This is a genomic window from Streptomyces uncialis (assembly GCF_001905345.1).
Lineage (GTDB): Bacteria > Actinomycetota > Actinomycetes > Streptomycetales > Streptomycetaceae > Streptomyces > Streptomyces uncialis.
The window spans coordinates 1,678,729-2,018,837 of sequence record NZ_LFBV01000001.1; the positions used below are offsets into that span (position 1 = coordinate 1,678,729).

The following is a 340,109-nucleotide window of genomic DNA, read 5'->3' on the forward strand; positions in this document are numbered from 1 at the left end:
GGGCGCAGCACGATCGGCTCGGTGGTCATCAGCCCGCCCGCCGTCCGTTCCTCGTAGGACATCAGCCGCCGCATGTCCGCCGCGTCGTCGGGCTCCATCAGGCTCAGCAGTCGCTCCTTGTCCTCCTCGGGCAGCTCGGACAGCAGGTCGGCCGCGTCGTCCGGGTCCATCGCCTCCAGGACGTCCGCCGCGCGTTCCTCCTGGAGCTTGCCGAGGATCTCGATCTGGTCGTCCTCGGGCAGTTCCTCCAGGACGTCGGCGAGCCGGTCGTCGTCCAGCGCGGCGGCCACCTCGGCACGCCGCTTCGCGGACAGATGGTGCAGGACGTTCGCCAGGTCGGCCGGGCGCAGCTGCTCGAAGGTCGCGAGCAGGTTCTCCGCGCCCTGGCCGTGCTCCTCCAGCGAGAAGCCGGTGACGGCGGTCCAGTCGACGGTCAGTGTCTCGCCCTTGCCGCGCCGGAAGGTGCCCGCGGCCCTCGGCTCGGGGAGCTTGCGGACGAAGACCTTGTCGATCTCCCAGTCGCGGCGGGTCGGCAGCAGCCGTACCGACAGGTCCAGGACGGTGACCTCCTCGTCGCTGTCCACCAGCCTCACCCGCCGGTCCAGCAGTTCCCCGAAGACCAGCCGCTCGGTGGGCCGCTGTTCGAAGCGCCGGACGTTCAGCACGCCGGTGGTGATCACCTGACCGGCCTGGATGCCCGTCACCCGGGTCATCGGCAGGAAGATCCGGCGCCGGGACGGCAGCTCCACCACCAGGCCGAGCAGCCGGGGCGGCCGGTGCGAGACCCGGAGCATCGCGACCAGGTCGCGGACCCGGCCGACATGGTCCCCGCCGGGGTCGAACACCGTGACACCGGACAGATGCGAGACGAAGATCCGGGGAGCTCCCGAGGCCATGGCCGTGTCTCCTTCCGCCGCGACGTCCACCACTGTCACCGCGTTCGCGGCGCTCATGCCCGAAGCGGTCCTTCTTGGTCTTTGTCCGGTAATTCGTGCTTCAGGCTAGCCCGTCCGGGTCGGTACCGTCCCGGCACGCGCTCCGGGGTGAGCGGGCCAGGACTGGTTCCGGTCGGTGGGCACGGCACCGGTACGCTGCGGTCCACCGCCGTAGACCGAGGCGGTGTCCCCGTACGAGAGGCAGCCCTGTTCCGTGTCTGCGGTTCCCCTGCGCCGGCCCTGGCGCGCGGCGATGGTGAGCATGGTGTGCGTCGGTGTGACCCTGGCGGGTGCGGGGCTCACGGGCTGCGGCGGTGACGAGAAGGACCCGCACGAGGGCACCAACGGCGTCGCCAAACTGACCGCCCCGCAGATCCAGCTGAAGTCCCGGGCCGCCGCGCGGTCCGCCCCGGGGGTCCGGCTCTCCGGCACCCTGGTGGTCAAGGGCCAGTCGTACCGGCTGGACATGCGGCTCTCCGACGAGGGCGGCACCGGGTCCGTCACCTCGAAGAACAGCACGTTCCGGCTGCTGCGGATCGGTGAGCAGCTCTATCTGGAGGCCGACTCGTCCTTCTGGACCCATGGCAAGGACGGAGTCGAGGCCGCGCCCTCCGATGTCGCCGCCGCCGAGAAGCTCACCGGCAAGTTCGTGAAGGTCCCCGAGGGCGACCCCTCGTACCAGCAGCTCAGCGGCTTCACCGACATGGATCTGCTGCTCGACGGGCTGCTGACCCTGCACGGCAAGGTCGACAAGGGCGAGTGGGGCACCGCGGGCGGGGTCAAGTCGATCCGGCTGACCGGTGACCAGGGCGCCGGCGGCACCCTCGACGTGGCGCTGGAGGGCGTTCCGTACCCGCTGCGCCTGGTGCGGGGCGGGGGCGCGGGCACGATCAAGCTCAGCGACTGGGGCCGGGACGTCCAGCTCCGCAAGCCCAAGGACACGGAGGTCGTGGACTACGGCCGGGCGCTGCCGTCCTCGTGACCACGCCCCCGGCCGGCCCACGCACAGGGCTCACGTACAAGGCTCACGTACAAGGCCACGTACAAGACCCACGCAGCGGGCCCGCGCTGACGGACCGGCGCTCACGGACATGCGCCTACCGCTCAGCGCTTCTTGCGGCGCCGCATCAGCAGCCGAGGCAGCGCGGCGGGCGCCGGGCGGCGGGTCGTCACCGGTGAGTCCAGCGGTACGGCCGCCAGCGACTCCGTCGGCATCTCGCCGTCCACCGCCACGGGTGTCAGCCGCACCACCCGGCACTCACCCGCCCAGCGCTCGGTCATCGCCTCGCCGTCGGGCGCGTTGAGCCGTTTGCCCTTCAGCTCGGCGACCGCGCTCTCCCAGCCCTCGGAACGCGGCGCCAGCTCCGTCACCCGCGCCGTCCACGCGACGAGCCGTCCGCCCTTGTCCTTGCTGCGGACCGTGACGGCCGCCGCGCCCCCGTCGGCGAGCCCCGGGAACGGCTGCTCACCGGGGCCGTCGCCCACGAGGTAAGCGGCGCCCTCGTGCCATACGTGCCACAGCGCGCGGTCGGGGCCGGAGCCCTGGACCCAGATGAGTCCGGACTTCTTGGTGGCCTCCTCCACGAGAGCGCGCCGGGCCGGGTCGAGAGGTGTCTCCGTCATGGGCCAAGAGTAGTCAGCGCGCCCCCGGGGCCCCGACCGCCCGGGTCACAGCCAGCCGTTGCGCTTGAGCGTGCGGTGGATCGTGAAGCAGATCGCGACCGTCACCCCGAGCACCATCGGGTACCCGTACTGCCAGCGCAGCTCCGGCATATGGTCGAAGTTCATGCCGTACACCCCGCACACCATGGTCGGCACGGCGATGATCGCGGCCCATGAGGTGATCTTCCGCATGTCCTCGTTCTGGGCGACCGACGCCTGCGCGAGATTGGCCTGGAGGATCGAGTTCAGCAGCTCGTCGAAGCCCACCACCTGCTCCTGGACCCGGGCGAGATGATCGGCGACATCCCGGAAGTACTTCTGGATGTCGGGGTCGACCAGCCGCATCGGCCGCTCGCTCAGCAGCTGCATCGGCCGCGCGAGCGGGGCCACCGCCCGCTTGAACTCCAGCACCTCACGCTTCAGCTGGTAGATCCGGCCCGCGTCCGAGCCGCGCGCCACCCCGCCCCGGCCGGGGGTGAAGACCTCGGTCTCCACCTCGTCGATGTCGTCCTGCATCGCGTCGGCGACCGCGAGATAGCCGTCCACGACATGGTCGGCGATCGCGTGCAGCACCGCCGACGGACCCTTGGCCAGCAGCTCCGGCTCACCCTGGAGCCGGCTGCGCAGCGCCCGCAGCGAGCCCTGGCCGCCGTGCCGGACGGTGATGAAGAAGTTCTCCCCGGTGAAGCACATCACCTCGCCGCTCTCCACGATCTCGCTGGTCGCGGTGAGCTCGTCGTGCTCCAGGTAGTGGATGGTCTTGAAGACGGTGAAGAGGGTGTCGTCGTACCGCTCCAGCTTGGGCCGCTGATGGGCGTGGACGGCGTCCTCGACGGCGAGCGGGTGCAGCCCGAACTCGGCCGCGATCCCGGAGAACTCGGCCTCGGTGGGCTCGTGCAGCCCGATCCAGGCGAAGCCGCCGTCCCGCCGCACCTGGAGCATGGCGCCGTGCGGGGTCAGGCACTCCGCCGAGTCCACCCGGCTGCCGTCCCGGTAGACGGCGCAGTCGACGATCGCCGACGGACTGCCGGGGTCACGCGTGGTGTCGTAGACGCTGTCGTCCTTGCGGACGGCGGGCCGGACTGCTGCGCGCAGATCACGGATCATCGACATGGGCGGACTCCTTCGCAACGCGTGCCGCGGGGGCGAGGGGTGGAACTGCCCGGAATGAGGACGTCCTGCTCGGCTGTCCCGGCCGGTTCGGCGGGGACGATGTTTGGCACGTCCACAAAGCGGGGAGCACCGCACCGTCACGGTGGCGGCTTTCGCTAATGGTTCGGGAACTGCGGGACTGCGGTATTGACGCGGTATTGACGCGGAACGGCGAAGCGCCGACGGACCAGCCGTACGGCACCGGGCGGCGCGACCGGCGGACGGTCACACGTGGGGCGACGACGACGGAGTCCGGCGGACCGTGCGGAACGGGCCTGGCGGAAACGGATCTGCGGGAATCGGATCTGCGGAGAACCGGTGAAGGACCGGGAAGGCGAGCTCTTCGGTCACCCGGCGACCGGCCAGGAACGGCGGGTCGACGACGGCGGGACCCCGGGGGAACGGGGTGCTTACGCGAAGCGGCGGACGGCCGTGCGGTGCGGGAGCAACGCCGGCGTCACGACGGATTCAGCGACCGGAAGAGCGGGTGGTACTGCACGGTCGACTTCGATCCATGACAGCCCCACCTCCTCCGGCCGGTCCCCCGTAGGGGATGTCCCAGATGTCGGGGCGCGAGCGGGACGCCGATGCGTCCGCTGTGATGTGCTGCCCCGAACAGCGGCCCAGACTAGCAGCCGGTTGACGTGTCAAGTGCCCGCCTCCCGTGTCCCGTACGGCTTCCCGGCGCGGCGGCACATGGTGCGACCCCGGCCGCCGATCCGCCCTGACGGGCCGTGACGTGCGGCTGGTCCCACCGGACGGCCGCCGCGCCGTACGCCGTGGGCGGCGTTCTATGCTCGCGGGCATGGCAGATGTTCTCGCGCTGGTCGAGGCCCGATTGCGGACGGCTCTGGGGGAGCCGGACGCCCGCGCGGCCGTCACCTTCCTCGGCACGGACCGGATCGAGGTCCTGCGCTTCACCGGCGACGAGCCCGGGGACGACGGACCTGCCGGCGGCCCGGCCGGGCGGGACCTCGTCCGCTACGCCACCCTCGGGATGTCCGCCCGTCCCATGACCGACCCCACGGCCGTGCTCGCCGACCCCGAACGCGGTCCGCGCGCCGAACTGGTCCTCAGCGTCCGCCGGGGCCGCGCCGACACCGACCAGGCCCTGCGCCCGCTGGCCGTCCTCGCCGCGAGCCCCCAGGTCGAGGGGCTGGTGGTGGCCCCCGGCGCCTCCCTGGACACCGGTGCGCCGCTGTGGCCGGGCGCCCCGTTCACCTCCGTCCTCGTCGCCGAACCCGGCGGCCTGGTGCCGGACCTCAAACTCGATCCGCCGCTGGAACCCGTACGGTTCCTGCCGCTGCTGCCGATGACGCCCAACGAGGCCGCGTGGAAGCGGGTGCACGGGGCCGCCGCCCTGCGGGAGCGGTGGCTGGCCCGGGGCACCGACCTGCGGGACCCGCTGCGCGCGGGCGTGGCGCTGGACTGACCGCACGGGATGCGTGCAGTCGGGTGATCATCGTTTGATCGTCCTTGACGCGAGGACGGCCACAGGGGACCTTTGACAGCTATGAGGGGCGAACCCAGTTGCCCGAAGTGCGGTGGCCGGGTCAGGGCTCCCGGACTCTTCGCCGATGTCTGGCAATGTGCCACGCACGGCGCGGTGCAGCCGCTCCAGCCCGTGATCCCGCCCAGCGTCGAGGGCCTCGGCGTGGTGGTGCGGCAGGCCCGGGTCCCCGTGTGGATGCCGTGGCCGCTGCCCGTCGGCTGGCTCTTCAGCGGCGTCGGCTACGCGGGCGACGACCGCAGCGGGGGCCGGGCGACCGTGGTGGCCTGCTCCGGCCCGGGGCCGCTTGGCGGACCCGGTGAGCTGCTGCTCGTCGCGGAGGAGCTCGGGGTCGGGCTCGGCGCCCGGTACGCGGGGGTCGACGGACCCGATCCCGCGCCGTTCATCGATGTCGGGAAACCACCCCAGGCCAAGGTCCTCGCGGCCGGCCGGCCGACCCCGCTGTGGCATGTCTCCGGCGCCCCCGGCGACCGCGCGGTCTTCGCGGGCGAGGCGATGGGCCTGTGGGTGTGGGCGGTCGTCTGGCCGGAACAGTCCGGCCTGCTGATGTACGACGAGCTGGTCCTGACCGACCTGCGCGACGCGGGCGCGGAGATGGACCTCCTGCCCTGCGGCGCGCTGTCCCCCCGGCTGCTGTCCAGCTAGCTACGCCGTAGCGGGGTGCTGCCTCTCGCCGCTGTCCTGAGCCTGCGGGTCGCCCTCGTCCTTCGCGCAGTTCCCCGCGCCCCTGAAGGGGCACTCCTTCAGGCTGTCCCCCGGCCGCGGGCCCTTCGCTTGCGGAACCCCTCTCCTCCCGCAGTCGCCCGGCGACGGGAGGGGGTGGGCGGGAATCTCTGCCCGCAGACTCCGATGCTCTTCAGTCGGACAAGAGGGACGTCCGACCGAGCGCGTTGGAGCGAGGACGGAGAATCCCGACCGGCCCCGACCCGAAGAACAAGCAGAACGCGCCCCAAAGGGGCGCGGGGAACTGCGCAAGGACGAGAACCGGCCCGCACCCGACGAACAAACCCGAAGGGGCAGCACCCAGGGGCGCGGGGAACTGCGCGAAACCACCGAGCGACGGCACAGGAACGAAGGGCGCCCACCCGGACAGACCTGGGAAGCGCAAGCGAAGGTGACCCGCGGGAATTGCGCAAAAACCACGAGCGACGGCACAGGAACAAGTACGCAAGGCACCGGACAGACCTGAGAAGCGCAAGCGAAGGCGACCGGGTGGGCAAGGACACCCTTCCCAGGCGGGACGGGGTGGCCCGGGGGCCGGTTACCCTAGGGCGTTCGTTCCATGTGTCCAGTGGTGTCCCCGTGCCGATGTCCCGGCCCCAGGGACCCCCGCGGTGAGGAGTCCGTCGTGCGCGTAGACCTGCACACCCACTCCACCGCGTCCGACGGCACGGACACCCCCGCCGAACTGATGGCCGCAGCCATCACCGCGGGCCTCGACGTCATCGCGCTCACCGACCACGACACCACCCGTGGCCACGCCGAGGCCGTCGCCGCGCTCACCGCCCTGGACACCGGGCTCACCCTCGTCCCCGGCGCGGAACTCTCGTGCTCCCTCGACGGCATCGGGCTGCACATGCTCGCGTACCTCTTCGACCCGGAAGAGCCCGAGCTGCTCGCCCAGCGCGAACTGGTCCGTGACGACCGTGTCCCGCGCGCCCGGAGCATGGTCACCAAGCTGCGGGACCTCGGGGTGCCGGTCACCTGGGAGCAGGTCGCCCGGATCGCCGGTGACGGCTCGGTGGGCCGCCCGCACATCGCGGAGGCGCTGATCGAACTGGGCGTCGTGGCCACCGTGTCCGAGGCGTTCACCCCGGAGTGGATCGGGGACGGCGCCCGCGCGTACGCGCCCAAGCACGAGCTGAACCCGTTCGACGCGGTCCGCCTGGTCAAGGCCGCCGGAGGGGTCACCGTCTTCGCGCACCCGGGTGCCGCGCGCCGCGGGCGGACCGTGCCCGAGTCCGTGATCGCCGAGCTGGCCGCCGCCGGGCTCGACGGTATCGAGGTCGACCACATGGACCACGAGCCCGCCACCCGCGCCCGGCTGCGCGGTCTCGCCGCGGAGCTCGGCCTGCTGACCACGGGCTCCAGCGATTACCACGGCACCCGTAAGACCGTCGCGCTCGGCGACTTCACCACCGACCCCGAGATCTACGGGGAGATCACCCGCCGCGCGACCGGCGCGTTCCCGGTGCCCGGTGCCGGGGGAGAGCGCACCGCTCACCGCCTGTGACCGTTCACCGGCTGTGACCAGTCACCACCTGCGACACCCCACCACCCGCGACACCTCCCCACCCGCGACAGCCCGCCGCCCGTGACCGTCGGTCGGCTGTCGTGACCGCCGGTCGGCTGAGACCGTCCACCGGCTGTGACCCCCGCCGGCCCACCCGGGCCGCCGACGCGGTCCGCCGGGGCCCGGCCCCGCACCCCGGGCCCGGCCCCACCCTTCCTCACACCCGCGCGCCCGACCGGGCGCGCGTATCGCCGTGAGCGCGCCGCCGAAGGGCGCCCGCTCCAGTTCACGCAAGGCGTCACCGTGTTCGACCTCGCTGTGTTCGGGTCCCTGTTCCTCACCCTCTTCGTGATCATGGACCCCCCGGGGATCACCCCGATCTTCCTCGCGCTCACCTCCGGACGCCCCGCCCGGGTCCAGCGGCGGATGGCCTTCCAGGCGGTCTGTGTGGCGTTCGGCGTCATCGCCCTCTTCGGGCTGTTCGGCAACGAGATCCTGAACTATCTGCATGTCTCCGTCCCCGCGCTGATGATCGCGGGCGGACTGCTGCTCCTGCTGATCGCGCTCGACCTGCTCACCGGCAAGACCGACGAGCCGAAGCAGACGAAGGACGTCAATGTCGCCCTCGTCCCGCTGGGCATGCCGCTGCTGGCCGGGCCCGGCGCGATCGTCTCGGTGATCCTCGCGGTGCAGAAGGCGGGCACCGTGGGCGCGCAGATATCCGTGTGGACCGCGATCGTCGCGATCCATGTGGTGCTGTGGGTGGTGATGCGGTACTCGCTGCTGATCATCCGTGTGATCAAGGACGGCGGAGTGGTCCTGGTGACCCGGCTCGCGGGCATGATGCTGTCCGCCATCGCGGTGCAGCAGATCATCAACGGGGTCACCCAGGTGATCCAGGCGGCCTGACCGTCCCGGCCGGCGGGCCCGTCCGGACGCGCGAGAGCCCCGTACGGCGTTTCCGTACGGGGCTCCTGTCCACCAACTGCCTCAGACGCGTCCGGGGCGGGACACCGTCATGAGGCCGAGGGTTCGGCCGGGCGGATGTACAGGCGCTGCCCGGTGGCGGCGGCCTGCTGAACGATCCGGTTGACGGAGGCGGCGTCCACGACGGTCGATTCGACGGCGCTGCCGTCGGTGTCGTTCAGGCGCATGATCTCGAAGCGCACTGGCTTCTCCCTTCGTCTGCGTGATCCTCCGGTCAGGAGAACTGGGGTCGTGCCGAGCGCGTCCCGCTTCCACGGGACGCGCCCAAGAGTGCGGCGTACGGCCAGGGGCCGGACGGTCACGCTCCGTACAACGGCTTGCTCAGGGCAAATATTCCCTACACTAAGGAAAACTTTCGCACGGCTAAGGAACGCCCGTCGGTCGCCCCGATTACCGCCAGGTAACGGCAGGGGTTGTGCCCGCTCCGTGACGACCCGGACAATGGGCGTGATGAGTGAGGAACCGCCGGGCCCGTCCCGGTACACCCCGGGCCGAACACCTGCCACCAGGTCCGCGGCACCGCCCGCGGTATCGGGCGAGGAGACCGCGGCGGCACTGCTGGCCCGGCTCGACCTCACCAACGAACTGCTGCTGCGGATGGTCGCCGAGGTCGCGAAGACCCCCGCGACCCACGCGATCTTCGTGGACGCCGGATACGTCTACGCCGCGGCGGGCCGGCTGGTCGCCGGGACCGAGGACCGGCGGGCGTTCGACCTCGACGCCGAAGGGCTGATCGAGGCCCTGATCGACAAGGCCCGCACCATCTTCGCGGACAGCCGTCTGCTGCGCGTCTACTGGTACGACGGGGCCCGGCGCCGTATCCACACCGGTGAGCAGCAGTCCATCGCGGAGCTCCCCGACGTCAAGGTGCGGCTCGGCAACCTCAACGCCAACAACCAGCAGAAGGGCGTCGACTCCCTCATCCGCAGCGATCTGGAGTCCCTGGCCCGCCATCGCGCGATCAGCGACGCGGCCCTGATCGGCGGGGACGAGGACCTCGTCTCGGCGGTCGAGGCGGCGCAGGGGTACGGGGCGCGGGTGCATCTGTGGGGTGTCGAGGCCCCCGAGGGGCGCAATCAGGCGGAGCCGCTGCTGTGGGAGGTCGACTCGCAGCGCGTCTTCGACCTGGAGTTCTTCAAGCCGTATGTCTCCCGGCGGACCGTCGCGTCGCTCGACGGCCGGGACACCCCCCGGCCCACCCGGGAGAACGTGCGTTTCGTGGGCGCGCAGATCGCCGCGAAGTGGCTCTCGTCGCGGGGACCCGAAGCGCTGGGCGAGCTGCTGCCGGGGCATCCGTATCTGCCGGGATCGGTGGACCAGGATCTGCTGGTCGAGGCGGAGGGGCTGCTCCAGTACTCGCTGCGGGGCCAGTCCGATCTGCGCCGCGCCCTGCGCGACGGCTTCTGGGACCATCTGCGGACGCTGTACTGAGCGCGGGCGCCCGCGGGGCATGAGTGCCCGCGGTGCATGAGTCCCTGCGGTGCATGAGCGCCTGCGGTACGTGGGTGCCTGCGGTACGTGGGTGCCTGCGGTACGTGGGTGCCCGCGGGGCATGAGTGCCCCGCGGTACGTGGGTGCTCGTCGCTCGTCGGCCCGTGGGGGTCAGGCCGGAACCGTGTCCCAGAAATCGGCGAGGGCGGTCGCCGTCTCATGGGGCCGGTCGGTGTTGGGGGAGTGCTCGGCGCCCCGGACGACCGTGCGGTGCGCGGCCAGACGTATCGCCATGTCGTCCAGCAGGGGTATCGGCCAGGTGTCGTCCCGCTCACCGGATATGACGTGCCGCGGCAGGTCGAGCGCGGCCAGCTCGGCCACCCGGTCCGGTTCGGTGCACAGCTGCCGCCCGGTGGCGACGAGCTGGGCGGGGCTGGTGCGCAGCCAGCGGTTGCGCAGGGCCTTGGCGCTCTCGTCCCCGGGGCCGCCGGCACGCGCTCCGGTGACGGCGTCCTCGGGTGCCTCCATCGACCGCATCGCCTCCCACACCTGGGTCAGGTCGAGGACGGCGAGGGCGTCCCGCAGCATCTTCACGCGTTCCCGCTGGTGCGCGGAGACCTCCGCGGGTCCCGAGGCCATCAGGGTGAGCGACGCGAACGCCTCCGGTGAATCCAGGACGGCCGCGCGGGCTATCTGTCCGCCGAGCGAGTGCCCCAGCAGATGGACGGGCGCGGTCAGGACGCCCGCGTCGGCCAGGGCGTCCCGCTGGGCGAGCACGTCCCGCACCAACTCGGCCCGCGCGTAAGCCGATTCGTCGTCCCGGGGGCCGTCCGACTCGTACTGGCCCCGGCCGTCGACGGCCACCGTGCGATAGCCGCGGGCGGCGAGCGGCGGCTGGAGGTCGAGGAAGTCCTCCTTGCTGCCCGTGAACCCGGGCAGCAGCAGCGCCGTACCCCGTACGGGCGCCGTGGACGCGGTCGCGTCGAGCGCGGCGAACCCGCCCCGGGGTGTGCTGATCACCCGGGTCCGGACTCCCGGCGGCGGTACGAAGGTCGATGGCCTGCTCATGCCGGTCAGGCTAACCGCCCCCGTCGGCGGGCGCGCCCCACGGGTGTGCGGGCCGTCATGCCGGTGGCCCGGCACCCCGTTCAAGGGATGCCGGGCCACCGGCGGACGAACAGCGCGCTACCTCAGCCCTCGGGGGCCTCGGCCACCTTGCGGGTGCGGCGCCGGGGCTTGGCCTCGGGGTCCGCGGGCTGCGACGCGGCGGGCTCGGCGGCAGCCGCCTTGACCGCCTTGGCGGCACGGGTGCGACGCGGCTTCGCGGGCGCCTCGGCGGCCTCCGCGGTCACCGGGGTGCCGTCCGTGCTCTCCACGGCCGCGACGGCCTTCTTACGGGTACGCCGCTTGGGTGCCGTCTCCGCGGCGGCCTCGGCGTCCGCCACGGTGCCGTCGGCCGGGGCCACGGGCTCCGCGACGGCCTTCTTGCGGGTCCGGCGCCGGGGGGTGACCTCGGCGGCCTCGTCCGCGACCGGGCTGACCGGCGCCTCGACCACGGGGGCCGGGACGGAGTCGGCGGCGACGACGGCCTTGCGGGTACGGCGGCGCGGCTTGGTCACGACCGGCTCGTCGCCGACGGCAACGGTCTCCGTCACGACGGCGACAGGGGCCACGGGGGCCACCGGGAGCTCGACGGCCTCGCCCGTCACCGCGGCCACAGCGGCCTTGCGGGTACGGCGGCGGGGCTTGGTCACGACCGGCTCGTCGTCGGCCGGGGTCACCGGGGCGACCGGTGCCTCGACCGCCACAGCGGCCTCGGCGGTGTCGTCCGCCACGGGCGCCTGCGCGGCCTTGCGGGTGCGGCGCCGGGGCTTGGCCTCGACGGGCTCAGCGGCCTCGACGGGCTCCGGGGCGGCGGACGTCTCCGTCGCCACCTCGGCCACCGGCTCGGCGTTCTTGCGGGTCCGGCGGCGACGCGGCTTGTCCTCGGCGACCGTCTCGGCCACCGCTTCCGCGGGTGCCTCGACCACGGCCACGGCCTGCTCGGCGGCGACCTCGGCGGTGCCCGGCTCCGTCACCGCGGCGCCCGCCGCTCCGGCACGCGTCCGGCGGCGGCGCCGGGGCGTACGGGGCTCGTCACCGACGGCCTCGGGGGCGGACGGCTGCTCCACCACGGTCTCCACCACGGAGGCCGCGCCGGCCTCCATCGGGGAACCCGCCCGGGTCCGGCGGCGGCGCCGGGGGGTACGGGGGGCGCGCTCGCGCTCCGGCTCGGGAGCCACGGCGACGGGAGCGCCACGGCCACCACGGCCACGCGGAGCGCCACGGCCACCGGTCTCGCCCAGGTCCTCGACCTCTTCGGCGGCGAGCCCGGCGCGGGTGCGCTCGGAACGCGGCAGCACACCCTTGGTCCCCGCCGGGATGCCGAGCTCCGCGAAGAGGTGCTCCGACGTGGAGTACGTCTCCGGCGGGTTCGGGAAGGGCAGGTCCAGCGCCTTGTTGATCAGCTGCCAGCGCGGGATGTCGTCCCAGTCGACCAGGGTGATCGCCGTACCCGACGCGCCCGCGCGGCCGGTACGGCCGATGCGGTGCAGATACGTCTTCTCGTCCTCGGGGGACTGGTAGTTGATCACGTGCGTGACGTTCTCGACGTCGATGCCGCGCGCGGCGACATCCGTGCACACCAGGACGTCGACCTTGCCGTTGCGGAAGGCGCGCAGCGCCTGCTCACGGGCGCCCTGGCCGAGGTCGCCGTGGACCGCGCCGGACGCGAAGCCGCGCCGCTGGAGCTGCTCCGCGATATCGGCGGCGGTCCGCTTCGTCCGGCAGAAGACCATGGCCAGGGCCCTGCTGTCGGCCTGGAGGATGCGAGAGAGCAGCTCCGGCTTGTCCATGGAGTGCGCGCGGTACACATGCTGCGAGGTGTTCGCGACGGTCGCGTTCTCGTCGTCCGGCGAGGTGGCGCTGATGTGCGTGGGCTGCGTCATGTAGCGGCGGGCGAGGCCGATGACGGCGCCCGGCATCGTCGCGGAGAAGAGCATCGTCTGCCGCTTCGGCGGCAGCATGTTGATGATCTTCTCGACGTCCGGCAGGAAGCCGAGGTCCAGCATCTCGTCGGCCTCGTCCAGGACGAGGCTCCTGATGTGGTTGAGGTCGAGCTTCTTCTGTCCGGCGAGGTCGAGCAGTCGTCCGGGCGTGCCGACGATGATGTCGACACCCTTGCGGAGCGCCTCGACCTGCGGCTCGTAGGCCCGGCCGCCGTAGATCGCGAGGACGCGGACGTTACGGACCTTGCCGGCGGTCAGCAGGTCGTTGGTGACCTGGGTGCACAGCTCGCGCGTCGGGACGACGACGAGGGCCTGGGGCGCGTCGGTCAGCTGGTCGGGACGGGCCCGGCCCGCCTCGACGTCGACGGGTACGGTGACCCGCTCCACCAGCGGCAGACCGAAACCGAGGGTCTTGCCCGTACCGGTCTTGGCCTGGCCGATCACATCGGTACCGGAGAGCGCTACGGGGAGCGTCATCTCCTGGATGGGGAAAGGGGTGACGATGCCGACGGCCTCAAGGGCCTCGGCGGTCTCGGGAAGGATTCCGAGATCTCGAAAAGTCATGGGCTGAGTAGTCAGGGTGCTGCCTCTTCTGTGAGACGCGACGCGGAGTGAGCGCTGGGGGTCTTGACCGTGCCGGTGAACCGCCGGCCGCCTGCGCGGGCCGGGTGGCGCGGGACCACAGCCGACGCTCGAACTCTCGTACCGCTGGTGAGGGCCCCTCCCCTGCCGGTACGCACAGTGCCGTACCGCATGGAGGGCTGTCGTCGGAGCCGATCGGGCCAACGACCGGGCATCCTCATTCCTGTGCCCGTCGGGGGCGTCGACATCTCGCTCGGACGGTCACCGATTCACCTTGACCATCACGCTGCGTCGACGCACTCAGCGGGCGCTTTACCACCATACCCCGGAATCGCGCAGGCGCGATGGCCGAATTCATCACGTCGTCCCCGCCGCATTGTCCGAGCAATGATCACGTAGTCGTGGTCACAGTGTTTGACCAGCGACTTCCCGGGCCGGTCGGGCGGGCTATTGTGCGCTTCATGACGACGCCTGACCACGCCGCTGAAACGCCCGCCGAATCGACCGGGGTCGCCGCCCAGGACTGGGACCGGGCATCCGCAGACCCGCAGTACCGGGCCGCCGTCGTCGATCTGCTCGGCGCGCTCGCGTACGGCGAACTGGCCGCGTTCGAGCGGCTCGCGGAGGACGCGAAGCTGGCGCCGACGCTCGCGGACAAGGCCGCGCTGGCGAAGATGGCGTCGGCGGAGTTCCATCACTTCGAGCGGCTCCGGGACCGGCTCGCCGCGATCGGGGCGGAGCCCACGGAGTCCATGCAGCCCTTCGTGGCCGCGCTGGACGGTTTCCACCGGCAGACGGCGCCGTCCGACTGGCTGGAGGGGCTCGTCAAGGCGTACGTCGGTGACTCCATCGCGAGCGACTTCTACCGTGAGGTCGCGGCGCGGCTGGACCGGGACACCCGCGCGCTGGTGCTCGCGGTCCTCGACGACACGGGGCACGCCGGGTTCGCCATCGAGAAGGTGCGGGCCGCGATCGACGCGGATCCCCGGGTCGGGGGGCGGCTCGCGTTGTGGGCGCGGCGGCTGATGGGGGAGGCGCTGTCGCAGTCGCAGCGGGTGGTGGCCGAGCGGGACGCGTTGTCGACCATGCTGGTCGGGGGGGTCGCGGACGGGTTCGACCTCGCGGAGGTCGGGCGGATGTTCTCGCGGATCACCGAGGCGCACACCAAGCGGATGGCTGCGCTGGGGCTCGCGGCGTAACACCCTCCGGGCGTGGTCCTCGGGTACTCGGGGGTGCCCCCTGCTTGTGGCGCCCCCCGGGGTTCCTTGTGCTGGGCGCACTTCGTTCCTGTGCCGTCGTTCGTGGGTTTCGCGCAGTTCCCCGCGCCCCTTTGGGGCGCACCCCGGCCGGTTCTTCGGGTCGGGGCCGGTCGGGATTCTCCGTCCTCGATCCGACACGCTCGGTACGACGTCCAACGGAGCTACTGAAGAGCATCGGAGTCTGCGAGCAGAGATTCCCGCCCACCCCCTCCCGCAGCAGCGCGACTGCACGAGGAGAGGGCTTCCGCACCCGACGGACAACATTGAGGGGCGCCCCTTCAGGGGCGCGGGGAACTGCGCAAAAGACGAGGGCGCACCCGCACCCGAAGCGCGACCGCAAGGGGGCAGCATCCAGGGGCGCGGGGAACTGCGCACCCACGGGGAACCGGTACAGGAACAAGTACGCCCAGGTGTGGAACCCCAGGGGCGCGGGGAACTGCGCAAAAGACGAGGGCGGACCCGTACCCGGGGAACAACCGATCGGGGCAGCATTCAGGGGCGCGGGGAACTGCGCACCCTCCGAGCGACGGCACAGGGGCAAGTGCGCCCGGTCGGACGGACCTCGGAAGCGCGAGCGAAGGCGACCTGCGGGGAACTGCGCACCCCACGAGCGACGGCACAGGGAGAAGTGCGTTCAGCTGGACGGACCTGGGAAGCGCGAGCGAAGGCGAACCGTCAGGGGCGGGTACCCAGGGGCGCGAGCGGAGCCGACCCGCGGCGGCGTTCGGGGCGCAGGAGGAGGGACAGGAGTGCGACCGAGACCGCGACCGCACCGACCAGCGTCGTGGCGACCCCGGGATCACCCAGCGCGGTCCGGGTGACGAACACCCCCAGCAGCGCCCCGCTCACCCCGGTCGTGAACACCAGCCGCGCCATCGGCAACCGATGGGCCTGGGTCCGCAGCGCCGCTCCCGCGAGTACGAGCCCGATGACCGCGGAGCCCACCACCATCAGCCACAACATCCGTGATCCCTCCCGCGTCGGACGGTCCGTCATATCGTCGTAGCCGGTCATTACCCCCGGCCGCGCGAACGCAACCCTCCACGCCACGGGCGGCGGACACCCCGGCCCCGTCGGGCCGAGCGGCGGGACGCCCGCGCGGGGGGCACACGCGAACGGGGCGGGCCCGTTGGTCGTACCACCGGGCCCGCCCCGTTCGTTCCGCGCCGCGTCCCAGGGACGGCCGCGCGGGTACTACAGCGCGCTGAAGCCCACCTTGCCGCGGCTCGGCTCGCCGATCTCCACGTACGCCAGCCGCTCGGCCGGCACAAGCACCTTGCGGCCGTGGTCGTCCACGAGGCTCAGCAACTGCGCCTTGCCGGACAGCGCCGCGGCCACCGCGCTCTCGACCTCCTCGGCCGTCTGACCGCTCTCCAGAACGATCTCGCGGGGCGCGTGCTGCACGCCGATCTTGACCTCCACGGCTTTGTCCCTCCGACGGTCATTGATGTGCGCGGCCCTCCGCGCCGTACCCCGCACACACTAGCCCGGTGCGGGGAGGTGACGGCTCCGGCGGAGCACGCCGGTAGCGAACAGGGGACGGGAACAAACAAGCGGGTCACCGGTGGCGTGGACCGGTGACCCGTGGCGGACGGTCAGGGGCGGCGGGCCGTGGCCGTCACTGCTCCGTGCCGTGCAGCGGGAAGCCCGCGATACCGCGCCAGGTGAGTGACGTGACCAGCTGGACGGCCGTGTCCCGGGGGATGGCGCTGCCGCTGGACAGCCAGTAGCGGGCGACCACCTGGGAGACACCGCCGAGGCCCACCGCGAGGAGCATCGACTCGTCCTTGGACAGTCCCGTGTCCTCCGCGATCACGTCGGAGATCGCCTCGGCGCACTGGAGACCGACCCGGTCCACCCGCTCGCGTACGGCGGGCTCATTGGTCAGGTCCGACTCGAAGACCAGCCGGAACGCGCCGCCCTCGTCCTCCACATAGGCGAAGTAGGCGTCCATGGTGGCCGCCACCCGCTGCTTGTTGTCCGACGTCGAGGCCAGGGCCCCGCGCACCGACTGGAGCAGCGATTCGCAGTGCTGGTCGAGAAGGGCCAGGTAGAGGTCCAGTTTGCCGGGGAAGTGCTGGTACAGGACCGGCTTGCTGACGCCCGCGCGCTCGGCGATGTCATCCATCGCGGCCGCGTGGTAACCCTGTGCGACGAAGACCTCCTGGGCGGCGCCCAGCAGTTGGTTCCGGCGGGCACGCCGCGGCAGGCGGGTGCCCCGCGGGCGGGCCGCGTCTGTCTGCTCGATGGCTGTCACGCCGCCTCCCAAGATCGTCCATGTGCGGGTGTGCGCCGCGTGGCCATCGTACTTTTCGGTAACCCGGGTGTGCGCGGCGCGGGCGCAGGATTTCACGTACCGACCGGGCGGGGAACGCTCCGGGCGCACGCGAACCGTACACAGCGCGTGGTCGCCGGGGCCGAACGTGCTCCCGCGCGCGGGAGCACGCTCAGGCACTAGCGGTAGTCGTCCTCGTCCAGGGCCACCACGCGGGCCTGCTCCGCACGGTCGCCCTCGGCCGCGCTGGCGGGATCGGAGCCCGGCAGGGCGTCGTCCTGCTCAGGGGCGAGCTCCGTGTGCTGTTCCGCCGTGTCCGCCTCGGGTGCCTCGGCATCGGCGGCGCCCCGGGGGTCCTGCTCGGATTCCTGGGTGTCCTCGAACGTCTCGGGGTCGGTGGGGTCGACGGCCATGAGTCCCTCTTCCCGGGCGGTGACGGGATGGTGTCCCTCTCGCGGCGTAGGAGAGCCGGTACCACCACGCTACGCCGATCTGTGACGCCGAACACACGAACCCGCGCGTGATCACCTCGTAACATTGCCGCATGTCTTCGACGGAGTCACCGCATCTGTCCGCAGCGGTCACGCCCAGGGTCGGTGTCGTCAAGGTCGCGGCAGGGGAGCGGTTGAGGTCCGTCGGACTTCCCGGTCTGTCGCTCACGGTGCGTTCCCGTCCGCCCGCCCGTCCGGGTCTGCCGCCCGCGCTGCTGGTCCACGGGCTCGGCGGTTCCTCCCAGAACTGGTCGGCGCTGATGCCCCTGCTCGACGACGTGATGGAGAGCGAGGCGCTCGACCTGCCGGGCTTCGGCGACTCACCGCCCCCGGACGACGGCGGCTACTCGGTCACCGCCCACGCGCGCGCGGTGATCCGCTACCTCGACTCGACCGGTCGTGGTCCGGCGCATCTCTTCGGCAACTCCCTGGGCGGCGCGGTCACCACGCGCGTGGCCGCCGTCCGGCCGGATCTCGTACGGTCCCTGACCCTGGTCTCGCCCGCGCTCCCGGAGCTCCGGGTGCAGCGCACGGCCGTGCCGACCGCGCTGCTGGCCGTACCGGGGGTCGCGGCCCTGTTCACCCGGCTGACCCGCGACTGGTCCCCGGAACAGCGTGTGCGCGGGGTGACGGCCCTCTGTTACGGCGACCCCGGACGGGTGACGCCGGACGGTTTCCGGGCCGCGGTGGAGGAGATGGAGCGCCGGATGGCGCTGCCGTACTTCTGGCAGGCGATGGCACGCTCCGCGCGCGGGATCGTCGACGCGTACACCCTCGGCGGGCAGCACGGTCTGTGGCGGCAGGCCGAGCGGGTGCTGGCCCCGACCCTGCTCGTCTACGGCGGACGCGACCAGCTGGTGTCGTACCGCATGGCGCAGCGTGCCTCGCGCGCGTTCCGCGACTCGCGGCTGCTGACCCTGCCCGACGCCGGGCATGTCGCGATGATGGAGTACCCCGATCTGGTGGCGGGTGCCTTCCGGGGCCTGTTGAGGGACCTGGACCCGCCCTCCGGGGGCGGGCATGACAGCGTGGGGGGCGACAGTGGACGGGACATCGGACAGGCCGTTGTGGGACCCTCCGATACGGACGAGTCCGCCGACGCGCAGACGGGGAGCTGAGACGCCGCGTGGGACGCCATAGCCGCAAGGGCCCGGCGAGGCAGGGCGACAAGGTCGCCGCACCGCCTCCGGAGGAACCCAGGGCCGACAGCACAGCCGCACGCGGTGTGCCCGACCGGAACGACGCCACTCCCGCCGCGGGTGTGCCGCGCGTCGCGCAGGGACCGCCCCCGCGCGGGGTGCCCCGGTACGCCGACGGCACCCCCGCCCAGGGGGTGCCCCGGGTACGCGGCGGCCACCCCGAACAGCGGGAGGCCGGGGGAGGCTGGGGCACGGTCCCCGCGTCCGGTCCGGCGCCCGCCGGGTACGGCGCCCCCGCACCCGGCCGCCGCCAAGTCCCCGGCCCACGACGGGAGTACGTCGACGCCTTCCCCGACGGGAACCCCGTCCCGGTCACCACGGGCCACGCGGCGGGCGCCCGGACCCCCGGCCCCAGGGAGCCCGCCCCCGGCCCGCAGGCGGCCGTCCAGGGCCGCTACACGTCCGGTCCGTACGCCGCCGCGGGCCCGACCGCGCCCGCGGCCTCGCCGTCCGGCCCGTACGCCCGTCGGGGCGGCCCGCGTCCGCCGGGCGGACCCGGTGGCGCTCCCGCCGCCGACCCCTACGCCTCCGTCACCGAATGGGACACCGATCCGGCCCCTCCCGCCACCGATGACGGGCCCGCCGATCCCGCCGACCCCCGGGTCGCCGTACCGCCGCCCCGCCACCCCGGCGACGGACCGCCCCCCGGTGACGGGCCCGCGGGCAAGGGCGGCAAGGGGCGCACCTTCACCGGGATCGCCGCGGCGGCGGTCACCACCGTGCTCGCCGTCGTCGTCGCCGGACAGGTCGCCGACCGTGACACGGGCGCGCAGTCGCGGACCAGCGCGACGGAGGGGACCGACCGGTCCGACGGCGATCCCCCGTCCCGCTCCGACAACCGCCCCACCCCCGAACGCCCGGCCGGGGAGCGGCCCGCCGCGGCTCCGCCGACCTACGCGCAGAAGATGGCCCGGACTTATCCGCTGGACCCGAAGCTCGCGGCCTCGGGGGAGTTCGAGGCGATCCCGGGCTTCGTGAAGGCGCCCGGCAAGGGACAAGTGGTCCGCTATCGGGTGGATGTCGAGAAGGGGCTCGGGCTGGACGGCGCGCTGTTCGCGGACGCCGTGCAGAAGACCCTCAACGACGACCGGAGCTGGGCGCACGGCGGCGCCCGTTCCTTCGAGCGGGTCTCCTCCGGACAGGCCGACTTCGTCATCACCCTGGCGAGCCCCGGCACGACCGACGAGTGGTGCGCGAAGTCCGGCCTCAACACCTCCATCGACATCGTCTCCTGCGACTCGGCGTCCACGGAACGTGTGATGGTCAACGCGTACCGCTGGGCGCAGGGTTCCGAGACCTACGGTGACCGCATCCACGCCTACCGGCAGATGCTCATCAACCATGAGGTGGGCCACCGGCTCGGCTTCGGCCATGTGAGCTGCCAGACGGACGGCGCGCTCGCCCCCGTGATGCAGCAGCAGACGAAGTTCCTCGAACACGACGGGATCACCTGCAAGGCCAACCCCTGGGCGTTCCCGAAGAGTTGAGTGTGCGCGCGCACGGTCAACTCGGCCGCGCCACACCTCACCCCTGGGTATGACACCGCGTAGGCGAAACGATCCATAGCGCGACGGAACGCCGTGCGTGGTCGAAAGTCACGTCTCTTCACCCCTTCCGGTGGTGCGACGGACAACCGTCCGCCGCGCCACGGGCATGTCCGCATACGTTCATCCCGCTGCGGGCCGCCGACGAGTGGTGGCTCCCGGACGGGAGAGCGGGGGTGTGACGCGTATGCGGATCGGGATGCCGGGTCCTGGCGGTCCGCCGGACGGGCGTGGAGGTGCCGCCGCACGGCCGGTCGCGCCGTCCGGCGTTCCCGGCTCGGGTTCCGCCTCCGGCTCAGGCTCCGGTTTCGCTTCCGGCCCGTCCGCTTCCGGGGCGGCCGTGCCTGGGCCTGCCGCTTGCGGAGACCTCGCTTCCGGTGCCGTCGTCGTCGGCTCCCGTGTCCGGCATCAGCGCCCCACACTTCAGGAGTACCGTTTCGCCTCCGCGCTGCGCCGTTCCCCCGCGCGGGCGGCGGAGCCGGTCGCCCGGGACCTCGACGGCATACCTCCGCTCGGCGAGGTGGAGGCCGGGTCCGGTGCGCGGGCCGCTGTCCCGACGGGCGTGAGTGCCGCGCCGGGTGACGTGGGCGCCTTGGACATCAGGTGTGGCATGCGCGTCATAGGTGTCGCGTGCGTCGTGGGTTCGGGGGCTGCGGGCTCGGCTTCCGTGGGCGGGGTGCGCGGTGGGGGCGGGGGCTTCGTATCGGCGCGGGTGCTCGCACGGGCGTGCGGGGTGGTGCTGTGCGACCCCGAGCGCCGTGCGCGCCCGGGTACGGTGGCCCGCGCGCGGGCGCTCGAACCGGTCCGCGGCCTGTCCCGCGTCGAGCGGAACGCCACGGCATTTCACGGCATTTACCTGGGGAGCGTGTCGCGGTCCCCGGCCCGGCGCCGTGTGTGGGACACGTACGGGCGGCCCTCGCCGTTCGGGACGCGTACGGTTCCCGCGCCGCCGGTCACCGCGTCGGCTGCCGCCGCGCCGACGGTTCCCATGACGGTGGTCCCCGTATCGCCGGTCATCGCGCTGCCGGTCACCGCGCCGCCGGTCACGGCTTCGGCGGGGGAGGGCGCGCGATGACGCCCGCCGGCGCCCGACGGGACCGCGCCCCGCTCAGCCTGCCGTCCTGCGGCCCCCCTCTACTCGTCCAAGTGACGCGCACCCTCACCCACGCCTCCGCCCCTGTTCGCACCACCGCCGCGCACACCGCGTGCGCGCCGGGCGCGGGGGCGTACGACGGCGTGGGAGACCCCGGAGGTACCCCAGGCGCGGCATGACCCGTACCGGTGGTCCCTGACCGGCGCGCCATCGGCGCCCCGCGGCCCCACCCCCCACAACCGTCTCCCGCGTGGCCGACACCGCGGGCGTCCTCTGTTCCGCAACACCCCTGAAGGAGAAAGCGAGATGACCACCCTCCGATCCGGAGACCGCGTTCCTGGAGGCGCCCGATGAGAGTGCTGTTGATCGGAGCCGGCGGGTACATCGGCCGTTTCGTCGCCGACCGGCTCATCGCCGATCCGGCCGTCCAGCTCACCGCCCTCGGCCGCGGCGACGACGCCGATGTCCGCTTCGACCTCGCCACCGGCAGTCCCGGCGCGCTCACCCGCTTCCTGGACGCCGTGCACCCCGGGGTCGTCGTCAACTGCGCGGGCGCCACCCGGGGCGGCGCCCGCGAGCTGACCCGGCACAACACCGTCGCCGTCGCCACCATCTGCGAGGCCCTGCGCCGCAGCAGCTGCGGCGCACGGCTGGTGCAGATCGGGTGCGGCGCCGAGTACGGTCCCAGCCAGCCCGGCTCCTCGACCGCCGAGGACGCCGTACCGCGCCCCGGTGGCCCGTACGGCGTCAGCAAGCTCGCCGCCACCGAACTCGTCCTCGGCTCCGGTCTCGACGCCGTCGTGCTGCGGGTGTTCTCGCCCGCAGGCCCCGGCACCCCCGCCGGGTCGCCGCTGGGACGGCTCGCCGAGGCCATGCGCCGCGCCATGCAGTCCGGCGACGGTGAGCTGAAGCTCGGCGGGCTCGGCGCCCAGCGGGACTTCGTGGACGTGCGCGATGTGGCGCGGGCCGTGCACGCGGCCTCCCTGTCCGCCGCGCAGGGCGTGGTCAACATCGGCTCCGGCCGGGCCGTGCGGCTGCGGGACGCCGCCGCCGTCCTCGCCCGGGTCGCCGGATACGGGGGGGCGCTCCATGAACTCGACGCGCCCCAGGCGCCCCCGGTGGCGTTGCGCGCCACCCTCGGGCACCCCCGTAGCGACCCCGATCACGCCGGGCCGTCCGCCTACCCCTACCCCGACGGCTGCGGAAGCTGGCAGCAGGCCGATGTCCGTACCGCGCGCGACCGGCTCGGCTGGCGGCCCCGGATCAATCTGGAGGAGTCCCTCGCCGATATCTGGATGGAGGCGGCATGCCGCATCTGACCAGTGCGCTCAAGGGCACGGCGCAGACCGGTACCGGGCCGCGGGTGGGGGTGCCCGGCTACGCGCACCCGCTGGTCGCCGCAACCGAGTGGGACGCGCTCACCCGCCGGACCGCGCCGCCGCTGCACTGGGTCGTCCTCGATGTCGCGCGCGGTCCCGGCGACCGGCCCGACCCGCACTGTCTGGAGGCCGCCGGACGGCTGACCAACGCGGGTGTCCGGGTGCTCGGGCGTCTCGACCTCGCCCGGGGCGCCCGGGACCTGCTGGAACTGCTCGCCGAGGCCCGCCGCTACCGCGACTGGTACCGGGTCGGCGGGTTCCTGCTCGACCGGTGCCCCACCGACCCCTCCTCCCTCCCGGCGGTCCGCCGCACGGTGAGCAGCCTGCGGGCGCTCGTCGACGACCCCCATGTCGTCCTCGGTCAGGGCACCCACCCCTGCCCGGGGTACGTGGAGGCCGCCGACCAGCTCGTCACCTTCGCCGGCGCCTGGCACGACTACCGTTGGTCGCAGGCCGCGGCATGGACCGCGGAGCACCCGCCTGAACGCTTCTGCCACTTCGTGCACGGGGTGCCGCGCGGTCATCTGGACGAGGCGCTGCGCATCGCCCGCTGGCAGGGCGCCGCGACGGTCTGGTTCACCGACCGCACCGATCTGGGCGGCCGCGTGGACCCCTGGGAGGGCATGCCCGGGTACTGGGACGATTTCGTCTCGCGAGTCGGGACGGGTGTCTCGGAATGAAGAAACGCGTGGCAGTGTTGCACGCAGAACAACCTTCCGAAATACCGACCAACGGAGTCCCCGTGTCGCTGCCACCCCTGGTAGAGCCAGCTTCTGAGCTCACCGTCGACGAGGTTCGCAGGTACTCCCGCCACCTGATCATCCCCGACGTCGGGATGGACGGGCAGAAGCGGCTGAAGAACGCCAAGGTGCTGGCGGTCGGCGCCGGCGGACTCGGATCGCCCGCGCTGATGTACCTGGCCGCGGCGGGCGTCGGAACACTCGGCATCGTGGAGTTCGACGAGGTCGACGAGTCGAACCTCCAGCGGCAGATCATCCACAGCCAGGCGGACATCGGCCGTTCCAAGGCGGAGTCGGCCCGGGACAGCGTCAAGGGCATCAACCCGTACGTGAACGTCGTCCTGCACCAGGAGCGGCTCGAAGCCGACAACGTGATGGACATCTTCAGCCAGTACGACCTGATCGTGGACGGCACGGACAACTTCGCCACCCGCTATCTCGTCAACGACGCGTGTGTGCTGCTCGACAAGCCGTACGTCTGGGGCTCCATCTACCGCTTCGACGGTCAGGCGTCCGTGTTCTGGAGCGAGCACGGCCCCTGCTACCGCTGCCTCTACCCGGAGCCCCCGCCGCCGGGCATGGTGCCGTCCTGCGCCGAGGGCGGCGTACTCGGTGTGCTGTGCGCGTCCGTGGGTTCCATCCAGGTCACCGAGGCGATCAAGCTCCTCACCGGTATCGGTGAGCCGCTGGTCGGCCGACTGATGATCTACGACGCCCTGGAGATGCAGTACCGCCAGGTCAAGGTCCGCAAGGACCCGAACTGCGCCGTCTGCGGCGAGAACCCCACCGTCACCGAACTCATCGACTACGAGGCCTTCTGCGGTGTCGTGTCCGAGGAGGCCCAGCAGGCGGCGGCCGGTTCGACGATCACTCCCAAGCAGCTCAAGGAGTGGATCGACGACGGCGAGAGCATCGAGATCATCGATGTCCGCGAGCCCAACGAGTACGAGATCGTCTCCATCCCGGGCGCCAAGCTGATCCCGAAGAACGAGTTCCTCATGGGCACCGCCCTGGAGAGCCTGCCGCAGGACCGCAAGATCGTCCTGCACTGCAAGACGGGTGTCCGCAGTGCGGAGGTCCTCGCCGTGCTGAAGTCCGCCGGTTTCTCGGACGCCGTGCATGTCGGCGGCGGTGTGATCGGCTGGGTGCACCAGATCGAGCCCCAGAAGCCCGTCTACTGAGCCTTCCCCCACCGGGTTCCCAGGTCCCCCGCGCCGAACGGCGCGGGGGACCTTCCGCGTCCGGCCCGGGAACGGTCCGCCCGGCACGGGACTCGATGTCCGGCACGGGGAAGGCGATGTCCGGCTCCGGAGCGGTCCGCCCGGGTCAGGAGCAGAACGTGCCTTCCTTGGGCGGTCTGCCGTCCAGCAGATAGGCGTCCACCGCGCTGTCCACGCAATCGCTTCCGTTGCCGTACGCCCCGTGGCCCTCGCCCTTCCAGGTCATCAGCACCCCGACACCCTCGCCCAGGCCGACGGCCATCCGGCCCGCGCCCTCGTACGGGGTGGCCGGGTCACCGGTGTTGCCGATGACCAGGATCGGCGCCGCTCCCGGCGCGCTCACCTCGGCGGTCTCCTGGAGCCCCGGGACCGGCCAGCGATGGCACCAGCCCGCGGTGTCCCAGCCGAGGAAGTCCCCGAACACGGGGGAGATCTCACGGAACTCCGGCAGCGCCGCGCGCGCCTGCTCCAGCGTTCCGCGGTCCTTGGAGTCCCGGCACGAGATCGCGCGCTGCGCGTGGCTCTGCGCGCTGTACCCGCCTGATCCGTCCCGCTCGTTGTAGGCGTCCGCGAGGGTGAGCAGCTCCGTGCCGTCACCGTCCTCGGCGGCCTTCAGCGCGTCCGTGAGCGAGGGCCACGACTGCTCGCTGTAGAGGGTGATCACGATGCCGGTGATCGCGAGTGTCTGCGTCAGCTCACGCTCGCCGGACGTGGACAGCGGCTCCGCGTCGATCCGCTTCAGCAGATCCACTATCCCCGCGGTGCCCTCGGCCGGGTCCGTGCCCTGGGCCCTGAAGTAGTTGTCGAGGGCGCGCTGGAAGCCCCGGGTCTGGTTCTTGGCCTGGGACATCCCGTCGGCCGTCGGGTCCACCACGGCGTCGAACACCAGGCGCCCCACCCGCTTCGGGAAGAGATGCGCGTACGCCCCGCCGAGCTGGGTGCCGTAGGAGATACCGAAGTAGTGCAGCTTCTTGTCGCCCAGGACCTGACGCATCAGATCCAGGTCACGGGCCGTGTCGTCGGTCGACACATGGGGGAGGACCTTCCCGGCGGCGCGCTCGCAGCCCGCCGCGAAGTCCGCCGCGTCCTTGAGGAACGCCCGCTCCTCGGCGCTGTCGTCCGGGGTGAGGTCGACCGCCTCGGCGGACTCGATCTCCTGGTCCGCCCGGCAGCGCACCCCCTCGCTGCGCTCGACCCCGCGCGGGTCGAAGCTGACCAGGTCGTACCGTCGCTGGAGTTCGTCGTAGCCGGGGGCGAACGCGGGGAGCATGGACACACCCGACCCGCCCGGACCGCCGAAGTTGAAGATCAGGGAACCGATCCGGTCCCCCTCGTCCTGCGCGGTGGCCCGGATGAGCGCGATGTCGACCGTCTCGCCGCCGGGATCGCCGTAGTCCAGCGGGGCCTTCATATCGGCGCACCGCCAGGAGTCGTCCGGAGCGGGCTCGGCATCCGTCTCCGGACAGGCACCCCAGCTGAGCCGCTGACCGGTCAGGGCGGCCGGCAGCTCGCCGCCCGCGGTGTCGGCCGGCGCGGGGGGCCGGGACGAGGCCCGCTCCTCGGACGGCGAACCGTCCGGTTTGCCGCCGGAGCCGTCGCCGCATCCCGCGAGCAACACGGCGGCGGCGAGCAGCGCCGCCGACCGTACGTACCGGGCCATGATCTTCCCCCTCCACGAGCTGTCCGGCCATAGTAGGCAGACCTCGCCGGGCCCCGTCGGACCCTGTGGACAACTCCGATCATGCCCTCGTCAGGGCGGTCCGCCGGGTCCCGGGCGGGGCCGGACGGCCGTCCGCGGACCGGTCGGCGTTCAGGGGCAGACCGTGCCCGACGACGGGACCTTCCCGTCCAGCAGATAGCCGTCCACCGCCTCGCGGACGCATGGATCGCCGCTGTCGTACGCGCCGTGCCCCTGGCCCTTGTACGTCAGCTCCACCCCGACGCCGGGGCCGAGCGCGTCGACCATCTTGCGGGTGCCCTCGTACGGGGTGGCCGGGTCACCGGTGTTGCCCACGACCAGGATCGGTGCCGCGCCGGGCGCGCTGACGTCGGGATGGTCGGCGGCGCCCGCGACCGCCCAGTCCGTGCAGCTCACCATCGACCAGGCCAGATAGTCCCCGAACAGCGGGGACGCGGCGCGGAACCGCGGCAGCCGTGACACGACGTCGTCCGGGGTGTAGCGCGGCTTGTCGTCGGCGCAGTTGATGGCGACGTTCGCGGCCTGGATATTGCTGTACCGGCCGTCCTGGTTCCGGCCGTTCATGGAGTCGGACAGCGTCATCAGGATCTTCCCGTCGCCGTCGTACGCCTGCTGGAGACCCTCCGTCAGGTACTCCCAGAAGTCCTTGGAGTACAGCGACTGCGCGATGCCGCCGGTGGCCGCGGTCTGGGTCAGATCACGCGGGAACACCCCCGGCAGCGGCTTCTTCTCCAGGTCCGCGAGCAGCTTCGCGATCCGGTCCTTCACGTCCTGCGCGGTGTCCCCGACGGGACAGTCCTCCACCTGGGAGGTGCAGTCCTTCGCGTAGTTGTCGAGCGCCAGTTGGAAGCCCCGCGCCTGGCCGAGCGCGCCCTGCTCCGGGTCCTGCGTCGGATCGACCACCGCGTCGAACACCGCGCGGCCGACGTTCTTCGGGAACAGATGCGCGTAGACGCCGCCCAGCTCGGTGCCGTAGGAGATGCCGAAGTAGTGGAGCTCGTCGTCGCCGAGCACCTGGCGCATCAGGTCCAGGTCCCGGGCGGCGTCCGTGGTGCGCACCCGGGGGAGCACGCGCGCGGAGTTGTCCTCGCAGGCCGCGTTGAAGGCCCGGGTGTTGTCGACGAGCTTGCGCTGCTCCGCCGTGTCGTCCGGGGTGGCGTCCTGCTGGAAGTACTCGTCGAGCTGTTCGTCGTCCTCGCACTTCACGCCCGCGCTGCGGCCCACCCCGCGCGGGTCGAAGCTGACCAGGTCGTAGCGGGTGCGCAGCTTCTCGTACTCGCCGGCGAAGGCGGGCAGGGTGGTGACGCCGGAGCCGCCGGGGCCACCGAAGTTGAAGATCAGCGAGCCGATGCGCTCACCGTCCGTGCCGCTGGTGCGGGCGCGGATCAGGGCGATGCCGATGGTGTCGCCGTCCGGGTCGCCCCAGTCGAGGGGTGCCTTCAGGGTGGCGCACTCCCACAGTTCGCCGTCCGGCAGCGGGGACGGCGCGGGTCCGCCGCCCTCCGACTGGGCCGGGGCGGGACAGTCCTTCCACGTCAGTCGCTGTGCCGTCAGATCGTCGGCCTTGGGGTCCTTGCGGTCCTTGGTGTCGTCGCCACCGCATCCGGCGGTCGACGCGGACAGCAGGACGGCGGTCGCGGCGAGCGCTGCGGCACGCACAGGCAGAGGCTTGGGCATGCTCCCATCCTGTGGTTCCCGCGCGTGTGGCGCGCGGGACGGGGGCCGTGCGGGTGACCCCGTGCCGGTGGGCGGGGTGCGCGCACCGGCACGGGCTCGGAAACGGCCTACAGGGCGCCCTTGCGGGTGAGGTGGTTGAAGAACAGCCAGCCCGGCAGGACCGGCAGCCAGAAGGTCAGCAGCCGGTACAGGAGGACCGCGGGGGCGGCGACCTCCTTGGGCAGGCCCACGGCGATCAGACCGAACGTCAAGGTCGCCTCGACCGCGCCCACGCCGCCCGGGGTCGGTGCCGCCGACCCCAGCGCGTTGCCCGCGAGGAACACCACCGCGACACTGGCGAGGCTCAGTGACGTGGTCTCGTCGCCGAACGCCCGGATCGAGGCGTCCAGACACATCACGAAGCACGCCGTCAGCAGCAGCATCCCGCCGATGCCGGTGACCAGCTTCTGCGGACGCTGGAGCACGTCCAGCATGCGCGGGACCACCCCGGCGAACAGTGACCGCACGCGCGTGACGACGAACTTCCGCAGGAACGGGATCGACGTCACCACGAGGACCAGCACGGCGACGGTCAGCAGCCCCGCGATGACCGTCCTGGACGGCGACAGGGACGGCGTCTTCTCCGTGCCCGTCAGATAGCCGAACGACAGCAGCAGCAGGATGTGCGCGCCGAGCCCGAAGAGCTGCGAGGCCCCCACACTCGCGACCGCGAGCCCCGGTCGCACCCCGGCCCGCTGGAGGAAGCGGGTGTTGAGGGCGACCCCGCCGACGGCCGCGGGCGCCACCAGCTTCACGAACGACCCGGCGACCTGCGCGCCGACCGTCCGCAGGAACGGCACCCGCTCCGGTACGAAGCCCAGCAGGCTCATCGCGGCGGCGAAGTAGCTCAGGGCGGAGAACAGCACCGCGGCGGCGACCCAGCCCCACTGCGGGTCCTCGATGAGCGTCGCGAACTCGAAGTGGGTGAGCTGCGACAGCAGGAAGTACGCGGCGATGGCACCCGCGATGAAGCTGATCAGGGTGCGCGGCCTGATGCGCTCCAGCCGCGCCGGTTCCACCGGGGCCTGCGGACGGATACGCAGCACCTGGTGGCGGATCTGGGTCAGCAGGTCCTCCTCGCGCGCCTCCTCCATCGCGTCGTCCAGCGCGCGCTTCTCGGCCTGCCGCTCCGCGCGGACGGCCTTCTTCGCGGCCTTCTCGTCGCGCTCGGCCCTCTCGTGCGCGGCGAGCTTGTCGAGCACCGTGCGCGGTCCGTCGGAGGCGCGCTCCGGCGCGTGGTCCGTGCCGTCCGGCGTGTGCTCCGGCCCGGTGGGCGTGTGGTCCGTGCCGGTGGGCTCGGACGCCGCTGTGGGCGGCGCGGCGGGCGCGGTGGCCTCCGGGGGCCGGGAATCGGCCGCCGCGGCCTCCAGACGCTCCTGCTTGGCCGCCCTGGACGCTTCGAGTACGGCCTCGCGCTCACGTTCGGCACGCTCGCGGGCGAGCCTGCGCAGCGTCCCGCGCGTGGTGCGCGTCAACGCGATCGGCTGGAGCAGCGGCAGACAGTCGGCGATCACGTCCGGCCCGAGGACCGCCACCGCGGACCGCACGGAACGCTCGGCGCCCACCCGCAGCCCCAGCGTCGTCAGCAGCTGCGCGATGTCCATCCGCAGCACCACGTCACCCGCGGCGATCTCACCACCGCGCAGATCGGACAGGATCACCGTGCCGGAACGATCCACCAGGATGGCGTCGCCCGCGAGTCTGCGGTGCGCGATCCGGCGTGACTGGAGGGCCTGCACCTGGCACCAGGTGTCGTGCAGCAGGGCGTCGGTGATGTCGTCGTCGGGCAGCGAGTCCAGGGAACGTCCGCCCGTGTGCTCGTACACGAGCATCACCGCGTCCGGGCCCAGCTCGGACGTGGCGATCAGCTTCGGCGCGTTGGCGCCCGCGGCGATCGCCGCGTACGCGAGCAGCGCCTCCTGCTCCAGCGCCTGGCGCAGCGACTGGAGGCTGCGGCGGGTGGTGATCCCGCGCAGCGTCATCCGCCGCCACACCCGGTAGAAGAACCCCTGCGCCTGTTGCTCCCGGTCGACAACGGTGATGTCCAGCGGTGGACCGTCCTCCAGGGTGACGAAGTACCGTCTGCCCCGGTCCACGCTGTCGGTGTCGCCACCGGCCTCCTCGCGCGCGGCGCCCACCGGGTGGAACCCGACCCTGCGCAGGCCCGCCAGCAGCGTCTGGCCGGTGGGACGCACATTGGGCGACCCGACGGCGTAGAGCGTGCCGTAGGCGACCGTCCAGCCGATCAGGATCGTCAGGATGATCGAGAACGGGGTCGTGTAACCGGTGACGAGCATCGCGAACGCGTCGAGCAGCAGCACCACCCACAGCACGACCCGCCACCGCGGCCTGCGGGACATCCCCACGGCCGTCATATAGGCGATCACCGGTGCCAGATAGCCGTGCACCGGGTCCGTGAGGGCGTGGATGTCGGCGGGCGAGGGCTGGGTCAGCGCCTCCTGGATGGACGTCGGCGCCGACTGGGCGACCCACAGATCCGTGGCGAGTGTCACACCGTGCGCGAGGACGGCCGCGAGGACGCCGTCGGCGATCCGCAGACCGTCACGTTTGATGAGCCGCTCGACGGCGAAGGCGACCGGCACCAGCAGCACCGCGATGCTCGACGCCAGACCCGCGAACTTGATCAGCAGGTCCGGCGCCTCGTCGGTGCCCTTGCTGATGTCCTGTTCGAGCCCGGACGTCGTGCCGTGCGCGAACGCGGCGATCGACAGCACGACCGCGATGGCCAGCGCCCCGACGAGCAGCCGCATCAGGTCCGACGGGCGGTGCACGCGCGCGGGGAGCAGCGGTTCGTCGCCCTCGACCTCGTCGGCATAGGTGTCGGCCGCGGCCTCCAGCAGGTCGTCGGGGTCGGCGGGGCCCTCCGGGGTGAGCCGCGCCGGATCGCCGGGGGAGCGCACCGGTGTGCCCCCGCCGTCCGCCGGGTCCTTCGGCGCCTCGCCCGGCTCGGGGACCGACGACGTGCCCGGCGCGGGTGTCCCTGCGTCGGTGGTCGGGGTCTCGTCGGAATCCTTGTGCGCCTTCAGGGGCCGTTCTCCGGTGTCAGGGCGCGCCGACCCGACAGGGGTGCCCGCGCCTTCGGGGTGCGCGCCCTGCCGTTCCGCCGCGTCTTCTTCTTCTCGTATCACCAGTCACCGCCCGCACGATCCTGGCATGCCTCTCCGACAGAGGGGGGCATCAGGGTGCAATACGGCGACCGAGGGCCCTTCTCACCCGCTTTCCGTCGGTGTGGTGCGCCTTCCGTTCCCGCTCCGGCGCACTGTCGGTGGTGTGGGGCAGGATAGGACGGATGAGCGAGGAGAGCCGTTCGGCGGACCAACCACCGCAGTACCCGCCGTACGCGGAGCGGGTCCTCGATGTCGCCGAGCTGATCCCGGCGGGCCGGGTGATGACGTACGGCGATGTCGCGGAGTGGCTGGAGGAGGGCGGACCCCGACAGGTCGGCCGGGTGCTGGCCCTGTACGGCGGCGCGGTGCCCTGGTGGCGCGTCGTGCGCTCCGACGGCACGCTGCTGCCCGGCCATGAACTTCAGGCCCTGGAGCGGTACCGCGCCGAGGGCACCCCGCTGCGCGTGGTGAGCCGCGCGGCCCAGGGGCATCTGCCGCGCCTGGACATGCGCCAGGCACGCTGGGACGGACACCCACGGGAATGACGCCGTCGGTCGCCCACCCGCCGGCTTCCGCCCCGGCTCCCCCGTACGGGCGACAGCCGGTCCGTACGGGGGAGCCGGGGCACGTTCCGCCGCGCGGGCGCGTTCGGTTCGTGGACACCGTGCGTGACGCAAGGGCTTTCCGGGGTGCCCACGCGGCCCCGCGCGCCCGCGCCTCGCCCGTCGGCCACGCGGCGGGGCCCCGCCCCCGGATTCCGGCGGCGGACCCGTCCGCGCACCGGGGGGCGTAGCGTCGTCATCCGTCAGCAGCGTCCCCCACCCACCAGGGCCACCGCCCCGCGCGCGTGGCGGCACGCCCATCAGCACGACCACCAGGACCGGCGAACCACGTGAGCTCCTCCTCCACCACCAGGCGCCTGCCGCACCCCCGTGCGCGGCAGGGGAGCCCGGGCGCGTACCGGCTGGTGCGTACCCCGCCGGTACCGGTGGACCCCCCTCGTCTGGACGCGGGGCAGCGCGCGGTGGTTGACCACGGGCGCGGACCGCTCCTCGTCCTCGCCGGTCCCGGCACCGGCAAGACGACGACCCTCGTGGAGACGGTCGCCGCGCGCGTGGCCCGTGGCGACGACCCCGCGCGCATGCTGGTGCTCACCTTCAGCCGCAAGGCCGCCGTCGAACTCCGGGACCGGATGGCCCTGCGGATCGGCGCCGCCCGCGCCCCCCGGGCCACGACGTTCCACTCGTTCTGCTACGCCCTCGTCCGTGCCCATCAGGACAGCGAGCTGTTCGCGGAGCCCCTGCGGCTGCTGTCAGGGCCCGAGCAGGACGTCACGGTGCGTGAGCTCCTCGCCGGACAGATCGACCTCGAACGCGCGGGGCTGCGCCATGTGCGCTGGCCCGACGAGCTGCGCGCCTGTCTGACCACCCGGGGCTTCGCCGACGAGGTGCGCGCGGTCCTCGCCCGGACCCGTGAGCTGGGCCTCGCGCCCGAGGCCCTGGGCGCCTTCGCGGCCCGCACCGGGCGGCCCGACTGGGGCGCCGCGGCGGCGTTCCTCGCCGACTACCTCGATGTGCTCGACCTCCACGGCGTCATCGACTACGCCGAACTGGTGCACCGCGCGGTCCTGCTCGCCCGCCGGCCCCCGATCGCGGCGGCGCTGGCCACGCAGTACGACGCCGTGTTCGTCGACGAGTACCAGGACACCGACCCCGCGCAGGTCCGGCTGCTGGACGCGCTCGCGGGCGGCGGACGCACCCTGCTCGCGTTCGGTGACCCCGACCAGTCGATCTACGCGTTCCGGGGCGCCGATGTGAACGGCATCCTCGGCTTCCCGGACGCCTTCCGGCAGCCGGACGGCACCCCCGCGCGCGTGGAGGTGCTGCGGACGTCCCGCCGCTCCGGGGCCGCCCTGCTCGACGCCACCCGGCTCCTCACCCAGCGCATGCCGCTCACCCGGCTCCCCGCCGACCGGGTCCGCGCCCACCGCGAGCTGACACCGGTACGCGGCGGCGGCCGGGTGGAGGTGTACACGTACCCGACGCCCGGTACGGAACTCGACAATGTCGCCGACATCCTGCGCCGCGCCCATCTGGAGGACGGGGTGCCCTGGCGGGACATGGCCGTCCTGGTCCGCGCGGGCTCCCGCAGCATCCCCGCCGTACGGCGCGCCCTGACCTCGGCCGGGGTACCGCTCGACATCGACGGTGACGATCTGGCGCTGCGGCACGAGCCCGCGGTGGCGCCGCTGTTGCTGGCCCTGCGCGCGGTCGCGGAGGCGACCGTCGGGGCGCCCACGGCCGACCCCTCGGCGTCCGGGGCGACCACCGAAGGGGCACCCGCCGAAGCGGTGCCTGCCGAACCGGTGCCCCCGGACGAGGCGGCTGCGGGCGATGCAGCCCCGGGCGACGCATCCGTGGACGAGGCGCCTGTGGGTGAGCCGCTTGCGGACGAGATGTCTGTGGACGAGTCGCCTGCCGACGACGTACCCGGGAGCGAGGCGACCGCGGGCGAGGTGCCGGTGCCTGCCGGTGGGATGCCCGTGCCGGGGAGCGGCCCCGTGGCGGGCGGCGGCTGGCTCGACACCGAGACCGCGCTCACCCTCCTCGCCTCACCGCTCGGCGGTATGGACGCCGCCGATCTGCGGCGGCTCGGGCGCGCCCTGCGCGACGAGGAGCGGGCCGGGGGCCGCCCGGTCCCGCCGCCCTCCGATGTGCTGCTGGCCCGTGCGCTCGCCGAGCCGGAGCGCCTCGCCGTCCACGACCCCGCCTACGCGCGCGGGGCGCAGCGGCTGGGCGCGCTGCTGCGCAAGGCCCGTGAACGTCTCGCGGGCGGCGGTACCGCCGAGGAGGCCCTGTGGGACCTCTGGGAGGGCACCTCGTGGCCGCAGCGCCTGGAGCGGGCCGCCCGCCGGGGCGGGGCCTCGGGGCGCAACGCCGACCGGGACCTCGACGCCGTCTGCGCGCTCTTCGCCGCCGCGTCCCGCGCGGAGGAGCGCACCGGTGGCCGGGGCGCCCTGAACTTCCTCGTGGAGACCGAGGCCGCCGACATCGCCGCCGACACCCTCACCCGGCGCGCGGTGCGCCCCGACGCGGTCCGGCTGATGACCGCGCACCGGGCCAAGGGCCTGGAATGGCGGCTCGTCGTCGTCGCCGGGGTGCAGGAGGGGCTGTGGCCCGACCTGCGGCGCCGCGGCTCGCTGCTGGAGGCCGACCGCATCGGCCGGGACGGTCTCGCCGAACCGCTCACCCCGGGCGCCCTGCTCGCCGAGGAACGCAGGCTGTTCTACGTGGCCGCCACGCGCGCGAGGGAACGCCTCGTCGTCACCGCGGTGAAGGCACCCGCCGACGACGGCGACCAGCCGTCCCGGTTCCTCACCGAACTCGGGGTCGAGCCCAGGGACGTGTCGGGCCGCCCGCGCCGTCCGCTGTCGGTGCCCGCGCTCGTCGCGGAGCTGCGCGCCACCACCGTCGACCCCCGGGTCTCGGCCGCGCTGCGGGAGGCCGCCGCCCGTCGGCTGGCCAGGCTGGCCGCCCTGGACGACGGTGAGGGCCGCCCCTTGGTGCCCGCCGCCCACCCGTACCGCTGGTGGGGCATGGACGAGCCGACCGACAGCGTGGTCCCGCTGCGGGACCGCGCCAAGCCGGTGGCCCTGTCGGGCAGCGCCCTCGACCAGCTCGCCAACACCTGTGCCCTCCAGTGGTTCCTCGGCCGTGAGGTGAAGGCCGACGAGCCCGCGACCGCCGCGCAGGGCTTCGGCAACGTCGTGCATGTGCTGGCCGACGAGGTGGCCTCCGGACGCACCCCCGCCGATCTCGCCGTCCTCATGGAACGCCTCGACTCGGTGTGGGACGCGCTCGCCTTCGACGCGCCCTGGAAGTCGGCCCAGGAGAAGGAGCACGCGCGCGTGGCGCTCGAACGCTTCCTCCAGTGGCATGTCACCGACCGCGCGGGCCGCACCCCCGTCGCCAGTGAGCACGACTTCGACGTCACCCTGGAGGCGGGGTCCTTCGAGGTACGCATCCGGGGCTCCATGGACCGCGTGGAACGCGACGGCGAGGGACGCGCGTACGTCGTCGACTTCAAGACCGGCAAGCACGCCCCTTCCGCGGCGGAGGTCGCCCAGCACCCCCAGCTCGCCGTCTACCAGCTCGCCGTCACCGAGGGAGCCGTGGACGACGCCTTCGGCGGTACGGCCCCGCCGACGGGCGGCGCGGAACTCGTCCAGCTGCGGCAGCCCGCCGCCCGCAAGGACGGCGGCGAGAGCGCGCCCAAGGTGCAGGCCCAGGAACCGCTGTCCGGGGAGTGGATCGGGGACCTGCTCGCCACGGCCGCGGGCAAGGTCCTGGACGAGCGCTTCTCGCCCCGCCCCGGGCAGCACTGCGGTCACTGCGCGTTCCGCGCCTCGTGCAGCGCCCGGCCGGAGGGGCGGCACGTGGTGGAGTGACGGCGCCCGGGGCCCGGTTCCCGGCGCCCCCGGCGCCCAACCCCCCGGTTGCGGTCCTGCCCCGGTCCACCGGCCGTGCGGGGGCGTCGGACGCGATCGGTACCGCGCCGCCGGTGGGCCATCGCGCGTGGAGCCGGGTCCCGGCCGTGTGCCGTACCCGATCGGTCGGGGCTGTCGGTGGGCGCCGTTAGCCTTTTGGGTGTGTCCGCCCGTATCAGCGACCCCGAGCAGCTCAAGCAGCTCCTCGGCATCCCCTTCACCCCGGAGCAGATGGCGTGCGTCGTCGCGCCGCCCGCGCCGCAGGTCATCGTGGCCGGAGCCGGGTCCGGCAAGACGACCGTGATGGCCGCCCGTGTGGTGTGGCTCGTGGGTACGGGGCAGGTCGCGCCGGAGCAGGTCCTCGGGCTGACGTTCACCAACAAGGCCGCGGGGGAACTCGCGGAGCGCGTCCGCAAGGCCCTGGTCAGGGCCGGTGTCACCGACCCCGACGGGCACGACCCGGACAATCCGCCGGGCGAGCCCGTGATCTCCACGTACCACGCCTTCGCCGGGCGGCTGCTGACCGACCACGGGCTGCGCATCGGCCTGGAGCCCACCGCGCGGCTGCTCGCCGACGCCACCCGCTTCCAGCTCGCCGCCCGGGTCCTGCGCGAGGCGCCGGGCCCCTACCCGTCGCTGACCCGCTCGTTCCCCGACCTCGTCAGCGATCTCCTCGCCCTCGACGCCGACCTCGCGGAGCACCTCGTACGGCCCGACGCGCTGCGCGCGCACGACGCCGAGCTGCTGCGCGCGCTGGAGGGCGCGAAGCTCTCCAACGCCGATCTGCGCAAGGTCCCCGAGGCCGCCGCCGCCCGGCGGGAGCTGACCGAGCTGGTCGGTCACTACCGCGCGGCCAAGCGCGCGAAGGACCTCCTCGACTTCGGTGACCAGATCGCGCTGTCCGCGACCCTCGCGCGGACCCGGCCGGAGGTCGGCACGATCCTGCGCGACGAGTTCCGGGTGGTGCTCCTCGACGAGTACCAGGACACCTCCGTCGCCCAGCGCATCCTGCTGTCCGGGCTCTTCGGCGAGGGCACCGGCCACCCCGTCACCGCCGTCGGGGACCCCTGCCAGGCGATCTACGGCTGGCGCGGGGCGTCCGTCGCCAACCTGGACGACTTCCCCGAACACTTCGCCCACGCCGACGGCAGCCCCGCCGCCCGCCAGTCGCTCAGCGAGAACCGCCGCAGCGGCGGACGCCTCCTCGACCTCGCCAACGGTCTGGCGGAGCCCCTGCGGGCCCGGCACGCGGGCGTGGAGGCCCTGCGGCCCGCCCCCGGCGCCGAACACGACGGCATGGTCCGCTGCGCCCTGCTGAACACCCACGCCGAGGAGATCGACTGGATCGCCGACTCCCTCGCCCACCTGGTGCGCACGGGCACCCCGCCCGGGGAGATCGCCGTCCTGTGCCGCACCGCCGCCGACTTCGCGCGCATCCAGGGCGCGCTGGTCGCCCGGGACGTGCCCGTCGAGGTCGTGGGCCTGTCCGGGCTGGTGCACCTGCCGGAGATCGCGGACCTGATCGCCGTCTGCGAGGTGCTCCAGGACCCCGGCGCCAACGCGTCCCTGGTGCGCCTGCTCATCGGCCCCCGCTGGCGGATCGGCGCCCGTGACCTCGCCCTGCTGGGGCGGCGGGCCCGGCTGCTCGTACGTCACGCGCGCGTGGCCGACGACGACGCGGCCGACCTGGGACGCCGTCTCGCCGAGGCGGTCGAAGGTGTCGACCCCTCCGAGGTGGTGTCCCTCGCCGACGCCCTGGACACCTTCCTGGAACACCCCACGGATACCGGTGACGACGGACTGCCGTTCTCGCCCGCCGCGCGGGTGCGCTTCGCGCGGCTCGCCGCCGAACTGCGTGATCTGCGCCGCTCCCTGGCCGACCCCCTGATGGACGTGCTGCACCGTGTCCTCACGGTCACCGGTCTGGAGGTCGAGCTGTCCGCTTCACCGCACGCCCTGGCCGCCCGCCGCCGGGAGACCCTCGCCAACTTCCTCGATGTCGCGGCCTCCTTCGCCTCGCACGACAGCGAGGCGGGCCTGCTCGCGTTCCTCGGGTTCCTGCGTACGGCCGTCCAGTACGAGAAGGGCCTGGACAACTCCCTGCCCGGCGGTGAGAACACCGTCAAGGTGCTCACCGCCCACAAGTCCAAGGGCCTGGAATGGGATGTCGTCGCCGTGCCCGGCCTGGTCAAGGGCACCTTCCCCAGCGCCCAGGGCCGTGAGAAGTGGACGGCGCAGGGCAAGGTCCTGCCGCACTCCCTGCGCGGGGACGCCGACACCCTGCCCGATGTCACCGAGTGGGACGCGCGTGGCCTCAAGGCGTTCCACGAGGACATGAAGGCCCACCAGCACACCGAGGAACTGCGCCTCGGGTACGTCACCTTCACCCGTCCCCGTTCCCTGCTGCTCGGCTCGGGGCACTGGTGGGGCCCCTCCCAGAAGCGCACCCGGGGCCCCTCGGACTTCCTGCGGGCCCTGTACGACCACTGTGCCGCCGGTCAGGGCGAGATCGAGGCATGGGCGGACGAGCCCGGCGAGGACGACGAGAACCCGGCCCTGGCCGCCGCCTCCGCGGACCAGGCGTGGCCGCTGCCCCTGGACCCGGTGTCGCTGGCCCGCCGCCGTGCCGCCGCGGACACGGTCCTCGCCCACCTCGCCCGCCTCACGGACACCCCGTCCGGCGCCCCCGGCGGCCCTCCCGCGCGCGGCCCCGCCCCCGGCACCCCCACCGGCCCCCGGGACCCGTCCGCGGCCACCTATCCCGACGACCCGGCAGCCCCCCCGCCCCCGGCGGAACCGGACGACCCGTACGAGCCGCAAGACCCCCACGAGACCTACGAGACCCACGAGCCGCACGACCCGTACGGTCCCGAGGAGGTCCCCCCGGACGACGCCCACGCGCCCCACCCGGAGGGCCTCCCCGAGGACACCGCCGACTGGGACTCCTGGTCCACGGAACGCCCCGCGACCGCCGGGAGTCCGACCGCCGGGCGGCCCCTGCCCGACGCCCCCCACGCGCGCGTGCCCGCCCAGCAGACCGCCCCCGCCGACCACGGCCACACCGCCCCCTGCAACCCTGGCCGCACGGACGCCCCGACCCCCGCCACGGACACCCCCGCCGGCCCCGCCACGGACGCCCCCGCCACCGACGACCGGACCGGCGCCCCCGGGCTCACCCCCGAGGAAGCCCGGTCGATCGCCTCCTGGGACCGTGATCTGGACGCCCTCACGGGTGAGCTGCTGCGGGCCCGGCAGGGCGTCACCGAGGTGGCCGTCCCGCCGTCCCTGACCGCCTCCCAGCTGATGCACCTCGCGGCGGACCCCGACGGCTTCGCCCAGGAGCTGGCCCGCCCGATGCCGCGCCCGCCGCAGCCCGCCGCCCGCCAGGGCACCCGCTTCCACGCGTGGGTCGAGGCCCGCTACGAGGAGCTGCGGCTGCCCCTGCTGGAGCCGGACGACCTCCCGGGCGGACAGGCGGAGATCGCCGACGAACGCGACCTGGAGGCGCTGAAGGCGTCCTTCGAGCGCACCCCGTACGCCCGGCGCACCCCCTACCGGGTCGAGGCCCCCTTCCAGCTGGACCTCGCGGGCCGGGTCGTACGGGGCCGCATCGACGCCGTGTACCGCGAGGGCGAGGGCGCGGACACCACGTACGAGATCGTCGACTGGAAGACGGGCCGGGGGCGCGACGCCGATCCGCTCCAGCTCGCGGTGTACCGGCTGGCCTGGGCCGAGCAGCGGGGGGTGCCCCTGGAGGCGGTCACGGCGGTGTTCCTCCATGTGCGCAGCGGGGAGACCGTACGGCCCGGGAGGCTGCCGGGGCGGGCGGAGCTGGAGCGGCTGCTGAGCGGCGACAGTGGCCCCCCGCCCGTGCTCACAGAACCACCGGACGAGTCCGCCCCGGTGGGCGGATAGGCTCGACATCATGAGCAAGCCCGTTGACAGTGCCGTCAGCGCCGTCCGTACGTACATCGACCGCCACCGCGACGCCTTCCTCGCCGATCTGGGCGACTGGCTGCGCATCCCTTCCGTCTCGGCGCAGCCCGAGCACGCCGGGGACGTGCGGCGCAGCGCCGACTGGCTCGCCGCCGCACTGAAGGACACCGGGTTCCCGGCCGTCGAGGTCTGGGAGACCCCCGGTGCCCCGGCCGTCTTCGCCCACTGGCCGTCCGACGACCCGCGGGCCCCCACGGTCCTGGTCTACGGCCACCACGACGTGCAGCCCGCCGACCGCGCGGACGGCTGGGCCACCGACCCCTTCGAGCCGGTGTTCCAGGACGGCCGCCTGTACGCGCGCGGGGCCGCCGACGACAAGGGGCAGGTGTTCTTCCACACCCTGGGGGTGCGCGCGCATCTGGCCGCCACCGGACGCACCGCGCCGGCCGTCCATCTGAAGCTGCTGGTCGAGGGCGAGGAGGAGTCGGGCTCGCCGCACTTCCGGGCGCTGGTCGAGGAGCGTGCGGAGCGGCTCGCCGCGGACGCCGTGATCGTCTCCGACACCGGTATGTGGGCCGCCGACACCCCCACCGTGTGCACGGGGATGCGGGGTCTGGCCGACTGCGAGATCGAGCTGTTCGGCCCCGACCAGGACATCCACTCCGGTTCCTTCGGCGGGGCGGTGCCCAATCCCGCGACCGAGGCCGCGCGGCTGGTCGCCGCCCTGCACGACGAGCACGCGCGCGTGACGGTGCCCGGCTTCTACGACGGCATCGTGGAGCTGACCGACCGTGAGCGGCGGCTCTTCGCCGAGCTGCCCTTCGACGAGGAGCGGTGGCTGCGTACCGCGAAGTCGCACGCCACCCTGGGGGAGGCCGGGCACACCACCCTGGAACGCCTCTGGGCGCGGCCCACCGCCGAGGTCAACGGCATCGGCGGCGGTTACCAGGGCCCCGGCGGCAAGACGATCATCCCCGCGCGGGCCATGCTGAAGCTGTCGTTCCGGCTGGTCGCCGGGCAGGACCCGGACCGCGTCGAGGACGCCGTCCGCGCGTGGGTGGCCGCGACCCTGCCCGCCGGCATCCGGCACGAGATCGTCTTCGGCGCCGCCACCCGCCCCTGTCTGACGCCGCTGGACCACCCGGCGCTGCGCTCCGTGGTGCGGGCGATGGGTCTGGCGTTCGAGCGGGAGATCCGCTACACACGTGAGGGCGGTTCGGGACCCGCGGCCGACCTCCAGGACGTGCTCGGGGCGCCCGTACTGTTCCTCGGCATCTCCATCCCCTCCGACGGCTGGCACGCGCCCGACGAGAAGGTGGAGCTGGACCTGCTGTTCAAGGGGGTCGAGACGGCCGCCCATCTGTGGGGCGACCTCGCGGAGAACTGGCGTGATGCGCGCTGACGCCCCCCGCGCGCGGGCGGCCGCACCCCACGGGGCCGTCCGGGGGCACACCGAAGGGTCCGCTCCCCACCGCCGGGTCCTGCCGCGCGCCGCCGGGTCCCGCCGTACGTCCCGCTGAACCGCCCGCCGACCCATCCGTTCCACCGGGGGAGATGGAAGCACCTGTGACCACCTGGACCGATCGCTGCGCCGATCATCCGCTGCCGCTGACCGCGCCCAGCGGTATCGACCGAGCCGCCCATCTGCGCCTTGACGAGGCGTCGCTGGCCGCCGCCTGGAGCCACCCGTCGACCAGGGTCTTCGTGGTCTGCGGCGGCCAGGTCCTCATCGACGAGACCCCGGACGGCCGTACCGAGCTGGTGACGACGCCGTCCTTCGAGGCGCCGCTGACCGAGGCCCACCGCTACTTCCTGGGCACGGACGAGGACGGGGTCAGCTACTTCGCGCTCCAGAAGGACAGCCTGCCGGGCCGGATGGACCAGTCCGCGCGGCCGGCGGGGCTGCGGGAGGCCGGCCATCTGCTGGGGCCCCGGGACGCGGGCCTGATGGTGCACGCCGTCGCGCTGGAGAACTGGCAGCGGATGCACCGTTTCTGCTCGCGCTGCGGCGAACGCACCGTCATCGCCGCCGCGGGCCATATCCGCCGCTGTCCGGCCTGCGGCGCCGAGCACTACCCGCGTACCGATCCGGCCGTGATCATGCTGGTCACGGACGACGAGGACCGGGCGCTGCTGGGCCGCCAGATGCACTGGCCGGAGGGCCGTTTCTCGACGCTCGCCGGGTTCGTCGAGCCGGGCGAGTCCATCGAGCAGTCGGTGCGCCGCGAGGTGCGCGAGGAGTCGGGGATCACGGTGGGCGAGGTCGAGTACGTCGCCAGCCAGCCGTGGCCGTTCCCGTCGAGCCTGATGCTGGGGTTCATCGCGCGCGCGACCTCGACGGGCATCGTCGTGGACGGGGACGAGATCTCGGAGGCCCGCTGGTTCTCGCGGGACGAGCTGAGCGCCGCGTTCGACTCCGGCGAGGTGCTGCCGCCGTACGGGATCTCGATCGCGGCCCGGCTGATCGAGCTGTGGTACGGCAAGCCGCTGCCGAAGCAGGGCCCCGGGAGCTGACGGGGCGGTCGGTGCGGCCGATGTGCTTCCGGGGCAGCCGGTGTGCCCCTGGGGCGGGCCACGGCGGGCCGTCCGGTGCCGTGGGTCACGGGTACCCGTCCGGGCCGGGGCTGCACGGTCCTCCGTCGGGATCGTCGGCCACGGCCACCCGACCGGACCGGTGGGCCACGGGATCCCGTCCAGATCGTCGGCCAGGGCTATCCACCTGGATCGTGTGGGTCACGGCCACCCGTTCGGGCAGGGTGTCCCGGCCGCTCCCCGGGCGTCCCGGCACGGACGTCCGGGGAGCGGCCGGGGCCGGTTCACAGCCAGCCGGGTACCACGAACAGCAGCCACGTCACTGGGGGTGCCACCGCGGCCATGCTCATCCCCCAGACCATCAGCCGCTTGAACACCTCGTCGCGGCGGCCCTCCGGGGCGTTGGCGGTGACCAGGGCGCCCGAGGTGGACACGGGCGAGGAGTCCACCACCGACGAGGAGATGGCCAGCGCGATCACCATGCCGACCGCGCCCACCTCCCCGGCCAGCAGGAACGGTACGGCGAGCGGGATGAGCGCGCCGAGGATGCCGGTGGTCGAGGCGAACGCGGACACCACCGAGCCGATGAAGCAGATCAGCAGCGCCCCGATGAGCGGCGCGCCGATCCCGGCGACGCTCTCCCCGAGCCAGTCGATGGTGCCGATGCGTTCCATCATGCTGACGAAGGTGACGATCCCGCAGACCAGCAGGACGGTGGACCACGCGCAGCGGTCCACCGCGCCCTTGGCGGAGGCGGGGGACAGCAGGGACAGCACGACGGTGACGGTGAGCGAGAGCAGTCCGACGTTCAGGTCGAAGAACAGGGCGCCGACGACCAGGCTGAGCAGCCCGAGCAGCGTGAGGACCTTGACCCGGTCGAGCCGGGCCTCGTCCGCGACGGGGTCCGGCAGGGGTGTGACGGGCGCCGGGCTCCGCAGGGTCGCGGTGCCGCCCTTGGGGCCCGTGCCCACCCCGGCGGGTACGGGGGTGCCGCCGGACGGGTGGGTGTCCGGTACGCCGTCCCCGTGCGGCGGCGGGCCGGTGGGCTCGGCGCCGTCCTGGGGGAGGTCGCCGGGGGCGCCCGCCCGGCGGCCGATGAGCGACCTGCCGCCGAACATGAAGAAGACGACCAGGCTGAGCAGCACATTGAAGAGGAAGGAACTGACGAAGAGCAGCGTCGGATTCCCCGGCAGGCCGTTCCGCTCGACGACTCCGTTGGTGATGCTGCCGAAGATGCTGATCGGGGAGAATCCCCCGGCACTGGCTCCGTTGATGATGAAGAGACCGAGCAGGACGGGATTGATCCGGTAACGGGCGGCGAATCCCATGCCGATCGGGGCGATGATGGCGACGGCCGCGGGGACGACCGCCCCGACGGCGGTGAGTACCGCGGTGACCAGGAACATCGCCCAGGGGATCAGGGCGATCCGGCCGCGTACGGCGCGGGTCGAGGCATGGACCAGCCAGTCGACGGTCCCGTTGTTCTTGGCGATGGCGAACAGGAACGTGACACCTACGAGCACCACGAACAGATCGCCGGGGAAGCCGCCGAAGATGTCGTCGGAGGTCTGTCCGACGAACAGGCTGCCGACCAGAAAGGCGGCGACGATCGCCAGCGCTCCCATGTGCACGGACGTGAATGTGGCAATGGTGAAGACCAGCGCTAGCGCGATGATGGATATGACGTGATCTGACACGAGGCTTCCTCGCCTTCGGTCGACGGTCGTGCTGCGGGCGTGGCGAAGCCGTCCTCCTGTGGGGGGTGGACGGCTTCGACAGAGGGTGGTGCCGCAGTCCGGCACGGCGAGGGGACCGAAGACCTCGCCGTGCGAAATTCCGTTATGTGGAATACGGGTTCCGCGATGAGGAGTATGGAATCCGTGCCGACGGAGGCGCGTCAAGAGGTGCGACCGGAACTTCTTCCGCCGCGCCCCGGTCGGACGTCAGTCGCCGCGCCGTCGTCCCAGGGATTCGCCGACCGCCTGTGCCGCCTCGTGGACCGCCGCCCCGAACGCCGCCCGTGACGCCTCGGTCAGCCGGCTCGTCGGGACGTTGATGCTGATGCTGGCGACCGGTGTCCCGTTCGCCCCGATCACCGCGCTGGCGACGGCGGACACATCGGTGCGCCACTCCCCGGAGTTGGTGGCGTAGCCCCGCGCGCGGATCTCGGCCAGCTCGGCGCGCAGCCGCTGCGGGTCGGTGATCGAGGCGTCGGTGAAGCGGGACAGCCCCTCGGTGATCAGCCGCTCCACGGTCTCGACGGGGCTCGCCGCGAGCACCGCCTTGCCGTTCGCGGAGGCGTGCACCGGCAGATTCTGCCCGAGGGGCAGGATGATCCGTACCGGTTTGGTGGTCTCCAGCCGCTCGATCAGCACGATCTTGCCGCCCTCGGGCACCGCCAGATGCACCGTCTCGTCGGTGCGGCGGCGCAGTTCCTCCATCACGGGTACGGCGATGTCGCGCAGCGGGAGTTCGCCGGTGGCGTGTCTGCCGACATGCAGGGCCTTGGTGGTGACCATCCACCGCGTCGTGGTCCCCGACGCCGGTCTGATCCAGCCCGCGGTGTGCAGCGTGACCAGGGCGCGCTGCACCGAACTCTTCGGCAGATCCATGGCCCGGGCCAGCTCCGCGACGCCGATCGGCTGCCGCTCGGCGACCTCCTCCAGGGCGCGCAGCGCATTCAGGACGTTCTGCATCCATTGACTCCCTCGAACGGTGACGCTTATGCTCCGCCGTGCCATCCTACGGTACAGCGTGCCGCCTTACGGCACAACTCCTCGGAGGGGTCCTCTCATGACTTCGCGCACCGGCCGCCACTTCCTCCAGATCCCCGGCCCCACCAACACCCCCGACCAGGTGCTGCGTGCCATGTCGGCGCCCACCATCGACCACCGGGGCCCCGAGTTCGCCGCCCTCACCGTCCGGCTCCTCGACATCGTCAAGCCCGTCTTCGGCACCTCCGGCCCCGTCGTGATCTACCCCGCCTCCGGAACCGGCGCCTGGGAAGCCGCCCTCGTCAACACCCTCAGCCCGGGCGACCGGGTGCTCTGCTTCGAGACCGGGCACTTCGCCACCCTCTGGCAGGAGATGGCCACCTCGCTCGGCCTCAAGGTCGACTTCGTGCCCGGCGACTGGCGCCACGGCGCCGACCCCGAGGAACTCGCCCGCCGCCTCACCGCCGACACCAAGAACGCGATCAAGGCCGTCTGTGTCGTCCACAACGAGACCTCCACCGGCGTGACCAGCCGGATCGCCGACCTCCGCGCGGCCCTCGACGCGGCCGGACACCCCGCGCTGCTCCTCGTCGACACGATCTCCTCGCTCGGCTCCATCGACTACCGGCACGACGAGTGGGGCGTCGACGTCACCGTCGCGGGCTCGCAGAAGGGCCTCATGCTCCCGCCGGGCCTCAGCTTCAACGCCGTCAGCGAGAAGGCGCTGGCCGCCGCGAAGACCGCGCGGCTGAAGAGGTCGTTCTGGAACTGGGAACCGATCATCGAGGCCAACCGCCGCGGCTTCTTCCCGTACACCCCGGCCACCAATCTGCTGTACGGGCTCTCCGAGGCGCTGGGCATGCTCGACGCCGAGGGACTGCCCCAGGTGTACGCCCGCCACGCCCGGCACGCCGCCGCCACCCGCGCGGCCGTGCACGGCTGGGGCCTGGAGGTGCTCTGCGCCGACGAGCGCGAGTACTCCGGCTCACTGACCGCGGTGCTGCTCCCGGACGGCCATGACGCCGACAAGGTCCGCAGGATCATCCTGGAGCGCTTCGACATGTCCCTCGGCGCCGGCCTCGGCCGGCTCGCCGGGAAGATCTTCCGTATCGGCCACCTCGGCCACTTCAACGACCTCACCCTCGCCGGGACGCTCGCCGGTGTCCAGATGGGCCTCGAACTCTCGGGGGTGCCCGTCGACCCCGCCGGTCTGGGCAAGGCCCTCGACGTGCTGCGCACACCGTGAGACCAGGGCGGGTGCGGTCCCCCCACGCGAAGGGCTCCCGGTACCTGTGCCCAGGCCCGGGACGCCCCGCCGCCCGCACCCGCCCTTCCTCCGGCGCGGCAACCGCCCTCCACGCGCGCGTGCCGGACACCAGCCGCTCACGCGCGTGTGCCCCGCCCCGGCCCCACGCGCGTGCCGCACGACCACCGAGACCACCACCACCACACACCCACGCACCCGCACCCCCGCATACGCACCCACGCACCCGCACCCGCGCGTACGCGTGCCCCGCAGCCCCATACCCCCCGGCCCCATATCCCCGGCCCCGTACCCCCGCACCCCGTACGTCCCGGCAGCCCGCCCCCCTGGGAGCAACCGCCCGACCACCCTTGGAGTCCCCGCACATGACACTGATCGGCGACGAAGCCCCGACGGCAGCAGCATCGGCCGACCGCGATCTGGAGCGGCGGCTCCGCCGCGACCTCGACGGTGAGGTGGCCTTCGACGACTACACCCGGCATCTGTTCTCCCGCGACGCCAGCATGTACTCCATCACCCCGCGCGGTGTCGTCTTCCCCAAGCACACCGCCGATGTGCAGGCCACCGTCCGGGTCGCCGCCGAGTACGGCATCCCGGTGCTGCCGCGCGGCGCCGGTACCAGCCTCGCCGGACAGACCGTCGGCCCCGGTCTGGTCCTCGACTTCTCCCGCCATATGAACCGCATCCTGGAACTGGACCCCGAACGCCGTGTCGCACGCGTGGAACCGGGTGTCGTCCAGGACCAGCTCAACAAGGCGGCGGCGGCGCACGGGCTGATGTTCGGCCCCGACACCTCCACCAGCAACCGCGCCACCATCGGCGGGATGATCGGCAACAACTCCGCGGGCAGCGGCTCACTGCGCTACGGGATGACGATCGACCATGTGCGCGCCCTCGACGTGGTCCTGTCCGACGGCAGCACCGCACGGCTGGAGCCGGTGGACGAGGCCGAACGCAAGCGCCGCGCGGACCTGCCCACCCTGGAAGGCCGCCTCTACCGCGATCTGCCGGTGATCATCCGCTCCAACGCCGCCGCCATCGCGGAGGGCTTCCCCGAGTTCTGGCGGCGGGCCTGCGGATACCGGCTCGACCGGCTCTCCCGCGACGACACCCCCTTCGACCTGGCGAAGTTCGTCGTCGGCTCCGAGGGCACCCTGTGCATCGCCACCGAGGCCGAGGTCGACCTCGTCCCCAAGCCGCCCCGTACGGTGATCGCCGTCGGCCACTTCACCTCGGTCGTCGCCGCCATCGAGGCCACCGAGACCGCGCTGTCCTGCCACCCGGCGGCCGTCGAGCTGATGGACCGCACGATCCTCGACCTGTCCCGGCAGAAGATCGAGTACGCGTCCCTGGGCGAGATCCTGGAGGGCGACCCGGACGCCCTGCTGTTCGTCAGCTTCACCGGCGACGACGAGACCGAACTGCTCGACCAGCTCCGCCAGCTCACCACCCTCTGGGAGCGCTACGGCCACGGCTACCACACCCTGCGCGCGGTCACCCCCCAGCAGCAGGGCGCCCTGATGAAGGTCCGCAAGTCCAGCCTCGGGCTGCTGATGGCGGCGGGCGAGGGTACCCGAAGGCCGCTCGCGTTCGTCGAGGACACCGCGGTCGACCCCGTCCACCTCGCCGAGTACACCCGACGCTTCAAGGGCATCCTCGACGACCACGGCCTCAGCGCCGGCTTCTACGGCCACTGCTCCGTCGGCTGTCTGCACATCCGGCCCTTCGTGGACCTCGCGGACCCGCAGCAGGTCATCACCATGCGGACCGTCGCCGAACTGATCAAGGACCTGGTCACCGAGTACGGCGGGGTGAACTCCAGCGAGCACGGCGACGGTCTCGCCCGCAGCGAGTTCAACCGGGAGATCTTCGGCGACGAGCTCTACGAGGCGATGCGCGCCGTCAAGGGCGTCTTCGACCCGCAGGACCGCATGAACCCGGGCAAGATCGTGGACGCGCCCGCCATGACGGAGAACCTGCGCGACCCGGCCCTGCCACCCGCCGTGGAACTGCGCACCCGGCTCGACTTCGACATCGTCGGCGGGATGCGCGGCGCCGCCGACCGCTGTATGAACATCGGCCTCTGCCGCAAGAGCGGCACGGGCGCGATGTGCCCGTCCTACATGGCCACCCGCAACGAACAGGACTCCACCCGGGGCCGCGCCAACGCCCTGGTCAAGGCACTCTCGGAACCCGACCCCAAGAAGGCGCTCGGCGACGAACGCCTCCATGAGGTGCTGGACCTGTGTCTGATGTGCAAGGCGTGCAAGAGCGAGTGCCCGCTCGGCGTCGACATGGCCACCCTCAAGGCCGAGGCGCTGTCCCACCACCACGACGAGCACGGCATCCCGCTGCGCTCACGGATCTTCGGGTCCATCCGCTTCCTCAACCGGCTCGGCTCCGCCACCGCCCCGCTGTCCAATCTGCCGGGACGGGTGGGACCGCTGCGCCGGTTCCTGGCCCGCTGGCCGGGCATCGCCAGGGAACGCCCCCTGCCCACCTTCACCCGGCGCAATCTGGTGCGCTGGTTCAAGGGCCGCGAACAGAGCCCCCGGCTGGTCGCCCCGCAGGGGACGGTCACCTATCTCGCGGACTCCTTCACCACCTACACCGAACCCGGGATCGGTGCCGCCGCGATCGAACTGCTCGAAGTCGCGGGCTGGGACGTGCGGCTGGAGAGCGGCGGCTGCTGCGGTCGCTCCAGTCTTTCCAAGGGCCTCCTGGACGACGCCAACGAGAAGGCGTTCAAGCTCGCCCATCTGCTCGCCGAGACCACCCCGCCCGGCTCCCCGATCGTCGGCTGCGAACCGTCCTGCCTGATGACGCTGCGGGACGAGCACAAGGCGATGCTCCCCGACGACACCGCGGTCAAGGACGTCTCCGGACGGGTCCGGCAGGTGGAGGAACTGCTGGTGGAGGCCATCGACGAAGGACGCCTCAAGCTCAGCGAAACCGCCTGGCCCGCCGGGAAGCGACTGCTGTACCACGGCCACTGCCACCAGAAGGCCGAGGTCGGCACCGCGGCGACCGTCGCACTGCTCAAGCGCATCCCCGGTGTGGAGGTCGAGGAGCTGGACGCGGGCTGCTGCGGGATGGCCGGGTCGTTCGGCTTCGAGGCCGAGCACTACGACGTGTCGATGACCGTGGGCGAGGACCGGCTCTTCCCCGCGGTCAGGGCCGAACCGGACGAGACCGTCATCGTCGCCACCGGTGTCTCCTGCCGTCAGCAGATCTTCCACGGCACGGAACGCGACGCGTGGCACCCGGTCCAGCTGATCCGGGAGGCGCTCATCGTCTGACCAGGGCGTTTCCCGCCCCCAAGACCTGTGCCCCGGGACCAAGGGACCCCGGGGCACGGACGGGAGCCCGAGGCGGCAGCCCTCGGGCGAGCGTCCGACGGCCGTCCGCCACGTGGGCCGCGTGACGGAAGGCCGGACAGGGCGGCGCCCCCGTGACCATCCGGTCACGGGGGCGCCGTACGTACGGGGAGCCGGGTCGTACGTCCTGGAGAGCGCCGCACCACTGGACGGGGGCGCCGCCCGTACGCGGACCCCGGTCAGCTCGCGAGGGCCTGCTTCACCTGGGCGAGACTCGGGTTCGTCATGACCACATCGGCGCCACCGCCGGTGGGCCGAACGATGAGCGTCGGCACCGTCTGATTGCCGCCGTTCGCCTCCTCCACGAACTTCGCCGACTGCGGGTCCTGCTCGATGTTGATCTCGTCGTAGCCGATGCCCTCACGCGTCAACTGGCTCTTCAGCCGCTGGCAGTAGCCGCACCACGTGGTGCTGTACATCGTCACAGTGCCCGGCATGTCTCTCGCGCTCCTTCGTGCCTACGGGACGAGCGGGAATACCTGCTCGCACTCCGTGAACGTACGTGACCGGGCGACCATTCCCGGCACCCGGGTCAGGACCCCGGGCGCAGGCCCGTCCGGGAGCGGGAGCGGTGCGTGGCGCGCGGCGGACCCGTGGACACCTGCGGCGGGACGGCGCGCGGCGGACCCGTGGAAACACCCGTGTCGGGACCGGCGCACGTCGGCCCGTGCCCGGCCGGGGGACCCTGTGCCCGGCCGTCGTCGCACGAGCTCGACCCCGCCGATCGGTGGGACAGCGATTCCGCCGGTCGGGGGAGAACATCCGGCGGGCGGTCACGGACGGCTCCCACCGGACAGCGGGTCCCGCGGATCCGCCCACCAGGCACCGCCGGAGACCCGGCGCGAGCCGCCGGACGGGTCGTCCGGGGGCTCGCGTGAGCGCGTCCGCCCGGTACTCCCCTTCTCTGGAGCGGCATTAATACGACCGCGTGCCCGACCCTGTGGACAACTCGCGCGGTCCGCTCCACGGACCTGGCAGCATGGCGGGGTGACATCAGCAACGCACTCCACACTCTTCCCACGGGAATCAGGCCCCGGCCAGTTCCCGGCGCCGCCGCAGGGCGCGGACTCCGTGCTGGAGGGGCTCGACCCCGAACAGCGCGCGGTCGCGACCTCCCTGCGCGGTCCGGTGTGCGTACTGGCCGGCGCGGGCACCGGCAAGACCAGGGCCATCACCCACCGCATCGCCTACGGGGTGCACGCCGGGGTCCTCCAGCCCGGCAGCGTCCTCGCCGTCACCTTCACCAACCGCGCGGCGGGCGAGATGCGCGGCCGGCTGCGCCAGCTCGGCGTCGCCGGTGTCCAGGCCCGCACCTTCCACTCCGCCGCCCTGCGCCAGCTCCAGTACTTCTGGCCCAAGGCCGTCGGCGGCGGCCTGCCCCGGATCATCGACCGCAAGGTCCAGCTCGTGGCCGAGGCCGCCGCCGCCTGCCGGGTCCGCCTGGACCGGGGCGAGCTGCGTGATGTCACCGCCGAGATCGAGTGGTCCAAGGTCACCCAGACCGTCCCCGCCGACTACGCGGCGGCGGCCCGCGCCGCCGGTCGCGAGACCCCCCGCGACGCCGCCGAGATCAGCCAGCTCTACGGCACCTACGAGGACCTCAAGCGGCACCGCTCCGTCATCGACTTCGAGGACGTCCTGCTGCTCGCCGTCGCGATCCTCCAGGACCGGCACGACATCGCGGAGCAGGTCCGCGGCCAGTACCAGCACTTCGTCGTGGACGAGTACCAGGACGTCAGCCCCCTCCAGCAGCGCCTGCTCGACCTGTGGCTCGGCGAGCGCGACAGCCTCTGTGTCGTCGGGGACGCCAGCCAGACCATCTACTCCTTCACCGGCGCCACCCCCGACCACCTCCTCGACTTCCGCACCCGCCACCCGGGGGCCACCGTCGTCAAGCTCGTCCGCGACTACCGCTCCACCCCCCAGGTGGTGCACCTCGCCAACGGCCTCCTCGCCCAGGCCAGCGGACGCGCCGCCGACCACCGCCTCGAACTGGTCTCCCAGCGCGAGGCCGGTCCCGAACCCCACTACAGCGAGTACACCGACGAGCCCGCCGAGGCCGAGGGTGCCGCCCGCCGTATCCGCGACCTCATCGCCTCCGGGGTCCCCGCCAGCGAGATCGCCGTCCTGTTCCGCACCAACAGCCAGTCCGAGACCTACGAGCAGGCCTTGGCGGACGCGGCGATCCCCTACCAGCTGCGTGGCGCTGAACGCTTCTTCGAGCGGCCCGAGGTCCGCGAGGCGGGCGCGGCCCTGCGCGGCGCCGCCCGCTTCGGGGGCAACGACTCCCTCCTCGACGACGCCGTCGACCTGCCGTCCCAGGTCCGCGCCGTACTGTCCACCAAGGGCTGGACCCCGCAGCCCCCCGCCGGTTCCGGCGTGGTCCGCGAACGCTGGGAATCCCTCGCCGCCCTCGTCCGCCTCGCGGAGGACTTCTCCCGCGCGCGGGACGCCGCCACCCTCGGGGACCTCGTGGCCGAGCTGGACGAACGCGCCGGAGCCCAGCACGCCCCCACCGTCGAAGGCGTCACCCTCGCCTCCCTGCACGCCGCCAAGGGCCTGGAGTGGGACGCCGTCTTCGTCGTCGGGGTCGCCGAGGGCATGATGCCCATCACCTACGCCCGCACCGACGAGCAGATCGAGGAGGAGCGCAGGCTGCTCTACGTCGGGGTCACCCGCGCCCGCCGCCACCTCCATGTCTCCTGGGCGCTGTCCCGCTCGCCCGGCGGCCGGGCGGGCCGCCGCCCCAGCCGCTTCCTCGACGGGCTGCGCCCCGGCTCCACCGGCTCCGCCACCCGGGTCGGCCCCCTCGGCCACGGGGGGGTCGAGCCCGGCAGCGGACGGGCCCCGGCCACCGCCGCCCCCGCCGCCCGGCGCCGGGTGCGTACCCCCGCCCGATGCCGGGTCTGCGGACGCACGCTGACCGACGCGGGCGAGATGAAGCTGATGCGCTGCGACGACTGCCCGTCCGACATGAACGAGGGCCTCTACACCCGCCTGCACGACTGGCGTGCCGCGCAGGCCAAGGAGAGCGGTCAGCCCGAGTTCTGCGTCTTCACCGACCGGACCCTGGTCGCCATCGCCGAGACGGCCCCCCGCGACGAGGGGAGCCTGGCCCGTATCCCGGGCGTCGGGATGCGCAAGGTACGGGGCTTCGGAGCCGATGTCCTGGCCATCTGCGCAGGTGAGGAGGGCGAACCAGGGGTGGGTGACCGCTGAGGCAAACTCGTCGGAAAAATAGTTTGCACATGCCCAGGCAATCACCATAGGTTCTTAAGCACGGCGACGGCAGCTTCTCCGAAGCGCCCGATCCGTGCTGTACTTAATATCCGTCGGACCAGGCTCGTCCAGGTCCCCCAAGACGCCGAGAGGAGGCGATTTCCAGTGATCAGCATCAAGAACAGCAAGTCCGTCAGCACCGTCACCCTGACCGATCACTCGGTCGTCGTCTCCGCATGCCCGTCCGGTTTCTCGAACCTGGGCACCGGTGTGTCCGGCGTCGCCGCTGTCCGCCCCGAGCCTTCCCTGGCCCTCACCGGCCTGGTGATCCGAGAGCGCGGCAGCCGACCGACCGAGGCACTGGAAGCAGAAGCGGCAGCCAAGGCACTGGCCTATGGCTTTGCGGCGACCGGTGCCGGACTCGGCAAGCGTCAGACCAAGCAGCACCACACGATGTGGGCCTTCCGTGGGCTCGAACCCTGGAGCGATCCAGCCTGATCTCGATCAGGTCGGCGCCTCAGGGCCGCGGAATCCCACCCGGGAACCGCGGCCCTTCTGTTTTTCCAAAAACAGAGCGAAGGGGTCTCGGGACAACAGAACAACCCGGTACCAGCCTCCCCAGCCACCGCTGGAGAGACAGCCACCGGCCGACCGGCCGGACCGAAACAACGAGGTAGACACCACCGTGCAACTCGACGCGCACGCTCCGTCAGCTCCGCCCTCGGACACGACCTCCCCGCCCGGCCCCACGAAGGACTCCACCGTGACCCCCCTCACCGCGCTCACCGCGCTCGACGACGCCATCGAGAACCTCGGCGTGCCCGTCCCCTGCCGTTCGTACGACCCGGAGGTCTTCTTCGCGGAGTCCCCGGCCGATGTCGAGTACGCCAAGTCCCTCTGCCGGACCTGCCCGCTGGTCGAGGCCTGTCTCGCCGGGGCCAAGGAGCGGCGTGAGCCGTGGGGCGTCTGGGGCGGCGAGCTGTTCGTCCAGGGTGTCGTCGTCGCCCGGAAGCGGCCCCGTGGCCGTCCGCGCAAGAACCCGGTCTCAGCATGAAAATCCTCGGAACGATCGATCGCCCCTTCACGCACGACCCCCGGAAACAGGCCCCGATGACCTCCACCGACGAACCCACCGGCTTCACCACCACAGACTTCACCACCACGGGCGTGCTCGACGAGTCACGCCGGAACAGGACCCGCGAGATGCAACTCATTCCAGAAGCCATGGCACGCGCGCATATGCGCGAGCGGCTGCGAGAGGCCGAGGCGGCCCGACCGGCCGAGCGGCTGATCACCGCCCGGCGGATGCAGCGGCGCGCCGAGCGCGCGTCGATGCGTGCCCGCCGCGCGCTGGCGCTCGCCGTGATGCAGTAATACGCCGCACGGCCAGGGCCACCACCTCCGCCGGCACTTCGGCGGCCACCGCACCGTGGCCGCCGCCCGGTGCCGACGACAGTTCGAAAGCTCCCGTGGGGGCCGGTCCCGAACGGACCGCCCCCCGCGCCGCGTTACGCTCCCGAGCCCCCGCACCCCGCGACGAGTCCGGGCCCGGCCGGCCTTCGTTCCCGGCCGTCCGCCCCGTGTTGCACACGTCAGGCCACCGGACGCGGCGATATCGTCACCTGGTGGAACGTCAGAACACCGGCAGTCCCCGCAGCACCGACAGCACCGACAACATCGGCCGCAACGACGGCACCGGCCGCGCACTGGCGGAACCCGGTACCCCGGCCCGCTGCGCCCGATGCGGTGCCGAGGCGGGTGCCGAGTCCAGTGCCGGTGCCGAGGGCGTTCCGCTCACCTGGACGTGCTCCGTCGAGAACCGGGTCCACCGCTACTTCTGCGACCGGTGCGCCCGGGAGAACCTCAGAGCGATCGAAGGACGCCTGGACTCTCCCTGGTGGTGAACCCCGGGACACCCGCCCGTCCGGACATCCGCTCGCCGGGACCCGCGTCTGTCGGGACCCGCGCTCGCCGGGTCAGGCCTCCGTGTCCGGCCGGGCCGCCTCCGTGCCGGACGACGGCTTCACGAGATCCGGCCCCGCCGCGTCCCCGACCTCTCCGTTCTCCTCGTACACGTACTCCTCCACGTCCTCCTCGTACTCCACGTACTCCTCCTCGGGGAGGAACCCCGGTACCCAGGACTCCAGTTCCTCGCGGAGGCGGACGGTCGCGCCGAGCTGGCAGAGCACGCCGATCGTGCTGAGCGTCACCCGGTGGATCAGCAGATACGAGGGCGGGAGGTTCAGCCGCTTGGCCAGTTGGTAGGCGGGGGAACGGGGGTCGCCGATGCGGGCCGCCTGGTCACGCATCCACCCCCGGGTGAACGTGAACTCCTCGGCCTGGGCCGGTTCGATGATCGGCAGCAGATAGTCGACCACGGCCTGCGGGTCGAGATCGATCTCCGCCTTGACGAACCCCTCCTCGCACAGCAGGCCGTACACCGCGTCCGCCTCGCCGTCGATGGTCATCCGCAGCGAGTCACCGATGACCTCGGGCAGTCCGCCCGGCAGCCGGTCGACCGTACCGAAGTCCAGGACACCCAGCCGCCATCCGTCACCGTCGGGCAGCAGCCGGAAGTTGCCCGGATGCGGATCGGCGTGCAGCAGACCCGTCCTGGCGGGACCCGAGAACAGGAAGCGCGCCAGCAACTGCCCGGCCCGGTCCCGCTGCTCCGGTGTACCGTCCGTGATCACCTCGGACAGGGGCACCCCGTCGATCCACTCCGTGACGAGCACCTGATCGCACTGATGCACCACCGCGGGCACCAGCACATCGGGATCGTCCAGGAACTCCTCCGCGTGCACCCGCTGCGCCTGGGCCTCCAGGTCGTAGTCCAGCTCCTCCGCGACCCGGTCCCGCAGCTCCGCGATGAGCGGCTTGACGTCCATCCCGGGGACCAGCGGGCCCAGCAGCCGGGCGAACCGGCCCAGTTGGGTCAGATCCGACAGCAGCGCCTCACCCGCGCCCGGGTACTGGACCTTGACCGCGACCTCCCGGCCGTCGTGCCACACGGCCCGGTGCACCTGCCCTATCGACGCGGCGGCCGAGGGCTTGTCCGCGAACTCCGCGAACAGCTCGCGCCAGTCCTCACCCAGCCGTTCCGCCAGCACCGCGTGCACCGTGCGGGTCGGCATCGGGGGCGCGGCGTCCTGGAGTTTGGTCAGAGCCGCCCGGTACGGCCCCGCGATCTCCTCCGGCAGCGCGGACTCGAAGACGGACAGCGCCTGCCCGAACTTCATGGCGCCGCCCTTCAGTTCACCGAGGACCTTGAACAGCTGGTCGGCGGTGCGCTGTTGCAGTTCACGGCCCACGAGCTCCGCGGACTTGCCGCCGATGCGCTTGCCCAGCCCCCAGGTCGCCCGTCCGGCGATGCCGAGCGGCAGAGCGGCCAGCTTGGCCGTCCGGGTGACCGCCTTCCGCGGAAGATCCGACATTCGCCCCTCCAGGTCCCAGCCACCCGTGCCACATGCGGCGGCTACGCAGTCATTGTGTCGTGCGCCGGCGAATCCTCCGAGGGGTGTGCCGTCCCGGTGTGCGCGGGCGCCGCTCCGCACGGGCAGTCGGGATGCGGACGCGACGCCCTGGAGCGCCACTCCAGATACGGCAACGACGCCTCCCAGCGGGTGCCCGCGCTCGCCGGTACCGCCCCGTCCAGCAGGGCCAGGGCGTGTGCGGTGGCCAGCCCGGCGACGGTGGCGGCCAGCGCCAGATCGCAGGGCGGGACCTGACGCGGGGTCCCCGAGCGCCACTGCGCGAGCAGCCGTGGCCACGCCGGATCGCGCACCGCCCGGCCCCGCTCGGCACAGCCCGCGCAGGCCGTCAGACCCGGCAGGACCAGCGGGCCGACCACCGCCGTGCCCTCGACCACCCCCGCGTAGAGATGGGGGACACCCGCCATGACCAGGTCGGCCCAGGCGGCCGGATCGGGCGCGTGTACGGCGAGACCGTCCCGCGGCGCGCCGATCACCAAAGCCAGCGGGGGCTCGGGGCCGAGTTCCTCCGCCGCCGGCTCCGCGGCCTCGGACGCGGCCCTCCGGCGGGGGCGGGGCGGACGGCCCGGGGCGGCGCGGCGGGCCACCCGGCGCGCCGAATCCGCCCGCCGCTCACCTACCGCCTCCGGCGGATGCCCGCCCGGGGCCACCTCCCAGGGCTCGACCCGGCCGCCGTCCAGCACATCGACCCGGCCCACCCCGGCGCCCGCGAGGAGCGCGGCGATCATCGCGCCGGTCCGGCCCGCGCCCCGCACCTGGACCCGGCAGGCGCGGCGGGCCGCGAGCCGCCGCAGCGCTCCGCCCGGCCGCCGCTCGATCACGCTGAGCGTGGCGTGGTCGGAGCGCAGCCGCTCCATCGCGGGGCCCCGGCGCCGTAACTCCTCGGAGCCCGGCCCGCCGCCCGTCGAGGTGTCGAGGAGGCCCGCGGCGGCCAGGCGCTCGATGAACGCGTCCGCCCTGCCTTCGGGCAGACCGATCCGGCGGGCCTCATGGCGCAGCAGCTCCCGGCCGCGGGTGCCGTCGAGCAGGGTCAGGAAGGCGGCCGTCGCGCTGCCGACCGGGCCGAGCACGACGGCGTGCGCCTCGGCCACGCCGAACTGCACGGTTTCCAGGTCGCGCCAGCCGCGCCGCAGCGCGGGCTTCAGCAGTGGGTGGGTCGGCATGGGCGGGCTCCTCGGAGGGGCGGGTGACCGGCTCGGGCCGCCGGGCCCGGCGGTGCGGACCCCCGTCCCCCACCGGCGGGCCCCGGCGCGGCCCGACTCCTTCGATGATCCGCGCCCGCGGCGCGCCGTGCGGAAAGTTGTCCACAGGCCCCGGCTTTCTTCATACCGGTGCGCCTCCGGGCGGGCGGATCGATGCGGGGACGCGGGGCGGGGTCGGGACTTCTCCCCGGCCCAGCGGGTACCGTCAAAGCGTGTCCGCCGACCCACGCGCCGCGAGCCCGCCGCGCAGCACGACGAGTCCGCCGCCCGGCGGCTCACGGGCGAGCGCGGTCGAGGTGCGCAGGAGCGCGCGGCGGCGCCGGACGGTCTCCGCGTACCGGGAGGGCGACCGGACGGTCGTGCTGATCCCCGCGCGGATGTCCGAGGCGGAGGAGCAGCGCTGGGTCGGGGTGATGCTCGACAAGCTCGCCGCCCAGGAGAGCAAGCGGCTGCTGGGCGACACGGAGCTGGCCGAGCGGGCGCGGCGTCTGTCGGCGCAGTACTTCGACGGGCGTGCGCTGCCGCTGACCGTGCGCTGGGTCACCAACCAGAACACCCGCTGGGGGTCGTGCACCCCCTCGGAGGGGAGCATCCGCCTCTCGCACCGGCTCCAGGGGATGCCCGAGTACGTCGTCGACTACGTCCTGCTGCACGAGCTCGCCCATCTGCTGGTGCCGGGGCACGGGCCGGACTTCTGGCGGCTGCTGGAGGCGTACCCGAGGACGGAGCGGGCCCGCGGCTATCTCGAAGGGGTCGTGGCCGCCGAACGGCTGCCGTTCCGCCCACCGGCCACGGACACCTGACGCTGCCGTTCCGCCCCCCTGCCTCGCCGCCCGCGGCGGGCAGCCGTAGGGGCCGGGAGGCCGTACGGACCGTGCCGTCGGCGTGGCCACAGGTCGCATGGGTCACACAGGTCGCACAGGAAGACTTGTGTACCGGGTCTGTACCGGCATCGTCGGATGTCGGTGCTTGCGGTTAGCCTGTCGCGACGTGCTCGTGTCGGGATGGGGGACGGTCGTTACGCATGGCGAGGGAATTTCAGCGGGGCCACAAGGCCAGGATCAGTGATCTCACCGCGGGGACGGATCTGTACATAGGTGTACAGATCGCCGGGCCCGGGTTGAGTTTCGACATCAGTTGCTTCGGGCTGGACGCGGACGACCAGTTGTCGGACGACCAGTACTTCATCTTCTTCAACCAGCCGAAGAGTCCGGAGGAGGCCATTCAGCTCCTCGGGGCCCAGGCCGGGGACACCGAGTCCTTCCGGGTCACGCTGGAGAAGATCCCGTCGGCCGTCCAGCGGCTGACGTTCACCGCCACCATCGACGGCGACGGGCAGATGTCCCAGGTCGCGCCCGGGTACCTCCGGATCGTCGCGGGTGGCGAGGAGGTCGCCCGGTACGCGTTCGACGGCTCGGAGTTCACGACCGAGCGCGCCGTGATGCTCGGCGATCTGTACCTCAAGGATGTCTGGCGGTTCGCCGCCGTCGGCCAGGGGTTCGACGGCGGGCTGGAGGCGCTGCTGAGGAACTTCGGCGGTGAGGTCGCCGCGGAGGAGGAGCCCGCGGCCCCGGAGCCCGTGCCCGGTTTCGCGCCCCCCGCGCAGACCGCGCCCGGCTTCGCACCGCCCGCCCAGGCCACCGCGCCGCCGGCCTTCGCCGCGCCCCCCGCGCCCGCGCAGGCACCCCCGTCCGCGCCCCCGCCGCCCGGCTACGGCCAGCCGTCCGGCGCACCGACGCCGCCGCCCGGCTACGGCCAGCCGTCCGGCGCACCGACGCCGCCGCCCGGCTACGGCCAGCCCACCCCGCCGCCCGGCTACGGCCAGGCCCCACCCACTCCACCGCCGGGATACGGTCGGCAGCCCGGTACACCCACCCCGCCGCAGGGCTACGCGCAGCCCGGCTACGGCCAGCAGGCACCGGTTCCCGGGGTGCCGGGTCAGCAGGGCGGTGCCGCGCCCTTCGGACAGCCGCAGGCACCCGCGCAGCCGCAGGTCCCCGCGCAGCCGCAGCACACCGGCCCGGCGCCGTTCCCCGGCCAGGGCACCCCGCAGGCTCCCGTCGTCGCCGGGCTCGCCGCCGGACTCCAGCGGTTCAACGAGCTGGCGACCGGTCAGCGATGGACCCTCCAGAGCGAGAAGCTCGCGCGCGTGGACCTCGGCACCGGGGGCGGCCCCGTGCTCGCGCGGCAGGGCAGCATGGTCCTCTACCAGGGCAAGGTCGACTTCAGCCACAAGAGCGCCGGGTTCGCCGGACGCGTCGTCGGCGGGGGGACCGGCCAGGAGATGCAGCTCATGCGCTGCACCGGCAAGGGGCAGGTCTTCCTCGCCGAGGAGGCCTCCCATCTGCACACCATCGAGCTCCAGGGCGACGGCGTCTGCGTCTCCGCGGAGAACGTCATGGCCTTCGACGAGTCCCTCCAGTACGAGGTGCGCCGTATCGAGGGACACGGCATCCCCGGCGGCGCGCTGTTCACCATGCAGTTCCAGGGCACCGGGACCCTCGTCGTCAAGACGCACGGCGTACCGGTCGTCATGCCGGTCACCCAGAGCACCTTCGCCGACTGCAACGCGCTCGTCGCCTGGTCGTCGGGGGCTCAGGTGATCGTCACCAGCCAGGTCCGGCTGCGGTCGAACCGCTCGGCGGGCTCCACCGGTGAGGGCGTGAACCTCCAGTTCCGGGGAGCCCCCGGCAACTTCATCGTCGTCCAGCCCTACGAGGTCTGAGGGAGCCCGTCATGATGAACCAGCCATTCCCGGGCCAGGTCCCGGCCGCCCCCGTGGGCGTCCGTATGGAGAACCACGGCAAGCACATGGTGAAGGTCGCTCTCCGGAGCGGACAGGACCTCTACGCGCGCGCGGGTTCCATGATCGCGTACGACGGATACGTCCAGTACGACGGCAGCCCGCCCGCGCTGCGCCAGCAGGCGCGTGAGTGGACGACCGGTGAGGGCGCCCCGCTGATGCGGTGCTTCGGTGACGGTCTGCTGTACCTCGCCGACTACGGCGCCGATGTCGTCGTCCTCGACCTCGGCGGCGAGGCGATCTCCGTGAACGGCTCCAACCTCCTCGCGTTCGACGCCCATCTCCAGTGGGGCGTCGAGAAGGTCAAGGGCCTCACCCGGCTCGCCGGTCAGGGCCTGTGGAACGTCCAGGTCGGCGGTCAGGGCTGGGTCGCCCTGACCTCCCGCGGCACCCCGATCGTCGTGGAGTGCGGCAAGGGCGAGGACGAGACGTATGTCGACCCGGACGCCCTGCTCGCCTGGTCCCCGAACCTCAAGGTCAAGGGGAAGCGCACCCTCAAGGCGGGCGCGCTCGTCGGCCGGGGCAGCGGCGAGGCGTTCCAGATGGCGTTCTCCGGGCAGGGCATCGTCGTCGTGCAGCCCAGCGAGGACAGTACCGACCGGCTCCGGGTCCGGGGCTGAGGGGGAGCGAACACACCATGCAGAGCCCGCTTTTCGCCCATGCCGACAACCAGGTCCAGGAGCGCTACTCCCTCCAGAACCCGCAGCTGCTGCGGGTGGCCCTCCAGGGCCGTGAGGACGTGCTCGCCCGCAAGGGCTCGATGGTCGCCTACCAGGGCATGATCGAGTTCGACGCCGAGTACCAGAGCTCCAACGAACGCCGTAACCGCCGCAGCACCGGCGAGGGACTCGACCTGATGCGCTGCCACGGTCAGGGCACGCTCTATCTGGCGAACCTCGCGCAGTACATCCATCTCGTCGACGTCGAGCAGGACGGGCTCACGGTCGACAGCGGCTATGTGCTCGCCCTCGACTCCTCGCTCAACGTGCAGGTCGTCGCCGTCGACAGCCAGTACGGCATCTCCGGCACCGGCAAGTACCAGCTCACCATCACCGGCCGCGGCAAGGTCGCGCTGATGACCTCCGGTGAGCCGCTGATGCTGCGGGTGGGCCAGGCCAGCACCTCGGTGAACGTCGACTCCGACGCGATCGTGGCGTGGTCCGCCGGGCTCCGGGTGCAGATGCAGGCCCAGACCCAGTCGTCGTCCGCGCTGCGCCGCCGGGGCAACACCGGGGAGGGCTGGGAGCTCGGCTTCCAGGGCGAGGGCTATGTCCTCGTCCAGCCCAGCGAACTGCTGCCCCCGCAGAACGCGCGGACCGGCGGGGGAGTGGCCGCCCAGTACGGCATGGGCGGACGCGGGGCGCACGGCCAGAACCGCGACAACGCCTGGAACTGACACGCCTGGAACTGACACGCCGGGAACCGACACGCCGGGAACCGACACGCCTGGGACCGGCGGCGCCGGGCGCTCCCGACGCCTGGAACCGACAGCGCCGGGAGCCGGTCCCGGCCTGGAGCCGACCACCGCGGCAACGGTCATCGTCCCGTCACACACACCGCTCGGGGCGGTCACGCACGACTGTGAGCATCCTGCCGTCCCCGGGAAACGCCGGGGCCGGAAGAGAGGCCCACACAGTGTCAGCGCTCGTCATGACGCCCGGTCGGGACACCCCTTTCCCCGGCATCCTGGACCCCGGTCACGGCCGGGCGGGCGGTGGTTCCCGGCCGGACATCCGGCTGGAGCCGATCGGCCCTGAGACGTACCGTGCCTTTCTCGCCTCCCGCACGGGCTCCGCGCTGGGCGCCGGTTTCCTCCAGTGCCCCTCCTGGGCGCACGTCAAGGACGCCTGGCGCCCACTGCTGCTCGGCTGGGGTCCGAACCCCTCCGCCGGACAGCTGCACGGGGTCGCGCTGGCGCTGCTGCGGCAGTTCCCCGGGACCCGCAAGTACTTCGCGTATCTGCCGGAAGGGCCCGTTGCCGACTGGTCCGACCCCGGTGTCGACGCCTGGCTGGACCCCCTCCTCGGCTCGCTCCGGCAGGCGGGCGCCTTCGCGGTGCGGATCGGCCCCTCCCCCGCGTACCGCCGCTGGAGCGCGGCCACGCTCAAGGCCCGCACCGGACCCGGCGCACGCGTCACCGATGTCCTCGACTGCGAGGTCGACCCGCTGGGCACGGCCGTCGCCGAACGGCTCCGGGCCCGGGGCTGGCACCGCTGCGGCGACCACAAGGCGGGCGGTGGCGGCGCCGTGGGCGGTGACGGCGACGCCCAGCCGCGCCATGTCTTCCGCGTCCCGCTCGCCGGACGCACCCCCGGCGAACTGTGGGCGGGCCTCAACCAGGAGTGGCGGCGCAACGTCCGCCGCGCCCAGAAGTCCGGGGTCGAGGTCGTCGTCGGCAGCGCCGCGGATCTCCCCGAGTTCTACCGGCTGCTCTGTCTGACCGAGCGCCGCGACGGCTTCCGTCTCGGCCGGGACCTCGGCTACTACGAGCGGCAGTACGCGGCCCTCAACGCCGAGGAATCCGGCCGGATGAGGCTGTACCTGGCCCGGCACCAGGGCGAGATCCTGGCCGCGCACACCATGGTCACCGTCGGCCGCAGGGTCTGGTACCAGACCGGCGCCTCCGCCGACCACCGGCGCGAGGTCCGCCCCTCGAACGCGCTCCAGTGGGCGATGCTCCTCGACGCCCACGCCCTCGGCGCGGAGGTGTACGACATGCGCGGCGTGCCCGCGACCCTCGACCCGGCGGACCGCTCGTACGGACTGCTGCGCTGGAAGCTCGGCACGGGCGGCGAGGCCGTCGAGACGCTGGGAGAGTGGGAACGGCCGCTGCCCGGCACCACCAACCACACCCTGTACCGCGCCTTCCAGACGTATCTGGCCCGCCGGTGACCGACCTGACCACCGTCGGCGACGGCCGTCCGGCGGGAGCCCCGCCCGGTGCCGCGCCCGCCAATGGACAGGGCCGCGCGGCACGCCGTGCTCCTGGCCCGGACGGCGGACGCCGCGCCGACCGGGGGAGCGGCCGCCGGGAGGATCGGCGGCCGCTCCCCGAACCCGGGCCCGCCACCGACGGCCCCACCAGCGGCCCCACCGAAGACCCCTACGTCACCCACGGCACCCACCACCACGAAGGCACCCACGGCACCACCCACGGCACCACCCACGGCACCCACGGCGACCCCGACCGCTCCGAAGGCTCCGGCGACCGCCCGGACGGCCGCCCGGACGGCCGTCCGGTCACCGGTCCCGTCCCCAGCCCCGTACCCCGTCCCGTCACCCGCGCGGGCGCCCGCCGGGACCGCCGGGCCACGCCCTCCGTCGCCCGCAGCGGGGCGATCATGGCCGCCGGGTCCGTGGTCTCCCGGGCCACCGGCTTCGTCCGTTCCGCCGTCGTCGCGGCGGCGCTCGGCGTCGGACTCGCCGCCGACGGGTACGCCGTCGCCAACGCCGTCCCCGTGATCGTCTACACGCTGCTGATCGGCGGCGCCCTCAACGCCGTCTTCGTCCCCGAACTCGTCCGCGCCGCCAAGGAGCACGCCGACGGCGGGGCCGCCTGGACGGACCGGCTGCTCACCGTCTGCGTCACCGCTCTCCTCGTACTCACCGCCGGTGCCGTGTGGGCGGCGCCGGTGATCGTCGAGGCGTACACCGGCTACACCGGGGAACAGGCCGGTCTCACCGTCGCCTTCGCCCGCCACTGCCTGCCGCAGATCCTGTTCCTCGGGGTGTTCACCCTGCTCGGGCAGGTCCTCAACGCGCGCGGCCGGTTCGGCGCCATGATGTGGACGCCCGTCCTCAACAACCTCGTCGTCATCGCCGTGTTCGGGCTCTACCTCGTCACCGGCGACGGCGGCACCCTCACCGGCGCGGAGACCGCGCTCCTCGGCTGGGGCACCACCGCGGGCATCGCCCTCCAGGCCCTGGCCCTGGTGCCCGCCCTGCGCGGCGCCCGGTTCCGCTGGCGGCCCCGCTTCGACTGGCGCGGCGGCGGGCTGATGAGGCCACTGCGCTCGGCGGGCTGGCTGGTGCTGCTCGTCCTCACCAACCAGGCCGCCTACTGGGTGGTCACCCGGCTCGCCACCGCAGCCGGGGAACGCGCCGCCGCGCTCGGCACCGACGGCGGCGTCGGCTTCAGCGCCTACAACAACGCCTATCTGCTCTGGGCCGTCCCGCACGGCATCGTCACGGTGTCCCTGGTCACGGCCCTGATGCCGAGGATGAGCCGGGCCGCCGCCGACGGCGACCCCGACGCCGTACGCCGCGATGTGTCCTCCGCGCTGCGCAATTCCGCCGCCGCGATCGTCCCCGCCGCGTGCGCCCTGTTCGCGCTCGCGCACCCGCTGATGACGGTCGTCTTCCAGTACGGCAGGACCGACGCCGACGACACCGCCGAGATGGCGGCCACCCTGATGGCGTTCGCCCCCGGGCTCGTCGCCTTCTCCGGACAGTACGTCCTGGCCCGCGCCTTCTACGCGCTGTCCGACACCCGCACCCCGTTCCTCCTCAACCTGGTGATCTCGGGTCTGCACGCGGGCCTTTCGGTCACCGCGTACACCCTGCTGCCCGCCCGGGACGCCGTGACCGGGATGGCGGGCGGCTACTCCGTCGCCCTGCTCATCGGCTGGGCGCTCACCGCGTACGTCCTGCGCCGCAGGCTCGGCCCGCGCCGCCGCAGCAGACGCGCGGGCCGGTCCACCGGTACGGGCGGCCGCCACCGTACCGGCGCCGGTACGCGCACCCGGCCCGCCGCCCTGTGGCGCTCACCCGCGCTGTGGGCGCACGCCCGGCTGCTGGCCGCCGCCGTGCCCGCCGCCGCCCTCGGGCAGCTCACCGCCGACCGGCTCGCCCCGCTCGGCCCCCTGACCGCCGGACTCGCGGGCGGCGCCGTGATCGCCCTGGTCTTCGCGATACTGGCCCGGCCCCTGCGTCTCACCGAACTCGACACCCTGCTCGGCAAGGTCACCGCACGCCTCTCCCGGCGCCGCCGACCACGCCGGTCACCACCCTTGGGATAATCCGCAAATGCCACGCGTGCTGCTCATAGAAGACGACCCCTCCGTCCGCGAAGGGGTCGAACTCGGGCTGCGCCGCCGCGGCCACGAGGTGCGTACGGCCGCCACCGGTGAGGCCGGGCTCGCCGCCCTCGCGGAGTTCCAGCCCGATCTGCTCCTGCTGGACCTGATGCTGCCCGGGGTCAACGGCGTCGAGGTGTGCCGCCGGGTCAGGGAGGACAGCCAGCTCCCGATCATCATGCTGACCGCCCGGGGCGACGACTTCGACGTCGTCATCGGACTGGAGGCGGGCGCCGACGACTACATCGTCAAACCCGCCCGTACCGAGGTCATCGAAGCCCGTATCCGCGCCGTGCTGCGGCGGATGGAGGCACCCGGCGGCCAGCGGCCCGCCGTCGAACAGCACGGCGGACTCACCCTCGACCGCGCCGGACTCACCGTCACCAAGGACGGTCTGCGCCTCGACCTCGCCCCCTCCGAACTGCGGCTGCTGCTGCATCTCAGCGCCGCTCCCGAGCAGGTCTTCAGCCGTCAGCAGCTCCTCGAACACGTCTGGGAGCACAGCTACCACGGGGACGCCCGGCTGGTCGACGCCTGTGTACGGCGGCTGCGCAACAAGATCGAGGACGTCCCCGGCACCCCCCGCTACATCCAGACCCTGCGCGGCTTCGGCTACCGCTTCGGCCCCCTGTGACCGCCCCCGCCCCGGACGGCCCCGCCCTGTACGCCGCCCCGGGCCCCGGCCCCGCCGCCGCCCGCCCCTCCGCCCCGGCCCCGTACTCCGGCGCGAACCCGTATCCGGGTGCGGCCCCGCATCCCGGCGCAGCTCCGTACCCCGGCACCGACCGGGACCCGGAACCGGGCCGCACCTCCCGCTTCCGCCGCCGACGCGAGCCCCGCGAGGGCGGTGAGGCCGGTGAGGCCGGTACGTCTGGTGCGTCTGGCGAGACCCGCGAGGCAGGTACGCGCGGTACACCTGGGGTGCCTGCCGAGTCCCGGACACCCCACGAGTCCCGTACGTCCCGGGGCGCCCGTAGAACGAGTGGGTCCCAGGAGACCACCGGGGCCCGACCCGAACGGCGCCGCCGGATCGTCCCCTTCGGGCTGCGCACCCGGCTGATCCTCGCGTTCCTGCTGGTCGCCGCGGTCAGCGCGGGCACCACCGCGACCCTCACCTACCGCGAGGCCCGCAACTCCGTCGTCAGCGCCGCCCAGGACACCGCCGTCGCCTCCTTCCGCGACGAGGTCGAACAGATGGGGAGCACCTCCCTGCCGGTGCTCCCCGACAGGCTGAAGGAGGATCTTCAGAGGATCGCCCGCAAGGGCAAACCCCGCCCCTGGTACGTCTACGCCGAGTACGGCACCCTGCGGATCTCCTCCGGAACCAACCCGGAGTCCTCGGTCATCACCCCGGAACTGCGGCGCGCCACCAACAGCCGGGAACGGCTCCACGGCAGCTTCGAGCGGGTCGTCAAGGACGGGGTCCCGTACCTCACCATCGGTATGCCCGTCGTCTTCCGCGCGGGCGGCGCCGGGGTGCTGCCCACCGGACTCGCCCTGTACGCCGTGATGCCGATGACCGAGGAACAGACCCAGACGGAGGCCCTGGTCAGCGCCGCCCGGGCCGGGGCGATGCCCGGCCTCGTCATCGCCCTGCTGCCGGCCCTGCTCGCCGCCAGCAGCGTGCTGCGTCCGGTCCGCGGACTGCGGCGCGCCGCCCGCAACATGGGCAGCGGTAAGCTCGACACCCGTATCCCGGTCCGTGGCCGGGACGAACTCGCCGATCTCGCGCGCACGTTCAACGAGTCCGCCGGGGAGCTGGAACGGTCGGTGACCGAACTCCGGCGCGCCGAGGAACGCGCCCGCCGGTTCGCCTCCGACGTCTCCCATGAGCTGCGGACCCCGCTCGCCGGGATGCTCGCCGTCACCGAGGTCCTGGACGAGGACGCCGAGCGGCTGCCGCCCGACACCGCGCGGGCGGTCCGGCTGATCAGCGCCGAGACCGGCAAGCTCGCCGTACTCATCGAGGACCTGATGGAGATCTCCCGCTTCGACGCCCGCGCCGCCGAACTCCACACCGACGAGATCGACGTCGCCGAGACCATCCGCCGCACCCTCCAGAACCGGCACTGGACGGGTGGGCACCCAGAGCAGGTCCGCACCGATCTGCCCGACGGCATCCGCGCCCGGCTGGACCCGCGCCGTTTCGACATCGTCGTCGCCAATCTCGTCGGCAACGCCCTGCGCCACGGCGCCGCCCCCGTCACCGTCCGGCTGCGCCGGGCGACCGCCGTGGACGGTACCCCGCTGGTGGTCACGGAGGTCACCGACAGCGGCCCGGGTATCCGTCCCGATGTGCTGCCGCACATCTTCGACCGCTTCTACAAGGCGGACGCGGCCCGCACCCGCTCGGTGGGCAGCGGTCTGGGACTGGCGATCACCCTGGAGAACGTCCATCTGCACGGCGGCACCATCCGCGCGGCCAACCGCCAGGACGTCCCCCACGTCCCCCACGACCCGTACGGTTTCCCGGAGCCGTACGCGGCCGGGAGCACGGGGGCCGTGTTCACCGTGGAGATACCCCTGGACGCGGAGACACCGCTGGACCCGATGGAGGACCTGGCATGACCGGCGGGGGGAGGACCGTCCGCTCCGCCCGGGCCGACGCGGCACCGAACCGGGCGGGCGTACTGGCCCTGGCGATGGCGCTCGGCGCGGTACCGCTGGCGGGGTGCGGCGTCCAGGCCACCGATGTCATCGAGGCCGGGAGGCCCCCGACCCTCTATGTGCCCTCGGGGTACGAGAACTGGATGCTGCTCTTCTTCCGCGCCCCGGACGGCCGGCTGCTGCCCGTGGCGCGGAGCAGGACGGGCGTCGCGGGCGACCAGTCCCCGCCCCCGTACTCGCCCAAGGCACTGGGCGCCCTCTTCATGGGACCCCAGCCCGAGGACCGCGACCTCGGGCTGAGCACCTCCCTGCCCAAGGTGACAGGCTGGGCCCAGAGCGGTCCGGCGCAGGAGCCGACCGAGGGCGACGGCGCGAACACGCGGTCGAAGGCCGACACCACCGAGGTGTTCCTGTCGGTGAGGCTGAGCGCCCTCGACGACACGGCCGTCCAGCAGGTGATCTGCACCGTCGCGTACGCGGACAGCATCGACGGCTCGCGGCGGGTGGCGCTGCGGGGCACGGACGCCGTGATGGAGCCCGCGGGCTGCGGGGTCGACGTCAACTGGGACGACGTCCCCAGGCCCGAGAGCTCGGCGCGGCCCAAGGAGGAACTGATGCCGCCACCGGAGACGGCGACGCCTTCGACCTCGCCACCGGCCCCCACGGACCGCGACTGGACGCAGGCCTCCCCGGGCCCGACACCCACGTTGCCGACCGGCCCCTGACCCCGGGCCGCCCCGGCGCGCCCACCGGCCCTTGCCCCGGCGGCCTGGAGGATCCCTTGCCCCGGCGACCCCGAAGAGCCCCTGCCCCGGGCCGGCCCGAGGAGGCCCCGCCCGGACACCCGCACCCCGGCCCAGCCCCACGCGCCCGCGCTCCGGCCTCCCCCGCTCAGGCACCCCCGCGGTGGGGGCCCAGGGTGACGCCGGCCCGTGTCACCGCAGACCCGGGCGACGCCCTCCGGTCAACAGAGGAGCGCAGGATGCCGTCCCGTCACAGCAGGGCCCGGGTGCCCTCCATCAGCCGGACGACCGACTCGTCGGCGACCTTCGCCACCTCGTCGTAGCCGAACCAGCGCAGATCGAGCGACTCGTCGCTGATCGACTCGACGGCTCCGGCGGGGGCGATCGCCGCGTACTGCACATCGAGGTGCCACGCACACGGCGTGGCATGCCGGTCCAGCCGCACCGGGCCGCCGCGCAGCAGCCGCAGCCCCTCGACCCCGGACTCCTCGGCGGCCTCGCGCAGCGCCGCGTCCGCGAGGGTGGCGTCGGACGGCTCGCAGTGGCCGCCCATCTGGAGCCACTTGTGGATCTTGCCGTGCAGGGTCAGCAGCACCCGGTCCCGCTCCGGGTCCACGACCAGCGCACTGGCCGTGACATGGCCGTCCTCGCAGGACTTCCATACCCCGTCGGGGTGTGCCGACAGATGCGCGAGATACAGCTCACGCAGCTCGTCCTGGTCGCCGTACCCGGAGAGGACGGCGACCGCGTCGTCGTGCAGGCTCACTTGCTGTCGTCACCGTCCTCGTCGGTGGACGTGCCGTCGGCGCTGTCGGGGGTGTCCGCACCGGAGCCGCCGGAGCCGCCGGAGCCGCCGGAATCGCTCCCGGGGCGCTTGGTCAGGTCCGGGCCCTTCCCGCTCGCGGCGTCGCCGAGGAGCTTGTCCAGCTCGGAGAAGTCCAGGTGCTCGCGGTGCACGAAGCCGTCCGGGTCGTCCAGGTCGGAGGCGGTCGGCAGCATGTCGGGGTGGGCCCACAGCCCGTCCCGGCCGTCCACCCCGCGCGCGTCGGTGAGCGACGCCCACAGCCGCGAGGCGTCCCGCAGTCGGCGCGGACGCAGCTCCAGACCGATCAGCGTGGCGAACGTCTGCTCCGCCGGACCGCCCGAGGCGCGGCGGCGGCGCAGGGTCTCCCGCAGCGCGTCCGCCGAGGACAGCCGGGGCTTGGCCGCCTCGTGGACCACGGCGTCGACCCAGCCCTCGACCAGCGCGAGAGCCGTCTCCAGCCGGGCCAGGGCGGTCTTCTGCTCGGGGGTGTCCTCGGGCTGGAACATGCCCTGCTGAAGGGCCTCCTGCAACTGCTCCGGATTCGACGGGTCGAGCTGGCCGACCGCGTCCTCCAGCTTCGCGGTGTCGACCTTGATCCCGCGCGCGTAGCCCTCGACCGCGCCGAACAGATGCGAGCGCAGCCACGGCACATGCGCGAAGAGCCGCTGGTGGGCGGCCTCCCGCAGGGCGAGATACAGCCGCACCTCCTCCTCGGGGACGCTGAGGTCCTTGCCGAAGGCCGCGACGTTCAACGGGAGCAGCGCTGCCTTGCCCGCCGGGCCGAGGGGGAGCCCGATGTCGGTGGAACCGACCACCTCACCCGCGAGGACACCCACGGCCTGCCCGATCTGGGTGCCGAACATGGCGCCGCCCATCGAGCGCATCATGCCGATCAGCGGGCCCGCCATGGCCTGCATCTCCTCGGGCAGCACCTGGCCCATGGCCGCGCCGACCCGCTCCGCCACCGGGTCCACCAGCTCCTGCCAGACCGGCAGCGTCGCCTCGACCCACTCGGCGCGGCTCCACGCCACGGCCGAGCCGGAACCGGACGGCAGCGAGGTCACCCCGTCCAGCCAGAGATCGGCCAGCCGGATCGTCTCCTCGACCCAGGCCCGGTCCGCGGGGCCCACGCTGGCGTCCTTCGTGCCGTCGGAGGTGCCCTGGGAGACCGCCTGGCGGGCGATCTGCTTGGCCATGTCCCAGTTCACCGGGCCGCCCTCGTACGAGAGCATCTGGCCGAGCTGCTGGAAGGCCGCGCCCAGGTCGTTCGGGTTCATCGACCCGAACATCGCGGCGAACGGATTGTCGCCCCCGCCGGGCCCTGGCGGCCCGCCGAAACCGGGCAGCCCGAAACCGAACGGCGTGGCAGGTCCCTGACCACCACCGCTCTGGTCCTTCTTCTTGCCCTCGTCGCCGTTCTCCGGCTCCTCCGGCGGAAGGCCGAATCCGAATGGGGTGTCACTCACGGGATTCCTCGGCTCGTCTGGCCGCCGGATCTGTCCCGACGGCGGCTTCCCTGCGTCACCACCCAGCGTAGACACCCCGGCCCGATCGGGCCTCGGTGCTCCGCCGACTCCTGGCCTGCGGCAGGATGGATGCCACCTGGTACGTACGCAGTCACAAGCCGTACGTACTGAAGACAACCGCTGGAGACGCCCGGTGAGTTCCCCAGATCCACAGGTTCGCGCAGCGCGAAACCGCACAACCGGCTCCCCGCACCGCGGACCCGTCGTCGCCGTGACCGGCGCGGCGTCCGGTGTGGGGGCGCTGCTGGTCGAGCGGCTCGCCGCGAGCGAGGACATCAGGCGGGTCGTCGCGATCGACGAGCGGCGCGGCGAGTGCGCGGACGCGCAGTGGCACGTCCTCGACGTCCGTGACCCCGCGATCGCGGAGAAGCTGCGGGGTGTCGACGTCGTCGTGCACCTCGCGCTCGACCTCGACCTGGAGAGCGACGCGGCGGCCCGTACCGCCTTCAACGTACGCGGCACCCAGACCGTGCTCACGGCCGCCGCGGCGGCCGGGGTGCGGCGGGTCGTGCTGTGCACCTCCGCGATGGTCTACGGGGCCCTCGCGGACAACGAGCTCCCGCTCGCCGAGGACGCGGAGCTGCGGGCCACCGCGGAGGCCACGGGGGTCGGTGACCTGCTGGAGATCGAACGGCTCGCCCGCCGGGCACCCCGCGCGCACCCCGGGCTCAACGTCACGGTGGTGCGGCCCGCGATCCTCGTCGGCGGCACGGACACCGCCCTGACCCGCTACTTCGAGTCGCCCCGGCTGCTGGTGGTCGCCGGGTCGCGGCCCGCGTGGCAGTTCTGCCACGTCGAGGACCTGTGCGGGGCGCTGGAGTACGCCGTCCTGGAGAAGGTCGAGGGCGAGCTGGCGGTCGGCTGCGAGGGGTGGCTGGAGCAGGAACAGGTCGAGGAGCTCAGCGGAATCCGGCGGATGGAGCTGCCGTCGGCGGTCGCGCTGGGCGCGGCGGCGCGGCTGCACCGGATCGGGCTCACGCCGTCCCCCGCGGGGGATCTCGCGTACACGATGTACCCCTGGGTGGTGAGCGGGAGCAGGCTGCACGACGCGGGGTGGCGGCCCCGGTGGAGCAACGAGGAGGTCCTCGCGGAGCTGCTCGACGAGGTCGCGGGGCGCCATACGCTGGCGGGGCGGCGGCTGGGACGCAAGGACGCGACGGCCGCGGGGGCGGCGGGGGCCACGGTCGCGCTCCTCGGTACGGCGGCCCTCGTCCGCCGAGCCCGAAAAGCCCGCCGCCGAATCTGACCCCCCCGGTCCGCCTCCCCTCGCGCCCGAGGTCTGTCCGGCGGGGCGCACGTGTCCCTGTGCGGGTCGTTCGTGGGTGCGCAGTTCCCCGCGCCCCTGAGGTGCTGCCCTGTTGCGGTCGCTCTTCGGGTGCGGGTCGGCCCTCGTCTTCGCGCAGTTCCCCGCGGGTCGCCTTCGCTTGCGCTCCCGAGGTCTGTCCGGGTGGGCGTGCGTGTCCCTGTGGGGGTCGGACGTGGGTGCGCAGTTCCCCGCGCCCCTGAGGTGCTGCCCTGTTGCGGTCGCTCTTCGGGTGCGGGTCGGCCCTCGTCTTCGCGCAGTTCCCCGCGGGTCGCCTTCGCTTGCGCTCCCGAGGTCTGTCCGGCGGGGCGTGCGTGTCCCTGTGCCGGGTCGTTCGTGGGTGCGCAGTTCCCCGCGCCCCTGAGGTGCTGCCCTGTTGCGGTCGCTCTTCGGGTGCGGGTCGGCCCTCGTCTTCGCGCAGTTCCCCGCGCCCCTGAAGGGGCGCCCACCTGGGGTTGCTTTTCACCCTCCTCCTCGTGCAGTCGCATGGCTGCGGGAGGGGGTGGGCGGGACTCTCTGCCCGCAGACTCCGATGCTCTTCAGCAGGGCAAGGGGGACGTCCGACCGAGCGTGTCGGATCGAGGACGGAGAATCCCGACCGGCCCTGACCCGAAGAACAACAGAACGCGCCCCAAAGGGGCGCGGGGAACTGCGCAAACCCACCGAGCGACGGCACAGGAACGAAGCGCGTCCAGCCGGACGAACCCGAAGGCGCCGGCCAAGGCGGGGCCTAGGGGAGAATGGGGCGTATGGGTGACCTGGATGGCGGCGCGCAGCGCCTCGTGGCGGTACGGGCGGACGAACTCTCACTGGACGAGGTGTTCCGCGCGGTGGGCGACCCCGCCTCCGGCGGCACCGCCCTCTTCGTCGGCACCGTACGCGACCACGACAACGGCGCGGGCGTGACGGCCCTCGGCTACACGGCCCACCCCACCGCGGAAGCCGAGCTCCGCCGCGTCACGGAGAAGATCATCGCGAACCACCCGGTACGCGCCCTCGCCGCCGTGCACCGCGTAGGCGACCTCCGCGTAGGCGACATCGCCGTGATCGTCGCGGTCTCCTGCCCCCACCGCGCGGAAGCGTTCGCGGCGTGCCGGGCCCTGATCGACGACCTCAAGCGCGAGGTCCCCATCTGGAAGCGGCAGAGCTTCACGGACGGCACGGAGGAGTGGGTCGGCGCCTGCTGAGCCCCGTCCGGCCCCCGGAACGGCTCCGCTTGCGTAACCGGCCCCCTGCCGTGAGCGTTGTCCGTACAGATGGTTAATCTGCTGATCAGTCAGTCGCGCTCGTACACCGGGTTTGGGAGGTCGGCATGGCAGCTCTCGCCTGGTTGCTGATTCCGCTCTTCGCCGCGCTCGGCGCGGGTCTGTGGGGCAGTTGGGCCACGAGGAACCGCAGGACCGGCGACGGCCCCGAGCTCGCGGGCTACGCGCGGTTCCGCGCGGCGATGGAGAAGTCCCGCTCCGACGTGCTCTGACCGGCGCGCGCGCCCCCGGCCCGTACGGACCACCCGGCGGTGCGAACACTGGTGTGTCCCGTACTGTCGTTCCATGCCACGCCGCACCGCGACGATGCTCGCTTCGACCTTGTTGCTGATCGCGCTGCTGTGCGCGGGAGTGTTCATCAAGACCCCGTACTCGGAGATGTCCCCGGGGCCGACGGTGAACACGCTGGGTGAGCACGACGGCGAGCCGGTGCTCCAGATCTCCGGCCGGAAGACGTATCCGACCACCGGGCATCTCAACATGACGACGGTCCGGGTCACCAGCGCGGACTTCCGGATGAACCTCGTCGAGGCCGTGTACGGCTGGCTGGCCCACGACAACATTGTGGTCCCGCACGAGACCCTCTACCCGGACGGCAAGACCGAGCAGCAGTCCAACCAGGAGAACGCCGAGGAGTTCAGCCAGTCCCAGGAGAGCGCCAAGGTCGCCGCCCTGGAGCAGCTGGACGTGCCGGTCAAGTCCTGGGTGATCGTCTCCACCGTGGTCAAGGGCAGCCCGGCGCAAGGGCGGCTGCACGCCGGGGACGTCATCAAGAGCGTCGACGGCGAGCCCGTCAAGCAGCCCTCCGATGTCGCGGACCTGGTCACCAAGCACAAGCCGGGCGAGAAGGTCGTCTTCACCGTCGTCCCGGCGAAGGACGCCGCCGAGGCCGAGAAGACCGGCAAGGAGGCCACCCGGACCGAGGACGTGACGGTCACGACCGCCGAGTCCGAGGACGGTGAGCGCGCGATCGTCGGCATCCAGGCCGGGACCGACCACACCTTCCCGTTCACGATCGACATCAAGCTCGCGGATGTCGGCGGACCGAGCGCCGGACTGATGTTCGCTCTCGGCATCGTGGACAAACTCACACCCGAGAACATCACCGGCGGCAAGTTCGTCGCCGGTACCGGCACGATCGACGACGAGGGCAAGGTCGGGCCCATCGGCGGGATCGAGATGAAGACCGTCGGCGCGCGGGAGAAGGGCGCCGAATACTTCCTGACCCCGAAGGACAACTGCGCGTCCGCCGCCGAGGACGTCCCCGACGGGCTGACCCTGGTCAGGGTCGACACCATGGACGACGCGATGAGCTCCATGAAGAGCATCCGGGAGGGCCGTACCGACCGGCTCCCCGTCTGCGCCAAGAAGTGACATCCGCCCCCGGTGGGCGGCCCGCGGGCCGCCCACCGGGGACACGGGACGCGCTTACTCCGCGAACGTCGCCGTCAGCGCGTCGGCCAGCCCCGGCACCAGGTCCGCGCCGGTCAGGACGTCCGTGGCGCTGTCCTTCTCCCGCAGCCGCAGCGCCGACTCACGGCGCCCGCCGCGCAGCACCGCGACGGTCATCCGGACCTCCTGGCGGTCCGGGTGCTCGGCGACCCACTTGGCGAGCCGGGCCCCGTCCAGGTCCTTCGGGACGGCCGCCTCGGCGGACGGCGGCAGCATCAGCCGCTCCACGGCCAGCGCGCAGCCCACGACCGCGTCCGGCCAGGCGATCGTGGCGAGGAACTCGTCCAGCGGGGTGCCCGCCGGGACCTCGTCCTGCTCGATCGGGGTGAGGGCGCCGGCGCCCGGTCCCTCGGTGTCGTCGGCCAGGCCCAGACGCCGGGCGAGGGTGGGCTCCTGGGAGCGCAGTTGATCGGTGTCGACCAGAGCGAAGAGCCGGGCGGGCTGGTCCCAGCCGAGCCCGGAGACGTACTCGTCGATCTCCAGCACGGCCCGCGTCAGCGGACCGGCGGCCATCGGGGTGCCTGAAGTGGCGGTGTTGGACATGGTCACAATCCTGCCTCGTTCACCCCCGGAAACGGGAACCGAGTAAAGCATCAGTAAGTTGCATAGGTGTGGCCTTGCGTTCGCGAGGCCCGAGGGCAGAACTACAGCGACTTCGAGGTGCGCACCTTGGCTTTCCAGATGCCGGACCGCGGCGGAGGCCCGACCGGGCCACGGATCAGAGTGGGCCGACCGTCCCGGCGGGTCCGCACCCTGCTCATGACACTGGGCATCCTGGCCGTCCTGGCCATGGTGTTCGTCATGTTCGCGGGGTTCTGGACGGACTGGCTCTGGTACCGGTCGGTCGACTACTCATCGGTGTTCACCACCACCCTGTGGACCAAGATCGGGCTGTTCCTGGTCTTCGGACTGCTCATGGCGGTCTCCGTAGGGGTGAACATCTGGCTGGCGCACCGGCTGCGCCCGCCGCTCAGCGCCATGTCGATGGAGCAGCAGAACCTCGACCGGTACCGCATGGGCGTGGCCCCCTACAAGAAGTGGATCCTTCTCGGGATCACCGCGATCGTCGGCCTGATCGCCGGGGCGTCCGCCTCGGGCCAGTGGCGCACCTGGCTGATGTGGGTGAACGGCGTCGCGTTCGGCCAGAAGGACCCCCAGTTCAACCTGGACGTGTCCTTCTACGCCTTCGACCTGCCGTGGTACCGCTTCCTGCTGGGCTTCGGCTTCGCCGCGACGGTGCTCGGCCTGATCGCCGCCGCGCTCACCCACTATCTGTACGGCGGCCTGCGGGTCACCAGCCCCGGCGCGCGGGCGACCGCGGCGGCCACCGGGCATCTGTCGGTGCTCCTCGGGCTCTTCGTCTCGCTGAAGGCCGTGGCCTACTGGCTCGACCGGTACGGCCTGGCGGTGAAGTCCAGCGACTTCAAGGCCACCGACAGCTGGACGGGCCTGCGCTACGTCGACGCGAACGCGTACCTGCCCGCGAAGACGATCCTGTTCTGCATCGCGGTCATCTGCGCGGTCCTGTTCTTCGCGACGCTCTGGCGCCGCACCTGGCAGCTCCCCGTCATCGGCTTCGGCCTGATGGTCCTGTCGGCGGTGCTGATCGGCGGGCTGTACCCGGCGATCGTGCAGAAGTTCCAGGTCCAGCCGAACGAGCAGGCCAAGGAAGCCCCGTACGTCGAGAAGAACCTCAAGGCCACCCGTGAGGCGTACGGGATCGGGGACACCGAGGTCACGGAGTACCCGGGCAAGAGCAGCACGGACGACAAGAAGCAGCTGCGCGACGACGCCGACAAGGCCGCCAGCATGCGCATGATCGACCCGAACGTCGTCTCGCCCACGTTCCAGCAGCTCCAGCAGATGAAGAACTACTACGCGTTCCCGCAGAACCTGGACGTCGACCGCTACAAGGGCACCGACGGCAAGGAGCAGGACACGGTCATCGGCCTGCGTGAGCTGGATCTGAACGGCATCCCCAAGAACAACTGGATCAACGACCACTTCCGCTACACCCACGGGTACGGCGCGGTCGCGGCCAAGGGGACCGACGCCGACAACCAGGGCCGTCCGGTCTTCACCGAGTCGGACCTGCCCTCCAAGGGCTCCCTCGGTGACTACGAGCAGCGGATCTACTACGGCGAGAAGACCTCGCAGTACTCGATCGTCGGCGGCCCGCAGAAGGAGATCGACTACTCCGACGACAGCGGCGAGAAGACCACCAGCTACAAGGGCAAGAGCGGGGTCAACCTCTCCAACCCGCTGAACCGCGCCGCGTACGCGGTCGCCTTCGGTGAGCCGCAGATCCTGTACTCGGGCGCGATCGGGGACGGCTCCCGCATCCTGTACAACCGGGTGCCCAAGGAGCGCGTCGAGGCGGTCGCCCCCTGGCTGACCATCGACGGCGACGCCTACCCGGCGGTCGTCGGCGACAAGATCCAGTGGATCGTCGACGCGTACACCACCACCAACGGCTACCCGTACGCCTCGCGCACCACGCTCGGGGACACGACCGCCGACTCCCTGACCGCGGCCAACAGCCAGCGGGCGGTGGTGGCCCAGCAGAACCAGGTCAACTACATCCGCAACTCGGTCAAGGCCACGGTCGACGCGTACACGGGTGAGGTCAAGCTCTACCAGTGGGACACCAAGGACCCGGTCCTCAAGACCTGGATGAAGGCGTTCCCGGACACCGTGCAGCCCAAGGGGGAGATCTCCCAGCCCCTGATGGACCACCTGCGCTACCCGCAGGACCTCTTCAAGGTCCAGCGCGAGCTGCTGACCCGCTACCACGTGAAGGACGCCGAGACGTTCCTCAGCGGCAGCGAGGTGTGGCAGGTGCCGGACGACCCGACGAACAAGTCGGGCAGCGCCGTCCCGCCGTACTACCTCAGCATGCGGATGCCGGACCAGTCGGACCAGGCGTTCTCCCTGACCACGACGTTCACCCCGAACGGCCGTGACAACCTCAGCGCCTTCATGGCGGTCAACGCCGAAGCCGGCACAGGCGACTACGGCAAGATCGACATCCTGAAGATGCCGTCGTCGGAGACCGTCGACGGCCCCAAGCAGGTGCAGAGCAAGTTCAACTCGGACACGGACATCGCCGAGAAGATCAGGCTGCTGCGTGGTGGTGACTCGGAAGTCGAGTACGGCAACCTCCTGACCGTCCCGCTGGACGGCGGTCTCCTCTACGCGGAGCCCGTCTACGTGCGCGGTGGCGGGCTGAGGTATCCGCTGCTGCGCCGGGTGCTGGTCACCTACGACGGCCGTACGGCCTTCGAGCCGACGCTGGAGAAGGCGCTCAACGTCATCTTCGGCACCGCGAAGGAGACCCCGGTCGAGCCGGAGGAGCCGGAGAAGCCCGACGAGGGCACGACCCCGCCGCCGAGCGACAACCCGACGGTCCAGGAGGCGCTCCAGGAGGCCCAGAAGGCCTTCGACGAGGGTCAGACGGCCATGAAGGACGGCGACTGGAAGGCGTACGGCGAGGCCCAGCAGAAGCTCCAGGACGCGCTGAAGCGCGCCGAGGACGCCGAGAAGCAGGGCACCGGCGGTCCGTCCGGCAAGCCCTCCGAGAAGCCCTCCGACAAGTCGGGTGACAAGCCCGCCGAGCCGGAGAAGTCGGGAGAGCCCTCAGGTGACGCCGAGCAGGCGGGCCTGAGAACGGGCAGCGGCTGAGCCCGTCCCGGGGGCGCCGCGCCGGCGCCCCCGGGACCCGCCCCTCCTGTGACGGCTGAGCCTCAGGGGAGGGACGGGACCCCCTCCGCACCGTGGTACTGTTACAACACAACGACGCGGGGTGGAGCAGCTCGGTAGCTCGCTGGGCTCATAACCCAGAGGTCGCAGGTTCAAATCCTGTCCCCGCTACTGAAGGCGAAGGCCCGGAAGCCAAGCTTCCGGGCCTTCGCCATGTGCGCGTGCGTGCCGATGCGACGAGCCGATGCGATCAACGGCTGAACGCCAAGGGCGCGTCATACGTGGAGAGTACGGGCAAGCGCGTTTGACTTGTCTCTGTGTGGGCATGTCGACAAAACGCTGTAGTGACCTTACTGACTGCGGTGTGCCAGGTGGGCCCAGGTTGCGGGTGGTGCGACGATGGACGTTATGGGGGACAAGGCAACTCTGTGGGAGACAGGGCGATTTGCGCAGCCCGTCGACCGGGACGAGACCGGTGCGGCGGCCGAGGAGGAACGCCACCGGATCGCCGCCGACGCCGGTGATGCCGAGGCGATGAGCGTGCTCGGCGCGCTGCTCCTGCGCCGCGGCGACCTCGACGCTGCCGAACCCCGGCTGCGCGCCGCCACCGCCGCCGGTGACCGCGCCGCCGCCAACAACCTGGGCGTCCTGCTCCACCAGCGCGGCTACGGGGACGAGGCCGCCGGATGGTGGCGGATCGCCGCCGTCGCCGGGTCCGCCGCCGCCGCCCACGCCCTGGGCCGCCACCACCGGGAGCGCGGCGACGAGCCCGCCGCCGAGTACTGGCTGCGCCAGTCCGCCGAGCAGGGCCACGCGCTCGGCGCCTATGCCCTCGCGGACCTGCTGGAGCACCGCGTCGACCCCGGCGCGGCCCAGTGGATGCGGGCCGCCGCCGAACGGGGCCACCGCGAGGCGGCCTACCGGCTCGCCCGCACCCTCGACAAGAACGCCCTCCTCGACGAGCTGGGCGACCCCCTCGGCGACGACGCCGACGCCCTCCCGGGCCCCGGCACCCGCAGGCCGGCCCCCGCCGCCCCGCCGGACACCCGCGGCTCCGCCCGCACGGGCGCACGCCGGACCGGCGGCCAGGGCGGCACCACGCCCCCGCCCGCCGACGACGCCGCCGACGAGGCCGAGCTGTGGTACCGGCAGGCCGCCGCGCGCGGCCACCGGCGGGCCGCGCTGCATCTCGGCGCGATCCTGGAGAAGCGCGGCGACCTCAAGGAGGCCGGCCGCTGGTACCTCACCTCCGCCAAGGACGGCGAGGCACGGGCCGCCTGCGCCCTCGGCTTCCTGCTGCGGGACGCCGACGACATCGAGAGCGCCGCCGTGTGGTGGCTGCGGGCCGCCCAGGACGGCGACGGCAACGCCGCCAACGCGCTGGGCGCCCTGCACGCCGAGCGCGGCGAGCCGCAGACCGCCGAACGCTGGTACCGGGCCGCGATGGACGCGGGCGACGTCAACGGCTCCTACAACCTCGGACTGCTCTGCGCCCAGCAGGACCGCACCCCGCAGGCCGAGCAGTGGTACCGCCGCGCCGCCTACGCCGGGCACCGCGAGGCCGCCAACGCGCTCGCCGTGCTGCTGCTCCAGGGCGGGGACGCGGCGGGCGCCGAACCCTGGTTCTCCAAGGCCGCCGAGGCGGGCAGTGTCGACGCCGCGTTCAACCTCGGCATCCTCTGCCAGGGCCGGGGCGACGACGAGGGCGCGCTGCGCTGGTACGGACGGGCCGCCGCCGCCGGGCACACGGAGGCCGCGCTCCAGGTCGGCATCGCCGAACTGCGCGACGGCGACGAGCGGACCGCCGAGCGGTATCTGCGGTGCGCGGCCGGCGGCGGCAGCGCGGAGGCCGCGTACCGGCTGGCCGCCGTGCTCGACGCGCGGCGCCCCCGGACCAACGCGCACGAGCTGGGGGAGCCCGCGACCGAGCGCACCGAGTGCGAGGAGTGGTACGAGCGGGCCGCGCAGCTGGGGCACCGGCGGGCCCAGGTGCGGGTCGGGATGTTCGCGTCCGCGCGCGGGGACGTCGTCGAGGCCGCCGGGTGGTACCGCAAGGCCGCGGAGGCGGGGAGCCGCAACGGAGCCTTCAACCTCGGGCTGCTGCTCGCCCGGGAGGGCAGTGAGCCGGAGGCGGCGCTGTGGTGGAGCCGTGCCGCCCGCGCGGGGCACGGGCGGGCCGCGTTGCGCCTCGCGCTGCTGCACGCGCGGCGGGGGGAGCTGTCGGAGGGGCAGCGGTGGGCCGATCTCGCGGTGTCGCTGGGGCCCGAGGAGGTCGCGGGGCGCGCGGCGCGGTTGCGGGACGCGCTGCGGGAGGAGTTGTCGGCCTGACCCGCCGTCCGACCCCTGCTTGACCCGGTGTCCGGCGCCCCTGGGTTTCCTGTGCGGGTCGCCTTCGCTCGCGCCGCTGGGTTTCCTGTGCTGGGCGCACTTGTCCCTGTGCGGGTCGCTCGTGGGGTGCGCAGTTCCCCGCGCCCCTGGATGCTGCCCCTTCGGGCTTGTTCGTCGGGTGCGGGTCTGCCCTCGTCTTTTGCACCGTTCCCCGCACCCCTGGACATCGGCCACTCAGCGGTGTTGTTCGGGGGCGGGGGTAACTCCCCTCCGTGGCGGGCCACTTACCGGGGGGCGGTGGGGAGCGGGGGATTTCGGGGGAAAAAACCTTGGTGCAGGACAACTCTGGGTTGTCCAGGGCGGGTTAGTCTGGCGGCTTGAAAACAGCCCGTTTGGGTGGCACAGGGACGGAGAATGTGGTGGCGGAGGAAATCGACACGAGCAGGCCCAGCATCGCGCGTGTCTACGACGCGGTTCTCGGGGGCAAGGACAATTACGAGGTCGACCGCGTGGTCGCCGACGAGGTGAAGCGCACCGTTCCGCACATCGGTGACGTCGGCTGGTTCAACCGCGCCCTGCTCGGCCGCGCGGTCCGCTATCTCGCCGCGGACGTCGGTATCAAGCAGTTCATCGACCTCGGGGCCGGCCTGCCGACCCTGGAGAACACGCACCACGTCGCCCAGCGGGTCAACCCCGAGGCCCGGGTCGTGTATGTCGACAACGACCCCATCGTGCTGGCCCACGGCCGGGCCCTGCTGGAGGAGAACGAGAACACGGGCGTCTCCAGCGCCGATCTGCGCGACCCGAAGGCCGTTCTCGCGGAGCCCGCGATCAAGCGCCTGATCAACTTCGACGAGCCGGTCGGCGTGCTGCTCATCGGCATCCTCCACCACCTGCACGACGACGAGGACCCCAAGGGCATCGTCGACGCGTACATGGACGCCGTCCCCGCGGGCAGCCACCTCGTGATCACCGCGTTCTGCGACACGGGGGCCGAGGCCCAGGCCGTCCAGGAGACCATGCTGGACCTGCTCGGCACCGGCCGCTTCCGCACCACGGAGGAGCTCACCGCGTACTTCGACGGGTACGAGCTGCTGGAGCCGGGTGTGGTGTCCCTGCCGCTCTGGCGCCCGGACGAGCCGGTGGAGCCCCCGCTGTCGGTCGCGCAGCGGCTGATGGCGGGCGGGCTGGCCCGCAAGAACTGACGGTCGCCGTCCCTGTCCCCGCCCCGGGGGAGCCGGTCCGCCACGGCGCCCTCGGGGCCGGGGACCCCGGCCGGTCGGGGATTTGCTCCCACCCCGATGGTCACGTAAGGTTGTGTTCAACGACGCGGGGTGGAGCAGCTCGGTAGCTCGCTGGGCTCATAACCCAGAGGTCGCAGGTTCAAATCCTGTCCCCGCTACTCGAAGACGAAGACCCGGAAGCCTGGCTTCCGGGTCTTCGTCGTATACGGAACGTCATCTTCGTGTACGGGGAAACGAAGGTACGCGGAAACGAGGGCAGAAACGAGGAGGGCCCGCGCCGGTCGGCGCGGGCCCTCCTCGTATGTTCCGGGTCAGGCGGTGACGCAGTTCGGACAGATGCCCTTGAAGGTCATCTCCACATCCGAGACGGTGAAGCCGAAGCGCTCCGAGTCGGGGAGGTCCGCCAGCGGATTGCCCAGGGGGTGCACATCGCGGATCGCGCCGCAGGACGCGCACACCAGATGGTGATGCGGGTGGTGCGCGTTCGGGTCGTAGCGCTTGGCGCGTTTGTCGGTGGCGACTTCCAGGACCTCGCCCAGGGTGACCAGCTCGCCGAGGGTGTTGTACACGGTGGCGCGGGAGATCTCGGGGAGCCTCACCACGGCCCGCGCGTGCACCTCGTCGGCCGTCAGATGGACGTGTTCGCCGTCGAGGACCTCGGCCACCACACGGCGCTGTGCGGTCATCCGCCAGCCGCGTTCGCGCAGTCGTCCCAACAGGTCACTCATGGGCACCAGCCTAACAGCAGGGGGACCTTGATCCCGAACGGGTGTGACTTTGGAAGTTTGCTTGACTTAGACATTGTCCATTGTAGGATCGGCTACGGCATTGGCCAAGGGACAGGACTTGCAGAAAATGACGCAGGAGGCGCACGTGACGTCACAGGGACCGCTCACCACGGAGGCCGGAGCTCCGGTCGCCGACAACCAGAACAGCGAGACCGCGGGCGTCGGCGGTCCCGTACTGCTCCAGGACCAGTCGCTGCTGGAGAAGCTCGCGCACTTCAACCGCGAGCGTATCCCGGAGCGCGTCGTCCACGCGCGTGGGGCGGGCGCCTACGGCACCTTCACGCTGACCCGCGACGTGTCGCAGTGGACGCGGGCCCGGTTCCTCTCCGAGGTCGGCAAGCAGACCGAGACGTTCCTGCGCTTCTCCACGGTGGCCGGGAACCTCGGCGCGGCCGACGCGGTGCGGGACCCGCGCGGCTTCGCGCTGAAGTTCTACACCGAGGACGGCAACTACGACCTCGTCGGGAACAACACCCCGGTGTTCTTCATCAAGGACGCCATCAAGTTCCCCGACTTCATCCACACCCAGAAGCGCGACCCGTACTCGGGCTCGCAGGAGGCGGACAACGTCTGGGACTTCTGGGGGCTCAGCCCCGAGTCGACCCACCAGGTGACGTGGCTCTTCGGCGACCGCGGCATCCCCGCCTCGTACCGCCACATGAACGGCTACGGCTCGCACACCTACCAGTGGACGAACGAGGCCGGCGAGGTCTTCTGGGTCAAGTACCACTTCAAGACCGACCAGGGCATCAAGACCCTCACCCAGGCCGAGGCCAACCTCCTCGCCGGTGAGGACCCGGACAGCCACCAGCGGGATCTGCGCGAGTCCATCGAGCGCGGCGAGTTCCCGTCCTGGACGGTCCAGGCGCAGATCATGCCCGCGGCCGACGCGACGGGCTACCGCTTCAACCCGTTCGACCTCACCAAGGTGTGGCCGCACGCGGACTACCCGCCGATCGACATCGGCAAGCTGGAGCTGAACCGCAACCCGGAGAACGTCTTCGCCGAGGTCGAGCAGTCCATCTTCAGCCCCGCCCACTTCGTGCCGGGTATCGGTCCCTCCCCGGACAAGATGCTCCAGGGCCGTCTCTTCGCGTACGGCGACGCCCACCGCTACCGCGTCGGCATCAACGCCGACCATCTGCCGGTGAACCGTCCGCACGCCACCGAGGCGCGTACCAACAGCCGGGACGGCTTCCTGTACGACGGCCGCCACAAGGGCGCGAAGAACTACGAGCCCAACAGCTTCGGCGGCCCGTTCCAGACGGACAAGCCGCTGTGGTCGGCCACCTCGGTCGCCGGGGTCACCGGCAACCACGAGGCGCCGAACCACGCCGAGGACAACGACTTCGTCCAGGCCGGTGACCTCTACCGGCTGATGTCCGAGGATGAGAAGTCGCGGTTGATCGAGAACCTCTCGGGGTTCATCGCCAAGGTGTCGAGCGACGGCATCGCCGAGCGTGCGATCAACAACTTCCGCCAGGCGGACGGCGACTTCGGCAAGCGTCTGGAGGCCGCGGTCCAGGCCCTGCGCGGCTGACGGCGACCCGCGGGCGGTGCGCCGGGTGACCGGCCGTCGCCCGCGCGGTGTGCCACGGCCCGGTCACGGCCCGGCGGCCGGGCGGAGATCATCCGCCCGGCCGCCGCCGTCATGCCCGGCGACCCCGTCGGTACGGGTACGGGTGTCCCGACGGATACGGGTACACGTGTCGCCCGGCGGGGGTCAGCCCGCGAGCGTGGCCGTCCGCCGTTCCACCGGCGCCCAGCAGCGCAGGATGTCGCGGACCGAGACGACACCGATCGGTTCGCTGTCGCCGAGCACGATCAGATGGCGGAAGCCGCCCTGCGTCATGGCCCGCGCTGCGTCCTTGAGGGTCCACGCCGGAGTGGCGAAGACCACGTCGGTCGTGGTGTGGGTGCCGGCCGTCTCCCGGTCGGGGTTCTGCCCGAGGCCGAGGGAGACGAGGATGTCGCGCTCGGTCAGGATGCCGAGTCCGCTGGTGTCGGGGTCGAGGACGACGGCCGCGCCGACACGGCGGGCCGACATCAGGGACGCGGCCTGGCGAAGCGTGTGGGCCGGGCCGATGGTGAGGACCACCGTGCTCATGGCGTCGCGGACGAGCATGATCGAAAGCCACCTCCTGCTTCGTGAGGACCCCCCTTGCGAATCGATTCACAAGTTCACAAGTGGGGGGATTCTCAGAGTGGCAGCCCTCCGGCGGGTCAACAAGGGGTCGAACGGGCGGGACAGAAGCCGATTTCCCCCACCCCGGGTGACGGCCCGGCACCAGGGGTGACGGAAGGTGACCGGATCACCGGACCGGACGGTCGGCTCCGGAACACCCCGGCCGGCCCCGCCCGGTCCCGCGTACCCGGCTCAGTACTTCTGGTTCAGATAGCCCAGCAGCTCGTCGTGGAGATGGCCGTTCGACGCGGCGGCGTTCCCGCTGTGCGGTCCCGGGCGGCCGTCGAGGCCGGTGAAGACCCCGCCGGCCTCCGTCACGATGACCGCGGTCGCCGCCATGTCCCACAGCGACAGCTCCGGCTCGGCGCAGATGTCCACCGAGCCCTCGGCCACCATCATGTACGGCCAGAAGTCCCCGTATCCCCGGGTGCGCCACACCGCGCGGGTCAGATCGAGGAAGCCGTCGAGGCGTCCGCGCTCCTCCCAGCCGGTCAGCGACGAGTACGCGAACGAGGCGTCGGCGATCCGGGACACCTGGGAGACCCGCATCCGCGAGGCCGAGGTCAGGCTGCGGCCGGTGAACGCGCCGTGCCCCTTCGCGGCCCACCAGCGGCGGCCCAGCGCCGGGGCCGACACCAGGCCCACCACCGGCTGGTAGCCGCCCTCGGCCGCCTCCGTCAGCGAGATCAGCGTGGCCCACACCGGGACCCCGCGCACATAGTTCTTGGTGCCGTCGATCGGGTCGATCACCCAGCGGCGCGGCCCGGTCCCCTCGACGCCGTACTCCTCGCCCAGCACCGCGTCCCGGGGCCGTGCCCGCTGCAACTGACCCCGGATCAGCTCCTCGGCGGCCTTGTCCGCCTCGCTCACCGGGGTCAGGTCCGGCTTGGTCTCCACCTTGAGGTCGAGGGCCTTGAACCGGTCCATGGTCGCGGCGTCCGCGGCGTCGGCGAGCACATGGGCCAGCCGCAGGTCATCGTGATAGTCGGGCATGGCCGAACAGTATCCACCGGGCCCGGAATCCGGCCACACCCCCCGGAACCGAGGCGGACCGGCCGCGGCCCCCGCCGGGCCGGATCAGCGGTCCGGAAAGGTCCGGACAATACCCTTGACAGCCCCCTGAGGTGCGTCAACTCTGACAACGAGGTCCGGTTTCGGTGACGGGGGCCGACATCGATGTCGGCCGCAGGGAGGCGCGTATGCCCGCAGCGCGGGAGTCGTTGCTCGACGCGGCCCGCACCGCCCTCGTCTGCCGCCCGTGGAGCGCGGTGCGGATGGTCGACGTGGCCGCCGCCGCCGGGGTGTCACGGCAGACGCTGTACAACGAGTTCGGCGGCAAGGACGGTCTCGGCCGGGCCCTGGTCCGCCGGGAGATCGACGCCGTCCTCACGGGCGCCGACCACGCGCTGGCCGGTTACCGCGAGGCCGGTGAACGGCTGCCCGCGCTCGCCGAGTGGCTGGTACGGGCCGCCCGCGGCAACTCCCTCGTCCGGGCCGCGCTCACCGGCCTCTGGACCCCCCGGCTCCCCGTCCCCGCCCCGGCCCGGGTCCCGGCGCAGTCCACGGCCGCCCAGCGCGGCGCCGACGGACCGCTGCCGTCCCCCGGCGAACTCCTCGGCCTGCTCCGCGACCGCACCGTCGTCGCGCTGTCCCCGCCCCGGGCCGACCCGGCGGACACCGCCGAACTGGCCCGGCTCACCGAACTCGCCCTGCGGCTCGCCCTGTCGTGGATGCAGGCGCCCGCGCCGGACGGGGGAGTGGGGACGCTGGTACGGGACACGCTCGGCGCGGTCAGTGCGAGGACCCCGACAGCTGGAGCCCGATCACCCCGATGACCACCAGCGAGATCGACACGATCTTCAGGGTGGAGACCAGATCGCCGAGGAACACCATCCCGTAGATCGCGGTTCCCGCCGCCCCGATACCCGTCCACACCGCGTACGCCGGACCCACGTCCAGTTTGCGCAGTGCGAGGGTCAGCAGACCGAAGCTGCCCAGCGCGAAGGCGGCGAACGCGACCGTGGGCCACAACCGGGTGAAACCGTGCGACAGCTTCAGACAGACCGCGAAGCCGGTTTCGAGCAGCCCCGCCACGATCACCAACAGCCACGCCATGCGATTGCCTCCCGGGGTACCCACGCTCGTGGCCGTTTCGTCCGGCTTGGGTAAGGCTCGGTGCGATTATGCCCTTACCTGAGCGGCCGTCACGCAAACACGCGACAGCGTCCCCGAGAGCCCCCCGTCCGCACGCCCCGCCGCGGCGGATCAGTCGCCGTCGTGGCGTTCCCGGACCGCCAGCAGCCGCCGCAGCGAGTACAGCCGCGCCGGGTCCGCGTGTCCCTCGGCGACCCAGGCGTCCAGCGCGCAGTCCGGCTCGTCATGGCTGCACGCGCGCGGACAGTTCACCGTGCCCGGCTCCAGATCGGGGAACGCGAGGATCACCCGGGACGGATCGACGTGGTTGAGCCCGAACGAGCGGATACCGGGCGTGTCGACGACCCAGCCCCCGGCGGCACCGGCCAGCGGCAGCGCCAGCGCGGATGTCGTGGTGTGCCGGCCCCGGCCCGTCACCGCGTTGACATGACCCGTGGTCCGCCGCCGGTCCCCGGGGACCAGCGCGTTGACCAGAGTCGTCTTGCCGACACCCGAATGGCCCACGAACGCCGTGATCTGCCCCGCCAGCAGCTCCCGCACCCGGTCCGCCGCGTCGCCGTTCGCCAGCTCGTCCCGCGAGGTCACGACATACGGGACACCCAGGGTGTCGTACGTCTCCAGCAGCTCGTCCGGCGATGCCAGGTCCGACTTGGTCAGCACCAGCAGCGGCGACAGCCCGCCGTCGTACGCGGCGACCAGACAGCGGTCGATCAGCCGGGGCCGGGGCTCCGGGTCCGCCAGCGCGGTCACGATCGCCAACTGGTCGGCGTTGGCGACGACCACCCGCTCGTACGGGTCGTCGTCGTCCGCGGTGCGCCGCAGCACGGAGGTGCGCGCCGCGATCCGCACGATCCGCGCGAGGGTGTCCTTCTTGCCCGACAGATCACCGACCAGCGACACCCGGTCCCCGACCACCGCGGCCTTGCGCCCCAGCTCCCGGGCCTTCATCGCGTGCACGACCTGGTCCCCGACCAGACACGTCAGCCGCCCCCGGTCCACCGTGAGGACCATGCCGTCCGACGCGTCCTCGTGCTTGGGCCGGATGGTGCTCCGGGGCCGGTTGCCCTTGCGGTTGGGCCGCAGCGGGATGTCGTCCTCGTCGGTGTGCTTGCTGTAACGGCGCATGTCGATCGTCCGTCAGTTCCCGAGCATCCCGGTCCACAGATCCGGGAAGTCCGGCAGGGTCTTCGCGGTCGTCGCGACGTTCTCGATCAGCACACCCTCCACCGCCAGGCCGATGATCGCGCCGGCCGTGGCCATCCGGTGGTCGTCGTAGGTGTGGAACGTCCCGCCGCGCAGCGGACGGGGGCGGATCGTGAGGCCGTCGGCGGTCTCCGTGACATCGCCGCCCAGCTCGTTGATCTCCTTGGTCAGCGCGGCCAGCCGGTCCGTCTCGTGCAGCCGCAGATGCGCCACCCCGCGCAGGGTCGACGGGGAGTCGGCCAGCGCCGCCACCGCCGCGATGCCCGGGGTCAGCTCACCGACCTCGCCGAGGTCCACATCGATCCCGTGGATCCTCCCCGAACCGGTGAACACCAGCCCCTGCTCCGTCAGCTCGCAGGAACCGCCCATCTCGGTGAAGATCTCCCGCAGCCGGTCACCGGGCTGCGTGGTGTGCTCCGGCCAGTCCGGGATCACGACCCGGCCGCCCGTGACCAGCGCGGCGGCGAGGAACGGCTGCGCGTTCGACAGGTCCGGCTCCACCGTGAGGTCCACCCCGCGCAGCGCGCCCGCGGTGACCCGCCAGACATTCGGCTCGCCGCCCGACTCGGGGGTGTCCACCTGGGCACCCGCCCGGCGCAGCATGTCCACCGTCATCCGGATGTGCGGCATCGACGGCAGCGTGCCGCCCACGTGCCGTACCTCCACGCCCTGGTTGAACCGCGGGCCCGACAGCAGCAGCGCGCTCACGAACTGCGACGACGACGACGCGTCGATCTCGACCCGGCCACCCTCCAGCGCCCCGCCGCCGTGCACGGTCAGCGGGAGCGCGCCGCGCTCCTCGTCGTCGATCCGGGCACCCAGCGCGCGCAGCCCGTCGATCACCCCGTGCAGCGGGCGCTCGTACGACCGGGGGTCGCCGTCGAAGCGGATCGGGCCGTCCGCGAGGGCCGCGACCGGCGGCAGGAACCGCATCACGGTGCCCGCGTTGCCCACGTCGACCGTCGCGGGACCGTGCAGACCCGAGGGGATGATCCGCCATGCCTCGCCCTCGCCGCCCTCCACGGGCGCGCCCGTGGAACTGGACGAGACGGTCTCCTCGATACCCACGCCCATCGCCCGCAGCGCGGACGCCATCAGCAGGGTGTCGCGCGAACGCAGCGGGCGGCGCAGCCAGCCCGGCTCGGCGGCGATGGAGGAGAGGACCAGCGCCCGATTGGTCACCGATTTGGAACCGGGCACCTGGACCGTCGCGGTGACGGCTCCGCTCGCGAGCGGGGCGGGCCAGAGGGCGGGAGGCGCGGGGTTCTCGGTCATGGTCTTCAGCTTAGTGGCTGGCCACGACGGCGTTTCCCGGCGGCGGCCCGGGAAACGCCCCGGAAACAGCCCTCTGGTAGCGCGCCGCCTCCGGGGTCGCCACGGGCCCCGCCGCACGTCCGCCCGCACCCCTTTCAAGGCCCTGGCACCGGTCAGAACAGGGTGGCCTCCTCCGGACCGTCCAGTTCCGTGAGCAGCTCGGGGCCGTTGTTGCGGACGTTGCTGACCGCCGTGCCCACGGGATACGCCCGCAGCAGCCCGGTCGGCGGCGGCTCCAGCAGCGCACGTACCTCGCCGGGGTCGGTACGCGCCGGGTCGAGCCACGCGTCCCAGCGGTCCGGCGTGAGCATCAGCGGCATCCGCGGATGGATCTCCGCGAGAGTGCCCGGCCCGTCCCCGTCCCCGGCCGCGCCCGCGAGCGGCGTGGTCTCCGCCTCCGTGGTGATGATCGTGCACGTCACCCACCACGCCAGCGGATGCTCGTCGGGCAGCGTACGGTCCCGCCAGAACTCGTACAGCCCGGCCATCGCGAACACCGAACCGTCGGCCGGGGTCACGAAGTACGGCTGCTTGCGCGGCCGCTTCTTACGCCCCTCGACCTCCAGCTCCCGCTCCGCCGCCGCGGTCACCCACTCGTAGTAGCCGTCGGCGGGCAGCAGACAGCGGCGCGCCGTGAAGGGACGGCGGAACGAGGGCTTCTCGTGCACCGTCTCGGCGCGCGCGTTGATCATCCGGGCCGCGCCCTCGGGGGTCTTCGCCCACGACGGGACGAGTCCCCACTTGAGGGTGCGCAACTGGCGAACCGGACGCGGGTCCTCGGCGTCCTTCACAGGACGGTCCAGTACGGCGAAGACCTCCTTGGTCGGCGCGACGTTCCAGTCCGGGGCCAGGGTCTCCGTCGGCTCCCACGCGGTGATCCCGAAGATCCCCGCGAGGTCCTCCGGCCGACGGCTCGACGCATAACGTCCACACATACATGTCACACTGCCAGACCCCCGCACCGTTGAGGGAGCCGCCCGGAAAATGAACACTCTCGCCATCGACGGCCTGACCGACCTGTGGGACCGCGTCTTCTCCACGCAGCCCGACCCGGACCTCTGGGTGGTGGTCGCCACCGCCGTCGCCGCGCTGCTCGTGGTCGTGCCGCATCCGCTGTGGCGGCTTTCCCGCAACGCGATCACCATCGCCCACGAGGGCGGGCACGGTCTCGTCGCCCTCGCCACCGGGCGCAGGCTGGACGGCATCCGGCTGCACTCCGACACCTCCGGACTCACCGTCAGCCGCGGCAAGCCCACCGGCATCGGCATGATCCTCACCGCCGCCGCCGGGTACACCGCGCCCCCGCTGCTCGGGCTCGGCGGGGCCGCGCTGCTCGGGGCGGGGTACATCACGCTGCTGCTGTGGCTGGCCACCGGGCTGCTGCTGGTGATGCTCGTCATGATCCGCAACGCGTACGGGGTGCTCACCGTGATCCTGTCCGGGGGGACGTTCCTGCTCGTCTCCTGGCTGGCGGGCCCCCAGGTGCAGGCCGCGTTCGCGTACGCCGTGGTGTGGTTCCTGGTGCTGGGCGGGGTACGGCCCGCGTTCGAGCTCCAGGCGAAGCGGCGGCGGGGCGGGGCGGGTGACTCCGACGCGGATCAGCTCTCGCGGCTCACCAATGTCCCGGCGGGCCTGTGGTTCTTCCTCTTCCACGCGGTGTCGCTGTGCTCCCTCATAGGAACCACGAGGTGGCTCCTCCGGGTATGACCTCCGGCGCTCCGAGGTCCGTCCGGCTGGGCGTACTTGTTTCCGGTGCCGTCGTTCGGAGGGTGCGCGGTTCCTCGCGCCCCTGGGGTTCCACACCTGGGCGTACTTGTCCCGGTGCAGGTACTTCGTGGGTGCGCAGTTCCCCGCGGGTCGCCTTCGCTCGGGCCCCTGGGTTTCGTGCGCGGGGCGTACTTTGTCCCTGCGCGGGTCGGACGTGGGTGCGCAGTTCCCCGCGGGTCGCCTTCGCTCGCGCTTCCCAGGTTCGTCCGGCTGGGCGCACTTGTTTCCGGTGCCGTCGTTCGGAGGGTGCGCGGTTCCTCGCGCCCCTGGGGTTCCACACCTGGGCGTACTTGTCCCCGTGCAGGTACTTCGTGGGTGCGCAGTTCCCCGCGCCCCTGAAGGGGCACCCCCTTCCTCCCGCAGTCGCTCGGCTGCGGGAGGGGGTGGGCGGGACTCTCTGCCCGCAGACTCCGATGCTCTTCAGTAGGACCAGTGGGACGTCGTACCGAGCGCGTTGGAGCGAGGACGGAGAATCCCGACCGGCACCGACCCGAAGAACAAGCCGGACGCGCCCCAAAGGGGCGCGGGGAACTGCGCAAAAACGACGAGCGACGGCACAGGAACAAGCGCGCCCACCCGGACAGACCTAGGAAGCGCAAGCGAAGGCGACCCGCGGGGAACTGCGGGAAACCACCGAACGACGGCACAAGGACAAGTACGCCCCGCACAAGAAACCCAAGGGGCAGGATGCCCCCGTGACCTCCAACGACAGCAACGACAGCAACGACAGCAACGACAGCAACGCAAGAACAGGCGCCCCCGGCCCCGGGGCCCCGGAGACCGTCCCCACCGGACCGGGGGACGCCCGGATCACGTGGTACCACGCCCCCCACCCCGCCCTCACCCTCGCGGTGAGCCACGGCGCGGGCGGCGGCATCGGCGCCCGCGACCTCCAGGCGCTGGCCGCCACCCTCCCTCCGAACGGCGTGACGGTAGCCCTCGTGGAGCAGCCCTGGCGTGTCGCCGGGAAGAAACTGGCCCCCGCCCCGAAGACCCTCGACGCGGGCTGGCGGGACCTGTGGCCCGCCCTCACCACCCCCGGCCTCCCGGTCATCGCGGGAGGCCGCAGCGCCGGCGCCCGGGTCGCGTGCCGCACCGCCCACGACCTCGGCGCCCACGCCGTCCTCGCGCTGGCCTTCCCGCTGCACCCGCCCGGCCGCCCGGACCGCTCACGGGCCGGGGAACTCCTCGGCGCCCGGGTCCCGACCCTGGTCGTCCAAGGCGGGAACGACCCCTTCGGGCACCCGGAGGAGTTCCCCGACGGCGCCCACGAACTCGTACCGGTGCCGTCCGCCGACCACTCCTTCGCCGTGCCCAAGCGCGCGCCGGTCACCCAGGACGAGACCTTGCTCACCCTCACGGACGCCGTCGTGGAGTGGACCGCGCGGCTCCGCTGACCGCCCGGCCGACCCGCCCACCGGCGGGGAATGCCGGGCCCCCGGGTGCTGTTGTGGCGAACAGAAGGCGTGCACACGGCTCGGTCCGGAAGGACCGCCGAAGCCGGTGCCCGCCCGGTCCGACCGATCGAGAGGGAGAACACCGCATGGGTTCGATCACCTGCCCGAGCCGCAGTGGCACCACGGGTCTGAACTGGTCCGTCCTGCCCTCGGCCATCGGTGCCCCCACCCGGGCGCCCGGCGGTCCGGACCTGTCGGCACCCGCCCTTCCCGCGACCCCGGCCCCGTACGGCCCGACCGCCCCGTCGACCCGTGGTCGACTATTCTCCGAAGCGGGTGGGACCGGTCCCGGTTCCACGACAGCGCCTGAGGAGGTGGGTCCGGTCACTGGGACCGACGCGGGGACCGAGCACGGCCAGGCGGAACGGCCCGAGGAGTCGACCGCCGAGCGCAACGCCCGTTTCGAGCGGGACGCCCTCGAATTTCTCGACCAGATGTACTCCGCGGCCCTGCGCATGACGCGCAACCCGGCCGACGCCGAGGATCTGGTGCAGGAGACGTACGCCAAGGCGTACGCGTCGTTCCACCAGTTCCGTGAGGGCACCAACCTCAAGGCGTGGCTGTACCGCATCCTGACGAACACCTTCATCAACTCGTACCGCAAGAAGCAGCGCGAGCCGCAGCGCAGCGCCGCCGAGGAGATCGAGGACTGGCAGCTCGCGCGTGCCGAGTCCCATATGTCCACCGGGCTGCGCTCCGCCGAGTCGCAGGCGCTGGACCATCTGCCGGACTCGGATGTGAAGGAAGCCCTCCAGGCGATCCCCGAGGAGTTCCGCATCGCGGTCTACCTCGCGGACGTCGAAGGCTTTGCGTACAAGGAGATCGCGGACATCATGGGTACACCCATCGGCACGGTGATGTCCCGGCTGCACCGGGGCCGCCGCCAACTCCGCGGCATGCTGGAGGACTACGCGCGTGATCGCGGTCTCGTCCCGGCCGGCGCCGGAGAGGCGAACGAAGCGAAAGGCTCGGGCTCATGAGCTGCGGAGAGCCGCACGAGACGGACTGCACCGAAGTACTCGACCATCTCTACGAGTACCTCGACCGTGAGATGCCCGAGGGCGACTGCACGAAGTTCGAGACGCACTTCGAGGAGTGCTCCCCGTGCCTGGAGAAGTACGGTCTCGAACAGGCCGTGAAGAAGCTGGTGAAACGGTGCTGCGGTCATGACGACGTACCCACCGATCTGCGGGCCAAGGTCATGGGCCGGATCGATCTGATCCGTTCCGGTGAGTCCGGGGACAGCGTGACCGACCCGCTGCCCGGCCCGTACACGAAGTCCGCGGAGAAGGACGTCACCGCCTCCGCCGAAGGCGCCTGAGCCGCGCCTTCCTCCCGCTGCCGCTCCACCCCCGCCGAGGGGGAGCGGCACGCCTGGGGTCAAGCCGCCGCGCCGTGGGGAATGGGTGCGACGGGAAAATCACCCGAATGTGCTAATCCCCGTGGGGGAGGCCGGGCGAATCCGCTGATGCCGCCCGAACGCCACCCGGCGACCCCTATTCTCCGGAGCCTGTGACGGGCGCGCCCGGCCCCTTTCGGGCGGCCGGGCCCGGGGGAGGAGCGGTGGATGCGGTCGGTACCCGCCTTGGCCCGTGCGTACATCCTCGGCGCCGCGCTGGCGGCGCTGTTCTGCGCGGCGCCCGCGCTGGCCGCCGCCGTTCCCGGGGCGGCCGGCTCCCCGGACGCCCCTTCGGTGCCGTGGCTCGCCGTCGCCCTGCTCGCCGCCCTGTACGCGGGGTGCGAGCAGCTGCCGCGCTGCCGTTTCATGGGCCGCCACGCCCCCCGGGGCATGGGCATGTTCTTCCCGGTCCTGCTCGCCGGAGCGTTTCTGCTGCCACCGGCCGCCGCCGCGCTCGTCGGTGTGCCCGGCGCGCTGCTGGCGCGGGTGGAGCGGCGGCCCGCCGGTCCCCGACGGATCTGGCACGCGGCCCAGCTCGCCCTCGCCTGCTGGGCGGCGGCCCTCGCCCATCAGGCGCTCGGCGGTCCCGGCGCGGTCGGCGGCCCCGCCGGACCCGACTTCCCGTACGCGCTGGCGCCCGCCGCCGCCGCGGTGGTGGTGTTCTGCGCCGTGCTCACGGTCCTCGACGGCGGAATCCTCGTCCTCGCCGAGCGGGTACCGGCCCGCCGGGCCTGGCGCGGCCGGTTCTGGCCGGTGCTGGCGCCCGTCAGTGTGCACGGTCTGGTCGGGCTGATGATGACGGTGCTGTGGCGCAGCCCGTACGGTCCCGGGGCCGCGCTGCTCGTGCTGCTGCCGATGTACATCTCCTGCTGGCTGTTCGCCCAGTACCACCGTGAGCGGGCCGCCCATCAGTCGACCATCCGGGCCCTGGTCCAGGCCGTCGACCTCAAGGACGGGTACACCCGGGGCCACAGCGAACGCGTCGGGCAGGCATCGGTGATGATCGCCCAGGAGCTGGGGATGGACGACAGCCGGGTGGAGACCCTGCGGTTCGCGGGCATCCTGCACGACGTCGGCAAGCTGGGGGTGCCCACCCGGCTGCTGCGCAAGGACGGTCCCCTCACCCCGCAGGAACGGCGGGTGATCGAGCTGCACCCGGAGTACGGGCACGAGATCACCCGGGGCATCGGCTTCCTCGGGGAGGCCCGCGCGGCGATCCTCCACCACCATGAACGCGTCGACGGCAGCGGCTACCCGTACGGGCTGGCCGGGGACCGTATCCCCGAGTGCGCCCGGGTGGTCGCCGTCGCGGACGCGTTCGACGCGATGACCTCGACCCGCTCGTACAGCAGGGCCCGTTCGGTGCCGAAGGCGGTGGCCGAGCTGGAACGCTGCGCGGGCGCGCACTTCGACCCCCGGATGGTCGGTGCGCTGGTCCGGGCCCTCGACCGGCACGGCTGGCATCCGTCGGTCACCGCCGACGGCCCCGATCTGCCCGCCCCCCGCGCCACCGGCTCCCCCGCCGGGAGCCCGTCGTGACCCCCGGCAGGCCCCCGGAGGTGCCGGGCAGGCCCGCCGGGAAGTCCCCGGGCCGGACGGTCCGCGGCACGGCCGCCCCGGGACCGGGCCCGACCGCCGGACCGGACCAGGGGGACCTCCCCGGCGTGCCACCACCGGCCCACGGGGGCCTCCCCGGCGGGCCACCCCAGGCCCCGCCCCCGCCCGGCCCGCCCTCCGGCAACGCCCGGGACCCCCGCCCCGCCCCGGCCGCCCGCGCGCGGGGGTCGCTGCTGGGCAGGCTCACCGTCGTGCTGGTGCTCGGCTCCGCGGGGTCGCTGACCGTCTGGGCGATCGGAGTGACCGTCTGGGCGGGTGTGCACGAGCGGGGCACCGCGCTCGCCTTCGGGCTGCTCATCGCGGTCGGTGAGCTCGCCCGGACCGGCGGTACCGCCGAGGGTGAACGGGACACCGCCCCGCTGGCCGCGGCCGGGGCCCTCGCGTACGCCCTGCTCGGGGAGAACGGGGGCGGCGCCACCCATCACGGCGTCGCCCAGGTGGTCACCGTGACCGTGGCCGCCGGACTCCTCGGCGGACTTCCGCACCTCGCGGCCGGCCGCGGCCCCGCGCCCGAACAGCTCGCCCGCCGCACCCTGAGCGTCGCGTTCGCCGCGGTCTGCTTCCAGCCCCTGTACAACACCGGCGCCCTCGCGGACCTGGTCCACCCCGGACCCGTCTACGCGCTGTGGATGACCGGGGTCCTGGCGGTGACCGCGCTGTGCGACGCGGTCCTCGCCGCGGCCCTGGCCCGGGCCCGTACCGGCTGGCCGTTCGCACCGCTGCTGCGCGACGAACTGCGCGCGATGATCGGGATCGGCTCGGCGGTCTGCGCGACCGGCGCGGTCATGGCGCTCACCGTCGCCGTCGCCGGACTGTGGGCCCTGCCGGTGTTCTCGCTGCCGCTGCTGCTCACCCAGCTCTCGCTGCGCCGGTACGCGGCGGTCCGCCTGACCTACCGGCAGACCATCGCGTCCCTGGCGCGGTCCACGGAGATCGCCGGGTACACCCCGCACGGTCACGCACGGGCGGTCGCCGCGCTCAGCCGGGCCGTCGGCCGGGAGCTGGGACTGTCGCGGTCCGCGCTGACCGTCCTGGAGCACGCGGCGCTGATGCACGACATCGGGCAGCTGTCCCTGGTCGACCCGGTACCGGCCGGGGCCACCGCGTCCCTCCCCGCCGAGGCGCAGCGGCGGATCGCCCGGCTCGGCGGTGCCGTGGTGCGCCAGACCGGGGTGGACCCCGAGGTGGCGCTCATCGTGGAACGGCAGGCGGACCCCCGGTGCGAGCAGCCGCTGGCCGCCCGGATCGTACGGACGGCGAACGCGTACGACGAGCTGGTCCGGGCGCAGGGCCCCGGTGGCCCGCTGGCCGCGCTGGAGCGGCTGCGGCTGGCGACCGGGCACGACCATCAGCCGGAAGTGGTGGAGGCGCTGGCCAGGGCGCTGGCCCAGCGGGGCAGCGGGGCGCTGCTGCCGTGGGACACGGCCCGGCCGCCCGGGGGCGCCGCGGGTGCCGGGGCCGTGACATGAGCCCGCCAGACCCGGGGCCCCGGGGGGCCATACGTCGCCCGTCGCTGGGTAACCCATGGGTAATGAGCGGCCGTCCGACCGTCCATGGTTGGATGCGAAGGAAAGACGCTACGAGAAGGGTGTCCGGGGGCGTGAACCCTGGCTGTGTCGGGGCGGGGCAGGAACCCGCGCCCCCCGGTGAGGACGGCAGGCGGGAATCGTGAGGATCTTCGGCAAGGGACGGCACCGGCCCTCCGCGTCCTGGCGGCAGGCCACCGACCGGGCGTTCACACTGATCGGCGACGGCCGCTACGAGGACGCGGGGGCGCTGCTGACCCGCGCCGCCGACCTGGAGCCCTGGCTGTCGGAGTCCTGGTTCAATCTCGCGCTGCTGCACAAGTTCCGGCACGACTGGGAGCAGGCCCGCGCCGCCGGGCTGCGGGCCGTGGCCCTGCTGGACCGGGAGACGGGCGCCCCCGACTGGTGGAACGTCGGGATCGCGGCGACCGCCCTCCAGGACTGGCCGCTGGCCCGTCGCGCCTGGCAGGCGTACGGGCTGAAGGTGCCCGGCCGGCCCGGGTCCGGCGGGGCCGCCGGCGAGCCGGTCGGGATGGAGCTGGGCAGCGCGGCGGTACGGCTGTCGCCGGAGGGCGAGGCCGAGGTGGTGTGGGGGCGGCGGCTGGACCCCGCCCGTATCGAGGTGCTGTCCATCCCGCTGCCGTCCTCGGGCCGCCGCTGGGGCGAGGTCGTCCTGCACGACGGTGTCCCGCACGGCGAGCGGACCACCGCCGCCGGACACGTGTACCCGGTCTTCGACGAGATCGAGCTGTGGGCGCCCTCCCCGGTGCCGACCTGGGTGGTGCTGCTGGAGGCGGACGACGAGGAGGACCGCGACGCCCTGGAGCGTCTCGCGGCCGACGCGGGCTTCGCCGCCGAGGACTGGTCGTCGTCGGTGCGGCTGCTGTGCCGGATGTGCTCGGAGAGCCGGATGCCCAGCGACGAGGGCGACGGCGAGCACCTCGACCCGCACGACCACAGCGAGCCGGGCCAGCCCGGTCCGCTCGGCCATGTCACCGACGGCCACCAGTGGGTGCCGGAGCGGGAGTGCGGGATCGCCGCGCCCGCGTCCCTGGTGCGCGGGCTGCTCGACGGATGGGTGTCGGACAGCCCCGACACCCGGGACTGGCGCGACCTCGAAGAGGTCTGCTGACGCCTCCCGGACGGGCCTGCGGCCGGTGTCCGGTCCGGGCCGGTACCCGTGTCCGGCCGTGCCCTGCCTCCTCCCGGTGTATCCGGCCGTATCCCGCTCGGCGGTGCTCCGGGGCGCCGTAGGCTGTGTGGCGGCAGTCGCCCGGCACCCGCGCATCGCGGACCGGGGGCTCCCCCCGGGAGGAACGGTCCGGGGCACGACACGGTTGAGGAAGGCGTACGTCGGACATGGCGCAGCAGGACACCGATCAGCAGCACAGTGGGGTGCTCCCCGTGGACGACGAGGGTTTCGTCATCGACACGGAGGACTGCGAGGCGCGTGAGGAGGCGTACCGCGCGCGCGGCACGTCCCGTCCGATCACCGTCGTGGGCAACCCGGTGCTGCACACGGAGTGCGAGGACATCACCACCTTCGACGACGAGCTGGCCGGGCTCGTGGACGACATGTTCGCCAGCCAGCGCACCGCCGAGGGCGTGGGCCTGGCCGCGAACCAGATCGGGGTGGGCCGGAAGGTCTTCGTGTACGACTGCGTGGACGACTCCGGCGACCGGCACGTGGGTGTGGTGTGCAACCCGGTGCTCCAGGATCTCCCGGCCGACCAGCGCAGCCTGGACGACTCCAACGAGGGCTGCCTGTCGGTACCCACCGCCTATGCGGAGCTGGCGCGTCCGGATTTCGCCGTCGTGACAGGTCAGGACGAGAAGGGCAACCCCATCAAAGTACGCGGCCGCGGTTACTTCGCGCGCTGTCTACAGCATGAGACGGATCATCTCTACGGTCGCCTCTATATCGACCGTCTGTCCAAGCGGGACCGCAAGGACGCTCTGCGCCAGATGGAAGAGGGCACTCCGCGCTACCCCGTGGTGGCCAACGACTGACCGTCCGAGGGATGTTCTCCCCCGGACGGGGGGTGATAAACCCCGGCACGTCGGACCGACCGCGACCCCCTGCGGGTGATCGGGACGGGCCGGGGAGGGGGCGGTGACCCCTGAGGTGGGTGGGTGCGCACGGTGTGCCCGTGACGGAGGGTGTTCCCTTCCGCCCCAGAGCTACGGCGCCCGGCCGGGATGATTTCCCGCCGGGCGCCCCTCTTGTGCGCCGGCGTGCGCCGGTCGCGCCTTCCGCCATGTGTGATCCGAAATCAGTCACGTAAGGGGATGTTCTCGGCAGCTCGGGGTAGTGAATGGAGCAAATCTGTTCCCTCATCGGGCACTTGTGGTGCTGAATGGAATGTGCGCGGGGATGCGCGACGGCGTGGTCCGGAGCGGGTATGTGCGCCGTACCGCGGCAACAGCAGGGCCGACTGAGAGGGGACACTCGTGCCTGCTTTCTCCTACAGCACCGCAGCGACACAGACAGCAGTTCCGCCGGCACTCGCACTTCCGGTGATCGAGAAGGAGTTTCCTCGGCAACTCCATCCCTATTGGCCGACACTCCAGGAGACGACACGTGCATGGCTCCTGAAAATGGGGCTGATGCCGGCCGACAAGGTCGAACGGTACGCCGACGGGCTGTGCTACACCGATCTGATGGCCGGGTACTACCTCGGCGCCCCGGTGGAAGTGCTCCAGGCAATTGCCGACTACAGCGCGTGGTTCTTCGTCTGGGACGACCGCCACGACCGTGACGTCGTGCACCGCAGGGACGCGGCGTGGGCACGGCTGCGGGACTGCCTCCACGCGGCGCTCGACGCCCCGTGGCGCCATCTGCAACACGAGGACGCCCTGGTAGCGGCCTTCGCGGACAGCATGATCCGGCTTTACTCGTTCCTGGGCGAGAGCTGGAACGCCCGCTTCGCCGCACACTTCCACGAAGTGATCGAGGCGTACGACAGCGAGTACCGCAACCGGACCACGGGCCGCATTCCGGCGGTCACCGAGTACCTGGAACTGCGCCGCCTCACCTTCGCCCACTGGATCTGGCTCGATCTCCTGGAGCCCGCCGCCCACCACGAAATACCCCGGTCGGTACTGGAGAATCCCGCCTACCGCAAGGCCGGGCTCGCCTGCCAGGATTTCGCCGCCTGGTACAACGACCTCTGCTCATTGCCCAAGGAACTCGCGGGCGATGAATACCACAACCTCGGGATCAGCCTCATCAAACATGAGGGAATGACCCTGGAGGACGCGGTCACGGAAGTACGCCGAAGGGTAAACGGATGCATATCCGAATTCCTGGCCGCCGAACAGGAAGTAGCCGTTCTCATCGGTGAACTCCGGGACGGCACATGGCGCGGCGAACCACTCGCGGACGCCGTGGCGCTCAACATCTCCAATATGCGGAACTGGTTCAGTTCCGTGTACTGGTTCCACCACGAGTCCGGTCGCTACCAGGTCGACAGCTGGGCCGACCGGTCCACGCCCCCCTACATCAGCGACCAGGGCGAACGGCCCGGATCGGCGGGAATCCGATGACCGGTGGACCGACCCCCCGAACAGCGGGGACCGACGGCCGGAACGCGCCTCCGCCGCCGTACGCCAAGGGCGGCGCCCCCCTGCTGGGACACGCCTGGAACCTGGTGCGCGACCCGCTCCGCTTCGTCGCCGGACTGCGCGACAGCGGGGACGTGGTGCGGCTGCGGCTCGGCCCCGGGACGGCGTACGCCGTGTGCGCCCCGGAACTCGTGGCCGCTCTCCTCAAGAGCCCGGACTACGAGGTCGGCGGACCGCTCTGGGACACCATGGAACTCCTCATCGGCAAGGGCGTCGCCACCAGCAACGGCCCGCTGCACCGGCGCCAGCGGCGCATGATCCAGCCCGCGTTCCGGCCCGAGCGGATCGCCGCCCACGCGCCCGTCATGGCGGAGGAGGCCGCCGCGATGGCCGACCGGTGGAGCCCCGGCGCCACCGTCGACATCGGCGACGAGGTGTTCCGCACGGCGGTCCGTATCGTCACCCGCTCGCTGCTCCACGTCGACTCGATCGACGAGCGGGTGGACCGGCTCGGCGGCTCGCTGCACACCGTCTTCGGGGGCCTGTACCGGCGGATGATCCTCTCCGCCGGACCGTTCTGGAAACTGCCCCTCCCGGCGCACCGTCGATTCGAGGTCGCATTGGCCGATCTGCATCGGTTGGTGGACGAGATCGTCAGGGAACGCCGTATGTCCGGAACGGACCGCGGGGACCTGCTCTCGGCATTGCTCCGGGCAAAGGACGACAATGGTGAAACGCTCAACGAACAAGAGGTACACGACCAGACGGTCTCCCTCCTCGTGGCGGGCGCGGAAAACGTTGCCTCGACGCTGACGTGGACGTTCCAGTTGCTCGCGGAGCACCCGGAGGAGGAAAAGCGGCTCCGCGCGGAGGTGCTGTCCGTGACAGGTGGCCGGCCGGTGACATTCGGTGACCTGCCGAAGCTCGGGCACACCCGGAATGTCATCACCGAGGCGATGCGGGTTCGGCCCGCCGTATGGATTCTGACCCGCCGGGCGGTGGCCGATTCCGTACTGGGCGGATATCGCATTCCGGCCGGGGCGGACATCGTCTACAGCCCGTACGCGATGCAGCGGGACCCCCGGGCGTTCGCCCGGCAACTGGAGTTCGACCCCGACCGCTGGCAGCCCGGAACGCAGGCGGACCGGGGCGGACCGGCGATGATGCCGTTCGGCACCGGCAACCGCAAATGCCCCGGGGACCACTTCAGCATCGTCGAGATGGCGATCGTGCTGGCCACCGTCGTGCCCCGGTGGAGCCTGTCCCGGCTGCGGGAGACCGACACCGCCCCGCGGATCGGGATCACGCTCAAGCCGCGCCGGCCCAGGCTCCGGGCCGTGCCGGTGGCATAGTCCGGACGCTCGTTCCTGTACGCGCCCCCCGTTCCGGGCGGTCCCGGGAGGCGGGGCGCGTGATCAGGGAGCCGTCTCCAGGGGGCGCGGGCCCCTGAACGTCCTGCGGTACGCGTTCGGGGTGGTGCCGAGGACCCGCAGGAAGTGGTGGCGCAGGGTCGCGCCGTTGCCGAAACCGGTGCGGCCCGCGACGGAGTCGACCGTCTCGTCCGTCCCCTCCAGGAGCTGCTGCGCCAGCAGCACCCGCTGGCGCAGCAGCCAGCGGTACGGGGTCGTCCCCGTCTCCTGCTGGAACCGCCGGGCGAACGTCCGGGGCGACATATGCGCCCGGTCCGCCAGCTCCTCGACCGTGACCGCGCGGTCGAGGTGGCGCTCCATCCACACCAGCACCTCACCGACCGTGTCGCACCGGGTCGTCGGCACCGGGCGCTCGACGTACTGCGCCTGGCCGCCGTCCCGGTGCGGGGGCACCACCATCCGGCGGGCGAGCGCGTTGGCGACCTCCGAACCGTGCTCCTGGCGGATGATGTGCAGACAGGAGTCGATACCGGCGGCCGACCCCGCCGAGGTGATCACCGGGTGCTCGTCCACGTACAGCATGTCGCGCTCCACCCGGGCCCGGGGGAAGCGGATCGCGAGCTCGTCCGCGTGCCGCCAGTGGCCCGCGCAGCGGCGGCCGTCGAGCAGCCCGGCCGCGCCCAGCACGAAGACACCCGAACAGACGGAGAGCACCCGGGTCCCCCGGGCGGTGGCGCGGCGCAGGGCGTCGAGCAGCGGCTCGGGGAACTCCCGGCTGCCGTAGTCCTCACCCGCGGGGATCGCGATCAGATCGGCCTCCTCCAGCCGCTCCAGACCGTGCTCCAGCCGCACCGAGAAGCCCGCGTGGGTGGACAGCTCGGGACCCTCCGCCGAGACCACCGCGAAATCGTAGACCGGCAGGCCCTGTTCGCTGCGGTCCAGCCCGAAGACCTCGCAGACGACGCCCAGTTCGAAGGGATGCACCCCGTCCAGCAGCACCACCGCGACGTTGTTCAGCATGCCGTCAGTGTGCTGCCGTGATGGCAGGAAGTCGAGGGTGCATGACACTTCTGCCACTGCCGCGCGGCGGGCGCGCGGGCCACAGTGGAGGACATGAACACACTCCTGGACTACTCGGTCGTCACCCTCGTCCTCGCCCTGCTGCTGGGCCCCGTCACCCCCGGCTACCTGCGGGAACGCCGTATCGACCGGGAACTGAGAGACGCCGGACGCGGCCGGCCCGGCCACCCCGAGGGGCGACCGGGCCGGTCCTTGGACCTCGCCGCGTGAAGCCGGCCGGCTTCGGCGGGCCTAGAACTCGTCGTCGAAGCCGACCTTGCCCTCCACCGCCACCTGGTACGCGGACGGACGGCGCTCGAAGAAGTTCGTCAGCTCCTGGACACCCTGGAGCTCCATGAACGCGAACGGGTTCTGCGAGCCGTACACCGGGGCGAAGCCCAGCCGCTCCAGCCGCTGGTCGGCCACGCACTCCAGGTACTGGCGCATCGACTCGGTGTTCATCCCCGGCAGCCCCTCGCCGCACAGGTCACGGGCGAACTGGAGCTCCGCCTCGACGGCCTCCCGGAGCATGTCGGTGACCTGCTCCTGGAGCTTGTCGTCGAACAGCTCCGGCTCCTCCTTGCGGACCGTGTCGACGACCTCGAAGGCGAAGCTCATATGCATCGTCTCGTCACGGAACACCCAGTTGGTGCCCGTCGCGAGACCGTGCAGCAGACCGCGCGAGCGCAGCCAGTACACATAGGCGAACGCCCCGTAGAAGAACAGGCCCTCGATACAGGCGGCGAAGCAGATCAGGTTCAGCACGAACCGACGCCGGTCGGCCTGCGTCTCCAGCTGGTCGAGCTTCTCGACCGAGTCCATCCACTTGAAGCAGAATTCGGCCTTCTCCCGGATGGAGGGGATGTTCTCCACCGCGGCGAACGCGGCGGTGCGGTCCTCCGGGTCGGGCAGATAGGTGTCCAGCAGCGTCAGATAGAACTGGACGTGCACGGCCTCCTCGAACAGCTGACGCGACAGGTACAGCCGGGCCTCGGGGGAGTTGATGTGCTTGTACAGCGTCAGGACCAGGTTGTTCGCGACGATCGAGTCGCCCGTCGCGAAGAACGCCACCAGCCGGCCGATCAGATGCTGCTCGGCGGGCGACAGCTTCGCGAGGTCCGCGACGTCCGAGTGGAGGTCGACCTCCTCGACGGTCCAGGTGTTCTTGATCGCGTCCCGGTAGCGCTCGTAGAAGTCGGGGTAGCGCATCGGGCGCAGGGTCAGCTCGAAGCCCGGGTCCAGCAGATTGCGCTCCCGCGGGGCCGCGGCGGCGGGTTCGGTGGGGGTGGTCGTCATTACTGGCATGCCTCGCAGGACTCGGGGTTCTCCAGGGAGCAGGCGATCGCGTCCGCGTCGGGCGCGGCCTGCTGCACGGGGATGGTGGTGGGGGCGGGCCGCTCGGCGGCGGCGGACGAACCGGCCGCGCGGGCGATCCGGGTCGCCGGACGCGACCGCAGGTAGTACGTGGTCTTCAGGCCCGACTTCCAGGCGTACGCGTACATCGAGCTGAGCTTGCCGATGGTCGGCGTCTCCAGGAACAGGTTCAGCGACTGCGACTGGTCGAGGAACGGGGTCCGCGCGGCGGCCATGTCGATCAGACCGCGCTGCGGGATCTCCCACGCCGTGCGGTACAGCGCCCGGACCTCCTCGGGAATCCAGCGGAAGTCCTGCACCGAACCGCTGGACTCACGCAGCGCCTCACGGGTGCGCGCGTCCCAGACGCCCAGCTCCTTGAGCTCGTTCACCAGGTACGAGTTGACCTGGAGGAACTCACCGCTCAGCGTCTCGCGCTTGAACAGGTTGGACACCTGCGGCTCGATGCACTCGTAGACCCCGGCGATCGACGCGATGGTCGCGGTCGGCGCGATGGCCAGCAGCAGCGAGTTGCGCAGCCCCGTGACGGCGATCCGGGCACGCAGCGCGTCCCAGCGCTCGGGCCAGTGCGGCTCGACCCCGTAGTGGTCGGGGTGCAGCACCCCGCGGGCGGTACGGGTCTTGTCCCAGGCCGGGAGCGGGCCGTTGCGCTCGGCGAGCGAGGCGGACGCCTCGTACGCGGCGAGCATGATCCGCTCGGCGATCCGGGTGGACAGGGCGCGCGCCTCGGGGGAGTCGAAGGGCAGCCGCAGCTTGAAGAAGACGTCCTGGAGACCCATCGCGCCCAGGCCCACCGGCCGCCAGCGGGAGTTGGAGCGGCCCGCCTGCTCGGTCGGGTAGAAGTTGATGTCCACGACCCGGTCGAGGAAGGTCACGGCCGTGCGGACCGTGGAGTCCAGCCGCTCCCAGTCGATGCCGTCGTCGCCCTCACCGGTGACGAACGCGCCGAGGTTGACCGAGCCGAGGTTGCACACGGCCGTCTCGCCGTCGTCGGTGACCTCCAGGATCTCGGTGCAGAGATTCGAGGAGTGGACGGTGTGACCGGGCTCGGCGGTCTGGTTGGCGGTGCGGTTCGCGGCGTCCTTGAAGGTCATCCAGCCGTTGCCGGTCTGGGCGAGGGTCCGCATCATCCGCCCGTACAGGTCCCGCGCGGGGATCGTCTTGCGGGCCAGCCCGGCGGCCTCGGCCCGGCGGTACGCGGCGTCGAACTCGTCGCCCCACAGGTCCACCAGCTCGGGCACGTCCGAGGGGGAGAACAGCGACCAGGTGCCGTCCTGGTCGACCCGGCGCATGAACTCGTCGGGGATCCAGTGCGCGAGGTTCAGGTTGTGGGTGCGCCGCGCGTCCTCGCCGGTGTTGTCCCGCAGCTCCAGGAACTCCTCGATGTCGGAGTGCCAGGTCTCCAGGTAGACCGCGGCGGCGCCCTTGCGCCGGCCGCCCTGGTTGACCGCCGCGACGGAGGCGTCGAGCGTCTTCAGGAACGGGACGATGCCGTTGGAGTGGCCGTTGGTGCCCCGGATCAGCGAGCCGCGCGAACGGATGCGGGAGTAGGACAGCCCGATGCCGCCGGCGTGCTTGGAGAGCCGGGCGACCTGGTGGTAGCGGTCGTAGATGGAGTCCAGCTCGTCCTGCGGGGAGTCGAGGAGGTAGCAGGACGACATCTGCGGGTGGCGGGTGCCCGAGTTGAACAGGGTGGGCGACGAGGGCAGGTAGTCGAGCCGGCTCATCAGCCGGTAGAGCGCCGCGACCTCGTCCAGCGCGCGTACGGAGTCGTCCTCGGCGAGACCGGAGGCGACCCGGAGCAGGAAGTGCTGCGGGGTCTCGACGACCTTGCGGGTGATCGGGTGGCGCAGCAGATAGCGGCTGTGCAGGGTGCGCAGCCCGAAGTAGCCGAAGCGGTCGTCGGCGGTGGTGTCGATGAGCGCGTCGAGACGGTCGGAGTACTTCGTCACGAACGCGGCGGTGCGGTCCGCGATCAGGCCCTCGCGGTGCCCGGTGGCGACGGACCCGGAGAAGGCGAGCACCCCCTGGGAGGCGGCCTCGGCGGCGATGCTGACGGTCAGCAGCCGGGCGGCGAGCCGGGAGTAGGCGGGGTCCTCGGAGATGAGTCCGGCGGCGGCCTCGGTGGCGAGTTCACGCAGCTCGCTCTCGTCGGCGCGGGCGGACCGGCCGCGCAGCGCCGCGGCGGCGACCCGGCCGGGGTCGGCGTCGGGGAGGTCGGCCGTCAGGTCGGTCAGCGTCCGCAGCAGCGCGGCCCCGGGGCCGTCGCTCGGTCGGGTCTGCTGGTCCTGGGCGGTCGTCGCAGGAGCCTGGCCGACAACTGATGCCGGATCGGCTGGCGCGATGGTCACGTGAAGCTCTCCCTCGCTCGGCACGGGACTGGCGAGGGGGCGGGCGGGCACGCGGGCGCGCCGCCCCGAAGGCGGTACGCCGCGTCCACCGGCCCAGTCCTCGAAGCCCGGACGTCTCATCTCCACCCGGACCGGTCGGAACGGGTGCGCCACTGTCAGGTCATCGGACTCACGGGTGCGCGAAAGCGCACCAAGTACACCGTTGCGGGACAGTTCCGGATTCGCACCGGATTCCCCTGAGGTGGCGGCGAGCATGAGCATACATCTTGTGTTGCCGTGCGAGAGGGAGGCCCACATGTTGTGTCTGTGTGGCGCGGGGCACGTTGCCGGGTGGCGCCGGGAGGGGCCTTGGCGGGGCGCGGAACGGCGCCGTGGGAGGCGTGAATTCGGGGCGTCCCGGGGGCGTGGAAGGCGTCTGGAGGGGCCGTCGGGGACGGCCGGGCATCCGGCGGCGGAGGTGTCGCGCGGCGCGGCGCGAAGGGCCGTGCGCGGCGTCGGCGGCGAAGCGGGGCGCGGACGCCCGGGGCGTGTCCGTCGTCACGCTCCGTGGTGGCTGAAGATGATCCATGGAGCGGAGCCCGGAAAAATGCCATTGGTCCAGACAACTCGCCTTGTCCGGCCCTGCGGAGGCGTTCTACGACTTTCGTCGGCGCCCCGTCCACGTGGCTGGGTGAGGTTCCTGGGGCAGGAGGGGGATCGGTGTCGCGTCCGTACCGGGACGGCTGGTTCCCCCCGCGAAGTGGGGTGGTTTCCCCCGGCGGGCCCGTTTCGGGGCCCGCCGGGGAAAGGAGGGGACGCTCAGTCCGTCGGCCGCTTCAGACGGGCCACGAACTTGTACCGGTCGCCCCGGTAGACCGAGCGCACCCACTCCACCGGCCGGCCGCCGCCGTCCAGGGAATGGCGCGAGAGCATCAGCATCGGCAGTCCCACGTCGGTGCCGAGCAGTCCGGCCTCGCGCGGGGTGGCCAGTGAGGTCTCGATGGTCTCCTCGGCCTCGGCCAGATGCACGTCGTACACCTCGCCCAGCGCGGTGTAGAGAGAGGTGTACTTGACCAGGGAACGCCGCAGCGCCGGGAAGCGCTTGGCGGACAGGTGCGTGGTCTCGATCGCCATCGGCTCGCCGCTCGCCAGCCGCAGCCGCTCGATTCTGAGGACCCGCCCCCCGGTCGCTATGTCGAGCAGCCCCGCAAGCGTGTCATCTGCGGTGATGTACCCGATGTCGAGAAGCTGCGAGGTCGGCTCCAGGCCCTGCGCGCGCATGTCCTCGGTGTACGAGGTGAGCTGGAGCGCCTGGGAGACCTTCGGCTTCGCGACGAAGGTCCCCTTGCCCTGGATGCGTTCGAGCCGCCCCTCGACCACCAGTTCCTGGAGTGCCTGGCGTACCGTGGTCCGCGAGGTGTCGAACTCTGCCGCCAGGGTCCGTTCCGGTGGCACCGGTGTTCCCGGTGTCAGCGTCTCGGTCATGTCGAGCAGATGCTTCTTCAGCCGGTAGTACTTCGGTACGCGTGCGGTGCGGCCTGTTGTGGCCGTCTCCGCCGTGGCGGAAGTACCCGCCCGGCTCACCTCGCTCGCCATCGTCCGCCTTCCCGGCTCTGGTGCTGTTGCCGCCACCGGCTCCTCCGTCTGTAGCGGCTCACACATCGTGGCACGGTGTGCCCGGCGTGAGCCGTGCCCCCTCAGGTGTCGGTCCGATAACGGACGTGACAGCCCTTCTTATACACCCTTGACACCCCTAAAGGTCTAGGCCAAGCTCCAGCTACTGGTCTACACCATTAAAGGCCAGGTCCCAGTTCCCACGAGCAGTTTCGCGCTGTAGTCATTCGCTGTGGGTGTGGGGGGTAGGCATCCTGAGGAGGGTGACGTGAAGCGGAAGCTCATTGCGGCCATTGGTGTCGCGGGCATGTTGTTCTCTGTCGCTGCGTGCGGCGACAGCGACAGCGGGGACAAGAAGGAGTCCAAGGGTACGGACACCAAGGGGAAGACCCTGGTCGTCTGGTCCATGGACGGCTCCACGCCGGACCCCTGGAAGAAGGCCGTGGCGGCCGACTTCGAGAAGAAGACCGGCTCGAAGATCAAGTGGGAGTCCCAGGTCTGGAACGGTATCCAGCAGAAGATCACCACCGCTCTCTCCGAGTCCAGCCCGCCGGACGTCATCGAGATCGGCAACACCCAGACCCCCGCCTACGCGGCGACCGAGGGTCTCGCGGAGCTCGGCGACCTCAAGACCGAGATCGGCGGCGAGTGGACCGAGGCGCTGAACAAGTCCTCGATCTACAACGACAAGCAGTACGCGGTGCCGTGGTACTTCGCCAACCGTGTCGTCCTCTACAACAAGAAGATCTGGGCCGAGGCCGGTCTGAAGGACACGCCCAAGACGCGTGACGACTTCTTCAAGGCGCTCGACACCATCAAGGAGAAGACCAAGGCCGAGCCGCTGTACATGGCCGGTCAGAACTGGTACTTCCTCGATGGCCTGATCATCGGCAAGGGCGCCGACCTGGTGAAGAAGGAAGGCGACAAGTACGTCTCCAACCTGTCCGACCCGAAGGTCGGCGAGGCGATGGAGCTGTACAAGAAGTACGCCTCCTACTCCTCGGCCCCCAAGGACAAGGACGAGGCCACCCCGCAGCAGGCCGACGTCTTCGCGAACGGCAAGACCGCCATGTTCATCGGCAACGCTTCCGAGGCCACCATCGCGGTCAAGGCCAACGCCAAGATCGAGAAGGACATCGGCTACTTCACCATCCCGGGTGAGTCGGCCGAGAAGCCCGAGAGCGTCTTCCTGGGCGGCTCCAACCTCGCCGTGCCGCTGCGCAGCAAGAACCAGGAGCTCGCCAAGGAGTTCCTGAAGATCGCGCTCGCCGATGAGCACCAGATCGAGTTCTCCAAGCTGATGGGCTTCACCCCGAACAAGGCGTCGCTCCTGCCCAAGGTCGCGGGCAGCAACGCCGGCCTCGACGCCGCCGCCCCGGCCGCCGCGTTCGGTGGCACCACCCCGCTGATCCCCGAGTGGGCCGCGGTCGAGAACGTCCCGAACCCGATCAAGGACTACATGACGGCGGTCCTGAACGGTAAGTCGCACGCCGACGCGGCCAAGGACGCGGACGCGGAGATCAACAAGCGCCTCGCACAGGGCAGCTGACCCGAGTACCCCCGCGCCCGGGGGGCGGCGGGCCGGACCTTCACACAGGCACCCCAGCCGGGGTGACCTGAGGAAAGACCGGTCCGCCGCCCCCGGGGCGCACCGGTGTGCGCCTCGGGGGCGCCCACCCGCGCATCGAAACGTACGGCCACGGAAGAGACGGCGACGATGTCAGTGCAGACCGAACAAGCGGATGCGGACGGGGTGTCCGTCCGGAAGGGCGAGGCGCCACCGCCTCGCGGCGCGGGGAGCGCCACCAAGAACGGCGGAGGCGGTCGCAGATCGCCACGGGCCCGTGGCTCGTTCGCCCCGTACGCACTGCTGCTGCCGGCGACGATCGTCACCATCGTGCTGCTCGGCTGGCCCCTGGTGAAGAACGGCATGCTGTCGTTCCAGAACCTGAACCCCAAGCAGCTGATCCTCCACCTCACCGAGTGGAACGGGGTCGAGAACTACAAGGAGACGCTGACCAACGAGGACTTCTGGCGGGTCGTACTCCGCTCGTTCCTCTTCACCACGGTCAACGTCGTCCTGATCATGGTGCTCGGCACCCTGATCGGTCTGCTGCTCGCGCGCCTCGGCCAGCGGATGCGGGTCACCCTGCTGATCGGCCTCGTGCTCGCCTGGGCCATGCCGATCATCGCGGCCACCACGGTCTTCCAGTGGCTGTTCGCCCAGCGGTTCGGCGTCGTCAACTACCTCTTCGTCCAGCTGGGCTTCGAGGGCATGGCCGACCACAACTGGCTCGGCACCCAGTTCTCCACCTTCGCGGTGGTGACCCTGGTGATCGTCTGGCAGTCGATCCCGTTCGTGGCCATCAACCTCTACGCGGCCAGCACCACCATCCCCCGCGAGCTGTACGAAGCCGCGGCGCTGGACGGTGCCGACTCCTGGAAGATCTTCCGGACGGTGACCTTCCCGTTCCTGAAGCCCTTCCTGTGGGCCACGCTCTTCCTCGAAGTCATCTGGGTCTTCAAGTCCTTCGCCCAGGTCTTCGCGATCAACCAGGGCAAGCCCGACCGGCTGACCGAGACCCTGCCGGTGTACGCGTACATCGAGGGCTTCGGCAACCAGCACTTCGGTATGGGCGCGGCGATCTCGATCCTGACGATCCTGATCCTGCTCCTGTTGACCGCCTATTACCTGCGCACAGTGATCAAGCAAGAGGAGGACGAGCTGTGAAGCGCTCCTTCCTGGGCAAGCTCTGGCCCAACGCGACGTCGATCTTCCTCTTCGTCGTCTTCGTCTTCCCCGTCTACTGGATGTTCGCCACGGCGTTCAAGCAGCCCAGTGACATCGTCGTCGACACGCCGGTCTGGTTCCCGACCAGCCCGACGTTCGAGCACTTCACGACCGCCTCGAACGCCGAGGGGTTCTGGACACTGGTCCGCAACTCCCTCACGGTCACCGTGCTCGCGGTCACGCTCTCCCTGCTCATCGCGCTCTTCGCCTCCTTCGCCCTGGCCCGGATGCGGTTCAAGGGGCGGCGCAGCTTCATCGTCGCGGTCATGATCGCGCAGATGGCGCCCTGGGAGGTCATGGTCATCGCGGTCTACATGATCGTGCGTGACGCGGAGATGCTGAACAGTCTCGTTCCGCTGACCGTCTTCTACATGGTCATGGTGCTGCCCTTCACGATCCTGACGCTGCGCGGCTACGTCGCCGCCGTGCCGAAGGAACTGGAGGAGTCCGCGATGGTGGACGGCTGCACCCGCCCGCAGGCGTTCGTGAAGGTCATCTTCCCGCTGCTGGCGCCGGGTCTGATGGCCACCTCGCTGTTCGGGTTCATCACCGCCTGGAACGAGTTCTCGATGGTCCTGATCCTGAACAAGGACCTCGAATCGCAGACGCTCCCGATCTGGCTCTCCAGCTTCCGGACCGTCTTCGGGGACGACTGGGGCGCCACCATGGCGGCATCCAGCATCTTCGCCATCCCGGTCCTCGTCCTCTTTGTCTTCCTCCAGCGCAGGGCCGTCAGCGGCCTCACCGAAGGCGCAGTGAAGGGATAGCCGACAGATGACCACGCTCGCCACCACCGACACCCTCACCAAGGACGCACTGACCGTCCTCCAGCCAGGGTTCACCGGCACCAGCGCACCCGACTGGCTGCTGCGCCGACTGGGCGAAGGACTCGCCTCCGTCGGCCTGTTCGGCCGCAACATCCAGACGCCGGGACAGCTCGCCGCGCTCACCGCGCAACTGCGCGCCGAGCGGGACGACGTCCTGGTCGCCATCGACGAGGAGGGCGGGGACGTCACCCGCCTCGAAGTGGTCGACGGCTCCTCCTTCCCGGGCAACCTCGCGCTCGGCTCGGTCGACGACACCGAGCTGACCCGCGCGGTCGCCCATGAGCTGGGCCGCCGGCTCGCCGAGTGCGGGGTCAACCTCAACTGGGCGCCGTCGGCCGACGTCAACTCCAACCCCGACAACCCGGTCATCGGGGTACGGGCCTTCGGGTCCGGCACCGACCTGGTCTCGCGGCACACCGCCGCGTACGTCGAGGGGCTCCAGGCCGCCGGGGTCGCCGCGTGCACCAAGCACTTCCCCGGTCACGGGGACACCGCGGTCGACTCGCACCACGCGCTGCCGCGCATCGACGTGGACCTCGCGACCCTGGACGTCCGGGACCTGGACCCCTTCCGGGCCGCCATCGCCGCCGGCACCAAGGCCGTGATGAGCGCCCACATCCTGGTCCCGGCGCTCGACGCCGACCTCCCCGCGACGCTGTCCCGCCGCATCCTGACGGGCCTGCTGCGTGAGGAACTCGGCTACGACGGACTGATCGTCACCGACGGCATGGAGATGGAGGCCATCTCCGGCACGTACGGCATCGAGCGCGGCAGCGTGCTCGCCATCGCCGCGGGCGCCGACGCGATCTGTGTCGGTGGCGGGCTCGCCGACGAGGACACCGTGCTGCGGCTGCGGGACGCGCTCGTCTCCGCGGTACGCACCGGCGACCTCGCCGAGGAGCGGCTCGCCGACGCGGCTGCCCGGGTACGGGCGCTGGCCGCCTGGACGCGGACCGCCGACACCGGCCCGGGCGTGCCGAGCGACGTCGGGCTCGTCGCCGCGCGGCGCGCGCTGCGGGTGACGCGCGGGGCCGCGTACTCCGGGCCCGTCACGGGGGCGCCGTTCGTGGCCTCCTTCCCGCCGGTCGCCAACATCGCCGTCGGGGACGAGACGCCCTGGGGCGTCGCCGCGGAGCTCCGCAAGGTGCTGCCCGGTACGGTCACCGGGGACTTCACGGGTGAGTCCGCGGGTGCGGACGCGCTCGCGGCCGCCGGGGACCGGCGGATCGTCGCGGTCGTCCGGGACGTCCACCGGCACGGGTGGATGCGGGCGGCGCTCGATCTGATCGTCGCGGCCCGGCCCGACACGGTTGTCGTGGAGATGGGTGTGCCGCGGGCCGACGCGGTCGGGGCGCTGTATGTCGCCACGAATGGCGCCGCACGGGTGTGCGGGGCTGCCGCGGTGGAGGCTCTTACCTCCACCCACTGAGCCCACAGAGCCAGACCCCCGTACCGAGTTGGGGCTCGGTACGGGGGTCTGTCCGTTTTCCTGGGGGCCGTGGGTTTCTTGTGCTGGGCGTACTTGTTCCCTGTGCCGTCGTTCGGTGGTTTCGCGCAGTTCCCCGCGCCCCTTTGGGGCGCGTTCTGTTTGTTCTTCGGGTCGGTGCCGGTCGGGATTCTCCGTCCTCGATCCGACACGCTCGGTACGACGTGACCTTGGCCGACTGAAGAGCATCGGAGTCTGCGAGCAGAGATTCCCGCCCACCCCCTCCCGTAGCCATGCGACTGCACGAGGAGGGTGCTTTGAACCCCGACCCCGGTCGCTGACAGCCCGCACCCGGACGACAGCCCCAGCCGGACGCCCCCAAAGGGGCGCGGGGAACTGCGCGAGCAACCAAGGACCACCCGCACCCGAACGGGAACCGCAAGAGGCGCGACCGAAGGGGCGCGAGGAACTGCGCACCCCCGTCCGACCCGAACGGGAACAGGTACGTCCAGGTGGGGAACCCCAGGGGCGCGGGGAACTGCGCACCCACCGAGCGACCTGTGCGGGGACAAGTGCGCTCAGCTGGGGAGACCTCGGGAGCGCAAGCGAAGGCGACCTGCGGGGAACTGCGCACCCCACGAGCGACGGCACGGGAACAAGTGCGCTGAGCCGGGGAGACCTCGGGCGCGCGCAAGCGGAAGGCGCCGGGCCCGTGGGGGCGCCGGCGCCTCGGGGGCGGGGACGGTCAGATGCCCTGCCAGGACGGCTTGGCGGCGAACGTGTGCCGGAAGTACTCCGCGAGCTTCAGCTTGGAAGCCGCGGCCTCGTCCACCACCACCGTGGCATGCGCGTGCAACTGCAACGCCGACGCCGGACACACCGCCGCCACCGGCCCCTCCACGGTCGCCGCGACGGCGTCCGCCTTGCCCTCGCCCGTGGCGAGCAGCACCAGATGACGCGCCTCCAGGATCGTCCCGATCCCCTGGGTGATCACATGGTGCGGCACCTGCGAGATGTCGTCGAAGAAGCGGGCGTTGTCCACCCGGGTCTGCTCCGTGAGCGTCTTGATCCGCGTCCGCGAGGCCAGCGACGAGCAGGGCTCGTTGAACCCGATGTGCCCGTCCGTGCCGATCCCCAGCAGCTGGAGGTCCACACCCCCGGCGGCGGTCAGCGCCGCCTCGTACGCGGCGCAGGCGGCCGGTACGTCCGTCGTGGTCCCGTCGGGCCCCAGGAACGCGTCGGCGCTGATCCCCAGCGGCTCCAGCACCTCCCGGCGCAGCACCGAGCGGTACGACTCGGGATGCTCCGCGGGCAGCCCCACGTACTCGTCGAGCTGGGCTATCCGTGCCCGCGTCACCCCGGCCTCGCCGGCCCGCACCTTGGCCTCCAGGGCCCGGTACACCGGCAGCGGGGTGGAACCGGTGGCCACGCCGAGCACCGCGCCGGGCTTGCGCCGCAGCAGTGCGGCCATGGCCTCGGCGATGAGCTCGCCGCCTGCTTCGGCGTCCGGGACGATCACAACTTCCACGCTGGGCCTGCCGATCTGGAGAACGTGCACGGGCTGGGACAACGACATGTGGTATAGACCAATCTAGCAGAATCCCCCCGCCGTGCGAGTGGGCCGGTGATGTGCTATCAGGGAACGGGCGGCCGACGGCGCCGCGTACAACGGCCCACGGCCGCCGGTGACATCGCCCGCCGCCCCGCTCCGGGCGGCGGGACCCGCGCCGGGGGAGTGGAATGGAAGGGGAGACCCCGCCGGAACCCCGCCCGAGGAGGCCCGCATGACCGCCAGGACCACCCCCGACCCCCAGCGCGAGCGGCCGGGACGGATCATGTCCCACGAGATGGCGGAGCAGCCCGCGGTGCTGCGCCGCCTCCTGGACACCGGCGGGCCCCGTATCCGGGAGGTCGCCGAACAGGTCGCGGCCCGCGCGCCCCGATTCGTCCTGCTCACCGCGCGCGGCACCTCCGACAACGCCGCGCTGTACGCCAAGTACCTGCTGGAGATCCGCCGGGGCCTGCCCTGCGGACTCACCTCCATGTCCACCACCACCGCGTACGGTGCCCGCCCCGATCTGCGGGACGTCCTCGTCGTCACCGTCAGCCAGTCCGGCGGCTCACCCGACCTGGTGGCGTCCACCCGGGCCGCCCGGGAGGCCGGCGCCGTCACCCTCGCGGTCACCAACAACCCCGACTCGGCGCTCGCCGCGGTCTCCGAGTTCCATATCGACATCATGGCCGGGCCGGAGAAGGCGCTGCCCGCCACCAAGACGTACACCGCGTCCCTGCTCGCCCTGTACCTCTTCGTGGAGGGCCTCGCGGGCGGGGACGGCGGCGCCGCGCTGCCGCTGCCGGAGCTGGCCGCCGACCTGCTGGCCCGCCAGTCGGAGATCCGGGCCCTGGCCGCCCGCTACCGCTTCGCCGAACGCATGGTGATCACCTCACGCGGCTACGGCTACCCGACCGCCAAGGAAGCCGCGCTCAAGCTGATGGAGACCAGCTACATCCCCGCGCTGTCCTACTCCGGCGCCGATCTGCTGCACGGACCCCTCGCGATGGTCGACAACATCTCCCCGGTGATCGCCGTCGTCACCGCGGGCAGGGGCGGCGAGGCCCTGCAACCCGTACTGGACCGGCTGCGCGGCCGGGGCGCCGACCTCGTCGTCGTCGGCCCCCGCGCCCAGGTCGACCAGGCGTCCGCGGGGTTCGTCCTGCCCACCGACGACGTCCCCGAGGAACTCCAGCCCGTACTGGAGATCATCCCCCTCCAGCTGCTGGCCTACGAGATCACCATCGCCCGCGGCCAGGACCCCGACGCCCCCCGCGCCCTCGCCAAGGTCACCGAGACCCACTGAACCGGGCGGAGCCCACCGAAACGGGCCGGGACCCCACCGAACGGGACGCGGCGCACCGCACCGGGACGCGGCGCATCCCACCGAACCGGACGCGGCGCACGCAACCGGGCCGGGAGGCGCCGCACCGGGCCGGGACGCAGATCACAGCGCCGGGGCGGACATCCCGGGCGGCGTCCGCGCGTCACCCGGATAGCGTCAGCCCATGATCCTCCAGCCCAGGCCGCCCCGGCCCCCGCACCCGCCCGCCCCGGCCCGCCGTCCGGCCGCCGCCCCGCGGGAGGCAGGACGATGACGCTCTGGGAGATGGCCGCCGTCCTCGCGGCCGGCGCGGGCGCCGGGGCCATCAACGCCGTCGTCGGCTCCGGCACCCTCATCACCTTCCCGGTGCTGCTCGCCGTGGGCCTCTCGCCGGTCACCGCGACGGTCTCCAACGCGCTCGGCCTGGTCCCCGGGGCGATCAGCGGAGCCATCGGCTACCGCCGTGAGCTGGTCGGACAGCGCCGCCGGATACTGCGGCTCGGGGCCGTCGCCGCGGTCGGGGCCGTCACCGGGGCGGCGCTGCTGCTGACCCTGCCCGAGTCCGCCTTCGAGACGATCGTGCCCGTCCTCGTCGGACTGGCCCTGGTACTCGTGGTGCTCCAGCCGTGGATCACCCGCGCCGTCAAGCGCCGCCGCGAGCGGACGGACGTCTCCCCCCGGCCCGACGGCGGTCTGCCGCTGCTGGCCGGGATGGGCCTCGCCAGTGTCTACGGCGGCTACTTCGCCGCCGCCCAGGGGATCATCTACCTCTCCCTGATGGGCACCCTGATCGACGACACCCTCCAGCGCCTCAACGCGGTCAAGAACGTGCTCGCCGCGATCGTGAACGGTGTCGCCGCGCTGTTCTTCCTCTTCGTCGCCGACTTCGACTGGACCGCGGTCCTGCTCATCGCCATCGGTTCCACGATCGGCGCCCAGGCGGGCGCGGCCCTCGGCCGGCGCTTCAGCCCGGTCGTGCTCCGCGGCGTGATCGTGACCGTCGGGACGTTCGCCTTCGTCCAACTGCTGCTCCGCTGACGGGACACGGGCCCGCCGCACCGAGCGTTTTCCGCCACCGGGAGCGCCCGGACGACAAACATGGGTCAACGCATGGACAGACGCGAATGGTCTAGTCCACAATGACAGACATGGAACTCCCGGGGGTCTCTCCTCCGGGGCCTCCGCTCCGTTCTCCCCGCACAGGAGGACGGTCAGGGGAACCGGCGCTCTCTGCCCTGACTGCACCGGATCCTCGTCAACGGCCGACCGGGACCGCACACCCGCCGGCCGGGATTGCTCCGGGCTGCGGTGCCGGGAGGGTTGAGGGTCCCTCCCAGGCACCGTGGCCCGCGGGTGTTTCCGGGGCCGGCCCCGTACCGCGCCCGCCGCCCGAGAACGTTGCGATCACGCCAGGTACGCTCGCAGACGTGCCCTCCATGAACGATCTCGTCCGCCAGCACACCGCCCTGTCCGCCACGGACCTGGAGTGGCTGCATCTGCTGGTCTCGGAGTGGCAGCTGCTCTCCGACCTCTCCTTCGCGGACCTCGTCCTGTGGGTGCCCACCCACGACGGCACCCGCTATGTCTCCGTGGCCCAGATGCGGCCCAACACGGGCCCCACCTCGTACCAGGACGACATGGTCGGCCATCTCGTCCCGCGCGGCCGACGGCCCCTGCTGGACGCCGCCCTGGACGAGGGTCGGATCGTGCGCGAGGGTGACCCGGAGTGGCGCGAGGAGGTCCCCGTACGGGTCGAGTCCATCCCGGTCCGCCGGGAGGGCCGGGTCCTCGGGGTCATCGCCCGCAACACCAATTTGCTCACCGTCCGTACGCCGTCCCGGCTCGAACTCACGTATCTCCAGAGCGCGTCGGACCTCGCACAGATGATCGCCGCCGGTTCGTTCCCCTTCCTCGGCCAGCAGGTCGACATGGACGCCTCGCCCCGGGTCGGCGACGGACTGATCCGCCTCGACGCGGACGGCGTCGTCCAGTACGCGTCCCCGAACGCCCTCTCCGCGTACCACCGCCTCGGTCTCGCCACCGACCTCGTCGGCCTCCATCTGGGCCGCACCACGGCCGAACTCGCGCCCTCCCGGGGGCCCGTGGACGAGGCGCTGCCCACGATGGCGAGCGGCTGGGCACCCCGGGAGTTCGAGATCGAGGGCAACGGCGGGGTGATCCAGCTCCGGGCGATCCCCCTGAAGCCCAAGGGACCCCGGATCGGTTCGCTGGTGCTGCTGCGGGACGTCACGGAACTGCGCCGCCGCGAACGTGAGCTGATCACCAAGGACGCGACCATCCGGGAGATCCACCACCGGGTGAAGAACAACCTCCAGACGGTCGCCGCGCTGCTGCGGCTCCAGGCCCGCCGGATCGAGTCCGAGCGGGGACGGGCCGCGCTGGAGGAGGCGGTCCGCCGGGTCGGGTCCATCGCGATCGTCCATGAGACGCTGTCCCAGAATCTGGACGAGCGGGTGGAGTTCGACGAGATCGCGGACCGGGTCCTCGCGATGGTCTCGGAGCTGTCGCCGGGCAAGGTCGCGGGGCGGCGGACGGGGCGGTTCGGCATCCTCGACGCGGAGGTCGCGACCCCGCTGTCCATGGTGCTCACGGAGGTCTTGCAGAACGCGCTGGAGCACGGGTTCGGGCCGCTCGACAGCGGGAGCGTCGAGGTGTCGGCGGTACGGGGCGGGACGGTCAAGCAGGCACGGCTGCTCGTCACGGTGCAGGACGACGGCGTCGGTCTGCCTGAGGGGTTCGACCCCCACCGGTCCGGAAACCTCGGGCTCCAGATCGTCCGCACCCTGGTCGAGGGGGAGTTGGGCGGCACGTTCGACATGCAGCCGGCCCCCACCCGAGGCACCCGGGTACTCCTGGACATCCCCCTGGACGCCACCCCCACCCCCCTCAGCCCCTAGTCCGGTCCGGTACATGGGTCGGCCAGCCGCCCCAAAGGGGCGCGGGGAACTGCGCACCCACGTCGGTACCCGAACGGGAACAAGTACGCCCAGAAGTGGAACCCCAGGGGCGCGGGGAACTGCGCGAGGACGGCCCGCACCCGAGAAGCGACCGCAATGGGGCAGCATCCAGGGGCGCGGGGAACCGCGCGAAACGAGGGCGACCCGCACCCGAAGAGCGACCGCAAGGGGGCTGCACCCAGGGGCACGGGGAAAACGCAATGAGCCCCGGACCGGGAGGTCCGGGGCTCTTCGCGCGACTTCAGCTTGAGCACTGCGGGGTTCTACGCGCTGCGGCTCGGGAGACGGGAGATGCGTACACGCTGCACGCGCCGCCTTGCTGAGGCTGGATAAGTGGCTGAGCGTCAGGCGCTGGCCTGCCGCGCCCGATTGCGAGCGGCCCGACGCTTCATTGCGCGGCGCTCGTCCTCGCTGAGGCCACCCCAGACACCCGAGTCCTGACCGGACTCGAGCGCCCACTGCAGGCACTGCTCCACTACGGGGCAGCGACGGCAGACGGCCTTGGCTTCCTCGATCTGCAGCAGCGCGGGACCGGTGTTGCCGATGGGGAAGAACAGCTCGGGGTCTTCCTCGCGGCAAACGGCGTTGTGACGCCAGTCCATGGCTGCTACCTCTCTTGGTGATACTTCGGATTGCTTGTGAATGTGAACGCTTTCACGAATCCCCCAACAAGTGAAGGGCCTACACCCGGAAGCCGGGGGCGGTCCATTGTTTTGAGGAGGGGTTCGGGCTCTCTGTGGGGGGCGGTGGTGCGGCCCGTCCCGAGCGCCACATAGAGACTCGCAAACCTGGGCTGCGGATACAACCCCTTCTGGAAAGTTTTTTTTGATTCCTCGGTGTCGACTAGGTCACAGCCGTACTTCCATGGGGTGGACCCTTGCCTAAACGTTCGAGTGCAAGGACTTTTGCCCCTTCCACTCACACAATCACACGCAGTGCACGGCCTACGCCTAGGAACGTCACGCTCGTTCGCAGTCCGAGGTGGTCTCCGTCCATCTGCAAGGGCAGTGGGACCTTCGAATGCAAGGTGAACTCGTTCAGGTCGTGCAGTGACACCGCGTGCTTGCCCTGGGGTCCCCGTTCGGGGGACGAAGTGAGCAATTGTGTGGCATACCGGGTCACCGCGGGGGTGGTGAGCCGGGTGAGCCCGAGCACATCCAGTCCCGTGTCGAACGACGCGCGGGGTGCCGCGTAGAGCGGGCGATTGCCCAGATAGCTCCACGGGGCCGTATTGCAGACTATGGACAGCAGAAGATCCTCGATCGGTTCCCGGCCCGGCTGTTCCAGGGTGATCGAACCGTGCCGGCGCTGTTCACCCAGAAATTGCCGGACCACCTGCCGCACGTAAAGCGCGTGGGTCGACCGCTTTCCCGACTCGCGCTGCTGTTCGACCCGTCCGACCACCCCGGCATCGAATCCGAGGCCCGCGCAGAAGGTGAACCAGCGGCCGGGAATCGCCTCGTCGGCCGTCCCGGGCGTGCCCTTCGCCATCCCGAGCCCGACGGTTCGCTCGGAGCCCCGTTCGATCGCGTCCAGCAGGGCGCCCGTCGCCTCCACGGCGTCGTTCGGCAGGCCCAGCGCGCGGGCGAACACATTCGTGGAACCGCCGGGGACCACCGCGAGCCGGGGACCGCGCTCCGGGTCCGGCCCGTGGTCCATCAGACCGTTGACGACCTCGTTGACCGTGCCGTCGCCGCCCAGCGCCACCACCAGGTCGATCTCGTCGCCCTCGGCGGCCTGCCGGGCGAGGTCCCGGGCGTGCCCGCGGTACTCGGTGGTGACCGCTTCGAGCTTCATCTCGCTCGCCAGGGCGTGGATCAGCACATCACGCGTACGCGCACTGGTGGTCGTGGCCGCCGGGTTGACTACGAGGAGTGCGCGCATGCCATGCAGGGTACCCAGCGCGCGGCACCGGACCCCACCTCGGGCCCGCCGCCGGACCCTCCGCCGCGCGCCGGACGGCCCGCCGGCCCGGCCTTCGCGCCGCGCGGGCTACCCTGCTGGGGTGAGTGCTGAAGCGAAGTCCCCGCGGGGCACGGACCCCGGCGGGACCCCCGAAGGACCCCGCCCGGGACGGCTGACCGCGGCCGCGGCCCTGACCGGATTGGAGGGTGCCGCGCTCGTCGCCGGCGGCCTGTACGTGAGCGTGCGCGGGCTGACCGGGGACGGCAGCGCCGGACAGGCGCTCACCGCGGGAGTGACGCTCGTCGCGCTCGCCGTGCTGCCGCTCGTCGCCGCGAAGGGCCTGCTGGCGCGGCGCGGCTGGAGCCGGGGCCCCGCGATCATGACCCAGATCATCTCGCTGCCCGTGGCGTGGACCCTGCTCCAGGCCGACAGCATGCTCATCCCCGGCGGGATCGCCCTCGGGGTCGCCGCCGTCACCACCCTGGTCCTGCTGGTCAACCCCGCCACGACCGTGGCCCTGGACATCCGCGGCCCCGGCCGCGCCGACCAGTAGCGACGGCAGCGGACGCACACACGCACGACCGACGCCCGGGACCCGAGGGTCCCGGGCGTCTCCCGTCCGTCACGGCCGGTCACCACCGGCCGGTACGGCTACTCCTCGACCAGCAGCTTCTCGCGCAGCTGCGCCAGGGTCCTGGCCAGCAGCCGGGAGACATGCATCTGGGAGATGCCGACCTCCTGCGCGATCTGCGACTGGGTCATGTTGCCGAAGAACCGCAGCAGCAGGATGCGCTTCTCGCGCGGCGGCAGATCCTCCAGCAGCGGCTTGAGGGACTCGCGGTACTCGACGCCCTCCAGCGCCTCGTCCTCCGAGCCGAGGGTGTCGGCCACGGCCGGTGACTCGTCGTCCGTGTCCGGCACGTCCAGGGACAGCGTGGAGTAGGCGTTCGCCGACTCCAGCCCCTCCAGGACCTCCTCCTCGGAGATCGCCAGCTTCTCGGCGAGCTCGTGCACCGTGGGGGAGCGGCCGTGCTGCTGGGACAGCTCGGCCGTCGCCGTGGTCAGCGAGAGCCGCAGCTCCTGGAGCCGCCGCGGAACGCGGACCGCCCAGCCCTTGTCGCGGAAGTGACGCTTGATCTCCCCGACGACCGTCGGCGTGGCGTAGGTGGAGAACTCCACCCCCCGCTCCGGGTCGAACCGGTCCACGGACTTGATCAGCCCGATCGTGGCGACCTGCGTCAGATCGTCCAGCGGCTCCCCCCGGTTGCGGAAGCGCCGTGCAAGGTGCTCCACGAGCGGGAGATGCAGCCGTACGAGCTTGTTGCGCAGCTCCGCGTACTCCGGGCTGCCGTCGGGCAGGGTGCGCAGCGTGACGAACATCGCCCGTGCCGCGCTCCGGTCCTGCTCGTGCCGGGAGCGCTGCACTTCCCGGGCACCCGGTGCGCCCGCTTCCCGCTCGGCGGCCCGTTCGTGCTCGCTCATTCTTCCCGCCCTCCCCCAGCTCCCGCTGGGAGGTGCCCCCGGTCCGCCGCCCCGGCCGGACCGCGACGCGCGCCCGTCCGTGTCCCCGGGGCCGTCCGGATGTGCCTGCTCCAACACGTCGGTCGTGTCCGGCGACCTCGCCGGCCCCGTCGGGTCGGCCGCTTCCCGGAGGGTGTCCTCCGGGTGCGACCTGGCCTGCTGCTCGGGGATACCGCCCGGCGCCGGACGGCCGCTTGGGCCGCCCGGATCACCGGCGGGGAGACCTGGTGTGCCGCTTCCCTCGTCCCGCACCGGCCCGTCCCCGTCCCTCACGCCGGCCCGGGTCCCGCGCCGCGCTGTTTGTAGAGGCTGATCGACACGGTTTTGTCGTCCGCGACGGACGAGTCCACCTTCCCCGCGAGAGCCGACAGCACGGTCCAGGCGAAGGTGTCGCGCTCGGGAGCGCGACCGTCCGTCGTCGGGGCCGAGACCGTCACTTCCAGGGAGTCGTCCACGAGCCGGAACACACAGCTCAGCACCGAACCGGGCACGGCCTGCTGGAGCAGGATCGCGCACGCCTCGTCGACGGCGATACGGAGGTCCTCGATCTCGTCGAGGGTGAAGTCCAAACGCGCCGCGAGACCGGCCGTCGCCGTCCGCAGCACCGACAGGTAGGCACCCGCAGCCGGCAACCGGACTTCCACGAAGTCCTGGGTCCCGGGCTCTCCTGCGATCTGGGACACCCTCACCTCCAAGGTGGTACAAGCTCTTCGGGGCTCCGGGGGATCGTCCCCCCGGACAACGCGCTAGATGTTTCAGCGGTGACGCTATCGCGCTGACGGCGTGAGTGTCCCAGGGACCCCGTCCCTTGCTGTCACTCATCGTAAGCACATGGGTACGCACAGTGGCTAGGGGTCTGCGGGTACCGATGGGAACACCATCCTGCCCCCCGCCGATCCCTCCGCGCGCCGCTGTGACGTACCCAGCGTCCCGGCACCCGAACCGTCCCCGTCACCGCCGCACGCTCGCGCGGCGCCCCGGCGGACCCCGAGGTCAGCCACCGGCGGATCGTTTCCGCACTTGAGCGGCACGGGCTCCGCTCAGCCGCGGACGCCGGCCGCGCCCGTCACACGATCACGCAGTCGACAAAGCACCATCGCCAGTCCTCACCGGGTTCATGCGTGCGCATGACCGGATGCCCCGTCTCCTCGTGATGGCCCGTGGCGTGTCGCAGCGGCGACGAGTCGCAGCAGCCCACGTGCCCGCACGACAGACACATCCGCAGCTGCACCGGATTGGTCCCCGCGGCCAGGCAACCGGGGCACGTCTCGCTCAACGGCTCCGGCGCGGGGTCGGGAAGCGCCGAGATATGCGTGCACTGCTTCATGATTGCCAGGTTACGTGCGTGCGCGGGACCCGGCAGGGCCCGGCGATCCGCAGCGCCGGGAAGGGATACCGCGATGGACGCGTTGTCGGTGATCGGACTGATCGCGGCGAGCGCGGCCGTGGCCGGGCTCGCCCGGCGCACCCCCGTACCCGCGCCGCTGCTGCTGGTCACCGCCGGGCTGATCGCCGCGTACATCCCCGGGGTCCCCGAGTTCGCCCTCGACCCGCACATCGTGCTGCCCCTGCTGCTGCCACCGCTGCTCCACAACGCGGCCCTGGAGAGCTCGTACCTGGACCTGCGGGCCAACATCCGCCCCGTCGCACTGCTGTCCGTCGGCTATGTGCTCTTCGCGACCGTCGCCGTGGGCTGGCTGGCGTATCTGCTGATCCCTCATCTGCCGCTGACGGCCGCGCTGGTGCTCGGCGCGGTGATCGCGCCGCCCGACGCGGTGGCCGCCACGGCGATCGCCCGCAAGGTGGGACTGCCCTCCCGGATCACCACGATCCTCCAGGGCGAATCCCTCGTGAACGACGCCACCGCCATCACCGCCTTCAAGGTCGCCCTCGCCGCCGCCGTCGGCGAGGGCATGAGCTGGGCCGGCGGCATCCAGGAGTTCCTTGTCGCGTCGGTCGGGGGAGTGGCCGTCGGGCTGATCCTGATGGTCCCGCTGCACTGGCTGCGCCTCCACCTCAAGGAGGCGATGCTCCAGAACACCCTCTCGCTGCTCATCCCCTTCGTCGCCTACGCCGCCGCCGAACAGGTCGGCGCCTCCGGGGTGCTCGCCGTGGTCGTCGTCGCCCTCTACCTCGGGCACCGGGCCTGGCAGGTCGACTTCGAGACCCGGCTCCAGGAGGCCGCCGTGTGGCGCATGGTCTCGTTCATCCTGGAGTCCACCGTCTTCGCGCTGATCGGACTGCAACTGCCGCTCGTCCTCGAAGGACTCGGGCCGGTCGGCTACGCCCAGGCGCTCTGGTACGCCTTCGCGTTGTTCGTGGTCGTGGTGGCGGTGCGGTTCGTCTGGTCCTACCCGGCCACCTATCTGCCGATCTGGCTCTCGCCCCGGATCAAGGCCCGCGAGGCGGACACGGACTGGCGGCGGCCCCTGGTGGTGAGCTGGGCGGGGATGCGGGGCGTGGTGTCGCTGGCCATCGCCTTCTCCATCCCGCTGACCACGCACGACGGGGACGCGTTCACCGCCCGCAACCTCGTCCTGTTCCTGACCTTCACCACCGTGATCGGCACCCTCGTGGTGCAGGGCCTCACCCTCCCCGGGCTCATCCGGCTGCTGAAGCTGCCGGGCCGGGACGCGCGGTCGCGGACCCTCGCGGAGGCGCAGGCCCAGAACGCCGCCTCCCGCGCCGCCGACGAACGCCTCGACGAACTCCTCCAGGACCGGCGCAACGACCTTCCCGGCCCCCTTGTGGACCGTCTGCGGCTCACCCTGGAGCGACGGCGCAACGCGGTCTGGGAACGGCTGGGGCAACCCAACCCGGAAACCGGCGAATCCGTCGACGACACCTATCGCCGGCTCACCCGCGAGATGATCGGCGCCGAGCGGGACGTCTTCGTGCGGCTGCGGGACGCGCGGGTCATCGACGACGAGCTGATGCGGACGCTGCTGCGCAGGCTCGACCTGGAGGAGGCCGCGGCCTACCGCGAGGAGGCGGACTGACCTCCCCGGCCCGGTCGGTCCCCCGCCGGTCGGCCGGTTCCCCGCGGGCCGCGCGGTTCCCGGCGACCGCGCGGTTCCCCTCCCGGCGCGGTCGGGTCCGGCCCTCCGGGTGCGGTCAGTACGGCTCGGGGGCGCCCGTGACGACTGCGGTCAGCCGTGTCCCGGCGGGGAACGCGCCCTCCTCGGCGAGCACCGTCAGCGCCCACAGTGTCTTGGCGACATAGAGACGTTCCACCGCGAGTCCGTGCCGCTGCTCGAAGTCCGCCGCGAACGCTTCCAGCGCGGCGGGTACGCGGGCATAGCCGCCGCAGTGGAAGCGGTCGGTCACCGACCAGCGGCCCCGGGGTCCGCCGAAGGCCGTGTCCTGGAGCCGGGCCGTCTCCCCGGTGAGGAAGCCGCCCTTCAGCACGGACACCCCGAGCGCCCGCTGATCGGGCCCCAGCCCGGCGGCGAGTCCCGCGAGCGTCCCGCCCGTGCCGCACGCCACGGCGACCACGTCCGCGTGGCCGCGCAGCTCCGTCCCCAGCGCGGCGCAGCCCTGTACGGCGAGCGCGTTGCTCCCGCCCTCCGGGACGAGGTACGCGTCCTCCTCGCCGAGATCCCGCAGCAGCGCCGCGCGTATCTCCGGCTCGTCCTTGCGGCGGTACGTCGATCTGTCGACGAAGTGCAGCCGCATGCCGTCCGCTTCGCAGCGGGCGAGGGAGGGGTTGCGGGGGCGGTCGGCGAGCTCGTCGCCCCGGACGACGCCGGTCGTGGCGACGCCGAGGAGTCGGCCGGCCGCGGCGGTGGCCCTGAGGTGGTTCGAGTACGCGCCGCCGAAGGTCACGAGGGGGTGGCCTGCGGCGGCTGTGAGGTTCGGGGCGAGCTTGCGCCATTTGTTGCCCACGAGGTGGGGGTGGATCAGGTCGTCCCGCTTCAGGGAGAGGGTGATTCCCCGGGCGTCGAAACGGGGGTCTTCGACGGGTTCCAGCGGGGTGGGTACCTGGGGCGGCGGCAAGTGGTGCACCCACCCATTGTGATCCCCGCCCGCCCTGACCCCGGTCCGGGTCCCCGCCCGGGTCACCTCGGGTGGGCGTACTTGTTCCTGTGCCGTCGTTCGGTGGTTTCGCGCAGTTCCCCGCGGGTCGCCTTCGCTTGCGCTTCCGAGGTCTGTCCGGCTGGGCGCACTTCGTTCCTGTGCCGTCGCTCGGTGGGGTGCGCAGTTCCCCGCGCCCCTTTGGGGCGCCATCTGCTTGTTCTTCGGGTCGGTGCCGGTCGGGATTCTCCGTCCTCGATCCGACACGCTCGGTAAGTCGTTCCGTGACTCGACTGAAGAGCATCGGAGTCTGCGAGCAGAGATTCCCGCCCAGCCCCTCCCGTAGCCGGGCGAGTCCGCGAGGAGGGTGGTTTGAACCCCGAACCCGGTTGATGCAGCCCGCAGGCTGACGGCAGCCTCAGTTGGGCGCCCCCAAAGGGGCGCGGGGAACTGCGCAAAAGACGAGGGCGGACCCGCACCCGAAGAACAACCCGAAGGAGGCAGCATCCAGGGGCGCGGGGAACTGCGCGAGCAACCACGGACCACCCGCACTCGAACGGGAACCGCAAGAGGCGCGACCTCAGGGGCGCGGGGAACTGCGCGAAAGTGAGGGCGACCCGCACCCGAAGAGCGACCGTAAGGAGGCAGCATCCAGGGGCGCGGGGAACTGCGCACCCACGGGGAACCGGCACGCGAACAGGTACGTCCAGGTGTGGAACCTCAGAAGCGCGAGCGAAGGCGACCCGCGGGGAACTGCGCACCCACGGAGTACCCGCACAGGAACAGGTACGTCCAGGTGTGGAACCCCAGAAGCGCGAGCGAAGGCGACCCGCGGGGAACTGCGCACCCCCGGACAACCTGTGCGGGAACAAGTGCGCCCAGCACAGGAAAACCTCGGGGCTCCCCGCACGGGGCTCAGTGCTGGCGCAGGACGCCGTCCCCGTGGACCGCGATGTGGCTCTCCAGCTCCTGGACGGCCCGCTGGGTGGCCTCGGGCGTACCGCTGCCCCGGCGCTCCGCGTAGTACGCCGCGCCGATCTTCTTCAGGAGGTCGGCCCCCGCGCGCTGGGCCTGGACCTCGTCAAGCTTCTGCTTGCCCTGGTTGAGCCCCTGCTGGACCTGCTCCTTGGCCCGATCGAGGAAACCCGCCATCGTGAACCACTTCCGTTCGTCAGGTGCCGCCTGGACCGGCGGCGTGCTCTTTGGTGCGCGCGTTCGATGAACGTGCGGGGGGATCTTGGAGTTCCCGGCCCCTTCCGTTCCGTCACACGGGACAGCTCCCTGTCACCCGTGCGGCGGACGTAGGGACATATCCCTCCGAACTCGGATGTTCCAGGACCGGCGTCCCCGTAAACCGTCGGAGCGCACCCGTGTAGAAACGGTTCGTCACAATTCGCTGCTCACCCGAACGGCGGCGTTCATTCCCGCTCGTTTGTGTGATGGCACCCCGACGGCCCGTACTGCAAGGCTCTTCACCGCAGGTCAGTGCAGGTATCGGGAGGGCAAATCCATGTCGGTAGGCGAAGAGGTCCGCGCAGAGCAGGCGCAGCCGCAGCAGAGTCTCGGCACAGCGGCGGCGCGGAATCTGGCCACCACCACCAAGTCGGCACCGCAGATGCAGGAGATCAGCTCGCGCTGGCTGCTGCGGATGCTGCCGTGGGTGAATGTGCAGGGCGGTACGTACCGGGTGAACCGGAGGCTGACCTATTCCGTCGGGGACGGGCGCGTGACGTTCGTCAAGACCGGGGACGACGTCCGCGTCATCCCCGCCGAGCTGAGGGAACTGCCGGTCCTGCGGGACTACGAGGATCTGGAGGTCCTGGGGGAACTGGCCGGACGCTGCGAGCAGCGGGAGTACGCGGCGGGGGAGGTGCTGACGTCGTTCGGCAACCCGTCCGGTGAGGTGTTCCTGCTCGCCCACGGCCGGGTCGAGAAGATCGGCACCGGTCCGTACGGGGACGACGCGGTCCTGGAGGTCCTGGCGGACGGTTCCCACTTCGGGGACGAGTCGCTGACCGATCCGGACGCGATCTGGGAGTACACGGCCCGCGCGGCGACCGCGACCACGGTCCTGGTGCTGCCCCGGGCGGCGGTCGAGCAGACCGGTGAGCGGAGCGAGTCGCTGCGGGCGCATCTCGAAGGGCTGCGCGCGATCCCCGAGCAGCGCGCCAACAAGTACGGCGAACGTGCGATCGACCTCTCGGCGGGGCATGTCGGGGAGGCGGCCCTGCCCGGCACGTTCGTCGACTACGAGGCGTCCCCACGGGAGTACGAGCTGAGCGTGGCGCAGACCGTGCTGCGTATCCACTCCCGGGTGGCCGATCTCTACAACCAGCCCATGAACCAGACCGAGCACCAGCTCCGGCTCACCGTGGAGGCGCTGAAGGAGCGCCAGGAGCACGAGATGATCAACAACAAGGAGTTCGGTCTCCTCAACAACTGCGAGTACGAGCAGCGCATCCAGCCGCACGACGGGGCGCCCGGCCCCGACGACCTGGACGAACTGCTGAGCCGCAGGCGCGGGTCGAAGCTGTTCCTGGCCCATCCGCGGGCGATCGCCGCGTTCGGGCGGGAGTGCAACCGGCGCGGGCTGGTCCCCGAGTCCGTCGAGGTCGCGGGCAACCGCATCCCGACCTGGCGCGGGGTGCCGATCTTCCCGTGCAACAAGATCCCGGTCAGCGACGCCCGGACGACATCCATCATCTGCATGCGTACGGGCGAGACCGAGCAGGGCGTCGTCGGGCTCCACCAGGCGGGCATCCCGGACGAGATCGAGCCCAGCCTGTCGGTGCGGTTCATGGGCATCAGCGAGCAGGCGATCATCTCGTACCTGGTGACGACGTACTACTCGGCCGCGGTGCTCGTCCCGGACGCCCTCGGCATCCTGGAGAACGTCGAGATCGGCCGCTGGCAGTGACGTCCACCGGTCCGGAACCCGGGGTCGGCGCGGACACCCTGTCCGCGCTCCCCGGCCAGTCCCTCGCCGGAGGGCGGGAATCCGTCGGCACCGTGACGTCGTCGCGCGAGGGACGACCGGGGTCCGGGCCGGTCCCGGCCCCGGCCGGGCCGGACGACGGGGGTGACACGGAGGCCATGGCGCTGCTCGAAGCGGCGCGGTCCGACGTCGATCCCGAGCTGCGCCGTGCCGTCGACACCCTGCCGGGGCAACTGCGCCGGATCGCCCGCTACCACTTCGGCTGGGAGCGCGCGGACGGCACCCCGGCCGCGGGCAACGCGGGCAAGGCCATCCGGCCCGCGCTCGTGCTGGCCGCGGTACGGGCCCTCGGCGGGCGGCCCAAGGACGCGGTACGGGCCGCGGCGGCGGTGGAGGTGATCCACAACTTCACGCTGCTGCACGACGATGTGATGGACCGTGACGCCACCCGCCGCCACCGGCCCACCGCGTGGAGCGTGTTCGGCGACGCGGACGCGATCCTCGCGGGGGACGCGCTCCAGGCCCTCGGGTACGTCATGCTCGCCGGTGATCCGCATCCCGGGGCGGCCCGGGCGGCGGCCCGCCTCGCCACCTGTGTGGTGGAGCTGTGCGCGGGACAGCAGTCCGACACGGCGATGGAACGGCAGGCGCCGGGCGAGGTCACCCTTGACGGCTGCCTCGCCATGGCCGAGGCCAAGACCGGGGCGCTGCTCGGCTGCGCCTGTGCGATCGGCGCGGTGTACGCGGGGGCGGGGGAGGAGGAGGTCGCGGCGCTGGACGCGTTCGGCCGGGAGGCCGGGCTGGCGTTCCAGCTGATCGACGACGTGATCGGGATCTGGGGTGATCCCCGGCGTACCGGGAAGCCGGCCGGGGCCGATCTCCTCGCCCGCAAGAAGTCCCTGCCGGTGGTGGCGGCGCTGGGTTCCGGGACGGCGGCGGGGGCTGAGCTGGCGCTGCTGTACGGGGTGCCCGCCGATCCCTCCGACGCGGCGGCGCTCGCGCGGACGGTGCGGGTGGTGGAGGCGGCGGGGGGACGGGACTGGGCGCAGCTCCAGGCCGGGGACCGGATGTCGCGGGCGGTGCAGTGTCTTGCGCGGGCGGTGGGGGAGCCCGCGGCTGCGGGGGAGCTGCTGGCGCTGGCGGAGTTCGTGACCCGCCGCACGGTGTGAACCGCGGGTCGCCTTCGCTTGCGCTTTCCAGGTCTGTCCGGCTGGGCGCGGTTGTCCCTGTGCCGTCGCTCGGTGGGGTGCGCAGTTCCCCGCGCCCCTTTGGGGCGCGTCCGGTCGGTTCTTCGGGTCGGTGCCGGTCGGGATTCTCCGTCCTCGATCCGACACGCTCGGTACGACGTCCGGTGACCCGACTGAAGAGCATCGGAGTCTGCGGGCAGAGATTCCCGCCCACCCCCTCCCGTAGTCGAGCGACTGCGCGAGGTGGGGGGTTGGACCCCAACCGGGCTGATGCCGGCCCGCACCCTGACGGCAGCCCCAGGGGACGCCCCCAAAGGCCCGCGGGGAACTGCGCGAGCAACCACGGACCACCCGCACCCGAACGGGAACCGTAAGAGGCGCGACCTCAGGGGCGCGGGGAACTGCGCGAAAACGAGGACCGACCCGCACCTGAAGAGTGACCGCAAATGGGGCAGCATCCAGGGGCGCGGGGAACTGCGCACCCCCGTCCGACCCGCACAGGAACAAGCGCGTCACGCCGGACAGACCTCGGAAGCGCAAGCGAAGGCGGCCCGCGGGGAACTGCGCGAAAACGAGGACCGGGCCGCACCCGAAGAGCGACCGCAAGGGGGCAGCATCCAGGGGCGCGGGGAACTGCGCACCCGACGAGCGACGGCACAGGAACAAGCGCGTCACGCCGGACAGACCTCGGAAGCGCAAGCGAAGGCGGCCCGCGGGGAACTGCGCACCCCCGTCCGGCCCGCACAGGAACAAGTACGTCCAGGTGGGGAACCCCAGGGGCGCGAGCGAAGGCGGCCCGCGGGGAACTGCGCACCCCCGTCCGGCCCGCACAGGAACAAGTACGTCCAGGTGGGGAACCCCGGAACCCCGGAAGCGCGAGCGAAGGCGGGTCGTTTAGGGTCAAGGGGTCCGGGGTGCGGGCTTGTTGAGGGGTGGAGGGCGGGATGGCTGTGGTGATCCGGGCTGCGGGGGCCGGCGACCGGGAAGCCGTGGTGCGGCTGCTGGACGCCGCGTTCCACGACGACCCCGTGAGCAACTGGGTCTTCCCCGAGGAGGAGTCGTTCCGCCGGGGCCACCCGCTGCTGATGGGCGCCTTCCTGGACCTCGTCCTGGAGGGTGGCCGGGTCGACCTCGCCGAGGACGGCTCCGCCGTGGCCCTGTGGCTGTCGGTGCCCGAGGGCGCGCACGACGAGGACGACGACGGCCCGGCCCTGCTGCGGCAGGCCATCGACCCGGACAACAAGCGCGTCGAGGCGGTGGGCCGCCTCACCAGCGGTATCCACCCCACGCACACGGCCCACGAGTACCTGTGGATGATCGCGGTCGACCCGGCCCGCCGGGGCGAGGGACTGGGCACGGCCCTGATCGCCGCGGCCTTGGAGCGCTGCGACCGGGACGGCACCGCCGCGTACCTGGAGGCCAGCAGCGCCCGCAGCCGGGACCTGTACACCCGGCTCGGGTACACCGTCCTCGACCCGGTGCTGGAGCTGCCGGACGGTCCGACGATGTGGCCCATGTGGCGGGAACCGCGCGGTTAGCGCCGTGCCGGGGACCCGGGCGCTGTTCGCGGTGGCGCAGCGGCCGACCGTGACCCGGGAACTCCTCGCGGACACGGCGCGCCGCCGGGGCATGGACGTCGAGGTGCCGGTGCCGGGCGGTGGACGGACCGGGCGCGCCGCGCACTACTACGGCGGCCCCGGCTTCGCCGCCGGTGTCGTGGACGGCCTGGGCGTGGCGCTCCTCGAACCGGACGCCGACTGGCTGCCCCGGTTGCCGCGTGAGTGGACCGGGCGCCGGATCGCGACGACCGACCTCGCGGCGGCCCGCCGGCTCACCCGGCCCGCGTTCCTCAAGCCGCCGACGGCGAAGACGTTCCCCGCGGCGGTGTACCCGGACGGGCGGGACCTCGCGCCGGAGCTGCCCCCGGACACCCCCGTGCAGATGAGTGAAGTGGTGCGCTGGGCGGCCGAGTACCGGCTGTTCGTGCTGGACGGCACGGTCCGCACCGGCTCCCGTTACGCCACCCACGGTCTGCTGGACGCGGCGCCGCTCGCGGCGGACCCCCGGGCGGACGCCGTCTCGGACTTCGCCGCCCGGCTGCTCGCCGGACACGCGGACACGCTGCCGAGCGCGGTGGTGCTGGATGTGGGGCTGCTGGCCGGGGACGAGCCGGGCTGGGCCGTCGTGGAGGCCAACATGGCGTGGTTCAGCACCTGTTACGCGGCGGACCCGGAACGCTGTCTGGACGTGGTCCTGCGGGCGGCCGGACCACGGGACCGGATACGCGACGGTGACCGGCGGTTCGTCGTCGCCGGACGGGGCGCCCCCTGACCGCGAGGCACTTGCGTGCCCCGGGGGTCTCACGGATGCTGCCAGGATGATCAGAGTGCTGGTGGCCGAGGATCTGCACGTGGTGCGCGCCGGGCTGGTGCTGCTGCTCGACGAGGCGTTCGACATCGAGGTCGTGGCCGATGTGAGCAGCGGTGACGCGGTGATCCCCGCCGCTCTGGCGCGGCGCCCGGACGTCGCCGTCCTGGACATCGGGATGCCGGGCACGGACGGGCTGACCACCGCGCTGCGGTTGCGTGAGCGGCTGCCGGACTGCCGGTCGCTGCTGCTCACCGCGATGGACCGGCCGGGCCATCTGCGGCGGGCGCTCGACGCGGGGCTGCCGGGGTTCCTGCTGAAGTCGGTGGCGCCCGAGCGGCTGCTGGAGGCGGTGCGGACGGTGGCCGGGGGCGGCCGGATGATCGACCCGGCGCTGCTGGACGAGGCGTGGGCGTTCGGGGAGTGTCCGCTCACCGAGCGGGAGACGGAGATCCTGCGGCTGGCGGGCGACGGCGCGGACGCCCGGGAGATCGCCGTCGGGCTGTCCCTGAGTATCGGCACGGTCCGCAACCGGCTGTCGGACGTGATCCGCAAACTGCACGCCCGCACCCTGGTGGACGCGGTACGGATCGCGGGGCGCAACGGCTGGACGTGAGGCGGGGAGCGCGGTCCGGTGGGCCGGGTCGGCGGGTCACCCGGTCCGTGCGTCGTGCATGGCCGGGCGGGGCTCCGGGTCGGGCGGGACGGGGACCCGGGCGACCACCCGGAACAGGCCGCCCGCCCGGGGGCCGGACACCGTCAGTGAGCCGCCGAGGGCCGTGACGCGGACGGCGAGGCTGGTGAGTCCGGTGCCGTCGTGCGCTCCGGGCGCGGGCCGTACGGGTACGCCGTCGTTCTCGACGGTGAGTTCGGCGGAGCCGTCCCCGTGGCGCAGTGTGATCGAGCAGACCCGGGCCTGGCTGTGCCGCAGCACATTGGACAGGCACTCGCGCAGCACCGCGCCGAAGCAGGTGCCGACGGCCGCCGGGACCCGGGGTCCGTCCTGGGTGACGCGTACCCGTACCTCGGCGGCCTCCAGCGCGGCGCGGGCCGACGCCAGTTCGCGTCCGAGGGAGAGGCTGACCCGGTCGCGGGCCACGCCGCGGACGTCGTGGTGCGCCTGGCGGGCCAGTTCCGCGAGGGCAACGAACTCCCGGCGGGCGGCGGCGGGGTCGTCGGTGGTCCGGGCCGCCGCCTCGCCGCGGACCGCGATGGCCGAAAGTGCCGCCCCCAGCAGATCGTGCAGATCCTGGGCCATCCGGGCGCGTTCCCGCTGGACGGCGGCCCGCGCGGTCTGGGTGCGGGCGGCGTGCGCCTGGACGGCGACCGACGCCAGCCGGACGATGCCGTAGACGACCAGGCCCACCACCAGGGTCCGCGCGGCCACGCCCACGGCGGTCCGGTTGTCGACGGGGAGCAGGAAGATGACCACGGGGCCGCTGACCGTCACCATGGCCGCCGCGATCAGTCCGGACGGGCGGGGCAGCGACGCGAGGCTCGCGCCGAGCAGCAGTCCGAGGACGCTCAGCCAGATCTCCCGGAAGAGGAGCACGGGCAGATAGGTGAGCGCGGCCTGGGCGACCAGCAGCAGCATCCGCCGCCAGTGCGGATGCCGTCGCGCGTACTGGCCGAGCAGGGTGATCAGCAGCAGTACGGCGGTCAGCACGCTGACGGCCGTGGTGCGGTGGTCCAGGTCGAGGCCGTCGAGTCCGGTCCACATGTGCAGGAACATGATGCCGGTGACCGCGGCGAGCGCCACGAGCGTCAGCCGGGAGACCAGCAGCGCCCTCGGGGAGACGTCCCGGGCCCTCGGTCCCAGCCGGCGCGCGGCGGCCCACGGCGGAGAGTCACGCACGTCAGACACCCCAGCCCCCCTGGTCCGTAACGCGGCGCATGTGAACGTGCACAGTACAAGTGAAGATCTCACGGGCGCGGCGTGAATATGTCAATTCCGGTCGTCGCGGGGCCTCGGTTGGATGTGCTCCACACCCTCACCGAGAGAGGCACCCCGACGTGACTGACACCCCAGGGCCCGCCGACGAGTGGCAGGGCTCCGTGCTCGCGCTCCAGCGGCGCAGACGGATACTGCCGCGTGTGGCGGTCGCCGTCGCGGCCGTACTGACGGTCGAGGCGGCCGTGATCGTCGCCGCCACCGGCCAGGCCGTCGCCGTACCGGCCGCGGAGCGCGAGGCCGCCGCGGAGGCTGAGCCGAAGCCGGTGAGGAAGGCCGGACCCCGGCAGGCGGAGGACATCCCGTCCGCGCGGGTCGCGGCCCGGCTCGCCGGACACCGGGTGGAGGCGCTCAGCGAACGGAGTGAGACCTCGACCACCTGGGCGAACAAGGACGGCAGTCTCACCACCGAACTGGCCGCGGGGCCGGTCCGCTTCGAGCGGGACGGGAAGTGGGTCGGCGTCGATGTGGAGCTGGCCGGGCAGCCGGACGGCAGTGTCGCGCCCGCCGCGCATCCGAATGGCTTGAAACTGTCCGGTGGCGAGGGCCGTCCGGCGTCGTCGCTGCGGGCCGCGCAGCGGTCCGGGGCGGTCGACCTGGTCACCCTCGGTCAGGGCGGCGAGCAGCTCACCCTGCGCTGGAAGGGCGGTCTGCCCGAGCCGCGGCTGAAGGGCACCCGCGCCGAGTACGTCGACGCCGTGCCCGGCGCGGACGTGGTGGTCGAGGCGACGCGTACCGGCTTCGAGCAGTACGTCGAGGTGAAGGAGCGGCCCGCGGCGGGCTACTCGTACACGCTGCCGCTGACGGCCAAGGGGCTGAAGGCCAAGCAGCTGGCGGACGGCAGTGTGCTGTTCACCGACCGCAGGAACAAGAAGCGGGCTGTCATGCCCGCGCCAGTCATGTGGGACGCGGCGGTGGACAAGGTCTCCGGCGAGCACACCCACCGCGCCCGGGTCGGGATGAAGGTCGTCCAGCGCGCGGACGGCGTGGACCTCGTCATCACCCCCGACGAGAAGTTCCTCGCCGACCCCGCGACGAAGTACCCCGTCACCGTCGACCCGTCGACCTCGTCGCTCTCCAGCGTCTTCGACACCTACGTCCAGCAGGGCGAGACCGTCGACTGGTCCGCCGACACCGAACTGGACCTCGGCAACCCCGGCACCAACAACCCCAATGGCACGCCCCGCACCGCCCGTTCCTTCCTCACCTGGAACACCTCGCCGGTCCGGGACGCGCTGATCACCGACGCCAAGCTCAGCCTGTGGAACTTCCACTCCGGCAACACCACCTGCGCCGCGCAGCCCTGGGAGGTCTGGGCCACCGGCGCGGCCTCCACCTCGTCCCGCTGGACCGCACAGCCCGCGTGGACCGCCAAGCGCGCCACCTCCACCCAGACCCGCGGCAACCCGTCGTGCGCGGCCCAGCCCGACGGCTGGATCGACGCGGACGTCACCACCCTCGTCCAGGAGTGGTCCTCCGCCAAGGCCACCCGCGGCCATATGGGACTGCGGGCCACCAGCGAGACGACCGTCCCGCAGTGGAAGCGCGTCAACTCCGCGAACGCCGCCGCGAACCCGCCGAAGCTGCGCGTCACCTACAACTACCGGCCGCGCACCGGCACCAAGCAGGAGGCCGGACCGCCGTTCTTCTCCTACGGCCCCACCTACCTGGTCAACACGACCACACCGACGCTGCGCGACACCTTCGTCGACGCCGACGGTGACAAGGTCAACGGCACCTTCCAGATCTTCGACAACGCCACCGACACCCAGGTCGGCAACGTCATCGTCTCCAAGTACACGCCGTCCGGCTCACCCGCGTCCGTGACCGTCCCCGCCGGGGTCCTCACCCACGGGAAGACGTACAAGTTCCGCACCAACCCGTACGACGGCGCGCACTACAACACCGGCTGGTCGGCGTGGAAGACGTTCACCGTCGACACCGCCGCGCCCTCCGCGCCCGGCGCGATCACCTCCACCGACTACCCGGCCGGGCAGTGGGTCAAGGGCGAGGGCCAGCCCGGCACCTTCCGGGTCACCCCGCCGGCCGCCGACCACAACTGGCTCGAATGGTCGCTCGACGGTGTGACCTGGACCAAGGCCGCCACCGGCGGCGCGTCCGCCGCGAAGGACCTCTCCGTCACCCCGCCGAAGAACGGCACCCACACCCTCCAGGTGCGGGCCGTCGACAAGGCCGACAACAAGTCCGAGGCCCGCGAGTACCTCTTCCACGCCGGACCCGGCGGCTTCGTCCAGCCCGCCGACGGCGAACGCACCGCACGCCGCCTCCCGCTCGTCGCCGAGGCGAAGGCGGGCACCTACGACTCCGCCGCCTTCTCCTGGCGCCGCTCCGAGGCCGACCCCTGGACGGCGATCCCCGCAGGTGACGTCACCGCCGCCGGGACCCCGCTCACCGGCTGGCCGGTACCGCTCGTCGCGGGCCGCAACGCCCCGCTCGTGTGGAACACCACCAGCACCGTCGACCCCGACGGAACCGTCCAGCTCAAGGCCGACTTCACCGGCCCCGGCGCCGCCACCAGCAGTACCGCGCCGCTGACCGTCGTCGTCGACCGCGACGCCGACGGAGCCGCCTCCACCGAGGTCGGCCCCGGCTCGGTGAACCTGCTCACCGGTGACCACACCCTCTCCGAGACCGACGCGTCGTTCTTCGGCGTCAGCGTGTCCCGTACCGCCTCCTCCCGGACCCCCGACGCGGGGACCCGCCAGGAGGGCCAGGCCGCGATCTTCGGCAAGGAGTGGGTGGCCGGTACGGCCGCCGAGGGCACCGAGTCCGAGTACAGCCATCTGCGCAAGGTCTCCGACACCGCCGTCAGCGTCGTGTCCGACGAGGGCGACGCGCTCCACTTCACCGCCGACGCCGCCCGCACCGGCTGGGTCTCCGAGCCCGGCGCCGAGGACCTGACCCTGCGCGGCTCCGTCACCGGCACCTTCACCCTCGCCGATGCCGAAGGCGTGGTGACCACCTTCACCAAGCCCGACCCGGCGGCCACCACCTGGCAGGTGTCCAGCACCCTCCAGGACGGCCTCGGCTCCTCCACCACCACCGTGGTCTCCGAGACCGTCACCGTCGCGGGCAAGAAGCTGGCCCGCCCCAAGCGGATCATCGCGCCCACCTCGGCCGTGACCCCCGCCGCCTGCGAGACCGACCCGGCCACCAAGGGCTGCCGGGTCCTGGAGTTCGTCTACGCCACGGCCACCACGGCCACCGGCACGGTCACCGACGCGGACTTCGGCGACTTCGGCGGCCAGCTCAAGCAGCTGAGGCTCTGGGCCACCGCGCCCGGCGCCGCGAACGCCACCGCCACCCCCGTCGCCGGATACCGCTACGACTCCGCGGGCAAGCTCCGCCAGACCTGGGACCCCCGCACCGGCCGCCAGGCCCAGACCCAGTACTCGTACCGGGACGGCCGGGTGACCTGGCTGGAGCAGCCCGGCGAACTCCCGTACACCTACACGTACGGAAACGCGGGCGGCGCCGCCACCTCCGGCAACGGCATGCTGCTGAAGGCCGCGCGCGAGGGCCTGCGACCCGGCACCGCCGCCACCGTCGAGGGCGAGGCCGTCACCAGCCTCGTCTACGGCGTCCCGCTGACCGGCACCGCCGCCCCGCACGCCATGGGCAGCGCCGCCACCGCCGGCTGGGGCCAGCTCGACACCCCCAGCGACGCGACCGCCGTGTTCCCCGCCGACTCCGTACCGTCCTCCCACGACGGCACCGCGCTCACCGGCAACGGCTACACCCGGGCCACCGTCCACTACCTCAACGCCTCCGGCCGCCAGGTGAACACGGCCACCCCCGGCGGCCACCTCACCACCACCGAGTACGACCGCCACGGCAACACCGTCCGCGAACTGACCGCCGCCAACCGGGCCCTCGCGCTCGGCACCACGGACGCCCAGAAGGACCGGCTCACCGACCTCGGCATCATCGCCGCGCCCTCGGCCGAACGAGCCCATCTGCTGTCCACCACCTCCGTCCACAACGACAACGGCACCCGCGAGGAGGCCGAGTTCGGCCCGCTGCGCCGGGTCGACCTCACCGAGGACCTCAAGGACGGCAGCACCGTCCTGATCGGCTCCGGCACCTCCGTACCCGCCCGCGGCTGGACCGCCAAGCGCTACGACGAGGGCCGCCCCACCGACGGCACCGCCAAGGTCAAGGACCAGGTCACCCTGGAGACCAAGGGCGCCCAGATCCGTGACCACGCCGCCGTCCACGCCGAGAAGCGCGTCACCTCGACCCGCTACGACTGGGCCAAGGGCCTGCCCACCCACACCGTCCAGGACCCCGGCGGACTGGCCCTGACCACCGTCACCGGCTACGACTCCCAGGGCCGCGTCGTCTCCCAGGCACTGCCCGGCGGCACCGCCACGAGCGCCAACACCCGGCTCACCGAGTACTGGACGGCCGGCGGCACCGGCCGCTGCGGGGGCCGCCCCGAATGGGCCGACCTGCTGTGCTGGACCGGCCCCGCCGGCGCCGTCACCGGCGGCGGCTCCCAGCCGTCCGCGCTGCCCGACAGCCTCACCGAGTACGGCCTCTTCGGCCAGACCACCAAGGTCACCGACACGGCGGGCGGCACCACCCGCACCACGGCCACCGCGCACGACGACGCCGGACGCCCCACCACGGTCACCGTCAGCGGCGGCCTCGGCCAGCCCGTCCCGGCGACCACCACCGGCTACGATCCGGCGACCGGCAAGGTCACCACGATCACCTCGCCCACCGCGGGCACGATCACCAAGGCGTACGACAAGCTCGGCCGCCTGCTGTCCTACACCGACGCCGACGGCGGGGTGACCACCACCGAGTACGACCTGCTCGACCGCCCCGTCAAGGAGACCGACTCCGTCCCCTCGACCGTCACCCACACCTACGACCACGCGGCCGAACCCCGGGGCCTGGCCACCCGCACCACCGACTCGGTCGCGGGCGCCTTCACCGCCACCTACGACGCGGACGGCTCCGTCGCCACCCAGAAACTGCCCGGCGGCCACAGCCTCACCGTCACCGAGGACACCACCGGCGCCACCCTGTCCCGCGTCTACACCCGGGACAGCGACAACGTCACCCTGTTCACCGACACGGTCGCCGCATCCGTCCACGGCCAGGTCACCCGGCACCAGGGCTGGTCCGCGCAGAGCAACCAGTACGACGCCGTCGGACGCCTCGCCGCCGTCCAGGACACCGTCGGCGAGGTCTGCACACGCCGCGCCTACGGCTTCGACACCCGCTCCAACCGCACCTCCCTGACCACCGCCACCGGCGCGTCCGGCGCCGCCTGCCCCACCACCGGAGGAACCACCACCACCCACACCTACGACAGCGGCGACCGCCTCGTCGACACCGGCTGGACGTACGACGCCCTGGGCCGCACCACCGCCCTGCCCGGCACCACCCTCGGCTACCACGCCAACGACCTCGCCCACCGGCAGACCACCGGCAACAGCCGCCAGACCTGGCAGCTCGACCCCGCGCTGCGCTTCCGCTCCTGGACCGTCGAGACCGGCGGCGGCACCACCTGGACGCGGACCGCGAGCAAGGTCAACCACTACGACGGCGACGGCGACAACCCCCGCTGGACCGTGGAGGACCCGGCGACCGGGGAGATCACCCGCAACGTCCAGGCCCCCGGCGGCGACCTCGGCGCCGTCACCGCGAGGACCGGAGGCACCGTCCTCCAGCTCTCCTCCGTCCACGGCGACGTGGCCCTCCAGCTCCCGCTGGACCCGGCCGAGGCACCGATCGCCCAGGACTCCGACGAGTACGGCAACCCCCGCGACGGCCGGACCCCCGCGCGCTACGACTGGCTCGGCGCCAAACAGCGCTCCAGCGAGACGCTCACCGGTCTGACCCTCATGGGCGTACGCCTCTACAACCCGGCGACCGGCCGCTTCCTGTCCCTCGACCCCGTCCACGGCGGCAGCGCCAACGCGTACGACTACACCTACGCCGACCCGCTGAACCAGTACGACCTCGACGGCCGCTGGATCCCGCTCGCCATCGCGGCGGTACGCGTCGGCTGGGCCTGCTGGAAGCACTGCCGCAAGGCGTACAAGGCCGTACGGTCCGGCTACCGCGCGTACCGCTCGCTGCGGAAGTTCAACAACCGCACCCGTCGCCTCCAGCGCTACACCCGCAGCCGCTCGTACAACCACCGCAGGGGCTACAGCTACCGCGCCGCCGGGTTCTGCGCGGGCACCTGGGCCGGGTTCGGCGCCCTGAGCACGGTGTACCCCGGCTCCGCCCGCTACGGCCAGGGCCTGACAGCCATCGGCGCGGGGTACGGCCTCTACCGCTACGTCAGAAGGGGCCGATGCTAGAGGCACCACCACCGCCGCTCGGCTGACCGGCGGTTGACCGAACGAGACGAGGGGCCGGGCGAGCGACTGCCCGGCCCCTCACCCCACCCCACACCCCATGTATGCAACGGAACCCAGGAGACATGTCCCGACACACGCGGCCCGGCCCGCCCCAGTACCTCGCGTTCGCGTCGCTCGTCCTGTGGTGCGCCTGGACCTGGCAGTCCTCCGCCGCCACGGCCCGGGGCATCCCCCTGACCGAACAGCTCACGGACCACACCCCCCTGTGGTGGTACGCCCTCCTCGCCGCCCTGGCGGTGGCCGCGTCGTACGTGATCCGCACCCCCGTCCCCGCCACCCGCCCCCTCGAACGCCTCCTGTCCCCCACGACCCCCCTCCCCGCAGCCCTCACGACCACCGTCCTCGCACTGCTCCTCCCACCCCTCCTCCTAGGCGTCCCCCTGGGCTTCCTCACCTCGGACGCCCCCCTGTCCGCCCGCTGGGACGGCTACGCGGACCTGGTGACGTCCCCGGTGACCCTGGCGCTCTGCGCGGCGGCGTGCGCGACGGTGACGCTGATACGGCGCGCGGGGCGGAGGGTGACGGCGGGGGGTTGAGGGGCGGAGGCCTGTGGGGGTGGGTACGTGGGGTGCGGCCGGGGCGGGGGCCCTGGCGGCGGCCTGCCTTGGCGTCGTCGTCCTCGAACAAGTCGTCCCCGTACAAAGGGCATCGCTCTCCCCGACAGGGGGCGGCGGGCGGCCGAGTCCACGAGCAGGTGGAGGCCGCTACCGCGGTGCCGTCGGCGCAGCGGGTGACGCTGTCCCTCGTTCGTGTGCGTGCTCCTTCGCACCCTGGGACGTGGGGACATCGTCCACGTACCGTGGTCGGCGGAAGGCCAGGTCCGGCGACAAGGATGTGGAGGCGGCGCGGTGGACGAGGCACCGGAGCGGTGGACGACGACCGTGCACGGCCGGGAAGTGGAGCTGCCGTCCACGATCACGGATGTCCGCGCCGCCCTCGCCGAGGAGCTGCGGGCCGCGTTCGACGCCGAGATCGGCTCCACCCCGGGCCCCGATCTGCCCCTCCGCCTCGCCATGTGGGCCCTGCGTACCGTCCCGGGCGCGGTGGAGGAGATGGACGACCAGGTCGACCGGCTGCGGTCCGGCGACTACTCCGGCGTCACCGTCCTCGACGACGGCGAGGTCGCCTGATGGGCTACCGCATCGCCTACGCCTCCCAGGCCGACGCCGCCCGCCGCGGACTCCCCGCCCAGCGCCGCACCGCCCTGGACAAGGCCATGAGGACGACGATCGGCGCCGACCCGTACGGGCACGGCTCGGTGGAGGCCAAGCGCGGCGAACGGGACTACCGCGAGGCGACGATCGCGGGAGCCGACGCGATCGTCGTCTACTACGTCAGCACCCCCGACGTCCTCACCGTCACCGCCGTCAAACTCATCACGGCCTAGCACCGGTACCCCGTGGTGGGTCGGACCCGCTACGGGGGATGCTCCGGCGATGGCGAGGCCGCCGATCCGGTCCAGAGCCGTGCGGCCTGCCGCGGCGACGGAACCGATCCTCCTTCAGGAGTACCGTTTCGGGTGTCCAAGGCAGAAACGGGGCACACCATGCCGCACCACACCGACGACCACATCGGCGCCCGGATCGCCGACTACCGCAAGCTGCGTCAGCTCACACAAACCGGCCTGGCGCAGCGGGCCTTCGTCGCACGCGGGACCATCGCGAAGGTGGAGGCGGGGCTTACCCCCGCCACACCTGCCATCGTGGCAGCGGTGGCGCGGGCACTGGAAGTCGAGATAGCCGTTCTCAACGGTCAGCCGTATGTGTCCGAGATGCGGCAGGACCAGCTCGACCGCATGATCGCACCGCTGTCGGACGCCCTTGATCTGTACGACCTCGGCCCTGACGCGGAGATCGTCCCCAGGCCGTTGAGCGTGATCACCGCCGATGTCGAGACGCTGTGCGCGGGCGCGTGCGCGACGGAGTACAAGGGAGTCGGCGCAAGGCTCCCCGGGCTCCTGGGCGAACTGACCACGGCCCTGAGTCTCGCCTCTTCCGAACAGGAACGCCGAACAGCCACGCAGGCTCTGAGCTGGGCCTACTGGGTGACCTACGAGTTCACCTACCGGCTCGGCTACCACCAGTTGGCGATGATCGCGCTGGAACGCATGGGCTGGATGGCCGAGCAGGCACAGGACCCGCTGCTGCTGGCCATCCGCCTCAGCAAACGCAGTGCCATGCTGTTGCGCCACGGGAACAACAGGATGGCCTCGCGGATACTGGAACGAGGCCACTCGCTCATCGGTCAGTACGACGATCCGGGGTCGGTGCAGGCTGTGGCCGTCGCGGGGACGCTTCATCTGGCAGGAGCCATCGCCGCCGCACAGGCGAAGGACAAGGGCTCGGTGGCCGGCGAGCTGGAGTTGGCTCACCGGGCGGCCGACCGGATCGGCCGGGACGTACCCCGGGTCTACTGGGCCTCCTTCGGCCTGACGAACGTAGCTCACTTCGATGTCGCCACCTCGGTCGAACTCGGGGACCTGGGGATGGCGATGAAGGCGGCGCGGAATCTGCGCTTCCCGGCGGACCACCCCAGGATGCGGGTCGGCCGCTACCACATCGAGATGGCACGCGCGCATTCGCTGATGGGCAAGGCGGAGGCCGCCGAGAAGTCGTTGCAGCGGGCCAGGGAAGTCGCTCCGCAGCAGGCCAGGTACCACCCCTTGATGCGGGAAACGATCGCCGTACTGGTCCGTCGCCAGCGCCGCGCGTCCGGCGGACTGGCGTCCCTCGCCGGATGGGTGGGCATGTAGGGCGGTCGGCGCAAGAGCCGCGGTGTTCCTCGTTCGGGAACACTGCGGCTCTTCCACGTCGGCATGCTGACGGTCAGTAAGGCACCCCCGCGACGGGCGAACGTCCGAGGGCATGGCCATCAGCTGACTGGAGTTGACGACGCTGTGAAGCGTATCGGTCTGATCTTCGAATGTCCGGTGCGGGCGCTACGGCCCGGGATCGTGCCGTGCGGTGTGCCGGTCCCGGGCCGCGAGGGTACGGGTGTGGGGTTCCGCGTGACCGCTGGAACCGAGGTACGGCGATGACCGGCCACGACGTACGAGCACCCGTCGGGTCCACACGAGTGGGCCGGGGGTCCTCGGTGCGGCTGCTGCCGTGGTCGACCCCCGAGGGAAAGCCCTGCTACCTCGTGACGGACGACGGCGACGGATATCTGTCGAGGATCGCGGACGTCAGGGAATCCACACAGCTCGACATGGCCGACCAACTCCTCGGACACGCAAGGGCTCTGCTGAGCGAGCCGAAGGTGGATGCGCGGGAGCTGCGGTTCGTCGCGGCGCGGTTGGTCGAGTCGCTGCACGACACGCTGAGGGTGGCCCGCAGCCGTGGCGAGCGGCTGCCGTGCCGCGCTGAACCGCTCGATCGGCACGAGAGCAACCCGGATCGGCGGGACGACGAGAGGCCGGGGGAGGGAAGGTGAGGGCACCGGACGGTTCGCCGCCGGTGCCCTGCGCGCCGTGCTTGTCCGCCCGGATCATGGGGCACCCCGAGAACACCCACGGCTGCCACGGCGTGACCAGGCTGCGCCTCGACGACCTGCGGTTGCGGTTACGGCCCGTCGGACGACGCTGCCCGTGCTCGTGCGGTCAGGGCGGAGGCACGAAGTGAACCCCGGTGGGCCGGACCCGACGGCCTCAAGGATGCGGATCACCACGTACCGCGTCGGGTCGGACGGCGAGCGGATCGGTGAGCGGCACCTGACGGTGGTGACCGTAGGTGATCCGGTCCTGATAGCTCCGCCGATGGCGTGGCCGCCGTGCCGCTGCCCCGAGGTGCGGGAAGGGGGACGGGGGCGGGGGCGAGTGACGCTTGTCGGCGCTCTCCACCGTCCCGGCACTGTCGGTACGGCGGAACTCCGCGGATCGCCGCCGGGCAGGTCGCACATGAGCTCAGGGAACCGTCGTGACGGCCGCCGCGCCTGCGGTGGAGCCGGTGGCATGGCGTGACGACACGAGGAGGGCCCGGCGGGCGGGCCCTCCTCGTACGCTTTCGACCTGCGCGGCAGCCCGCGCGGGCCTGGGCTGATGGATCAGCCCTGCTTGGTCTCCCAGAAGATCTTGTCGATCTGGGCGATGTGGTCCAGGGCCTTCTGGCCCGTCGCCGGGTCGGTCGACGCCTTGGCGGCCGAGAGGGCCTTCAGGGTGTCGTTGACCAGGGTGTGCAGCTCCGGGTACTTCTCGAAGTGCGGGGGCTTGAAGTAGTCGCTCCACAGGACCGTGACGTGGTGCTTGGCCAGTTCGGCGCGCTGCTCCTTGATGACCGTGGCGCGAGCCTGGTAGTGCGGGTCGTTGTTGGCGGCCATCTTGTCCTGCACGGCCTTCACCGACTCCGCCTCGATGCGGGCCTGGGCCGGGTCGTACACGCCGCAGGGCAGGTCGCAGTGTGCGCTGACCTTGACCTTGGGGGCAAACAGGCGGGAGAGCATGGAGCTGTCCTTCCTCGTGATCGTCTTCTCAGGTGGGACATTACTCCGTGGGTGAGTGGTTTTCGCGGGTGCCCCCATGGGCTTAGGACAAAAGTCCGGGGGTGGACCGGGACGTGTGACGGAACGATTCGGGAGGTTGCTGATGCCGGACGCAGCGGAGGAAGGGGCGGCCCGCGCGGTGTTCGGGCTGGCCGAGGTGGAGGGTCCGTCGATGGTGCCGACCCTCTACCACGGCGACCAGGTGCTGGTCCGCTACGGCGCCCGGGTGAGGCCCGGCCAGGTCGTCGTCCTGCGCCACCCGCTCCAGCAGAACCTGCTCATCGTGAAGCGGGCCGTCGAGCGGCGCCGGGGCGGCTGGTGGGTGCTCGCCGACAACCCGACGGCTGGCGCGGACAGCACGGTGTACGGGACGGTGCCCGAGGAGTTCGTCCTCGGGCGGGTCCTCGCGCGGTACCGGCCGCGCCGCCGGGAGTCCGGTCAGCGGCCCTGGGCGGGGGCGCTCTCCTGGGCGTTCTCGGCGGTGCGGCCCGTGCTCGCGGGCGGCGGTCCGTCGGCCGCGCGGTCGGCCTCCAGACGCTTGCGGGCCCGGTAGGCGGCCACGTTCGCCCGGGTCGCGCAGCGGTCCGAGCAGTAGCGCCGGGAGCGGTTGGTCGAGGTGTCCAGATAGGCGTTGCGGCACGGGGCCGCCTCGCACAGACCGAGGCGGTCCACCCCGTACTCGGTGAGATGGATGGCCAGCCCCATCGAGGCGATGGCCGCGTACCCGGCGGTGGCGTTCGACGGGTGGTCCGCGAGGTGCATGTGCCACAGCGGGTCGCCGCTGTCGTCGCGGTCGTCGTGGCCGGAGATCTGGGGGCTGACCGGGAACTCCATCAGCAGCGAGTTCAGCAGGTCCACCGCGAGCGTCTCGTCCCCGGTGTCGGCCGCCTCGAAGACCGCGCGCAGCCGGGCGCGCACCGACCGGAAGCGGGTCACGTCCGAGTCCGTGGTCCGACGCGCGGCCGACTTGTTCGCGCCGAACAGGTCACGGACGGCGTCCACCGAGGTCAGGGTGTCCTTGCCCCGTACCGGCTCCTCGCTGTTGACCAGACGTACGGCGTAGTCCGAGTAATAGGCCAGTTCCACTTGTAGTCCTTACGGGGGCCGTCTATGGTCGTCGTGCACACGATGGGTAATGGCTGCTTGTCGTTCAAGGGTATTACGTCGATCGGGTGGCTCCCAGGGATGCCGGGTCCTTCCGGGGATTCCGCACGTCCGCCCGGCCGGTAACGGCCGTCCGCGGGCCCTGGAGCCTTTCGTACGGCCGTACGGGTGAGAGGAGCGGACCGATGACCGGGACCACGACCGGAGCCGACTGGCGGGCCTGGCAGGAGAGCTGGGACCGGCAGCAGGAGTGGTACATGCCCGACCGCGAGGAGCGGTTCCGGGTCATGCTGGACATGGTCGAGGCGTTCGCCGGGCCCGCGCCCCGGGTGCTGGACCTCGCGTGCGGTACGGGGAGTATTACGGATCGCCTGCTGACGAGGTTCCCGAACGCGCGAAGTACCGGTGTCGATCTCGATCCCGCGCTGCTGGCGATCGCCGAGGGGACCTTCGAGGGCGACGACCGCGTCACCTTCGTGGCGGCCGACCTCAAGGAGCCCGACTGGGTCGACCGGCTGCCGCACGACACGTACGACGCCGTGCTCACCGCGACCGCCCTGCACTGGCTGCACCTCGATCCGCTCGCCACGCTGTACGGGCGGATCGCCGGGATCGTCCGGGACGGGGGCGTGTTCATGAACGCCGACCACATGGCCGATCCGTCGACGCCCCGGATCAACGAGGCGGAGGCCGTGCTGCGCCGGGCCCGGCGGGAACGGGCCCGCGAGGACGGCGCGCTCGACTGGGCCCGATGGTGGGAGCTGGCGGGGCGGGACCCGGTCCTCGCGGAGCCCACGGCCCGGCGGTTCGAGATCTACGGGGAGCACGCGGACGGGGACACCCCACCGCTCGACTGGCATGTCCGGGCCCTGCGCGGTGCCGGGTTCTCGGAGGCCCGTGGGGTGTGGGGCTCGCCGTCCGACGGGATGGTCCTCGCCCTGAAGTAGGACACGCGGGTGTCCTCTCGGGGCGCGCGGCTGCTCGTTCGGGAGGCGCACCGGTTGCGTTCGGGGTGCGCGCCGTGTCCCTTCGGGGCGCGGGATCTGTCCTCTTGGGGTGCGGGCCCTGTCCTCATTCCGGGGAACGGGCGAGGGGCGGTACGAGAAGTTCGTACCGCCCCTCGGGTGTCCCTCGTCAGGTCCGGGTCACAGGACCTTGGACAGGAAGGACCGGGTGCGTTCGTGCTGGGGGTTCGTCAGGACCTCGCGGGGGTCGCCCGACTCGACCACCACACCGCCGTCCATGAAGACGAGCGAGTCGCCCACCTCCCGCGCGAAGCCCATCTCGTGCGTCACGACCACCATCGTCATCCCGGACTCCGCGAGATCACGCATCACGTCGAGCACATCGCCGACGAGTTCGGGGTCGAGCGCGGAGGTCGGCTCGTCGAACAGCATCAGCTTGGGGTCCATCGCCAGGGCGCGCGCGATCGCGACCCGCTGCTGCTGTCCACCGGACAGCTGCGAGGGATAGCTGTCCGCCTTGTCCGCGAGCCCGACCCGCTCCAGGAGCTGCGCGGCCCGTTCCCGGGCCTGCCGCGTGGGCACCCGCTTCACCTGGATCGGCGCCTCGCAGATGTTCTGGAGGGCGGTCATGTGCGGGAAGAGGTTGAACCGCTGGAACACCATGCCGATGTCACGCCGCTTCAGCGCGACCTCGTTGTCCTTCAGCTCGTACAGCTTGTCGCCCTTCTGGCGGTAGCCGACGAGCTCGCCGTCCACGTACAGCCGCCCGGCGTTGACCTTCTCCAGGTGGTTGATGCAGCGCAGGAACGTCGACTTGCCGGAACCGGACGGGCCGATGAGGCAGAACACCTCACCGGTGGCGACCTCCAGGTCGATGCCCTTGAGCACCTCGACATTGCCGTACGACTTGTGGACGCCTTCGGCCTTCACCATCGCGCTCATGCCGTGGCCCCCTTTCGGCTGGACAGGGAGAACACATGCTTCCTGACCTTCTGCCAGGGCGTGGGCGGCAGCTGGCGGCTGGAGCCGCGCGCGTAGTACCGCTCCACGTAGTACTGGCCGACGCTCAGGACCGACGTCATGATCAGGTACCAGGCGGCGGCGAGGAAGAGCATCTCCACCGGGGCGCCCGAGGTCTGTCCGATGTCCTGGGCGTATTTCAGTAGCTCGTAGTACTGCACCGCCGACACCAATGAGGTCGTCTTCAGCATGTTGATGACCTCATTGCCCGTGGGGGGCACGATCACCCGCATCGCCTGCGGGATCACGATCCGCCGCAGGGTCTTCTGATGGCTCATCCCGAGCGCGTGCGACGCCTCGGTCTGGCCCTCGTCCACCGACAGCAGACCCGCCCGGCAGATCTCCGCCATGTACGCGGCCTCGTTGAGACCGAGGCCGAGCAGCGCCGTCAGGAACGGCGTCATGAAGCTCGACCAGTAGTCCTTGTAGACGAAGCCGAGGTTGATGTACTCGAAGACCAGGCCCAGGTTGAACCAGACGAAGAGCTGGACGAGGACCGGGGTGCCCCGGAAGAACCAGATGTAGAACCACGCGATGGACGAGGTCACCGGGTTCTTCGACAGCCGCATCACCGCGAGCAGGATGCCGCCGCCGATGCCGATCAGCATGGACAGGGCGGTCAGCAGCAGGGTGCTGCCGACCCCCTTGAGGATGCGGTCGTCGAAGAAGTAGTCGGGGACCGCACCCCAGTTGATCTTGCCCTGCGCGAACGCGTAGACGATCGAGGCGAGCAGGGCGATGGCGACCACGGCGGCGATGTACCGCCCGTAGTGCCGGACCGGGACGGCCTTGATGGCCTCCGGCCGGGCGGGCGGCGGGGCCGGGGGGCCGCCGCCCGTCTTGTCGATGTCGACGGACACGGGTCTTGCCTTTCAGTGGCCTGGTCGGCGTAGCGGGGTGCGTGGGGTCACTTGCCGCCGTTGACCACGGCCTCCTTGACGGCTCCCGCCTCGACGCCCCACTTGGCGATGATCTTGTCGTACTCACCGTTCTTGATGATCGCGTCCAGGCCCGCCTGGACGGCGTCCCGCAGCTCGTCGTTGCCCTTGGCGACGGCGATGCCGTACGGGGCGGCCTCGACCTGGTCACCGACGAGCTCGAAGTCCTTGCCGCCGCCGGACGTCTTCACCGCGTACGCGGCGACCGGGAAGTCCGACGAACCGGCGTCGGCGCCGCCCGAACGCAGCCGGGTCTGGGCCTGCTGGTCGTTGTCGTACGGCTCGATCGCGAGCTTCTTGCCGGACGGGCACTCCTTGGCCTGCGCCTTGGCGAGGTCGTGGGAGACCGTGCCGCGCTGCACCACGATCTTCTTGCCGCAGAGGTCGTCCCAGCCCTTGATGTTCTGGGTCTTGCCCTTGGGCGTGTAGATGGAGACGCCGGCGTTGAAGTAGTCGACGAAGTCGACGCCCTCGCCGACCTTCTTGCCGGTGTCGCCGTCGACGCCGTTCTGGCGGTCCTTGGTGTCGGTCATCGCGGACATCGCGAGGTCGTACCGCTTGGAGCGCAGCCCGGTGATCAGGGTGTCGAAGGTGCCGTTCTCGAAGACGAAGTCCACGCCGAGCTGCTTGCCGATGGCGGCGGCGATGTCCGGGTCGATACCGACCGTCTTGCCGGAGTCGTCCTTGAACTCGACGGGCGCGTACGCGATGTCCGAGCCGACCTTGATCTCGCCCTTGTCGCGGACGGCCTTCGGGAGCTTGTCGGCGAGCGGGGCGGCGGCGGCGCTCTCGCGGCCGCTGTCCCCGCTGTCCTCGGCCTTCTCCTTGGTCTGGTCACCACAGCCGCTCAGGAGCAGCGAGCCGGCGACCGCGATCGCGCCGATCGCGGCGAGCCGTGACTGCCCGGACTTCGCGGCGAACGAGCGACGGGTGGAGCGTGCGGTCATGGTGGATTCCTCCGGCAGGTGGGTGAATAGCCGGTGGTCGGCGGGCACACACCTTCGGGTGTCGCGACCACGTGTGATGACGGCATCTTGCCATTCGGACCAGGTCGTTCAACGGCGCAGCCATGTCAAAATCGGATAACAGGTCGAACCCGAACCCCGACAGGCCGGTACATCCCGACCGCACCTTCTGCGGGTCCGGAACCCGGCCGCCGGAAAATCTTCGGTGCACCCGGGGTGGAGCGATTCGGTCGTACCGTCGATCGTGGGTATGTATCGACATTTCGGCCGGTTGTCCCTATCTTCATGAAATTCGGCTATGAGTCACGTCACCGCGACGGGGTGGACTCGTCCATGACACCGTCCGTCCGGTAAGAAGGTTCTTTACACCCCTATCCGGGGCTCTGGGCGCGTGTGCGGCGCGCCCGTCGTGCCGGTCCCGTACGCCTCACCGGCGTACGGACGTTTCGCGACTGCGGATTCCGGCGCGGTGCCCGCCCACCCCTTTACCAGGAGTGGCCACCCTCAACGAGTACAGATTTAAGGGGTAAAGACAGTGGCAGCGGAGATCGTCAATCCTCGCAGCGACAGCGACACCGCCGGTGCGACGCGCGTCCAGGGCAGTGCGGGTCACGAGGCCGGGGGGGAGCCCCTCGATTCCTTCGATCCGGTGTTCGCGCTCCACCGGGGCGGCAAGATGGCCGTCCAGGCGACCGTCCCCGTCCGTGACAAGGACGACCTTTCCCTGGCGTACACCCCCGGTGTCGCCCGAGTGTGCAGCGCCATCGCCGAGCAGCCCGACCTGGTCCATGACTACACGTGGAAGTCGCAGGTCGTGGCGGTCGTGACGGACGGCACCGCCGTCCTCGGCCTCGGGGACATCGGTCCCGAGGCGTCCTTGCCCGTCATGGAGGGCAAGGCGATCCTGTTCAAGCAGTTCGCCGGCGTCGACGCGGTGCCGATCGCGCTCGCCACCAAGGACACCGACGAGATCATCGAGACCGTCGTGCGGCTCGCGCCCTCCTTCGGCGGTGTCAATCTGGAGGACATCTCCGCGCCGCGCTGCTTCGAGATCGAGCGCAGGCTCCAGGAGGCGCTCGACATCCCGGTCTTCCACGACGACCAGCACGGGACGGCCGTCGTCACGCTCGCGGCCCTGCGCAACGCCGCGAAGCTGACCGGGCGCACGCTCGGGGATCTGCGCGCGGTGATCTCCGGGGCGGGTGCCGCCGGGGTCGCCATCTCCAAGTTCCTGCTCGAAGCGGGGATCGGGGACGTCGCCGTCGCCGACCGCAAGGGTGTCGTCAGCCGGGACCGGGACGACCTCAACCCGGTCAAGCGGGAGCTCGCGGAGATCACCAACCGGGCCGGACTGAGCGGCAGCCTCGAAGCGGCGCTCGCCGGGGCGGACGTCTTCATCGGGGTGTCCGGCGGGACGGTGCCGGAAGCGGCGGTCGCGTCGATGGCCCCCCGGTCGTTCGTGTTCGCCATGGCCAACCCGGAGCCCGAGGTGCACCCCACGGTCGCGCACAAGTACGCGGCCGTCGTGGCGACCGGGCGGTCCGACTTCCCCAACCAGATCAACAACGTCCTCGCCTTCCCCGGGATCTTCGCCGGGGCGCTTCAGGTGCGGGCGTCGCGGATCACGGAGGGGATGAAGATCGCGGCGGCCAACGCGTTGGCCGGGGTCGTCGGGGACGACCTGGCCGCGGATTACGTGATTCCCTCGCCGTTCGACGAGCGGGTCGCTCCGGCGGTGACCGCGGCGGTGGCCGCGGCGGCGCGGGCGGAGGGTGTCGCCCGTCGCTGAGCTCCGTGCGAAGCCCCGTGCGGGGTGCTCTGCCGTTTTGCTTCGCCTCCGGTTCCTGGGCTGCTGCCCCGGGCCGGGGGCGTTCGGCGTTCCCTGGGGCGTTGTTCCTGTGCGGGGCGCCTTCGCTTGCGCTTCTGGGGTTTGTCCGGGTGGGCGTACTCCGTTCCTGTGCGGGCCGTCCGTGGGTGCGCAGTTCCCCGCGCCCCTGGGTTTCGTGTGCTGGGCGTACTCCGTTGCTGTGCCGTCGCTCGGTGGGTGCGCGGTTCCTCGCGCCCCTAGGGTTCCACCCCTGGACGTGCCTGTTCCTGTGCGGGCCGTCCGTGGGTGCGCAGTTCCCCGCGCCCCTTGGGTCGCGCCCCTGGGGCCGCTGGGCTGGGCGTGTTTGTGGGTGTGCGGGGTGTCACGGGGGTGGGGTGTTCCTTGGGGGTGGGGTGGGGCCTATCGTCGCGGCATGTTCGCTGCCTATGCCGCTCGTATCGACCGTGATCACCCGCTGAACGGGCTGGAGCTGGGGGAACGTCCCGCCCCGGTGGCCCGGGACGGGTGGACCACCGTGAATGTCCGCGCCGCCTCGCTGAACCATCACGACCTGTGGTCCCTGCGGGGGGTCGGGCTCGCGGAGGACAAGCTTCCGATGATCCTCGGCTGTGACGCCGCCGGGGTGGACCAGGACGGCAACGAGGTCGTCCTGCACTCGGTGATCGGCCAGACCGGTCACGGTGTCGGACCCCGTGAGGGCCGGTCCATCCTGACGGAGAAGTACCAGGGCACCTTCGCCGAGCAGGTCTCCGTACCGGTGTGGAACGTCCTGCCCAAGCCGTCCGGGCTGTCGTTCGAGGAGGCCGCGTGCCTGCCGACCGCCTGGCTCACCGCGTACCGGATGCTCTTCACCAACGCGGGGGTGCGGCCCGGGGACTCCGTCCTGGTGCAGGGCGCCGGCGGGGGCGTCGCCACCGCCGCCATCGTGCTGGGCAAGGCCGCCGGGCTGCGGGTGTTCGCCACCAGCCGGGACGAGGCCAAGCGCGCGAGGGCCCTGGAGCTGGGCGCGGTGGAGGCGCTGCCTGCGGGCGCGCGGCTGCCGCAGCGGGTGGACGCCGTGATCGAGACCGTGGGGGCGGCCACCTGGTCGCACTCGGTCAGGTCCCTGCGGCCCGGCGGCACGCTGGTGATCTCCGGTGCCACCAGCGGTGACGCGCCCTCGCACGCGGAGCTGACCCGGGTGTTCTTCCTGGAGCTGCGGATCGTCGGCTCGACCATGGGGTCGAAGGACGAACTGGAGGATCTGCTGGCCTTCTGCGCGTCGGCGGGGGTGCGCCCCGTGATCGACGAGGTGCTGCCGCTGGACCGGGCCCGGGAGGGGTTCGAGCGGATGGAGGCGGGCGGCCAGTTCGGGAAGATCGTGCTGACCGTGTAGCCGGAGCGCGCGTCTCGGTGCGGGGGTGCCTCCGCGCTCCGGCTGTCAATTTTGGTTGACGCGTGCCGGGTGTCAATGTACGTTGACATCATGACCGAAGCAACGGATCTCGCCGCGCGGGCGGGTGACCGCGACCCGAGGGTCGGACTCCGGGCGGTCGCCGCACTGCGCCGGCTGCTGGAGCGGCTGGAGGCCGTCCAGGTGCGCGCGGCCCGCGCGCAGGGCTGGTCGTGGCAGGAGATCGCGGCCGAACTGGGTGTCAGCAGGCAAGCGGTGCACAAGAAGCACGGGAGGCAGTGATGTTCGAACGGTTCACCAAGGACGCGCGGGCCGTGGTCGTCGACGCGCTCGGGCACGCCGAACGGGCCGGGGCACGGACGGTGGGGGAGGAGCATCTGCTCCTCGCGTTGTTCGACCGGGAGGGCAGCAGGGCGTCCTTCGCGCTCGCCGCGCTGGGCGCCGACCGGCGACGGGACTCCGTGGAACGCGCGCTGGACGACGCGCGCCGCCGCGGCGGACTGTCACGCGCCGACTCCGAGGCCCTCGCCGGGTTCGGCATCGACGTGGACGAGTTGGTGACCCGGGTCGAGGACGGCCACGGGGCGGGGGCACTGGCGTCCGCCGGCCGACGCGCGGGCGGACGGCGCGGGTGGTTCGGGAGAGTGCTGTTCGCCCCGGAGTCCAAGGATGTGCTGACGAGGTCGCTGCGGATCGCGCTGGGGCGGCGGGAGCGGGAGATCGGCGACCACCATGTACTGCTCGCGGTGACCTCCCGGCCGGGGGTGGGCGCGGAGGTCCTGGCCGACCATGGCGTCGAACGGCTCGCGCTGGAACGGGTGCTGTACGGCACGGCCGCCTGAGCCGTCCCCGTTCCCCTTTCGGGCGCCCCTCGCGGTGGCCGTTCGTCTGCACGCGCGGACGAAGACACCACGGGGAGGACGTGCCTCAAAGGGGAACGGGGAACCGCGCACCCACGAACGACTTGCACGGGAGCAAGTGCGCCCCGGTGGACGGACCCAGGGGCGCGGGCCCGCCAAGTACCCGCGCGGGTGCGGACCCCCGTCGCACGGGGACCCGCACCCGCGCGGACGGGGCGGAGGTCAGTCGCTACGGGCCCCGCCGGGGTGCAGAGTCGCCGCGATCCCCGCCGCCGCCTCGGACAGATGCCGACGGGCCTCCCGGAACTGCGCGTCCGTGACCCCGTGGTCGCGGGCCGTGTCACGGATGCCGTCCCGGAACCGGTCGAGGAGCCGGTCGAGATCACGCGCCGGATCACCCGACGGTTCCTCGTCGGCCCAGTCCGGTACCTGACCGCCCGGCTTCGTGGGCGGCGCGTCCTGCGGGGGCACGGGGGGCTCCGGGGCCGCCGTCGGCTGTCCGCCGCCCCAGCGGAAGTCCTTGCCGAAGTCGCCGAACTCCTTGGCCAGCTCGGACAGCCCCTCCCGCACCCCGGTCGGCCACTCGCCGCGCTGGAAATGGGACTGGACCTGCTCCTGCACCTTCCTGGCGATCCGCTGGACCTGCTCCTGGGCCTGGGCCTGCGCCTCCTGGGCCTGGGTGCGGGCCCGCTGGGCCTCGTCCCGGGCCCGTCGGCTCTCGTCCTTGGCGCGCCGGGCCTGGTCCTTCCACTCCTGCTTGGCGCGCCGGATGTCGTCCTTCGCGCGCTGCCACGCCTCCTTGTCGCCCCACGCCCCGTCGAGCAGGTCGGAGGGGTCGGGGAAGTCCTTGCCGCCGGACGTACGGGCCTGCTTCGCCGCCGCGCGCATGTCGCGGCGCAGATCGCCCGCGGCCCCGCGTACGTCGTCCCGGATCTCGGCGGCCAGCTCCGCGACGGACTCGCCGATCTCCAGCTCCAGATCGGCCAGCTCACCGCTGCGCCCGGCCAGCTCGGCGCGGCCCGCGTCGGTGATCGAGTAGACCTTGCGGCCGCCCTCGGTGGTGTGGGTGACCAGCCCCTCGGCCTCCAGCTTGGCCAGCCGCGGGTACACGGTGCCGGCGGAGGGCGCGTAGAGCCCCTGGAAGCGCTCCTCCAGGAGGCGGATCACCTCGTAGCCGTGCCGGGGGGCCTCGTCCAGGAGCTTCAGGAGGTAGAGACGCAGTCGGCCATGGGCGAAGACAGGAGGCATGTCACAGCACCTTCCGGTCGGTGCCGTCCCCGGTGGGCGCGGCGGCGGGGTCGGGTACGGGCGGGGAGTCGTGGTGGTCGGCGGGCGGCCGGCGCAGCAGGGCGATCGAACCGGACACGGTGCTCGCCTTCAGCGTTCCGCTGCCGCTGCCGAGCCGCCCGGTGATCCGTTTGGCGCCCCACTGACCGCTGACCCGGAGGTCCTCGAAGTGGTTGGAGAGGCTGCCGCTCGCGGTGTTCGCCTCGACCTCGGCGTCCGCCGGGTGCGGCAGCCGGACGGCGATCTCGCCGGAGACGCTGGTGAGGCTGATGTCGGCGGGGCCGCCGGTGGGGTCGAGGTCCACGATCATGGAGCCGCTGACGGAGTCGCCCCGTACGGAGGAGCCGGAGCTCTCGACGACGGTGAGGTCGCCGGACACGGAGTTGAAGCGGAGGTCGCCGGTCAGCCGGTGCGCCTCGATGTTCCCGGCGACCGTGTCGGTGCGGACGGGGCCCGCGAGCGCGACGAGGGTGGTGTCACCGGTGATGCCCTTGACCTCGGTGCGCCCCTCGATGCCGGAGACGACCGCTCCCGCGCCGACGACGCCGACCTCCACCCGGGTCCCGGCGGGGACCGTCAGCGAGACCACCGCGCTGCGCTGCCAGCCCTTGCGGTCCAGCCAGCGCAGGAAGCCCTTCCAGGGCAGATCCTCGTACGCGACCGTCAGGACGCCGTCCTCATGGGTCACCACCAGGGGCGGGCCCTCGATCTCGGAGACCTGGAGCCGCGCGGAACTGCTCTCGGTGCCCACGACATTGACCGTTCCGTTGACGAGCCGCACGTGGAGCTCCGTCAGCGGGGCGTCGAAGGTGAGCTTCTGCGGATCTGCGACGGACCACTCGGACATGGTGCCGACCTCCCCTGTTCGGGATTGACGCGCCATATCGCGTCTTCTTCCAATACACGATATATCGCGGATCGCGGAGGTCAAGGGGCACGCCCCTTCTGTCCGGTGATGAGCCGTATCTGACGCATTGATCTAGCGTGGTGCCATGCCGTCCGCCGCTGAGAACGCCGCCCCGGTCACCGGGGCGCTGCTGCTGTGCCGGGGCACTCCCGACACCGTGGCCCCGGTCGCCCGGCTGCTCCGTGAGCCGATGCGGGCCGCGGCGGCCGGGGAAGGCTGGACCGTACTGGTCCCGGAGGGCGCGCCCTGGCGGGAGACGGGCGGCGACCCGGTGGAACGGGTGGTGACCGGCTGGGCCGGGGCGCTCGCCGTCGGCGGACCGTGGCCGGTGCTCGCGCTGTGGTGGGACCCCGGGCACAGCGGCTTCGTGCTGGCCTCGGGGTTCCGGCGGCCCGTGGGGTACGAGTGGCTCGCGGGCGGGACACCCGTCGGGGAGGACGAGGCGGTCCGGACCGTCGCGCTGCGGCTCGGCCTCGATCCGGTGCTGGACCTCCAGGCGCTGGACGTACTGACCCGCGGCGACTCGGACGCGGACGCGCGGGCCCGGCTGATCGGGCTGGTCGCGGTGCTCGCGCGGACGGGGCTGGTCCTGCCGCCCGGGGTCACCCCCGGGGCGTCCATGCCCGTCCTGCGGGTCGCCCTGCGGGCGGCGGTGGGGGAGGGGGACGCCGATCCGGGGATCTGGTGGGGGCCGGTGGTACGGGCGCTGTGCGTGGTGCAGGTGGGCTTGGGCGTGCCGATGGCCCTCTGGGGCCTTCACCGGCGCCGCCCCGCCCTGGTCCTGGCGGGCGGCCTCCTCGCCACGACGGGCACGGTCGGGCTACGCGCCCGGTTCCCCGCACCCCTGGGTACGCCCCCCTGACCGTACTTTTCCCCGTGCGGGCCGTCCGTGGGTGCGCAGTTCCCCGCGCCCCTTCGGGGCGCCCCCTCGCTGTCGTCGTCCGGCTGCGGGCCGGGGGGCGAAGGGCCCACCGCAAGGGGCGCCCCCGATAGGGGCGCGGGGAACTGCGCACCCACCGGGCGACGGCTCAGGAACGAAGCGCGCTCAGCACAGGAGACCCAGGGGCGCGGGGAACTGCGCACCCCACGAGCGACGGCACAGGAACAAGTGCGCTCACCCGGGCAGACCCAGAAGCGCGAGCGAAGGCGACCCGCACCGCCCGGACGGTCAGTCCTCCTCGTCGTCCAGACGGGCCAGCCACGTCGCCAGACGTTCCACCGGGACCTCGAAGTCGGGGTTGAGGTCCACGAACGCCCGCAACTGCTCCGCGAGCCACTCGAAGCTGACCTCCTCCTCGCCCCGCCGCTTCTCCAGTTCCTCGATACCACGATCGGTGAAGTACAACGCATGCTCCAGAAGGGGGAAACCGGCACGTACGACCAGGGTACGGGGGGCACCACGCACCGGGGCCCGGTGCCCACCCGCGTCCAGCGGATGGGGCACCGGGCCCCGGTCACCCCGACCGTCGCCGGGGAGAGGCGCTACGCCTCGAACACCTCACGGACCAGCTGCTCCTGCTCCGCCTGGTGCCGCTTCGCCGAACCCACCGCGGGCGACGAACCGTGCGGACGGGAGATCCGCCGCAGCCGCTCGCCGTGCGGGATGTCCGCCCCGACCGCCAGGTCGAGGTGGTCGATCAGGTTCAGCGCGATGAACGGCCACGCACCCTGGTTCGCGGGCTCTTCCTGGGCCCACAGGTACTTCTCGGCGTTCGGGTACTTGGAGATCTCCGCCTGGAGCTCCTTGCCCGGCAGCGGGTACAGCCGCTCGATACGGATGATCGCCGTGTCGGTGATATCGCGCTTGACCCGCTCGGCCTCCAGGTCGTAGTACACCTTGCCGGCGCAGAAGACGACCTTGCGGACCGCCGACGCCTCGGCACGGGTGTCACCGATGACCGGACGGAAGCCGCCCGTCGTGAACTCCTCCGCCTTCGACGCCGCCGCCTTCATCCGCAGCATCGACTTCGGGGTGAAGACGACCAGCGGCTTGTGGTGCGGGTTGTGGACCTGCCAGCGCAGCAGGTGGAAGTAATTCGACGGCAGGGTCGGCATCGCGACCGTCATGTTGTTCTGCGCGCAGAGCTGGAGGAACCGCTCCGGGCGGGCGGACGAGTGGTCCGGGCCCTGGCCCTCGTAACCGTGCGGCAGCAGCAGCGTGACACCCGAGGTCTGGGCCCACTTCTGCTCGGCGGAGGAGATGAACTCGTCCACCACCGTCTGCGCGCCGTTCACGAAGTCACCGAACTGCGCCTCCCACATCACCAGGGACTCGGGACGGGCCAGCGAGTAGCCGTACTCGAAGCCCATCGCCGCGTACTCCGACAGCAGGGAGTCGTAGACGTTGTAACGGGCCTGGTCCTCCGACAGGTACAGCAGCGGGGTGTAGTCCTCGCCGGTCTCCCGGTCGATGAGCACCGCGTGCCGCTGGCCGAAGGTGCCGCGGCGGGAGTCCTGGCCGGACAGCCGCACCGGGGTGCCCTCCATCAGCAGCGAGCCGATGGCGAGGGTCTCGCCCATGCCCCAGTCGATCGTGCCGTCCTCCACCATCGCCGCACGGCGCTGGAGCTGCGGCAGCAGCCTCGGGTGGACGGTGACCCGCTCGGGGATGTTGACCTGCGACTCGGCGATCCGCTTGACGACCTCCTGGGAGACCGCCGTGTTCACCGTGACCGGGAACTCGGCCTGCGGCTCGGGCAGCGGCACCTCGGACGGCTGCGAGGTGGCCTCACGGACCTCCGTGAACACCTTCTCCAGCTGCCCCTGGAAGTCCTGGAGCGCCTGCTCGGCCTCCTCCAGCGTGATGTCACCGCGACCGATCAGGGACTCGGTGTACAGCTTGCGCACCGAGCGCTTCTTGTCGATCAGGTCGTACATCAGCGGCTGGGTGAACGCCGGGTTGTCGGACTCGTTGTGACCGCGGCGGCGGTAGCAGATGAGGTCGATCACGACGTCCTTGTTGAACGCCTGACGGAACTCGAACGCGAGCCGCGCCACCCGGACGACGGCCTCGGGGTCGTCGCCGTTCACATGGAAGATCGGCGCCTCGATCATCCGCGCCACGTCCGTCGCGTACATCGACGAGCGGGACGACTCCGGGGCGGCGGTGAAGCCGACCTGGTTGTTGATGACGATGTGGACCGTGCCGCCCGTGCGGTAACCGCGCAGCTGCGACATGTTCAGCGTCTCGGCCACGACACCCTGGCCCGCGAAGGCCGCGTCACCGTGCAGGGCGACCGGCAGGACCGTGAAGTCCGTACCGCCCTTGTTGATGATGTCCTGCTTGGCGCGCGCGACCCCTTCGAGGACCGGGTCGACGGCCTCCAGGTGCGAGGGGTTCGCGGTGAGCGAGACCTTGATCTGCTCGCCGTCGAGACCGGTGAAGGTGCCCTCGGCGCCCAGATGGTACTTCACGTCGCCGGAGCCGTGCATCGACTTCGGGTCGAGGTTGCCCTCGAACTCCCGGAAGATCTGCGCGTACGACTTGCCGACGATGTTCGCGAGGACGTTCAGCCGGCCGCGGTGCGCCATCCCGATGACGACCTCGTCCAGCCGGGACTCGGCCGCCGAGTCGATGACCGCGTCCAGCAGCGGGATGACGGACTCGGCGCCCTCCAGCGAGAACCGCTTCTGACCGACGTACTTGGTCTGGAGGAACGTCTCGAACGCCTCGGCGGCGTTCAGCCGGCGCAGGATGCGCAGCTGCTCCTCGCGCTCCGGGTTGCTGTGCGGACGCTCGACCCGGTCCTGGATCCAGCGGCGCTGCTTCGGGTCCTGGATGTGCATGAACTCGATGCCGGTGGTGCGGCAGTACGAGTCGCGCAGCACCCCGAGGATGTCCCGCAGCTTCATCATCGACTTGGCCGCGAAGCCGCCGACCGCGAACTCCCGCTCCAGGTCCCACAGGGTGAGACCGTGCTCGGTGATGTCCAGGTCGGGGTGCTTGCGCTGGCGGTACTCCAGCGGGTCGGTGTCGGCCATGACATGGCCGCGGACCCGGTAGGAGTGGATCAGCTCGAAGACCCGGGCGGCCTTGGTGACGTCGTCGTCGTGCGAGGCGTCGATGTCCTTGAGCCAGCGGACCGGCTCGTAGGGGATGCGCAGCGCCTCGAAGATCTCGTCGTAGAAGCCCTCCTGGCCGAGCAGGAGGTTCGCGACGACCCGCAGGAACTCGCCGGAGGCGGCACCCTGGACGACCCGGTGGTCGTAGGTCGACGTGAGCGTCATGACCTTGGAGATACCGAGCTTGTTCAGGGTGTCCTGGGACGTGCCCTGGAACTCCGCCGGGTAGTCCATGGAACCGACGCCCATGATCACCGACTGGTTCGGCATCAGCCGCGGCACGGAGTGGACCGTACCGAGGCCCCCCGGGTTGGTCAGCGAGACCGTGACGCCGGTGAAGTCCTCCATCGTGAGCTTGTTGTCACGGGCGCGGCGGACGATGTCCTCGTAGGCCTGCCAGAACTCGAAGAAGTTCAGGGTCTCGGCCTTCTTGATGCCCGCGACGACCAGCTGGCGGTCACCGTTGGGCTTCACGAGGTCGATGGCGAGGCCGAAGTTGATGTGCTCCGGCTTGACCAGCGTCGGCTTGCCGTCCTTCACCGTGAAGGAGTGGTTCATCGACGGCATGGCCTTGATCGCCTGCACCATCGCGTACCCGATGAGGTGGGTGAAGGAGATCTTCCCGCCCCGGGCGCGCTTCAGATGGTTGTTGATCACGATGCGGTTGTCGAACAGGAGCTTCACCGGCACGGCGCGCACGGACGTGGCCGTGGGCACCTCCAGCGAGGCGTTCATGTTCTTCGCGACAGCGGCCGACGGGCCGCGCAGCGTGACGAACTCCGGCCCCGCGGGTGCCTCCGCGGCCGGCGCCTGCTCGGCGGCGGGTGCCGCCTTCGCCGGAGCGGCCTTGGCGGGCGCGGGAGCGGACGCGGCGGGCTTGGCCTGCGGCGCGGCGGGGGCACCCTGTGCGGTGGCGCCCTTCGCCGGGGCCGCGGGCGTGGCCGGAGCCTTGGCCGCGGGTGCGGGCGACGCGCTGGGGACGGCCGGGCTCACGGCGGCGGGCTTCTCAGCCTGCGTACCGGGGGCCGCGGTATCCGCCGGGACCGGGGTGGCAGCTGCCCCCGGCTTGTAGTCGGCGAAGAAGTCCCACCAGGCGCGGTCTACCGAGTTCGGGTCCTGGAGGTACTGCTGATAGATCTCGTCGACGAGCCACTCATTGGCACCGAAAGCAGCGGCGGGGTCCTGACCCTGCCCTGCTCGTTCGGTTGTGGGGGCGCCTCCTGGCCGAAGGCTGGGGGAGCTCGAATTACTGGGGGACTGTGACGACACGGCGGCAACCGCCCTCTTCCGCTTCACAAGATGATGGACAGCGGGAATTAAGGCTACGCCTTGCGGGGCCAGGAGTGCAGGCGGGGCAGCTGATCCGTCGCGTAAGTCACACTGGAAGGGGTGTTTCAGGGTTCGAAATGGCGGGAAACAACCGTGGTTCGCCTGTGGCGCGGTGGACGTCAGGGCACGCCGGAGCACGACGGACGGGTGAGGACACCGCGTCGTCCGGCGGCCGACCGTGCTGGATCGTGTCAGTCCGCGCGTGCGCCACCCGGAGGCGGAACCCGACCGGACGGTGGGCGGAACGTGTCCGTCCGCCACCCGAGCCCGACGATCTTGGCCTGTCGACTCGAACCCTACGTCAACCTTGGCCCCGTGACAGCCCCGGAAGGATGACCTGGATCCGGCAACCCCGCGCCGACTCCGCGACCCCGATCCGGCCCCCGTGCAGATCCACCGCCCAGCGCGCGATCGCCAGCCCCAGCCCCGTACCGCCGTCACTGCCCCCGGGCCCCGGCGGCGCCGGCCGCGGCCCCCCGGGCCCGCCGGCCGCCCCGCCCACGGCGCCCGCCGGATCGGTGTAGGGGCCCCGGTTGAAGCGCTCGAACACCCGGTGCCACTCCGACTCGGGGATACCGGGCCCCTCGTCCATGACCTCCAGGCTCAGGGACTCCGCGCCGGTGCCCCGGCGGGCCTTCACCGTGACCCGGCCGTGCGGGGGACTGTGCTTCACGGCGTTGTCGATCAGATTGGCGACCACCTGGTGGATGCGCTCGGGATCGGCGTGCCCGGTCAGCTCCGGCGGCCACACATCGAGATGCAGATGCACGTCCGTACGGGTGTGACTGCCGGAACCCGAGGCGATCCCGGCCCGCGCCGAGGCCACCATGTTCGCCTCCTTCAGCACGCCCGACAGATACGGCCACACCTCGAAACGGCGCGCCCTCAGCGGTACGACCCCGTTGTCCAGGCGGGACAGGTCCAGCAGCGTCTCCACCAGCCGGCCGAGGCGCTCCGTCTGCTTCAGCGCCGTGCGCATGGTCTCCGGGTCGGCGGCCGAGACCCCGTCCACCACGTTCTCCAGCACCGCCCGCAGCCCCGCGATCGGGGTCCGCAGCTCGTGCGAGACATTCGCCACGAGTTCCTTGCGCTGGCGGTCCTGGGCCTCCAGGTCGTCGGCCATCCGGTTGATGGTCGTCGCGAGATCGCCCAGCTCGTCCTTGCGGTCGTGGCCGCGCACCCGCCGGGTGTAGTCCCCGTGCGATATGGACCGGGCGACCGTGTTCATGTCGTCCAGCGGCGCGGTCAGCGAGTGCGCCACGAACTGGGTGATCAGCAGCGTCGCGATCACCGAGAACACGGTGATGAACCGCAGCTCCGTCTCGGTGCGCACCGCGATCATCAGCAGCCCGGTCGTGATGAACACCGACACCACGACCAGCGTGCCGAGCTTCGTCTTGATCGAGAACGGACGCAGCTTCTCGGAGCCGGGACCGAGTCCCGCCGCCTCGCCCGTCGTACCGTCCGTCAGATGCGGGCCGGGCCGACCGGCGGGGCCGCTCATGGCGTCGGGGTCTCCAGCGCGTACCCGACACCGTGCACGGTGCGGATGCGCTCCGCGCCGATCTTGCGGCGCAGGGCCTTGATATGGCTGTCCACCGTCCGGGTGCCGGAGGCGTCCGCCCAGTCCCACACCTCCGCCAGCAGCTGCTCCCGGGAGAGCACCGCGCGCGGGGTGTTCGCCAGGCACACCAGCAGATCGAACTCGGTGGGCGTCAGATGCACGTCCTCACCGCGCACCCGGACCCGCCGCTGGGCGTGGTCGATCTCCAGCTCGCCGAGCCGGAGCGTGCCGCTGCGGGGGGTGGTCGCGGCGAGCGCGGCGCGTTCGACCCGGCGCAGCAGTACATGGACGCGGGCGGCCAGCTCCCGCATCGAGAACGGCTTGGTCATGTAGTCGTCCGCGCCGACCCCCAGCCCGACCAGCATGTCCGTCTCGTCGTCGCGGGCGGTGAGCATCATGACGGGCACGGGCCGCTGGGCCTGGACCCGGCGGCACACCTCCAGCCCGTCGAAGCCCGGCAGCATCACGTCGAGGATCAGCAGATCGGGCTGCCACGCCTGGGCGGTGTCCACGGCCGCGGGTCCGTCACCGGCCGTCTGCACATGGAATCCCTCGGCGCGCAGCCGGGCGGAGATCGCGTCGACGATCGTCGGGTCGTCCTCCACCACCAGCACCCGACGCTGGGCGCCCGCCCCCGCCGGCTGGGTATTACCTTGCTGCGAGGTGTGTGTGTGCTCCATCGCCCGCCCCTGACTGAGCTGTTCGGAATCCGTGGGGTGATCCCATGGCTGTGCATGGCACGCACATGGTCCGCGCGCCGGTCAGCAGACTAGAGGCACGGAGCGTGTGCGGGCTATCCAGCTCTGATCGCGAGGTGCACGACGTCCGGTACGCCCCTCGCGACCGGGATTTCATGGGTACGGACCCCTTGGAACCCGGAATTCCGCAATGTTCCTTCGAAATCGGGCGACGGCCGAGCCGACCACACGGCCAGTACGCCGGAGGGCGCCAGACGCGCACGGCACAGCGCGAGACCCTGCGGGGTGTACAGCCCGTCGTTGTCCTCGGTGACCGTCCAGTCGGGTCCGTTGTCGATGTCCAGGCACAGGGCGTCGTACGAGCGGTCCGCGGTCCTCAGATGGGTCAGCAGATCGGTGTGCAGGATCTCGGTACGGGGGTCCGCGAGAGCCGTCGCGGAGACCTCGGCGAGGGGGCCCGCCCGGTGCCAGTCGATGATCGCCGCCTCGCGCTCCACGACGGTCACGGAGCGCCACGCGGGGTCCGCGGCGGCGTGCGCCAGCGAGAAGCCGACGCCGAGCCCCCCGAGCAGCAGGCTGTGGCCTCCCGCGCCGGGGAGCGCGTCCCGCGCCGCGTCCACCAGAAGCCGCTCGGAGCGGCCGTCCGACGTGTCCATCAGGAAGCAGCCGTTCGCGATGATCTGGAGCAGGTGCCCCTGTCTGCGCAGGGCCACCTCGCCGTGGGGGCCGGTCCTGCGGTCCAGTACGAGTGCGCTGTCGCCGTCCATCAGAGGAACCATCCCCCCATCCTGTCGATCCCCCCACCCCACCGCCCCGGTTTTCCGCCCCAGGCCCCCCCTCGCCCGCGCCCCGAGGCCCCCTGAGCCGTCGTCCGAGGGGTGCGCAGTACCCCGCGCCCCTGGGGTTCCCCACCCGGACGTACCTGTTCCCGTGCAGGTCGGACGGGGGTGCGCAGTTCCCCGCGCCCCTGGATGCTGCCCCATTACGGTCGCTCTTCGGGTGCGGGCCTACCCTCGTTTTCGCGCGGTTCCCCGCGCCCCTGGGGTTCCACACCTGGGCGTACCTGTTCCCGTGCGGGTCGGACGTGGGTGCGCGGTTCCCCGCGCCCCTTAGGTCGCGCCCCTTGCGGTTCCCGTTCGGGTGCGGGTTGCTTGTGGTTGCTCGCGCAGTTCCCCGCGCCCCTGGGTGCTGCCCCGTTGCGGTCGCTCTTCGGGTGCGGGTGGGCCCTCGTCTTTTGCGCAGTTCCCCGCGCCCCTTTGGGGGCGCCCACCTGGGGCTGTCGTCCGTCTGCGGACTCTCAGCGACCGGGTTCGGGGTTCAAACCACCCTCCTCGCGGACTCGCACGGCTACGGGAGGGGGTGGGCGGGAATCTCTGCTCGCAGACTCCGATGCTCTTCAGTCGGGCAACGAAACGGCTTACCGAGCGTGTCGGATCGAGGACGGAGAATCCCGACCGGCACCGACCCGAAGAACCAACCGGACGCGCCCCAAAGGGGCGCGGGGAACTGCGCAAACCGCCGAGCGACGGCACAGGAACAAGTGCGCCCAGCCGGACAGACCTGAGCGACGGCACAGGCGACAAGTGCCCTCACCCGGGAGCCACCCAGAAGCGCAAGCGAAGGCGGATCGCTGAGGGCGAACACCACCCCGGGAACATTCGCGGAGCGCCATGCATTGAGTCGACATAGCTCAACTTGAATGCCGAAGGGGAGATCATGGCTACTGAGTCCGCTGGTTCCAAGGGCACCCCGCTCGCGCTGCCCGTGCTGCCGCTCGACGACGAGGTCGTCCTGCCCGGCATGGTCGTCCCCCTGGACCTGAACGATCCCGACGTACGCACCGCGGTGGACGCCGCACAGGCCGCCGCGGGCTCCGCACCCGGCAAACCCCGGCTGCTCCTCGTCCCCCGTATCGACGGCGCCTACGCGAGCACCGGCGTCCTCGGCACGGTGGAACAGGTCGGCCGCCTCGCCGACGGCGACCCGGGCGCCCTGATCCGCGGCCGTTCCCGAGTCCGGATCGGCGCGGGCACCACCGGCCCCGGCGCGGCCCTGTGGGTGGAGGGGACCGAGGTCACGGAGACCGTCCCCGACCCCCTGCCCGGCGCGATCACCGAACTGATCACCGAATACAAGGCCCTCGCGACCAGCTGGCTCCGCAAGCGCGGCGCCTGGCAGGTGGTGGACCGCGTCCAGCAGATCGAGGACGTGTCCCTGCTCGCCGACAATTCCGGATACTCACCGTTCCTCACCGTCCAGCAGAAGGTCACCCTGCTGGAGACCGCCGACCCGGTCGCCCGCCTGAAGCTGGCCACCGAGCAGCTCCGCGAGCACCTCGCGGAGCAGGACGTGGCGGAGTCGATCGCGAAGGACGTCCAGGAGGGCGTCGACAAGCAGCAGCGCGAGTTCCTGCTGCGCCGCCAGCTCGAAGCGGTCCGCAAGGAACTGCGTGAGCTGAACGGCGAGAAGGGCACCGACGACGAGTCCGACGACTACCGGACCCGGGTCGAGGCCGCCGATCTGCCGGAGCGGGTCCGGGAGGCCGCGCTCAAGGAGGTCGACAAGCTGGAGCGGTCCAGCGACCAGTCCCCGGAGGGCGGCTGGATCCGCACCTGGCTGGACACCGTCCTGGAGCTGCCGTGGGACGAGCGCACCGAGGACCAGTACGACATCCAGGGCGCCCGCGCCGTGCTGGACGCCGAGCACGCGGGCCTCGCGGACGTGAAGGAACGCATCACCGAGTACCTGGCGGTGCGCAAGCGGCGCGCCGACCGCGGCCTCGGGGTCGTCGGCGGACGCCGTGGCGGCGCCGTGCTGGCGCTCGTCGGCCCGCCCGGGGTCGGCAAGACCTCGCTGGGCGAGTCCGTCGCGCACGCCATGGGCCGCAAGTTCGTCCGGGTCGCCCTCGGCGGCGTCCGGGACGAGGCCGAGATCCGCGGTCACCGCCGTACGTACGTCGGGGCGCTGCCCGGACGGATCGTGCGGGCGATCAAGGAGGCCGGGTCGATGAACCCGGTGGTCCTCCTCGACGAGATCGACAAGGTCGGCTCCGACTTCCGGGGCGACCCGGCCGCGGCCCTCCTCGAAGTCCTGGACCCGGCGCAGAACCACACCTTCCGGGACCATTACCTGGAGGTCGAGCTGGACCTCAGCGATGTGGTGTTCCTCGCCACCGCGAACGTCCTGGAGTCCATCCCGGAGGCACTGCTGGACCGGATGGAGCTGGTCCGTCTCGACGGCTACACCGAGGACGAGAAGGTCGTCATCGCCCGGGACCACCTGGTGCCGCGCCAGCTGGAGCGGGCGGGCCTCGGCGCCGACGAGGTGACTCTCGCGGAGAGCGCGCTGCGCGGACTCGCGGGCGAGTACACCCGGGAAGCGGGCGTACGGAACCTGGAGCGGGCCGTCGCACGGCTGCTGCGCAAGGTCGCCGCACAGCACGAGCTGGGCGAGCGCGAGCTGCCGTTCACCGTCACCGGTGACGAGCTGCGCGCGCTCATCGGACGGCCGCACCATGTGCCGGAGTCCGCGCAGGACCCGGCCGAGCGGCGGACCGCCGTCCCCGGTGTCGCCACCGGGCTCGCGGTGACCGGCGCGGGCGGTGACGTCCTCTACGTGGAGGCGTCGCTGGCCGACCCGGAGACCGGCGCGGCCGGACTGACCCTGACCGGCCAGCTGGGCGATGTGATGAAGGAGTCGGCGCAGATCGCGCTGAGCTTCCTGCGCTCCCGCGGCGCCGAACTGGAACTCCCGGTCGGCGACCTCAAGGACCGCGGCGTGCACATCCACTTCCCGGCGGGCGCCGTCCCCAAGGACGGCCCGAGCGCGGGCGTCACCATGACGACCGCCCTCGCGTCGCTGCTCAGCGGACGCCAGGTCCGCACGGATGTGGCGATGACCGGTGAGGTGTCGCTGACCGGCCGGGTCCTGCCCATCGGCGGGGTGAAGCAGAAGCTGCTCGCCGCGCACCGGGCCGGGGTCACCACCGTGGTGATCCCCAAGCGGAACGAGGCCGACCTGGACGACGTCCCGGCCGAGATCCTGGCCAAGCTGGACGTCCACCCCGTCACGGACGTCCGCCAGGTCCTGGAACTGGCCCTCGCCCCGGCGACCAGCACAGCCGCCCCGGAGGTCCCGGTCGCGGCGTGACGGACGCGCCCGGACCGCCCCCGGAGGCGGACGGCCCTCCCCCATCCCCCGGGGGAGGGCCGTTCGGGTGCCGCGGGTCAGCCGTTCGCGAGGGCCTGGACCCGGTCCAGCGCCCCGTTGAACCAGTCGTGGTCACCGACCGTCGGGCCGGTCGACGTGTACTGCCACATGGTGTGCGTCGCCCAGCCCGCCGGGAGGGTGCCCGGGGTCGACGCGTACCGCGCGATCCACAGCGGGTTCACGTCCCCGAAGGCGGGGGAGTTCCCCGTGCACTGGGTCCACCAGCTCGTCGCCGTGTAGATGACGGCGTCCCGGCCGGTGCGCGCCCGGTAGCGGTTCGAGAAGTCCCTGATCCACGTCACCATCTGACTCGCGCTCTTCCCGTAACAGGCGTCCCCGTACGGGTTCCACTCGATGTCCAGCACCCCGGGCAGGGTCCGTCCGTCGCCCGACCAGCCGCCGCCGTTGTCCACGAAGTAGTCGGCCTGGGTGGCGCCGTTCGTGGTGTCCGGTGTCGCGAAGTGGTAGGCGCCCCTGATCATCCCCACGTCGTACGAGCCGTTGTACTGCTGAGGGTGGTACGGGTTCTTGTAGTACGTCCCCTCGGTGGCCTTCACATAGGCCCATCTGACGCCGCTGTCCCACAGCGTCGGCCACGCCACATCGCCTTGATGGCTGCTCACGTCCACGCCTTCGGTCCGGGCCGCGCGGCCCTCCACGGGCCGCCCGTCCTCGCCGTCGTGCGCGAGGACCCCGATGCCCATCCAGGCGGAGCCGCGGGGCGGTACCGCCGGGTCGTCGGCCGCTGCGGTCCCGGCCGACGCCGGGTGGACCGCGAGCAGCGGGGTTATCGCGAGCAGTGGGGCCATCGCGAACAGGGCGAAGGGGGCCGGCCGGGTGATACGGCGGGTGCGGGTCCGGTGCATGTTCGGTGCCTTTCGTCTGCCTGGTGCGGTGGTGAGGTGTCAGCTACCAGGACTACGGCCGCGCGGGGCCCGGCGCCTGTCGGGGTCCGGGCCGCCACGGCCACCCGCGCACCTGCGAAATACTGGCGGGGCCGCGGCGAGGGTCGTGCCCGGCGGTACGGACAGCACCTTCAGCAGCGGGGAAGACGGGGCATGGACGCAGGCGCGGATCAGGGCGGGAGCGGTACGGGGACCGGGGACGGCGGGGTGGCCCGGGAGTTCCTCGCGCTCGAACGCGAGCTGACGGTGATTCTGCGGCGGGCCCGGGCCTCGTCCGGGGAGATCGCCCGCGCGGTGCATCCGGAACTGGAACCCGGGGCCTACGGACTGTTGGTCCGACTGGACGAATGCGGGGTGCAGCGGGCGACCGATCTCGCGGGGTACGTGGGGGTGGGCAAGGCCACGATGAGCCGGCAGCTGAAGGTGCTGGACGAGCTGGGGCTCGTCACGCGGGAGCCCGATCCCGCGGACGGGCGGGCCTCGCTGATCCGGCTCACGGAGGCGGGGCGGGTGCGGGTCTCGCGTGTGCGGGCGGCCCGGCGGGCCCGCTACGTCAGTCAGCTCGCCGACTGGGCGCCGGCGGAGGTGGCCGAGCTGGCCCGCCTCCTTCAGCGGCTGAACCGCTCCACGGAGTCTTGACGTCTGCCGCCCCGAGGTCTGTCCGGCTGGACGCGCTTGTTCCTGTGCCGTCGCTCGTGGGTTTTGCGCAGTTCCCCGCGCCCCTGGATGCTGCCTCTGTTCGTCGCTCTTCGGGTGCGGGGCGGTTCTCGTTCCTGCTGGACGCACTTGTCCCTGTGCCGTCGCTCGGTGGTGTTGCGCAGTTCCCCGCGCCCCTTTGGGGCGCGTCCGGTCGGTTCTTCGGGTCGGTGCCGGTCGGGATTCTCCGTCCTCGCTCCAACGCGCTCGGTCGGACGTTCCTCTTGCCCTGCTGAAGAGCATCGGAGTCTGCGGGCAGAGATTCCCGCCCACCCCCTTCGGTAGCCGGGCGACTGCGGGAGGAGGGGGGTCCAACCCCGTCCCCGCAGACAGAGGACGGCAGTAATGGGGCGCCCCCAAAGGGGCGCGGGGAACTGCGCACCCACGTCCGTACCCGCACGGGAACAAGTACGTCCAGGTGTGGAACCCCAGGGGCGCGGGGAACTGCGCGAAGACGAGGGCGGACCCGCACCCGAAGAAGCGACCGCAAGGGGGCAGCATCCAGGGGCGCGGGGAACTGCGCGAGCAACCGAGGGCCATCCGCAGCCGAACGGGAACCGGAAGGGGCGCGACCTCAGGGGCGCGGGGAACTGCGCACCCCACGAGCGACCCGCACGGGGACAAGTGCGCTCAGGTGGGGAACCCCGGGGGACCGTAGGGGGGCGGACGGGGTCAGAGGGCTACGTAGGTGACCGTTGCGTCGTCGTGCCGCTTGCCCCGCGAGGGGGGACCACCCCGCTCGGCCTCCCGCACCGCGTCCACCAACGCCTGCGCCCCCTCCTTGTGCAGCAAGGAGAGACACTCCCCCCACCCCCCGAACCGGAACCGCTCCACCCACCGCGACGCCCCGTCGGTCATCGCGGCGAGCGTCCGCACCCGCTCCCGCGGCAGCTCCCCGACGACGGCCCGCCGGACCACGTCCGGATCGGCGGCGGCGGTGAAGAAGCCGCCCTCCTTGTTCCGCAGCTCCCCGTCCGTCGCCCCGACGGACCGCAACGTCTCCCGGGGCATCCGGTCGAGCCGGTCGTCCAGCACCGCGCTCACCGCCCCGTCCGCGTCCTCGACCAGCAGTACCGAATCGGACAGCACGAGGTACTCGACCCGTTCGTCGTCCCATCGCGCGAGGACCACCGTTGCCTGTGGGGTTCGCACGTGAGAAAGGTCACACGTGTCGCGGTGAGCGTCCGCGGTCCTGCGGATCGCGTCGCCCAGCAGCTCCCGCAGCGTCAGATCTGCCCGCGAAACGGACAGTTCACCGAGTGCGCCCCCGAGTCGCGCGGTGAACCAGGGAACGGAGTGCCGGCATCCGTATTCCCCCGCGGGTGGCGTCACCCCGTCGAGCACGACCAGCGTCCCGCCCTGTCCGGAGGCGGGAACCGCCACCGAGGCGAAGTCCTCGTTGGGTCGTGCGGGGTCACCGGGTGCCGTGGCGATTTCGATGCGCATCGGGTCAGTCTGCACGAGCCCCCACCGATGCCCACGAATCGGTGGCGGGGGTTACGCAGAGGTGACCGGCGGTCGACAGCGCGACGACCGTACCGACCGGTCACCTGCCTGATTTGCTCGGGAATGATCTGTTCCGCCGACTCGTGGTGGGGCATCTTGCCAAACCCCGCCGATCACGTCCAACCGGCGCACCGGACAGGGCGCCTGGCGCGTGCCCCAGGAACTTGCCGCCCAACTCCCGGTCGATGTTCACTCCTTCGGGTGGCCGGTCCGGCGATGCGCGTCCACTCCCCACGGGCGCTGGAATGGTCTGGAGCCGTATGCGGCGGACCCGGCGGGTTGACGGTGCATCATCCGGACCCATGAGTGCCGGAAACGTGGGTAGTCGAGTCAGAATGCGAGCACCGGTGCAGAAGATGCGGCCTCGGCGCAAAGGCGGGCAGTCGGCCCCGGAGCAGGGTGCGGTAGCCCCGTACCCCCCCGGGTCACCCGCCACACCTGGGACCCCGGGCACCTCGGTGCGGACCGGGACCCCCGGCATGTCCGGCCTGCCCGGAACGTTCGAACCGCGCGGAACGTCCGGCGCCCCCGTACCGCCCGGGGCGCCCGGCACGACCGGTGGTGCTTCCGTACCTCCTGGCACCTCCACCCCCCCGGGCGCTCCCGCAGGTCCCGGCGCCCCCGCGGGCCCCGGCGGACCCAGTGGCCAGGGCGGCGGACCCACGGGACCCGGCGGCACCCCGCCGAATCCCGGGCCCGGCCCGGTGCCGAACCCCGTACCGGCCCCCGCGCCCGCCGCCCCCAAGGGCAAGCGCAAGCGCCGCGCCCGGGTGCGCAACCGGCTCCTCATTTCCGTCACCGTCGTCGCCGCCGCCATCGCGGGCGCCGGGGCCCCCGCCCTGCTCGCCTCCTCCAGCGAGCTGAACGACGCGCAGAACCTCGTCACCGCCGCCGAGCGGGCCCACCAGGGCATCTCCCTCGCCCACGCCCTCGCGGACGAACGCGACGAGGTCATCGCCTTCATCGCCGCCGGACGCCCCGACGGCAAGGGACTCTCCGAGCAGCGCAGCGCCCGCGTCGACCGCCGTATCCAGGAGCTGCGCGCCGGCGCGCCCGCCGCCCTGCGCACCGACCTCGACGCCGTCGCCGCCGCCCGCCGCGCCGCGCTCACCGGCAAGAGCGAAGCCCTCGCCGCCCATCAGGCGTACGCGAAGGTCATCACCGAGCTGCACCGGCTCGCCGAGGACGTCGCCGTGCGTACCCCGCCCGCCGCCGCCCCGGGCGCCCGGTCGCTGGCCGACCTCGACCGCGCCGTCGAGCAGGCGTCGGCCGCCCGTGGTCTGCTGCTCGCCGCGCTCGCCGTCCCCCGCTCCACCACCACCGAGTTCAACCAGACGACCGGGCTCATGGAGACCGTGCCCGACGAGTCCGCGGCGGACGCCAGGAAGCGCCTCGAACTCAGCGGCGCCGCCCAGCAGGCCCAGCACCGCTCCACCGCCGCCCTCGCGGACTTCCGCGATGTCGCGCCCGCCGCCGACCTCGCCTCGTACGACTCCACCGTCAACGGCGCCGAGACCGCCGCCGCCGAGCGGTATCTGAACCGGCTCACCGACGAGGCCCGGCTCAGCGACGACGACCTGGAGATCGACACCAAGAAGGTCGCCGCCGCGCTGTCCTCCCGGATCGATCTGATGCGCGGGGTCGAGGCGTCCCTGGCCACCGCCCGCGTCGACCGCCTCGAACAGCTCCGCGACGACGCCGTCACGGAGCTGGAGATCCGGGTCGGCGTCATCGGCGCCCTGCTGCTCCTCGCCGTCGGCGTCTCGATGGGCATGGCCCGTTCGCTGACCCGGCCGCTCGCCGTGCTGCGGATCGGCTCCGCCCGGCTCGCCGCCGACCCGGCCGCCGAGGAACCCGTACGGTTCACCGGCCGCAACGACGAGTTCGCCCAGGCCGTGGACTCCGTCAACGCCCTGCACGCGCACACCGTCGCGCTCCATGAGCGGCTGGCCACCCTGGAGGGCGACCGCAGGCATCTGATCGGCGAGCGCGAGTCGATGGCCGACCGCACGGCCGAACTCCGGGCCGAGCTGGACCGGGCCGCCGCCGATCTGGGGCGGGTCCGCCACAGCATCCAGGGCACCTTCGTCAATCTCGCCCTGCGCACCCTCGGACTCGTCGAGCGCCAGCTCGCCGTCATCGAGGGCCTGGAGGACCGGGAGCAGGACCCGGACCGGCTCTCCACCCTCTTCAAGCTCGACCACTTCGCCACCGTCATGCGCCGCCACAGCGAGAACCTGCTGGTCCTCGCCGGGGCCGACCACGGCCACCACCACCCCGGCCCCGTACCGCTGGTCGATGTGGCACGGGCCGCCGTCAGCGAGATCGAACGCTATGAGCGGGTACGGATCACCTCGCTGCCGCCGCACGTCCATATCGCCGGGTTCGCGGCCGACGACCTCAGCCATCTGCTCGCCGAACTCCTGGAGAACGCGACATCGTTCTCCCCGCCCGACGCCTCCGTCGAGGTGTCCGGCTGGCTGCTGGAGAACGGCGAGGTCATGCTGTCCGTCCAGGACGAGGGCATAGGGATGACCTCCGAGCGGCTGCGGGAACTGAACCTGCGGCTCTCCGAGTTCGACCCCGCCGATCTGACCGCCGGACCGGAGAGCGACGAAGGCCTCGGCCTCGGGCTCTACGTGGTGGCGCGGCTCGCCCACCGGCACGGTGTGCGGGTCCAGTTGCGGGAGCAGAAGCAGGGCGGCGTCACCGCGGTCGCCGTGCTGCCCAAGGGGATGCTCGCCGCCGAACCGGCCGCCGCCACGGCGGTGCCGCCGCTCGCCGCAGGCGCCGCACCCGCGCTGCGGCTGCCCGGCTCCGAGGCCGAGGCCAACTCCAATGTGCTGCGCGGCCGAGGGGTTCAAGGGGACCCCCTCATCGCCGCGGCCGAGACCGCCGTACGCCACTCCGAGACGACGATGGAACTGATCGCCCCGCCGTCGCAGCCGGACACCGAACAGGTGACGGAAGCGGGAGCGGAATCGGGAGCGGAAGCGGAGTGGGTGCCGGACGCGCAGATCCACGCGGACCTGGACCCGTACCTGGACCTGGACGCGGACCCGGTGTCCGACGTGGAACCGCGCTCCGACACGGAAGCGGAATCCCTGTCCGACCACCCCCGGAACCATCCCGGGGAGCACCACACCGGAGAACACCTCTTCGGGGAACACCGCAGCGAGGAACAGGAACACCGCACCGGGGAAGACCTCTTCCGGGACGGCGACGGGGAGTCCGGCGGGGAAACGGTGTCCGAGCGGGCTGGGGGCCCGGACGAGGCACCGGTGGGCGGAGCGGCCGGTGACGAACACGGTCATCACACCCGCGCCCACGACGAGGCACCGGCGCTCGCGCCCGGCGCACCCGCGGGACCGACCGCGCGGACCGCTGTTCAGGGGAACATCCCGGGCGGGACACGCGTGACGGACAAGGGGCTGCCCAAGCGGACGCCTAGGATCAGTGAGCCCGTGACCGTGGCGAGGCCCGCAGGAGGGGGCGTCGACGCGGACGCCCTGCGGCGCAAGCTCGGGGGCTTTCATCAGGGGGCCGCGGCCGGCCGCCGGGACGTGGAGGCCGAGATCGGCCCCGCCCCGGCGGAGTCGGTGGGCCGCGGTGGGGAAACAGTGGGGGACACAGTCGAGGAGGGAAGCAGTTGACTGCGCCCAGCACATCGCCCGGTGTCAGTACATCCGCCCAGGCACGTTCCGGTGCCACCGGTGGATACGGACTGAGCCGTGAGGCACGCAACCTGCACTGGCTGCTGACGAATCTGGTCGAGGAGGTACCCGGACTCCTGTCCGTCGCGGTCGTCTCGTCGGACGGGCTGCTGCTGCTCTCCTCGGACCCCGGCAGAACCGGCCCCGGCGGAAGCGAACCCGGCGCGACCGGCGCCGACGCGTCCGGCACGGCCGGTCGGCCCGCCGGGCCCAAGGGCTCGTCGGCGGACCTCGCGACCATCGTCTCCGGTCTCGGCAGTCTCACCCTCGGCGCCGCCAAGCTGATGGACGGCGGCGGGGTGAAGCAGACCATGGTGGCCATGGAGGACGGCAGCCTCTTCGTGATGTCCATCAGTGACGGCTCGCTCCTGGGGGTGCACGCCACCCCGGACTGCGACATGAGCGTCATCGCCTACCACATGGCCCTGTTCGTGGGACGCGCCGGACATGTCCTGACCCCCGAACTGCGCAGCGAGCTGCGCCAGTCGCTGGAGTCCCGGGGCGCCGCCGACCCGCCGGCCCCCGGTGAGTACGCCGAGGTGCCCCGGCCGCGTGAGCCCCGGACGCCGCTCCGTACCCCCGGGAGCGCCCAGTGACCGCGTCCGGTCCCTCGCGTACGGGCGACGCCGCCGCGAACGGTGACGACGCCGGCCTCGCCGCGCCGTCCACCAGGCTCCCGGTGCGCGGCTCCGACAGGAAGCCGGCCCGGGTCCGTCCGTACTCGCTGACGGGGGGACGGACCCGCTTCGGGCACGTCCTGCTCGTGGAGACGTTCGTCGCGGCCATCGAGGCCCCCGACGAGCGCCTCGAACTCGCCAACGGCTCGCTGGCGACCCGGGTCATGCCCGAGATGCGGGCCATCGTGGAACTGTGCCGCCGGATGCGGACGGTGGCCGAGATCGCCGCGCTGCTGAAGATGCCGCTCGGCGTGGTCAGGGTCCTGCTCAGTGACCTGGCCGACCAGGGCAAGATCCGTGTATACGGAACGGGTCACGGAACGGGCCAGCCGGACCGCGCGCTGCTGGAAAGGGTGCTGAGTGGACTCCGTCGTCTCTGAACCACTGCCGTCCGCCGACACCGACGGCGAACCCCTCAAGGCGTGGCAGCGGGACCGCACCCGCGCCCCGGTCGCCACGAAGATCGTCGTCGCGGGCGGCTTCGGCGTCGGCAAGACCACCCTCGTCAAGGCCGTCTCGGAGATCGAACCGCTCCAGACCGAGGCCCTGATGACGGAGGCCAGCGTCGGGACGGACGACCTCTCCGCGACCCCGGAGAAGACCACCACCACGGTCGCCATGGACTACGGCCGCATCACCCTGGACGACGACCTCGTCCTGTACCTGTTCGGCACCCCGGGGCAGCAGCGGTTCTGGTTCATGTGGGACGACCTGGTGCGCGGCGCGATCGGCGCGGTCGTCCTCGCGGACACCCGGCGGCTCGACGAATGCTTCCCCGCGCTCGACTACTTCGAGAGCTGCGGTCTGCCGTACATCGTCGCCGTCAACCACTTCGACGGCAGCGAGCGGTTCGACGAGGTGGACGTGCGTGACGCCCTGACCGTGCCGCCGCACGTGCCGATCCTCATCATGGACGCGCGGCACCGGATATCGGTGGTCGAGACCCTGCTCGCCGTGGTGCGCCAAGCCCTGGAGTCCAGCCCCGCGTAATCGCGGGACACGGCCCGGGAGATCCCCAGCTGTTCCCGTCGTTCACTGGCTCACGTGGTTCAACAGGAGAACATCCGTATGCGGACAATACTCATAGTCGGTGCCGGTCAGTCCGGTCTCCAGCTCGCCCTCGGCCTCCAGTCCCAGGGTTACGAGGTCACCCTGATGTCCAACCGCACCGCGGACGAGATCCGGTCCGGCCGGGTCATGTCCACGCAGTGCATGTTCCACACCGCGCTCCAGCACGAGCGCGATCTCCAGGTCAACTTCTGGGAGTCCCAGGCCCCGAAGATCAAGGGCCTCGGGGTCTCCGTCGCGGGACCCGCCCCCGAGGACGACCCGGGCGGCGCCAGACCGCGGGTCATCGACTGGGTCGGACAGCTCGACGGACACGCGCAGTCCGTCGACCAGCGGATCAAGATGGCCGGCTGGATGGAGACCTTCGCGCAGCGCGGCGGCCGCGTCGTCATCCACGGCGCCGCCGTCTCCGACCTCGACTACTTCTCCCGTGCCTACGACCTCGTACTCGTGTCAGCGGGCAAGGGCGAACTCGTCTCGATGTTCGGCCGGGACGCCTCCCGCTCCCCGTACAGCGAGCCCCAGCGCGCGCTCGCCGTCGCCTACGTCCACGGTCTCGGGGTCCGCCCCGAGCACCCCGACTACGACGCGGTCCGCTGCAACCTGGTGCCCGGGGTCGGCGAACTGTTCGTGATGCCGACGCTGACGCTGTCCGGCCGCGCCGACATCCTGTTCTGGGAGGGCATACCCGGCGGACCCCTCGACGCCTTCAAGGGCGTCAAGGACCCCTCGGAGCATCTCGCGCTCACCCTGGACCTGATGAAGCGGTTCACGCCCTGGGAGTACGAGCGCGCCACCAAGGCCGAGCTGACCGACGCCAACGGCACGCTGTCCGGGCGCTACGCCCCGACCGTCCGCAACCCGGTCGGGCGGCTGCCCGGCGGGGGCGTGGTGCTGGGTGTCGCGGATGTCGTCGTCGCCAACGACCCGATCACCGGGCAGGGCTCCAACTCGGCGTCCAAGTGCGCGGCGTCGTACCTGGAGTCGATCGTGGCCCACGGTGACGGCGAGTTCGACGAGACGTGGATGACCGCCACGTTCGAGCGCTACTGGCAGACGGCGCAGCACGTCACCAAGTGGACCAACGCGATGCTCGGCGCGCCGCCGGAGCACGTGCTGAACCTGATCGGCGCGGCGGGCGCGCTCCAGCCGGTCGCGGACCGGTTCGCCAACGGGTTCAACGACCCGTCGGACTTCGAGAACTTCTTCTTCGAGCCCGAGAAGGCCGAGGCGTACCTGGCTTCCCTGTCGGGCTGATCGGGTCCCTGAGGCAGCCTGCTTCCGCCGGTCCGTGCGGCCGTCCCGTCCGGGGCGGCCGCACGGGGCGTTCAGGGGGCCGTCCACCCGGTGCTCGCCGGGTGCTCACGGGGCCGTCGTGGAGTCGTAGCCCGCGTCGGAACCCGCGTCCGCCCCGGACGGCAGCTCCGGTGGGCGGTAGCCCGTCATCGCGGGCTCGTCCGGGTCCGGCCGCACCGCGCCGAGCACGGGGTTCGCCGCGACGGGTGACACCTTGACCTTCGCGCCGGGGCGCGGGGCCTGCACGACCCGGCCGCCCCCGAGGTAGAGCGCCACATGCGTCGCGCCCGGGAAGTACACGACCAGGTCCCCGGGGCGCAGCGCGCCCAGCGGTACCCGGCGCAGCTCGTTCCACTGCTCCTGGCTGGTCCGGGGGATACCGGCACCGGCCGCCGCCCACGCTTTCGACGTCAGCCCCGAGCAGTCGAACGCGGTGGGGCCCACCGCTCCCCACTCGTACGGTTTGCCGATCTGCCCGACGGCGTAGCGCAGCGCGGCCTCACCGGTCGCGGAGGGCGCGGCCGACCTCGCCTGCGGTCCGGCGAGCGCCCCGGACTCCACGAACTCCCGTGGGGTGCCGGCCTCGGCCCCCGCGGACTCCAGCTGCCCCAGCCGGCCGAGCTGCTCGGGGGTGAGGGAGGCGAGCAGTCGCTCGACCTCGTCGAGCTTCCCGGTGACGGCGTCCCGCTCCTCGCGGTGGCGTGCCGCGAGGGTCTGCTGTTCGTCCAGTGCCGCGCGGGCCGCGCTCGCGAGACCGTCCGCGGTCCGTTCGGACCCGGTGAGCCGGTCCACCGCCGCGGCCCGGTGCTGGGACACCCGCGCCAGGATGTACCTCTCGTCGAGGAGCTGGCGGGGGCTGCGGGCCGTCAGCAGCCGCAGGTACGGGGAGAGGCTGTCGGCGCCGCGGTACTGCTGGCGGGCGAGGCGGGCCGCGGCTCCCCGGCTGGTGTGCAGGGCGCCGCGGGCGTCGGCGAGACGGCGCTGGAGGGTGCCGACGCGGTCGCGGCGGCGGCTCAGTTCCTCGTCGGTGGCGCGGTAGCGCGCGGTGGCCGAGCCCGCCTCCCGGTACAGCCGCTGAAGGTCCGTCAGGAGGGCGCTGACGGAGCGGTCCGGTGCGGGGGCGGCGGGGGCGGCTGGGGCCGCGGGTACGGGGGGTGTGCCGGGTGCGCCTGGTGTGCCGGGTGCGCTCGGCGCGGCGGACGCGGTGCCGGTGCCTGGGGTGCCCGGGGCTCCGGGGGCGAGGAGTCCGGCCGCCAGCAGGGTGGCCAGGGTCGCCGTGCGCGCCTTGTGTGTCCGTGTTCCTGACATGTCGTCACCTCCGCGCAGGGGGCGGCCGGTGCGCCCCGCAGGGCGAGCATCAGCGGGGGTACGGGATCGCGCGCGGGGGGCTGGGCGGTTCGGAGCAACGGGGTCACCCGGGCGGGCGGCCGGGGGTGGCGCGTCTGCTCCACGGCCACTTGGGACCGCCGGGGTCGCCGTCCGGGTCGTACTCGTAGCGCCACCCCCTGTGCAGGGGGAGGCGGCGTCCGGCCACGACGGAGACCCGGCGGTAGATGTGGACGGTCGGCGGGGTGTCCTCCGTCGGGGCCGGGACGGGGACGCGGTAGATCTTCGGGGGGTGGCCGGTGGGTCCCACGAGGACCGGGAGGACCCGGCCGTCCAGGGGTCCGCCGACGAAGGGGGTGTTCTCGCTGCGCACGGGGGTAGTGTCCCACTTGTTCTGGCGGGGGCGCCTTGACCGGTTCTCCGGTGCGGGTCGTCCGGCCTCGGCCCCGGGTTTCTTGTGCTGGGCGTATTTTGTTTCCTGTGCCGTCGCTCGGTGGTTTCGCGCAGTTCCCCGCGCCCCTGTGGGGGCGCTGCCTGTCTGGTGTTGTCGGCCGGGTGTGGGCCTGCCCTCGTCTTTTGCGCAGTTCCCCGCGCCCCTTTGGGGCGCGTCCGGCTTGTTCTTCGGGTCGGGGCCGGTCGGGATTCTCCGTCCTCGCTCCAACGCGCTCGGTACGGACGTTCAGTGGCTGTATTGGTGGCGTCGGAGTCTGCGGGCAGAGATTCCCGCCCACCCCCTTCCGTAGCCGGGCGACTGCGGGAGGTGGCTCACTCGGCCACCAGGAGGCGCAGGCCCAGTTCCGCTGTGTCCAGGGCGAGGAGTTCGCGGTTGCGTTCGGTCCAGCGGCCGGAGGAGAGGTCGTCGCGGAGGCGGTGCACCGCCCGCTGTTCGGCCCGCGGTCCTACCCGGGTCCACACCGAGACCGCGCGGCGGACATGCTCCTCCAGGTAGGCCTCGGGTCGGCGCCAATAGGCCTCCAGGAAGCCGTCGGCGCAGTCCCACGGGATGAGTACCGGTTCCCTACGGGCTCCGATCGCGTCGGCCAGACGGTCCACGGAGGGGCGGCCGGCGACGAGGCCGGTGATCTCGGGCAGGTAGTCACGGGTGAGCCAGAACCGCTGACGCCAGCCGCTGTCACTGCTGTCGTGGGTGAACACCACGACGCGGCGGGCCACGCGCCGCATCTCGCGCAGCCCCGCGATCGGGTCCCGCCAGTGGTGCACGGTGCTGAAGGCCATCGCGGCGTCGAAGGACCCGTCCTCGAAGGGCAGTTTTTCCGCGGCGGCGGCCACGCACGGCGCGGCGTCCGGGGGGCGCTGCGCCCGCATGACCGCTGAGGGTTCCACCGCCGTGACGTCACGGTCCGGGGGCTCGTAGGAGCCGGTACCGGCTCCTACGTTCAGTACGGTCCTGGCGTCCCCGAGCGCGTCCCAGACCCGCGCGGCGATCCGGGGCTCGGTGCCCCGTGTCGCCGGATAGGCGGAGCCGATCGTCTCGTACAGCTGTGCGCCGAACATCTTCAGCTGTTCCTCCGGTGTCGTTCGTTTCCCCATGGCCCGTGTCTCCAGTTCCTTGTCGATGGCGGTCACCATGGCGGCGGCGCGGTCGCGCTGTTCCAGGAGCAGTCCGCGTAGTCGGTGCAGGTGGGCGACCGCGTCGGTGGCGGGGTCGTCGACCAGCTCCGCGATCTCACGCAGTCCGAAGCCCAGCCGCCGGTAGGCGAGCACCTCCCGAAGCCGCTCCACGTCACCCGCCGCGTAGGCCCGGTACCCGGCCGGGGTCCGCGCGGACGGCTGTACGAGGCCGATCCGGTCGTAGTGATGCAGGGTGCGGACGGTCACCCCGGCGAGCCCGGCCACACGTCCCACACTCAGATGCTCTTCCACACCCCGGACCCTCACCCCTGACCCCACGTAAGGGTCAACCCCGCTACCCGTCCAGGAACAAGTACGCCCAGCCCGGAGTACCCAGGGGCGCGGGGAACTGCGCACCCACGGGGAACCGGTACAGGCGCAATTGCGGCGAGGTGTGGAACCCCGGGTCGCGAGCGAAGGCGACCCGCACCCGAACGGAAACAGCGGGAGGAGCGCCCCAAAGGGGCGCGGGGAACTGCGCGAACCCGACGAGCGACGGCACAGGAACGAAGTACGCCCGGCACAGGAAACCCCGGGGCGCGAGCGAAGGCGACCCGCGGGGAACTGCGCACCCCACGAGCGACGGCACAGGAACGAAGTACGCCCGGTACAGGAAACCCCGGGGCGCGAGCGAAGGCGACCCGCGGGGAACTGCGCGAAACCACCGTGCGACGGCACAGGAACGGAGTGCGCCCGGCACAGGAAACTCCGGGGCGCGAGCGAAGGCGAACCCCTGGGGCGGAAGCGAAGGCGCGACGGGACGATCACCTGGCAACATGACGCCATGAACGAAGCCCTCGCCCCCGCGGACCGCCGCGCCGCCGCACGTGACAGCCTCGAAGCGCTAGCCCTCGGGGACGCGTTCGGTGAGCGCTGGTTCCCGCTGTTCCGGGAGCGCCGGCAGGCCTACGAGGAGGTCCGGGCCCGCCGTATGCCGCGGGAGAAGGACTGGCGCTGGACCGACGACACCGCGATGGCGCTCGGGGTGCTGAGGGTCCTGGAGGAGCACGGGGAGGTCGACCCGACGGCCCTCGCCGGGGCCTTCGGCCAGGGATACGCGGCCGACCCGGGACGCGGCTACGGAGCCGGGATGCACGAACTCCTCCCGCACTACGCGGAGCACCCCGAGCGCTGGCCGGAGCTCGCCCCCGCCCTGTTCGGCGGCGAAGGCAGCCTCGGGAACGGCGCGGCGATGAGGGTCGCCCCGCTCGGCGCGTGGTTCTGCGACGACCTCGAACGCGCGGTCGCGCAGGCCGAGGTCTCCGCCCGGGTCACCCACGCGCATCCGCAGGCCGTCGCGGGGGCCGTCGCCGTCGCGGTCGCCGCCGCGCTGGCCGCCCGCGCCCGGCTCACCATCGCCGCCGTCGCGGAGGCCACCCCGCCCGGCGCGGTACGGGACGGACTGCTGAGAGCGGACGACCTCCCCTTCTCCACCGAGCCCGGGCGGGCCGCCGACGCCCTGGGCAGCGGCGGGCGGATCCGCGCCGACGACACCGTCCCGTTCGCCGTCTGGACCGCCGCGCGCCACACCGACGACCTGGTCTCCGCGCTGTGGGCCACCGCCGAGGGCTTCGGCGACGTGGACACCACCTGTGCCATCACCGCGGGCATCGTCGGCGCACGTACCGGCACGGCCAGCGTCTCGGAGGCGTGGCTGAAGCGCCGCGAGTCCCTGCCGGGCTGGGTGACGGCGGACGCGGGGTGAGCCCACCGGTGTGTTCGTCACCCGATCGGATGATCAGTGACCGTTCGTCCTGGGTGCCCTGGCCGTATCAGGCACGATCCGGCCCATGGGAGCGATCATGAACGCTGAACGCGACTACGGGCTGGACGAGCACTACGAGTGGGCCCGCCCGCCGGTGGGCGGCTGGGTGGCGGACGACCTCGACAAGCTTCCGAATCTACCTCCGCACACGGAGCTGATCGACGGGAGCCTCGTCCTCGTGAGTCCGCGGACCCGATTCCACGCGCGGACCGTACGTCTGTTGGAGAACGAGCTGATCGCGCAGGCGCCGCCGCACCTGGAAGCGATCCGCGGGATGACGACGAAGCTCGACCGGAAGAACCGGCCCGAGCCCGATGTCCTCGTGGTGCCGGTCGACGCGGACACCGGTTCGGGGCAGACCTGGTTCGAGCCCGAGGACGTGCTCATCGCTGTCGAGGTGGTGGACGACGATTCGGTCGCCCGCGACCGCGACATCAAGCCGCCCAAGTACGCGCGGGCTGGCATTCCGCACTACTGGCGCGTCGAGGCGAACGACGGCCTGCCCGTCGTCTACGTCTACGAACTGGACCCGGCGAGCCGTAGCTACGCCCTGACCGGGATTCACCACGCCAGGCTGAAACTCGTCACGCCGTTCGCCATCGACATCGACCTCACCGCGATCCACCCCCGCCGCCCCAGCCCCTGACCCCGCGGCCCCGCGATTTCAGCGGTCCCGTTTCCGTTCCGCGCCGTCCAGGACCGCCCCCATCACCGCCCGCGCGATCGGCGCCGCGTCGCCCCCGCCGCTGATCTCGCCGCGTACCGCCGACGCGTCCTCCACGACCACCGCCACCGCGACCGCCGGTTCCGGGGAGCCGTCCGCGTGGGCCCAGGAGATGAACCAGGCGTACGGGGTGCCGGTGTTGCCGACGCCGTGCTGGGCCGTGCCCGTCTTGCCGCCGACCGTGACGCCGGGGATCGCCGCCTTGCCGCCCGTGCCGTTCTCGACGACCTCCGTCATCAGCTCGCGCAGTTGCGCCGCGGTGCGGGCGTTCATCGCCTGGTGCAGCACGCGGGAGCCCGGGGTGCGGACGGGGCTGCCGTCGTGGGTGGTGGCGCGGTCCACGAGGTACGGGGTGCGGACCGTGCCGCCGCCCGCCACCGCCGCCGCGACCATCGCCATCTGGAGCGGGGTCGCCCGGGTGTCGAACTGCCCGACGGAGGAGAGCGCGAGCTGCGCCTTGTCCATCCGGCGGTCGAAGTTGCTGGCGGCCACCGGGGACGGGACGCGCAGCCCCCGGTCGTTGAAGCCGAAGTCCTCCGCCGTGCCGGTCATCCCGGCGAGCCCCACCCGGGTGCCGAGCTTCGCGAGGACGGTGTTGCACGACCAGGTGAAGGCGTAGCGCAGGGAGGCGTCCTCGCAGCCGTCGACCTCGTTGGTCAGGGAGGACGTGGAGCCGGGCAGCCGGTACGGGTCGGGGGAGTCGGTGGGGTCGTCCAGGTCCCGTACCGTCCCCGTCTCCAGGGCCGCCGCGGCCGTCACCACCTTGAAGGTCGAGCCCGGGGGATAGGTCTGGCGGATCGCCCGGTTGAGCATCGGCTGGTCCGGGGAGCCGTTCAGCCGCCGCCACGCGCTCTCGACGGCCGGGCCGTTGCCGGACAGCCTGCCCGGGTCGTACGAGGGCGTCGACACCAGGGCGAGGACCCGGCCGGTGCCCGGTTCCAGGGCGGCCACCGCGCCCTTGCGGCCCGCGAGCCCGTCGTACGCGGCCCGCTGCGCGGACCCGTCGAGGGTGGTCGCGATCCGGCCGCCGGGGGAGCGGGAGCGGGTGAGTTCGTGCCACAGGGGCAGCGGCGCGAGCATCGGGTCGGTGCCCGCCAGGACGGAGTCCTCGGCGTTCTCCAGGAAGGACGTCCCGTACAGCTGTGAGGAGAAGCCGGTCACCGGCGCGTACAACGGGCCGTCGCGGTAGACGCGTTCGTAGCGGAGCTGTTCGCCGGTGTCCTTGGAGCCGGTGACCGGGCGGTCGTCCACCAGGATGTCGCCGCGGGGTTCGGCGTACCGGGCGATGGCCGCCCGGCGGTTGGCGGGGTTGTCGTCCAGGGTGCCCGCCTCGACGATCTGGACCCGGGCCGCGTTCACCAGCAGGGCGACGAGCAGCAGCAGACAGAGGGCGGCGGTGTGCCGCACGCAGCGGCTCATGCTCCGGGCGCGTACGGGACGGGCGCTCATCGGACCGTTCCCCCGTCCGTGGCCGTTGGGTCGTCCTCCGGGGGGTGGCGGCGGGCGGAGTCGCTGAGCCGGATCAGCAGGGCCACGATGATCCAGTTGGTCACGACGGACGAGCCGCCCTGGGCCAGGAACGGCATGGCCATGCCCGTCAGCGGGATCAGTCCGGTCACCCCGCCCGCGATGACGAACGACTGGAGGGCCACGATCGACGCGAGCCCCACGGCGAGCAGCCGGCCGAAGGGGTCGCGCAGGGCGAGTCCGGTGCGGAAGCCGCGTTCCACCAGCAGCGCGTACAGCAGGAACAGCGCCGAGAGGCCCGCGAGGCCCAGTTCCTCGCCGGCCGTCGCCAGGATGAAGTCCGACTTGGCGGCGAAGCCGATGAGGATCGAGTCGCCGAGGCCGAGGCCCGTCCCGAGCAGCCCGCCCGCGGCGAACGCGAACAGCGACTGGGCGAGCTGGTTGGGTCCCTGGCCCGCGTCGATCGACGCGAAGGGGTGCAGCCAGTCCTGGACCCGGGTGTGCACATGGGGTTCGAGCCGCCCGACGGCCGTGGCGCCTGCCGCCGCGAGGGCGAGTCCCACCGCGATCCAGCCGGTGCGGCCGGTGGCCACGTACAGGAGGACGACGAACAGCCCGAAGAAGAGCAGCGAGGTGCCGAGGTCGCGTTCGAGCACCAGCACGATCACACTGAGCAGCCAGACCGTGACGATCGGGCCCAGCACCCGGCCGGTGGGCAGCTGGAGCCGCCACATCCGGCGGCCCGTGTACGCGAGCGCGTGGCGGTTGGCGGCGAGATAGCTCGCGAAGAACAGCGCCAGCAGGATCTTGGCGAACTCACCCGGCTGGATCGAGAATCCGCCGAACCTGATCCAGATCCGGGCGCCGTTCACCGCCGGGAAGAAGATCGGCACGATCATCAGCACCAGGGCCGCCGCCATGCAGAGGTACGCGTACCGCTGGAGGATTCGGTGGTCGCGCAGGGCCAGTACCACCACGGTGAACAGCGCGACGCCCAGGGCCGACCAGACCAGTTGCGCCGGGGCCGCGCGGTCGCCCGGGGTCTCCAGGTCCAGCCGGTAGATGAGGACCAGGCCGATCCCGTTGAGCAGGACGGCGATCGGCAGCAGCACCGGATCGGCGTACGGGGCGCGCAGCCGTACGGCGATATGCGCGAGAAGGGCGAGCGCGCCGAGCCCGGCGCCATACGCGGCGACGCCGGGCGGGACCGCGCCGGTCCTGCCGAGGCCCGCCGCGCAGTAGCCGCAGACCGCGAGCAGGACCGCCGGGACCAGGAGCACCAGTTCGGTGCCGCGGCCCAGCGGCGGGCGGACAGCGGGGGCCCCGGCCGGCGGGGTGGGCGGCGCCTGCGCTGTCGTTCCGGTCATGGCGGGAACGTAGCAACTCGTTCCACCTATGTCCCGTTATGTCGGTGCTTCAGCACCAATGGGGCGTTCTGTCGAAGGTTTCGATGTAGCGGGCCGAGCCCCACGCCCAGGTCCCGTCCGTGAGCAGGTACCAGATGTGGTTGCGGTCGACGCGTTCGCCCTCGGTCCGGCAGTAGATCGAGACGATCGCGCCGTGGGGTTCCCGGCGGATGACACGGCTGCCGCGGGTGGGGGAGTCGCGCAGCAGCAGTCCGCCGTGGGCGGTGACCCGGCCCTGGTAGTGGCCGCGGTCGCGGTCGTGGTCGCCGTCGTGGCCGGTGGGCGCGGCCGCCGCCGGGGTGATCGTCGAGGCCAGGGCCAGGGCGGTGCCCGCGGTGGCTATCGCGAGGGTACGGAGGCGCATAGGGGTTCCTTGTTCGTGGGGGTCTGATGCGGTTTCACCCTAGAAGGGTGGGTCCCCGCCTGCCTGTTGGGTACGCCCATCGGGTTCGGTGCGGACGGCATCCGTCGGGAACCGGACAGCCGGGTGATCGCGTGATGAAAGGGGAGGCCGTGGTCCGGCCGGGGGGAAATGTCCGCGCTTAGGGGTTACGGGGGGCGTTCCCGTACCGTGGCGGGCTGAAGGAGTGAATCCCCGTTCGTCCGTCCGTCCGCAGGAGCCCGTGCCGTGTCCCACCGCAGACCCCGCCGGTCAGGCATCGCCGTGCTGCTGCCGCTGGCCGTGCTGCTGGGTGCCTGCGGCAACCCGGGCGACCTGGAGAGCGCCGGCCCCGCCACCACCGCCGTAGGCCCGGCCCGGCTGTGGCCGGATCTCCCCCCGGCCTCCACCCCCGCGTACGACTACGGCGAGGCCGAGACGGAGACGGTCGACGGCTTCGCCCTGCCCCGCGACGACATCCGCACCCTCGACCCCCTCGCGGTCCTGCGCGCCCAGGCGAAACAGCACCCCGACACCTTCACCGGCCCCCTCGCCCTCGACGAGGACACCGCGAAGAAGATCACCCGCTGCGGGTCGGACGGATCGGATGGGTCGGATGGGTCGGATAGTTCGGGCGGTCCGGATGGTTCGGACGGGCCGGACGGTTCTGGCGGGTCGGACGACGGGAGCGGCGCGAGCGGGTCGGACGGTGCGGACGGGTCGGACGGTGCGGGGGGTGCGGGCAGCCGGGGCTGCCCTGTGCTCAAGGAGCAGTACCGCGATCTGACCGGTGACGGCCGCGACGACCTCATCATCGGTATCCGGCTGCCCGACGATCAGCTCGCGGTCCGGGTCTTCACCCACGAGGGCGACGAACTGACCCAGATCATGTCGACCTCCGACGCGGTGACAGGCGTCGAACTGGCCGGCCGCGACCTCGTCATCCGGGCCGTGTCCGGCATACCGGGCTACGAGTACCGGACCGTGTGGTCCTGGGACCGCCACCAGGAAGCGATGCTCCCCACCAAGGACGAGTTCCTGCGCGTGGACGGCGCCGACGGCACCCCGAAGTCCCCCGCCCCCCGGCCTCCGACCGCCTCCCCGTCCCCCGGGAGCACCCCGTGAACCCGCCGTACGGCAGCCGCCCGACGCACACCCCGCCGCGTCCCGCGCACGGCGTGCTGCCCTGGCTGCGCGCCTGGACCGCGACCCTGCCGTGGAAGGCCGCCGTCTTCATCACCGTCATGTGCTGCTCGCTGGCCGCGCTGCTCGGGCTGCTCGTCCATGTGTCCGTCACCCACCAGACCGTCGGCCAGGCCCGGGACCGGGCGCTCACCCGGCTCGCGGACGCCACCGAGGCGTTCGAGGACGGCGACCGGCTCGGGCCCGGCGTCTCCGTCGACCCGCCCGGACTGCCCCGCTCACTGCGGACGCTGGCGCTGGAGGGCGAACGCGGCACGATGGTCGGCGACAGCGCGCCGCGCCCCACGATGTGGGCGGCCGGGCCCGCCGACGGCGGCCGGGTGCTCGCGGTCGCCGTCGACTACTCCCAGGGCGTACGGACCATCGCCGGTCTCGACCGCGCGATCCTCGGCTCCTCCGCCCTCGCGATCGGGACCACCCTGCTGGTCGGGGCGTTCGCCGTCACCCGGATCACCCGGCGGCTGCACGCCACCGCGCGGGTCGCGCGGCGGATCAGCGCCGGGGACCTCGACGCGCGGGTGGACGACCCCCGGACGAAGTTCCCCGGCCAGGCCCAGGACGAGGTCGCGGCGGTCGCCGCCGCGCTGGACACCATGGCCTCCTCGCTCCAGGGCAAACTGGAGAGCGAGCAGCGGTTCACGGCGGACGTGGCCCATGAGCTGCGGACCCCGCTCACCGGGCTGCACGCGGCGGCCGAACTCCTGCCGCCGGGGCGCCCCACCGAGCTGGTACGGGACCGGGTCGCCGCGCTGCGGACCCTCACGGAGGATCTGCTGGAGATCTCCCGGCTGGACGCGGGCAGCGAGCGGGTGGACCTCGACGCGCACTGGCTGGGGCCGCTCGCCGAGCGGGTGGTCCGGGGGACCGGTGCGGAGCTGGACGTGGTCCGGGACGTGTGCGTCGACACGGACCGGCGGCGGCTCGAACGGGTCCTCGGGAACCTGGTCGCCAACGCGGTGACCCATGGGCGGGGGCCCGTGATCGTCACGGTGGACGGGGCCGAGGTCACCGTCCGGGACCACGGGGACGGGTATCCCGAGTACCTCGTGCTGCACGGGCCGCAGCGGTTCCGGACGGAGGGCGGTACGAAGGGGCACGGGCTCGGGCTCACGATCGCGCTCGGTCAGGCCACGACGTTGGGGGCGTGCTTGACGTTCACCAATGGGGCCCCGCCGGGGGCCGTAGCGACTCTCACGTTGCCGTGAGTCGGGGGCGCCGCCGGGGTTTCTTGTGCGGGGCGCACCTCGTTCCTGTACAGGTCGTTCGTGGGGTGCGCAGTTCCCCGCGCCCCTTTGGGGCGCACCCGGTTTGTTCTTCGGGTCGGTGCCGGTCGGGATTCTCCGTCCTCGATCCGACACGCTCGGTAAGTCGTCCGGTGACCCGACTGAAGAGCATCGGAGTCTGCGAGCAGAGATTCCCGCCCACCCCCTCCCGTAGCAGCGCGGGTCCGCGAGGAGGAGGGTGAAAGACAACCTCAGGAGGCTGAGGCGCCCCCAAAGGGGCGCGGGGAACTGCGCAAAAGACGAGGACCGGCCCGCACCCGAAGAGCGACCGCAATGGGGCAGCACCTCAGGGGCGCGGGGAACTGCGCACCCACGAACGGACCCGCACAGGGACAAGTACGTCCAGGTGTGGAACCCCAGGGGCGCGGGGAACTGCGCAAAAGACGAGGACGGCCCCGCACCCGAAGAGCGACCGCAATGGGGCAGCACCTCAGGGGCGCGGGGAACTGCGCACCCCCGAACGACGGCACGGGAACAGGTACGCCCAGGTGTGGAACCCCAGGGGCGCGGGGAACTGCGCACCCACGAACGGCCCCGCACAGGGACAAGTACGCCCAGGTGTGGAACCCCAGGGGCGCGGGGAACTGCGCACCCAACGAGCGACCCGCACGGGAACAAGTACGCCCAGCACAGGAAACCCGGCGGCGCGAGCGAAGGCGACCTGCGGGGAACTGCGCACCCACGGACGACCCGCACAGGAACAAGTACCTCCAGGTGGGGAACCCCACGGGCGCACGGGAGGACGGGGACGGGGACGGGAACACCGGCGTACCCGTGACCCACACGGACGGGACCCGGACGGGGACCTGGCCGGTATCCGCTGGGGCGCCGTACGGACCTGTTGCGGCCCAGGCACCGCACCTGCTCCCATGGAGCGGGGTGATCCACATGACAGACCTCCGCGTCGTACCGACCCACCGCCAGGGCCACCAGCTCCTCCACGTCACCACCGCGTCCGGCAGGACCCTCGCCTGGTACGACCGTGAGGACTCCCGCGTCACCCTCCTGAGCACCCGCGACACCGACGCCGTCCTCGCCGCCCTGGCCCCCTACCTCACCGGCCGGGTGACCGTAGGACCCCCCGTGCTGCCCGGCCCCGCCGACCTGGCCCGGCTCAGCCTCCACCCCGACGACGACCTCGCCCCGAACCGCCCCGGCGAGAGCCTGCGTGTAGCCCTGGACCGCGACCCGTCCCCGCCCCGCCGCCTCCGCGCCGACCCCCGGAAGGCGGCGCTCGCGGCCGAGGAGGCCACCGGCGCGGCCCTGGACGCCCTGGAGGCCGGGGGCTGGCGCGTCCTGCACTCCGTGCCCCTGCCCGGCGGGGACCGCGTACCGCATCTCGCCATCGGCCCGGCGGGACTCTTCGCCGTGCACACCCTGCCCGCCCGCCGCCGCCAGGTGCACGTGGACGACCCGCTCGTCACCGTCGGACGGTCGGCAGCCCACCCCCTGCTGCGCACCGTCCGCGCCCTGGCCGACCGCGCCTCGCACGCCCTCGCGGCCGAGGTCCGCGCCGTGCTCGCCCCGGCCGGTGCCGCCCGCGTCACCGTGACCGCCGCACCACGGGACATCCGGGTCCTGCGGGACACCGAACTGTCCGCGCTGGCCCGCGAGGACGCCGTCCTCAAACCGGCCGATGTCGAGTCCCTGCACGCGACGGCCCGCGACCGCGCCACCTGGCACCGCCTCTGAACCCGGTCCCGTCTCAGGACGGCAGTTCCCCCGCCCGCCCCTCCTCGTACAGCGGCGCCAGCAGATCCCCGTACCGCTCCAGCCGCCCCGCGACCTCGCCCGCGAGCACCACCAGTTGCTCCGGTGTCCCGCACCCCGCGACCTCGTCCCAGGTCAGCGGGGCCGAGACGGTCGGCTCGGGCCGCGCCCGTACCGTGTACGGCGTCGCCGTCGTCTTCGCGGCGGCGTTCTGGCTGAAGTCCACGAAGACCTTGCCGGGCCGCAGACTGCGCGTCATCCGATGGGTGACCAGTGCGGGCAGCTCCCGTTCCGCCGCGACGGCGAGCCGTTTCGCGTACGCCGTCACCCGGTCGGACGCGGTGGGCCGGATCGACGCGAGCAGATGCAGTCCCTTCGAGCCGGACGTCTTCACGAACGCCTCCAGCCCGTCCCCGGCGAGCCGCTCCCGCAGCCACAGCGCCACCTCGCAGCACTCCACGACCGTCGCGGGCGCCCCCGGGTCGAGGTCCAGCACGAGCCGGTCGGCCCGCCCGTGCGCCCCGTCCCGCCACTGCGGGGTGTGGAACTCCGTGACGAGGTTCGCCGCCCAGATCAGCGACGGCAGGTCCTGCACGACCACCTGCCGCTGCGACCCGTCCGAATGGGGGACCTCGGCCGTCCGCACCCACTCGGGCGTGCCCGGCGGCACGTTCTTCGTGAAGAACCGCTGGCCCCCCGGCCCGTCCGGGTACCGCAGGAACGACACCGGACGGTCCCTGAGCTGGGCGAGCAGCGGTTCACTGGTGGTCGCGTAGTAGTGCAGGAGCTGCCCCTTGGTGAAGCCGCTGTCCGGGTACAGCACCTTGTCGAGGTTGCTGAGCGCCAGCCGCCGCCCCGCCACCTCCGTCATGGGCGTCATACCATGAGACTGCCACGAAACGTGATGAATCGGATGTACATCCGGATACGGGGCGCGACCGCCCCGGGTCCGGTCCCGGAAGGCGGTGCCCGTGCGCTCGATCTGGAACGGTTCGATCGCGTTCGGCCTGGTCAGCATCCCCGTCAAGCTGATGAGCGCGACCGAGAACCACTCCGTGTCCTTCCGCCAGATCCACACCGAGGACGGCGGCCGGGTCCGCTACCGCAAGGTGTGCGAGCTGGAGGACGAGGAGGTCCAGGCGGCCGACACCGTGCGCGGGTACGAGATGGCCGACGGCACGGTCGTCACCGTCACGGACGAGGACCTCGCCGCCCTGCCGCTGCGCACCACGAAGACCATCGAGGTCGTCGCCGTCCTGCCCGCCGACCGCATCGACCCGCTCCAGATGGACACCGCGTACTACCTCGCCGCGAACGGCACCGACGCGGGCAAGCCGTACGTGCTGCTGCGCGAGGCCCTGAAGCGGACCGGCAGCATCGCCCTCACCAAGTTCGCCCTGCGCGGCCGGGAGCGGCTGGCGATGCTGCGCGTCGTGGACGACGTGCTGCTGCTGCACTCGCTCCTGTGGCCCGACGAGATCCGCTCCACGGAGCACGTCGCCCCCGAGGGCCGTGTCACCATCAAGGACGCCGAACTCGACCTCGCGGACGCCCTGATGGACACCCTCGGCGAGATCGACCCCGACACCATGCACGACGACTACCGCGCGGCCCTGGACGAGCTGATCGCCGCGAAGCTGTCCGGCGAACTGCCCCCGCGTCCGGCCCCGGAGAAGACCGAGGGCGCGGAGGTCATCGACCTCGCGGCGATCCTGGAGCAGTCGGTCCGCGCGGCGGAGGAGAAGTCCGGCAAGCGGTCGGGACACGCCCGGACAGCGAAGAAGAAGGCCGCCCCGAAGAAGACCGCGAGCAAGAAGTCCGCGTCGGGGAAGAAGACCGCGTCCGGCAAGACTGCGGCCAAGAAGACGGCCAAGAAGGCCACCCCGCGCAAGCGCGCCAGCGCGTAGACCGGGTACGGTTCGCCGCCCTTGGCCGGTCCGTACCCGGTCAGGGGCGGTCCCGGGTCAGCCTCGCGCGGCGTACGTGACGAAGCCGGTCCAGGCGGTGGCGGTGACGGCGAACTGCGGCCCGGCCTTGACCTTGCTGTCCCGTACGTGGACGGTTCCGGGGCAGGCGGCGATCTCTACGCAGGAGTCGCCGTCGCCACCGCTGTGGCTGGACTTGTGCCAGGTGAGCGCGATCTCTACGCAGTCGTCGCCCGAGCCACTGCTGTAGCTGCTCTTGAACCAGGCCAGGCCAGGGGTGCTCATATTGCTCCTCGCATCCGCTTCAACAGACCCAAGGAGTCGTCCAGCGTGAGGGCCTGTGAGCGCATCCTGGCATACCGCATCTTGAGGATGCTCACCACTTTGCGGTCAGACACGAGCTGGCCGCTTTCCTGCCCTTCGATGTACCCGAACCACTTGTTCTCTGGCGTCTCCAGTACCCGCATGGGGCCATGAAGGCCGGCGTGACTGTGGCGTTCCAAGGTCATTACCTGGATCTCGACATTGCGCAGCTCTGCCACCTCGATCAGACGGTCCAGCTGGCCACGCGTAACGTCCTGACCACCCATGTTCCGCAAGAGCAAGTGTTCCTCGATGATGAAGCTGTACGCGGTGTTCGGGCGTTCTCGCAACAGCCGTTGTCGATCGAGCCGAACGGTGAGCTGGGCCTCGATTTGCTCGTCTTCAAGAGGTGGGAGCTGGTTGACGAACAATGTGCGGGCGTAGGGCTCGGACTGCAACAAGCCCGGGATCAGCCTGCACTCGTAGGTCCACAAGGTCAGGGCTTTCGCCTCCAACTGGGCCCATTGGCGGAACCAGGCCGCGAGCCCTTTCTCGCGGGAGAGGTGGAGCGCGGCGCTGCGCAGCGCTCCGGTCTCGCCGGTGAGGGCTTCGGCCGCCTCGATGAGGGCCACGTCGGGCATTCTGCGGCCCTGCTCGACGGAGGCGATCGTGTGTTTGGAGTAGCCGACCCGCAGGCCGAACTCCGCACGGCTCAGACCGGCGTGTTCCCGTAGCGCTTGGACGACCGCGCCGAACGTCCGCAGGCTGTCCGACCACTCGGGCTCGGCCTGGGGCGTACCGCCACGTCGCGGTAATGCGGCCCCGCTGGTCCCCTCTTCATGTTCTGTCCCGTCCGTTTCGTCCGGCATCGCGGACACCTCCCGCACACGTACCACTCTGTACACGGCCAACTCACCCAGAGTTAGCGGGAGTAGGAGGCTACTGTCCAGGATTCGGCCGCGTACGCTGTTTTAGCGTACGCAGGTCAGGGGTGGTGAAAGCGGTCTCATCGGGGCCAGATTGAGCCGCATGACAGGACCCACCATCCGCCGACACCGCGTAACCGTACATACGTTCAGTCAGCGGTTCTACGCCATTCCCCTCGGTGCCCGGCTGGCCCGCCGTCACGCACGGCTGCGGCTGGACCGCTGGGGCATCCCGTTCGGGAGCGAGAGCTCGGACGCGGCAGCGTTGATCGTGGCGGAGCTCGCCGCGAACGCGGTGGCGCATACGGGCGCCACACCGGGGGCGGAGTTCGCGCTGAGGCTCATGCTTCAGCCGGGCGCGCTGCGGATCGAGGTGACGGACGCGGCCGGTTCCGTACGTCCGCCCGAGCCGGGCGACTTGGGTGCCCCGGATGACGAGGCGGAGAACGGACGCGGACTGATCCTTGTGGCCGCCCTGGCGGACCGCTGGAGCGTGTTGGACGCGCCGGCCGGGGGGAAGACCGTAAGGGTCGAACTGGACCTGCCCGTCGACACCGGGGTGAACCCCGGACCGCTGTTGTGAAGGTCCGGTGAGCGGGCGGCCTTGGACGCGGAACGGTTCCGGTCAGGCTCGGTGTCATGGGCCGGAATCGTACGGTTGCGGGAACCGCGGGATGGCGGGAACGCGTTGTTCCATGGGGCGGTTGTCGTCAGCGGTGGGCGTGGTGACGAGCCAGTGAGGGTCGGGGGTCTGTGGTGAATGGCGGGGCGATCAATCCGGGGACGATTCCTCAGTTCACGGGGAATCTGGGGGAGTTGGAGACGCAGCGGGGGCTGCTTCATGGGGCTGCGGGGCAGTTCCGTGATGCGGGTGCGGATGTGCACGCGCGTTTTCAGGGGTTGTCGGCGTTCTACACGGCGCCGGAGGCGGAGCAGTTGTTCGCGACGACGGGTCCGGTGAAGTCGGAGTCGGATGTGTTCGCGGATCAGTTGGAGTCGGTGACGACGGCGTTGTCGGAGTACGCGGCGGAGGTCCGTCCGATCGAGGCGCGGCTGAAGCAGTTGCGTGAGGATGCGACGGCTTTTGTGTCCGGGATCAGTGGTGACAAGCACTGGAAGGACGACGGGGACAAGGTCGAGGAGAACAACGACCTGGTGAAGGACGTGAACGCGGCGGTGGCGGCGTTCTGGGAGGCGGAGCGGGCCTGCGCGAACAAGATCACGGCGCTGGTGTGCGGGACGCATTTCATCGCGGACGACGGCACGGGCAAGTCGAACATGTACGGGTTCAGCGAGAAGGACCTGGACAGTACGAAGGAGCTGCCGTGGGGTTCGCAGGTGGAGGAGTCCCGCCGCTGGTGGGAGGTCCATCATCATGTGGGGTCGTTCCTGAAGGGTGTGTTCGTCGACGGCCTGTGGGGGACGATCCGGGGTCTGGGGACGCTGGTCGGGGTCGACGGGTGGGACGCGGCGGGCCAGGCGTGGACGGGCCTGGCGAAGGTCGTCACCGGTCTGGCGATCACGGTCACGCCGGTGCTGGGCACGGTGTTCTGGGCGTTGCCGGAGGAGAAGCTGCCGGGGTGGTTCCGTGAGTCGCGGACGGCGGTGAAGGAGACCGGCAAGGCGTTGGTGGCGTGGGACGAGTGGGGGAAGAATCCGGCGCGGGCGGCGGGTGCGACGACGTTCAACGTGGTGACGACGGTGTTCACGGGTGGTGCGGGCGCGGCGGCGAAGACGGGCTCGGTCGCGAAGGTGATCTCCGCCCTCGGGAAGACGGGGCGTCTCCTGGACCCGGTGACGTATATCGCGAAGGGCGGCAAGGTCGTCACCGTCAAGGTCGGTGATCTCCTGGCGGGTCTGCGGAACGTGGACGCGGGCGCCCGGATCAACATCCCCGAACCCGCCACCCCGGCCCCGGTGGCGGGCGCCGACGACGCGGCACGCGCAGGCACCGGCCCGGATCCGTCGCACACGGTGCGGTTGCCGGACGACGCGAACGGCAGCCCGCAGTACCTCGACACGAACACCGGCCAACTACTCGACGCGGCGGGCAACCCGAAGCCGGACGTGATGCCCCGCGATGTGACCAACCCGGACCGCTCGGGCGCGGAGGTCCCGCCGGTCCGGTCGGAGACCCCGGTCCAGGTGGGCGCACGGGAACCGGCGCTGGTGGGCGCGGGGCCGGGCGCGGGGAGTATCGACAACGCGGCGGGCGGCGGTGCACCGGGCGGGGTGTCCCCGGGTGCCGGTGCCCCGGGCGGTATGCCTGGTGGGGTGACGCCGGGTGGTGGTGCTGTTCCGGGGGCGGTGACGCCGGGTGGTGGTGCGGTCCCGGGCGGCGGAGGGTTGGACGGCCTGCCGGGCGGCGGAGCGAACAATCTCCCGGGCGGCGGAGCGGGCCAGCTCCCGGGCGGGGGAGCGAACAACCTGCCGGGCGGGGGAGCGGGTCAGCTTCCCGGCGGCGCGGTGGACAACCTCCCCGGTGGAGGCGCGAACAATCTGCCGGGCGGGGGAGCGAACCACATCCCGGGCGGAACAGCCGACAACCTTCCCTCCAACAACCTCGGGGACAACGCCACCCCGGGCGGGGGCGCGGCCACCACCCCCGACACCACACCCGGCGGCGGAACCGCGGGCGACAGCCCGACCGTGCCGGGCCAGGGAGCGGACCCGGTCCCGGGCAACGCCGGAGGCGGCACGGGCAACGGCCCGGGCGGCGGAGGTGGCAACGGCCCCGGCGGCGGCTCCGGGAGCAACCTCCCGGAGCCCCGCGACCCGAGGACGTACACCCTGGCGGAGCGCCAGGCGATCATGGATCACCAGGTAGCAAGGGCCAACGACCCCAGCGACACCTACCTCAAGGACTTCTACCAGAAGAACGGGCACCGCAAGCTGCTGACGAACGTGGACGAGTTCGGGCTGGCGCCCCCGCAGTTGGTGAAGACGCCGGGCGGTTGGGTCCCGGCGGACAGCATCCCCCCGGCCCTGCCGCCGACGTACCTTGACGACGTGGCCGGAGACGCGACCCGCAAGCCGCTGACGCCGGAAGCGCGGAAGGAACTGGATGATCTGGCCAAGGCGCGCCAGGACGCTCTCGACGCCGACCGCGCCCCGCACAAGGCGTACGCGGAAGCGAAGAGCGCGTGGGAGAAGGACCCGGGCAACCTGGAACTGGCAAAGGCAGCGGAAGATGCCCGAGCGGCCCACAAGGACCCCCACGCGAAGGCGACCAAGACAAGTGAGGACTACGGCGAGGGGATAGCCCGCCACCACGCCATACCCGAGCGGTTCCCTGGCGCCGTGGAACAACCCCTGCACGGGCCGAAGAGCGGCGCCCACCAGTTCGACCAGGTGTACAAGCACGGCGACCGCTACATAGTCGTGGAGGCAAAGAGCAACATACGCACCGAACTCGGCAGCAGGATGATTGGCAGTGCGCGCCACTCTCAAGGTTCGCGCCCGTACTTCAAGGATATCCTTGAGCAGATGAAGAAGCGGTCGGCTGATTCGAAGCTCGCGGAAGACTTGGAAAAGGCTCTCTTGCACGGGCGGGTGGACTACCTTGAGATCAAGGGACTGGATAACCAGGGTGCCCACGTCGACTATTCGATCAAGCAGTTTGACATCAGCAAGTAAGGACGAGCAGTGACTGTGACAGTGGTGCGCCATCGCATGGCCGGACCTGGTGACGACGAGTTCGCCACGCGTCTCTTCAATGGTGCGATCGAGCGGATCGATTGGCTTGATGAAGCTCCTGACATGATGGATACCGTCTTGAGTTCTGTCAGGGTCGCCGTCCTGGGGCGCTCCCTGGTCGATCCGCGTGCCGAGGCTCTGGAGTCCTGGTATGCGGCGGTGAATGCGATGCAGACGGGCTCGGCGGTGTTTCGGCGCGCTGCGGTCACCGAGGGCTCGGTGGAGTGCTTGATCAACCACAAGGTGCGTACGCTGCCCGCCACGGGGCCGTTGGCGTACGCCAACGTGGACACGTGGTTGACGGCGTTCTTCTTCGCGATCGTGTGCCGTGATCAGAAGCGGATGGCAGAGCTGGCGGAACTGCCATTGGATGTTTTGCGCACATCAGGTGCGGCGCATGAGGAGTACCTCTATCACTGGGTGGGGGCGCTTCAGGCATACTGGCTGCGCGACCAGGCGCGCATGGTGGAAGAACTCTCGGCGACATTCGCGAAGTCGCATCCGGATGCACTCCGTATCGCAGGCCGGGACTGGGTGCAGCGTATTTCGTATCCGCCGGTGAATTTGTTCTACCGGTTCCTGAATCGTGATCACACCGGGTTCCATGAGGCGCTGGTGGAGGCGCTGGAGTTGCACAAGGCGTACTGGACGGCGGACGAGGAGCGTGAGGAAGACTTGGACGGAGTGTTCTCCCTCGGCATCCTCGCCATGGCCTGCCTCGCGTACGACGGGGACTTCCCGCTCGGTGTGGAGTCGGACTACATCCCGCATCACCTGATCACGCGTGACTGGCTGGGCGAGTTCCCCACGTGAGCTACCCGGTCAAGGCTGAACAGGGCGGGGCCGTGCGTACGGTCGTTCTGGCCCGTGCGCCGGAGCCGGTCGCTTCGTGGGTGTGGGACCTCGATGACGTCAGTTCCGGCGGCCTCCAGCCCGCGTTGGAGACCGCCGCCCGGATGGCGGCGGTCCTCTCCGGGCACGGCCTCTTGGAGCCGGACGGGCTGGAGTGGGGCTGGTTCGCGGTCGGCAGGGGCGGGATCGGAATACGGACCACGCTGTCGCTTCCTACGGTTGAGCCGGACAGCACGGAACTGGCACGCAAGGTTCTCCAGTGCAGGCCGGTTGGCTTCGAAGCCGCTCATCCCACGAGCATCATCGTCACGGGCTACGGCGAATGGCATGACGAGGAGGGTTCCCCTCGCAAGCAGTCGCGGTTGGTGGAGCTGTCCGTGGTGCCCAACCAGATGGGCCCCGCAGCCGAGGTGTCGGTGTTCCATGACATCTGGGGAGACTGCGATTTCCAGGGCCACCCGCACCCGGAGCTGTACAAGCGCAACGCACCCCGCTTGGCCGCCGCGCTCAAAGAGCTCGATGACCTGCTCGGTGTGGCCTGCGAACCTGGCGAGCCCACGTACTTCGGCAACTCGGAGGGCTACGGCGTCGCCCCAGCGGATCTGATCGACGGCCTGGGCCCGGACCTCACGGACCGCCTGTGAAACCGATTTCCGTGAAGCGTCACCGTTCGATGGTCCCGGAGGAAGAGCATTTCGCGCGGAGCTTCCTTCCTGAATCCATCGAGGAGATCGAGAGGCTGGAAGCGTCACCCGGGATGATCGACCTGTTCTGGGGAAACGCGCAACTCGCAGTTGAGGCGCAGAGCCTGATCGATCCGCGCGCGGCGAAACTGGAGTCCTGGGAAGCGGTGGTAAACGCCATGCAGATGAGTTCGGCGGTGTTTCATCGGGCTGCGATCACCGAGGGCACGGTGGACTGCATGATCCATCACAAGGTGCGCACGCTGCCTGCGATGGGGCCCAAGCCGTTCGTGAACTCCGACGCGTGGTTGACGGCGTTCTTCTTCGCGATTGTGTGTCGTGATCAGAAGCGGATGACGGAGCTGGCGGAGTTGCCGTTGGATGTGTTGCGGGCTTCGGGTGCCGTGCATGACGAGTATTTGTTGCATTGGGTGGGCGCGCTTCAGGCGTACTGGCTACGCGATCAGCCCCGTCTGGTGGCTGAGTTGTCGGCAACGTTCGAGAAGTCCCATCCGGATGCTGTACGTGTCGTTCCTCGGGACTGGCTCCAGTGGATGGCGTATCCGCCGGTCAATCTGTTCTACCGGTTTGTGAACAGGGATCACGCAGGATTCAATGAGGCGTTGGCGGAGGCGCTGGAGTTCCACAAGGCGTACTGGACCGCCGATGAGGACCGCGCGGAGAGTATGGCGGGGGTGATGGCGCTCGCACCTCTCGCCATCACCTGTCTCGCGTACGACGGGGACTTCCCCATCGATGTCGAATCGGACTACCTGCCCCACCACCTGATCGCCCGTAGCTGGCTGGGCGAGTTCCCCACATGAGTCACCCGATCAAGGCTGAACAGGGCAGGCCCGTGGGTACATTCGCCCTGGCGCGCGCGCCTGAACAGGTCGCTTCGTGGGAGTGGTGCCCCGATGGTCTCTTCACCGTGGGGCTTCTGCCCGCGTTGGAGCTGGCGGAGCAGATGGTGGCGGTCCTCGCCGAACATCGTCTGCTCGTGCCGAGCGTACTGGAGTGGCACTGGTACTCAGTGGGACAAGGCGGGGTCGGTGTGACGACCAGGTTGCCTCTGCTGACACCGTCGGTCGGCGGTGCCGAAATGGCCCGGCGCGTCCTTGGGTGCAGGCCCGTCGCCTTCCCCACGGCTCAGCCGGCCGACATCCTGGTGGTCGGGCACGGCGAATGGCTCGATGAGGGAGGCCGCGCCCACCAGGTACGGCGACTGGTCGAACTGACCGTGACACCCGACGAACTCGGCCCTTGCGCCGAGCTGGCCGTGTTCCACGACATCTGGGGCGAGTGCGACTTCCAGGGGCACCCGCATCCCGAGTTGCACCAGCGCAACGCTCCCCGTCTCGCCACCGCGCTCCGTGCGCTGGACGACACTCTTCGCGTGGCCTGCGCGCCCGGTGAACCGACCTACTTCGGCCGCGCTGAGGGCTATAGCGTCGCCCCGCCGGATCTGATCGACGGCCTCGGCCCGGACCTCACGGACCGCCTGTGAAACCGGTTTTCGTCGAGCGTCACCGTACGGCAACAGCCGAGGACCAGGAGCACGCGGGCAAGCTGTTCCAGGGGTCGCTCAGGCGCATTGACTCGTTGGAAGACTCGCCCGACATGATCAACTTCTCTTGGGGTTACGCCCAAAATGCCGTGCTGGGGCGTTCCTTGGTCGATCCGCGTGCTGAGGTGCTGGAGTCCTGGTGCGCGGTGGTGAGTGCGATGCAGGTGGGTTCGGCGGTGTTCCGCCAAGCAGCGGTCACCGAGGGTTCGGTGGACTGCTTGATCCATCACAAGGCTCGTACGTTGCCCGCGACAGGGCCCGTCCCGTACGCCAATGCACCGAACTGGCTGATCGCGTTCTTCTTCGCCATTGTGTGTCGGGATCAGAAGCGGATGACGGAGCTGTCCGAGCTGCCGTTGGACGTGCTTCGGGCTTCTGGTGCCGTGCATGACGAGTACTTGTTTCATTGGGTGGGCGCGCTTCAGGCGTACTGGTTGCGCGATCAGGCCCGCATGGTGGATGAACTCTCCGCGACGTTCGAGAAGTCGCATCCGAGCGCGCTCCGGGTCGCCGGCCGTGAGTGGGTGCAGCGGATTTCTTATCCGCCGGTGAATCTGTTCTACCGGTTCGTGAAGCGGGATCACGCTGGTTTCCATGAGGCGCTGGTGGAGGCGCTGGAACTGCACAAGGCGTACTGGACCGCCGACGAGGACCGGGAAGAAGACCTCGACGGGGTGTTCTCGCTCGGCATCCTCGCGATGGCGTGTCTGGCGTACGACGGGGGCTTTCCGGTCGGTGTGGAGTCGGACTACATCCCGCGTCACCTGATCACCCGTGACTGGCTGGGCGAGTTCCCCACCTGACGGGTGCGGCCTCCGGCCGGGGCGTGTAACGCTTCCGCGCGGCCGGGACCGGCCCTGTCGATACGTCGTGTGACGCATTGACCCCGTAGCGCCATCGCGGTTGCATGGTCATGGTCCTCCGGTAGGGAACCGGAGGGGGAGACCTGCATGGGGGAAACATGAGGGGTAACGCGAACCGGAGCTTCACCTTACGTATGCGGGCCGTGCTGAGTGCGGCGGTCGTGGTCTGCGCGGTGACGGCGGTGCTGCCCGGGGCCGCCGTGGCGGGGACCGCGGGGGTCAGCACCGTCGGGGTCGAGAGGATCAGTGTCGCGCCTGACGGCACCCAGGGGGACGGCGACTCCGTCGGCGCCTCCATCACGCCCGATGGCCGCCATGTCGTCTTCTCGTCGTCGGCGCTGAACCTCGCACCCGGTACCACCACCGGAGGTGACAAGGCGTTCGTCCGCGACCGGCAGACGGGGCAGACCCAGCAGATCGGGCATCTGAGCCTGCTCGCGCCCCCGGTGATCAGCGGCGACGGACGGTACGCCGCCTATCCGGTGCCGTGGTTCAACAACGTGCGGATTCGCCAGTACAAGCTGAGTACAGGAGGGACAGCCTCCACCAACTGCCTTGCGTACAGCTGTGATCAGCCGGACTTCAGCACGACCGGCCGCTACATCGCCCTGGTCGTCAGGCAGCCCTCGGTCGGCCAGCGGGTCGAGGTCCATGACGACAGCACCGGTGTCAGGGAGACCGTCGCCACCCTCGGCCACGCCCAGGCGCCCAAGCCGTCGCTCAGCGGTGACGCCCGCTATGTCGCCTACCAGGACGCCGCGACGCAGGACGTCTTCGTGCGGGACCGGACCGCCGGCACCACCACGGGGCCGGTCGAGGGGCCGTCCGTGGCGGCGGCACTCGTGCAGCTCAGCGACGACGGCAGCAAGGTGGTCTACCTCTCGGGCACGGACACCTACGTCCACGACGTGGCCTCGGGCACCGCGCAACTCGTGCCGAACGTGAAGGGCGTGGCCATCGATCCCACCGGCCGGTATCTGCTGTACGCCCCGACCGGCACGACCGGACCGTCGCTCACCTTGCGCGACCTCCAGACGGGCACCGACGAGATCGTCTCGGACCAGCCCGCGTCGGCCAGGACCGACGCGGTCAGCACCGGTGGGCGTGAGGTGGTGTTCCACTCCGCGGCCACCGACATCGTGCCCGGCGACACCAACGGCAAGTCGGACCTCTTCGTCCGCACCCTCTACTGACAGGCCCGGCCGCCGCACGCTCCGGGTGCGGCGGCCACGGCCGGAGGGCGGCCGTTCAGTCGAGGCAGAACTCGTTGCCCTCGATGTCCTGCATCAGCTGGCAGGACTCGTTGACGCCGTCGGCGCGCAGCAGTTGCCCGCGTACCGCGCCGAGCGGGATCAGCCGTACGCATTCGGCCTCCAGCGCGGCGAGGCGTTCCTCGCCGACGAGCCCGGTGCCGACCCGGACGTCGAGGTGGACCCGGTTCTTGACGACCTTACCCTCGGGAACGCGCTGGAAGAACAGCCGCGGACCCGCACCCGAGGGATCGGCGCACACCGCGAACGCCTCACCCCGGTGTCCGGGGGGCGCCGTGCGATCGAACTCGGCCCAGGTCGCGAATCCCTCCGGGGGCGGCGGGGTGGTGTACCCGAGCACCTCGGACCAGAAGCGGGCGACGCGCTCGGGTTCCGCGCAGTCGAAGGTGATTTGGACCTGCCTGATCGACGCCATCCGTGCATCGTAGGGGTGGGTCCCACGTCGTGCCATGGGATTTTCTCCCGGAGGGTGCGGCGGGGCGTCGCGACGGGACGCGGAGGGGGAGGTGGACCGGTGGGACGAGGTGGGGCGGTCGGGCAGGGCGGGCCGGGCTCCGGTGAGGTGCGGGGTGAGGGTCCCCGTGCCGCGCTCGACCGGCTGCGGGCCGTGGACCAGGACGACTGGGAGCGGGCGTACGCGCACCGGTGGTCGCGGGCGTTGCTGATGCGTGAGCACATGCGGCGGGCCGCGCTATGGGCGGACGCGTACGGGGTGCCCGAGCGGTGGCCGTTCTTCGATGTCGCGGAACTCGCGCGGCCGGGCCTGCGGCTGGGCGCCGGCCTGGCGGCCGAGGCGGACGCGTTCGCGGCGACCCTCGCTCCGCGCGGTCTGGGGGTGGTGTGCCGGGCGGCGGTGCGGTGGGCCGCCGTGGGGTCCCGGGGGCTGCCGGAACTGCCGCATCCGTATGAGCCCGTTGTCACGCTGTTCGGGCGGGGCGGCGGGTACTCCGTCGGCCAGATGATCGACCTCGACGGGATCAGCGTCCCGTACGGGAGTTTCGCCGGGAGTCTGGCGCTGGAACCGTTCGTCGCGCTGGACGCCCGGGTGCTCGACATGCTCGACGCGACCGCGGGCGAGCGGGTCACGTACTACGCCGACGCGGCCGGGCCCGGCGCGCTGGTGCTCGCGCGGCTGCGGACGGCGTCCGGTGCGGGCGGCGAGGTCCATGAGGAGGTGCTGGTGCCCGGTACGGGGTCCTGGGTGCCCGCGGACTTCCTGCGCGGTGGGCGGACCCGCGCGGTCGGGAAGATCACCACCTGTCAGGCCGCGTCCGTGATGCGGTCCCTCCTGCCGCGTTGAGCAGCGCTCGCGCCGGGTGTCGGGCCCGCGCACACGGCGGTGGCGGCGCGCACCGGAACGCCCGTACGCGAGGCGCCCGCACAACAGCCCCCGCACAACAGCCCCCGCACAACAGCCTCCGTACAACAGCGCCCGTACAACAGCCTCCGTGCAACAGCCCCCGCACGGGTGCCCCCGCACGACAACCGTCGTACGAAAGCCCGCCCGCACAAGGGCGCCGGAGCCTCCCATGGGCCATGGGGGAGGCTCCGGCGCGGGCCGGTCGGTCGGCGGTGTCCGACCGGCGGGGGATGGGCACTTGAGCGGAGGAGGGTCCGCTCAACCCCCTTGTGCCGCTTTGGCTTCAGTCTGGGCCGCGGCCCGTAGTGCTTCGAGCCGGGCGGCGGCTCCGGCGCGGTCCCTGCGGGGGAGCGGGTCCGCGGCGGGCTCGTCGGTGCGGGTTCCGGTGGGGCCGGCCGCCGGACCGGTGGCGGCCGGTCCGGCGGCGGTCTTGGAGGCGGTGTCCGGTGCCGGGCGGCCCGCGCCTGGCGGGTCGGGGTCGGAACCGTCCGCCGGGCGGGAGTCCCGGCCGGCGGCCCGGGGCCCCCGGGCGGCCGGGACGGTGGTCCCGTGGCCGCCCGGTGCCCGGACCCCGTGGTGCTGGGGGGCGTGCGGACCCGGGGGGGTTGTCGGGTCCGCACGGGTCTGGTGGAGGTCGGCCGGGTGGTGTGCCGGGGCCTCAGGGTGGTGCGGGTGGGTCGGACCCGAGGGCCGCCCCGCGGGAGCGGGATGGGACGGTCCCGTGGAGTGCGGGTGACCCGAGGCGGCGGACGGCCTGGTGGGCGAGGCCGGGGGCCGGGCGTAGCGGTGCGAGTGGCGTGGAGTGTCGCGGTTCACGGGGGACGGGATTCCGTTCAGGACGGTCCCGGGGGCCGGGGCCGCGTCCGGCTTCGCCTCATGGCGCAGCTCAGGGCAGTTCGCGTCCTGGCAGGCCGTCAGAATCGTGTGGAGTGAGCGCAGGAGCAGGAACAGTCCGTCCTGCTCGTCCGCCGTGAGCCGCTGCTTCATCGCCGGCTCCCCTCGCCGTGGGACTGGGCGGCCCATTCGTCGCCGGGGCCCCAGTAGCCACCCGCCGGAGGCGGCCCCTGGTAGGGCGGCGGCGGAGGCTGGTTCGGGTCGTACGGCGGCGGGGGCTGCTGCTGGTACTGCGGGTGCATGGCGGCCTGCGGGTGCGGCTGCGGGATCGGGTAGCCCTGCGGCGGCGGGTACGCGGGGTGCTGGTAGTGCGTGTGCTGCGGGTGGTGGGCCTGTCCGGGGTGACCGGCGTAGCCGGGCTGCGGGTAGCCGGGGTGCGGCTGGCCCGGGTGGTACGCGTAGGGCGGTCCGTAGTGCTGCGGGTGCTGGCGGGCGTAGCCGCCGTGCGCGGGGTGCCCGTGGGCGTAGCCCTGGGCCATCGTCTGCTGGTACCCGGCCTCGGCGTACGGGCGGGAGCGCTCGTGCGTCGGGGGCAGGGTGTCCGTGAAGTCCGAGGCCGACGGCGCCTGGTGGCCGTTCGGGTAGGAGTCGGACGCGTGGTCCTGCGCCGTCGTGGCCGCGGTGCCGGGTCCGGCTCCCACGCCCGCGGGGACGTTGGGGAGTTCAGCGGTGACCTCGACCTCTTCCGGCGCGGTCGTGACCTCTTCCATCTCCTCGACCTCCGCGCTCTTGTCACCCGGCAGCCGGATGTCGACGTGGAGCGCGCCGGCCTTCTTGCGCTGCTCGCCCCACTCCTCGATCTGGCTGCGGCAGGCGAGGTCCAGATGGCCGAGCCGTGAGGCGTCGACGTGCACCCGGGGGCGGTCGGAGATGGCTTCCAGGGCCTCGATCAGCCGGGGCAGCCGCAGGAAGGTGGCGTTGCCGCGCAGTTCCAGGCGGCCGGTGTCACCGGTGATGGTCTGCTTGATGCTCATGTGCGACATGCGCAGGGCGATGAGGACCACCGCGATCGCGAGGCCGGCGAGCACGCCCTCCAGCAGGTTGGCGAAGAAGATGGCGGCCGTGGTGATGAGCATGACGATGCCCTCGCCACGGTCGGTCTTCCACATCTTGACGAACGCCGGCGGGTTGAAGAGCTTCCAGCCCGCGTGCAGCAGGACACCCGCGAGGACGGTGATGGGGATCAGTCCGAGCAGGCCCGGCAGCAGCAGACCGAAGCCGAGCAGCCAGACACCGTGCAGGATGCGGGACAGCTTGGTCCTGGCGCCCGCGTTCACATTGGCCGCGCTGCGCACGATCACCGCGGTCAGCGGCATTCCGCCGACCACACCGGAGGCGGCGTTGCCGACGCCCTGGGCGAAGAGTTCCTGGTTGTACTTGGTCCGGGGTCCCGTGTGCATACGGTCCACGGCCGCCGCGCTGAACAGCGACTCGGCCGACGCGATCACCGTGAAGGTGATGATCATCATGATGACGGCGGGGTCGAAGATATGGGTCATGTCGCCGGGGCTCACGAAGTTGAGCGCTTCCAGCATGTTGCCGAACTCGACCTTCTTCACGCCCTCGAAGCCGGGGAGCGCGGCGATGATGCAGCCGAGGACCACCGCGATCAGCGGTGCGGGCACCTTGTTGAGCGGCTTCGGCACCTTGTACCAGACGAAGCAGAGCACGATCGCCATCACGCCGAGGCCCAGGGCCGCCAGCTTGGTGGGGCTGCCCGCGACCGCCTCGACGAGGTCCGGCATTCCGCCGACGTTGGTCAGCGGGGTGCCGTGCTGCTTGGAGTCGACGACGGCGTAGATCTGGCTGAGGATCAGGGGCAGGCCGATACCGGCGAGCATGCCCTGGACCACGGACAGCGAGATGGACTGGAAGAGTCCGCCCGCCTTCAGCACACCGAGCAGCATCTGGACGAGGCCGCACATCAGGACCACGGGGCCGAGCATCCCGGTGCCGTGCTCGCTGACGAACTCCAGTACCAGGACCGCGAGTCCGGCGGCGGGGCCGGACACCTGGAGGGAACTGCCGGGCAGGAAGCCCACGATCAGGCCGCCGATGATGCCGGTGACGATGCCGAGGGCCACCGGGACACCGGAGGCGGCGGCGACACCGATGCACAGGGGCAGCGCGACCAGGAAGACGACGATCGACGCCATGAAGTCGGTACCGAGGGCGTCCTTCATGGCCGGCTCGGTGTTCTTCGGGAGGCCGCCACCGCTGCCCTCTGGACTGCTGGGCTCGGAGCCGGCGCCCCGTCGCGCGTGGCGGCCGTTACTTCCCGGGTGTATTCGTTCAGCAGACATGTCGATCGATCCTTTCGCCGCTTCCGTCCGCCGGCCTGGGGGTGCGCTTGGGGTACGCGGGCCTGGCGGACGGATGCGTCCGTGGGGGGTGGGGTGAGGGGTCGGGACCTGTGGGGTGCGGGTCCCGGGACCGGCGCGGGGCCGGTTCTCCATCGGCACACGGGGTGAAGCGTCGGGGTTCCGGTACGGGACGGTGGCGCCGTTCGCACGGGAGTGCTGTCCGGGCCGTCCGTACGGGGCGCTGGGTCCGTCCCGTACCGGGTTGTGCGGGGCCGCGGGTGCCCCGCCGGAGCCGGGTCGTGTCCGGGGTCCTCACGGACCGGTCGGGGGTGCCTGAGCCCTGGCGCCTCGACCGGTCCGTGCGGGGCCCGAGAACCGGCCCGGCTCCGAGCTCAGTGGCAGTGGAACGCGCCGTCGTTCTCGTCGAGTTCGAACACCTGGGCGGTGTCCACCCGGTAGAACCAGCCGTGCAGCTGCACCCGGCCGTCGGCGATGGCCGCGTGGACCTCGGGGTAGCCGCGCAGGGTCTCCAGCTGGGCCACGACATGGGCCTGGACGAAGTTCGTCAGGGTCAGGTCCTCGGGCGGGGTACCGAGGATGGGGGCCAGACCCGGGCGGGCGAAGGAAACCCACTCCGCTACGCTCGGCAGAGCCGTCAGGTCCTGCTCCTTGGCGACCGCGGCGATGGCCCCGCAGTGCGAGTGTCCGCAGACGACGATGTCCTGGACCCGGAGCACGTCGACCGCGTACTGGAGAGTGGCCGCCTCACCGGACTGCCGCCCAGGCCGGTAGGGGGGGATGATGTTTCCCGCGTTGCGCAGCTCGAAGACCTCACCGGGCGCGGAGCCCATGATGAGCGAGGGCACGATCCGCGAGTCGGAACAGGTGATGAAGAGGGTCCCGGGGCTCTGGCCGGCAGCGAACTGCTGGTAGGTCTCGCTCTCGGGCGCCATGCGCTGCTGAAAGGTCCGCGCGTTGTCGAGAAGCTTCTTCATGGCGTGCTCCTGGCTGATCCAGTGACCTCCGCAGCGAACGGCCTTGGTCGCTGCGGGAGTTGGGACAACCGGGGGTGGTTGTCTTGGCCCGGAAGCATGCGGGTAGGTGATGAGTCGGCTGTGAGATCGCCGTGAGAGAGCTCTCACCTGCTTGATAACGATGTCGGAGCGCGTCCGCGCACATCTGAGTGGGCACTTGTCGCTGGTATGTGCGCACGGCCAGGTGGGGCACGTCGGGAGTTCCCGCGCAGAACGCGCAGAACGCGCGAAAGCCCGCCGATGGGGCGGGCGATGTGCGGGCGCGGGCCGTGGGAATGGCTCGCGCGCGCCGGTCCCCGGGGCCCCGGGAGGGGGCGTGCCGGTGGGGTCGGAGCCCCCGGCCGGGGTCGCCGGGTTGGGGGTCCTGGGGCCTCGGGGTCCGGTGGGGTCGGTCCGGAGGGGGTGGGGGTTGCGGGGGTGTGCGGGGTCGGGCGTCCTGCGGGGGTTCCTGGTTCCGTTGTTACGGGGGGTGTGTGGTGCGGGGGTGTACAGGGGGTCGGTGGTGCGGGTGGTGCGGGTGGTGCGGGTGGTGCGGGAAGGGTCAGGCGCGGAGCCGGTAGCCCACCCCGCGTACCGTCTCGACCCGGTCGGGGCCGAGCTTGCGGCGTACGTACCGCACATACACGTCCACGATGTTGGACCCGGGGTCGTAGTCGAACCCCCAGACCCGGCTGAGGAGCTGCTCGCGCGTCAGCACCTGGTCGGGGTTGCGCATGAACACCTCCGTCAGCGCGAACTCCCGGGCGGACAGCTCCGCGACCCGCCCGTTCACATGGACCCGCCGGGTGCGCAGATCGAGGACGAGGTCCCCGGCCCGCAGCAGCGAGCCCTCCGGCCCGCCCTCGGCCCGCAGCCGGAGCCTGACCCGGGCCAGGAGTTCCTCGAACGCGAACGGTTTCGACACATAGTCGTCCGCGCCCTGTTCGAGCCCGGCGACCACGTCGGACACGCTGTCCCGCGCGGTCAGGATCACCACCGGCAGCGTGACGCGCAGTTCGCGCAGTTTGCGCAGAACGGTGAGACCGTCGACCGCGGGCAGTCCGAGGTCGAGGATCATGAGGTCGCAGTTCCCGGCGCGGGCGTGTTCATAGGCCGACAGGCCGTCACCCACCACTGAGGTAGCGAACCCATATCCCCTTAAGCCTCTTTCCACGAAAGAGGCGATTCCCGCTTCGTCCTCCGCTATGAGGATCCGATGCATGCTGTCCTTCCTCCCAGGGGTAGTAAGCCGGAAGATCGAGGACGAAACGGGCCCCGCCCGTCTGGGCGTCCTCCACCCAGGCGGTGCCGCCGTGCGCTTCGGCGATCTCCCGGACGATGGCCAGTCCGAGCCCGATACCCGTGCCCGCCTGACCCGAACCCGTCTTCTTGGCCGTGCCGACGAGATTGGCCTGAGCGAACCGGTTGAAGATCCGTTCCTTGTCCATCGGTCCCACACCCGGCCCGGTGTCACGGACCCAGAGCAGAATCCGTTCGTCCCGGACCGTCGACCCCATCTCGATGAGGTCGCCGTCGAGCGTGTGCCGTACCGCGTTGGCGGCGAGCTGGATCAGTCCCTGGGTGAGCCGCTGCCCGTCGACGAGGACCGTGGCCTCCGCCACGGCCGCGACGCGCCAGTGCCTGTTGCCCAGGGCGCGGGCCTTGGCGACGACGTCCACGATCAGATCGGTCAGATTGGTCTCACCGATACTGAGGAAGTCGGGGCGCTCCGCCTTGGCCAGGGTCAGCAGATCGTCCACGATCCGGCTCATCCGGTCGAGTTCGTCCAGGACCAGCGCACGGGTCGCCGCCCGGTCCTGCTCCCCGAGTTCGCCGATGCCCTCCGGCCACGGCTGCCAGGAGTCCAGCACCGGCACCTGGCTGCCGTCCCAGCCGGACGGACCCACACCGCGCGCACCGCCGGCCGGGACGCCGTCCATCAGTTCCAGATGGCCCCGGATGACGGTGATGGGGGTGCGCAGTTCATGGCCCACCTCGTCCAGGAACCGGCGCTGCGCGGTGAACGCCTGCTCCAGCCGGTCGAGCATCCGGTTGAAGGTGTGGGCGAGGGCCGCGACGTCGTCATGGCCCCGGACGTCCAGCCGCTGGGTCAGATCGGACTCGCTGATCCGTGCGGCGGTCTGCCGCACCAGCCGGATCGGCGCGAGCACCCGTCCGGCCACCAGCCAGCTCGTCATACCCGCGAACACGAGCGCGCCGAGTCCGGTGGCGAGCAGCATCTTGGCCACCCAGCGGACCTCGGCGAGCTGGCGGTCCCGGAACTCGATCAGGACCAGCCGGACGTCCCGGGTGTCCCCGGCGACGCGTACCGGGACCACGCCGTAGCGGACCCGGCCCTCCGAGGTGTCCAGCCACCCCGTCTGGGTCTTGGTGCTGCCGAGCATGGCCAGTTTGCGGACCACGTCCGGGTTCTCGTCCAGTTTGATGGGCGGGTCGACGCCGCTGCGGCGGTCGGCCCGGCCGTCCACGATGCTGAAGTAGGTCTCCTCCCGGTTGGGCAGGTTGTTGGACATGAAGTCGGTGAGCAGCGCGGCGCCGTCGGTGTAGGGCTGGCCCGATTCGCCGCGGCCCTTCCCGGCGAACGCGCGGAGGTTGTCCACCTCGTGCAGCAGCTGCTCGTCCACGCGGGCGTCCATCTGGGCCTGCCACAGGACGGTGATGGCGACGGTGGGTGCCGCGATCGCGGCACCCACCAGGAGCATCATCCAGCCCACGATTCTCGACCGCGCGCTGGCCGTGTGCTTGCGCACCGCTAGTCGTCCCCTCCTTCTTCCTCGTCACCGTGACCCTCGCCGCGGCCGCCGTCCTCGTTGTCGTGGTCGCGCTCCTCCTCGGTGGGCGGGAAGCCCGGCCGGTGGCTGCTCTGGGGCGGGGTCGGGACGGGCACGGGTCTGCCTCCGGTGGGCCGGACGGATGCCGGGGGTGGTTCGTCCTCCTCGTCGGTGGCGTCCGGGACGGTGTTGGGCGGGGTGGTGGCGCCGGGGGTGGTCGTGACGGTGACGGTGGGTCGAGGGGGGGTGGGCAGTGGGGTCTTCGGGCCCTGCGGTGAAAGGGGGGGCGGCGAGACCGTCTGCGACGGGGTGACAGCGCCGGCCTCGGGTCCGCTCACGTCGATCACGGGCCCGAGGTCAAGGGGCTCGCTCCCGTCCACGAGGGCCCGGCCGGTCACCATGCCGACGCCCGCCAGGGTCGCCACCACCGTGATCGCGAGATTGGCCTTCCTGAGTTTCATAAGGAGAGTGTCCAGTCCAATCAAAGGGGCGACGGAAAGAGGAGAGGATTCTCATGTCGTGCCGTGCCCCGGCACCAACGGGGCTTTTCCTCCTGGGTGCTTCGGTGTTCGTGGTCGTTGCGGTCGCGTGCGGAACTGCTCGTTCTTGGGGTCTTGCCGGGATGAGATACGTGGTGGGCGAGGTAACTGCTCAGTAGCCGGACGGATCGGTGTGCAGATGCGTACACCTGCCGTCCGTCGTCCGGCGGGCGGAGGATGGCATTCCGGTCCGGCTCCCGCCCCTGGTGGTTCGTCCCGGTACGGGGTGATCCGTGAGGGTCGGTGTGAGAGCTCGCTCACGGGTCCCCGGCGGGGCCTTCACCCGGGCCCGGGTCCGGCCCGGACGCCCTGGGCGCTCGCCGCATCCGGCAGGCGCGCGGACCCGGTCGTGCGGCGGACAAGTCCGGTCGGTTGCGTCGATCCGGGCGGACGGCGGCCCCGTCTTCAGCACAATGTGCGCATGGGCGATGACTGGAAGCGACAGCTCGACCGGATCCATGAGGGACTGGTCCGGCGCGACGATCCGGCGGAGTGGGTGACCGAGGCCGACGCGGTGGAGGCGTCCTACCGCTACCCGAATCTCCTGCTGCGCGGCCCGGTGTTCGGGCTCGCCGTCCAGGAACCGGCCGACGCGCCCCGCTGGCGGGTGCTGACCGAGGTCACCTGCGGCAGACCCCAGGAGGCCCGGGACTCGCTCAACTCCCATCTGTGGTTCCAGGCCAAGGACGACACCGACGACCCGGAGGTGCGGCGCGAACTCCTCGCCGCGGTCGCTCTGCTGGAACGTGAACCGGTGGACGAGGTCCGGGCGGCGGGCAGCCGCTACCGGGTGATCCGGGGCGACGAGTTCGCGCGCGGCGGCGACGACGGGCTGGAGCCGCCCCGCCCCACCGACCCCGAACCGGCCAAGCGCTCCTGGGAGTTCACCCCCGACGCCAGGCCGTCCGAGCTGGGCATGCCGCTCGACCCCGGACGGGAGCAGGGCCTGATGACCGGGGCCCTCAAGCTGGCCCTGCGCGACTTCAGCTACTCGGGCACGGGGTTCCCCGACGGCATGCTGCGCGACAGCGTGTCGGCCGTGCGCACCCATCCCGAAGTGGCGCTGCTGCCGGTGGCGTTCTGCGTGGTGGAACGCCTGGACGGACGGTGGCGGCCCCGGTCCGCGCTGGTGCCGACCCCGCACGACGCCCGCCGGGTGCTGAACGACGGGCTGACCGATTTCTGGCCCCGGATGACGGGCCTGGACGAGCGGGGCCGGGCCGCCTACGCGCGGGCCGCCGAGCGGTTCCGGGCGGCGGAGCGCGCCGACGAGGTACGGGTGGGCGACGAGATGTTCCGGGTCTGCCGGATCGAGCGGATGGTGCGGTGCGGCGCGGACGGCCCCGAGGGCCCCCGGCCGTCCGACACCGACTCCCACCCGCCGGAGCGCATCCATCCGCCGATGGCGGCGGACGGCACGATCGACTACTCGTAGTGACCCGTCGGAGGTTTGCCGGACCCGCCCCGGAGGGAGGCGTTCGCGGTGGTTCCGGCCGCCTCCGTGTTCCCGTTTGTGCGGGGAGGGCGGTGTGGGCCGTGGCCGGGCGGGGGGTCGCGGCCCTTTCTGTTGTGTGGTGATCGGCTCTGGGGCGGCGGGGCCGGTGGGGCGCGTGGGTGGGAATAGTTCCCCGGGGTGTGGCGCTGTAGGCTCCGAGATTAATTGAACGATGAACTATATTGGTCCGAGCACACCGCCGAGCAGCTCCCAGGAGGTCCCCATGGAAGGCATGAGCGCGCCCCCGCGGCCCGCCGTGGCCGCGGCGGACCCCGACCGGGAGGCCCAGCGGACCATGCGCTCCTTCCTCACCGCCGCCCGGCTGCTGTCCGAACAGCTCGGGCACGAGCTGCGGCGCGAGGGCGGCATGTCGCAGATCCACTACGAACTCCTCGACTGGCTCTCCGAGGCCCCCGGACTGCGGCTGCGCATGAACGAGCTGGCCCGCCGCACCGGCGTGTCCGCCAGCAGGCTCTCGCACCTGGCCGACAGACTGGAGCAGCGCGGCTGGATCGAGCGCGCCGAGGACCCCGGCGACCGGCGGGCGCTGCTCGCCCGGCTCACCCCCGCGGGGCGCGTCGCGCTGGAGGAGGCCGCGCCCTGGCACGCGGACTGTGCCCGGACCCGGCTGCTGGACCACCTCAGCGCGGACCAGCTCCGCCGGCTGCGGGAGATCAGCGACCAGCTCAGCGGCCGGCTCACCCTCCCCGAGCCGCGCGGCACCCCGCCGCCCGGCCCCTGACCCCCACCGGGTCCCCCCGAACCCCGGCGGTCCGCCCCCAGCGGACCGACCGGTCCGCACACCGCAGGAACCCGCGCGGCACCCACCGCCGCGACACCCGATACAAGGAAGCAAGGCATATCTATGACCAGGATCGCCATCGTCATCGGCAGCACCCGCCCCGGCCGCGTCGGTGACACGGTCGCCCACTGGGTGCACGAGATCGCCTCGAAGCGGACCGACGCCGAGTTCGACGTCGTGGACCTCCGCGACATCAAGCTCCCGCTCCTCGACGAGCAGGCCCCGCCGTCCTTCGGCCAGTACGCCAACGACCACACCCGTGAGTGGTCGACGCTCGTCGACTCCTACGACGGCTTCGTGTTCGTCACGCCGGAGTACAACCACTCCACGTCCGGCGCGCTGAAGAACGCCATCGACTACCTGTACTCGGAGTGGAACAACAAGGCCGCGGCCTTCGTCGGTTACGGCAGCGCGGGCGGCTCCCGCGCGATCGAGCACCTGCGCGGGATCATGGCCGAGGTCCAGGTCGCGACCGTCCGCAACCAGGTGATGCTCTCGCTGTTCACCGACTTCGAGAACTTCACGACCTTCACCCCGCAGCCCGTGCAGGTCGACGCGGTCGGCCCGATGCTGGACCAGCTCATCGCGTGGAGCGACGCACTCCAGCCCCTCCGCGACAAGACGAAGGCCCAGTCCGCCACCGTCTGACCACCCCCCGAGGCCCCGCCGCACTCCCGTACCGGGCAATGCGACGGGGCTTCGCCCGTCCCCGGCCGGTCAGGCGGTGCCGAGCGTTCCGCCCTTGACACCGGTCACGAAGGCCGCGAACGCGGTGGCGCGGACGTTCAGTACGGGTCCGCCGGGGCTCTTGGAGTCGCGGACGGGGACGATGCCGTTGGCGGACACGTGTGCGGGCGCCCACTCGACACATGTGCCGCCGTTGCCGCTGTACGAGGACTTGATCCAGTTGTGCGGTTCGGTTGTCACGGGGTGCCCTTGCGACGTTGCGGTGCGTGGGGTGCCCGGCTGGTCATCGTGTGCCGAGCGTTCCGTCCTTGACGCCGGTCACGAAGGCCGTGAAGGCGTCGGCGGGGATGTCCAGCACGGGTTCGCCGGGGCTCTTGGAGTCGCGCACGGGGACTGTGCTGTTGGTGGCCGCGTGTGCCGGTGCCCACTCGACGCAGGAACCGCCGTTATTGCTGTAGGTGGATTTGACCCAGAGGAGGGAGGGGGATTCGGTCATCGCGGGGTGCCCTTTCGTGCCTCATCGGTGATGGTCACGGATGCCGTTTGGGAGAGCGATTCGACCTGTAGTTGATGCTAGGCCCTTACCAGCGGCAGCACGGAAGTAACCTCGCGTTCCAGATGTCCGTGGGTGTGCGACTCAACGTAGGAGACGGCGGACCGGTCATGCGGCGTAAGTAAGTTGATCAGCCGGTCGAACGGGCGGCGCTTCCCCAGGCCGAACGTGTTCGTCCTTCCGCCTTGAGGGCCAGCGAGACGTGGGTGGCGGGAGCCGCACCGGCAGCTCGACGGGCTACGGGACACTCTTCGGGCCCGCCCGCCCCGGCGGTGATCTGCGGGTCGCCTTCGCTTGGGCCCCGGGTTTCCTGTGCGTGGCGTACTTGTCCCCGTGCGGGTCGTTCGTGGGTGCGCAGTTCCCCGCGCCCCTGAGGTGCTGCCCCCTTGCGGTCGCTCTCCGGGTGCGGGTCGCCCTCGTTTTCGCGCAGTTCCCCGCGCCCCTTTGGGGGCGCCCACCTGGGGCTGTCGTCCGTCTGCGGGCCGACGTCAGCCCGGGGCCGGGGTTCAACCATCCTCCTCGCGGACTCGCGCTGCTGCGGGAGGGGGTGGGCGGGAATCTCTGCCCGCAGACTCCGATGCTCTTCAGTCCGACCACTGGACGTCGTACCGAGCGCGTTGGAGCGAGGACGGAGAATCCCGACCGGCACCGACCCGAAGAACAGACAGAACGCGCCCCAAAGGGGCGCGGGGAACTGCGCGAAACCCACGAGCGACGGCACAGGGACGAAGTGCGCCCAGCCGGACGGACCTGGGAAGCGCAAGCGAAGGCGACCCGTGGGGAACTGCGCGAAACCCACGAGCGACGGCACAGGGACGAAGTACGTCCACCCGGACAGACCTCGGAAGCGCAAGCGAAGGCGACCCGCGGGGAACTGCGCACCCCACGAACGACGGCACAGGAACGAAGTACGTCCACCCGGACAGACCTCGACGGCCGGCCCAGCGACCCAGCGGCGACAGGACTTCGTAAGATGTGTGCGCACGCATGAAATGTGGGCGGAGTTGGCTATAGTCACGCAGGGACAAGGAGTCGACTGGAGGGGAGGCCGGGATGTCGGCCGACGACCGTGCCGCAAGCCTCCGCGAGTTCGACCGGTGGCGGCGGCTGACCCTGATGGTGGGCCGGTTCAACCAGTCCATGGAGCGGATGCTCGCGGACGAGTTCCAGGTCTCCCTCCCGGAGGTACTGGTGCTCGTCGAGCTGCGGCACGGCCCCACCCGGGGCACGCGGGTGCAGGAGCTGTCCGCCGCGGTGGGCCTCGACCAGTCGTCCATGAGCCGGCTCGTCACCCGGCTGGAGAAGAAGGGGCTCACCGCCCGGGTCAGCTGCGAGCACGACCGGCGCGGCGTCTACTGCGCCCTGACACCCGAGGGCGCCGACCGCGGCGAGCGCGCCGAGGCCCGCTGCCGTACGGAGCTGACCGCGCTGCTCGACGCCGCCGCCTACGACGACCGCTGGGCCGCCCTGGTCACCCGCCTCCGCCACCAGGGCCCGACCGCCCCCACCCCGACGACGTGACCCGGCCCCGTCGCGTCACCCCGAAGCGGCGCGAGCGTAAACCCTCGAACGAGCCGCACGGGACCAGGTGCGCCGAGCGCGGACCACTCAGGGGCGCGGGGAACCGCGCAACCCACGGACGGCCCGCACGGGAACGGAGGACGTACGGCCGGCCCGGAACCGTGAGGCGCGAGCGAAGGCGACCCGTCCCGGCCGCCTGAGGGCCAGGACGTACGACCGGGACGGTATGAGGTTAGGTTACCCTAAGTTCATGTCGGTTGCTCATGTGTCCGGTCCCGCGCTCGCCGGGACGGCCCCGCCCCTGCCCGTCCGCTGGGCCGCGCCCCCGGCCGGCGGCGCCGTGGTGCGGCCGCCGTACCTGCTCACCACCGCCGTCTTCGACGGCGGCGACGGACCGCTCGACGTGGAACCGCACACCCACAGCGACGGCCTTCTCATGTGGCCGCACGCCGGGCCCCTGACGCTCTACACCCCCACCGGCGTGCGGCGGCTGATACCCGGGCAGGGGGTGTGGATACCGCCGGACGCCCCCCACGCCGCCACCGCCGACCCCGGCAGTTTCGCCTGCTTCACCTATGTGGCCCGCTCCGCGATCCCCGCCACCTGGACCTCGTCACGGTCGATGAAGGTGGGACGCGCGCTCCAGGAGATGCTGCTCCACCTCAACGCCACCGCCATGCCGGACGACCTCCGGCTGCGTACCCAGCGGGTCATCCTGGAGATGCTCCAGGACGACCCCCGCCCCGTCCCCGAGGTACCGCTCCCGGCGGACTGGCGCATCCAGGCCCTCGCGGACGACGTACTGCGCGATCCGGACAGCGACCGCTCCGTCGAGGAATGGGCGGCGCGGCACTCGCTCAGCGTCCGCACGGTCAACCGGGCCTTCGGCCAGGACCTCGGGATGTCGTTCACCCGCTGGCGCGCGCTCGTACGGATGTCCACCGCGATGACCATGCTCGCCCAGGGGCACCCGGTGAACCTGGTGGCGCACCGCTGCGGCTACTCCACGACCAGCGCGTTCAGCGCCGCGTTCCGCCGGGTCACCGGCGCCAGCCCGACCGAGTACCTCCGCGAATGCGCCGTACCCGTGCCCCCGTGACCCGGCCCCCACGGTCCGGCCGCCCCGGACCCGGCCGCACGGCACCTGGCCGATTCGCGACGCACCCTGGCCGGGCCGCGACGCCCGCCGGTCACGGCGTTCCCTAGCGTTGAGCCAGGTGAGGGTTACCTCACCTGGCCCGTACGGAGGGCGGCGGACCGTCCCCGTGCCCGGCCGCGCGCGTACGTCCCGCACCGCTGCGACGGCGCCCCCCTGTCGCCGTCGCGCCGCCCCCGCGGTGCGCAGAACCTAGGAGAACCATGTCCCTACCCACGGCCGTGCCGACGGCCGCCGCACCGACCCGGACGCCCCGCCGCGCCAGGGTCTGGACCCGTGCCGCGGGACTGGCGGTCGCCGCCGCCCTCGTCCTCACGGGCTGCGGCGGAGGCAGCTCCGCGGAGGGCTCCGAAGGGGACGGCAAAGCCGCCGACAAGAGCGCCGCCGCGTTCCCGGTCAGCATCAAGCACGCCCACGGCACCACCAAGATCACCGAGAAGCCCAAGCGCGTCGTCGCCGTCAGCTGGATGAACCAGGACATCGTGACCGCCCTCGGTGTCCTCCCCGTCGGGGTCGACAAGCAGTGGGGCGGCGACAAGGACGGCCACACCCCCTGGTTCCGCACCGCCGCGGAGGGGCTGGGCGGCGAACTCCCCGAGACCCTGAACTACGGGGACTCCGGCGAGATGGACTTCGAGCAGATCCTGTCCCTCGACCCGGACCTGATCGTCGGCCTGTACTCCGGCATCACCGACGTCGACTACAAGCGGCTCACCGAGATCGCGCCCACGATCCCCTACCTGAAGCGGCCCTACGACGGCGGCACCTGGCAGGACATGACCCGCACCATCGGCAAGGCCCTCGGCGAGAACACCAAGGCCGAGCAGCTGGTCACGAAGACGGAGACCGTGCTCGCCGGCGTCGCCAAGGAGAACCCCCAGTTCAAGGGGAAGACCTTCACCTACGGCACCGCCCTCACCCCCGGCTCCACCGAAGCCGGTCTGTATGTCGACTACGACCCCAGGGTCCGGCTGCTGAACGAGATGGGCTTCGAGAACACGCCCTCCCTGGACGTCATCAACGCGGGCGTCAAGGGCACCAACTTCTACGGCGGCGTCAGCCTGGAGAAGCTCGACACGGTCAAGGCCGATGTCTTCGTCGGCTGGGCCTACGACCCCAAGGAGGTCCCGTACTCGCTGAAGGACCCCCTCTTCAAGCGCTGGAAGCCCATCGCGGAGAAGCGGTACGCCTTCGTCGAGACCGCCGAACTCGGCATGGCCGTCAGCGCGCCGACCGTGCTGTCGATCCCCTGGGCCATGGAGCGGTACGTGCCGCTGCTCGCCGACGCCGTCGCGGGCAAGGGCAGGTCCGACACCCAGGGCTCCTGACCCGTCCCCAGGGCTCCTGACCCGCCCCGACATCCGGTCCACCCCGCACAGCCACCACGAGGATCACCCGTGACGACCGCATCACCTCCCGGTGGGAACACCATCGCGCGGCGTGCCGAGCCAGGCCCGTACTCCGGTACGGGCCTGGTCCCGCGCCACCGGCACCGCTTCCTGGTCCTGCTGGCCGCCCTCGCGCTGCTGCTCGCGATGTCCGTCCTCAGCCTCATGGTCGGCGCCCGCGCCATCGCCCCGTCGACCGTGTGGGACGCGCTGTTCCACTTCGACGTGTCCGTCGACGAACACGCGATGGTCCGCGAGCTGCGGCTGCCGCGCACGGTGATCGGACTGCTGGTGGGAGCCGCGCTCGGGCTGTGCGGGGCGCTCATCCAGGCGTTCACCCGCAACCCCCTCGCCGACCCCGGCGTCCTCGGCGTCAACGCGGGCGCCGCGTTCGCGGTGACCTTCGCCGTCGCCGTCCTCGGCCTCACCGACCCCGCCGCGTTCGTCTGGTTCGCCCTCGCCGGGGCCTTCGGGGTGACCGTCCTCGTCTACACCCTCGGCTCGCTCGGCGCCGACCGCGCGACCCCCGTGAAGCTCACCCTCGCCGGTGTCGCGCTCACCGCCGTGTTCAGCGGACTGACCTCCGCCCTCACCCTCAAGAGCCTGGCCACCCTCGACATCATGCGGTTCTGGGGCGTCGGCTCCATCGGCGGGCGCCGCCTCGACATCCTCACCGTCGCCGTCCCCCTGATCGGCGTCGGCATCCTCGTCGGCCTGCTCACCGCCCGCTCCCTGAACGCCCTCGCGCTCGGCGACGACAGCGCCCGCGCCCTGGGCGTGCCGATCGGCGTGACCCGGGTCGCCGTCGTCCTCTCCGTCACCCTGCTCGCCGGGACGGCCGTCGCCGTCGCCGGACCCATCGCCTTCGTCGGACTGATGGTGCCGCACGTGGTGCGCTGGTTCACCGGCCCCGACCAGCGCTGGATCCTGCCCCTGACCCTGGTCGTCGCCCCCTCCTTCCTGCTGGCCGCCGACATCGTCGGACGGATCGTGCTGCCCAACGGGGAACTGCGGGTCGGCCTCGTCACCGCCCTCGTCGGCGCGCCCGTCCTCGTCGCCCTGGTCCGGCGCCGCAACGTGAGCGGACTGTGAGCGATGAGCACCCACCCCACCCGGAAGCGTGAACCCGCCGTGACCCCCGCCCCGCACCCCGGTGAGCCACCCGCACCCGTCCGGGACACGGACACGCCGGACCTCACCAAGCGACCCGTACCCGCCCCCGGCCGGGGCGAGCCGCCCGCGCACGTCGACTTCGGCCGCACCACCTGGGCCTGGCGGCGGGCCGGCACCGCGCTGCGCGTGGACCGCCGTTCCGTACTGGTCTGCGCCGCCCTCGCCACCGCCGTCCTCGTGCTCGGGGTGCTGACCCTCGGCACCGGGTCCATCTCCCTGAGCCCCGGCCAGGTCGTGACCGCGCTCCTCGACCCGGACTCCGACCGGCGCGCCCGGCTCGTCGTGGTCGACTGGCGACTGCCCCGGCTGCTGTTCGCCCTGATCTGCGGGGCCGCGCTGGCGGTCAGCGGCGCGATCTTCCAGTCGCTCACCAAGAACCCGCTCGGCTCCCCCGACATCATCGGCTTCTCGTCCGGCTCCTACGCCGGGGCCAGCGTCGTCATGCTGCTCCTCGGCTCCGCCAACTACCTCGCCGTCGGCGCCGGATCACTGGTCGGCGGGGCCGCCGCCGCCCTGCTGGTGTACCTGCTCGCGTACCGCGGGGGACTGCACCCGTTCCGGCTCATCATCGTCGGTATCGCCGTCGGCGCCGGACTCAGCTCCATCACCTCGATGCTGCTGCTCTCCGTCGACCCCCAGGCGGCGATGCTCGCCGCCACCTGGGCCGCCGGGTCGCTCAGCGGTCTCGGGTTCACGGAACTGGGACCCGCCGCCGTCGGCTTCGTCGTCCTGACGCTCTGGTCCGTCCTGGTCGTACGGCCCCTGGTCCAGCTGGAGATGGGCGACGACGCGGCCGTGGCCCTCGGCGTCCGCGCCCACCGGGTACGGCTCAGCGCGACCCTTGTCGGGGTGGCGCTCACCGCGCTGGTGACGGCCGCCGTCGGGCCGATCGCGTTCGTCGCGCTGGCCGCCCCGCAGATCGCCCAGCGGCTGACCCGGAGTTCCACGACGCTGCGGATCGTGCCCGCCGCGCTCACCGGGGCGCTGATCCTGGTCACCGCCGACTACGCCGCCCAGCGCCTTGAGCTGCCGGTGGGGGTGGTCACCGTCTGCGTCGGCGGGCTCTACCTCGCCTGGCTGCTCGCCCGGCAGTACGCGACCCGCCGATGAAGCCCGCCCCGCCGCCCGCACCGCCCTCCCGAGGACCCCAGATGCCGCCGAAGACCGACCACCCCGGCCCGGACCCCGCACCCGCGCCGGACCTCATGACACCCGCGCCGGAACCCGTACCCGCGCCGGACCCCGTACCCCGGCCGGAATCCACGGCACCCGCCCCGGACCCCGTACCCGCCCAGGAATCCGGCGTACCCGCGCCCGCCCCGGAAGCCACCGCGCCCGCGCACCGCCCCGGCCCCGTGCCGCCGCCCGCGCTCGCCGATGTGCCGCACGCCCGGCTGGAGGTACGGGACGCGACCCTCGGGTACGCCCGCCACCCCGTCGCCGAGCACCTGGACCTGCGGATACCGGAGGGCTCCTTCACCGCGATCATCGGCCCCAACGCCTGCGGCAAGTCGACCCTGCTGCGCGCCGTGGCCCGGCTGCTGACGCCCACCGCCGGACAGGTGCTCCTCGACGGCAAGGCCATCTCCGAGTACCGCTCCAAGGAGGTCGCGCGCCGCCTCGGACTGCTGCCGCAGACCTCCCTCGCCCCCGACGGCATCAGCGTCGCCGAGCTCGTCTCCCGGGGCCGCTACCCGCACCAGAAGCTGACCCGTCAGTGGACCGCCGAGGACGAACGCGCCGTCGCCGCGGCGATGGCCGCGACCTCCGTCACCGATCTGTCCGGCCGGCTCGTCGACGAACTGTCCGGCGGCCAGCGCCAGCGCGTCTGGGTCGCCATGGTGCTCGCCCAGCAGACCCCCGTCCTCCTGCTGGACGAGCCGACGACGTTCCTCGACATCGCCCACCAGATCGAGCTCCTCGAACTCTTCACGGACCTGCACCGCTCCGGCCGCACCCTCGTCGCCGTGCTGCACGACCTCAACCACGCCGCCCGCTACGCCACTCATCTGATCGCCATGCGCGACGGCCGGGTCGTCGCCGAGGGCCCGCCCGCCGAGGTCATGACGGCCGACCTGGTGCGCGAGGTCTTCGAACTGCCGTGCCGTGTCGTGCCCGACCCCGAGACCGGCACCCCCATGGTCGTCCCGCTCGCCCGCCGCCGGGACACCCCGTGAGCCCCGGGAAAGGGCCGGGCCGCACCCGCCGCACGGACGACGCCGGGGCCCGCGACCTCTTCCGGATCGCGCTGCTGCGCGGCGGACGCGGTCTGCGCCTCGGCCTCACGACCCTCGCGTTCATGCTCCACCAGCTCTGCGAGGCGCTGGTGCCGATCCTCATCGGCGTCGTCATCGACCGCGCGCTGGAGCCGTCCGACCCCGCCGCCCTGCTCCGCTGGCTCGCGGTGCTCGCCGTCGTGTTCCTCACCCTGTCGCTCTCGTACCAGCGTGCCGCCACCGCGATGGTCGGCGTCTACAGCTACGCCGAGCACGATCTGCGCCAGCTCACCATGACCCGCCTGCTCGACCCGTACGGACTGCGCCGCCGCCCCGGTCCCGGCGAGGCGCTGTCGCTGGTCACCTCCGACACGTACCGGGTCGCGGGCGTCTCGTGGAGCGTCGTCGAACAGGCCGCCACGATCACGGCGATCCTCACGGCGTCGACCGCGCTGCTGCTCATCTCCGTCCCGCTCGGGGTCGGGGTGATCGTCAGCACGGTGCTCGTGCTGCTGCTGATGCGGCGGCTCGCGATGCCGCTGGAGGCCCGCGGTCTGACCGAACAGGGCTCCGCGGCCCGCGCCGGCGAGGTCGCCACCGACATGATCACCGGGCTGCGGGTGCTCGCCGGGATGAACGCCCAGAGGGAGGCCGCCGCCCGGTACCGGACCGCGAGCGACGCGTCCCGGCGGGGCGCGGTCGCCGCGTCCCGCGCCGTCCTCGCCTACTCGGCCCTCAGCCTGCTGCTGTCCGGTGTCTTCCTCGCCGCGCTGGCCACCGCGTCCGGCTATCTCGCGCTCGACGGACAGCTCACCATCGGCCAGCTCGTGACCGTCCTCGGACTCGCCCAGTTCCTCCAGGGCTCCCTCGCCCACGTCGGCACCTTCGCCTCCAACTGGGCCCACAAACGCGCCTCCGCCCGCCGTATCGGGACCTTCCTGGCCGAGCCGCCGCTGATCACTCCGCCGGTCACCTCGCGGGGGGACGCGGGGGAGCAGGGTTCGGCCGCCGGGACGGGTGCGGGTACAGGCACGGGTACGGGTACGGGTACGGCCACCGGTTCGACCACGGGCACCGGCACCCGCACGGGCACCACGGACACCGGCGTAGGACTTCCGCCCGGTGCCGTACCCCGTCCGCGTACCCGTCCCCGTACCGCCCCGGTGGTCTGGTGCCCGCCGGGTCACCCGACCCCGGTGGAGGTACCGCCCGGCGCGCTCGTCGGGATAGTCCCCCGGCACCCCGCGCACGCGCGGTCCCTCAGCGACCGGCTGGCCGGCCGGGTCCCGCCGGCCAGGGGTGAGCTCCTGATCGACGGGGCCGACGCCGTCGACCTCGGCCCCGAGGCGGTCCGCGCCCATATCGCGGCCCCGCCCCACCAGGGCACCCTCTTCTCCGGCACGCTGCGTGCCAATCTGACCCCGCCGGGCGGCACCCCCGACCCCGCCGTCGTCCGCGCGGCGATGCTGGACGACGTGCTGGAGCACATCGGCGGCCCCGACGCGGACATCGGCGAGCACGGCAGCCGACTCTCCGGCGGCCAGCGCCAGCGGCTGCTCCTCGCGCGGGCGCTGCACGCGGACGCCCCCGTCGTCGTCCTGGACGAACCGGCCACCGCGGTCGACCCGGTGACCGAACGGCGGATCGCGGAAGGGCTCAGGGAACTCCCGGGCACCACCCTGCTGATCACCACGAGCCGCATCCTGCTCTCCACCTGCGACCACGTCGTGGACCTCACGGACGCGGCCGACGACGACCCCGCCGCGCACGACGACGGCACCCCGGACGACGCACGGGAAGGGGCTCTCCGGTGACGTCGACGACCCCCGCACCCGGACCCGTACCCGACCCGGACACCGACACGGAGCCGGACATGGCCACGCCCCCCGACGACCCGACCACCACCCCGCCCCCCGGCACCACCCGCACCACCCGCACCACGGACAAGCCTGCGGCCGAGGAGACCGCCGAAGGTTCCGCCGGAGGTACCGGCGGAGGCACCGGCGAGGACACCGCACCCGAAGGCGCTGGCGAGGACACCGCACCCGAAGGCGCCGGGCCGGGCGACACCGCATCCGAAAGCACCGGGCCGGGCGACACCGCGCCCGGCGACACCGCACCCGACGAAACCCGGCGGCTTCCCGTCGCGACCCCGGCCCGTACCCGGCAGGAGATCGTCCAGCGGCTCGGTCTGCACCGCAAGCGGCTGACGCTCACCCTTCTCGTGCTGCTCGCGGGTACGGCGATCACCCTCACCACCCCGCCGCTGCTGGGCGCGATCGTCGACGCGGTGGCCGGCCAGGCGGGACGCGGCCGGATCACCGCCCTCGGCGCCGGACTCGTCGCCGCCACCCTCGTCGGCGCCGGTCTCACCTACCTCGGTGGCCGGATGCTGGTCGGGCTGGTCCAGGACACCCTGGCCGGACTGCGTGAGGACGTGTTCGACGCGGCGGTCCGGCTGCCCGCCGACACCCTGGAGTCGTCCGGCAGTTCGGACGTGGTCTCCCGGGTCACGGGCGATGTGGAGGCGGTCTCCGAGGCGGCGTCCGGGGCGCTGCCGCAGATCACCGGCGCGGCCCTCACCATCGTCCTGACCGTGGCGGGACTGGCCGTCCTGGACCCGCGTCTGGCACTCGCCGGACTCGTCTGCGTCCCGTTCCAGTGGCACGCCACCCGCCGCTTCCTCGCCCGCTCGCACGAGGTGTACGGGGACATCCGCCGGCTGGAGTCCACCCGGGGGCAGACGGTCATCGAGGCGGTCCGGGGCGCCGAGACGATCCGCGCCTACCGCACCCAGGGAACGCACCTGGCCGAACTCGCCGGGCGCAGCGAGAAGGCCATAGCCCGCCAGCGCGACGGCGTACGGCTGCGCAACCGGTTCTACGGCTGGCTCAACGCGGCGGAGTTCGTGGGCCTGGCGGCCGTCCTGGCCACCGGGTACGTCCTGCTCGGGCGGGACGCCATCACCCTCGGCACGGCCACGGCGGCGGCACTGTACTTCCACCGGCTGTTCGACCCGGTCGGCGTGCTGCTCACCAGCCTGGACGACATCCAGCGCGCCACGGTCGGCCTGGCCCGCCTGGTCGGCGTCACCGACCTCGCCCCGCCGCACGGCCCGGCCCCCGACCCGGTACGGGACCACGCCCCGCTAACGGCCCCCGCACCCGTATCCGTACCTGACCCCGCCCCCGTACCGCGCGAGGCCGCCGCGGGCCGGACACCCGGCCACGTCCCGCCCCCGGACATCGCCGTGACCGGGGTCTCGTACACGTACCCCGGTGCCACCCGGCAGGCGCTGCGGGACATCGACCTCACGATCCCCGGCGGCACGACCGTCGCCCTGGTGGGCGCCAGTGGTTCGGGCAAGAGCACCCTGGCCCGGCTGGTCGCGGGCGTCGGCCGCCCGGACCGGGGCCGGATCACGGCCGGAGCGGGGACGGGGTCCCGGTACCTCGTCACGCAGGAGGTCCACCTCTTCGGCGGCACGCTGGCCGACAACCTCCGGCTGGCCCGGCCGGACGCCACCGACACCGAACTGACCGCCGCGCTCAAGGAGACGGGCGCGCACTGGGCGCTGGAACCGGGCCGTGGCCTCGGAGCCGTACTGGGCGGCCCCGACGGCACACCCCTGGACGACGGTTCGGTCCAGCACCTGGCGCTGACCCGGGTCCTGCTGGCCGACCCGCCGGTCCTCGTCCTCGACGAGCCCACCGCCGAGTCGGGCCCCGCGACCGGCGCCGTCCTCGGCGAGGCACTCGCCCGGGTCACCCGGGACCGGACCAGCGTGATCGTCGCCCACCGGCTGGAACAGGCCCGCGACTGCGACCACATCGTCCTGCTGCGGGACGGGCAGGTGACCGAACAGGGCACCCATACGGCGCTCCTGGCCGCGGCGGGCGAGTACGCGTCGCTGTGGCGGGCCTACACGAACGAGACCGACCACCGCACCGCACCGGGACCGAGCACCGGCGCGGTCACCCCCGGAACCGACAAGGAGCACTGAACCGTGGACATCTACCGAGCCGCCGTCGCGAGGGTGCAGCCCCTCACCGCCACCATGGTCCGCGTGACGCTGACCGGCGGGGACCTCCCGGCGTTCACCTCGACGGGCGTGGGCGACGAGTACGTCCGTCTGTTCTTCCCGCACGGCCCCGACCGGCACGACCTGTCGCTGCCGGTCGCCACCGAGACGAGCTGGGAGACCCCGGAGGGCCGTCCGACCGCCCCCATGCGGACGTACACCATCCGCGCGGTGCGCCCCGAACTCCACGAGATCGACATCGACTTCGTCCTGCACGACCACGGGGTGGCCGCGACCTGGGCGGCGGCGGCCCAGCCGGGCGACCCGCTGGGTCTGAACACGCCCACCGGGCTCTACGACCCGCCCGCGGACCTGACCCGGCAGATCCTGATCGCGGACCAGACGGGTCTGCCCGCCGTCGCGCGGCTGCTGGAGAACACCCCGGAGCACGTCACCACCCGGGTGATCGTCGAGGTCCCGGACGAGACGTCGGTGCAGCCCCTCCCGGATCACCCCCGGGCCAAGGTCACCTGGACGTACGGCGGCAACGGCCACTCCGCGAGCAGGCTCGCGGAGCTGGTCACCACGGCCCTCCCCGAGGACAGCGACCTCACGGGGACCTACCTCTGGACGGCGGGGGAGACCACCGCCCTGCGCACCGTCCGCAAACACTTCCGCAAGACCCTCTCCCTCCCCTCGGAGCGCTTCAAGGTCGTCGGCTACTGGGCCCCCAACGCCGACACCTGGACGGAACGCTGGGAGGCCCTCCCCGCCACGGTCAGGGCGGAACTGGAAGCCCTCTGGGAGGACCCCAAGGACGACCTGGAGGACGTCACCATCGAGTACGAGGACCGCCTCAGCGGCCTGGGCCTCTGACCCCCGGGGGGGCCTGCCCCCACAGGTCCCCCGCGTCCTGCTACCTACCGGGACTCACCGGAGGCGGCGTGACGGACGGCTCGATGGCCGACCGGACGTACACCCGGGTGGTGCCGGGCTCGAACTCATGGACGAAGAGATCGAGGCAGCGCTGCACACGCCGGCCTTCGGGGGTGTCCACATCGTCCTCGCAAACCCCGGTCTGCCGCAGCCCCCGGACGAGGGTCTCCGGCTCGGCCAAGCCAAGACGGCCGAAGGCGTCGGCAGGCCGGTAGCCCTTCTCCTTGGGATGAAGGTTCCCGATCATGCTGGTTCCCTCCCGCGTCAGCTGACCGAGGTAGGCGTCCGCCTCCTCACTGGGCAGCACGAAGGCCAGCAGCGCGGAGTCGTACCGCTGCCCGACCTTGTACCCCGACCGCCGGTCCGTGGCCGAGTCCGGCATCCGGATGCCCATCAGCTCGCTCGTCCAGGCGGGGGTGGCGCCCTTCTTCCAGCAGCAGTTCATCTCCTGGTCCATCAGGTCCGACGTCGCTTCCTCGGCGCCCCACATGAGCACCCCGAACACGGCGGCGCCGAAGGCGAGGAACCCCACGGCAAGCCCGGCGACGATCTGCCGCCCCCGCCGCCGCTCGGCCCGCCACCCGCCGGCCTGGGAACTGGAACTGTCCATCCGCGGCGCCTACCGCCCCTTCTGCTGTTCACGACCGGGATCCGTACGGTCACCCGAACGCCCGGGCTCGTCCGGCTGCGGCAGCGGGCCGTGGTTCGGGGTGGCGCCGCCCAGGTCGTGGTGCTTCACGGACCACCGGCGCGCGGCTCGGCTCCGAGGACAGCGCTCGTGGTCAGACCTTGATGACGGTGACTCGCCCGCCGCAGAGCATGGTGATGTCCTCGGGGTCGGAGGTGAGGACCGTGACCGGGCCGGGGGCAGCGAGGGCTGTGGCGCCGAGCATGGCGTCGATGGCGTACTTGTGGCCGTGCAGACCGGCATCCGCGAGCAGCGCGGCGGCCTGCCGGGCCACGGCCTCGCTGATCGGCTCGACCACGATGCGGGAAAGTGTCCACTCCAGCGCGGGACGGTTGATACGCGGGTGGACGACCTCGACCAGGGCGGCCGCCGACGTGATCACACGCAGGTCATCGGCGCGGGCCAGAGCGAGCCAGCCGGTCACCGTTCGGTCCCGCAGGACGGCCTTGGCCAGCCCTTCGCTGTCGAGGACGAGAGTGCCGCCGGGAACGGCGGGACCCCGTGTCACGCGGCGTCCGCCCCGCTCCGCGCCTGCTCGCTCCGGGCCCGGTGGAGCTGATCGCGCACGGACTGGATCTCCTCGTCGGTGATGGGTCCGTGCTCGGCCTCGGCGACCTGGATGACCTCGTTCAGGTTGTCGCGCTCGATCTGACGGGCGACGGCGGCGGCCACGTACGCGGACAGACCTGAGGGCCCGCTGCGGACCTTGGCGGCCTCGGCGACATCACGCGGCATGGTGATCGAGTACTTGCCGGTAGGTTCGCTCATGCCACTTATCCTACCTCTTGCCCTCCTGCTCGCCGAAGTGCGGCGTCTCAGCTTGCGTCGTGGTGGGTGCCGAAGGTGCACATGCCCGGTCCGGGGCTTGGCCGAGCTGACGGCGTAGGGCGACACGTCCAAGCCCGACCATGTCCGCACCATGGCGAAGCCCTGACGAAGCCTGACGAACAAGCACAGCGCGTGACCTCCACCCCTCTCGTACCGGGGCCGGGGCCACGGCGTTTCAGTGGATCCGCCGCCAGAGCTCGCCGGCCTCGTCCAGGCCCGGGTTCCCGGGGTCGTCCCACACCAGGCAGTCCCACACCAGACCGGGCACGTCGGAACCCATCAGGTCCGGGGGCCCCGCAGCCAGGGTGCGGTGGACTGTCTCCAGGTAGGCGGCGACCGACGGATAGGCGGGTCCGCCCGCGGGCTCGTCCACGATCGACCACTCGCCGACACCGCGCTTGCTCGCGTAGAGACCGTGCTCGGGCCCCGCCTCGTCCCGGGTCAGCCACGGCACCACCTGGGCACCGCCCCAGCCGTCCCCGCCCCCGGACGCGGGCAGCCGCAGCCCCAGTGCCTGTGCCGGAGGGAGGATCACCCCGCCGGGCAGGAACGCCCCGGAGCCGACCTCGCCCTCCTCATCGGCTTCGATGAGCTGGTGCTCCACGCCACCGCACAGTCGCCACAAGGCCGCCAGTTCGGGCGGCAGTCCGAACCCGAGTCGCTGCCGCAGGGCCGCATCGGCATTCGTGATGTCCTTCTCCGGTACCGGCGGCAGGAGCGACGCGAAGGACAAGGACGCATGTACGGCGAGCCATTCAGTCAGAGCCTGCCAGGCTTCCGCGGTCCGCTCGACCCTGTGTTCTCCGGGCATGGGCCGATCCTAAAGAGCGGGGACGGACGGATGAATCCCGGCCGCGAGCAACAGCGATACCGTGCAACCCCGGAGGCGGGGGAGGGGCGCCGACTGATGAGGGCAAGCGGCTGAAGCCCACGGCGGCGAACGACGTCGAACCGCACGGCTTCGCCCACTTCGGCCTCCCGGAGCCCGAGACGGTCGAGGATGGTGTGCGCTGCGGCTACGGCCGCGTCTGTCCGGGCGCCGACGCACACGGCGGAGTCGTCCGTCGCGGCGGCCTTTAGAGTGAGGGCCGTTGGGCGGAGCCCGAGTCGGATCGGAGTGCGGAGAGTCGTGGGCGGTCTTGACGAAGCGAAGCTGAGGGCGCTGGCCGGGGAGCGTTCGTTCGAGCGCGGGCTCGCCTACGTCGACGCGGTGTCCGGGGTCGAGGTCGGTGACGGCTGGATCAGGGCGTCGGTACGCGGCACGGAACGGTACGAGGTGGAGCTGCGCCTGGGCGGGCGCGGGAAGCCCACGGGGACGTGCGACTGCCCGTACGGCCAGGAGGGCAACTTCTGCAAGCATCTGGTCGCGCTCGGCCTGAGCGTGATCGGCCAGGAGACAGACCTCACCCAGCGGCGTACGTCGGCCCGGGGCAGGGCGCGTGGCCTCGATACCTGGCTTACGGGCCTGTCCCGGGAGGACCTGGTCGCGCTCGTGCGCGAGGAGATGGCCGAGGACCGGCAGCTGCGGCGCCGCCTGGAACTGAGAGCGGCGAGCGCTCGCGGAGATCTGGCCGAGGTCCGCTCCCGCATACGTGAGTTGCTCGACATCGGACCTTTCGCGCAGGACGGCTATGTCGAGTACGCCGACGCACGTGCCTACGCCGACCAGGCCGGGCAGGCGGTCACCGCGATCCGGGCGCTGACGGCGTCGGGCCGGGCGGCCGACGCGATGGCCCTGACCCGGGAGGCGATCGGGTTCCTGGCCGCCGTGGTCGAGAGCGTCGACGACTCCGACGGACGGCTCGGGCGGATCGGTGGGGACCTCGCCGAGGCCCACCACGACGCCTGCCGCGCGGCCCGCCCCGACCCGGACGAACTCGCGCACTGGCTGGTGACGCACGCGCTCGACGACGCGGCCGATCTGACGGACATCGACCCGCTCGACTACGAGGACCTGCTCGGCGAGCGGGGAATGGCCGCCCTGCGCCGGTACGCGACGGAAGCATGGAAGGCGAACCGGACCGGCTGGGCGGAGAAGCACCTCATGCGGCGCCTCGCGAAGTCGGGTCGGGACATCGACACGGTGATCGCCGTGCACGCCGCCGATCTCGCGCCGAACGGTCACACCCACCTGCTCATCGCCCGCGAACTCGATTCCGCAGGCCGTACCGCCGAAGCCCTGGAATGGGCCGAGCGCGGCATCCACGAGACCGAGGACCTCACCACGGTCGACACCGCTCTCGTCGACGATCTCGCGGACCGCTACGCCCGGACCGACCGGCTCGCCGACACCGTCACCCTGCGCCGGGACCACTTCGCCGCCCGCCGTACCCCGCTCACCTACCAACAGCTGCGTGCCGCCGCCGAGGCCGCCGCATGCTGGCCGGCCGAGCGCGAGAAGGCCCTGGCACTTCTCCGCGCCGATGCCGAACGGACGGGTGCGCACGGTGCCCGCGCTCTCGTCGAGGTCCTCCTTGACGAGAAGGACGTCGACGCCGCCTGGCGGGCAGCCGGTGAGTTCGGCGCCCACGACGGTCAGTGGCTCACCCTCGCCGACCGGTCCCGCCCTACCCGCCCCGCCGACGCCCTCGCCGTCTACCTCCGCCTGGCCGCCCGCCTCACCCGTGAGACCGGCAATCACGCCTACGATCAGCTCGTCGGCCTGCTCCTGAGCATCCGCGACTGCCATCACCGCCTCGGCACACCGGACGACTTCACCGCGTACCTCACCGACCTGCGTACCACCCAGAAGCGCAAGCGGAACCTGATGCGTTTGATGGACGACCACGGCCTGTCAGTCCCGTGACGACGACAGCAGCTCGAAGTGCTCAGCACCTGGACGCCAAGTGCTGCTACGGGCGCCAGGACTTCGCCAACAGGTGCGTCAACGCGTCGCTGGACGAATGAAACTGAGGGGACGTCATGCCCTGTGGCGCACCGGGCGGTCCGCGTGGACCTCGCGTCCCGCGCACGTCCCGCGCGAGACGGTTTCGAGGGGGCTTGCAGACCTGATCCCGTAGGCGCCTCGCGAGAAAGGCAGGGGGTCAGAGGTGAGCGGAGGGTGATGAGTGCGATGGCCGCATGGGCCGTCTGTCCATAAAAAGGAACAAGAAAGCCCCCGACCTGCATTTCTGCAGGTCAGGGGCTTCTTTGGCACTTCTCGCGAAGTGCCCCCGGCAGGATTCGAACCTGCGCACACGGCTCCGGAGGCCGTTGCTCTATCCCCTGAGCTACGGGGGCGGTGTCGTTCGGTGTTCGCCTGGCGACGGGTAGAACACTACCAGCTCGGCCAGGGTGGTCCGGAACGGGTTTCGGCGGGTCGGAGGCGGGGGCGGGGGGTGATTCGGGGGTGGGGTGGCGGGGTGTGTACCCCGGTGGGGTGGAAGTGGGGAAAAGCCGGACGCGGTGGGCGCCCCGCGCCTACTCTCGACTTGTGCCAGGCGCCTCGGGCCGGGTGCTTGTTGTGGACGACAACAAGGTCATCCGGCAGTTGATCAGGGTCAATCTCGAACTGGAGGGGTTCGAGGTCGTGACCGCGGCTGATGGTGCCGAGTGCCTGGACGTCGTGCACGACGTCCGACCCGATGTCGTCACCCTCGACGTGGTGATGCCCCGGCTCGACGGGCTGCGGACGGCGGCCCGGCTGCGCGCCGACCCCCGCACCGCGCATCTGCCCCTCATGATCGTCAGCGCCTGCACCCAGCACGAGGTGGAGAGCGGTCTGGACGTCGGCGTCGACGCCTTCCTCTCCAAGCCCTTCGAACCGGGCGAGCTCGTGAGCATCGTGCGCACCCTGATGGGACGGGAACGCCGGCGCGAGGCGGACCCCGAGCCCGAGGAGCCCGAGCCCGCGCCCGTCGGCCGCGAACACGAGTAGTGCCGGCGGCGCCCGTCGGTGGCAGGTGGTCCGTACCCGGCCGTGTGCCTCGGCCTCGGCACGCATTACCTCGGCCCCCGCCACGTATTACGTCGGTCCCCGTACGTCCCGTCACCCGCTGGTGCGGTTCCTCCACGGCCCCGTCGGTCGTCACGCGTGGGCGTTTTCCCCGGGGGTGCGGGTCGTCCGTGGGTGCGCAGTTCCCCGCGCCCCTTCGGGGCGCCCATCTCCGGCTCACGGTTCGGGTGCGGGTCGCACACGGTCGCGCGGGCCCTCGACGGCCACCGCGAGGCCCGCCCGCGACAATCCGCCCGCGGCACCTGAGAGGCACGGTGAACCGCGCGAACCCGGCGAGCCGCGCACGGGCGAGTACGCGCACCACGTGACCCACCCCCGCACGTGCCCCACCCCCGCACGGCCCCCACCCGCACGGCCCCCACCCCCGCCCCCGAGCACGTACGTGCACCCGCGACGACCCCCGGCCTCACCCCGCCCCATCCCCGTCCCCGGCCCCACGCCCGTAGCGCGTACGGAATCCGCGCCCACCGCCGCACGGCCCCCCACCACGCCCCCGTCCCACACCCCGGAACTCCCGCGCGGGGTGGGGCCCGGCTCCCCTACCCTTGTCGTGTGACTCCCGTCGAGCTGTCCCGGACCGTGCTGTGCGCAGTGCGGTCCGCCGTGGACGCCGGGGAGCTCCAGGTCGACGTACCGGTCCGGGTGGTGGTCGAGCCGTCGCGGCCCGGGGGGCGGGGGGACTACGCGACCAATGTCGCGCTGCGGCTCGCGCGGTCCGCCGGGCGGCCCGCGCCGCAGGTCGCCGAGGTGATCCGGCGGCGGCTCACCGGCACCCGCGGACTCGCCCGGGTCGACATCACCGGGCCCGGCTTCCTGAACCTCACCCTCGACCGGCCCGAGCGGGGCGCCCGCGAGCTGATCGCGCTGATCCTGCGCGAGGGCGGCGCGTACGGGCACGGCGACGCCTTCGCCGGGCGGACGACCGAGCAGGCCGTGGCCGATGAGGCGCGGGCCGAGGCCGTCGGGCACGCCGTCGTACGGCTGATCGCCGCGCAGGGCGGCCGGAGCGCGGTGCGGCGTGCCGCACCGGGGGAGCGGGCGGTGATCCGTCCCGTGCCCGCGCCGGACGGGACCGCCGACGGCGACCCGCAGGCCGTGCGCTGGTCGCTGCTGCACGCCGCGCCGCACGACACCCCCCGGCCCTGGACGGCGTACGCCCCGCTGCGCGCCGAGAACCCGCTGTTCCGGGTGCGCTACGCGCACTCCCGTACCCACGCGCTGCGCCGTAACGCCCGTGACCTCGGCTTCGCCGCCGAGCCCGGTGAGCTGCCCGAGGCCCGGGACGGCGCGAGCGGTCAGACGCTGGTACGGCTGCTCGCCGCCTACCCGCGCACCCTCACCGCCGCCGCCACGCACCAGGCGCCGGACCGGCTCGCGCGCCATCTCGTGGACCTCGCCGACGCCTATCTGCGGTTCCAGGGCGAGTACCGGGTGCTGCCCAGCGGTGACGAGAAACCCTCGGCCGCCCACCGCGCCCGGCTCGCGCTCGCCGAAGCCGTCGGGACGGTGCTCGCCGGTGGTCTGACCCTGCTCGGCATCCACGCACCCGAACACCTCTGAGAGAGCGCACGCAGACATGAGCCGTTCCGCCCACCCCGCCGGGCCCCGCCACGCCGATGTCCTGACCGAGGGCCACTACTCCGCCCCGCCCGCCGACCTCAACGCCCTCGACGGCAAGGTGTGGGCCCGTACCGTCGAGCGCGGCGCGGACGGGGTGGTGACCGTCGGCGGGCTGCCGGTGACCCGGCTGGCCGAGGAGTTCGGTACCCCCGCGTACATCCTGGACGAGAGCGACTTCCGGGCCCGCGCCCGCGCCTGGCGGGACGCCTTCGGCACCGACGCCGACGTGTTCTACGCGGGCAAGGCGTTCCTGTCGCGGGCCGTCGTGCGCTGGCTGCACGAGGAGGGACTGAACCTCGACGTCTGTTCCGGCGGGGAGCTGACCACCGCGCTCGCCGCCGGGATGCCCGCCGGGCGGATCGCGTTCCACGGCAACAACAAGTCGGCCCACGAGATCGAGCGGGCCGTGGCCGCCGGGGTCGGCCGGATCGTCCTCGACTCGTTCCAGGAGATCGTGCGCGTCGCGCACATCGCCGACCGGCTCGGGGTGCGCCAGCGGGTGCAGATCCGGGTGACCGTCGGCGTCGAGGCGCACACCCACGAGTTCATCGCGACCGCCCACGAGGACCAGAAGTTCGGTATCGCGCTGGCCGGGGGACAGGCCGCCGAGGCGGTCCGCCGGGCGCTCAAGCTCGACGGTCTGGAACTGATCGGCATCCACTCGCACATCGGGTCGCAGATCTTCGACATGGCCGGCTTCGAGGTCGCCGCCCGCCGGGTCGTCGGACTGCTCGCCGAGGTCCGTGACGAGCACGGGGTGGAACTGCCCGAGATCGACCTCGGCGGCGGCCTCGGTATCGCGTACACCTCCGACGACGATCCCGCCGAGCCGCACGAGATCGCGCGGGCGCTGCGCGAGATCGTCGGCCGGGAGTGCGCGTCGGCCGGGCTGCGCACCCCCCGGATCTCCGTCGAGCCGGGCCGCGCGATCGCCGGACCCACCGCGTTCACCCTGTACGAGGTGGGCACCGTCAAGCCCCTCGACGGACTGCGCACCTATGTCTCCGTCGACGGCGGGATGTCGGACAACATCCGCACCGCGCTGTACGACGCGGAGTACAGCGTGGCGCTGGTCTCCCGGACCTCGGACGCCGAACCCCTGCTGGTGCGCGTCGTCGGCAAGCACTGCGAGAGCGGCGACATCGTCGTACGTGACGCCTTCCTGCCCGCCGACCTCGCCCCGGGCGATCTGATCGCCGTACCCGCGACCGGCGCCTACTGCCGTTCCATGGCCAGCAACTACAACCATGTGCCGCGCCCCCCGGTCGTCGCCGTCCAGGACGGTTCGGCGCGGGTGATCGTGCGGCGGGAGACCGAGGAGGACCTGCTCGCGCTCGACGTCGGATGACCGGCCGGGCCGGGGGACCCGCCCCGGGTGACTTCGGTCACCACGGCGGCGGGGCGGTCCCGGGGGCGCTGAAAGATCTGCGTTCCTGGCCGCCGGAAAAATGAAATAAGTGTCTCATGATGCGGACAATGGGCAGAAACTCCCGTCCGGTGAGTGAGACTGGACCAACCGTAGAAGTACGAGAAGCGAGGTCGGATGATGCGTACGCGTCCGCTGAAGGTGGCGCTGCTGGGCTGTGGGGTAGTCGGCTCAGAGGTGGCGCGCATCATGACGACGCACGCCGACGACCTCGCGGCGCGTATCGGCGCCCCCGTGGAGCTCGCCGGGGTCGCGGTACGGCGGCCGTCGAAGGTCCGTGCCGGGATCGACCCCGCGCTCATCACCACCGACGCCACCGCCCTCGTCAAACGCGGTGACATCGACGTGGCGGTCGAGGTCATCGGCGGTATCGAGCCCGCCCGCGCCCTGATCATGACCGCGTTCGAGCACGGCGCCTCCGTCGTTTCCGCGAACAAGGCGCTCCTCGCCCAGGACGGCGCCGCGCTGCACGCCGCCGCCGAGGAGCACGGCCGCGACCTCTACTACGAGGCCGCCGTCGCCGGGGCGATCCCGCTGATCCGGCCGCTGCGCGAGTCGCTCGCCGGGGACACCGTCAACCGCGTCCTCGGCATCGTCAACGGCACCACCAACTTCATCCTCGACAAGATGGACTCCACGGGCGCCGGCTACCAGGAGGCCCTCGACGAGGCCACCGCGCTCGGCTACGCGGAGGCCGACCCGACCGCCGACGTCGAGGGCTTCGACGCCGCCGCCAAGGCCGCGATCCTCGCCGGTATCGCCTTCCACACCCGGGTCCGTCTCGACGACGTGTACCGCGAGGGCATGAGCGAGGTCACCGCCGCGGACTTCGCCTCCGCCCGGGCGATGGGCTGCACCATCAAGCTCCTCGCCATCTGCGAGCGCGCGGCCGACGGCGGGTCCGTCACCGCCCGGGTGCACCCCGCGATGATCCCGCTCAGCCACCCGCTGGCCTCCGTGCGCGGCGCCTACAACGCCGTCTTCGTGGAGGCCGACGCCGCCGGACAACTCATGTTCTACGGCCCCGGCGCGGGCGGCGCCCCCACCGCGTCCGCCGTCCTCGGCGATCTGGTCGCCGTCTGCCGCAACCGGCTCGGCGAGGCCAAGGGCCCCGGCGAGTCCGCGTACACCCGGCTGCCGGTGAGCCCCATGGGCGAGGTCGTCACGCGTTACCACATCAGCCTCGACGTGGCCGACAAGCCGGGCGTCCTCGCCCAGGTCGCGACGGTCTTCGCCGAGCACGGTGTGTCCATCGATACGGTTCGCCAGCAGGGCCGAATGGACGGGGGCGGGGATGCGTCTCTCGTCGTCGTCACCCATCGCGCCGCCGACGCCGCGCTCAGCGGCACCGTCGAGGCGCTGCGCCGCCTCGACACGGTGCGGGGAGTCGCCAGCATCATGCGGGTTGAAGGAGAGTAAGCAGCAATGACCCACCAGTGGCGCGGAATCATCGAGGAGTACCGGGACCGGCTGCCGGTCACCGGCACCACGGAGATCGTGACGCTCCGTGAGGGCGGTACGCCGCTCGTACCCGCGCAGTTGCTCTCCGAGCGCACGGGCTGCGAGGTCCACCTCAAGGTCGAGGGGGCGAACCCCACCGGGTCCTTCAAGGACCGGGGCATGACCATGGCCATCACACGGGCCAAGGAGGAAGGCGCCCAGGCCGTCATCTGCGCCTCCACCGGCAACACGTCCGCGTCCGCCGCGGCCTACGCCGTACGGGCCGGGATGGTCAGCGCGGTGCTCGTGCCGCGCGGCAAGATCGCGCTCGGCAAGATGGGCCAGGCCCTCGTCCACGGCGCGAAGATCCTCCAGGTCGACGGGAACTTCGACGACTGCCTCACGCTCGCGCGGGCGCTGTCCGACAACTACCCGGTCGCGCTGGTCAATTCGGTCAACCCGGTCCGTATCGAGGGCCAGAAGACCGCCGCCTTCGAGATCGTGGACGCCCTCGGCGACGCCCCCGACCTCCATGTGCTCCCGGTCGGCAACGCGGGCAACATCACCGCGTACTGGAAGGGCTACGGCGAATACCTCGCCGACGGCCCCGCCACCCGTACGCCCCGCATGTGGGGGTTCCAGGCGTCCGGCTCCGCGCCCATCGTGCGCGGGGAGATCGTCAAGGACCCCTCGACCATCGCCACCGCGATCCGGATCGGCAACCCGGCGTCCTGGCAGCTCGCGCTGAACGCGCGGGACGAGTCCGGCGGGTTCATCGACGAGGTGACGGACCGTGAGATCCTGCGCGCCTACAAGCTGTTGGCGTCCCGTGAGGGTGTCTTCGTGGAGCCCGCGTCGGCCGCCTCGGTCGCCGGTCTGCTGAAGGCCGCCGAGGCCGGGAAGGTCGACCCCGGCCAGACCATCGTCTGCACGGTGACCGGCAACGGCCTCAAGGACCCCGACTGGGCCGTCGCCGGAGCGCCGCAGCCGGTGACCGTACCCGTCGACGCGGAGGTCGCGGCCGAGCGCCTCGGCCTCGCGTAGACCGCACACCCCGGGCCCCGTCCGACCAGGGCCCGGGGATGCGCACAGCCGTACCGACCCGCGCCGGGCCCGACCGGGGCCCGCACCGGACCCGCGCGGCGACAGTACGGAAAAGACGGTCCGGAAAGACAGTCCGGCGACAGCGCGGAGACCGCACGGGGGCGCGCGTACCCCGCGTGGCCTCCCGTACCGGCGGCGAGGTGCGTCGGTCCCCCCATCCCGGCGGGGGGAGCCGGTGGGGCGGGGTGCACGACGGGCCTACGACACGCATCGTGCGCCTCCTGTGCGCCCTATGTCGCCGCGCAACCTTCCTTCGATAGGCTGTACCCAACCCCCGCCGCATATGCCGCGGCGCGCCGCTCGACGGCCCCCGGGTGCGGTGCGACCGAGAACGACCACGCAGCACATCGAATGCCACCACGCAGCTCAAGGAGAGTCATCGAGCGATGGCCGGTCCAGCCTTCCGCGCCGCCGCCGTCAGGGTGCGCGTCCCCGCCACCAGCGCCAATCTCGGCCCGGGTTTCGACGCTCTGGGCCTCTCACTGGGGCTCTACGACGATGTCGTCGTCCGGGTCGCCGACTCCGGACTGCACGTCGACATCGCCGGCGAGGGCAGCGAGACGCTTCCCCGTGACGAGAGCCATCTCCTCGTGCGCTCCCTGCGCACCGCCTTCGACCTGCTCGGCGGACAGCCGCGCGGACTTGAGGTCGTCTGCGCCAACCGCATCCCGCACGGCAGGGGGCTCGGTTCCTCGTCCGCCGCCATCTGCGCCGGTATCGTCGCCGCCCGCGCGGTGACGACCGGCGGCGACAGCAGGCTCGACGACACCGCCCTGCTGGAGCTCGCCACCGAGATCGAGGGCCACCCCGACAACGTCGCCGCGTGTCTCCTCGGCGGCTTCACGCTCTCCTGGATGGAGGGCGGCGCGGCCCGCGCCCTGCGACTGGAGGCCGACCGTTCCATCGTTCCGGTGGTCTTCGTCCCCGGGAAGCCCGTCCTCACCGAGACCGCCCGGGGGCTGCTGCCCCGTACCGTCCCGCATGTCGACGCCGCCGCCAACGCGGGCCGTGCCGCCCTGCTCGTCGCGGCCCTGACCAGCCGTCCCGAGCTGCTGCTGCCCGCCACCGAGGACCGGCTCCACCAGGACTACCGCGCCCCGGCCATGCCGGAGAGCGCCGCCCTGGTCGAACGGCTGCGCTCGGACGGCATCCCCGCGGTGATCTCCGGCGCGGGTCCCACGGTCCTCGCGCTGGCCGACGAGGCGTCCGCCGACAAGGTCGCCCGGCTGGCGGGCGACGGGTGGGCGGCCAACCGGCTGGCCCTCGACGCGGCGGGCGCGAGCGTGCTGCCGCTCGCCCACTGACAGGCATGCCGGATTTGGAGAGGGGGAATGTTTGTTGGGTCCGGTAGTGTTAATCTCAAGTCTGCACCCGACCCCACCATGGCGAGGTGCTTCGTGTCCCCGTCAGGGACAACCATCCTTCCGGGAGCCTCCCGAACCGCTCTGTGCCCCGCACCGAACGGTTTGCGTTACACGCTCCGGAACCGGCGCGACCGAGCCGCGTGACACAGCACGTCCGTGGCACGGCTCCGGGTAGCGCCATCACCAGAAATCTCCCTCCGCCGTTTGGCGGACCACCGCCCCGGCACGGTCCACACAGCGAGGACCACCGCCGGACAGCACAACCGGTCGCCGAGCCAGACAGGCCGACGTCCGCTCCAGGGAAGGACCCTTCGTGAGCGACACCACCGATCTGATGGGCGTGAGTGCCGACAGCACGGTCGATACCGCTGCCGCGCCCGCCACGGACGCCTCTGCCGCGCCTGCCACCGGTGCTACCTCCGGACGGCGCCGCCGCGGCACCGGCCTTGAGGGCATGGTGCTGGCCGAGCTTCAGCAGGTGGCCTCCGGCCTCGGGATCAGGGGCACCGCGCGGATGCGCAAGAGCCAGCTGATCGAGGTCATCAAGGAGGCCCAGGCGGGCGGCGGAGCCGCCCCCGCGAAGGCCGAGGCCCCCGCCGGTGCCGAGAAGCCGAAGCGCCGCGCCGCCTCCAAGGCCCGTACCGGTGACGACACCGGCAACGACGACGCCGCCGAGGCCCCCAAGAGCACCCGCGCGAGCCGCGCCGCCAAGACGGACAGCGCCGAGCAGGCCGCCGAGGCCCCCGCCGCCGCCCAGCAGCAGATCGAGATCCCCGGCCAGCCCGCCAGCGACGACGCCCCCGCGGGCGAGCGCCGCAGGCGCCGCGCCACCGCCGACGCCGGCAGCCCCGAGACGGTCACCGCCGAGGCGCGCACCGACGCGCCCGCCGACCACAAGGGCACCGACGGCTCCGACGGCAACGCGGAGGGCCGTCGGGACCGCCGTGACCGCCGTGGCCGCGACCGTGACCGCCGTGGCAAGGCCGACGACCAGCAGGGCCCGCAGCAGAGCGGCCGCCAGGACCGTCAGCAGCAGGGCGGCGGCCGTCAGGACCGCCAGGAGCGCCAGGACCGTGACCGGGACCGGGACCGCGATCGCGGTCCCGACCGCGACCGCGGCAACGGCCCGCAGGACGACTTCGACGACGAGGGCGGCCGCCGTGGCCGCCGCGGGCGCTACCGGGACCGGCGCGGCCGGCGCGGCCGTGACGAGATGGTCGGCGGCAGCACCAGCGAGCCGCAGATCAACGAGGACGACGTCCTGATCCCCGTCGCGGGCATCCTGGACATCCTCGACAACTACGCGTTCATCCGGACCTCCGGCTATCTGCCGGGCCCCAACGACGTGTACGTGTCGCTGGCGCAGGTCCGCAAGAACGGGCTGCGCAAGGGTGACCACATCACCGGCGCGGTCCGCCAGCCCAAGGACGGCGAGCGCCGCGAGAAGTTCAACGCGCTCGTCCGCCTCGACTCCGTCAACGGCATGGCGCCCGAACTCGGCCGCGGACGCCCCGAGTTCAACAAGCTGACGCCGCTGTACCCGCAGGACCGGCTCCAGCTGGAGACCGAGGGCGGGGTGCTGACCACCCGGATCATCGACCTCGTGTCGCCGATCGGCAAGGGCCAGCGCGGTCTGATCGTGGCCCCGCCGAAGACCGGCAAGACCATGATCATGCAGGCGGTCGCCAACGCCATCACGCACAACAACCCCGAGTGCCACCTGATGGTCGTCCTTGTCGACGAGCGTCCGGAAGAGGTCACCGACATGCAGCGGTCGGTGAAGGGCGAGGTCATCTCCTCGACCTTCGACCGGCCCGCCGAGGACCACACCACCGTCGCCGAACTCGCCATCGAGCGCGCCAAGCGCCTGGTCGAGCTCGGTCACGACGTGGTCGTGCTGCTGGACTCCATCACCCGTCTGGGCCGTGCCTACAACCTGGCCGCGCCCGCCTCCGGCCGCATCCTGTCCGGTGGTGTCGACTCGACCGCGCTCTACCCGCCGAAGCGGTTCTTCGGCGCGGCGCGCAACATCGAGGACGGCGGCTCGCTGACCATTCTCGCCACCGCGCTGGTCGACACCGGCTCGCGGATGGACGAGGTGATCTTCGAGGAGTTCAAGGGCACCGGCAACATGGAGCTCAAGCTCGACCGCAAGCTCGCCGACAAGCGCATCTTCCCCGCGGTGGACGTCGACGCGTCCGGTACCCGCAAGGAGGAGATCCTGCTCAGCCCCGACGAGCTGGGCATCGTCTGGAAGCTGCGCCGGGTGCTGCACGCGCTGGACCAGCAGCAGGCGATCGAGCTGCTGCTGGACAAGATGAGGCAGACGAAGTCCAACGCGGAGTTCCTGCTCCAGATCCAGAAGACGACGCCCTCCCAGGGCAGCAACAACAACGACTGATCCGTCGGTCGGGTACAGGGCCCCGCCCGGTGACGTTCGCGTCCACCGGGCGGGGCCCTGTCGTGTCCCGGGGCGGCGCGGGGGCTCCCGGGGCGGCCGCGGCAGCGATTGCGGGGCCGGTGCGGGTACGGGGCGACCGGCGGGCGTCGGTACGATCGCGGGACGGTACACGGGACGGGACACGGGGGACGCGCGTGGGCACGGGACAGGGGCGACGGCGGCGGGTGGGACGGCTGTTGCCGGCCATGGCCACCGCGCTCGCGCTGCTGGGCGGCGCGGCCTTCGCCGTCACCTCCTACGACAGCCCGGCGGCCCCCGAGGCCGCCGCTCTCACGGGCGAGACGGTGAAGCCGCCGCCCGGCACCGACACGGCCTCCGCCACCCCCGCCCCGACCGTCTCACCGGGAACCACCGCGTCCCCCCGGGTCACCGTCGCGGGCAACAGCACCGCGTCCTGGATGGCGCAGCTCGTGTACGACGCCCCCGGGTACGGCAAGCACTTCGTGTGCGCCGGGACGCTCGTCGCCCCCAACAAGGTCCTCACCGCCGCGCACTGCCTGGACGATCCGCGTACCGGCGCCCGTCAGGACTGGGAGCGCCGCGGGGAGGTGGCCGTCGGCACCAACCGGAGCGTCACCGCCCCGAACGCGGCGCCGCGGGTCGACGTGACCCGTGCCTGGGTCCATCCCCGCTACGACGCGCGCACGTTCACCCATGACATCGCGCTGCTGACCCTGGCCCGGCCGGTCGCCCACACCACCCTGGAACTCGCGGGCCCCGCCGACACCGCGCTGTACAAGGCCGGGACCGACGCCGTCGCCTACGGCTGGGGCCTGACCGCCTCACGCGAGGACACCGCGCGTATCGCGCCGGTCCTCCAGAAGGTCACCGTGCCGCTGAACGCCGACCCGGTCTGCCGCGTCAACCTCGGTACCGGTTTCCGCGCCGCCGACGGGATGTTCTGCGCGGGACAGCTCGGCACCGGCGACGACGTGACCGGGCTGACGAGCTGTCCGGCGGACTCCGGCGGCCCGCTGGTCACCGGCAACAAGGTCGTCGGGGTGGTGTCCTGGGGGATGAGCCGCGGTGAGCAGGTGTGCCATGTCTCCGGTACGCACGAGGTGTTCGGCAAGGTCTCCGCGTACCAGCCGCAGCTGCGGGCCCAGGTCGACGACACCGACCTCGGCCGGGACGGCCGCGCCGACCTCTTCGCCCGGACCCGGACCGGCGGCGGGGGATACGCGCACGCCTCGGCGGGCCACCGCTTCGCGGCGCCCGTCCCCGTGCCGGGTGCGTGGGACGCGTACGACGTCGTCCTCCAGAGCGATCTCGACCGGGACGGCCTCCAGGACTTCGTCATGCGCCGTACCGACGACGGGGCCGTCCTGTGGCGGCGGCAGGACACACCCGGCGGAGCCTGGCGGGACACCCGTATCGCAAGGGACTGGTCCGCGCACCGCTTCCTCGTCGTCCCCGGCGATGTCACGGGCGACCGGTTCCCCGATCTGCTGACCGTCACCGCCAGCGGCACGCTGTACATCCACCGGGGCAACGGGGACGGCTCGCTGGCCCGTCCGGTCGCCGCGGGCGGCGGGTACCAGGTGTACAACTCGCTGCGCGGGCACGGCGACTTCACGGGCGACGGCCGCACGGACCTGTTCGCCCGTACCAAGGACGGCAAGCTGTATCTGCTGGAGGGCACCGGGAGCGTCACCCACCCGTTCGCCGTACCGCGGCATGTGCGGGACTGGGTGGAGTACAACGGCTTCGCGGCGCCCGGCGATGTGACCGGGGACGGCAGGGCGGACTTCCTGGCCCGCTCCCGCGCCGGGAACCTCTTCCTGTACCCGGGCACCGGCAAGGCGTCGCGCGACATCTTCGCCCCCCGTATCCGGGTCGGCGGCGGCTACCAGCGCTACGACCTGCTCGGCTGAGCTCCGGCGACGGCACCCTCCGTGACCGCGCGGCCCGCTCCCGTCACCCAGGGTCACGGACGGTGTCGTCGTGGTGTTCGCCCGACTGGTGGATCCGGGGCGCCCGGCCGACCCTGGAGGGGACGAGTCCCCACCGAGAGCCGAGGTGCCGATGCCCGACGAGAGCGCGGCCGGCCAGCCTCCGCCGCCCGCCCCCGGGCGCCGGCGGCGTCCGCGCGGCCGGCACCACCGGGCACTGGTCGTCACGGCGTGGACGGCGGCGGGCCTCACCCTCCTCGGCGGGATCGGCCTCGGCTACGTGTACGTCACGCTCAACGGCAACATCAAGGGCATCGACATCAACTCCGTCCTCGGCACCGACCGCCCCCGCGACAAGCCCGACGGCTCCATGGACCTGCTGCTCCTCGGCTCCGACTCCCGCTCCGGCGCCAACGCCGAGTACGGCCATGAGGACGGGGCGGCCCGTGCCGACACCGCGATGGTCGTGCATGTGTACAAGGGCCACCGGACGGCCGGCGTCGTGTCCATCCCCCGCGACACCCTCGTGGACCGGCCCGCGTGCGCCGACGGCAAGGGCCGCACGGTGCCCGCCGCGTCGGGCGAGATGTTCAACGTCGCGTACGAGGTCGGCGGCCCGTCCTGCGCGGTCAAGACCGTGGAGGCGATGTCCGGCATCCGGATGGACCACTACGTCGAGGTGGATTTCACCGGCTTCAAGAAGCTGGTGGACACCCTCGGCGGGGTGAAGGTGACCACGACCCGCGCCATCGACGACCCCAAGAGCCGGCTCACCCTCGCCGCCGGCACCCACACCCTCGACGGGGAACAGGCCCTCGGGCTCGTCCGCACCCGGCACGGCGTCGGCGACGGCAGCGACCTCGGCCGGATCGAACTCCAGCAGGCGTTCCTCGGGGCACTGCTCGACCGGATCAAGGGCATCGGCCTGTTCTCCGACCCCACGAAGCTCTTCGGGGTCGCGGACGCCGCCACCGGCGCGGTCACCACCGACTCCGACCTCGACTCCGTCACCAAGCTCGCCGGATTCGCCGGCGGCCTCAAGAACATCGGCTCCGACGATCTGACGATGATCACCCTCCCGGTCCGCTACGACCCCGCCGACCCCAACCGCGTCCTGCCGCTGACCAGGCAGGACACCATGGTCTGGAACGCCCTCAAGGCCGACCGGCCCATCCCCGCCGCCGCCGTCGACGGCTCGGCCGCCGACCAGCGGGACACGGCCGGGATCGTCGGCGACCCGCCCTGAGCCCCGCCCCGGCCGCCTCTGAGCCCCGCCCGGCCGCCCCCGGGCACCACCCCGGCGCCCCCTGAGCACCGCCGCGACCGCCCCCGGGCGCCGCCCGGGAATACCGGCGGCCCCCTCCCGGTTTTGGGGGATGCGGCCAGTCCTGGCAGACTGGTACGTCGGCCCCGGTTCACGCCCGCGCAGCAGGCGTCGGCGACCCGGAGCCCTCCCGAACCTAGGAGTCACCTTGCAGCGCGAGATCCACCCCGAGTACGTCGAGACCCAGGTCAGCTGTACCTGTGGCGCGTCGTTCACCACCCGCAGCACCATCCAGAGCGGCAACATCCGCGCCGAGGTCTGCTCCGAGTGCCACCCGTTCTACACGGGCAAGCAGAAGATCCTCGACACCGGTGGCCGCGTGGCCCGCTTCGAGGCCCGCTTCGGCAAGGCCGCCAAGAAGTAGCGAGCCGACAGCGCCGGTCCACGGCCGCCCCCGGGCGGGCCGGGACCGGCGTTTTTTCCTGGCCGGGCGCCGTCCACCGCCCCGCGCCCCAGCAGACCCGCACCACCACCCCGGCAGGCAACCCCGGCCACCACAGCCGTAGGCAGATCAGGAGCCCGGAGATGTTCGAGGCCGTCGCGGAACTCGTCGACGAACACACCCACCTGGAGCATCAGCTCGCCGACCCCGGGGTGCACTCCAACCAGGCCAACGCGCGCAAGCTCAACAAGCGCTACGCCGAGCTGACCCCGATCATCGGCGCGTACCGCTCCTGGAAGCGCACGGGCGAGGACATCACCACCGCCCGCGAGCTGGCCGCCGAGGACCCCGACTTCGCCGCCGAGGTCAAGGACCTGGAGAAGCAGCGCGACGCGCTCACCGAGAAGCTCCGGCTGCTGCTCGTCCCCCGGGACCCCAACGACGACAAGGACGTGATCCTTGAGGTCAAGGCGGGCGCGGGCGGCGACGAGTCCGCGCTGTTCGCCGGGGACCTGCTGCGGATGTATCTGCGCTACGCCGAGCGCGTCGGCTGGAAGACCGAGATCATCGACTCCACCGAGTCCGAGCTCGGCGGCTACAAGGACGTCCAGGTCGCCGTGAAGACCAAGGGCGGCCAGGGCGCCACCGAGCCCGGCCAGGGCGTCTGGGCCCGCCTCAAGTACGAGGGCGGCGTCCACCGGGTGCAGCGGGTGCCCGCGACCGAGTCGCAGGGCCGTATCCACACCTCGGCCGCCGGAGTGCTCGTCACCCCGGAGGCGGAGGAGATCGACGTCGAGATCAACCCCAACGATCTGCGCATCGACGTCTACCGCTCCTCGGGCCCCGGCGGGCAGTCCGTCAACACCACCGACTCCGCCGTGCGCATCACCCATCTGCCGACCGGTGTCGTCGCCTCCTGCCAGAACGAGAAGAGCCAGCTCCAGAACAAGGAGCAGGCCCTGCGTATCCTGCGCTCACGACTGCTCGCCGCGGCCCAGGAGGAGGCGGAGAAGGAAGCCGCCGACGCCCGCCGCAGCCAGGTGCGCACCGTCGACCGGTCGGAGAAGATCCGCACCTACAACTACCCCGAGAACCGGATTTCCGACCACCGCGTCGGTTTCAAGGCGTACAACTTGGACCAGGTGCTCGACGGGGACCTCGACGCCGTCATCCAGGCGTGCGTCGACGCGGACTCCGCCGCCAAGCTGGCGGCCGCGTAACACCCGAGGGGCGCCCAGCCCGACGCCCCAGAACAGCCCAGCCCCGGAGGACCTCGCGTGCAGCCACCCATTGGGGGTCGACCCCCAGGCCCCCGCAGTCTGCTGCTCGCTGAGGTGGCCCAGGCCACCCAGCGCCTCGCCGACGCGGGCGTGCCCTCGCCGCGCAACGACGCCGAGGAGCTCGCCGCGTTCGTGCACGGCGTGAAGCGGGGCGAGCTGCATTCCGTCCCCGACCCCGACTTCGACGCCCGCTACTGGGAGGCCATCAACCGCCGGGTGGCCCGCGAACCCCTCCAGCACATCACCGGACGCGCCTACTTCCGCTATCTGGAGCTCCAGGTCGGACCCGGGGTGTTCGTGCCCCGCCCGGAGACCGAGTCCGTCGTCGGCTGGGCCATAGACGCCGTACGCGCGATGGACGTCGTCGAACCCCTCATCGTCGACCTGTGCACCGGCTCGGGCGCGATCGCCCTCGCCATGGCGCAGGAGGTGCCCCGCTCCAAGGTGCACGCCGTCGAGCTCTCCGAGGACGCCCTGAAGTACACCCTCAAGAACGCCGAGGGCTCCCGGGTCGCCGTCCACCAGGGCGACGCGCTCGCCGCGCTGCCCGAACTCGACGGCCAGGTCGACCTCGTCATCTCCAACCCCCCGTACATCCCCCTCACCGAGTGGGAGTACGTCGCGCTGGAGGCCCGCGAGTACGACCCGCAGATGGCGCTGTTCTCCGGCGACGACGGCCTCGACACCATCCGCGGCCTCGAACGCACCGCGCACCGCCTGCTGCGTCCCGGCGGCATCGTCGTCGTGGAGCACGCCGACACCCAGGGCGGCCAGGTGCCGTGGATCTTCAGCGAGGAAGAGGGCTGGGCCGACGCCGCAGATCACCCCGACCTCAACAACCGGCCCCGATTCGCGACCGCGCGCAAGGCACGACCGTGACGTCCCGGCCCCGCACCCCGACCCAGTACGCGCACGAGGAGGCCCGCTAGATGGCACGGCGATACGACACCAACGACGCGACCGACCGCACCACCGGTCTGCGTGAGGCCGGGTCCGCCGTCCGCCGTGGCGAGCTGGTCGTGCTGCCCACCGACACCGTGTACGGCATCGGCGCCGACGCCTTCAGCTCCGAGGCGGTCGCCGACCTCCTCGACGCCAAGGGCCGCGGGCGCAGCATGCCCACCCCCGTCCTCGTCGGCTCCCCGAACACCCTGCACGGTCTCGTCATCGACTTCTCCGAGCGGGCCTGGGAGCTCGTGGACGCGTTCTGGCCGGGCGCCCTCACCCTCGTCGCCCGTCACCAGCCGTCGCTCCAGTGGGACCTCGGGGACACCCGCGGGACCGTCGCCGTGCGGATGCCGCTGCACCCCGTCGCCATCGAACTGCTCACCGAGGTCGGCCCGATGGCCGTGTCCTCCGCGAACCTCACCGGGCACCCCGCGCCCGAGGACTGCGACGCCGCCCAGCAGATGCTCGGCGACGCCGTCTCCGTCTATCTCGACGGCGGTCCGACCCCCGGCATCGTGCCCTCGTCCATCGTGGACGTCACCGGGAAGGTGCCCGTCCTGCTGCGTGCCGGTGCCCTCGACGCGGACGAGCTGCGCAAGGTCGTACCCGACCTCGAGGTGGCCAATTGACGGCCCCTGAGGGGCGTGGCATAGGCACGGGGGTCACCGGTATCGGGGACACGTTCCGCATCCTCCACGTCAGTACCGGCAATGTGTGCCGCTCACCGATCACCGAGCGGCTGACCCGTCATGCCCTGATCGACCGCCTCGGGGACCCGCTCGGCGGCGGTGTCGTCGTGGAGAGCGCGGGCACCTGGGGCCATGAGGGCGCGCCCATGGAGTCCAACGCCGAGACCGTCCTCGCGGACTTCGGCGCCGACGCCAGCGGGTTCACCGGACGGGAACTCCTCGACGACCACGTGATCCGCGCCGATCTCGTGCTCACCGCGACCCGGGACCACCGCGCCCAGGTCATCTCGATGGGTCACTCGGCGGGTCTGCGGACCTTCACCCTGAAGGAGTTCACCCGGCTGGTGCGGGCCATCGACCCGGCGACCCTGCCCGATCCGCTCGACGGCGGTGTCGTGGAACGCGCCCGCGCCCTGGTCCGGGCCGCCGCCGCGCTGCGCGGCTGGCGGCTCGCCCCGTCCGCCGAGGCCGACGAGGTGTACGACCCGTACGGGGCGCCGCTGCCGTTCTTCCGGTCCATCGGCGACGAGATCCATGAGGCCCTCGACCCGGTCGTCACCGCGCTGACGGGCGTCACCGCCCGGATGTGACGCCGCCGCCCGTGCCCGGTGATCCGCGCACGGGCCGCCGGGCCGTACGCGGCTCCGCCCGGGGCCTGTCCGCGGCTGCGGGGACCGTCCTGGGCACTCTGCGCCCGGCCCGGCGCGGTAGGCCGCGGGTCGCGCTTGGCAGGGCCGCGGTGACCGCTCGGGGCGGGGGCGGAACCGGGGGTGGTGAGGATCGCGGTACTGTTCGCCGCGGCGCTGCGTGGCAAGATCGCCGGCAGATCCGTCCGCGCGGAGGTGCGGGAACCCGTCCACGGGTGCCCGCCGTACCCGGATGCCCCGGGGTGACGTACCTCCGGCCGGGGCGGGTAGCCGGGCAGGGACATACGGGGAGCGTACGTTCTCCGTGCAACCATGCTCGCTACCCGGAAGTCCCCATCCATATGCACCCGAGGCTAGGCTGTGGGGCTGAGCTGGCCGAAGACTCCTGTGGGGAAGCCTGTGCGTGAATACCTGCTGACGCTCTGTATCACGGCCGCGGTGACCTATCTGCTGACAGGTCCGGTGCGGAAGTTCGCGATCGTGGCCGGAGCGATGCCCGAGATCCGTGCCCGTGACGTGCACCGGGAGCCCACGCCCCGGCTCGGCGGGATCGCGATGTTCTTCGGGCTGTGCGCGGGTCTTCTCGTCGCCGACCATCTGACCAACCTCTCCGAGGTCTTCACCAGCTCCAACGAGCCGCGTGCCCTGCTCTCCGGGGCCGCGCTGATCTGGCTGGTCGGGGTCCTGGACGACAAGTTCGAGATCGACGCGCTGATCAAGCTGGGCGCCCAGATGATCGCCGCGGGCGTCATGGTCATGCAGGGCCTCACCATCCTGTGGCTGCCGGTCCCCGGTGTCGGCATGGTCGCGCTCACCCAGTGGCAGTCGACGCTGCTGACCGTCGCCCTTGTCGTGATCACCATCAACGCCGTCAACTTCGTGGACGGCCTCGACGGTCTCGCCGCCGGCATGGTGTGCATCGCCTCGGTGGCGTTCTTCCTGTACGCCTACCGCATCTGGTACGGCTACGGGCTGGAGCCCGCCGCGCCCGCGACGCTGTTCGCCGCGATCCTGATCGGGATGTGCCTCGGCTTCCTGCCGCACAACATGCACCCCGCCCGGATCTTCATGGGCGACTCGGGATCGATGCTCATCGGCCTGGTGCTGGCCGCCGGCGCCATCTCCATCACCGGCCAGGTCGACCCCGACAGCCTCTTCACCGAGGGGGACGTCGGGCTGCGCGAGGTCGTGCACGCCACCGTCCCCGTGTACATCCCGCTGCTGCTGCCGCTGACCATCATCGCCATCCCGGCCGCCGACCTGGTCCTCGCGATCGTGCGCCGCACCTGGCGCGGGCAGTCGCCGTTCGCCGCCGACCGAGGGCATCTGCACCACCGGCTCCTCGACATCGGGCACTCCCACAGCCGCTCGGTGCTGATCATGTACTTCTGGGCGGCCCTGATCTCGTTCGGGACGCTGGCGTACTCCGTCAACGCGGCGTCGATGTGGATCGTCCTCGCCGTCGCGGCACTGAGCGCGGTCGGCCTGGTACTGCTCCTGCTGCCCCGCTTCACCCCGCGCGCGCCCCGCTGGGCGGAGAGCTTCGTCCCGCCCCGCTACCGGCGCCGCAAGCGCCCGCTGGACGGTCAACTCCCTTACGGCGAAGGTGAGTCGGGCTCTCCTGAGGAGTCCGGCACGGCGGCGGACGGCCCGGTGCCGGCGGGTGTGGCGGCGGGGGGAGCGCTCTCCCGGGGCGCGCGCGAGGGCTCAGCGCCCGGTGGACATAACGGTTCCGGCACATTCACCGGGGCGGGTGGCGCCCGTGACACGGACGACGCGCGTGAGTCCGGTGCGGACAACGACTCCAAGATCACCAACAGCGCCGGAAAGCCGGGCAGTTCGTCCGCTTCCTCCGACTCTGTCCGGGCCGGCGGCGTCAACGGCTCGACAGCGTCCGGCCTGCGCTCCCGTCTGCGCGACCGCGGGCGGGCCGGCAGTCGTCGCTGAGACACCTTCCAGCGGCCCGTATCGTCGACGGTACGGGCCGCTTCGCGTTGCCGGACGTGACCCGTACGAGCCCTGTGTGAGTGTCCGTTGACAGTGGGTTGCGTGCGGGCGGGTGCGGAACGGGGCGCTCCGTGCGGTCATACCGCGCTAATAGCAGACAACTCCCCGCCTGTCATGCACAGGTGGGCAAGGTCACTCTCATGTGTGACAGTGGGCACACTTCATAGGTAAAGACCTCATCAAATAGTTTGTGATACCGTTCACGAGAACCCGGGATAGCGCCGAAGGACCGTAGTGCGACGGCCCATTGGACCGAGGTTCCCTCTCGATTTCCGGGTTTACGCTCGTCCATGACGACACACGCCCCCATCAAGTAAGCGGAGCTGCCGCCATGCCGTCCCAAGACGCACGCACCGTCATCCAGACCGCCGTACCCACCGCTGCCGTAGGCGCGGTAGCCGCTGTGATCAGCGGAGTGGTCGCGGGCGGCAAGGGAGCGCTGGGGGCGGTCGTGGCGACCGTGATCGTGATCCTCTTCATGGGTATCGGGCTCGTGGTGCTCGAACGCACCGCCAGGTCCCTGCCGCACCTGTTCCAGGCCATGGGCCTGATGCTGTACACGGCCCAGATCCTGTTGCTCTTCATCTTCATGGCGGCGTTCAAGGACACCACCCTGTTCAACGCGAGGACGTTCGCGGCCACACTCGTCGCCGCCACCCTCGTGTGGATCGGGGCCCAGGCCCGCGCCCATATGAAGGCCAAGATTCTCTACGTGGAACCCGAGGATTCGAAGGCTGACAAGCCCGCGAAGTCCGGGTCTTCGACGTGAGGGGTAGGGCCGGTATAAGGGCACGATCGACTTACTGCTATCGTCCGGTGCCAACTGCGGCATCGCGGGCGCGGGCATCCAAGCTGACGCCTGCAGCGCGAGGCTTGATGCCCGATCGCCGCCCTCACATCCGTTACACCAGTCCAGTGCCGAACCGCGGCTGCGCGCCGCGCCGACACAACGAGGTTGCCGTACCTATGCGCCACGAAGGAGCCCGCGGTGAGTGCTGATCCGACGCAGGTGCTCGCCTTCGAGACCGACTGCCACATCTTCGACGGTTGTGGCTTCCCGGCTCCCGGCCTGCACTCGTTCCTGTTCAAGCCCATCTGGGGCGACGCGGACAGCAACCTGTACTTCAACAAGCCGATGCTGCTCGCCCTGCTCGGGTCGATCATCATCATCGGGTTCTTCTGGGCCGCCTTCGCCAAGCCCAAGGTCGTCCCCGGCAAGCTCCAGATGATCGCCGAGACCGGATACGACTTCGTCCGTCGCGGCATCGTCTACGAGACCATCGGAAAGCGGGAGGGCGAGAAGTACGTCCCGCTGATCGTCTCCCTCTTCTTCTTCATCTGGATGATGAACCTCTGGGCGATCATCCCGCTGGCCCAGTTCCCGGTGACCTCGATCATCGCCTACCCGGCGGTCCTCGCGCTCATCGTCTACATCGTCTGGGTCTCGATCACGTTCAAGCGTCACGGCTTCGTGGGCGCCTTCAAGAACTTCACCGGTTACGACAAGTCGCTCGGCGCGGTCCTGCCCCTGGCCATGACCATCGAGCTCTTCTCGAACCTCCTCGTCCGGCCGTTCACCCACGCCGTGCGACTCTTCGCGAACATGTTCGCGGGCCATACCCTGCTCGTGCTCTTCACCATCGCGACCTGGTACCTGCTCAACGGCATCGGTATCGCGTACGCGGGTGTCTCGTTCGTCATGGTCCTGGTGATGCTGGCCTTCGAGCTCTTCGTCCAGGCCCTTCAGGCGTACGTCTTCGTACTCCTGACCTGCAGCTTCATCCAGGGCGCGCTCGCCGAGAAGCACTGAGCACCCCTCCTCTCCAATATTCGTCCGGTGGCCAACCCCCACCGGTCCGGTAAAGAAAAGGAAGAACTGGCATGTCCCAGACCCTTGCCGCTGTTTCCGGCTCGCTCGGCTCCATCGGTTACGGCCTCGCCGCCATCGGCCCCGGCGTGGGCGTCGGCATCATCTTCGGTAACGGCACCCAGGCGCTGGCCCGTCAGCCCGAAGCCGCCGGTCTGATCCGCGCCAACCAGATCCTCGGCTTCGCCTTCTGTGAGGCGCTCGCCCTCATCGGCCTGGTCATGCCGTTCGTCTACGGCGTGTGATCTGAACACGACCAGACCACTAGACGAAAGGCACTGACATGAGCCAGTCGCTCATCCTGGCGGCCGAGGAGGTCCAGAACCCCCTCGTCCCGCCGATCCCTGAGCTCGTCATCGGCCTGATCGCCTTCGTCATCGTCTTCGGCATCCTCGCCAAGAAGCTCCTCCCGAACATCAACAAGGTTCTGGAAGAGCGCCGTGAGGCCATCGAGGGCGGCATGGAGAAGGCCGAGGCCGCCAAGACCGAGGCCCAGAGCGTCCTTGAGCAGTACAAGGCGCAGCTGGCCGAGGCCCGGCACGAGGCCGCCCGGCTGCGGCAGGACGCGCAGGAGCAGGGCGCCACGCTCATCGCCGAGATGCGCGCGGAAGGCCAGCGGCAGCGCGAGGAGATCGTCGCCGCCGGTCACACCCAGATCGAGGCCGACCGCAAGGCCGCCGCTCAGGCGCTGCGCCAGGACGTCGGTCAGCTCGCCACCGAACTGGCCGGCAAGCTCGTCGGTGAGTCCCTTGAGGACCACGCCCGGCAGAGCCGCACCATCGACCGGTTCCTCGACGAGCTCGACGTGAAGGCCGAGGCCGCTCGATGAGTGCGCTGCACGGAGCCAGCCGCGAAGCCCTGGCGGCGGCGCGCGAACGGCTCGACACGCTGACGGACAACACGTCCGTCGACGTGACGCGGCTCGCCGCCGACCTGGCCTCCGTCACCGCGCTGCTGGACCGCGAGGTCTCGCTGCGCCGGGTCCTCACCGACCCGGCGCAGACCGGTGAGGCCAAGGCCGACCTCGTCGGCCGCCTCCTCGGCACCCAGGTGGGCGGCGAAGCCGCCGACCTGGTCGCCGGTACGGTGCGCTCCCGCTGGTCACGCTCGCGTGACCTGGTGGACTCCCTGGAGGAGCTGGCGGACACCGCCGACCTCACGGCCGCCCAGCGTGCGGGCACGCTGGACGACGTCGAGGACGAGCTCTTCCGGTTCGGCCGGATCGTCGCCTCGGACCCCGGGCTGCGCGCCGCGCTGACCGACCGGTCCGCGACGGCCGCCGCCAAGAGCGAGCTGCTGGGCACCCTGCTCGACAGCCGCGCCAAGGCGGAGACCACCCGGCTGGTCACGCGACTCGTGACCCGCCCGCGGGGACGTAGCCTGGAGGCGGGACTCGAATCCCTGTCCAAGCTCGCCGCGGAGCGCCGTGACCGCATGGTCGCGATCGTCACCTCGGCCGTACCGCTGAGCGATCAGCAGAAGCAGCGCCTGGGCGAGTCCCTCGCGAAGCTCTACGGCCGTGCGATGCACCTGAACCTGGACGTGGACCCCGGGGTCCTCGGCGGAATCCGGGTCCAGGTCGGCGACGAGATCATCAACGGCAGCATCGCGGACCGCATCGACGAAGCCAGCCGCCGCATGGCCGGCTGAGCAACAGAACAACGTACGTCCGACGGCCCTGGTTGGGCCGTGCAGAAGGATTCCTGGGGGTCGCCCCCAGACCCCCAAAGAACTTCGGGCCCAACAAGGAGAGCAGGGAACCCAAGATGGCGGAGCTCACGATCCGGCCGGAGGAGATCCGGGACGCGCTGGAGAACTTTGTCCAGTCGTACAAGCCGGACGCGGCCTCGCGCGAGGAGGTCGGTACGGTCACCGTTGCCGGCGACGGCATCGCGAAGGTCGAGGGACTGCCCTCGGCCATGGCCAATGAACTGCTGAAGTTCGAGGACGGCACCCTCGGTCTCGCGCTGAACCTCGAAGAGCGTGAGATCGGTGCCGTCGTCCTCGGCGAGTTCAGCGGCATCGAGGAGGGCCAGCCGGTGCAGCGCACCGGTGAGGTGCTCTCCGTCTCGGTGGGCGAGGGCTACCTCGGCCGCGTCGTCGACCCGCTCGGCAACCCGATCGACGGCCTCGGCGAGATCGAGACCAGCGGCCGCCGCGCCCTTGAGCTGCAGGCCCCCACGGTCATGCAGCGCAAGTCCGTGCACGAGCCGATGGAGACCGGCTACAAGGCCGTCGACGCGATGACGCCGATCGGCCGTGGCCAGCGTCAGCTCATCATCGGCGACCGCCAGACCGGCAAGACCGCCCTGGCCGTCGACACCATCATCAACCAGCGCGACAACTGGCGCACCGGTGACGTGAACAAGCAGGTGCGCTGCATCTACGTCGCCATCGGCCAGAAGGGCTCGACCATCGCCGCGGTGCGCCGCTCGCTGGACGAGGCCAACGCGCTGGAGTACACGACCATCGTCGCCGCCCCGGCGTCCGACCCGGCCGGCTTCAAGTACCTCGCGCCGTACACCGGATCGGCCATCGGCCAGCAGTGGATGTACGAGGGCAAGCACGTCCTCATCATCTTCGACGACCTGTCGAAGCAGGCCGACGCCTACCGCGCCGTGTCCCTGCTGCTGCGCCGTCCGCCGGGCCGTGAGGCGTACCCCGGTGACGTCTTCTACCTGCACTCCCGGCTGCTGGAGCGCTGCGCCAAGCTCTCCGACGAGATGGGCAAGGGCTCGATGACGGGCCTCCCGATCGTGGAGACCAAGGCGAACGACGTCTCGGCGTTCATCCCGACCAACGTCATCTCCATCACCGACGGCCAGTGCTTCCTGGAGTCCGACCTGTTCAACGCCGGCCAGCGCCCGGCCCTGAACGTCGGTATCTCGGTCTCCCGTGTCGGTGGCTCCGCCCAGCACAAGGCGATGCGCCAGGTGTCGGGCCGGCTCCGTGTCGACCTGGCCCAGTTCCGTGAGCTGGAGGCGTTCGCCGCCTTCGGTTCCGACCTGGACGCCGCGTCGAAGGCGCAGCTGGAGCGCGGTCAGCGGATGGTCGAGCTGCTGAAGCAGCCGCAGTACCAGCCGATGGCCACCGAGGACCAGGTCGTCTCCGTGTGGGCCGGTACCACGGGCCGCATGGACGACGTCCCCGTCGTCGACATCCGCCGCTTCGAGACCGAGCTCCTCTCCTACCTGCACCGCAACGAGCAGGGCCTGATGACCTCGATCAAGGAGGGCGCGAAGATGTCGGACGACACCATCACCGCCATCTCCGACGCGGTCGCGGAGTTCAAGAAGGAGTTCGAGACCTCGGACGGCAAGCTCCTCGGCGAGGACGCGTCTGCCGTCAACGTCTCCAAGTGACGTAAGGAAGGGACCTGACTCATGGGAGCCCAGCTCCGGGTCTACAAGCGTCGCATCCGATCCGTCACCGCGACCAAGAAGATCACCAAGGCGATGGAGATGATCGCCGCCTCGCGTGTCGTCAAGGCACAGCGCAAGGTGGTGGCCTCCGCGCCGTACGCGACCGAGCTGACACGCGCGGTCACGGCGGTGGGAACGGGTTCGAACACCAAGCACCCGCTGACCACGGAGGCGGAGACGGCTCGCCGTTCCGCGGTGCTGCTCCTCACGAGCGACCGCGGACTGGCCGGCGCCTTCAACTCCAACGCGATCAAGGCGGCGGAGCAGCTGACCGCTCGCCTTGAGGCGGAGGGCAAGGAGGTCGACACGTACATCGTCGGCCGCCGCGGTGTGGCCCACTACAACTTCCGCGAGCGGACCGTCGTGGAGCTGTGGACCGGCTTCACCGACGAACCGACGTACGCGGATGCCAAGACGGTCGCCGCACCGCTCATCGCCGCGATCGAGCGGGACACGGCCGACGGTGGGGTCGACGAGCTGCATGTCGTCTACACCGAGTTCGTGTCGATGATGACGCAGAACGCGATCGGCAGCAGGCTGCTGCCGCTGAGCCTGGAGGAGGTCGCCGAGGAGGCGTCCACCAAGGGCCAGATCCTTCCGCTGTACGACTTCGAGCCGTCGGCGGAGGACGTCCTCGACGCCCTGCTGCCGCGGTACGTCGAGAGCCGGATCTACAACGCGATGCTCCAGTCGGCCGCTTCCAAGCACGCCGCCACGCGACGCGCGATGAAGTCGGCCACCGACAACGCGGGTGAGCTGATCAACACGCTCTCCCGACTTGCCAACGCGGCCCGCCAGGCCGAAATCACCCAGGAAATCAGCGAGATCGTCGGCGGCACCGCAGCCCTGTCCGACGTGAACGCGGGGAGTGACAGGTAATGACGACGACAGTTGAGACGGCCGTTGCCACGGGCCGCGTCGCCCGGGTCATCGGCCCGGTCGTCGACGTGGAATTCCCCGTCGACGCCATGCCGGAGATCTACAACGCCCTGCACGTCGAGGTCGCAGACCCGGCGAAGGAGGGCGAGAAGAAGCTGCTGACGCTTGAGGTCGCCCAGCACCTCGGCGACGGCATCGTCCGCGCGATCTCGATGCAGCCCACCGACGGTCTGGTCCGCCAGGCCGCGGTGACGAACACCGGCAAGGGCATCATGGTGCCCGTCGGCGACTTCACCAAGGGCAAGGTGTTCAACACGCTCGGCGAGGTGCTGAACCACCCCGAGGAGAACGCCAACGTCGGTGAGCGCTGGGCGATCCACCGCCAGGCGCCGGCCTTCGACCAGCTCGAGTCGAAGACCGAGATGTTCGAGACCGGTCTGAAGGTCGTCGACCTGCTCACCCCGTACGTCAAGGGTGGAAAGATCGGCCTCTTCGGTGGTGCCGGTGTCGGCAAGACCGTGCTGATCCAGGAAATGATCATGCGTGTCGCCAACCTTCACGAGGGCGTCTCCGTCTTCGCGGGTGTCGGTGAGCGTACGCGTGAGGGCAACGACCTCATCGACGAGATGGAGGAGTCCGGCGTCCTCGACAAGACGGCGCTGGTCTTCGGCCAGATGGACGAGCCCCCGGGCACCCGGCTGCGCGTGGCCCTCGCGGGTCTGACCATGGCGGAGTACTTCCGCGATGTGAAGAAGCAGGACGTGCTGTTCTTCATCGACAACATCTTCCGCTTCACCCAGGCCGGTTCCGAGGTCTCGACCCTGCTCGGCCGGATGCCCTCCGCGGTGGGCTACCAGCCGAACCTGGCCGACGAGATGGGTCTCCTCCAGGAGCGCATCACCTCGACCCGTGGTCACTCGATCACCTCGATGCAGGCGATCTACGTCCCCGCGGACGACCTGACCGACCCGGCCCCGGCCACCACGTTCGCCCACCTCGACGCGACGACGGTGCTCTCCCGTCCGATCTCGGAGAAGGGCATCTACCCGGCCGTGGACCCGCTGGACTCCACGTCCCGCATCCTGGACCCCCGGTACATCGAGCGGGATCACTACGACGCCGCCATGCGCGTCAAGACGATCCTCCAGAAGTACAAGGACCTCCAGGACATCATCGCGATCCTCGGTATCGACGAGCTGGGCGAGGAGGACAAGCTCGCTGTCCACCGCGCCCGTCGTGTCGAGCGGTTCCTGTCCCAGAACACCCACGCGGCGAAGCAGTTCACCGGTGTGGACGGTTCGGACGTGCCGCTGGACGAGTCGATCGCCGCGTTCAACTCGATCTGCGACGGTGAGTACGACCACTTCCCGGAGCAGGCGTTCTTCATGTGCGGTGGTCTTGAGGACCTCCGCAAGAACGCCAAGGAGCTCGGCGTCAGCTGAGCCCCGCGCTCTTGAGCGAGGGGGCCCCGACCGGCCCCCTCGCCCACGCCTCTACACTTTTGACCCAACACCCGGCCTGCCCGCCGGGTGGTGACCCGAGGAGCACCCTTGGCTGCTGAGCTGCACGTCGAGCTGGTCGCCGCGGACCGGAATGTCTGGTCCGGCGAGGCCACCCTGGTCGTCGCGCGCACCACCTCCGGCGACATCGGCGTCATGCCCGGTCACCAGCCGCTGCTCGGTGTGCTGGAGTCGGGCCCGGTGACGATCCGTACGAGTGACGGCGAGACCGTCATCGCCGCCGTTCACGGTGGTTTCGTGTCGTTCGCCGACAACAAGCTGTCCCTGCTGGCGGAGATCGCCGAGCTGTCGGACGAGATCGACGTCCAGCGCGCGGAGCGGGCACTGGAGCGGGCGCAGGGCGACGCGGATGCCGCCGCCGAGCGCCGCGCCGATGTGCGGTTGCGTGCGGTGGCGGTGCGCTGACCTGGCGCACTGTAGGAAGTGACTCAGCCGCGGCGCGGTCCGGAGACTCTCCGGCCCGGTCCGCGGCTGAGGCGATTGCTGGATACGTTCCGCTGTTCACGTTACTGATGAGGCGAGGAGGTCGGTGCCGATGATCCTCGCTCTGCTTGTAGGCGGTATCGCGGTAGTCGCACTGGTTGTGGTCGGTCTCTTCGCCTTCGGTGTACGCCGTCGGCTGATCCAGCGGTCCGGAGGCACCTTCGATTGCAGTCTGCGCTGGAACCTTCCCGAGCCCTCCTCCGCGGAGGGCTCGGTCGATTCGTCCGGCAAGGGCTGGGGGTACGGGATCGCCCGCTACGGGGGGGACCGGATCGAGTGGTTCCGGGTCTTCTCCTACGCGCACCGGCCGCGGCGGGTCCTGGACCGGTCGGCCATCGAGGTGCTGGGCCGGCGGGAGCCGGCGGGCGAGGAGGAGCTGGCGTTGCTGTCCGACGCGGTGGTCCTGGCGTGTCTTGTCCGCGGGACCCGGCTGGAGCTGGCGATGAGCGAGGACGCGCTCACGGGGTTCCTGGCCTGGCTGGAGGCCGCGCCCCCCGGCCAACGCGTCAACGTGGCGTAACGCCTTCGCTCGCGCTTCCGAGCTCCGTCCGGCTGGACGTACCTGTCCCTGTGCCGTCGCTCGGTGGGTGCGCAGTTCCCCGCGCCCCTGGATGCTGCCCCGGTCCGTTGACCGTCGTGTGCGGGTCTGCCCTCGTTTTTGCGCAGTTCCCCGCGCCCCTAGGTTTCCTGTGCGGGGCGTACTTGTCCCTGTGCGGGTCGGACGGGGTTGCGCAGTTCCCCGCGCCCCTTCGGTCGCGCCCCTTGCGGTTCCCGTTCGGGTGCGGATGCTCCGTGGTTGCTCGCGCAGTTCCCCGCGCCCCTGAGGTGCTGCCCCATTGCGGTCGTTCCTCGGGTGCGGGCCTGCGCTCGTTTCGCGCAGTTCCCCGCGCCCCTTTGGGGGCGCCTCCTGGGGTTGCCCTTTGGGTGCTGACCCCCTCCTCGTGCAGTCGCGCTGCTGCGGGAGGGGGTGGGCGGGAATCTCTGCTCGCAGACTCCGATGCTCTTCAGTAGATCCGCTGGACGTCTTACCGAGCGTGTCGGATCGAGGACGGAGAATCCCGACCGGCACCGACCTGAAGAACAAGCAGATGGCGCCCCAAAGGGGCGCGGGGAACTGCGCGAAAACGACGAGCGACGGCACAGGAACGAAGTGCGTCCCGCCGGACAGACCTCGGGAGCGCAAGCGAAGGCGACCCGCGGGGAACTGCGCGAAACCACCGAGCGACGGCACAGGAACGAAGTGCGCTCAGCACAGGAAACCCCCGGGCGAGCCGGGACGCCGGAGAGCCCGGTACGCGTCTGGGGCGTACCGGGCTCGTGAGCCGGGGGGTCGGGGGGCGTTCCTGGCCCCCCGGCTCCGTACCGGGCGCGACCGGTGTGGGACCGACCGCCTCGGAACCGGGGTACCGGCGAGCGCCGGTACCCCTACGTGCTTACTGCAGACCCGTGTGGATCGCGTTCACCAGCTCACCATTGCTGGTGTCACCGTCCGCCGACCAGAAGAAGGCTCCGCCGAGCTTCTGGTTCTTGGCCCAGGCCATCTTGGTCTGGATCGTGGCGGGGGTGTCGTAGCTCCACCAGCTGTTGCCGCACTTGGCGTAGGCGGTGCCGCCCACGGTGCCGGTCGCGGGGCAGGTGGTCTTGAGGACCTTGTAGTCCTCGATGCCCTGCTCGTACGTACCCTGGCCGGGCCCGGTGGCGACGCCACCCGGCGCGTCCTGGGTGACACCCGTCCACCCGCGGCCGTAGAAGCCGATGCCGAGCAGCAGCTTCTTGTCAGGCACACCCTGCGCCTTGAGCTTGGCGATGGCCTCGGAGGAGCTGAAGCCCTGCTGCGGGATGCCGGGGTACGGCGTCAGCGGGGAGTGCGGGGCCGTCGGGCCCTTCGTCGCCCAGGAGCCGAAGAAGTCGTACGTCATGACGTTGTACCAGTCGAAGCTGGCGGACGCCCCGGCGTAGTCGGCCTTGTCGATCTTGCCGCCGGTGGAACCGTCGGCGGTGATCGCAGCGGTGACCAGGTAGTTCGGGCCGAACTTGGTCCGGGTCGCGGCGGCGAGGTTCTTCAGGGCCGCCGGGCCGCTGTTGTCACAGGTGAGACCACAGGCGTTCGGGTACTCCCAGTCCAGGTCGATGCCGTCGAAGACATCGGCCCAGCGGGGGTCCTCGACCAGGTCGTAGCAGGACTGCGCGAACGCAGCCGGGTTCTGCGCGGCCTGGGTGAAGCCGCCGGACCAGGTCCAGCCGCCGAAGGAGAAGAGGATCTTGATGTGCGGGTGCTTGGCCTTCAGCTTGCGCAGCTGGTTGAAGTTACCGCGCAGGGGCTGGTCCCAGGTGTCCGCGACACCGTCGACCGACTGGTCCGCCGTGTACGCCTTGTCGTAGTCCGCGTAAGCGTCACCGATGGTGCACTTGCCGTTCTGGACGTTGCCGAAGGCGTAGTTGATGTGCGTGATCTTCGCGGCGGTGCCGGACGTGTCCAGGTTCTTCACGTGGTAGTTGCGCCCGTAGACGCCCCACTGGGTGAAGTAGCCCATCTTGATCTTGCTGCCGCCACCGCCGGGGTTGCCGTTGCCGGTGGTGCGGACGGCGACCGACGCGCTGACGGGACCGGTCTGGTCCTTCGTGTCGCGGGCCTGGACCGTGTACGAGTAGTCCGTGCCGGCGGACAGCGTGTTGTCCGTGTACGACGTGGGACCGGTCGTGGCCGGGGGAACCGTCGCGACCTTCACGCCGTCCCGCAGGACGTCGTAGTTCTTGATGCCCTTGTCGTCCGTGGCCGCGGCCCACGTCAGTTTCGCCGCGGTGTCGGTGATGCCGGAGGCAGTGGGGGTGCCAGGGGCGGAGGGCGGCTCGTCACCGGGGACGACGCCTCCGTCGCAGGAGCCGCCGTTCAGGGTGCAGTTGCTCGGGAAGCCGGGGCCGACACCGTTGAACCCGAAGGTGACGGTGGCGCCGGGGGCGAGCGTCCCGTTCCAGGCCAGGTTCTTGGCGGTCCAGTGATCACCGGTGCTGGTGATCGTGGCGTCCCAGGAGGAGGCTACGCGGGTACCGGTGGGGAAGTCCCATTCCACGTTCCAGGAGCTGAGCGTGGTGGTGCCGGTGTTCTTGACGGTCCAGCTTCCGCCGAAGCCGCTGCCCCAGTCCTGCGTCTTGGTGAATGTGGCAGTGGCGTTGGCCGCCGCTGATGCCGGCGTCGCCAGGCCGACCATCGCCGCGAACGGCAGCACCAGGGTGGTGAGCCCTGCCACTACCTTGTGTCTGAAGCGCATTCTGCGCCTCCTTGGGTGAGGTCCAGTGGGGAGGTGGAACCAAACCTGCGCCGCCCGTGAGTACGCGCCGTGACGACTCTCATGGCCATGACACGCTCACCGCAGTGCGGCGAGAATAGAAAGGTCTGGACCATCGGTCAAGAGGTCTGGACCATCGGAGGGTGGTTCCCCCTGGTCAAGGCACCCGGTGTTCCCAGGAGTTGACAGCTGACCCAGCCTCATCCTCCGTGGCGTGAGACCCGCATTCACCCGCGCCGTCACTGTCCCACAGGCCCCTTCGGCCCCGTCGGTGAAGCCGCCGAACCGCCAGCGGCCGCTCTTTCACGGCAGCCCGGCACCGGCCCCCTGAGCTGCGGTTTCTCTCTGCCGGACCCCGTCGTCCTGTGTCGGGCGTCACCTCGCGCACCCCGTAAAGAGGGCACACCGCAAGGGTCTACGGGGTGAGCCCCAACTCCCGTGCCAGCACCGCCGCCTGCACCCGGCTGCGCAGTTCCAGCTTCCCCAGCAGCCGGCTCACATGAGTTTTGACCGTCGCCTCGGCCATCTCCAGCCGCACCGCGATCTCCGCGTTGGACATTCCCTCGCCGATGCGCCCGAGGACCTCACGCTCACGCCGAGTGAGCGAATCCAGTGCCGCCAGCACCGCCGGATCGGTGCCCGGACCCGCCGCGGGGCGACCGGGCCGCGCGAACTCCGCGATCAGCCGGCGGGTCACCGCGGGCGCGATCAGCCCCTCCCCGCGCCCCACCGCCCGGACCGCCTCCAGCAGATCCCTGGCCTCGGTGTTCTTGAGGAGGAAGCCCGAGGCGCCCGCGCGCAGCGCCCCGAACACGTACTCGTCCAGATCGAAGGTGGTCAGCACCAGCACGTCCGCGAGGGACTCCGCGACCACCTGCCGGGTCGCCGACACCCCGTCCAGCCGGGGCATCTGCACATCCATCAGCACCAGGTCGGGCCGCAGCTCCCGGGCCAGCTCCACCGCCCGCTCACCGTCCGCGGCCTCGCCCACGACCTCGATGTCCGGGGCGCTGCGCAGGATCAGGACCAGTCCGGCCCGTACGGCGGACTGGTCCTCGGCCACCAGTACACGGATCACGCTGTCACTCCTTCGCCGGGATTCCCGGCCGTGTCGATGGGGAGGGTGGCGCACACGCACCAGACCTCGGCGCTGTCCCCCGAATGCGGGTCCGCCGCCCGGGGCGCCGCCTCGAACGTCCCGCGCAGCAGCGCCGTGCGCTCCCGCATCCCGATCAGTCCGGCGCCCGAGCCCGGCGCCCGTGGCCCGTCCCGGTGCCCGTACGGGCTCGTCACCCGCACGGACAGGGTGGTGGTGTCCTGGGTCAGCCGGACCGTCACCAGGCCGGGAGAGGCGTGCTTGAGGGCGTTGGTGAGTGATTCCTGGACGATCCGGTACGCGGCGAGCTCCACGGGCGCGGGCAGTTTGCCCGAACCCTCCGCCCGGGTGTCCTCCAGTGCCACGTCCAGCCCGTTGACGCGCGCCCCGGCGACCAGTGCGGCCAGTCCGTCGAGGGTGGGGGCGACGGCGGGTTCGCGGTCCTCGGAGGAGTCGCGCAGGATCCCGATCAGGCGCCGCATCTCGGCGAGTCCCTGCACGCTGTTCTCGCGGATCACCCCGAGCGCGGTCTGGGTGGTACGGGGGTCGTCGAGGGACAGCGCGGCCGTCGAGTGGATGGCGATCGCGGACAGATGGTTGGCGACCATGTCGTGCAGTTCACGGGCCATCCGGGCACGTTCGGCGGCGACGGCCTGCACCCGGTCCATCTCGGCGAGCAGCGCGGTCTGCTCGGCCCGCAGCCGTTCGGCGTCCGCGGTGTCGCGATGGGTGCGGACCAGGACACCGGTGGCCGCCGGGGCGAACGACAGCAGGGCCGTGACCACCCCGATCAGGACTGCCTCGGGCCGCCGGAACCACGCCAGGAACCCGATGGTGACGGCCAGGGAGAGCAGCCCCGTGGTCACCGGGATGCGCCGGGCGTCGACGGGCGGCCCGTACAGCACGGCCGCGTAGACGATGTCCGTGAACATCACCAGCGTCGCCAGACTGCCCTGGGTGAACTGGTCGGCGACCAGGGCGAGGGTCGCGACCGGCAGGGCGATCCGGGGACGGGTCCTGCGCAGGAGCTCCGTGCCCGCCATCACGGCGAGCGGCAGCAGGACCCAGGCGCCGTCGAGGGGCCGCTGGTTCTGGGTGTGGAGGCCGATGGCCCACATGGCGGTGCCGCCGCCCAGACCGACGGCCGCGATCAGCCGGTCGACGTGGTGCGGCAGCAGCCCGATGTCCCGCGGCCGGCGGCGTGGCCGGACGGCGGTGGCCTCGGCCGCCGGGCGCGCGGTGTCCCCGGGGGGCGGAGGGGATGAGGACGGCATACGACCATCCAACACGCTCCGTGTCCGGGCCGCGTCGACGCGCGGGCGGACCGGTTCCCGCGTCCGGTACATCCAAGGGTGCAGTCACGGTTCGTCGTCGGTGACGACGTGCCGGGCCCCCGGGTGCGGAAGTCTGGAAGCGGTGGCCGGTGGCGGGGAGCCGGCGGGCCGAACGGGAGGAGCACAGCGTGATCGTCACACTGATCATCGTCTGCGAGGTGGGCTTCTGGGTGCTGCTGGCCCTGGGGCTGTCCCTGCGGTACCTGGCGAGGATGCCCCGGGCCGGGGCGGCGGTGCTTTTGTGCGAGCCGGTGCTGGAGGTGGTGCTGCTGGTGGTCACCGCGACCGACCTCAGGAACGGCGCGGTACCGGACTGGAAGCACGGGCTGGCCGCCGTCTACATCGGCTACACCGTCGGCTACGGGCACTACACGATCAAGTGGATCGACGGGCACTTCCAGCACCGGTTCGCGGGCGGACCGCCGCCGCCGAAGCCGCCGAAGTACGGGGCGGCACGCGCCCGGCACGAGGGCGTGATGTGGGGCCGCACCGTGGTCGCGGCGGCCGTGGCCTGCGGACTCCTCCAGGCCGCGATCTGGTACGTGGGCGACGGCGGCGATGTGTCGTCCCTGCGGGGATGGCAGTTCACCGCGCTGCGGGTGGTGGGCATCCACGGCCTGGTCGCCCTCTGCTACGCGATCTGGCCGAAAAAAGCCCCCGTGGACCCGCCGCCGTCCCCCGACCGCGAGTCCTCCCGCACCTCCGGCTGAGCGACCGCGGCGAGGGCCGCCGCTCGGCCCCCGGCAACGGCTACCGCTCGCCCCCCGGCACCCACAGCACGTCCCCGCGCGACTCGTTGGCGACCCGGGCCAGGATGAACAGCAGGTCCGAGAGCCGGTTCAGATAGGTGGCGGTCAGCGGGTTCATCGTCTCGCCGTGCACCTCCAGCGCCGCCCAGGTGGACCGCTCCGCCCGCCGCACGACCGTGCACGCCTGGTGCAGCAGGGCCGCCCCGGGGGTCCCGCCGGGCAGGATGAAGCTCCGCAGTTTCTCCAGCCGGTCGTTGAACAGGTCGCAGTCCGCCTCCAGCCGGTCCACATAGAACTGCTCCACCCGCAGCGGCGGGTACTTGGGCTCCTCGACCACCGGGGTGGACAGATCGGCCCCCACGTCGAAGAGATCGTTCTGCACCCGGGTCAGCACCGCGACGACGTCCTGCGCGAGGTCACCGAGCGCGATGGCGGTACCGAGCACGGCGTTGGCCTCGTTGGTGTCCGCGTACGCCGAGATCCGCAGATCCGTCTTGGCGGTGCGGCTCATGTCGCCGAGGTGGGTGGTGCCCTTGTCCCCGGTCCTGGTGTAGATGCGCGTCAGATTGACCATGACCCCAGCGTAGTTACGCGCGGTCCGCCCGGAAGGCCCGTGTGCCGACCGTCACTGCCAGGGCCGTGAGCCCGACGGCGACCAGCACCCCGTACAGCATGGGCGTGGTGGCGTACCGGCCCGCGAACGCGTCGCGTACGGCGTCCACCGGATGGCGCAGCGGTGCGAACCGGGAGAGCGTGTCGAGCCAGCCCGGGGCGAGGGTCATGGGAAGCATCAGCCCGGACAGCAGCATCGTCGGCAGTGTCACGGCGTTGACGGTGGCCCCGAAGGCGTGCGGCACGGACAGCCGCATCGCCAGGGTGTACGACAGCGAGCTGAGCGCGACCGTCAGCACCGCCACGAACGCGAATCCGACGAGCAGCCCCGCCACCGGCGCGCGCAGCCCCATCACCAGGGCGGCGGCGATCAGCAGCACCGCCTGGAAGGTGAGGAGGGCTGCGTCCAGGAGCACCCGGCCGAGGAGCAGCGCGAGCCTGCTGACCGGGGTCGCCCGCATCCGGTCCACCACCCCCTGCCCCTTCTCCACGATGATCGCGAACCCGGCGAAGGACGCCCCGAACAGCGCGAGCTGGAGCAGCAGTCCCGGGGCGAGCACCTGCCAGGAGGAACGGTCGCTGTCCAGCGGCAGCCGCGTCAGCAGCGGGCCGAAGAGGACGAGGTACAGCAGCGGCATCAGCATGCCGAACAGCATCTGGAACCGGGAGCGCAGCGTCTTGCGGGCGTACCGCCCGAAGATCAGCGCGGTGTCGGAGAGCAGGGCGGGCACGGGGACTCCTCGGGAACAGGGACGGCGACGGGGACGGCTACGGGTGCGGGGGAGTGCGGCGCGGTCATACGGCGACGGGTGCCGGGTCCGGGGTGAGCGGGCCGCGTCCGGTGATCGCGAGGTAGGTGTCCTGGAGCGAGGAGTCGAGCGACCCGGTGTGGGCCAGCCGCAGCGCGCCCGGGGTGCCTTCGGCGACGACCGCGCCCTGGTCGATGACCACCAGCCGGTCGGCGAGTTCGTCGGCCTCGTCGAGATGGTGGGTGCTGAGCACGACCGTCGTGCCGTGGTCGTCGCGGACCCGGCGGACCAGTTCCCACAGATCGGCGCGCCCCGCCGGGTCGAGCCCGGTGGTCGGTTCGTCGAGGAACAGCACCTCGGGGCGGTGGGTGAGCCCCATCGCGAGGTCGAGGCGGCGGCGCCGGCCGCCGGACAGGGCGGCCGTGGGGCGGTCGAGGAGCCCGTCCAGCCCGAGGAGCCCGGCAAGTTCCCCGGCCCGCGCGCTCGCCTCGGCCCTGCCGAGCCGGTGGAGCCGCCCCTGGGTCACCAGTTCCTCGCGGCCGGTCAGCGTGGGGTCCAGGCCGCTCGACTGGGCGACATAACCGCAGCGGGCGCGGACCCCGGCCGGGTCGGTGACGAGGTCGTGGCCCGCGACCGTGGCGCTGCCGGCGGTGGGCCGCAGCAGGGTGGTGAGCATGCGCAGGGCCGTGGTCTTGCCCGCGCCGTTGGGGCCGAGCAGAGCGAGGATCTCGCCCCGGCCGACCCGCAGATCGATGCCCCGGACCGCTTCGACGGGGCCTTGGGACGTGCGGAAGGTCCGGGCGAGGCCGGACACCGTGATGACTGCCATGCCCCCAGAAAAACAGAGCCGCTGAAAATTTGCAATGACTCCAAAAATATCTCGTGACTCCGTGCCGACCGCCCCGCACAGCCCTCCGGCACCCCTTCCGACTCCCCGCCGACGGCACCGATCCGGGCGCCCACCAGGGCGGTTAGGCTGCTGCCATGGGCGAAGGGGCAGCGAACCGCACACACGGCGAGGACCGGACGCGGGGCGCGGCGCCCGCGACCGGGCGCGGCGGGAGCGCCGGTGGGCCGGAGGCCCGCGAAGGGCTCCGGGAGCGCAAGAAGCGCCGGACCCGGCAGCACATCTCCGACCTGGCCACCGGGATGTTCCTGGAACGCGGGTTCGACGCGGTGACCGTCGCCGAGATCGCGGACGCCGCCGAGGTCTCCGTCAACACGGTCTACAACTACTTCCCGGCCAAGGAGGACCTGTTCCTCGACCGGGCGTCCTCGGTGGCCGACCGGCTCGCCGGCTGGGTGCGCGGCCGGGCCCCGGGGGAGTCCGCCGCGCGGGCCGTCCTGCGCGAACTGCACGCCGAGATCGAGGCGGTGTCGCCCCGGGTCGGGCTGATGACGGGATACGACCGCTTCCTCGTCGTCGTGGAGGACGCCGCGGGACTGCGCTCCCGGCTCCAGGAGCTCGACCAGGAGGTGCTCGTGAACCTGGACCGGGCGCTGCGCGAGGAGACCGGGGCCGCGCCCGGCGACCGGCTGCCCAGCCTGGTCGCCGGTCAGATCGACTGGGCGCACCGGACGGTCATGGGTGTCATCCGCTGCGGACTGATCGAGGGCCGCACCCCCGAGGCCGTGTCCCGGGAGGCGCTCGACGCCCTGGACGACATCACGGAACTGCTCGGCGAACGGGTCCTCAACTACGCCGTACGCGCCCGGGGATGACCCCGTCCGCCGCCGCTGCTCCGTACGGGCGGCGGTGGTGGTGTGATGTCCGTCATGTGAGACGTGACGCGCATCTCTTCGCCGTCACTTGGGCCTTCACTGACGCTAGGGTCCGCCACAGGTACGGGAAACTTCAACGTAAACAGCGGGTTAGGGGTTGAAACGTGGCACGGAAGCTCGCCGTCATCGGAGCCGGACTCATGGGTTCCGGAATCGCGCAGGTATCCGCCCAGGCAGGCTGGGACGTCGTCCTGCGTGATGTCACCGACGGGGCGCTGACCCGGGGCACCGACGGCATCAGGTCCTCGTACGACCGGTTCGTCGCCAAGGGCAGGCTGGACCCCGCCGACGCCGAGGCCGCGCTCGCCCGGATCACCACCACCACCGACCTCGACGCGGTGGCCGACGCCGATATCGTCGTCGAGGCCGTCTTCGAGAAGCTGGAGGTCAAGCACGAGATCTTCCGCGCCCTCGACGGAATCGTCGGCGACGGGACCGTGCTCGCCTCCAATACCTCCGCGATCCCCATCACCAAGATCGCCGCGGCCACCGAACACCCCGAACGGGTCGTCGGCACGCACTTCTTCTCGCCCGTCCCGATGATGCAGCTGTGCGAACTGGTGCGCGGCCACAAGACCAGTGACGCGACCCTGGCCACCGCCCGGGAGTTCGCCGAATCCGTCGGCAAGACCTGTGTCGTCGTCAACCGCGACGTCGCGGGCTTCGTCACCACCCGGCTCATCTCCGCCCTCGTGGTCGAGGCCGCGAAGCTGTACGAGTCGGGGGTGGCCAGCGCCGAGGACATCGACCTCGCCTGCAAGCTGGGCTTCGGCCACGCGATGGGACCCCTCGCGACCGCCGACCTCACCGGCGTCGACATCCTGCTGCACGCCACCGAGAACATCTACACCGAGTCCCAGGACGAGAAGTTCGCCCCGCCCGAGCTGATGCGCCGGATGGTTGACGCCGGTGACATCGGACGCAAGAGCGGGCAGGGGTTCTACAAGCACTGAGCGAATCCACGGCGAGCGCGCCCGCACGGCACCGGATCAAGCACCGCGAGGGTGCCGGGCGCACGCCCAGGAGCGGGGGGACGGACACCGGGCGGCCGTCCTTCCCCCCGGCTCCGCATTGATGTTCCGTCACCCCGGGGATCACCCCTCGGGGTGAATTCGATATCGGTTCGCTTACAACCAGCAACCCTGGTCGCCCACGGGCCGTCAGTTGCAGTGACATAGCCGGACGGCCCACGGAACACCCATACGCAGACTTCTCACCGACCATCTGTCACCGCACGCGGACACCGGGAGCGCATATGCACATCAGGGGCGACCACGCCGAGCTGGTCGTCGGGGGCCGCCTCGACGTCCGCAGCGCGGCGGACGCCCGGACGGTCCTGCACTCGGCCGTCGACGACGGCACCGGTGACCTGGTGCTCGACCTGTCGGAACTGGACTCCTGGGACGCCACCGGACTCGGCGTCATCATGGGCGCCCACCGCCGCGCGGGGCGCTGCGGACGGCGGCTCGTGCTGCGCGACGTACCCCCGCAGATGCAGCGGCTGCTGGTCGCCACCCGGCTGCACCGCATCCTCGCCATCGAGGGCGGGATCGGGGTCGAGTCCCTGCCCAGGGTCTGACCCCGGCCCCCGCGCCCCGCGACCGCCCCGATTCTCATCGGACCGTGATGTCCACGGCCGTCCGGCACCCCGTCCGTTCATGGATACTGACGGCAGGCCCAGGGCCCGGACACCCGGCCCGGATCTCCCCGCGCCGGGACCGGTGGAACGGGAGCGGACCGGAAGCGACGGCGCGGTGTGCGCACGGCCGGCCGGGGCCGCCGCACACGACGCTCTTGGGGGGCTTCGACCATGGACCCGACCGACCGGGAACCCGAGCCGTACGGCCAGGACGACCCCGGGCCCCGGGAATCGCGCGACCGCTCCGGCGGCGGCCGCCACGACCCCGCCGACCCCGCCGCGAAGCACCGGCGCCCCACGGACGGGACGGCCTCCGAGGACCGCGACCAGCCGTACGCCGCCGACGAGATACCCGGGCCGCACCCCGGACCCGCCGCGCCGGACGCCCGGGACAACCCCTACCTCCCGGCCCTCCGCGAGAACCGCGACCGGCCGCTCCCCGCGCTGCCCGACCCCGGCGCCCCGCCCCGCCCCCGGGCACCCCGCGACCCGCTCACCTCCGACTTCGCCGGCGCGCCGACCACCCCGCGCACGGTCCGCCTCAGCTGTGGCGAACTCCTCCTGACCGTCAACCCCGTGGACGGCAGCGAGATCGAGCGGCGCCCGCCGGGAGACCACCCGGCGCCCCCCGAACGGCACGCCCCGCGGACCCGCGAAGAGGTCCGCCGCGCCGCCACCCCGCCCGTACCGCCGGGTCCCGCACTCGCCAGGCCGCCGCTGCTGGAACGCCAGGAGGAACGCGAACGCGCCGTCCGGCTCATCGCCCGGGGCCGCTCCGTACGGCTCACCGGACCCGCCGGATGCGGACGCACCGCGCTGCTCGACGCCGTCGCCGACGACTGCGCGGACCTCGCCCCCGACGGCGTCATCCGGCTCACCGGCTTCCGCCGGACCGTCACCGACCTGCTGTACGACCTGTACACGGCCGTGTTCAGCGGCCCCGGACAGCACCCCGACCGGCAGGGCGTCCTCGACCACGTACGCGGTATCGGCGCCGTCGTCGTGGTGGACGACCTCGCCTTCGGCGGCGCCGCGCTCGACGAACTCCTCGACGCCACCCCCGAATGCGCCTTCGTGCTCGCCGCCGACCCCGACGTCACCCCGCCCCGCACGGACGCGCCCGTCGAGGAGGTGTTCCTCGGCGGCCTCAGCCGCGCCGGGGGCGTCGCCCTCCTCGCACACGCCACCGGCCGCCCGCTCTCCGACGACGAGGCGAGCTGGGCCGGGGACCTCTGGTTCGAGTCGGAGGGCCTGCCCCTGCGGTTCGTCCAGGCCGCGGCCCTGCTCCGGCAGCGCGACGCGCTGCGCGCCGACCCCGAAGCCTTCACGTACGACGGCCCCGGCGACGGCCCCGACAGCGCCTCCCCCGACCGGAACACAGCCGCCTCCGACCGGACCGGCCACCGGACCGGCGACGACGGCCACGACGGTGACGGTGACGAACCCGACATACCCCTTCCCTCGCTCGCCGAAGGGGCCGCGCCCGCCGCGCTGCTCGCGTCCCGGCTCAGCGGCGCGGCCCGCGCCACGCTGCGCTTCGCCGTGGCGCTGGAGGGCGAGGTCCCGCACCAGGCGCATCTGCCCGCGCTGATCGGGGACACCCACGCCGACGCGGCCCTCGCGGAACTCGTCGGGGTGGCCCTCGTGACCCCCGTCGGCCCCCGCTACCGGCTGGCCACCGGGGTGCGCACCCAGCTGGAGGGCGCCGGATACGCCGACGACGCCGCCGAACGGCTGCTCACCGCCGCCCGGCACTACGCCTGGTGGACGGGCCACCCCTCGGTCACCCCCGCGCGGGTCGCCGCCGAGGCCGACGCGGTCATCGCCGTCCTGGCCGCCCCGCTGAACGCCGCCGAGAACGGCTCCGCCGACGCCGACTCCCTCTCCGCGCTGCTCGACCCCGCCGGTGAACCCGACGGGCCCAGCGCGTCCGTGGGCCTCGCGCTGGCCGCCGCGCCCGCGCTGGCCGCCGGGGCCGACTGGAACGCCTGGGAGCATGTGCTGCGGCTCGGCACGGCCGCCGCCCGGCACACCGGTGAGGTGGCCGACGAGGCGTATTTCCACCATGAGCTGGGCGTCCTCGCGCTGTGCGAGGGCCGCGACGGCCGGGCCCGCGCCGAGTTGGAGGCGTCCATCGGGCTGCGGGGCGCGGTCGCCGACAAGCGCGGCGCCGTCGCGGGCCGCCGGGCCCTCGCCCTGGTCGACGACCGCTCCGCCGCGGGCAAGGCGACGGCCGGGGACGCGATGTCCGGGGCGCGGCGTGAGGAGTCCGTGTCACCGCCCGGCGGCCTCACCCGGGTGTTCGCGCTGCCTCCCGGCGCCGCCGGCGCCTCCGCCGGCGCCCCGGAGGCACCTGATCCGGCCGACACCCTGGTCTCCGGACGGGGACCCGCCGGAGGGTTCGCCTCCCGGCTGCGGGGCGCCCGCCGGACGGTGCTGAGCGGTACCCGGCGCAATCTGGTGGCCGCGGGCGCGGGCGGGCTGCTCGCGGCGCTGCTGGGCACCGTGGTGACGCTCGGGGTCATCTCCGACACGGACGACCCGCCGGCCGGACGGGTCGGCAGCGACCCGTCCGCGAGCCAGGACGTGGACGACGCGGCCGGGGTGGACGAGGCGGGGCCCGAGGGCGGGCAGCGCGAGGGCACCGGGGGTGCGGACACCGGTTCCACGAGCCGGCCCGGCGGGGCGGGTCCGTCCGGGGTGCCTTCGGCCCCCACGGACGCGGTGCCGGGCGCCGGGGTCGGTGGGGCGTCCTCGCCCGTGCCGGGGTCCAGTGGGCCCGGTGGGGGCCCTGGGAGCGGTACGGGGGGTTCCGGCGGGGCCGGTGGGTCCGGTTCCCCGGGCGGGCCTGGTGACCCGGGCGGTACGGGTGAGCCCGGCGGGCCCGGTGGTCCGGGGGGCCCGGGTGGTCCCGGGGAGCCCTCCAGCGGGCCCCCGAGCAGTGGCCGTCCGCCGACCAGCGAGCGGCCCACCACGCCGCCGCCGTCGCCCACGGGGCGGCCCACGGCGCCGTCGCCCAGTGCCTCCAGCCCCGGGACGTCGCCGCCCGCGCCCACGCCTACGGCGTCCGTCTCGCCGTCCGGGTCCGATTCCGCCGCGGGGCCCGGTGGGACGCCCTCGGGTGGGGCGGGGCCGGGGGAGTCCGTGCTCTAGCCCGCTCCCGGCGGGTCGCCTTCGCTTGCGCTTCCGGGTTCTCGGGGCTGGGCCCACTTGTCCCTGTGCGGGTCGCCTCCGCTTGCGCCGCCAGGTTCGCGGGGCTCAGCCCACTTGTTCCTGTGGGGGTCGTTCGGGGGTGCGCGGTTCCTCGCGCCCCTTGGGTCGCGCCTCTTGCGGTTCTTGTTCGGCTGGGGGTTGCCCGGGGTTGCTCGCGCAGTTCCTCGCGCCCCTGAGGTCTGCCGTGCTGGGTGTGCTTGTTCCTGTGCGGGTTGCTCGGGGGTGCGCGGTTCCTCGCGCCCCTTGGGTCGCGCCTCTTGCGGTTCTTGTTCGGCTGTGGGTTGCCCGGGGTTGCTCGCGCAGTTCCTCGCGCCCCTGAGGTCTGCCGTGCTGGGTGTGCTTGTTCCTGTGCGGGTTGCTCGGGGGTGCGCGGTCCCCCGCGCCTCTTTGGGGCGCCCACCTTGGGCGGTTCGCCGGGCGCGGGGTTGTCTGTCGGGGTGGCCGGGGGTCAGAACAGGCGGAGTTTGTCGTCCTCGATGCCTCGCAGGGTGTTGTAGTCGAGGACCGTGCAGCCGATGCCGCGGTCGGTCGCCAGGACCCGGGCCTGGGGCTTGATCTCCTGGGCGGCGAAGACCCCGCGGACCGGCGCGAGATGCGGGTCGCGGTTCAGCAGCTCCAGATAGCGGGTGAGCTGCTCGACACCGTCGATCTCCCCGCGCCGCTTGATCTCCACCGCGACCGTCGCGCCCTCGGCGTCCCGGCACAGGATGTCGACCGGGCCGATCGCGGTCATGTACTCCCGGCGGATCAGGGTGTAGCCCTCGCCCAGGGTGTCGATGCGGTCCGCGAGGAGTTCCTGGAGGTGCGCTTCCACGCCGTCCTTGATGAGACCGGGATCGACGCCGAGTTCATGGGACGAGTCATGAAGGATCTCCTCCATGGTGATGATGAGTTTCTCGCCGCCCTTGTTGATGACGGTCCATACGCCGCTCTCGTCCCCGGTGCCCTCCTTGAGGGTGCAGGGAGGCGACATCCAGTTGAGCGGTTTGTAGGCCCGGTCGTCAGCGTGGATGGAGACACTGCCGTCCGCCTTGATCAGGATCAGGCGGGGGGCCGACGGAAGATGGGCGGTGAGCCGGCCCGCGTAGTCCACGGAGCAGCGGGCGATGACGAGACGCATGGTCGGCAACGCTACTGGACGTCCGGTGGTCCACGCGATTCGCCCTGGAAGGACCCCGTACGTGCGTGGCCGGTTGTGGCCGCATTCTTCTGGTGCCGCTGAGCCGCGATGCTTACGGTGGACGCGGGAGGTCGCGAAGCGTGCACGCTGCGTATGCGAACTCCCTCCCTGTCCGCAAGCCCCCGGCTCCGGGGGTGCGAGAGGAGAACCCATGTCGCTCGACGTCTCACCGGCCCTATTGGAACAGGCCGAGCGAGGCGAGGTCGACGAAGCAGCCTTCGTCGACTGCGTCCGGACCTCCCTTCCCTACGCGTGGGAGATGGTCAGCTCCCTGGTGGCCCAGCTCAAGGTGGACGGTGGAGAGTTCGCCGACAACGAGACGCCGCCGCCGGACGAGCAGGCACGTGGCCAGCTGCTTCGCGCGCTCGCGAGTGACGCGATCCGGGGCGCGCTCCAGCGGCACTTCGGAGTGCGGCTGGCCTTCCAGAACTGCCACCGCCTGGCGGTCTTCCCGCTGGACCCGGCGGTGGACGAGACGCTCGCCCGCTTCACCTCTGTGCGCAACCAGCTCCTGAACCAGTCGCCGGAACTGCGGGACTGCTGACGGCAGCGGCACCAGGCCCGCCGTCGCCGGACGCCCGGCCCCCTGGCACACCGGGGCCCATGGGTGCGGCGACGGCGGGCCCCGGTGTGCCCGCGGGTCAGCCGAGCTGCGGCAGTACCTCGGCGCCCAGCCTGCGGATGTTCTCCTCCGTGGCGACCAGCTCGCCCGAGCCCTCGACCAGCAGCGCGAAGCGGGTGACGCCGGTACGCTCCGCCGTGGCCGCGAGGGAGTCGGCGCACTGCTGCGGGGTACCCACCGGATGGAGGGAGCACAGCAGTTCGGTGTAGGCGACGGGGTCGCGCATCGTACGGGCGCGGTCGTCGACGGTCACATGTGCCGCGAGGCCCTGCCGCAGCCAGCCCGGCATCGCCTTGAGCAGCGCCGCGGACGCCTCGGGGCCCCGGTCGGCGATCTGTACGACGCCCGCCGAGACATGCGCGGCGTCGCGTACCTCGTCGGGGTCGCGTCCCGACTCGTGGGCGTGCGAGCGCCACAGTTCGATCATCGCGGCCTTCTCCTCGTCGTCCACGTGCATCCCGAGCAGCATCGGCAGTCCGCGCTCCGCGGCCAGCCGTACGGTGCCCGGTGAGGTGCACGCGACGACCACTTCCGGCCCGATCCCGCCGATGAGCGCCTGGGACGGCTGCGGTACGACATCGACCGCGCGGAAGCGGAACCGCCGCGAGTCGGCGTCCACCCGGGACTGCGTCAACCAGCGCAGCAGCAGATCGAGGGATTCCGGGAATCCGCGTTCGTACGCCTCGATCCCGGTGCCGAACACCTCCAGGTCGACCCAGGGACCGCCCCGGCCCACCCCCAGCGAGAACCGTCCGCCGGAGGTGATGTGCAGCAGGGCCGCCTGCTCGCCGAGGGCCACCGGGTGGACGGTCGGCAGCACACTGACCGCCGTCCCCACCCGCAGGGTCCTCGTGCGTCCCAGCAGCAGCGCCGCCAAGGTGACGGCCGAGGGGCAGGTGCCGTACGGGACGAAGTGGTGCTCGGCGAGCCACACCGAGTCCAGCCCCGACTCCTCGGACACCTCGGCGGCCCGCACCGCCCGGTGCAGGGCCTCCCCCTGGCCCTGTCCCGGGAACTGCGCCGCCAGGACGAAACTTCCTACACGCATCGCACTCCTGCCTCCTTCGGCAACCGGCCTCGGCGCTCCCCCAGGTACCGGCTCAACGGCAACAACGTCCGACACGTGCCAAAGGCACGGGCGGCGGGAAAGATTGACGGATTGTCTGTGTATTGCGGGGGGATTGCGCGGAGCTCGCACCAGGCGTGTGCCCGCGGGGCGGCGCGTAGGCTGGTCGGGCCCGATGCCGACTTCTTCCGCGATCCGTGAGGTGTGCCCGTGTCCCCGCGCCGTAATCGTCCCAAAGGAGCCACGGACTCCGGAGGAGCCGGGCCCGGGGACGACCATGAGCGCTACGGGGGGTTCGAGTCCACCCAGACCTGGCGTGGTGAGGAGTGGTCGGTACGCCATGTGGCGGGTGCCAGCACCGCCGGGAAGACGTACCGCTGCCCCGGGTGCGACCAGGTGATCCCGTCCGGGGTGCCCCATGTCGTCACCTGGCCGCAGTACGCGGGTGTGGACGACCGCCGGCACTGGCACAAGGCGTGCTGGTCGGCCCGCGACCGCCGGGCCACCCGGGTGCAGCGGGGCCGCGGCATGCCCCGCTACTGACCGGTACGGCTGTGCCCCCGCCCGGAGGAGTCCGGGCGGGGGCACAGCCGTCACTTCGACGCGGGGCGCGGTCACACGTCCCGGCGGTCCAGCAGGGTGAAGGCGCCCGCGACCGCGGCACCGGTGACGATGATCAGGAACACCAGCTGGGGGCCGCCGGTGCCCTCCGTGTCGAGGGCGAAGATCTTCGCCAGCGCGTTCGGGGCGGCGTAGTCCATCATGACCTCGCCGACCCGCTGGGTGCTGGGGGAGATCATCAGGAACGCGGGCAGGATCGAGGGGACCAGCACCACACCGAGCATCGCGGTGATCGCGCCCGCCGAGTGCCGCAGCATCGCGCCGACGGCCAGCGCGAGGACACCGAGCAGCGACACGTACAGGGCGCCCTTGAAGACCGAGCCGAGCCAGGGCACGTTGCTGGCGTCCCCGTACATCCCGGCCGTCACCAGGCCCACGAAACCGATCGCGAAGGCGGACACCACGTAGGCCAGCGCGAAGAAGATGATGAACTTCGCGGCGAGCACCCGCCAGCGGGCGGGCGACGCGGTGAGCGTCGTACGGATCATGCCCGTGCCGTACTCGGACGAGATGACCAGGACGCCCAGGGTGATCAGGCAGAGCTGTCCCAGCACCAGCCCGAAGAACGCGGGGATCGTGTAGGGCGCGTCCTCGTAGTCCATGCCGGTGGTCTGCGCGGACACCAGCAGACCGATGCCGATGACCAGGGCGAGGAAGACCCCGATCGTCCACATCGTGGAGCGCACGGACTTGATCTTCGTCCACTCCGAGGTGAGCGCGTGCCCCAGATGCGTGCGGGTGACCGGGATCGGCGAGGTGTACGCCCCCTCCGGGTGCTGCCAGTGGGGCGCCGGGGCCGCGGGGTTCTGCTGCTGGGGCGGCGTGCTCATCGGGGTCCCTCGCTGTCGGGCTTCGTCATCTCGGTGGTGGCGGCACCCGCGGCGGCGGGGGCGTCGGCGGGCTGTGCGGCGTACGGGTTCGGCTGGGGCGGGCCGGCGGGGGCCTGCGGCATCGCGAACGGCTGACCGCCCTGCTGGGGCGGCGGCGGCGCGTACCAGCCGGGCTGGCCCTGGCCCGCGACGGGCATCGCGACGGGGGGCTGCGCGCCCGGCGGGAGCTGCTGCTGGAGACCGGCCTTCGCGTCGACCGTGGAGCGGTAGTCGACCACGCCCTGGGTCATCCGCATGTACGCCTCCTCCAGGGACGCCTGGTGCGGCGAGAGCTCCCACAGCCGGACGTCGGTGGTGTGGGCCAGCTCGCTGATCCGCGGCAGCGGCAGCCCCATGATCCGCAGCGCGCCGTCCGGCTCGGACAGCACCTGGCCGCCCGCCTCGGTCAGCGCGGCGGTGAGCTTCTCGCGCTGCTGCGGCTCGCTGTCGGGGGTGCGCACCCGGGCGAAGTCGGCGGAGTTGTGCGAGATGAAGTCCCGCACGCTCATGTCGGCGAGGAGCTGGCCGCGGCCGATCACGATCAGATGGTCGGCGGTCAGCGCCATCTCGCTCATCAGATGCGAGGAGACGAAGACGGTACGGCCCTCGGCGGCGAGCGACTTCATCAGATTGCGGACCCAGAGGATGCCCTCGGGGTCGAGTCCGTTGACCGGCTCGTCGAACAGCAGCACCTGGGGGTCGCCGAGCAGGGCCGCCGCGATCCCGAGCCGCTGCCCCATACCCAGGGAGAAGCCCTGGGAGCGCTTGCGGGCGACCTCCTGGAGACCCACCACCCCGAGGACCTCGTCGACCCGGCGGGCCGGGATCCCGGAGAGCTGCGCGAGGCACAGCAGATGGTTGCGCGCGTGCCGCCCGCCGTGCACGGCCTTGGCGTCCAGCAGGGCGCCGACCTGACGCGGGGCGTTCGGCAGCCTGCGGTACGGGTAGCCGCCGATGGTGACCTGGCCCGACGTCGGGTTGTCGAGCCCGAGGATCATGCGCATCGTCGTCGACTTGCCCGAGCCGTTGGGCCCGAGGAATCCGGTGACGGTGCCGGGCTTCACCTGGAAGGAAAGGTTGTACACGGCTGTCTTGGCACCGTAGCGCTTCGTCAGGCCGACTGCCTCGATCATGCTCCGCACCCATTCACAGGTTCTCAGGACGTCGGGGCACACGCCCCCGTAAGGGTTAGGAGGATATCCGGGAGCTGACGGTTCCAGCCAAAACAGGGGACAGGGCCGGGCCGTGGGCTTCTGTCCCCGTCCGTCCCTACTGTCCCCGCCGCCCGGCCCCCGCCGGACCCCCCGGACGACGGCCCCCGACCACCCCGCCCACCGGGCCGCGACCGCCGTACCAGGACCGTCGCACCAGGACCGTCGCACCAGGACCGCCCGTACCGGGACCGCCGTACCGCGCCCGTCCGCTACGCGTCGCGGCGCTTCAGCAGCACGTACCCGCCGATCAGCGCCACGGCCACCCACAGCACCATGATCCCCAGACCGCCCCAGGGCCCGTACGGGGTGTCGTCGTCCAGGGGCTGGACCACCTGCATGATCTTGCTGCCCGCCTGGTCGGGGAGGAACCGGCCGACCTTCTCCGTCGCCGACACATTGCCGAGGATCGCGGAGATCAGGAAGAAGAACGGCATCAGGATGCCCAGCGACAGCATCGGACTGCGCAGCATCGCCGCCACCCCCATCGAGAACATCGCGATCAGCGCCATGTACAGCCCGCCGCCGATCACCGCCCGCAGCACCCCGGGGTCCGAGAGGTCCGCGCGGTACCGGCCGAGGATCATCTGGCCCAGGAAGAACGTCACGAAGCTGGTGATCAGCCCGACCACGAGGGCCAGTGCCGTGGCCACCGCGAGCTTCCCGAACAGGAACGTCCCGCGCTGCGGCACCGCCGCGAGCGAGGTGCGGATCATGCCGGTGCTGTACTCGTTGGACACCACCAGCACCCCGAACACGATCATCGCGAGCTGGCCGAGGCTCATCCCGGCGAAGCTCACCAGGGTCGGGTCGAAGGTCAGCCGGTCCTGCGGGCTCAGCGAGTCGAAGTCGTTCTTCGCGAGGGTGCTGATCAGCATCCCGAGGGCGACCGTCACCACGAACGCCAGCCCCAGCGTCCATACGGTGGACGACACCGACCGGATCTTGGTCCACTCCGAACGGATGACCTGGAGGGCCGCCATCGTCACACCCCCTTCCCGTCGCGCGGTTGCCAGCTCTCGCCCCAGCCCGGCCGGGGCGGCCCCGGATCCGCCACCGGCCCGCCGGACAGCCCGTCCGCCGGTCCGGTGTGCGCGTGGTACTCCACCGACGCGGCCGTGAGCTGCATGAACGCCTCCTCCAGGGATGCCTGCTGCGGACTCAGCTCATGCAGCACGATCCGGTGCTCGGACGCCAGCTCGCCCAGCCGCTCGGACGGGTGCCCGTCCACCTCCAGCACCCCGCCGGCCGTCTCCACCACCGTGACCCCGTTGGCGTGCAGCACATCGAGCAGCCGCTCCCGCTGCGGGGTGCGCAGCCGGACGTACGACCGTGAGTTCTCCCGGATGAAATCCGCCATCGAGGTGTCCGCCAGCAGCCGCCCCTGACCGATCACCACCAGATGGTCGGCGGTCAGCGCCATCTCGCTCATCAGATGAGAGGAGACGAAGACGGTACGGCCCTGGGCCGCCAGCGACTTCATCAGATGCCTGATCCAGTGGATGCCCTCGGGGTCGAGCCCGTTGACCGGCTCGTCGAACATCAGGATGCGCGGATCACCGAGCAGGGCGCCCGCGATACCCAGCCGCTGGCCCATCCCCAGCGAGAAACCCTTCGCCTTCTTCCCCGCCACCGCCGTCAGCCCGACCGTGTCCAGCACCTCGTCCACCCGGGGCGCGGGAATGCCGTTGGACTGCGCCAGACACAGCAGATGGTTGTAGGCGCTGCGCCCGCCGTGCATGGCCTTCGCGTCCAGCAGCGCGCCGATCGCGGTGAGCGGGTCCTTCAGCCGGTCGTAGTGCTCGCCGTCGATCCGGACCTCACCGGCCGTCGGATGGTCGAGCCCCAGCATCATCCGCATGGTGGTGGACTTCCCGGCCCCGTTCGGACCGAGGAACCCCGTGACGATCCCCGGCCGGACCGTGAACGTCAACTCGTCGACCGCGACCTTCTCACCGAACCGTTTCGTCAGCCCCTCAAGCTCGATCATGCGCACCACGCTAAGCCGCGCGGGTTGCTCCTGCCTGTTGTGCGCCCGCGCGCCACCCGCCACGGACGCGCCCGCGCGCCGCCCGGCGCCCGTCCGGCTGTCGTCTGGCTGCCGTCCCGTCAGCAGGCCCGGACATGGCGGTGCCCGGCACGGCGACGAAGCCGTACCGGGCACACCGGCCGAACCGCCCGAGGGAGGGCGTAGGTGACTACCGGCCCTGCTGGGCGGGGACACCACGCGAGATCGGCTCGTCCTCGACGGGCGAGGCGGCCGCGGCGACCGCGGCACCCGTGAGGGTCGCGAGCATCTCGCGCACATTGGTGAGCTGCGCGTTGATGGAGTCACGCCGGTTGGTGAGCGCGGCGAGCTCCCGCTCGGACTCGCTGCGGATGCGGTCCGCCTTGGCGTTCGCGTCGGCCACGATGTCCTCGGCCTGGCGCTGCGCCGTCTCCACGGTCTGCCGGGCGCGGCGCTCCGCGTCGGTCCGCAGCTTCTCCGCCTCCAGACGCAGCTGCTCGGCGCGGTGCTCGATCTCCGCGAGACGCTTCTCGGCCTTGGCCTGACGCGACGCCAGGTCCCGCTCCGACTGCTCCCGGCGCTTGGCGAGGTTCGTCTCGAAGTCCGCGGCGGCCTGGGCGGCCTTCGCACGGGTCTCCTCGAAGAGGGCGTCGGCCTCCTCACGCTTGGACTGCGCGTCCTTCTGGGCCTCGGCACGCAGCGTGGACGCCTCGCCCTTGGCCTTCTCGACGATCCGAAGACCCTCGTCCTCGGACTTGGCCTTGCGGTCGGCGGCGAACGTCTCGGCGTCGTTGCGCACCTGCTGGGCGGCCGACTCGGCGAGCTCGCGGTGCTGCTCGGAAGCGCGACGGGCCTCCTCGCGCAGGTCCTTCGCCTCCTCCTCGGCGAGGCGGAGGATCTTCTCGACGCGCGCGCCGAGCCCGGCATAGGACGGCTCGGCATCGCTGACCTGCGCCTGGGCGTTCTGCGTTTCGAGGTGAAGTTCCTCGATCCGCTTCTCCAGCGCGGTGATCCGGGTCAGGGCACTGTCGCGATCGGAGACGAGCTTCGAGATTCGTTCGTCCACCTGAGCGCGGTCGTACCCACGCCGCACAAGCTCGAAGCCGTAGGGGGAAGTGTCGCTCATGGGGTTCCTGTCGAATGAGACCGGTGAGGTGATCGGGGGAATCCTAGGGGGCGGAACGGCGTGTCATCGAGCGGATACAGGTTTGATCTGGAGAATGACACCCCTTTTGGGTGGCTGCGGACCCGCGCGCTGCCCGGGGCAGACACACGGACGGACAGAGGCCTTCTTAAACCACGAACAGGGCCATTCTGGCTAGCCCTCTGACGATTTGCCACCCGAACGGGTGCCGCCGGACGCCGCGCCGGCCTTGACACCGGCCCCACCGCCCGCCGCGGGTTTCCCAGCCGGCGGAGCCTCGAAGGACTCCAACGCCTCCAGCACGTCCTGCACCCGCGAGATCTCCGCGTTGATGTCCTGCCGGCGGCGGACCAGCACATCGAGCTCACGACGCCCCTCGTCCACCGTGCGCTCGGCCTCCTGCTCGGCCTCCGCCTTGACGCGCTCCGCCTCACGGACCAGCCCGGCCGTCTTCGTCTCGGCCTCCTTCAGCAGACCCTCGGCCTTCTTGACCGCGGAGATCCGCACCCGGCTCGCCTCCGAGTTCGCGTCCGACACCAGCTTCTCGGCCTTCGCCTGAGCCTCGGTCAGCTGCTCCTCGGCGGCCTTCACCAGCGCGTCGCAGCGCTCGCCCGCGGTCCGCATGGCCTCCGCCGACTCCCGCCGCGCCCGCTCGTGCAGCTCCTCGACCTCACCGGTGATCCGCTCCCGCAGCTCCTCGGTGCGCTCCCGGATCGCCGTCGCGTCGCGGCGCGCGCCGACCAGCAGCTCGTCCGCGTCCGTACGGGCCCGCTCCACCCGGGTGTTGCCCTCGACGGTGGCCTCCGCGACCAGCCGGTCGGCCTCCGTACGGGCCGCGCCGACCATCGTGTCGGCCTGCTTCTCGGCCTCCGCCGTCGTCTCACGGGCCTTCGCCTGAGAGTCGTTGCCCAGCTTGTCGGCCTCCGACACGGCCTCCGTGATGAGCGCGTCGACCTGCTCCGCCGCCTCCGAACGCCGCTTGTTGGCGTCCTTGCGAGCCTCGTCCATCGTCCGCTCCGCCGAAGCACGGGCCTGGGCGAGCACCTGCTCGGCCTCCGTCCGCGCCTCGGTACGCACCCGCTCGGCCTCCGTACGGGTCCGCTCCGCGTGCTGACGCGCCGAACCGACGGCCTCCGCCGCCTGCGCCCGCAGCCGCTCGGCGTCCCCGGACGCGTCCGCGATCAGCCGCTCCGCCTTCGCCACGGCCTCCGCGCGCACCCGCTCCGCCTGCTCGGCGGTCTCCGTACGCAGCAGCTCCGCCTGCCGCTCCGTCTCCGTGCGCAGCGCCTCGGCCTTGCGCGCCGTCTCCGTCCGCAGGAGCTCGGCCTGTTCCACGGTCTCCGACCGCAGCCGCTCCGCCTCCCGGGTCGCCTCACCGACGAGCCCGTCGGCCTGGCCCGCGGCGTCCGAACGGATACGGTTCGCGTCCTCCCGGGCCTCGGCACGGGCCTGCGCGGCGTTCTGCTCGGCCGTCGCGATCGTGTCCGACGCCTCGGTACGGGCCCGCTGGGCGTGCTCGTCCGCGTCCTTCCGGGTCCGGTCGGCCTCGGCGATCGCGTCGGTGACCGTCCGCTCCGCGAGCGCCTTCGCCGCCTCGGTCTCCTCCCGGGCCTCACGGCGCACCCGGGCCGCGTCCTCCCCGGCCCGCTCCCGCTCGGCGTACGCGTCCGCGCGCACCCGGTCGGCCTCGCCCTGCGCCTCCGTACGGGTGCGCTCCGCCACATGCTCGGCGGTGCTGCGCAGCCCCGCGATCTCCTCCTGGGCCTGCTCCTGGAGCCCGGCGACCGAGTCCCGGACGGACTGCGCCGTCTGCTCCGCGCCGGTCACCAGCTCGGTGGCCCGCCGGTCCGCCTCCTCGACCAGCCGGGCCGCCTCCGCCTGCGCCTCGTCCACCCGGACCCGCGCCGACGCCAGCAGCTCCTCGCTCTGCTCCCTGGCCCGCTGCCGCTCCTGACCGGCCTCCTCGCGAGCGGAACCCAGCAGCTCCTCGGCCTCCCGGCGACGCCGGTCCGCCTCCGTACGGGCGGCGGCCAGCTCCTCGGCGGCCTCCGTGGCGACCCGCTCGGCCGCCGCGGCGGCTTCCGCGCGCACCCGGTCGGCGGTGTCCTGCGCCTCCGACTTCAGCCGCTCCGCCTCGGCGGCGGCCTCCGACCGCAGCCGGACCGCGACGTTCTCACCCTCCGCACGGGACTGCGACGCGTCGGCCGCGGCCTCGTCACGCAGCCGGTCCGCCTCCGCCGTGGCCTGCGACTGGAGCGTACGGACCCGCTCGGCGGCCTCCGCGCGCACCCGGTCCGCCTCCTCGGCGGCCTCCTTGCGCATCCGGTCGGCCGCCGTACGGGCGTCCTTCAACGACTCCTCGGCACCCGCCAGCCGCTCCTCGGCGCCGGCCCGCAGCCGGGCCACCTCCGTGTCGGCCTCGGCACGCTTGGCCGCGATCGCCCGCTCGGCCTCCTCGCGCAGCTCCCGGGCCGACTCCTCGGCCGCCGCGATCTGCTCCGCGGCCCGCTCCTCGGCCTCCGCACGGTGCCGTTCGGCCTCGCCCCGGGTGCGCTCCAGCGTCTCCTCGGCCTGCTTGCGCAGCGCCGTCGCCCGCTCGATGGCCTCGGTACGGACCCGCTCGCTCTCCGTCTGCGCGGTGCCCCGCAACTCGTCCGCGTCGGCCTTCGACTTGGCCAGCAGCTCCTCGGCGGTCCGGGCCGCCTCCTCGATCTGCTGGACCGCCTCCCGGCGCGCCTCGCCCCGGATGCGCTCGCCCTCGGCGACCGCGTCGGCCCGCAGCTGCTCGGCCTCGCCGCGCAGCCTGCGCGCCTCCTCCTGGAGCTCGACCGTCCTGGCCCGGTACTCCTTGGTGTCGTCCTTGGCGGCGCCCTTGAGCTCCTCGGCGATGTCACTGGCCTCGCCCCGCAGCCGCTCCGCCTCCGCCTCGGCCTCCCGGCGGACCCGCTCGGCCTCCTCGGTGGCCGCCTTGGTGGTGGCCTTCGCGTCCGCCGCCGCCTTGTCCAGGACCTCCTCGGCGGTCCGGGCCGCCTTCCCCAGCTGCGACGCGGTCTCCTCGGCGGTGACCGTCCTGGCCTTCTCCGCGGCCTCCGCGACGAGCTTCTCCGCCTCGGCCTTCGCGTCGTCGACGATCTGCCCGGCCTCCGCCTTGCTGGCCTCGGCCTCCTTGGTGGCCTCACCGACCAGCCGGGCGACCTGCTCCTTGGCGGTACGGGTGCGCTGCTCGTTCGCCGACTCGGCGGTCGCGAGCCGCTTGGACGCCGCTTCCTTGGCCTCGTCGAGGACCTTCTCGGCCTCCGCGCGCGCCTCCCGCAGCGCGTCGGTGGCCTGCGACATCCGCTCCTCGGCGGTCCGCGCCAGCTCGGTCGCCTGCCGGCGTGCCTCGTCGGACTCGGCGGTACTGCTGCTGCGCAGCTGCTCCGCGTGGTCGGCGGCCTCCTGGGCCTGCGCGGACGCGGCGTTCAGCAGCCGTTCGGCGTCGGCACGGGCCCGGCGCATCAGCGCCTCGGCCTCGGCGCGGGCGCTCTCCGCCTCGGCGCCCACCCGCTGACGTGCCTCGTCCGCGACCCGCTGGGCCTCGCCGCGGGCGGCCGCGAGCGCCTGCTCGGCCTCCGCGCGGGACTCGTCGAGCAGCCTGCGGGCCTGCGACTCGGTACGGGCCCGCAACTGCTCGGCCCACGCGACGTTCTCGTTGACGTGCGACTCGACGGTCGCCCGGCGCTCCGACAGCTCCTGGTCCAGCTGCTGACGGCGCGAGACGGCCTCGGCGTGCAGCTCCGACTGGAGCCGGGACTGCTGCTCCGCGTGCTCCTGCCGGATGCGCTGGGTCTGGGCGCGGACGTCACGCAGCTCGCGTTCCGCGTCGGCGCGCAGCTGTTCCGCCTGGATCTGGGCGTTGCGCAGCATCTGCTCGGCCTGGTAGCCGAGGTCCCCGCCGTCGTAGGCGGGGCGCGTCGCGAGGGACCGACGTGCCTCGTGCAGCTTCGCACGCAGCACCTCGACCTGATAGCCGCGGTCCTCGGCGTGCTGAACGGCCTTCTCCCGCTCGGTCTTCAGCCGCTCCATCTCGGCCTCGAACCGAGAGAGGTGGTCGACGTCAGCCCGCTCTCGCTCCTGGCGTTCGTAGCCCCGCACTGCGCGGTCCCATCCGTCCCCTGGTCGCAAAACTCTCCAACGAGCACCGGTCATCCGCCCGAACGGCGCCCCGGGGAATGGTGTCAGATCAACAGCGGGGTCCGGACTGCCGCCCCGACGCACGCCCTTCGACACCTGGACCCCGGCCATGACCGTCCGGCATACGGGCGGCCGCACACAACCCTACCGGCCCCCGTCTCCCCGTTGGCCTGGCCGACCACCTTTTCCTGCCCCGGCAGGGGGGTTGTCGCCGCCGCCCGGCCGGAACGGGTCCCTCCCACGGGGTGGCGCCGCCCCGCGCGCCGGGCTGACACGTGCGAAGTCCCACCCGCCCGCCCCGCCCGTACCCCGCCCCCTCCGACCCCCGCCCGACCCCCCGGTCCGTCCGGTTCCCGCCCCCCGGCATTCCCCCACAAGAGATCCCCGAAAGTGTTCCACCCCGGCCCCACCCCGAGGTCTGTCCGGGTGGGCGTACTTGTCCCTGTGCGGGTACTCCGGGGGTGCGCAGTTCCCCGCGCCCCTGGATGCTGCCCCCTTGCGGTCGTTCGTCGGGTGCGGGTCCGCCCTCGTTTTTGCGCAGTTCCCCGCGCCCCTTTGGGGGCGCCTCAGCCACTTGCTGTTGCTTTTCGGCATCCTCCTCGTGCAGTCGCATGGCTGCGGGAGGGGGTGGGCGGGAATCTCTGCCCGCAGACTCCGATGCTCTTCAGTCGGGCAAGAGGGATGTCCGACCGAGCGCGTTGGAGCGAGGACGGAGAATCCCGACCGGCACCGACCCGAAGAACCGGCCGGACGCGCCCCAAAGGGGCGCGGGGAACTGCGCACCCCACGGACGACCTGTGCGGGAACGAAGTACGCCCAGCCGGACGGACCTCAGGGGCTCACTCGGCCGACGTGACCAGTTCGGTCAGAACCCCGTGGCAGTCCTTCGGATGAAGGAACGTGATCCGGGACCCCATCGACCCCCGACGAGGCTCGTCGTACAGCACCCGCACCCCCTTCCCGCGGATCTCCGCCGCGTCCCCGTCCACATCCGCGGTCCCGAACGCGATGTGATGCACCCCCTCGCCGTTCTTCGCGAGCCACTTGCCCACCGGCGAGTCCTCCCGGATCGGCTGGAGGAGCTGGAGGTACGACGCCCCGCCGTCCCCCGTGGTGTTGATCCTCAGCATGGCCTCGCGGACCCCCTGCTCCTCGTTGACCTCGGAGTGGTGGACCTCGAACCCGTACGTGGCACGGTAGAACTCGACGGTCCGGTCGAGGTCGAAGCAGGCGATCCCGATGTGGTCGATACGCGTCAGCATCCCCCCAGTGCAACCCCGGCCCCCCGGTTACGCAACGTGCGCGCGATCACACCGACCGGGCGATGACCCCGGGCGGCACCGCTCAGTACATTTGAGGTAAACCCTCGTTCACTCCTCAGCAGCTTGCTGAAAGGGGATCGCCCGTCATGACTGGAACGACCGGTACCACCTCAGTGATCGTCGCCGGTGCGCGGACGCCCATGGGACGGCTGCTCGGCTCCCTGAAGTCCTTCTCGGGCGCCGACCTGGGAGGTTTCGCCATCAAGGCCGCGCTGGACCGGGCCGGGATCGGCGGCGACCAGGTGCAGTACGTGATCATGGGCCAGGTGCTCCAGGCCGGGGCCGGCCAGATCCCCGCCCGGCAGGCGGCCGTCAACGCGGGCATCCCGATGAGCGTGCCCGCCCTCACCGTCAACAAGGTGTGTCTCTCCGGGCTCGACGCGATCGCGCTCGCGGACCAGCTGATCCGTGCGGGTGAGTTCGACGTGATCGTCGCGGGCGGCCAGGAGTCCATGACCAACGCCCCGCATCTGCTGTCCAAGTCGCGTGAGGGCTTCAAGTACGGCGCGATCGGGATGCTCGACTCGATGGCGCACGACGGACTGACCGACCCGTTCGAGGGCATCGCCATGGGCGAGTCCACCGAGAAGCACAACACCCGCCTCGGTATCGGCCGCGCCGAGCAGGACGTCATCGCCGCGCAGTCGCACCAGCGGGCCGCCGCCGCCCAGAAGAACGGGCTCTTCGCGGCCGAGATCACGCCCGTCGAGGTACCGCAGCGGCGCGGTGAGCCCGTGGTGGTCGGCGAGGACGAGGGCATCCGCGGCGACTCCACCCCTGAGTCGCTGGGCAAGCTGCGCCCGGCCTTCGCGAAGGACGGCACGATCACCGCCGGGTCCTCCTCGCCGATCTCCGACGGCGCCGCCGCCGTCGTCGTGATGAGCAAGGCCAGGGCGCTGGAGCTCGGCCTGGAGTGGATCGCCGAGATCGGCGCCCACGGCAATGTCGCCGGACCCGACAACTCCCTCCACTCCCAGCCGTCGAACGCCATCCTGGACGCCGTACGCAAGGAGGGCGTCGCCGTCGCGGACCTCGACCTCATCGAGATCAACGAGGCGTTCGCCGCCGTCGCGCACCAGTCGATGAAGGACCTGGGCGTGACGTCCGACAAGGTCAACGTCAACGGCGGCGCGATCGCCCTCGGTCACCCGATCGGGATGTCCGGCGCCCGGCTCGTCCTCCATCTCGCGCTGGAGCTGAAGCGGCGCGGCGGCGGGGTCGGCGCGGCGGCGCTGTGCGGTGGCGGCGGCCAGGGCGACGCCCTGATCGTCCGGGTGCCGAAGGACTGACACGGCGGCGCCGCGGCGCGTGGGTCCGGGTGCGGTGGCCGTACCTGTGACCCTGGCGTCGTACGCCTATGACCGCGGGTACGGCGTGTACCCGTCGTCCCACGAAGGGAACCGTGAAGCGTGAAGCAGGACGTCTCCTCGCTGGTGGCACAGGCGCGGGAAGGGCGGCCCCGGGCCGTCGCCCGGCTGATCTCGCTGGTCGAGGGGGCGTCACCCCAGCTGCGTGAGGTGATGGCCGCGCTGGCGCCGCTGACCGGCAACGCGTACGTCATCGGGCTCACCGGGCCGCCCGGGGTCGGCAAGTCCACCACCACCTCCGCGCTGGTCGGCGCGTACCGGCGGCAGGGCCGGCGGGTGGGGGTGCTCGCGGTCGACCCGTCCTCGCCGTTCTCCGGCGGGGCGCTGCTCGGGGACCGGGTCCGGATGTCGGACCACGCGTCCGACGCCGGGGTCTACATCCGGTCGATGGCGACCCGCGGGCATCTCGGGGGCCTCGCCTGGGCCGCGCCGCAGGCGATCCGGGTACTGGACGCCGCCGGGTGCGACGTGATCCTGGTGGAGACCGTCGGGGTCGGCCAGTCCGAGGTCGAGATCGCCGCGCAGGCCGACACCAGTGTGGTGCTGCTCGCGCCCGGGATGGGCGACGGTATCCAGGCCGCGAAGGCGGGCATCCTGGAGATCGGTGACGTGTACGTGGTGAACAAGGCCGACCGGGACGGGGCGGACGCGACGGCCCGGGAGCTGAACCACATGCTCGGGCTCGGGGAGGCCCGGCGGCCCGGGGACTGGCGTCCGCCGATCGTGCGGACCGTCGCGTCCCGGGGGGAGGGGATCGACGAGGTCGTCGCGGCCCTGGAGAAGCACAAGGGGTGGATGGACGAGCGGGGGGTGCTGGTCGACCGGCGGCGGGAGCGGGCCGCGAAGGAGATCGAGGTGATCGCGGTCACGGCGCTGCGGGAGCGGCTCGCGGATGTGCACGGGGGGCAGCGGGTGCGGGTTCTCTCGCTCGCGGAGCGGGTCCTGGCGGGCGAGCTCGATGCCTACGCGGCGGCGGACGAGGTGACGCGGGCGCTGGCCTCCGGGTGAGGGCCCTGTCCGGCGGGACGCAATTGTCCCTGTGGGGGTCGTTCTGGGTCTGTCCGGCTGGGCGTACTTCGTTCCTGTGCCGTCGTTCGTGGGGTGCGCAGTTCCCCGCGGGTCGCCTTTGCTTGCGCTTCCCAGGTCTGTCCGGCGGGACGCGCTTGTCCCTGTGCCGTCGTTCGTCGTTTTCGCGCAGTTCCCCGCGCCCCTTTGGGGCGCGTTCTGCTTGTTCTTCGGGTCGGGGCCGGTCGGGATTCTCCGTCCTCGCTCCAACGCGCTCGGTCGGACGCTCCCCTTGCCCGACTGAAGAGCATCGGAGTCTGCGGGCAGAGATTCCCGCCCACCCCCTTACGTAGTCCGGCGACTGCGCGAGGAAGGGGGTTTGAACCCCGGCCCCGGTTGCTGACAGCCCGCAGACTGACGACAGCCCCAGGTGGGCGCCCCCAAAGGGGCGCGGGGAACTGCGCAAAAGACGAGGGCGGACCCGCACCCGGCGAACGACCTCAAGGGGCAGCATCCAGGGGCGCGGGGAACTGCGCACCCCCGTCCGACCCGCACAGGGACGAGTACGCCCAGCTCGGCGAACCTCAGAGGCGGGCGCGAAGGGTCCCCGGCAAAAGGGGACCCCCCGGGTTCCGGGTGGGCCGGGGGAAGGCCACGGGGAAGCCGGGGGGAGTGTGTGTGCCGGGGGGCGGGTCAGTCGTCGGAGTCGTCGGAGTCCGAGTCGTCGTCGGTGTCGGCCGCGGCGGGAGCCACCTTCGCCGAGGTGAGGGACACCGTCCAGTCCGCCGCCTTGCCGGAGGCCCGCGTCTCCGCGTCCCACGCACCGGAACCGTCGTCGTCGAGGTCCAGCGACGTCACGGTCCCGTACGCCGCGGCGGCCCGCACCGCGTCCTGCGCGTTGACCTGCGCACCCTTCAGCGCCGCCAGGTCCCGCTTCACGTCGTCGCGGTCGTCGTCGTCCTTCTCGGCGTACGAGCCGAGCACCTTGCCGTTGCCCGGGTCCACGGTCACGTTGTGGACGTTGCGGTCGGCGCCGATGATCTCGACGTCCCAGGCCACCTTGGAGTCGTCCTCGTCCAGGTCGACCGACACGACGGTCCCGGACCGCTCCTTCAGCGCCGTGGCGATCGCCTCCGCGGCGGTGACCTTCACCCCGGTCGGGGCGGCGGCGCGGTCGTCGGCATCGTCCTTGCCGTCGGCACGGTCATCGGCACGGTCGTCCCGGTCGTCGCGCTCGTTCTTGTCGTCGTCCCGGTCGTCGGCGTCGTCGCGGTCGTCGCCCTTCAGTTCCACGCTCGACTTGTGGACGCCACGGTCGCCGTCGCCGTCGCCGCCCACCACGGCGAACGCGGTGGCCGTGCCCCCGCCGACGAGCAGAGCCGCGGCGGCCGTCGCGATCACGATCTTGCGCTTCATGGTTTCTCTCCCTGGTCCGGAGCCGGTGGTGACTGTGGACACCAATCTGGGGGAACCTTGCTGAAGCGACGCTGAAGCAGCCTGAAGGCATCTTCAGGTTCCGTTTGGGACGCTGGTCCCATGCGCCTTTTGATCGTGGAGGACGAGAAGCGGCTGGCCCTGTCCCTGGCCAGGGGACTCACCGCCGAGGGATACGCCGTGGACGTCGTGCACGACGGTCTGGAGGGCCTGCACCGCGCGAGCGAGGGCGACTACGACCTCGTCGTCCTCGACATCATGCTGCCGGGGATGAACGGCTACCGGGTCTGTGCCGCGCTGCGCGCCGCCGGGCACGACGTACCGATCCTGATGCTGACCGCGAAGGACGGCGAGTACGACGAGGCCGAGGGCCTGGACACCGGCGCCGACGACTACCTCACCAAGCCGTTCTCGTACGTCGTGCTGGTCGCCCGGGTGAAGGCGCTGCTGCGCCGGCGCGGGCGGGTCGGCGGCTCCCCGGTGCATGTCCTCGGTGATCTCACGGTGGACACCGCGGCCCACCGTGTGCTGCGCGGCGAGGAGGAAGTGCCGCTCACCGCGAAGGAGTTCGCGGTCCTCGAACAACTGCTGCTGCGCTCCGGCGAGGTCGTCTCCAAGAGCGAGATCCTCGAACACGTATGGGACTTCGCGTACGACGGCGACCCGAACATCGTCGAGGTGTACGTGAGCGCGCTGCGGCGCAAGCTGGGGGCGTCGCGTATCCGGACCGTGCGCGGCGCCGGGTACCGGCTGGAGGGCGGCCGATGAGGCGGCTCTTCGGATCGGTCCGCGCGCAGGCGACCCTGGGGGCCACCCTGGTCGTCGCGGTGGCGCTGGTCGCCGCCGGTACGGCGGTGCTCCTCGCGCTGCGCATCAGCCTCACCGAGCAGGCCGGCACCCAGGCCGAGTCCACCGCGAACCGGGTCGCGTCCCGGCTCGCCTCCGGCGTCGCGTACGGCGGGCTGGACCTGCCCGAGGGCGAGGACAGCCCCGTCCAGGTGCTCGACGCCCAGGGCCGGGTCGTGGCCGCCAGCGAGGGCCTGGAACGGATCAGCGGGACCGCGTCCGACGAGGTGCGCCCGAAGCCGGGACCCTCCGCCTCACCCACCGGGGACGGCGACGGGGACGGTGACTCCGGTGACGGCAACGGCCCGGACGGCAACGATCAGCCGGACGGCAACGATCAGGACGACGACGCGGACGACGCCGACGACGAGAACGCGCGGGACCCCGGTGACATCTCCGAGGACGTCGCGTACTCCGACGGCTCGGCGACCGTGAACGGCGACTCCACCGAGTACCGCTTCGCCCGGGTCGGCGTCGACGCGCCCGGCAAGGGTGAGCTGCGGGTGTACGCGGGCGCCCCGCTGTCCGCCGAGCGCAGCGCCGTCGGTACGACCACCACCGCGATGCTCATCGGTTTCCCGCTGCTGCTCGGGGTGGTGTCCGGGGTGACCTGGCTGGTGACCCGGCGGGCCATGCGGCCCGTCGAGGGCATCCGGCGGGAGATGGCCGCGATCACCGCGTCCGAGGACCTGCGGCGCAGGGTGCCCGTACCGGGTACGCACGACGAGGTGGCGCGGCTCGCCCGCACCACCAATGTCACCCTGGCCGCGCTGGAGGAGTCCGTGGAGCGGCAGCGGCGGTTCGTCGCGGATGCCTCGCACGAGCTGCGCAGCCCGATCGCCTCGCTGCGCACCCAGCTGGAAGTGGGCGCCGCGCATCCCGAGTTGCTGGATCTGGAGGGCGCGGTCGCGGACACCGTACGGCTTCAGCAGCTCGCGGCCGATCTGCTGCTGCTGGCCCGGCTGGACGCGGGGGAGCGGCCGGGGGACGCCCGGCTGGACCTGGCCGCGCTGGTCCGGGAGGAGCTGTCGCAGCGGGTGGGGGACCGGGTGCCGGTCGGCCAGGAGCTGGCGCACGCGGAAGTGGCCGGTTCCCGTGGGCAGTTGGCGCGGGTTCTGGGCAATCTCGTGGACAACGCGCAGCGGCACGCCGAGGGCGCGGTGTCGGTGTCGGTGCGGGTGCGCGACGGCGAGGCGGTGCTGGCCGTCGGGGACGACGGGAGCGGGGTGCCGGCCGGGGAGCGGGACCGGATCTTCGAGCGGTTCGTCCGGCTGGACGACGCGCGTAGCCGTGACGACGGCGGGGCCGGGCTGGGGCTGGCGATCGCGCGGGACGTGGCACGCAGGCACGGGGGGACGCTGACCGTCCGGGACTGTCCGGCGGGCGGCGCGCTCTTCGAGCTGAGTCTGCCGCTGGCCGTCTGACGCCGCGCGGAGCCGCGCGGGGGAAGGCCGCGGGTACCCGGGGCGCACGGCCCCGGGTGGGGGTCAGGCGCGGCCGCGTTGTGCGCGGAGGTGTTCGGCGATCGGGGCGAGCGACTTGTGGAGCTGCTCCAGATCGCCCGGCGGGACCAGGTCGATGAAGTGCCGCCGTACGGAGGCGACATGGTGTGGTGCCACCTTCCGCATGGTCACCAGTCCGTGCTCCGTGAGCACGGCGAACAGTCCCCGGCGGTCGGACTCGCAGTTCTCCCGCCGTACCAGCTCCGCGTTCTCCATCCGCGTGATCTGGTGGGACAGCCTGCTCTTGGACTGGAGTGTCGACGCGGCGAGATCACTCATCCGCATCCGGTGGTCGTCGGACTCCGAGAGATTGACGAGGATCTCGTAGTCGTTGATCGTCAGGCCGAACGGCTGGAGATCCCTCTCCAGTTGGTGCTGAAGCAGCCGGTTGACCTCCAGATGGGTGCGCCATGCGCTCTGCTCGGCGTCGGTCAGCCAGGGCGTAGCCGTCTCGGTCTCCATGAATCCTATTCTACCCTAAGAGGTTGAATCTTTAACGAGAGCTGGTGCGCTCCACAGCGCGCACGCGTTCGATGTCACACTCCGCAGACTACCGCTCACAGCCCGAAGCGGCGCTGGAGGTCACCGAGCTGTCCGGGAAGGCGCGGTACCCCCTGCCCCTGGCCGCCGTGACCTCCCGGCACCCCCGCCTGATGGGGGACCGTGCCGGTCGCCTGCTCCGCCATCAGCCGCTCGCTCGACTGCAACAGCACCGTACCCGCACCGACGAACTCGAACTGGTGCTCCTCCCCGGACACCCCGCCGACGCCCGTCAGCGCACGTAGACCGCCCATGACCCCCGTCATATAGGCGTGGTCGTAGTGATGGCACGGCGACGGGCAGTCCGCCCAGCCCACCAGGGCCTGCGGATCGACCCGCATCGGCGGCTCCATGAAGACCACCGGGCCGTTCGACGCGGCGACGAACTTTCCCGTGCCGATCAGGGTCAGGAACCCCGGGACGATCGACTGCTTGAGCGCGAGACTTGGCTGAAAAGCGAGCAGATTGCCGGAGCGGATCGTCAGATTGCCGTCCTCCAGGTCGAAGGAGTTCACATCGAAGGCGCGGTCGGCGAGCAGGAACTTCCCCGAGCCCGACGCCACCACCCAGTCGCTCGCGTGCAGCGGCGAGTGGAACGACGTGCGCACCAGCCGGTCGAGGCGCCCATGGCCGATGCCGTTGAACTCCATCGCCCCGTAGTAGGCGATCATCTTGCCCTTCTGGAGGAACCACTCGTTGCCCTTGAGTTCCACACAGAAGGTGTAACTGTTGACGTTGTCGTCCGACGGCAGCGTCACCGGATCGTGCACGACCGGTCCGGGCGGCGGCCCGTACATGTTCAGGGTGGTCACAGCTTCTCCTCCGACGCCTGGACGTACACCACGCCGTGCCCGCTCAGTTCCAGCTGGAACCCCTCGCCCGAGCCCCGGCCCACCATGTCCCGCCAGCCCAGCGCGGTCGACAGCTTGTTGCGCACCTCACCGTGGTGCGCCACGTACGCCTGCGGGTCGACATGCACCGGGCGCTGCGGCGAGATCGGCAGTTCGATCACCCCGCCGTGCGCCATCACCGCCACCGCGCCGTGCCCCTTCAAGGTCGTGGTGAACAGCCCCTGCCCGGAGACCTGGCCGCGCACCATGCCCATCACCCCGCCCTGGGCGCCCAGGAACATCGTGCCCTGCTGGAGCGTCCCCTCGAACGCGAGCAGCCGGTCCGCCTCCACGTACAGGGTGTCGCCGGTCAGGGTGATCAGCTGGATGTGATGGCCGCCGTGCCCGAACAGCACCGTGCCGCTGCCCTCGACCGTCATCAGCGGGGCCGCCTCACCCGCGACCCGGCGGCCGATCATCGAGGACAGCCCGCCCTGCCCGCCCGCGGAATTGGGGGTGAACGACACCTCGCCCCGGTACCCGAGCATCGCGCCCCGCTGGCTGAACAGCCGCTGCCCGGGGGTGACGGTGGCCTCGATCATCTTGGCGTTGACCTCACGGAACGGCATCAGACGTCCCCTCCGACCGTGTTGCGCTCGCTGGGCTGCACGTACACCAGACCGTCGCCCTCGAAGCGGATCTGGAACGCCTCCCCGCCGCCCTCACCGATCAGGGTGCGGAACGTCACACCGGACTGGAAGCTCTGCCGGAGGTTCCCCTGGTGCGCGATGTACGCCCCCGGGTCCACCGACAGCGGGTACCGGGCCGACACCCGCAGCACGATCGCCGGACCGTCCGAGGTGAGCGCCGCCTGGCCATGGCCCTCGACCGTGGTCGTGAACAGCCCGCCGCCCTGGGAGGCGCCGCGCAGCCCGGTGAACGTCGTCCCGGTGCGCAGCCCCGCATCCGTGGCCAGCAGATTGCTCGCCTCCACGTACAGGGTGTCGCCCTGGAGGTTCACCAGATTGATCTCGCTCGCCCGGTCGGCGAACCAGCAGGTGCCCTGCCCCCTCACCTCCATCACGGTCAGCTGCTCACCGGTGAGGCGCCGCGTCACCATCCCGCGGACACCCTCGCCGCCGCCGCTCATCTTCTTGAAGCTCATCTGGCCGTCGTAGGCGACCATCGAGCCGTTCTTCGCCCTGACGCAGTCGCCGGACATGTCGACGGCGAGCACTTTGCTCCCTTGGAGCCGGAACATAGCCACCCCGCGACGGTAGCCCGCCCAGGAGCATTCCGGACAGGGCCCGCCCCCCGGACGACCGTGCCCGTGACGCCCGTGTCGCCGGGATGTGACGCGTTCGTCAGAATCCGGCCGCCCCCCGGGCGGGGGACGTGCCGGACGCGATGCCACAATGAGCTGCGCTTGTGCGTTCATTCACAAAGCGTGTGGAGCCGCAGCCCAGCACGCCCCGCCCCGAAGCCCGAAGGTGAACTTCCCCGTGGACATCAAGACCGCATCCGCACTCCGACGCCTGCGCCTGGTCTCGGCGCCCGAGGCCGTCTCGTTCCTGTTGCTGCTCGTCTGCTCCGTGCTGAAGCGGACCACCGACTTCAACGCGGTGCCCGCGATGGGCATGATCCACGGTGTCCTGTTCGTGGTGTACGCCCTCTTCTGGGCCGACGCCTGGAACCGCACCAAGTGGTCGTTCGGTACCGCGGCCCTCTACTTCGTGCTCTCCGTCCTGCCGTTCGGCGGGTTCGTCGCCGAACGCCGTCTCAAGCGTGAGGCGGAGGACGAGGTCATCGCCTCGCGCGCCCGCCGCGAAGGGGTCGTGAAGGCATGATCGTCGCCTTCTCCGTCACTCCGCTCGGTGTCGGCGAGGACGTCGGGGAGTACGTCGCCGACGCCGTCCGGGTGGTCCGCGAGTCCGGGCTCCCGCACCGCACCGACGCGATGTTCACCTCGGTCGAAGGCGAGTGGGACGAGGTGATGGACGTCGTGAAGCGCGCCGTCGCCGCCGTCGAGGCCCGCGCGCCACGGGTCTCCCTGGTCCTCAAGGCCGATCTGCGCCCCGGTGTGACCGACGGCCTCACCAGCAAGGTCGAGACCGTCGAACGCCACCTCGCCAACGGCTGACGGATGCCGCACACGGCCGCCCCCGACCGGGGGCGGCCGTAGTCGTGTCCGGGGGTCCGTACGGGTTCCCGGCGCCGGACGGCCCCCGTCCGCCCGCCGGCCCCCGCCCCGCGCCCGGGGCCCCCGGCTCCGCGCACTGCCGTAGTCACCTCGGGCCGCACCGGGCCGACGCTCACTCCCCGGCCGTGAGCAGGGCCATCCCCAGCGGGCTGCGCTCGTACAGCACCTGGTGCCCGTACCGGCGGGAGGTCAGCAGGCCCGTGTCGCGCAGCGCGGTCAGATGCGCCGACACCGACGACGGGGCGAGGTCCAGCCGCAGGGCCAGCGCGGTCGTGCTCGCGGGCTCGTCCAGCGCGGTCAGGACCGCCGCCCGGCCCCGGCCCAGCAGCCGCACCAGCGCCCCGCGCACCGCGTCCGGCGCGGGCCCCCCGGCCCACAGCCCGGCGAGGCCGCGCACCGGATAGACGAGCGTCGGCTGCCACGGCGGGTCGTAACCGCTGATCACATCGGGCCACGAGAACACGCTCGGCATCAGCACCAGACCCCGCCCGTCCAGCCGCCGTACGTGCTCGCTGTGGTACTCCAGGGTGAGCGTGCGGTCGGACCAGCTCAGCCGCCGGTCCAGCTCGCCCAGCAGCGCGCCGAGACCGATGTCCGCGAGCCGGCGCGAGTGGTACGCCACATCCGCCTCCAGCAGCGCCCGCAGCCGGGGCCAGTCCGGCTCCACCAGCGTGTGCCACGCCTGTTCCAGCAGATCCGCCAGCCGCTGGACCGCGCGGGCCGGGTCCGCGAGCAGCTCCCGCGCCAGCGGGGTGCGGGCGGCGCCCGGGGTATGGCCCAGCGCGACGGCCATCTCCGCGCGGGCCATCGCCGGATCGGCGGTGCGGACGGCCGCGATCTCCTCGGCGAAGGTGGCCGCCGGACCCAGCGGGGGCGGCCCCAGCCAGTCGGGGCTGTGCCCCCGCTGCGGCATCAGCAGCCAGACGGGGGAGAGGTCGAGCGGCGGCTCGGCGGCCTTGATGCGCCGCAGCCACCGGGGGTGGTAGCCGTGCCGGTCGGGGCGCTTCAGCGTACGGACCGCCTCCTGGGTCTCCCAGAGCGGCGAGATCGCGAACCGCGAGGCCAGGTAGGCGTCCTCGGTGAAGTGCAGATGCAGGGGCACGGGCCTCGGGCCTCCCGGGCTGACGGCCCCGGGGCGGCGGACGGCTCCGGGGCACGGACGGGTCATGTGGGCGGTTGCGCGGACGGGTCATGCGGGCGGATCGCGGGGACGGGTCGTGCGGGCGGGTCGTGCGGGCGGGTCACGCGGACCGGTCACGCGGGACATCAGGGGCGGAACGGCAGGGCGGGGCGGGCGGGACATTCGGCTGGGGCCGAAAGACTACGTCCGGTGCGCCGCCCGGCCCCAGGGTGCCGCGTATGTCTGAAAAGCCGCTGCCCGAGCAGCCGCCCCGGCCCGGGGCCGCCACCGACGCCCCTCCGTCGGCCGTTCCCCCGTCGGCCGTACCGCCCACGAGGCCCGGCACACCGGCGCCCCCAGGACCCGATCCAGGTCCAGGTCCGGACCCGGGCGCGGGCGCGGGCGACGGGGACGGGGACGGGGGGTCCGTGGGGTACCGGGAGGTGTTCCGGGTCCGGGAGTTCCGGTGGGTGTTCATGGCCCATCTGTTCTCGCTGCTCGGGGTGGTGGTCAGCGAGATCGCGCTGACCGTGCTCGTGTACCGGCTCACCGGCTCCCCGTTCCTCAGCGCCCTCGCGTTCGCCCTGGGGATGCTGCCGTACGTCATCGGGGGCACCCTGCTCGCCGGGATCGCCGACCGCTACCCGGCCCGCCGGGTCCTCGTCTCCTGCGATCTGGTGTGCGCCGGATGCGCCGCGCTGATGGCCCTGCCCGCGACGCCTGTCGTCGCGCTCCTCGCGCTGCGCTGCGCCATCGCCATGGTCGCGCCCGTCTTCAGCGGCACCCGGATGGCGACGCTCGTGGACATCCTCGGCGAGGGCGAGCTGTTCGTCCTCGGCCGTTCGCTGCTGCGGATCGTGTCGCAGAGCGCCGTCCTCGCCGGGTTCGGGATCGGCGGGGTGCTGCTCACCGTCGTGTCCCCCCGGGGCGCGCTCGTGATCACCCTGGGCACCTTCCTGCTGTCGGCCCTGCTGCTGCGGGCCGGTACGAAGCGCCGTCCCGCGCGCAGCGGCGAGGGCGGTTCGCTGGCCCGCTACTCGCTCGGCGGGGTCCGTACCGTCCTCGCCGACCGCCGGATGCGCGCGCTGCTGCTGTTCCTGTGGGTGCCGCCGATGTTCGTGGTCGTCCCGGAGGCGCTGGCCGCCGCGTACGCGGACCAGCTCGGGCTGAGCACCGTCTGGGTCGGGCTGCTGATGTGCGCGATGCCGGTCGGCACGGTCCTGGCGGAGCTGTACGTGGGCTCCGCGCTCTCCCCGGCGGCCCGGGCGCGGATCGCCCTCCCGCTGGGCGCGTTCCTGCTGCTGCCGCTGGTCGGCTACGCGTGGGTCCCCGAGCCCGGCTGGGCGGTGGCGCTGATGCTGCTGTCGGGCGCCGGGTTCGCGTACACGCTCGGCGCCGACCGGTGGTTCGTCGACTCGGTGCCGGCGGAGCTGCGCGGGCGGGCGATGACCGTGCACACCGCCGGGCTCATGACCATCCAGGGTGTCGGAATGGCGCTCGCCGGGGCCGCCGCCGAGGTGTTCGCGGTCAGTACGGTCGTCGCGGGCGCCGGGGTGCTCGGCACGACGGTGTGCGTGCTGCTCGCCCTGGAGGTCCGCCGGGTCCTGCGGGGTCCCGGCCAAGGCCCGCCGGGGCTCCGCCGGGAGCCGGTCGCGGCCACGGCCGGGCCGCCCGGACCGAAGGGCGAGACAGGACTGACCGCCATATGACCGGCCGGTAGGGTCGGCGGCGTGCCGAAGCCGCTCAGCCTTGCCTTCGATCCCATCGCCCGCGCCGACGAACACTGGAAGCAACGATGGGGCAGCGTCCCGTCGATGGCCGCGATCACCTCGATCATGCGCGCCCAGCAGATCCTGCTGGCCGAGGTCGACGCGGTCGTCAGGCCGTACGGGCTGACCTTCGCCCGGTACGAGGCGCTGGTGCTGCTCACCTTCTCCAAGGCGGGCGAGCTGCCGATGTCCAAGATCGGCGAGCGGCTGATGGTCCACCCGACCTCCGTGACCAACACCGTCGACCGGCTGGTGCGCTCCGGACTGGTCGAGAAGCGGCCCAACCCCAACGACGGCCGGGGCACCCTCGCCTCCATCACCGGCAAGGGCCGTGAGGTGGTCGAGACGGCCACCCGGGAGCTGATGGCGATGGACTTCGGGCTCGGCGCGTACGACGCGGAGGAGTGCGCGGAGATCTTCGCGATGCTGCGCCCGCTGCGGGTGGCGGCGGAGGACTTCGAGGAGTGATCCGCCGTCCGGCGGGGACGACCCGCCGGAGGATCGGGCCATTCGGGTCGATACCCTCGGGCCATGAAACAAACGGTGCTGACCCGCTACCGGGTGATGGCGTACATCACCGCCATCTGGCTGCTCGTGTTCACCGCGGCCATCATCGCGAAGTACGGCTTCGAGACCGGCGACACCATGGTGATCTCGCAGATCCACGGCGTCCTGTTCATCGTGTACGTGGTCTTCGCCTTCGATCTCGGGTCCAAGGCGAAGTGGCCCTTCGGCAAGCTGCTGTGGGTGCTCGCCGCGGGCTGCATCCCGGTCGCGTCCTTCTTCGTGGAGCCGAAGATCAGCCGCGAGGTCCAGCCGCTGGTCACGGACCGTCCGCAGGAGCCCGCCAAGGCGTGATCCGCCCTTCCGCCGGAAGCCCGTCCATGGGCTCCGGCGGTTTGCCATCGACATTTACTAGGACGTCCTAGTAAATTCGAAGGTATGGACGCTGACGCGATCGAAGAGGGCCGCCGTCGCTGGCAGGCCCGGTACGACGCCGCACACAAGCGTGACGCGGACTTCACCACGCTCTCCGGCGACCCCGTCGAGCCCGTCTACGGCCCCCGGCCGGGAGACGTCTACGACGGTTTCGAGCGGATCGGGTGGCCCGGTGAGTACCCCTTCACCCGCGGGCTGCATCCGACCGGGTACCGGGGGCGCACCTGGACGATCCGCCAGTTCGCGGGCTTCGGCAACGCCGAGCAGACCAACGAGCGCTACAAGATGATCCTCGCGGCGGGCGGCGGCGGTCTCTCCGTCGCCTTCGACATGCCCACGCTCATGGGCCGCGACTCCGACGACGAACGCTCGCTCGGCGAGGTCGGGCACTGCGGGGTCGCCATCGACTCCGCCGCCGACATGGAGGTCCTCTTCAAGGACATCCCCCTCGGTGACGTCACCACCTCGATGACGATCAGCGGGCCCGCCGTTCCCGCGTTCTGCATGTACCTGGTCGCCGCGGAACGCCAGGGCGTCGACCCCGCCGTCCTGAACGGCACGCTCCAGACCGACATCTTCAAGGAGTACATCGCGCAGAAGGAGTGGCTCTTCCCGCCCGAGCCCCATCTGCGGCTGATCGGTGACCTCATGGAGCACTGCGCGGCCCGCATCCCCGCGTACAAGCCGCTGTCGGTCTCCGGCTACCACATCCGCGAGGCCGGTTCCACGGCCGCGCAGGAGCTCGCGTACACCCTCGCGGACGGCTTCGGCTACGTCGAGCTGGGGCTCTCCCGCGGTCTCGACGTCGAGGACTTCGCGCCCGGACTCTCCTTCTTCTTCGACGCCCATCTCGACTTCTTCGAGGAGATCGCCAAGTTCCGGGCCGCCCGCCGGATCTGGGCCCGCTGGATGCGCGACGTGTACGGGGCGAAGTCCCCGAAGTCCCAGTGGCTGCGGTTCCACACCCAGACCGCCGGGGTGTCGCTCACCGCCCAGCAGCCGTACAACAACGTCGTGCGCACCGCGGTCGAGGCCCTGTCCGCGATCCTCGGCGGCACCAACTCGCTGCACACCAACGCCCTCGACGAGACCCTCGCGCTGCCCTCCGAGCGGGCCGCGGAGATCGCGCTGCGCACCCAGCAGGTGCTGATGGAGGAGACCGGCGTCGCCAATGTCGCCGACCCGCTCGGCGGCTCCTGGTACGTCGAGCAGCTCACCGACCGGATCGAGGCCGAGGCGGAGGCGATCTTCGAACAGATCAAGGAACGGGGGCTGCGCGCCCATCCCGACGGACGGCACCCGATCGGGCCCATCACCTCGGGCATCCTGCGCGGTATCGAGGACGGCTGGTTCACCGGCGAGATCGCGGAGTCCGCGTTCCGGTACCAGCGGTCGCTGGAGAAGGACGAGAAGCGGGTCGTCGGGGTCAATGTCCACCACGGGTCCGTCACCGGGGATCTGGAGATCCTCCGGGTCAGCCATGAGGTGGAGCGGGAGCAGGTGCGGGAGCTGGCGGGCCGTCGGTCCCGGCGGGACGGGGCGCGGGTGCGGGTCGCGCTCGACGCGATGGTCGGCGCGGGGCGGTCGGGGGCCAACATGATCGAGCCGATGCTGGAGGCGGTGCGGGCCGAGGCCACGATGGGGGAGATCTGTGACGCGCTCCGTGCGGAGTGGGGCGTCTACACGGAGCCCGCGGGCTTCTGACCCCCGTCGGTACCCGGCCGTCTGCGGGTCGCTTTCGCTCGCGCCCCTGGGTCGCCTGTGCTGGACGTACTCCGTTCCTGAGCCGTCGCTCGTGGGGTGCGCGGTTCCCCGCGCCCCTGGATGCTGCCCCCTTGCGGTCGCTCTTCGGGCGCGGGCCGGTCCTCGTCCTGCGCAGTTCCCCGCGCCCCTGGTCCGTGCCTCTGGCCGTACGCCGTCGGGTGCGGGCCGTTCGTGGGTGCGCAGTTCCCCGCGCCCCTGAGGTCGCGCCCCTTCCGGTTCCTGTTCGGCTGCGGATGGCTCTGGGTTGCTCGCGCAGTTCCCCGCGCCCCTGGATGCTGCCCCTTCGGGCTTGTTCGTCGGGTGCGGGTCCGCCCTCGTCTTTTGCGCAGTTCCCCGCGCCCCTTTGGGGCGTGTTCTGGGCGAACGGACACCGTGAGTGGCGCGACCTCAGGGGCGCGGGGAACTGCGCGAAGCCTGCCCGCGGCCGGGTGGGAACGGGGGAACGCACCATCCAGGCGCCACCCACCCGCAGGGGAAGGGCTGCGGGGGCACAGGAAAAGGGGCGCGGGGAACTGCGCACCCCCGTCCGGGCTGTGCGGGCGTGAGGCGGTGACGGGTCGGGACCTGGGGCCCCGGTCCGGCCCGTACCGGCGTGGGCGGTGACGGGTCGGGACCTGGGGCGGCCCCGTCCGGCCCGTACCGGCGTGGGCGGGCCGCCGGTGGGGGGCTGGGGCACTCCGTGGGCCCGCGCGGCAAGGGGGCCGGCGGGGACCCGGGGGCGCGAGAACCCCGGGGGAGACCCGTCAGGTGAAGGTGACGGGGAGGGCGGTGACGCGGCTGCCGAGGAGGCCGCCGATCCGGCCCTGGCGGAGGTCCCCGAACGGCACCGCGAGCCGCGCCCCGGGAAAATCCTCCCGCAGCACCCGCACCACCGCCCGCAGCTCCAACTGCGCCAGCTGCGCGCCGATACAGAAGTGCGGCCCCGCCCCGAACGTCAGATCCGCCCCGCCCCGCGAGGACCCCGCGTTGATCCCCTGGATGTCCACCAGCACCGGCGCCCGCGCGGGAAGCACCGTACCGGCCAGCTCGACCGGCCCCGTCGTGAACCGCCACAGGGTGAGCGGCGCGGGCGGATGCTGTCCCAGCGTCTCCCGGACCAGTTCCTCCACCGGTGTCCCGGGACCGGACGCGCCGCCGTCCGGCGCCCCGGCGCCCGCGAGGGCTCGTGCGACGACCATCCCCAGCGCCGCGTCCGTGGTGAGCTGACCCGCGAAGACCAGCGCGAACAGGTGGTACCCGACCTCGTCCCGGGGCGCGTCCGAGGGCAGCCGGTCCCGTAGCGCCGCCGCGAGACCCGGCTCGTCCCCGTCCAGCCCGGCCGAGGCGATCCGGGCGAGGTCGGCCATGGCCCCGCCCTGCTCCCGCGCGTCGTAGCTGAGCATCCGCCGGCACGCGTCGGCGGCCCCGTCGACATGGTGGAGGGGGATACCGAGCAGGTCCAGCAGCACGGTCAGCGGATAGCGGGTCGTGAAGTCGGCCATCAGATCGACCGTCGGCCCCCGGGCGGCCTGCTCACCGAGCAGGCTCCGTGCGACGGCGTGCACCCGGTCCGACCGCTCCCGAATCCGCCGCGCGCTGAACAGCGGCGCGTGCGCGCGGCGCAGCGCCGCGTGGGCGGGGCCGTCGAGCGTGGTGAGGGACGGCTGCTCGGCGGCGGTCGGTTCGAGTCCGGCGGCGTACCGGTCCCAGTCGGCGGGCGCGTACGCGGGGTCCTTGGCGATCAGGGGATGGGCCAGCACCTCACGGGCCAGGGCCTCCTCGGTCACGATCCACACCTGCCCCCCGGCAGGGGCGTCCACCTGGACGAGCGGCCCCGCCGCCCGCAGCGCCGCGTGCACCGGGTCGGGTTCGTCGAGGCCGCGGACGGTCGCCGCGAACAGGTCGGCACCGGGGGCGTGCGGGGCGTTCAGCACCAGGACTCCAAGGGGGTCGGGGGTCGGGACGGAGCGCACGGGGTGGTCGGTCCCGCGCGCTCCGCCTCCGGACCATATACCTTTACGGTGAAGTAGCTCCATGGTGGAGTGATTCTATGCGCGAAGTAAAGTGCTCCCCGGCAGGCTGTCGACGCGTGCCGTCCGGGCGCACCGCCAGGGACGGCGCAGGACCGGAGGGCGAAGTGGACGGAACGGGGCCCGGCGAGGTCGCCGCCCGGCGCGAACGGCTGGCCGAGGAGCTCAGGTCGTACGGGGCGGCCTTCACGGAACTGGGCCGCCGCTTCGCCGCGGACCTGGGCGTGCACTCCACCGACGCCTTCGCCCTGCTGGAGATCAGCACCGCCGAGGCGGCCGGTGAGCCCCTGTCCCCGGCGCTGCTGGGACGGCGGGTCGCGCTGTCCTCGGGGGCCATGACCGCGCTGCTCAACCGGCTGGAGGAGGCCGGGTACGTGACCCGTACCCGGGAGCGGGCCGACAGGCGGGTCGTCACCCTGCGCAGCAGCGCCCGCGTCAAGGAGCTGGCCACCGCGTTCTTCGCCGCCGCCAACGCCCGCCAGGACGCCGTGCTGGCAAGCCGCCCGCCGGAACTGCTCCAGGAGTTCGAGGCCGTGCTGACGGAGCTGCGCGACGCCCTGGACCCCGGCCCCGGACGGCCGGACGGCCCGTCCGGCCGCTGACCCTCCGGCCGCCGCCCGAGCCGTGGACCGGCCGGGCCGGGCCCCGCCGACCGCCGATCCCTGGCCCCGCCGACTGCCCGCACCAAGCGCCGCCAACCGCTCGGGCCGAGTGCCGCCGACGGTCCACGCCGAACGCCGCCGACCACCCGCGCCGAGCTTCGCCGAGCGCCGGATGTCAAAGCTCCGGCGGCCCCTCACCCCCGCCCGGCGGGACCGGACGGCGGCCTTCCGGCGGGCGGCGCCGGGGCGCCCGGACCCCCGTACCCCGCGTACCGGCGCACCGCTTTTCGCCGTGCTCCGCCGAGGGGGGAGGATGTACCCATGCAGCCACGGAACATGTCCATGAGCGGGGTCGTCGACCTCGCCGCGGTGAAGGCCGCCCAGGAAGCCAAGGCGAAGGCCGAGCAGACCCGCGCCGAAGCGGCCCGGCAGGGCGGTGGCGGGGCCGTCTCCCCGTCCAGCCTCGTGATCGACGCCGATGAGGCCGGGTTCGAGAACGATGTCCTCCAGCGCTCCGCCGAGGTACCCGTCGTCATCGACTTCTGGGCCGAGTGGTGCGAGCCGTGCAAGCAGCTCAGCCCGCTGCTCGAACGCCTCGCCGTCGAGTACAACGGCCGGTTCGTCCTCGCGAAGATCGACGTCGACGCCAATCAGATGCTGATGCAGCAGTTCGGTGTCCAGGGCATCCCGGCGGTCTTCGCCGTGGTCGCCGGACAGGCGCTGCCGCTGTTCCAGGGCGCCGCCCCGGAGGAGCAGATCCGGCAGACGCTCGACCAGCTGATCCAGGTCGCGGAGGAGCGCTTCGGTCTGACGGGCCTGACCGTCGACGCCGACGCGCAAGGGGCGCCCGAGCCGCAGGCCGCCGCCCCGGTGGGGCCGTACGACGCGCTCCTCGAAGCCGCGTCGCTCGCGCTGGACTCCGGTGACCTGGGCGGCGCGGTCCAGGCGTACCGCAATGTCCTCACCGACGACCCGCAGCACCCCGAGGCCAAACTCGGTCTCGCGCAGGCCGAGTTGCTCCAGCGGGTGGAGGGGGCCGACCCGCAGCAGGTCCGCCGCGACGCCGCCGACCGTCCGGGCGACGCCGGGGCGCAGATCGCCGCGGCCGACCTCGATCTGGTCGGCGGGCATGTCGAGGACGCCTTCGGGCGGCTCGTCGACGCCGTGCGCCGCACCGCGGGGGACGACCGGGAGGCCGTACGCGTCCGGCTGATCCAGCTCTTCGATGTCATCGGGGCCGACGACCCGCGGGTGGGCGCCGCGCGCAAGGCGCTGGCGCGCGCCCTGTTCTGATCCCGTGCGCCCGGCCCGGGCCGGACCGCCCGGCGCGCGGTCCGTCCGCCGGGCGCGTTCCCGTCCGTCCGCCCGGCGAACTCCCGTTCGCCGGGCGGGACATGCGCGGTCGGCCGCCACCCGCCGTATTCGCGTGAAGGTCTTGTGAAACTTGAGGGGGCGGCGTGCGCCGCCCCCTCGTTCTTTACCTACTCTTGGTCGAACCGGCTACTGTTACTGCAAGTAAGTCATGGTCGGCGGTCCGTCACGATTCATCCCCGATGACCGGATGTGCCGACTTGTGTCCGCTCACTCGTTGTGTCCGTGTGGTGTCTGTCGGTCGCGGGGTGGTGGCCGGTTCGTTACCGGCGAGTAGCGAAGCCCCTTGTGCCAGCGGCCGTAATACACCACGATCGGCCACGCTCGGTCCATTCCCTCTCCACCCGGCAGCCAGTCCGGGCCCTTGGGACCCTGGGTCCCCACCGGGCGGCCGGTGACAAGGGCACCGGTCCGGGACAGGGGGGTCTTCGCCGACCGGCGGAGCCTGTCCGCATGTCGCGTCCGACCCGTCGGACGCGACCGGTGGCTGTCGCTCGGGGGTGAACGCCGGTGATTCGGGCGCGTGCGCGTCACCGAGGGCGGGCGCTCTTCCCGCCGGCGACGCCGCACTTCTCCCATCCCTGCCCGGCCGGGCCGCCGAACGCGGCCGACCAGGGCCGGAGATGTACGTCCGAGAAGGAGGAAAGTCATGGAGTCCGTGGCTCGTGGCGGTACCAGATGGACACGGTTCGCCGTGGTCATGGTGCCGAGCGTCGCGGCGACCGCCGCGATAGGTGTCGCACTCTCGCAGGGTGCGCTGGCGGCATCGTTCAGTGTGTCGGGCCAGCAGTTCAAGGTGACGGCCGACCGGCTCGACGGACAGGGGTTCGTGAACTACGGCGCGATGGACGTCAGTGGTTCGGGGAAGCATCCCGTCACGGTGATCGGGCTGGAGGACGCGACGATCACCGATCTGTGCCAGTCGGTGGTGATCCCGGTGCCGATCTTCGGCGATGTGTCGATGAAGCTCACCGCGGGCCGCCCCGGTGACCCGAAGGTCAAGGCGAACAAGCTGTACATCGACGCCGACGACCTCCAGGCCAACGCGACCTTCACCGAGATCGACATCGGGGTCTCGATCGACGAGACGTCGAAGGGCCCCGGCCCCTCGGCGGGGGACGACTACGTCCCCGACTCCTTTGCCCAGCAGGCCGATTCGGTGGTCTTCACCGATGTGAAGCAGCGTGCCTGGGCGACCTCGGCCGGTACGTTCCAGCTGTCCGGCCTCGCGATGAAGGTCCAGAGGGGCAAGAACGAGTGCTACTGAGCACACCGCCGTGATCCGGGGTCCGGCCCGAGGTGTCCCGGACCGCTCGTACGGTTCCCCCGAGGGGGCCGTGCCGGGCACCCGCGACCGGGCCCGGGACACGGCCGGACGCGGCGGCGGTCCCGGGCGCCACGACCACGCCCGGCCGCCCCCGCTCCCGTACGCACCGCCGAACCGAGAAGCAGACGCGACACCCGAGGAGCTGTACGACATGAGTGCCCAAGCGCACGGAGGGTTGAGCGACAGGCTGGCCGACCGGGCGGTCGTCTGGCGGCGGTCCTTCCGGCACTGGCGCGGTACCCGCCCGTTCTGGGCCGGGGTGCTGACCCTGCTGGGCGGTTTCCCCATCATGTACTTCCCGTACGCGAACCTCACGCTCGGCACGATGACGATCCGGATGGCGACCACCGCCGGTGCCGGATCGCTGATCATCGGCGTGCTGCTGGTCGTGCTCGGACTGACGATGTGGTTCCAGAAGCACTCGCGGATCTTCGCGGGGGTGGCCGCCATCCTGCTCGCCCTGGTCTCGCTGGTCGTCTCCAACTTCGGCGGCCTGGTGGCGGGTTACGCGCTCGCCCTGGTCGGCGGCGCGCTGGCCATCGCCTGGGCCCCCGGCGCCCCGGTCCCCGCCGCCGGGACGGACGGGAGGCAGCGTGTCGACTGAGGAGGAGACCGCCGCGTCCGGCACGCCCCGGCCCCGCGGCCGGAACGCGCCCCGGCACGCCGCTCCCCGCAAACCGCTGCTGACCCGGCTGCACATGCCCGCCGGGAAGGCGATAGCCATCGCCGCGATGCCGACCGCCGTCCTGATGGGCATGGGGCTGACCCCCACGCTCGCCCAGGCCAGGCCCGTGGTGCCGGACAACCCGTTCCAGGACGGCCCGTGCGTCACCGCGCCGGACACCGTCCCGCCCGGGAAGTCCGCCACGGAGGCCGAGGAGAAGCCCGGCGCGGAGGCCGGTGGGAAGTCCGGTGGGAAGTCCGGCACGGAATCCGGCGAGCCGTCCGGCGCGGCCGCCACGCCGACCCCGGACCCGGCCACCGCCCCGGCCACCGACGCCCCGGCCACCGACGCCCCGGCCGCCCGGAGCCCGGACGCGCGTGACGGTGACGGCTCGCGGGCCGGGAAACCGGCGAGCGGGAGACCGGAGGCCGGGAAGCCGACGGGCGGGACGACGGAAGCCCGGGGCCCGGACGCCGTACGCACCCCGGGCCGCCCGGAACCCGCACCGGCGCCCTCGCCCACCGGCGACCGGGACCGGGACGCCGACGAGGACCGGGACTCGGACCGCGACCGCGACCGTGGCTCAGGACCCGGCCCCGGACCCGCGCCGACCTCCTCCGCGCCGACCCCCTCCGCCCGGGCCCGGGAGCCCGTCACCCGGACCTCGCCGACCCCCGCCCCCGCCCGTACCCGGCTGCCGTCGCATCCGCTGGACCGGCTGAATCCGCTGGACCCGCTCGGCGTCGGCCGGGCCGTCGAGGACCTTCTCTCACCGCTGCGGCCCCGCGTGCCCGCCATCACCGGGTCGGCCACCCCCACGCCGACCCGGACCCCCGGCGGTCACGGCACCGGGACACCGGAGCGCGAGCGGGACGACGACGGCGACGGCGGTGACGAGGGCGAGCAGCCCGACGCCGACGACGAGGAGTCCGGTACCCCGGGCACCGGCGATCCCGCGACGCCCACCGGACCGGCCGGGTCCGCCGGGACCACCGCGCCGGACGCGCCGGACGGACCTGCGCAGCCGGACGAGCCCACCGGCGCCGCCACGCCCACCCCCGCCACCCCGTCCGGCACTTCCGGCGCGACGCCCACGCCCACCCCCACCGGTACCCCAGGAGCCACGCCCACCCCCGGGCCCACGAAGTCCCCGTCGGCCGCCGATCCGATGGCGCCGGACGCGGACGGCAAGGTGCCCTTCCCCTGTGTCGTCGAGCGGAAGGTCGCGGGGGACGCCGAGCGTCCACCGGCCATGATCCCCAACCAGCCCTGGCATCTGGAAGCCAGTTCGCTGCTGCTCAAGGGCCTGGACTACCAGGGCGTGGTGAATCTGACGATGCCGAACGGCCGTACCAAGCAGGCCCTGAAGTTCGTCTCCGCCGACGGTGTCGACATCGGGGACCTGCATCAGATCGTGGACGCCCCGGGCGGCCGGAAGTACCACGTGCAGGCGGGCCGGGGCACGATCTCCACGATCAGGGGCGGGACGGTCACGATGTACACGGAACGGCTCGAAGGCAATCTCTTCGGGCTGATCCCGGTGGTGTTCGACCCGGAGCACCCGCCGCCGCTGAACATCCCGGTCGCCTACTTCACCCAGGTCCGGATCGTCCAGGCCGGGCAGTTCGGCGGGGACCTGACGATCCCGCAGCTCCATCAGTCGGTCACCGGCTGACCCGGCTGCCCGGCCGGCCGGGCACGGGAAGCGCCGAGGGCGCCCCCCTTCGTACGGGGGGCGCCCTCGGCGTTTGTGGCGGGCGGTGCTCAGTCGCGCTCGCCGTTGCCCAGGTGGTGGACCCGGACCATGTTGGTGGTGCCGGGGACCCCGGGAGGCGAACCGGCGGTGATCACGACGCTGTCGCCGTCGTGGAACCGCTTGAGCTTCACGACCTCGCCGTCGACCAGGCCGACCATCTCGTCGGTGGTGCCCACGTGCGGCACGATGTACGCGTCGACGCCCCAGCTCAGGGTGAGCTGGTTGCGGGTGTTCTCGTCGGTGGTGAAGGCCAGGATCGGCTGGGCCGCGCGGTAGCGCGACAGCCGCCGGGCGGTGTCACCGGACTGGGTGAAGGCGATCAGGCCCTTGGCGCCGAGGAAGTCCGCGATCTCACAGGCGGCACGTGCCACCGAACCGCCCTGGGTGCGGGGCTTCTTGCCCGGCACCAGCGGCTGGAGGCCCTTGGAGATCAGCTCCTCCTCCGCGGCGATGACGATCTTCGACATCGTCTTCACGGTCTCGATCGGATAGGCGCCGACCGAGGACTCCGCGGAGAGCATGACCGCGTCCGCGCCGTCCAGGATCGCGTTGGCGACGTCCGAGGCCTCCGCGCGGGTGGGGCGGGAGTTGGTGATCATCGACTCCATCATCTGGGTCGCCACGATCACCGGCTTGGCGTTGCGGCGGCACAGCTCGATGAGCCGCTTCTGCACCATCGGGACCTTTTCGAGCGGGTACTCGACGGCGAGGTCACCACGGGCGACCATCACTCCGTCGAACGCCGCGACGACGTCCTCCATGTTGGCGACCGCCTGCGGCTTCTCCACCTTGGCGATGACCGGGACGCGGCGCCCCTCCTCGTCCATGATCTTGTGGACGTCGTTCACGTCGCCCGCGTCGCGGACGAAGGACAGGGCGACCAGGTCGCAGCCCATCCGCAGGGCGAACCGCAGGTCGTCGATGTCCTTCTCGGACAGCGCCGGGACGTTCACCGCCGCGCCGGGCAGGTTGATGCCCTTGTGGTCGGAGATGACACCGCCCTCGATGACGATGGTCAGCACCCGCGGACCCTCGATACCGGTGACCCGCAGCTCGACGTTGCCGTCGTTGATCAGGATCGCGTCGCCGATACGGCAGTCGCCGGGCAGACCCTTGTACGTGGTGCCGCAGATGGTCTTGTCGCCGGGGACGTCCTCGGTGGTGATGGTGAACTCGTCACCGCGCACCAGCTCGACGGGGCCCTCGGCGAAGGTCTCCAGCCGGATCTTGGGGCCCTGGAGGTCGGCGAGCACGCCGATGGCCTTCCCGGTCACCTCGGACGCCTGCCGGACGCGCTCGTACCGCGCCTTGTGCTCGTCGTGGCTTCCGTGGCTCATGTTGAAACGGGCCACGTTCATCCCGGCCTCGATGAGCGTCTTCAGTTGCTCGAACGAGTCGACGGCGGGGCCCAGCGTACAGACGATCTTGGAACGGCGCATGACGCTAATCCTATCGGTTTGTTTCACTGCGGAATATTCCGCCTGGCGGAAGATACAAATGGGCGGATGCCCGCTCAGGCGTGCCGTACGCGGATCTCCGGGGAGAGCGGACCGGGCCACGCGGGCCCCGCTCAGCCCCGTACCAGTGCGTATGTCTGCGTGGCGATCTCCAGTTCCTCGTCGGTCGGGACCACGGCCACCGCGACCCGCGCGTACACGGGCGAGATCAGCCGGGGCTCGTCCCCGCGCACCGCGTTCAGCTCACCGTCCACCACCAGCCCCAGTTCCTCCAGTCCGGCGATCGCGGCCTCCCGCACCGGCGCCGCGTTCTCGCCGACACCCGCCGTGAACACCACCGCGTCCACCCGGCCCAGCACCGCGTAGTAGGCGCCGATGTACTTCCTCAGCCGGTGGATGTAGATGTCGAACGCGAGCCGCGCCGCCTCGTCACCCTCCTCGATCCGGCGCCGGATCTCCCGCATGTCGTTGTCGCCGCACAGCCCGACCAGCCCGCTCCGCTTGTTCAGCAGGGTGTCGATCTCATCGGTGTCCATGCCCGCGACGCGCTTCAGATGGAACACGACCGCCGGGTCGACATCCCCCGAACGGGTGCCCATCACCAGCCCCTCCAGCGGTGTCAGCCCCATCGAGGTGTCCTCGCACCGGCCGCCGCGCACCGCCGACGCCGAGGCGCCGTTGCCGAGGTGCAGCACGATCACATTGACCTCGGACGGCTCCTTGCCCAGCAGCTCCGCCGTCCGCCGGGACACATACGCGTGCGACGTGCCGTGGAAGCCGTAGCGGCGGATACGGTGCGCGTCGGCGGTCGCCACGTCGATCGCGTAGCGCGCCGCCGCCTCCGGCATCGTCGTGTGGAACGCCGTGTCGAAGACCGCGACCTGCGGCAGATCGGGACGCAGCTCCCGCGCGGTACGGATACCGGTCAGGTTCGCCGGGTTGTGCAGCGGCGCCACCGGGATCAGCCGCTCGATCTCCGCGAGGACCGCCTCGTCGATCAGCGTCGGCTCGGTGAAGTGCTTTCCGCCGTGCACCACCCGGTGCCCGATCGCGGCCAGCTCCGGGGAGTCCAGGCCCAGCCCGTCGGCGGCCAGTTCGGCGGCCACCGCCTTCAGCGCCGCCGCGTGGTCGGCGATCGGCTCCGTCCGCTCCCGGACCTCACCGCCCCCCGGCGGGGTGTGGACCAGCCGGGAGGAACCCTCCCCGATCCGCTCCACCAGCCCACCGGCCGGACGGGAGCCGTCCCGCATGTCGAGGAGCTGGTACTTCACCGACGAGGAGCCGGAGTTCAGGACGAGGACGCGGTGCGGACGGGCTTCGGTCACGGGTGGGGTGCCTTCTGCTGGGGGGACGGGTCGGGGGCCGGGGGCGGTCATACGGTGGGGGTCCCGGAGGGGTCCGACGGCGGTGCCGGGGGACGGGTGGCCGGGCCCTGTGCCTGGATCGCGGTGATGGCCACCGTGTTGACGATGTCCTGGACCAGGGCGCCGCGCGACAGATCGTTCACCGGCTTGCGCAGCCCCTGGAGCACCGGGCCGACCGCGATGGCGCCCGCCGAGCGCTGCACGGCCTTGTACGTGTTGTTGCCGGTGTTCAGGTCGGGGAAGATCAGCACGCTCGCCTGGCCCGCCACCGTCGACTCCGGCAGCTTGGTCGCCGCGACCGACGGTTCCACCGCCGCGTCGTACTGGATCGGGCCCTCGACCCGCAGATCGCTCCGCAGCGAGCGGACCAGCCCGGTCGCCTCCCGGACCTTGTCGACGTCCGCGCCCGAGCCCGAGGTGCCCGTCGAGTACGACAGCATCGCGATCCGGGGATCCACCCCGAACTGCTCGGCGGTCGCCGCCGACTGGATCGCGATGTCCGCGAGCTGCTCCGCGTCCGGGTCCGGGTTCACCGCGCAGTCGCCGTACACGAGGACCTTGTCGGCCAGGCACATGAAGAACACCGACGACACGATCTTCGCGCCCGGACTGGTCTTGATGATCTCGAACGCCGGACGGATCGTCGCCGCCGTCGAGTGCACCGAACCGGACACCATGCCGTCCGCCAGACCCTCCTGGACCATCAGCGTGCCGAAGTAGTTCACGTCCGCGACCACGTCGTACGCCAGCTCCACACTGACGCCCTTGTGCGCCCGCAGCTGCGCGTACCGCGCCGCGAAACGGTCCCGCAGCTCGGAGGTCTGCGGATCGACCAGATCGGCGTCCGCGAGATTCACCCCGAGGTCGGCGGCCTTCTTGCGGATCACCTCCACATCGCCCAGCAGCGTCAGGTCGCACACCCCGCGCCGCAGCAGCACGTCCGCCGCGCGCAGCACCCGCTCCTCGGTGCCCTCCGGCAGCACCACCCGCCGGCGGTCCTCGCGCGCCCGCTCCAGCAGCTTGTGCTCGAACATCATCGGGGTGACCCGGGTACTGCTCGGCGCCGAGATCCGGCTCATCAGCGCCGCCGTGTCGACATGCCGTTCGAACAGCCCGAGCGCGGTCTCCGCCTTGCGGGGCGTCGCCGCGTTCAGCTTGCCCTCCAGACCCGACAGCTCCGCCGCCGTCGGGAAGCTGTTCCCGGGCACCGAGACGACCGGGGTGCCCGGCGCGAGCCGCGCGGCCAGCGTCAGGATCTGCTCCGGCGGCCGCTCCCCGAGGGTCAGCAGCACCCCGGCTATCGGCGGGGTGCCCGAACTGTGCGCGGCGAGCGAGCCCACCACCAGGTCCGCGCGGTCCCCGGGCGTCACCACCAGACAGCCCGGGGTCAGCGCCGCCAGGAAGTTCGGCAGCATCGCCCCGCCGAACACGAAGTCCAGCGCGTCCCGGGCGAGCCCCGAGTCGTCGCCCAGCAGGACCGTGCCACCGAGGGCGTGCGTCACCTGCGCGACGGTCGGCGCCGACAGCGCGGGCTCGTCGGGCAGCACCCAGCACGGCACCGGCAGCCGGGACTCCAGCCGCTCATGGATGACATCACGGTCCTTCGGGTCCACCCGGTTCACCGCCAGCGCGAGCACATCGCAGCCCAGCGCCTCGTAAGCGCGGTACGCGTTACGGGCCTCCGCGCGTACCGACTCGGCGGTCTGCCCACGGCCGCCCACCACCGGCAGCACCGACGCCCCGAACTCGTTCGCGAGCCGGGCGTTCAGCGCCAGCTCGTCCGGGAGCTGCGTCGCCGCGTAGTCGGTCCCGAGCACCAGGACCACCTCGTACTCCTCGGCGACCCGGTGGAACCGGTCCACCAGCCGTGACACCAGCTCGTCGGTGCCCTGCTCGGCCTGGATCGTGGACGCCTCGTGGTAGTCCATGCCGTACGCCGACGCGGGGTCCTGGGACAGCCGGTAGCGGGCACGCAGCAGGTCGTACAGCCGGTCCGGACCGTCATGGACGAGGGGACGGAACACCCCCACGCGGTCGACCTGGCGGGTCAGGATCTCCATGACCCCCAGCTCCACGACCTGGCGGCCGTCGCCCCTGTCGATCCCGGTCACGTACACGCTGCGCGTCACGCGTGCCCTCCATCTCGTCGCCGCGCCCTGCTTTCGCCTGCGTCCGATTTATGATCGTTTCAGCGCGGTCGGTGTGTGATTCGTAGTCTGCTCTTGACAATACCTGTGTGGCTGGTTACAGCGCCCGCCGGACCGCGACCGCCCCGTGACGGGGGAGCCTGCCCGCGATCCGCCGGTCCAAAGTGGCGGGAGGGGACACGGCGCGGCGCCGGATGTGCCACCGTGGAACAATCGGACCGGCTCATCAGGATCAGCAGCGAGCAGGAGACAGAGCACGATGCGTATCGGAGTACTCACCGCAGGCGGCGACTGCCCGGGCCTGAACGCAGTGATCCGTTCGGTCGTGCACCGGGCCGTCACCCATCACGGCGACGAGGTCATCGGCTTCGAGGACGGCTACGCCGGGCTCCTCGACGGGCGCTACCGTCCCCTCGACCTCAACGCAGTCAGCGGCATCCTCGCCCGCGGCGGCACCATCCTCGGCTCCTCCCGGCTGGAGCGGGACCGCTTCCGCGCGGCCTGCGAGAACATCCGCCAGCTGGCCAAGGAGATCGGCTTCGACGTCCTCATCCCGATCGGCGGCGAGGGCACGCTGACCGCCGCGCGGATGCTCGCCGACGCGGGTCTCCCGGTCGTCGGGGTCCCCAAGACCATCGACAACGACATCTCCTCCACCGACCGCACCTTCGGCTTCGACACGGCCGTCGGGGTCGCCACCGAGGCGATGGACCGGCTCAAGACCACGGCGGAGTCCCACCAGCGGGTCATGGTCGTCGAGGTCATGGGACGGCACGCCGGGTGGATCGCCCTGGAGTCCGGGATGGCCGCGGGAGCCCACGGCATCTGTCTGCCGGAGCGCCCGTTCGACCCGGACGACCTGGTCGCCCTGGTCGAGGAACGCTTCTCGCGCGGCAAGAAGTTCGCCGTGATCTGTGTCGCCGAGGGCGCCCACCCGATCGAGGGGTCGATGGACTACCAGAAGGGCGAGATCGACCGGTTCGGTCACGAGCGCTTCCAGGGCATCGGCACCGCGCTCGCCTTCGAGCTCCAGCGGCGCCTCGGCAAGGAGGCCAAGCCGGTCATCCTCGGCCATGTCCAGCGGGGTGGGACGCCCACCGCGTACGACCGCGTCCTCGCCACGCGGTTCGGCTGGCACGCGGTGGAGGCGGCGCACCGGGGGGAGTCCGGCAAGATGACCGCGCTGCGGGGTACGGACGTCGTCATGGTTCCCCTCGCCGACGCGGTCACCGAACTCAAGACGGTCCCGAAGGACCGCATGGACGAGGCGGAGTCGGTCTTCTAACGGGTCGCCTTCGCTCGCGCTTCCGAGGTCCGTCCGGCTGGACGTACTTCGTTCCCGTGCGGGCCGTTCGTGGGTGCGCAGTTCCCCGCGGGTCGCCTTCGCTTGCGCTTCCGAGGTCTGTCCGGCTGGGCGTACTTCGTTCCTGTGCGGGCCGTTCGTGGGTGCGCAGTTCCCCGCGCCCCTGGGGTTCCACACCTGGACGTACCTGTTCCCGTGCGGGTCGTTCGTGGGTGCGCAGTTCCCCGCGGGTCGCCTTCGCTTGCGCTTCCGAGGTCTGTCCGGCTGGGCGTACTTCGTTCCTGTGCGGGCTGTCCGTGGGTGCGCAGTTCCCCGCGCCCCTGAAGGGGCGCCCACCTGGGGCTGCCGTCAGGGTGCGGGCGGTCAGCGACCGGGGCCGGGGTTCAAACCCTCCTCGTCCCGCAGTCGCATGGCTGCGGGAGGGGGTGGGCGGGAATCTCTGCCCGCAGACTCCGATGCTCTTCAGTAGCTCCGCTGGACGTCGTACCGAGCGCGTTGGAGCGAGGACGGAGAATCCCGACCGGCACCGACCCCAAGAACCGACCGGACGCGCCCCAAAGGGGCGCGGGGAACTGCGCACCCCACGAGCGACGGCACAGGAACAAGCGCGTCCAGCCGGACGGACCTCAGAGGCGCAAGCGAAGGCGACCCGCGGACAAAGAACACGCCCCCCGGGAGGACTACTCGCGCCAGCGGTAGTGCAGCTCGGGCCGCCCGATCTGCCCGTAGACCGGCGCCCGGGTAGCCCGCCCCGTCCCCGCGAGATGCTCCAGATACCGCCGCGCGGTGATCCGCGAGATCCCCACCACCTCCGCGGCCCCCGCCGCGGTCACCCCGTCCGGCGCGGCCCGCAAGGTCCGCACCACCCGCTCCAGCGTCGGCCCGCTCAACCCCTTGGGCAACTCCGCCGGCGCGGGCGCCCGAAGCGTCGCCAGCGCCCGGTCCACCTCGTCCTGCCCGCTCGCCTCCCCCGCCGCCGTCCGGAACTCCGAGTACCGCACCAGCCGGTCCCGCAGCGTGGCGAACGTGAACGGCTTCAGCACGTACTGCACGACCCCCAGCGACACCCCCTCCCGCACGATCGCGAGGTCCCGCGCCGAGGTCACCGCGATCACGTCCGCGTGATGCCCCGCCGCCCGCAACGACCGCGCGAGCGCCAGCCCGTGGCCGTCCGGCAGATGGAGGTCCAGCAGCAGCAGGTCCACCGCCTGCCGCTCCAGCGCGCGCCGCGCCTGCGCGGCCGTGTGCACCTTGCCGACCGCCGTGAACCCGGGCACCCGCTCCACGTACATCATGTGCGCGTCGGCGGCCACCGGGTCGTCCTCGACGACCAGCACCCTGATCCCGCTCACCGGACCACCTCCGTACCCGCTCCCGCCACGGCTCCTGATTCCGCCCCGCCCTGTGGCCGCAACGGCAGCCGTGCGGTGAAACGGGCGCCGCCGCCGGGCGCGCCCGAGACCGTCAGGGTGCCGCCGTGGCGGCTCACCGTCTGGCGGACCAGGGCGAGGCCCAGCCCCCGGCCGCCCGGCCGTCCTGGGGCGGCCTTGGTGCTCCAGCCGCGGTCGAAGATGGCGTCCGTGTGCGCCGGGTCCACCCCGGCCCCGGTGTCGCTGACGTCCAGGGTCAGCACCCCGTCCCCCGCGCCGGCCGTCACCGTGACGCGGGCGTGATGGGTGCCCTGCGCCGCGTCCATCGCGTTGTCGATGAGGTTGCCGAGGACGGTGACCAGGTCGCGTGGGGGCAGCGACGGCGGCAGCACCCCGTCGTCCAGACGGCTGTCGGGGGACACCAGCAGTTCCACCCCCCGCTCGTTGGCCTGCGCGGCCTTTCCCAGCAGCAGCGCCGCCAGCACCGGCTCGCCGACCGCCGCGACCACCTGGTCGGTGAGCGCCTGCGCCAGCTCCAGCTCGGCGGTCGCGAAGTCGACGGCCTCCCCGGCCCGGTCCAGCTCGATCAGCGACACCACCGTGTGCAGCCGGTTCGCCGCCTCATGGGCCTGGGAGCGCAGTGCCTGGGTGAACCCGCGTTCCGAGTCCAGTTCCCCCATCAGCGACTGGAGGTCGGTGTGGTCCCGCAGTGTCACCACCGTTCCGCGCCGCCCCCCGCTGGACACCGGCTGGGTGTTCACCACGAGGACCCGGCTCGCGCTCAGATGCAGCTCGTCCACCCGGGGTTCGGCGGACAGCAGCGCGCCCGTCAGCGACGGCGGCAGCCCCAGGTCCGCGACGGAACGGCCCACGGTGTCGTCCCCGGCCCCGAGCAGCTCACGCGCCCCGTCGTTGAGGAGGGCCACCTTCCGCTGTCCGTCGAGCATCAGCAGCCCCTCGCGCACCGCGTGCAGCGCGGCCTGGTGGTAGTCGTGCATCCGGCTGAGCTCGGCCGCGTTCATCCCGTGGGTGTGCCGCCGCAGCCGCGCGTTGATCACATACGTACCGATCCCGCCGAGCACCAGCGCGCCCGCCGCGACCGCGAGCAGCGCCATCACCTGGTCCCGGGCCTGCGCGCTGATCTCCTCGATGGTGATCCCGGCACTGACCAGCGCCACTATCGGCCCGTCCGGCGCCGCGCCCCCGGCCCCCGCCCCGTCACCCGTCACCGCCCCGTCCGCGGCGCCCGCGTACACCGGGGTGACGACACGGATCGACGGTCCCAGCGTCCCGGTGTACGTCTCCGCGAAGGTCTCCCCGCGCAGCGCGGGCCCGGTGTGACCGAGGAACGGGCCCCCGATCTGCCGCTCGTCGGGGTGCGTCCAGCGGATACCCGCCGTATCCATGATCGTCACGAAGTCGACCCCCGTCTCCCGCTGCACCCGCGCCGCGTACGGCTGGAGCTCCCGGGTCGGGTCCGGGCCGAGCACCGCCTCCCGCACCGAGGGGGACGCGGCCACCGCGCGGGCCGCCGCCTCCGCCTGCCTGCTGGCCGCCTGCTCCGCCTGGTGCCCGTCGCTCAGGTACGTGAACAGCGCGCAGCCCACCACGACGAGCGCGACCAGGACGACCTGCATCGCGAAGAGCTGAGCGGCCAGACTGCGCGGCCGGGGCACACGCGGTACACGGGTCAGCCGGGCGAGGGGCGCGGAGGGCCGGGACCGGCGGGCGGGGGACATGGCAACAGTCTGCACGCTCCCCGCGGCCGGGCCACGACGCGTGAACTCAATGAACGCAAGGGTGACCCCCCTCACAGGCTGGGAGATATTCACCGGGATCCGCCAGCCAGGACGTGAGCCGCACGCACTGAGCGCACCACGCGGGACGGCCCCGCCCGTTCCGTGCCACGCGGGAATTCACGGCATCCCGCGTCCGCCGGACCGCCGTCCTGTCCGTCCGCCCCAGTCGTCGTTGCCGAGGAGGCACCCGTGGCCGACACCGCCGTCGCCCCGCCCGCCAAGCGGGACCGCACCCACTATCTGTACATCGCCGTCATCGTCGCCGTGGCTCTCGGCATCACCATCGGCTTCGCCGCGCCGGACTTCGCCAAGGAACTCAAGCCGCTCGGCACCGGGTTCGTCGCCCTGATCAAGATGATGATCTCGCCGATCATCTTCTGCACGATCGTGCTGGGCGTCGGATCGGTGCGCAAGGCCGCGAAGATCGGCAAGGTCGGCGGTCTCGCGCTCGGCTACTTCATGGTGATGTCCGTCGCCGCGCTCGCCATCGGTCTGCTCGTCGGCAACATCCTCGACCCGGGCACCGGGATGGACCTCACCGACTCCGACAAGGAGGTCGGCCACGCCGCCGCCGAGGGCAGCAAGGGGACCGTGGACTTCCTGCTCGGGATCATCCCGGCGACCCTGGTCTCCGCGTTCACCGAGGGCGAGGTCCTCCAGACCCTGCTGGTCGCACTGCTCGTGGGCTTCGCGCTCCAGGCGATGGGCCGTACCGGCGAGCCGGTGCTGCGCGGTGTCGAGCACATCCAGCGGCTGGTCTTCCGCGTTCTCGCGATGATCATGTGGGCGGCCCCGGTGGGCGCGTTCGGCGCGATCGCCGCCGTGATCGGGGAGACCGGCGTGGACGCGCTCAAGGCGCTCGCCACGATCATGCTCGGCTTCTACGTCACCTGCGCGCTGTTCGTCGCGCTGGTGCTGGGCCTGCTGACCTGGGTCGTCGCCAAGGTCAACATCTGGCATCTGTTCCGCTACCTGGGCCGGGAGTTCCTGCTCATCCTGTCGACGTCGTCGTCGGAGTCCGCGCTGCCCCGTCTCATCGCCAAGATGGAGCACGTCGGGGTGAGCCGCCCGGTCGTCGGGATCACCGTCCCGACCGGGTACTCGTTCAACCTCGACGGCACGATGATCTATCTGACGATGGCCTCGCTGTTCATCGCGGAGGCCATGGGCCAGCCGATGGGCATCGGCCAGCAGATCGGGCTGCTGCTCTTCATGATGATCGCCTCCAAGGGCGCGGCCGGGGTGTCCGGTTCCGGGATCGCGGTCCTCGCGAGCGGACTCCAGTCGCACAAGCCCGCGCTGGTCGACGGCGTCGGCCTGATCATCGGCATCGACCGCTTCATGAGCGAGGCCCGCGCCCTCACCAACTTCGCGGGCAACGCGGTCGCCACCCTGCTGATCGGGGTGTGGACCAAGGAGGTCGACCGCGAGCGGGTCACCCGGGTCCTCGCCGGTGAACTGCCCTTCGACGAGCGGACCCTGCTGGACGACGGCCACGGCGGTACGCCGGAGCGGTCCGGGGACGACGACGTGCCGGCGCAGCGCGAAGCGGACGCGCGCGACGGCGGGAAGGAGCCGGTGAAGGCGTAACGCGGACCCTCGACGCGCCGCCCCCCACACACCGGCTTCTCGGCCCCGGAACCGCCCCTCAGGGGAACGGCTCCGGGGCTTTGCCGTATCCGGCGACCGGCCCCCCCCGGACGGCGGGTCCCTTACCCACAGGTGCGTACCCGACCAGAAAGTCGGTACTTGTGGGACTTTCCGGCCCCCGCGACGATGGAGACACCGCGAACGACCGTTCCGACGAAGGAAGTTACCGATGTCATCCAACGCCCCCACCTCCGCCGTCCCGACCGCCGCCACCGCCGCCGCCACGGGAGCCACGGCCGCTGCCAGGACCCCCGTCACGGTGCTCGGTCTCGGCGCGATGGGACGGGCGCTCGCCGCCGCGTTCCTGCGGGCCGGGCATCCGACCACCGTCTGGAACCGCTCCCCGGGCCGGGCCGACGAACTCGTCGCCCAGGGCGCGACAGAGGCCGCGACCGCCGCCGAGGCCGTCCGCGCCAGCCCGCTCGTCGTACTCATCGTGCTCGACCACAAGGCCGTCACCGCGGTCACCGAGGCGATCGCCGACGACCTGCCCGGCCGGACCCTCGTCAATCTGACCGCCGACACCCCCGACCGGGCCCGGGAGACCGCCGCGTGGGCCGCCGACCGGGGCATCGACTACCTCGACGGCTCCGTCATGGTCCCCGTCGACGTCATCGGCACCCCGCACGCGCTGCTCTTCCACGCCGGTCCCCGCGAACTGTTCGACCGGTACGCCGGAACCCTCGGCGCGCTCGGCGGACGGATCGAGTACGTCGGCGCCGAGTACGGTCTGGCCGCCGCCTACGACCTGGCGCTGCTCGACTACTTCTACGCGAGCATGTCCGGGCTGGTGCACGCCTTCGCCCTCGCCGAGGCGGAGGGCGCCGACCCGCTCGCCATCGGCCCGTTCTTCGACAGCATCACCGCGATCATGCCGCCCATCGCCGCGGAGATGGCCTCCGAGGTGGCGTCCGGCGAGTACCCCGGCGGCGGCGCGAACCTCGGGATGATGGCGGCCACCGTCGAGCACCTGGTCGAGGTGTCCGAGCACCGGCGCCTGGACACCGGTGTCCTGCACGCCATCAAGTCCGTCGCGGACCGGACCCTCGCCGCGGGCCGCGCCAAGGAGGGCTGGACCGCGACGGTGGACGTGGTGCGCCCCGCCGACCGGAGCTGAGCTGCGCCCCGCGCCGGGTACCGCTGCACCCCGGTCGGGCGCGGCACCCGGCGCGGGAGCCGTCCTGGGCGGCGGTCCCGCCGGCCGCCGCCGGGTCCCGGGGCCCGGCCCCCGTCCGGCCCCCCTGGCGCCTACGGTCCGCCGGGCCGCTGCCGATGACCGCGCACGGCGGCCCGCCGGACCGGGTGCTTGCCCTGACGCCGACGTCAGGCCCTAGCGTCGGGGTATGCGCATCGGTGAACTCGCGGCGCGGGCGGGGACGACCCCCCGCGCCCTGCGGTACTACGAGACACGGGGGCTGCTGTCCGCGCGACGCGGGGAGAACGGCCACCGGGTCTACGACGAGGACGATCTGCGGCTGCTGCGGCAGATCCGTACGCTCCAGGACTTCGGCTTCGACCTGGAGGAGACCCGGCCGTTCGTGGAGTGTCTGCGGGCCGGTCACCCCGAGGGCGACTCCTGTCCCGCGTCCCTCGACGTGTACCGCCGCAAGCTCGCCGAACTCGATCTGCTGATGGCCGAACTGGCGGCCGTCAGGAGCCAGGTCGGGGAGCAGCTCGTACGCGCCGAGCGGGCCCGTGACGCGCTGGCCGCCGACGCGCTGGTTCCGGGAGGCCCGGAGCCCGGATGCGCCGTGTTCCCCGGGGACGTACCGGACGGGACCACGGACACACACGGAACGGAGGACGGACACACATGATCGGGACCAAGGGTCTGACCGAGGTGACGGACGAGGACTTCGCGGAGGTGGTGCTGGGGGCGGAGCTGCCGGTGCTGGTGAAGTTCACGGCGGACTGGTGCCCGCCGTGCCGCATGATCGCCCCCGTGCTGGCCGAGATCGCGCGGGAGGAGTCCCACCGGCTGCGGATCGTCCAGCTCGACGTGGACACCAGTCCGGCGACCGCCGCCCGCTACGGGGTGCTGTCGGCGCCGACGCTCACGGTGTTCCGGGGCGGCGAGCCGGTGTGGTCGGTGGTGGGCGCCCGCCCCAAGCGCAAGCTCCTGGCGGAGCTGGCCGAGGTGGTCTGAGCCCGGGCCGGCCGCCGGGACCGCGCACCGCCCGCCACCGGCCCCGGCACCGCCCGCCGCCGGACCGCGCACCGCCGAAAGGACAGCGGCCCGCCGCCGTGCCAGAGTGAGGAACGGAGGGGATATCGCGGTACCGGTTCCGGTACCGCGCACGGCCGTGTTCTGGAGGTCTCGCGAAATGCCCGAGATCAATGAAGCCTATGCGCCCGGTACCCCGTGCTGGGTGGGTCTGACGGCGCAGGACCAGCGTGCCGCGATGGATTACTACGGCACGCTCTTCGGCTGGACCGGTGAGGTCGGCCCGGCGGAGTACGGCGGTTACGCCGTGATGGAGAAGGACGGCAGAGCGGTCGCCGGGATCAGCCCGGCGATGGCCCCCGAGGGACAGCCGGAACCGCCCCATGTGTGGACGACGTTCCTGGCGAGCGACGACGCGGACGCGACCGCGCGGCGGATCTCCGACGCGGGCGGCGCGGTGCTGTTCGGCCCGGACGCCGTGGGCACCCTGGGCCGGATGGTCGTCGCCTCGGACGCGACGGGCGCGGTGTTCGGCGTCTGGGACCCTCAGGACTTCATCGGCGCGGGCCGGGTCAACGAGCCCGGTTCGGTGATCTGGTGCGACTGCAACACCCGTGATCTGCCGGCCGCCGCCGCGTTCTACGAGGCCGCCCTGGGACTCAAGGCGCACCGCGTCGACGAGGCGTCCGGCGACTATCTCGGCCTGTTCACCGAGGCCGCGCCGGACCGCCCGGTCGGCGGGGTCGGTGACATGGGCGACCGGTTCCCGCCGGAGGTGCCCCCGCACTGGATGACGACGTTCGCGGTGGCCGACCTCGCGGACACCGTCGCGACGCACCGCGAGGCGAACGGCACGGTCGTCCAGGAACCGACGAGGACGCCCTGGGGCGAGATGGCACTGCTCGTCGACCCGTGGGGCGCCCCCTTCGGCGCGATGCAGCCCGGCGGTTCCTGACCCCGGACCCGGGCCGGGCGCCCCCTCCGGACCCGGCCCGGGCACCCGTCCCGCCCGGCCCGGCCCGGTCAGCCGCCGTCCCTGCCCCCGTCCCCGGGCGCCGCCCGCCGGTACGTCGTGACCAGGACCCCGTTCTCCGTGGCCCCGCTGTCCACCAGCGCCAGCCGCCGGGGTGCCGAGCCCTGGTCGAAGAGGCGTTTGCCGGTGCCGAGGAGCAGCGGGAAGGTCAGCAGCCGGTACTCGTCGACGGCGTCCAGCTCGATCAGGGTCCGCAGCAGTTCCCCGCTGCCGAGGACCAGGATCTCCCCGTCGGTCTCCCGCCGTACCCGGGCCAGTTCCGCGGGTAGGTCGGCCCCGAGCTGGAAGGAGTTCTCCCAGGTCAGCTCGGGTCGCGACCGGGACACCACGTACTTGGGCATCGCGTTCATCGCGGCGACCGCCGGGTCGGATGCGTCCGCGTACGGCCAGGTCGCGGCGAAGATGCCGTACGTCCTGCGGCCCAGGAGCAGGGCGGCGGCCCCCGCGGTGGCGGTGCTCATGAACGATTCCACCGTGGCGTCCACATAGGGCGGCACCCATCCGCCGTGCCCGAATCCGCCGTCGCGGTCCTCGTCGGGGGAGAGCACCGACTGCGTCACCCCGTCCAGTGACATGAACTCAACAGCTGCGAGGTGTCCCATGGTGGTGCTCCGATCGTCGTGTCGTGCGTTGTCCCGGGGTTGACCGGCGGCGGGGCGTGAAGTCATCGGTGCGCGCCCGGCGAATGCCGCGGAGCGCCGCCGGACCGGACGGACGGACGGGCGAACACGGACACGGGAACGACGGCGTCGGCAGCGGACCCGGATATCGAGCACGGCGGTAGGGATCGGCTTCACGACGCGGATCAGGCGATCAAAAAACCCCCGGGACAATTGACATCCGGGGGTTTGCCTTGCGTATATTTGTCGTTTCGCGATTTCGCGTGCCGTAATGCGGGCGAACAGCACGAAGAAGCTCAACAGGGCAAAGCCTATCGGGGTAGGAGTCGAATTGTCAAGCAGTGGAATTCCGGACTGCGGGGAACACGAGGACAAGGAATTGCGGACGGAACAGGAATTCGTCGACGGACTCCACCAGCGGGTCGATCTGCTGCGCTCCGGCACCGAACGCGCCGTCGCCGGAGCGCTCGCCCCCGTGGGCAACGGCCTCCAGGCCCGTATCGAACGCGACATCCAGGTGTACGAGCGGTCCGGCCTCCTCGCCGCGCTCGACGCCGTGGAGGGCTCCCTGTGCTTCGGCCGGATCGACCTCACCTCGGGGACCGTCCACCACATCGGCCGGATCGGCATCCGCGACGAGGACCCCGCCACCGGGGAACGCGTCCCCGTCCTCATCGACTGGCGCGCGCCCGTCGCACGCCCCTTCTACCTCGCGACCGGCCACACCCCGCTGGGACTGCGCCGCCGCAGACATCTGACCTGCGAGGGCCGTACGGTCACCGCCCTGCACGACGAGATCCTCGACCTCGGGGACACCTCCCGCACCGGCCACGAGGACCCCACCGGCGACGCCGTGCTGCTCGCCGCGCTCGACGCGGCCCGCACCGGACGGATGGGGGACATCGTCCGCACCATCCAGGCCGGTCAGGACCGGGTCATCCGCGCCCCCCACCAGGGCGTCCTGGTCATCGAGGGCGGCCCCGGCACCGGCAAGACCGCCGTCGCCCTGCACCGCGCCGCGTATCTGCTGTACGAGTACCGCGAACTCCTCGCCAAACGCGCGGTGCTGATCGTCGGACCCAACCCCGCCTTCCTCGGCTACATCGGCGAGGTGCTGCCGGCGCTCGGTGAGACCGGTGTCCTCCTCGCGACCGTCGGCGAGCTCTACCCCGGCGTCCGCGCCACCGTTACCGACACCCCCCGCGCCGCCGAGGTCAAGGGCCGCGCGGAGATGGCCGGGGTGCTCGCGGCCGTGGTCGCCGACCGCCAGGCCCTGCCCGACCCGGCGGTCCTGATCGAGCACGACCGCGACATCCTGCGACTGGACGCGGACCTCGTCCGGGTCGCCCGGGACCGCACCCGCGCCCTGGGCCTGCCGCACAACGCCGCCCGCGAACACTTCGAGGGCCACCTCCTCAACACCCTCACCGACCTGGTCGCGGAACGCATCGGCACCGACCCCTACGACGGCTCCAACCTCCTCGACCCCTCCGACCTCACCCAGATCCGCGACGAACTCGGCGCCGACCCCGAGGTGCACGCCGTCATCGACACCCTGTGGCCCCGGCTCACCCCCCAGCGGCTGCTCGCGGACTTCCTCGCGGACCCCACCCATCTCGCCCCCGCCGACGCGGCGGCCGTCCGGCGCACCGGCGGCGACTGGACCACCGCGGACGTACCCCTGCTCGACGAGGCCGCCGAACTCCTCGGGGAGGACGACCGGGCCGCCCGCACCGAAGCGGAACGCGAACGACTGCGCCGGATCGCCTACGCCCAGGGCGTCCTCGACGTGTCCTACGCCTCCCGCACCTACGAGTTCGAGGACGTGGACGACGAGGACTCCGAGGTGCTCGGCGCGCACGACGTCATCGACGCCGAGCGGATGGCCGAGCGGCACGAGGAGGACGACCACCGCGGCGCCGCCGAACGCGCGGCGGCCGACCGCACCTGGACCTTCGGCCACATCATCGTCGACGAGGCACAGGAACTGTCCGCGATGGCATGGCGGTTGCTGATGCGCCGCTCACCCACCCGCTCCATGACCCTGGTCGGTGACCCCGCGCAGACCGCCGACGAGGCCGGGGTCGGCTCCTGGGAACGCATCCTCGCCCCCTATGTCCAGGACCGCTGGGAGCACACCGTCCTCGGCGTCAACTACCGCACCCCGGCCGAGATCATGGACGCGGCGGCCCGGGTCGTCCGCGCCGAGCACCCCGGTTTCGAACCTCCGGAGTCGGTGCGTTCCACCGGCGCCCACCCCTGGGTCCGGGAGACCACCCCCGAGAAGCTCGCGGCGACCGTCGGTGACGCCGTCGCGGGCGCCCTGCCCGACGAGGGCCGGCTCGCCGTGATCGCGCCCCGCGCCCTGCACCCCGAACTGGCCCGCTCGCTGCCCGGGGTCACCGCCGGGGCCGCACCCGATCTGACCCGGCGGGTCGTCCTGCTCGACCCCCGGCAGTCCAAGGGGCTGGAGTTCGACACGGTGATCGTGGTCGAGCCGGGGGAGTACCGCACCAGCGACCTCTATGTGGCGATGACCCGGGCCACCCAGTCCCTGGGCCTGGTCCACACCGGCCACGACCCGCTGTCCGCGGCCCCGGCCGGATAGTCCCGGTGTGCGGTCCGGCCGGTCGCCGCGCGGGGACCGGCCGGACCGGGTCCGCGTCCGGCTACACCGGCCGCAGCCACACCGTCGCCAGCGGCGGCAGCGTCAGCCCGAGGCTCGTCGCCCGCCCGTGCGCGCCCCAGGGCTCCGCCTTCAGCGGGTCGGGGTTGCCGACCCCGCCGCCCCCGTACCGCACCGCGTCCGTGTTGAGGACCTCGTGCCACAGCGGTACGTCCCCGGGGACCCCGAGCCGGTAGTCGTGCCGGACGACCGGCGAGAAGTTCGACACCGACAGCAGCGGGGTCCCGTCGGCCGCGAAGCGCAGGAACGCGAAGACGTTGTCCTCCGCCGCGTCCCCCACCACCCACGAGAACCCCCCGGGATCGGTGTCCCGCTGCCACAGCGCGCCCTCCCGCCGGTACACCGTGTTCAGATCCCGCACCAGATCCCGCACCCCCCGGTGATCCGGCTCCGCCGAGTACGACGGGTCCAGCAGCCACCAGTCCGGTCCGTGCGCCTCGGACCACTCGGCGCCCTGCGCGAACTCCTGTCCCATGAAGAGCAGTTGCTTGCCCGGGTGGGCCCACATGAAACCGAGGTACGCGCGGTGGTCGGCCCGCTGCTGCCACCAGTCGCCGGGCATCTTCGACACCAGCGCCCGCTTGCCGTGCACGACCTCGTCGTGCGAGATCGGCAGTACGTAGTTCTCGCTGTACGCGTACACCATCGAGAACGTCATCTCATGGTGGTGGTACTTGCGGTGCACCGGCTCGTGCGCGATGTACTGGAGCGAGTCGTGCATCCAGCCCATGTTCCACTTCAGCCCGAAGCCCAGCCCGCCGAAGCCGTCCGGACCCACCTCGTGCGTGGGGCGGGTCACCCCGTTCCACGCCGTCGACTCCTCCGCCACGGTGATCACCCCGGGCACCCTGCGGTACACCGTCGCGTTCATCTCCTGGAGGAACGCCACCGCGTCCAGGTTCTCCCGGCCCCCGCGCTCGTTGGGCGACCACTCACCGGACTCCCGGGAGTAGTCCAGGTACAGCATCGACGCGACCGCGTCGACCCGCAGCCCGTCGATATGGAACTCCTCGCACCAGTACACGGCGTTCGCCACCAGGAAGTTCCGTACCTCCTTGCGGCCGTAGTCGAACTCCAGCGTGCCCCAGTCCGGGTGCGCGGCCCGTCCCGGGTCCCCGTGCTCGTACAGCGGGCGCCCGTCGAACTCGGCCAGCGCCCACTCGTCCCGGGGGAAGTGCGCGGGCACCCAGTCGACCAGCACCCCGATCCCCGCCCGGTGCAGCGCGTCCACCAGGTACTTGAAGTCGTCGGGGGAGCCCAGCCGGGAGGTCGGCGCGTAGAAGCCGGTGATCTGGTAGCCCCAGGAACCGCCGAACGGATGCTCCGCGACCGGCATCAGTTCCACATGCGTGAACCCGAGATCCTTGACATACCCGGGCAGCTGCTCCGCGAGCTGACGGTACGTCAACCCCGGCCGCCAGGACGCGAGATGCACCTCGTACACCGAGAACGGGGCCTCGTGCACGGCCGGGGTGCCGCGCCGGGCCAGCCACTCGGCGTCCCCCCACTCGTAGGTCGAGGCGTGCACGACCGACGCGGTCGCCGGTGGCACCTCGGTGTGCCGGGCCATCGGGTCGGCCCGCCGGGTCAGCGAGCCGTCCGGGCGGGTGATCTCGAACTTGTACAGCTCGCCCTCCCCGACCCCGGGCAGGAACAGCTCCCACACCCCGCTGGACCCCAGCGACCGCATCGGGAACCCCGTACCGTCCCAGTGGTTGAACGCCCCGATGACCCGGACCCCGCGCGCGTTCGGCGCCCACACCGTGAACCGGGTCCCCGCCACCCCCTGGTGCGTCAGCGGCCGGGCCCCGAGCGCGGTCCACAGCTCCTCGTGCCGTCCCTCACCGATGAGATGCAGATCGAACGCGCCGAGCGAGGGCAGCAGCGCGTACGGGTCGGCGGTGTCCACCTCGGCGCCCTGGTACGCGATCAGCAGCCGGTACGCCGCGGGCCGCGCGCCGGTCAGCAGCCCGCTGAAGAACCCGTCCCCGTCGTCGGCCAGCGCGGTCCGGACCCCGTCGGCGACGACGGTGACCCCGAGCGCGTACGGCCGCAGCACCCGTACGGCGGTCCCGCCCGGCACGGGGTGCGCGCCGAGCACGGCGTGCGGGTCGTGATGCGTCCCGTCGAGCAGCCGCCCACGGTCACCGTCCGGCACGGAGGCCGGGGACGGGGGTGCTTGGCGTGCGGTGGCGGTGTCCTCGGGGGAGCCGGGTACCGAGTCGTGCGCGGGCGTGGTGTCGTGCGTCAGGTCCGGCGGTGCGGTGACCTGCCGGGCGGCGACCAGGTGCGCGACGGTCGGGTGGTCCGGTGCCGGGTCCACGGGGGCCGGGCGGGCGACGGGTTCGGATCCTGGTGCGGCTGCGGCTGCGGCTGCGGCTGCGGCTGCGGCGGGCCTGGCGGTACGGGGCGACCGCCGGTCCTTGTCCCCGGCCGCCTTCCCGGTGATCCGGGCCGCACGGCCCGCCGTCCGCCCGGTCCTCGGTGCCGTGTCCGCGCCGCTCTTCGCGGGCGGCGGGCCGTCCGGGGCGGCGGGCGCGGTCTTCCGCCCGGGGGCGCGCGGGGCGGGCGGCGCCTGGTCGGCGGCCGTCGGCGCGGGGGCCGTCGGTACGGCCTCGGGGTCCGGCGGTTCGCTGGTGGCGGGGCGACGTGTCACGGGGGAATGCCTCCTCGGCGGAGCCGGGTCGATGGACTTCGGACTGCGGGACGGTGGCAGGGGACCGGGACAAGGCCAGGGGCGGCACAGGGGACAGGGGACGGTCAGGGGCGGGGGAGCGAGGGGGTGGCGAGGCGGGCCACGGCGGCGAGCGGGACGGGGAGCCAGTCGGGGCGGTGCCGTGCCTCGTACAGCACCTCGTACACCGCCTTGTCGGTCTCGTAGGCGCGCAGCAGCACCGGCTCATGGCGGGGGTCACGGCCGGACACCTCCGCGTACCCCGTGCAGTAGGCGGCCCGGCAGTCGTCGGCCCAGTCGGGGGACCAGGGGCGGTACTGCCGGGCCGCGTAGTCGAAGGACCGCAGCATCCCCGCGACATCGCGGACCGTGGGCTGCGGCAGTCGGCGTTCCGCGAGCGGGCGCGCGGGCTCCCCCTCGAAGTCGATCAGGGACCACTCGCCGTCCGGGGCCCGCAGACACTGCCCGAGGTGCAGATCGCCGTGCACCCGCTGGGCGGTCCAGGACAGCTGTCCCGTACCGAGTTCGCCGAGCGCCTCGAAGGCGGTGCGCAGTCCGTCGGCGTACGGGCGCAGCGCGGGCACCGCGCGGGCGGTGGTGTCGAGGCGGTTCGCCATGCTCCGGGACAGTGCCTCGATCTGGGCGCGGCCGAGGCTGACCGGGGGCAGCGCGCGGGCGAGCGCGCCGTGCACCTCGGCGGTGGCCCGGCCGAGCGCGTGGGCCTGCGGAGTGAAGGGGCCGCCCCGGGCGAGCGAGTCGAGGGCCAGTTCCCAGCCGTCGTCGGCGCTCTTGAGGAACGGCTGGAGCACGCCCAGCACCAGGGCCCCCTCCCGTCGCGCGGAGGCCGTGCCCTCGTCGACCGCCGTCCCCCGGGCGCCCACGTCCGCGCAGAACCAGGCGGCGGGCGGCGGCACCCGTCGGCAGCCCTCGGTGGCGAGGGCGAGCGGCAGCTCCAGATCGGGGTGGGTACCGGGGACGATCCGGCGGAAGAGTTTGAGGATGAACGTATCTCCGTACACCAGTGAGGAGTTCGACTGTTCGGCTCCGAGCACCCGGGGGACGAGACCGGACGGGATCTCGGTGGCCCCGGTCCGCTCGAAGCGCAGTTCCCCGACCCGGGCGCGCATCCGCAGCGCTTCGAGGAGGACATCGGCCAGTCGCGGGTCGTACAGCGCGTCGTACACGGTGGCGCCGCGCAGCGGACCGCGTTCGGGGCGGCCGATGAGGGCGGGCGCGAGGGACGGCGGCAGGGTGCGCCGGACCCCGACGAGCAGCTGGTAGCAGTCGGCGGTGGGTCCGGTGGGGGAGCTCTGCTCGGCCCGTACCAGCACATGCAGCAGCCGGGGGACGGCGCCCGGCGGGAGCAGTTCCGTCGCCGACACCACCGTGAAACCGTTCACCGGACGCCCCTTCCCGGCGAACCACCGCTGCCGGGGCAGCCAGGTCAGCAGCAGGGGGCCGAGGGACGCGATCAGTTCCTGGGAGCGGGCGGGCGTCCGGCCGTCCCGGGTGACGGCTTCCGGCATGGCGTCGCTCCTTTCTGGCGGGGCGCCTTGTGCGGTTCGGGTGGGTGGATGGTGCCGGGGCCGCCGGTCCGCGCCGGGGAGCGCCCGCCGGGTCGGCGCCCCCGGGGCGGGCGCGCCCCGGGAACCTCCGTGCGCCCGGCCGACCGGACCGACCGGACCGACCGGGCAGGTCGCTCCGGCCGGTCGGGCCAGGCGGGCCGGTCGGGCCAGGCGGGCCAGGCGGGCCAGGCGGGCCGACCCGACCGGGCGGCCGGACCGGTCCGGCTCAGCCGTCCCGGTCGCCGGACGGGGGCAGGGCGCCGGCGCGGCCGACGACCGTCGTGGCGGCGTCCGGGCGGGACTCCTCGCGCAGCCGGAACCAGTAGAAGCCGTGCCCGGCCAGGGTCAGCAGATACGGCAGCTCACCGATCGCGGGGAACCGCACCCCGCCGATCAGCTCCACCGGATGCCGCCCGTTGAACTGCCGCAGGTCCAGCTCCGTGGGCTGGGCGAAGCGGGAGAAGTTGTGCACGCACAGCACCAGGTCGTCGTCGCCGCCGTCGTCCCGCGCGGGCGCCTCCCGCAGGAACGCGAGGACCGCCGGGTTGGACGACTGGAGTTCCGTGTACGAGCCGGTGCCGAAGGCCGGGTTCTGCTTGCGGATCTCGATCATCCGGCGGGTCCAGTGCAGCAGCGACGACGGGGACGACATCGACGCCTCGACATTGGCGACCTGGTAGCCGTAGACCGGGTCCATGATGGTCGGCAGATACAGCCGCCCCGGGTCGCAGGACGAGAAGCCCGCGTTCCGGTCGGGGGTCCACTGCATGGGCGTGCGCACGGCGTCGCGGTCGCCGAGCCAGATGTTGTCGCCCATCCCGATCTCGTCGCCGTAGTAGAGGATCGGCGAGCCGGGCAGGGACAGCAGCAGGGCGGTGAACAGCTCGATCTGGTTGCGGTCGTTGTCGAGCAGCGGCGCCAGTCGGCGGCGGATGCCGATGTTGGCCCGCATCCGCGGGTCCTTGGCGTACTCCGCGTACATGTAGTCGCGTTCCTCGTCGGTGACCATCTCCAGCGTCAGCTCGTCGTGGTTGCGCAGGAAGATGCCCCACTGGCAGCCGTCGGGGATCGCCGGGGTCTTCGACAGGATCTCGGAGACCGGGTAGCGGGACTCACGCCGCACCGCCATGAAGATCCGGGGCATCACCGGGAAGTGGAACGCCATATGGCACTCGTCACCGCCCTTGGTGTAGTCCCCGAAGTAGTCGACCACGTCCTCCGGCCACTGGTTGGCCTCCGCGAGGAGCACCGTGTCCGGGTAGTGGGTGTCGATCTCCGCGCGGACCCGGCGCAGCATCTCGTGGGTGGCGGGCAGGTTCTCGCAGTTGGTGCCCTCCTCCACGTACAGATAGGGGACCGCGTCGAGCCGGAAGCCGTCGATGCCGAGGTCCAGCCAGAACTTCAGCGCGGCGACGATCTCCTCCTGCACGGCCGGGTTGTCGAAGTTCAGGTCCGGCTGATGGGAGAAGAACCGGTGCCAGTAGTACTGCTTGCGCACCGGGTCGAACGTCCAGTTGGACGCCTCCGTGTCGACGAAGATGATCCGCGCGTCCTGGTACTGCTTGTCGTCGTCCGCCCAGACGTAGTAGTCGCCGTACGGCCCGTCGGGATCGGCGCGGGACTCCTGGAACCACGGATGCTGATCGCTGGTGTGGTTCATCACGAAGTCGATGATCACGCGCATGCCCCGCTGATGGGCGGCGTCCACGAACTCCACGAAGTCCGCCAGGTCACCGAACTCGGGCAGGACCGCCGTGTAGTCCGACACGTCGTAACCACCGTCCCGCAGCGGGGACTTGAAGAACGGCGGCAGCCACAGACAGTCGACGCCCAGCCACTGGAGATAGTCCAGCCGGGCGGTGAGGCCCCTCAGATCACCGACGCCGTCGCCGTTGCTGTCCTGGAACGAGCGGACGAGGACCTCGTAGAAGACGGCCCGTTTGAACCACTGAGGATCGCGGTCCTTGGCCGGGGTGTCCTCGAACGTGTCGGGGACGGGTTCGTTGACGATCATGGTGTGGGTGACCCTCCGATCGGTGAGGACGGTCGCAGGACGGTGAGGATGTGCGCGGGGGCGCGGCCCGGTTCGAGGCGCACATAATTGGTCCTGCCCCAGTGGTAGGTCTCGCCGGTGAGCTCGTCGCGCACCGGTACGGACTCGTGCCGGCCGAGTCCGAGTAGCGGCATGTCCAACGACACCGTGGTCTCCTGGGTATGGTGCGGATCGAGGTTCACGATCACCAGAACCGTGTTCGATCCGGCGGGCCCCCCGGCGCTCTTCGAGTAGGCGATCACCTCCTCCTTGTCGGTGTGGTGGAAGTGCAGGTCCCGCAGCTGCTGGAGCGCGGGACTGCGCCGCCTGATCCGGTTCAGCGCGGTGATCAGCGGGGCGATGCTGCGCCCCGCGCGCTCGGCCGCCTCCCAGTCGCGGGGCCGCAGCGCGTACTTCTCGGAGTTCCGGTACTCCTCGCCGCCCTCCCGCAGGGGCGTGTTCTCGCACAGCTCGTAGCCGCTGTAGACACCCCAGGACGGCGACAGCGTGGCCGCGAGGACGGCCCGCGCCTCGAACGCGGGACGACCGCCGCGCTGGAGGTAGGCGGGCAGGATGTCGGGGGTGTTGACGAAGAAGTTGGGCCGCATCACCGCCGCCGACCTACCCGTCAGCTCGGTCAGGTACTCCGTCAGCTCCCGCTTGGTGTTGCGCCAGGTGAAGTACGTGTACGACTGCTGGAACCCGATCTCGGCCAGCGTACGCATCATGGCCGGGCGTGTGAACGCCTCGGCCAGGAAGACGACGTCCGGATCGGACGCGTTCACCTTGGCGATGACCCGCTCCCAGAAGACCACGGGCTTGGTGTGCGGATTGTCGACCCGGAAGATCCGCACCCCCCGCGCCATCCAGAACCGCAGCACCCGCACGGTCTCCCGGACCAGGCCGTCCATGTCCTTGTCGAACGCGATCGGGTAGATGTCCTGGTACTTCTTCGGCGGGTTCTCCGCGTAGGCGATCGTGCCGTCGGGCCGGTGGTGGAACCAGTCCGGGTGCTTGGTCACCCACGGATGGTCGGGGGAGCACTGGAGCGCGAAGTCCAGCGCGATCTCCAGGCGCAGGTCACGGGCCCTGCGGACGAAGTCGTCGAAGTCGGCGAGGGTGCCGAGCTCCGGGTGGATCGCGTCGTGGCCGCCCTCCGGCGAGCCGATCGCCCAGGGCACCCCGGGGTCGTCCGGCCCGGCGGTCAGGGAGTTGTCGGGCCCCTTGCGGAAGGTGGTCCCGATCGGATGGACCGGCGGCAGGTACACCACGTCGAAGCCCATCGCGGCGATCGCGGGCAGCCGCTCGGCGGCGGTCCGCAGGGTCCCGGGGACCGGCCGCTTCCCGGGGACGACCCTGGCCCCCTCGGAACGCGGGAAGAACTCGTACCAGGACCCGAACAGCGCGCGTCCGCGCTCCACGAGCAGCGGCGCGGGCCGTGACACGGTGAGCAGGTCCCGCAGCGGATACCGGTCCAGCACCTCCGTGACCCCCGTGTCACGGGCGGCGGCGAGCCGGGCGGCGGGCGGTCGCGCGGTGTCCCGCAGCGCGTCCACCGCGGCGAGCACGGTCTCGCGGCGGCCCTTGCGCTTGGGCACCCCGGCGGCGGCCCGCTCGTGGAGCAGGGCCCCTTCCTCCAGCACGAGTTCGGTGTCGATCCCGGCCGGGATCTTGATCCCGGCGTGGGTGTGCCAGGTCGCGAGCGGATCGCCCCACGCCTCGACGGTGAACGTCCAGCGTCCCTCGACCGTGGGGGTGACGGTCGCGCCCCAGCGGTCGGTGCCCGGGGCGAGCTCGCGCATCGGAGCCGGTGGCGCGGCCCGGCCGTCCGGGTCGGTGAGGACGACCGCGGCTGACACGGCGTCATGACCCTCGCGGAACACGGTGGCGCTGACCTGGAAGGATTCATTCACCACCGCCTTGGCGGGCCTGCGCCCGTGATCGACGAGCGGGTGGAGATCCAGTACGGGAATACGGCCAATCGGCGAGTTCACGGCATCACCTTGGGGGCTCTGCGAGGCGGGTGGCTCGACTTTATGCGGCTTTTGCCCCCTTTGTATCGCGGGAAGGCCGACGGGCCGCGCGCGGGCATGACAGCCTCAGTCCGCGTTCACGCAGTTCACTCGTTCGGCCTGTCCTGCGGCCGTCCCCTGTGTCCCGGGGGTCGTTCCCTGTGTCGCCTGGATCGTTCCCTGTGTCCCCGGGGACGGTTCCGGGGCACGGCCGGGGCATGGCCGGGCCCCCGGGACCGGTGGGGGTCGCGGGGGCCGTGGGTGACCGGCAGCCGGATCGGCCAGGGCCGGCCGGACTGTCCGGTCAGGTCGAGATCAGGCCGGCCGGGCGGTCCGGGCCGGCCGGGCCGTTCGGGTCGGGCCGGGTTGTTCGGGTCGTGGGTCAGTTCTTGCGGTGGTTGATCTCGTCGGTCAGCTGGGGCAGGACCTTGAACAGGTCACCCACCACACCGAAGTCCACCAGATCGAAGATCGGCGCCTCCGCGTCCTTGTTCACCGCCACGATCGTCTTCGACGTCTGCATCCCCGCCCGGTGCTGGATCGCCCCCGAGATCCCGTTCGCCACATACAACTGCGGCGACACACTCTTCCCCGTCTGACCCACCTGACCCGCATGCGGATACCAGCCCGCGTCCACCGCCGCCCGCGACGCCCCCACCGCACCACCCAGCGCATCCGCCAGAGCCTCCACCACCCCGAAGCCCTCCGCACCCCCCACACCACGACCACCCGA

The 340,109-nt window shown here is 72.0% G+C and carries 279 protein-coding genes, 3 tRNA genes and 1 riboswitch (1 of these 283 running past the window's edge); of the genes, 171 read left to right on the top strand and 111 right to left on the bottom strand.

What is annotated here, in order from left to right; genetic code table 11:
* Positions 1-896: the 5' portion of a magnesium transporter MgtE N-terminal domain-containing protein gene (locus tag AB852_RS07235; RefSeq protein ID WP_073785590.1), read on the bottom strand. It extends 418 nt beyond the left edge of the window; only the first 896 of its 1,314 coding nucleotides appear in the window; it begins with the start codon at positions 894-896; its stop codon lies off the left edge, out of view.
* A 292-nt stretch (positions 897-1,188) separates the two neighbouring features.
* Between AB852_RS07235 and AB852_RS07240 the strand changes: the two genes are divergently transcribed.
* Positions 1,189-1,917: a hypothetical protein gene (locus AB852_RS07240; protein ID WP_073784650.1), complete on the top strand. Its 729-nt coding sequence runs from the start codon at positions 1,189-1,191 to the stop codon at positions 1,915-1,917.
* A 122-nt stretch (positions 1,918-2,039) separates the two neighbouring features.
* On the opposite strand, the gene AB852_RS07245 is transcribed toward AB852_RS07240, so the two are convergent.
* On the bottom strand, positions 2,040-2,558 hold the full coding sequence (locus AB852_RS07245) for a hypothetical protein (RefSeq protein WP_073784652.1): 519 nt from the start codon (positions 2,556-2,558) through the stop codon (positions 2,040-2,042).
* Between the two features lie 45 nt (positions 2,559-2,603).
* Positions 2,604-3,710, bottom strand: a complete 1,107-nt coding sequence (locus AB852_RS07250) for a magnesium and cobalt transport protein CorA (protein ID WP_073784654.1) — start codon at positions 3,708-3,710, stop codon at positions 2,604-2,606.
* A gap of 844 nt (positions 3,711-4,554) precedes the next feature.
* On the opposite strand from AB852_RS07250, the gene AB852_RS07255 reads away from it, so the two are divergent.
* The 4 genes from AB852_RS07255 (at position 4,555) to AB852_RS07270 (ending at position 8,401) form a co-directional block, all read left to right on the top strand.
* The gene (locus AB852_RS07255) at positions 4,555-5,181 is read left to right on the top strand and encodes a suppressor of fused domain protein (protein ID WP_073785592.1); all 627 of its coding nucleotides are present in this window, start codon (positions 4,555-4,557) and stop codon (positions 5,179-5,181) included.
* An 81-nt stretch (positions 5,182-5,262) separates the two neighbouring features.
* Positions 5,263-5,904 (top strand): DUF6758 family protein, encoded by a 642-nt coding sequence (locus tag AB852_RS07260; protein ID WP_073784656.1) that lies wholly within the window; start codon positions 5,263-5,265, stop codon positions 5,902-5,904.
* A gap of 703 nt (positions 5,905-6,607) precedes the next feature.
* A complete protein-coding gene (locus AB852_RS07265; RefSeq protein WP_073784658.1) occupies positions 6,608-7,492 on the top strand; it encodes a PHP domain-containing protein in 885 nt (294 codons plus the stop codon).
* Between the two features lie 303 nt (positions 7,493-7,795).
* Positions 7,796-8,401 (top strand): MarC family protein, encoded by a 606-nt coding sequence (locus AB852_RS07270; protein WP_073785594.1) that lies wholly within the window; start codon positions 7,796-7,798, stop codon positions 8,399-8,401.
* Positions 8,402-8,508: 107 nt separating this feature from the next.
* Here AB852_RS07270 and AB852_RS39570 read toward each other — a convergent pair whose 3' ends face one another.
* Entirely contained in the window at positions 8,509-8,661 is a 153-nt protein-coding gene (locus AB852_RS39570) for a hypothetical protein (RefSeq protein ID WP_099284740.1), read from the bottom strand.
* Positions 8,662-8,929: 268 nt separating this feature from the next.
* On the opposite strand from AB852_RS39570, the gene AB852_RS07275 reads away from it, so the two are divergent.
* Positions 8,930-9,910 carry an NYN domain-containing protein gene (locus AB852_RS07275; protein WP_079184420.1) on the top strand — a complete coding sequence of 327 codons (981 nt, stop codon included), beginning with the start codon at positions 8,930-8,932 and terminating at the stop codon, positions 9,908-9,910.
* 171 nt (positions 9,911-10,081) lie between these two features.
* Here the strand turns inward: AB852_RS07275 and AB852_RS07280 are convergent, their stop codons facing one another.
* Both AB852_RS07280 and AB852_RS07285 read right to left on the bottom strand, forming a co-directional pair.
* On the bottom strand, positions 10,082-10,978 hold the full coding sequence (locus tag AB852_RS07280; RefSeq protein ID WP_073784660.1) for an alpha/beta fold hydrolase: 897 nt from the start codon (positions 10,976-10,978) through the stop codon (positions 10,082-10,084).
* 122 nt (positions 10,979-11,100) lie between these two features.
* Positions 11,101-13,521 (bottom strand): DEAD/DEAH box helicase, encoded by a 2,421-nt coding sequence (locus tag AB852_RS07285; RefSeq protein ID WP_073784662.1) that lies wholly within the window; start codon positions 13,519-13,521, stop codon positions 11,101-11,103.
* 479 nt (positions 13,522-14,000) lie between these two features.
* Here AB852_RS07285 and AB852_RS07290 point away from each other — a divergent pair, with 479 nt between their 5' ends.
* A complete protein-coding gene (locus tag AB852_RS07290; RefSeq protein ID WP_385923455.1) occupies positions 14,001-14,738 on the top strand; it encodes a ferritin-like fold-containing protein in 738 nt (245 codons plus the stop codon).
* Between the two features lie 735 nt (positions 14,739-15,473).
* Here the strand turns inward: AB852_RS07290 and AB852_RS07295 are convergent.
* The 4 genes from AB852_RS07295 to AB852_RS07310 all read right to left on the bottom strand — a co-directional run bounded on the left by AB852_RS07295 (position 15,474) and on the right by AB852_RS07310 (position 17,486).
* Entirely contained in the window at positions 15,474-15,761 is a 288-nt protein-coding gene (locus tag AB852_RS07295; RefSeq protein ID WP_073785598.1) for a hypothetical protein, read from the bottom strand.
* 231 nt (positions 15,762-15,992) lie between these two features.
* Positions 15,993-16,220 carry a DUF3107 domain-containing protein gene (locus tag AB852_RS07300; RefSeq protein WP_178390944.1) on the bottom strand — a complete coding sequence of 76 codons (228 nt, stop codon included), beginning with the start codon at positions 16,218-16,220 and terminating at the stop codon, positions 15,993-15,995.
* A 196-nt stretch (positions 16,221-16,416) separates the two neighbouring features.
* Positions 16,417-17,055 carry a TetR/AcrR family transcriptional regulator gene (locus AB852_RS07305; RefSeq protein WP_073784669.1) on the bottom strand — a complete coding sequence of 213 codons (639 nt, stop codon included), beginning with the start codon at positions 17,053-17,055 and terminating at the stop codon, positions 16,417-16,419.
* A 197-nt stretch (positions 17,056-17,252) separates the two neighbouring features.
* Complete coding sequence (locus AB852_RS07310; RefSeq protein ID WP_073784671.1) at positions 17,253-17,486, bottom strand: hypothetical protein; 234 nt, start codon at positions 17,484-17,486, stop codon at positions 17,253-17,255.
* A gap of 131 nt (positions 17,487-17,617) precedes the next feature.
* On the opposite strand from AB852_RS07310, the gene AB852_RS07315 reads away from it, so the two are divergent.
* From AB852_RS07315 to moeZ, 5 genes are all read left to right on the top strand, one after another.
* Positions 17,618-18,682 (top strand): alpha/beta fold hydrolase, encoded by a 1,065-nt coding sequence (locus AB852_RS07315; RefSeq protein ID WP_073784673.1) that lies wholly within the window; start codon positions 17,618-17,620, stop codon positions 18,680-18,682.
* A gap of 8 nt (positions 18,683-18,690) precedes the next feature.
* Positions 18,691-20,250 (top strand): DUF3152 domain-containing protein, encoded by a 1,560-nt coding sequence (locus AB852_RS07320; RefSeq protein ID WP_079184344.1) that lies wholly within the window; start codon positions 18,691-18,693, stop codon positions 20,248-20,250.
* A 1,500-nt stretch (positions 20,251-21,750) separates the two neighbouring features.
* Entirely contained in the window at positions 21,751-22,719 is a 969-nt protein-coding gene (locus AB852_RS07330; RefSeq protein WP_073784679.1) for an NAD-dependent epimerase/dehydratase family protein, read from the top strand.
* The gene (locus AB852_RS07335; protein WP_073784681.1) at positions 22,707-23,459 is read left to right on the top strand and encodes a spherulation-specific family 4 protein; all 753 of its coding nucleotides are present in this window, start codon (positions 22,707-22,709) and stop codon (positions 23,457-23,459) included. The genes AB852_RS07330 and AB852_RS07335 overlap by 13 nt, the downstream gene beginning before the upstream one ends.
* Before the next feature lie 62 nt (positions 23,460-23,521).
* A complete protein-coding gene (gene moeZ, locus AB852_RS07340; RefSeq protein WP_073784683.1) occupies positions 23,522-24,700 on the top strand; it encodes an adenylyltransferase/sulfurtransferase MoeZ in 1,179 nt (392 codons plus the stop codon).
* A 145-nt stretch (positions 24,701-24,845) separates the two neighbouring features.
* Here moeZ and AB852_RS07345 read toward each other — a convergent pair whose 3' ends face one another.
* The 3 genes from AB852_RS07345 to AB852_RS07355 form a co-directional block, all read right to left on the bottom strand.
* Positions 24,846-26,399 carry an alpha/beta hydrolase gene (locus AB852_RS07345; protein ID WP_073784685.1) on the bottom strand — a complete coding sequence of 518 codons (1,554 nt, stop codon included), beginning with the start codon at positions 26,397-26,399 and terminating at the stop codon, positions 24,846-24,848.
* 150 nt (positions 26,400-26,549) lie between these two features.
* Complete coding sequence (locus tag AB852_RS07350) at positions 26,550-28,115, bottom strand: alpha/beta hydrolase (protein WP_073784687.1); 1,566 nt, start codon at positions 28,113-28,115, stop codon at positions 26,550-26,552.
* A gap of 107 nt (positions 28,116-28,222) precedes the next feature.
* Positions 28,223-31,015, bottom strand: coding sequence for a lysylphosphatidylglycerol synthase transmembrane domain-containing protein (locus AB852_RS07355; protein ID WP_405674854.1), 2,793 nt, complete (start codon positions 31,013-31,015; stop codon positions 28,223-28,225).
* Between the two features lie 449 nt (positions 31,016-31,464).
* On the opposite strand from AB852_RS07355, the gene AB852_RS07360 reads away from it, so the two are divergent.
* The 5 genes from AB852_RS07360 to nudC all read left to right on the top strand — a co-directional run bounded on the left by AB852_RS07360 (position 31,465) and on the right by nudC (position 42,218).
* A complete protein-coding gene (locus tag AB852_RS07360) occupies positions 31,465-31,827 on the top strand; it encodes an MGMT family protein (RefSeq protein WP_073784691.1) in 363 nt (120 codons plus the stop codon).
* Between the two features lie 347 nt (positions 31,828-32,174).
* The gene (locus tag AB852_RS07365; protein ID WP_073784693.1) at positions 32,175-35,729 is read left to right on the top strand and encodes an ATP-dependent helicase; all 3,555 of its coding nucleotides are present in this window, start codon (positions 32,175-32,177) and stop codon (positions 35,727-35,729) included.
* A 201-nt stretch (positions 35,730-35,930) separates the two neighbouring features.
* Entirely contained in the window at positions 35,931-39,683 is a 3,753-nt protein-coding gene (locus AB852_RS07370; protein WP_073784695.1) for an ATP-dependent DNA helicase, read from the top strand.
* 10 nt (positions 39,684-39,693) lie between these two features.
* Positions 39,694-41,106, top strand: coding sequence for a dipeptidase (locus AB852_RS07375; protein ID WP_073784697.1), 1,413 nt, complete (start codon positions 39,694-39,696; stop codon positions 41,104-41,106).
* A gap of 152 nt (positions 41,107-41,258) precedes the next feature.
* Positions 41,259-42,218 (top strand): NAD(+) diphosphatase, encoded by a 960-nt coding sequence (gene nudC, locus AB852_RS07380; RefSeq protein WP_178390945.1) that lies wholly within the window; start codon positions 41,259-41,261, stop codon positions 42,216-42,218.
* A gap of 302 nt (positions 42,219-42,520) precedes the next feature.
* Here nudC and AB852_RS07385 read toward each other — a convergent pair whose 3' ends face one another.
* The gene (locus AB852_RS07385) at positions 42,521-43,933 is read right to left on the bottom strand and encodes an SLC13 family permease (protein ID WP_073784701.1); all 1,413 of its coding nucleotides are present in this window, start codon (positions 43,931-43,933) and stop codon (positions 42,521-42,523) included.
* Between the two features lie 246 nt (positions 43,934-44,179).
* A complete protein-coding gene (locus AB852_RS07390) occupies positions 44,180-44,932 on the bottom strand; it encodes an IclR family transcriptional regulator (RefSeq protein ID WP_073784703.1) in 753 nt (250 codons plus the stop codon).
* A gap of 97 nt (positions 44,933-45,029) precedes the next feature.
* Between AB852_RS07390 and AB852_RS07395 the strand changes: the two genes are divergently transcribed.
* Together AB852_RS07395 and AB852_RS07400 are read left to right on the top strand one after the other, a co-directional pair.
* Entirely contained in the window at positions 45,030-46,196 is a 1,167-nt protein-coding gene (locus AB852_RS07395) for a pyridoxal-phosphate-dependent aminotransferase family protein (protein ID WP_073784705.1), read from the top strand.
* Positions 46,197-46,579: 383 nt separating this feature from the next.
* Complete coding sequence (locus AB852_RS07400; RefSeq protein WP_073784707.1) at positions 46,580-49,513, top strand: FAD-binding and (Fe-S)-binding domain-containing protein; 2,934 nt, start codon at positions 46,580-46,582, stop codon at positions 49,511-49,513.
* A gap of 257 nt (positions 49,514-49,770) precedes the next feature.
* On the opposite strand, the gene AB852_RS07405 is transcribed toward AB852_RS07400, so the two are convergent.
* Entirely contained in the window at positions 49,771-50,028 is a 258-nt protein-coding gene (locus AB852_RS07405; protein WP_073784709.1) for a glutaredoxin family protein, read from the bottom strand.
* 550 nt (positions 50,029-50,578) lie between these two features.
* Here AB852_RS07405 and AB852_RS07410 point away from each other — a divergent pair.
* The 5 genes from AB852_RS07410 to AB852_RS07430 all read left to right on the top strand — a co-directional run bounded on the left by AB852_RS07410 (position 50,579) and on the right by AB852_RS07430 (position 54,714).
* A complete protein-coding gene (locus tag AB852_RS07410; RefSeq protein WP_073784711.1) occupies positions 50,579-52,810 on the top strand; it encodes an ATP-dependent DNA helicase UvrD2 in 2,232 nt (743 codons plus the stop codon).
* A gap of 165 nt (positions 52,811-52,975) precedes the next feature.
* On the top strand, positions 52,976-53,308 hold the full coding sequence (locus AB852_RS07415) for a hypothetical protein (protein WP_073784713.1): 333 nt from the start codon (positions 52,976-52,978) through the stop codon (positions 53,306-53,308).
* Between the two features lie 187 nt (positions 53,309-53,495).
* The gene (locus tag AB852_RS07420) at positions 53,496-53,864 is read left to right on the top strand and encodes a WhiB family transcriptional regulator (RefSeq protein WP_073784715.1); all 369 of its coding nucleotides are present in this window, start codon (positions 53,496-53,498) and stop codon (positions 53,862-53,864) included.
* A complete protein-coding gene (locus AB852_RS07425) occupies positions 53,861-54,184 on the top strand; it encodes a hypothetical protein (RefSeq protein ID WP_073784717.1) in 324 nt (107 codons plus the stop codon). The genes AB852_RS07420 and AB852_RS07425 overlap by 4 nt, the downstream gene beginning before the upstream one ends.
* Positions 54,185-54,435: 251 nt before the next feature.
* Positions 54,436-54,714 (top strand): hypothetical protein, encoded by a 279-nt coding sequence (locus AB852_RS07430; RefSeq protein WP_245876631.1) that lies wholly within the window; start codon positions 54,436-54,438, stop codon positions 54,712-54,714.
* Between the two features lie 72 nt (positions 54,715-54,786).
* On the opposite strand, the gene AB852_RS07435 is transcribed toward AB852_RS07430, so the two are convergent.
* Positions 54,787-56,244 (bottom strand): ABC1 kinase family protein, encoded by a 1,458-nt coding sequence (locus AB852_RS07435; RefSeq protein WP_073784719.1) that lies wholly within the window; start codon positions 56,242-56,244, stop codon positions 54,787-54,789.
* A gap of 41 nt (positions 56,245-56,285) precedes the next feature.
* Positions 56,286-57,464 (bottom strand): ThiF family adenylyltransferase, encoded by a 1,179-nt coding sequence (locus AB852_RS07440; protein ID WP_073784721.1) that lies wholly within the window; start codon positions 57,462-57,464, stop codon positions 56,286-56,288.
* Between the two features lie 251 nt (positions 57,465-57,715).
* Here AB852_RS07440 and AB852_RS07445 point away from each other — a divergent pair, with 251 nt between their 5' ends.
* The 9 genes from AB852_RS07445 (at position 57,716) to AB852_RS07485 (ending at position 68,713) form a co-directional block, all read left to right on the top strand.
* The gene (locus AB852_RS07445) at positions 57,716-58,306 is read left to right on the top strand and encodes a M48 metallopeptidase family protein (protein ID WP_073784723.1); all 591 of its coding nucleotides are present in this window, start codon (positions 57,716-57,718) and stop codon (positions 58,304-58,306) included.
* A gap of 221 nt (positions 58,307-58,527) precedes the next feature.
* Entirely contained in the window at positions 58,528-60,228 is a 1,701-nt protein-coding gene (locus tag AB852_RS07450) for a TerD family protein (RefSeq protein WP_073784725.1), read from the top strand.
* 14 nt (positions 60,229-60,242) lie between these two features.
* Entirely contained in the window at positions 60,243-60,926 is a 684-nt protein-coding gene (locus AB852_RS07455) for an AIM24 family protein (protein WP_073785602.1), read from the top strand.
* Between the two features lie 17 nt (positions 60,927-60,943).
* A complete protein-coding gene (locus tag AB852_RS07460; RefSeq protein ID WP_073784727.1) occupies positions 60,944-61,702 on the top strand; it encodes an AIM24 family protein in 759 nt (252 codons plus the stop codon).
* Positions 61,703-61,956: 254 nt separating this feature from the next.
* Positions 61,957-63,198: a lipid II:glycine glycyltransferase FemX gene (locus AB852_RS07465; protein ID WP_079184346.1), complete on the top strand. Its 1,242-nt coding sequence runs from the start codon at positions 61,957-61,959 to the stop codon at positions 63,196-63,198.
* Positions 63,199-63,647: 449 nt separating this feature from the next.
* Positions 63,648-65,324 carry a murein biosynthesis integral membrane protein MurJ gene (gene murJ, locus AB852_RS07470; RefSeq protein WP_079184422.1) on the top strand — a complete coding sequence of 559 codons (1,677 nt, stop codon included), beginning with the start codon at positions 63,648-63,650 and terminating at the stop codon, positions 65,322-65,324.
* A 7-nt stretch (positions 65,325-65,331) separates the two neighbouring features.
* Positions 65,332-66,015 carry a response regulator transcription factor gene (locus tag AB852_RS07475; RefSeq protein WP_073784729.1) on the top strand — a complete coding sequence of 228 codons (684 nt, stop codon included), beginning with the start codon at positions 65,332-65,334 and terminating at the stop codon, positions 66,013-66,015.
* A gap of 287 nt (positions 66,016-66,302) precedes the next feature.
* The gene (locus AB852_RS07480) at positions 66,303-67,949 is read left to right on the top strand and encodes an ATP-binding protein (RefSeq protein ID WP_079184423.1); all 1,647 of its coding nucleotides are present in this window, start codon (positions 66,303-66,305) and stop codon (positions 67,947-67,949) included.
* Positions 67,946-68,713 (top strand): hypothetical protein, encoded by a 768-nt coding sequence (locus AB852_RS07485; protein ID WP_073784732.1) that lies wholly within the window; start codon positions 67,946-67,948, stop codon positions 68,711-68,713. Before AB852_RS07480 ends, AB852_RS07485 begins: the two co-directional genes overlap by 4 nt.
* 268 nt (positions 68,714-68,981) lie before the next feature.
* On the opposite strand, the gene AB852_RS07490 is transcribed toward AB852_RS07485, so the two are convergent.
* Together AB852_RS07490 and AB852_RS07495 are read right to left on the bottom strand one after the other, a co-directional pair.
* On the bottom strand, positions 68,982-69,497 hold the full coding sequence (locus AB852_RS07490) for an NUDIX hydrolase (RefSeq protein WP_073784734.1): 516 nt from the start codon (positions 69,495-69,497) through the stop codon (positions 68,982-68,984).
* Complete coding sequence (locus tag AB852_RS07495; protein ID WP_073784736.1) at positions 69,494-71,002, bottom strand: zinc-dependent metalloprotease; 1,509 nt, start codon at positions 71,000-71,002, stop codon at positions 69,494-69,496. The genes AB852_RS07490 and AB852_RS07495 overlap by 4 nt, the downstream gene beginning before the upstream one ends.
* A 193-nt stretch (positions 71,003-71,195) precedes the next feature.
* Between AB852_RS07495 and AB852_RS07500 the strand changes: the two genes are divergently transcribed.
* The 4 genes from AB852_RS07500 to AB852_RS07510 all read left to right on the top strand — a co-directional run bounded on the left by AB852_RS07500 (position 71,196) and on the right by AB852_RS07510 (position 75,004).
* Entirely contained in the window at positions 71,196-72,308 is a 1,113-nt protein-coding gene (locus AB852_RS07500; protein WP_073784738.1) for an SDR family oxidoreductase, read from the top strand.
* Between the two features lie 797 nt (positions 72,309-73,105).
* The gene (locus AB852_RS07505; protein WP_073784740.1) at positions 73,106-73,552 is read left to right on the top strand and encodes a molybdenum cofactor biosynthesis protein MoaE; all 447 of its coding nucleotides are present in this window, start codon (positions 73,106-73,108) and stop codon (positions 73,550-73,552) included.
* Positions 73,553-73,677: 125 nt separating this feature from the next.
* Positions 73,678-73,842, top strand: a complete 165-nt coding sequence (locus tag AB852_RS39575; RefSeq protein WP_178390946.1) for a hypothetical protein — start codon at positions 73,678-73,680, stop codon at positions 73,840-73,842.
* A 73-nt stretch (positions 73,843-73,915) separates the two neighbouring features.
* Positions 73,916-75,004 carry a YlbL family protein gene (locus tag AB852_RS07510; RefSeq protein WP_073784742.1) on the top strand — a complete coding sequence of 363 codons (1,089 nt, stop codon included), beginning with the start codon at positions 73,916-73,918 and terminating at the stop codon, positions 75,002-75,004.
* A 54-nt stretch (positions 75,005-75,058) separates the two neighbouring features.
* On the opposite strand, the gene AB852_RS07515 is transcribed toward AB852_RS07510, so the two are convergent.
* Positions 75,059-75,625 (bottom strand): PPA1309 family protein, encoded by a 567-nt coding sequence (locus AB852_RS07515; RefSeq protein WP_073784744.1) that lies wholly within the window; start codon positions 75,623-75,625, stop codon positions 75,059-75,061.
* A gap of 138 nt (positions 75,626-75,763) precedes the next feature.
* On the opposite strand from AB852_RS07515, the gene AB852_RS07520 reads away from it, so the two are divergent.
* The 5 genes from AB852_RS07520 to AB852_RS07540 all read left to right on the top strand — a co-directional run bounded on the left by AB852_RS07520 (position 75,764) and on the right by AB852_RS07540 (position 82,511).
* Entirely contained in the window at positions 75,764-78,763 is a 3,000-nt protein-coding gene (locus AB852_RS07520; protein WP_079184347.1) for a UPF0182 family membrane protein, read from the top strand.
* A gap of 115 nt (positions 78,764-78,878) precedes the next feature.
* A tRNA-Met gene (locus AB852_RS07525) sits at positions 78,879-78,952 on the top strand.
* 228 nt (positions 78,953-79,180) lie between these two features.
* Positions 79,181-81,109, top strand: a complete 1,929-nt coding sequence (locus tag AB852_RS07530; RefSeq protein WP_073784748.1) for a tetratricopeptide repeat protein — start codon at positions 79,181-79,183, stop codon at positions 81,107-81,109.
* Positions 81,110-81,528: 419 nt separating this feature from the next.
* Positions 81,529-82,314 (top strand): SAM-dependent methyltransferase, encoded by a 786-nt coding sequence (locus AB852_RS07535; RefSeq protein WP_245876632.1) that lies wholly within the window; start codon positions 81,529-81,531, stop codon positions 82,312-82,314.
* A gap of 123 nt (positions 82,315-82,437) precedes the next feature.
* Positions 82,438-82,511: transfer RNA gene (locus tag AB852_RS07540), tRNA-Met, on the top strand.
* Positions 82,512-82,664: 153 nt separating this feature from the next.
* Here AB852_RS07540 and AB852_RS07545 read toward each other — a convergent pair.
* Positions 82,665-83,081 (bottom strand): Fur family transcriptional regulator, encoded by a 417-nt coding sequence (locus AB852_RS07545; RefSeq protein WP_073784752.1) that lies wholly within the window; start codon positions 83,079-83,081, stop codon positions 82,665-82,667.
* Positions 83,082-83,208: 127 nt separating this feature from the next.
* Here AB852_RS07545 and AB852_RS07550 point away from each other — a divergent pair, with 127 nt between their 5' ends.
* Positions 83,209-84,681: a catalase gene (locus AB852_RS07550; protein WP_073784754.1), complete on the top strand. Its 1,473-nt coding sequence runs from the start codon at positions 83,209-83,211 to the stop codon at positions 84,679-84,681.
* A gap of 183 nt (positions 84,682-84,864) precedes the next feature.
* Here AB852_RS07550 and AB852_RS07555 read toward each other — a convergent pair whose 3' ends face one another.
* Positions 84,865-85,266, bottom strand: coding sequence for a CBS domain-containing protein (locus AB852_RS07555; protein ID WP_073784756.1), 402 nt, complete (start codon positions 85,264-85,266; stop codon positions 84,865-84,867).
* 252 nt (positions 85,267-85,518) lie between these two features.
* Positions 85,519-86,319: a histidinol-phosphatase gene (gene hisN / locus AB852_RS07560; RefSeq protein WP_073784758.1), complete on the bottom strand. Its 801-nt coding sequence runs from the start codon at positions 86,317-86,319 to the stop codon at positions 85,519-85,521.
* 206 nt (positions 86,320-86,525) lie between these two features.
* Between hisN and AB852_RS07565 the strand changes: the two genes are divergently transcribed.
* Positions 86,526-87,161, top strand: a complete 636-nt coding sequence (locus AB852_RS07565; protein WP_073784760.1) for a TetR/AcrR family transcriptional regulator — start codon at positions 86,526-86,528, stop codon at positions 87,159-87,161.
* On the opposite strand, the gene AB852_RS07570 is transcribed toward AB852_RS07565, so the two are convergent.
* The 4 genes from AB852_RS07570 to AB852_RS07585 form a co-directional block, all read right to left on the bottom strand.
* Positions 87,118-87,441, bottom strand: a complete 324-nt coding sequence (locus tag AB852_RS07570) for a DMT family transporter (protein WP_073784762.1) — start codon at positions 87,439-87,441, stop codon at positions 87,118-87,120. The genes AB852_RS07565 and AB852_RS07570 overlap by 44 nt on opposite strands.
* Positions 87,442-87,591: 150 nt before the next feature.
* Entirely contained in the window at positions 87,592-88,605 is a 1,014-nt protein-coding gene (gene rsgA / locus AB852_RS07575; protein ID WP_073784764.1) for a ribosome small subunit-dependent GTPase A, read from the bottom strand.
* Between the two features lie 12 nt (positions 88,606-88,617).
* Positions 88,618-89,958, bottom strand: coding sequence for a 3-phosphoshikimate 1-carboxyvinyltransferase (aroA, locus tag AB852_RS07580; RefSeq protein WP_073784766.1), 1,341 nt, complete (start codon positions 89,956-89,958; stop codon positions 88,618-88,620).
* A gap of 152 nt (positions 89,959-90,110) precedes the next feature.
* Positions 90,111-90,932, bottom strand: a complete 822-nt coding sequence (locus tag AB852_RS07585) for an SOS response-associated peptidase (protein WP_073784768.1) — start codon at positions 90,930-90,932, stop codon at positions 90,111-90,113.
* Between the two features lie 49 nt (positions 90,933-90,981).
* Here AB852_RS07585 and AB852_RS07590 point away from each other — a divergent pair, with 49 nt between their 5' ends.
* The 10 genes from AB852_RS07590 (at position 90,982) to AB852_RS07635 (ending at position 102,679) form a co-directional block, all read left to right on the top strand.
* On the top strand, positions 90,982-91,704 hold the full coding sequence (locus AB852_RS07590; protein WP_073784770.1) for a M50 family metallopeptidase: 723 nt from the start codon (positions 90,982-90,984) through the stop codon (positions 91,702-91,704).
* Positions 91,705-92,573: 869 nt separating this feature from the next.
* Complete coding sequence (locus AB852_RS07595) at positions 92,574-93,161, top strand: alpha/beta hydrolase family protein (protein ID WP_073785610.1); 588 nt, start codon at positions 92,574-92,576, stop codon at positions 93,159-93,161.
* 374 nt (positions 93,162-93,535) lie between these two features.
* Complete coding sequence (gene sigR / locus AB852_RS07600; protein WP_178390947.1) at positions 93,536-94,201, top strand: RNA polymerase sigma factor SigR; 666 nt, start codon at positions 93,536-93,538, stop codon at positions 94,199-94,201.
* Positions 94,198-94,542, top strand: a complete 345-nt coding sequence (rsrA, locus tag AB852_RS07605; RefSeq protein ID WP_073784775.1) for a mycothiol system anti-sigma-R factor — start codon at positions 94,198-94,200, stop codon at positions 94,540-94,542. Before sigR ends, rsrA begins: the two co-directional genes overlap by 4 nt.
* Positions 94,543-94,788: 246 nt before the next feature.
* Positions 94,789-96,159, top strand: coding sequence for an HD-GYP domain-containing protein (locus AB852_RS07610; RefSeq protein ID WP_073784777.1), 1,371 nt, complete (start codon positions 94,789-94,791; stop codon positions 96,157-96,159).
* Between the two features lie 275 nt (positions 96,160-96,434).
* Positions 96,435-97,706, top strand: a complete 1,272-nt coding sequence (locus AB852_RS07615; protein ID WP_425444156.1) for an HD-GYP domain-containing protein — start codon at positions 96,435-96,437, stop codon at positions 97,704-97,706.
* 199 nt (positions 97,707-97,905) lie between these two features.
* Complete coding sequence (locus AB852_RS07620; protein WP_073784780.1) at positions 97,906-98,895, top strand: tetratricopeptide repeat protein; 990 nt, start codon at positions 97,906-97,908, stop codon at positions 98,893-98,895.
* Between the two features lie 227 nt (positions 98,896-99,122).
* Positions 99,123-99,773 carry a peptide deformylase gene (gene def / locus AB852_RS07625; protein WP_073784782.1) on the top strand — a complete coding sequence of 217 codons (651 nt, stop codon included), beginning with the start codon at positions 99,123-99,125 and terminating at the stop codon, positions 99,771-99,773.
* A 441-nt stretch (positions 99,774-100,214) separates the two neighbouring features.
* Positions 100,215-101,309, top strand: coding sequence for an epi-isozizaene synthase (gene cyc1 / locus AB852_RS07630; protein ID WP_107499138.1), 1,095 nt, complete (start codon positions 100,215-100,217; stop codon positions 101,307-101,309).
* Positions 101,306-102,679 (top strand): bifunctional albaflavenone monooxygenase/terpene synthase, encoded by a 1,374-nt coding sequence (locus tag AB852_RS07635; protein ID WP_073784786.1) that lies wholly within the window; start codon positions 101,306-101,308, stop codon positions 102,677-102,679. Before cyc1 ends, AB852_RS07635 begins: the two co-directional genes overlap by 4 nt.
* Positions 102,680-102,742: 63 nt before the next feature.
* Here AB852_RS07635 and AB852_RS07640 read toward each other — a convergent pair whose 3' ends face one another.
* On the bottom strand, positions 102,743-103,717 hold the full coding sequence (locus AB852_RS07640; RefSeq protein ID WP_073784788.1) for a helix-turn-helix domain-containing protein: 975 nt from the start codon (positions 103,715-103,717) through the stop codon (positions 102,743-102,745).
* Positions 103,718-103,810: 93 nt separating this feature from the next.
* Here AB852_RS07640 and AB852_RS39580 point away from each other — a divergent pair, with 93 nt between their 5' ends.
* Entirely contained in the window at positions 103,811-103,987 is a 177-nt protein-coding gene (locus AB852_RS39580) for a hypothetical protein (protein ID WP_178390948.1), read from the top strand.
* A gap of 21 nt (positions 103,988-104,008) precedes the next feature.
* Here the strand turns inward: AB852_RS39580 and AB852_RS07645 are convergent, their stop codons facing one another.
* The 3 genes from AB852_RS07645 to AB852_RS07655 all read right to left on the bottom strand — a co-directional run bounded on the left by AB852_RS07645 (position 104,009) and on the right by AB852_RS07655 (position 109,056).
* Positions 104,009-105,052 (bottom strand): ribonucleotide-diphosphate reductase subunit beta, encoded by a 1,044-nt coding sequence (locus tag AB852_RS07645; RefSeq protein ID WP_099284464.1) that lies wholly within the window; start codon positions 105,050-105,052, stop codon positions 104,009-104,011.
* Entirely contained in the window at positions 105,052-107,481 is a 2,430-nt protein-coding gene (locus tag AB852_RS07650) for a ribonucleoside-diphosphate reductase subunit alpha (RefSeq protein ID WP_073784792.1), read from the bottom strand. Before AB852_RS07650 ends, AB852_RS07645 begins: the two co-directional genes overlap by 1 nt.
* A 158-nt stretch (positions 107,482-107,639) precedes the next feature.
* Positions 107,640-107,717, bottom strand: a riboswitch (cobalamin riboswitch).
* A 562-nt stretch (positions 107,718-108,279) separates the two neighbouring features.
* Positions 108,280-109,056: a GntR family transcriptional regulator gene (locus AB852_RS07655; RefSeq protein WP_073784794.1), complete on the bottom strand. Its 777-nt coding sequence runs from the start codon at positions 109,054-109,056 to the stop codon at positions 108,280-108,282.
* A gap of 286 nt (positions 109,057-109,342) precedes the next feature.
* Here AB852_RS07655 and AB852_RS07660 point away from each other — a divergent pair, with 286 nt between their 5' ends.
* The 4 genes from AB852_RS07660 to AB852_RS07675 all read left to right on the top strand — a co-directional run bounded on the left by AB852_RS07660 (position 109,343) and on the right by AB852_RS07675 (position 114,121).
* Complete coding sequence (locus AB852_RS07660; protein ID WP_073784796.1) at positions 109,343-110,623, top strand: extracellular solute-binding protein; 1,281 nt, start codon at positions 109,343-109,345, stop codon at positions 110,621-110,623.
* A gap of 168 nt (positions 110,624-110,791) precedes the next feature.
* Positions 110,792-111,805, top strand: coding sequence for a carbohydrate ABC transporter permease (locus AB852_RS07665; RefSeq protein ID WP_073784798.1), 1,014 nt, complete (start codon positions 110,792-110,794; stop codon positions 111,803-111,805).
* Entirely contained in the window at positions 111,802-112,632 is an 831-nt protein-coding gene (locus AB852_RS07670) for a carbohydrate ABC transporter permease (RefSeq protein ID WP_073784800.1), read from the top strand. Before AB852_RS07665 ends, AB852_RS07670 begins: the two co-directional genes overlap by 4 nt.
* A 7-nt stretch (positions 112,633-112,639) precedes the next feature.
* A complete protein-coding gene (locus tag AB852_RS07675; protein ID WP_073784802.1) occupies positions 112,640-114,121 on the top strand; it encodes a glycoside hydrolase family 3 protein in 1,482 nt (493 codons plus the stop codon).
* A 742-nt stretch (positions 114,122-114,863) separates the two neighbouring features.
* Here the strand turns inward: AB852_RS07675 and nagB are convergent.
* Entirely contained in the window at positions 114,864-115,646 is a 783-nt protein-coding gene (gene nagB, locus AB852_RS07680; protein WP_073785612.1) for a glucosamine-6-phosphate deaminase, read from the bottom strand.
* Between the two features lie 256 nt (positions 115,647-115,902).
* Here nagB and AB852_RS07685 point away from each other — a divergent pair, with 256 nt between their 5' ends.
* The 3 genes from AB852_RS07685 (at position 115,903) to AB852_RS07695 (ending at position 119,912) form a co-directional block, all read left to right on the top strand.
* Positions 115,903-116,976, top strand: a complete 1,074-nt coding sequence (locus AB852_RS07685) for an SIS domain-containing protein (RefSeq protein WP_073784804.1) — start codon at positions 115,903-115,905, stop codon at positions 116,974-116,976.
* Between the two features lie 288 nt (positions 116,977-117,264).
* Positions 117,265-118,032, top strand: coding sequence for a sulfite exporter TauE/SafE family protein (locus AB852_RS07690; RefSeq protein ID WP_073784806.1), 768 nt, complete (start codon positions 117,265-117,267; stop codon positions 118,030-118,032).
* A gap of 398 nt (positions 118,033-118,430) precedes the next feature.
* Positions 118,431-119,912 carry a sensor histidine kinase gene (locus tag AB852_RS07695; protein ID WP_073784808.1) on the top strand — a complete coding sequence of 494 codons (1,482 nt, stop codon included), beginning with the start codon at positions 118,431-118,433 and terminating at the stop codon, positions 119,910-119,912.
* Positions 119,913-120,316: 404 nt separating this feature from the next.
* On the opposite strand, the gene AB852_RS07700 is transcribed toward AB852_RS07695, so the two are convergent.
* Together AB852_RS07700 and AB852_RS07705 are read right to left on the bottom strand one after the other, a co-directional pair.
* Entirely contained in the window at positions 120,317-120,574 is a 258-nt protein-coding gene (locus tag AB852_RS07700) for a WhiB family transcriptional regulator (protein ID WP_040248489.1), read from the bottom strand.
* Between the two features lie 316 nt (positions 120,575-120,890).
* On the bottom strand, positions 120,891-121,856 hold the full coding sequence (locus AB852_RS07705) for a diacylglycerol/lipid kinase family protein (protein WP_073784810.1): 966 nt from the start codon (positions 121,854-121,856) through the stop codon (positions 120,891-120,893).
* Between the two features lie 121 nt (positions 121,857-121,977).
* On the opposite strand from AB852_RS07705, the gene AB852_RS07710 reads away from it, so the two are divergent.
* Entirely contained in the window at positions 121,978-122,430 is a 453-nt protein-coding gene (locus AB852_RS07710; protein WP_073784812.1) for a hypothetical protein, read from the top strand.
* 98 nt (positions 122,431-122,528) lie between these two features.
* Here the strand turns inward: AB852_RS07710 and AB852_RS07715 are convergent, their stop codons facing one another.
* The 3 genes from AB852_RS07715 to AB852_RS07725 form a co-directional block, all read right to left on the bottom strand.
* A complete protein-coding gene (locus AB852_RS07715) occupies positions 122,529-123,671 on the bottom strand; it encodes an RNA polymerase sigma factor SigF (protein ID WP_073784814.1) in 1,143 nt (380 codons plus the stop codon).
* Positions 123,668-124,081: an ATP-binding protein gene (locus AB852_RS07720; protein WP_073784816.1), complete on the bottom strand. Its 414-nt coding sequence runs from the start codon at positions 124,079-124,081 to the stop codon at positions 123,668-123,670. Before AB852_RS07720 ends, AB852_RS07715 begins: the two co-directional genes overlap by 4 nt.
* 383 nt (positions 124,082-124,464) lie before the next feature.
* Positions 124,465-124,725 carry a UBP-type zinc finger domain-containing protein gene (locus AB852_RS07725; RefSeq protein WP_073784818.1) on the bottom strand — a complete coding sequence of 87 codons (261 nt, stop codon included), beginning with the start codon at positions 124,723-124,725 and terminating at the stop codon, positions 124,465-124,467.
* Positions 124,726-124,798: 73 nt separating this feature from the next.
* On the opposite strand from AB852_RS07725, the gene AB852_RS07730 reads away from it, so the two are divergent.
* Complete coding sequence (locus tag AB852_RS07730; RefSeq protein WP_073784820.1) at positions 124,799-126,397, top strand: Na+/H+ antiporter; 1,599 nt, start codon at positions 124,799-124,801, stop codon at positions 126,395-126,397.
* 115 nt (positions 126,398-126,512) lie between these two features.
* Here the strand turns inward: AB852_RS07730 and AB852_RS07735 are convergent, their stop codons facing one another.
* Both AB852_RS07735 and AB852_RS07740 read right to left on the bottom strand, forming a co-directional pair.
* Positions 126,513-127,403 (bottom strand): 1-aminocyclopropane-1-carboxylate deaminase/D-cysteine desulfhydrase, encoded by an 891-nt coding sequence (locus AB852_RS07735; RefSeq protein WP_399545870.1) that lies wholly within the window; start codon positions 127,401-127,403, stop codon positions 126,513-126,515.
* Positions 127,404-128,327: 924 nt separating this feature from the next.
* Positions 128,328-128,564 (bottom strand): hypothetical protein, encoded by a 237-nt coding sequence (locus AB852_RS07740; RefSeq protein WP_073784822.1) that lies wholly within the window; start codon positions 128,562-128,564, stop codon positions 128,328-128,330.
* 358 nt (positions 128,565-128,922) lie between these two features.
* Between AB852_RS07740 and AB852_RS07745 the strand changes: the two genes are divergently transcribed.
* The 5 genes from AB852_RS07745 (at position 128,923) to AB852_RS07765 (ending at position 134,517) form a co-directional block, all read left to right on the top strand.
* Positions 128,923-130,329, top strand: a complete 1,407-nt coding sequence (locus AB852_RS07745) for a family 2B encapsulin nanocompartment shell protein (protein ID WP_073784824.1) — start codon at positions 128,923-128,925, stop codon at positions 130,327-130,329.
* 38 nt (positions 130,330-130,367) lie between these two features.
* The gene (locus AB852_RS07750; protein WP_425444157.1) at positions 130,368-131,516 is read left to right on the top strand and encodes a family 2 encapsulin nanocompartment cargo protein polyprenyl transferase; all 1,149 of its coding nucleotides are present in this window, start codon (positions 130,368-130,370) and stop codon (positions 131,514-131,516) included.
* Positions 131,517-132,478: 962 nt separating this feature from the next.
* Positions 132,479-133,072, top strand: coding sequence for a GNAT family N-acetyltransferase (locus AB852_RS07755; protein WP_073784826.1), 594 nt, complete (start codon positions 132,479-132,481; stop codon positions 133,070-133,072).
* A gap of 4 nt (positions 133,073-133,076) precedes the next feature.
* Positions 133,077-133,865, top strand: a complete 789-nt coding sequence (locus AB852_RS07760) for an ATP-grasp domain-containing protein (protein WP_073784828.1) — start codon at positions 133,077-133,079, stop codon at positions 133,863-133,865.
* 46 nt (positions 133,866-133,911) lie between these two features.
* Positions 133,912-134,517 carry a response regulator transcription factor gene (locus AB852_RS07765; RefSeq protein ID WP_073784830.1) on the top strand — a complete coding sequence of 202 codons (606 nt, stop codon included), beginning with the start codon at positions 133,912-133,914 and terminating at the stop codon, positions 134,515-134,517.
* A gap of 36 nt (positions 134,518-134,553) precedes the next feature.
* Here AB852_RS07765 and AB852_RS07770 read toward each other — a convergent pair whose 3' ends face one another.
* Positions 134,554-135,756 (bottom strand): sensor histidine kinase, encoded by a 1,203-nt coding sequence (locus tag AB852_RS07770; RefSeq protein WP_073784832.1) that lies wholly within the window; start codon positions 135,754-135,756, stop codon positions 134,554-134,556.
* Between the two features lie 281 nt (positions 135,757-136,037).
* On the opposite strand from AB852_RS07770, the gene AB852_RS07775 reads away from it, so the two are divergent.
* The 6 genes from AB852_RS07775 (at position 136,038) to AB852_RS07800 (ending at position 145,688) form a co-directional block, all read left to right on the top strand.
* Complete coding sequence (locus AB852_RS07775; RefSeq protein WP_425444158.1) at positions 136,038-142,196, top strand: DNRLRE domain-containing protein; 6,159 nt, start codon at positions 136,038-136,040, stop codon at positions 142,194-142,196.
* Between the two features lie 122 nt (positions 142,197-142,318).
* Positions 142,319-142,792, top strand: a complete 474-nt coding sequence (locus AB852_RS07780) for a hypothetical protein (RefSeq protein ID WP_073784836.1) — start codon at positions 142,319-142,321, stop codon at positions 142,790-142,792.
* Positions 142,793-143,104: 312 nt separating this feature from the next.
* A complete protein-coding gene (locus AB852_RS07785) occupies positions 143,105-143,386 on the top strand; it encodes a hypothetical protein (protein ID WP_073784838.1) in 282 nt (93 codons plus the stop codon).
* On the top strand, positions 143,386-143,643 hold the full coding sequence (locus AB852_RS07790; protein WP_073784840.1) for a hypothetical protein: 258 nt from the start codon (positions 143,386-143,388) through the stop codon (positions 143,641-143,643). The genes AB852_RS07785 and AB852_RS07790 overlap by 1 nt, the downstream gene beginning before the upstream one ends.
* 132 nt (positions 143,644-143,775) lie before the next feature.
* Positions 143,776-145,008, top strand: a complete 1,233-nt coding sequence (locus AB852_RS07795; protein WP_245876633.1) for a helix-turn-helix domain-containing protein — start codon at positions 143,776-143,778, stop codon at positions 145,006-145,008.
* Positions 145,009-145,289: 281 nt separating this feature from the next.
* Positions 145,290-145,688 (top strand): hypothetical protein, encoded by a 399-nt coding sequence (locus tag AB852_RS07800; protein ID WP_073784842.1) that lies wholly within the window; start codon positions 145,290-145,292, stop codon positions 145,686-145,688.
* A gap of 609 nt (positions 145,689-146,297) precedes the next feature.
* Here the strand turns inward: AB852_RS07800 and sodN are convergent.
* Positions 146,298-146,693 (bottom strand): superoxide dismutase, Ni, encoded by a 396-nt coding sequence (gene sodN, locus AB852_RS07805; RefSeq protein ID WP_073784844.1) that lies wholly within the window; start codon positions 146,691-146,693, stop codon positions 146,298-146,300.
* Between the two features lie 142 nt (positions 146,694-146,835).
* Here sodN and sodX point away from each other — a divergent pair, with 142 nt between their 5' ends.
* A complete protein-coding gene (gene sodX, locus AB852_RS07810) occupies positions 146,836-147,285 on the top strand; it encodes a nickel-type superoxide dismutase maturation protease (protein WP_073784846.1) in 450 nt (149 codons plus the stop codon).
* Here the strand turns inward: sodX and AB852_RS07815 are convergent.
* Positions 147,171-147,818 carry a CGNR zinc finger domain-containing protein gene (locus AB852_RS07815; RefSeq protein WP_073784848.1) on the bottom strand — a complete coding sequence of 216 codons (648 nt, stop codon included), beginning with the start codon at positions 147,816-147,818 and terminating at the stop codon, positions 147,171-147,173. The genes sodX and AB852_RS07815 overlap by 115 nt on opposite strands.
* 203 nt (positions 147,819-148,021) lie before the next feature.
* Between AB852_RS07815 and AB852_RS07820 the strand changes: the two genes are divergently transcribed.
* Positions 148,022-148,783 carry a class I SAM-dependent methyltransferase gene (locus tag AB852_RS07820; RefSeq protein ID WP_073784850.1) on the top strand — a complete coding sequence of 254 codons (762 nt, stop codon included), beginning with the start codon at positions 148,022-148,024 and terminating at the stop codon, positions 148,781-148,783.
* A 198-nt stretch (positions 148,784-148,981) separates the two neighbouring features.
* On the opposite strand, the gene AB852_RS07825 is transcribed toward AB852_RS07820, so the two are convergent.
* Genes AB852_RS07825 through AB852_RS07835 form a run of 3 tightly spaced genes read right to left on the bottom strand, consistent with a single transcriptional unit; the run spans position 148,982 to position 151,706 of the window.
* The gene (locus AB852_RS07825; protein WP_073784853.1) at positions 148,982-149,743 is read right to left on the bottom strand and encodes an amino acid ABC transporter ATP-binding protein; all 762 of its coding nucleotides are present in this window, start codon (positions 149,741-149,743) and stop codon (positions 148,982-148,984) included.
* On the bottom strand, positions 149,740-150,681 hold the full coding sequence (locus AB852_RS07830; RefSeq protein WP_073784856.1) for an amino acid ABC transporter permease: 942 nt from the start codon (positions 150,679-150,681) through the stop codon (positions 149,740-149,742). Before AB852_RS07830 ends, AB852_RS07825 begins: the two co-directional genes overlap by 4 nt.
* A gap of 47 nt (positions 150,682-150,728) precedes the next feature.
* On the bottom strand, positions 150,729-151,706 hold the full coding sequence (locus AB852_RS07835) for an ABC transporter substrate-binding protein (RefSeq protein WP_073784859.1): 978 nt from the start codon (positions 151,704-151,706) through the stop codon (positions 150,729-150,731).
* A gap of 553 nt (positions 151,707-152,259) precedes the next feature.
* Between AB852_RS07835 and AB852_RS07840 the strand changes: the two genes are divergently transcribed.
* The 4 genes from AB852_RS07840 to AB852_RS07855 all read left to right on the top strand — a co-directional run bounded on the left by AB852_RS07840 (position 152,260) and on the right by AB852_RS07855 (position 155,787).
* Entirely contained in the window at positions 152,260-153,513 is a 1,254-nt protein-coding gene (locus AB852_RS07840) for an NAD(P)-dependent malic enzyme (protein WP_073784861.1), read from the top strand.
* Between the two features lie 451 nt (positions 153,514-153,964).
* Positions 153,965-154,927, top strand: a complete 963-nt coding sequence (locus AB852_RS07845) for a zinc-binding dehydrogenase (protein ID WP_073784863.1) — start codon at positions 153,965-153,967, stop codon at positions 154,925-154,927.
* 90 nt (positions 154,928-155,017) lie between these two features.
* The gene (locus AB852_RS07850; RefSeq protein ID WP_073784865.1) at positions 155,018-155,227 is read left to right on the top strand and encodes a helix-turn-helix domain-containing protein; all 210 of its coding nucleotides are present in this window, start codon (positions 155,018-155,020) and stop codon (positions 155,225-155,227) included.
* On the top strand, positions 155,227-155,787 hold the full coding sequence (locus tag AB852_RS07855; protein ID WP_073784867.1) for a Clp protease N-terminal domain-containing protein: 561 nt from the start codon (positions 155,227-155,229) through the stop codon (positions 155,785-155,787). Before AB852_RS07850 ends, AB852_RS07855 begins: the two co-directional genes overlap by 1 nt.
* 240 nt (positions 155,788-156,027) lie before the next feature.
* Here the strand turns inward: AB852_RS07855 and AB852_RS07860 are convergent, their stop codons facing one another.
* Together AB852_RS07860 and AB852_RS07865 are read right to left on the bottom strand one after the other, a co-directional pair.
* Positions 156,028-157,053, bottom strand: coding sequence for a PadR family transcriptional regulator (locus AB852_RS07860; RefSeq protein WP_073784869.1), 1,026 nt, complete (start codon positions 157,051-157,053; stop codon positions 156,028-156,030).
* A 1-nt stretch (position 157,054) separates the two neighbouring features.
* Entirely contained in the window at positions 157,055-157,939 is an 885-nt protein-coding gene (locus AB852_RS07865) for a DUF4097 family beta strand repeat-containing protein (protein WP_073784871.1), read from the bottom strand.
* 145 nt (positions 157,940-158,084) lie between these two features.
* On the opposite strand from AB852_RS07865, the gene AB852_RS07870 reads away from it, so the two are divergent.
* Positions 158,085-158,861, top strand: coding sequence for a hypothetical protein (locus AB852_RS07870; protein WP_073784873.1), 777 nt, complete (start codon positions 158,085-158,087; stop codon positions 158,859-158,861).
* A gap of 306 nt (positions 158,862-159,167) precedes the next feature.
* Here AB852_RS07870 and AB852_RS39585 read toward each other — a convergent pair whose 3' ends face one another.
* From AB852_RS39585 to AB852_RS07895, 5 genes are all read right to left on the bottom strand, one after another.
* On the bottom strand, positions 159,168-159,344 hold the full coding sequence (locus AB852_RS39585; RefSeq protein ID WP_099284549.1) for a DUF6104 family protein: 177 nt from the start codon (positions 159,342-159,344) through the stop codon (positions 159,168-159,170).
* 137 nt (positions 159,345-159,481) lie between these two features.
* The gene (locus AB852_RS07880) at positions 159,482-163,330 is read right to left on the bottom strand and encodes a multifunctional oxoglutarate decarboxylase/oxoglutarate dehydrogenase thiamine pyrophosphate-binding subunit/dihydrolipoyllysine-residue succinyltransferase subunit (protein ID WP_073784877.1); all 3,849 of its coding nucleotides are present in this window, start codon (positions 163,328-163,330) and stop codon (positions 159,482-159,484) included.
* 361 nt (positions 163,331-163,691) lie between these two features.
* Positions 163,692-164,894, bottom strand: a complete 1,203-nt coding sequence (locus AB852_RS07885; RefSeq protein WP_245876634.1) for a HAMP domain-containing sensor histidine kinase — start codon at positions 164,892-164,894, stop codon at positions 163,692-163,694.
* Positions 164,891-165,634 carry a response regulator transcription factor gene (locus AB852_RS07890; RefSeq protein WP_073784879.1) on the bottom strand — a complete coding sequence of 248 codons (744 nt, stop codon included), beginning with the start codon at positions 165,632-165,634 and terminating at the stop codon, positions 164,891-164,893. The genes AB852_RS07885 and AB852_RS07890 overlap by 4 nt, the downstream gene beginning before the upstream one ends.
* Before the next feature lie 113 nt (positions 165,635-165,747).
* Entirely contained in the window at positions 165,748-166,431 is a 684-nt protein-coding gene (locus tag AB852_RS07895; protein ID WP_245876635.1) for a spermidine synthase family protein, read from the bottom strand.
* A 937-nt stretch (positions 166,432-167,368) separates the two neighbouring features.
* On the opposite strand from AB852_RS07895, the gene lon reads away from it, so the two are divergent.
* Positions 167,369-169,801: an endopeptidase La gene (gene lon, locus AB852_RS07900; protein ID WP_073784881.1), complete on the top strand. Its 2,433-nt coding sequence runs from the start codon at positions 167,369-167,371 to the stop codon at positions 169,799-169,801.
* Between the two features lie 77 nt (positions 169,802-169,878).
* Here the strand turns inward: lon and AB852_RS07905 are convergent, their stop codons facing one another.
* Positions 169,879-170,670 carry a lysozyme gene (locus AB852_RS07905; protein ID WP_107499182.1) on the bottom strand — a complete coding sequence of 264 codons (792 nt, stop codon included), beginning with the start codon at positions 170,668-170,670 and terminating at the stop codon, positions 169,879-169,881.
* Positions 170,671-170,919: 249 nt separating this feature from the next.
* Between AB852_RS07905 and AB852_RS07910 the strand changes: the two genes are divergently transcribed.
* Positions 170,920-171,405, top strand: a complete 486-nt coding sequence (locus AB852_RS07910) for a MarR family winged helix-turn-helix transcriptional regulator (RefSeq protein ID WP_073784885.1) — start codon at positions 170,920-170,922, stop codon at positions 171,403-171,405.
* A 729-nt stretch (positions 171,406-172,134) separates the two neighbouring features.
* Here the strand turns inward: AB852_RS07910 and AB852_RS07915 are convergent.
* Complete coding sequence (locus tag AB852_RS07915; RefSeq protein WP_073784887.1) at positions 172,135-172,908, bottom strand: protein phosphatase 2C domain-containing protein; 774 nt, start codon at positions 172,906-172,908, stop codon at positions 172,135-172,137.
* Positions 172,909-173,672: 764 nt separating this feature from the next.
* On the opposite strand from AB852_RS07915, the gene AB852_RS07920 reads away from it, so the two are divergent.
* From AB852_RS07920 to AB852_RS07940, 5 genes are all read left to right on the top strand, one after another.
* Complete coding sequence (locus tag AB852_RS07920) at positions 173,673-176,621, top strand: sensor histidine kinase (RefSeq protein ID WP_425444152.1); 2,949 nt, start codon at positions 173,673-173,675, stop codon at positions 176,619-176,621.
* A gap of 71 nt (positions 176,622-176,692) precedes the next feature.
* Positions 176,693-177,277 carry a roadblock/LC7 domain-containing protein gene (locus AB852_RS07925; RefSeq protein WP_245876685.1) on the top strand — a complete coding sequence of 195 codons (585 nt, stop codon included), beginning with the start codon at positions 176,693-176,695 and terminating at the stop codon, positions 177,275-177,277.
* Between the two features lie 83 nt (positions 177,278-177,360).
* A complete protein-coding gene (locus AB852_RS07930) occupies positions 177,361-177,738 on the top strand; it encodes a DUF742 domain-containing protein (RefSeq protein ID WP_073785657.1) in 378 nt (125 codons plus the stop codon).
* The gene (locus AB852_RS07935; RefSeq protein WP_073784889.1) at positions 177,719-178,348 is read left to right on the top strand and encodes a GTP-binding protein; all 630 of its coding nucleotides are present in this window, start codon (positions 177,719-177,721) and stop codon (positions 178,346-178,348) included. The genes AB852_RS07930 and AB852_RS07935 overlap by 20 nt, the downstream gene beginning before the upstream one ends.
* A gap of 78 nt (positions 178,349-178,426) precedes the next feature.
* Positions 178,427-179,683 carry a styrene monooxygenase/indole monooxygenase family protein gene (locus tag AB852_RS07940; protein WP_073784891.1) on the top strand — a complete coding sequence of 419 codons (1,257 nt, stop codon included), beginning with the start codon at positions 178,427-178,429 and terminating at the stop codon, positions 179,681-179,683.
* 105 nt (positions 179,684-179,788) lie between these two features.
* Here the strand turns inward: AB852_RS07940 and AB852_RS07945 are convergent, their stop codons facing one another.
* The 3 genes from AB852_RS07945 to AB852_RS07955 all read right to left on the bottom strand — a co-directional run bounded on the left by AB852_RS07945 (position 179,789) and on the right by AB852_RS07955 (position 182,932).
* Positions 179,789-181,030 (bottom strand): C40 family peptidase, encoded by a 1,242-nt coding sequence (locus AB852_RS07945; RefSeq protein ID WP_073784893.1) that lies wholly within the window; start codon positions 181,028-181,030, stop codon positions 179,789-179,791.
* Positions 181,031-181,133: 103 nt separating this feature from the next.
* The gene (locus tag AB852_RS07950) at positions 181,134-181,421 is read right to left on the bottom strand and encodes a hypothetical protein (protein WP_073784895.1); all 288 of its coding nucleotides are present in this window, start codon (positions 181,419-181,421) and stop codon (positions 181,134-181,136) included.
* 392 nt (positions 181,422-181,813) lie between these two features.
* The gene (locus AB852_RS07955; RefSeq protein ID WP_073784897.1) at positions 181,814-182,932 is read right to left on the bottom strand and encodes a MerR family transcriptional regulator; all 1,119 of its coding nucleotides are present in this window, start codon (positions 182,930-182,932) and stop codon (positions 181,814-181,816) included.
* A 532-nt stretch (positions 182,933-183,464) separates the two neighbouring features.
* On the opposite strand from AB852_RS07955, the gene AB852_RS07960 reads away from it, so the two are divergent.
* Positions 183,465-184,385, top strand: a complete 921-nt coding sequence (locus AB852_RS07960; protein ID WP_073784899.1) for an ADP-ribosylglycohydrolase family protein — start codon at positions 183,465-183,467, stop codon at positions 184,383-184,385.
* A 97-nt stretch (positions 184,386-184,482) separates the two neighbouring features.
* On the top strand, positions 184,483-185,091 hold the full coding sequence (locus tag AB852_RS07965) for a Uma2 family endonuclease (RefSeq protein ID WP_073785659.1): 609 nt from the start codon (positions 184,483-184,485) through the stop codon (positions 185,089-185,091).
* Positions 185,092-185,109: 18 nt separating this feature from the next.
* On the opposite strand, the gene AB852_RS07970 is transcribed toward AB852_RS07965, so the two are convergent.
* The 3 genes from AB852_RS07970 to AB852_RS07980 are packed head-to-tail and all read right to left on the bottom strand — an operon-like array spanning position 185,110 to position 188,406.
* Complete coding sequence (locus AB852_RS07970) at positions 185,110-186,588, bottom strand: penicillin-binding transpeptidase domain-containing protein (RefSeq protein ID WP_073785661.1); 1,479 nt, start codon at positions 186,586-186,588, stop codon at positions 185,110-185,112.
* Between the two features lie 26 nt (positions 186,589-186,614).
* A complete protein-coding gene (locus AB852_RS07975; RefSeq protein WP_073784901.1) occupies positions 186,615-188,003 on the bottom strand; it encodes an FtsW/RodA/SpoVE family cell cycle protein in 1,389 nt (462 codons plus the stop codon).
* A 49-nt stretch (positions 188,004-188,052) separates the two neighbouring features.
* Positions 188,053-188,406, bottom strand: a complete 354-nt coding sequence (locus AB852_RS07980) for an SH3 domain-containing protein (protein WP_073784903.1) — start codon at positions 188,404-188,406, stop codon at positions 188,053-188,055.
* Positions 188,407-188,670: 264 nt separating this feature from the next.
* On the opposite strand from AB852_RS07980, the gene AB852_RS39590 reads away from it, so the two are divergent.
* From AB852_RS39590 to AB852_RS07995, 3 genes are all read left to right on the top strand, one after another.
* On the top strand, positions 188,671-189,546 hold the full coding sequence (locus AB852_RS39590; protein ID WP_178390949.1) for a hypothetical protein: 876 nt from the start codon (positions 188,671-188,673) through the stop codon (positions 189,544-189,546).
* 53 nt (positions 189,547-189,599) lie between these two features.
* Positions 189,600-190,829, top strand: coding sequence for a sensor histidine kinase (locus AB852_RS07990; RefSeq protein WP_073785663.1), 1,230 nt, complete (start codon positions 189,600-189,602; stop codon positions 190,827-190,829).
* Between the two features lie 966 nt (positions 190,830-191,795).
* A complete protein-coding gene (locus tag AB852_RS07995; RefSeq protein WP_073785665.1) occupies positions 191,796-192,599 on the top strand; it encodes a nuclease-related domain-containing protein in 804 nt (267 codons plus the stop codon).
* Between the two features lie 13 nt (positions 192,600-192,612).
* Here the strand turns inward: AB852_RS07995 and ligD are convergent, their stop codons facing one another.
* A complete protein-coding gene (gene ligD, locus AB852_RS08000) occupies positions 192,613-193,497 on the bottom strand; it encodes a non-homologous end-joining DNA ligase (protein ID WP_073785667.1) in 885 nt (294 codons plus the stop codon).
* Positions 193,498-193,588: 91 nt separating this feature from the next.
* On the opposite strand from ligD, the gene ku reads away from it, so the two are divergent.
* On the top strand, positions 193,589-194,524 hold the full coding sequence (ku, locus tag AB852_RS08005; protein WP_073785669.1) for a non-homologous end joining protein Ku: 936 nt from the start codon (positions 193,589-193,591) through the stop codon (positions 194,522-194,524).
* A 57-nt stretch (positions 194,525-194,581) separates the two neighbouring features.
* Here ku and AB852_RS08010 read toward each other — a convergent pair whose 3' ends face one another.
* Positions 194,582-194,827 (bottom strand): DUF397 domain-containing protein, encoded by a 246-nt coding sequence (locus tag AB852_RS08010; RefSeq protein ID WP_073784906.1) that lies wholly within the window; start codon positions 194,825-194,827, stop codon positions 194,582-194,584.
* Positions 194,824-195,714 (bottom strand): helix-turn-helix domain-containing protein, encoded by an 891-nt coding sequence (locus AB852_RS08015; protein WP_079184353.1) that lies wholly within the window; start codon positions 195,712-195,714, stop codon positions 194,824-194,826. Before AB852_RS08015 ends, AB852_RS08010 begins: the two co-directional genes overlap by 4 nt.
* Positions 195,715-195,874: 160 nt before the next feature.
* Between AB852_RS08015 and AB852_RS08020 the strand changes: the two genes are divergently transcribed.
* The 8 genes from AB852_RS08020 to AB852_RS08055 all read left to right on the top strand — a co-directional run bounded on the left by AB852_RS08020 (position 195,875) and on the right by AB852_RS08055 (position 204,625).
* Positions 195,875-196,354, top strand: a complete 480-nt coding sequence (locus AB852_RS08020) for an ATP-binding protein (RefSeq protein WP_073784908.1) — start codon at positions 195,875-195,877, stop codon at positions 196,352-196,354.
* A gap of 296 nt (positions 196,355-196,650) precedes the next feature.
* The gene (locus tag AB852_RS08025; RefSeq protein ID WP_143201186.1) at positions 196,651-199,407 is read left to right on the top strand and encodes a hypothetical protein; all 2,757 of its coding nucleotides are present in this window, start codon (positions 196,651-196,653) and stop codon (positions 199,405-199,407) included.
* Between the two features lie 9 nt (positions 199,408-199,416).
* Positions 199,417-200,280 carry an immunity 49 family protein gene (locus tag AB852_RS08030; RefSeq protein ID WP_073784910.1) on the top strand — a complete coding sequence of 288 codons (864 nt, stop codon included), beginning with the start codon at positions 199,417-199,419 and terminating at the stop codon, positions 200,278-200,280.
* On the top strand, positions 200,277-200,963 hold the full coding sequence (locus tag AB852_RS08035) for a hypothetical protein (protein WP_245876636.1): 687 nt from the start codon (positions 200,277-200,279) through the stop codon (positions 200,961-200,963). The genes AB852_RS08030 and AB852_RS08035 overlap by 4 nt, the downstream gene beginning before the upstream one ends.
* Entirely contained in the window at positions 200,960-201,826 is an 867-nt protein-coding gene (locus AB852_RS08040; RefSeq protein WP_245876637.1) for an immunity 49 family protein, read from the top strand. The genes AB852_RS08035 and AB852_RS08040 overlap by 4 nt, the downstream gene beginning before the upstream one ends.
* Positions 201,823-202,509: a hypothetical protein gene (locus AB852_RS08045; protein WP_073784914.1), complete on the top strand. Its 687-nt coding sequence runs from the start codon at positions 201,823-201,825 to the stop codon at positions 202,507-202,509. Before AB852_RS08040 ends, AB852_RS08045 begins: the two co-directional genes overlap by 4 nt.
* Positions 202,506-203,372 (top strand): immunity 49 family protein, encoded by an 867-nt coding sequence (locus AB852_RS08050; protein ID WP_073784916.1) that lies wholly within the window; start codon positions 202,506-202,508, stop codon positions 203,370-203,372. Before AB852_RS08045 ends, AB852_RS08050 begins: the two co-directional genes overlap by 4 nt.
* A gap of 158 nt (positions 203,373-203,530) precedes the next feature.
* The gene (locus tag AB852_RS08055; protein ID WP_073784918.1) at positions 203,531-204,625 is read left to right on the top strand and encodes a TolB family protein; all 1,095 of its coding nucleotides are present in this window, start codon (positions 203,531-203,533) and stop codon (positions 204,623-204,625) included.
* A gap of 55 nt (positions 204,626-204,680) precedes the next feature.
* Here the strand turns inward: AB852_RS08055 and AB852_RS08060 are convergent, their stop codons facing one another.
* Positions 204,681-205,118 (bottom strand): VOC family protein, encoded by a 438-nt coding sequence (locus AB852_RS08060; RefSeq protein ID WP_073784920.1) that lies wholly within the window; start codon positions 205,116-205,118, stop codon positions 204,681-204,683.
* Between the two features lie 99 nt (positions 205,119-205,217).
* On the opposite strand from AB852_RS08060, the gene AB852_RS08065 reads away from it, so the two are divergent.
* Positions 205,218-206,003, top strand: coding sequence for a hypothetical protein (locus AB852_RS08065; RefSeq protein WP_079184356.1), 786 nt, complete (start codon positions 205,218-205,220; stop codon positions 206,001-206,003).
* A 318-nt stretch (positions 206,004-206,321) separates the two neighbouring features.
* Here AB852_RS08065 and AB852_RS08070 read toward each other — a convergent pair whose 3' ends face one another.
* The 6 genes from AB852_RS08070 to AB852_RS08095 form a co-directional block, all read right to left on the bottom strand.
* Complete coding sequence (locus AB852_RS08070; RefSeq protein WP_073784922.1) at positions 206,322-207,050, bottom strand: hypothetical protein; 729 nt, start codon at positions 207,048-207,050, stop codon at positions 206,322-206,324.
* Complete coding sequence (locus AB852_RS08075) at positions 207,047-209,260, bottom strand: SulP family inorganic anion transporter (protein WP_245876638.1); 2,214 nt, start codon at positions 209,258-209,260, stop codon at positions 207,047-207,049. Before AB852_RS08075 ends, AB852_RS08070 begins: the two co-directional genes overlap by 4 nt.
* Before the next feature lie 392 nt (positions 209,261-209,652).
* Positions 209,653-210,255, bottom strand: coding sequence for a carbonic anhydrase (locus AB852_RS08080; protein WP_073784924.1), 603 nt, complete (start codon positions 210,253-210,255; stop codon positions 209,653-209,655).
* A gap of 580 nt (positions 210,256-210,835) precedes the next feature.
* Positions 210,836-211,495, bottom strand: coding sequence for a response regulator transcription factor (locus tag AB852_RS08085; RefSeq protein WP_073784926.1), 660 nt, complete (start codon positions 211,493-211,495; stop codon positions 210,836-210,838).
* Complete coding sequence (locus tag AB852_RS08090; RefSeq protein WP_079184428.1) at positions 211,398-212,999, bottom strand: sensor histidine kinase; 1,602 nt, start codon at positions 212,997-212,999, stop codon at positions 211,398-211,400. Before AB852_RS08090 ends, AB852_RS08085 begins: the two co-directional genes overlap by 98 nt.
* A gap of 47 nt (positions 213,000-213,046) precedes the next feature.
* Positions 213,047-213,526, bottom strand: coding sequence for a hypothetical protein (locus AB852_RS08095; RefSeq protein ID WP_073784930.1), 480 nt, complete (start codon positions 213,524-213,526; stop codon positions 213,047-213,049).
* A 499-nt stretch (positions 213,527-214,025) separates the two neighbouring features.
* On the opposite strand from AB852_RS08095, the gene AB852_RS08100 reads away from it, so the two are divergent.
* The 3 genes from AB852_RS08100 (at position 214,026) to AB852_RS08110 (ending at position 216,549) form a co-directional block, all read left to right on the top strand.
* Positions 214,026-215,039, top strand: coding sequence for a DUF5954 family protein (locus AB852_RS08100; RefSeq protein ID WP_073784932.1), 1,014 nt, complete (start codon positions 214,026-214,028; stop codon positions 215,037-215,039).
* A 283-nt stretch (positions 215,040-215,322) separates the two neighbouring features.
* Complete coding sequence (locus AB852_RS08105) at positions 215,323-215,841, top strand: MarR family winged helix-turn-helix transcriptional regulator (RefSeq protein ID WP_237542706.1); 519 nt, start codon at positions 215,323-215,325, stop codon at positions 215,839-215,841.
* A gap of 123 nt (positions 215,842-215,964) precedes the next feature.
* On the top strand, positions 215,965-216,549 hold the full coding sequence (locus tag AB852_RS08110; RefSeq protein WP_073784934.1) for an NADPH-dependent FMN reductase: 585 nt from the start codon (positions 215,965-215,967) through the stop codon (positions 216,547-216,549).
* A 69-nt stretch (positions 216,550-216,618) separates the two neighbouring features.
* Here AB852_RS08110 and AB852_RS08115 read toward each other — a convergent pair whose 3' ends face one another.
* Both AB852_RS08115 and AB852_RS08120 read right to left on the bottom strand, forming a co-directional pair.
* Positions 216,619-216,828 (bottom strand): DUF397 domain-containing protein, encoded by a 210-nt coding sequence (locus tag AB852_RS08115; protein ID WP_073784936.1) that lies wholly within the window; start codon positions 216,826-216,828, stop codon positions 216,619-216,621.
* Between the two features lie 43 nt (positions 216,829-216,871).
* Positions 216,872-217,084 (bottom strand): DUF397 domain-containing protein, encoded by a 213-nt coding sequence (locus tag AB852_RS08120; protein WP_073784938.1) that lies wholly within the window; start codon positions 217,082-217,084, stop codon positions 216,872-216,874.
* A 1,110-nt stretch (positions 217,085-218,194) separates the two neighbouring features.
* Between AB852_RS08120 and AB852_RS08125 the strand changes: the two genes are divergently transcribed.
* The 9 genes from AB852_RS08125 (at position 218,195) to AB852_RS08165 (ending at position 229,492) form a co-directional block, all read left to right on the top strand.
* Positions 218,195-218,662, top strand: a complete 468-nt coding sequence (locus tag AB852_RS08125) for a MarR family winged helix-turn-helix transcriptional regulator (RefSeq protein WP_073784940.1) — start codon at positions 218,195-218,197, stop codon at positions 218,660-218,662.
* Between the two features lie 250 nt (positions 218,663-218,912).
* On the top strand, positions 218,913-219,761 hold the full coding sequence (locus AB852_RS08130) for a helix-turn-helix domain-containing protein (RefSeq protein ID WP_079184357.1): 849 nt from the start codon (positions 218,913-218,915) through the stop codon (positions 219,759-219,761).
* A gap of 260 nt (positions 219,762-220,021) precedes the next feature.
* The gene (locus AB852_RS08135) at positions 220,022-221,146 is read left to right on the top strand and encodes an iron-siderophore ABC transporter substrate-binding protein (RefSeq protein WP_073784942.1); all 1,125 of its coding nucleotides are present in this window, start codon (positions 220,022-220,024) and stop codon (positions 221,144-221,146) included.
* 69 nt (positions 221,147-221,215) lie between these two features.
* A complete protein-coding gene (locus AB852_RS08140) occupies positions 221,216-222,298 on the top strand; it encodes a FecCD family ABC transporter permease (RefSeq protein ID WP_073784944.1) in 1,083 nt (360 codons plus the stop codon).
* Between the two features lie 3 nt (positions 222,299-222,301).
* The gene (locus AB852_RS08145) at positions 222,302-223,489 is read left to right on the top strand and encodes a FecCD family ABC transporter permease (RefSeq protein ID WP_079184358.1); all 1,188 of its coding nucleotides are present in this window, start codon (positions 222,302-222,304) and stop codon (positions 223,487-223,489) included.
* Between the two features lie 245 nt (positions 223,490-223,734).
* Complete coding sequence (locus AB852_RS08150) at positions 223,735-224,556, top strand: ABC transporter ATP-binding protein (RefSeq protein ID WP_073785684.1); 822 nt, start codon at positions 223,735-223,737, stop codon at positions 224,554-224,556.
* A complete protein-coding gene (locus AB852_RS08155; protein WP_073784946.1) occupies positions 224,553-226,409 on the top strand; it encodes an ABC transporter transmembrane domain-containing protein in 1,857 nt (618 codons plus the stop codon). Before AB852_RS08150 ends, AB852_RS08155 begins: the two co-directional genes overlap by 4 nt.
* Positions 226,406-228,598 carry an ABC transporter ATP-binding protein gene (locus tag AB852_RS08160; RefSeq protein ID WP_245876639.1) on the top strand — a complete coding sequence of 731 codons (2,193 nt, stop codon included), beginning with the start codon at positions 226,406-226,408 and terminating at the stop codon, positions 228,596-228,598. Before AB852_RS08155 ends, AB852_RS08160 begins: the two co-directional genes overlap by 4 nt.
* Before the next feature lie 3 nt (positions 228,599-228,601).
* Complete coding sequence (locus AB852_RS08165; RefSeq protein ID WP_073784947.1) at positions 228,602-229,492, top strand: siderophore-interacting protein; 891 nt, start codon at positions 228,602-228,604, stop codon at positions 229,490-229,492.
* A gap of 40 nt (positions 229,493-229,532) precedes the next feature.
* Here the strand turns inward: AB852_RS08165 and AB852_RS08170 are convergent, their stop codons facing one another.
* The 4 genes from AB852_RS08170 to AB852_RS08185 form a co-directional block, all read right to left on the bottom strand.
* The gene (locus AB852_RS08170; RefSeq protein ID WP_245876640.1) at positions 229,533-230,162 is read right to left on the bottom strand and encodes a hypothetical protein; all 630 of its coding nucleotides are present in this window, start codon (positions 230,160-230,162) and stop codon (positions 229,533-229,535) included.
* A gap of 172 nt (positions 230,163-230,334) precedes the next feature.
* The gene (locus tag AB852_RS39595) at positions 230,335-230,748 is read right to left on the bottom strand and encodes a DNA-binding protein (protein ID WP_073784949.1); all 414 of its coding nucleotides are present in this window, start codon (positions 230,746-230,748) and stop codon (positions 230,335-230,337) included.
* Complete coding sequence (locus AB852_RS08180; RefSeq protein ID WP_073784951.1) at positions 230,745-231,008, bottom strand: CopG family transcriptional regulator; 264 nt, start codon at positions 231,006-231,008, stop codon at positions 230,745-230,747. The genes AB852_RS39595 and AB852_RS08180 overlap by 4 nt, the downstream gene beginning before the upstream one ends.
* 235 nt (positions 231,009-231,243) lie before the next feature.
* Complete coding sequence (locus AB852_RS08185) at positions 231,244-231,879, bottom strand: SMI1/KNR4 family protein (protein WP_073784953.1); 636 nt, start codon at positions 231,877-231,879, stop codon at positions 231,244-231,246.
* Between the two features lie 318 nt (positions 231,880-232,197).
* On the opposite strand from AB852_RS08185, the gene AB852_RS08190 reads away from it, so the two are divergent.
* A complete protein-coding gene (locus tag AB852_RS08190; protein WP_073784955.1) occupies positions 232,198-233,874 on the top strand; it encodes an SWIM zinc finger family protein in 1,677 nt (558 codons plus the stop codon).
* Positions 233,875-234,236: 362 nt separating this feature from the next.
* Here AB852_RS08190 and AB852_RS08195 read toward each other — a convergent pair.
* Positions 234,237-234,308 (bottom strand) — tRNA-Arg (locus AB852_RS08195).
* 139 nt (positions 234,309-234,447) lie between these two features.
* Here AB852_RS08195 and AB852_RS08200 point away from each other — a divergent pair.
* The 25 genes from AB852_RS08200 to AB852_RS08320 all read left to right on the top strand — a co-directional run bounded on the left by AB852_RS08200 (position 234,448) and on the right by AB852_RS08320 (position 262,298).
* Positions 234,448-234,945, top strand: coding sequence for a response regulator (locus AB852_RS08200; RefSeq protein WP_079184432.1), 498 nt, complete (start codon positions 234,448-234,450; stop codon positions 234,943-234,945).
* A gap of 630 nt (positions 234,946-235,575) precedes the next feature.
* The gene (nrtL, locus tag AB852_RS08205) at positions 235,576-236,583 is read left to right on the top strand and encodes an ArgS-related anticodon-binding protein NrtL (RefSeq protein WP_073784959.1); all 1,008 of its coding nucleotides are present in this window, start codon (positions 235,576-235,578) and stop codon (positions 236,581-236,583) included.
* Between the two features lie 16 nt (positions 236,584-236,599).
* Positions 236,600-237,991: a diaminopimelate decarboxylase gene (gene lysA, locus AB852_RS08210; RefSeq protein WP_073784961.1), complete on the top strand. Its 1,392-nt coding sequence runs from the start codon at positions 236,600-236,602 to the stop codon at positions 237,989-237,991.
* A 195-nt stretch (positions 237,992-238,186) separates the two neighbouring features.
* Entirely contained in the window at positions 238,187-239,488 is a 1,302-nt protein-coding gene (locus AB852_RS08215; protein ID WP_178390950.1) for a homoserine dehydrogenase, read from the top strand.
* Between the two features lie 6 nt (positions 239,489-239,494).
* Complete coding sequence (gene thrC, locus AB852_RS08220) at positions 239,495-240,553, top strand: threonine synthase (RefSeq protein WP_073784962.1); 1,059 nt, start codon at positions 239,495-239,497, stop codon at positions 240,551-240,553.
* A gap of 446 nt (positions 240,554-240,999) precedes the next feature.
* A complete protein-coding gene (gene thrB / locus AB852_RS08225; protein ID WP_073784964.1) occupies positions 241,000-241,917 on the top strand; it encodes a homoserine kinase in 918 nt (305 codons plus the stop codon).
* 373 nt (positions 241,918-242,290) lie between these two features.
* The gene (rho, locus tag AB852_RS08230) at positions 242,291-244,378 is read left to right on the top strand and encodes a transcription termination factor Rho (protein ID WP_073784966.1); all 2,088 of its coding nucleotides are present in this window, start codon (positions 242,291-242,293) and stop codon (positions 244,376-244,378) included.
* Positions 244,379-244,623: 245 nt separating this feature from the next.
* A complete protein-coding gene (locus AB852_RS08235) occupies positions 244,624-246,312 on the top strand; it encodes a trypsin-like serine protease (protein ID WP_143201188.1) in 1,689 nt (562 codons plus the stop codon).
* A gap of 151 nt (positions 246,313-246,463) precedes the next feature.
* Positions 246,464-247,576, top strand: a complete 1,113-nt coding sequence (locus AB852_RS08240) for an LCP family protein (protein WP_073784968.1) — start codon at positions 246,464-246,466, stop codon at positions 247,574-247,576.
* 226 nt (positions 247,577-247,802) lie between these two features.
* Complete coding sequence (gene rpmE, locus AB852_RS08245) at positions 247,803-248,018, top strand: 50S ribosomal protein L31 (RefSeq protein ID WP_073784970.1); 216 nt, start codon at positions 247,803-247,805, stop codon at positions 248,016-248,018.
* Positions 248,019-248,179: 161 nt separating this feature from the next.
* Positions 248,180-249,256, top strand: coding sequence for a peptide chain release factor 1 (gene prfA, locus AB852_RS08250; RefSeq protein ID WP_073784972.1), 1,077 nt, complete (start codon positions 248,180-248,182; stop codon positions 249,254-249,256).
* Between the two features lie 57 nt (positions 249,257-249,313).
* Entirely contained in the window at positions 249,314-250,195 is an 882-nt protein-coding gene (gene prmC / locus AB852_RS08255) for a peptide chain release factor N(5)-glutamine methyltransferase (RefSeq protein ID WP_073784974.1), read from the top strand.
* Positions 250,196-250,245: 50 nt separating this feature from the next.
* Positions 250,246-250,893 carry an L-threonylcarbamoyladenylate synthase gene (locus AB852_RS08260; RefSeq protein ID WP_073784976.1) on the top strand — a complete coding sequence of 216 codons (648 nt, stop codon included), beginning with the start codon at positions 250,246-250,248 and terminating at the stop codon, positions 250,891-250,893.
* Positions 250,890-251,543, top strand: coding sequence for an arsenate reductase/protein-tyrosine-phosphatase family protein (locus tag AB852_RS08265; protein WP_073784978.1), 654 nt, complete (start codon positions 250,890-250,892; stop codon positions 251,541-251,543). Before AB852_RS08260 ends, AB852_RS08265 begins: the two co-directional genes overlap by 4 nt.
* Before the next feature lie 456 nt (positions 251,544-251,999).
* Positions 252,000-253,547, top strand: a complete 1,548-nt coding sequence (locus AB852_RS08270) for an undecaprenyl/decaprenyl-phosphate alpha-N-acetylglucosaminyl 1-phosphate transferase (protein ID WP_245876641.1) — start codon at positions 252,000-252,002, stop codon at positions 253,545-253,547.
* Positions 253,548-253,938: 391 nt separating this feature from the next.
* Entirely contained in the window at positions 253,939-254,376 is a 438-nt protein-coding gene (locus tag AB852_RS08275) for a Cg1360 family ATP-synthase-associated protein (protein WP_073784980.1), read from the top strand.
* Positions 254,377-254,595: 219 nt separating this feature from the next.
* Positions 254,596-255,417, top strand: coding sequence for a F0F1 ATP synthase subunit A (gene atpB / locus AB852_RS08280; protein WP_073784982.1), 822 nt, complete (start codon positions 254,596-254,598; stop codon positions 255,415-255,417).
* A gap of 71 nt (positions 255,418-255,488) precedes the next feature.
* Positions 255,489-255,719 (top strand): ATP synthase F0 subunit C, encoded by a 231-nt coding sequence (atpE, locus tag AB852_RS08285; RefSeq protein WP_031039373.1) that lies wholly within the window; start codon positions 255,489-255,491, stop codon positions 255,717-255,719.
* A gap of 38 nt (positions 255,720-255,757) precedes the next feature.
* Positions 255,758-256,303 carry a F0F1 ATP synthase subunit B gene (locus AB852_RS08290; protein WP_073784984.1) on the top strand — a complete coding sequence of 182 codons (546 nt, stop codon included), beginning with the start codon at positions 255,758-255,760 and terminating at the stop codon, positions 256,301-256,303.
* A gap of 5 nt (positions 256,304-256,308) precedes the next feature.
* Positions 256,309-257,124, top strand: coding sequence for a F0F1 ATP synthase subunit delta (locus AB852_RS08295; RefSeq protein WP_073785692.1), 816 nt, complete (start codon positions 256,309-256,311; stop codon positions 257,122-257,124).
* Between the two features lie 116 nt (positions 257,125-257,240).
* Positions 257,241-258,836, top strand: coding sequence for a F0F1 ATP synthase subunit alpha (gene atpA, locus AB852_RS08300; protein WP_073784986.1), 1,596 nt, complete (start codon positions 257,241-257,243; stop codon positions 258,834-258,836).
* A gap of 21 nt (positions 258,837-258,857) precedes the next feature.
* A complete protein-coding gene (locus AB852_RS08305; RefSeq protein ID WP_073784988.1) occupies positions 258,858-259,775 on the top strand; it encodes a F0F1 ATP synthase subunit gamma in 918 nt (305 codons plus the stop codon).
* Entirely contained in the window at positions 259,775-261,217 is a 1,443-nt protein-coding gene (gene atpD / locus AB852_RS08310; RefSeq protein WP_073784990.1) for a F0F1 ATP synthase subunit beta, read from the top strand. Before AB852_RS08305 ends, atpD begins: the two co-directional genes overlap by 1 nt.
* A gap of 108 nt (positions 261,218-261,325) precedes the next feature.
* Positions 261,326-261,700 (top strand): F0F1 ATP synthase subunit epsilon, encoded by a 375-nt coding sequence (locus AB852_RS08315; RefSeq protein ID WP_073784992.1) that lies wholly within the window; start codon positions 261,326-261,328, stop codon positions 261,698-261,700.
* 130 nt (positions 261,701-261,830) lie between these two features.
* A complete protein-coding gene (locus tag AB852_RS08320) occupies positions 261,831-262,298 on the top strand; it encodes a DUF2550 domain-containing protein (protein ID WP_073784994.1) in 468 nt (155 codons plus the stop codon).
* A 913-nt stretch (positions 262,299-263,211) separates the two neighbouring features.
* Here the strand turns inward: AB852_RS08320 and AB852_RS08325 are convergent.
* The 3 genes from AB852_RS08325 to AB852_RS08335 form a co-directional block, all read right to left on the bottom strand.
* On the bottom strand, positions 263,212-265,047 hold the full coding sequence (locus AB852_RS08325; RefSeq protein ID WP_073784996.1) for a glycoside hydrolase family 18 chitinase: 1,836 nt from the start codon (positions 265,045-265,047) through the stop codon (positions 263,212-263,214).
* Between the two features lie 433 nt (positions 265,048-265,480).
* The gene (locus AB852_RS08330; protein WP_073784998.1) at positions 265,481-266,143 is read right to left on the bottom strand and encodes a response regulator; all 663 of its coding nucleotides are present in this window, start codon (positions 266,141-266,143) and stop codon (positions 265,481-265,483) included.
* Positions 266,140-267,435, bottom strand: coding sequence for a sensor histidine kinase (locus AB852_RS08335; RefSeq protein ID WP_079184361.1), 1,296 nt, complete (start codon positions 267,433-267,435; stop codon positions 266,140-266,142). The genes AB852_RS08330 and AB852_RS08335 overlap by 4 nt, the downstream gene beginning before the upstream one ends.
* 188 nt (positions 267,436-267,623) lie before the next feature.
* On the opposite strand from AB852_RS08335, the gene AB852_RS08340 reads away from it, so the two are divergent.
* A complete protein-coding gene (locus AB852_RS08340; protein WP_073785698.1) occupies positions 267,624-268,205 on the top strand; it encodes a hypothetical protein in 582 nt (193 codons plus the stop codon).
* 40 nt (positions 268,206-268,245) lie between these two features.
* On the opposite strand, the gene AB852_RS08345 is transcribed toward AB852_RS08340, so the two are convergent.
* The 3 genes from AB852_RS08345 to AB852_RS08355 all read right to left on the bottom strand — a co-directional run bounded on the left by AB852_RS08345 (position 268,246) and on the right by AB852_RS08355 (position 270,434).
* Positions 268,246-268,818: a cob(I)yrinic acid a,c-diamide adenosyltransferase gene (locus tag AB852_RS08345; protein ID WP_073785000.1), complete on the bottom strand. Its 573-nt coding sequence runs from the start codon at positions 268,816-268,818 to the stop codon at positions 268,246-268,248.
* Positions 268,819-268,831: 13 nt separating this feature from the next.
* The gene (locus tag AB852_RS08350) at positions 268,832-269,587 is read right to left on the bottom strand and encodes an ABC transporter permease (RefSeq protein WP_079184362.1); all 756 of its coding nucleotides are present in this window, start codon (positions 269,585-269,587) and stop codon (positions 268,832-268,834) included.
* Positions 269,588-269,651: 64 nt separating this feature from the next.
* Positions 269,652-270,434, bottom strand: a complete 783-nt coding sequence (locus AB852_RS08355) for an ABC transporter ATP-binding protein (RefSeq protein ID WP_073785002.1) — start codon at positions 270,432-270,434, stop codon at positions 269,652-269,654.
* 155 nt (positions 270,435-270,589) lie between these two features.
* On the opposite strand from AB852_RS08355, the gene AB852_RS08360 reads away from it, so the two are divergent.
* From AB852_RS08360 to AB852_RS08375, 4 genes are all read left to right on the top strand, one after another.
* Complete coding sequence (locus AB852_RS08360) at positions 270,590-271,327, top strand: TetR/AcrR family transcriptional regulator (RefSeq protein WP_079184363.1); 738 nt, start codon at positions 270,590-270,592, stop codon at positions 271,325-271,327.
* Between the two features lie 164 nt (positions 271,328-271,491).
* A complete protein-coding gene (locus AB852_RS08365; RefSeq protein ID WP_073785004.1) occupies positions 271,492-272,340 on the top strand; it encodes a 3-hydroxyacyl-CoA dehydrogenase family protein in 849 nt (282 codons plus the stop codon).
* 302 nt (positions 272,341-272,642) lie between these two features.
* The gene (locus AB852_RS08370) at positions 272,643-272,966 is read left to right on the top strand and encodes an STAS domain-containing protein (RefSeq protein ID WP_073785006.1); all 324 of its coding nucleotides are present in this window, start codon (positions 272,643-272,645) and stop codon (positions 272,964-272,966) included.
* A 231-nt stretch (positions 272,967-273,197) separates the two neighbouring features.
* Positions 273,198-276,179 carry an ATP-binding protein gene (locus tag AB852_RS08375; RefSeq protein ID WP_245876642.1) on the top strand — a complete coding sequence of 994 codons (2,982 nt, stop codon included), beginning with the start codon at positions 273,198-273,200 and terminating at the stop codon, positions 276,177-276,179.
* 508 nt (positions 276,180-276,687) lie between these two features.
* On the opposite strand, the gene nucS is transcribed toward AB852_RS08375, so the two are convergent.
* Entirely contained in the window at positions 276,688-277,359 is a 672-nt protein-coding gene (gene nucS / locus AB852_RS08380; protein ID WP_178390951.1) for an endonuclease NucS, read from the bottom strand.
* A 211-nt stretch (positions 277,360-277,570) separates the two neighbouring features.
* Here nucS and AB852_RS08385 point away from each other — a divergent pair, with 211 nt between their 5' ends.
* Positions 277,571-277,963, top strand: a complete 393-nt coding sequence (locus tag AB852_RS08385; RefSeq protein ID WP_073785010.1) for an SCO5389 family protein — start codon at positions 277,571-277,573, stop codon at positions 277,961-277,963.
* Between the two features lie 97 nt (positions 277,964-278,060).
* Here AB852_RS08385 and AB852_RS08390 read toward each other — a convergent pair whose 3' ends face one another.
* Complete coding sequence (locus AB852_RS08390; protein WP_073785012.1) at positions 278,061-279,089, bottom strand: LLM class flavin-dependent oxidoreductase; 1,029 nt, start codon at positions 279,087-279,089, stop codon at positions 278,061-278,063.
* A 228-nt stretch (positions 279,090-279,317) separates the two neighbouring features.
* Here AB852_RS08390 and AB852_RS08395 point away from each other — a divergent pair, with 228 nt between their 5' ends.
* Positions 279,318-279,650, top strand: coding sequence for an ATP/GTP-binding protein (locus tag AB852_RS08395; protein ID WP_073785014.1), 333 nt, complete (start codon positions 279,318-279,320; stop codon positions 279,648-279,650).
* 71 nt (positions 279,651-279,721) lie between these two features.
* On the opposite strand, the gene AB852_RS08400 is transcribed toward AB852_RS08395, so the two are convergent.
* The 7 genes from AB852_RS08400 to mce form a co-directional block, all read right to left on the bottom strand.
* A complete protein-coding gene (locus tag AB852_RS08400; RefSeq protein WP_073785016.1) occupies positions 279,722-280,558 on the bottom strand; it encodes an ABC transporter permease in 837 nt (278 codons plus the stop codon).
* Positions 280,555-281,730, bottom strand: coding sequence for an ABC transporter ATP-binding protein (locus AB852_RS08405; RefSeq protein ID WP_073785018.1), 1,176 nt, complete (start codon positions 281,728-281,730; stop codon positions 280,555-280,557). The genes AB852_RS08400 and AB852_RS08405 overlap by 4 nt, the downstream gene beginning before the upstream one ends.
* A 290-nt stretch (positions 281,731-282,020) precedes the next feature.
* Entirely contained in the window at positions 282,021-282,791 is a 771-nt protein-coding gene (locus tag AB852_RS08410; protein WP_073785020.1) for an ABC transporter permease, read from the bottom strand.
* Positions 282,792-282,793: 2 nt separating this feature from the next.
* Positions 282,794-283,798, bottom strand: a complete 1,005-nt coding sequence (locus tag AB852_RS08415) for an ABC transporter ATP-binding protein (protein WP_073785704.1) — start codon at positions 283,796-283,798, stop codon at positions 282,794-282,796.
* Between the two features lie 208 nt (positions 283,799-284,006).
* The gene (locus tag AB852_RS08420) at positions 284,007-284,942 is read right to left on the bottom strand and encodes a coiled-coil domain-containing protein (protein ID WP_073785022.1); all 936 of its coding nucleotides are present in this window, start codon (positions 284,940-284,942) and stop codon (positions 284,007-284,009) included.
* Between the two features lie 192 nt (positions 284,943-285,134).
* A complete protein-coding gene (scy, locus tag AB852_RS08425; protein WP_073785024.1) occupies positions 285,135-289,094 on the bottom strand; it encodes a polarized growth protein Scy in 3,960 nt (1,319 codons plus the stop codon).
* An 878-nt stretch (positions 289,095-289,972) separates the two neighbouring features.
* Positions 289,973-290,395, bottom strand: a complete 423-nt coding sequence (mce, locus tag AB852_RS08430) for a methylmalonyl-CoA epimerase (RefSeq protein ID WP_073785026.1) — start codon at positions 290,393-290,395, stop codon at positions 289,973-289,975.
* A 146-nt stretch (positions 290,396-290,541) separates the two neighbouring features.
* Between mce and AB852_RS08435 the strand changes: the two genes are divergently transcribed.
* The gene (locus tag AB852_RS08435; RefSeq protein ID WP_073785028.1) at positions 290,542-291,744 is read left to right on the top strand and encodes an acetyl-CoA C-acetyltransferase; all 1,203 of its coding nucleotides are present in this window, start codon (positions 290,542-290,544) and stop codon (positions 291,742-291,744) included.
* Between the two features lie 120 nt (positions 291,745-291,864).
* Entirely contained in the window at positions 291,865-292,830 is a 966-nt protein-coding gene (gene meaB, locus AB852_RS08440) for a methylmalonyl Co-A mutase-associated GTPase MeaB (protein ID WP_073785030.1), read from the top strand.
* 690 nt (positions 292,831-293,520) lie between these two features.
* Here meaB and AB852_RS08445 read toward each other — a convergent pair.
* On the bottom strand, positions 293,521-294,243 hold the full coding sequence (locus AB852_RS08445; protein ID WP_073785032.1) for a PepSY domain-containing protein: 723 nt from the start codon (positions 294,241-294,243) through the stop codon (positions 293,521-293,523).
* A 120-nt stretch (positions 294,244-294,363) separates the two neighbouring features.
* Here AB852_RS08445 and AB852_RS08450 point away from each other — a divergent pair, with 120 nt between their 5' ends.
* Together AB852_RS08450 and AB852_RS08455 are read left to right on the top strand one after the other, a co-directional pair.
* Positions 294,364-295,029, top strand: coding sequence for a response regulator transcription factor (locus AB852_RS08450; RefSeq protein ID WP_073785034.1), 666 nt, complete (start codon positions 294,364-294,366; stop codon positions 295,027-295,029).
* On the top strand, positions 295,026-296,531 hold the full coding sequence (locus tag AB852_RS08455; RefSeq protein ID WP_073785036.1) for a sensor histidine kinase: 1,506 nt from the start codon (positions 295,026-295,028) through the stop codon (positions 296,529-296,531). Before AB852_RS08450 ends, AB852_RS08455 begins: the two co-directional genes overlap by 4 nt.
* A gap of 63 nt (positions 296,532-296,594) precedes the next feature.
* Here the strand turns inward: AB852_RS08455 and AB852_RS08460 are convergent, their stop codons facing one another.
* The 4 genes from AB852_RS08460 to AB852_RS08475 form a co-directional block, all read right to left on the bottom strand.
* Positions 296,595-297,071 carry a MarR family winged helix-turn-helix transcriptional regulator gene (locus tag AB852_RS08460; RefSeq protein ID WP_073785038.1) on the bottom strand — a complete coding sequence of 159 codons (477 nt, stop codon included), beginning with the start codon at positions 297,069-297,071 and terminating at the stop codon, positions 296,595-296,597.
* 95 nt (positions 297,072-297,166) lie between these two features.
* Positions 297,167-297,946, bottom strand: a complete 780-nt coding sequence (locus tag AB852_RS08465) for an AIM24 family protein (RefSeq protein ID WP_178390964.1) — start codon at positions 297,944-297,946, stop codon at positions 297,167-297,169.
* Positions 297,947-297,957: 11 nt separating this feature from the next.
* On the bottom strand, positions 297,958-298,608 hold the full coding sequence (locus AB852_RS08470) for an AIM24 family protein (protein ID WP_073785040.1): 651 nt from the start codon (positions 298,606-298,608) through the stop codon (positions 297,958-297,960).
* The gene (locus AB852_RS08475; protein ID WP_073785042.1) at positions 298,608-299,240 is read right to left on the bottom strand and encodes an AIM24 family protein; all 633 of its coding nucleotides are present in this window, start codon (positions 299,238-299,240) and stop codon (positions 298,608-298,610) included. Before AB852_RS08475 ends, AB852_RS08470 begins: the two co-directional genes overlap by 1 nt.
* Positions 299,241-299,481: 241 nt before the next feature.
* Between AB852_RS08475 and AB852_RS08480 the strand changes: the two genes are divergently transcribed.
* Together AB852_RS08480 and AB852_RS08485 are read left to right on the top strand one after the other, a co-directional pair.
* On the top strand, positions 299,482-299,826 hold the full coding sequence (locus tag AB852_RS08480; RefSeq protein WP_073785044.1) for a DUF3817 domain-containing protein: 345 nt from the start codon (positions 299,482-299,484) through the stop codon (positions 299,824-299,826).
* Positions 299,823-300,119 carry an MTH1187 family thiamine-binding protein gene (locus tag AB852_RS08485; protein WP_073785046.1) on the top strand — a complete coding sequence of 99 codons (297 nt, stop codon included), beginning with the start codon at positions 299,823-299,825 and terminating at the stop codon, positions 300,117-300,119. The genes AB852_RS08480 and AB852_RS08485 overlap by 4 nt, the downstream gene beginning before the upstream one ends.
* Positions 300,120-300,291: 172 nt before the next feature.
* Here AB852_RS08485 and AB852_RS08490 read toward each other — a convergent pair whose 3' ends face one another.
* Positions 300,292-301,281 carry an ArsR/SmtB family transcription factor gene (locus tag AB852_RS08490; protein WP_073785048.1) on the bottom strand — a complete coding sequence of 330 codons (990 nt, stop codon included), beginning with the start codon at positions 301,279-301,281 and terminating at the stop codon, positions 300,292-300,294.
* Positions 301,282-301,538: 257 nt separating this feature from the next.
* On the opposite strand from AB852_RS08490, the gene AB852_RS08495 reads away from it, so the two are divergent.
* From AB852_RS08495 to icmA, 4 genes are all read left to right on the top strand, one after another.
* A complete protein-coding gene (locus tag AB852_RS08495) occupies positions 301,539-303,008 on the top strand; it encodes an MFS transporter (protein WP_079184364.1) in 1,470 nt (489 codons plus the stop codon).
* 21 nt (positions 303,009-303,029) lie between these two features.
* Positions 303,030-303,536: a MarR family winged helix-turn-helix transcriptional regulator gene (locus AB852_RS08500; protein ID WP_073785050.1), complete on the top strand. Its 507-nt coding sequence runs from the start codon at positions 303,030-303,032 to the stop codon at positions 303,534-303,536.
* 63 nt (positions 303,537-303,599) lie between these two features.
* Complete coding sequence (locus tag AB852_RS08505) at positions 303,600-303,926, top strand: DUF3817 domain-containing protein (RefSeq protein ID WP_073785052.1); 327 nt, start codon at positions 303,600-303,602, stop codon at positions 303,924-303,926.
* An 84-nt stretch (positions 303,927-304,010) separates the two neighbouring features.
* Positions 304,011-305,711 carry a coenzyme B12-dependent isobutyryl-CoA mutase large subunit gene (icmA, locus tag AB852_RS08510; RefSeq protein ID WP_073785054.1) on the top strand — a complete coding sequence of 567 codons (1,701 nt, stop codon included), beginning with the start codon at positions 304,011-304,013 and terminating at the stop codon, positions 305,709-305,711.
* 803 nt (positions 305,712-306,514) lie between these two features.
* Here icmA and AB852_RS08515 read toward each other — a convergent pair.
* A complete protein-coding gene (locus AB852_RS08515; protein ID WP_245876643.1) occupies positions 306,515-307,723 on the bottom strand; it encodes a cytochrome P450 family protein in 1,209 nt (402 codons plus the stop codon).
* 164 nt (positions 307,724-307,887) lie between these two features.
* Between AB852_RS08515 and AB852_RS08520 the strand changes: the two genes are divergently transcribed.
* The 5 genes from AB852_RS08520 (at position 307,888) to AB852_RS38465 (ending at position 313,419) form a co-directional block, all read left to right on the top strand.
* Positions 307,888-308,382: a MarR family winged helix-turn-helix transcriptional regulator gene (locus tag AB852_RS08520; RefSeq protein ID WP_073785058.1), complete on the top strand. Its 495-nt coding sequence runs from the start codon at positions 307,888-307,890 to the stop codon at positions 308,380-308,382.
* A gap of 321 nt (positions 308,383-308,703) precedes the next feature.
* On the top strand, positions 308,704-309,675 hold the full coding sequence (locus AB852_RS08525; protein WP_073785060.1) for a tetratricopeptide repeat protein: 972 nt from the start codon (positions 308,704-308,706) through the stop codon (positions 309,673-309,675).
* A 727-nt stretch (positions 309,676-310,402) separates the two neighbouring features.
* Positions 310,403-311,020, top strand: a complete 618-nt coding sequence (locus AB852_RS08530) for a DUF6230 family protein (protein ID WP_073785062.1) — start codon at positions 310,403-310,405, stop codon at positions 311,018-311,020.
* Positions 311,021-311,231: 211 nt separating this feature from the next.
* Positions 311,232-311,684, top strand: coding sequence for a DUF6114 domain-containing protein (locus AB852_RS08535; RefSeq protein ID WP_237542233.1), 453 nt, complete (start codon positions 311,232-311,234; stop codon positions 311,682-311,684).
* Positions 311,674-313,419 (top strand): hypothetical protein, encoded by a 1,746-nt coding sequence (locus AB852_RS38465; RefSeq protein WP_107499146.1) that lies wholly within the window; start codon positions 311,674-311,676, stop codon positions 313,417-313,419. The genes AB852_RS08535 and AB852_RS38465 overlap by 11 nt, the downstream gene beginning before the upstream one ends.
* Before the next feature lie 89 nt (positions 313,420-313,508).
* Here AB852_RS38465 and pyk read toward each other — a convergent pair whose 3' ends face one another.
* The 3 genes from pyk to pta all read right to left on the bottom strand — a co-directional run bounded on the left by pyk (position 313,509) and on the right by pta (position 318,450).
* On the bottom strand, positions 313,509-314,939 hold the full coding sequence (pyk, locus tag AB852_RS08545; RefSeq protein WP_073785064.1) for a pyruvate kinase: 1,431 nt from the start codon (positions 314,937-314,939) through the stop codon (positions 313,509-313,511).
* 131 nt (positions 314,940-315,070) lie between these two features.
* A complete protein-coding gene (locus AB852_RS08550; protein WP_073785066.1) occupies positions 315,071-316,282 on the bottom strand; it encodes an acetate kinase in 1,212 nt (403 codons plus the stop codon).
* Positions 316,283-316,329: 47 nt separating this feature from the next.
* Positions 316,330-318,450 (bottom strand): phosphate acetyltransferase, encoded by a 2,121-nt coding sequence (gene pta, locus AB852_RS08555; protein ID WP_073785068.1) that lies wholly within the window; start codon positions 318,448-318,450, stop codon positions 316,330-316,332.
* A gap of 277 nt (positions 318,451-318,727) precedes the next feature.
* Between pta and AB852_RS08560 the strand changes: the two genes are divergently transcribed.
* Positions 318,728-319,753 carry a 6-phosphofructokinase gene (locus AB852_RS08560; RefSeq protein WP_073785070.1) on the top strand — a complete coding sequence of 342 codons (1,026 nt, stop codon included), beginning with the start codon at positions 318,728-318,730 and terminating at the stop codon, positions 319,751-319,753.
* Between the two features lie 698 nt (positions 319,754-320,451).
* Here the strand turns inward: AB852_RS08560 and AB852_RS08565 are convergent.
* Together AB852_RS08565 and AB852_RS08570 are read right to left on the bottom strand one after the other, a co-directional pair.
* The gene (locus tag AB852_RS08565) at positions 320,452-321,066 is read right to left on the bottom strand and encodes a response regulator (protein ID WP_399505461.1); all 615 of its coding nucleotides are present in this window, start codon (positions 321,064-321,066) and stop codon (positions 320,452-320,454) included.
* Between the two features lie 53 nt (positions 321,067-321,119).
* Positions 321,120-322,880: a sensor histidine kinase gene (locus AB852_RS08570; RefSeq protein ID WP_073785074.1), complete on the bottom strand. Its 1,761-nt coding sequence runs from the start codon at positions 322,878-322,880 to the stop codon at positions 321,120-321,122.
* A 249-nt stretch (positions 322,881-323,129) separates the two neighbouring features.
* On the opposite strand from AB852_RS08570, the gene AB852_RS08575 reads away from it, so the two are divergent.
* The 5 genes from AB852_RS08575 to AB852_RS08595 all read left to right on the top strand — a co-directional run bounded on the left by AB852_RS08575 (position 323,130) and on the right by AB852_RS08595 (position 327,709).
* On the top strand, positions 323,130-324,530 hold the full coding sequence (locus tag AB852_RS08575) for a cation:dicarboxylate symporter family transporter (protein ID WP_073785075.1): 1,401 nt from the start codon (positions 323,130-323,132) through the stop codon (positions 324,528-324,530).
* Between the two features lie 229 nt (positions 324,531-324,759).
* Positions 324,760-325,707 carry an NAD(P)-dependent oxidoreductase gene (locus tag AB852_RS08580; protein WP_079184367.1) on the top strand — a complete coding sequence of 316 codons (948 nt, stop codon included), beginning with the start codon at positions 324,760-324,762 and terminating at the stop codon, positions 325,705-325,707.
* 226 nt (positions 325,708-325,933) lie between these two features.
* Positions 325,934-326,407, top strand: a complete 474-nt coding sequence (locus AB852_RS08585; RefSeq protein WP_073785077.1) for a MerR family transcriptional regulator — start codon at positions 325,934-325,936, stop codon at positions 326,405-326,407.
* Complete coding sequence (gene trxA, locus AB852_RS08590) at positions 326,404-326,736, top strand: thioredoxin (protein WP_073785079.1); 333 nt, start codon at positions 326,404-326,406, stop codon at positions 326,734-326,736. The genes AB852_RS08585 and trxA overlap by 4 nt, the downstream gene beginning before the upstream one ends.
* 178 nt (positions 326,737-326,914) lie before the next feature.
* Complete coding sequence (locus AB852_RS08595) at positions 326,915-327,709, top strand: VOC family protein (RefSeq protein WP_073785081.1); 795 nt, start codon at positions 326,915-326,917, stop codon at positions 327,707-327,709.
* A gap of 68 nt (positions 327,710-327,777) precedes the next feature.
* Here the strand turns inward: AB852_RS08595 and AB852_RS08600 are convergent, their stop codons facing one another.
* Complete coding sequence (locus AB852_RS08600; RefSeq protein ID WP_073785083.1) at positions 327,778-328,389, bottom strand: dihydrofolate reductase family protein; 612 nt, start codon at positions 328,387-328,389, stop codon at positions 327,778-327,780.
* A 397-nt stretch (positions 328,390-328,786) separates the two neighbouring features.
* Between AB852_RS08600 and AB852_RS08605 the strand changes: the two genes are divergently transcribed.
* On the top strand, positions 328,787-331,015 hold the full coding sequence (locus AB852_RS08605; protein ID WP_245876687.1) for a HelD family protein: 2,229 nt from the start codon (positions 328,787-328,789) through the stop codon (positions 331,013-331,015).
* A gap of 61 nt (positions 331,016-331,076) precedes the next feature.
* Here the strand turns inward: AB852_RS08605 and glgB are convergent, their stop codons facing one another.
* From glgB to AB852_RS08635, 5 genes are all read right to left on the bottom strand, one after another.
* Entirely contained in the window at positions 331,077-333,749 is a 2,673-nt protein-coding gene (glgB, locus tag AB852_RS08610) for a 1,4-alpha-glucan branching enzyme (protein ID WP_245876644.1), read from the bottom strand.
* 104 nt (positions 333,750-333,853) lie between these two features.
* Positions 333,854-335,293 (bottom strand): maltokinase N-terminal cap-like domain-containing protein, encoded by a 1,440-nt coding sequence (locus tag AB852_RS08615; RefSeq protein ID WP_073785087.1) that lies wholly within the window; start codon positions 335,291-335,293, stop codon positions 333,854-333,856.
* Positions 335,294-335,558: 265 nt separating this feature from the next.
* Positions 335,559-337,346 (bottom strand): maltose alpha-D-glucosyltransferase, encoded by a 1,788-nt coding sequence (gene treS / locus AB852_RS08625; protein WP_073785091.1) that lies wholly within the window; start codon positions 337,344-337,346, stop codon positions 335,559-335,561.
* A complete protein-coding gene (locus AB852_RS08630; protein WP_107499147.1) occupies positions 337,343-339,358 on the bottom strand; it encodes an alpha-1,4-glucan--maltose-1-phosphate maltosyltransferase in 2,016 nt (671 codons plus the stop codon). The genes treS and AB852_RS08630 overlap by 4 nt, the downstream gene beginning before the upstream one ends.
* 400 nt (positions 339,359-339,758) lie before the next feature.
* On the bottom strand, positions 339,759-340,109 hold a 351-nt coding region (locus tag AB852_RS08635; RefSeq protein ID WP_073785713.1), incomplete at its 5' end, for an electron transfer flavoprotein subunit alpha/FixB family protein.

Coding starts and splice junctions, on each gene's coding strand:
- AB852_RS07260 (WP_073784656.1), top strand. CDS start 5,263: ATGAGGGGCGAACCCAGTTGCCCGAAGTGCGGTGGCCGGGTCAGGGCT.
- AB852_RS08445 (WP_073785032.1), bottom strand. CDS start 294,243: ATGAAGCGCAAGATCGTGATCGCGACGGCCGCCGCGGCTCTGCTCGTC.
- AB852_RS08615 (WP_073785087.1), bottom strand. CDS start 335,293: ATGCCGGAAGCCGTCACCCGGGACGGCCGGACGCCCGCCCGCTCCCAG.
- AB852_RS07505 (WP_073784740.1), top strand. CDS start 73,106: ATGGGGCGTATGGGTGACCTGGATGGCGGCGCGCAGCGCCTCGTGGCG.
- sodN (WP_073784844.1), bottom strand. CDS start 146,693: ATGCTCTCCCGCCTGTTTGCCCCCAAGGTCAAGGTCAGCGCACACTGC.
- AB852_RS07405 (WP_073784709.1), bottom strand. CDS start 50,028: ATGCCGGGCACTGTGACGATGTACAGCACCACGTGGTGCGGCTACTGC.
- AB852_RS08010 (WP_073784906.1), bottom strand. CDS start 194,827: ATGAGCACCCCTGGCCTGGCCTGGTTCAAGAGCAGCTACAGCAGTGGC.
- AB852_RS07395 (WP_073784705.1), top strand. CDS start 45,030: ATGACTTCGCGCACCGGCCGCCACTTCCTCCAGATCCCCGGCCCCACC.
- AB852_RS08580 (WP_079184367.1), top strand. CDS start 324,760: ATGTCATCCAACGCCCCCACCTCCGCCGTCCCGACCGCCGCCACCGCC.
- atpD (WP_073784990.1), top strand. CDS start 259,775: ATGACGACGACAGTTGAGACGGCCGTTGCCACGGGCCGCGTCGCCCGG.
- AB852_RS08215 (WP_178390950.1), top strand. CDS start 238,187: ATGATGCGTACGCGTCCGCTGAAGGTGGCGCTGCTGGGCTGTGGGGTA.
- trxA (WP_073785079.1), top strand. CDS start 326,404: ATGATCGGGACCAAGGGTCTGACCGAGGTGACGGACGAGGACTTCGCG.
- AB852_RS07835 (WP_073784859.1), bottom strand. CDS start 151,706: ATGACCGCACGCTCCACCCGTCGCTCGTTCGCCGCGAAGTCCGGGCAG.
- AB852_RS07850 (WP_073784865.1), top strand. CDS start 155,018: ATGACCGAAGCAACGGATCTCGCCGCGCGGGCGGGTGACCGCGACCCG.
- AB852_RS07640 (WP_073784788.1), bottom strand. CDS start 103,717: ATGCTGAACAACGTCGCGGTGGTGCTGCTGGACGGGGTGCATCCCTTC.
- ligD (WP_073785667.1), bottom strand. CDS start 193,497: ATGACGCCCATGACGGAGGTGGCGGGGCGGCGGCTGGCGCTCAGCAAC.
- AB852_RS07755 (WP_073784826.1), top strand. CDS start 132,479: ATGGCTGTGGTGATCCGGGCTGCGGGGGCCGGCGACCGGGAAGCCGTG.
- AB852_RS07330 (WP_073784679.1), top strand. CDS start 21,751: ATGAGAGTGCTGTTGATCGGAGCCGGCGGGTACATCGGCCGTTTCGTC.
- AB852_RS07745 (WP_073784824.1), top strand. CDS start 128,923: ATGTCGGTAGGCGAAGAGGTCCGCGCAGAGCAGGCGCAGCCGCAGCAG.
- AB852_RS07945 (WP_073784893.1), bottom strand. CDS start 181,030: ATGTCAGGAACACGGACACACAAGGCGCGCACGGCGACCCTGGCCACC.
- AB852_RS07240 (WP_073784650.1), top strand. CDS start 1,189: ATGGTGAGCATGGTGTGCGTCGGTGTGACCCTGGCGGGTGCGGGGCTC.
- AB852_RS08055 (WP_073784918.1), top strand. CDS start 203,531: ATGAGGGGTAACGCGAACCGGAGCTTCACCTTACGTATGCGGGCCGTG.
- AB852_RS08045 (WP_073784914.1), top strand. CDS start 201,823: ATGAGTCACCCGATCAAGGCTGAACAGGGCAGGCCCGTGGGTACATTC.
- AB852_RS07475 (WP_073784729.1), top strand. CDS start 65,332: ATGCCACGCGTGCTGCTCATAGAAGACGACCCCTCCGTCCGCGAAGGG.
- AB852_RS07885 (WP_245876634.1), bottom strand. CDS start 164,894: ATGAGCGGCCCCGCCGGTCGGCCCGGCCCGCATCTGACGGACGGTACG.
- AB852_RS08405 (WP_073785018.1), bottom strand. CDS start 281,730: ATGATCGAGGCAGTCGGCCTGACGAAGCGCTACGGTGCCAAGACAGCC.
- AB852_RS07570 (WP_073784762.1), bottom strand. CDS start 87,441: ATGGCGTGGCTGTTGGTGATCGTGGCGGGGCTGCTCGAAACCGGCTTC.
- AB852_RS07455 (WP_073785602.1), top strand. CDS start 60,243: ATGAACCAGCCATTCCCGGGCCAGGTCCCGGCCGCCCCCGTGGGCGTC.
- AB852_RS08460 (WP_073785038.1), bottom strand. CDS start 297,071: ATGGAGACCGAGACGGCTACGCCCTGGCTGACCGACGCCGAGCAGAGC.
- AB852_RS08110 (WP_073784934.1), top strand. CDS start 215,965: ATGACCAGGATCGCCATCGTCATCGGCAGCACCCGCCCCGGCCGCGTC.
- AB852_RS08420 (WP_073785022.1), bottom strand. CDS start 284,942: ATGAGCGACACTTCCCCCTACGGCTTCGAGCTTGTGCGGCGTGGGTAC.
- AB852_RS08325 (WP_073784996.1), bottom strand. CDS start 265,047: ATGCGCTTCAGACACAAGGTAGTGGCAGGGCTCACCACCCTGGTGCTG.
- AB852_RS07460 (WP_073784727.1), top strand. CDS start 60,944: ATGCAGAGCCCGCTTTTCGCCCATGCCGACAACCAGGTCCAGGAGCGC.
- AB852_RS08560 (WP_073785070.1), top strand. CDS start 318,728: ATGCGTATCGGAGTACTCACCGCAGGCGGCGACTGCCCGGGCCTGAAC.
- AB852_RS08320 (WP_073784994.1), top strand. CDS start 261,831: ATGATCCTCGCTCTGCTTGTAGGCGGTATCGCGGTAGTCGCACTGGTT.
- AB852_RS07905 (WP_107499182.1), bottom strand. CDS start 170,670: ATGGCCCCACTGCTCGCGATAACCCCGCTGCTCGCGGTCCACCCGGCG.
- rsgA (WP_073784764.1), bottom strand. CDS start 88,605: ATGCGCCGTTACAGCAAGCACACCGACGAGGACGACATCCCGCTGCGG.
- AB852_RS08535 (WP_237542233.1), top strand. CDS start 311,232: ATGAGTGCCCAAGCGCACGGAGGGTTGAGCGACAGGCTGGCCGACCGG.
- lon (WP_073784881.1), top strand. CDS start 167,369: ATGGCTACTGAGTCCGCTGGTTCCAAGGGCACCCCGCTCGCGCTGCCC.
- AB852_RS08125 (WP_073784940.1), top strand. CDS start 218,195: ATGTCGGCCGACGACCGTGCCGCAAGCCTCCGCGAGTTCGACCGGTGG.
- AB852_RS07790 (WP_073784840.1), top strand. CDS start 143,386: ATGGGCTACCGCATCGCCTACGCCTCCCAGGCCGACGCCGCCCGCCGC.
- AB852_RS08390 (WP_073785012.1), bottom strand. CDS start 279,089: ATGCGTGTAGGAAGTTTCGTCCTGGCGGCGCAGTTCCCGGGACAGGGC.
- AB852_RS08075 (WP_245876638.1), bottom strand. CDS start 209,260: ATGTCTGCTGAACGAATACACCCGGGAAGTAACGGCCGCCACGCGCGA.
- AB852_RS07255 (WP_073785592.1), top strand. CDS start 4,555: ATGGCAGATGTTCTCGCGCTGGTCGAGGCCCGATTGCGGACGGCTCTG.
- AB852_RS08070 (WP_073784922.1), bottom strand. CDS start 207,050: ATGAAGCAGCGGCTCACGGCGGACGAGCAGGACGGACTGTTCCTGCTC.
- AB852_RS08345 (WP_073785000.1), bottom strand. CDS start 268,818: ATGGTCAATCTGACGCGCATCTACACCAGGACCGGGGACAAGGGCACC.
- AB852_RS08565 (WP_399505461.1), bottom strand. CDS start 321,066: ATGATGTACGTGGAGCGGGTGCCCGGGTTCACGGCGGTCGGCAAGGTG.
- AB852_RS07310 (WP_073784671.1), bottom strand. CDS start 17,486: ATGGCCGTCGACCCCACCGACCCCGAGACGTTCGAGGACACCCAGGAA.
- AB852_RS08600 (WP_073785083.1), bottom strand. CDS start 328,389: ATGGGACACCTCGCAGCTGTTGAGTTCATGTCACTGGACGGGGTGACG.
- AB852_RS07245 (WP_073784652.1), bottom strand. CDS start 2,558: ATGACGGAGACACCTCTCGACCCGGCCCGGCGCGCTCTCGTGGAGGAG.
- AB852_RS07800 (WP_073784842.1), top strand. CDS start 145,290: ATGACCGGCCACGACGTACGAGCACCCGTCGGGTCCACACGAGTGGGC.
- AB852_RS08105 (WP_237542706.1), top strand. CDS start 215,323: ATGGAAGGCATGAGCGCGCCCCCGCGGCCCGCCGTGGCCGCGGCGGAC.
- AB852_RS08240 (WP_073784968.1), top strand. CDS start 246,464: ATGCCCGACGAGAGCGCGGCCGGCCAGCCTCCGCCGCCCGCCCCCGGG.
- prfA (WP_073784972.1), top strand. CDS start 248,180: ATGTTCGAGGCCGTCGCGGAACTCGTCGACGAACACACCCACCTGGAG.
- AB852_RS07820 (WP_073784850.1), top strand. CDS start 148,022: ATGACCGGGACCACGACCGGAGCCGACTGGCGGGCCTGGCAGGAGAGC.
- nucS (WP_178390951.1), bottom strand. CDS start 277,359: ATGCGTCTCGTCATCGCCCGCTGCTCCGTGGACTACGCGGGCCGGCTC.
- AB852_RS07960 (WP_073784899.1), top strand. CDS start 183,465: ATGAACGAAGCCCTCGCCCCCGCGGACCGCCGCGCCGCCGCACGTGAC.
- AB852_RS08435 (WP_073785028.1), top strand. CDS start 290,542: ATGACTGGAACGACCGGTACCACCTCAGTGATCGTCGCCGGTGCGCGG.
- AB852_RS08185 (WP_073784953.1), bottom strand. CDS start 231,879: ATGCCCGGAGAACACAGGGTCGAGCGGACCGCGGAAGCCTGGCAGGCT.
- AB852_RS07780 (WP_073784836.1), top strand. CDS start 142,319: ATGTCCCGACACACGCGGCCCGGCCCGCCCCAGTACCTCGCGTTCGCG.
- AB852_RS08410 (WP_073785020.1), bottom strand. CDS start 282,791: ATGGCGGCCCTCCAGGTCATCCGTTCGGAGTGGACCAAGATCCGGTCG.
- AB852_RS07665 (WP_073784798.1), top strand. CDS start 110,792: ATGTCAGTGCAGACCGAACAAGCGGATGCGGACGGGGTGTCCGTCCGG.
- AB852_RS07940 (WP_073784891.1), top strand. CDS start 178,427: ATGCGGACAATACTCATAGTCGGTGCCGGTCAGTCCGGTCTCCAGCTC.
- AB852_RS08260 (WP_073784976.1), top strand. CDS start 250,246: ATGGCACGGCGATACGACACCAACGACGCGACCGACCGCACCACCGGT.
- AB852_RS07545 (WP_073784752.1), bottom strand. CDS start 83,081: ATGAGTGACCTGTTGGGACGACTGCGCGAACGCGGCTGGCGGATGACC.
- AB852_RS07290 (WP_385923455.1), top strand. CDS start 14,001: ATGACGACGCCTGACCACGCCGCTGAAACGCCCGCCGAATCGACCGGG.
- AB852_RS08530 (WP_073785062.1), top strand. CDS start 310,403: ATGGAGTCCGTGGCTCGTGGCGGTACCAGATGGACACGGTTCGCCGTG.
- AB852_RS07435 (WP_073784719.1), bottom strand. CDS start 56,244: ATGTCGGATCTTCCGCGGAAGGCGGTCACCCGGACGGCCAAGCTGGCC.
- AB852_RS07590 (WP_073784770.1), top strand. CDS start 90,982: ATGAACACTCTCGCCATCGACGGCCTGACCGACCTGTGGGACCGCGTC.
- murJ (WP_079184422.1), top strand. CDS start 63,648: ATGGCCGCCGGGTCCGTGGTCTCCCGGGCCACCGGCTTCGTCCGTTCC.
- rsrA (WP_073784775.1), top strand. CDS start 94,198: ATGAGCTGCGGAGAGCCGCACGAGACGGACTGCACCGAAGTACTCGAC.
- AB852_RS07730 (WP_073784820.1), top strand. CDS start 124,799: ATGGACGCGTTGTCGGTGATCGGACTGATCGCGGCGAGCGCGGCCGTG.
- AB852_RS08495 (WP_079184364.1), top strand. CDS start 301,539: ATGTCTGAAAAGCCGCTGCCCGAGCAGCCGCCCCGGCCCGGGGCCGCC.
- AB852_RS07910 (WP_073784885.1), top strand. CDS start 170,920: ATGGACGCAGGCGCGGATCAGGGCGGGAGCGGTACGGGGACCGGGGAC.
- nudC (WP_178390945.1), top strand. CDS start 41,259: ATGGAAGCACCTGTGACCACCTGGACCGATCGCTGCGCCGATCATCCG.
- AB852_RS07450 (WP_073784725.1), top strand. CDS start 58,528: ATGGCGAGGGAATTTCAGCGGGGCCACAAGGCCAGGATCAGTGATCTC.
- AB852_RS08475 (WP_073785042.1), bottom strand. CDS start 299,240: ATGTTCCGGCTCCAAGGGAGCAAAGTGCTCGCCGTCGACATGTCCGGC.
- sodX (WP_073784846.1), top strand. CDS start 146,836: ATGCCGGACGCAGCGGAGGAAGGGGCGGCCCGCGCGGTGTTCGGGCTG.
- pyk (WP_073785064.1), bottom strand. CDS start 314,939: ATGCGCCGTTCCAAGATCGTCTGTACGCTGGGCCCCGCCGTCGACTCG.
- AB852_RS07695 (WP_073784808.1), top strand. CDS start 118,431: ATGAACGATCTCGTCCGCCAGCACACCGCCCTGTCCGCCACGGACCTG.
- AB852_RS07400 (WP_073784707.1), top strand. CDS start 46,580: ATGACACTGATCGGCGACGAAGCCCCGACGGCAGCAGCATCGGCCGAC.
- thrC (WP_073784962.1), top strand. CDS start 239,495: ATGACCCACCAGTGGCGCGGAATCATCGAGGAGTACCGGGACCGGCTG.
- AB852_RS08120 (WP_073784938.1), bottom strand. CDS start 217,084: ATGACCGAATCCCCCTCCCTCCTCTGGGTCAAATCCACCTACAGCAAT.
- AB852_RS08235 (WP_143201188.1), top strand. CDS start 244,624: ATGGCCACCGCGCTCGCGCTGCTGGGCGGCGCGGCCTTCGCCGTCACC.
- AB852_RS07280 (WP_073784660.1), bottom strand. CDS start 10,978: ATGAGCAGGCCATCGACCTTCGTACCGCCGCCGGGAGTCCGGACCCGG.
- AB852_RS07825 (WP_073784853.1), bottom strand. CDS start 149,743: ATGAGCGCGATGGTGAAGGCCGAAGGCGTCCACAAGTCGTACGGCAAT.
- AB852_RS08145 (WP_079184358.1), top strand. CDS start 222,302: ATGAGCACCCACCCCACCCGGAAGCGTGAACCCGCCGTGACCCCCGCC.
- AB852_RS07915 (WP_073784887.1), bottom strand. CDS start 172,908: ATGCGCATCGAAATCGCCACGGCACCCGGTGACCCCGCACGACCCAAC.
- AB852_RS08415 (WP_073785704.1), bottom strand. CDS start 283,798: ATGATCGAGCTTGAGGGGCTGACGAAACGGTTCGGTGAGAAGGTCGCG.
- AB852_RS07895 (WP_245876635.1), bottom strand. CDS start 166,431: ATGGTTCCTCTGATGGACGGCGACAGCGCACTCGTACTGGACCGCAGG.
- AB852_RS08275 (WP_073784980.1), top strand. CDS start 253,939: ATGCCGTCCCAAGACGCACGCACCGTCATCCAGACCGCCGTACCCACC.
- AB852_RS07685 (WP_073784804.1), top strand. CDS start 115,903: ATGACCGCCAGGACCACCCCCGACCCCCAGCGCGAGCGGCCGGGACGG.
- AB852_RS07700 (WP_040248489.1), bottom strand. CDS start 120,574: ATGGACTGGCGTCACAACGCCGTTTGCCGCGAGGAAGACCCCGAGCTG.
- AB852_RS39575 (WP_178390946.1), top strand. CDS start 73,678: ATGGCAGCTCTCGCCTGGTTGCTGATTCCGCTCTTCGCCGCGCTCGGC.
- AB852_RS07740 (WP_073784822.1), bottom strand. CDS start 128,564: ATGGCGGGTTTCCTCGATCGGGCCAAGGAGCAGGTCCAGCAGGGGCTC.
- AB852_RS08360 (WP_079184363.1), top strand. CDS start 270,590: ATGGGCGAAGGGGCAGCGAACCGCACACACGGCGAGGACCGGACGCGG.
- AB852_RS08570 (WP_073785074.1), bottom strand. CDS start 322,880: ATGTCCCCCGCCCGCCGGTCCCGGCCCTCCGCGCCCCTCGCCCGGCTG.
- AB852_RS07965 (WP_073785659.1), top strand. CDS start 184,483: ATGAACGCTGAACGCGACTACGGGCTGGACGAGCACTACGAGTGGGCC.
- AB852_RS07375 (WP_073784697.1), top strand. CDS start 39,694: ATGAGCAAGCCCGTTGACAGTGCCGTCAGCGCCGTCCGTACGTACATC.
- AB852_RS07440 (WP_073784721.1), bottom strand. CDS start 57,464: ATGCCGACCCACCCACTGCTGAAGCCCGCGCTGCGGCGCGGCTGGCGC.
- AB852_RS08100 (WP_073784932.1), top strand. CDS start 214,026: ATGGGCGATGACTGGAAGCGACAGCTCGACCGGATCCATGAGGGACTG.
- AB852_RS07585 (WP_073784768.1), bottom strand. CDS start 90,932: ATGTGTGGACGTTATGCGTCGAGCCGTCGGCCGGAGGACCTCGCGGGG.
- AB852_RS08370 (WP_073785006.1), top strand. CDS start 272,643: ATGCACATCAGGGGCGACCACGCCGAGCTGGTCGTCGGGGGCCGCCTC.
- AB852_RS07360 (WP_073784691.1), top strand. CDS start 31,465: ATGAGCGAGGAGAGCCGTTCGGCGGACCAACCACCGCAGTACCCGCCG.
- AB852_RS07635 (WP_073784786.1), top strand. CDS start 101,306: ATGACCGGTGGACCGACCCCCCGAACAGCGGGGACCGACGGCCGGAAC.
- AB852_RS08170 (WP_245876640.1), bottom strand. CDS start 230,162: ATGGACAGTTCCAGTTCCCAGGCCGGCGGGTGGCGGGCCGAGCGGCGG.
- AB852_RS07520 (WP_079184347.1), top strand. CDS start 75,764: ATGCCGGACCGCGGCGGAGGCCCGACCGGGCCACGGATCAGAGTGGGC.
- AB852_RS07335 (WP_073784681.1), top strand. CDS start 22,707: ATGCCGCATCTGACCAGTGCGCTCAAGGGCACGGCGCAGACCGGTACC.
- AB852_RS07980 (WP_073784903.1), bottom strand. CDS start 188,406: ATGCGCCTCCGTACCCTCGCGATAGCCACCGCGGGCACCGCCCTGGCC.
- AB852_RS07485 (WP_073784732.1), top strand. CDS start 67,946: ATGACCGGCGGGGGGAGGACCGTCCGCTCCGCCCGGGCCGACGCGGCA.
- AB852_RS08090 (WP_079184428.1), bottom strand. CDS start 212,999: ATGATGCTCCTGGTGGGTGCCGCGATCGCGGCACCCACCGTCGCCATC.
- icmA (WP_073785054.1), top strand. CDS start 304,011: ATGGACGCTGACGCGATCGAAGAGGGCCGCCGTCGCTGGCAGGCCCGG.
- AB852_RS07705 (WP_073784810.1), bottom strand. CDS start 121,856: ATGCGCGCACTCCTCGTAGTCAACCCGGCGGCCACGACCACCAGTGCG.
- AB852_RS08135 (WP_073784942.1), top strand. CDS start 220,022: ATGTCCCTACCCACGGCCGTGCCGACGGCCGCCGCACCGACCCGGACG.
- AB852_RS07425 (WP_073784717.1), top strand. CDS start 53,861: ATGAAAATCCTCGGAACGATCGATCGCCCCTTCACGCACGACCCCCGG.
- AB852_RS08595 (WP_073785081.1), top strand. CDS start 326,915: ATGCCCGAGATCAATGAAGCCTATGCGCCCGGTACCCCGTGCTGGGTG.
- AB852_RS07515 (WP_073784744.1), bottom strand. CDS start 75,625: ATGTCCAACACCGCCACTTCAGGCACCCCGATGGCCGCCGGTCCGCTG.
- AB852_RS07995 (WP_073785665.1), top strand. CDS start 191,796: ATGACAGACCTCCGCGTCGTACCGACCCACCGCCAGGGCCACCAGCTC.
- AB852_RS07765 (WP_073784830.1), top strand. CDS start 133,912: ATGATCAGAGTGCTGGTGGCCGAGGATCTGCACGTGGTGCGCGCCGGG.
- AB852_RS08375 (WP_245876642.1), top strand. CDS start 273,198: ATGGACCCGACCGACCGGGAACCCGAGCCGTACGGCCAGGACGACCCC.
- AB852_RS07865 (WP_073784871.1), bottom strand. CDS start 157,939: ATGTCCGAGTGGTCCGTCGCAGATCCGCAGAAGCTCACCTTCGACGCC.
- AB852_RS07250 (WP_073784654.1), bottom strand. CDS start 3,710: ATGTCGATGATCCGTGATCTGCGCGCAGCAGTCCGGCCCGCCGTCCGC.
- mce (WP_073785026.1), bottom strand. CDS start 290,395: ATGCTGACGCGTATCGACCACATCGGGATCGCCTGCTTCGACCTCGAC.
- AB852_RS07530 (WP_073784748.1), top strand. CDS start 79,181: ATGGACGTTATGGGGGACAAGGCAACTCTGTGGGAGACAGGGCGATTT.
- AB852_RS08455 (WP_073785036.1), top strand. CDS start 295,026: ATGAGGCGGCTCTTCGGATCGGTCCGCGCGCAGGCGACCCTGGGGGCC.
- AB852_RS08465 (WP_178390964.1), bottom strand. CDS start 297,946: ATGTACGGGCCGCCGCCCGGACCGGTCGTGCACGATCCGGTGACGCTG.
- AB852_RS07345 (WP_073784685.1), bottom strand. CDS start 26,399: ATGGCCCGGTACGTACGGTCGGCGGCGCTGCTCGCCGCCGCCGTGTTG.
- AB852_RS07675 (WP_073784802.1), top strand. CDS start 112,640: ATGACCACGCTCGCCACCACCGACACCCTCACCAAGGACGCACTGACC.
- AB852_RS07890 (WP_073784879.1), bottom strand. CDS start 165,634: ATGGAGCACACACACACCTCGCAGCAAGGTAATACCCAGCCGGCGGGG.
- AB852_RS08585 (WP_073785077.1), top strand. CDS start 325,934: ATGCGCATCGGTGAACTCGCGGCGCGGGCGGGGACGACCCCCCGCGCC.
- atpE (WP_031039373.1), top strand. CDS start 255,489: ATGTCCCAGACCCTTGCCGCTGTTTCCGGCTCGCTCGGCTCCATCGGT.
- AB852_RS07655 (WP_073784794.1), bottom strand. CDS start 109,056: ATGGCGAGCGAGGTGAGCCGGGCGGGTACTTCCGCCACGGCGGAGACG.
- AB852_RS07390 (WP_073784703.1), bottom strand. CDS start 44,932: ATGCAGAACGTCCTGAATGCGCTGCGCGCCCTGGAGGAGGTCGCCGAG.
- AB852_RS08470 (WP_073785040.1), bottom strand. CDS start 298,608: ATGCCGTTCCGTGAGGTCAACGCCAAGATGATCGAGGCCACCGTCACC.
- AB852_RS07870 (WP_073784873.1), top strand. CDS start 158,085: ATGCCGTCCGCCGCTGAGAACGCCGCCCCGGTCACCGGGGCGCTGCTG.
- AB852_RS07315 (WP_073784673.1), top strand. CDS start 17,618: ATGTCTTCGACGGAGTCACCGCATCTGTCCGCAGCGGTCACGCCCAGG.
- AB852_RS07970 (WP_073785661.1), bottom strand. CDS start 186,588: ATGAGCCGCTGCGTGCGGCACACCGCCGCCCTCTGTCTGCTGCTGCTC.
- AB852_RS07860 (WP_073784869.1), bottom strand. CDS start 157,053: ATGCCTCCTGTCTTCGCCCATGGCCGACTGCGTCTCTACCTCCTGAAG.
- AB852_RS39580 (WP_178390948.1), top strand. CDS start 103,811: ATGAACACACTCCTGGACTACTCGGTCGTCACCCTCGTCCTCGCCCTG.
- AB852_RS08355 (WP_073785002.1), bottom strand. CDS start 270,434: ATGGCAGTCATCACGGTGTCCGGCCTCGCCCGGACCTTCCGCACGTCC.
- AB852_RS08080 (WP_073784924.1), bottom strand. CDS start 210,255: ATGAAGAAGCTTCTCGACAACGCGCGGACCTTTCAGCAGCGCATGGCG.
- AB852_RS07465 (WP_079184346.1), top strand. CDS start 61,957: ATGACGCCCGGTCGGGACACCCCTTTCCCCGGCATCCTGGACCCCGGT.
- AB852_RS07285 (WP_073784662.1), bottom strand. CDS start 13,521: ATGACTTTTCGAGATCTCGGAATCCTTCCCGAGACCGCCGAGGCCCTT.
- AB852_RS08290 (WP_073784984.1), top strand. CDS start 255,758: ATGAGCCAGTCGCTCATCCTGGCGGCCGAGGAGGTCCAGAACCCCCTC.
- AB852_RS07975 (WP_073784901.1), bottom strand. CDS start 188,003: ATGACCGGAACGACAGCGCAGGCGCCGCCCACCCCGCCGGCCGGGGCC.
- AB852_RS08485 (WP_073785046.1), top strand. CDS start 299,823: ATGATCGTCGCCTTCTCCGTCACTCCGCTCGGTGTCGGCGAGGACGTC.
- atpA (WP_073784986.1), top strand. CDS start 257,241: ATGGCGGAGCTCACGATCCGGCCGGAGGAGATCCGGGACGCGCTGGAG.
- AB852_RS07855 (WP_073784867.1), top strand. CDS start 155,227: ATGTTCGAACGGTTCACCAAGGACGCGCGGGCCGTGGTCGTCGACGCG.
- AB852_RS08060 (WP_073784920.1), bottom strand. CDS start 205,118: ATGGCGTCGATCAGGCAGGTCCAAATCACCTTCGACTGCGCGGAACCC.
- AB852_RS07350 (WP_073784687.1), bottom strand. CDS start 28,115: ATGCCCAAGCCTCTGCCTGTGCGTGCCGCAGCGCTCGCCGCGACCGCC.
- AB852_RS08525 (WP_073785060.1), top strand. CDS start 308,704: ATGCAGCCACGGAACATGTCCATGAGCGGGGTCGTCGACCTCGCCGCG.
- AB852_RS07610 (WP_073784777.1), top strand. CDS start 94,789: ATGCGGTCGGTACCCGCCTTGGCCCGTGCGTACATCCTCGGCGCCGCG.
- AB852_RS07295 (WP_073785598.1), bottom strand. CDS start 15,761: ATGTTGTGGCTGATGGTGGTGGGCTCCGCGGTCATCGGGCTCGTACTC.
- AB852_RS08450 (WP_073785034.1), top strand. CDS start 294,364: ATGCGCCTTTTGATCGTGGAGGACGAGAAGCGGCTGGCCCTGTCCCTG.
- AB852_RS08180 (WP_073784951.1), bottom strand. CDS start 231,008: ATGAGCGAACCTACCGGCAAGTACTCGATCACCATGCCGCGTGATGTC.
- aroA (WP_073784766.1), bottom strand. CDS start 89,958: ATGACCGAGAACCCCGCGCCTCCCGCCCTCTGGCCCGCCCCGCTCGCG.
- AB852_RS07645 (WP_099284464.1), bottom strand. CDS start 105,052: ATGACGACCACCCCCACCGAACCCGCCGCCGCGGCCCCGCGGGAGCGC.
- AB852_RS08400 (WP_073785016.1), bottom strand. CDS start 280,558: ATGAGCACGCCGCCCCAGCAGCAGAACCCCGCGGCCCCGGCGCCCCAC.
- AB852_RS07510 (WP_073784742.1), top strand. CDS start 73,916: ATGCCACGCCGCACCGCGACGATGCTCGCTTCGACCTTGTTGCTGATC.
- def (WP_073784782.1), top strand. CDS start 99,123: ATGGCGCAGCAGGACACCGATCAGCAGCACAGTGGGGTGCTCCCCGTG.
- AB852_RS08085 (WP_073784926.1), bottom strand. CDS start 211,495: ATGCATCGGATCCTCATAGCGGAGGACGAAGCGGGAATCGCCTCTTTC.
- AB852_RS08130 (WP_079184357.1), top strand. CDS start 218,913: ATGTCGGTTGCTCATGTGTCCGGTCCCGCGCTCGCCGGGACGGCCCCG.
- AB852_RS08385 (WP_073785010.1), top strand. CDS start 277,571: ATGTCGCTCGACGTCTCACCGGCCCTATTGGAACAGGCCGAGCGAGGC.
- AB852_RS08505 (WP_073785052.1), top strand. CDS start 303,600: ATGAAACAAACGGTGCTGACCCGCTACCGGGTGATGGCGTACATCACC.
- AB852_RS08305 (WP_073784988.1), top strand. CDS start 258,858: ATGGGAGCCCAGCTCCGGGTCTACAAGCGTCGCATCCGATCCGTCACC.
- AB852_RS07690 (WP_073784806.1), top strand. CDS start 117,265: ATGACGCTCTGGGAGATGGCCGCCGTCCTCGCGGCCGGCGCGGGCGCC.
- AB852_RS07555 (WP_073784756.1), bottom strand. CDS start 85,266: ATGCTCGTCCGCGACGCCATGAGCACGGTGGTCCTCACCATCGGCCCG.
- hisN (WP_073784758.1), bottom strand. CDS start 86,319: ATGCCCGACTATCACGATGACCTGCGGCTGGCCCATGTGCTCGCCGAC.
- AB852_RS07725 (WP_073784818.1), bottom strand. CDS start 124,725: ATGAAGCAGTGCACGCATATCTCGGCGCTTCCCGACCCCGCGCCGGAG.
- AB852_RS08020 (WP_073784908.1), top strand. CDS start 195,875: ATGACAGGACCCACCATCCGCCGACACCGCGTAACCGTACATACGTTC.
- treS (WP_073785091.1), bottom strand. CDS start 337,346: ATGATCGTCAACGAACCCGTCCCCGACACGTTCGAGGACACCCCGGCC.
- AB852_RS07275 (WP_079184420.1), top strand. CDS start 8,930: ATGAGTGAGGAACCGCCGGGCCCGTCCCGGTACACCCCGGGCCGAACA.
- AB852_RS07550 (WP_073784754.1), top strand. CDS start 83,209: ATGACGCAGGAGGCGCACGTGACGTCACAGGGACCGCTCACCACGGAG.
- AB852_RS08015 (WP_079184353.1), bottom strand. CDS start 195,714: ATGCCGGACGAAACGGACGGGACAGAACATGAAGAGGGGACCAGCGGG.
- AB852_RS08335 (WP_079184361.1), bottom strand. CDS start 267,435: ATGCCGTCCTCATCCCCTCCGCCCCCCGGGGACACCGCGCGCCCGGCG.
- AB852_RS08095 (WP_073784930.1), bottom strand. CDS start 213,526: ATGAAACTCAGGAAGGCCAATCTCGCGATCACGGTGGTGGCGACCCTG.
- lysA (WP_073784961.1), top strand. CDS start 236,600: ATGAGCCGTTCCGCCCACCCCGCCGGGCCCCGCCACGCCGATGTCCTG.
- AB852_RS07845 (WP_073784863.1), top strand. CDS start 153,965: ATGTTCGCTGCCTATGCCGCTCGTATCGACCGTGATCACCCGCTGAAC.
- thrB (WP_073784964.1), top strand. CDS start 241,000: ATGGCCGGTCCAGCCTTCCGCGCCGCCGCCGTCAGGGTGCGCGTCCCC.
- AB852_RS07565 (WP_073784760.1), top strand. CDS start 86,526: ATGCCCGCAGCGCGGGAGTCGTTGCTCGACGCGGCCCGCACCGCCCTC.